This is a genomic window from Paraburkholderia aromaticivorans (assembly GCF_012689525.1).
GTDB lineage: Bacteria > Pseudomonadota > Gammaproteobacteria > Burkholderiales > Burkholderiaceae > Paraburkholderia > Paraburkholderia aromaticivorans_A.
This window is the reverse complement of sequence record NZ_CP051514.1, coordinates 633637-1095009: the sequence shown is the minus strand read 5'-3', so window position 1 is coordinate 1095009 and position 461373 is coordinate 633637. Positions and strand designations below refer to the sequence as shown.

General features: G+C 59.8%; 375 protein-coding genes and 73 pseudogenes (2 of these 448 cut by a window edge). 230 read left to right on the top strand and 218 right to left on the bottom strand.

What is annotated here, in order from left to right:
- On the top strand, positions 1-1576 hold the 3' portion of the coding sequence (locus tag HF916_RS05065; RefSeq protein ID WP_431311381.1) for a trypsin-like peptidase domain-containing protein. It extends 2 nt beyond the left edge of the window; 1576 of the gene's 1578 nt are visible here — the last part of the coding sequence; the start codon is cut by the window's left edge — 1 of its three bases falls inside, at position 1; the stop codon is at positions 1574-1576.
- Between the two features lie 665 nt (positions 1577-2241).
- On the opposite strand, the gene HF916_RS05060 is transcribed toward HF916_RS05065, so the two are convergent.
- Positions 2242-3072 carry an anti-sigma factor family protein gene (locus HF916_RS05060; protein WP_240975371.1) on the bottom strand — a complete coding sequence of 277 codons (831 nt, stop codon included), beginning with the start codon at positions 3070-3072 and terminating at the stop codon, positions 2242-2244.
- Positions 3069-3602 (bottom strand): RNA polymerase sigma factor, encoded by a 534-nt coding sequence (locus HF916_RS05055; protein WP_168788032.1) that lies wholly within the window; start codon positions 3600-3602, stop codon positions 3069-3071. The genes HF916_RS05060 and HF916_RS05055 overlap by 4 nt, the downstream gene beginning before the upstream one ends.
- Positions 3603-3774: 172 nt before the next feature.
- Between HF916_RS05055 and HF916_RS05050 the strand changes: the two genes are divergently transcribed.
- From HF916_RS05050 to tagF, 16 genes are all read left to right on the top strand, one after another.
- Positions 3775-4047: a hypothetical protein gene (locus tag HF916_RS05050; RefSeq protein ID WP_168787323.1), complete on the top strand. Its 273-nt coding sequence runs from the start codon at positions 3775-3777 to the stop codon at positions 4045-4047.
- 199 nt (positions 4048-4246) lie between these two features.
- Positions 4247-4732: an Hcp family type VI secretion system effector gene (locus HF916_RS05045; RefSeq protein ID WP_168788031.1), complete on the top strand. Its 486-nt coding sequence runs from the start codon at positions 4247-4249 to the stop codon at positions 4730-4732.
- Between the two features lie 113 nt (positions 4733-4845).
- Complete coding sequence (tssA, locus tag HF916_RS05040) at positions 4846-5883, top strand: type VI secretion system protein TssA (RefSeq protein WP_168788030.1); 1038 nt, start codon at positions 4846-4848, stop codon at positions 5881-5883.
- A 50-nt stretch (positions 5884-5933) separates the two neighbouring features.
- Complete coding sequence (tssB, locus tag HF916_RS05035) at positions 5934-6497, top strand: type VI secretion system contractile sheath small subunit (protein WP_206001787.1); 564 nt, start codon at positions 5934-5936, stop codon at positions 6495-6497.
- Between the two features lie 4 nt (positions 6498-6501).
- Positions 6502-8019, top strand: coding sequence for a type VI secretion system contractile sheath large subunit (gene tssC, locus HF916_RS05030; protein ID WP_168788029.1), 1518 nt, complete (start codon positions 6502-6504; stop codon positions 8017-8019).
- Positions 8020-8062: 43 nt separating this feature from the next.
- Positions 8063-8638, top strand: coding sequence for a type VI secretion system baseplate subunit TssE (tssE, locus tag HF916_RS05025; RefSeq protein WP_168788028.1), 576 nt, complete (start codon positions 8063-8065; stop codon positions 8636-8638).
- Complete coding sequence (gene tssF, locus HF916_RS05020; RefSeq protein WP_168788027.1) at positions 8635-10521, top strand: type VI secretion system baseplate subunit TssF; 1887 nt, start codon at positions 8635-8637, stop codon at positions 10519-10521. Before tssE ends, tssF begins: the two co-directional genes overlap by 4 nt.
- The gene (gene tssG, locus HF916_RS05015; protein WP_168788026.1) at positions 10506-11591 is read left to right on the top strand and encodes a type VI secretion system baseplate subunit TssG; all 1086 of its coding nucleotides are present in this window, start codon (positions 10506-10508) and stop codon (positions 11589-11591) included. Before tssF ends, tssG begins: the two co-directional genes overlap by 16 nt.
- Positions 11584-14277: a type VI secretion system ATPase TssH gene (gene tssH / locus HF916_RS05010; RefSeq protein ID WP_168788025.1), complete on the top strand. Its 2694-nt coding sequence runs from the start codon at positions 11584-11586 to the stop codon at positions 14275-14277. Before tssG ends, tssH begins: the two co-directional genes overlap by 8 nt.
- Positions 14278-14318: 41 nt before the next feature.
- Positions 14319-14708, top strand: coding sequence for a DUF4280 domain-containing protein (locus HF916_RS05005; protein ID WP_168788024.1), 390 nt, complete (start codon positions 14319-14321; stop codon positions 14706-14708).
- Between the two features lie 13 nt (positions 14709-14721).
- Complete coding sequence (locus HF916_RS05000; protein WP_168788023.1) at positions 14722-16728, top strand: type VI secretion system Vgr family protein; 2007 nt, start codon at positions 14722-14724, stop codon at positions 16726-16728.
- Complete coding sequence (gene tagH, locus HF916_RS04995) at positions 16725-18215, top strand: type VI secretion system-associated FHA domain protein TagH (protein WP_168788022.1); 1491 nt, start codon at positions 16725-16727, stop codon at positions 18213-18215. The genes HF916_RS05000 and tagH overlap by 4 nt, the downstream gene beginning before the upstream one ends.
- Positions 18202-19545: a type VI secretion system baseplate subunit TssK gene (gene tssK / locus HF916_RS04990; protein WP_168788021.1), complete on the top strand. Its 1344-nt coding sequence runs from the start codon at positions 18202-18204 to the stop codon at positions 19543-19545. The genes tagH and tssK overlap by 14 nt, the downstream gene beginning before the upstream one ends.
- A 37-nt stretch (positions 19546-19582) precedes the next feature.
- Complete coding sequence (locus HF916_RS04985) at positions 19583-20941, top strand: DotU family type VI secretion system protein (RefSeq protein ID WP_168788020.1); 1359 nt, start codon at positions 19583-19585, stop codon at positions 20939-20941.
- Between the two features lie 40 nt (positions 20942-20981).
- Complete coding sequence (gene tssM, locus HF916_RS04980) at positions 20982-24668, top strand: type VI secretion system membrane subunit TssM (RefSeq protein ID WP_168788019.1); 3687 nt, start codon at positions 20982-20984, stop codon at positions 24666-24668.
- Positions 24669-24736: 68 nt separating this feature from the next.
- The gene (gene tagF, locus HF916_RS04975) at positions 24737-25351 is read left to right on the top strand and encodes a type VI secretion system-associated protein TagF (RefSeq protein ID WP_240975369.1); all 615 of its coding nucleotides are present in this window, start codon (positions 24737-24739) and stop codon (positions 25349-25351) included.
- 28 nt (positions 25352-25379) lie between these two features.
- On the opposite strand, the gene HF916_RS04970 is transcribed toward tagF, so the two are convergent.
- The 5 genes and pseudogenes from HF916_RS04970 to HF916_RS04955 form a co-directional block, all read right to left on the bottom strand.
- Complete coding sequence (locus HF916_RS04970) at positions 25380-26228, bottom strand: PP2C family protein-serine/threonine phosphatase (RefSeq protein WP_168788017.1); 849 nt, start codon at positions 26226-26228, stop codon at positions 25380-25382.
- 59 nt (positions 26229-26287) lie between these two features.
- The gene (locus HF916_RS04965) at positions 26288-27736 is read right to left on the bottom strand and encodes a serine/threonine-protein kinase (protein WP_168788016.1); all 1449 of its coding nucleotides are present in this window, start codon (positions 27734-27736) and stop codon (positions 26288-26290) included.
- Positions 27737-27747: 11 nt separating this feature from the next.
- Positions 27748-27933 carry a HAMP domain-containing protein gene (locus HF916_RS51650; protein WP_346777714.1) on the bottom strand — a complete coding sequence of 62 codons (186 nt, stop codon included), beginning with the start codon at positions 27931-27933 and terminating at the stop codon, positions 27748-27750.
- Positions 27934-28089: 156 nt separating this feature from the next.
- A pseudogene (locus HF916_RS51645) lies at positions 28090-28484 on the bottom strand (Tll0287-like domain-containing protein); the annotation flags it as partial.
- A gap of 137 nt (positions 28485-28621) precedes the next feature.
- Entirely contained in the window at positions 28622-29545 is a 924-nt protein-coding gene (locus HF916_RS04955) for a hypothetical protein (protein WP_168788015.1), read from the bottom strand.
- A gap of 294 nt (positions 29546-29839) precedes the next feature.
- Here HF916_RS04955 and HF916_RS04950 point away from each other — a divergent pair, with 294 nt between their 5' ends.
- The 3 genes from HF916_RS04950 (at position 29840) to HF916_RS04940 (ending at position 33404) form a co-directional block, all read left to right on the top strand.
- Positions 29840-30442 (top strand): YceI family protein, encoded by a 603-nt coding sequence (locus HF916_RS04950; protein WP_206001786.1) that lies wholly within the window; start codon positions 29840-29842, stop codon positions 30440-30442.
- 134 nt (positions 30443-30576) lie between these two features.
- Positions 30577-31812, top strand: coding sequence for a hypothetical protein (locus HF916_RS04945; RefSeq protein ID WP_168788013.1), 1236 nt, complete (start codon positions 30577-30579; stop codon positions 31810-31812).
- Positions 31785-33404, top strand: coding sequence for a hypothetical protein (locus HF916_RS04940; protein WP_168788012.1), 1620 nt, complete (start codon positions 31785-31787; stop codon positions 33402-33404). The genes HF916_RS04945 and HF916_RS04940 overlap by 28 nt, the downstream gene beginning before the upstream one ends.
- A 428-nt stretch (positions 33405-33832) precedes the next feature.
- Here HF916_RS04940 and HF916_RS04935 read toward each other — a convergent pair.
- The 3 genes and pseudogenes from HF916_RS04935 to HF916_RS04925 form a co-directional block, all read right to left on the bottom strand.
- Positions 33833-33979 (bottom strand): annotated as a pseudogene (locus HF916_RS04935) (IS3 family transposase); the annotation flags it as partial.
- Positions 33980-34273: 294 nt separating this feature from the next.
- Positions 34274-34741, bottom strand: a complete 468-nt coding sequence (locus tag HF916_RS50415) for a DDE-type integrase/transposase/recombinase (RefSeq protein WP_240975368.1) — start codon at positions 34739-34741, stop codon at positions 34274-34276.
- Between the two features lie 59 nt (positions 34742-34800).
- The gene (locus HF916_RS04925; protein ID WP_168788010.1) at positions 34801-35517 is read right to left on the bottom strand and encodes a hypothetical protein; all 717 of its coding nucleotides are present in this window, start codon (positions 35515-35517) and stop codon (positions 34801-34803) included.
- Positions 35518-36554: 1037 nt separating this feature from the next.
- On the opposite strand from HF916_RS04925, the gene HF916_RS04920 reads away from it, so the two are divergent.
- Positions 36555-37547, top strand: a complete 993-nt coding sequence (locus HF916_RS04920; RefSeq protein ID WP_240975367.1) for a hypothetical protein — start codon at positions 36555-36557, stop codon at positions 37545-37547.
- Between the two features lie 845 nt (positions 37548-38392).
- Here the strand turns inward: HF916_RS04920 and HF916_RS49780 are convergent.
- The 4 genes from HF916_RS49780 to HF916_RS04905 form a co-directional block, all read right to left on the bottom strand.
- Positions 38393-38575 carry a hypothetical protein gene (locus HF916_RS49780; protein WP_206001785.1) on the bottom strand — a complete coding sequence of 61 codons (183 nt, stop codon included), beginning with the start codon at positions 38573-38575 and terminating at the stop codon, positions 38393-38395.
- A 1427-nt stretch (positions 38576-40002) separates the two neighbouring features.
- A complete protein-coding gene (locus HF916_RS04915) occupies positions 40003-40311 on the bottom strand; it encodes a hypothetical protein (protein WP_240975366.1) in 309 nt (102 codons plus the stop codon).
- Positions 40308-40682, bottom strand: a complete 375-nt coding sequence (locus HF916_RS04910; RefSeq protein ID WP_168788009.1) for a phage holin family protein — start codon at positions 40680-40682, stop codon at positions 40308-40310. The genes HF916_RS04915 and HF916_RS04910 overlap by 4 nt, the downstream gene beginning before the upstream one ends.
- Before the next feature lie 103 nt (positions 40683-40785).
- Entirely contained in the window at positions 40786-41082 is a 297-nt protein-coding gene (locus HF916_RS04905) for a CsbD family protein (RefSeq protein WP_168788008.1), read from the bottom strand.
- A gap of 1393 nt (positions 41083-42475) precedes the next feature.
- Here HF916_RS04905 and HF916_RS49775 point away from each other — a divergent pair.
- The 5 genes and pseudogenes from HF916_RS49775 (at position 42476) to HF916_RS04885 (ending at position 45875) form a co-directional block, all read left to right on the top strand.
- Positions 42476-42838, top strand: coding sequence for an HAD hydrolase-like protein (locus tag HF916_RS49775; RefSeq protein ID WP_206001805.1), 363 nt, complete (start codon positions 42476-42478; stop codon positions 42836-42838).
- A complete protein-coding gene (locus HF916_RS51935; RefSeq protein WP_431311380.1) occupies positions 42829-43071 on the top strand; it encodes an HAD family hydrolase in 243 nt (80 codons plus the stop codon). The genes HF916_RS49775 and HF916_RS51935 overlap by 10 nt, the downstream gene beginning before the upstream one ends.
- 179 nt (positions 43072-43250) lie before the next feature.
- Positions 43251-43511, top strand: a pseudogene (locus HF916_RS50410) (4Fe-4S dicluster domain-containing protein); the annotation flags it as partial.
- A 297-nt stretch (positions 43512-43808) separates the two neighbouring features.
- On the top strand, positions 43809-44864 hold the full coding sequence (locus HF916_RS04890; protein ID WP_168788007.1) for an alpha/beta fold hydrolase: 1056 nt from the start codon (positions 43809-43811) through the stop codon (positions 44862-44864).
- An 84-nt stretch (positions 44865-44948) separates the two neighbouring features.
- Positions 44949-45875 carry an NAD(P)/FAD-dependent oxidoreductase gene (locus tag HF916_RS04885; RefSeq protein ID WP_206001784.1) on the top strand — a complete coding sequence of 309 codons (927 nt, stop codon included), beginning with the start codon at positions 44949-44951 and terminating at the stop codon, positions 45873-45875.
- Positions 45876-45906: 31 nt separating this feature from the next.
- Here HF916_RS04885 and HF916_RS51415 read toward each other — a convergent pair whose 3' ends face one another.
- Entirely contained in the window at positions 45907-46029 is a 123-nt protein-coding gene (locus tag HF916_RS51415; RefSeq protein WP_277352271.1) for a hypothetical protein, read from the bottom strand.
- Between the two features lie 89 nt (positions 46030-46118).
- Between HF916_RS51415 and HF916_RS50405 the strand changes: the two genes are divergently transcribed.
- The gene (locus HF916_RS50405; RefSeq protein WP_240975365.1) at positions 46119-46298 is read left to right on the top strand and encodes a hypothetical protein; all 180 of its coding nucleotides are present in this window, start codon (positions 46119-46121) and stop codon (positions 46296-46298) included.
- Positions 46299-46618: 320 nt separating this feature from the next.
- On the opposite strand, the gene HF916_RS04875 is transcribed toward HF916_RS50405, so the two are convergent.
- The 9 genes from HF916_RS04875 to HF916_RS04835 form a co-directional block, all read right to left on the bottom strand.
- Positions 46619-46936, bottom strand: coding sequence for an H-NS histone family protein (locus tag HF916_RS04875; protein ID WP_168788005.1), 318 nt, complete (start codon positions 46934-46936; stop codon positions 46619-46621).
- A gap of 78 nt (positions 46937-47014) precedes the next feature.
- A complete protein-coding gene (locus HF916_RS04870; RefSeq protein ID WP_168787694.1) occupies positions 47015-47251 on the bottom strand; it encodes a hypothetical protein in 237 nt (78 codons plus the stop codon).
- A 41-nt stretch (positions 47252-47292) separates the two neighbouring features.
- Complete coding sequence (locus HF916_RS04865) at positions 47293-47868, bottom strand: hypothetical protein (RefSeq protein WP_168788004.1); 576 nt, start codon at positions 47866-47868, stop codon at positions 47293-47295.
- Positions 47869-48252: 384 nt separating this feature from the next.
- Positions 48253-48483: a hypothetical protein gene (locus tag HF916_RS50400; RefSeq protein ID WP_168789007.1), complete on the bottom strand. Its 231-nt coding sequence runs from the start codon at positions 48481-48483 to the stop codon at positions 48253-48255.
- 196 nt (positions 48484-48679) lie between these two features.
- Positions 48680-48883: a cold-shock protein gene (locus HF916_RS04855; RefSeq protein ID WP_168788003.1), complete on the bottom strand. Its 204-nt coding sequence runs from the start codon at positions 48881-48883 to the stop codon at positions 48680-48682.
- 491 nt (positions 48884-49374) lie between these two features.
- Positions 49375-49938, bottom strand: coding sequence for an Hsp20/alpha crystallin family protein (locus HF916_RS04850; protein ID WP_168788002.1), 564 nt, complete (start codon positions 49936-49938; stop codon positions 49375-49377).
- A 206-nt stretch (positions 49939-50144) separates the two neighbouring features.
- Positions 50145-50552 (bottom strand): Hsp20/alpha crystallin family protein, encoded by a 408-nt coding sequence (locus tag HF916_RS04845; RefSeq protein WP_168788001.1) that lies wholly within the window; start codon positions 50550-50552, stop codon positions 50145-50147.
- 24 nt (positions 50553-50576) lie between these two features.
- Entirely contained in the window at positions 50577-51029 is a 453-nt protein-coding gene (locus HF916_RS04840; RefSeq protein ID WP_168788000.1) for an Hsp20/alpha crystallin family protein, read from the bottom strand.
- Positions 51030-51895: 866 nt separating this feature from the next.
- Positions 51896-52144 carry a response regulator gene (locus HF916_RS04835; protein WP_240975406.1) on the bottom strand — a complete coding sequence of 83 codons (249 nt, stop codon included), beginning with the start codon at positions 52142-52144 and terminating at the stop codon, positions 51896-51898.
- Positions 52145-52529: 385 nt separating this feature from the next.
- On the opposite strand from HF916_RS04835, the pseudogene HF916_RS04830 reads away from it, so the two are divergent.
- The 3 genes and pseudogenes from HF916_RS04830 to HF916_RS04820 all read left to right on the top strand — a co-directional run bounded on the left by HF916_RS04830 (position 52530) and on the right by HF916_RS04820 (position 55053).
- A pseudogene (locus HF916_RS04830) lies at positions 52530-53758 on the top strand (sensor histidine kinase).
- A gap of 670 nt (positions 53759-54428) precedes the next feature.
- Positions 54429-54842, top strand: coding sequence for a DUF2934 domain-containing protein (locus HF916_RS04825; RefSeq protein WP_240975363.1), 414 nt, complete (start codon positions 54429-54431; stop codon positions 54840-54842).
- 17 nt (positions 54843-54859) lie between these two features.
- Positions 54860-55053: pseudogene (locus tag HF916_RS04820) on the top strand (cold-shock protein).
- Between the two features lie 279 nt (positions 55054-55332).
- Here the strand turns inward: HF916_RS04820 and HF916_RS04815 are convergent.
- A complete protein-coding gene (locus HF916_RS04815) occupies positions 55333-57717 on the bottom strand; it encodes a hybrid sensor histidine kinase/response regulator (protein ID WP_168789005.1) in 2385 nt (794 codons plus the stop codon).
- 191 nt (positions 57718-57908) lie between these two features.
- Here HF916_RS04815 and HF916_RS04810 point away from each other — a divergent pair, with 191 nt between their 5' ends.
- Positions 57909-59039 carry a sensor histidine kinase gene (locus HF916_RS04810; protein WP_168787998.1) on the top strand — a complete coding sequence of 377 codons (1131 nt, stop codon included), beginning with the start codon at positions 57909-57911 and terminating at the stop codon, positions 59037-59039.
- Between the two features lie 154 nt (positions 59040-59193).
- On the opposite strand, the gene HF916_RS04805 is transcribed toward HF916_RS04810, so the two are convergent.
- The 3 genes from HF916_RS04805 to HF916_RS04795 all read right to left on the bottom strand — a co-directional run bounded on the left by HF916_RS04805 (position 59194) and on the right by HF916_RS04795 (position 63329).
- On the bottom strand, positions 59194-59454 hold the full coding sequence (locus HF916_RS04805) for a hypothetical protein (protein WP_168787322.1): 261 nt from the start codon (positions 59452-59454) through the stop codon (positions 59194-59196).
- Positions 59455-59956: 502 nt separating this feature from the next.
- Complete coding sequence (locus HF916_RS04800) at positions 59957-61315, bottom strand: hypothetical protein (RefSeq protein WP_168787997.1); 1359 nt, start codon at positions 61313-61315, stop codon at positions 59957-59959.
- 452 nt (positions 61316-61767) lie between these two features.
- Positions 61768-63329, bottom strand: a protein-coding gene (locus HF916_RS04795; RefSeq protein ID WP_168787406.1) for an IS3 family transposase whose coding sequence is annotated in 2 segments (ribosomal slippage) — positions 61768-62891 and positions 62891-63329 — 1563 coding nt in all. Because the reading frame shifts where the segments join, the coding sequence is not laid out codon by codon here.
- A gap of 311 nt (positions 63330-63640) precedes the next feature.
- Here HF916_RS04795 and HF916_RS51930 point away from each other — a divergent pair.
- On the top strand, positions 63641-63967 hold the full coding sequence (locus HF916_RS51930) for an ester cyclase (protein WP_168787996.1): 327 nt from the start codon (positions 63641-63643) through the stop codon (positions 63965-63967).
- Between the two features lie 95 nt (positions 63968-64062).
- Here HF916_RS51930 and HF916_RS04785 read toward each other — a convergent pair whose 3' ends face one another.
- Positions 64063-64545 carry a DUF4440 domain-containing protein gene (locus HF916_RS04785; protein ID WP_168787995.1) on the bottom strand — a complete coding sequence of 161 codons (483 nt, stop codon included), beginning with the start codon at positions 64543-64545 and terminating at the stop codon, positions 64063-64065.
- A 473-nt stretch (positions 64546-65018) separates the two neighbouring features.
- Here HF916_RS04785 and HF916_RS04780 point away from each other — a divergent pair, with 473 nt between their 5' ends.
- The gene (locus HF916_RS04780) at positions 65019-66449 is read left to right on the top strand and encodes an IS1182 family transposase (protein WP_168787994.1); all 1431 of its coding nucleotides are present in this window, start codon (positions 65019-65021) and stop codon (positions 66447-66449) included.
- Positions 66450-66734: 285 nt separating this feature from the next.
- Here HF916_RS04780 and HF916_RS04775 read toward each other — a convergent pair whose 3' ends face one another.
- The 4 genes from HF916_RS04775 to HF916_RS04760 all read right to left on the bottom strand — a co-directional run bounded on the left by HF916_RS04775 (position 66735) and on the right by HF916_RS04760 (position 70515).
- Positions 66735-67115, bottom strand: coding sequence for a tyrosine-type recombinase/integrase (locus HF916_RS04775; RefSeq protein ID WP_240975362.1), 381 nt, complete (start codon positions 67113-67115; stop codon positions 66735-66737).
- 187 nt (positions 67116-67302) lie between these two features.
- Complete coding sequence (locus tag HF916_RS04770) at positions 67303-68319, bottom strand: site-specific integrase (RefSeq protein ID WP_168787993.1); 1017 nt, start codon at positions 68317-68319, stop codon at positions 67303-67305.
- A complete protein-coding gene (locus tag HF916_RS04765) occupies positions 68312-69259 on the bottom strand; it encodes a tyrosine-type recombinase/integrase (protein WP_168787992.1) in 948 nt (315 codons plus the stop codon). Before HF916_RS04765 ends, HF916_RS04770 begins: the two co-directional genes overlap by 8 nt.
- A complete protein-coding gene (locus HF916_RS04760; protein ID WP_168787991.1) occupies positions 69256-70515 on the bottom strand; it encodes a site-specific integrase in 1260 nt (419 codons plus the stop codon). Before HF916_RS04760 ends, HF916_RS04765 begins: the two co-directional genes overlap by 4 nt.
- A gap of 179 nt (positions 70516-70694) precedes the next feature.
- Here HF916_RS04760 and HF916_RS04755 point away from each other — a divergent pair, with 179 nt between their 5' ends.
- The 7 genes and pseudogenes from HF916_RS04755 to HF916_RS50390 all read left to right on the top strand — a co-directional run.
- A complete protein-coding gene (locus tag HF916_RS04755; protein WP_168787990.1) occupies positions 70695-71138 on the top strand; it encodes a tyrosine-type recombinase/integrase in 444 nt (147 codons plus the stop codon).
- A 261-nt stretch (positions 71139-71399) separates the two neighbouring features.
- Complete coding sequence (locus HF916_RS04750) at positions 71400-72278, top strand: tyrosine-type recombinase/integrase (protein ID WP_168787613.1); 879 nt, start codon at positions 71400-71402, stop codon at positions 72276-72278.
- A gap of 8 nt (positions 72279-72286) precedes the next feature.
- A complete protein-coding gene (locus HF916_RS04745) occupies positions 72287-73492 on the top strand; it encodes an IS91 family transposase (protein WP_168787612.1) in 1206 nt (401 codons plus the stop codon).
- 366 nt (positions 73493-73858) lie between these two features.
- Positions 73859-74647 (top strand): annotated as a pseudogene (locus tag HF916_RS04740) (Mu transposase domain-containing protein); the annotation flags it as partial.
- On the top strand, positions 74644-75462 hold the full coding sequence (gene istB / locus HF916_RS04735) for an IS21-like element helper ATPase IstB (protein WP_168787989.1): 819 nt from the start codon (positions 74644-74646) through the stop codon (positions 75460-75462). The pseudogene HF916_RS04740 and the gene istB (HF916_RS04735), both read left to right, overlap by 4 nt.
- 240 nt (positions 75463-75702) lie before the next feature.
- Positions 75703-75903: an integrase gene (locus HF916_RS04730; RefSeq protein ID WP_168787988.1), complete on the top strand. Its 201-nt coding sequence runs from the start codon at positions 75703-75705 to the stop codon at positions 75901-75903.
- A gap of 113 nt (positions 75904-76016) precedes the next feature.
- A pseudogene (locus HF916_RS50390) lies at positions 76017-76094 on the top strand (integrase); the annotation flags it as partial.
- 315 nt (positions 76095-76409) lie between these two features.
- Here HF916_RS50390 and HF916_RS04720 read toward each other — a convergent pair.
- The 5 genes and pseudogenes from HF916_RS04720 to HF916_RS49770 form a co-directional block, all read right to left on the bottom strand.
- Positions 76410-77495: an IS630 family transposase gene (locus HF916_RS04720; protein ID WP_137957868.1), complete on the bottom strand. Its 1086-nt coding sequence runs from the start codon at positions 77493-77495 to the stop codon at positions 76410-76412.
- A gap of 122 nt (positions 77496-77617) precedes the next feature.
- On the bottom strand, positions 77618-78064 hold the full coding sequence (locus HF916_RS04715) for a VOC family protein (protein WP_168787987.1): 447 nt from the start codon (positions 78062-78064) through the stop codon (positions 77618-77620).
- Between the two features lie 218 nt (positions 78065-78282).
- On the bottom strand, positions 78283-79149 hold the full coding sequence (locus tag HF916_RS04710) for an ABC transporter substrate-binding protein (RefSeq protein ID WP_168787986.1): 867 nt from the start codon (positions 79147-79149) through the stop codon (positions 78283-78285).
- A gap of 87 nt (positions 79150-79236) precedes the next feature.
- Positions 79237-79977: an SDR family NAD(P)-dependent oxidoreductase gene (locus tag HF916_RS04705; protein WP_007588886.1), complete on the bottom strand. Its 741-nt coding sequence runs from the start codon at positions 79975-79977 to the stop codon at positions 79237-79239.
- Between the two features lie 661 nt (positions 79978-80638).
- Positions 80639-80722, bottom strand: a pseudogene (locus HF916_RS49770) (IS6 family transposase); the annotation flags it as partial.
- 291 nt (positions 80723-81013) lie between these two features.
- Here HF916_RS49770 and HF916_RS04700 point away from each other — a divergent pair.
- A complete protein-coding gene (locus tag HF916_RS04700; protein ID WP_206001709.1) occupies positions 81014-82027 on the top strand; it encodes an IS110 family transposase in 1014 nt (337 codons plus the stop codon).
- Positions 82028-82507: 480 nt separating this feature from the next.
- Here the strand turns inward: HF916_RS04700 and HF916_RS04695 are convergent, their stop codons facing one another.
- The 7 genes and pseudogenes from HF916_RS04695 to HF916_RS50385 form a co-directional block, all read right to left on the bottom strand.
- Positions 82508-83527 (bottom strand): IS110 family transposase, encoded by a 1020-nt coding sequence (locus HF916_RS04695; RefSeq protein WP_168787984.1) that lies wholly within the window; start codon positions 83525-83527, stop codon positions 82508-82510.
- 122 nt (positions 83528-83649) lie between these two features.
- Positions 83650-84291: pseudogene (locus HF916_RS04690) on the bottom strand (IS6 family transposase); the annotation flags it as partial.
- Positions 84292-84535: 244 nt separating this feature from the next.
- The gene (locus tag HF916_RS04685) at positions 84536-85663 is read right to left on the bottom strand and encodes a zinc-dependent alcohol dehydrogenase family protein (RefSeq protein WP_168787982.1); all 1128 of its coding nucleotides are present in this window, start codon (positions 85661-85663) and stop codon (positions 84536-84538) included.
- Positions 85660-87324, bottom strand: a complete 1665-nt coding sequence (locus HF916_RS04680; protein ID WP_168787981.1) for an acetolactate synthase large subunit — start codon at positions 87322-87324, stop codon at positions 85660-85662. The genes HF916_RS04685 and HF916_RS04680 overlap by 4 nt, the downstream gene beginning before the upstream one ends.
- A 39-nt stretch (positions 87325-87363) precedes the next feature.
- Positions 87364-89349 carry an acyl CoA:acetate/3-ketoacid CoA transferase gene (locus HF916_RS04675; RefSeq protein ID WP_168787980.1) on the bottom strand — a complete coding sequence of 662 codons (1986 nt, stop codon included), beginning with the start codon at positions 89347-89349 and terminating at the stop codon, positions 87364-87366.
- A gap of 104 nt (positions 89350-89453) precedes the next feature.
- Positions 89454-90260 (bottom strand): class I SAM-dependent methyltransferase, encoded by an 807-nt coding sequence (locus HF916_RS04670; protein ID WP_240975361.1) that lies wholly within the window; start codon positions 90258-90260, stop codon positions 89454-89456.
- Between the two features lie 83 nt (positions 90261-90343).
- Positions 90344-91099, bottom strand: coding sequence for a polyhydroxyalkanoate granule-associated phasin (locus HF916_RS50385; protein ID WP_240975360.1), 756 nt, complete (start codon positions 91097-91099; stop codon positions 90344-90346).
- Positions 91100-91557: 458 nt separating this feature from the next.
- On the opposite strand from HF916_RS50385, the pseudogene HF916_RS51925 reads away from it, so the two are divergent.
- A pseudogene (locus HF916_RS51925) lies at positions 91558-91675 on the top strand (IS6 family transposase); the annotation flags it as partial.
- A 21-nt stretch (positions 91676-91696) separates the two neighbouring features.
- Here the strand turns inward: HF916_RS51925 and HF916_RS04660 are convergent.
- Complete coding sequence (locus tag HF916_RS04660; protein WP_168787978.1) at positions 91697-92197, bottom strand: phasin family protein; 501 nt, start codon at positions 92195-92197, stop codon at positions 91697-91699.
- Positions 92198-92934: 737 nt separating this feature from the next.
- Here HF916_RS04660 and HF916_RS04655 point away from each other — a divergent pair.
- Positions 92935-93123, top strand: a complete 189-nt coding sequence (locus HF916_RS04655; protein ID WP_168787977.1) for a hypothetical protein — start codon at positions 92935-92937, stop codon at positions 93121-93123.
- A gap of 320 nt (positions 93124-93443) precedes the next feature.
- Here HF916_RS04655 and HF916_RS04650 read toward each other — a convergent pair.
- The 4 genes and pseudogenes from HF916_RS04650 to HF916_RS04635 all read right to left on the bottom strand — a co-directional run bounded on the left by HF916_RS04650 (position 93444) and on the right by HF916_RS04635 (position 100087).
- Positions 93444-94282: pseudogene (locus HF916_RS04650) on the bottom strand (formate/nitrite transporter family protein).
- A gap of 2191 nt (positions 94283-96473) precedes the next feature.
- On the bottom strand, positions 96474-97643 hold the full coding sequence (locus tag HF916_RS04645; protein WP_168787976.1) for a zinc-dependent alcohol dehydrogenase: 1170 nt from the start codon (positions 97641-97643) through the stop codon (positions 96474-96476).
- Positions 97644-97949: 306 nt separating this feature from the next.
- Complete coding sequence (locus HF916_RS04640; protein WP_168787975.1) at positions 97950-98747, bottom strand: SDR family NAD(P)-dependent oxidoreductase; 798 nt, start codon at positions 98745-98747, stop codon at positions 97950-97952.
- Positions 98744-100087, bottom strand: coding sequence for an MFS transporter (locus HF916_RS04635; protein ID WP_168787974.1), 1344 nt, complete (start codon positions 100085-100087; stop codon positions 98744-98746). The genes HF916_RS04640 and HF916_RS04635 overlap by 4 nt, the downstream gene beginning before the upstream one ends.
- Positions 100088-100238: 151 nt before the next feature.
- On the opposite strand from HF916_RS04635, the gene HF916_RS04630 reads away from it, so the two are divergent.
- Complete coding sequence (locus HF916_RS04630; protein ID WP_168787973.1) at positions 100239-101027, top strand: SDR family NAD(P)-dependent oxidoreductase; 789 nt, start codon at positions 100239-100241, stop codon at positions 101025-101027.
- 45 nt (positions 101028-101072) lie between these two features.
- Here the strand turns inward: HF916_RS04630 and HF916_RS04625 are convergent, their stop codons facing one another.
- A complete protein-coding gene (locus tag HF916_RS04625; RefSeq protein ID WP_168787972.1) occupies positions 101073-101558 on the bottom strand; it encodes a MarR family winged helix-turn-helix transcriptional regulator in 486 nt (161 codons plus the stop codon).
- Between the two features lie 148 nt (positions 101559-101706).
- On the opposite strand from HF916_RS04625, the gene HF916_RS04620 reads away from it, so the two are divergent.
- From HF916_RS04620 to HF916_RS04595, 6 genes and pseudogenes are all read left to right on the top strand, one after another.
- The gene (locus HF916_RS04620) at positions 101707-102582 is read left to right on the top strand and encodes a cupin domain-containing protein (RefSeq protein ID WP_168787971.1); all 876 of its coding nucleotides are present in this window, start codon (positions 101707-101709) and stop codon (positions 102580-102582) included.
- A gap of 161 nt (positions 102583-102743) precedes the next feature.
- Positions 102744-103016 (top strand): annotated as a pseudogene (locus HF916_RS04615) (IS30 family transposase); the annotation flags it as partial.
- A 61-nt stretch (positions 103017-103077) separates the two neighbouring features.
- Positions 103078-103811: pseudogene (locus HF916_RS04610) on the top strand (IS6 family transposase).
- A gap of 301 nt (positions 103812-104112) precedes the next feature.
- A pseudogene (locus HF916_RS04605) lies at positions 104113-104259 on the top strand (IS6 family transposase); the annotation flags it as partial.
- A 42-nt stretch (positions 104260-104301) separates the two neighbouring features.
- The gene (locus tag HF916_RS04600) at positions 104302-105003 is read left to right on the top strand and encodes an IS6 family transposase (protein ID WP_168787970.1); all 702 of its coding nucleotides are present in this window, start codon (positions 104302-104304) and stop codon (positions 105001-105003) included.
- A gap of 57 nt (positions 105004-105060) precedes the next feature.
- Positions 105061-105579 (top strand): annotated as a pseudogene (locus tag HF916_RS04595) (IS6 family transposase); the annotation flags it as partial.
- A gap of 299 nt (positions 105580-105878) precedes the next feature.
- Here the strand turns inward: HF916_RS04595 and HF916_RS04590 are convergent.
- Positions 105879-106661 carry an N-acetylmuramidase domain-containing protein gene (locus tag HF916_RS04590; RefSeq protein WP_168787969.1) on the bottom strand — a complete coding sequence of 261 codons (783 nt, stop codon included), beginning with the start codon at positions 106659-106661 and terminating at the stop codon, positions 105879-105881.
- Between the two features lie 11 nt (positions 106662-106672).
- Positions 106673-107590 (bottom strand): SLATT domain-containing protein, encoded by a 918-nt coding sequence (locus tag HF916_RS04585; protein WP_240975405.1) that lies wholly within the window; start codon positions 107588-107590, stop codon positions 106673-106675.
- Between the two features lie 1078 nt (positions 107591-108668).
- On the opposite strand from HF916_RS04585, the gene HF916_RS04580 reads away from it, so the two are divergent.
- Both HF916_RS04580 and HF916_RS04575 read left to right on the top strand, forming a co-directional pair.
- Positions 108669-110072: a metallophosphoesterase gene (locus HF916_RS04580; protein WP_168787968.1), complete on the top strand. Its 1404-nt coding sequence runs from the start codon at positions 108669-108671 to the stop codon at positions 110070-110072.
- Positions 110047-112482, top strand: a complete 2436-nt coding sequence (locus HF916_RS04575; protein WP_168787967.1) for a TIR domain-containing protein — start codon at positions 110047-110049, stop codon at positions 112480-112482. Before HF916_RS04580 ends, HF916_RS04575 begins: the two co-directional genes overlap by 26 nt.
- A gap of 134 nt (positions 112483-112616) precedes the next feature.
- On the opposite strand, the gene HF916_RS04570 is transcribed toward HF916_RS04575, so the two are convergent.
- From HF916_RS04570 to HF916_RS04555, 4 genes are all read right to left on the bottom strand, one after another.
- On the bottom strand, positions 112617-113006 hold the full coding sequence (locus HF916_RS04570) for a hypothetical protein (RefSeq protein WP_168787966.1): 390 nt from the start codon (positions 113004-113006) through the stop codon (positions 112617-112619).
- A gap of 204 nt (positions 113007-113210) precedes the next feature.
- On the bottom strand, positions 113211-114464 hold the full coding sequence (locus HF916_RS04565) for a toll/interleukin-1 receptor domain-containing protein (RefSeq protein ID WP_168787965.1): 1254 nt from the start codon (positions 114462-114464) through the stop codon (positions 113211-113213).
- Between the two features lie 452 nt (positions 114465-114916).
- Positions 114917-116089: an eCIS core domain-containing protein gene (locus HF916_RS04560; RefSeq protein WP_168787964.1), complete on the bottom strand. Its 1173-nt coding sequence runs from the start codon at positions 116087-116089 to the stop codon at positions 114917-114919.
- Positions 116090-116517: 428 nt separating this feature from the next.
- Positions 116518-117246, bottom strand: a complete 729-nt coding sequence (locus HF916_RS04555) for an FkbM family methyltransferase (protein ID WP_206001783.1) — start codon at positions 117244-117246, stop codon at positions 116518-116520.
- A 244-nt stretch (positions 117247-117490) separates the two neighbouring features.
- On the opposite strand from HF916_RS04555, the pseudogene HF916_RS04550 reads away from it, so the two are divergent.
- A pseudogene (locus tag HF916_RS04550) lies at positions 117491-118590 on the top strand (IS5 family transposase).
- 748 nt (positions 118591-119338) lie between these two features.
- Positions 119339-120127, top strand: a complete 789-nt coding sequence (locus HF916_RS04545; RefSeq protein ID WP_168787963.1) for a trypsin-like serine peptidase — start codon at positions 119339-119341, stop codon at positions 120125-120127.
- Between the two features lie 182 nt (positions 120128-120309).
- On the opposite strand, the gene HF916_RS04540 is transcribed toward HF916_RS04545, so the two are convergent.
- On the bottom strand, positions 120310-121692 hold the full coding sequence (locus HF916_RS04540) for an ATP-binding protein (protein ID WP_168787962.1): 1383 nt from the start codon (positions 121690-121692) through the stop codon (positions 120310-120312).
- 795 nt (positions 121693-122487) lie between these two features.
- Here HF916_RS04540 and HF916_RS04535 point away from each other — a divergent pair.
- Together HF916_RS04535 and HF916_RS04530 are read left to right on the top strand one after the other, a co-directional pair.
- The gene (locus HF916_RS04535) at positions 122488-122766 is read left to right on the top strand and encodes an HU family DNA-binding protein (protein WP_168787961.1); all 279 of its coding nucleotides are present in this window, start codon (positions 122488-122490) and stop codon (positions 122764-122766) included.
- 27 nt (positions 122767-122793) lie between these two features.
- Complete coding sequence (locus tag HF916_RS04530) at positions 122794-123036, top strand: hypothetical protein (protein ID WP_168787960.1); 243 nt, start codon at positions 122794-122796, stop codon at positions 123034-123036.
- A gap of 273 nt (positions 123037-123309) precedes the next feature.
- On the opposite strand, the pseudogene HF916_RS04525 reads toward HF916_RS04530, so the two are convergent.
- From HF916_RS04525 to HF916_RS04475, 11 genes and pseudogenes are all read right to left on the bottom strand, one after another.
- A pseudogene (locus HF916_RS04525) lies at positions 123310-124128 on the bottom strand (methyl-accepting chemotaxis protein); the annotation flags it as partial.
- A gap of 3 nt (positions 124129-124131) precedes the next feature.
- A complete protein-coding gene (locus tag HF916_RS51410) occupies positions 124132-124635 on the bottom strand; it encodes an IS630 family transposase (RefSeq protein WP_277352275.1) in 504 nt (167 codons plus the stop codon).
- Positions 124636-124645: 10 nt separating this feature from the next.
- Positions 124646-125170 carry an IS630 family transposase gene (locus HF916_RS51405; RefSeq protein WP_168787959.1) on the bottom strand — a complete coding sequence of 175 codons (525 nt, stop codon included), beginning with the start codon at positions 125168-125170 and terminating at the stop codon, positions 124646-124648.
- A gap of 444 nt (positions 125171-125614) precedes the next feature.
- Positions 125615-126841, bottom strand: coding sequence for a porin (locus tag HF916_RS04510; protein WP_240975359.1), 1227 nt, complete (start codon positions 126839-126841; stop codon positions 125615-125617).
- Positions 126842-127030: 189 nt separating this feature from the next.
- The gene (locus tag HF916_RS04505) at positions 127031-128347 is read right to left on the bottom strand and encodes an MFS transporter (RefSeq protein WP_168787958.1); all 1317 of its coding nucleotides are present in this window, start codon (positions 128345-128347) and stop codon (positions 127031-127033) included.
- A 75-nt stretch (positions 128348-128422) separates the two neighbouring features.
- Positions 128423-128749: an NIPSNAP family protein gene (locus HF916_RS04500; RefSeq protein WP_168787957.1), complete on the bottom strand. Its 327-nt coding sequence runs from the start codon at positions 128747-128749 to the stop codon at positions 128423-128425.
- A 4-nt stretch (positions 128750-128753) separates the two neighbouring features.
- Positions 128754-129536: a hypothetical protein gene (locus tag HF916_RS04495; RefSeq protein ID WP_168787956.1), complete on the bottom strand. Its 783-nt coding sequence runs from the start codon at positions 129534-129536 to the stop codon at positions 128754-128756.
- A gap of 51 nt (positions 129537-129587) precedes the next feature.
- Positions 129588-130031, bottom strand: a complete 444-nt coding sequence (locus HF916_RS04490; protein WP_206001782.1) for a cupin domain-containing protein — start codon at positions 130029-130031, stop codon at positions 129588-129590.
- A gap of 208 nt (positions 130032-130239) precedes the next feature.
- A complete protein-coding gene (gene leuD, locus HF916_RS04485; RefSeq protein ID WP_168787955.1) occupies positions 130240-130857 on the bottom strand; it encodes a 3-isopropylmalate dehydratase small subunit in 618 nt (205 codons plus the stop codon).
- Positions 130850-132253, bottom strand: a complete 1404-nt coding sequence (gene leuC / locus HF916_RS04480) for a 3-isopropylmalate dehydratase large subunit (protein ID WP_168787954.1) — start codon at positions 132251-132253, stop codon at positions 130850-130852. The genes leuD and leuC overlap by 8 nt, the downstream gene beginning before the upstream one ends.
- Entirely contained in the window at positions 132250-133116 is an 867-nt protein-coding gene (locus HF916_RS04475) for an isocitrate lyase/PEP mutase family protein (protein ID WP_168787953.1), read from the bottom strand. Before HF916_RS04475 ends, leuC begins: the two co-directional genes overlap by 4 nt.
- A 118-nt stretch (positions 133117-133234) precedes the next feature.
- Between HF916_RS04475 and HF916_RS04470 the strand changes: the two genes are divergently transcribed.
- The 3 genes from HF916_RS04470 (at position 133235) to HF916_RS04460 (ending at position 135530) form a co-directional block, all read left to right on the top strand.
- Complete coding sequence (locus tag HF916_RS04470; RefSeq protein ID WP_168787952.1) at positions 133235-133978, top strand: maleate cis-trans isomerase family protein; 744 nt, start codon at positions 133235-133237, stop codon at positions 133976-133978.
- Positions 133906-134643, top strand: coding sequence for a GntR family transcriptional regulator (locus tag HF916_RS04465; protein ID WP_168787951.1), 738 nt, complete (start codon positions 133906-133908; stop codon positions 134641-134643). The genes HF916_RS04470 and HF916_RS04465 overlap by 73 nt, the downstream gene beginning before the upstream one ends.
- A gap of 281 nt (positions 134644-134924) precedes the next feature.
- A complete protein-coding gene (locus HF916_RS04460) occupies positions 134925-135530 on the top strand; it encodes an isochorismatase family protein (RefSeq protein WP_206001781.1) in 606 nt (201 codons plus the stop codon).
- Positions 135531-135611: 81 nt separating this feature from the next.
- On the opposite strand, the pseudogene HF916_RS50375 reads toward HF916_RS04460, so the two are convergent.
- A pseudogene (locus HF916_RS50375) lies at positions 135612-135733 on the bottom strand (IS6 family transposase); the annotation flags it as partial.
- Between the two features lie 925 nt (positions 135734-136658).
- Here HF916_RS50375 and HF916_RS04455 point away from each other — a divergent pair.
- Positions 136659-137069: pseudogene (locus tag HF916_RS04455) on the top strand (NAD(P)/FAD-dependent oxidoreductase); the annotation flags it as partial.
- 59 nt (positions 137070-137128) lie between these two features.
- On the opposite strand, the pseudogene HF916_RS04450 reads toward HF916_RS04455, so the two are convergent.
- Positions 137129-137434 (bottom strand): annotated as a pseudogene (locus HF916_RS04450) (IS6 family transposase); the annotation flags it as partial.
- Between the two features lie 87 nt (positions 137435-137521).
- Between HF916_RS04450 and HF916_RS04445 the strand changes: the two are divergent.
- Positions 137522-138582 (top strand): annotated as a pseudogene (locus tag HF916_RS04445) (IS110 family transposase).
- A 328-nt stretch (positions 138583-138910) separates the two neighbouring features.
- Here the strand turns inward: HF916_RS04445 and HF916_RS04440 are convergent.
- Positions 138911-139336: pseudogene (locus HF916_RS04440) on the bottom strand (IS6 family transposase); the annotation flags it as partial.
- 4 nt (positions 139337-139340) lie between these two features.
- Positions 139341-139580 carry a hypothetical protein gene (locus tag HF916_RS04435; RefSeq protein ID WP_168787321.1) on the bottom strand — a complete coding sequence of 80 codons (240 nt, stop codon included), beginning with the start codon at positions 139578-139580 and terminating at the stop codon, positions 139341-139343.
- 188 nt (positions 139581-139768) lie between these two features.
- Here HF916_RS04435 and HF916_RS04430 point away from each other — a divergent pair, with 188 nt between their 5' ends.
- The 14 genes from HF916_RS04430 to HF916_RS04365 all read left to right on the top strand — a co-directional run bounded on the left by HF916_RS04430 (position 139769) and on the right by HF916_RS04365 (position 153940).
- The gene (locus tag HF916_RS04430; RefSeq protein WP_168787950.1) at positions 139769-140293 is read left to right on the top strand and encodes a MarR family winged helix-turn-helix transcriptional regulator; all 525 of its coding nucleotides are present in this window, start codon (positions 139769-139771) and stop codon (positions 140291-140293) included.
- Positions 140294-140402: 109 nt separating this feature from the next.
- Positions 140403-141806 (top strand): MFS transporter, encoded by a 1404-nt coding sequence (locus HF916_RS04425; RefSeq protein WP_168787949.1) that lies wholly within the window; start codon positions 140403-140405, stop codon positions 141804-141806.
- 140 nt (positions 141807-141946) lie between these two features.
- Positions 141947-143314, top strand: a complete 1368-nt coding sequence (locus HF916_RS04420) for an acyclic terpene utilization AtuA family protein (RefSeq protein ID WP_168787948.1) — start codon at positions 141947-141949, stop codon at positions 143312-143314.
- 1 nt (position 143315) lies between these two features.
- Positions 143316-143639 carry a DUF4387 domain-containing protein gene (locus HF916_RS04415; protein WP_168787947.1) on the top strand — a complete coding sequence of 108 codons (324 nt, stop codon included), beginning with the start codon at positions 143316-143318 and terminating at the stop codon, positions 143637-143639.
- A 57-nt stretch (positions 143640-143696) separates the two neighbouring features.
- Positions 143697-144716, top strand: coding sequence for a TauD/TfdA family dioxygenase (locus HF916_RS04410; protein ID WP_168787946.1), 1020 nt, complete (start codon positions 143697-143699; stop codon positions 144714-144716).
- A 27-nt stretch (positions 144717-144743) separates the two neighbouring features.
- Positions 144744-146132: an MmgE/PrpD family protein gene (locus tag HF916_RS04405; RefSeq protein WP_168787945.1), complete on the top strand. Its 1389-nt coding sequence runs from the start codon at positions 144744-144746 to the stop codon at positions 146130-146132.
- Between the two features lie 11 nt (positions 146133-146143).
- Entirely contained in the window at positions 146144-146884 is a 741-nt protein-coding gene (locus HF916_RS04400; protein ID WP_240975356.1) for a class II aldolase/adducin family protein, read from the top strand.
- A 10-nt stretch (positions 146885-146894) separates the two neighbouring features.
- Positions 146895-147890, top strand: a complete 996-nt coding sequence (locus HF916_RS04395) for a 2-dehydropantoate 2-reductase (protein WP_168787943.1) — start codon at positions 146895-146897, stop codon at positions 147888-147890.
- An 80-nt stretch (positions 147891-147970) separates the two neighbouring features.
- A complete protein-coding gene (locus HF916_RS04390; RefSeq protein ID WP_168787942.1) occupies positions 147971-149044 on the top strand; it encodes a porin in 1074 nt (357 codons plus the stop codon).
- A 396-nt stretch (positions 149045-149440) separates the two neighbouring features.
- Positions 149441-149941 (top strand): hypothetical protein, encoded by a 501-nt coding sequence (locus tag HF916_RS50365; RefSeq protein WP_240975187.1) that lies wholly within the window; start codon positions 149441-149443, stop codon positions 149939-149941.
- Positions 149913-150311, top strand: coding sequence for a hypothetical protein (locus HF916_RS04380; protein WP_168787652.1), 399 nt, complete (start codon positions 149913-149915; stop codon positions 150309-150311). The genes HF916_RS50365 and HF916_RS04380 overlap by 29 nt, the downstream gene beginning before the upstream one ends.
- The gene (istA, locus tag HF916_RS04375) at positions 150304-151782 is read left to right on the top strand and encodes an IS21 family transposase (RefSeq protein WP_168787653.1); all 1479 of its coding nucleotides are present in this window, start codon (positions 150304-150306) and stop codon (positions 151780-151782) included. Before HF916_RS04380 ends, istA begins: the two co-directional genes overlap by 8 nt.
- Positions 151769-152560 (top strand): IS21-like element helper ATPase IstB, encoded by a 792-nt coding sequence (gene istB, locus HF916_RS04370; protein ID WP_206001714.1) that lies wholly within the window; start codon positions 151769-151771, stop codon positions 152558-152560. Before istA ends, istB (HF916_RS04370) begins: the two co-directional genes overlap by 14 nt.
- A 672-nt stretch (positions 152561-153232) precedes the next feature.
- A complete protein-coding gene (locus tag HF916_RS04365) occupies positions 153233-153940 on the top strand; it encodes an IS6 family transposase (RefSeq protein ID WP_431311390.1) in 708 nt (235 codons plus the stop codon).
- Positions 153941-154108: 168 nt separating this feature from the next.
- Here HF916_RS04365 and HF916_RS04360 read toward each other — a convergent pair whose 3' ends face one another.
- The gene (locus HF916_RS04360; RefSeq protein WP_168787940.1) at positions 154109-154984 is read right to left on the bottom strand and encodes a LysR substrate-binding domain-containing protein; all 876 of its coding nucleotides are present in this window, start codon (positions 154982-154984) and stop codon (positions 154109-154111) included.
- A gap of 196 nt (positions 154985-155180) precedes the next feature.
- Between HF916_RS04360 and HF916_RS04355 the strand changes: the two genes are divergently transcribed.
- From HF916_RS04355 to HF916_RS04330, 6 genes and pseudogenes are all read left to right on the top strand, one after another.
- Positions 155181-156206: a putative 2-aminoethylphosphonate ABC transporter substrate-binding protein gene (locus HF916_RS04355; RefSeq protein ID WP_168787939.1), complete on the top strand. Its 1026-nt coding sequence runs from the start codon at positions 155181-155183 to the stop codon at positions 156204-156206.
- A gap of 57 nt (positions 156207-156263) precedes the next feature.
- Positions 156264-157949 (top strand): putative 2-aminoethylphosphonate ABC transporter permease subunit, encoded by a 1686-nt coding sequence (locus tag HF916_RS04350; protein ID WP_168787938.1) that lies wholly within the window; start codon positions 156264-156266, stop codon positions 157947-157949.
- 81 nt (positions 157950-158030) lie between these two features.
- Positions 158031-159284 carry an NAD(P)/FAD-dependent oxidoreductase gene (locus tag HF916_RS04345; RefSeq protein ID WP_168787937.1) on the top strand — a complete coding sequence of 418 codons (1254 nt, stop codon included), beginning with the start codon at positions 158031-158033 and terminating at the stop codon, positions 159282-159284.
- A 41-nt stretch (positions 159285-159325) separates the two neighbouring features.
- Entirely contained in the window at positions 159326-160444 is a 1119-nt protein-coding gene (locus HF916_RS04340) for a putative 2-aminoethylphosphonate ABC transporter ATP-binding protein (protein WP_168787936.1), read from the top strand.
- A 116-nt stretch (positions 160445-160560) separates the two neighbouring features.
- Positions 160561-160749: an IS4/Tn5 family transposase DNA-binding protein gene (locus HF916_RS51920; protein WP_168787935.1), complete on the top strand. Its 189-nt coding sequence runs from the start codon at positions 160561-160563 to the stop codon at positions 160747-160749.
- Positions 160707-161465 (top strand): annotated as a pseudogene (locus tag HF916_RS04330) (electron transfer flavoprotein-ubiquinone oxidoreductase); the annotation flags it as partial. The gene HF916_RS51920 and the pseudogene HF916_RS04330, both read left to right, overlap by 43 nt.
- A 150-nt stretch (positions 161466-161615) precedes the next feature.
- Here HF916_RS04330 and HF916_RS04325 read toward each other — a convergent pair.
- Positions 161616-162650, bottom strand: coding sequence for an IS630 family transposase (locus HF916_RS04325; RefSeq protein ID WP_206001742.1), 1035 nt, complete (start codon positions 162648-162650; stop codon positions 161616-161618).
- A 233-nt stretch (positions 162651-162883) separates the two neighbouring features.
- Between HF916_RS04325 and panC (HF916_RS04320) the strand changes: the two are divergent.
- The 4 genes and pseudogenes from panC (HF916_RS04320) (at position 162884) to HF916_RS04305 (ending at position 165865) form a co-directional block, all read left to right on the top strand.
- Positions 162884-163722, top strand: a pseudogene (gene panC, locus HF916_RS04320) (pantoate--beta-alanine ligase).
- 42 nt (positions 163723-163764) lie between these two features.
- Positions 163765-164157, top strand: coding sequence for an aspartate 1-decarboxylase (gene panD / locus HF916_RS04315; protein ID WP_168787933.1), 393 nt, complete (start codon positions 163765-163767; stop codon positions 164155-164157).
- A gap of 417 nt (positions 164158-164574) precedes the next feature.
- Positions 164575-165201, top strand: coding sequence for a hypothetical protein (locus HF916_RS04310; RefSeq protein ID WP_168787932.1), 627 nt, complete (start codon positions 164575-164577; stop codon positions 165199-165201).
- 100 nt (positions 165202-165301) lie between these two features.
- Positions 165302-165865, top strand: a complete 564-nt coding sequence (locus HF916_RS04305) for an EAL domain-containing protein (protein ID WP_168787931.1) — start codon at positions 165302-165304, stop codon at positions 165863-165865.
- A 658-nt stretch (positions 165866-166523) separates the two neighbouring features.
- On the opposite strand, the gene HF916_RS04300 is transcribed toward HF916_RS04305, so the two are convergent.
- From HF916_RS04300 to HF916_RS04290, 3 genes are all read right to left on the bottom strand, one after another.
- Entirely contained in the window at positions 166524-166949 is a 426-nt protein-coding gene (locus HF916_RS04300; protein WP_168788996.1) for a hypothetical protein, read from the bottom strand.
- 142 nt (positions 166950-167091) lie between these two features.
- The gene (locus HF916_RS04295) at positions 167092-167400 is read right to left on the bottom strand and encodes a DUF4148 domain-containing protein (RefSeq protein WP_168787930.1); all 309 of its coding nucleotides are present in this window, start codon (positions 167398-167400) and stop codon (positions 167092-167094) included.
- A gap of 586 nt (positions 167401-167986) precedes the next feature.
- Positions 167987-168901, bottom strand: coding sequence for a LysR family transcriptional regulator (locus tag HF916_RS04290; RefSeq protein WP_168787929.1), 915 nt, complete (start codon positions 168899-168901; stop codon positions 167987-167989).
- A gap of 168 nt (positions 168902-169069) precedes the next feature.
- Here HF916_RS04290 and HF916_RS04285 point away from each other — a divergent pair, with 168 nt between their 5' ends.
- The 5 genes and pseudogenes from HF916_RS04285 to HF916_RS04265 all read left to right on the top strand — a co-directional run bounded on the left by HF916_RS04285 (position 169070) and on the right by HF916_RS04265 (position 175432).
- Positions 169070-170593: a succinate CoA transferase gene (locus tag HF916_RS04285; RefSeq protein WP_168787928.1), complete on the top strand. Its 1524-nt coding sequence runs from the start codon at positions 169070-169072 to the stop codon at positions 170591-170593.
- A 127-nt stretch (positions 170594-170720) separates the two neighbouring features.
- A pseudogene (locus HF916_RS04280) lies at positions 170721-170942 on the top strand (LysR family transcriptional regulator); the annotation flags it as partial.
- Positions 170943-171418: 476 nt separating this feature from the next.
- Complete coding sequence (locus HF916_RS51915) at positions 171419-172477, top strand: NAD(P)/FAD-dependent oxidoreductase (RefSeq protein ID WP_206001780.1); 1059 nt, start codon at positions 171419-171421, stop codon at positions 172475-172477.
- Between the two features lie 847 nt (positions 172478-173324).
- A pseudogene (locus HF916_RS04270) lies at positions 173325-174035 on the top strand (IS6 family transposase).
- A gap of 362 nt (positions 174036-174397) precedes the next feature.
- Positions 174398-175432, top strand: coding sequence for an IS630 family transposase (locus HF916_RS04265; RefSeq protein ID WP_206001742.1), 1035 nt, complete (start codon positions 174398-174400; stop codon positions 175430-175432).
- 27 nt (positions 175433-175459) lie between these two features.
- Here the strand turns inward: HF916_RS04265 and HF916_RS04260 are convergent, their stop codons facing one another.
- The 3 genes from HF916_RS04260 to HF916_RS04250 form a co-directional block, all read right to left on the bottom strand.
- On the bottom strand, positions 175460-176506 hold the full coding sequence (locus HF916_RS04260) for an IS110 family transposase (RefSeq protein WP_168787926.1): 1047 nt from the start codon (positions 176504-176506) through the stop codon (positions 175460-175462).
- 210 nt (positions 176507-176716) lie between these two features.
- Entirely contained in the window at positions 176717-177985 is a 1269-nt protein-coding gene (locus HF916_RS04255; protein WP_168787787.1) for an IS256 family transposase, read from the bottom strand.
- A gap of 284 nt (positions 177986-178269) precedes the next feature.
- Positions 178270-178590, bottom strand: a complete 321-nt coding sequence (locus HF916_RS04250; protein WP_240975355.1) for an NnrS family protein — start codon at positions 178588-178590, stop codon at positions 178270-178272.
- A gap of 374 nt (positions 178591-178964) precedes the next feature.
- Here HF916_RS04250 and HF916_RS04245 point away from each other — a divergent pair, with 374 nt between their 5' ends.
- The 15 genes and pseudogenes from HF916_RS04245 to pcaF (HF916_RS04175) all read left to right on the top strand — a co-directional run bounded on the left by HF916_RS04245 (position 178965) and on the right by pcaF (HF916_RS04175) (position 195305).
- On the top strand, positions 178965-180326 hold the full coding sequence (locus HF916_RS04245; protein ID WP_168787925.1) for an MFS transporter: 1362 nt from the start codon (positions 178965-178967) through the stop codon (positions 180324-180326).
- A gap of 96 nt (positions 180327-180422) precedes the next feature.
- Entirely contained in the window at positions 180423-181598 is a 1176-nt protein-coding gene (locus tag HF916_RS04240; RefSeq protein WP_346777710.1) for a porin, read from the top strand.
- Between the two features lie 370 nt (positions 181599-181968).
- The gene (locus HF916_RS04235) at positions 181969-182424 is read left to right on the top strand and encodes a flavin reductase family protein (protein ID WP_206001779.1); all 456 of its coding nucleotides are present in this window, start codon (positions 181969-181971) and stop codon (positions 182422-182424) included.
- Positions 182425-182473: 49 nt separating this feature from the next.
- Entirely contained in the window at positions 182474-183700 is a 1227-nt protein-coding gene (locus HF916_RS04230) for an acyl-CoA dehydrogenase family protein (RefSeq protein WP_168787923.1), read from the top strand.
- Positions 183701-183756: 56 nt separating this feature from the next.
- Entirely contained in the window at positions 183757-184647 is an 891-nt protein-coding gene (locus tag HF916_RS04225) for an alpha/beta hydrolase (RefSeq protein WP_168787922.1), read from the top strand.
- A 76-nt stretch (positions 184648-184723) separates the two neighbouring features.
- Positions 184724-185890: a VOC family protein gene (locus HF916_RS04220; RefSeq protein WP_168787921.1), complete on the top strand. Its 1167-nt coding sequence runs from the start codon at positions 184724-184726 to the stop codon at positions 185888-185890.
- Positions 185891-185996: 106 nt separating this feature from the next.
- Complete coding sequence (locus tag HF916_RS04215; protein WP_168787920.1) at positions 185997-186845, top strand: fumarylacetoacetate hydrolase family protein; 849 nt, start codon at positions 185997-185999, stop codon at positions 186843-186845.
- A gap of 115 nt (positions 186846-186960) precedes the next feature.
- Positions 186961-187620, top strand: a complete 660-nt coding sequence (locus HF916_RS04210; RefSeq protein ID WP_168787919.1) for an enoyl-CoA hydratase/isomerase family protein — start codon at positions 186961-186963, stop codon at positions 187618-187620.
- Between the two features lie 21 nt (positions 187621-187641).
- Positions 187642-189258, top strand: a complete 1617-nt coding sequence (locus HF916_RS04205; protein WP_168787918.1) for a class I adenylate-forming enzyme family protein — start codon at positions 187642-187644, stop codon at positions 189256-189258.
- The gene (locus HF916_RS04200; protein ID WP_168787917.1) at positions 189251-190885 is read left to right on the top strand and encodes a flavin-containing monooxygenase; all 1635 of its coding nucleotides are present in this window, start codon (positions 189251-189253) and stop codon (positions 190883-190885) included. Before HF916_RS04205 ends, HF916_RS04200 begins: the two co-directional genes overlap by 8 nt.
- A gap of 131 nt (positions 190886-191016) precedes the next feature.
- Positions 191017-191988, top strand: coding sequence for a LysR family transcriptional regulator (locus HF916_RS04195; protein ID WP_168787916.1), 972 nt, complete (start codon positions 191017-191019; stop codon positions 191986-191988).
- Between the two features lie 24 nt (positions 191989-192012).
- Entirely contained in the window at positions 192013-192219 is a 207-nt protein-coding gene (locus tag HF916_RS04190; protein ID WP_168787915.1) for a hypothetical protein, read from the top strand.
- A gap of 53 nt (positions 192220-192272) precedes the next feature.
- On the top strand, positions 192273-193454 hold the full coding sequence (locus tag HF916_RS04185; RefSeq protein ID WP_168787914.1) for an acyl-CoA dehydrogenase: 1182 nt from the start codon (positions 192273-192275) through the stop codon (positions 193452-193454).
- A 157-nt stretch (positions 193455-193611) separates the two neighbouring features.
- Positions 193612-193751 (top strand): annotated as a pseudogene (locus HF916_RS50355) (electron transfer flavoprotein subunit alpha/FixB family protein); the annotation flags it as partial.
- A gap of 351 nt (positions 193752-194102) precedes the next feature.
- Positions 194103-195305, top strand: coding sequence for a 3-oxoadipyl-CoA thiolase (gene pcaF, locus HF916_RS04175; RefSeq protein WP_168787913.1), 1203 nt, complete (start codon positions 194103-194105; stop codon positions 195303-195305).
- 83 nt (positions 195306-195388) lie between these two features.
- Here pcaF (HF916_RS04175) and HF916_RS51910 read toward each other — a convergent pair whose 3' ends face one another.
- From HF916_RS51910 to HF916_RS04160, 3 genes and pseudogenes are all read right to left on the bottom strand, one after another.
- Positions 195389-195616 carry a transposase domain-containing protein gene (locus HF916_RS51910; protein ID WP_240975354.1) on the bottom strand — a complete coding sequence of 76 codons (228 nt, stop codon included), beginning with the start codon at positions 195614-195616 and terminating at the stop codon, positions 195389-195391.
- Entirely contained in the window at positions 195609-195809 is a 201-nt protein-coding gene (locus tag HF916_RS04165) for a transposase (protein ID WP_240975353.1), read from the bottom strand. The genes HF916_RS51910 and HF916_RS04165 overlap by 8 nt, the downstream gene beginning before the upstream one ends.
- Positions 195810-195837: 28 nt before the next feature.
- Positions 195838-196143 (bottom strand): annotated as a pseudogene (locus HF916_RS04160) (IS6 family transposase); the annotation flags it as partial.
- 87 nt (positions 196144-196230) lie between these two features.
- Between HF916_RS04160 and HF916_RS04155 the strand changes: the two are divergent.
- Positions 196231-197291, top strand: a pseudogene (locus tag HF916_RS04155) (IS110 family transposase).
- A 328-nt stretch (positions 197292-197619) separates the two neighbouring features.
- Here the strand turns inward: HF916_RS04155 and HF916_RS04150 are convergent.
- Positions 197620-198046, bottom strand: a pseudogene (locus tag HF916_RS04150) (IS6 family transposase); the annotation flags it as partial.
- A gap of 44 nt (positions 198047-198090) precedes the next feature.
- On the opposite strand from HF916_RS04150, the pseudogene HF916_RS04145 reads away from it, so the two are divergent.
- Positions 198091-198513: pseudogene (locus tag HF916_RS04145) on the top strand (DDE-type integrase/transposase/recombinase); the annotation flags it as partial.
- A 226-nt stretch (positions 198514-198739) separates the two neighbouring features.
- On the opposite strand, the gene HF916_RS04140 reads toward HF916_RS04145, so the two are convergent.
- From HF916_RS04140 to HF916_RS04110, 8 genes and pseudogenes are all read right to left on the bottom strand, one after another.
- The gene (locus tag HF916_RS04140) at positions 198740-200071 is read right to left on the bottom strand and encodes an MFS transporter (protein ID WP_168788993.1); all 1332 of its coding nucleotides are present in this window, start codon (positions 200069-200071) and stop codon (positions 198740-198742) included.
- Positions 200072-200132: 61 nt separating this feature from the next.
- Positions 200133-201302 carry a tricarballylate utilization 4Fe-4S protein TcuB gene (gene tcuB / locus HF916_RS04135; protein ID WP_168787912.1) on the bottom strand — a complete coding sequence of 390 codons (1170 nt, stop codon included), beginning with the start codon at positions 201300-201302 and terminating at the stop codon, positions 200133-200135.
- Complete coding sequence (gene tcuA / locus HF916_RS04130; protein ID WP_168787911.1) at positions 201289-202695, bottom strand: FAD-dependent tricarballylate dehydrogenase TcuA; 1407 nt, start codon at positions 202693-202695, stop codon at positions 201289-201291. Before tcuA ends, tcuB begins: the two co-directional genes overlap by 14 nt.
- Before the next feature lie 77 nt (positions 202696-202772).
- Entirely contained in the window at positions 202773-203708 is a 936-nt protein-coding gene (locus HF916_RS04125; RefSeq protein WP_168787910.1) for a LysR family transcriptional regulator, read from the bottom strand.
- Between the two features lie 192 nt (positions 203709-203900).
- Positions 203901-203990: pseudogene (locus tag HF916_RS50345) on the bottom strand (IS6 family transposase); the annotation flags it as partial.
- A 358-nt stretch (positions 203991-204348) separates the two neighbouring features.
- A complete protein-coding gene (locus HF916_RS04120; protein ID WP_168787909.1) occupies positions 204349-205362 on the bottom strand; it encodes an IS110 family transposase in 1014 nt (337 codons plus the stop codon).
- 608 nt (positions 205363-205970) lie between these two features.
- Positions 205971-207125, bottom strand: a complete 1155-nt coding sequence (locus HF916_RS04115) for an IS110 family transposase (RefSeq protein WP_168787908.1) — start codon at positions 207123-207125, stop codon at positions 205971-205973.
- A gap of 249 nt (positions 207126-207374) precedes the next feature.
- Complete coding sequence (locus HF916_RS04110) at positions 207375-208394, bottom strand: IS110 family transposase (RefSeq protein ID WP_168787907.1); 1020 nt, start codon at positions 208392-208394, stop codon at positions 207375-207377.
- 232 nt (positions 208395-208626) lie between these two features.
- Between HF916_RS04110 and HF916_RS04105 the strand changes: the two genes are divergently transcribed.
- The 6 genes and pseudogenes from HF916_RS04105 (at position 208627) to HF916_RS04080 (ending at position 215991) form a co-directional block, all read left to right on the top strand.
- Complete coding sequence (locus HF916_RS04105; protein WP_240975352.1) at positions 208627-209100, top strand: ISAs1 family transposase; 474 nt, start codon at positions 208627-208629, stop codon at positions 209098-209100.
- 611 nt (positions 209101-209711) lie between these two features.
- Positions 209712-210634: pseudogene (locus tag HF916_RS04100) on the top strand (LysR family transcriptional regulator).
- A gap of 656 nt (positions 210635-211290) precedes the next feature.
- Complete coding sequence (locus tag HF916_RS04095; protein ID WP_168787906.1) at positions 211291-211608, top strand: DUF4148 domain-containing protein; 318 nt, start codon at positions 211291-211293, stop codon at positions 211606-211608.
- A 794-nt stretch (positions 211609-212402) separates the two neighbouring features.
- Positions 212403-213722, top strand: coding sequence for an MFS transporter (locus HF916_RS04090; RefSeq protein ID WP_240975351.1), 1320 nt, complete (start codon positions 212403-212405; stop codon positions 213720-213722).
- A complete protein-coding gene (locus HF916_RS04085; RefSeq protein WP_168787904.1) occupies positions 213719-214606 on the top strand; it encodes an alpha/beta fold hydrolase in 888 nt (295 codons plus the stop codon). The genes HF916_RS04090 and HF916_RS04085 overlap by 4 nt, the downstream gene beginning before the upstream one ends.
- Positions 214603-215991 (top strand): MmgE/PrpD family protein, encoded by a 1389-nt coding sequence (locus HF916_RS04080; protein ID WP_168787903.1) that lies wholly within the window; start codon positions 214603-214605, stop codon positions 215989-215991. Before HF916_RS04085 ends, HF916_RS04080 begins: the two co-directional genes overlap by 4 nt.
- A 36-nt stretch (positions 215992-216027) precedes the next feature.
- Here HF916_RS04080 and gcvA read toward each other — a convergent pair whose 3' ends face one another.
- Positions 216028-216954 carry a transcriptional regulator GcvA gene (gene gcvA / locus HF916_RS04075; protein ID WP_168787902.1) on the bottom strand — a complete coding sequence of 309 codons (927 nt, stop codon included), beginning with the start codon at positions 216952-216954 and terminating at the stop codon, positions 216028-216030.
- A gap of 107 nt (positions 216955-217061) precedes the next feature.
- On the opposite strand from gcvA, the gene HF916_RS04070 reads away from it, so the two are divergent.
- From HF916_RS04070 to HF916_RS50340, 7 genes and pseudogenes are all read left to right on the top strand, one after another.
- A complete protein-coding gene (locus HF916_RS04070) occupies positions 217062-218207 on the top strand; it encodes an acyl-CoA dehydrogenase family protein (RefSeq protein WP_168787901.1) in 1146 nt (381 codons plus the stop codon).
- A gap of 17 nt (positions 218208-218224) precedes the next feature.
- Positions 218225-220348 carry an acetate--CoA ligase family protein gene (locus tag HF916_RS04065; protein ID WP_240975350.1) on the top strand — a complete coding sequence of 708 codons (2124 nt, stop codon included), beginning with the start codon at positions 218225-218227 and terminating at the stop codon, positions 220346-220348.
- 2 nt (positions 220349-220350) lie between these two features.
- Positions 220351-222432, top strand: a complete 2082-nt coding sequence (locus HF916_RS04060) for a 3-hydroxyacyl-CoA dehydrogenase NAD-binding domain-containing protein (RefSeq protein ID WP_168787900.1) — start codon at positions 220351-220353, stop codon at positions 222430-222432.
- A gap of 57 nt (positions 222433-222489) precedes the next feature.
- Positions 222490-223239: an electron transfer flavoprotein subunit beta/FixA family protein gene (locus HF916_RS04055; RefSeq protein ID WP_168787899.1), complete on the top strand. Its 750-nt coding sequence runs from the start codon at positions 222490-222492 to the stop codon at positions 223237-223239.
- 32 nt (positions 223240-223271) lie between these two features.
- Positions 223272-224207, top strand: coding sequence for an electron transfer flavoprotein subunit alpha/FixB family protein (locus HF916_RS04050; protein WP_168788991.1), 936 nt, complete (start codon positions 223272-223274; stop codon positions 224205-224207).
- 125 nt (positions 224208-224332) lie between these two features.
- Positions 224333-225535: a 3-oxoadipyl-CoA thiolase gene (pcaF, locus tag HF916_RS04045; protein ID WP_168787898.1), complete on the top strand. Its 1203-nt coding sequence runs from the start codon at positions 224333-224335 to the stop codon at positions 225533-225535.
- Positions 225536-226670: 1135 nt separating this feature from the next.
- Positions 226671-227111 (top strand): annotated as a pseudogene (locus HF916_RS50340) (reverse transcriptase domain-containing protein); the annotation flags it as partial.
- Here HF916_RS50340 and HF916_RS04035 read toward each other — a convergent pair.
- Positions 227064-228842 (bottom strand): recombinase family protein, encoded by a 1779-nt coding sequence (locus HF916_RS04035; protein WP_206001777.1) that lies wholly within the window; start codon positions 228840-228842, stop codon positions 227064-227066. The pseudogene HF916_RS50340 and the gene HF916_RS04035 overlap by 48 nt on opposite strands.
- A gap of 340 nt (positions 228843-229182) precedes the next feature.
- Between HF916_RS04035 and HF916_RS04030 the strand changes: the two genes are divergently transcribed.
- Positions 229183-229833 carry a group II intron maturase-specific domain-containing protein gene (locus tag HF916_RS04030; protein WP_168787897.1) on the top strand — a complete coding sequence of 217 codons (651 nt, stop codon included), beginning with the start codon at positions 229183-229185 and terminating at the stop codon, positions 229831-229833.
- Positions 229834-229916: 83 nt separating this feature from the next.
- Here HF916_RS04030 and HF916_RS04025 read toward each other — a convergent pair.
- From HF916_RS04025 to HF916_RS04015, 3 pseudogenes are all read right to left on the bottom strand, one after another.
- Positions 229917-230342, bottom strand: a pseudogene (locus HF916_RS04025) (transposase); the annotation flags it as partial.
- 41 nt (positions 230343-230383) lie between these two features.
- Positions 230384-231960: pseudogene (locus tag HF916_RS04020) on the bottom strand (IS3 family transposase).
- 63 nt (positions 231961-232023) lie between these two features.
- Positions 232024-232725, bottom strand: a pseudogene (locus tag HF916_RS04015) (ISL3 family transposase); the annotation flags it as partial.
- Here HF916_RS04015 and HF916_RS04010 point away from each other — a divergent pair.
- Positions 232627-232851, top strand: coding sequence for a hypothetical protein (locus HF916_RS04010; RefSeq protein WP_168787320.1), 225 nt, complete (start codon positions 232627-232629; stop codon positions 232849-232851). The pseudogene HF916_RS04015 and the gene HF916_RS04010 overlap by 99 nt on opposite strands.
- A gap of 270 nt (positions 232852-233121) precedes the next feature.
- On the opposite strand, the gene HF916_RS04005 is transcribed toward HF916_RS04010, so the two are convergent.
- The 10 genes from HF916_RS04005 to HF916_RS03955 all read right to left on the bottom strand — a co-directional run bounded on the left by HF916_RS04005 (position 233122) and on the right by HF916_RS03955 (position 245334).
- Positions 233122-234114 (bottom strand): LysR family transcriptional regulator, encoded by a 993-nt coding sequence (locus tag HF916_RS04005; RefSeq protein ID WP_168787896.1) that lies wholly within the window; start codon positions 234112-234114, stop codon positions 233122-233124.
- Between the two features lie 59 nt (positions 234115-234173).
- The gene (locus tag HF916_RS04000; RefSeq protein WP_168787895.1) at positions 234174-235727 is read right to left on the bottom strand and encodes an MFS transporter; all 1554 of its coding nucleotides are present in this window, start codon (positions 235725-235727) and stop codon (positions 234174-234176) included.
- Complete coding sequence (locus tag HF916_RS03995; protein ID WP_168787894.1) at positions 235724-236233, bottom strand: MerR family transcriptional regulator; 510 nt, start codon at positions 236231-236233, stop codon at positions 235724-235726. The genes HF916_RS04000 and HF916_RS03995 overlap by 4 nt, the downstream gene beginning before the upstream one ends.
- A gap of 773 nt (positions 236234-237006) precedes the next feature.
- On the bottom strand, positions 237007-238020 hold the full coding sequence (locus HF916_RS03985) for an alcohol dehydrogenase catalytic domain-containing protein (protein WP_168787892.1): 1014 nt from the start codon (positions 238018-238020) through the stop codon (positions 237007-237009).
- A 10-nt stretch (positions 238021-238030) separates the two neighbouring features.
- Positions 238031-238696, bottom strand: coding sequence for an NADPH-dependent F420 reductase (locus HF916_RS03980; protein WP_168787891.1), 666 nt, complete (start codon positions 238694-238696; stop codon positions 238031-238033).
- 59 nt (positions 238697-238755) lie between these two features.
- Entirely contained in the window at positions 238756-240141 is a 1386-nt protein-coding gene (locus HF916_RS03975) for an MmgE/PrpD family protein (protein ID WP_168787890.1), read from the bottom strand.
- A 146-nt stretch (positions 240142-240287) separates the two neighbouring features.
- A complete protein-coding gene (locus HF916_RS03970) occupies positions 240288-240830 on the bottom strand; it encodes a nuclear transport factor 2 family protein (protein ID WP_168787889.1) in 543 nt (180 codons plus the stop codon).
- Between the two features lie 47 nt (positions 240831-240877).
- Positions 240878-242299 (bottom strand): MmgE/PrpD family protein, encoded by a 1422-nt coding sequence (locus HF916_RS03965; protein ID WP_168787888.1) that lies wholly within the window; start codon positions 242297-242299, stop codon positions 240878-240880.
- Positions 242300-242605: 306 nt separating this feature from the next.
- The gene (locus tag HF916_RS03960) at positions 242606-243787 is read right to left on the bottom strand and encodes a porin (protein WP_168787887.1); all 1182 of its coding nucleotides are present in this window, start codon (positions 243785-243787) and stop codon (positions 242606-242608) included.
- 245 nt (positions 243788-244032) lie between these two features.
- The gene (locus tag HF916_RS03955) at positions 244033-245334 is read right to left on the bottom strand and encodes an MFS transporter (RefSeq protein WP_240975349.1); all 1302 of its coding nucleotides are present in this window, start codon (positions 245332-245334) and stop codon (positions 244033-244035) included.
- 759 nt (positions 245335-246093) lie between these two features.
- Between HF916_RS03955 and HF916_RS03950 the strand changes: the two genes are divergently transcribed.
- Entirely contained in the window at positions 246094-246876 is a 783-nt protein-coding gene (locus HF916_RS03950; RefSeq protein WP_168787886.1) for an SDR family oxidoreductase, read from the top strand.
- A gap of 168 nt (positions 246877-247044) precedes the next feature.
- Here HF916_RS03950 and HF916_RS03945 read toward each other — a convergent pair whose 3' ends face one another.
- Positions 247045-247602 (bottom strand): nuclear transport factor 2 family protein, encoded by a 558-nt coding sequence (locus HF916_RS03945; protein ID WP_168787885.1) that lies wholly within the window; start codon positions 247600-247602, stop codon positions 247045-247047.
- A 407-nt stretch (positions 247603-248009) separates the two neighbouring features.
- Here HF916_RS03945 and HF916_RS03940 point away from each other — a divergent pair, with 407 nt between their 5' ends.
- Entirely contained in the window at positions 248010-248777 is a 768-nt protein-coding gene (locus HF916_RS03940) for a GntR family transcriptional regulator (protein ID WP_240975348.1), read from the top strand.
- A 226-nt stretch (positions 248778-249003) separates the two neighbouring features.
- On the opposite strand, the gene HF916_RS03935 is transcribed toward HF916_RS03940, so the two are convergent.
- Both HF916_RS03935 and HF916_RS03930 read right to left on the bottom strand, forming a co-directional pair.
- A complete protein-coding gene (locus HF916_RS03935) occupies positions 249004-250167 on the bottom strand; it encodes a CaiB/BaiF CoA transferase family protein (RefSeq protein WP_168787884.1) in 1164 nt (387 codons plus the stop codon).
- Positions 250168-250426: 259 nt separating this feature from the next.
- Positions 250427-251362, bottom strand: a complete 936-nt coding sequence (locus HF916_RS03930) for an alpha/beta fold hydrolase (RefSeq protein ID WP_240975347.1) — start codon at positions 251360-251362, stop codon at positions 250427-250429.
- A 265-nt stretch (positions 251363-251627) separates the two neighbouring features.
- Here HF916_RS03930 and HF916_RS03925 point away from each other — a divergent pair, with 265 nt between their 5' ends.
- Positions 251628-252809 (top strand): CaiB/BaiF CoA transferase family protein, encoded by a 1182-nt coding sequence (locus tag HF916_RS03925; RefSeq protein WP_168787883.1) that lies wholly within the window; start codon positions 251628-251630, stop codon positions 252807-252809.
- 105 nt (positions 252810-252914) lie between these two features.
- Here HF916_RS03925 and HF916_RS03920 read toward each other — a convergent pair whose 3' ends face one another.
- Positions 252915-253703 carry an SDR family NAD(P)-dependent oxidoreductase gene (locus HF916_RS03920; RefSeq protein WP_240975346.1) on the bottom strand — a complete coding sequence of 263 codons (789 nt, stop codon included), beginning with the start codon at positions 253701-253703 and terminating at the stop codon, positions 252915-252917.
- Between the two features lie 238 nt (positions 253704-253941).
- On the opposite strand from HF916_RS03920, the gene HF916_RS03915 reads away from it, so the two are divergent.
- From HF916_RS03915 to HF916_RS03810, 22 genes are all read left to right on the top strand, one after another.
- Positions 253942-254691: an electron transfer flavoprotein subunit beta/FixA family protein gene (locus HF916_RS03915; protein WP_168787882.1), complete on the top strand. Its 750-nt coding sequence runs from the start codon at positions 253942-253944 to the stop codon at positions 254689-254691.
- 11 nt (positions 254692-254702) lie between these two features.
- Complete coding sequence (locus HF916_RS03910) at positions 254703-255635, top strand: electron transfer flavoprotein subunit alpha/FixB family protein (RefSeq protein ID WP_168787881.1); 933 nt, start codon at positions 254703-254705, stop codon at positions 255633-255635.
- Between the two features lie 106 nt (positions 255636-255741).
- A complete protein-coding gene (locus tag HF916_RS03905) occupies positions 255742-256587 on the top strand; it encodes a MaoC/PaaZ C-terminal domain-containing protein (protein ID WP_168787880.1) in 846 nt (281 codons plus the stop codon).
- Between the two features lie 80 nt (positions 256588-256667).
- Positions 256668-257489, top strand: a complete 822-nt coding sequence (locus HF916_RS03900; RefSeq protein WP_168787879.1) for an HpcH/HpaI aldolase/citrate lyase family protein — start codon at positions 256668-256670, stop codon at positions 257487-257489.
- Positions 257490-257571: 82 nt separating this feature from the next.
- Positions 257572-259242, top strand: coding sequence for an electron transfer flavoprotein-ubiquinone oxidoreductase (locus tag HF916_RS03895; protein ID WP_168787878.1), 1671 nt, complete (start codon positions 257572-257574; stop codon positions 259240-259242).
- 398 nt (positions 259243-259640) lie between these two features.
- Positions 259641-263150: a pyruvate carboxylase gene (locus tag HF916_RS03890; protein WP_168787877.1), complete on the top strand. Its 3510-nt coding sequence runs from the start codon at positions 259641-259643 to the stop codon at positions 263148-263150.
- A 502-nt stretch (positions 263151-263652) separates the two neighbouring features.
- Positions 263653-264549: an HpcH/HpaI aldolase/citrate lyase family protein gene (locus HF916_RS03885; protein ID WP_168787876.1), complete on the top strand. Its 897-nt coding sequence runs from the start codon at positions 263653-263655 to the stop codon at positions 264547-264549.
- 29 nt (positions 264550-264578) lie between these two features.
- Positions 264579-265055, top strand: a complete 477-nt coding sequence (locus HF916_RS03880) for a MaoC family dehydratase (protein ID WP_168787875.1) — start codon at positions 264579-264581, stop codon at positions 265053-265055.
- Between the two features lie 93 nt (positions 265056-265148).
- On the top strand, positions 265149-267023 hold the full coding sequence (locus HF916_RS03875) for an AMP-binding protein (RefSeq protein ID WP_240975345.1): 1875 nt from the start codon (positions 265149-265151) through the stop codon (positions 267021-267023).
- Between the two features lie 41 nt (positions 267024-267064).
- Positions 267065-268222 (top strand): acyl-CoA dehydrogenase family protein, encoded by a 1158-nt coding sequence (locus tag HF916_RS03870; RefSeq protein WP_168787873.1) that lies wholly within the window; start codon positions 267065-267067, stop codon positions 268220-268222.
- Positions 268223-268233: 11 nt separating this feature from the next.
- Positions 268234-269445, top strand: coding sequence for an acetyl-CoA C-acetyltransferase (locus tag HF916_RS03865; RefSeq protein ID WP_168787872.1), 1212 nt, complete (start codon positions 268234-268236; stop codon positions 269443-269445).
- Between the two features lie 25 nt (positions 269446-269470).
- The gene (locus HF916_RS03860; protein WP_168787871.1) at positions 269471-270259 is read left to right on the top strand and encodes an enoyl-CoA hydratase/isomerase family protein; all 789 of its coding nucleotides are present in this window, start codon (positions 269471-269473) and stop codon (positions 270257-270259) included.
- Positions 270260-270281: 22 nt separating this feature from the next.
- Positions 270282-271670, top strand: a complete 1389-nt coding sequence (locus HF916_RS03855) for an acetate--CoA ligase family protein (protein ID WP_168787870.1) — start codon at positions 270282-270284, stop codon at positions 271668-271670.
- Positions 271671-271707: 37 nt separating this feature from the next.
- Positions 271708-272931: a CoA transferase gene (locus tag HF916_RS03850; RefSeq protein WP_168787869.1), complete on the top strand. Its 1224-nt coding sequence runs from the start codon at positions 271708-271710 to the stop codon at positions 272929-272931.
- 32 nt (positions 272932-272963) lie between these two features.
- Complete coding sequence (locus tag HF916_RS03845) at positions 272964-274616, top strand: acyl-CoA dehydrogenase family protein (RefSeq protein ID WP_206001775.1); 1653 nt, start codon at positions 272964-272966, stop codon at positions 274614-274616.
- 133 nt (positions 274617-274749) lie between these two features.
- A complete protein-coding gene (locus tag HF916_RS03840; protein ID WP_168787868.1) occupies positions 274750-275499 on the top strand; it encodes an SDR family NAD(P)-dependent oxidoreductase in 750 nt (249 codons plus the stop codon).
- Positions 275500-275843: 344 nt separating this feature from the next.
- Positions 275844-277142 (top strand): MFS transporter, encoded by a 1299-nt coding sequence (locus HF916_RS03835; protein WP_168787867.1) that lies wholly within the window; start codon positions 275844-275846, stop codon positions 277140-277142.
- A gap of 202 nt (positions 277143-277344) precedes the next feature.
- The gene (locus tag HF916_RS03830; protein WP_168787866.1) at positions 277345-278124 is read left to right on the top strand and encodes an SDR family NAD(P)-dependent oxidoreductase; all 780 of its coding nucleotides are present in this window, start codon (positions 277345-277347) and stop codon (positions 278122-278124) included.
- A gap of 314 nt (positions 278125-278438) precedes the next feature.
- The gene (locus HF916_RS03825; RefSeq protein ID WP_168787865.1) at positions 278439-279032 is read left to right on the top strand and encodes a DUF2889 domain-containing protein; all 594 of its coding nucleotides are present in this window, start codon (positions 278439-278441) and stop codon (positions 279030-279032) included.
- Positions 279033-279809: 777 nt separating this feature from the next.
- Positions 279810-280568: an SDR family oxidoreductase gene (locus HF916_RS03820; RefSeq protein ID WP_168787864.1), complete on the top strand. Its 759-nt coding sequence runs from the start codon at positions 279810-279812 to the stop codon at positions 280566-280568.
- Positions 280569-280855: 287 nt separating this feature from the next.
- Complete coding sequence (locus HF916_RS03815; RefSeq protein ID WP_168787863.1) at positions 280856-281338, top strand: hypothetical protein; 483 nt, start codon at positions 280856-280858, stop codon at positions 281336-281338.
- Positions 281304-281801, top strand: coding sequence for a radical SAM protein (locus tag HF916_RS03810; RefSeq protein WP_168787862.1), 498 nt, complete (start codon positions 281304-281306; stop codon positions 281799-281801). Before HF916_RS03815 ends, HF916_RS03810 begins: the two co-directional genes overlap by 35 nt.
- Before the next feature lie 8 nt (positions 281802-281809).
- Here HF916_RS03810 and HF916_RS03805 read toward each other — a convergent pair.
- Positions 281810-282727: pseudogene (locus HF916_RS03805) on the bottom strand (IS630 family transposase); the annotation flags it as partial.
- A gap of 68 nt (positions 282728-282795) precedes the next feature.
- On the opposite strand from HF916_RS03805, the pseudogene HF916_RS03800 reads away from it, so the two are divergent.
- Positions 282796-283005, top strand: a pseudogene (locus tag HF916_RS03800) (transposase); the annotation flags it as partial.
- 707 nt (positions 283006-283712) lie between these two features.
- On the opposite strand, the pseudogene HF916_RS50335 reads toward HF916_RS03800, so the two are convergent.
- Positions 283713-284000: pseudogene (locus HF916_RS50335) on the bottom strand (transposase); the annotation flags it as partial.
- Positions 284001-284280: 280 nt separating this feature from the next.
- Between HF916_RS50335 and HF916_RS03790 the strand changes: the two are divergent.
- Positions 284281-285750 carry an MFS transporter gene (locus tag HF916_RS03790; protein ID WP_240975344.1) on the top strand — a complete coding sequence of 490 codons (1470 nt, stop codon included), beginning with the start codon at positions 284281-284283 and terminating at the stop codon, positions 285748-285750.
- A 48-nt stretch (positions 285751-285798) separates the two neighbouring features.
- Here HF916_RS03790 and HF916_RS50330 read toward each other — a convergent pair.
- A pseudogene (locus tag HF916_RS50330) lies at positions 285799-286123 on the bottom strand (transposase); the annotation flags it as partial.
- A 124-nt stretch (positions 286124-286247) separates the two neighbouring features.
- Here HF916_RS50330 and HF916_RS03785 point away from each other — a divergent pair.
- Both HF916_RS03785 and HF916_RS50325 read left to right on the top strand, forming a co-directional pair.
- Positions 286248-287483: a porin gene (locus HF916_RS03785; RefSeq protein ID WP_168787860.1), complete on the top strand. Its 1236-nt coding sequence runs from the start codon at positions 286248-286250 to the stop codon at positions 287481-287483.
- 99 nt (positions 287484-287582) lie between these two features.
- Positions 287583-288590, top strand: a pseudogene (locus tag HF916_RS50325) (IS3 family transposase); the annotation flags it as partial.
- Between the two features lie 627 nt (positions 288591-289217).
- Here the strand turns inward: HF916_RS50325 and HF916_RS50320 are convergent.
- A complete protein-coding gene (locus tag HF916_RS50320; protein ID WP_240975342.1) occupies positions 289218-289391 on the bottom strand; it encodes a hypothetical protein in 174 nt (57 codons plus the stop codon).
- A gap of 64 nt (positions 289392-289455) precedes the next feature.
- On the bottom strand, positions 289456-290718 hold the full coding sequence (locus HF916_RS03770) for an MFS transporter (RefSeq protein WP_168787858.1): 1263 nt from the start codon (positions 290716-290718) through the stop codon (positions 289456-289458).
- Positions 290719-291620: 902 nt separating this feature from the next.
- Between HF916_RS03770 and panC (HF916_RS03765) the strand changes: the two genes are divergently transcribed.
- The 9 genes and pseudogenes from panC (HF916_RS03765) (at position 291621) to HF916_RS03730 (ending at position 300196) form a co-directional block, all read left to right on the top strand.
- On the top strand, positions 291621-292454 hold the full coding sequence (panC, locus tag HF916_RS03765) for a pantoate--beta-alanine ligase (RefSeq protein WP_168787857.1): 834 nt from the start codon (positions 291621-291623) through the stop codon (positions 292452-292454).
- Between the two features lie 53 nt (positions 292455-292507).
- Positions 292508-292900: an aspartate 1-decarboxylase gene (panD, locus tag HF916_RS03760; protein ID WP_168787856.1), complete on the top strand. Its 393-nt coding sequence runs from the start codon at positions 292508-292510 to the stop codon at positions 292898-292900.
- A 1685-nt stretch (positions 292901-294585) separates the two neighbouring features.
- A complete protein-coding gene (locus HF916_RS51905; protein ID WP_431311379.1) occupies positions 294586-295134 on the top strand; it encodes an aldolase/citrate lyase family protein in 549 nt (182 codons plus the stop codon).
- 186 nt (positions 295135-295320) lie between these two features.
- A pseudogene (locus HF916_RS51900) lies at positions 295321-295679 on the top strand (DDE-type integrase/transposase/recombinase).
- 71 nt (positions 295680-295750) lie between these two features.
- Positions 295751-297019 carry an IS256 family transposase gene (locus HF916_RS03745; protein ID WP_168787787.1) on the top strand — a complete coding sequence of 423 codons (1269 nt, stop codon included), beginning with the start codon at positions 295751-295753 and terminating at the stop codon, positions 297017-297019.
- A 36-nt stretch (positions 297020-297055) separates the two neighbouring features.
- Positions 297056-297206 (top strand): annotated as a pseudogene (locus tag HF916_RS03740) (IS6 family transposase); the annotation flags it as partial.
- A 644-nt stretch (positions 297207-297850) separates the two neighbouring features.
- On the top strand, positions 297851-298822 hold the full coding sequence (locus HF916_RS03735; RefSeq protein ID WP_168787854.1) for a helix-turn-helix domain-containing protein: 972 nt from the start codon (positions 297851-297853) through the stop codon (positions 298820-298822).
- Between the two features lie 602 nt (positions 298823-299424).
- Positions 299425-299667 carry a hypothetical protein gene (locus HF916_RS50300; RefSeq protein WP_240975340.1) on the top strand — a complete coding sequence of 81 codons (243 nt, stop codon included), beginning with the start codon at positions 299425-299427 and terminating at the stop codon, positions 299665-299667.
- Positions 299668-299926: 259 nt separating this feature from the next.
- Positions 299927-300196, top strand: coding sequence for a DUF1488 family protein (locus HF916_RS03730; RefSeq protein WP_168787853.1), 270 nt, complete (start codon positions 299927-299929; stop codon positions 300194-300196).
- Between the two features lie 796 nt (positions 300197-300992).
- On the opposite strand, the gene HF916_RS03725 is transcribed toward HF916_RS03730, so the two are convergent.
- Positions 300993-301151: a hypothetical protein gene (locus HF916_RS03725; RefSeq protein WP_168787852.1), complete on the bottom strand. Its 159-nt coding sequence runs from the start codon at positions 301149-301151 to the stop codon at positions 300993-300995.
- A 515-nt stretch (positions 301152-301666) separates the two neighbouring features.
- On the opposite strand from HF916_RS03725, the gene HF916_RS03720 reads away from it, so the two are divergent.
- Positions 301667-302299: a class I SAM-dependent methyltransferase gene (locus HF916_RS03720; RefSeq protein WP_168787851.1), complete on the top strand. Its 633-nt coding sequence runs from the start codon at positions 301667-301669 to the stop codon at positions 302297-302299.
- Positions 302300-302723: 424 nt separating this feature from the next.
- Positions 302724-303158 (top strand): helix-turn-helix domain-containing protein, encoded by a 435-nt coding sequence (locus HF916_RS51895; protein WP_168787850.1) that lies wholly within the window; start codon positions 302724-302726, stop codon positions 303156-303158.
- On the opposite strand, the pseudogene HF916_RS03710 reads toward HF916_RS51895, so the two are convergent.
- The 5 genes and pseudogenes from HF916_RS03710 to HF916_RS03690 all read right to left on the bottom strand — a co-directional run.
- A pseudogene (locus HF916_RS03710) lies at positions 303070-303651 on the bottom strand (IS6 family transposase); the annotation flags it as partial. The gene HF916_RS51895 and the pseudogene HF916_RS03710 sit on opposite strands and share 89 nt — an antisense overlap.
- A gap of 278 nt (positions 303652-303929) precedes the next feature.
- Positions 303930-304241: pseudogene (locus HF916_RS03705) on the bottom strand (transposase); the annotation flags it as partial.
- An 18-nt stretch (positions 304242-304259) separates the two neighbouring features.
- On the bottom strand, positions 304260-305486 hold the full coding sequence (locus HF916_RS03700; protein WP_168787774.1) for an ISL3 family transposase: 1227 nt from the start codon (positions 305484-305486) through the stop codon (positions 304260-304262).
- A gap of 152 nt (positions 305487-305638) precedes the next feature.
- Positions 305639-306367: pseudogene (locus HF916_RS03695) on the bottom strand (IS110 family transposase); the annotation flags it as partial.
- A gap of 127 nt (positions 306368-306494) precedes the next feature.
- A pseudogene (locus tag HF916_RS03690) lies at positions 306495-306620 on the bottom strand (IS6 family transposase); the annotation flags it as partial.
- 63 nt (positions 306621-306683) lie between these two features.
- Between HF916_RS03690 and HF916_RS50295 the strand changes: the two are divergent.
- Positions 306684-306930 (top strand): annotated as a pseudogene (locus HF916_RS50295) (DNA-binding transcriptional regulator); the annotation flags it as partial.
- Positions 306931-307434: 504 nt separating this feature from the next.
- On the opposite strand, the gene HF916_RS03685 reads toward HF916_RS50295, so the two are convergent.
- From HF916_RS03685 to HF916_RS03680, 3 genes and pseudogenes are all read right to left on the bottom strand, one after another.
- Entirely contained in the window at positions 307435-307854 is a 420-nt protein-coding gene (locus HF916_RS03685) for a hypothetical protein (protein ID WP_168787849.1), read from the bottom strand.
- 6 nt (positions 307855-307860) lie between these two features.
- Positions 307861-307941, bottom strand: a pseudogene (locus HF916_RS49750) (IS6 family transposase); the annotation flags it as partial.
- A gap of 72 nt (positions 307942-308013) precedes the next feature.
- Positions 308014-308832, bottom strand: a complete 819-nt coding sequence (locus HF916_RS03680) for a DODA-type extradiol aromatic ring-opening family dioxygenase (RefSeq protein WP_168787848.1) — start codon at positions 308830-308832, stop codon at positions 308014-308016.
- A gap of 207 nt (positions 308833-309039) precedes the next feature.
- On the opposite strand from HF916_RS03680, the gene HF916_RS03675 reads away from it, so the two are divergent.
- Together HF916_RS03675 and HF916_RS03670 are read left to right on the top strand one after the other, a co-directional pair.
- Positions 309040-310308: an IS256 family transposase gene (locus HF916_RS03675; RefSeq protein WP_168787787.1), complete on the top strand. Its 1269-nt coding sequence runs from the start codon at positions 309040-309042 to the stop codon at positions 310306-310308.
- A gap of 235 nt (positions 310309-310543) precedes the next feature.
- A pseudogene (locus HF916_RS03670) lies at positions 310544-311008 on the top strand (transposase); the annotation flags it as partial.
- Positions 311009-311015: 7 nt separating this feature from the next.
- On the opposite strand, the pseudogene HF916_RS51890 reads toward HF916_RS03670, so the two are convergent.
- From HF916_RS51890 to HF916_RS50280, 6 genes and pseudogenes are all read right to left on the bottom strand, one after another.
- Positions 311016-311177 (bottom strand): annotated as a pseudogene (locus tag HF916_RS51890) (zinc-finger-containing protein); the annotation flags it as partial.
- Positions 311178-311624: 447 nt separating this feature from the next.
- A complete protein-coding gene (locus HF916_RS03665) occupies positions 311625-312677 on the bottom strand; it encodes an LLM class flavin-dependent oxidoreductase (RefSeq protein ID WP_168787847.1) in 1053 nt (350 codons plus the stop codon).
- A 34-nt stretch (positions 312678-312711) separates the two neighbouring features.
- A complete protein-coding gene (locus HF916_RS03660) occupies positions 312712-313116 on the bottom strand; it encodes a DoxX family protein (RefSeq protein WP_168787846.1) in 405 nt (134 codons plus the stop codon).
- Positions 313113-313806: pseudogene (locus tag HF916_RS03655) on the bottom strand (alpha/beta hydrolase). Before HF916_RS03655 ends, HF916_RS03660 begins: the two are co-directional and overlap by 4 nt.
- Before the next feature lie 20 nt (positions 313807-313826).
- On the bottom strand, positions 313827-314168 hold the full coding sequence (locus tag HF916_RS50285) for an NADPH-dependent F420 reductase (protein ID WP_240975339.1): 342 nt from the start codon (positions 314166-314168) through the stop codon (positions 313827-313829).
- A 47-nt stretch (positions 314169-314215) separates the two neighbouring features.
- The gene (locus HF916_RS50280) at positions 314216-314455 is read right to left on the bottom strand and encodes an NAD(P)-binding domain-containing protein (protein ID WP_240975338.1); all 240 of its coding nucleotides are present in this window, start codon (positions 314453-314455) and stop codon (positions 314216-314218) included.
- A gap of 106 nt (positions 314456-314561) precedes the next feature.
- Here HF916_RS50280 and HF916_RS03645 point away from each other — a divergent pair, with 106 nt between their 5' ends.
- A complete protein-coding gene (locus HF916_RS03645) occupies positions 314562-315494 on the top strand; it encodes a LysR family transcriptional regulator (RefSeq protein ID WP_168787845.1) in 933 nt (310 codons plus the stop codon).
- 258 nt (positions 315495-315752) lie between these two features.
- Here the strand turns inward: HF916_RS03645 and HF916_RS03640 are convergent.
- A pseudogene (locus HF916_RS03640) lies at positions 315753-317042 on the bottom strand (IS701 family transposase); the annotation flags it as partial.
- A 596-nt stretch (positions 317043-317638) separates the two neighbouring features.
- Here HF916_RS03640 and ltrA point away from each other — a divergent pair.
- Positions 317639-318943 (top strand): group II intron reverse transcriptase/maturase, encoded by a 1305-nt coding sequence (gene ltrA, locus HF916_RS03635; protein WP_168787844.1) that lies wholly within the window; start codon positions 317639-317641, stop codon positions 318941-318943.
- Positions 318944-319481: 538 nt separating this feature from the next.
- Here ltrA and HF916_RS03630 read toward each other — a convergent pair.
- On the bottom strand, positions 319482-319802 hold the full coding sequence (locus tag HF916_RS03630) for a DUF4148 domain-containing protein (protein ID WP_168787843.1): 321 nt from the start codon (positions 319800-319802) through the stop codon (positions 319482-319484).
- Positions 319803-320227: 425 nt separating this feature from the next.
- Here HF916_RS03630 and HF916_RS03625 point away from each other — a divergent pair, with 425 nt between their 5' ends.
- The 3 genes and pseudogenes from HF916_RS03625 to HF916_RS03615 form a co-directional block, all read left to right on the top strand.
- Positions 320228-320443, top strand: a complete 216-nt coding sequence (locus tag HF916_RS03625) for a hypothetical protein (RefSeq protein WP_168787842.1) — start codon at positions 320228-320230, stop codon at positions 320441-320443.
- Between the two features lie 9 nt (positions 320444-320452).
- Positions 320453-321030: pseudogene (locus HF916_RS03620) on the top strand (recombinase family protein).
- Positions 321031-321344: 314 nt separating this feature from the next.
- Positions 321345-321554 (top strand): annotated as a pseudogene (locus tag HF916_RS03615) (IS6 family transposase); the annotation flags it as partial.
- 344 nt (positions 321555-321898) lie between these two features.
- On the opposite strand, the gene HF916_RS03610 reads toward HF916_RS03615, so the two are convergent.
- Positions 321899-323734 carry a sulfatase-like hydrolase/transferase gene (locus HF916_RS03610; RefSeq protein ID WP_168787841.1) on the bottom strand — a complete coding sequence of 612 codons (1836 nt, stop codon included), beginning with the start codon at positions 323732-323734 and terminating at the stop codon, positions 321899-321901.
- A gap of 230 nt (positions 323735-323964) precedes the next feature.
- Between HF916_RS03610 and HF916_RS03605 the strand changes: the two genes are divergently transcribed.
- Positions 323965-324873, top strand: a complete 909-nt coding sequence (locus tag HF916_RS03605) for a LysR family transcriptional regulator (protein ID WP_240975403.1) — start codon at positions 323965-323967, stop codon at positions 324871-324873.
- Between the two features lie 185 nt (positions 324874-325058).
- The gene (locus tag HF916_RS03600) at positions 325059-325775 is read left to right on the top strand and encodes an IS6 family transposase (RefSeq protein ID WP_168788983.1); all 717 of its coding nucleotides are present in this window, start codon (positions 325059-325061) and stop codon (positions 325773-325775) included.
- 52 nt (positions 325776-325827) lie between these two features.
- Here HF916_RS03600 and HF916_RS03595 read toward each other — a convergent pair.
- The 3 genes and pseudogenes from HF916_RS03595 to HF916_RS03585 all read right to left on the bottom strand — a co-directional run.
- Positions 325828-325988, bottom strand: a pseudogene (locus tag HF916_RS03595) (muconolactone Delta-isomerase family protein); the annotation flags it as partial.
- Positions 325989-325998: 10 nt separating this feature from the next.
- Positions 325999-326391 (bottom strand): annotated as a pseudogene (locus HF916_RS03590) (muconate cycloisomerase); the annotation flags it as partial.
- A 107-nt stretch (positions 326392-326498) separates the two neighbouring features.
- Positions 326499-327941 (bottom strand): purine-cytosine permease family protein, encoded by a 1443-nt coding sequence (locus HF916_RS03585; protein ID WP_168787839.1) that lies wholly within the window; start codon positions 327939-327941, stop codon positions 326499-326501.
- Positions 327942-328416: 475 nt separating this feature from the next.
- Between HF916_RS03585 and HF916_RS03580 the strand changes: the two genes are divergently transcribed.
- Positions 328417-329901 (top strand): PAS domain-containing sensor histidine kinase, encoded by a 1485-nt coding sequence (locus HF916_RS03580; protein WP_168787838.1) that lies wholly within the window; start codon positions 328417-328419, stop codon positions 329899-329901.
- Positions 329902-329978: 77 nt separating this feature from the next.
- On the opposite strand, the gene HF916_RS03575 is transcribed toward HF916_RS03580, so the two are convergent.
- The 4 genes from HF916_RS03575 to HF916_RS03560 all read right to left on the bottom strand — a co-directional run bounded on the left by HF916_RS03575 (position 329979) and on the right by HF916_RS03560 (position 333467).
- A complete protein-coding gene (locus HF916_RS03575) occupies positions 329979-330458 on the bottom strand; it encodes a nuclear transport factor 2 family protein (RefSeq protein ID WP_168787837.1) in 480 nt (159 codons plus the stop codon).
- Positions 330459-330467: 9 nt separating this feature from the next.
- A complete protein-coding gene (locus HF916_RS03570) occupies positions 330468-330809 on the bottom strand; it encodes a hypothetical protein (protein ID WP_168787836.1) in 342 nt (113 codons plus the stop codon).
- On the bottom strand, positions 330809-332062 hold the full coding sequence (locus HF916_RS03565; RefSeq protein ID WP_168787835.1) for an aromatic ring-hydroxylating oxygenase subunit alpha: 1254 nt from the start codon (positions 332060-332062) through the stop codon (positions 330809-330811). Before HF916_RS03565 ends, HF916_RS03570 begins: the two co-directional genes overlap by 1 nt.
- Before the next feature lie 235 nt (positions 332063-332297).
- Positions 332298-333467: an acetamidase/formamidase family protein gene (locus HF916_RS03560; RefSeq protein ID WP_240975337.1), complete on the bottom strand. Its 1170-nt coding sequence runs from the start codon at positions 333465-333467 to the stop codon at positions 332298-332300.
- A gap of 417 nt (positions 333468-333884) precedes the next feature.
- On the opposite strand from HF916_RS03560, the gene HF916_RS03555 reads away from it, so the two are divergent.
- A complete protein-coding gene (locus HF916_RS03555; protein WP_168787833.1) occupies positions 333885-334541 on the top strand; it encodes a response regulator transcription factor in 657 nt (218 codons plus the stop codon).
- Between the two features lie 87 nt (positions 334542-334628).
- Here the strand turns inward: HF916_RS03555 and HF916_RS03550 are convergent, their stop codons facing one another.
- The 3 genes from HF916_RS03550 to HF916_RS03540 all read right to left on the bottom strand — a co-directional run bounded on the left by HF916_RS03550 (position 334629) and on the right by HF916_RS03540 (position 336432).
- The gene (locus tag HF916_RS03550; protein ID WP_168787832.1) at positions 334629-335633 is read right to left on the bottom strand and encodes a 2Fe-2S iron-sulfur cluster-binding protein; all 1005 of its coding nucleotides are present in this window, start codon (positions 335631-335633) and stop codon (positions 334629-334631) included.
- Between the two features lie 6 nt (positions 335634-335639).
- A complete protein-coding gene (locus tag HF916_RS03545) occupies positions 335640-335969 on the bottom strand; it encodes a non-heme iron oxygenase ferredoxin subunit (protein ID WP_168787831.1) in 330 nt (109 codons plus the stop codon).
- A 115-nt stretch (positions 335970-336084) separates the two neighbouring features.
- Positions 336085-336432: a hypothetical protein gene (locus tag HF916_RS03540; protein ID WP_168787319.1), complete on the bottom strand. Its 348-nt coding sequence runs from the start codon at positions 336430-336432 to the stop codon at positions 336085-336087.
- A gap of 193 nt (positions 336433-336625) precedes the next feature.
- Between HF916_RS03540 and HF916_RS51400 the strand changes: the two genes are divergently transcribed.
- Together HF916_RS51400 and HF916_RS51395 are read left to right on the top strand one after the other, a co-directional pair.
- Positions 336626-337021: an SDR family oxidoreductase gene (locus HF916_RS51400; RefSeq protein WP_277352270.1), complete on the top strand. Its 396-nt coding sequence runs from the start codon at positions 336626-336628 to the stop codon at positions 337019-337021.
- Positions 337022-337040: 19 nt separating this feature from the next.
- Positions 337041-337400: an SDR family oxidoreductase gene (locus HF916_RS51395; protein ID WP_277352269.1), complete on the top strand. Its 360-nt coding sequence runs from the start codon at positions 337041-337043 to the stop codon at positions 337398-337400.
- 58 nt (positions 337401-337458) lie between these two features.
- Here HF916_RS51395 and HF916_RS03530 read toward each other — a convergent pair whose 3' ends face one another.
- From HF916_RS03530 to HF916_RS03515, 4 genes are all read right to left on the bottom strand, one after another.
- Positions 337459-337731 (bottom strand): SemiSWEET transporter, encoded by a 273-nt coding sequence (locus HF916_RS03530; RefSeq protein ID WP_240975336.1) that lies wholly within the window; start codon positions 337729-337731, stop codon positions 337459-337461.
- Between the two features lie 34 nt (positions 337732-337765).
- Positions 337766-338782, bottom strand: coding sequence for a 2Fe-2S iron-sulfur cluster-binding protein (locus tag HF916_RS03525; RefSeq protein WP_240975335.1), 1017 nt, complete (start codon positions 338780-338782; stop codon positions 337766-337768).
- 14 nt (positions 338783-338796) lie between these two features.
- Positions 338797-339126, bottom strand: coding sequence for a non-heme iron oxygenase ferredoxin subunit (locus tag HF916_RS03520; protein ID WP_168787827.1), 330 nt, complete (start codon positions 339124-339126; stop codon positions 338797-338799).
- A gap of 142 nt (positions 339127-339268) precedes the next feature.
- On the bottom strand, positions 339269-340711 hold the full coding sequence (locus HF916_RS03515) for a PAS domain S-box protein (RefSeq protein ID WP_168787826.1): 1443 nt from the start codon (positions 340709-340711) through the stop codon (positions 339269-339271).
- A 269-nt stretch (positions 340712-340980) separates the two neighbouring features.
- Here HF916_RS03515 and HF916_RS03510 point away from each other — a divergent pair, with 269 nt between their 5' ends.
- The 6 genes from HF916_RS03510 (at position 340981) to HF916_RS03485 (ending at position 347282) form a co-directional block, all read left to right on the top strand.
- Positions 340981-342330 (top strand): acetamidase/formamidase family protein, encoded by a 1350-nt coding sequence (locus HF916_RS03510; RefSeq protein ID WP_168787825.1) that lies wholly within the window; start codon positions 340981-340983, stop codon positions 342328-342330.
- 56 nt (positions 342331-342386) lie between these two features.
- The gene (locus HF916_RS03505) at positions 342387-343589 is read left to right on the top strand and encodes an aromatic ring-hydroxylating oxygenase subunit alpha (protein ID WP_206001774.1); all 1203 of its coding nucleotides are present in this window, start codon (positions 342387-342389) and stop codon (positions 343587-343589) included.
- Positions 343590-343603: 14 nt separating this feature from the next.
- Entirely contained in the window at positions 343604-343957 is a 354-nt protein-coding gene (locus tag HF916_RS03500; protein WP_168787823.1) for a hypothetical protein, read from the top strand.
- A gap of 61 nt (positions 343958-344018) precedes the next feature.
- On the top strand, positions 344019-344522 hold the full coding sequence (locus HF916_RS03495; protein ID WP_168787822.1) for a nuclear transport factor 2 family protein: 504 nt from the start codon (positions 344019-344021) through the stop codon (positions 344520-344522).
- 274 nt (positions 344523-344796) lie between these two features.
- Complete coding sequence (locus tag HF916_RS03490) at positions 344797-345846, top strand: porin (RefSeq protein WP_168788982.1); 1050 nt, start codon at positions 344797-344799, stop codon at positions 345844-345846.
- Positions 345847-345863: 17 nt separating this feature from the next.
- Positions 345864-347282 carry a purine-cytosine permease family protein gene (locus HF916_RS03485; RefSeq protein ID WP_168787821.1) on the top strand — a complete coding sequence of 473 codons (1419 nt, stop codon included), beginning with the start codon at positions 345864-345866 and terminating at the stop codon, positions 347280-347282.
- Between the two features lie 69 nt (positions 347283-347351).
- On the opposite strand, the gene HF916_RS03480 is transcribed toward HF916_RS03485, so the two are convergent.
- The 3 genes and pseudogenes from HF916_RS03480 to HF916_RS03470 form a co-directional block, all read right to left on the bottom strand.
- Positions 347352-348002: a response regulator transcription factor gene (locus HF916_RS03480; protein ID WP_168787820.1), complete on the bottom strand. Its 651-nt coding sequence runs from the start codon at positions 348000-348002 to the stop codon at positions 347352-347354.
- A gap of 188 nt (positions 348003-348190) precedes the next feature.
- Entirely contained in the window at positions 348191-348523 is a 333-nt protein-coding gene (locus HF916_RS03475) for a DUF4148 domain-containing protein (protein WP_168787819.1), read from the bottom strand.
- Positions 348524-349319: 796 nt separating this feature from the next.
- Positions 349320-349699 (bottom strand): annotated as a pseudogene (locus HF916_RS03470) (tyrosine-type recombinase/integrase); the annotation flags it as partial.
- A 16-nt stretch (positions 349700-349715) separates the two neighbouring features.
- Between HF916_RS03470 and HF916_RS03465 the strand changes: the two are divergent.
- Positions 349716-350771: pseudogene (locus HF916_RS03465) on the top strand (DNA-binding protein).
- Between the two features lie 5 nt (positions 350772-350776).
- Positions 350777-351064, top strand: a complete 288-nt coding sequence (locus HF916_RS03460; protein ID WP_240975332.1) for a hypothetical protein — start codon at positions 350777-350779, stop codon at positions 351062-351064.
- 1076 nt (positions 351065-352140) lie between these two features.
- Here the strand turns inward: HF916_RS03460 and HF916_RS03450 are convergent.
- The 7 genes from HF916_RS03450 to HF916_RS03420 all read right to left on the bottom strand — a co-directional run bounded on the left by HF916_RS03450 (position 352141) and on the right by HF916_RS03420 (position 357756).
- Positions 352141-352452 (bottom strand): high-potential iron-sulfur protein, encoded by a 312-nt coding sequence (locus HF916_RS03450; protein ID WP_168787817.1) that lies wholly within the window; start codon positions 352450-352452, stop codon positions 352141-352143.
- Positions 352453-353282: 830 nt separating this feature from the next.
- Entirely contained in the window at positions 353283-353480 is a 198-nt protein-coding gene (locus tag HF916_RS03445; RefSeq protein WP_168787816.1) for a DUF2970 domain-containing protein, read from the bottom strand.
- 798 nt (positions 353481-354278) lie between these two features.
- A complete protein-coding gene (locus HF916_RS03440; RefSeq protein WP_206001742.1) occupies positions 354279-355313 on the bottom strand; it encodes an IS630 family transposase in 1035 nt (344 codons plus the stop codon).
- Between the two features lie 436 nt (positions 355314-355749).
- Positions 355750-355962, bottom strand: a complete 213-nt coding sequence (locus tag HF916_RS03435; RefSeq protein WP_137958864.1) for a twin transmembrane helix small protein — start codon at positions 355960-355962, stop codon at positions 355750-355752.
- A complete protein-coding gene (locus HF916_RS03430; protein WP_168787815.1) occupies positions 355959-356309 on the bottom strand; it encodes a hypothetical protein in 351 nt (116 codons plus the stop codon). The genes HF916_RS03435 and HF916_RS03430 overlap by 4 nt, the downstream gene beginning before the upstream one ends.
- A 175-nt stretch (positions 356310-356484) precedes the next feature.
- Positions 356485-357321: a spermidine synthase gene (locus HF916_RS03425; RefSeq protein ID WP_168787814.1), complete on the bottom strand. Its 837-nt coding sequence runs from the start codon at positions 357319-357321 to the stop codon at positions 356485-356487.
- Positions 357322-357411: 90 nt separating this feature from the next.
- Positions 357412-357756: a zinc ribbon domain-containing protein YjdM gene (locus HF916_RS03420; protein WP_168787813.1), complete on the bottom strand. Its 345-nt coding sequence runs from the start codon at positions 357754-357756 to the stop codon at positions 357412-357414.
- Between the two features lie 110 nt (positions 357757-357866).
- Between HF916_RS03420 and HF916_RS03415 the strand changes: the two genes are divergently transcribed.
- From HF916_RS03415 to HF916_RS03405, 3 genes and pseudogenes are all read left to right on the top strand, one after another.
- Positions 357867-358496 (top strand): hypothetical protein, encoded by a 630-nt coding sequence (locus HF916_RS03415; protein ID WP_168787812.1) that lies wholly within the window; start codon positions 357867-357869, stop codon positions 358494-358496.
- A 942-nt stretch (positions 358497-359438) separates the two neighbouring features.
- Entirely contained in the window at positions 359439-359888 is a 450-nt protein-coding gene (locus HF916_RS03410) for a Fis family transcriptional regulator (RefSeq protein ID WP_168787811.1), read from the top strand.
- Between the two features lie 166 nt (positions 359889-360054).
- Positions 360055-360500 (top strand): annotated as a pseudogene (locus HF916_RS03405) (universal stress protein).
- Between the two features lie 223 nt (positions 360501-360723).
- On the opposite strand, the gene HF916_RS03400 reads toward HF916_RS03405, so the two are convergent.
- From HF916_RS03400 to HF916_RS03360, 9 genes are all read right to left on the bottom strand, one after another.
- On the bottom strand, positions 360724-361161 hold the full coding sequence (locus tag HF916_RS03400) for a hypothetical protein (RefSeq protein WP_168787810.1): 438 nt from the start codon (positions 361159-361161) through the stop codon (positions 360724-360726).
- Positions 361162-361275: 114 nt separating this feature from the next.
- Positions 361276-361803 carry an NADH-quinone oxidoreductase subunit B family protein gene (locus HF916_RS03395; protein ID WP_168787809.1) on the bottom strand — a complete coding sequence of 176 codons (528 nt, stop codon included), beginning with the start codon at positions 361801-361803 and terminating at the stop codon, positions 361276-361278.
- Positions 361803-363365, bottom strand: a complete 1563-nt coding sequence (locus tag HF916_RS03390; protein WP_168787808.1) for an NADH-quinone oxidoreductase subunit C — start codon at positions 363363-363365, stop codon at positions 361803-361805. Before HF916_RS03390 ends, HF916_RS03395 begins: the two co-directional genes overlap by 1 nt.
- A gap of 3 nt (positions 363366-363368) precedes the next feature.
- Positions 363369-364829 carry a hydrogenase 4 subunit F gene (locus HF916_RS03385; RefSeq protein WP_168787807.1) on the bottom strand — a complete coding sequence of 487 codons (1461 nt, stop codon included), beginning with the start codon at positions 364827-364829 and terminating at the stop codon, positions 363369-363371.
- Complete coding sequence (locus tag HF916_RS03380) at positions 364822-365481, bottom strand: formate hydrogenlyase (protein WP_168787806.1); 660 nt, start codon at positions 365479-365481, stop codon at positions 364822-364824. The genes HF916_RS03385 and HF916_RS03380 overlap by 8 nt, the downstream gene beginning before the upstream one ends.
- Positions 365482-366432 (bottom strand): respiratory chain complex I subunit 1 family protein, encoded by a 951-nt coding sequence (locus HF916_RS03375; protein WP_168787805.1) that lies wholly within the window; start codon positions 366430-366432, stop codon positions 365482-365484. It lies immediately after the preceding gene.
- Positions 366429-368438 carry a hydrogenase 4 subunit B gene (gene hyfB, locus HF916_RS03370; protein WP_168787804.1) on the bottom strand — a complete coding sequence of 670 codons (2010 nt, stop codon included), beginning with the start codon at positions 368436-368438 and terminating at the stop codon, positions 366429-366431. The genes HF916_RS03375 and hyfB overlap by 4 nt, the downstream gene beginning before the upstream one ends.
- Positions 368439-368458: 20 nt before the next feature.
- Entirely contained in the window at positions 368459-369292 is an 834-nt protein-coding gene (locus HF916_RS03365) for a fused MFS/spermidine synthase (RefSeq protein ID WP_240975331.1), read from the bottom strand.
- Between the two features lie 71 nt (positions 369293-369363).
- Complete coding sequence (locus HF916_RS03360; RefSeq protein WP_168787803.1) at positions 369364-369753, bottom strand: hypothetical protein; 390 nt, start codon at positions 369751-369753, stop codon at positions 369364-369366.
- Positions 369754-370147: 394 nt separating this feature from the next.
- On the opposite strand from HF916_RS03360, the gene HF916_RS03355 reads away from it, so the two are divergent.
- The 7 genes from HF916_RS03355 (at position 370148) to HF916_RS03325 (ending at position 374074) form a co-directional block, all read left to right on the top strand.
- Complete coding sequence (locus tag HF916_RS03355) at positions 370148-370909, top strand: YoaK family protein (protein ID WP_168787802.1); 762 nt, start codon at positions 370148-370150, stop codon at positions 370907-370909.
- A gap of 360 nt (positions 370910-371269) precedes the next feature.
- Entirely contained in the window at positions 371270-371716 is a 447-nt protein-coding gene (locus HF916_RS03350; RefSeq protein WP_206001772.1) for a hypothetical protein, read from the top strand.
- Positions 371717-371789: 73 nt separating this feature from the next.
- Complete coding sequence (locus HF916_RS03345) at positions 371790-372032, top strand: HPr family phosphocarrier protein (protein WP_240975402.1); 243 nt, start codon at positions 371790-371792, stop codon at positions 372030-372032.
- 37 nt (positions 372033-372069) lie between these two features.
- On the top strand, positions 372070-372870 hold the full coding sequence (locus HF916_RS03340; RefSeq protein ID WP_431311389.1) for a fused MFS/spermidine synthase: 801 nt from the start codon (positions 372070-372072) through the stop codon (positions 372868-372870).
- A gap of 81 nt (positions 372871-372951) precedes the next feature.
- Positions 372952-373179 (top strand): hypothetical protein, encoded by a 228-nt coding sequence (locus HF916_RS03335; protein ID WP_168787800.1) that lies wholly within the window; start codon positions 372952-372954, stop codon positions 373177-373179.
- A 172-nt stretch (positions 373180-373351) separates the two neighbouring features.
- Positions 373352-373549 (top strand): ribbon-helix-helix protein, CopG family, encoded by a 198-nt coding sequence (locus HF916_RS03330; RefSeq protein ID WP_168787799.1) that lies wholly within the window; start codon positions 373352-373354, stop codon positions 373547-373549.
- Positions 373550-373669: 120 nt separating this feature from the next.
- Positions 373670-374074 (top strand): hypothetical protein, encoded by a 405-nt coding sequence (locus HF916_RS03325; RefSeq protein WP_168787798.1) that lies wholly within the window; start codon positions 373670-373672, stop codon positions 374072-374074.
- Positions 374075-374250: 176 nt separating this feature from the next.
- On the opposite strand, the gene HF916_RS03320 is transcribed toward HF916_RS03325, so the two are convergent.
- Together HF916_RS03320 and HF916_RS03315 are read right to left on the bottom strand one after the other, a co-directional pair.
- Entirely contained in the window at positions 374251-375078 is an 828-nt protein-coding gene (locus HF916_RS03320; protein WP_168787797.1) for a spermidine synthase, read from the bottom strand.
- 89 nt (positions 375079-375167) lie between these two features.
- Entirely contained in the window at positions 375168-377480 is a 2313-nt protein-coding gene (locus tag HF916_RS03315) for an NADP-dependent malic enzyme (RefSeq protein ID WP_168787796.1), read from the bottom strand.
- Between the two features lie 165 nt (positions 377481-377645).
- On the opposite strand from HF916_RS03315, the gene HF916_RS03310 reads away from it, so the two are divergent.
- The 4 genes from HF916_RS03310 (at position 377646) to HF916_RS03295 (ending at position 382432) form a co-directional block, all read left to right on the top strand.
- Positions 377646-377897, top strand: a complete 252-nt coding sequence (locus tag HF916_RS03310) for a hypothetical protein (RefSeq protein ID WP_168787795.1) — start codon at positions 377646-377648, stop codon at positions 377895-377897.
- Between the two features lie 76 nt (positions 377898-377973).
- The gene (gene rpoD, locus HF916_RS03305; protein WP_168787794.1) at positions 377974-380106 is read left to right on the top strand and encodes an RNA polymerase sigma factor RpoD; all 2133 of its coding nucleotides are present in this window, start codon (positions 377974-377976) and stop codon (positions 380104-380106) included.
- Between the two features lie 279 nt (positions 380107-380385).
- Positions 380386-380853 (top strand): 3-hydroxyacyl-ACP dehydratase FabZ, encoded by a 468-nt coding sequence (gene fabZ, locus HF916_RS03300; RefSeq protein ID WP_168787793.1) that lies wholly within the window; start codon positions 380386-380388, stop codon positions 380851-380853.
- Positions 380854-381232: 379 nt separating this feature from the next.
- Entirely contained in the window at positions 381233-382432 is a 1200-nt protein-coding gene (locus tag HF916_RS03295) for an NnrS family protein (protein ID WP_168787792.1), read from the top strand.
- Positions 382433-382609: 177 nt separating this feature from the next.
- On the opposite strand, the pseudogene HF916_RS50270 reads toward HF916_RS03295, so the two are convergent.
- The 8 genes and pseudogenes from HF916_RS50270 to HF916_RS03265 all read right to left on the bottom strand — a co-directional run.
- Positions 382610-382886: pseudogene (locus tag HF916_RS50270) on the bottom strand (uracil-DNA glycosylase family protein); the annotation flags it as partial.
- A gap of 7 nt (positions 382887-382893) precedes the next feature.
- Positions 382894-383019, bottom strand: a complete 126-nt coding sequence (locus HF916_RS51390) for a hypothetical protein (RefSeq protein ID WP_277352268.1) — start codon at positions 383017-383019, stop codon at positions 382894-382896.
- 552 nt (positions 383020-383571) lie between these two features.
- Positions 383572-384195 (bottom strand): hemerythrin domain-containing protein, encoded by a 624-nt coding sequence (locus HF916_RS03290; RefSeq protein WP_240975330.1) that lies wholly within the window; start codon positions 384193-384195, stop codon positions 383572-383574.
- Complete coding sequence (locus HF916_RS03285) at positions 384179-384544, bottom strand: carboxymuconolactone decarboxylase family protein (protein ID WP_168787791.1); 366 nt, start codon at positions 384542-384544, stop codon at positions 384179-384181. Before HF916_RS03285 ends, HF916_RS03290 begins: the two co-directional genes overlap by 17 nt.
- A gap of 37 nt (positions 384545-384581) precedes the next feature.
- Complete coding sequence (locus HF916_RS03280) at positions 384582-384782, bottom strand: copper chaperone (protein WP_168787790.1); 201 nt, start codon at positions 384780-384782, stop codon at positions 384582-384584.
- A complete protein-coding gene (gene ctaD, locus HF916_RS03275; protein ID WP_168787789.1) occupies positions 384779-386410 on the bottom strand; it encodes a cytochrome c oxidase subunit I in 1632 nt (543 codons plus the stop codon). The genes HF916_RS03280 and ctaD overlap by 4 nt, the downstream gene beginning before the upstream one ends.
- Before the next feature lie 361 nt (positions 386411-386771).
- On the bottom strand, positions 386772-386942 hold the full coding sequence (locus tag HF916_RS03270) for a hypothetical protein (protein WP_240975329.1): 171 nt from the start codon (positions 386940-386942) through the stop codon (positions 386772-386774).
- Between the two features lie 195 nt (positions 386943-387137).
- Positions 387138-388115: an IS5 family transposase gene (locus tag HF916_RS03265; protein ID WP_168787361.1), complete on the bottom strand. Its 978-nt coding sequence runs from the start codon at positions 388113-388115 to the stop codon at positions 387138-387140.
- 1244 nt (positions 388116-389359) lie between these two features.
- Between HF916_RS03265 and HF916_RS03260 the strand changes: the two genes are divergently transcribed.
- The 3 genes from HF916_RS03260 to HF916_RS03250 all read left to right on the top strand — a co-directional run bounded on the left by HF916_RS03260 (position 389360) and on the right by HF916_RS03250 (position 391543).
- On the top strand, positions 389360-389701 hold the full coding sequence (locus tag HF916_RS03260; protein WP_168787788.1) for a hypothetical protein: 342 nt from the start codon (positions 389360-389362) through the stop codon (positions 389699-389701).
- Positions 389702-389772: 71 nt separating this feature from the next.
- Positions 389773-391041 (top strand): IS256 family transposase, encoded by a 1269-nt coding sequence (locus tag HF916_RS03255; protein ID WP_168787787.1) that lies wholly within the window; start codon positions 389773-389775, stop codon positions 391039-391041.
- 157 nt (positions 391042-391198) lie between these two features.
- Entirely contained in the window at positions 391199-391543 is a 345-nt protein-coding gene (locus HF916_RS03250; protein ID WP_168787786.1) for a hypothetical protein, read from the top strand.
- Between the two features lie 1724 nt (positions 391544-393267).
- Here HF916_RS03250 and HF916_RS03245 read toward each other — a convergent pair.
- From HF916_RS03245 to HF916_RS03215, 7 genes are all read right to left on the bottom strand, one after another.
- Positions 393268-394713 carry an IS1182 family transposase gene (locus tag HF916_RS03245; RefSeq protein WP_168787785.1) on the bottom strand — a complete coding sequence of 482 codons (1446 nt, stop codon included), beginning with the start codon at positions 394711-394713 and terminating at the stop codon, positions 393268-393270.
- A gap of 50 nt (positions 394714-394763) precedes the next feature.
- Positions 394764-394913 carry a hypothetical protein gene (locus HF916_RS03240; protein ID WP_168787784.1) on the bottom strand — a complete coding sequence of 50 codons (150 nt, stop codon included), beginning with the start codon at positions 394911-394913 and terminating at the stop codon, positions 394764-394766.
- 73 nt (positions 394914-394986) lie between these two features.
- A complete protein-coding gene (locus HF916_RS03235; RefSeq protein ID WP_168787783.1) occupies positions 394987-395232 on the bottom strand; it encodes a hypothetical protein in 246 nt (81 codons plus the stop codon).
- Between the two features lie 402 nt (positions 395233-395634).
- Positions 395635-396378, bottom strand: a complete 744-nt coding sequence (phbB, locus tag HF916_RS03230; RefSeq protein WP_168787782.1) for an acetoacetyl-CoA reductase — start codon at positions 396376-396378, stop codon at positions 395635-395637.
- A 140-nt stretch (positions 396379-396518) separates the two neighbouring features.
- Positions 396519-397085, bottom strand: a complete 567-nt coding sequence (gene phaP / locus HF916_RS03225; RefSeq protein ID WP_168787781.1) for a TIGR01841 family phasin — start codon at positions 397083-397085, stop codon at positions 396519-396521.
- A complete protein-coding gene (locus HF916_RS03220) occupies positions 397082-397483 on the bottom strand; it encodes a hypothetical protein (protein ID WP_168787318.1) in 402 nt (133 codons plus the stop codon). Before HF916_RS03220 ends, phaP begins: the two co-directional genes overlap by 4 nt.
- 607 nt (positions 397484-398090) lie before the next feature.
- The gene (locus HF916_RS03215; protein WP_168788976.1) at positions 398091-398561 is read right to left on the bottom strand and encodes an Rrf2 family transcriptional regulator; all 471 of its coding nucleotides are present in this window, start codon (positions 398559-398561) and stop codon (positions 398091-398093) included.
- Positions 398562-398710: 149 nt separating this feature from the next.
- Here HF916_RS03215 and HF916_RS03210 point away from each other — a divergent pair, with 149 nt between their 5' ends.
- From HF916_RS03210 to HF916_RS03180, 7 genes are all read left to right on the top strand, one after another.
- Positions 398711-399076, top strand: a complete 366-nt coding sequence (locus HF916_RS03210; protein ID WP_206001771.1) for a hypothetical protein — start codon at positions 398711-398713, stop codon at positions 399074-399076.
- Positions 399073-399705 (top strand): transposase, encoded by a 633-nt coding sequence (locus tag HF916_RS03205; RefSeq protein ID WP_346777709.1) that lies wholly within the window; start codon positions 399073-399075, stop codon positions 399703-399705. The genes HF916_RS03210 and HF916_RS03205 overlap by 4 nt, the downstream gene beginning before the upstream one ends.
- 255 nt (positions 399706-399960) lie before the next feature.
- Positions 399961-400647 carry a phosphate signaling complex protein PhoU gene (gene phoU, locus HF916_RS03200; RefSeq protein WP_168787780.1) on the top strand — a complete coding sequence of 229 codons (687 nt, stop codon included), beginning with the start codon at positions 399961-399963 and terminating at the stop codon, positions 400645-400647.
- Complete coding sequence (locus HF916_RS03195) at positions 400625-401098, top strand: hypothetical protein (protein WP_206001826.1); 474 nt, start codon at positions 400625-400627, stop codon at positions 401096-401098. The genes phoU and HF916_RS03195 overlap by 23 nt, the downstream gene beginning before the upstream one ends.
- A gap of 819 nt (positions 401099-401917) precedes the next feature.
- On the top strand, positions 401918-402442 hold the full coding sequence (locus HF916_RS03190) for a histidine phosphatase family protein (protein ID WP_168787779.1): 525 nt from the start codon (positions 401918-401920) through the stop codon (positions 402440-402442).
- A gap of 1186 nt (positions 402443-403628) precedes the next feature.
- Complete coding sequence (locus HF916_RS03185) at positions 403629-404675, top strand: hypothetical protein (RefSeq protein ID WP_168787778.1); 1047 nt, start codon at positions 403629-403631, stop codon at positions 404673-404675.
- A gap of 9 nt (positions 404676-404684) precedes the next feature.
- Entirely contained in the window at positions 404685-408323 is a 3639-nt protein-coding gene (locus tag HF916_RS03180; protein WP_168787777.1) for a LodA/GoxA family CTQ-dependent oxidase, read from the top strand.
- Positions 408324-408951: 628 nt separating this feature from the next.
- Here the strand turns inward: HF916_RS03180 and HF916_RS03175 are convergent.
- The gene (locus HF916_RS03175) at positions 408952-410172 is read right to left on the bottom strand and encodes an IS256 family transposase (RefSeq protein ID WP_168788974.1); all 1221 of its coding nucleotides are present in this window, start codon (positions 410170-410172) and stop codon (positions 408952-408954) included.
- Between the two features lie 61 nt (positions 410173-410233).
- On the opposite strand from HF916_RS03175, the pseudogene HF916_RS50265 reads away from it, so the two are divergent.
- Positions 410234-410937 (top strand): annotated as a pseudogene (locus tag HF916_RS50265) (transposase); the annotation flags it as partial.
- 33 nt (positions 410938-410970) lie between these two features.
- Here HF916_RS50265 and HF916_RS03165 read toward each other — a convergent pair.
- A protein-coding gene (locus tag HF916_RS03165) for an IS3 family transposase (RefSeq protein WP_240975235.1) occupies positions 410971-412523 on the bottom strand; the annotation gives its coding sequence in 2 pieces (ribosomal slippage) (positions 410971-412061 and positions 412061-412523; 1554 coding nt in all).
- 67 nt (positions 412524-412590) lie between these two features.
- Between HF916_RS03165 and HF916_RS03160 the strand changes: the two are divergent.
- The 3 genes and pseudogenes from HF916_RS03160 to HF916_RS03150 form a co-directional block, all read left to right on the top strand.
- Positions 412591-413448: pseudogene (locus HF916_RS03160) on the top strand (IS3 family transposase); the annotation flags it as partial.
- Between the two features lie 237 nt (positions 413449-413685).
- Complete coding sequence (locus tag HF916_RS03155) at positions 413686-414642, top strand: hypothetical protein (RefSeq protein ID WP_168787775.1); 957 nt, start codon at positions 413686-413688, stop codon at positions 414640-414642.
- Between the two features lie 99 nt (positions 414643-414741).
- The gene (locus HF916_RS03150) at positions 414742-415968 is read left to right on the top strand and encodes an ISL3 family transposase (protein WP_168787774.1); all 1227 of its coding nucleotides are present in this window, start codon (positions 414742-414744) and stop codon (positions 415966-415968) included.
- Between the two features lie 246 nt (positions 415969-416214).
- Here the strand turns inward: HF916_RS03150 and HF916_RS03145 are convergent, their stop codons facing one another.
- The 6 genes from HF916_RS03145 to HF916_RS03125 form a co-directional block, all read right to left on the bottom strand.
- Positions 416215-417597, bottom strand: a complete 1383-nt coding sequence (locus tag HF916_RS03145) for a hypothetical protein (RefSeq protein ID WP_168787773.1) — start codon at positions 417595-417597, stop codon at positions 416215-416217.
- Positions 417598-418615: 1018 nt separating this feature from the next.
- Entirely contained in the window at positions 418616-418870 is a 255-nt protein-coding gene (locus HF916_RS03140) for a transposase (protein WP_168787772.1), read from the bottom strand.
- 107 nt (positions 418871-418977) lie between these two features.
- The gene (locus HF916_RS51385) at positions 418978-419112 is read right to left on the bottom strand and encodes a hypothetical protein (RefSeq protein ID WP_277352267.1); all 135 of its coding nucleotides are present in this window, start codon (positions 419110-419112) and stop codon (positions 418978-418980) included.
- A 65-nt stretch (positions 419113-419177) separates the two neighbouring features.
- Positions 419178-419450, bottom strand: coding sequence for a hypothetical protein (locus HF916_RS03135; protein WP_168787771.1), 273 nt, complete (start codon positions 419448-419450; stop codon positions 419178-419180).
- A gap of 383 nt (positions 419451-419833) precedes the next feature.
- Positions 419834-420550: an RES domain-containing protein gene (locus tag HF916_RS03130; RefSeq protein WP_168787770.1), complete on the bottom strand. Its 717-nt coding sequence runs from the start codon at positions 420548-420550 to the stop codon at positions 419834-419836.
- A gap of 11 nt (positions 420551-420561) precedes the next feature.
- Complete coding sequence (locus HF916_RS03125) at positions 420562-421245, bottom strand: hypothetical protein (RefSeq protein WP_168787769.1); 684 nt, start codon at positions 421243-421245, stop codon at positions 420562-420564.
- Between the two features lie 600 nt (positions 421246-421845).
- Here HF916_RS03125 and HF916_RS03120 point away from each other — a divergent pair.
- A complete protein-coding gene (locus tag HF916_RS03120; RefSeq protein ID WP_168787768.1) occupies positions 421846-422139 on the top strand; it encodes a hypothetical protein in 294 nt (97 codons plus the stop codon).
- Positions 422140-422658: 519 nt separating this feature from the next.
- Here HF916_RS03120 and HF916_RS51885 read toward each other — a convergent pair.
- From HF916_RS51885 to HF916_RS03105, 4 genes and pseudogenes are all read right to left on the bottom strand, one after another.
- Complete coding sequence (locus HF916_RS51885; protein ID WP_431311378.1) at positions 422659-422763, bottom strand: DUF7713 domain-containing protein; 105 nt, start codon at positions 422761-422763, stop codon at positions 422659-422661.
- Positions 422764-422768: 5 nt separating this feature from the next.
- On the bottom strand, positions 422769-423239 hold the full coding sequence (locus HF916_RS03115) for a DUF7686 domain-containing protein (protein ID WP_240975328.1): 471 nt from the start codon (positions 423237-423239) through the stop codon (positions 422769-422771).
- Positions 423236-423766: a hypothetical protein gene (locus tag HF916_RS03110; RefSeq protein WP_168787767.1), complete on the bottom strand. Its 531-nt coding sequence runs from the start codon at positions 423764-423766 to the stop codon at positions 423236-423238. Before HF916_RS03110 ends, HF916_RS03115 begins: the two co-directional genes overlap by 4 nt.
- Before the next feature lie 253 nt (positions 423767-424019).
- A pseudogene (locus HF916_RS03105) lies at positions 424020-425798 on the bottom strand (Tn3 family transposase); the annotation flags it as partial.
- Positions 425799-425981: 183 nt separating this feature from the next.
- Here HF916_RS03105 and HF916_RS03100 point away from each other — a divergent pair.
- The 5 genes and pseudogenes from HF916_RS03100 to HF916_RS03080 form a co-directional block, all read left to right on the top strand.
- Positions 425982-426539: pseudogene (locus HF916_RS03100) on the top strand (IS21 family transposase); the annotation flags it as partial.
- Between the two features lie 150 nt (positions 426540-426689).
- Positions 426690-427709, top strand: a complete 1020-nt coding sequence (locus HF916_RS03095; RefSeq protein WP_168787472.1) for an IS110 family transposase — start codon at positions 426690-426692, stop codon at positions 427707-427709.
- A 296-nt stretch (positions 427710-428005) separates the two neighbouring features.
- Positions 428006-428959: pseudogene (locus HF916_RS03090) on the top strand (Mu transposase domain-containing protein); the annotation flags it as partial.
- Positions 428956-429786 carry an IS21-like element helper ATPase IstB gene (gene istB, locus HF916_RS03085; RefSeq protein WP_168787766.1) on the top strand — a complete coding sequence of 277 codons (831 nt, stop codon included), beginning with the start codon at positions 428956-428958 and terminating at the stop codon, positions 429784-429786. The pseudogene HF916_RS03090 and the gene istB (HF916_RS03085), both read left to right, overlap by 4 nt.
- Entirely contained in the window at positions 429786-430088 is a 303-nt protein-coding gene (locus tag HF916_RS03080) for a hypothetical protein (RefSeq protein ID WP_168787765.1), read from the top strand. Before istB (HF916_RS03085) ends, HF916_RS03080 begins: the two co-directional genes overlap by 1 nt.
- Before the next feature lie 102 nt (positions 430089-430190).
- Here HF916_RS03080 and HF916_RS03075 read toward each other — a convergent pair.
- The 11 genes and pseudogenes from HF916_RS03075 to HF916_RS03025 all read right to left on the bottom strand — a co-directional run.
- A pseudogene (locus HF916_RS03075) lies at positions 430191-431363 on the bottom strand (DUF4158 domain-containing protein); the annotation flags it as partial.
- Between the two features lie 665 nt (positions 431364-432028).
- Positions 432029-432465: pseudogene (locus tag HF916_RS03070) on the bottom strand (type II 3-dehydroquinate dehydratase).
- 107 nt (positions 432466-432572) lie between these two features.
- Positions 432573-433934: an MFS transporter gene (locus HF916_RS03065; RefSeq protein WP_168787764.1), complete on the bottom strand. Its 1362-nt coding sequence runs from the start codon at positions 433932-433934 to the stop codon at positions 432573-432575.
- 77 nt (positions 433935-434011) lie between these two features.
- Positions 434012-434800, bottom strand: coding sequence for an enoyl-CoA hydratase-related protein (locus HF916_RS03060; RefSeq protein WP_168787763.1), 789 nt, complete (start codon positions 434798-434800; stop codon positions 434012-434014).
- A gap of 18 nt (positions 434801-434818) precedes the next feature.
- Positions 434819-435652: a shikimate dehydrogenase gene (gene aroE, locus HF916_RS03055; RefSeq protein ID WP_168787762.1), complete on the bottom strand. Its 834-nt coding sequence runs from the start codon at positions 435650-435652 to the stop codon at positions 434819-434821.
- Positions 435652-436872 (bottom strand): CaiB/BaiF CoA transferase family protein, encoded by a 1221-nt coding sequence (locus HF916_RS03050; protein ID WP_168787761.1) that lies wholly within the window; start codon positions 436870-436872, stop codon positions 435652-435654. Before HF916_RS03050 ends, aroE begins: the two co-directional genes overlap by 1 nt.
- Positions 436872-437330 carry a MaoC family dehydratase gene (locus HF916_RS03045; protein WP_168787760.1) on the bottom strand — a complete coding sequence of 153 codons (459 nt, stop codon included), beginning with the start codon at positions 437328-437330 and terminating at the stop codon, positions 436872-436874. Before HF916_RS03045 ends, HF916_RS03050 begins: the two co-directional genes overlap by 1 nt.
- A gap of 1 nt (position 437331) precedes the next feature.
- A complete protein-coding gene (locus HF916_RS03040; RefSeq protein ID WP_168787759.1) occupies positions 437332-437724 on the bottom strand; it encodes a VOC family protein in 393 nt (130 codons plus the stop codon).
- Positions 437721-438671, bottom strand: coding sequence for a ketopantoate reductase family protein (locus HF916_RS03035; protein ID WP_168787758.1), 951 nt, complete (start codon positions 438669-438671; stop codon positions 437721-437723). Before HF916_RS03035 ends, HF916_RS03040 begins: the two co-directional genes overlap by 4 nt.
- Before the next feature lie 179 nt (positions 438672-438850).
- A complete protein-coding gene (locus tag HF916_RS03030; RefSeq protein WP_346777708.1) occupies positions 438851-439753 on the bottom strand; it encodes a DMT family transporter in 903 nt (300 codons plus the stop codon).
- Positions 439754-439895: 142 nt separating this feature from the next.
- Positions 439896-441341 carry an MFS transporter gene (locus tag HF916_RS03025; protein ID WP_168787757.1) on the bottom strand — a complete coding sequence of 482 codons (1446 nt, stop codon included), beginning with the start codon at positions 441339-441341 and terminating at the stop codon, positions 439896-439898.
- Positions 441342-441501: 160 nt separating this feature from the next.
- Here HF916_RS03025 and HF916_RS03020 point away from each other — a divergent pair, with 160 nt between their 5' ends.
- Complete coding sequence (locus HF916_RS03020; protein WP_168787756.1) at positions 441502-442407, top strand: LysR family transcriptional regulator; 906 nt, start codon at positions 441502-441504, stop codon at positions 442405-442407.
- A gap of 258 nt (positions 442408-442665) precedes the next feature.
- Here the strand turns inward: HF916_RS03020 and HF916_RS03015 are convergent, their stop codons facing one another.
- The 9 genes from HF916_RS03015 to HF916_RS50250 all read right to left on the bottom strand — a co-directional run bounded on the left by HF916_RS03015 (position 442666) and on the right by HF916_RS50250 (position 450770).
- On the bottom strand, positions 442666-442812 hold the full coding sequence (locus HF916_RS03015) for a hypothetical protein (RefSeq protein WP_168787755.1): 147 nt from the start codon (positions 442810-442812) through the stop codon (positions 442666-442668).
- Positions 442813-443158: 346 nt separating this feature from the next.
- Positions 443159-443662: a hypothetical protein gene (locus HF916_RS03010; protein ID WP_168787754.1), complete on the bottom strand. Its 504-nt coding sequence runs from the start codon at positions 443660-443662 to the stop codon at positions 443159-443161.
- 77 nt (positions 443663-443739) lie between these two features.
- Positions 443740-444231, bottom strand: a complete 492-nt coding sequence (locus HF916_RS03005) for a hypothetical protein (protein ID WP_168788971.1) — start codon at positions 444229-444231, stop codon at positions 443740-443742.
- Positions 444224-446548 carry a hypothetical protein gene (locus HF916_RS03000; RefSeq protein WP_168787753.1) on the bottom strand — a complete coding sequence of 775 codons (2325 nt, stop codon included), beginning with the start codon at positions 446546-446548 and terminating at the stop codon, positions 444224-444226. Before HF916_RS03000 ends, HF916_RS03005 begins: the two co-directional genes overlap by 8 nt.
- Positions 446545-447294: a tyrosine-type recombinase/integrase gene (locus HF916_RS50260; protein WP_240975327.1), complete on the bottom strand. Its 750-nt coding sequence runs from the start codon at positions 447292-447294 to the stop codon at positions 446545-446547. The genes HF916_RS03000 and HF916_RS50260 overlap by 4 nt, the downstream gene beginning before the upstream one ends.
- Positions 447255-448097, bottom strand: a complete 843-nt coding sequence (locus HF916_RS50255) for a hypothetical protein (RefSeq protein WP_240975325.1) — start codon at positions 448095-448097, stop codon at positions 447255-447257. Before HF916_RS50255 ends, HF916_RS50260 begins: the two co-directional genes overlap by 40 nt.
- Before the next feature lies 1 nt (position 448098).
- Positions 448099-449322, bottom strand: a complete 1224-nt coding sequence (locus HF916_RS02990; protein ID WP_168787752.1) for a site-specific integrase — start codon at positions 449320-449322, stop codon at positions 448099-448101.
- Positions 449323-449937: 615 nt separating this feature from the next.
- A complete protein-coding gene (locus tag HF916_RS02985; RefSeq protein ID WP_168787751.1) occupies positions 449938-450261 on the bottom strand; it encodes a type II toxin-antitoxin system RelE/ParE family toxin in 324 nt (107 codons plus the stop codon).
- On the bottom strand, positions 450258-450770 hold the full coding sequence (locus HF916_RS50250) for a CopG family ribbon-helix-helix protein (protein WP_240975324.1): 513 nt from the start codon (positions 450768-450770) through the stop codon (positions 450258-450260). Before HF916_RS50250 ends, HF916_RS02985 begins: the two co-directional genes overlap by 4 nt.
- 813 nt (positions 450771-451583) lie before the next feature.
- Between HF916_RS50250 and HF916_RS02975 the strand changes: the two genes are divergently transcribed.
- The gene (locus tag HF916_RS02975; RefSeq protein ID WP_168787750.1) at positions 451584-452828 is read left to right on the top strand and encodes an acyl-CoA dehydrogenase family protein; all 1245 of its coding nucleotides are present in this window, start codon (positions 451584-451586) and stop codon (positions 452826-452828) included.
- Positions 452829-452920: 92 nt separating this feature from the next.
- Here the strand turns inward: HF916_RS02975 and HF916_RS02970 are convergent.
- A pseudogene (locus HF916_RS02970) lies at positions 452921-453829 on the bottom strand (sigma-54 interaction domain-containing protein); the annotation flags it as partial.
- 366 nt (positions 453830-454195) lie between these two features.
- Here HF916_RS02970 and msuE point away from each other — a divergent pair.
- From msuE to HF916_RS02920, 10 genes and pseudogenes are all read left to right on the top strand, one after another.
- The gene (gene msuE, locus HF916_RS02965; protein ID WP_168787749.1) at positions 454196-454777 is read left to right on the top strand and encodes an FMN reductase; all 582 of its coding nucleotides are present in this window, start codon (positions 454196-454198) and stop codon (positions 454775-454777) included.
- 28 nt (positions 454778-454805) lie between these two features.
- The gene (gene sfnG, locus HF916_RS02960) at positions 454806-455909 is read left to right on the top strand and encodes a dimethylsulfone monooxygenase SfnG (RefSeq protein WP_168787748.1); all 1104 of its coding nucleotides are present in this window, start codon (positions 454806-454808) and stop codon (positions 455907-455909) included.
- Entirely contained in the window at positions 455909-457057 is a 1149-nt protein-coding gene (locus HF916_RS02955; RefSeq protein WP_168787747.1) for an AMP-binding protein, read from the top strand. The genes sfnG and HF916_RS02955 overlap by 1 nt, the downstream gene beginning before the upstream one ends.
- Positions 457058-457060: 3 nt before the next feature.
- On the top strand, positions 457061-457855 hold the full coding sequence (locus HF916_RS02950) for an ABC transporter ATP-binding protein (RefSeq protein ID WP_240975323.1): 795 nt from the start codon (positions 457061-457063) through the stop codon (positions 457853-457855).
- Positions 457856-457868: 13 nt separating this feature from the next.
- Positions 457869-458111, top strand: a pseudogene (locus HF916_RS02945) (ABC transporter permease subunit); the annotation flags it as partial.
- A 61-nt stretch (positions 458112-458172) separates the two neighbouring features.
- Positions 458173-458892 carry an IS6 family transposase gene (locus HF916_RS02940; protein WP_168787746.1) on the top strand — a complete coding sequence of 240 codons (720 nt, stop codon included), beginning with the start codon at positions 458173-458175 and terminating at the stop codon, positions 458890-458892.
- A 58-nt stretch (positions 458893-458950) separates the two neighbouring features.
- Positions 458951-459436, top strand: a pseudogene (locus tag HF916_RS02935) (response regulator); the annotation flags it as partial.
- Positions 459437-459621: 185 nt separating this feature from the next.
- Positions 459622-460053 carry a response regulator gene (locus HF916_RS02930; protein WP_168787745.1) on the top strand — a complete coding sequence of 144 codons (432 nt, stop codon included), beginning with the start codon at positions 459622-459624 and terminating at the stop codon, positions 460051-460053.
- Positions 460046-460828: a helix-turn-helix domain-containing protein gene (locus HF916_RS02925; RefSeq protein WP_168787744.1), complete on the top strand. Its 783-nt coding sequence runs from the start codon at positions 460046-460048 to the stop codon at positions 460826-460828. Before HF916_RS02930 ends, HF916_RS02925 begins: the two co-directional genes overlap by 8 nt.
- Before the next feature lie 342 nt (positions 460829-461170).
- Positions 461171-461373: pseudogene (locus HF916_RS02920) on the top strand (Acg family FMN-binding oxidoreductase); it runs 816 nt beyond the window's last position.

Genomic DNA, 461373 nt, shown 5'->3' with positions numbered 1-461373 from the left:
GCTTCGCCCAACCCACTCGACCTACTCGGTCCTATCCCGACCCTGGTTCTACACGGCCGTGACAACGGCGTGTCTGACAGGCTTTCCCTGCGCGTACACGACCGCGCTTGCCGCTTCTCACGCTGTGTCTGCCTCCGCCGCGTCCGCAACCGCGCCGGCGAAAGACAAGCGCGTTGCTTCCGACAGGACGAGCGTGCCGATCGACTTTCCCTCGATCGTCGAGCGTTATGGGCCGGCTGTCGTGAACATTCGCGCGACGGTACCCGAGAAAGCGCCAGCGGGAGCGGCGGCCGCGCCGGCTTCGGGGCCGGGCTTCGAAGCCATCGACGGTGCCGATCCTATCTTCGCGTTCTTCAAGCAGGCGGGGCCGCAATCGCAAGACGACCAGGGTAGTTCGCCGCGCGCGATGTCGGGCGTCGGCTCGGGGTTTATCGTGAGCCCGAACGGTTTCATTCTGACGACGGCGCACATCGTAGATCAGTCGGATGACATCACGGTGCGCCTGACCGACCGGCGCGAATTCAAGGCAAAAGTCACGACCGTCGATGCGCAAACCGACGTCGCCGTGATCCAGATCGACGCGACAAAACTGCCGACCGTCAAGCTCGGCGATTCGACACGCGTGCGCGTTGGCGAGCAAGTGCTGACGATTGGTTCGCCGGACAGCTATCAGAACACCGTCACGGCAGGCATTGTCAGCGCGACCTCGCGCACGCTCGCCGATGGCACGACGTTTCCATTCTTTCAGACGGACGTATCGCTGAACCCTGATAACTCTGGCGGTCCCGTGTTTAACCGCGCGGGAGAGGTGATCGGCATTGACGTGCAGGTGTATGCCGATGACGATCGCTTCCAGAGCCTGACGTTCGCAATCCCGATCAATATTGCGAACAAGGTGCGCTCGCAATGGGAAAGCCCGGGAGGCCAGCAAGCCCAGCAAAGCCTCGTTGGGGACGCGCGCGGCCATCTCGGCATCCAGGCGCAGGACGTCGATCCGAATCTGGCTGGCGCATTCGGGCTGCCGCGCGCGGCAGGCGCGCTGGTGATTTCCGTCGATCCGGGCAGCCCGGCAGCGGCAAGCAAGCTGAAATCCGGAGACGTGATCGTCCAACTCGCCGACGAGCCGATCGTCCACGCCGCCGATCTCGCCGAGGCGGACGCGGCGCTTCAGTCCGGAGCGAAAGTCCCGCTGAAGCTGATCCGCAATCACGCGCAGCTGACGGTGATGGTGAACGTCGGCATCTCTGCGCGAAACGCAAATTCGGGCGCGGGCGCTGCGAGGGACTCAGACGCGGGCGCCGTTGGCGCGCTCGATCACCTCGGTCTGACGATGCATCCGCTGACCGACCAGGAGCGGCGCACCACGGGCCTTGCTGAAGGCCTGATGGTCGATGACGTCTCGGGGACGGCAGGGAATGACGGCATCAGGCCGGGGGATGTCGTGCTGTCGCTCAACGGCACGCTGGTCGCCTCGCAGGATGAATTGGCTTCGCTCGCGGCAAAGGCCGGCAAGAAGGCGGCGTTGCTGATCCAGCGCGATCACGCGCGCAGCTTCGTCACTGTCGACCTCAAGTAAAGTTGAAACGTTGGATCCACGGCGGGCAATCCATGACGATGCGCCATTTGTGAGCCGAACCTCACGCCCGTTAGTGGACCGTGAAAGCACGTCGCATTCGTAGACTCGCGCAGGCACCGCATTCGAGGTGCTGACCGTTTTCCTGCAAATGGCCTGCACCCGCTTCGGCGGCCCGATTGCACATTTCGGTACTTTCGCCATGAGTTCGTCGGACGCCGCCGCTGGCTCGACGACGCGACTTTCAATGATGTGACCGCTCGTGCTGCTTGACGATTATATGAACGCCGCCTGGCTTGCAAGGTGATGTCGTTGAGAAATTGGACGAGGATTTGGCTGCACGCGGTTATTTCCGCCTTTGCGAGTGAATTCTGGGCGAGGCGGCTGAGTGCAGTCGTATCCTTCTCGGGTGCGAGCCGCTTGCGTTGAAGGGGATAATCGACATGTCGTAAAGCGGATGTCTTTCGGCTTGGCGATCGGCCCGATCTCCTTGTCCGTTCGTGATGGCCGCCCACACTTCGCAAAGCTGGCTCGTCAGCGCTATCAAACACTCACCGGGCCTTCACGGCTATTAGGGCTGTGGACCATAAGCCAGCTACGCAAACCGGTCGTTCGACACAGATTTCAGCCGTTCCATCTGTCGTCCCGTCGGCCTTTCCGGCACCGCCTCAACTGCTGACGGCGTCGTCGTCCGCTGCCTTGCTATAGAGGTTTGCTGTCTTGCCTGCGGAGATCTGCTGGGCCATCTGCTGCAGGTCCACGGAAGTGTCTTTCCCAAGCAGCACATAAGCCATCCGGTTCGTGCGCCACGTTACCGTCTTCATCTCGCCGACTTGCTGGGAGCGAACCGGCTCATCAGCGCGTGCGTCTTCAATCACACATAGCGCCACAGGATCGCCGCGCTCGGGCAGATAGACCATCTGGATCAGGGGGCGGTCATGATAGTCCAGTCGCTGCACGCGCTTGAATTTCAACCCCGCTTGACGCAGGTCCGGCACGCGGACCGGCATGCCGTCGCGCTGCCGGATATCGGCAAGTACCTTCTCGGTGGTTGCAGAGTCCTCCTTGATGCTGGCGACCGTTTCGCGCCCATAAAGCACCTGATAGTCGGCCACGCTTTGCACCCAGGGCGAAACCTTCGAGTGGAACGGTCCCAAGGCCCCTAGGTATCCGGTCAACACGCCCGAACAAATTGCGCCCGCGACGAACGCGGCTGCCAGCCATTGCATCGGCGCCCGCCGCCCTTTGCCTCCGCTGCGCTGCGACGGCGTGCTGACACTGACCAGTTCGTTGATCCGACGCTGGAGGCTCTCCGGCACCGGCGGCAACCGTTGACGCTCGTATGCAGCGCGATACGGCAACACCGAAGCGCGCAACGCGGCCACCCGTGCGGACAGGTCGTCCGAGTGGGTAATCGCCGCCTCGACTTCCGCGCGCTGTTCGGGCGGAAGCTCGCCGTCGACATACGACATCAGCAGCGAGTCATCGACATTCATCATATTGATTCTCCCTTGCGAGTTGCAGACGACGATTGCACTCCAAACTGTTGACCAATCGTCAGCCTTGCTCGCGACAGCCGGCTCATGACCGTGCCGATCGGCACGTCGAGCACGTCAGCGGCCTCCCGGTAACTCAATCCTTCGATCGCCACCAGCACCATCACGACGCGCTGCGCATCCGGCAGCGCTTCCACGGCGTTGATCACCTGGCGATGCATCAGGTCGATCTCCGGATTGTGCCCCGCAGGGTCGGCGAAGGCTTCGATTTCATCATCCTGCAAGTCCATGCTGCCGCGCCCCCGGATCGAGCGGGCCCGTAACTCGTTCATCCACGTCGAGTGCACGATAGAAAACAGCCAGCTCAGCGTCGACGTGCCGGGCTGCAACTGGCTGCGCCGCTCCAGCGCCCGTACGCACGCCCGCTGCACGAGATCCTCCGCGTCGTGCTGGTTCTGCGTCAGACGCAGCGCGAAGCGCCATAGCCGGGGCAGCAACGTCGGCAGGACGGCTGGCAGATCAGCGTCGTTCATCGGTGGCGCTCCTCTACATATCGCGCGTACACACACACATAACAGTTCAGTCCAGTCTTTATTCCAAGATTTTTTTTAGTTTTTTTCGCGATTTTTCCGGAATAAGCGGGCGCGCCCGGCTGTTTTCGGGTCACCAGATGCGCAGATGCACCGTTCGGGAAGGAGACAGATCATGGAAAACGTCCTCGATAAGGCACGGAAAGCCGGCATGGCGGTATTGCTCGATGCTTGCATCGGCCACGAGCGCTTTCACAGCGTAGTGGGGTCGGAAGCCACGCTCGAGCGTTTTGCGCGATTGTGCGAGACGCCTGTGGCGGATCACGAGACCCTCCGCCAGTGGGCGGAACTGTGTGAATGCGGCGCCGGCGCCGCGGTGGCGGCGGCAATCCGAAGCGCCATCGGCTCACGTATACCAGGCAATACGTCAACGCGGGGAAAGCAATAAACCCCGGCAATGAAGTGAACTTAGCGAACACGTGATCGCAGGTTGAAGCAGGAATTTGGGTTGGGCAGCGATCCAGTTACAACGATTAGACATCCGAAGTTAACAGGTGGCGCGCACAGCGTGGCGCTCATTTTTTTCGCGAACCCATGAACGGGAATTTTTCTGGTGCGACGAAGCGCACTCTTTTTTGGAGACTGACATGGCCGTAGATATGTTCCTCAAGCTGGGCGACATCAAAGGTGAATCGCAGGCAACTGACCACGTGGATGAGATGGAGCTGCTGAGCTGGTCATGGGGCTGCGCGCAGACCGGCAGCACCCATTCCGGCACCGGCGGCGGTACGGGCTGCGTGCAGGTGCAGGACCTGACCATCTGCAAGTACGTCGACAAGAGCACCCCTACTGTCATCCAGGCTTGCTGCGCGGGTACCCATATGCCCGAAGCGCTGCTGTCGTTGCGCAAGGCGGGTGGCGCCTCGCCGGTCGAGTACCTGAAGATCAAGCTCAACGAGGTGCTGGTCAGCAGCCATACGTTCGGTTCGAGCGGCGGCGACGAAGTGATGGAGACGATCACGCTGAACTTTGCGCAATTCAACATGGAGTACCAGCCGCAGGACAACACCGGCGCGAAGAAGGGCGGCGCGGTCACTGGCAAGTGGCATATCCCGAAGAATGCCGCCGCTTGAACGCGCAGCACGGCGCTCGCCGACCCCGTACCTGAACTGAACTGGAACCCTGGTTGCCCGCGTGTGCTTCATCGCCCGCGGGTAGCCAGCCCCCACACTGCCCGGACATCACGATGAATCAAGCTGACTGCGCCGCATGGCTGACCGACGTGACAGCCGACCTGCCGTGTGGAGAGGACGAAGAGTACAGCGCGGAGTTCCGGGCGCTCGAGCAGGCGGTGACCGGTAAGCCCGACGCGCAGTACGGCGGCACGGTGATTCCGGCGACGCCGCCAGACTGGGCCGCGGCGCTGTTGCTCGCCAGCACGCTGCTCGTGCGCAGCCGCGATTTGCGGGTGGCGGTGCACTACACGCGGGCCGGCCTGATGCGCGATGGGTTCGGCGGGCTGGCGAGAGGGCTCGAGCTGATTCAAGGTCTGCTCGAGACGCGTTGGAACACCGTCCATCCGCAGCTCGATGCGAACGACCAGAATGACCCCACCGCACGTGTCAACGCAATGTCAGGCTTGATCGATGGCGCGGCGTTGCCGGCTGATTTACGCGACGTGCCGTTTGTCGTGCCGCGCGGCCAACACGGCATCACGCTGCGCCACGTCGAACTGGCCAGGGGCGAGCTGCACCAGGACGGCGCCGACGTGCCGAATCAGCAAGCGATCGACGCGGCGTTCGAGTTGGCGGGTCTGCCGCAGGTGCAGGCGACGCTGTCCGCGTTGCGTGGATCGCTTGCGTCGGTGACGCGGATCGAAGCGTTGCTGACCGGGCACGTTGGACCTGCGCGCGCGCTCGACTTCGCGCCGCTCGCCGGGGTGCTGGCGCGGATCGTCGAAGTTGTCGGGACGCATGTTCCGGCAGAAAACGTACACGCAGAGGCTGTTGCGGACGGTGGCGCGAGCGCCGCCACGACAGTCATGGAAGGCGCGGCCCTGCTTCCGGCAGCCGCACCCCGTTGCACACAGATCGCAAGCGCGCAGGACGTGATCGACGCGCTGGACAGGATCTGCACGTACTACGCGCTGCACGAACCATCGAGCCCGTTGCCCGTGTTATTGCAGCGGGCCCGGCGGCTGGTGGGCAAGAGTTTCATCGAAATCGTCGAAGACGTGGCGCCGGACGGCGCCGGCCAATTCAGGCATCTGGGCGGCGTCGCGTGAGGATGCGCGGCGTCTCGTGCAGGCAGGTTTGATTCCACAGGAGAGCAATCGTGGCAAAGGAAAGCAGTCAGAAATTCATCGCGCGCAATCGGGCGCCCCGTGTGCAGATCGAGTATGACGTCGAAGTCTACGGTTCGGAGAAAAAGGTCAATCTGCCGTTTGTCATGGGGGTGCTGGCAGACCTGTCCGGGCAACCGGCCGAGCCGCTTGCACCGGCCAGCGAGCGCAAGTTTCTTGAAATCGACGTCGACAACTTCGACGAACGCCTGAAGTCGATCAAGCCGCGTGTCGCGGTGCAGGTGCCGAACACGCTGACGGGCGAAGGCAACGTCGCGGTCGACCTGACCTTCGAGAGCATGGACGACTTCGCGCCTGCCGCGATCGCCCGCAAGGTCGAGCCGCTGCGCCGTCTGCTGGAGGCGCGCACCCAACTGGCAAACCTGCTGACCTACATGGACGGCAAGAGCGGCGCAGAAGCGCTGATCGCGAAGCTGCTCGAAGAGCCCGCGCTGATGCAGGCCTTGTCGGCCGCGCCGCGACCGCATGACGAGACGCACGCCGATGGCAGCAGCAACGTTGCTCAAGACCCGCAAGCCCCTTCTCACGGAGCATGACGCCATGAACGATCTCAGCACCCAGCGTGAGTTGGAGCCCGCCGCGTCCGACGTAGCCACCGCCGACAGCAATGCCGGTCTCAACGACTTCTCGGCGTTGTTGCAAAAGGAATTCAAGCCGAAGTCCGAACGCGCCCGCGAGGCCGTCGACAACGCGGTCCGTACGCTGGCCGAACAAGCCTTGCACGACACTGGCGTGATCAGCGGCGACGCGCTCGCGACCATCGAGGCGTTGATCGCGCAGATCGATCGGACGCTTACCCAGCAGATCAATCTGATCCTGCATAGCGAGCCGTTCCAGAAGGTCGAGAGCGCGTGGCGCGGTCTGCACTACCTCGTCAACAACACGGAGACTGACGAGTCGCTGAAGATCCGCGTGATGAACATGTCGAAGACGGAACTGCACAAGACACTGAAGAAATACAAGGGCGTTGCGTGGGACCAGAGCCCGCTGTTCAAGAAGCTCTATGAGGAAGAGTACGGTCAGTTCGGCGGCGAGCCGTACGGCGCGCTGGTGGCGGACTACTACTTCGATCATGGCGGCCCGGACACGGATCTGCTGACGCAGATCGGCAAGATCGCCGCGGCCGCGCACGCGCCGTTCATCGCTGGTGCCGATCCGGCCGCGCTGCTGATGGACTCGTGGCAGGAGCTCGCCAATCCGCGCGACCTCACCAAGATCTTCCAGACGCCCGAGCACGCCGCGTGGCGCTCGCTGCGTGAGTCGGAGGATTCGCGCTATATCGGCCTCGCCATGCCGCGCTTTCTGGCCCGCGCGCCCTATGGCGCGAAGACCGATCCGGTGGAGGAATTTGACTTCGAGGAAGATACGACAGGTGCGGACAGCCGCAAATACGCGTGGGCCAACGCCGCCTATGCGATGGCGACCAACATCACCCGTTCGTTCAAGATGTTTGGCTGGTGCTCGCGAATTCGCGGCGTGGAATCCGGTGGCGCCGTCGAAGGTTTGCCGGTGCACGCCTTCCCGACCGATGACGGCGGCGTCGATATGAAATGCCCGACGGAAATCGCCATTAGCGACAGGCGCGAAGCAGAACTGGCCAAGAGCGGTTTCATGCCACTCGTGCACAAGAAGAACTCGGATTTTGCCGCGTTCATCGGTGCGCAATCGCTGCACAAACCCGCCGAATACGAGGATCCTGCCGCTACCGCCAACGCGAATCTCGCCGCGCGGCTGCCGTATCTGTTCGCGTGCTGCCGGTTCGCCCACTATCTGAAGTGCATCGTGCGCGACAAGCTGGGCTCGTTCAAGGAACGCGACGATATGCAGCGCTGGCTGCAGAACTGGATCCTGCAATACGTCGACGGCGATCCGACGCATTCGTCGGATGACACCAAGGCGCGCAAACCGCTCGCGGATGCCCAGGTGGTGGTCGAGGAAGTGGAGGGCAATCCGGGCTACTACACGTCGAAGTTCTTCCTGCGTCCGCACTACCAGCTCGAAGGCCTGACCGTGTCGTTGCGGCTGGTGTCCAAGCTGCCGACGGCTGCCGCCGCCTGAGTCCCACGGGCCGGCGGGCCCGCCATCGCCAAGGAGCGTAGCCATGACCGAACTGACCGCGTGTGACCGCCTGCAGCCTTCGCTGCTCGACCGGCTCACCGATTTCGAACCCGACGCGCGGCACGAGCCTCGCGAGCGCCGCGTGCTGTCGCAACGGGCGTTGCGCGATAGCGTACAGCGCGATATCGGCTGGTTGCTGAATGCAAGCGGGCTCGATGCGGTGCAGGATGTCGCGGGCTATCCGCACGTCGCCACCTCGGTGCTCAACTACGGTTTGCCGGATCTCGCGGGCCGGCATGTCGCGGGGCTCACCAAGGCGGCGCTGGAGCGGCGTATCCGCGAAGCGTTGTGGGCCTTCGAGCCGCGTCTGATGCGCGATACCGTGCGCGTCACCGCGCTCGAGGACACCCAGGGCGCCCGTCACGAGCATGTGCTGCGCTTCGAGATCGAAGCCGATATGTGGTCCCAGCCGTATCCCGAGCGTCTGTATCTGCGTACCGAACTGGATCTCGAAGTTGGCGAGGTGCGGATTCTCGACACCGCTGCCGCCGTGCCTGCGTCTGTCCCAGCGCCTGCGCTGAGCGGCGGCGCTGACTTGCGCAGCGAGCAGCTGTCATGAATCCCGCCCTGCTCAAGTACTACAGCCAGGAACTGCAGCATCTGCGCGAAATGGGCGGTGAGTTCGCCGCCGCGTTTCCGAAGGTCGCGGGCCGGCTCGGGCTCGATGGCATCGACTGTGCCGATCCGTACGTCGAGCGTCTGCTCGAAGGTTTCAGCTTTCTGGCGGCGCGTGTGAGCATGAAGCTCGATGCCGAATTTCCGCGCTTCACGCAGCATCTGACCGAGCTAACCTATCCGCATTACCTGGCGCCCACGCCGTCGATGGCGGTGGTGCAGTTGCAGGCGGATCACAAGAACCCGCAAGTCGCGTCAACGGTGGATGGGGTAGCGGTTCCGCGCCATACCGTGCTGCGCAGCCTGCTCGACAAAGCGGGATCGACACGCTGCGAATACCGGACCGGACATGCCGTGACGCTGTGGCCGGTCGAGATTACCCATGCGAAGTTCTTCACGCACTCCGGTTCGTCCAGCCTGGCCGGTGTGCCGCTGCCTGCCGGCGTCAAGGCCGGTCTGCGGCTGCGCTTGCGCGCGACCGGCGCGGTGCCGTTCGAGCAGATGAATCTGGAAAGCCTTGCGATCTACCTGCGCGGCGCCGACGCGCTGCCCGCGTGTATCCACGAGCGTCTGCTCGCCGCATGCGTCGGCGTTGCGGTGGTGCCGGGCACGTCGGGATCGGCTCGCGGGGCAGTGTTACCCAAAAATGCCTTGCAGCCTCTCGGCTTTGCCGAGGACGAGGCATTGCTGCCCGTGGCAAAGCAGACATTCGACGGCTACCGCTTGCTGCAGGAGTATTTCGCCTTCGCACCGCGTTTCCGGTTCGTGCGGATCGGCGGACTGCGCGATGCGCTGCGCGCGTGCGGCGGACGCGAGGTCGAACTGGTCGTGCTGCTCGATCGCGCGGACCCGCTGCTCGAACGCTCGGTCGACGCGTCGCACTTTGCGCTGCATTGCACGCCGGCCGTCAACCTGTTCCTGCGCCGCACCGACCGCATCGCGCTGAGCGACACGGCGTTCGAATATCACGCAGTCGTGGACCGCACCCGGCCGATGGACTACGAGATCCACCAGATCGACGCAGTCACCGGCTACCGCGCCGGCGCGCTTGCCGAGCAACAGTTCCGGCCGTTCTACTGCGCAAAGGATCTGGACACGCAGCACCAGGGCGGGGCGTTTTACCAGATGCGGCGTGAAGCACGCCGCCCTTCGGTGCGGCAGCAACGGCAGGGTGCCCGCAGCAGCTATCTGGGCAGCGAAACTTTCCTGGCTCTGGTCGACGCCACAAGTGCGCCGTTGCACGGCGACCTGCGGCAATTAGGCGTGAGCGCGTGGTGCACCAATCGGGATCTGCCGCTGTCGATGCCGATTGGCGTTGGCGCGACCGATTTCACGCTCGACGCCGAAGTGCCGGTCGCGGCGGTGCGCTGCGTGGCGGGGCCGAGCCGCCCGTTGCCGTCGTTCGCTGAAGGGCCGGCGGCGTGGCGGCTATTGAATCATTTGTCGCTGAACTACGCGTCGCTCATCGACAGCGATCCGCAGCAGGGCGCGCATGCATTGCGCGAATTGCTGGCGCTCTACTGCCCGGCGGGCGACGGTGCCGCACAGCGTCAGGTCGACGGTCTGCGTTCGATCGACTCGACGCCGGTCGTGCGGCGCCTGCCGTCGCCAGGGCCGATCGTGTTCGGCCGTGGGCTGCAAATCACGTTGCAGTTCGACGACGCGGCGTTCGAAGGCGGCAGCGCCTTTCTGCTCGGCGCCGTGCTCGCGCAGTTTTTTGCGCAATACGTATCGATCAATTCGTTTGCCGAGACCGTCGCGTCGACCTCGACGCGCGGCGAGATCATGCGCTGGCCGGCGAGGGTGGGACGATGCGTGACGCTCTAGAACTCGAACGCACGTTGCAGCAGCACGCGCGTCACTTCGACTTTTTCCAGGCGCTGCGGCTGATCGACTGCTCGCATCCGCAGCGGCCGCGTCTGGGCACTTCGCCTGGCGCGAGAGATGATGTCGTGCGCCTTGCACAGGATGCCGAACTGATTTTCCATCCGAGTGCGCTGAGCGGCTATACGCCCGGCGCCGACGGCAAGCCTGGACGGCTGGCGGTGAATTTCCTCGGCCTGCTCGGCCCGAACGGCCCGCTTCCCACGCATCTGACCGCGTATGTGCGCGAGCGTGAGCGTCATGCGAACGACAGGACGCTCGCGCGCTTTCTCGACATGTTCCATCACCGGATGCTGACGCTCTTCTACCGGGCGTGGGCGGCGGCCCAGCCGGTAGTGAGCGCGGACCGCGCGGATGAGGACCGCTTCTCGGCGTATCTCGGCAGCCTGTTCGGGCTGGGGACGCCGGCGCTGCGCGAGCGCGACACGGTACCCGATCACGCGAAGCTGCATTTTGCGGGTTTGCTGGCGGCACCGACGCGGCATGCGGGCGGCCTGCGGCTGATCCTCGCGCAATTCTTCGGCGTGCCGGTGGAGGTCGAACCATGGAGCGGTCACTGGCTGAGCTTGCCGGTTGATCAGCAGACCCGCCTGGGCGGCGTGCGGCTCGGTTTGTCCAGTGTCGTCGGCACGCAGGTCTGGGACTGTCAGCACAAGTTCCAGATCGTGATCGGGCCGCTCGGCTATGAAACCTTCCAACGCTTTTTGCCCGGAGGCGCCAGTCTGCCCAAGCTGGTGGACTGGGTGCGCAACTATCTGCGCGATCCGCTCGACTGGGACGTCGAACTGCATCTGCGGCATGACGAAGTGCCCGCACTGCGCCTGGGCGGTGGCGAGTCCGTTTCATCCGATGCTTCTGGTGCCGGCGGCCGCGCCCCCGCCGCCGGGCGCGCGCGGCTGGGCTGGACCACGTGGCTCTCGAGCGGCGCACCTGTCCATGACAAACATCGGGTCGTGATCGCGCCGAGCGCGCATGTCCACACGCCTCGTCAACCGGAGACTCTCCATGGCTGAGATCAGTCGCGTCGCGCTGTTCGGCAAACTCACTCCGCTGGCTTACCGCGCCATCGAAGGCGGCACGGTGTTCTGCAAGCTGCGTGGCAATCCTTACGTTGAGCTGGTGCATTGGCTGCATCAGATCCTGCTCGCGCAGGACTCCGACCTGCAGCGTCTGGTCAGGCACTTCGAACTCGATCCCGGCGCGCTCGCCCGCGATATCGCTCACGCGCTGGATAGCTTGCCGCGCGGGTCGACGTCGATCTCGGATATCTCTGCGCAAGTCGACGAAGCCGTCGAGCGCGGTTGGGTATTCGGCTCCCTGATGTTCGGCTCGGCTCAGGTTCGCACGGGGCATCTACTGGTCGGTATGTTGCGCACGTCGAACCTGCGCAACGCCTTGTTCGCCATCTCGCGGCAGTTCGAAAAAATCAGGCTCGATACGCTGACGGAGCGTTTTGTGGTGCTGCTCGATGGGTCGCCTGAAGCGGGCTTGGCGGCAATGGCGTCTGGTGCCGGCACGCCTCGTGACGGCGCCGCCGCGATGGTGGGCGCGGCAGACGCGTCGGGCAGCGGCGTGGATGCCGGCGCCTTGCCCGCTGCCGCGCTCGGCCGCCAGGAAGCGCTGCGCCGCTACACGGTCGACCTGACCGAACAGGCGCGCAATGGCGAACTGGACCCGATCGTCGGGCGCGACGACGAGATCCGCCAGGTGGTCGACATCCTGATGCGCCGGCGGCAGAACAACCCGATCCTCACCGGGGAAGCCGGTGTTGGCAAAACCGCCGTCGTCGAAGGTTTCGCGCAGCGCATCGTCGCGGGCGATGTGCCGCCCGCGCTGCGCGATGCGCGGGTCTGCACGCTCGACGTCGGCTTGCTGCAAGCCGGCGCCAGCATGAAGGGCGAGTTCGAAAGCCGCCTGCGCCAGGTGATCGAGGAAGTGCAGGCGTCGGCGCGGCCGGTGATCCTCTTCATCGACGAAGCCCACACGCTGGTCGGCGCGGGTGGCGCGGCGGGCACCGGCGATGCGGCGAACCTGCTGAAGCCGGCGCTCGCGCGCGGCACGCTGCGCACGGTCGCCGCGACGACGTGGAGCGAATACAAGAAGCACATCGAGAAAGACCCCGCGCTGACGCGGCGCTTTCAGGTCGTGCAGGTGCCGGAACCGTCGGAAGAATGCGCGATCCGGATGATGCGCGGCATCGCGCGCAAGATGCAGCAGCATCACGGTGTGCTGGTGCTCGACGAAGCGCTGGAAGCAGCGGTCACGCTGTCACACCGCTATATCCCGGCCCGCCAGTTGCCCGACAAGGCCGTGAGTCTGCTCGACACCGCTTGCGCGCGGGTCGCGGTGAGCCAGCACGCGGTGCCGCCTGCGGTTGAAGACGCTCGCCGCCGCATCGACGCATGGCAAACCGAGGCCGGGATCATCGCGCGCGAAGCCGCGCTTGGCATCGACACCGCCGGCCGCGCCGCGGATGTCGCCGGTAGGCTCGAAGCCGGGCGTGCCCGGCTCGCGCAACTGACCGCGAACTGGGAAGGTGAGCAGGAACTGGTCAAGCGCATCATCGCGTTGCGCGCTGAACTCGAACAAGACGCCGGCGGGGAGGGCACAGCCGACCAACGCGTAGCCGAACTCCAGGCGCTGCAAGGCGAGCTCGCGCAACGCCAGGGCGATCAGCCGTTGATTCTGCCGGGCGTGGACCGGCACGCTGTCGCGGCGGTGGTGCAGGACTGGACCGGAATTCCGGTTGGCCGCATGGTGCGCGACGACCTGGCGAATGTGTTGAAGCTTGCCGATACCCTCAACCAGCGCATTGTCGGCCAGGCGCACGCGATGGAGATGATCGCGCGGCGCGTGCAAACCTCGCGTGCCGGTCTCGACAATCCGCACAAGCCGATCGGCGTGTTCATGCTGGCCGGCACCTCGGGTGTGGGCAAGACGGAGACCGCGCTCGCACTCGCGGAAGCGCTGTACGGCGGCGAGCAGAACATCATCACCGTCAACATGAGCGAGTACCAGGAAGCGCATACCGTGTCCTCGCTCAAGGGCGCTCCCCCGGGATATGTCGGCTATGGCGAAGGCGGGGTGTTGACCGAAGCAGTGCGGCGCCGTCCCTATAGCGTGGTGCTGCTCGACGAGTTCGAGAAGGCGCATCCGGATGTCCACGAGCTGTTTTTCCAGGTGTTCGACAAGGGGCGCATGGAAGATGGTGAAGGCAGGCAGATCGATTTTCGCAACACGCTGATCCTGCTGACCACCAACGTCGGCACCGAACTGATTACCCGCATGTGCGGCAATCCGGGCGACACGCCGAGCCCCGGACAGATCGCACGCGCGTTGCGCGCGCCGCTCGTCGAGGTGTTCCCGCCGGCCTTGCTCGGACGGGTCGCGGTGATTCCCTATTACCCGCTCGACGACGCGATGCTCGACGCCATCATCCGGCTGCAACTCTCGCGCATCGAGCGGCGCATCGTCGAACAGCACGGCGTGTCCTTCAGCTACGACGACGCGATGGTCCGGCAGATCGCCGCGCGCTGCACCGAGTTCGAGAGCGGCGGACGGATGATCGACGCGATTCTGACCAGCACGCTATTGCCCCGCATCAGCGCCGAATTTTTGACGCGGCTGATCGACGGGCGGACGGTAGCGAAGGTCGAGGTCGGCGCGAACGACGGTGAATTCACCTACGCGTTCGATTGAACGCGAGCGACAGCTGCAATCATCCTGCATGGGAGAGAGTCATGCCACAACAGGTCACGATGGGCGCAATGCTGCAATGTTCGTTCGGCGTCGCGCCGTCGACACTGGTCGTGCTGCCGCTGAACCGCGTGCTGTGCGAAGGGCCGCCGGCCGCCGACATCATGGACCACATTCCGCTCGTCAACATCCTGCCGTTCGGCATGTGCAATTCGCCGGCCAATCCCGAGGTGGCCGCGGCAACCGCTGCCGCGCTCGGTGCGCCTACGCCGATGCCGTGCGTGCCGGCCACCACCATGCCATGGGCGCCCGGCGCGGTGAACGTGCTGCTCGGCAATCAGCCGTCGCTCGACAACGTGTCCACCTGCACCTGCATGTGGGGTGGTGTCGTCACGATCGTCGACCCCGCCACAGTCAAAACGCAAGTACCCTGAAATGGAAATCGTGATGATGCTGACCGACCTCAATCGCGCGATCCGCCTCAAATGCGCGCTTCAAGCCGACGGCCTGGTGCTGTTTTGCATGCGCGGCCACGAAGAACTGGGGCGTCTCGCTCAGTGGGACCTCGAACTTCTCGCCGAGCGTTCCGATCTGGCGGTCGCGCCGATGCTGGGCAGCGACCTGTCCGTGAGCCTCGAACTGCCCGGTGGGGGCGAGCGCGAATTCAACGGCATCGTCACTGCCTTTGAACTGGTTCGCCCGGCCAGCACCAATCCGAACCGGCCTGCTGCGTACCGCGCCACTGTGCGGCCGCGCCTGTGGCTGCTGACGCGCGCATCGCACTGCCGCTTCTTCTACGCGATGACGGTGCCGGCAATCGTCAGCCACGTGCTGGCCGGCTATCAGATCGACTTCGACAACCGCTGCACGGCGAGCTATGCGAGCCGCGAGCAGCGCGCGCAGTATCGCGAGAGCGACTTCGATTTTGTCAGCCGTCTTCTTGAACACGAAGGCATTTACTACTACTTCGAGCACCACGGCGGCAAGCATAAGCTGATCCTCGCGGATTCGTCGCAGGTGCACGCGGCGACACCCCACTACGCGCGGATTCCGTACCGCGCGCAGTTCGTTGCGCCGACCGAATTTGAATGCATCTATGCGTGGTCGTGCGGCGGCGAGGTACAGACCGGTATCAGCGAAGTCAACGACTACGATTTCGAAAAGCCGGTGCAAAGCGCGCAACAGGGCTTGCTAAGCCGCGCGCTGCGCACGCAGCCGCTCGATCCGGTGGTCTACGCGAGGCAGGAGCACGGCGTCGGCTACGCCCAGCATGCCGATGCCGACCGCTACGCGCAGGCGCACGTAGAGGCGCATCAGGCCGCTAACGAGCGCTTCGGCGGTCGCACTACCGCGCGCGGCATCTGGCCTGGCGGCCTGTTTAAGCTCAGTGGGCATCCACGTGACGATCAGAACGGCGAGTACCTGGTCGTGTCGGCGCGCTACGAACTGCAATCGGACACGCACCTGTCCGCGCAGGACGCCGCTCCCCAGCGGTTCGTGTTCGACAGTTCGTTCACGGCGCTGCGTCACGACGGCACGTTTCGCACCGCACGGCTCACTCCCCGTGCGCGCGTATGCGGCCCGCAGACAGCGGTCGTGGTGGGTCCGGCGGGCGAAGAAATCCATACCGACAAGTACGGCCGCATCAAGGTGCAGTTCCATTGGGAGCAGTTCGCGCCACCCGCCGGCGATCAGGCATTGCAGCGCTGCTGGGTGCGTGTGGCCCAGGCGTGGGCGGGGCAGCAGTGGGGCGCGTTCTTCTTGCCGCGCATCGGCCAGGAAGTGCTGGTGGAGTTTATCGAGGGCGATCCGGATCGGCCCATCGTGACGGGCAGCGTCTATAACGCTGCGCAAATGCCGCCGTATGCGTTGCCCGAGCATGCGTCGCGTGCGACCCTCAAGAGCAACTCCACGAAGGGCGGCAATGGCTTCAATGAAATGCGCTTCGAAGACAGCAAAGGAAACGAGCAACTGTTCTTTCATGCGGAGCGCAACCTCGATACCTATGTGAAGCACGACGCGCTGTGCTGGATCGGCAACCAGCGGCATGTGATCGTCAAAGGCGACGATCTGGCCCAGTGCGGCGGAAATCGCAGCGACGCACTCACCGGCAATCACAACGGCAAGATCGGCGGCAAGCTGTCGCTCGATGTCGGGCAGGACACCCAGCACAAGTCCGGTATGAACCTCGCGCTCAGTGCGGGTGAGAGCGTCGATATCAAAGGCGGCATGAACGTCACGATCGAAGCCGGAATGATGCTCACGCTCAAGGCCGGCGGCAATACGATCGTGCTCGGACCGGAAGGGATCGCGATTAGCGGCGCGGGTCCGGTGACGATCGATGGCCCGATGGTGCAGATCAATTGCGGCGGCGGGGGCGGCGGTGCGGGGGCGCAGAGCGCCGCCCCCGATGCGCCGGCCGAGCCGCAACAAGCTGACGACGGTTCGCAATGAACACGCTCGCGGACCACTTCACGCCCGGCGCATACGGGTACGACGATGCACACTCCGGGTCGCGCCTGACGCTCGGCGTCAGATCCTATCAGTGCGCCATGCCGGCGACGACGCTTACGCGCTGCTTCGACACGACGGGGGGCACCATTGGCCGCGGGCCGAATAACGCGCTGGTCCTGCCGGACGCGCTCAAAACCGTGTCGCGGGTGCAAGGGCGGATTGATTACGCGAACGGTGCATGGTGGCTGACCGACCTCGGCAGCAACCCGAGCCGCCTGAACGGCCGGCCGGTGACGCCTGGCACGCGCGCGCGGCTCGCGGATCGGGACCGGCTGGAGATTGGCGCCTATGTGCTCGACGTGACACTCGAAGTGCTTGCCGTCGAGCCTGCGAGCAGTGCGGGCCACGATGCAGCGGGTCTATTCAGCGTGGCTAGTCGGGATCACGCCGCGGACCTGCTGGGTGGCATGCCGCCGTTCGCAACCGCTGCGCTGCCTGGCGATCCGCTAGCACGGGCGGCTGTGCTGGCGGGCGCGCCTTTGGCTGGCGCGTCGTTTGATCCGCTGGGCGCGCCGCTGCGGCAGTCCGCGCAGCCAGCGGATGGCGGCGTCGCGTTCGCCGGGTCCGAACACGATCACGTGCCGCCGGAGCAATTCGCTTTTGTGCCACCGGCAGTGGCGTCCGGCGTCCAACCCGTCATGGGCATTCCCGCTGACTACGACCCATTGAGCGATCGGGTGCCCGGACGGCACGCCGGTAGCCACAGCGAAGCTGGCGCGGACGCGGTTGCGCCACAAACGGTTGCTTCGGCCGTTTGGGCTCAATCTGCTGCGCCTGCCTCCGCCGATCCCACCCTCGCCGCGTTGCTCGACGGCCTGGGCCTTGAGCGATCCGCAGCGCGCGAGCGTAACGGCGCCGATCTCGCCCGTCTGGCGGGCCTCATGCTGCGCACGGCGGTCAGCGGCACGGTGAACGTCCTGCTGTCACGTTCGGTGCTCAAACGCGAGGTGCGTCTCGACACCACCTTGCTCTTGCAGCGTGACAACAATCCGCTGAAGTTCTTTCCCGACGGCGACAGCGCGTTGCAGCAAATGTTGAGCGGCCGCAGCAACGGCTATCTGCCCGCGCAAGCCGCGCTGCAATGCGCATTCGACGACATCCGCGGTCACGAACTGGCGGTGCTCGCCGGCATGCGGGCCGCGTTACAGCACATGCTCGGCCGCTTCGATCCGCACACCCTGAGCGCCGCGGTCGAGGCGCAAGACGCGCGCGGCTGGCTCGGCAAACTGCCCGGTCGCCGCAAGGCTCGACTGTGGGATCAGTTCACTGCCCTCCACGGCCAACTCGCGCGCGCGGGCGACGAAGACCTTCAGGCGCTGTGCGGCAGCGCCTTTAACAATGCCTACGAGCGGCAAGCCGACCTGTTGCGCGATGGCCAGCCACTGACTTCTACTGATTCGCAGCGAGACGACAATGTCCAGAAATAACAAGGTGATCTGGTCCGAAGGCATGCTGTTGCAACCGCAGCATCTGCAGCAGCACGACCGTTATCTGCACGCGCTGATCGACACGCGTTGTGCCGCCCTGCGGCCTTACGCCTTTGGTTTTTCGACGCTCTCCATCGACACCGAACAGCTCAAGCTCGGTCGAATCGCATTGACTGAGTGTTCCGGTGTGCTGCCGGACGGCACGCCGTTTCGCCTGCCCGCGGACGACGAACTGCCGCTGCCGCTCGCCGTGCCGGAGGGCGCGCGCGATCTGACCGTCGTGCTGGCGTTGCCGGTCTCGCGGCCCGGTGTGCCGGAAGCCGCGTATGCCGCCGGCGATACGGCTCACGACAGTTTCGCGCGGCACCGGATTGCCGAAACGGAAGTGCGCGACAGCAACGACGGGGCCACGGGCGCCGCCTTGATGCAGGTCGGCAATCTGCGGCTGCGGCTCGCGCTGGAAGCGGACGTCGCCCATGCCTATGCATCGCTGGGCGTGGTGCGGGTGGTCGAACGGCGCGCGGATAACCGCGTCGTGCTCGATACTGACTACGCGCCGCCGTGTCTGGACTATCGCGTCGCGCGGCGGCTGGCCTCGTTCGTCGATGAACTGCTGGGCTTGCTGCATCAACGCGCCGATGCGCTTGCCGCGCGCCTCGCGCAGCCGGCGCTGACGGGCGCAGCGGAGATCGCCGACTTCCTGCTGTTGCAGGTGCTGAACCGCGCAGAGCCGCTGTTCGCCGCGCTGGCGACGAGCACCGGTTTGCATCCGCACGACCTGCATCACCATGCGCTGCAACTGGCCGGCGAACTCGCGACTTTCTGCCAGGCCGGCAAGCGCCCGGAGGCCTTTCCGGTCTATCGCCACGACCGGCTCGATGAGACCTTTACGCCACTGATTGACGCCTTGCGCAACGCGCTTAGCGCGGTCATGGACCCACATGCGGTGCCGATTCCACTCGATGAACGCAAGTACGGTTTGCGCGTCGCCGTGGTGCCCGATACAGATCTGTTCCGGTCGGCGAGTTTCGTGCTCGCCGTGAAGGCCGATCTGGCGCCGGCGGCGCTGCTGAACGGGTTTCCGCCGCAAGCCAAGCTGGGCCCAGTCGAACGGATTCGCGATCTGGTGAATCTGCAATTGCCGGGCATCGGGCTGCGCGCGTTACCGGTCGCGCCGCGCCAGTTGCCGTTCCACGCAGGGTTCACCTACTTCGAACTCGAGCGCGGCAGCGAGTTGTGGAAGCATCTTGCCACCTCTGCCGGGGTGGCGTTGCACGTTGCCGGCGACTTCCCGGGGCTCGCACTCGAGTTCTGGGCCATCCGTCCATGAGCGCGCGCGCCGCCAGCCCTCGCATAAGGAACCGATCGTGAATACTCCGTCTCCCTGGCCGCTCGACGCCGTCTCCGACGAAACCATCCTGATACCGCAGCCGGGCGGGCGGCGCGCGTCTGCAATCAGCTCGCCCGTTGTCGCGCCGTCTGGCGTGCCGGCCAATGTGGCGCCGATGCGCGCCGCGCCGTCCGGCGCCGGTCACGCGGAGCGCGCGCCGCTCATCGCAACGGCTAGCGGCTTGAACCCACTGGTTCGCTCGGCCAATCCGCTGCTCGACCTCGCATTGCCGCTGCGCACCTTGCCTGCGTGCGCCGATGTCGAAGGGTTGCGTGTGCAACTGCTGCAGATGGTGAAGGTTTTCGAAGCCGAGGCCCGCGCGAGCGGCTACGACACCGAACGGCTCGCCGCCGCTCGCTATTGCCTGTGCACCTGCATCGACGAAGCCATCTCGGGCACGCCGTGGGGCAGCGGCATGTGGGCGAGCCGCAGCCTGCTGGTGACCTTTCATAACGAAGCATCCGGCGGCGAGCGCTTCTTTCTGATCCTGCAACGGCTCGCACAGGACCCGGCGCGCAACGTGGATGTGCTCGAACTGATCTACGTGATGCTGTCGCTGGGCTTCGAGGGCCGCTATCGGCTGCTGGAGGGCGGCCGGGCGCAGCTCGAGTCGGTGCGCGAGCGCCTCGCGCAGATCATCCGTGTACAGCGCGGTTCGTTCGAAGCGGAGCTGTCAGTGCATTGGCAGCCCGTGCAGCGTGCGCGCCGCTCGCTGACGCAACGGGTGCCGCTGTGGGTCGCAGCCGCATTGGCCGGTGTGGTGCTGGTGGCGACGCATCTTGCACTCGGTGTGAGTCTGAATCGCGCCTCGGACCCGGTCTTCAATGCGTTCAATGGCATTCGCGTGAGCGCACCGCCGCTGATGCCGGCCGTCGCTGCGGCGCAGCCGGCCGCGACGGCGAAGCTCGCGACCTTTCTCGCGCCGGAGATCGCGCAGGGTCTTGTCACGGTGCGCGATAGCGCCGACCGCTCGGTGGTCACCATCAATGGCGATGGCCTGTTTGCGTCGGGCAGCGCGGTGCTGGAAGCAGCCTACCAACCGCTGGTGACACGCATTGCGCAAGCGCTGCAAGCGGTGCCCGGCAAAGTCGTCGTGACCGGTCACACCGACAATCAGCCGCCGTTGTCGACACGCTTTCCGTCGAACTGGAATCTGTCGCAGGCGCGCGCCGACAGCGTGCGGAACCTGCTTGCCGCCATCACCGGCACGCCGGCGCGTTTGAGCGCGGAAGGGCGCGGCGACGCCGAGCCGCTTGCGTCCAATGACACCGCTGCCGGCCGTGCGAAGAACCGGCGCGTCGAGATCACCTTGCTGGCACCAGGAGCGTCGTCATGACGCGCGGCTGCAATTCCATGACCTGTGCGGGAGTCGTCGCATGAAAAAGCTTGCTCGCTGGATCAAGACGGCTCAAGGCCTCACGCTGGTCGGCGTGGCCGCACTCGCGCTGGTGCTGTGGTTCGAAGGGCCGTTGGTGGCGTACAACGGCAGCGTGCCGCTGGAAACCGATCGCAGCCGCTGGGTGGCGCTCGCCTGCCTGCTGCTGGCGTGGGCGCTGGGTTGGCTCGTTCATTCGCTGGTGGCGCGGCTCGTCAATCTGCGCTTTGTCAGCGGCGTGGCGGCGCAGAACAGCGCGGCGGCGGCCGACGACGGTGGCGCGCTTGCCGCCTCGCGCGCCGCCAGCGCCGAGGCCGCGTTACTGCGGCAGCGCTTCGAGCAGGCGCTCGCGGTGCTGCGCAAGGCGCGGATGAAAGGCAGCTTCGGCAGCCAATGGCTCTATCAGTTGCCGTGGTACATGTTCATCGGTGCGCCGGGCACCGGCAAGACCACCGCATTACAGCATTCCGGGCTGCGCTTCCCGTTGCGCGATACGCTGGGCGAGGAGGCGATCGGCGGTGTCGGCGGCACGCGTCACTGCGATTGGTGGTTCACCGACGACGCCGTACTGGTCGACACCGCCGGCCGCTATACGACCCAGGATAGCGATGCGCAAGCCGATCAGTCGGCATGGAACGGCTTCCTGAGCCTGCTGCGCAAGTATCGCCCGCGCTGTCCGCTGAACGGGGTCATCGTGACGCTGTCGGCCGCGGATCTGGTGCGGCAGGACGATGCCGCGCGTGCCGCCCATGTGCGGCTGATCCGCGCCCGTCTGAACGAACTGGCGGAGCGTCTCGGTACGCGCTTTCCGGTCTATCTGGTCGTGACGAAATGCGACTTGCTGGCGGGCTTCACGGAGTTCTTCGACGACTTCGGCCAGCACGAGCGTGAACAGGTGTGGGGGATCACCTTTGCATTCGATGAAACTGCGCGTGCCGGGCAGGCGCCGGGCGCGTTTCCCGCCGAATTCGACGCGTTGGGCGTGCGGCTGCAAGTACGCGTGCTGGCCCGCATGCAGCGCGAGAGCGATGTGCGGCGGCGCGCGCTGATCTACGGCTTTCCGCAACAGTTTGCAGGTCTGCAGCCCGCGCTGCGCAGCTTCCTCGACGACGCTTTCGGCGGTACCCGGTATGACGCGCCACCATTCTTGCGCGGTGTGTACTTCACGAGCGGCACCCAGCAAGGACGGCCGATCGATCGGGCCATCGGCGCGCTTGCGCAGTCGCTCGGCCTGCGTCACGACGTCAGCGTGAATCAAGGATCGGCCGGGCGCGCGTACTTTATCAACCGGCTCCTGAAGGACGTGATCTTCAGCGAGGCTGCCTTGGCGGGCGCGAACGCGCGTTTCGAACGGCTGCGTGCGTGGCTGCAACGCGGCGCGCTAGGCGTGATCGGCGTCGTGCTGGCGCTCGCGCTGACCGGCCTTGCGATCAGCTACCAACGCAACCGCGCGTATGTGGCGGAATTCAATCAACAGATGACCCGGCTCCAGGGCCTCGCACACAGCGCCGGCGCGCAGCGCGATCCGCTTGCGTTGCTACCTTTGCTCGACGCCGCACGCGATTTGCCCGGCGGTTATGCCGATGCGGGCAAACCGGTGCCGTTGCTGACGCGGCTTTGGCTATATCAGGGAGACAAACTGGGCGCCGAGGCTCAGGTTACGTATCGCCGCCTGTTGAACGAAACGCTGTTGCCGCTGGTGGTGCAGCGTCTTGAAGACCAATTGCGGCGCGGCGCGGCGAACCCGCAGGGATACCAGTATGAAGCGTTGCGCACCTACCTGATGCTCGGCGATCCGCAACACTACGACGCGGATACGGTGCGCGCTTGGGTCGACCTCGATTGGCAGCGCGACGTCCTGCACGATGCGAGCGCGATGCAGCGCAGTGCGCTCGACGGCCATCTGGCGGCGTTGTTCGACAAGCGGCGTTTCGACCCGTCATTGCCGCTGGAGCAGCACCTGATCGAACAGGCGCGTGCTTCGCTCGGCGAGTTGCCGCTGGAACAGCGTCTGTCCAACCGCGTGCAGCGCGATCTCGAACAGGCGAGCCCCGCGCCGTTCAGCGTCAGCGCCGCAGCCGGCCCGAATGCGCCTTTGCTCCTGACACGCACGAGCGGTGCGCCGTTGACGGGCGGCGTAGCGGGTGCGTATACGCGCAACGGTTATGCGCAGTTTGTGCAGCTGCGCGAAGCGGCGCTCGCGGACGTCGCCCGGGACGCCTGGGTGCTTGGCCGGCAAGACGTAGCGCCGACGCCGGCGGGCACTGATGCATTGCGCGGCGCGCTCACCCAGCGCTATTTCAACGCCTACGATCACGCCTGGGATGGTCTGCTGGCGGACCTGAGCGTGGTGCCGTTTACGAACCTCGCCGATGGCGCGCGAATCGCCAACCAGTTGTCGGCGCATGACTCGCCGCTGCGCAATCTGATCGCGGCGACGGCTCGCGAGACCACCTTGGCGGACGTAGTGGCGCAGGCGCCTGGAATGGGCCACCGTGTGCGCGATGCGGCGACGGATGCGGCCACGAGTGCCACCGGCGAGAGCGTCGGCAAAAGTGTGGCGGGCAGTGCTTCGGGCGCGACTCTCGCCGGCGCATTCGATGCCGCGCGCAAACGCCTTGGCGCGGCGTTGGGCAACGCGCCTGACACGCAGCCGGCCAGTTCCCCAGGCGACGCTTCGCTCACCACCCCGGTCGACGCGCACTTCCAGGCGCTGCACGAATTGGCCGGCAAAGCTGCTTCGGCAGCCACTGGCGACGCCGCTGCTGCGGGTAACGCAGCGCTCGATCAAGCGCTTGCGCCGCTCAAAGACGCCGCGGTCTATCTCGACGCAGCCGACGCGGCGCGCCGGCTCGGCCAGGCCGCGCCGACGGGCGACGCATTGAGCAAGCTGAAGCTGGCCGGGCAGACGCAACCCGCGCCATTGGCGGCGATTGCAGCAACGCTGTCGGCGGCAGGCGGCGAGCTGTTGCAGGGAGGCGAGCGCGCCCGGCTCAATGCACTGTGGACGTCGAGCGTCGGACAACTGTGTCACAGCGCGCTGGACGGCCGCTACCCACTGGTACGGACTTCAACCCGCGATGCGGCTGCCGACGACTTCAGCAAGCTTTTCAGCCCAGGCGGCCTGATCGACGACTTTTTCCAGAAAAATCTCGCGAATCTCGTGGATTCGAGCATGCCGGTATGGCAATGGCGCGCGGGTGCCGTGCCGCTTGGCCTATCGCGTGACGTGCTGGCGCAATTCCAGCGCGCCGCACAGATCCGCGACGCGTTCTTCCGGAACGGTGGACGCGATGTGTCGATTCGCTTCGGCATCAAGCCGCTTTCGTTCGACCCGTCGCTCACTCAAGTGACGCTCGACTTGGACGGTCAGCAGTTGGTGGTCACGCACGACGCGCTGCAATCCGCACAATTTCAGTGGCCCAGCGGCAAGAACACCGGCCGTGCGCGGGTGGACTTCACACCGCCGCCAGTGGGGCAGATTACGTCGTTCGACGCAAGCGGTCCGTGGGCGCTGCTGCATCTTATCGACGCGGGGAAGTTGGAGACAACCTCGCAAGCGGACCGCTTCAGGCTGAGTTTCGATTCGGCGGGCCGCAAGGCGATCGTCGAACTCGACGCGTACAGCGTGGTGAATCCGTTCAGGCGTGCCGCCCTCGAACAGTTTAGCTGCCCGGCCCGTCTATGAGGTGCGGACCCGGGTCGGCCGGCTGCTTCGGCAAGGTGCGCTGCAACGGTGATTTTGTCACGAGGCGCTTGCCGCCCGAGTTCGTCGCGCGCTGGGACATGATGTTGCAGGCAGGTCTTCTGCAAGCCCGCGCCGCGCTGGGAGACGACTGGTTAAGGGCCTACCTGAGCGCGCCGCTGTGGCACTTCGTGCTTGGCGCCGAGGTGTTGGGTCCGACCGCCTGGGCCGGGGTGTTGATGCCTGGCGTGGATCGTGTCGGACGTCATTTTCCCCTCACGATCGCGGCGCCTGTGGAGGCCTGCGTGCTTTCCGCGTGGCTGCGCGAGGCGCGAACCTGGTTCATCCGCTGCGGTGAACTCGCGTTGGCCACGCTGGGTAGCGGTGTGGGGCTCGCGCAACTGGAGGCCGGGCTCGCGACCCTTGTGACGGGGACGGACAAAGACGATATGCCTGACCGGCCGCCTGGCGATGCGTTGCTCTCGAGCGTGGCGGATACGATCCGCGCCGGCACCGCCGGCAATCATGGAAACTGCGTCTGGTGGACTGACGGTGGCGAGACGCTCGCGCCGTCGATGTGCGGATGCACGGGTCTGCCGGATGCGGTGCAGATCGCGGGATTGTTTGACGGCGGCACTGCGGGTTGGCTGTGGCATGGTCCGTTGCCGGGGGAAGCGCTTGAGTGAGTATCGAAGGTCGCGGTAAGGGGCTGCGTTAAGTCTCGCCACCCGCTTCGTCGTGAAAGCAGGCTATCACCGCCGTCACATTATCTTTTCCGCCGGCATCGAGCGCGAGTTCGACCAACTGCTGGCAGCCCACCTCCAGCGTATCGACGCTCACCGCAGCCAGCACCGCTTCAATCTCATGATGCGGCACTTCGCCGTACAACCCGTCGCTGCACAACAGATAGCGGTCGCCCGGTACGCGTCGATGGGTCTCTACCACCGGCGCCACCGAAGGCAGCGGACCGAGCGCCTGCAACAACACGTTGCGCGGCGGCAAGCGATCAATGTTGCCGAGGTCGAGTGCCTGCTGATAAAGCGTCTGGTCCCGCGATAGTTGCAGCAGCGCGCCGTCGCGATAGCGGTACAGGCGGCTGTCGCCGACCTGAAACGCCACCAGCAGATCCGCTGCCGGAGGGTGCCACAGCCCGGTCACGGTTGTCCCCATGCCGCGTTCGAGGGCGCCAGGCTCACGCGTATTCAGCGCGTAAAGCGTGGCATTGGCCTGATCGAGCGCATCGAGCAGGGTGCGGATGGCGTCGAGCGCGTCATCGTGAACGGTGGCGTCAGGATCGCCCGCCGTGATCGAGCCACCGCTTGCGCGAGGCATGGCGGCACTGGCGGCGCGAACGGTCGTGGCAATGCGTTGCAAGGCGGTCTCGCTGGCCAGTGCGCCGCACGCGTGACCGCCCATGCCATCCGCGATGACGAGCAGGCCGAGCGCCGGGTCGATCAGGAAATGGTCTTCGTTGGCCCGGCGCACGCGCCCTGGATCGGACAAGCCGCACGCTGTGCAGTGGCTGAAGCGATAGAGCATGGGCAACGGTATGGCGGAATGCATGCGCGGTTCTCCAGCGGGGCCACCGTCGCCTCGACGTGGCCGGTTAGGTCAATAGGGACTCAGTCCGTCCTCAATCCGGTTGCACGCAAGAAGCTGGCGCGATCGTGGTCATTGGAAATCGCGCTGGCGAGCCGCTGTTGCAGCATCCGCAGATCGAGTGCCCGGGGGGCCTCCCGTTTGGCGATGAGGTGCGCGATCGGTCCGAGATACACGGCGAGTTGCAGCGCAGCGGCGCGGATTTGTTCAGGTGTCGGCGTCGTTGCAGACGTTGATGCAGACATTGAAGTCCCGTCGCGCTGCGCGGATTGCGGCTGCAAGGTTCGCTGGCTCGTATCGGTGCGCAAGGTGCCGCGCGCAGTCGCTTCCGCGAGCGTGCTAAGCCCATCGGTGAACTGCTGGCGCCCCTTGTCCGATGGAATATGAGGGACCAGCAGCGCGCGCAGCGTCGGCAAGTCTGCTGCTCGGGTCGCGGCGCGGGCGACCAGCAGGCGCGCGACCGGTCCGACCTGTGCGGCGAGACGCGCTTCAACCGCGGCCAGATCGCCAACGGGCCAAACGGTGGGGTTTATTTCACCCGCGGCGGGAGCAGACGGCGCCGCCAACGCCAATGAGGCAGTCTCGCCAGCGTCTGGCGCCGTGAGCACCGTGCGGTCATCGTCGGCCCATGCCGAATATGACGACACGCCGTTGATCGCCTCAAACACCGCTGCCCGCAGTTCGGCCGGCGTCTGGTAGCGCACGGCCCGGTCCTTCGCCAGTGCGCGCATCAGCACCGCATCGAGCGCGGCGGGCAGGGCCGGATTGCGTTGCGTGGGCGGCAGCGGCGTGTCGCGCAGAACCTGCTGCATCACCGACGCGGGCGCTCCCGCAAACGGCCGCTGCCCGGTCAGCATCTGGTACAGCACAACTGCCGCGGAATACAGGTCCGAGCGGCCGTCCACCGAGTCGCCGCAGAACTGTTCCGGCGCCATATAGCTCGGCGTGCCCACCATCGAGCCGACCACGGTCAGCGTCGATGATTCGATATGAGCGATGCCGAAATCTGTGACTTTCAGTTGGCCGCGCGCGGTGACTAGCAGATTCGCGGGCTTGATGTCGCGATGCACGACGCCGTGCTCATGCGCGTAAGCCAGTGCGGCAAGCAGGTGCGTGAACCAGTCGAGCGCGTTGTGAAGATCGAGTGCCTCGCCCGCATCGAGCAGGGCATTGAGGCCGCGTCCGTCGACATATTCCATCGCGATGTAGGCCGTGCCGTCCGCCTCGCCGTAGTCGTAGACCGCGACGATGTTCGGCTGCGACAGGCGACCCGCCGCTTGCGCCTCGTTGCGAAAGCGCGCCATCAGGCTCGCGCGCTCACCGCTGTCGAACAGTTCGTTGCGGATCGTCTTCAAGGCGACGCGGCGCTCGATATGAGGATCGAACGCGCGATACACGACACCCATCGCGCCGACGCCGAGCGTCGTTTCGATCTGGTATTTGCCGAGCGACTTGATAAGGGCGGCGTCCATCGCGGAGTTCTTCAGGCCTCGATCATCTTGAACGCCTCGACGAGGCTGGTCTTCATCCGCGCGAACGAGGCCGCCAGCGAGGCGATCTCGTCATGCCCGCGTTCAATGAAATCCGCGCCGTCGAGCCTGCCGAGACTGACCTCGTCGGCGGCCTTCGAAAGCGAGCGAATTCGCCGCGTGACCAGTAGATGAACCATAACGTTCAGCGCAATCAGAACGCTGCCGAACACGGCAAGCAGCGACAGCAGGAATGTGCGCAGTACGGCCTGACTGCGCGCGATCGGCAACGACATCGGCACGGAGACGAAATCCGCGCCGATCGTTTCATGCATTGACCAGTTGAAGCCGTTATTCGGACCGTATTTGTCGATCAAGGTCCTGGGCGCAGCGGATGGCACACTATGGCATTCCATGCAGGCCGCATCCTGGATCCGGTTGGGGCGGGCGATATACAGATTGGGGCCGCTCGGCGTGTCGCGCATGCCGACCAGTTCTTTCAGCTCTGGCTTGTCGTGCAGCCGGCGGATCACGTCGGTCTCCCAGTCGGTCGGCGGTCGCGCGGATTGGTGGGGTTCAGCATGGTCGAGCGGTACGAATAGCCGGACAAGTGCCTTTCCAGCGACATCAATGTCTCGACCGCGGAAAAGGCCGGCACGGACTGTGGCACGAAGCTGTACTTCAACTGCGTTTCCAGCAAGGGTGTGATCTGGGTCGCGGTGTAGTTTTGCGAGGCGCTGGCCGCTTCCATCAGGACCCGTGCGTTCTGCACGGTCTCTTCGACTGCGGCGCGCTGCAGCAGGTCATTCGCGACCCAGCCGGCGCAGACGAAACCGGCTGCGAATATGCCGAGGAAAACCAGGTTGAATTTGACGCTCAGCGACAGTCTCATGAGTCCTCCGCGAACGGGAGTGGACCGCTCGGCCGATGCGGCGGCAAAGGCGGCGGCGGGCAAAGAATGGGGCGCCACTCGGGCAAGGTGTGCATATTGAGGCGGATCTGCGTGCGGAATGGCTCGGTGTGGATGAGCGCGCGAAAACGCGGCACGAAGGTGCGGTGCACCGGCAAGTTGCACGCGAGCCAGTCGGCCAGATCCGCGTAAGCAACCGGTCTTCCCTGGACCGGCGTGACGGGCTTCGTCTGGTTATGCAACGCGCGCGGAGTCAGCGGTGAGAGCGGGTCGCGAAACGTCACGGGCAATTGGTCGACGAATGCCGCGGCAGGCCGGACGGCTAGCCGCGGCGGCTTGCCAAAGTCGCGCTCCAGGTAACGGTCGGTGATGATGGTCTGCGGCGCATCCCGGGTATCGCGCATCGTCACTATCGCGCCGCCGGATTCGACAAACAGGGCGCTAGACGTACCGGTGGCGTGGGTCGCGCTTGAACCTTGCCGCAGCGCGATGTGTAGCGACGGTGTGTCAAGCAGCAACGGCCCGGTGTCGCCTGCGCCAGTTCGGGCCAGCTTGATCCATCCCGTTAGCAGTGAGAGCGAAGGCAGTGCAGACGCGTCTTCGGCGTGCGGCGGCGTGTCGATCGCGAGTTGCGTCTGCGGGCCGAGCGCCACCAGCGTGCCGGTGCCATCTTCCAGTTGTGCGCCGAGCTGGGCGTCCGTCGTGAGAATGTCGCCGGGCTGCGTGACGAGCAGCGCGTTGACCTCGAACACAGAGGTGCCGCGAATCAGCGTCACTGAGCCCTCCGGCAACAGCAACAGCGCAGCAGCATGCGTGAACGGCGTGACGCACAGGCATGCGGCCAGCATCCCGCGCCGCACCCACGGGGCGATGAATGACGTTGCGCGTTGTGAGAAGTTCATCGCCGCCGCTCCTTGAAATGAGTGGGATCACGTCGATAACAACCGGACAGCGGTTTCTATTCCATCGAAAATTTTTTTATCGTCACATGGAACAAGTACGCAAGCTCGGCTGTTTTCGGCAGGACAGGGTCGGGCAACGGAGCATCCGGCACGGCTAAGTGGCCCCCGTCGCAGTGCGAGCCCGCATCACGCGAGTTCAACACATGAACAACTTGAGGTAGACCGATTGATATTCAGGATATCGATCTATTTTCGATTACCCGGATCTCCCAGCTAATCAAAGGAACAGACACGATGAGTCACTTCATTATCCCTATTGCGGCCGCTGCGCTATGTCTCGCCGCTTCGTCGACCTATGCCGCCTGGCGAGTCGACAGTTCCCAATCGGCTCTGTCCTTTGTGACCGCCAAGGCGGGCGCGCCTGGCGTTGGCGGGATCGAAGAAGTGCAGGCGTTCAAACAGGTAGACGGCTCGGTCGGCGACCCCGGCAAGCTCCAGCTCAGCGTTGACCTCGCCAGCGTCGAAACCAATATTCCGTTGCGGAACGATCGCCTGAAATATCTGCTGTTCAAGGTGGCGAGTTTTCCGCAGGCGGTGTTTACCGGTGAAGTCGATGTTCACCGCTTCGATGCGCTGCGTGTGGGCACGAGCGCCGATGTCGAGCTCACCGGTCGACTGACCATTGCCGGACAGAGCAAGCCGCTGAGCGCGAACCTGCGCGTCGTCAAGCTCGCATCGAACGCCTTGTTGGTCGGCACCCGCACACCCATCGTCGTGAATCTGAAGGATTACGGCCTGCAGGACGGAGTGGAAGCCCTGCGCTCGGTGATGAACCTGAATGTGCTGGCCAGTTCGGCACCGGTCAGTTTCTCGGTGCTATTGCGCTCCGGCAACTGAACCGGGCGTGCCGCAGCGGCACACAAGTCCTTTTATCGCGATTCAGGAGAGGGCGCTTGGGAAAACGCAGCGTCTTATCCGTCACGACTCGTCAGCTATCCCGAACGGCGGAGTCAAATTCGAGGAGAATGGAAATGAACATTTCAATGACGCATACCGACAAGCGTGCAGAGCGTGTTATCACTGTCGCGAAAGAGGGCCGACACGCCTCATTTTCAACGCGCACCAGATTGTTGTGCGTGTCGCTGCTAGCAGCGGGGCTTGTCGCTGCCTGCGGTGGCGGAGGCGGGGGCACCACCGGGACGACCGCCACCACGGCCACGCCGCCCGCGCCCGTGCTCAGTCAGGGATTGTGGGTCGCCAACGGCACCAACGTCCTCGAATTCATACCTTCGCAATTGAGCGGCGGAAGCAGTGGGGCCGTGCCGCATCTGATGAACAACAGCAGCGTGTTCGGCGCCCCGCAAGGCGTGACCTTCGCCGCCGCTGGCGACCTGTGGGTGATGGACGCCGGCACCCCCGGCGCGGCGGCTGTTCCGGCCACCGCTTCCATGCCTGCGGTGCCGGCTGTGCCCGCGAAGCCGCCCGCGTTGTATATGTTCACCGCCGCGCAACTGGCCGCACTCGGACAAAACCCCATGCCGATGCCGGCGGTCACGATCACCGGGACCAATCTGAACACGCCGCAGCAGGCCGTATTCGACCAGCAGGGCGATCTGTGGGTAGCCGACCATGGCACCAATGCCGTGTTCGTCTATGGCGCGCAGCAACTCACGACGGGCGGAAACATCACGCCCGGCGTCACGATCACTTCAAGCAACCCGTTCAACGGCGCACTGGGAATCGTGTTCGACAAGGCCGGTGATTTGTGGGTGGCCAACAACGGCAATAACGACGGCACGATCCTGTTCCGCTTCAATGCGGCCAACCTGCCGAAGGTTGGCGCAGCGGCCAGCGTGACGCTAACGCCGGATGTCGTCCTGACGAATAACAACAATTCGATTCAAGGGCCGTGGGCGCTCGCGTTCGATGCCAGCGGCAATCTGTGGTCGAGCAATGCCGGTGCGCCATTCACGCTGGTTGAATTCGCCCAGGCCAACCTGGGCGTTTCGGGCGCGCCGGCACCGGCGATCACCATTAGTCCGGCCATGGTGGGCGGCATTCCAACGCTGAACGCACCAAACGGATTGTGCTTCGACACGCTGGGCGATCTCGCCGCGGCCGATTCGGCGGGTGCCTTTGGTGTGCCTTTCTACAAGGCGGATCAACTGCTCGCGAGCGGTGCCACCGTGCCGAACACCTTCCTTGTCGGTACAGCAACCACGCTGAACGCGCCGGCCGGTTGCAACTTCGGACCGTTGGTGAACTAGGCGGCACCGCACAGCGAGCCTTGTTTTTGATTGAAGTAACGGATTGCGCCAGGAGACCTTCGATGCCTTCCAATAATTCGACGTTGCAGCAACTCGTTCCTTATGAAACCTGGATGAAAGATACCGCGTTGACCATCCAGCCGCGCGATGCCCTGCTCAAGGCGCTGGACGAGCAGATCCTGCAATACCAGCGCAATCCGACCGTCTACCGGTTCTTCGAGGTGCAAACTCACTTCAAGGCGTGGAGGGACAGCAAGGGTACGGGCAATGCGTGGAAGAAAGACCCACGTAATCACAAGCAGTGTTTCACACGGCTCGATGAGCAGTTAAGGGGATTGGGGGATACAGATGTCGCGATGGGGGCGCAGAATTTCATGGCGCCCGCGCTGATCAATTCGCGGCTCGGCGTGTTGTATCTGTTTGCCAATACGTCGATCGAGGACAGTATCTTCCAGGTCGTTCTCGAAGGAGCGTTCGACGTGACCACGGCGGGGTTGGGGACGGCGCCGGACAGCAATACGGCAGCTTCGCGCGCATCCGACGTATTGGACCTGGCGCAGAAGCCGGCCGGGATAGCGGCGGCCAAAGTCCAGGACAAGGTTACCCAGCACTTTGGCAAAAAGGTGGTTCCCGCAAGTCAGTTGACCTCGGGAGCCACGCCACCCATGCCGACCGACAGTGCGTTGCGACGCCTGTACGAGGCGATCCGCGCCAGGATCAACGATGCTGCGACCAAGCTCTGGGGCATGATCTGCGACAAGATCGCCGATATCCGCAAAGACCCCGGAGGCACCGCCCTGGATGTGCTGCCGGGGTTGCTCCGCAAGCTCGTCAACTTTCTGTGCGGCAAGCTGTTCGCGGCTGCCGCTCCGTTTATCGGTGCCGGGCTGGATGTGGCCAAGGGGATCGCTAATACCATCGATGCCGGCATCACCAAATATCGCGAGTGGGTGGCGGGGCGCGATGTTCAGATTCTGACTGGTCACCCCGGCACCATCGTCGAGGCGATCCGGCGTTCGATGTCGCTGAGCGTGGGCGAGGGCGTCTATGACATGGTCAAGGGCGGGGCGAGTCTCGGCATTCAGATTGCTTCGCAAGGTGCAGCTTCGATCGTCAGCGCGGTCGTGTCGATTCTCGAAACGCTGGCGAAGACCATCTGGAAGATCGTCGAGATCGTACGCATAAAGATGTTTTTTAGCCAGGCGCAAACGCATTGGCAAGCCCGGTATCAACGTGATGCGCTGCATACGCAGCCGATTGCCTTCAACAACTGGTTCAAGCGCTATGCGGTGTCGATTCCCGCGTTATCCGTGCTGGCGCTGAACTCCGGCATCTGCGGCGACAAAATGCATTTTCTGGCGATGTACAAGGACGATGAGGCGGTGGTCAGCCAGTCCGAGTTTACTGCCGGATGCCGCTATGTGGACGGCCTGAAGATTTGGGGGACGAGCTACCTGAACGACGCGGGCTTTAGCTTCGCATCCGAAGACAAAGTGGTGCAAGGTCTGCTGAAGCTGGCGCAAAGCCATACGGAGGAGCAGAGCAAACGGGCCAAGGCTTGGCAGGCAACGCTCGGGTTTCTGAACGGCTGACGAACGCAGCAACTGCCGCTCGACGACGCGGGGGCGCCACCCTCCGCACACGCGCCGGCCTGGATTGAGAGGCTTCAAATCCGCTCGTATCGAGTGAACTGGGCAGAGCGCGCTCGCCGAACCCTTGGTTATAGCGTGTTAGGCACTTTGTGTGAGACCTGGTATCCTGGCGGGATGAGAAGAGCAGACCGCAAAGGGTACCCGACCGATGTATCCGACGAAGAATGGTGGAGATTGACCCGATTCGACGGATAGATTTGCAGTTGAGTTTTACAGCGGAACGTGTCCTCCATTCGGTGTTGCCTCGCGGGTTGTCCACGGGCGGGCGGCGGGTCGGATATCATGACCACGATGCTGCCCGGCGGTGGCAGCCCGCCCCGCGATGGATTTTGTGTTTTTTCGTATTCCTGCTCGAATTCCATCGGCGATCAGTAGCCCAGGCTGCTGTGCAGGCGACGGATGTTGTACCACCCCTCAATGAAGCGGAAGATAGCACGCCGCGCCTGGTCTCGCGTATCAAAGCACTCGCGCATCAGCAACTCCGCTTCCAGCGTGCCGAAGAACGACTCGCACATCTCTGTGGCGGCACCGCCGCCAGGGCAATCGACAACTCATCGCCGATTGCTTGATCCCGATGGGTGTCTGGTGCGATCCGGTTCGCAACCAGCCGCGAGAAAACGGATGCGGTACCACGCCCTGCAGGCAGCCGAGGCAGATAACGGAAGGAATTTCGCCGGATTGCGATGACGATGAAAATGACCATCGTCATGGCAATCCGGCGATGGCTAAATTCGTACCTTGACTTCGGCCGACTAATGGGTATCGCGGTAAGGCAATCAAGCGAACGATGGCGACATGCTGAGGATTACTTACATAGCCAGTGAGTAGATTTGCCGGGCGGCCGATCGCTTGAGTTTACCTGCGCCTTTCATTTGCCCCTTGGCGATCATATGCATGATTTCAATGCCACTCAACAAGATGCGAGCACAGCAAAAATCCTTGAATCCCAACATGGGTCGGGTACGGCGCTTGATCGCCCGATGGTCTTGTTCCACGATATTGTTGAGTGTGTCGCCTTCCTGCCGGGGCTCATCCTTCCGTTCAACCACGCGATTGACAGCGGTGCGTTCGACGGTCACTTTCTGACTTCGCAGCGAGACCGGGACGGAGCGCACATCTTCATGGACGACGGTGCGCACCCGTACTGCACCGGTTTCCGTCGCTTTCACGCCTATTTCAAGTTGTTCCCTGACTGCTGCCACACGCAATTCGTCATCCGCACGACCGTCAGGCACATGGTGTGAAGCGGGAGGCGTCGGCACAGGATCTCGTTCCATGGTGACTCCAGATGGAAAGCCCAGGAATCGCTTGGGCTTGTACTCGCTGTAAGGCTTTCCTATAGCGGGCGGCCCGGTCGCGCGACGCGGCTTCGAGCGAATGCAGCGTCGCTCTCCACACCGGCGCCGCCCGCGTCTTCAAAAGGCGGCTGATGACGGAACCCTGCGCTTCCGGAAACGGCGGCGATAATCGCGCCGACTACCAGCGCGGCGAATGAGAACCAGCTCGCGCGGGCCACGGCTCGAGCGGCGGTCTCTGCCGCCTGGCGCGCGTTCTGTTCGGCTTCCGGGCCGGACGCCGCCGATGCAGCAGATGCCACCGCTGCCTGGACCTGTTGCTTCGCGGAGTTGACGAGGTCGCCGGCGCCTCCGTTCTGGTTTGCGGCGGTAGCGCTGACCTGCGCACCGGTCGACGCTACGCTGCCGACTGTGCTGACCGCCCCGGCAAGCAGCGAGGACATTCCATATACGACCAGTAACGCCATGACAGCCCACGAAAGCAGGCCGTGCAGCCAGCCAAGAACGGGGGCGCACCTGCCCGCGAAATAGGAGCCGACAAATACTGCAAGCACCGTCGTAATAATGACCCATGCGCCGGAGCCAAAGCCGAACCCATGCAACGGGTTAGGCTGCGACAACGGGGAAAGCATCGAGGCTCCGATCGCGGTTCCAAGCACGCTCATGATGAGATACACAATCGAGGACAGGATGACGCCGGCGATGACGGAGCCCCAGGACAGGCGTGGCAGTCCTTCCTGAGTAGTGAGAAGTTTCATGGCTATTTCCCTTGATGGTGACCCGGCAGCGCTCGCCACGTACGACGGCGCGCACTTCGACGCGCAAGCGGTGTGCCGCGACGGATAGGAGACAGGCCATTTCCCGACTTCCTGCCTTCGCGCGGCGACCACGCGGCGTCAATCCGTGGCTGTCACTACTGGCAGTCATTGCCGCGGCAGTGGGATTGCCGCCCTATGGCGGCCGCGTAGGAGCAGATCGTTGGGCAGCGCACGGGATGGTTCCCGCATCGGGCAACTTCGGGCGCGCCGACCGCATGTTCGCAAGGGCGACCGAACTCGAACAAAGAGAATACGCGCGACCGTGTGTTCGACGGGACCAGCGGGCCCTGAAGCGAAGTGATCGGGACATCTGACTTGGCGGAGCAGCGTCGATCGCCTCTGGCGCGGCTCGGGTCGCGCTGTTTTCGCCGATGGCTACTGTCACCGTGACGACGGTCTGGACGATCTCATTTCGCGCAGTAGTGCGGGCTGCAGTCCGGTCCGTTCAGCAGAGAACCCCCCCGATTCTGTTAGCAAACCATTACCGCGTCTCGACCATGTGAGCAGGCCTGGCGCCAGATAATTTATGGTGCGCGCCACCGTCTTACCGCGCACGAAGCGCGGTTGACTCACACTTTGTAGTTGTTTCTCTATGCGCAACATGGACCTTGCCCTTCCGCTGAATCGATGTGCCTGTCAATGGGAAGAGTTGACAGGAGAACTATCCTGCGGCAACGCGGAGGGCGGTCCGCATGAATGCAATGCCGAAATCGCACTGGTTATTTCCACGCTTCGTTTTGGCGGAAAACGAATGTCAGGAGGTGAAACGATAGGTAGTCCAGACCCTGTGCACCGTTGGGCCACATTTCAGCGCTGCGAAACGGTCGCCCGCTCCAGCTGGCGCCGCCGGGAAGGCATCCGCGGACCGGCGGCCGTACCCTTGCGCAGCTTTCCGGGCGGCGCGAAACGGGCGTGGTCCAGACGCGGATGCGGCGCGAAGAAGTCATCAACCGTCTTGTACTTTGGTAAGGAGCAATGTGATTCTTTTTCCCTGCACACTCGTGTATGTGGATGTCGACGCGACGCCCGGTCCGAACTCGATAAATCGTGATCCACTCTCCTATGTGAGCCAGGCGGTCTGCCTGAATAACAGCTTGCGGCGCATGGGCATGCCGACGCTGACCATTATGACCAATGCGCCACAGCTCGTCGCGAAGCGGCTCGAGAACCTGATGCCAGAGAGTCGGCCAGCAGTGGCTATGCTCATCGCGACGATGGAGTTGCCGAAGAGCACACCGTTCTACGCGGCGCATTTCAAACTGGACCTGATGGACCAGGTCGCCTCTATGTTGCCCGTCGGCGCAATGATGCTGCTGCTCGACGCCGACATCGTGGCGATGCTTCCGCTCGACCGCAATCTGATCGAGCGATGCGCTGAAGCAGGCTTGGGCGCGTACGATATTTCAGATCAGGTGTTTCCGGCGTATGGCAGTGGAAACGTAATCAAGGATCTTGAAATCGTAGCGGGTCAGCGCCTCAGAAACCCGCGTTGGTACGGCGGCGAATTTCTGCTCGCAACGCCTGCCTCGTTGCGCCGACTCGTGACGCGCGCGCGTGTCAGTTGCGGGCGCTACATCAGTGAGAGCGAGCGCGTGAAGCATCACGGCGACGAAATATTCATTTCTGCGGCGCTCAATGCGCTGGTCGACGACGGACAGGCGCTCATCGAAGTCGGCGCCCACCAAGCGGTTGGGCGTCATTGGCCGGGCAACAACTACCGTGATGTAAGGTGGTTTCGCTGCTGTTCGTTCATTCATTTACCCGGCGGCAAGTTGCTCCTGGAGAATCAGGCTCGTTTTGCCGACTTCTCGCCTGACCGTCTCTGGCGCCGGGTGCGCGTCGCACATTTGCGCGGTCGGGCCCGCCAGGCGATTAAACGGGTCGCCCGCGGCTCCGTCGAAATGTGGCCGGCGCCACAACTGGGCCATGCCGTGATGCGATTTTTACGTTTGATCTCCTGCCTACGATAGACGAAAGAATGCGCGCATCCGCTGGATGTGGTCTGCCAGAATTCCCATTCCGCAAGGTCTCGTGCACAAGGTCGTCAGCTGACCTCCCAGTCCGGTTTGTGCCGATCGGAAGCGGCCACACATACCGGGCAAAAATGCTCTGGCAGACGAGCCCGTCGGGGCCGCCGGCGCCGAACGGACCAGGCGTTGTCAACTGCGCTACATAATGTGTCAAATGGCCGGAGGAAAGCGACATGGCACTGGCGCAGCAATCAACAATGGACGGCTGAATCGTGCGCGGCATGGGCTTCGCATCCGCTCTTCGAATGGACCGTATGCTCAACGCCCTGCGTCCAGGTTGCGCCGCCGAACTGCTGGTGCAGGCCAGTCGCCGCCCATCGGCGTTTCCGGACTTTGCCGTCCCTGGCGGTATGTACGGTCGCAGCCGCACAGTTGCAAGGGACATTGGAAGGCAATCGCTCGCCGGCCTTGTCTGCCTGCGAGGCGGGCGTCCGTCACGGCAGACACAACCCGGGAAGTAGTCGTGCGACAGCAGGGCGGGCGGCGATTCTTCCGGCGGATGTACGTCCGACTGTCGCCGGGTCGCGGACTGTGCCCGCCCACAAGTGGATGCGCTTTCAGGGGGCGCACGCTATTGCAGTTGTCAACTGCACGTCGTGGCAATGCCGCGGCGTTCAATGCGCGATCGCTGCAGATTATCGGATATGAATCGAATCGACGGATGTCCGTCGCAATAATGAATGAACCGCGGCGGCTGCGCTGCAAGGCACGCAGGCACGCCAGAATAAGCGTCACCAGGGAAAATTATGCGAGAGGCCGTTGAACGTGAACCGCGACGGAAATCGCTACAATTCACGCACCTTTTTCTTCAATTCACTCAGCCGGAGATGCTGACTTCGAATTTCGTTCGACGGTTTCAGTGAGTCTATCCGTTTGGTCCAGTAAGCAATCGGGAAAGGTCCATGAGCGAAGTGCGGCAGCATCCGCTCCAGGTAAGAAAGCTCATTTTCGATGTGTTGGTGATTCATCCCTGAACCCTCAGTGCGCCTGCGAGAAGATTGAGACAGTCACTATCTGGCAAGGGTGCACCAGCAATCAGCGTTCCGCAAACGGCAGCCCGCCCGATCAGTTCGATCGCTGACGGTCCCCATCGAAACCCGCACTTCCGGGGGATGAAAAGACGAGCCGTCGGTCTTACGAAAGTCGGGGCGCGCTGCACATCGGGAAGCCACCCGCCGGCCGTCCTTTGCTCCGCTATCAGCATCCGACGCTGAGCGTAGCTTCCGACGGCCTTGACCCGCCTCTTAGCCGCAACACTTCGCCGGTCCCCTGCAACTCACTGCGGCCAATGACATCATCCGGGCCCAGACTTCGGCCGCATGCCGGGCACCCGGGCCTCAGCTCGGCGAACAGTCCGTCTTCGCCGTCGTATGTCCCCGCGTGGGTCAACTTGCGCAGCCACGCCTGATACCACCCGTCTGGGAGAACGCCCGGGTCGGCGCTTTCAATGAGTGCCCCCCGATGTCCACACGAACATTCGACGTAGGTGAAAATGCGAGTTCTCATGATGGACTCCAGCCGGTTCCCGGAGAGCCGCGCAGGAATCGGGCCACGACACTGTTAGCGGGTCCGCGGTGCGCGAGGACTCACGAGCTATGCTGGCCCTCGCGCTACCGGACTGGGAATCTCTTGCTATTCGTCGGCGTCGTTACTTCTGCGCCGCCGCAGCGGTTGTGCGGACATCCACCGCGTTCGGCTGCAATGCATGGTGCCCGCGACAGGTGCGCGTGACCGGGTACTTCCCGATCTTGCCGTGAAGGAGTAGTTAGGAGCCGGCATAAGCGATCACCATGGGCGCCTGTTTCGCCAAAAACAGGCGGGCGGAATTGGCCGACCCCTCGACCAGTGCACCAAGCGTCATCGTCGACGCGCAAGACTCCGTCACGGAAAGGCACACTGCCTTGCGTGCAACAGCTTCGGCATAATCTTAAGGTTTCCTTAAGCGCGCGGCGTAAATCTGGTGCGGGCGTGCAATACGCCACGTTCACTTTGACCGCACGGCTGACGCGCTTGAACTGGCGCGAGGGCATTCCTGCGCCGAAGTACGCTCACGGCGGACACGCGCGACCGGGCCGTCGTCGAAGTACTCGGGGATTTCGCGAACATCACGGTCGACGGTGACGACTGGCAATATACGTTCGTCAATCTGGGCGCACGCACGAGAAGGGCCATGCAAGGCGACGGACGGCTTTGCGCAGTACAAACCCGAATTCACTACCGGTCGACGGGGGTCAACATCGCTGATGGAGCCGTCCTGGCCAGAAGGACCCTTGGAAAGCCGGCAGCAGAATGCTACCCGGCGGGCCGGGTGAGGGATGAGGCCTGTTCGCGCGCGACAGCCAGGTCGGTCGATACGCTACGCTACCGTAGCGCGGTATGAGCGGCAGTGTCCAACTCACGCATGCCTGAGGATGACCTTCCGGACGGTACCACGTAGCCACGCGGTGATCCCCGAACGGCTGGCAATAATGATGGTCCGGCGAGGTCCGAGGACGATTGCGCCGACGCACAACGCCAGCAGCAGAGTGACGCGCGGTGCGTCTGCCAGTGAAACGATCAGGCCGGCCGCAGAAAACGGCGTCTGTCCGCCTACGGCCGGGACCGATGGTGAGGTGCTATTTGCGGCTAGCAACGCTGTGCGCGATTCCGCCATGCGCAGCAGGATGGCGGTCTCGGCTTCCCGATTGATAGATGCGCGGTTCATTCTAGCGCCTCCTTTAACGTGTCGAGATCGCTCCGGAGTTCCCCCTGCAGGAGATGAAGCGAACGCCCAGGTTTCTGCGAGCGGACGAAGAGCAGGGAGACAAAGGAAACAACCAGCCACGTCGCGGCAACGCCCCAGACCACGGGAAGGAAGTAAGGGGTTCGCCACGCTGTCGCGATGATCGCAATGCACAAGAATGAAAGCGTGAACAGGCCGGCGACGGCCAGGGCGACAAGTGCGCTCAATTCGCGGACCAGACGTTTCCTGGTCTCTTCAAGTTCGACACCGAGGAGCTCACCATAATCGGTGACTCGCCCGACGCAAAACTTGCCGATGTTGCGCCACTTCGTGACCTTTAAACGCATGGACATTGCGGACTCCTCGGGACTGGCGTGTTGCGCGGACGTCGCGGCCGCACGCCAGGGGTTTGCCGTCTTCACCTTTCAGGCCTCGTCGAAGGCAACGCGAATAGTCTTATTCGCGGTCTCTCCAGTCGCTTCGGTCGTGATCGGGCCTTGCGCGAATCGCGGAGCGTAACGCGCCAAGGATGAAGCCCACGCCTGCGGCAATTGCCAGCGCGGCGAACGGCCGCTCGACAGTGGACTCGCGCACGAGGTCTGCAAAATCGGCATAGAGTCGCTGCGCCTTACCACTCAACTCTTTCGCTGTCCCGCTAACTTGTTCACCGGCCTTGCCCAGCAGATCACCGGCGGCTTGCTGCACGTCGCCCGCAACCTCCCGTAGCGTTCCTTCTGCTTTCGTCGTTTCCATTGTCTGCTCCTCAGGTGAGTGCGATCAGCCCGCACGGGGAAATGCGCCGGCATGAAAGTTGAGAACCACGCCTCGCCGCAAAGCGCTGGCTGTGCACCGGCACGGCTTGCTAGATGCTGCGCAAAAGTTGGACCTAACTCGACGATTCGTTGACGCACACATTGGCAAGGCCGGCGCTTTCAGTACGGCTTCCATTGCAACTCTGTCGGGTAACGAAAAATGCGGATCCCGTCATCGCCAGGTGGAGCTAAGATCAAAGCGCCGCCAGTGAAGAGCGCGTGGCGTACCCTGCTCGCGCGCCGCACAGGCTGCAAATTTCAGATGGAGGCGATCTCCCGAAGAAGGGATGCCCGAGTGAGCGTCCTTTACGATGTGTGCCTGGGCACCGCAATTTCATCGAAGCCCTGCAGTGGCGTGAAACACGACGGGCGTTCCCTCCGGTCGAGATGCTGGCATTTATTCCGGTCGCGTTGATCATCAGATCGCATCAGTGAGGGTTCAGCGGATTTCTGTCGGCTTGATGGGAGAAGCCTCGGGTGCGTCAGCAGTAACTTGTTGGTTTAAAGCGCACGCAAACCGATGGGTGCGTACTCACCTGATGATGGAGATGGAAATGAACGTCCTCCTTAAAAGCTTCGTGGCTGCAGCGCTGATATCGACCTTTGCGGCGACCGGCTCAGCGCAGAAGACAGGTGCGGCCCGTGAAACGGGAGCGAGTGGTTCCGGGACGGCCCGCGCCGCTGGCGTCTCGCAGGCGCCTCAGGGCGGCGATCGACCACGCATGCCCGACGCAATCCGCGCGCCCCAGTTTGCGTCAACGGCCTCCGGACGGCCCACGACGAAGTCTGGTAGCCGCGGCGCAAGCGCTCCGACCGACCAGGGTGTCACCCGCGGTGGGCCCGAGAATCCGAGCGGACTGAAGAAGCCCGATTGACTCGCCAGCCTGTTCAGGGAAGCCTCCGGGCTCCGATCGCGGAGTGATAGACGCGCAGTTCAGCCGAAGGGGCGGAGATGGGTCAGTTGCGCGCCGCTAACCATGCGCGCACGCGCGCTCGTCGGAAGGGCACGCCTCCTGCCAGGCGAAGGCCACGATCCGTCGGGTCGGAGCCCCGGGCTGGGAGCGAACGCGTCCCCGACAGGTAGACAAGGATCGCAGCCCCTCTGAAGGCCGTGCGGGAGGGTAGAGAGGGAACGGAACGGAAGCGTTCGACCCGCGAACACAGCCACATAACTGCCGCCGAGCTCTTACCTGGAGTAATTCGCCATGATCAAGGCTGCGGTCTTCGATATCGACGGAACGCTGGTCGATTCTGTCGATCTGCATGCGAGCGCCTGACAAGAGGCGTTCGCCCGCTTCGGGCATAACGTCACGTTCGAGCAGGCACGCAGCCAGATCGGCAAGGGTGGCGACCAACTTCTGCCGGTTTTTCTTTCCTCCGCGCAGCGCGAGGACTATGGCGACGCGTTGGAAAAATGGCGCGGCGAGCGATTCACAACAAAGTACCTGCCGATGGTTCGCCCGTTTTCGGCGGTGCCGGATTTGCTACGTCGCGTTCGCGACGGCGGCCTCAAGGTAGCGGTGGCGTCGTCGGCGAAAAAGGAAGAACTCGAGATTTACCTGGATATCGCTGGAATTTCGCAACTGGTCGACGAATCCACGTCATCGACCGACGCGGCGAAGTCGAAGCCCGCACCGGACATCTTCGAAGTGGCGCTCAAAAAACTGGGATCGCCGCGACCGGTGCTGTGGCGATAGGCGATACGCCGTACGACGCGCAAGCGGCCGGGAAAGCCGGGATGCAAACCATGGGCCTGCTGTGTGGCGGCTTTACGGAGGGCAGTCTTCGAGCTGGCGGCTGCGTGGCCGTGTACCCCGGGACCTGGGGCATTGCTGGCCTGCTTCGACGCGTCGCCGCTCGGAGCTGGGATGCAGCCAGAATAATCCCGCGTCGCGGCGCATTAGCGGCATCTTTAGTCGTCCGAATATAGACAACGGCCAAACGGTCGCCAGCTGTCGGGCTCGTCGCGATCGGCGCCTCCGGCCTGGAGATTTGTCACGAGTGGTCGTCGAAGTTTCGACATTTACAGGTACGACCCGGATGTCGATAGTCATCCGCGTCTGCAGCAGAATTCGATCGAACGCGGCCCGGCTGACCGTGTGCAGAATAGCATGCTGCTCGACTGCGTGTCCGTTGTACGGGTGGAATCCTGACTGGTTGGTCGGCCCCGCGGGTCTGCTACAGGCTTACCGCCTCATTGTCGACTCACGCGACGAAGCCACCGCTCAACGCCTCGACAATCTGGAGGATCCGTACCGGCTGTTTCGCTGCCGCACCACCATGAAATGCGTCGTCGTCTGTCCGAAAGACTTTAATCCTGCCCGCGCCATCGGAAATATACGGTCGATGCTCACGTGCAGATCTGTTTGAATGCAGCCCCTTTGCCGAACTTGCGTGGACGTTCGCATCAGTTTGAAAATTTGACGCGTATCCGTTGTATGCCGCGTGCTGTAGTCGACGGTACGCAAGCAATCGCTCGTTACGGACGGCACCGCTGTCAGGGCGCGGTCGCGGCATGAACGTTGCGCGCCTGAAGAAGGTTGGGAGTCTATGTTGGCCGCGCGAATCGGCGCGACCGAATCATCGAGTATCTACGGGCTACGGCAGGGCGGCCGGTCTTCTCCACGAGCAGATCGTCCTCCGTCCGTGGCCATTACAGGAGAAATCATGAGTCGCGCATTCAGCAAGGTCGCTGTTTCCCCGAAAACGGTCGGAGCGCTCGCAGCAGCCGCAACTGCCGCAGCCGTCAGTGCGCTGTGGGTTCAATATCGTGCGCGTAGAGCCGAACGCGATAATCCACCAATCGGGAGCTTCGTCGAGGTCGACGGAATACCGCTTCATTATGTCGACAAGGGCGAAGGACCTGCCGTCGTGCTCTTGCATGGCAATGCGGTGCTACTTCAGGACTTCGTTGGTAGCGGCCTGATCGACCGGTTAGCCGAGCGGCACAGGGTGATTGCGTTTGACCGGCCGGGCTTCGGTTACAGCGGGCGACCCCGCGACCGTCTCTGGAGCGCGCAGGCGCAGGCCGCCCTTATTCAACAGGCGCTCAGGCGGCTGGGCGTAGAGCAACCCATCGTACTCGGACATTCGTGGGGCACGCTGGTCGCACTTGGCATGGCGGTCGGCAGTGCCGCTGACGTGCGCGGACTCGTGCTGGTGTCCGGTTACTACTACCCGAGCGCGCGCGCCGATGTTGCGCTCGCGGCGCCCGCGGCACTTCCCGTGCTCGGGGATGTCTTGCGCTATACCGTATCGCCGCTGACCGCTCGCCTGTCGCTCGAGCGCAGCGTGGAAGTGATGTTCGCTCCGGCGCCCGTGCCAGCCGACTTCTTCGATGTCATTCCTCGTGAGATGCTGCTGCGTCCCGTGCAAATCAGGGCCGAGGCCGAGGACGCCGCGTTAATGATCCCGGCCGCGGCGCAGCTGCGTGCTCATTATTCCGACCTGAAGATACCAGTCAGTATTTTTGCCGGCGCGAAGGACAAGGTCGTCGACCCTGAATCGAATTCAGTCCGGCTGCACGGCGCGGTGCCTCACAGCACGCTGGCTGTTGCTCCCGAGGCCGGGCATATGGTGCATTACGCGGTAGCCGGTGAAATAGTGGAGGCAGTCGATCGGATGACCGCCGGGCAGCATGAGCAGTCGAGGGCTGGCGATCCCACCATCGGCGACATATCATCTGCAACTGAAATGCTTGAGGATGCACCAGTGACGACCTGACTGCCAGCAACGCTCGCGGTCTGTAGCGAGCGGCTGGCTGAAGCGGGCTGCGATACGCATTGTGCTCAGGATGGATGCTTTCCGATGAGTTGTTCGATCGACTGTGTAATCGTAGGCGGAGGGCCGGCCGGCTTGACCGCGGCACTTTATCTTGCTCGCTATCGCCGAACGATGCGAGTCTTTGACGCCGGCGAAAGTCGCGCGCGGCTTATCCCCGTTGCGCGCAACGTGCCAGGCTTTCCGACGGGCATTAGCGGTGAAGCCTGGCTGGCGAACGTGCGCGAACAGCTCACGCCGTACGACGTGGCGCCCGAACATGCCAAGGTGGAGGCCATCAAGGCTGTCAGCAATGGTTTCCGGATCGACTATCGTCCAGTGCGAGGCGGTGACACACAAGCAGCGCGCCCGGTTTACGCCAGGCGTGTTTTGCTCGCCGCGGGCATACGTGACGGACTGCCGTCGGTGCCCAACGCGGATGAGCTGACACGCTCCGGCCTGTTCCGCCTCTGTCCGATATGCGACGGTTATGAGAATGAAGGCAAGCGCGTCGCGATGTTGGGACCGGCGAAGTGTGCGCTATCGCACGCCGTTTTCATGCGGACATTTTCGCGCGACGTGTCGGTGGTGGCGTCTGACCTCGACGCCCTATCGGACGCAGAAGTGGATTCGGCTGCCGCCAGTGGCGTCAGTTTGATCGCGCTATCGAGACTCGAAGCACCTCAGGGCGCTGACCGGGCAGTGCAGATCATCGGCCTGGGCGGAGTGATTCACCGCTTCGACTCGGTCTATCCCGTCATGGGTTGCCATCCTCGGACCGACGTATTGGGACTCGAAGTGGAGCGCGACGAGGACGGAATGGTGAGAACTGACAAGCATCAGCGTACCAGCATTGAACATCTCTACGCGGCCGGCGACATCGTGAATACGCTCAATCAGATCAGCGTCGCCTCAGGCGAAGCGGCCATTGCCGCGACGGCGATTCATAAGAGCCTTCCACACAACGCACGTTAGAGCGCTTGCGAATTGCGCGGGCGGAGGCGCATCAGCGCTGCGGCTCCGGGTCCTTTATTTCCGCTGCGATGTAGCCGTGGTTAGTCATCGCCACCAGCGCGGTACCGGCGATCATATTGCCGGTCAAGGTGAGCGGGAAGAATAACGACTGCATGAGCGCAGGGGCCGCGGTGACTGCGACGCCCTATGTCGAGTTGGACGCCCCCGCTCGAAACACTGGGATCGGGCCATGACACGACGCGGATGCTGGACGCCGTCGATCCGCTCGATGAGCTACGTACCGGTCTTCACGATCCGGAAGGCCTGCGCGTCGATCTGCTGCGCCTGCTCAGGATTGCCCACACGCTCGTCAACGGCGCCGGGCTGATGGTCCGCGCGCACGATGAGCCATTTGTTGATCACATCGCGGACGTAATCGATTAGATCGACCGATACGTTGCCGATCTGCTGGCGATTGGTGACGTACTGCAACCGTTAGGGGCACTGCGTCCTGATGGCACGGATTGTTTCAACGGCGGCCGAGCCGCTCGCCGACTGGCCAGGATGTTTGCCGGTAAACCGGATGTCCTGCTCGACGCTAACCAGGCACTGCCTGCCGGCAGACACATTGTCATTCCATCGCCGTTAATCTGGGCGAGAGCAGATATGTCGTGGTGTTTTTCGGACTGTTGATCAATGCGAGCGATCGCGGTCATTCGATCGGCGACGATCAGACACAGAATCCGAAAAACCCGAAGGGTGCTCTAACGGGGGGCCGACCGCGCGAGTGGACTGCCTGCGAATGGGTCGTTCGCCCAGTCCGCACCTGCTCGCAAAGATGGTTTGGAAACGGAACCTGACGACAATTCAAAGTGCCCGATGGACTGTCCCGCACTGATTGCCTGCTTCAGCCATTGAGGCATCGGCCCTTCGCCGCTCCAGCTATCGCCATTCGCGCTACGGTAACGGCCAGCTTCAGGCGCGGCCGCGAGTGCTGAGGCCAGATCATCCGGGCTGATCCCGAAGTCCTCCATGCGGTGACGGAGATAGGCAATCATACTGTCCCGCTTGCGTTCATCCATGAAACCTGTTTCCTTGTAAATCGGTTCTCTGATTCGCGTGCGACAGGGAGGTCCGCTCATCGCGTTGCCGGTGTCAAACTATTCGCCAGGGCCGAGGATGACGTCGATTGACGCCTGGCCAGCGATCTCCGCGACGAAGTAGGCCCAACGACTCGAAAACGGGCCGCCGTGAACTTTTATCCGCTGACCTGCCGCCGCCACTCCCGGCGCATGAGTCGGCCCCTCTATGCGGAACCACGCGTCAAACATGTCTTCGGACGTGGGCACCAGCTCAATATAAATCTCGAGCCCGCGATACTTCACCGTTCTTTGCATACTGTTCCTTCACATTCCACAATGTGCCTCGGGACTCCGCTTCAAAGGCGCTGAACTGCACCCACGTAGGTCCCTGTCGCATCCCTCAGCTGCTGCGCTGCGGCCTGCACGGGCGTTGGCAGCTCGCTCAGTGCAAGTTGGGTGACAGCACTGTCCAGCCGCCTGCGAAGTTCTATCACGAGATCCATGACACTGGCATCACCGACACGCCGGCGATTGCTCTGCCTGGAGCCGACCAGTGAGCAATCGACAAGACGGTCAACCTTGCGGAAGTAGGCCTGGGTCGCCAGACGGTGCCTTGCATGGAGCGAGGCGATATTCGACTTTGAAAGGCAATCCTTAACGACCTCGACATTCATGCCAAAATGAACCTGCAGCGCGTCGGCAGCATCCGCCCGGTGAAAACACGCCACCTGATCGAACAGCGTCTCGCCATCTCCGTCGATCAGGTCAATCCAGACCTCACCGTCTTCGATCGCCTGTCCCGACGGATGAATCACCCGTTCGTCCTCATTGGCGGCAGCGAGCATCCGGTGGCCGTCGACATCATCAACCGGCATTTCGAAAACCTCGACCAGTTCGCCGCGTACCGCGACCTGCATGACCAGTAACGCCATCTTTGTTCCTTGTGTTGCGATTGACGGGAATAGCGTTGTGCCGATCAGGCGACCAGATCCCGTGATCCGGTTGAGTGACGTTCTGGTTGGTGCGGGCCCGGGCACCCTTGAGGCGCTCGTTGCGACGCTGTGCGAAACAATACGATTGGTGCGGGTGTGGCAGGCATCGTGTGTCGTGAGGCGCATCATACGGCGGACATTCTGCGCGCCAATCTGTGACGACACCAGGAAGAGTCGTCAAAGCGGTGTCGCCTGAATGACACCTGTCCATCCGGTCAGAGGTGCTATTGCTGTGTATCGTTGCGATCAGACGGGTACTGCACCGACGGCCAGTCGATTCTCGACGCCGTCCATCCTGCCGCTACTACGAAGGATGAATGTCGACTAACCGCGACTGTCGACCCAGTCACGTGCCCAGGTCGTAGCGTGTCCCAGGGCCTGCGTTTCGTTATCGAAATAGTCGAGCGCGTGGAACTTGTAGGAAACCGGATCTGCGTCAAGGGCGTCACCCCTTACCAGCATAAGGTTAGCGGCAAACCAGCCGTCCGGTAACCGATGCGCAGAGGGGGAGACTGAATAACCATTGTAGTGGTGAAGATGTTTATTATTTTGCATAAGCGATAACCGGGCGACGCCCGCACGACATTCATGCCGTACAAGCGTAAAAAATAGAAAATGGGCGAGACGGATCGTGTCGAAAAGACAAATGATGCGCACGCTGAACTCGGCGATCAGATCGGGAGCGCATGGCTCCGCGAGGATTCTAGTCAGGCAAACATGCAAAGGGCCGGTAGACCGACCCCAGGATACGTTACAGCGGCGAGATATTCGCGGCCTGCATACCCTTCGGGCCGCGCTTTGTCTCGTAGCTCACCTTCTGGTTTTCTGTGAGCGTCTTGAACCCATCGCCACGCACTTCCGAGAAGTGAGCGAAAAGATCGTCGCCGCCAGCGTCAGGAGTAATGAAGCCAAAGCCTTTGCTATCGTTGAACCACTTGACAGTACCGGTATCCATGAGAATTCCTTGAGATAAAAATAATAGCCCCGTGGCGGAGCGACAAAAACTTCAAGGAAGAAGAGAGGATAACGAGTACCGCACAGAACAGGCGGCAAGTGGTGATCAGCAATCGGGCTTCTTGAATATTCCGAAGGTCACGGTATAGCGACAGAGCAATAATGTCAACGCTTTTTGCGCTTCGCCCTGCCAAGGCAGCCGGGAGAGATTCAGCCCGTGGTTCCCAGAATCACAGACGGGCGCCCTGTCGGACGCGCGGAGGAATACTGGCTTCGCGCGCTGGAGCAGCATCTGCGGGAGTGGGCTCACGTGCCCTGGGCAGGATGGGCGTCCTGAAGCGCGGGCCGACGAATACTGGCACCGGACGCAACTTTGAGGCGCAATGATCGCCGCGAGTCCTTTGACCTGACCCGCGGCGATCACTATCCATCTTCAGAAGCGTGAGCTATTTCCCTCCGTTCACTTTGCAATCGCAAGAGGGCCGTCCGACGCTAGCCAATATCGATCGTGCGGCTGGCAGATCGCAAGGGCTCATATTTGGGTACGGTCAATGTAAGCACGCCCTTGTCAAACTTTGCGAGAGCATGGTCGGGGTCGGCGTTTTCAGGCATCGGGATCGTGCGCGTGAAGGCCCCGTATGCGCGTTCCAGACGATAGCAGCCGTCCTCCTCACTGTGCACGTCCTGCCTTTTCTCGCCGCGCAGCACCAGTGCTCCGTCCTCGACGCCGATGGTCAGATCCTCCCTCTCGATGCCTGGCAGCTCGACGGTCACGCGGAGTATCTTCCCCTCGTCCACCACGTCGATGCGCGGCTGGAAACGCGATGAGCTGAAGTCGCCGAACCATCGTTCGAGCGTGCCGCGCACTGCGAACGGATCGAGAAAAAAATCCTCCATCGCACGCAGGGAATCACGCGAGAAAAGTCGCTGGATGTCGGGCCACGTGGCACGCCCCTGCTCGCTAGCTGCCTGACTCTCCGGGCTGTCCGTGTGGGACTTGCCCCCTGAGCCGCGAAGAAATTTGAAAGGGTTCCACTTTTTCGGGTCGTTGTTCATCGTAGCCACCTCCACGGTCTGACAGGAAACTGAATCTCCCTCTGCGCTCCCAGTGGAAAGCTTCTGCTTACGTGGCTGGACTGCGCCTCGCGAGGGGCCACCATTTTTCCACTACGTTCTGCATCCGTGCCTCTATAACGCAGGCGGTGGCGACCTCACGGCCGCCACCGCTTTTTTCTCCTGTCGTCGTTGCTGATCGTCCGGGCTCAGCCTGTCTGCACCTCGATGCGTCGCGGCCTTGCTTCGTCGCGGCGCGGAATGGTCAGTTTCAGCACGCCGTCCTGCAGGTTCGCGTCAATCTTCGATGTGTCGAAGTCCGGGCTCAGCGAGAACGCACGCGCGAATCGCGGTTCACGGATCTCGGCGTGCTGCAGCCGCAGACCGGCAGGTGTCGGCACGACCGCTTCGGCCTCGATATACAGATTGCCGTCGGGCACCTTCACCTCGAGCGCGTCTTTCGCGACGCCTGGCAGGTCCGCCCACAGCGTGATGCCATGACTGGTCTCGAATACGTCAACTGCGGGCGTGAGCGTTATCTGCCGCGCCGGCTGGTCCCCGCCGCGTCGTGCTGCCGGTTGCTGGTTGCGTTCAGCAACCTGTGTCCTGTCGTTCATGGCTTGCTCCTCGAATAACTGGCGTTACTGGACGGTGATGGCCCGCGGCTTCGACGCTTCGCGCTTGCCAACGGTAATCGACAGGCAGCCGTTGGTGTAGCGCGCCTGCACCTTGTCGGGATCGGCATTCTGCGGCAGTTCGATCACGCGGCGAAACGCACCGCTGAAGCGCTCCTGCGCGTAGGTGCGAACGTCGTCGCGGATGTCACCACTGGCATCCGGCCGTGCTGGCTTGCGCTCCCCGGCAATCGTCAGCAACCGCTTGTCGATCGACAGGTCGATCCCGGCGGCGTCGATGCCCGGTGCGAACGCGACGATCTCGATCGAGTCGTCGGTCGCACCGATATTGATCTGCGGGAAGGCACCGGCATTGCCGGAACGGATGCTGGATGGAAGACCGCCGAACAGGCCGGCCATCTGGCGTTGCAGACGGTCTAATTCGCTGAACAGGTCGGTTCCGGAATAGAGATCACTCATGGTCGTATCCTCCTTGAATGCAGCATGGAGGCGAACTGGCCTATGCGCTCCAGTCCGCCTGCCAGCTGCTGGCAGACAAATCGAAACACGCAGCGCGCCCGAAAACACAGCGCGTCTGCCTGAGCGAAATTCAAAATAGACCCTACATTGAAAACTTCAAGGGGTAGTGGTGAAAATTTTTTGGGTTTGAAAACCGTCAGCCGGCGCCTATTGTCGAACGCATCGCAAGACTGTCCTCCACCACAGTCGTGCCAACGGCGATATCGTAGGTCTGGTCCTGCTGTAAGACTCAGGTGAACGTCACCGTGACGACGGTCAGTCAGGAGGAAGTCGACCTGCACTTCGGCGTCTATGAGCGCATGCTCGCCGAGAAGCTGGGCGTTGTGCCGCCCATCCAGTGATTGTTGGGCGATTGCGCTGCACCGCAACGGCGGCCCCGGATCAGTCAGTGCGCCGGGTAAGCCACGGATCAACTCCACCGCGTCGACAGGAGCAGCATCATGCAAAAACGCTCACACGCACTGCTGGCGTCGGCTGTTCTGGCCGCGGGCTCGGCCGCTGCGGCTGCCGCTGAGCCCCCCTGAAAACTCTGCCGTCGCGACAGGACATCGGGATCACGTGCACGATCCAGCGGGGTCACGGACAGACCGCCGGGCGACTATCTGTAGCTCCGGCTGGACCGTCCGTCAACCTCGCCCTGTATCGGCAGGGTCGTGACCGATATCGTGCCCGGCAAAGCCGGCGTTCAGGGGCGTGAATTCTCCGGTGTTACAACGTGAGTTACGTGATTCGAGCCGACAGCTTCGCAGACTGCGAGACGGCCGTTCGGGCCGTCGCGAAATCGATCTTGGGCGTGTGATGTACTATCAACACCCCGCACATAACCTTCCTACCGTGGTGAGAAAACCCTGCATGGGCACTGGCTTCTGAAGGCAGGCATTCCAGGCATTGCCCTCGGCGGTAGCTTCATTCACCGGGGGCGGAGCCGACCTATGGACGAGGATGGGGACCCGTGCCAGGTTCGGCTGCGCGCGCAGACGGCGACAGAGTTCGGCGCCGCCCGTCACGGGCATCATCCAGTCCGTAATGACCAGGTCAGGGACGCGTTGTCGCATCAATTCCAGTGCCTCCGCACCATTGGCGGCAGCGCACTTCATACCCCTCTGAGTGCAGTATCAGATACTACGCCGCGAGCAGGTCAGCCTCGTCGTCGACAAGCAGGATTGGATACATGAAAATCTCGCCCCGGTTTACGTGCTCGGTTCCCGCCGACCGTCTGGCAAGGCGTGTTCCAGCTACGCGGTTGAAGGATAATGACCCGTGCGGCGATACAGGCCAGTACATCAGGTCGCCTCTCGCGACGGTAGGGATTCGCGGCTTTTCTGCTTTCCCCGTCAAATTCGGGGAGCCGTCCCCTCGTATCCGTTCAGGGAGATTCCGGGCGGGTGCTGTGTCACTGCGCACCCGCTCTGTTGAAACATTTTTCTGCGAAGACGAATTATGAATGACAAACAAGCAGCGCCGCTTCGCAGTTTTGCCGGGTTTCTGCGTCGGGAACGGACCACCCTGACCGAAAAATGGATGAATGCCGTGTCCGGCGACGCGGGCCTGGTCGAGGCCGACAAGCTGACGTACGATCAACTCGCTGATCATTTGCCGGAAATCCTGGACGGGATCTGTAGTGCGCTCGACGCGCAGGATCTTGAACAGGCAGAGCCGGCGATCGAACGCGACGCCCGCACGCATGGAATGGTTCGCTGGCAACAGGGCTATCGCATCGATGGACTCGTTCACGAGCTGGATCTGTTCCGGCACGTGCTGGCGGATGCGGCCGAGACGTTCGCCGAATCGGATGACGCGTTCACGAGGCGCCACGAACGGCGTGCCGGGCGGCTGATCGATGAAGCGCTCGGCTTCGTCACCGTCACGTCGATCCGGGAAGTGGTCACCGAGCGCGACCGGAAAATTGATGGATACACCGGCAGTCTGGAGCGGGCAAACCTCGAACTGACATTGAAGCAGCGGCTGGTGCGCGACCTTTACGAATCGCGCATGCAGATTACCGCAGTGTGGCGCACGACCTGCGTAACTTCCTGAACGCATTCTCCATCGCGCTGCAGCTGATTTCACGCGCGCCATCGAAAGCGGAAGCCGGACTGGCGATGGCCACCCGCCAAGCCGCGGACATGAAGCAGCTGGTTGACGACATGGTCGAGTACTCGGTGGTGCTGGGCGACAGCACCCCGCTTGCGGTCGAGCCATTCGACCTGCGCGAACTCTTTGACGAGCTGGTCGGGGCCTGCCGACCCGCTATCGTGGCCAAAGGGTTACGTCTGTCTACCTGCTTCGACGCGGACATGCCAACGGTGCTGTCGAACCGCATCAAGGTGAAGCAGGTGGCGCTAAACCTGCTGTCGAACGCGACAAAGTACGCGAAAGCCGGTGAAATCGAACTGGCGATGGGCCGCCACGGCGAAGGAGCCTGGTATCTGCGCGTTGCCGACACCGGAGTGGGCATTGCGCCGTCGGACAGAGACCGCGTGTTCGATGAATTTGAACGGGCTGCGGCCGACGATATACCGGGCGTCGGCCTTGGTCTGGCGATCGTCAAGGAACTTTGTCGGATCCGTGAAGGCAAGATCCGATTTGATACACGCGAAAGGCTCGGCACGACCTTTGAGATCCGCTTCCCATTCCAGCACAGTGCCTCCCTGGATTCGCGCCACTGAACGTCCGGGGATCGGTTCGATATGCATTCGGAACCAACCAGACGCGAGCCACAGTGTCCCCTCGAAAGCCCGTATTTACAACTTCCAGGACGCCCGGTGCCTTCCGGGGTCACGCTGCGTCCTCGGGCAGCCAACAGCGGTCTTGCGGCGCATCTTCAGCGCATTCCGCGCCGCTGGTAGCCGTACGTCGTTTCATGTCGAATTTACAGCAACGCGCGACTAGTCGGTGCTCAGATTGCGTTCGCTTGATTCCTGTTAATGACCGCGTGATTCCGCCACCAGGCAGGTTTTTCTCCAGTCAAGCCAAATTTTCGGGATAGCTGTCTTCCGAGATGCATCACTGCACGCGTTCGGGTTCGCGAACGGGCACGGCGTTTCTTAAGCGCATCGATCAAGCATGAAAATTGCGCAATAACGCCTGCGGCGAAAAGCTGGAAGGACTTCGTCACGGCGTACTGCAAAGGCCCTTGGTGCGGTGTGCGTATCAGCCCGAGCGGCGCCAGAGCATTCGCGTGACAGGCGGATCGCGCCGGGCGGTTTTGCCTCTGCCAGGCCGGGCAGGCCGGTGTTCAACTATAGAGTCGAGCCACCACCCCTACATCAAACGCACAACACCAGGAAGACAGTCATCACTGAGCGATTGGTTGACATAATAGATCGTAGCGGCGCAGTGCTGCACACGTATCCGATTACGCTGAGCGGATCGGGCAATGCCTCCGACGATTCCGCCTATCAGGCCAAGGCCCTGGAAGCGGCAGCGCACGGCCGGCTTGTGCCGGATGCTGAACTCGGCACCCTGACAGCCAGGATGCGCACGGCTCGGGGCGGTCAAATGGCGCCCTACGGCGACGACCTTGAGAAAAATTCGGAAACGAAGCCGGGGTTGGACCAGGCTGTCCGCGAACGCGCTTACCTGCTCTGGGAGAAAGATGGACGCCCCGATGGGCGCGCGGAGGAGTACTGGCATCGGGCTCTCGACCAGCATCTTCGGGAGCGGGCCTACGTTCTGTGGCAGCAGGAAGGAAGTCCCGAAGGGCGACAGGATGAATACTGGCGTCGGCTTGTCGATTTCCAGGCGGATTGATTCCTGGCGGCCCGGGAATGTCGAGGGCGTTCAACGATAGCAAACGGCTTTGGCTTCCCGCTGCTCCTGGCGCTGGCGCAACGATCTCTTTGCTCATTTCTCGGAAGTTTGGGGCGACAGCTTTAAGACGCTCGCAGAAAACCAGAAGGCGAGCTACGAGACAAAGCGCGGCCCGAAGGGTTTGCGGGCCGCGAACATTTCGCCGCCGTAACGTATCGCAAGGGCCGGTCGGCCGGCCTTTGCTTGACTAGCCTCCTCGCGGGGCCGCGCGCTTCCGGTCTGATCGCGGCGTTTTCCCTGGATACGGCTGAAACCGGATACCGGAATCCGGACAGATGACCCGCCCCTGACGGCAACGCGCTTCCCGAGATAAGGAAGCAGAAGCAACGCGGTTGGACGTCAGGCCCAGGCGCAGCCCCACTGCAGCACTCGCAGCACATGACCGTCGTGCATGCAAGTCCGGCGTTGCGCGCAATGGCTATCAATTCCGTCAACCCTTGTCCGTGCGCGGGGTGCTACCCGACTGCAGTGCAAGACGCAACTGGTCAAGCGTATAGGGCTTGCGCAGCGCCGACCAGTTGAAGGGGAATCGCTCGTGGTCGGGGATTGCGTTTCCAGAAGCGAAGATAATCCGGAGCTCTGGACGAATGGTAAATGCGCGCTGCGCGAGTTCTATGCCTGACATATCGGGCATGACGACGTCTGTGAACAGTATGTCGAAGTCGTCGGCTTCGATCGCGTTTAAAGCTGCCGCTGCGTTTTCGGCGCGCTGCGGGCTTATCCCGATCAGCATGAGAAGCTCACAGACTGCGTCCAGCGACGCGGCGTCGTCTTCAACGACAAGTATGCGCAGGCTCTCCGGGTGCCAGACAGACCCGGGGCCATTACCTGGGTGCGTATCAGCGGCACCGGCCTCGATCGCGTCGGTATCGCTGTTTCCCAGCACCTGCCGCACCTTGAAGGCGAGTTGCTGACGGCTGTATGGCTTGCTCAGCAGCGCCACACCCGGATCCAGCCGGCCACCATGGACGATCGCGTTCTGTGTATAGCCCGAGGTGAAAAGCACTTTCAGCCCCGGCAGTATCTCGACTGCTCTTCGAGCCATCTCCGGGCTGCGCAGCGCTCCCGGCATCACCACGTCCGTAAACAGCAGATCGATATGTGCGCCGCTCGAAATGACGGTCAAGGCCTGCTCCGCATCGTTGGCCTTGAGCACCGCATAGCCGAGACCGGTAAGAAGTTCGACGACAGTCGATTGAACCTTCAAATCGTCCTCGACGACCAGGATAGTTTCGTTGCCGTGTTTCAGGGTGCCCTGTGTGCGCGCCTTTGTTTCCACCGCCGTGCCGGTTGAGCGGGGCAGATAGATCCTGACGGTCGTCCCCTCGCCGACTTCGCTATAGAGCCGGATGTGGCCGCCACTCTGCTTGACGAAGCCATAGGCCATGCTCAGACCGAGGCCGGTGCCCTGACCGTCGGCCTTGGTGCTGAAGAACGGATCAAAAGCGCGCTCCATCACCTCCTGGGTCATACCGGTTCCGGTGTCCGTAACGGCCAGCATCACGTACTGTCCGGCGGAGACCTCATCGAGTGACGATACGTAGTCGTCATCAAGCGTCGCATTGGCGAGTTCAAGAGTGAGCTTGCCGCCATCCGGCATTGCATCGCGCGCATTGATCGCCAGATTCAGGATCACATTTTCCAGCTGATGCGGATCGACAGCGGTGTTCCACAGGCCGCCCGCAACCACAGACTCAATCTTGATCGTCTCGCCCAACGCCCGTCGCAGCAGGTCGTCGAGAGCCTGAAGCAGACGCGAAGGTTTGATGACGACGGGTGCCAGCGGTTGCTGACGTCCGAAAGCAAGTAGCTGTGAGGCGAGCTTTGCACCCCGGTCGACGGCGTCGATAGCGTTACCCAGGCGCTCGGCGCTCCAGCCGTCGCGGCCATGCCTGCTTTCAAGCAGTTCCAGATTGCCCCGTAGCACCTGCAGCACGTTGTTGAAATCGTGCGCCACCCCGCCCGTGAGTTTTCCCAATGCTTCCATTTTCTGCGACTGGAACAGCGCCCTTTGGGTTTGCTCAAGCAACTCGCCTGCGCGCCGGCGCTCGGTGATATCGCGCGTGACTTTCGCAAATCCGACCAGCTCGCCGTCTTCGTGGATGGCGTCGATGACGACGTGCGCCCAGAAACGGCTTCCATCGCGCCTCACGCGCCACCCCTCCGCTTCAAAGCGTCCCTCGCGCCTCGCTGTCTCCAGGCCCCGGAAGGGGACGCCGGCCGCCACATCCTCCGGCGTGTAAAACCGGGAAAAATGCGAGCCGATAATCTCGCTTTCGGTGTACCCCTTGATCCGGCGCGCCCCGGAGTTCCAGCTTGTAATGTGCCCATCGGGCGACAGCATGAAGATGGCATAGTCGGTCACGCCCTGAACCAGGAGGCGGAAGCTTCGTTCGCTCCTGAGCACCGCGTCGTGAGCGGCCCTCCTGTCGCTGACGTCCTGAACCACCTTCCCGAAGCCGATAAGCTGGCCCTGGCTGTCGCGCAGGGCCGTCATTACGACATTTGCCCAGAACGTTGTCCCGTCCTTGCGCACGCGCCAGCCCTCCACGACGTAACGCCCCGAATCGGCTGCGGCCCGGAGCGCTACCTCGGGCGCGCCGGAGGCGCGCTCCGCTTCCGGATAGAAGACAGAGAACGGCTGGCCTACAATCTCCCCGGACCGGTAGCCCTGGATGCGTTGGCCGCCCGGGTTCCACGTCAGCACGACGCCTTGCGGCGAGAGGGCGCAGATTGAGTAATCCTGGGTGGATTCGGCCCATAGCCGGAGCCAGACAGCACTGAACTCGCCGGGGTCAGGGTTAGCGTGGTTCATCTGATCAAGGTTTGTTAGCGCCAGTCTGGTCGACGCGCCGGGATGGAAACGAGCCACCGGTTGCAGCAATTGCCGGGCCCGAACGGGTCCGGCGGCGGCGCAGACATGGCGATCGGACTTGCGCCGGATCGGGTACGATCATCCGGTCCGGGCCGCCTGCCTCCAATCGGTACCTTATCTTCGGAGTAGCCATGCGCCTTGCGCAATTCATCTCAAACGAAATGGAAGCGATCGTCGCGGAATGGGAAAGCTTCGCCGCTACGTTGCTGCCCGTGGCGAACGATATGTCGTCTCTGGAACTGCGCGACCATGCCCGCCAGATCCTCGAGGCGGTCGCCAGGGATCTGTCAACGCCACAGACGAGACAGGCGCAGGTCGACAAATCGAGGGGTCTTGCGCCCGCAGCCGGGCCGCGGGAAACGGCTGCACAGACTCATGCCGTGCTGCGCGCCCGGCGCGGCTTCGATATCAACCAGCTGTGCGCGGAGTACCGCGCGTTGCGCGCTACCGTGCTGCGGCTGTGGCTGGAAAACGGCAGGGTGCAACCGCTTGAACTGGACGACGTCATCCGGTTTAACGAAGCTATCGATCAGGCGCTTACCGAGTCGGTAAGCTTCTTCAGCAGTCAGGTTGAGCGGTCGCGCAATCTTCTCCTCGGCATGCTCGGGCATGACATGCGCAGCCCCCTGCAGACCATCCAGATGACTGCACATCATCTCGGGAAACTTAACAATGGCGAGGACGTTTCCGCCGCCGCGGCCCGCTTGATCAGGAGCGGCACCCGGATGCAGGCACTGCTCGATGACATGGTGGACTTCAGCCGCACGAAGCTCGGGCTCGGTATCCGGGTGGCGCCGACTCCGGTCGATGTTGCAGCCCTGGTCGACGACGAACTGGACCAGCTACGGGCGGCGCACGGAACGCAGACCGTGGAACTTGAAGTGACAGGCGAAACCGCGGCACTTTGGGACGGGCGGCGCGTCCAGCAGATGCTCGGCAACCTGGTGGGAAATGCGATCAGGTATGGGGAGCCAACGGCCGCCGTGCAGGTGGCCGTCAGCGGAGGGGACCGGGAGATATCCATCGAGGTGAGAAATCGGGGACCCGCAATACCGCGGTCCGCCCTTTATCGCATATTCGAACCCCTTGAACGCGGTCCGGACGCGCAAAATCGGACCGGCTCGAAGGACGGCCTCGGTCTGGGACTCTACATCGCGCGGGAGATCGCGCGCGCTCACGGCGGCGAAATACAGGCACACTCCGACGAAACCGAGACCGTATTTACGGTTCGGCTCCCTCGCACGTGCTGTCCGCCTGACTGAGCATGCGGAATTATGGACCGCTGGCGCGCGAACCCGCTTACGTGAAACTCGCGGGCCGGGACGCAATCGCGAGCTGCCGCATAGTCAAATGACACCGACGTGCGGCTGGTCCTGCCAACTCCATTTTTTGGGCGACTGCGGGCTGGGGTGAGCGCTAATCGTCCTGGTGGTCAAGGTCTTTGCTCGATGAATTAGACCCCTCCGTGTCAGGTTCCGCTGTCTGATCCTTGCCGGAGGCGGTTGTAGAGACGTCGAGCTGGTCCAACGCCTCGTCAATTTTTCTGTTGTCGCCGCCGTCCAGCGCCCGTTGGGCGTCCTCGTCCGACACACATTCCTCGGATGACTTTTTGTCTTTCCGGTCCGTAGAGGATGAGGGCTCTTCGGGTGTCGCGCTGCTGGTCGTTGACTGTGCCATTTCGTTCTCCGAATGCGTCGATTCGCGCCTTATGAGGGCAGGGTTGTAGTCACCTGCAAGTTAGGCGCATTCGCTGTGCCTGGCGCTGGCGCACGCTACAGCATGGGCGCGCGGCTGGGTCGACAGTTGGGGCTAAGTCGGCATGGCCTGCAGCGCGCGAGCGGCCATGCGCGGCGGCCCTCAGTGTGAATGAAATCTCTCTCATCGTGATGCGCGTAGCCATATCGCCGGCCTTCGACCGGCGCAGTCTCCCCGCCCTCCGGGATGCTGCATTCCGTTCAGGTGTCGGTGTCGCCGGGATCAGGTGCTCACATCAATCAGCTTGTGTTGTCCGCCAGTCGGGAGCACCGATGAGACCGGGTCGTTGCGCGAATGGCCGCCAGAGTGGCGCGCCGTTTACTTCCGGAACGATGCGACTTCTGCTTCATCGCACGCCGTTGAAAAGGTGGTCGTTCCCCTGGCGGCATGGCCGCCGCGAAATTCTAGTCAACCGCCGTTCAGCTCAGAGCGAGACGATCTGTCGCAATAGTTCCAGCGCTTTCATTTCGTCCAGACGACCAGTTCGTGCTTTACCCGCAAGTGTCTTGATCAGCGCCTCTGCGATCGGCTGGATTCCTATGAGATCGTCCAGGCTGGTGACGGGAGCAGTACGGCGTGGCTCCTCAATGACCTCTGTGACAGGCGCCGTCGCAGCCTGCTGGTGGGAGGCGGACGGGGGGACATCGTTGTCAACAGTTTGCCGGAGTGCCAGATCGGAAGCAGCCGGAAGTACCGGATCCTGTTGTTCCACGACTGCCTTCGTCATGGCGGCGTCGCGGGTGTGATCCGCCTCGGACAATTGAGCGTGTCGATCGCTCGCGGCTTTTGCCTTTCTGCCCGCAGACTTTCTTGCCACCACCGCTTCCGGCTCCGCCGCGTCTGGCAGTTCCCGCTGATCAGGTGCAGGTCGACCCGACTGTGGATCGAGCAGGGCCGTCACCGGCTCAGGAATGTCCGTGACTGAACGCGGAACGTCCAGCCACGCAGTTGGCAGCCCAAGGCGCTCAGTGAAACGGTTGGCTTCGGCGTCGTCCATGCGCTTCTGTCCATACAGACGATTGTCCAGGTTGGAGGCGCTGATACCCATCACCGCGCTGAGTCGCACCTTCGAGCCTTTACGGGAGGTGAGGATGTGCAGGTTGGCGCGACGGATGTTTTGCAGAGCCGCGATGCCGTTCAGTGGCAGGGATTGCTGGGCCCCCGACTTCATGGATGCTTTGGCTTTCGCTGATGCCGGTTTCGACGAGGGAACCCGGGCAGTCTTTGCCGCAGCAGGTTTGCTCTGTGCGACGGCCTGTGGCGAGCCGCCGGCGGTTCTCTTTGACATTTCTGATTCCCTGGGCAAACGGTCAGTGGGAGTAGGGTGGTGATTAGCAGGTATTGCGGGAGCCGGTTCCAATGCCTGCCCATCCACCGGTTCCGGTTCGGCATTCGCGTGGATAAAGTCGAGCGGCGCCCTCAGACGACTGAGGGTCTCGGACGTGAGAGCGGGGTTGGGCTGATCGAAAAATCCATCGGGTAGCCCGAGCGTCGTTTCAATGTGGAAGGCCGTCTCGGGTGTGAATCTCTCGCCGTTGATCAACTCGTCCACGCGTGTCAGGTTCGAATCGAGTCCCAGTGCGATATTCTCTGCGCCCACGGCATCGACCAGCCACTTGAACGAACGCGTTTTGAAAATGGACGCGGTCTGGGCCGGGTCTCGCGCGGGCGGCGTTTTTACGTACGGCTTGTTCTGTCGGTGGGATGTCGTTTTCGAAGTTTGGCGCGATTGACGCGGACCCTTGTCTCGAGATCCCGAATATCGCCCATGTGGCTGACTCATGAAGTGGGACTCTCCGCCGGTGAAATCACTATCGATTCGGGAATTATAAGGGAGGGGAGACTGACATCGGACTCGCTGGCGTCCAGGGAACTCTGCTGGTGCCCTGAACGCTGAGTGTCTTGCTCCTGAGACCTCTATGCCAAGAACGAGAGGAGAGCATGGGGCAGGAAAAGTCAACGAAAGCGATCAAGCCGATTCGCGCGCAGAGGAGGGTATCGGAGTGCAGCGGTCGTTGCACACCGGCGATCAAGGGAAAGTTATCGGCCTTTACCGTCATTCGTGTATCGGCATTGGTCAGGCGGCTAGCGGTCGCTCTCCTGACATTCGCAGGTCGGCGGTCGCGAATTACCGGTCTCCCGGACGGCGAATGCGTACTCTCGCCCCGCTTCCGCCTGTCGACCCGCCTCCGTGCTAACGGCTTCCGGCGCGTGTCAAGGTACTTGTCGCCTCAGTCATGCAGCCAAAGGCTGTTTAAGTGTGGCGTGCGAGGCCATCGTGACGACTGACTCGCGCTCCGGATTGAGGGTGACGGCGCCGATTGGCGTCCAGTCGCGCGTGCAGCGTGACCAGCGTGCCGGGTTGCGTTCCCGTGCCTGGACATACACCTCGTGACGAGCCGCCAGGATCACGTGATCGTTGCCGTCATGGCGCTGCGCCGGGCTGACGTAGCGGATGCTGCTGTGACGGTGGTCGAAGTTGTACCAATGCACGAAGTCGCTTGCCCAGTCGCGTGCAGCATTGAGATCGGCGAAGCCCGTGTTGGGGAACTCCGGGCGGTACTTGGCCGTGCGGAACAGCGCCTCGGCAAAGGCGTTGTCGTCGCTGACGCGTGGGCGCGAGTACGAAGGCTTCACGCCAAGCCAGTGAAGCATGGCCAGCACGGTCGTGGCCTTGAGCGTGGAGCCGTTGTCTCCGTGCAGCACCGGCTTGTCCGCCAGAGTGGCGATGCCCTCGGCCAGCGCTGTGCGCCGCACCAGATGGGCCGCATGGCTGGCATCGTCGCGCTCGTGCACCTCCCATCCGACGATCTTGCGGCTGTACAGATCGAGGATCAGGTACAGGTAAAACCATTGACCGACGACCTCAGCGGGTAAATAGGTCATATCCCAGCACCAGACTTGCCGTGCTGCGCCAGCGATGTGCGTGGTCGGCGGTCGACCCGCCCTGGGTGCTTTGGCCCGGCCGCGATGTGTGGTTTGCCCGTGCTCGCGCAGCACACGGGCGAAGGTGGATTCGCTGGCGACGTACACGCCCTCATCAGCGAGCATGGGCACGATGCGCGCAGGAGGCATATCGGCGAAGCGCGGCTCGTTGGCCACGCGCAGCACCTCGGCACGCTCGGCGGCGCTCAGCGCATGCGCCGGTTGCGGGCGTACCGCATGGGGCCTGCCATCGCCCGATACGAGGCCCACGCCGGCATTCCAGCGCTGCAGCGTGCGCACGTCGATGCCGGCCGTCTCGCAGGCCAGGCGCAGCCGTGCGCCGGCCTTGTGTGCGATGTGGATATCATGAGCCAGCGACTGGCGATCTTCGAGGCCGATCATTCGTCCTCGCCCGTGCTGAAGATCGCCGCGACTTTTTTTGACAGGACCAGCAGCGCGGCCGTCTCAGCCAACGCACGGTCCTTGCGCCGCAACTCGCGCTCGAGTTCCTTGATGCGACGCCGGTCCTGCTGGGTCTGCTGCGGGCTGGCACGCGCCTCCTCAGACTCGGCCAGCGCCTGCGTGGCGCTTTGCCGCCAGGAAGCCAGCTCGTGCGGGTACACACCGTTGGCGCGGCACCATGCGCTCCTGGCAGCCTCATCCATCGCAGCGGTCGTCAGCACGGCGTCGAATCGGGCCGCCGCTGTCCAGGCCCGCTCGCGAGCGGGTCTGGACAGCGCATCACTGCGCCAGCGCTCCAGCGTCCCCACGCCCACGCCAACCTCACGTGCAACGTCTTCCAACGCCGCGCTCTCCGGCGGCAGCAACCGCGCAACCGCTCTGTCCTTGAATGCTTGTCCGTATTTTGCCAATTCGTTTTCTCATCATCGCCCCCGGTTCATCGATTCTATCGGGACGACAAGTATTCTGACGCGGGGGGCTTCCCACGGTAACAACGGACATTCTTTCAGCGGCGTTCGTCCGCCTCCCCGGTTTTTCTGTTAGCGCTCAGTAAGCGCATTCAGGGGTCGCCGCGTTCCGGTCATTGCTGGCCCGTTTATCGTTCACCCCCCGTCAAGAGTTCATCCCATGCGTGAGATCAGCGGTATCGTTCGCGGATTTATAGAGGAGGTTCTGAACCGGATGCGTATCGACGCCACTGGCAACTTTTTCTGGGGAGGACATGGTAGAGCGGGTCCCATTGCCTGGCCAAGGCCCCGGTCTCGAAGGCTTCGAGGATGTCTTGCGGAATATGCGGGCCACGTTCCCGGATATGCATTGGCCCGTTGACGAGCAACTTTGTGACGCAGACAGGGTACTGATGCGCTTCGAATGGACGGGCACGCACAGTAGAGAGTTCCTCGGCGTGCCCGCCACCGGGCGCCCGGTACGCGTCTGGGGTATGGTTATCGATCGCGTTCAGGAAGGCAGGATGAAGGAGACCCGCATCATCATGGATACACTCGGATTGATGATACAACTCGGTGCGGCCAACCCGCCAGGCCTTTAAGGTCTGCGACGCTTGAGCTTCATCGACCATTGCCGACATTCAAATACGGGCGTTGGCGGGTCGACTATTCGCAGCAACAGAAGCCTGTACCTCTGTCACTCCTTCTCTGGCATGGCCGATGAGTGATGACTTGTAATTAGCCATTGCGCCCCATCCCAACGATAGGTATAGGTATAACGGGCCTTAACAACCACCCCAGTTCTTGCGAAGGTGAAAGTGTAAAGCCCAGCGTCCACGGCCGAATTGCACCCCAGTTCGATGTAGTGGAAATCAATCTTGCCGGAGGGGCGATCTTGTAGAAAATGACGAAAATAGTCCTCCTTCTCAGCAACCGTCAAGCGCGGCTTGTTAGATACCGTCGGAAGAAGAATTGACCGCTCCGCATAGTTGGCGACTACCTTGTGTGGATCCCCGGTTTGCAGCGACTGATTCCATCGATCAAACAACGCTGCAATCTCATCATCCGACGTGACCTTACAGCTGCCAGTGCGGGACGACGACGCATTGTTTGACGTGCTCTGGTCTGCGGCGCATCCTGCGAGCGCCAGCACCAGGACAGCAACGGTAAATGACTTCATGGCGGCACCTCTCCATTCAGGAGGTCAGAGGAATGCGTACACGTTCGATTTTCCCAGCGAGTCTGAGAGCGATACGGAACGTGGACCTGCTGCTGATCAGTCACTGCGCTGGCGAGTTGGACACGCCCGTCGCAGATCCAGGCAGACCGCATCGAATGAAATGACCCAAGTTGAGCAAGCATCGTTACGGTCGTCTGTTCGCTGGCGAACGTTCCATGAGGTCTGTCCACCAGCGGCGCAAGTCAGGGTTACAGGTTTGAGCCTGCGCGGGGGGGGCGGCCATGAAAGTCGCGTTGAAAAAGCGGCGGCAATGACCGATATCTAGCATTTGGCTTCCGGCAGGTTTCGGAGTGGACCAGTCGCTCGAATGACGGCATTACGCAATAAGCGAATGGCAGCAATTGGCCCAGAGTGTGTCAAAACACCTTTTTGAATTGCTAAAATATCTCGTCCGATAGCGGAGGGTGCGCGAGATGAAGCGGTTCGTTCAAGGCGACAATCGTACGCAAAGCTTTCTTCTTCCCGAAGCGCTCGACGACTACGTGACGGACACGAACCCCGTGCGCGTAGTCGATGTCTTTGTAGATGAACTTGATCTTCAGAAGCTTGGGTTTGAGGGCGTCGAACCAGCACTTACCGGCCGACCTTCATATCACCCGGAGGTGATGCTTAAGATCTATATCTACGGTTACCTGAACCGTATTCAATCCAGTCGTCGCCTTGAGCGCGAGGCCCAACGCAACATTGAATTGATGTGGCTCACCGGCCGCTTGGCACCGGACTTCAAGACCATTGCGCGGTTCCGCAAAGACAACGGCAAAGCGATCCGCAGCGTCTGCCGTCAGTTCGTCATGCTATGCCAACGCCTGGACCTGTTCTCCGAAGCGCTCGTTGCAATCGATGGCAGCAAGTTTAAGGCAGTGAACCATCGCGACCGCAACTTCACCAACGCAAAACTAGAACGGCGAATGCGGGATATCGAGGCAAGCATCAGCCGTTATCTTGTGCAGATGGACACCGCCGATCGCCAGGAGCCGACGATCGCGAAGGCAAAGACAGAACGGCTGCAAGACAAGATTGCGGCTCTCAAGGAGCAGATGCAAATCCTCAAGCAAGTCGAAGTTCAACTCGACGCAGCGCCGGACAAGCAAGTGTCGCTCACGGACCCGGACGCGCGTTCGATGAAGACGCGAGGTACAGGCGTCGTCGGCTACAACGTCCAGGTAGCGGTCGATGCAAAGCACCATCTGATTGTCGCGCACGAGGTCACCAACAACGGCATTGATCGTGACCAACTTACGTCGATGGCCAAGCTCGCGCGTAAGGAAATGGGTGTCGAGAAACTCACGGCAGTTGCAGACAAAGGCTATTACAAGAGCGAGGAGATACTCGCATGCCACGAGGCCGGAATCACGGCGTTTGTTCCCAAGACGAAGACCTCGGGCGCGACGTTCGACGGCCGCTTGGGCAAAGAAGATTTTATCTACGACGCTGAGAAGAACGAGTATCGATGTCCGGCGGGCGAGCGTCTCATATGGCGCTACAGGACAACTGAACGTGACCTGAAGTTAGATCGCTACTGGAGCTCGCAGTGCCAACAGTGCTCATTGAAAGATAAATGCACCCCAAGCACCGAACGACGGGTAACGCGTTGGGAGCACGAAGGATTGCTCGAAGAGATGCAGGTCCGGCTTGATCTCGCCCCGGACATGATGCGTATCCGACGACAGACCGTCGAGCATCCCTTCGGCACGATCAAGGCCTGGATGGGAGCGACTCATTTCCTGACGCGCACTATCGAGCGGGTGAGCACGGAGATGAGCTTGCACGTGCTCGCTTACAACATGAAGCGGGTAATCAAGCTACTCGGCTCAGATACGGTTATGAAGGCAATGCGGGCGTGAAACCTCGCGCGGCAGACGGTCCTTGCAACATGTTCGGCGCTGAATTGACGTTTAGGATGCCGCAATCGATAAGCCGCGATCTCCGCCGAGACAGCGCCTGGTCAAATTCCCGGCGGCCACGCGTTTTGACACGGTCTGGGCCGATGCCTGCCGGATGGTGATCGGCTCTACGCAACTGGCTCAGGTCGACCCCTATGCTCAGGTCGCGACTATGCGCAGATGGTCATCGCGGGCGATGCCAGCCCCTTGAGGGGTGCGGTTGAGGCTGGCGACACCTTCGCATAGTTACAGCGTCCGCAGGAATCGAATCAACGCGTCGGGTGCCTGATACCGGCGAATCCTGGCATCGGGCGCCTCCAGCCGACCGAGCGCTTTCTCCTTCATCGCGAGGTCAGCCTCGACGTAGCGATGGGTTGTCATCGGGCTCTCGTGACCGAGCCACAAGGCGATTACGTTGAATGGAACGCCCGCTTGCAACAGGTGCATCGCGGTCGTATGTCTCAAGATGTGCGGTGAAACGCGCTTCTTGAGGAGGCTGGGTTGCTCCACACTCGCGCGGCTCACGGCAAGATCCAGGCGTTGCGCGACGTTGGAGCGCGACATCGCCTGCCCATCCCGGTTGGGCAGCAAGGCGGCTTCGCCGCGCATTATTGGATTCGATCGCAACCAACTGCGAATCTCGGCGACGGTGGCGTCCCACAGGGGAATCGATCGCAGCTTCCGATCATGCAAATATTTGCATGAGAACAACTATGACGATCTCGGGAATATGCGCAGTTCCGCGCCACAGACGCCAATTCGTTCTTCTGCGATGGGCTGTGGATGGCGGATCCGTGGTGTGAACTGCGCATAATTACAAGCTTTCCAGGAACTGCATCAAGCGATCGGGCGGTCGATATCGCGCGATTCTGCTGTGAGGTGGTTGCAAAGTATTGAGCGCACGCTCCTTCATCGCGAGGTCGGCCTCGACGTACATGTGAGTAGTCGCTGGGCTTTCGTGTCCAAGCCACAGTGCAATGACACTCAGGTCAACGCCCGATTGCAGCAGATGAGTCCCAGTCGAGTGCCGGATGACATGCGGTGAAATGGGATGGCTTGATAGTTGAGGGCATTGCCTGGTGGCTGTCCGCGCTGCGAGTTTGAGCCGATCCGTAACGTTGGATCGCGTCATCGGGTTCCCCGAGCGATTCGGAAACAGAATCTGATCAGGCGATGACCGGATCCGCGGCAACCAGCTTCTGATTTGGCTCGCGGTTGAGCGCCACAACGGTACGGTGCGCTGTTTCCGGCCTTTGCCGTGGATATGTGCACAGGGCGCCTTATCCAGAACGACGTCACCCACCCGCAGACCGATCAGTTCGGAAACGCGTGCGCCAGTATTGTATAGCGTTGCAAACAGTACCCGGTCCCGCTGCCCGCACCAGGTGTTGGGGTCGGGTGCGGCGAGTAGTGCCTCGATCTCGTCACGCGACAGGTGGCCGATGAGCGGCCTGTCGAAGCGCTTCATTGGGATAGCTAGAGTGCTTTGGATAACAGCCAGCGAAGAAATATCCTTGAGGGCTGCGTACTTCAGAAATGAACGGATGGCAACAAGCCGCGAATTCCGGGTGCGCGCGCAATTATGCCGGTTGTCCTCCAGATGACGAAGGAAGGCCAGCACCAGATCCACGTTGATGTCTGCTAACGCCAGCTCGACAGGCGACTTATGCAGACGCGCCTGAGCAAACTGAAGGAATAGTCGAAAGGTATCCCGATAACTGGCTATCGTCTGCGGGCTGACTGCCCGTTGTTGCATTAGCCGCTCAACGAAGAATTCCTGTAGCAGCGCGGCGAAGTTCGACGACGAACAATGGCTTTGCCTTTTAGACATGACAGACTCCTTCTGTAAAGTGCTCGAAGCGCTGAGCCGCAATTGCCATCAGTTCCGGGATGCCCGTTAGATACCAGTAGGTGTCGGTCACCTTGGCATGCCCTACGTAAGTCGAAAGCATGATCATTGCGTTGTCGACGTCCACCCCTTGCTGGTACCAGAGCAACACCCTTCGGCAGATAAACGAGTGCCTCAGATTGTGGATGCGTGGAGCCGGATGATCACCACGGGCGACCCATCCCAACTGCGAACGCAAGGAACTGAAGACCTCCTCAACGGTACTGATCTTCATGCTGCTTCCGTGCACGATGAAGAAGTGATCGCTTAGCGTGATGGGCCAATCGCGATCCCGCAGCTCTACATAGTGTGCAAGTGCTCGCACGACCGTTTGATGAAGTGGAACGACGCGGGACTTACGATACTTCGTTACCCGAATCATCAGCAGGCCTTGATCGAGGTCGACGTCTGCGCGCCTCAGGTTAAGCGCCTCAGAAATCCGCAGTCCGGTGGCCGCGATCAGCCCGAACAGGGTTGAGTAGGTCACGGGCCGCAGTTTCTCCTTCGAGGGCAACGTCGAAGCAGCGGCCAGCAGTTCCCGGATCTCCTCATCGGCATAGATGTGCGGTGTCAAACGGCGATGGGCTCGGCCGAAAAGATAAAGCGGAGGAACTTCGGTGGCAGGGTCAAATTGCTGGAGATACCTTGCGAACGGGCGAACGATCTCAATCCGACGCGCCCAGGTAAAGGGCACCTGACTTGATGCAGATCGAGCCCAGGACGCTGCCAGTTTTACGGTGAGCGGCCCCTGGTGGCCGATCCGGTCGGCAAAGCAGGCAAAATCAAGAAGCCGGCGTCCCGTACACCGCAGGTCAAAACCAAGGCGGCGTCTTGACGCAAGGTAGTCCTCGGCGAGCGATAGCATTCTCACTGAACGTTTCATGATTCGCTCCCCGGCCAGGGCAGCGCGACCTTGGCAAGGCTCCTGATATCGACCGTGGTGTAAATCGCGGTAGTATCGAGGCTGCGGTGTCGAAGGATATCGGCGATTTCCTTCATAGGGACTCCAGCGTTAATCAGCCGACTGCCTACGCTGTGCCGCAATACATGGGTTCCCCTGCAGCGTGGATCGCTGCCGCATCGCGCATGAGCGGCACGGACGGTATTGCGAACGACGCTCGAGCCGACGGGTTCGGTAAGTGGAGCGCGATGCCGCAGAAATACCGCCCGGCTATCGGAGACCGGGCGCCCGTCAGTCAGGTATTGAGCAATTGCGCGCCCGGTCCGGGGCGGCAACGGAAGCACATCTGTTCGCCGCGCCTTGCCTGCTGATAACCGCAACGTCCCGTCGTGCCAGTTCAGGTCGTCCAGCTGTAGCGAAGCGACTTCGCCGGCGCGTAGTCCCAGGTCGACCATACACCGGGCCATTGCGTAGTCTCTGCGGCCGATCGCGGATTTGCGATCGAATGCGTTAAGAAACCGTTCCAGCTCCGCCTCACATAGCGAGTCTGGTAACGATGCGAACCGCCACTGGGCGATTTGTGGAATCGCGGCAATAAGGCACCGGACGTGATCTCCGTGCATTCCTCGGAAATGCAAGTAGCTCCGTAGTGCACTCCCAAGGACTTTGCCGGTGCTCGGCTTGCATCCTTCGAGGTGGCTGACTACAAATCGATGAACATGTTCCGGTTTGACCTGTGCCATAGTGATTCTCGATGCACCGAATCGCTCCGACAGGAACGTCCGTACGATGCGTGTACGCAACCTTCTCGTAGATGCGGCCAGCCCGCAGACCTGGTCAAGGTGTGCGTCAAATTCCCTGATCTCCTCCCGTATCAGACGGGGTGTGAAGTCGGGCTGATGGCGTATGTCCGCCCTCTGGCGCAGCACGACAAGCAGATGCTTTAAGGCCGACCCGATATGGTTCCTGCTTCTTGGCGTGCGCAATGGGCAGTCGCACTGAGGCAGGTGTTCATCCAGAAAATAGCGGATCAGCGCTTCGTCAATCTGACTGAGTTTGATGCGTCGCTTGCGCAGCCAATAAGCAAAGTGCGCGACGCAGCACAAATACTTCCGGACGCTCCACGACGAATATCCGCGCCCAATCAAATACGTCGAATAGGCTTGATAGCTGGGTTTGAGCACGCCGTCCGTCAACCATGCCCGGGTCCGCTGCGGTAACGCGAAGTCGCTGTTCATGATACCCCTCCTCAAAAAGCCGAACTTGTCGACCTGCCTCCTGAGGAAAGCACTTTTATTATGCGCAGTCCACTACCGGTACCCGTGACCAAACACCCTTTACAAGGCGCCAAACGGACGTCCCTGGCGCGGAGCTGCGCATATTCCCGAGTTCGTCATAGTTCCGATCATGCAAATATTTGCATGAACGCAAACATCGCCGCTGCCCGCTCTGGAAATCCACAATCGAGGCGTTGCGCTCACAGACTGAAGGCAGGGCCGCCGCCGAACCTGTGTTCCTCAACCGGTTCCACCAGACGATGACGCGCTCCGGCATTCATGCTCTGGTGAAGCGCTGCGCTATTCGTGCTGCAGCCAGCGCGCCGTCACTCGCCGGCAAGAATGTGCACCCACATGTGATTCGGCATACAACCGCTTCGCTACTACTGCAGGCCGGTGTCGACATCAATACGATACGCGGCTGGCTTGGGCACGTGTCGTTGGAGACGACCAACATCTATGCCGAGATCAACCTGGAAACAAAGGCGCGGGCGCTGGCGACATGCGAAGTGCAAGGCAATGCCGAAGTACAAAAACAATGGCGTGATCAGCCCGACCTGATGGCCTTCCTCCGCACCCTGTAGCCGAATAATATGTGCTGTTCGATTTCCGCAAAGACGCTGCCTTGGCCTCGTTGGTTATCGACCAGCACATTTTTTTTACCACACCATACTCATGATTGTACTAAACCGCTGACGCGGTAGTGGGAGGAGTGCGAGAGCTGATGGCTGACGTTCATTGTCGCGGTGAGCTGACGCAGGATCCCAACGAGGGGACGCAGATACCTCCAGGAGCAGTATGTGGATGCCCAACCGGGCTCCACCACTGCTTCCAGGAGGTTAGTCATGACGCCGCTGCGCCAACGCATGTTGCACGACATGGAGATCCGTAATCTCGCCGAGAACACACAGAAGTCCTATCTGATTCAGGTATCCAGTTACGCCCGTCACTTTCACCGTTCGCCCGAACTGCTGGGCCCCGACGAGATCCGGGCCTGGCTCATCTATCTCCGGGAAGAGCGCAAGCTGGCACCCGGCAGCCTCGGCCCAACGATCGGCGCACTCCGGTTTCTCTACCGTGTGACGCTTAAGCGCGACTGGAGCGACGAGGATTTTCCCTTGCCGAGGAAGCCGTTCCGACTGCCGGTCGTCCTCAGCCTGGAGGAGATCACCACCTTCTTCGAGTCGGTCGCCAGTCTCAAGCACCGCACCATCCTGATGACCGCGTACGCCGCCGGACTGCGGGTGTCGGAAGTCGTGCATCTGAAGGTCACCGATATCGACAGCAAGCGCATGGTTATCCGTGTGAACCAGGGGAAGAACCGTAAGGATCGCTATGTAATGCTCTCCCCGAGGCTACTCGACATCCTGAGGCTGTACTGGCAGGACGCCCATCCGAAGGAATGGCTCTTTCCAGGCAGCATTCCGGGGCGGCCCATCACCCGCCATGCCGTGGGCGACGCATGCGAGCTTGCGCGCAAGCGCAGCGGCATCGCCAAACCCGTGACACCCCATTCTTTGCGGCACGCGTTCGCCACGCATCTGCTGGAAGCCGGTACTGACGTGCGCCGGATCCAGCTGCTGATGGGCCATAGGTCCCTATCGACAACGTGCCGTTACCTGAAGGTGGCCACCAGCACCGTGTGCGCCACCACCAGTCCCTTCGATCTGCTACCGCACCCTGCACCCATTCCATCCCCGCCACCTGCGCCCGAGTACTTCTGAGCGCAGTCATGCGGCCGGCGCTCGAAGTGGCGGACATTTTCCGCCAGTGTGGGCCCAGTTTCCGGCTATCCCATGCCGAGGGGCTCAGTCGTGTGCAGCGACGCGTGATGAGTGCCATCGAGCTGTGTCGTACCGCAGCGCTTGGTGCCCATCTCGAGCAGTGCGATGCATGCGGCCATCAGCGCATCAGTTACGACTCGTGTCGTAACCGGCACTGTCCGAAATGCCAGTCACTCGCCCGCGCGCAATGGCTCGAACGCCGGCATGCGGAACTCCTCCCCTCGACCGAGTATTTCCATGTCGTCTTCACGCTTCCCGAAACCATCGCCGCTCTCGCGTTCCAGAACAGGAGGACGCTCTACGATCTGCTGTTCCGCGCCAGCGCCGAAACGTTGCGCACGATCGCCGCCGATCCGAAGCACCTGGGCGCCGAGATCGGCTTCCTCACGATCCTGCATACGTGGGGACAGAATCTGCAGCATCACCCTCATGTGCATTGCGTTGTGCCGGGCGGCGGCATCTCCCCGGACGGCGAGCGCTGGATCGCCTGCCGTCCCGGCTTCTTCCTTTCCGTGCGGGTCCTGTCACGGCTCTTTCGCCGCCTGTTTCTCCAACAGCTGCGCCGCGCTTACGACGCCGGCGGGCTGCGCCTGCACGGTCAGTTCGAATCCCTGAGCGATCCCGTCGAATTCGCAGCCTGGCTTGCACCCGCGGCACGGGCGGAGTGGGTGGTCTACGCCAAACCACCCTTTGGCGGTGCCGAACACGTGCTCGATTACCTGGGCCGCTACACCCACCGCGTCGCCATCTCCAACAACCGGCTGCTCGCCTTCGACGGGCACACCGTGCAGTTCTGCTGGAAGGACTACCGGCACGAGTCCAGACAAAGGACCATGACGCTCACGGCCGACGAGTTCATCCGTCGCTTCCTGCTGCATGTGCTGCCTGACGGCTTCAAGCGCATTCGCAGCTACGGGTGGCTCGCCAACTGCCACCGTGCCGACAAGCTCGCCACCTGCAGGCAGCTGCTCGGTGTCGAGGCTCCCGCTGCTGCCGCAGCCGAGCCCGGGGAAGACTACCGTGACCGCTACCAGCGACTCACCGGCAAGTCACTGCGCGACTGCCCCGTATGTGGCAAGGGACACATGCTCCGCATCGAAGACATGCCCGGCAGCCTTCCACGAGCCCCGCCAGGTCCCACCCATGCGCGCTAGTTGCCACCGCACCTGTTTCCGTACACGTTCGCCTTTCCTGACGAGGCCAACGCGGCTGCACTCGTGCCTTCGATCTGCTGGCGCACCAGCGTACTCCAGAATGGCGGGTGATTTGCCGCTTCACGCGCACATTCCCGCTTCCTTTACACGTGATGCTTCCCACTCTCGCCGGAAGTCCGTGTCTGATCACCCCTGCAAGACATCACAAATTACCGCGGCGGTCATTCAATGCCCATAGCGGCCACCGCCTGCGGAGCGGTTTAGCACAAACGTTTTTTTGATTACCGGTCGCGGATCAGGTCCGACGACATGGCGATGCGCTGGTTGCCGCGACCGCCAACCAAAAAAACCTCTGCCTTATGGGCTCGAGCCCATAATCATGAGAACGGCAGTGTCGAATCCTCACATCGCTACCTGAAGGATCAGGTCGATCAGGCCATGGAACTGCGCGGTCATCGCGACTTCGCCGATCGGGCGGCCTACGATGAGTTCGTGCGCGGCGTCGTGATGCGGCGGAACCGGCGCAATGCTGCGGCGTTCCAGGTCGAACGCGAATACCTGCTGGATCTGCCTGAGCACCGGACCACTGACTTCGATGAGGAAGAGGCGCGCGTGACCCGCTGCGGCACGTTCAGCGTGCGCTGCGTCCTCTACAGCGCGCCGTCACGGTTGATCGGCCATCGACTGAAGGTACGCGTGTATAGCGACCGGCTCGATTGCTATCTATCCGGCGCGCTCGTGCATAGCACGACGAGAGCCACGCACACGAGCAAGCGGCGCGGCCGCGGCATCGACTACCGGCACTTCATCGACGCGCTCAAGCGTAAGCCGCAGGCGTTCAGGGGTCTCGCGTTTCGTGACGATCTGTTTCCACGCGAAGCCTACCGCCGGACCTGGGAGCGACTGGATCAGGCACTGACTCCGCGCAGCGCCTGCAAAACCATGGTGGGGCTGCTTGAGTTGGCCGGGAACCACGGGGTCGAGGCGCAACTGGCCGAGCGGCTCGATGCATTGCTTGATCTCGGTGAACTGCCTGATCTGAAGGCGCTGTTCGATGAGTTCGCACCGCGCCAGGCCGAGTGTCCTGTGGTGGTGGTCGAGATGCCGTCCGCTGCGCTTTATGACACGTTGCTCGATGAGGAGGTGCTCGTATGAATGCCTCCGCTTACGATGCTGGCCGTATGGCACTGATGCTCAATGAGTTGCGTCTGCCAACGATCGGCCGCTTGTGGTCCGACTTCGCTGAACGCTCGGACAAGGAAGGCTGGCAGGCGTCCCGCTTGCTTGGTGCGCTGCTCGAACATGAGCTTGCCGGGCGGGCCAATCGAAGAATCGAACGCCATCGTACCGAGTCACATCTGGATCCGACCAAGACGCTCGCCACCTTCGACTTCGGCGTTGTCCCCATGGTATCGAAGGCGCATGTGATGGCGCTGGCCACCGGTGATTCGTGGCTCGAGAAAGGTGCCACGATTCTGCTGTTCGGGCCGCCTGGCGGGGGCAAAAGTCACCTTGGAAGCGCCATCGGACACGCGCTAATCGATGCCGGATATCGGGTGCTGTTCACGCGTACCGGTGAAATCGTGCAGAAACTCCAGGTCGCACGCCAAAGTCTGCAATTGCCTTCGGCGCTCGCCAAACTCGACCGGTTCGACCTGATCATCCTGGACGATCTGTCGTATGTGAGGAAGGACCAGGCCGAAACCAGCGTGCTGTTCGAGCTGATCGCTGAGAGGTATGAGCGGAAGAGTCTTCTGATAACGGCCAATCAACCGTTCTCGGGGTGGAATGACGTCTTCCCCGACCCCGGCATGACGGTGGCCGCCATTGATCGGCTCGTCCATCACTCGACGATCTTCGAGTTGAATGTTGAAAGCTATCGGCGCCGCACCGCTAGCAACAACCAGAAAGAGCGTCGCCGTCAATTACCCACGGACAATCCGAGCGGAGCGACAACCATGATCACCTGACGCAGCGACAATCATCCCGACCGACCGGCCAAGATGATTGTCGGTAAACCGGACATGCTGCTTGACGGTATCCAGACTCCTTCCCGGACGTCGGGACTGATGGAAGGAATCAAGACTATCTCTATCTCACAACACGGGTTCACGCACGAAATACGGGTTATTGTTCATTTACAAGACATAGTCAGGAAGGGCACATAGTGTCGACAATGTCGTTGGAGACATTGAAGGCACACGACAGCGATGGATCTGCTGCAAGAAGGCGTCGACCCCTCGGTAATCGCACTGTGGCTCGGTCACGAATCGGTGGAAACCACACAGGTCTACCTGGACGCCAACCTGACGTTGAAGCAGGAGGTTCTGGATAGAACCACGCCCCCAACAGGTACGCCGGGAAGATATCGACCAGATGACCGATTGCTGGCGTTCTTGAAGGGCCTGTAGGTCACGCTATGTCCCGCACCGCGCACGGCGGGCTGATGTCGTCCCGTTAGTCTCGTGCGCCACGGGACATAGTTCCGCGCGGGAGATAGTCGAGCCTATTGACTGCAGTCAATAGGCTCGAAAGTACAGTGCGATACCTCGGCATCGAGGTAGATGATGCGCTCGAAATCGCCGAGCAGACGGAGGTATAGGTTGTCAGGCCGGTCAGCGAGCGGTCGCTGACCGGCCAAGAACGGATGCTCCCCGGTTGGCAGTGACGGACCGCTTCTGCCCGACGGCGATCGGCCCCACGCGACCCTCAGGCGACATTCGATCTGTCCGCTTTCCGGCATGCCGGCTGCGTGAGGCGTATTCAGGCTCGTCAGCTTAGCTACAATCGGAGAGCGCAAGGCGCCGCCTCTGCTTCGGACGGTGCAACAGTCAGTGCGCCGCGGTCGGACCGCTCAGGCTCGCGATTCGGCAGTTGAGGGCCGGAGCGCTTCGCGCCAATCAGCTAGTGGTCTGCGTCAAACGGATTGCATCTTATTCAGCTTGGACCTGGCACGCGTGACTTTGGCCAGGATGTCGGAAGCCTTTGCCGTCCAGATGAACGGTTTCGGATGATGATTGTGCTTCTCCACGTACTGTTCGATGGTGGAGATCAATTCAGGTACCGAGCGGAAGACCGCACGTCGCAACTGGTTCTCTGACAAGTCACGAAAGAAGCGCTCGACCATGTTGAGCCAGGAGGCACTGGTGGGCGTGAAATGCATGTGGAATCGCGGATGCTTGGCAAGCCACGCCTTTACCTCGGGATGCTTATGAGTTGCATAGTTGTCAGCGATCAAATGCAGTTCCTTGCCCTTGGGCGTGTTGCGATCGATCTTGCGCAAGAAGCTCAGCCACTCCTGGTGACGATGTTTTGTCTGGCACTGGCCAATGACACTCCCGTCGAGCGTGTTCATCGCGGCAAACAGCGTCGTCACACCATGGCGCTTGTAATCGTGTGTCATCGTTTGACAGCGACCACGCTTGAGCGGCAATCCCGGCTGGGTCCGGTCAAGCGCCTGGATCTGGCTCTTCTCATCGCAGCACAAGACCAATGCGTGCTCCGGGGGATCGAGATACAGCCCAACGATGTCCTCGAGTTTCTCGACGAAGTGCTTGTCGTTCGATACCTTGAAGCTCTCTACCCGATGCGGCTTGAGGCCGTGCGCTTGCCAGATGCGCCGCACGCTCGCGGCACTGACGCCGGCCACCGCCGCCATGCTGCGCGTACTCCAATGCGTCGCGTTATCCGGACGCTGCTGCGTCGTCAGCGTCACGATGCTCTTGACCTTGCGGGCGGAGATCTTCGGCTTGCGCCCGGGTCGCGTCTCATCCCCCTCGATTCCGGTCACACCGTCAGCTATAAAGCGAGCGCGCCAGCGTGCCACCGTGCCTCGCCAGATAGCAAGGTCCGCACCGATCTCTTTGTCCGTCTTGCCCTGCGCCGCGAGCAAAATCATCTTGGCACGCTCGGCCAGTCGAACCGGGACCCTCCGACCTTTAGCCCATGTCTCTAACTGTTCGCGCTGTGCTTCACTCAGCTCAACTTTCGCCGCGATTCTCATGAGTTCTCCCTCCAAGTAAAGGAGACTCGCAAATCGCAATTAAGTTGCATTATTTATGACGCACAACACTAGCACTAACCGGGCATCCGTAAACGTTTAAGGCATCCAATCCGGGCCGAGCGTCAACCGTAGACCAGGTCGGTGCTCTGTCCGACCTCGATAATATATCCATCAGGATCGCGGATGTAGCAGCGCGTCTCGCCGTACTTGGGGATCGGCTCCGTGATGAACTCCGCTCCTCGACTTTTCCATAATTCATAGCACGCTTGAATATCTGCAACGCGGAAATTCAAAAAGTTGTTGATGTGATTCGGGTCGGGGACGCTGAGCGTTACCGTCGGCTTATCCGGGGTCGGCCCGCCTCCAACGTTCAGAATCATCCAGATATTCGCAAGCTGAAGGTACCCCGGCGCGTTGCCGTCACCGAGGCTCAGAATACGAGCGCCGAAGACCTTTTCGTAGTATCGGGCCGATCGCTCGATGTCGGCGACGGTGAGAAAATGCGCGATGCTGATCCCCTCTCGCGGGGGCATCTCATAATTCTTCTGCTCGATTTGTACGCTGTTCATTGAGGACTCCGATTCCGATACAGTGTTTTCTAGTGTGCGCCTCAAGCCTCCCGCCTATGAAATTGAACGGGAATACCGGCATTTCTAGCTCACCAGGTGATGCAAGTGCCTTCGGCCACAAACCGCCGTTCATGTGCGTCGTCAGTCGGACGTTCACGGGTCGGCTTCACCCTGTAAACGGCCATGCAGAAGAGATATGACGCCACACCGCGGCCCGCTTACAAGGCCGGGAGATACATCTGGTCAGCGGTTCCCACTGGGATGCCAAGTTCGGTGGCGACCGCGGCGACCCCCTGCTGGGCGACTTTGAGGTCCACCCGACCGTCGGAATTGAAATACGGGCGGACGTACCGCTCGTAGTGTTGCTCCGCTTCCTCGCTGGTCAGTCGGCCCAACATCGAAGTGATGTATTTGACCGCGAGACTGGGTTGTTCGGCGATCGTCTTGAGCGCCCGCTTGTTGGCCCGCACCAGCGCCTGCAGGGCCGGATCGTCGAGTGAGATGCGCGCAGGGTCCACGACGAGTCCCACGGTGGGGATCTGAAAGTGGTCACCCACCCAGCACAACACCGAAAAACCCTCCTCGTTGGCGACCTGTTCGGGCGCTAACGTGCTGCCCACGTAGGCCGCGTCAATCGAGCCGTCGCGAAGACGTCGCAGGTCCATCTGGTAGTCACCCGGGATTCGTTCCACGCATTCCAGGTCGCGATCGGGGTCCAACCCGTGCTTGCGCAGCACGATCCGCCCGAAAACCCCGGGGGCGGTGCGAGCCCCGTGGATCGCCAGTCGGCGCCCTCGAAGATCGTCCATGGATTGCACCCCGTTAGCGCCAAGGAACCAAAAGAGCGGACGATGGGTGTTGACCGCGAGGGCCGTCCATTGGATGCCGTCGGTCAGCCGCGACAATAGAGTCCGGCCCAGACCGATGGTTACGCCGGCGCGCACGCGTTCAATCTTCCACGCGGCTCCGTCGCGGAGGGCGACGTGGACACCTTCGTCTTCGAAATATCCCTCTTGATCGGCCACATGCGCGATCAGCTCTTCGTGAGTACCACTCCCCATATAAGTCAGGTCAATCGAGTGCATTGGCAATTAACACCTCTGTCAGGTCAATCAATCGCATTGGCAAAATACTGCTCTCCGAATCTCGGACGATTCGCGTGCTCGTTGTGTTCACTCCATTCCAAAGCCCCCACTCACCGGAATGTAGTGGCCGGTGGTGAAACCCGAAGCGTCACTTGCCAGGAACGCCACCGTGTTGGCCACCTCGTCGGGACGGGCGAGCCGTCGCATCGGTATCGACGCCGCGAGCGCCTCCAGCCGTTCGGGCGAGACTAGCCCCGTCGAAGTAGCGCCTTCCACGGTGGTCGGTGCGACGAGGTTGGCGGTGATGCCGTGCGGTGCCAGTTCCAAAGCGACGTACCGCACGAACTGGTCCAGGGCGGCCTTAGCGGTGCCCAGCGCAATCATTCCATCACGCGGATGACGCGACAGCAGGGTACTCATATAGATCAGCCGCCCATGGCCACGAGAAATCATTCCTGGCACAACAGCCTTCGTTGTCAGGAAGGCGGCCCGCAGCTCAGTATTCAGCTTGCCGCCGAGTTGCTCCCAGTTCAGGTTGGCGAACGAGGTAACGTCATACGGCGTCAACGCGTTGTGCACGAGAACGTCGACTTCACCCCACCGCTGCTTGATTTCATCGACCATGGTCGCGACATCGTTAGGTTCGGTGACGTCGGCTTTAATCGCCACGGCTTCTCCACCGGCTGCGACGATAGTCGCGACCACGTCCTCGGCCTGGGATGCGCTGGCGCGATGGTTGACGACCACCTTGTATCCGCGTTCGGCCAGAACCGCCGCAATAGCCGCACCAATGCCCCGGCTGGCTCCAGTGATTAGCGCGATTGCCATGAGGTCACCTCCACCTAAACGCTAGCCTGGTACTCTTTCCCGGAGCGTATATGCCGCCCCGCATCGGGTAAGTCAATTCTAGGATATTCCAAAAGTGGAGCGGGCAAAGATTTGCACATTTTTTGAGCATGCAAGCGTTCTTGGGTGACGATGCCCCACCCCTAACCCGCCCTAAGCTGGGGAAGTCCTCGCCGCCGGACGGGGCGGAGTCGGACGTCAGCGCATCAGTGGTCTTGCTCCGGGAAGCGCTCGCCTTGCTGACCGCCTGCCGCCCTTCGTAGCTGGGCCGACCACGGTTGAACAAGCCTCGGCTGTATGGCGGTTAGCAGATCAAAACTGCCGTTCGCACGACATGGCGTCGAAAGACTGCTCCGGGTGTGCGCCGTGAAAAGGTGGCGCTTTCCAGTGGGTGCAAGTCCCACCCGGCAACCGCTCCAGCCGGAAGCAACCGGAGCAGCTATGGAGGTAACGAAGTGGCTGAAGCCTTCGGTTATGCGTGTCACGAATTGGTGACAGCGCGAGTGTGCAGGCCGTAACGCGAGTGAACGCCGAGCAAGCCAAGAAAATGTCGATGCGCAGGCCGATCCGACGACCCTATCGGGGAAGGTTGTGTCGCGATAAGTTCAGCGAGGCGAGAAAATTCCGCGACGGCAAGGAATCCTTATGCTACCAACGAATAGAACTGGGCAGCAGCGGTTCGGGTAACGCCGTTGTCCTTCATCTGGCCTTTCCTGATCATATGCATCTATATGAACGCGTCCCGTTTGCGCGAGTTTTCGTGTGTTCTGACAGACAGGATGGGCTGCAAATCTATATTCGGCCTTGTTACAGCGGATACGACCGCTGCGGGCCACTATGAAATCCGCTGACTCGCACCTCATTCGTCTCACGAGCTCAAAGCTCCTATGCATATTCAGGTTTAACGAGTCCCGGTCCTACCTGGCTTGAAAATCATCTAGCGGGCCTCCCACCGTCGTCATGGAGGCGGCGGGGTTAAAGTGAGTTTGCCAACTGCTTTAACCGAAGGGAGGCTGTGATGAAATATAGCGGAATTGACCTGCATTCGAATAACAGCGTCGTGACTGTGACCGATGAGGCGGACCGGGTGGTCGCGGAAAAGCGCATGCCTAACGACTTGCCAAAAATCCTTGCGTTTCTTTCACCATGGCGAGCGGAGCTGGCCGGCGTCGTGGTCGAATCCACCTTCAACTGGTACTGGCTTGTCGACGGGTTGCAGGAAGCGGGCTTCAAAGTGCATCTCGCCAATACGACGGCTATCAAGAAATACGATGGACTCAAACACAGCGGCGATGAGACCGATGCGCGTTACCTGGCTCACCTGCTGCGGCTGGGGATACTTCCGACAGGGACCATCCTGCCGCCACAACAGCGTGCCGTTCGTGATCTTGCAAGGAAACGGATGCAACTCGTACGAAGTCGCACCAGCCACATCCTCGCGGTCGAGAACATTACGGCACGCCAGTTCGGCAAGCGAATCACGAGCAACCAGGTCAAGCGACTGGACGGAGAAACCATCAAACAAATGCACCTGCCAGACGACATCGCACTCGCGGTTCAGGCCAACGTCGCGGTCATAACAACGCTTTGCACGCAGATCGACCTCCTGGAAAAACGTCTTCACGAAAAAGTCGCACCGAACCCTGACTACACGTTGCTGACGACGGTGCCGGGCATAGGTCAGACTCTTGCAACCGTCATTCTGCTGGAGGTGGGCACTATTGAGCGGTTCGCCAGCGCCGGCACCTTTGCTTCCTATGCGCGCTGCGTCGACAGCCAGCACATGAGCAACGGCAAGAAGAAAGGCGAAGGCAATACAAAGAATGGCAACCCGTATCTGTCCTGGGCGTTCATCGAAGCGGCCAACTTCGCGCTGCGCTATTGCGCTGAGGCCAAACGATTCTACGAGCGAAAGAAGGTCAAGACCAATACCATCCTGGCGCGCAAAGCTTTGGCGCACAAGCTCGCCCGCGCATGCTTCCACATGCTGAAGGAGCACAAGCCATTCGATATAACGCGCTGCTTTACGTAGAGCTAACGACGGCGGCCGCAAGCCTCATGTGATGACTGGTATTCAACCACTTTGGTTTGAATAGGATGCTGTGCCGCCGTCCCCGATATGCAGTAAAAGCGGATCGCCCGCAATGCGAGCCAGCTGTGGATTGGCGCCGACAACCCGGCAGCCCTTGCACTTGTGCGAACCCCATGGACGCATTGCGGTACCAAAGTTCTTCTGGGGTGGCGCAGCCACCAGGGCGACAGGCAACCGCAGTACGCCGATCGCTTGATCCTGATGGGTGTCTGGCGCGATCCGTCGCAAGCCAGGAATTGAAGAAACGGGCGCGCTCAGCTACTGCAATCAGGCATCGAACCCGGCTGCTGACAGCCGTGGGTTTTGCTTGCTCGCTTGACACGAACCCGCTAATGGGTGTCATCGCATACGATTTCCTACGCAACCTTTCGACTATCACCCTGTGTAAAGGTTAATCTCCTTCGTAGCGCTAAGCGCTGGTTATGCTGGCTTCGCGCTGACGTATCCTTTCTGGTACTGCCGCTCATGCGCCAGGATCGCCCAGATCATTCTCGCCATCTTGTTGGCGAGCGCCACGATCACCACATTCACTGGCCGTCGTTTGCTGATCTGCTCGACCCATGGACCCGGTTCCTTCGCGTGATGCAGCACGCTGCGCGCGCCGTGAATCAGCAGCGTGCGGAGATACGTATCTCCGCGTTTGCTGATACCCAGCAGGCTTACCTTGCCACCCGAGCCCGTCTGCTTCGGCACAAGTCCAATCCAGGCGGCAAACTCCCGTCCGGATCTGAAGGCTTTCGCATCGCCCATCGTCGCAACCGCCGCTGTCGCCGTCAGTACGCCGACACCCGGAATCGCGATAATCGCTTTAACCGCTTGGTCTTCCTTCATCCACTGACGTAACCGCCGCTCGATTTCAGCAATCTGCTCATCCAGCTTAGTCAAGCCGTTCCACTGTTCGCGCAGCGTATCTATCAGGACCGCCGGCAGACGCTCTGCGACCCTTGCCAGCACGACTGGTATTGCTTTGTCCAATGCCGAGCGGTTCTTGCCCATCACTTCGCCGTATTCGGTCAGCAAGCCACGCAGACTGTTGATCTGCATCGTCCGGAACTTAACCAACTGCTGCCGCATCCGGTGCAGCGCCAGCACCGCCTGCTGTGCTTCTGTCTTGACCGCGACCGGCCTGCCAGGTTGCTGCACGGCCAGCCAGATCGCCCGTGCGTCCGCCGCATCGTTCTTGTTTCGGATGTTGAACGCCTTGGCAAACTCCGCAGGGATTAGTCTTACCTGGTGTCCCATCCTCGTCAGCGCTCGTGCCCAGTGCTGCGCACCACCACACGCTTCCATACCGATCAGGCAGGGTGCACGGTTCGCAAAATACTCAAGGAACTTTGCCCGTTTGATCGGCTTGTTCACAATCTCGCCGGTTTCTCCATCCACGTAGTGGACCTGAAAGACGGCCTTTGCAATGTCAATTCCAACTGGCGTAAGCTTCATTTCGGACTCTCCGGTTGCCTGTGAAGATCTTCATGATCGTCCATTCTGAGCACGCTGATGCCGTCGGCCCGTGAGAGTCCACTTCTCCCTATTTTTTCCACCACTCACGAGTGGGACGCGTTCATTTCATTCGTCTCAATGCCTGACAGGATGATGCGAGCACATCGGAAATCCTTGAAGCCCATTATTGGCCTGATTCGGCGTTTGATGGCCCGATGATCCTGTTCGACGATGTTGTTCGAATACTTGACCTGCCGGACCTTGATGGGCGTTTCCCGGTCAGCGTTGATGGCCTGGAGGGCGGCCAGATTGGCCCCGCTTATGTCCATGGTCACGGTCTGAGGCGCACCGTTCTGATCGATGGCTTTCTCGAAATAGCGGCGCGCGGCAGCCCTGTCGCGATGCGCCCGCAACAGGAAGTCCACCGTGTTGCCGGCCTTGTCCACTGCGCGATACAAGTACTTCCACTGGTCACGCACCTTGACGTAGGTTTCAGCCATTCTCCAGCTCTTGCCGAGTGGGCGTTTTTGTCTGCGAAAGGCCTTCTCGAACAACGGCACAAGTTTGATCACCCAGCGATGCATGCTCGAATGATCAACCTCGAAACCCCGTTCGGCCATCATCTCCTCCAGGTGGCGTAGGCTCAGCGGGTAGGCCACATACCACCGCACACACAGCAGGATTACGTCCAGCGGATAGTGCAGGCGCTTCCGTACCTTCGATACGCCGGCAGGCAGGGCTTTTCTCGCAGTCGCCTTCTTCATATCTCGCTTCACTTCAGGGAAATTTCCGCCTGGATTTTACTCCTGCACCCTTAGCGCGACACGACCCACTCGGCTCCCCTTGGGAGCCTCCCCAACTTTTGCATGCTCTCGTCCACGTCTGTACGCCGACCATCGCACGATGTCGCCGTTGGTTGATTAATGGACGCTAAATGCAAGTGCGGGGAAGGTCAGTATGGTCGTGTACCCGGAAGGAAAACTATAATGCGAGAGCTCGATTCAGGAACTATTCAAACACTACGACCTGTCGAACCGCTTTTCCTTCGTGGAGCAGATCGAAGCCGTGATTGATCTCGTCTAGCGCCAGACGGCCGGTAAGTAGCTTGTTGACCGGCAGCCTGCCCTGCATGTAAAGATCGATGTAATGGGGAATGTCGCGAGCCGGCACGCACGTGCCAATATAGCTGCCTTTCAGTGTGCGCTCTTCAGCGACCAGACTCACTGCCGGCAGTGGCCATAGCGCAGTAGACGGCGGCAGACCCGCGGTGACGGTCATCCCACCGCGACGGGTGATGCGATAGGCGAGGTCCAGCGCGCGAATGGCGCCTGCGAATTCGAAGGCAAACTCGACCCCACCTGAGCTCAATGCGCGGATCTGCTCGACGGCGTCATCGCGACCCGCGTTGACCGTGTGAGTGGCGCCCAAGGCGCGCGCCTGCTCCAGTTTCGCATCGGACAGGTCGACCGCGATGATCTGGCGAGCGCCAGCCGCTTGCGCGCCAATAAGGGCTGCCAGCCCCACTCCCCCCAGGCCAACCACGGCAACAGAAGAGCCAACTCGGACTTGCGCCGTATTCACCACCGCGCCGACGCCTGTGAGCACGGCACATCCGAATAGCGCGGCTTCGTCGAGCGGCACACTGGCATCGATCCTGACGACCGAGCGCCGCGATACGGTCGCGTATTCGGCAAACACCGAACATCCAAGGTGGTGGTTCAATGTCTCGCCATCACGCGTAAGTCGACGCCCGCCGGAGAGCAGGGTGCCGGCCCCGTTCGCCGCCGCGCCCGGCTCGCACAAGGCAGGCCGGCCTTCGGCGCATGGCGCGCAATGGCCGCAACTCGGCACGAACACCACCACCACATGATCGCCAATCCGTAGATCGGTAACGCCTGTCCCTAGCTCCGCCACGACGCCAGCGGCCTCGTGTCCGAGCGCCATCGGCATGGGGCGCGGCCGATCGCCGTTGATCACGGACAGGTCGGAGTGACACAACCCCGCAGCGGCGATTTTGATAAGCACTTCATCAGGCCCTGGCGGCGCAAGGTTAACCTCGTCGATACGTAACGGACGGGAAACGGCATACGGATACGCTGCGCCCATTGCTTCCAGAACTGCTGCCTTGATCTTCATTGCCCGACCTCCATGACCCGATTGCCCAGTTCCTCGACAAAAACGCGGACGTTTTCCGAGTAGTCAACCGGGACGATGACCAGTTGTACCCCGCCTTCGCCGAATGCGCTCTCCAATGCCGGAGCCAAAGCCTCCGCCGTCTCAATGCGCCTGCCCTTTGCGCCGTACGCATCCGCATATTTGACGAAATCAGGGTTACCGAACGTCAGTCCCCAGTCAGCGAAGTTATCGACGGCCTGCTTCCAGCGAATCATTCCGTAGGCATCGTCCTGAATGATCAGCACGACGAGATTGAGCTTCAGTCTCACCGCCGTCTCGAGTTCCTGCGAGTTCATCATGAAGCCGCCGTCGCCGCAAACGGCCATGACACGACGGTCCGGATAAAGAATCGCGGCCATCATCGCCGATGGCAAGCCCGCTCCCATGGTTGCCAGCGCATTGTCGAGCAAGAGCGTATTCGCGCTACGGGTTCTGTAGCATCGCGCGAACCAGAGCTTGTACATGCCATTGTCGAGCGCAACGATGCCGTCGGCTGGCATGATCTTCCTCACGTCGTGGACGATGCGTTGCGGAGTCAATGGAAAGCGCGATTCCTCCGCCCGTCCCAGCGTGCGTCTCAGGATATCTTCGCGCAGCGGCGCCAACGCCGCCGCGTGCGGCAGTTTTCCCTCCAGCAGATCAGCCAGACGGCCAAGACTCAAACCGAGGTCTCCGACCACCTCCGCGTGCGGGAAGAACACCTGTTCGACATTGGCCGGCGTATATCCGACGTGAATAACCATCGGGCCACCGGGGCCCATGATGAACGGCGGCTTCTCTACCGTGTCGTGGCCGATGGCGAGGATCAGATCGGCGCGATCGATCGCCTCGTGCAGGTAATCGCGTTCGCTCAGCGCCGCCGTTCCCATCCAGAGTTCAGCCGCTTCTTCGCGACCGATTGCGGACACGGTCCCCTTACCCATTTGCGTGTTGAAGTACGGCATGCCCGTGCGCCGGATGAAGTCGGTCAACTGCCCGGCAAGACGGGGCCGGTTGCTGGCCGCGCCGAACATGACCAGCGGACGCCTGGCGCACTTCAGCAAGGCCGCAGCCTGCTCGATTGCTGCCTGCCCGGCGACGGGCTGGTCGACCGCATGCAATGGAATCAACGGGATGTCGCCACCTACCTCCGAGCCGGCCACGTCTTCCGGCAACTCGAGATGCACCGGACCAGGCCGCTCTTCCGCAGCCACCCGGAATGCCTCGCGCACCATGGTCGGAATGCTGGCGCCATTGACAATCTGCCGGGACGCCTTGGTGAGCGGTTTCATCGTCGCCACGATGTCGACAATCTGAAAGCGAGCCTGACGCGCTGTCATGATGGCCTTCTGACCGGTGATCAGTATCACCGGCATCGCACCCAGATGAGCGTAAGCCGCGCCTGTCACGAGATTCAACGCGCCAGGGCCGAGCGTCGCCATACAAACGCCAGGCTTTCCGGTCAGGCGCCCATGAGTGGCCGCCATGAACGCCGCCGATTGTTCATGGCGAGTCACGATGAGTTCGATACCCGAGCGCCGCAACGAATCCAGGACATCGAGGTTTTCCTCGCCCGGCACGGCGAAGATGCGTTCGACACCTTCATTCTCCAGGGCCTTGACGAACAGGTCGGATGCTTTCACAAATAGACTCCTTGTTTCTTCAATATGCGGCCAGGCGCTTCAGAACGGCTGGTGGCGACGGCGTGGGAACTGGAGCACGCCGTCGCCACCAGCTTCGTGTTGCTCCGTCGCAAACGCCATGGCGTCGGCATGCGTTTCACAGACATGGGATGCAGAATTCGCGTCGCAGAAAGCCGCGCGCAGCTTTGCGCGCATGAACGCGCAGCTAGTGAAGCGGCTCACCGACTGGTAGTACTGCGATTGCAGCCGCGCTGCCATTTCAAAGTACTGATCGGCTACTGCGTGGTCCAGTCTGAATCCGTCATAGTTGACGATTAGCGCGACTTTCTGCCCGATGGGTTTGCAGAATGCCTCGAACACGCGGCGCACGCTTTCAATGTCGCTACCGGAGCGAACCGCCATCCCTTCGAAATTTGCAAACAGGGTGTTTTGCTCTGCTTCGTAGCTGAGTCTCTGAGCGAATTGCGAATCAAGCAACACGGTTGCCAGATTCATCAGTTGCGGCAGGAAGATTCGTGAATTCATGGGTCGTGGACTTAGCACAATCGGGGCGAAGTCCATGTGCGGAAGAATGTCCCGATCAACGTCCATACCCGGTGCGACTTCCGTCAACTCGAGCCCTTCTGACGTTAGCCGGAACACACAACGTTCCGTCACATAGAGCACTGGCTGGCCGCGTTCGGCAGCGAGCTGTCCGTTGAATGTGATCTGCTCGACTGACTCGACAAGTTTCCTTTGTGAGCCTTCCGTGACGATACGAAGGCGCCCCGCCTCCACCACAACTTCAAGGCCACCCGCCGTGAAAGTTCCAGCAAATACCACCCGCGAAGCATTCTGACTGATATTGATGAAGCCGCCGGCACCAGCTAGTCGCGGACCAAAACGGCTTACGTTGACGTTTCCACTTCGGTCGATCTGCGCCATACCGAGGCACGCGAGGTCGAGGCCGCCGCCATCGTAGAAATCGAACTGCTGGTTCTGGTGAAGCAGCGCATCCATGTTCACGGCTGCGCCAAAGTCCAGGCCGCCCTGCGGCACGCCGCCGATGATCCCAGGCTCGGCTGTCAAGGTCAGATGGCTCAGCAGACGCTCCTCCGCGGCGACCGCGCCAACGACCTCAGGAACGCCGATACCCAGGTTGATCACGCCATCAAGCGGAAGTTCGAACGCGCAACGACGCGCCATTATTTTCCGCTCGTCGAGTAGTGGGCATTCGTTTGCTCCGGTCGGAATCCTGATCTCGCTGGAAAACGCCGGGTTGTAGGCCGTCCCGTAAGTCTGCGGCTGCGCATCGGGCGTTGCGACTACAACACGGTCGACGAAGATGCCCGGAACCACGACGGCGCGCGGGTCGAGTGTTCCGCTCGCCACTATCCTCTCGACCTGCGCGATCACAAAACCGTTTGAATTGTGAACTGCCATCGCTACCGCCTGCGCGTCGAGTACCAGCGCCTCACGTTCCATCGTGATATTGCCTTCCGGATCGGCCGTTGTGCCACGAATCAACGCGACGTTGAGCGGGAAAACCTTGTATAAAAGCCAGGTCTTGCCGTCGAGATCGATAGTGCTAACCAGATCCTCGGTTGTCCTCGCGTTAATCTTCCCGCCCGCCTGACGCGGATCGACGAAGGTGCCCAATCCCACTTGAGTAAGCGTGCCTGCCCTGTGGGCCGCAATGTCACGATACAGATGCGACATCGTTCCAAGCGGCAGGTTGTAGGCTTCGATCAGATTGTCGGTCGCCATTCGAGCGAGTTTTGGCACTAACGACCAATGCCCGCCAATGGCGCGTTTGACCAACCCATGTAGCGCGACGCGATTGAGTCCGCGGTCCTTGCCATCGCCCGGCGCGGCTGCGAACACCAGCGTCAGATCGCGTGGGAAGCCGGATGCCGTGAACCGTCGGGCCAAAGCCGTGATTAACTCGTCCGGCGTACCAATGCCGACAAAACCCGAACAGCAGACCGCGTCGCCATCGCGGATCAATCCGATGGCGTCGTCAGCGGTGACAATCTTGTCTTGCATATTGCTCGCCTGAAAGATGTGAGTTCGCGGCGCGCGTCGCCCTGGCCTCACTAAGGAAACGGACGCACAGTCCGTTCCTGCGACGCTTGCGACATCGATGCCCATCATCCTGCGCGTCCGGATAGTCGACGGTCCTTCAACTCCACATGCACCAGGAACGGCAAATGACTCTTCGCGAGCGGATGAAAGCGGCAAAGGTCTGCCGCCAGCCTTGGCCAGCCACGTGGCGCGCAATACTCGAACGTGCGCAGCGCTGCGATATCCGACGACCAGCCATGCATAAGCGTCTCTATCTCATCGCCGTTGATGCCCCATGGCATCGGCGGCAAACGGTAACGCGGCGTTGTCATGACACCCCAGTGGGTGAGCCCGGAAAACCAGCGCGGAATCGCGTCAAATGCAATCTCGGCGCCCGGAAAGCGCTCGGCGATCCGGATAAACAGGCGTCTCACCGCATCTGGCTGGAGATACATGAACAGCCCCTGCGCAACGACAAAAACATCAGCGCTGGCTTTGATCCCATTTGCCCAGTCTGGCTCGAAAACACTCGAAGCGATGCAGCGAAAGCGCCTCGAAGATGGCAGGAATCGCTCGCGTAATTCAATCGCCGGCGGCAAGTCGACCGTGAGCCAGGTCATGTGGCCGTTGTCTACACGATGAGCCTGTGTTTCGAGCCCTTCACCGAGCGATATGACCAGTCCTTTCGGATGCCGGTCGAGCCAGTCTTTCAGGATCCGATCGATTTCCGCGGCCCGAGCGGAGAAGGAGCCAACGGGATGGCCGAAGTGGCCCGCGAAATCGTAGTCAATCGCGTCGCAGATGCGCACGCTGTCCGGATCGACAAGAATGGCGTCGGCGCGACGCGATTCGCAGGCCCGGTCGTAGAGCGTCCACAGCATCGTTTCCGACACACCCTCCAGTCGGGCTATTTCTCGACTGCTTCGTTTGCGCGACGCAGGGCGAGCTCGCGCGCGCGGCCGCTCTATGGCGGCGGTCATCCCGCGCCCAGGCGTCTTGCATTCGCGGTGGCACGACCATGAATCGGTGCGAGGATTTCCCGGACCAGAGAGGTCATTGAACTTGCCAGGTACAAGGGGTTCGAGGGAGACTGAATGACGGCCGTCAAAAAGCCTGGCTGATGTTCACGCCCTTGCGTGACGGGGCGTCCTGAAGCGAATCCGGTAGGCGCCGTTGACATGGCACAGATCAGATTGCAGGTATCGCTAGTGAACTCGACGGCTAGCTTGATCACCCCGGAGTTCATCGCCTCTATCGATTCCGATGCGGCCTCACATTTCTCGGTACCCATGATGCTGAACTCAGCCCGGTCACGCGGACTGGGCACTGGACCCGCCAATGCCATGCGCACAGTGCGCAGGCGCACCACTTGCGTCGTTGCATTGAGCAGTTCACAAACCTCGGCAAAGAGGCGGAACCAGTTGCAGGAGACGTCGAAGACGGGTCCATGGCGTGACGAAATAGATGTTATGTTTTCCATATGAAGATTCATTTGATATGGATGCCTAAAAATATTGAATTTTGCATGGGCGAGAAAATTGCCAGCACGGCGTTTGATGTTTATTAAAAGGGGCAAAAGTCCACGCGACCGTCCCGGTCTCGAGGCCCACAGTTCCAGCGCGGCAATGTCGGAGATATGAAGGGACTCAACGCTCAAGAGCACGCCGACGAAGGGTTCGCGTTGCTCCAGAAGTCCAACGATGACCCCAGCATAAGCGGATAAATGGTGCACTGCAACACTTCTTTCAGCACCGGCTAGTAAGCAGCTTTGTGTGACGGATCAGGTATAGGTGTTGCTCCGACCTCGGGCCAGTGCCCCATCATCGGTAATTGCGTCCGAACTCATCGAATTGAGCCTGGCTTTGTCGATTGAACCGGACGTCAAAACCAGGTTTCTGAGGACATAGCCCTGTGTGGAAAAAAGTAATTCCCTCGCGACGGTCTCAACCTCAATCTGATCTACTCATTTATCCCCGGCGATGCGACGTCCGCACCTCATTGGGACCGCTACTGCTAATCTGCGGCGCCGACCTCGACACAACTGAAGAAAACGAAACTCAATCCTCGCCTCCGGCATTCGGAAATTGGCAGTCCGACAGCGCTGCTGGGTGCCGAGCCTTTGCAGGGCGTTGTCACGTTGATTAGAGGGTCAAGTAAGAGCGCGTGTTGAAGAATGCAAAATCGCTTTACCGCGCTAAGGCAGCAGCCAAGCGGTTTTTAAAGCGCATGCATGCCTTTTGCGCTCGATCGAGCACCGCGCAAGATCGTGACCGACCAGCTGCGCGGCTATCCAGCGGCGAAAGCCGAGACTCAACGTGACAGCTCCCTCTCAATGCATGCGCCCGCGTGGCACTCGCTCAGCGAAAAATGCTGTTGATTCGGGTGCGGTCACAATTTCCCTGCGGGCAGCATACGTGGGCAGACTTGGCCTAACCGGCTCTGACGTGGCACGCTCCTTTTCCGCTGGCTGAGCGCCAATCAACGCTCTCATTGTCGTCACGAAACTCTGAACATTCACCAGCATCACAGTAGCGAAGAAATCGCCACTTTCTGCAGCGATCTCTTCGATGTGCCGGCAATAAGTGAATGTTTTTATCAGCGTGGCGTGCAGCTGGTTCGACTGGAGGGCAATCGCTTCACGAACGGACTGCGCATAAAGCGACGCCTCAGCAGAAAATCTTTGTTCGTGCGGCGAGGTCCTAACGGTAAGTGAATTCAAACTTGCCACTTTCTCAAGCTCAGCAGCGGCACCGAGCATCCAGTCGTAGACTTTCAGCGTTCCGGCGCTGCCGGGGCGGAGCGGACGATATTTCAGAGTAGTTGCATTCATGGAACGCTCCTGGAAGGAGAAAGCAGACGCCCGCCCGCGTGAAGATACCATCGGCCCGCCGCTGGCTGGAAGTAGAACAAATCGGAGCGCGCGGCTTATCGCGTGAAGTCGCCTTGCCGGCGCTCTCCAAAGCAGTTGACGCAACGGGCGTTCCCGATGCGCCATCGATATCGCGTGAATGCAAATGCCGACCATCGGAAAGGCATCGGCCATCGCGTTTCGTGCCAATCGGGGCTCTGTGAGGCGCTTCTCACGCTGGTCCGAATGGGCGGGTGAGAGGCGGCAAAAGCCGGCTATTGTTCGGCTCAGTCGTCCTGACAGCGTGGAGTGACCGCTCCGAAAGGTAATCGACGCACGCGCACCTAGGGCCACGATCCGCGTTGGGTCGGCGAAAAGCGTTCGTCCTATTGAAGGCCATATCTGCGTCTCCTGTCGCAGCGTGGCAAACGCGCCCAAAGGCCGCGCCTGTTCAGCGGTTTCAGTAATCGCGAGCACACGTCGAGCGGGGTTTTTTACGGCCCAGCCGGAAACGCGTGAGTCGCGGCCTTCTCGTGTTAAAGAACCAAACCCGGCGGCGGGAGCGCTGAAAGGCGCAGGCGAAAACCGCAAAACACAGTTTGTCGAAAAATGTGCACTTGAAATCCGTATCGCAGGATGTGGCTCAAGTTCCCGTCGTGCCGCCGCGGCTCGAATAATGCTCTGCATCTTAATGTGCAGTGCATGATTGGGAGAACATCATGAAACGGTTAGTCGGCATGCTGGCTCTGGTCGCCGGCGTCTCGGGTTGTGTCGCCGCGCCGATGTACGACGATGGGTACGGGAACGATCCGAGGTATTACGCGCCTCGTACCGATATAGGCATCGGCGTCGGCGGATCCGGCGGCGGCAACATCGGCGGTGGTGCCGGCGTGGGCGTGGGTTTTTAAGGGTCTGCCGACAACTATCAGGAAAGCGTCGCGGTTGCTCGAAGTTCACCGTGCTGCGGTGTCGCGCATAAATAGAAAGTACCCGAACCTTTATATCTGTCCCGACGGGCCGTTCCGGCACGCCGTTGGGCATGATCGACGACGGACGCCGCGGCTGCGGCGCATTGCGCGGGTGCTTGGGCGCGTTTTTTCACTTCGTGAACAGCCGGAAGAAATTGTGTTAGACGGCGGCTTTCGTCGATGCGTCCAGGCGGCGCATATCATCGGGCTGAGCGAGAGCGCGTGCGAATTGCGCTGACGAAGGCGCGTCAACGCTGCGGCTATGTGTCCGTTATTTCCGCTGCGACGGAGCCATGGTTGATGATTGCCACCAGCGAGATACCGCCGATCATATTGCCGAGCAAGGTCGGCGCGAAGAATCCGAGCAGATAGTCCCGCACGCTGGCCGCGCCGGTCATCACGCCGTAGGTTGCCTCAACCGAACCGGCGATGATGTGCGACAGCTTGCTGATCGCCACCACGTAGGTGATCAGTAAAATCGTCACGAGCCGGGCCGAGCGGGCACTCGGAAGCAGCCAAACCATCAGCGCGATGAGCCAGCCGGCAAACATCGCACGAACGACCGTCGCTGTGAAGCTGCCGGAAAAGGTTGCTTTGCGATTGCGCTTAACGCCTTGACGACGTCGTCTGGAAACACACCTGGAATCTGGAGTAACGCCGCGAACACCAGCGTTCCAACGATGTTGGCGAAAAGTACCAGTCCCCAGAGCCGGGCCGTCTTCGCGACGGTTTTCATGTCGCGGCGCGTCAAGATGGGAAGAACGGCGCTCAAGGTGCTTTCCGTGAAGAGCTGCTGCTTGCCGAGAATGACGATGACAAACCCAACCGTGTAGCCGAAGGAAGCGACGAGAACGCGCCATGATGTGTCGGGCAAAGCGCTCTCGATAACGGCCTGCGTCAGGAAGGAGAAGCCCATCGACAGCCCGGCGGCCAGCGCGGACATAGTCAGCGCGCCGGCCGTTCTGTCCATGGCGGCCTCACCTTCTTCTCGGACCACCTCATGGATCACAAGGGCGCGTGGAGAGGCGTGCTGCGCTGCCTGTTGCTGTTCGCCGTCATCGAGATGAGGGGAGTTGGAACCTGTGTCGCTAGCGGGCATGTTCGAAGTCCTCGAAATATCACGCGTCATCCGGCATCGGAATCCAGCGGATCAGCCTCTCTATCCGCATGATCAGTGCCCGCGCTCAGCCAGTTAGTTATCCGCGCCAACGCGCACAGCCTAAAAGTTACGAATCGACGGCGCGAGGCACGCACCTTGCGCCGTCGGTGCATAGGAATGCGGGCGCTTGCCTGCTTTGGGGGTTAAGCCGTGAAACCTATGACCAGGTCGGTTGTTGTTTTGGCTCTTGTCGTCGCATTGTCGTCTGCAGCAAGCGCGCGAGCTGCCGATGGCGCTGCAGGGGTCCCAACATCCGCCGGCTCCGCAAATGCCCTGAACCAGGAGGGCTACGGTTCGCCGGGGGACACGCGTACCGACGCTCGGGCGAGAACCGGTGTTGATTTCGGATCTGACAGCGCTGCGAGCGCCCATTCCAACAGTGGGAAGACCAACGGGTTAAATATGGGTACAAAGAGCGGCGCGAACAGCGACGTCACTAGCGGACTTAGCCGTTCAAAACAAAACGGCCGCTAGTATCCATCCTGGGCCCAGGCGCGGGAGCGGAGCTATGGGCCCGAGACAGGCTTGTTCTGTCGCGCTGCACCGCCAGGGCTTCTCGGTCAACCTGTCCGGATAGACAGGGCAAGACGATCGTTCCAAGGTGCGGTCCATATTGTGGACAATCGCTTTTCTTCAAAAGGTGACGATGGGCCGCGCGACAACTTACGTTTGTCGGGTGGGACTAGCTGCGAATGAGAACCATGCGGCCCGGGCCACTCCGCGCGCTGCCATGTCGGCCGCCTGACGGGCATCCGCTTCTGCTTGGGGACTGGATGCCGCGCCGGCTGCCGATGCGACTGCCGAACTTGGGCTTTCAGGGAACCCATCATCGTTCCACTTGCGGCAGACGGGCTTGCCGCAGCAGTGGCAGTGGCGCCGGTCGACGCGCTGATCGCAGCTGGCGAGAGTATTGCATGGAGTACGGCGCCGCGCGTCGTAATGAGCGCCCGGCTCGATTCCGGAGCGCATGAATTCGGAGCGACGCTGCGCGCGGCGAGCGCAACATCGACCGAGCCTCCCGGGACGACTGACGGTCGCCAACTGCAGCCGGCGGCGCCCCTCGGTAACGCCTAACGATCGTCGGACCGAAACAGGGATCGAAGCTTCAGGCTCGCCAGCTATACGAGCGACTAATGACTACGATCCCGTCCGGGGTCAGTTCGCGAAGCCTCACTTGCCACCCTTTGTCTGATTGGACCATTCGTCACCGTCCTGGCCCATTCCCGTTACTGGCTTGTTGATCGATTTGTGTGCGGATTTCTTCAGGCTACTGGAGCGGCTCATTGACGAAGCGGATCCCGCGGCGCCCGGCTCATTGTCCCGCCAGCAGCGGGATTATCGCTGCCGCCACCGGACGAATCCGCACCGGCGGGTCCCGCACCGCCACCGTTGCTACCGCCTGCTCCGCCACCACCGCCTGCCCCCTGCGCCGCTGCCAACGTAGAGGCAAAGAGGAGTACTACAGCTGTCACCACCTGTCTGATCTGCGTTTTGTGTCTCCCTGGATTTTCAGCGTGGACCGCTGCATGCGCGTCGCGGCGTGAGTAGCTCCAAGCAACGTCCATTGCTGTCCGCGGACGCCGGCACTTTCACTCGCGAGAGCCGCTATTAAGGAACCGCGAATGCCATCGCGCTGCTTGTTCATGCAGGCCCACGAGGCAGAGCCAAGATAACCGTAAGGGCGACCAGGCCGATCTTTCCACTACTCTGACAGATAGCAACTGGTCATCGACAAGGGCACCACGATGGGCGCTCTGCTGATGGGCTCCTCTTTTATGAGCATCGTCGAGCACATTAGCGCGGGGCAGGGGGCGCCAAAGCAGGCTATCGATGCAGACGCCAGCGAACATTAGCCACGACGCAACACCCGGATAAAACGCGACGCACCGACGAAGTCGATGAAGCGGACGGTGGCGAACTGATTGCGCAACTGTCCGGTAGTGCCCGGTCAGCCACGCGACCTCGTTCTCACCCGGACAGCCCGAAACGGCCTGCAAAGTCGGCCGGCTTCAATCCGTTTCTGAATGCGGCGGAGCCACGCAGGAAGTAGGGCGGCAAACTTCGGGCTTCGATTTGCTCGAAGGTTGCCGGCTCCAGGGCGCTCAGATTTGCATCTAAATTGATGGCGAGTTCATGGCTTAAGGACAACCTTGATACAGCCGTCTTGCTTGTCACGAAACGTTTTGTACATGCCGGGCCCTTCTTCGAGAGAGACCGTATGCGTGATGACAAATGACGGGTCGATCTGCCCTTCCTGAATCCGGTGCAACAAATCGTCGGTCCAGCGGTTGACGTGCGTTTGACCCATCTTCCAGGTGAGGCCTTTATTCATTGAGGCGCCGAACGGAATCTTGTCGATCAGGCCGCCGTATACACCCGGCACGGACAATGTGCCCGCGGGGCGGCATACGTAGATCATTTCCCGCAAGACGTGCGGGCGGTCCGTCTCCAGCATCACGGCCTGTTTGACACGGTCGTACATGGCGTCGAAAGAGCGGGTCGCATGGGATTCCATGCCGACCGCGTCAATACATTTTTCAGGGCCCCTTCCGTTGGTCAGATCCTTCAGGCGGTCGAGCACGCTCTCCTCGTCGAAATTGATCGTGCTCGCGCCGCCGGCTTTCGCCATGGCGAGCCGTTCCGGTACCCGGTCAATGACGACCACTTGCCGCGCTCCCAGCAGCACCGCACTGCGGATCGCCATCTGACCGACGGGGCCTGCGCCCCAAATGGCGACCGTATCCTCCGGTTGTATGTCGCAATTCATCGCGGCCTGCCAACCTGTCGGGAAAATGTCGCCGAGAAAGAGAACCTGTTCGTCAGTCAGTCCTTCCGGAATCTTGACGTGCGTGGTGTCCGCCATGGGCACGCGCACGTATTCCGCCTGTCCGCCCGCGTATCCACCGGTCAGATGCGAGTATCCGAACAGTCCGGCAGTTGCATGGCCAAATACTTTCTCGGCCTTCTCCCGGTTGCGGTTACTTCGTTCGCAGACGGAGAAATTGCCGCGCTTGCACTGCTCACAATCGCCGCAGAAGATCGTGAAGGGAATGACAACGCGGTCGCCAACGCTCAATGCCATGTTGTCCTTGCCGACTTCGACCACTTCACCCATGAACTCGTGGCCCATGATGTCGCCGCTTTCCATCGTCGGCATGAAGCCGTCGAAAAGGTGAAGGTCCGAGCCGCAAATGGCGCACGTCGAAACCTTGATGATCGCGTCGCGCCCCTCCTCGATGATCGGATCGGGAACCGTGTCGCAACGGATGTCATGTTTGCCGTGCCAGCGTAGTGCTCTCATTCGAAGCTCCCGTTAGAGGTGAGTGCCACGCGTGTACAACTGCACGATTCTGCGCGGCCCTCTATCCCTTCGCAACGAGTATTCCCGCCGCTAGAAGCGCGCCAACGGTCGCCGCTCGTTGAGGAAGGTTGGTTGCTTGGGAAACGGCGTCCAAGACCGCGTGGGGTTTGAGGGGCCCGCTCCGCCGGTTCAACGTCTGACCGGTTCGGCCAATTCCGGACGTCCGACTGCAGGACGCGACCGGCCCTTCAAAAATCTAAAGCGGCCGCCCGCAAATCGTTCATGTCAATCGCCTAGGCGGCGCCGCTAGATGTCGAGAACGCCCGCCGCCAGGAATCCGCCATCGACCGCCACCATGTGACCGGTTATATATCCCGCGCGCTCCGAACACAGGAACGACACCGTCCCGGCGACATCGGACGGCTCGCCATACCGGCGCATCGGCACGGTGCGGTGATAGCCGTTGCGTGTTTCGGCCGAGTGATGGTCACGCGTGAGCGGCGTTTCGATCGGCCCCGGCGCAATGGCGTTGACGGTGATCCCCGCTTCGGCGAGTTCGACGGCCATTTGCCTCGTGAGCCCGATCAATGCAGCCTTGGATGTGCCGTACGCGGTGCGGCCAGCGCTCGCCCGAACGCCGCTAATGGACGCGATATTGACGACACGTCCCCAGCCGCGAATCGTCATCAGGCGCGCTGCGCGCTGCCCGCACAGCATCGGCCCGGTGACGTTGGTGGCGAGCACGCGTGACCAGACGTCGAGTGGACAATCCAGAAAGGAGGACACGCCCGCGATCCCCGCGTTGTTAATCAGCACGTCGCACCGGCCGAATGTCTGCCTGATTTCAGCAAAGGCCGCGTCGACCGACGAGGGGTCGGCAACGTCGAGATATATTGCGCACGCATTGCCCTTTGCCGCATCAATGGCTGCCGCGTGCATGCGGGCCGCGTCGAGGTTGATGTCGGCGACGGCCACCATGAAGCCATCCGCCGCAAGTGCGCTGGCGATCGCGGCGCCAATGCCCGTCGCGCCGCCCGTTACGACGGCGATGCGTGGCGGCGCATCGTCACTCGTACTCAGCTGAGAAGCGTGGGATGCACTCATTGCTGGCTCGCTGCGGCAATAGTGTTCGCTGGGCGCTTCGAGTTCATGCGGTCGACGAGCGCAGCCGGAACCGCGAACACCAGCAGAACGCCAACCACTGCTGCAACGGCAAGTGCATACATGCCCGATGCCGTGCTGCCGGTCGCGTCGGTGACTACGCCAACCAGGTACGGCGCAACGAAGCCTGACAGATTGCCGATCGACGTAATCAACGCAAAGCCCGTCGCGGCCGTTGCGCCTTTCAGAAACGCCGTGGGCAAATTCCAGAACAGCGGAATGGTGGTCACAATTCCGGCCATTGCAGCGATCAACGCGACGAATGACCACATCGGCGTAGCGCGCAGCAACACGCTTAGAATCAGACAGGCTGCGCCGAACAGGCCGGCTAGCGCGAGATGCTTACGGCGCTCGCCGGTGCGATCCGAGTTCCAGGCCAGCACAAGCATCGTCACGACGGCGGCTGCGTAGGGTAGCGCGGTCATCAGGCCAATCTGCCGGATTCCGTTAAACCCTAGCGCCTTGACGAGCGTCGGCAGCCAGAAGCTAACGCCATACAGCGCGGCTACGAAGGCAAAATAAATCAGACACAGCAACCAGACTCGCGCATCGGACAGGCCGCGTGCGAAGCTTCCCGAATGATGCGCGTTCACTCCGCCCACCTCGGCCTTGAGCGCCGCTTTCTCCGACGCGTCGAGCCACGTGGCGTCGTCAATACGATCGGGCACGAGAAACCAGAAAGCGATGCCGCAGAGGATGGCGGGCAGGCCTTCGCAAAGGAACATCCATTGCCAGCCGCGCAGCGCGGCGAAATCCGGTGCCGAGGTCATCAGCCAGGCGGAAAGCGGGCTGCCGATCACGCCGGAGATCGGCAAGGCAGTCATGAAAATGGCGATGATCCGGCCGCGGGTGCGTGCCGGAAACCACTGGCTTACATAAAGCATGATGCCCGGCGAGAAACCCGCTTCGGCAACGCCCAGCAGAAAACGCACGAGGTAGAACGACTTTGGCCCGACCACAAACATCGTGCATGCGGACAATACGCCCCATGTCAGTAGAATTCGTGTGATCCATACCCGCGCGCCGAGCCGATGCAGCAGCATGTTGCTTGGTACCTCGAACATGCAATAGCCGATGAAGAAGATTCCCGCGCCCAGGCCGTACGCGGTATTCGACAGGCCGATGTCCGGCGCCATCTGCAGTTTGGCGAAGGCGACGTTAACTTTGTCCAGCTGGTTGACAATCAGGCTGACCAGGATGACCGGAATCAGGCGCCAGAATATCTTGGCGTCGGTCGCCCGGTCCACTTGCGCAGGGAAAGTCGTCTCGAGGGTTCCACTCATCTTTGTCTCCATTGACACACACGATCGTGTGGGCGTAAATTGTTATCAATTGATAATATATACCGCTCAGCGGGGCAACGAAAACGCTTATCGTGTCGGGATAATCCCTAACGCTAAGCCGGCCCGCAGGACCGATTTCTCAGGAGGCGACGTGGATTACATCGGCAAGACAGTGGCAATTACAGGCGCCGCGAGCGGCATTGGCTATGCAACGGCGGAGGCTGCGGCGCAGCAGGGCGCGCGAATCGTGGCACTTGATCGCGATACGGGCGCGCTGGAAGCCATGCAGGCGGAGTTTAAGGACAAGGGTTGGACGATTACGTCGGTGGAGGTCGACATCGGGTCCGAAGCATCGATTCGCGCCGCGGTGGAGCAAGGCATGGCATCGGTCGAGCGGGTTGATCTGCTCGTCAATAGCGCGGGAATCGTCTCGCGCGGCATGTTCGAAACGACGACCGGCGACGAGTGGCAGCGCGTGCTGTCGATCAACCTGTCGGGCAGTTTCTTCTGTCTGCAGCAAATGCTGCCGCTGCTCAGGGCTGGAACAGGCCGTGCGGTGGTAAACGTCGCGTCGCTGGCGGCCAAGCGCGTGTCGTACACGGGCGGAGTCAGCTATACGGCGGCAAAGGCCGGCATGCTCGGCCTGACGCGGCATGCCGCCTTCGAGTTGGCTCATGAAGGCATTCGCGTGAACGCGGTATGTCCGGGCCCGGTGCTGACCGCGATGACGCAGCGCGTCATCTCCGAGGAAGAACAGCGCAAAGTGGCCGCGATGGTGCCGCTGGGCGATTGGCTCAGTCCGCAGGACGTGGCCGCTTCGATTCTTTTCCTTGGCAGTCCTGCTGCGCGGATGATTACCGGAACGACGCTGGACATCGACGGTGGGTTGTCGCTCGTGACCGGCGCGTCGTTTGAATCGTATCGAAATGCGCGTCAATAGGCTGGAGCGGATAGCGCGGTGCAGGCGTAGGTGCCTGCGCCGCCTTCATGCGCTTTTGCGCTTGCCGCCAAACAACGCGAGCGAGAGACGCTCGACGTCCGCCGACGAGTATGCCGTGCTCGTAATCAGCCGGTCGAGCAGGCCGTTGAGCGCGACCGTTTCAACCGCGCTCAAATCGCGCAGCGCAAAGTTTTGTACCTCGAGCACGATCTTCATGCCGGCTTCGTACGCGCTGCGGCCGGGTTTCGTCAGCGTATAACGGGTGGCGCGGCCATCGTTCGGGTCGGGCACGGCAACGACGAGATTCAGGTCGCGCAATTTCAGCAGGCTGCGCCCCGTCTGCACCGGCGTGAGCAGCATGTCGCGGCCAATTTCGGTTGGGATGCTGCCGGGCGCATCCGCCAGTTTGACGAGTACACGCCAGTCCAGCGCCCGAATTTCCAGGTGGCGCGCGAACAGTTCCTCGGCCATGTCGAGAATTGATTCGGCGACCCGGCGAACCCGATAGGCAGGCAGTTGTTTGAATTGCATGGCGGTTTCAATGACAGTGCTGAGGGAACGATTCTATGCGAGGTGCCCGGGTAGCCAAAAGAAGCATTGACGGCATGAACGAGCTACAACTATATTATATCAAATGATAATATCGTCGGCGACGATTGCGGACAACATGGAGGCGGCAATGAATTCATCGGTTGAATTGAGTGGCGGCGCGCGTGGTCAACGGGAGGCGGGCGTCTATGTTTTCGACGTGTCGGAAAGCCCATGGCAGGGAGTGGGCAAGAGCGGACTGGCGCAAAAGATCGTGCGTCGCGACGACCGGACCGGCCATTCGTTCGGCTTCATGTCGTTCGACACCTTGGCGCGGACAGGCGTGCATCAGCATCTCGGCACCGCGTTCAGCTATTTTCTCTCTGGCGCGCTGACAGACTATCAAGGTACTACGGGCGCTGGACAACTCGGCGTGAACTTCGCGGGCTCGACACACGATGCGATTGCCTATCTGCCCACGCTGACCGTAGGACGCATGGAAGGGCCGGTCGCGTACGGCGCGGACGTTATGCACTCGCTGCACGCGGGCAATCGCCACACGAACTTTGAAAACGAATTTCCCGAGCATTTACCGGACCTCAGTATCGGGCTCGACACGGTGCAGGTGAGCGGCACGCGCGTCGCTGGTTTGACGCGCCGGCTCGTGTACGACTACGCGCATACGCGTCTCATGCGTCGGATGACGCAACTCATGCTTTTGCCGGGCGCAAAGGTACCGGCGCATCGGCTCGGTGCGCTGGTCGACATGTTCGTTCTTGCTGGGGATGTCTCGTTCGTCGCGCGCGATGCAGTGTCGACGGCGAAAGCGGGCGACTTCGTTGTAATGGAACCTGAGACGCAGGTGGCGTTTTCGTCGCGTTACGGCGCGAGCCTGCTCCTATGGGCCGACGGGCCGTCCGTTTGGGAGGACGGGCCGCTCAGTCCGGAACTTTATGGCTTCACTTCGGCACACGGCGATCCTTTACGGTTTGGCAATCGGGCGCCTTCCGACTTTAACTGCACCTGAGGCTTAAAAGAATCGATCGCGGTAGCACGTTGGTTCCTGAGTCTGCATCGACGATGCGCTATTACGCACCAGTCGGGTACTTTGGTGGCTGTTGAGTATTGGCGGATTCAACCGGTGGATGCAACACGCTAGAAGCTGCGTGAGCAGTGGGAGTGTTGCAAATGAAACAACGACGCCGGATTTACTACACCGAGACTCAGAAAGCGCTTATGTGGGATCGCTGGCGGAAGGGTGAATCGCTCCAGCATATCGCCCAGCTTTTTGATCGGAACCACTCGTCGGTACAAGGGATTCTGGCTGAGACAGGCGGAATCCGGCCACCCCAGAGGCACCGGCCGAGATTGGCATTGACGCTGGCTAAACGCGAAGAGATATCGCGGGCGCTTGTTGCTGGCGACTCAATCCAGTCGATCGCCATGCGACTATCCCGAGCTCCTCCACCATCTGTCGTGAGGGCACTGTCACGTTGCAGAGATGGTCGAGCAAGATCGGGTGATGAAGAATGCAAAATCGCTTGACCACGGTCATCGCTTTCCGGCGGCGGTCGTCAGTTGCGCGGTACGTTGTATTTCAGGTTTCAGCTCAGCCTGCGCGATATCGAAGAACTGCTGTTCGAGCGCGGGGTTTGCGTCAGCTACGAAACGGTCCGACGCTGGTGCGATAAGTTCGGTGCGAGCTTCGCACACCGTGTGAAAGCGGCGCGTGGCAGGCCCGGTACCACGTGGCACCTTGACGAAGTATTTGTGACCTTGCGCGGCGAGCCTTACATGTTGTGGCCTGCCGTCGATCAACACGGTGCCGAACTCGATATCCTGCTACAGAGGCGCCGCGACAAGGCTGCAACGAAGCGGTTTTTCAAGCGCGTGCTTGCCTCGTGTGCTGTGACACCGCGCCAGATCGTGACCGACCAGCTGCGCGGCTATCCGGCGGCGAAAGCCGAGATTCCCGAACTGGCCCACGTCAAGCACATCTTCGTCAAAGCCGGCGCGCGGGTCAATAACCGGGCGGAAAACAGTCATCAGCCCACGCGCGAACGCGAGCGACGCATGCGCGGCTTCCGCGATCCTGAACGCACACAGGCTTTCTTATCGAGCTTCGGTCCGATCCGGCAGCACTTCGCGCTCAAGCGACACCTGCTACGCGCCTCACTCTATCGCAAACAGCTCGCCGCACGCTTTGCCGCCTGGCATCGTTTCACCGAGGTCACCCAAGATCCGTCCGTTTTCTGAGCAAGCGTTTGTCCTCTCCGCTATTGCGCCGCGAACCATTTAACGTGACAGCGCCCCTTCCAGTTGGGCCGACGAACAAGGAGCGCCGGCCATCGTCACCGTCCAACTGATCCCGCAACGTAGTCATGAAGGTCAGCGGGCCGACTGCCTCGACCTGAACAGCGATGTTTGCGCAGCCGATATTGAAGTCGCAGAGATGCACGCGAACCTGCATCTCAGGAAAGCGGCCGGCGCTCGATGTACGGAACACGTATCCTTTGGGCACTGTCACGTTGCAGAGATGGTCGAGTAAGATCGAGTGATGAAAAATGCAAAATCGCTTTACCACGGTCATCGCTTTACGGCGGCGGTCATCAGTTGCGCGGTACGCTGGTATTTAAGGTTTCAGCTCAGTCTGCGTGATATCGAAGAACTGCTGTTCGAGGGTTGTGTCGCAGTAGAAGGCGAGCGGTAGAATTCCGGCGATACAAGTTCGCAGATGAGTGAATTGATGAAGACGCTAAACCCGGCGTTGGCCAAAGTACTGAAACGCCTACACTATCCGCTCGATGTGATTCTGACGTGCGTGCGCTGGTATGTCGCCTATGCGCTAAGCCTGCGAAACCTGGAGGAGATGATGGCTGAACGAGGCATCGCGGTTGATCATTCAACCGTGCATCGCTGGGCTATCAAGCTGTTGCCGGTGCTGGACAAAGCGTTTCGGTGCCGCAAGCGTTCCGTGGGCAGGAGCTGGCGTGTCGACGAGACCTATATCAAGGTAAAGGGCCAATGGAAGTATCTCTACCGGGCCGTCGACAAGGACGGCAACACTATCGATTTTCTGCTACGCGCCCATCGGGACAAGACTGCAGCCCGGCGTTACTTTGAAAAATCTATTGCCCAGAATGGGGTACCCGCGACGATGACCATCGACAAAAGCGGCGCCAACCTTGCCGCGCTCGAAGCGATCAATGCGGATCGTGAAGCGCCCATCAAGATTCGGCAGTCCAAATATCTCAACAACCTCGTCGAACAGGACCATCGGGCGATCAAGCGACGCACGCGGCCTATGCTGGGGTTCAAGACTTTTCGGTGTGCGCGAATCTTGCTGGCTGGCATCGAACTGATGCATATGATCACCAAAGGACAGATGAAGAGTCCTCGCGGAACCCATCTGTCCGCCGCTGATCAATTCTACGACCTGGCAATATAAGTAGTACTTCACATATCGATCGAGTTCGCCCGTCGATCCTTACCGCGACAAAGCCGGCCCGGCACCACGTGGCACCTTGACGAAGTATTTGTGACGTTGCGCGGCGAGCCTTACCTGTTGTGGCGCGCCGTCGATCAACACGGTGCCGAACTCGATATTCTGCTACAGAAGCGACGCGACAAGGATGCAGCGAAGCGGTTTTTCAAGCGCGTGCTTGCCTCGTGTGCTGTGACACCGCGCAAGATCGTGACCGACCAGCCGCGCAGCTATCCGGCGGCGAAAGCCGAGATTCCCGAACTCGCTAACGTCAAGCACGTCTCCGTCAAAGCCAGCGCGCGGATCAATAACCGGGCGGAAAGCAGTCATCAGCCGACGCGCGAACGCGAGCGACGCATGCGCGGCTTCCGCGATCCTGAACGCACACAGGCTTTCTTATCGAGCTTCGGTCCGATCCGGCAGCACTTTGCGCTCAAGCGACATCTGCTACGCGCCTCACTCTATCGCAAACAGCTCGCCGCACGCTTTGCCACCTGGCATCGTTTCACTGAGGCCACCCAAGATCCGTCCGTTTTCTGAGCGAGCGTTTGTCCTCTCCGCTATTGCGCCCCGAACAATTTAACGTGACAGCGCCCTGGTTGGCCTTGTCATCGTCTTGTGTCGGCATATCAGCCTCCACATACTCGGGTTAGGGAAACTATCGGACCTGGGTCGCACGGACCTATTTCACCGCGTCGGGAGCACTTGTGTGCGCTGTCCGGCGAGGTGGCATTGCTGCGGGCGAAAGGATCCTTAGTGCGTATGGACTTACACGGCGACTACCTCCATCAATGGAGATCGGGCAGGGTGCATGTAAGCGATTCGAAGACGAGGTTGGTCTAAACGCCTGCGGCCATCTTAAGAGCGTCGAGAGTCGGATCGTCGAGGTCCGCTGTGACGCTCAACTGATTCGCGCGCTGGAATGCGATGGTCGCCGTTCTTGTGCCGTTGCCAATTACGCCGTCTATGCCGCCAGGATCGAATCCCAGGTAGGTAAGACGAGCTTGTGCCGCTCGCACTTCTATACTTGGTGTGCCCTTGATGCTGAAAAGCTCATAGTAGTGCTGGAGCTTCCTGTCGTACTGGTTCTTCTGATAATCTTTCCCGTTATAGAAGAACGCCACACGCGCCCACTCCTTCTGACGAAGCGCGTCCGATAACGCAGCATTGTTGCTAATGAACCGATTGGCCCCTTGCAACTGGGTGTCCTCGTCGTTGATGAAGCTTTGTATCATCTCCTCGGCATCAAGGTAGCGCAGCGTCTTCGCATTGAAGCCCATGATCTGCGGCAACCCCCATGAAGTGCTCTCGAGAGCCGCCTGCCGATCCAGCCGGATTGCACGCATCAGGCGCTCGTATTCGGCCGCGCCTTTCAGATACCCACCTGGTTCGCTCGAACTGACATCTGGATTCGTTACGTTGTAGCGGCCACCCGTTCGCTTGCTGAAGATATGGCGCTCATAAAGTATCTTTGGGCGGCGATCGGGTAGAAACCCGAAGCCTTGGGTTTCCACGGTGAGCAATGCCCAGAGGGATTGCGCGTCGGCGCCGAGTTGTTGCGTGACATTGTCGAACCCTGCTTGCGTGAGGGGAACTGCCGTTCCGAGAAAAGTGTCGCTCATGGTCCGATCTCTCACAGTTGGAGCGCGAAGCTTTTGTTTTCGTCGTCGATGGTGATGTCCTCGTGAAATTCATCGCGTAACGTCTGCCCGTTGCGCCGGCCCGTCGCGACCACGGTGTGGCTATGCCCCGCATCGAGCTGCAATTCCACGAGGCCGTCAGGCGGCACGGGCCGGAGCTCTTCGTCGACAAAGAGTTGCAATGACCCGCTATCGAGGGTGACCGCACCGACGATCGCGAGTCGAATGGTCACGGCGGTGTCCGCCGTTGCCGCGCGATCGCGCTGGGGGGCGTTGCCTGGCGCCGGAGCCGTACCGGCAGCGCCCGGCGCACCTTGCGAAGCAACATCGCCATTGCCAGAATCGCTCGTAGCATCCGTGCTTCGCCTGTTCCCGAGCGAATCAGCGTTTGCGCTGCCAACTGTCACTTTCAGATTCGGATTGCGATCAAAGCTGTCGATCATTTCGCTGAAGCGCTTCGCCCATTGCGCAGTTTCGTCTTCGGCGAGCAGCTCGACCTTGATGACGAAGTCGCGCAGGAGCCACGTGAACGGCACGACGGGATCGCGCGTCGTCTGTGCCCCCTGAGTCTGGGCCATGCTCTTCGCCCACGAAAATCTGAAGTCCGCGAGGAGTACTTCCAGACGCGCCTGTGACTGGCGAAACCGGATCCAGGAGCCGGACGCGTCGAAGAACTGATCGAAAACGACGAGCGCACCTGCCGTGGCAAGCAACACATAACCGATCTCAGTCATCGGGATCGATGTCAGCCAGCTGGACCAGCCCATCTGGCGCAAAATGGTCTCGATCTTGTTCAAGAGTGTGAGAACGATGGGCGCGAGTGTTCCGATTGCGAACAGCAATAGCGCCCACCAGCGAATTCGCTTGGCAACTTTCGCACGCTCGGCTGCCTTGTTTTCGTACCACGTGATCCGGTCGGTCGCATGTGCAACCGCAATTGAAAAGAGCCGGCTCAGCGTTGCGTCGAAAGATGCCTGACGATACTGGTCCGGACGATCCGGGAATTCACTGTAGACATTCTAGTGAGTGCTTGGAGTAGCCATCGTAGTCCCGCGGCCTTGGAGATTGCGTCACACGCATTCAGTTGAAAAACCCTACGCGCAAGGGCGCACTAAAAGAATGAATGGCGCGATCCATCGATGCAACCACGCGGCTCGCGACAATCGCTGTTTGCGCCCGACGCATTGCTGTAAGTGGGTTCGAGAGACAACCCACCTCCTTGGATGCGCGCAGCGCGCGGTGCCTCAATCAAACGTACGTCCTCACACATTTTCAGTTCGACGTGTGGTGTGATGGGGCATTCTCGATCTGGACCAGTCGTTACTTCATCAAAAGTTTATAGACGCTGCGCGTCCGTTCTTCAACGGAGGATAGTCCCGTGCATGACACTAAGTGCATGGTTAATGCATAGTTCAGGGCTTTGGGAGGCAGCGCGGGCTTTTAACGGTTAAGACGGACAAGGCGTCTCAGGTTCAAACGCGCGAGGAGGTTTTGGCCTGCTACCTGCGTCACAGCGACAGCGAAAGGCCAGTTAAGGCTACCGATTAAAACAAAGTCAGGAAACCGTATTACCCTCATTTCGACACCCGAAAATAGAGTGCCACAATGTGCGTTACCCAACACAACAAAATGTAACCAGAGCGGAACGACAGGCGCGCGGTATAAGCTGATCAAAGCAGCGCGGTCGGGTTGCTTGCGGCACATTGGCTCGTCGTTGTGCATATGGCAAGTCCGCGCGCAGCATGCCGATGCGCTGCATTGGCGGCGAAGCCGCCAAGCCGGAGGTGCAGCGCAACACGGCAGTTCGCTGGCCTGACGGCGTCATCAACCATCGGTGACAGGGGGCTCGCTATTCCCCGCTTGATGAACACAACGATGCGAATACATGAATGATCTCGAATGCGGCGCCATCGACCGGCGTTGTCAAATTCGAAATGAGCGAAGCGGTGTCTGTCTCGATGGACTCTTCTCGAAAGTTGAGGTGCATGCATGCGCAAGACGCTCTTTGTCATCTCGGACCTACATCTTGGCGGCGCGCCGGGGACGGAAGAGGCCCGAGGCTTTCAGATCACGCCGCCACGCACCCAGACGCTACTGGCGCGCTTCATTGATGGCCTGCCGGGCCGCAGTCCAGAATGCGACGTGCGCCTTGTGATTGCGGGTGACATCGTCGACTTTCTGGCTGAGGAGCCATTCCAGGCGTTCACCGGCGATCCTCAAGCGGCGTGCGCGAAACTCGACCGCATTCTGGCCGAGACCGCACCCGTGTGGGAGGCGCTGAAGCGATTCATAGTCAACCGTGACGGCGCGGTGACGCTGATGCTCGGTAACCACGACATCGAGCTTGCATTGCCTGGGCCACGACAGCTGCTTCTGGACGCCATAGGACCCGGCCGGATCGAGTTTATCTACGATAACGAAGCGTTCACGTGCGGCCCGGTACTGATCGAACATGGAAATCGCTTCGACGAGTGGAATGCGGTACCGCATGGTGCGCTTCGACGCGCGCGGTCTCAACTGTCTCGCGCGTTGCCGCTGAAGCCGGAGTTTCCGGCGCTACCGGGCAGCCGCCTGGTTGTGGATGTGATGAACCCGCTCAAGCGGCAATACCCTTTTGTCGATCTGCTGAAACCTGAAGATGCGGGCGCACTGCCTATTGTCGCCGCGCTTGGCGCGGCTGGTATTCGGGATGTTTGGCAGTTCTTCCAAAAATATCGTCAAACATGGGCAGTCGATTACGATGAAAATCGCGAGCCGCTCGGTGAAGAGTACATCAGTAGCGGTGACCAGAGCGACCAGAAAATGTTCGATCTCGCGCAGGACATCGCGAGCGGTGGCGATCTCGCGCAGATCAACGCCGCAAGCGATATCTTGCGTGGTGTCGGCGGCTCCGTGACGGAACTGGTTCGCGAGGGCCGCCGCGAAGCGCTATTCAAGGCAATTCGCGCAAGTGCTGCCAAGCATCGGCTGGCGTTCGAGGTCGGCGAAGAGGTGGCTCCGTATCTAAGCGCGGCGCGCACGGCCTCCGCATCGGGCTTCGAGGTTGTCGTCTATGGGCACACGCATCTTGTCAAACGCGTCGGCCTTTCCGCGGGTAATAGCACATTTCCCGTCTACCTCAACACCGGAACCTGGGCCGATCTGATGCGTATGCCGGATTCCATCTGGGGCACGGAGGACAGTGCGCGCAAGGCATTGATGGCATTCGTGGCCGATCTCGAAAGCAGTTCGCTCGACCAATGGCGCCGGGCGGTTCCGACTTACGCGAAAATAGAGGTCGACAGTGATGCTGTACTGAGCGCGGACGTCTATTTCGCTGATGGCGACGCCGACGAACCTGCGAGCACGGCCGGGCTCTCGCGACGTCTTGCAGGAGGGCCTGCACATGCCTGAGAACAATGGCAACACGATCGGCCGGCTGAAAGAGAGCTGCGTCTTCATCCGCAGTACAGAGAGTGCCGGTTCGGGTTATCTCGTTGCCCCGCAGCGGATCGCGACCGCGATGCACGTGGTCAGGAACTTACAGCCGGGGCAGCCGGTTACTGTAACCATCGGTGTGGATGGCCCGACGGTCGAGGCAACCCTGCTGAGGTCCGATCCGAAAACAGATGCGGCTGTGCTTGGCTTCCAGGAGGAACTGACCGTCGCTGCACTGCCAGTCGCGAAGACGCTTGTACGCGACGTGGCGTGGACCGGTTACGGCTTCCCGACCTTAGCCGACAAGACGGGACTGCCGGTCGGCCTGCCGATCGATGGACGCGTGATGGACGCCCGAACCCGCAACGACGTCGGTCAAAGCGCGGTTTTGCTCTATTCGGATCAGATCGCCGCCGGCAATGCTTCACCGCTGCACGGCTTTTCGGGTGGGCCGATTGTGGTGGCGGGCGCATTGGTCGGTCATCTGACGAAACATATCGGCGATGCCGACGACAAGCGCCGGGCCGCATATGGTTACGTCTACGCGTGTCCGATCGACGAAGTGGTCAAACTTCTCGATGTCGAGCCGCTAACGGTGGAGATAACGCCTTCTCCCATTGAAACGCGAGCGGAATCAATTCCCCACCTCGCTAGGGACGAGTATCACGTATTCGTGAGCTATCGCTCGACCGACCGGGCGTGGGCGATGAGTCTCGTGGCGCGCCTGGAAGGCGCAGGTCTGCGTGTGTTCATCGACCAGCGAGAGCTGAAGCCGGGGGACTATCTCGCGGGTCAACTCGAATCCGCGCTCAATCGCAGCCGATCGGCGGTCGTTCTGGTAAGCCGGGATTGGCTCGAGTCGCCATGGTGTCAACAGGAAGCGAATGTCCTCGTAAAAAGGGCCGTCGAAGACGCGAAGTTCAAGCTCGTGCCATTGCGTATCGCTGACGTTTCGATGCCCACGTTTCTGGACACGCGCGTCTGGCTCGATTTCAATGGCTCGAAGCCGGCCGAGGGGCCGAATCTGGATAGGCTGCTTAGCGCGCTGGCCGACCTCGACCCCGACAGGGACCCGAGAGCCGTTCGTGCGGATGCGGCCGATGTGCGCGTGACTGACCGGTTTGTGGCCGAAATCATGACGGCGGCGAAGGGTGGTGAAAGACAGATCCTTGCCGTTCTGGACGAGTGGCGCAAGACCGAGTCGTCGGACAGTGCCCCGCTGATCAAAGCGGCCGAGGTGTTCAACGGAAAGGGACTGTTTGAATCCGCTCTGGAGGTGCTGAAACAGCTCGAGCCGACCGTTCGGGTGCGGCAACTGCGCGCGTTCGCGCTGCGCAAGTCGGGAGAGGTTGACGAAGCGATAAAGATGCTGGAGGTGTTGCATAGGGAGGGCGTGGCCGATCCGGAGACGGGCGGCCTGCTGGCCGGATGCTACAAGCAGCGCTGGATTGAAACGGACGATCGGGCATTCAAGCAACTTGCCTACCGGACCTATCTTCAAACGTACGAACGCTTCGGCGATGCTTTCAATGGCATCAACACCGCAGCGATGGCCTTGCAGTGCAACGATCTGCCGCGCATGTTCCAGGTTGCTGGCCAGGTGCGCGATGCATTACTGACAAAGGACGAAGCGACTCTTCCGCATTGGGATCTGGCTACCCTGGGCGAGACGTGCCTGTTGCTTGGAAAGTTCGACGAAGCGCGCGAATGGTACGGCAAGGCGGTCGCTAAGGCCGCGGGTCTGCACGAAAATATCGCCATGATGCGCAGGCAAGCGCGTCTGAATCTGAGTGCACTCGGCAAACCCTCGGACTTGCTGGATGATCTGCTCACGGTGCCTCATGTGCTTGCCTACTTTGGGCACATGACAGATGCGGACGATCGCGCGAGCCCGCGCTTTCCGCAGAGCGAGGTCAGTATGGTACGCAAAGCCATCAGAGACCGGGTTATGAAATACGGAAACCTGTATGGCTTTGGCCAGGCGGCTCGCGGAACCGACTTAATCGTGCTCGAGGAGTTGGTCAGCCACAGGCGCGGAGCGACAGTCGTTTTACCGATTCCCGAGGCCGATTTTGTGGCGATGTCGGTCGGTGATCAGTGGAAGGACCGCTTCTACAAGGTGAAGGCCACCGGACGGGTCCAGTTTTGCAAGCCGCTTCGGGACACATGTCCACCGGACGCTGAGCTGGGAAGGGTGCTCGAAGAAGCAAATCGCGAAGTGCAGAAGCGCGCGCTCGAATTCGCTCGCCGGCTGGACGAAACGCCGATCATTCTGGCGGTTTGGGACCGGCAGCAGGGCGACGGTCCAGGTGGAACCGCCGACGCGATCAGGCTATGGCAAGACGATGGGTTTGACGTGGACGTGATCGATGTCGGTGCTGTGTAAGGTCATCACGCACGCACGTGCCTGCTGCGTTTGCGGGATATTCGATGCGACGGGAGCGGGATCATTGAACGCGATCGACGCACCGCGAATGTTCGAAAGCGCCTGAAGGGTCGATCGCCGGACTACATGATCGGCTAATCATCCCTTTCATAGCTCGATTCGAACCTGGCGGATGTCATCGCGTACCCGTCCTTGCTGTCTTCGTCGTTGAAAACGAGATAGTCGCCGGCAGCATAGCGGGTCTGGCCTTCCTTGGTCGTCACCTCGCCAGCCACCTGTGCGATCTCAGCCCAGACTGGCGTGATCTTCAAATAGGCGCCGTGGCGAATTTCCCGGTACGTCCGGGCAAAGACGTCGGCATCAACGGTATAGGTGTCACCGTCGTTTTCCACAAGCCAGTCACCTTGCTTGCAGCGCTGATCTGCGCCCCACTTGTGGTAGCTGAAACCGGCTGTGTCGAGTTGCAAGCGTACCGCGACAACGAACTGCCCCGGTTTGCGGCGGTAGCGACGACGTTCGCTCATGGTAGGTTCCGAGACAGATGAAGCGGAATTGGAACTGGTAACCACGGCCAACGTATCGAAATGCCGGTTGGCCATTCTCAAACGCTACCACGGGTTGCGCCTGTCGACTACTACGTCTGGGTGGTGAATGTCGAAACGGAAGTCGCCAGGATCAATTTCTCGTGATCCGATAAGGTTAAGACCGGCACCGACGACACGCTCTGATCACGGCCGCGGCGTCGGTGATTTCCTGGCGATTGAATTGCCGAATGTGGTCAGCTTCGCCGCAGCCTGCATCTTTTCGGGTTCGACGGCCGGCAAGACTTCGATCGCCCAGGCACGCCCGGCCTCCAGCGCCGACTTGAAAGCAGCTACCGGCGCCGTTTTCATGCGGGGGAACAGATCATGCATCGCATGTCCTGCCTCGGCCCAGTGCGTGACGGTCAGATCCTCTCTGTTCAGCTCGACGATCACCGAGGTCTCCGCACCTTCGTTAAAGGCCGCGCGCGGAAAAGCGGATTCGCGCGGAAAAGCGGACTCGATAAGCACAGGGCGACCCAATCCTAGCTGACTGGCAATCTCATCCCGTCTCGACAGCTGATAGGTTCGCGCACGGTATGATTGAGCCAAATCGTCGAGTTCGGCTGTCGTCGTTGGTTCGGGCAGCGGAACCGATCGCGTACCGAAGAGTTTGGCGATGACTCCACGTTTTTTCACCGGTGGGAATGCCTTCGACCATGCCTGCTCGCCGACGGCGCCGTAGTGCTCAACCACGCGGATTGCCTCGTGGACGCTGCAGCCAATGCTGCCACGGCCTCCCTGTGGTAGACGAACGAGCGAGACCTTGGACCTTGCATAGGCGATGGATAAACGGGTCGCTCGTCCCTGAAACGCCAAGGACGTCTCCATTGCGGCGATCACCGCGGGGATCGCCCCGTCAAGCTCGAAGTATCCCCGCGGGTTCTTAGGAAAGAAGGCACGCAGGTCTGGTTTGGCCTCCCTGCCTCTGCGGTCCTCCGCCTCCTTCAAGCCTTCTCGGACAAGCCGACTGAGTTCCTCCATATCGCGTCGGAAGCGGTCGCCATCGCCTAGCCTGAAGGCTTGTATCGGCGCGAGCGCCGCCAGCGCCGGGGGTAATCTGGATTTCGTCAGGGGCGGCGCTCCTTCCAGCAGGACCGGGATCACGGTGATGTTGCGCTTCAGCGCAGAACTCACCTCCTGCCGCACCCAATCCTCCCGATCGTCGAGCCGCCGCTTTCCCGACTCGTCCGTAACCGCCAGCCAGGATGGACCGATGACAGTGATAAGCACGTCACACGCATCCAGCGCTTCACGCAGCCGAGTTTCGTAGTTTGTGCCGGATCCGATGCCATCAGCGTCGAAGAAGATCGTGCCGGCCCCAAGCTGGCCAATCAGATGGTCGGTAATCCGGCCTGCGATCCCATGGTCTGTGCGGCGATAGCTAACAAAGACTTTCACGAGGAATCTCCTCATGTGACGGAGCGGTGCACACGCGGATAATGAACGCCACTCTCCGGATCGACAGCGTGCAGAACATACTTCGATCAATGATAGCGCGTGTTCCGATGGTCGATACAGCCATTCGGAATGGTTACCAACAAGTGCTCGACGAGTTCACCGCCTCATTTCAGCGCACTGAATCCCGCATGTCCATCTTGAGTTCGAAGGAGGCGCGACGGGGTCTGCCGTGAAGGTCTGCAACGAGCTGGAAAAGATCAATAACGGGACGATCGTCACGGCTACCATGCGTGGGTCGCTGTGGCGGACGGCTGCGCTGGCATCCAGCGGCAAGGTCCACTTGCGGAGGCGCTGTTCAACGAGCAGAACGAGGAGCAGCGAAAGCTCCTGCTGAAAGTGGTTACGCTGGCCGTACCGGTGCCGGAACATACCCAGCACGCTTGGGTGCGCGCTCACGAAAGCTCCATGACGAGTGTCGTGTAGGAGTCCGCATTCAGGAGCGGATCGGTTCCGGTTCCCGGGTAGGTGGGCATGCCGCTAGCATGCCCATGCCATCCGGAGTACTGGTCAACCGTGAAGTTTGAAAATGCGGCATGAAACGACTCGTGAAGAACGCAGCCGGTTGCGTAGACAGGGTCGCTTCCGGGCGTCAGCGTGACGTCGGCGCAGATCGTCGACGCGTGCCGGCCGGCAAAGGAATCCCCGCAAGCCCCATTTGCACATCTGGGGTCCTTAGCCGCGGTAGCACAGCCGAATGGGTTGTTGCTGAGCTCGTGATAGGCAACCTTCAGTCTTTGCGCGATTAGCGCCGCGTTTGCAGCCACACCAAACGTCAGTCCGAAATTTCGCCTCAAGCTGCCGAGCGTGCCGGACGATAGCGGGCTGGTTTCAAGCTTGGGAATGGCCTTGTTGAGCCACCCTCGGGCGTTGAAGATGGCCCCGTGAATGGTTTGACCTTGCGCTGCCGTGCAGCCTGGATTCGCGCCGAGCCGTTGCAAGCGTTGCGGCACTGAGGACAAGCCGCCTAACGCTCCGGTACGCCGCATGGGGCTCGTCGCACCCGCTTGTTGCACCACGTGCGTGAGTTCGTGTGCAAGCAGCCGCGCGCCCCTCGACGATGACGGGTCATATTCGCGCGCGCCGAACACGATGTCGCGGCCGACCGTATAGGCCCGCGCGCCGACTGTGCGCGCGGAATCCGCGGCCTGAATATCGCTGTGCACCCTGACCAGGCTGAAATCGTGCCTGAAACGCGGTTCGAAGAAAGCCCGCGCGGACCGATCGAGCGGGCGACTCGGGCCATGAAGCGCTTCATGCACGGCGCGAGGCGCCATAACGGGAAGCTTGCCGGCGCAGGTTGGCTTCGCGTGCAGCGCGCCGGGTTTGTCCTCCGCCTCGCAGGTCATGCATTGTCGACTCATTCGCAACGGTGCCGTGTTGATCGCGGGCTGCGCGTCAGACATGCGCAGCACCTGGTCGGCAACGCGATCCGCCTCATGTTCGAGAGGATCGTCGACCTTTCCGATCGCGAGCTTTGCCTGAATCGGCGCCGAAAACGACGCGGCGAACGAGGATCGTAGTCGAGGCTGGCTTACCTGATCAGCCGGACTCAGAGGGACGTCCACGAAATTCCACGAAGCGCGGCTTTGGGGCTGTCGCGCAGATAGGTCATGTGGCGCCAGATTGCCAATAGTATTCCCGAGCAGTGACGCCCGCTTGGCCGGACCGTGGCGATGCGCGGTCGCGGCGGGGCGGTGGTGCGCAAGGCGGGTAGTCAAATCGGCGGCTGATCCCGCTTTGGGTTTGGCAAGCGTGGATGCAAACATAGATGACACCTCCCGGGTTGGTACGAAAAAGTGGGAGCGTTCGGCTTACTGTTGAACCTGCCTCGATTATAGTGGGTTGCATGCTGGCGAGAATGATGCCTCGCCAGAAAGCAGATTGAAGTCCCTGGTTCCCGGGGACGTCCGTTCGGCATACCCGCCATATTGGCGTTCGCAACCAGCAGGGCGCCGTCTGTGGGGAGCGGTCGCGAACCAGTTTGCTTAACTTGTCAAGATATGGCGTCACCTTGGTTCAGACTCCGGTTTTCCAATAGCACCTCATCCGGCCAAAGTTCGAGAACGCGAAACTCGGGTAACAAATCGAGGATATCCCGCAGCGTTATTTGTCCCTCGTACAACTCGCCGTCAGAATATTCGGTGTACAGGTAACGCGTGCGCGCCAGTGTTTGTTTGCCTCCCCGGATCATCTCCCCCTCAGCGCCCTGAATGTCGGCCCAAATGAAATCAATAACGGAAATGCGCTGCTGATGACAGCATGTGTCGAGCGTGATCGTATCGACTTCGATGGTCTCGCCGAAAGTAACCGGATAGCGGGAGAGGTGGTTTTTCGGCAGCTTGATCGACGACGAATGCGTCCATTCCTGCCCCCATGCCTCCTTGCTGAGTATGAAGGGGGCTCGGCCGTCACGATCCGAGATTGCCGCCCGTCTCACACTGACGTTTGGTTTAGGCGACTGTTGATTACGCGGATCGGGTTCGAAAGCGTGAATGAATACGTCGGGTAGCGCGGACATCCATTCAGTGTCGGTGCCGCAATGAGCGCCGAGCTCCAGAAATGTCTTGGCACCGCCGTGCTTGAACTTCTGATTCACCCATTCCTTTATGTTCATCGGTTGTTGAGAAACTGATGCACTTTTCCGGTGAAACATCTGGCGAGCGCGATCCGACATGGACATGCAGCCCTCGAACGATCGATCATCGCCGAGCAGACCGGCCATACGGTCGAATTCAAGCGAGCACCGGTGCCAATTGTCCCAGGACCAGTTGAGCGGGTGGTTCCGATGAAAAGCAACCGGAAAATCGATCGAAAGGAGACTGCGGTTATGAAGGGGCGGTTTCAAGGGTGAAGTGCAACAGCGAGATTAATGTTTAGCAGGCCGGTGAAATACCTCATGTAGCGGTCATCCGGGAGGCAGGCGTAAACGTTGAACTGATGTCATCAATGAGAGCGAGATGGAACGGATGCGTGGGCCAGATGGTTTTACCGAGTCGATGTTTACCGTGTTGAAGCTGGACGATTTCGTGCCGAAGGACCATCCGTTGCGTCCGATTCGCACTTGGCTCAATGACGCGCTTAAACGCATGGACGATGTGTTCGCCCGGATGTACGTGGCGGACGCGAAAGGAGGTCGGCCGAGCATCGCGCCGGAGAAGCTGGTGCGAGCTCTTTTGCTGCAGGTGCTGTACTCGATTCGTAGTGAGCGCAACTCGTGGAACAGATTTCCTACAACATGTTGTTCCGCTGGTTTGTCGGCCTGCCGATGGACGGGACCGTTTGGGACCACTCGACGCTCAGCAAGAACCGCGACCGGTTGCTCGAACACGATGTGCTGGTGTTGCTCTTCAACGAGACAGTCGAGACCGCGCGCGAGCGCGGATATCTTTCTGGGGAGCACTTTAGCGTCGACGGTACATTGATTCAGGCATGGGCCGGGCATAAGAGCTTCGTGCCGAAGGCAAGTTCAGACGGAGACGACACGCCACCTGACGAACCGCGCGCGCCGAATGACAACTGGCATGGACAGAAGCGCAGTAACGAGACGCACCAATCCACGACGGACGAGCAGGCGCGTCTGTTTCGCAAGAGCAAAGGAACCGGGGCGATGCTCTGTTATATGGGCCATGTGCTGACCGACAACCGGCACGGCCTGGTGGTCAACGCGCAGGTGACGCTGGCGACGGGCACCGCCGAGCGCGAAGCGGCCGGGCAGATGCTTGCTGATGCCGCAAGTGTTGCACCGGGCGCCATCACGGTCGGCGCGGACAAGAACTACGGCACCGCCGGCTTCGTCGGCAGTTGTCGCGCGAATCGTGTCACGCCGCATGTGGCACAAAACGATGGTCGTCCAGGCGGTTCAGCAATTGACGAGCGAACTACGCGTTGGCCGGGTTACGCGGTCAGCCAGCAAAAACGTAAGCGCATTGAGCAGGTGTTCGGATGGGGCAAGACAGTCGGACGAATTCGACAGGCGATGTATCGGGGACTTGAACGCGTGGACCAGCTCTTCGTGTTGACGCAGGTCGGTTACAACCTGACGCGTATGCGCACACTTGCCGGTTGAGGGGCAAGAAGCAATGGATAACATCGATATGGTGAACCCGCGAGCAACGTCGAATCCCCGCAAACGTGTTCCGCGTTTCAAAAATGCGAACCCAGCATCCGTCGTAATACACCTGAGCGCACCAACGACGGATATTTCAACGGCCTGCTAGAGGTGGCCGGCTTCCCTGGAGAAAAAGAAGTAGCCAAACTCTGGGGACAGGTAAATTGCCGACTTCTCGATAGTGATGCGACTGCCTTCGTTGTAAGTTGTCCCGTCACGCACGGTAATTCAGGGGGGCCGTTACTCTGTCGAGAACCTGACGGGAAGCTTTTCGCCATAGGCATCCTCAATCAACAAGTGCATGACAAAGAAGAAGGTATCGCAGTCAATTTCACACTCGATTTCAAGAATATCCAGGCGGCGTACTTGAAATATCGCGATACCTGCCAATAGCGACTCGGCGAGGTCGTCTGGGACTTCAGTTGTAGTACGGATCCCGTGGCGTAATCACTGGCAGAAAATTCGCGCACGCGTCGATCGACTCGAGGCGCGTCAAGCGCACGAAGCCTATTTGAACGCTAATGTCCCAACCAGTATTCAGACTCAACAGTTAGCCTCCTGCTTATGCCGTCGCTATTGGATATCGCCATGCTCCGTGGGACATCGAACATACCCGGATAAGTTCTTCGAGCGAATTCGAAACATCACTCGCACCAACCGTCTAGAATGGATCTATTCAGCGAATACTTGAGGAGTTGAGATTCAGATGATCAAAATTAAAAGCCTTGTGCTGATAATTCTCCTCGTATCGAGCGCCTCGATTCTGGCGGACGAAGCCGATCCAGATGACGATACCCCCAAGATTAATCATGGTCCCACTTATCTCCCTAATGATCCTCGAAGACCCATCGATCGTCTAGAACACCCCGAATACAATCCAATCGGTATCGTCCAGAGCCACCTTGGTCGAGGGACCGGGTGGTTAGCCAACGATTGCATCGTTTGGACGGCCAAGCACGTCCTCGGGCGTGATAAACGCGTTGTTGGCCAGTCGGTCAAGTTCTACGTGGGTCAGGGAAAACCCAATGAAAACTACGAATATCTCGTCAATGGAGTCGTCGTTGCTTCGGGAAACTCAGATGGCGAAGATCCAGATGGGGGAGCACAGGACTGGGCTTTCATTCGCCTTGAAAAGCCCATTGGTCGGATCGTTGGTCATATCGCGCCAGCGCAATACAGCGTGGACGATGCTTTAACTTGTAAAACTCTAGAAGCGGTTGGTTTCCCTGGCGAAAAGGAAGTGGGCAAACTCTGGGGGCAGGTAAATTGCCGGCTTATCAGTGGTGACGTGACCGGTTTTCTGGTGAGCTGTCCTGTCACGCCCGGCGAGTCAGGGGGGCCGTTACTCTGTCGAGAACCGGATGGGAAGCTTTTCGCCATTGGCATTCTCAATCAACGGATACCCGACAAAGAAGAAGGCCTCGCGGTCAATTTCACCCTCGAGTGGCAGAAGATCAAGGCGGCATACTTGAAACATCGCGATACCTGCCAATAGCGACGCGGAGTGATCATCTGAGACTCCAGTTGTAGTACGGATTGCGAACTGGGGTATAGTTCTCCCCGGCGTGCAGCCTGATGCCTTTATAGGCTGACATGGGTCCACCTGCAATTGGTGAACACCTTTTTCTCAGAACTCACCGATCCATGGAAGGGCGGTGATAGCCGATCGCTTACGAATCACCTTGATCGTCGCCCAAACGATGGGCGTTGATATAGCGGACTGATGCCTTGCGCGACACGGACTGTGCTCTCTTTTCTCGGGTCTGGAGAAGCCGCGTAATCCAACGCAAGTTGCACGCCTTTGGCTTCAGCTCGCAGCCGCACGTATCCACGAAATACGTTTTCGCAGAATTCATTGACCCCGCGCCGGCCCTTATATAGCCTCACGATCGGCTCGCTGCCAGTGCGCAGCTTTGCGAGCAACGGGGTGAACTCCTTTTCCTGGACGGCGGGCATGCCCAGCGTATCCAGTATCTTTCCGTACGACTCGAAGATACTTCGTTGAGTCCGCGTCAAGTCACTGTGGTCGGCTAGAGCCCACAAGACTAGCTCTAGCGCGTCCCCATCGGTGCGCAATAACGTGGCGTCATACGGCTTTCGAATGAAATGCTCAATAGCTACGATCGTCTCAACAATAGCAATTTCCAAATGAGAAGGACTGACAACGTCAACGACTTCCTCATCATTAAATACAGCCTGGTAGAGCTTCTCGCAAATTCGATGGATATACACCGGAAATCCATCGCTTATCGCCGCGATGCGGTGGCGCACTTCATCGTCAACGGAAAGCCCCAGCGCCCCGGCTGACTTGTCAACTATGTCCCATCGAGATGAAACGTTCAGACGTTCTATCTTAACGCCGTCAAAGTACCGGTTAGCCGAGCCATGCGCCTCCAGCAAATCGTCAACGGTATCGCCGATGCCGCAAAATATGAATTTAACAGGAACCCGCTGATCGCCTAATTGTTTCAAAAAATCCGCAAAGTGTGCGCGTTCAGTCGTTCTCATCAAATCGAACTCGTCCACGACAACCAATGGGTGTTTGTTAGAATTCTGATCACCTTCGTGAAGTAACAAGGCAACCGCCGCGTTCGCATCCGGAATGCGCAGCGCTAACACCTCCTCGGTCTGGCTGGTTTTCTCGCTGGCAGCAGATGCCGTCAGGGAAAGGCTTTTGATGGGCAACGCTGCCGTCAGACTTCTTCCAATCTTGGACGATATCGTGCGCTTGGCCTCGTAGGGATTGCCGCCACGCAGCTTGACGATGACGTCCTGCATGACTGATTCGAAGGTTGAGGCTTTGTGGCAACTGGTTATAACCGGTTGCGCGTCTGACGATTGAAACCGGAAGGCCGCTGTTTGAGCAAGCGAAGTTTTGCCTACGCCACGGTCACCATGGATGAAAATTTGGCGACCACGCATCGCCAAGCTGGTCCTCACTCTTTCTAGCGCTACCTCTCTGCCGAACAGGTGTTCTGGAGAAGTTACTGGAGATGACGCGCTCAGTTCCTCATTGAGAATGCGAAACAGATCGTCCTCGGTTTTGCCCCGGATTGCCATCTTCGTGCCTTTCTCGAGTTTGGTCGGACATTATACTGAGTCCATCAAAACTACCCACGGCGCTTGACTTCGCTAAGACGCCCGTGTGGCGACAAAAGGCCGCCGATCCGATCGGCTCACGAAAGGCACCAGTCTCACCAATTCGGTTTCCCCGAAGCTTCTACGCTCGCCGATTTTCCAGTCGAGCGAACATGACCCAGTCTCACAGTTCGGCCTCCTGCAGCGGGGAAGTCGTACGCGCGGAACCGCGACAAACGACCGCGCATCCGGGCAGTCTCACTAATTCGGTAAATCCAGTCTCACGAAAAGCGCCCCAGTCTCACTAATTCGGTTTCCCTGCAGCCGCGGGCCGACCCTCTCCAGGAGTTGATTCCTAATGAAATAATCGTCCAATTCCACATAATTGTGGCTTTCATACCCTTCATTTGCGGACACCGGCGCGCGTTTGGGGAACATGCGTCGCCCACTGGCACCGGCATCACGCCGCGGCGCACGACGGACGATCCGGACGTGAGGCCGGACGTGATCAGAACGAGGGGCGCGCATGCGAGAGCAGAAGGAGTGGGGAGAAAGGCCGGGGATGAGTCGCCGTTGACCATTCGCCGAGTTGCCGCACTTTGCACGGGCAGTCCGCACACGGCGGCCAGAACCGGGTCCCGCACGACACCTCCAGATAACCCGGCTGCCCGGGTGGCTTCTCGGGGGCGAGCGGGGCAGCGCAGTTGCGCGCCGATTGCGTAAAGGCGCGCCGATCGGGTACGGTGGCGGCATCCCAACCACAACGAGGACTAAGAAATGAACAAGCAGGAACTGGTGGATGCGGTCGCCGCGGCGACAGGCGAAAGCAAGGCCGCAACGGGCGAGACGATCGACGGAGTGATCGCCGCGATCACCGGCGCGGTGACGAAGGGCGAGACCGTCCAGCTGATCGGCTTCGGGTCGTTCTCCACGGGCGCGCGCGCCGCGCGGGTCGGGCGCAATCCGGCAACGGGTGCCGAGATCCAGATCGCTGCGGCGAAGACGGTCAAGTTCACTGCGGGCAAGGCGTTCAAGGACGCGGTCAACGGTAAGTAACTGCTAGCGGCCGCCAGCAATCATTGATTGGTCTACAGACTTGCAGCCCATCGGCTTGGCGTGCCGGTGGATGCTTGTTTAGCCTTTGAAGATAGCGATAACGGCGCGCATGCGGCCGCTAGTGCCGGTATAGCAGTGGTCGTCGTTCCAGACTTAAAACCACCGGCTGCTGAGGTCGCCGAGTTGAGCTTTCGGATATTAGGGAAGCTCGACTTAGCCATTGAACACGTTGCCGACCGGTTGACGACGCGCGACACAACATTTGCATGAACGGCCGTTGCCGAGAAAAGCTGGTCGACTGCGCGGGGTCGAGCTGCGCCTGCCGGCCTGCTCCAAGACGGTCATTCGGCAGGGACTTTCGTGACGTGCCAGGGAGCTCTCGGGTCGGCAGCGCGGCGAATATGCTCGACGCGAAAATGCGATTTCGGCGTATCGACCCCGATCAAAGGTGCCGCTGCCGCAAACGGGGACCGTCGCCTTGCCCCTCCGACCTACGGCTGGCGACCGTGAACATTGACGATCCGGGGGTTCGTCCAGTGCCCATTACGCGCGTGCGTCGGCGTGGCGCAGCTGAAACAGCGCCACAATACCCGACAGGCCGCGCGCCTGCTCATTCAGCGTAGCCGACGCGGCGGTCGATTGCTCCACGAGAGCGGCATTTTGCTGTGTCGCCTGATCCATCTCGGCGACACTGCGGTCGATCTCGCTGATGCCCGCGCTCCGCTCGCGCATCGCGCCGTCGATTTCGCCAATGACGCGATTTACACGATCGATTCCCGCAACGATTTCCTGCATCGCTGCCCCGGCAGCCTGGACTCGCTGCGCGCCCGTGCCGACGCTGGACTCGGAAGCCTGGATCAGGTCCTTGATCTCGCACGTGGCGGTGGCGCACCGCCGCGCCAGGGTACGCACTTCTCCCGCCACCACGGCGAATCCGCGGCCGTTCTCGCCAGCCCGTGCCGCTTCGACGGCCGCGTTGAGCGCGAGGATGTTGGTCTGTAAAGCGATGCTGTCGATCACGCCGACAATTTCGGTAATGCGCGCCGAGGACCTGCCGATATCGTCCATCGTGGTGACCGCGCTTGTCACGACTTCGCCGCCGCGTGCCGCCGCCTCGTTCGCCGAGGTGGCCAAGCGTGTGGCCTCCATGGCGGATTCGGCTGACTGCTTGATGCTGGCGGTCAACTGCGTGAGGCCCGCCGACGTGTTCTGTAGATTGCAGGCGGACGCTTCCGTGCGCTGCGATAGATCGCGGTTGCCCATGCCGATTTCGCTGGTCGCAGTCTTCATGTTCTCTACGCCAGCTCGCACCTCCAGCAGCGCTGTGCCGAGTCCGCTTTGAATCAGGTTGTTAAACACAGCGTCTTAATTAATGCAGCATAGTCTACGCATCACCTCGTTTGGTCTCTTCCAGTGCTGGAAGCAGGCGTCAACCGCCGAGAGGACTTCGGGGAGCGTGGCGAAGTACCGGTTATGTAGCGACAGGCGCCGTGTCAGCTTCCATACGCGTTCGATAGGCGCCAGTTGCGGGCTGTATGGCGGCAGGAACAACAAGGTCAGGTGGCAACTGTACTTGCTCAGTAGCGGCTTGAGCAGGATGGCATGGTGGTACCTGGCGTTGTCCAGCACGACGACCATGCGCTTGCCGCGACATCGATGGCGCAGTAGCTGGCGCAGAAAGGACGCAAACGTTTCTGCGTTGAACACAGGGCACACCTGCCAGACGAAGCGGCCAGTGCTCAGGCTGACGGCGCCAAAGCACGCAACCGATTTGCGCGTCGGCGCATGCAGCAGCGCCGGATCGTGGATCTCCGGCGCAACCCACATGCGACAGCGCGATCCGTGTTGCTGGAAATGGCATTCGTCCAGGCTCCATAGCTCAATGTCTTCGCGTCTTGCCAGCCGGCGCAGTTTTTCTTACCGCCGCAACGCGGACAGGATCAGACTGCGCAACCTGCGGGCGCGGCTTGCGCAGCCGAAAACCCATCTCCCTGAACAGTCGCTGGCACTGCCGTACGCCCAGCTTGATCCCGTAGCGCTTGCGCAAATGTTCGGACAGGACTGGTCCATCCCATAGGCCAGCTTCAAATCCGAAGTCGCCCGGTGTCCTCCGCAGATCCGTCTCAATGCGATGCCATTGCGAGTCGTCCAACGCACGCGGACGTCCGGGCCGTTCGCCTTCCCGCAATCCGTCGAAACCGCCCTGCTCGAAGCGTCGCACCCATCGCTGCACTGTCGTGGCGGCCTGACCCAATAACTGGCCCACTTCGGTGCACGAGTACCCGTTGCTGACCAGCAGCACTCCGTGCAGCCGATGGTCATATCGGGACTCCTCACTCCGCTCGATTTCCTGCCGAATCGCCAACTTCATGATTTCCGCATCTGCAATTTCCAGCTTGCGCATGGTCGTCTTTCAAAAGAAATGATCATGCAATCATACATGCTGCAATTTATGTCGTCGTGTTTAGCTACCGTATGGCCAAGAAGCGACAGATGCGCTGGACGGACGAAGGGGCGCACTGCAAGGCGCAGGTCAGAGTTGCGGTTTCGAACGGGGAATTCTCGCCTCGTCGCATCTCGGCGTTCAAGATTGCCGACACGGGTTACGGCAAATGCATCGGGCCGGCGAGGCAGGCAGCCGTCGACGGACAGAACAGACCGTGAAACCATGCCGTAAGCCATGGAGTCTTGACGAAATATGCCTCCCCAACTTTTGCATGCTCTCAGCCTCCCGGCGACGGCCGCGATGTTGACCAACAAATGCCAGCGCCCGCCAGCACGGATGCCCTCTGCCCGATGCTCAACTGCTGCCCGACAATCAGACTTCCGAGAATCGAGCCGACCGGCGTCAGAACAGGTGGCGAATCCCCAGCCGGACAATCGCCTGGTTCGAGCTGTTCGCTGCTGTCGCGGTCACGGTGTACGGCACTGCTGGGCCGCCAGTGGAGTCGGTACCCGACGCTTTGATATAGGCACCCATTACGTAAACGTCCGTGCGCTTCGACAGGAAATAATCCAGTGCGAGATTGAACTGGTTATAGGCGGCGCTGGACTTGTTGTTAACCCGGCCGCCCGTTAGGTAATCGTATGCACCACTGAGTTGCAGGGTCGGCGTGACGAGGTACCTGAAGTACGCGGAATAGTTGTTAAATGACGCGGTGCCGGTATAGCCCTTCGGATTCGTCAGCGCGAGACTGCCCGAACCGGCATCATTCAGGTCCTGAAAGCTGATATTGGAGTAGCCAATTCCAGCCTTGACAGCGCCGAAATCATATTGCACGGCGGTCGCCACGACCTGGTAGATTTTCGCGGACGCGAAGCCCGCGAAGATAGGATTGCTCTGCACGCCCGTCAGCGATCCCAGATTGTTACCGGTCGCGGAGCTGCTGGCGTTGTTGCCCCAGAACGACAGGTTGGGATTTCTGACCGACAGGTACGCGACGCCCGCCACCAACCCACGGTTTTGATATGAAGCGCCGAGCGAATAGGCACTGTCGCGGGCCATCGATCCGGCGATACCTCCGAAGCCATACAACGCGGTGAACGCCAGGCCGCCGTAGGTATTGCTGGTGAATTTGACCGAGTTATTGATCCGGTAGGAGTTCGCGACGTTGTCGATATCGCCAGGATGGATGGCAATCGCGCCCGCGCCGGTGCTGCCCTGGATCGGTCCAATCATGTCGACGACGGAATCGTATTGCCGACCCATTGTAAGCTTGCCCCAGGGGGCGGCCAGCCCAACCCAGGCTTGCCGTCCGAAGAACGTTCCGCCTTGCTGAAAACGGCCGGTGGTTACGTCGAAACCATCCTCCAGGGTAAACAGCGTGCGGTAGCCACCGCCCAGTTCCTCGGTCCCCCTGAGGCCCCAGCGAGTGGCCTGCATCACACCGGTTGTCATCTGGACCAGGCTGGCGCCGGTACGACCGGTCGGCGAGGTGACCGACGCGGTTTGGGCGTTGCTCACGTAATTGATGCCTGCGTCGATTACACCGTAGATCGTCACGCTGCTTTGGGAAAAAGCAGGGGTTGCGATACATACCATTCCGAGCGCGAGGACTTTCTCAGCAACTTTCAAGTTGATCTCCAAAATATGGTGTACTAATTAATAAAGCTTGAATGAAATCACCAAGGATTCGTTTAGCCACTCTTCGATGCCATTTCAATGCTGTGGAGCGATCCGGTGCGGATTCATCGGATCGCTTCGGGGTGAACAGATCGGCGTGGCGTTGCCCCCGGCACGCCCAACCGATAGACGGCGAAGAGGTTAGCGATTCACGAGTCGCGCCGGAAACGCCATCACGATGAGCGCTGCCAAAGCGAGACTGCCTGCCGTCAAATACATCCCGACTGCGCTACTGCCTGTCAGGTCACGCAGCCAACCCACCAGATAAGGGCTGACGAAGCCTGACAGATTGGCGACCGAACTGATGATCGCAATGCCGGCCGCCGCCGCCTTGTCGCCCAGCAACAGCGTCGGAATGCGCCAGAACTGCGCGAAGGCGGTGAGGATCGCGGCCGTCGCCACCGTCAGTGCACCGATCGCGAAGACAGGCGATTTTGCATAGATCATGCTGAGCGCCAGCGCGACGGCGCCAATCAGCGCGGCCAGAATCAAATAGAGTTTGCGTTCGTGCTGGATGTCGGCAACCCGGCCCACCCACACCATCAGGATCGCGGCTGCGCTGTAGGGAATGGCGCTGATCAGGCCGATGTCCAACAGGTTCTTGATGCCGGAATCGCGGATCAGTGTCGGCAACCAGAAGCCCATGCCGTAGATCCCTAGGCCGATGCAAAACTCCACCAGACACATCACCCACACCATCGGCAGCGTGAAGGCATCTTTTAACGAGCTGCCGATTTGCTCGCTCCGTTCCCGCTCGAGATTGGCGTGCAGTCGCGCTTTCTCTTCGTCGCTCAACCATGCTGCGTCGTCAATTTTGTCCCGCAACACGAATAGCACGACGATACCGAGAATGACGGATGGCAAGCCTTCGAGCAGGAACATCCACTGCCAGCCGCGCAACGACGCGAAGCCATGCGTGCTGGTCAGGATCCAGCCGGACAATGGACCGCCGACGACGCCCGCGATCGGCACGGCGAGGAAGAACAGCGCCAACGCCTTGCCGATCCGGCTGGCCGGGATCCAGTAGGTGAGATACAGCACGATGCCCGGGAAAAAGCCGGCTTCCGCCACGCCCAGCAAAAATCGCAAGATATAGAAGGCGCCTGGCGTCCTGATGAACATCATCGCAACCGATAACACGCCCCAACTGATCATGATGCGGGCGATCCAGCGCCTCGCCCCTACTTGATGCAGCAACAGATTGCTCGGAACTTCAAAGATAAAGTATCCGATGAAGAAAACGCCGGCGCCCAATCCGTACATTGTTTCGCTGAATTGTAGATCGCTCAGCATCTGCAGCTTCGCAAAGCCGACGTTGACACGGTCCAGATAGGCAACCGCATAACTGATAAACAATAGCGGAATGATCTTCCACATCACCTTGCGGTATAGCGAGTCGTCGCTGCTGTCTCTGTCCGCGGTGGACGAAGACATCTCCATGCCATGGGTGGTATTCATACCTGAGTTCTCCCGGCTTCCCGATGTAAGCGTCCGTCGACGCCGCTGTTTCATATTGAAGTAATGATGCTGCCATTACCGTGCCGTCGCGCCGAGCGCGGAAAACGCGGTCGGCAGCAAGATCCGGTTTTCCATGCGAGCGAGCAGTGACAAAACTTTCGGAGCAAACTCGATCCATCCCGGGTCGGCCGACAGTTGCGCGCGCCGCTGCTCGCGATCGGCCATGCTCTCGTATCCCCACCAATGGACGACCTGGTTTAATTCCCCGGTCTCGGTCGTGAAATAGCCAAGCGGCTCTCCGAGATAGGGCCGTTGAATGGGCAATCCCTCGTGTTCCACCAGAGTGAGGAAGGCCTTCATCTTGCCCGGCAGAACAGTGTAGATACGCTCTTCGACGATCACGGCGTCAGGCCCACAGGACAAGTGAACGGTCCGGCATCCTGCCGATGAACGAACCGATCGACACCCGGTCGACGCCCGGATCGGCAACTCCGGCGCTGACCTCATGCGGGTTGCGCGTATTGAAAATGACCACATCGCCGGCGGTCGGCACATAGGTAAAAGTCGGCGCACCTGCCACGATGTCGCGCGGCAGGCCATAGCTCTTCGGGATCTCGCCGGACTTCATCTCCGGGGTCCACGGCGCGTTGTGTACCGTGGTCCGGCCGCCCGCGGCAGGTTCTTCGCAGAAAAAATTCCAGCCCAATTGCGCGTCGATATGGCGGATCTCGTAATCCAGCGTGTTGAAGGGCGCGAAGTCCGCGTGCAGATCAATACCGTCACTCGCCATGCGGATGATGCCGGCGAAGTAATGACCGAGTTCCGGCTCGTTGGCGAAGTCCACATTGGATGGATAGACGGTGCGCAGTGCTTCCATCAACCGCGTCACCGGATTGAATGCGCTTGCGGTCACGGCGGCCAGATCCAGATTGGCCTTTTTCACCGCTTCGAAATAATCCGCTTTCGGCCGATCCCAGCGGTATTCGTACTGCGCCATGCCGATGTAGCCGATCCGCTTTTCGGTATTGTAGTACTTGATGTTGCCTTTCTTCGCCGACTGCGTGAACGCAACACATTCTTCCTTCGACGCGAATCCCTTGATGCGGATCGCCGGGATTTCGTTGTTCAACAACGCGAGCAGACTCTCCCGAGTCAGTGGATGTTCTTCATATCGTGTCCAGGTGGACATGGCATTCTCCGTCAATTCACTTCAATTAATGTGAGAGCAGTGGCGGGCGGATCAGTCGCCCAGTTCAGCCGGCGTCACCCAGGTCTTGCGCGGCGGCGACTTGATTTCGATTTGCTCGCAGTCTTCGAGCGCTTCGCTGAAGTGATCCACGCCGACGGGATGCATCCACGCCGTGCCCGGTTCGGCGATAAACTCCTCGCCGCCAATAATCAGACGAAGGCGCCCTGAGATCAGGTAGCCCATCGATTCGTGATCCAGATGTTTGTGAACCGGATCAATGAGACCCTTCTTACGCATCACGTGCAGAAGTAGAATTTCGTCGCCGACCATCAGCTTGCGCACTTCCACATGACCGTTTTCCATGACCCCTTCGACCGCGGCGATCTGCTCGGCGGGAAGATCGTCGCGCCGCGAAAAGTAGGAAAGCGACTTGGCTAACGCCCTTGCTGCATCAATCATGGCAACCTCATTTGATATGGTTTGAATGAACGACACTGCGTCTCGCCGGACGCGTGTCCAAATCTGGTCGACCGATACCGGGGGAGGGCATCGGCCAAACCGTCTTAACACAGATCCCAAACTGATAGGTGCACACGCGAGTTGCACGACGCGTGCGGCGTCTGCTCCGCGCACTTCATGACCGCGTTTTCTCGCTCACTTATCATTCGGAAGGGAAAGCGTTTGTGCGCCAGGCGCGGCGGTGCTAACCGGAGCGCCATTCACAAAGCCATGCCATCTTGCTCGCTACGCGGCGCTCATAAACCAGAAGCTCCGCTGCATGTCTCAGCGTAATTTCGATATCGTCTTCACGACTGCACAACTGCCGAATGATGTCTGCGTCGATCTGGAACGGAACAGACGCACGATCGGCCAGTGTGATCCGTTGTTTGAGCAGATCAATGGTCAGTTCGACATCCGCAGCGTGGCGTAACGCGTCGACGATCGTGCGATGCTCGCCAGTGGTCAATTGCGCGGTAACGATGCCGTTGCAGGTGCAATTCGAGCGAAAGATGTCGCCGAAAGACAGGGCCACGATCGCGCGAATACCGCAATCGGCAAGTGCCCACACCGCATGTTCGCGCGATGAACCGCAGCCGAAATTCCGGCCGCCAACCAGTACGTCGGCGCAAAGCTTCGTTTGCTGCTGAAACGGCGCCAACTCTGGCGCATTGGCGTCGCGCCAGTCGGCAAACAAGTACTGTCCCAAGCCGTCGCGCTCAATGGTGTTCAGGAAGCGCGCCGGGTAAATCGCGTCGGTATCAATGTCGTCGCGTGCGAGCAGCACTGCACGCCCCGATACCACGGTGGCGGAGCTATCCATGGAGAAACTCCCGAGGGTCGGTAAGCCGGCCAGTAATGGCCGCTGCGGCGGCCGCGGCCGGACTGACGAGGTGCGATCTGCCGCCCGGACCCTGGCGATTTTCGAAGTTCCGGTTCGACGATGAGGCGCAGCGTTGACCGGGCGCCAGCTGATCGCCGTTCATGCCGATGCACATCGAGCACCCCGGCGTGCGCCATTCGAAGCCGGCATCCACGAAGATTTGCGCAAGTCCTTCACGTTCCGCCTCGGCTTTGACCGCAGCGGAACCCGGCACCGCCAGCGCGCGGACGCTCGAATGAATCCGGCGCCCTTTGAGAATGGACGCCGCCGCCTGCAGATCCTCCAGACGACCATTCGTGCAGGAGCCGATGAACGCCATGTCAATCGGCACGTCGTTGATCCGCTGGCGCGCCTTGAGTCCCATGTATTCCAGCGCCGTTTGCACGCGTTCGCGCTCCGTGCGATCCGCATTGTCGTCCGGGTCGCCGACGCGGCCGTCGAACGTCGTCGAGTCGGCCGGCGTGGTGCCCCACGTCACCATCGGCGTCATGTCGCTCGCGTCGAGCGCGGCCACGCGGTCGTAATCCTGCCGCGCATCGGTCTTGAGGAAGCGCCACGCCTGTTCGGCTTGCGCAAACTCATCGGCCGACAGCTTGGACAGGCGCGCCTTCACATACGCGATTGTTTTTGCATCGGGAGCCATCACAGCAAAGCGTCCGCCCGCTTCGATCGACATATTGCATACAGTCATCCGGGCTTCGACGCTCAATGCTGAAATGGCGGGGCCAAAATATTCGATTGCATGGCCTGCCGCGCCTCGCGTGCCGATGTGCTTGATGATGGTCAACGCCAGGTCCTTCGCATACACGCCCGGCGGCAGTTCGCCGAGTATCTCGATGCCGAGCGTAGCGGGCCGTCGCATCCACAGGCTCTGCGTGGCCAACACGTGTTCCACTTCCGACGTGCCGATGCCGAACGCCAGCGCACCGAGCGCACCCAAGGTCGCCGTATGCGAATCGCCGCAGACCACCGAGCAACCCGGCACGACGAAACCCTGCTCCGCGGCGATCACATGCACGATGCCATGCTGCGGGCTCGCCGCTGCGAACAGCGGGATGCCTGCCGCGGCCGTGTTGCGCTCCAGCGCGGCGATCGACGCAATCGACTCCGTCCGCGGCAACGCGGCAGGGTCGAGCGCTGTCGGGAGCGAATGATCCGGTACCGCAATGTGGCGCATTGGCATCCGTACCTCGCGTCCGGCTTTGCGCAATTGAGAGAAGGCCTGCGGGCTCGTCACTTCATGCAACACATGACGGTCGATGTACAGCAGGTCGGTGCCATCCTCGCGGCCCGCAACCCGATGTGCATCCCATAACTTTCCGAACAAGGTGCTCACTTGCTGAATTCCCCCACCTCGGCCCGAATTCGCTCCGCGGCAGCAAAGTGATGTTCGAGACCCATGCGCTGATTGAACTCGGGAAAACTCATGATGGAGGATTCATTGACGAGGCCTGCCTTTAAGTCGTGCAAGGTGGTCTCCATCGCCTGCGTCGCCGAGAACAGCAGCGTCGCCGGGAAGATCGCAATCGCGTAGCCGATTTCCTGAAGCGTCCGGGCATCGAGATAAGGCGTCTTGCCGGCTTCGACCATGTTCGCAATCAGCTTCTCGCCGCGGAAAGCCGAACAGATTTGTCGCATCTCGTGTTCCGAGCGCGGGGCTTCGACAAACAGCATGTCCGCCCCGGCGCGCAGATATCGCTCACCGCGGCGCAGCGCCTCGTCGAGTCCGTGGGTGGCGCGGGCGTCGGTGCGCGCGACGATCAGCAACGAATCGTCCCCGCGCGCAACGACGGCGGCGCGAATCCGTTCGATCATCTCGGACGTGTCGACAACCTGTTTATTCTCCATGTGCCCACAACGCTTCGGCGCAACCTGATCTTCAAGTTGGATCGCCGCCGCGCCGGCGCGCACATAGTCCCGCACCGTGCGCGCGATATTCAGCACGCCGCCGAAGCCTGTGTCAGCGTCGGCGATAAGCGGCGTTTGCGTTACGTCGCAGATGCGGCGCACCTGATCGGCCATTTCCGTGGCGGTAATCAAGCCGATGTCCGGCATGCCGAGCGTGGCCGCCGTCACGCCGTACCCTGTCATATAGATAGCCGGGAAGCCATGCGCCTCAATCAGGCGAGCACTCCACGTATCGAACGCGCCAGGCGCCACGACGATGTCTCCGCGCGCCAACTGAGTACGCAACTTCATCGACCTGCTTGTACACAATTCATCGACGTCAGCCAATTTCCCACCTCTTTTTCCCATTGATTGTGTACAATGCTAAGCATGCTAAAAAAAACATGCAAGCCCTTTTTGGAGAACTGCAATGACGGATTCACTTGGTTGGCGTCAAAAATTCGCTGTGCTGATTCCTTCGACGAACACCTCTGTACAACCGGAGTTCGATGAGATGCGGCCGGCCGGCGTCACTAACCACATTAGCCGCATTCGGATTCCGAACATCGCGCTGAACAACAACGAAGATTTCAATCGACTGATCGAGTTGATTACGGCAGCGCAGGATGAGGCCGTCGACGCGGTCATGTCGTGCGAACCCGATCGGCTGGTGCTTGGCATCTCGGCCGAGACTTTCTGGGACGGCCTCGCCGCCAGCCGCCGCCTGAAGGCGTCGCTGGAAGAAAGAACCAGGCTGCCGGTGTCGATGGGATCTGACGCCTGCTCGGCCGCGCTGGACGCGTACGGCGCACGCACCATCGGTGTGGTGACGCCTTATCAGCCGGTTGGCGATGAAAACGTGGTGCGCTTCTTCGAGGAGTGCGGCTACCGTGTCAAACGCATCAAGGGCTTGCGTTGCGACAGTCCGGTGCACATTGCCCATGTGCAATCCGACACGCTCGAGCAGGCGCTGCACGAAGTCGATGGAGATGATGTCGACGCGCTGGTCCAGGTCGGTACCAATCTGGCGATGGCGAAGCTGGCCGGAGAAGTCGAGCAGACACTTGGCAAGCCGGTACTGGCGATCAACACGACTATTTATTGGCAGGCTTTGCGCAGCTCGGGCATCGAGGACAAGGTGTTAGGATTTGGCTCTCTGATGGAAAGATTCTAGACATGAAGAGCGAGAGCGGGGCAAAGTCAACGGCGCGTGAAACCTACGGCCGGATCAAGGAACGGATCATTGCCGGCACCTTTGCCGCCGGCAGCCGGCTGACGGAGGAGCAGCTGGCGAGTGAATTCGGTACATCGCGCACGCCGGTGCGCGAAGCCATGCGGATGCTGGTGGCCGACGGCTTTCTGGACTTCAAGCCGAACAACGGGACCTTCGTGCGCGATTGGTCGCGCGCCGAGATGAAGGAACTCTTCGATTTGCGATTGTTTCTGGAAAGCGAAATCGCGAGTCTGGCCGCGGTCAGGATCACCGCCGATGAGATCGCTCTATTGTCTACGATTCAGGATGAACTCGAATCTCAAGGCGTGCTGCTGACGGACGAAAACCTGACCCGCATCAGCGTGCTCAACCGCGAGTTTCATCGGGTGATCGGTTTGGCGAGCCGGAATATGAGGCTAGTCGGTATGCTGACTAACGCGATTGAAATGCCGATCGTGCAGCGCACCTTCAGGCGCTATACCGTAGAACAACTGCAGCGCAGTTTTCACCATCATCGGGAGCTAATCAATGCGTGCGTCGCGCGCGAGGGCGACTGGGCGCGCAGCGTGATGCACTGCCACATCTGCTCCGCCCGTTATGCGATGGTTGAAGAGGAATCGAAGTAAGTGCGCGCCGCGTGAATGTCAGCCACGTGCCGCGTGGTGAGCGGGAGCGGCGGGGCCGTGCGCGAGTGTCTGGTGGTCTGGACTCGCACCGGCCCCGGCAACGAGATTGCGTCGATGTCGGGCTCGCATGTCGGGCCTGCGTGACGTAGAAGATCAACATCTAATACAGGGTGAACGTCGAACGCTTGCGTGGCGATCCCGTGTCGCGGCCCATGGTCGAAGCACGTACTTGGACGCGCGGACGGAACGTGTTCATATATCCAGGCATGACGGCTTCTTCATTGCACACTTCCTACTCCGCATCGGGCTTTGGGCAATCGCTCGGGCTGGGCTCGCGGCAGGCGCTCATCATGGTCGATTTCGCGCGCGCGTACTTCGAGGCCAACTCGCCGTTGTTCGCAAACGCTGACGGAGTCCGCCAGGCTGCCGTCAAGCTGTTGAGCGAGGCGCGCGCCCGGCGATTGCCGGTGATTCACACGCGGGTGGCCTATGATCCGACGGGCCGCAATGGCGGCGTCTTCTATCGCAAGATCGGCGCGTTGGCCGTGTTCCAGGAGGGTTCGGCACTCGGCGAATTCGCCGAAGATCTGGAGCCGATCGCGAACGAGCAGGTTGTGACGAAGCAATATGCGAGCGCTTTCTTCGGTACGTCGCTGGCATCGCTGTTGACGTCACAGGGCATCGACTGCGTGCTGATCGCCGGCATGAGCACCAGCGGGTGCGTGCGCGCGACGGGTGTCGATGCGATTCAGCACGGCTTCATCCCGGTGATCGTGCAGGATTGCGTGGGAGATCGCGACGAGGCGCCGCATCGAGCCAGCTTGTTTGATCTTGCTGCGAAATATGCGGACGTGCGAACCAGCGAGGATATTTTTTCCTGTCTGTAAATTGAAGGCTCTGTCGGGCCCGTCAACTTCCAGACAAAAAACAGAACGGCGGCAGGTGCGGCGAATGTCCAGAAAACCAGGTGACGGATTTCGAGTAACTTCGTGAGTTCGCGCCAGGCGGAGAAGCGGGTCGCGCATTGATTGTGGTGGAGCGAAGCGCGCAACAGATGCCGCTTCAGTGCGAAATGTTGCCGAATCGATCCCTAGCGGTGGCGAAGCCACTGAGGCCGCTGCCCAATTAGGGACAGCCTTTCATGGATCATCCTCAGCAAGCAGGCGATCGACGGCGATGCGAAACTCGCCGCGCTTGCGAATCTGCCGCAGGCGACGTCGTTTCGACGATCACCTTGCGGATGTCGACGCCACTGCCCCCACTCGGGAGGATGTTTGAAGCGCGTCGCCGCACCTTTAAAACGTGCGTGAAGTTTGGGGCGGCCGCGGTGTCCCGCACATCGTGCGCCGCGTGTTCTTGCGGACCTATCGCTCGGAAGAGTTGGCGCAGCGTGGAATACCGGCACATCGACGCAGTTGGAGAAACGAATGGGTACCCGGGAAAAGTCATTGCGCGTGCTGGTTGAGAATTGGTTGGGACCCGACGCGGCGAAGCATGCTCGCGTCACACGCTTCAGTCACTCGCGACGTAAGCAGTGGCGCTATGTATGTGTGGAGGCCGATCGCCCGTCAGGTACGCTGGCGCTTGTGTTCTTTCGTCACGACGAGGGTTCGTGGTGCGTATTCCCGCCGGAATACAAGCGACCAGCGATGAATATCGCATGAACCATCTCGTCGCTGGCTGGGAGTGCAGGCCGGACACGGCAAATCTCAGGCGACGAAGTCGCGGCCTAATCGCTTCACTACGCCTGAGCGGCGAGCGCGACTCAGACCGTTTTTGACCCAACAGCCGGTTATAGATCCGGCAGTCGCTTGAGCCGAACTGACGTTGCAGAAAGCGGGACTGTCACGTTGTCGCCGGTGCGGACACGCGCCCAGCGCCGGCCGACGTTCTCCCGGGAAAGGTCGCGTGGCTCGAGTGAGCCGCGACTTAGACGGTTTTAATAAACATGGAGACCTGGTTCAGTGTGTATCTCGACAGTCTTCGAGGATGACTTCGCCCCCAGGCGCGAGTCGATGCAATACGACGTGGTAATCGTCGACGGCGGCCCGGCTGGCCTGTCCGCGGCGATTCGCCTGAAGCAGCTGGCGGCGAAGCAAGGCGCTGATATTGGCGTGTGCGTACTGGAAAAAGGCTCGGAGATCGGGGCGCATATCCTGTCGGGCGCGGTGATGGATCCCCGCGCGATCGCCGAACTGATTCCGGACTGGAAGGAAAAAGGCGCGCCGCTGACGGTGGACGTGACCGAAGACCGCTTCCTCTTCCTGACCGAAACCGGCTCGAAGAGCGTGCCGGCCTGGGCGCTGCCGGACAATTTCAAGAATCACGGCAACTACGTGATCAGCCTCGCGAACGTCACGCAATGGCTGGGCCAGCAGGCCGAAGCGCTGGGTGTCGAGATTTTCCCCGGTTTTCCGGCCGCTGAAGGGCTCTGTCAAGTTGGTGGGCGCAGTCTACGTGCGCAGCTCAAAAGTAGTTATGCTTATCAGATAACTTTCTCGCCAGCGCCGGCAACAGTCCAACTATGCCATGTGGCGAAGCGTTGTTTCAGTATGGCACGATGATGTGCCGCGTTCATCCGATGTCTGGGTAACGCGAAGTGCTGCCGGATCGGGCCGAAGCTTGAGAGAAACGCCTGCGTGCGACGCGCATCGCGAAAGCCGCACATCTGGCATTCGCGCCTGCGAGTCGGCTGGTGGCTGTTCTCGGCACGGTTGTTCACCCGTGCAGCCGCTTTGACGAAAACGTGCTTCACATGAGCGAGTTCGGGAATATCAGCCTTCGCCGCCGGAATTGGTAAGGAGCTACCGTCCCTGTGGCGCCTGGGCCTCCTGGTGCCATCATGATAGCCGTTGCACATCTGTGGAAGGGGAAAGTCATGAACGCAATTACCCGTGTTGGTGTTGATCTTGCCAAAAATGCCATGCAGATCCACGCGGTCGATGCTGGTGAACATGTTGTGGTACGTAAGCCATTGCGCGTGAGAATTTCATGAGCTGGTTTGCCAACCTTGCCCCCTGTCTGGTGGCGATGGAGGCGTGCAGCGCTGCGCACTATTGGGCGCGCAAGCTCCGCGGTCTCGGGCACGACGCGCGGCTGATTCCCCCGCAATTTGCGGCTCCTTACCGCAAAGGTGGCGCTGGCGTCAAAAATGACGCCCTCGATGCTGAAGCGATCTGCGAGGCAGCCAGCCGCCCACACATGCGTTTCGTGCCCGTCAAGTCAGCCGCGCAGCAAAGCGTGCTGGTCCTTCACCGCATGCGCACCGGTTTCGTGGAGGAACGCACGGCGCTCGTGAATCGCTTGCGAGGCCTGCTAGCCGAGTTCGGCGTCTTCCTGCCGCAAGGCATCGGTCGGTTCCGAAGCCATTTCGTTGACCGTGTTGAGGATGGCAATAACGAACTCGCCGGTCCGGCCCGTCAGGCGCTGATGCATGGCTGGGCCCAATGGCAGGCGCTGGATGAGCAAATCGGTTGGCTAGACCGGCAGATCACCGAACACGCCAGTCACGATCCACAGACGCAGCGCTGTATGGCCATATGTGGCGTGGGCCGAATCACCGCATCTGCCGTCGTAGCGACCGTGGTCAACGCCCGTCAGTTCAGAAACGGCCGGCAGATGGCCGCCTGGATCGGCCTCGTTCCCAAACAGAACAGCAGCGGCGGCAAACAGCGGCTCGGCCGGATCACCAAACAGGGCAGCGACTACCTGCGCACGCTCCTGTTCCAGGGCGCTCGATCGGCCATTCTCACAGCGCACCGACGCGATGACCGGCTCTCGCGCTGGATCGTCCAGCTGCATGCGCGTATTGGCTACTATAAGACGCTGGTCGCGGTTGCCAACAAGCACGCCCGCATCCTCTGGGCCGTATTGGCCAGGGACGAACGCTTCGATCCATCCCATGCGCCCGCCCGCAATGCAATGGCGGCGCACGCATGAACTACAGAACAGAAAGTGCAATGCCACCATGAATTGACTTCCAGGCGCAGCACGAATCACGCAGGGATAGCGACAGGTCAGACCGACAGCGGGCGAACTCGAGCAGCTATCAGGCGCTACAGTTCTTGTATTCGCCGTCGCCGGAATGGAGTCCCGCTGTGCGGTTAATATCCGGGCCCGGGCGCAGCAATCACAGCGCCCAAACAGGCCGTTTATAGGTTTGCAGTCTGCCTCGTCTGCCCTCATGCTTCCGTGCACGCGCTGACAACACAGGATTCGACGCATGCCCTATTAAACCCAGCTTGCAAGAAACGGAAGCTCCTTATAGATAGCTGCGCAGCTGGTCCGTAACGATCCTGCGCGGCACTGGGTTTGAACGCAGCACTCTGCGGAAGAAGCGCTTTGCCGCAGCCTTGTCGCGCCGCTTTTGCACCAGCACGTCCAGTTCGGCACCATGCTCGTCGACCGCTCGCCACAATAGGTACGGCTCGCCGCGCAGCATCACGAACATCTCGTCCATATGCCATGTACTGCCCGGTTTGGGCCGCGCCGCCTTGGCTCGACGGGCGAATTCAGCACCGAATTTGTCGCACCAGCAACGAATTGTTTCGTACGTGACCACGACGCCACGTTCGAGCAACAACTCCTCGATATCGCGCAGGCTCAGGCTGAACCGGAAATACCAGCGAACCGCGCAGCTGATGACGACCGGAGGGAAGCGGTGGCCGTGATAAAGCGATTTCGTTTTCTTCATCGCTTCATTTTACCGCCGCCTGCCCGTCAACCTGACAGAGCCATTCGCAGTCGTCAAGCGCCTGTGGGGTTTCACCAAGCTGCGCTATCGGGGGCTGGGAAAGAACGCCAGAGACCAGCGCTTCTTGCGCCACCATCGTAGCGTTTACGTAGCCGATATACGGATTTAGAACCATCACGACGCCGATAGAATTTTCCACCAGCGCGGAAAACAAGCTCTCAGTGACCGTGTCGGTGCCGCGCATGATCTCCGGCGGGCAGTGAGCGTCCTGTATCAACGCATTAGGGGTCTTCCGCGATGACGTATGCCGCCGGTACTTCAGCAACCTGTAGGGTTATACCTAGTCTCAACAGTCATTAACAATTGTTAGCGTTTGAGGCATACTCTATACCGATGCTTCAGTGGAGTACCCACGTAGAGAGGAGTTGAGATATGTCAAAGAGTTCGATCGAAGGCCAAGGAGTGCCTGACATCACTGGACAACTTCAAGGGCTCGAAATCAATCAATTTGCGCCGGCTCCGAATGTAGTTGGTTTCCGGTTGCTTAAACTTACGAATCTGTTGAGTCAGCCGTTCTTTAAGCGAATTCATAAGCAGCATGCGATTTCGTTGAACGAGTGGCGTGCGATGGTTGTCTTGGCCAATAAACCGGGTAGCGCTGCGCAGGATATAGCTGAAGCGACCGGTCTTATTGCGATGAATGTGAGTCGCGCAGTGGCCGAATTGCGTAAAGCCGGTCGGATTTCGACTTCGCGCGATCCAAAAAATCATCGTCGCACTCTGCTATGGCTGACGCCAGAGGGTGAGAAATTGTTCTCGGAAATAGCTCCGTATTCGGCCATGAAGGCGCAGGAGTTTTATGGGTCGCTCGGCTCGGAGGAACTGGAGGCTTTTAGCCGACAACTTGAGAGACTGATAAGGAAGGCGGAAGAAATGCTTGATTCTGATGCTGATTGATTAAATCGCCAGTTTCTCTCGCCTTGAGTTTTTGGGTTCATCACTAACAGTGGTACATAGCCGACAGATGCGTATAAACGAACTAGTCGGCAAAAAAGGAGACGAGTAGATGGCTCAAGGTGAGTTGGGATTGCAGATGGATTCTGCATCCAAAACTGCACATAGTGGTGCGCGTTTGGACAGACTGCCGATCGGTCGATTTCATTACCGAACGCTGTTTTTGCTTGGTGGCGGACTATTTGTCGATGCTTTCGACGTATACCTGATGGCAGGTGTTATGGGCGCACTCGTTAAATCCGGGTTCGCAAGCATGGCGCAGGTTGGGCATGTGGTGTCCGCAACCTACGGTGGTTTGGTGGTCGGTGCACTCGCTTCGGGTTATTTCAGCGACAAATTCGGCCGTAAGCTGTGCTACCAGGTAAACCTGGCAATCGTAGCGATCGCTACTCTGGTTACTGCCTTGGTCAATACGCCTGACGCTATGGCGATCTGGCGGTTTACTTCGGGCATCGGCTTGGGCGCAGAAGCTGTCGTGAGCTACGCAACCCTTAGTGAGTTTGTGCCGCCGTCCAAGCGCGGACGCTGGCTTGGCCTGACAGCATTCATCGCCAATACCGCTATCTTCGCGTCGGCTCTGGGTGGTTACTTCTTATTGCCGAGACATGAGGGATGGCGCTGGATGTTTGGCTTGGCATCGGCAGCGGCCTTCATCATCTGGGTTATTCGTTGGAGTTTGAAAGAATCGCCCCGCTGGCTCGAGTCGAAAGGCCGAATCGAAGAGGCTGATACGATTCTCCGCGAAATCGAGTCTGAATATCCTGAGACCACGGTGCTTCCGGGCTATGACGAAACTGCCACGGTGAAATCGGCTAAAAAAGAATTGCCGGCTACCGCTTTGGTCAAGAAGGGACTCCGAGTACCGACGATCATCGGCATCATGTTGGCCATCGTTCAGTTCTCGGCGATCTATGGTCTTCTGGTGTGGTTGCCGTCGTTCTTTGTGAAGCAGGGGCTGTCGCTTTCGACGTCGTTGCAGTATTCGCTGTTTATGTCGGCGGGTGGACCGGTTGGCACAGTGGTCGCGGCATTGCTGGCCGATAAAATCGGGCGACGCAAAGGCGTTGCAGTTTCCTCGGTAGTGGTTGCAGTTTTGGCGGTCCTGTATGCAATGCAGAGCACGCCAGTAGCGGTCGTCAGCGTTGGTTTCTGCTTGTTCATCGCGGTATATGTGACAGCTACGTTTGCATTGGCCGGATATACCTCGGAACTGTTCCCGACTGCGATACGGTCACGTGGTATCGCACTTTGTAACGGCATTGGGCGTATTTGGTCTGTTTATCTACCGTTCTTGGTCGTCGGACTGTTCGCATTCGGAGGTCTGAAGGCGGTCGTCGCGGTCGTCGCGTGTCTTCTGATATTGCAGGCTGTCGTCGTTACCGTATTTGGTCAGGAGACGAATCAAGCTTCGCTGGAAGAACTGGATTCAATCGCAGACAAGCAGGCTTCGGCGTAGTACTCGTCGGATGATTAAGGCCCCGTAAACGGTGGCGCACTTTCCTAACAGAGGTGCGCCATTAAAATGGCCTGTCAGTAACAAATGTGATCAATAGAGACGTGGGTAGTAAAACCGATTATCTGCATAGAGGTTTCACAATGGATTCGATTTCATATCTCTCGCCGACAGGTGTTCTCGGCGTCGGCTTTTCCGAAAATCATTTTCTCGCGGCTATCGCGTCGCGGGATCTGGCGTTCATCGGCTGTGACGCGGGTTCAACCGATGGCGGTCCTGCCAATCTCGGCGGTAATAAGCCGTTCTTTTCGCGTGCGGCGATCAAGCGCGATCTTCGCATTCTCGTCACTGGAGCGCGGTCGATTAACGTCCCGCTGTTCATCGGTTCCTGCGGGGGATCGGGTGGCAACTGGAACCTGAACTGGGTGTGGGAAATCGTTCAGGAGATCGCCCGGGAAGAAAGTCTCCACTTCAAGACGGCGATTATCGAATCGGAAGTTCCGCGTGAAACTCTGATCCAGAAGTATCGCGACGGAAAGATCAGGGCGCTGGACCCGGCACCGGAAATCGACGAATCGGTTTTCAAGGACGCGGACCATATCGTTGCGATGATGGGTGCAGAGGCTTACGTTGCGGCGCTGGAAGGCGGTGCGGACGTCGTGCTGGCCGGCCGCTCGACGGATGCTGCAATCTTCGCGGCTGTTCCCGTTGCAAAGGGCTTCCCAGCTGGTCTTTGCTGGCACGCAGCAAAGATCATGGAATGTGGTGGCGCAGCTGTCGTCACCATGGAAAAGCCGGAAGGCATGATCTGCACCATCACGCAGAAAGACTTCACGCTCGAACCGGTCAGCCCGCAGCAGCAGTGCTCGCCATTGAGTGTTGCTGCCCACGCTTTGTATGAGACGGCTGATCCGTATCGCATGCTCGAACCGGGCGGCGAGATGGATCTGACGAACGCTCAATACGAAGCCGTTGACGAGCGACGTGTTCGCGTTACGGGTTCGCAGTTCAATCCGAAGCCCTACACGGTCAAACTGGAAGGGGCGAAGAAGATCGGCTACCGCGCCATGGTCCTCGGCGGCGTGCGCGACCCGGTTATCCTGGAGCAATTCGATAGCTGGTTCGGCGGTCTCCAGGACCACATCTCCGAAAACATTGAGGCCGTCTACGGTGAATCGATTCGCGGCCAGTATCAGATCGACTACAAGATCTACGGACGCAGCGGCGTCCTCGGCGCACGCGAACCGAGTCCGACGATCGGGAATGAAGTCGGGCTCCTGATGGTTACGCTCGCACAGACGCAAGAAATCGCCTACGCGATCGCTGGCCAAGCCGCTCACATGGTGCTTCACCACTCAGTTCCGCAATGGGAAGGCCTGTTGTCGAATCTCGCCTTCCCGATCGCCCCGCATTTTTGGTCGTTGGGTGAGGCGTATCAATTCGTCCTGAATCACGTGGTTGAACTCGACCACCCGCTTGAACTGCATCCGATCCGTTACGAGGATATTTAATATGGCACGCCTTCGCGATTTGGCAAAACTGATCCGCACCAAGAATGCGGGTCCTTTCCTCCTGACGCTGGACATTATGTTTCCGGATCGTCGCACCTACGATCACGTAGTTGCGAGCAGCGTGATTACGAAGGAATCGATGGCGCAGTTTTTCGGCGTCGATGAAAGCAAGGTCCGGCTATTCAACTACGAGCCGGCGAACGCGATCAAGGTGACAGTGCCGCGTCTGGTGACGAGTGGTGACCCGGCCGATACGGATCTGTTCGGAGGTCAACAGTTCGGGCCTTTGGTCAACGTCGAAGTCCCGGATCTTCCGACTGCTTGACGACTTCCCGTCGAGGTGTGAATCAATTCACACTTCGCTTAAATATTAAGGTGCACTATGACGAAACCCATTCTTCGTGAACTGATTACCGACGCCTACGCCTGGAAGGCCGCAGATCTGCAAAACGATCCTTCGTGGATTTACAAATTCACCGAGTCGGATATCGTGGCTGTCGATACCGCACTCCGGAAGGTCCAAGATCAGGGCCTGTCTTGGGGTTCGTTCGGCAAAGAGCAGTTCGATCTGGGCTCGCTGGGAGCCACATTCGCGGAAATCGACAATCAGATTCGCAATGGGCGGGGATTCGCTCTCCTGCGTGGTTTCCCGGTTGAGCGTTACTCGCTCGACGAACTCAAGACCATCTACTGGGGCGTAGGTGTGCACATGGGTCAAGTGATCTCGCACAACGTTGCCGGCGACTTCGTTGCAGCGGTGACGGATTTAGCACTCAAGGACGACGACCCGAATCGCCGTAACAACACGACGAACCGCATGCTCGACCCGCACACGGACCTCGCCGACGTCGTTACTCTCCTCTGCGTGGAAAAGGCGGGGGAAGGCGGCATGAGTGGCCTGTGCAGCACGGCGGCGATTCACAACCACATCGTTCAAAACCACCCGGAATATCTGGAAGCTCTGTACGAAGGGTTCTACCACGACTACCGTGGCTATGGCCCGAGCCACGACGCGAATGAAGTCACGGCGTCGCCGATTCCGGTGTTCGAGTACAACAACGGTCGTGTCAACTGCGCATTCGCGAAGAAGATCATCGAGACCGGCGCGAAGAAGCGTGGGGTGCCGCTGACTGCAATCCAGCAGGAAGCGATCAACTACGTGCACGATCTCGGCACGCGCGAGGACTTCCTTATCGACATGATGCTGAAGCCCGGCGATATCCAGGTCATCAACAACTTTGCGACCCTCCACTCGCGCTCGGAATACTTCGATCACGAAGACGGCCGCAAGCGCTATCTTCTGCGCATGTGGGTCAACCTCGAAAACAGCGTACAACTGTCGCCAGACTTCGCGGAATTCGTTCGTCGCGGTATCCCGGCAGTGCCGAAGAATGACGCGTAATAACGTTTAATAGAGAAGGAGTCGTCCATGTATCCCGTAACAGAAAAACTGGCGCAATTCAGTTCGGCACTTCGTTTCGAGGACCTGCCCGCTGAAGTCAGTAAACGCGCAAGTCTGCTGTTTATGGACTTGCTGGGTATCATAATCCGTTCGCAAACCTTGGATTCCACTCTCGCACTCGAACAGGGTCTGAGGGACCTGGGCCTTTCAGGTGGTATTTGCCGGGTGCCGGGCAATACCGATATGTGGACTCCTTTCGGTGCAGCACTTCTCGGCGCAGCCGCCGCACACAGCCTGGATTTCGACGACACGCACGCGAAATCACTGCTGCATCCCGGCGCACCTGTGATTCCGGCTGCTTTGGCGGCGGCCCAGATGGTAGGCGCTACGACCCGCGAACTCCTGGCGGGCATCGTCGCCGGTTATGAGGTAATGATTCGCGTCGCCTATGGTGTGAACCCCACCAAGCATTCGGAGCGCGGCTTCCACCTCACTGCAACTACCGGCGTATTCGGCGCGGTGGCCGCCGCAGGCAATATCCTGAAACTCACCCCAGAGCAAATGGGCCACGCGTTCGGAACGGCTCTCAGCGAGTCGGCGGGCACGGGCCAGTTCTCGGTGAACGGCGCATGGACGAAACGTTTCCACGTGGGCCATGCTTCGGCTGGCGGTCTCATGGCCGCAGTTCTCGCCCGCAGCAACTACACCGGAGCGACACAGGCATTCGAAGGCCGTGAAGGTTTCTTCAACGCATACTCGCCCGAACCGAATCCGGCAGCGGCGTTGGCCGGTCTCGGCGAAGTGTGGGAAATCATGTCGTCGGGCGTCAAACCCTATCCGTGCTGCCGTGGCATCCACGCGCCTTTAGATGCAGTGTTCAATCTCCTTAGCAAGCATCAGATCGATGTGCGCAATATCGAAACCGTCCGCGTGGGCATGGCTGACCGTAGCGTTGCGGTTGTCGGAAATCCGCAGGAACGCAAGCGTAATCCGCGGAACGTGGTCGATTGTCAGTTCTCGACGCACTTCTGCGTCGCCGCTGCGCTCGTGACTGGCACTTTCGGCTGGGACAGTTACGAGGCGGGCCTGAAAAACGGAACGATTCGCGCACTGATGCAGCGTGTGGACGTGTTCGAAGACGAGGAATGCAATCGGAACTTCCCTGGTGCTTTCTCGGCGGTCGTCGAGATTCACGACAAGAATGGCGACGTCCTGCGCGAGTTCGTATACGAGCCGAAGGGCGAGCCCACGACCATGTTCTCGAACGAGGAATTGCGTGCGAAATTCACGTTGCTCGTCACTGAACGGTTGGGCGCAGATAACGAAAAGGCGTTGTTCGAAGCCATTCACAACATGGCTCAGGATAAAAAAGTCGGGGCGCTTCTCGACGCCACTAAACCCGTGATCAGCCACTAAGGGGAATGCACATGACGGACCAGGTGATCAATGAACAGACGTTGAGGACCGAACTCGCAGGCTGCTATCGCATTTTCGCGATGCTTGGGTGGACAGAGCTGATCTACAACCACATTACGGTGCGCATCCATGGTCCGGAATCGTATTTTCTGATCAATCCATTCGGCCTCCACTATAGTGAGGTCACGGCTTCGAATCTGGTGAAGATCGATCTCGATGGTCAGATCATCGGCGAATCGAAGTACCGGCCTAACCCAGCCGGATTCGTTCTGCACTCCGCAATCCATCGCGGAATCCCTGACGGACACTGTGTAATGCACACGCATACGACGGCAGGATCGGCCGTTTCCTGCTCGCGGCAAGGTCTCGTGATGAATAACTTCTATGCGGCCCAACTTTACAATCGGGTGGCGTATCACGATTTCGAAGGCATCACGGTTCATGCCGAAGAAGGCCCGCGCGTCGTGCAGTCCATCGGCGCCGCGAATGCGGTCATCCTTCGCAATCACGGATTGCTAAGCATTGGGAACACGATCCCCTTGGCCTTCAGCTATCTGTGGACCCTACAGCGCGCTTGCGAAGTTCAATTGGCCACTGCAGCGCTCGGCGAATCCATTCCCGTTCCTGAATCGATTTGTCTTCAAGCAAGTCAAGACGCATTACAGTTCGATCCTCGCTATGGCGGCGGTCGCGATGTGTTTGACGCATTGATTCGACAGGTTGACAAGATTGATGCGTCCTGGCGCGAGTGAGGGCCAACGGATGAAGATCACAATTCACGGGCTGGGTGCCGTCGGCGGTCTTATGGCTGCAAAACTGGCCGGTGCCGGGTATGAGGTGAGCGCTATCGCTCGAAATGAAACCTACGACACGGTGAAGCGTCAGGGTTTGACTCTGATCGAAACCGTCGATGGGGAAGAGCGTCGCACGTCACACAATGTCAATGTGGTGCGTACGCCTGCGGAACTCGGTCCTCAGGACCTCGTGATCGTCGCATTGAAAACTACCGGCCTTGAAGCCGTTGCGCCGCAAATCGCAGCAACGGTCGGTCCGGAGACGACGGTCCTGTCTGCCATGAACGGCATACCTTGGTGGTTCGCTCACGGACTGCCCGAGCCTGCTGGATCGCTCAACCTATGGTCGCTTGATCCATCAGGTGTCGTTGGTGCGTCTATTTTGACATCCTCTGTGATTGGTTCGGTCGTGCATCTTTCAGCGACTGCCCCCAATCCGGGAACCATACGTCGTATCGCGGGCAATGGAATTGTTATCGGTGAACCCGGAGGTGGCGAAGCTTCTCAGCGTGTAAAAAAAATCGCAACGTGTTTACGCGACGCTAATTTCGATGTCGAAGAAACTGCTTTGATTCAACGCGAGATATGGTTCAAGCTATGGGGCAATATGACTGTGAACCCGATTTCAGCCATTACGGGCGCAACGGGGGACAAAATTCTTGCTGATCAGTACGTGCGAGAGTTCATGTCAAGTTGTATGGTCGAAATGGCCAATATTGGCAGTTGCATCGGACTACCAATTGGCGCAAACCCTGAAGATCGACACGCAGTCACTGCTTCGTTGGGCGCATTTAGGACTTCTATGCTTCAAGATTCCGTCGTGGGAAAACCACTGGAGCTTGACGCCTTGATTTCTGTACTGGTTGAAATCGCTTCGCAGGTTGGTGTGGAAGTTAAGAATATCAAGGCATTGCTGGGTATTTCGCGACTCTATGCTAGATCGAAAGGCTTGTATCCAGAATAACTCTTACGTAATAGACCTAATTCTGGCTGAAGGCGTAGGGTTAATCCAGCAGTAAAACTACTAAATGGAGACACAGCAGTATGAAGAAAATGCTTCTCGCAATTGCATTGTTGCAAGTACCGGTTTTTGCATTCGCACAAAGCTCGCTGACGCTTTACGGTATCCTCGATGCGGGTATCACCTACGTCAACAATCAGAAGGGCAAGTCGGTCGTGATGAGCGACTCGGGGATTCTCCAGGGTAACCGTTGGGGCTTCCTCGGCAAAGAAGATCTCGGCGGCGGCCTGAAGGCCGTGTTCAACCTCGAAAGCGGCTTCAACCTCAGCAACGGCGCGATGGGGCAAGGCGGTCTTTTGTTCGGTCGTACGGCGTACGTGGGTCTGGACTCGGAAAAAGCCGGTGTCCTCACTTTCGGCCGTCAATATGACTTCATGACGGACTTCATGGTCGAGAACTCGGCAGCGGCCAACGGTACGACGGCAGTTGCATTCCACCTGTTCGACGCGGACCGTCTGGCAGGTGAGCAGCTGAACAACACGGTCAAGTACGTCAGCCCGACGTGGGGCGGCATCTCGTTCGGTGCCCTGTACGGCTTCAGCAACGTCGCTGGCGGCTTCGCCGGAACGGATGCAGCTCCTCGTGCCTCCAGCTTCGGCCTCAAGTTCGCTCAAGGACCGCTCGTGCTTTCAGCGGCGTACACCGCCGTCACCGGTATGACTGGTTCGCTGGCGACGATTACACTCGGCGGACACAGCCAACGCGTCTGGGCAGTTGGCGGGCGCTATCGGTTCGACAAGCTCAAGGTGTTCGGCAACGCGACATCGACGCTGGTCCGGGCAACCGCCGCAGGCAATAACGCGACGATCAACAACTACGAGGCGGGCGCGACCTACTTCGTGACACCGGCCGCTACGCTGACGGGCAGCTATACGTATTCGACCTACGCGAGCCACGGCTACAACCAGCTCAATACGACTGCGCATTACTTCCTGTCCAAGGAAACGGACGTCTATCTGGCCGTCAACTATCAGCACACGAACAACCAAGCCATGGGCGCCGGTATGTTCCTGGACACGACGCCGGGTACCCTCATCGGCTACTCTTCGACCGAAAACCAGGTCGGCGTGCGCGTCGGTCTTCGTAAGAGATTCTGAGAAGGGTAATCGTCCCGATCAGCGTCTGGTTCACCTGCCGCAGTTCAGCCTGCAGTTGCTGAACCTCGGCAGCCTGCCAAGTTATCAGCAGGCCATCGACCAGCGACTGGATCCCTGAGCCAGCACGTCAGGTCGCGGCATCCTCAAGGAACGGCGCGGTCGTGGACGGTCGTGGGTGTCATTGGCGTTCTGAAAGTCGTTTAAATCTGTCGGTCTGAAATCCACCTCTTCGCTGGTTTTCTTCGGGTTCGTCTATTTATCAAGGACGTGACTCTTCTTGCGCATTTTCTTCGTTCATCCTAGGCGTTTTCTTCCTTTATTGGTCCCGTTTGTCGGGATCAACCGGTTAAGGTTGCTCGCGGGTGGTGGCGCATGATCGGCGCAAGGGGGCCGATCATGAAACGCCAACGACAACGGCAGTGTTCCGGTTGCGGAGCGTTGTTCCGCCCGGACCCGCGCAACGTCAGACACCAGCGGTATTGCAGCGCCCTCGCGTGCCGTCAGGCGAGCAAGGCGGCCAGTCAGCGCCAGTGGCTTTCCCAATCTGAGAATCAGGACTACTTCCGCGGCCCGCAAAACGTCGCGCGGGTGCAGCGCTGGCGCGAACAGCATCCAGGATACTGGCGGCGTTCAGGTGTGCGGGAGGGCGGTGCGTTACAAGATGACTCCTGCGTGCAAGCCATTGAAACAAAAGAGGAATCGCCATTCTTAACGGGCGATGCGTTACAAGATGTCCTGTCGGCGCAACCCGCCGTGCTGATTGGGTTGATCGCCCATCTGACTGACAGTGCGTTACAAGAAGACATCGCGCTGAGCACCCGGCGCCTGCTACAACTGGGACAGGACATTCTGAGCGGGAGACGCGAGCATGGTGATCAAGCGGGTCATCTGCCCTGAGCGGATCCGGCAGGTTCCGGCGCAGTTCAGCTGGATCGATCACCGGCTGGTGCGCGAGCGGTATATCGAGCGCTGTGACGCCTGTGCTGCCGCGCTGTACCTGTTTCTGGTCACCGTTGCTGATGCCCAGGGCCTGAGCTACTACGCGGACACGTCGCTTGCGCAGCGGCTGTCGATGGCCCCGGCGCGCCTGTCGATGGCGCGCAGCGATCTGGTGCGTATCGGCCTGATCGCCTGGCAAAGGCCGCTGTATCAGGTGCTGGCGCTCGATACACCGCCGCCGGAGTCGGCGCCGCCCGCGCCTGCTCAAGCCGACGTGGCGACCCATCTGGAGCGGCTGCACGCGGCGCTGGGCAAACGCCATGCTTGATTACGAGACGTACTGCAGGATCCGCGACTGCCATGACCGGCAGCATCTGACGATCACGCAGACGGCGCGCGCGCTCGGGCTGCATGCGCAAACGGTGGCGAAATGGATCAGGGCGGGCGCGTATCAGCCGCGCCGCTCGCCACGGCGCGCGAGCCGGCTCGATCCGTTCAAGGCGCAGGTGGTTCGCTGGCTCGATGCGCATCCGTATAGCGTTCAGCAGGTCTTCCAGCGCCTGCGCGAAGCGGGCTTCGAAGGCGGCTACACGATTGTGCGCGACTATGTGAGCGCAATCCGCCCACCGCGACACGAGGCGTTCCTGAAACTTGCCTTCACTCCCGGGGAGTGTGCCCAGATTGATTGGGGCGAATACGGCACGATTGATGTGGGCTCGACGCGCCGGCGACTGTCGTTCTTCGTCATGGTGCTGTGCTATAGCCGCCTGATGTATGTCGAATTCACCGTGTCGCAGACGATGGAGCACTTCCTCGCATGCCATGAGCACGCGTTCGCAGCCTTCCATGGTTGCCCGGCCAGGGTGATGGTGGACAATCTGAAGTCAGCGGTACTGCAGCGCCTGGTGGGCGAGGCGCCGGTGTTCAATCCGCGCTATCTGGATGCGGCGCGTCACTGGGGATTCGACATCGTGGCCTGCAATGTAGGAAAAGGCAACGAAAAAGGACGGGTCGAAAATGGTGTAGGTTACGTCAAGAAAAATCTCCTCAACGGGCTTGAGCTCGCCGGGTTCAGCGCGATCAACCCCGCGGCCCAGCTCTGGCTCGAGACCATCGCCAATGTGCGTATACACGGTGAGACGCACCAGCGCCCCGTCGATCTGTTTGCAGCCGAGCAGGCGCATCTGAAACCGCTGAATCCATCAGCCTACGATGTCGCACGCATTGTGACGGTGCGTGCCAGCAAGCAGTTTCGCGTGGCGCTGGACACCAACCATTATTCCGTGCCGGCCCGGTATGCGAGTGCGCGTGTGACGCTCAAGGCATATCCCGAGCGGGTCTGCATCTACCACGACAACCAGCTGATCGCCCGACATGTGCGAAGCTACGATCGCCATCAGGATATTGAGGATCCCGAACATCCCAAGGCACTGCTCGCACAACGCCGCAATGCCCGGGAACAGCGGCTGATGATGCAGTTCCTGAAACTGGGCCCGCATGCCCAGGCCTATTACGACGGACTCGATCAACGACGTACCAATGCGCGACAGCACGTGCGAAAGATCATCGCATTAAGCGAGATCTACGGCGTCGAGGCGGTCGGGCGTGCCATGCGTGATGGGCTTGCGTTTCACGCCTTCAGTTGCGAGTACATCGCCAACATTCTGGAGATGAAAGCCCGGCAGATTCCCGAAGTCGGCGCGCTGCACCTGGTCCGCCATCAGGATCTGCTGGACATCGAACTCGCGCAACCGGATCTCTCGCACTACGGACCGGAGGAGCCCCATGACGAAAGCTGAACACACCACCATGCACCAGCGCAAACCCGCCATCGATACGTTGCCTGCACAACTCACGGAACTACACCTGAGCTACGTGCTGCAACATTACGAGGCACTGGCTGGCGACGCGGGCGCGCAGCACTGGTCGCATGTCGACTATCTGGCCCACCTGATCGAGGGCGAAGCGCATCGTCGCGAGGATCGTAGTATCGCCCGGCGCATCGCCCTGGCCCGTTTCCCGATACTCAAGACGCTCGACCAGTTCGAATGGAGCTGGCCCACCCACATCAACCGGCTGCAGATCCAGAACCTGTTCCGGCTGAACTTCATCGAAGAGTCGGCTAACGTGATCTTCCTCGGCGGCGTCGGGCTCGGCAAGAGTCACCTGAGTATTGCGCTCGGACATACCGCGTGCCTGCGCGGCTACCCGGTGCTCTTCGCTAACGCGGTGGATATCATTAACTCGGTGAACGCCGCCTATGCGCATGGCGGCCTCAAACGCGAATTGCGCCGCTACGTCAAACCGCGCCTGCTTATTGTCGATGAACTGGGATATTTACCCATCGATAAACAGGGTGCCGACGCGCTGTTCCAGATCATCAGTCAACGATATGAAAAGAGCGCAACCATCATCAACTCCAATCGTGCCTTTAAACACTGGGCTGAGATCTTCAACCACGACACCACGCTCACCTCCGCGTTGCTCGATCGCATCCTTCATCACGCCGAGACTGTCGTCATCGAAGGCAAAAGCTATCGGATGAAAGACCAGATCGACCCTGATCCTGCCGCTTGACCGTCTTCAGCATAGTGAGTTTCAAACCGTCCGTTTTGCGTGACATTCGCGCCGCTCCTGACAGTGGGCAGCCAGGGTGTCTTGTTGAGCCCCATTTCAGCCTGCGCTGCACGAGAGATCCCTCCTATTCAGGGAGGCAACCCACCCTTCGCAGATTCGTATAATCTTTCAATTGCCTTGCATATTTATGTCAAACAGGATTTAATGAGGCTGTGTGCATTCCTGATTGTTCGGCCAGCTTGTTTCAGATTGCCGGTAGCCATCTCCACCCGGCAGCGAACGGCGATTGGGCGGATTCGGCAGCGCTCGCGGCATCGACTGAGTGCGTCGCTTCATAGGCGTACTGCCGACGCCCGATTGTCCCTTTCCGACTTCGGTCGAGCGGCCGTAGATGGCCGAACCCGGTCCGACTTTGAACCAGCGGAGTGGATCGCCTTTGATCGGTCCGTGCCGCGCAGAAGTCGACCCCTTGCGGGCATCGGCAAACTACTTCGAATGGTCGAACTTTGCCGGGTTGCAGTCACTCAACCTGCGGTTTCCGTGTCAATGAGTCGTCTCGCACGGACACGACGAACAGGACCTGATTGCTCTCATCGGCTCTGGTGCAAATAGCGCGGGGACGAATCGGTTAAGGTGTCGGTCTGAACGAATTGAGAACCGCCGATGAGCAAGCTGAAGAGTCTGGAGGAACTGTTCGCGGGCCGTCATTTTGACCGCGATGTGATCATTCTGTGTGTTCGCTGGTACCTGCGCTACAAGCTTAGCCTGCGCGATCTGGTCGAAATGATGGCGGAACGGGGGCTGTCGCTGGCGCACACGACGATCCTGCGCTGGGTGCGTCGCTTTGCGCCGGAATTGGTCAAACGGTGGAACCGCTTTTGCAGATCCACCGGCCAGTCGTGGCGTGTCGACGAGACTTACCTCAAGCTGCGCGGCAAGTGGGTCTATCTTTATCGTGCGGTGGATCGGGCTGGTCAGACGGTCGACTTCATGCTCAGCGCCAGGCGCGACGTGAAGGCGGCAAAGGCGTTTTTCAGGAAGGCAATCAAACATCAAGGCCAGCCACCGAAGACTATCACGCTTGATGGCTACGCCGCCTCGCACCGCGCCGTGCGCGAGATGAAGGCCGATGCCTTGCTGCCGGAGGACACGAAGGTCCGATTCTCGAAATATCTCAATGCTATGGTCGAGCAGGACCACCGCAACATCAAGTCCCGGACGAAAGTCATGCTCGGCTTCAAACGTTTCCGGAACGCAGCGATCACTCTCTCAGGTATTGAACTGGTACACCGTATTCGCAAGGGCCAATTCAGCCTCGCGAAACTCCGCCTCAAAGATACCGCTGCGCCCGCAATCTGGGTGGCCGTCCTGTCTGCCTGATCAGGTATCCTTTATAGACAAAATATCTCGTCAATATCGCCTATTTGCACCAGAGCCGTCATCGGTAAGTTCGAATAAGCGGCCTGTACCCGCTGGCCTTGATCGCCAAACCGTTCTCGAAGACTAACGGTTGCCTTCTCTTTCGTCACATTCCTAGGAAGCTATTTCTTAGAGCCGACGAAAACTCTGCGCTAGCCTGAAGAATTCCTTAATGCTAGGGGTGTTCTTCCGGTTCTCCCGGCACGCGACATATTCCGTGAACTGCAGTTCCGGATCGTTAATCCGGATGCCAGCAATGTGCGCGTCGTCGTTTGGGAATTCAATCTCGCTCATGACCGAAATTCCCATGCCCGACGCTACGGCCTCACGGATGGCTTCCCGACTGTCCATTTCCATCGTGTTCTGAACCAGAATTCCGGCGCGTTCCAAGCTCCTGGTCAGGAGTTGACGAGTCAGGGAGGTGGGCTCGCGCATGATGACCCGCTCATTCGCGAAATCGGTGAGATCCATGGCCTCCTTTCTCGCGAGCGGGTGGGTTCTGGGGATGACGGCGACTAGCGCGTAGCGGATCCATGGTTCCGTATAAAGCTGGGTATGTGGCGCGCCCAACGCGGCCACGATCGCCACGTCCGTTTCGTAATTCAGTAGATCCTGGGTTACGTTCCTCGCGTTGCCAGTATGAAGAGAAACCTTAAAGTCGGGGTGTAGTTCCATGAAGCTTGCGAGCACCGACACGACGTGCTTCGGGCCGTCGGCTCCGACCTTCAACCTGCCGGCCTGCAACTTTTGGCTGCGGTTGAGCAGGCCGTCGATCTGCTCCTCGTGTCGGAAGAACTCCCTGCATTGCGCGAGTACCGCTTCGCCCGTGTCGGTCGGTACAACAGTGCGCCCCCGGCGGTCCAGCAACCGGATGTCGTAGGTTTCCTCGAGCTCCTTCACATGGCTCGAAAGCGTGGATTGGCTGACGTTCAATACTTGGGCTGCCCGAGTAAAGCTCCGCTCAGTCGCCACGGCATAAAAGGCTCGCAGGTACAGGTAGTTCACGTGTATTCCCCTTCATTCAATCGACCTGGTCAATATTTGCTATACATATTGCCCATAATCTATCGACTGGGTCAATACTTGACATGCAAATTACATATTTGACAAATAAAATCGGCTACGCAAATCCCACCATAGCTCTGATGTTGCAGCTTTCGGGGTGGGGATAGACGAAACGCTATAAGAGGAAGAAATCATCATGAAAAGGCACTGGCTTAAGGCTCTTTGGATTGCCGCATCGATTACCACCGCTGGAACGGCGCTCGCGGAGCCGACCGAGTTGACGGTCTACACGGCGTTCGAGACCGATGACCTCAAGGCATACAAGCAGGCTTTCGAGGCGAAATACCCCGACATCAGAATCAACTGGGTGCGCGACTCGACCGGCGTTATCGCAGCCAAGCTGCTGGCGGAAAAGGGCAACGAGCACGCCGACGCGATCTGGGGCCTGAGCGTGACCGATGTCGAGCAGTTGAAGAAAGATGGTGTCATTGCGCCGTACACGCCAGCTGAAGCCCAGAAAATTCCGGCCAAGTTTAAGGATAGCGACCAGCCTCCTTCATGGGTCGGTACCAACGGTTATGTAGCAGCCATCATCTACAACACGGTAGAGGGCAAGAAAAAGAACATCCCGCAGCCCACCACGTGGGAGGACCTGATCAAGCCTGTGTACAAGGGGCAGATTGTGATGCCCGATCCGGCATCGTCAGGTACAGGGTTTCTGTGTCTTTCCGGGTGGATTCAGGCTTGGGGCGAGGCCAAAGCATGGGCCTACATGGACAAACTGAACGAGAACATCAGCCAATACGCCCATTCCGGCAGCGCGCCGGCTGTCCAGGCGGGGCGAGGTGAGGCCGTTGTCGGTATCGCTTTCGAATTACGCGGCGCACGCTTGCTGCAGGATGGGGCTCCGATCACGGTGACGCTGCCGACGGATGCACTGGGGTGGGATCTGAACGCGGTTGCGGTCATCAAGGGCTCCCCGCACCTTGCCGACGCCCAAAAGCTGGAGGACTGGGCGACCTCGGAAGAGGCAATGAAGCTCTATGGGAAATCGCGCGTGGTGATCGCAATGCCGCAGTACGGCGCGAAGCTTGATGGCCTGCCCGCCGACGAGACAGGCCGCTTGCTAGTCCAGGACTTCGGGTGGGCAGCGAAAAACCGTGAGCGGATCATCCAGGAATTCGAGAAGCGCTACGGTGCCAAGGCCCAGCCCAAGAGCTGATTGTCCCCTAGCCGATCTTTCGAATCTTTAATTATCTCTGTCCATAGGGAATCCAGCATGTCTACGGTGTCAGTTCGTTCCAGGCTCGGTCATGGGCGCGTAAGCGGATCGCCCCTCGTACTGATCACCTTGACGGCTTTCCTTACGCTTTTCTCAATATTGCCACTGGTGTTTGTCTTCTGGCGAAGCCTGCAGTCCCGGGACGGGGCTTTCGTCGGATTGAGAAATTACCAACAATATTTCGAGGGCGGCGGGGCATATCACATCATTTCCAACACGCTGACCATTGCTGTTGTCAGTACCGTGCTAACGATTGTTCTGGCCTATCTGTTTGCGCTCTGCCTGACTCATACCTGCGTGCGCTTCAAGGCGCTGTTTAGAGGCGGTGCGCTGCTGCCGTTATTAACCCCAACGTTGCTGTCAGCTATGGCCCTGACCCAGTTGTTCGGCACGCAGGGCTACCTGAACGGTTTGATGATGGGGCATTCAATCTACGGCCCAATAGGCATTATCGTCAGCATGACGATTTCCCGCTTCCCCCATGTTTTCCTTCTCATCAGTACGGCTATTACCTTATCGGACAGTCGACTCTATGAGGCGGCAGAGTCGCTGAAGTCCGGCCGGTTCAAAGCTTTCCTGACGATCACACTGCCTGCAACCAAGTATGGGCTGATCAGCTCAAGCATCGTCTGCTTCACGCTGTGCGTGACCGATTTCGCCATTCCCAAGGTAATCGGAGGCGAATATGCAATGCTGGCCACTGAAATCTACAAACAGGTCGTCGGTCAGATGAACTTTCAGACGGGAGCGGTGGTCAGCATGGTCATGTTCATGCCGGCGCTGGCGGCCTTCTTCGTTGACCGCTACGCGCGCAAACGCCAGCAAGTCGCGCTGACCTCGAAATCTGTGCCTTTCGTTCCCCGCCCGAGGGCAGGGCGCGATGCTCTTGCGCTGGCCTATTGCGTTCTGGTATCGATCGTGATGGTGGCCATGATCGCCATTCCGGCTTATGCCTCTTTTGTCAAGTTCTGGCCATACAACCTGGGCTTGACCTTGCGCAACTACCACTTCGACCAATTCGACGGTGCCGGGTGGCAAAGCTACTTCAATTCGCTGCGCATGGCGATTCTGGCGGCAACTGCAGGGACCGTGCTGACGTTCTCGGGAGCTTGGCTGGTCGAGAAGTCGACGGCACCCCGGTGGCTGCGTGATACCTACCAATCGATGACCTTGCTGCCACTAGCCGTACCGGGTTTGGTGCTCGGGTTGGCAATGCTGCTTTACCTGAATGCGTCTGGCAATCCGCTAGGGGTTCTGTATGGGACGATGAGCATTCTGGTCATCACCACGATCATTCACTACTACACGGTTAGCCATTTCATAGCAACGACTTCCCTGCGTCAACTCGACCCCGAGTTCGAGCTGATCTCGGACTCTCTTAAGGCGTCCAGGATGCAGGTACTCCTTGGGGTGACCTTGCCGCTATGCGTGCCGGCACTGCTGGATACCTGGATCTATCTGTTCCTGAGTGCGATGAACACGGTATCGGCAGCGATATTTCTATACAGCCCGCACACCATGCTTGCGTCGGTGGCAGTGGTCAACATGGACGATGCCGGATCGTATGCGCCTGCGGCGGCGATGGCCACCACCATGGTTGCCACGTGCATTGTCATGCGGATCGTCCACCTTGTGGTCAGTTCGGCCCTTGCCAGAAAGACGCAGAAGTGGCGCGGCTCATGACGGCTGGCTAGGCCGCATTCCAGACCATATGTAGTGCGCTTGTTTATATGATAAGTATGCCTAATGTTTATTGGAAATGTCATGCGAAATAGTGTTGATCGGGCCGAGGTGGTGATCGTCGGTGGCGGGTTGCTTGGCACTTCAGCCGCCTATCACCTGACTCGGGCGGGAGTGACCGACGTTCTGCTGCTGGAGCGCGGCGAGCTGGCCACGGGGGCATCCTGCCGCCCGGCAGGTTTTCTCAATCACACGCGCTCGGATGTCAGCACGATCAGGATGATTGGCCGGACCCGCGCGGCGATCAAGGAGCTGGAGCAGATCCTCGGCGAGTCGATTGGCTTCCACCAGCATGGCTGCGTGCGCGCCGCGTTCAGTGAGTCGCGCGAGGAGGAAATGCGCGCGCTCGAGTCTGTCATGCGTGGAGCCGGGCTGAATGTCCACGAGATCGACCGGCAGGAAGCTACCGCGCGCGTGCCTTGGCTGAAATTGGACGAGGCGCGGCGCACGATTTTCGTGCCCGAGGATGGTTACGCGGATGGGGCACTGCTGGCGTCGGCCTATGCACGCGCCGCGCGCCTAGCGGGGGCAAGGATTCAGCGAGGGATCGAAGTCACGGGTCTCCTGCAGGAGGGCGGCGAGGTAAGCGGCGTGATGACCTCGAAGGGCGTCGTGCGTGCGCGCTGGGTCGTCTGCGCCGCAGGTGCCTGGGAGATGGCGTTGGCCGCTTCGATCAATTTCGGATTCCCAGGGGCGCCGACCCGTAGCCATTACTGGATCACGGCGCCAGATGGTACGAGCACGGCGGGTCAACCGAATGTCTATTTGCCGGACTTCCGGGCCTACATGCGTCCTGAAGTCGGTGGCCTGCTGATTGGTCTGCAGGAGCCGCTGTCGAGAACCTACGATCCCATGCAACTGGAGCCGGACATGAACGACATGAATCTGGTCGACGAGACGGCCGACACCGATATGTTGCTCGAACATGCAGGCGCGCTGAAATCCGTTGCGCCGCGCATCGAGGAGTGGGGTTTCGCGCATCACATCAGCGGACTGTCGGTTTACACCCCGGACGGAAAATTCGTCGTGGGCCGACCGGCTGGCACCGAGGGACTCGTCGTGGCCGGTGGTTGCTGCGGTTCGGGACTGGCTGGCTCGGGTGGATACGGCGAAGTCGTGGCCAGCATCATTACCGGTCAGCCGAGCGAGATCGACGCCAGCGTCTATGAGCCGAACCGCTTCGGCGTAGTAGACCCGACCAGTCAGGCGTTCCGGGATCGCTGTGCAGTTGCTCGTGCAGGTAAGAGTCGGGGCAACCTGCCGCCAGGAAATAAGTGAGCTACAAGTTGCGGAGCCAGTCTGTGAAACAGGATCTTTTCATGAATACGATGCCCGGGCACCTCGCTCGTAGCGATTATCTCGTGGTACGCGACCTGTGGAAGCGCTACGGTGACTTCGCTGCGCTCAAGAATATCAACCTAGAGATCGGTGAGGGGGAATTTGTCTGCTTTCTCGGCCCGTCGGGCTGTGGGAAGACGACTTTGTTACGCGCCATAGCGGGGCTGGATCCACAGTCCACGGGAACAATCAGCCAGGCGGGCCGTGACATTTCTCATCTGCCGGCCTCACGGCGCGACTACGGCATCGTATTTCAGTCCTACGCACTCTTTCCGAATCTCACCATCACGAAGAACGTCGCGTTCGGACTGGAAGCAACAAAGCAGCCCCGCGATGCCATATCCCGGCGTGTGAGCGAGTTGTTGAAACTGGTGAGCCTCTCGGACCATGCGCAGAAATATCCGGCTCAGCTTTCCGGCGGACAGCAGCAACGGGTGGCGCTCGCACGCGCGATGGCAACATCTCCCGGGTTACTGCTGCTTGACGAACCGCTGTCTGCTCTTGACGCAAAGGTCCGCGTCCATCTCCGGCATGAAATCAAGGAACTGCAACGCAAGCTCCGTGTTACGACGATCATGGTCACGCACGACCAGGAAGAAGCGCTTGCGATGTCGAACAGAATTGTGGTGATGAACCATGGGGTGATTGAGCAGGTAGGCACACCACAGGAAATCTACTGCGAACCTCGAACTCTCTTCGTCGCCAGTTTCATTGGCGAAGCTAACCAATATCCAGCCAGTACCCGCGATAGTCGGTCTATCGCAATCGGTGATCTGGTCTTGCAATGCCGTCCGCATGAACTCGGCGCGGGTGTGCGCGCCACGGTAGTCATACGGCCTGACGATGTTGTCATCCACGATGCCTCGGAAAACAAGGCGGAATCTGCAGGAAATAACGTGCTGGAGGCCCAGATCGAGTCGATGGAATTTCTCGGATCGTTCTGGCGTATCAGGATGCGCTGCAAGCAGCTACGCAATTGGCTGCTAGTAGTGGATTGTCCGATCGAAGCGCAGCGCCGCTGGAATCTTGTTGAAGGCGGCCAGATCGCGGTGACTTTTCCGCGGGACCGCCTGCTCGTTTTCAAGCAGGAAGACGAGTAGGTTTTACGCATCTCCTTACACAACTCGACGCTTCCGGAAACGATGACGGAGTAACAAAGCTGTCAGAAGGGGGTTGTTAACAATGCGGATTTCGCGTTTATTCTCGGATTTTCGGCATGAAGATCCGAGACGACGCGGGAGCATGGGTGGACGAGGAATTTGAGACGCTGGATCTGGGTGATCCACGGCGAGACCGGCGCGCGAAGGAGCTGGTCAAACGGTTCGCCAGCCGACCCACGGCCAGCATTCCGGGCGCGTGTGAAGGCTGTCGTACGGCGCGCGGGCGATTACGGCGGGCGGCCTGATGTCGCTGCCGAAGCTGGTGTTCCCGGGTGGCGCGCTGGTCGGCGACGACGCGGGCTTCCTGAACGCGTCGCGGATCAAGGGTTCGCATGCGGCGATCAAGACCGGCATGCTGGCCGCCGAAGCCGCCTTCGATGCGGTACAGGCCGGACGCCAGGCCGATGAACTCACCGCCTATCCGGAAAGTTTCAAGACTTCGTGGCTGCACAGCGAGCTGCATCGCGCGCGCAACTTCAAGCAGTGGATGAGCAAGGGGCTGTACCTCGGCACGCTGATGGTCGGCATCGAGCAGAAGCTGCTGGGCGGCAACGTGCCGTGGACGCTGCATCATCAGCATTCCGATCACGAGATGCTCAAGCCCGCGTCGCAGTGCAAGCCGATCACGTATCCGAAGCCGGATGGCAAGCTGACCTTCGACCGTTTGTCTTCGGTGTTCATCTCGAACACGAACCACCAAGAAAATCAGCCAGCGCACCTGACGCTGAAAGACCCGTCGGTGCCGGTCAGCGTGAACTGGCAGACCTATGCGGGTCCGGAATCGCGTTATTGCCCGGCAGCCGTGTACGAGTTCGTCAAGAACGACGACGGCAGCGAACGCCTCGTCATCAATGCGCAGAACTGCGTGCATTGCAAGACCTGCGACATCAAGGATCCGACCCAGAACATCGTGTGGGTCACGCCGGAAGGTGGCGGCGGCCCGAACTATCCGAATTTGTGAGGGAGCGTTAGTTAAGAACCTTGGGTAGCGTTTCGGAGGCGCGTCGGAGCCGGTCGAGGAACACGGGGGGCGTCTGCGCCTGACTCCTTTCATGATTGAAGTCTGATTCAGTGGTATTACTGACAGGTGCATCAAATAGTGCGCAACTGATCAAGCGGCGTAGCGGACATGTTTTTCTTTGAACAGGTTGCGAATCACGTGAGGTTCCTTTTGTCGACGATGCAGGTGGCTGCGGATATGCCGGATCATTTCCTGTTTGTTGGCCGGACGGCTCTTGCCCAGCGCGTTGGTTTTCACGTCCTGATTCAACAACTCGTCCGGGTTCAACTCGGGACAGTAGCCTGGCAACCGGATCAGACGGAGGCGATCCGCGTTTTCGGCGGCGAACTTTCTGGCGGCAACGGACCGGTGGACCGGATGACCATCGACGATCAGGTAGATCTTGCGCGTTGCCTGTTTGATCATGCGCTTCATGAACTCGATGAACGTCGCATTCGTGAACGTGCCCTCGAAGACCATGAAGCTCAGTTCGCCGCGGTTCGTGATCGCCGAAATCATGTTGCAACTGAAACGCTTTCCAGTCGCCCGCACCACCGGTGTTTCGCCCTTCAAGGCGAAACTGGTGCCGCTGACGTGGTCGCTGCGCAACCCCATTTCGTCGCCCCAGTAAATCGTTGCGCCTTCCTGCTTCGCCTCTTTCGCGATCTGCGGATAGTCCTCGTTCAACCAGCGCTCAATCTCTGCATCCTTTCTTTCGTACGCCCGTCGCACCGGCTTCTGCGCGCTCATGCCCCACGCCTTCAAGTATCGCCCCGCCGTCCACTTCGATACCTTGATGCCGTACTCCAGCTCGATCAGCTGTGCGACCGATTCACGGGTCCACAGGTAGAACGGCAGCGCCAGCTGGTCCGGCATCCGCTCAATAATCAGCTTGCGCATTCGCACCGCCTGCGTATGCGTCAGATGGCCGCTTCCTGGTCGGCGGCCACGCTTGCCGGCACGCAGCGCCCTCAATCCGCCTTCACGCAACTGCTTCATCCACCGGCTTATCGCTCGCAGGCTCACGCTGTATGTCCGCGCCGCATCGGTTTGCGACATCCCATTGTGCACGGCCTGCACCACCATCTTCCTCAGGTGCGCCTGCGTCGCCTGGTCCAGTTTTCGGGCATCCGTTTTCGTCTTCATAACCCTACAACGCATCACGCCGTATTTGGTGCACTCGTCAGTAAGAGGATTTCATGTTTAGCTGAGCCTGTACTTCTAGCGAAGTTGACCTTGGAAATGAAGGCTACTACGCAAAATATTTTGCGTAGTAGCGGCAGGAATCGTTCAACCCGCCATGCGCATCGTGGAGATCTCTTCGCCCGCGCAGGCGGTTCATCGCATAGATGTTGTCGTGATCAGGAATTTTTGTACAAGTGAAAGTCATCAGCTCGATCCATGAATTGCGCGACCAGTTGCGCGGCCAGAATCGCACCGCCTTCGTGCCGACCATGGGCAATCTGCACGAGGGCCATCTGTCGCTGATGCGCCTCGCGCGCCAGCACGGCGACCCGGTGGTCGCCAGCATCTTCGTGAACCGCCTGCAGTTCGGCCCCAACGAAGATTTCGACAAATACCCGCGCACGCTCGAAGCCGACATCGACAAGCTGCAAAAGGAAGGCGTCTACGTGCTGTTCGCGCCGACCGAGAAGGATCTGTATCCGGAACCGCAGGAGTACCGCGTGTATCCGCCGCATGATCTGGGCGACATCCTCGAAGGCGAATTCCGCCCCGGCTTCTTCCAGGGCGTGTGCACGGTGGTGATGAAGCTGATGTCGTGCGTGCAGCCGCGCGTCGCCGTGCTCGGCAAGAAGGATTACCAGCAGTTACAGTAATGATCGTGCGCAGCATGTGCCACCAGTTCGCGCTGCCGACCGACATCATCGCCGCCGAAACCGTGCGCGACGCCGACGGCCTCGCGCTCAGCTCGCGCAACCGCTACCTGCAGGCCGCCGAGCGCGCCGAGGCGCCGATGCTGGCCGCCGAACTCAATCGCGTACGCGACGCGGTGCTATCCGGCGAGCGCGACTTCGCCAGGGTCGAACAGGCGTCGATGGCCGCACTGGCCGCGCGCGGCTGGCAGCCCGACTACGTCACGGTGCGCAAGCGCTCGGACCTGCTGCCGCCCGGCGCGCAGGAAGCCGACGCGCAACTGGTCGTCCTGGTCGCGGCCAAGCTCGGCACGACCCGTCTGATCGACAACCTCGAAATCTGAAGCGGTCACTGAAGCCGTAACTGAAGCCGTACAGGATTGGTCATGCAACGCAACATGCTGAAGTCGAAGATCCACCGCGTCGCGGTCACGCACTGCGAGCTGCATTACGAAGGCTCGTGCGCGATCGACGAAGACTTGCTGGAAGCGGCGAACATCGTCGAAAACGAACGGATTGACATCTGGAACATCAACAACGGTGAGCGTTTCTCGACCTACGCGATCAAGGGCGAACGCGGCAGCGGCATGATTTCGCTGAACGGCTCGGCCGCGCGGCGCGCGCAACTGGGCGATCTGGTGATCATCGCGGCGTTCGCAGTGCTGGATGAAGCGGAATTGAAGGCGGGGTGGAAGCCGGACCTGGTGTTCGTCGACGGGGACAACAGGATCAAGGGCAGCCGCGATCACGTGCCAACCCAACGTTCGTCTGCAAAATGATGAGATGTTCTGCAATGTCAAGGCACTGCAGCAGATTGCTGCGATTCGTGTGCCCGAAAACATTTCCTCAGCGGGTCTGGACATCTAGGTGGACACGCGCCATCTTGGATCTCGGCATGCTGAAGAAATCGTCATGCCGGATGAACGCAAGGACTACGAGAAGTGACCGACGATTGTGCGCGGGACGCATTTTCGGTTGCTAACGAAAAATCGAATACGGATCAAATCCATGGTCACACGAGTAACCCTTCCGCCGCAAGGCACCCGGATGGGGCGCTCGGGCAGGGCGGCCCACATTGTTTCCAAGATAGGATGCAGCTCTCTGCCGACGGCTGTTTTTCTGTGTGACGCGAGCCAACGGGGGCTGTGGTGAGCCAACGCCTCTAACTCGTTCCCCCGGTGCAAGGCAGCTTGCGCATGCCCAGGGAAAAAACCATCGCGGACGGGCCGGCGCGAACCAGGGCGCCTTCCAAGGGTGCTGGTCCCGGCAGGACCCTGTGCATCGCGGCGTCGATTGACAATTTTGCGCAGATCGAGAGCGCTTACGGTCACGACATCGCGCTCCGCGTCAGGCAGGGGGTCTACGAACGCGCACGCGAATTCTGCGCGCGGGAGTCCGGGCTCGTTACACGCAGCGGCGAGTACTTTTTTTTCCTCATCGATCGGCACGATGCGGAAAGCGCAGGAAATACCTGCGACGATGTGCTCGAAGCCGTCATGGCAGCGCTCGGCAACAAGCCTTTCCTGAGTTCGCGCGGAGCGATTTTTGCCGCTATCAGCGCATCGATTCCGGCGGACAACGATGCGCCGTTCGACCTTGAGAAGGCGGGTTCCGATGAAACGCGGGTGGGCTCCTGGAAGTGGCGAACCCGCTACGCGGCGGATATGCAAATTGCCCATCAGCTGCTCGGCGCGCTTGACCGCGGCGAGTTGTGCTTGCGTTACGAAAAGGTCTGTAGCGCGAACGAAACGACCAGTGTCAGATACTGGCACTCGTCGCTAACCCGCGTTTCATCTCCGCGCGGCGGTCAGCCTCAGGCGTAGCGAAAGTCATACTGTCTATGAGGCGCTGTTATGCGAGTCGGGAAGCGGAGCGCCGGCCAGTGTCGGGATGCACGTGCCCGCGTTGGAACGACTCGGTCTCGTGAGCCGCCTTGATAAATGGGTCGTGTCGTCGGTTATCGACCAGCTCCGCGCGCACCCGACTATTTCGCTCGGCTGCAACATATCGATTCAGAGCGCCACGCTTGATGGCTGGTGGTCGTCGGTGATCAAAGGGCTGAGGAGGGAGCCGCAGCTTGCGGCACGGCTCGTGATTGAAATCACCCAGACAGCGCCGTTGACGGACATGCGGTTGGTGCTGGATTTCGTCCGTGCTTTACAGCTGCTGGGATGTCGCATCGCGCTTGATGATGTAGGCGCCGGCTATAGCTGCGTGAAGGGTCTGACCGAACTCGGCGCGGACATTGTGAAGGTAGACGGATCATACCTGCACGCAGCTCGTTCCAGCGATAGCGCGAGGATGCGCTTCCGATCGCTGATAGGTTTGGCGCGCGCGTGCGCCTCGCACGTGGTGCTCGAAGGCATCGAGAGCGAGGAAGATCTCCGGCTATCGCTGGCATGCGGCGCGCACTGGGTCCAGGGATATCTGTTCGATTCGATGTTCAGGATCGATTCCATATGCGCGAGCCGTGAAGCGGCCGATTGAACTGATATGCAACGGTGAAGACCGGACGCGGGCAGATGCGGCGCGGGCATTGATGCGATAGTACGAGCAGAACATCGATCTATTCTGCGCGAACAGCAGTCCGGCAGGGGCCGCGTCGAGTGCGCGCACCTGACGCTGCAGGACCGCCTCGTGAAGGAACTGAGACCGCGAGGCGTTGGCACGGTCGCCGAGGCCAACGGGCTCCGGTGCAAATGGCGGGGGCGAGCGAAAAGCAACCTGTTCACCACTACATCATCATGTTGAAAGGACCACCTTCCAAACTATCTACAGCTGGAGGATTTGGACGGACGCGTGCCGTTTGCGCAGGCCGCACGATGATGCGGGCCATGCTTCGTCGCTGGTGTCGTCGTTTGCTCCAATACGAATCAGCCGTTCGGTGAGTTTCGAATTGTCGGTATGCACGTTCGACGCATCAGGGCATGCAGCAGCTTGCCGTCATACGCATGCCGCTTGTACGAGATGCCAACACCTTCCACCTCCGGTTCGTACAGATCGTCGCGCACTAGCGGCCTCTCGGGCTGCGCAACGGTACGAACCGTCGTTTTCGGCGATCGCAAGCTGCGGCAGCAGATGCACTCGTAGATGACCTTCGGGCTCAAGGCCATGATAGGTCTAAACATCGCAGCGCAAGCAATACTTAAGCAGCCGTTTTCAGAATCTGTGCGGAAAGGCCAAACTGACGCGCGATCGACGTAAGGCGCTCGCGCCATTCCCATTTTCCGAAAACGTCATGCACGTTTTGCAGGCAAGACAGCAATTCGACGGTATTGGGATTGAACACGTTGATGCGTGCCCGAAGAAGCGCACGCCTAAGCGCCGCGATGCCGACGTCCATATATGCGGGAACCTGCTCGGGCGGCTTCGCGATGTACCGGATAGGCACGCCTTCCATCGCGGTGACATAGTCGCACGGCCTGATGAAGCAGCCGACCGGGCAGCCGCCACAGTATCCGCGATACGCGGCGCCGCCGTGAGGAAGCAAGGCGGCCTGCCCCTGCACCTGAAGATGCTGGACCGCGCGGTTAAAGATCTCCTGATGCGTCAGGAAGTTAAGGCTTTTCATGTTCATTCCCCGCGCATCTGCGCAGCGGCCATGGCTTCGGTCGTTCGAGCAATCTGCACTTGCGGCGCCGGATCGCCGGTATCGTCGCAAAAAAATGCGGCTGACGCGCAACCCATCCCGCCGGCACCTGCGCATCAAACGATTACGGGTGGCTGTACATCGCGTCCCAGTCGGCCTTCGAAACGGCCGGGCGTCCCGCATCGGACGAGCCACTCCCGACGCCGCCGACGCCTGTTGCGCCGTTCTGTGCAGCGACCTTGGCCAGGGCGGCCCGGATGTCGTCCGGATAATGCGGATCGGCACCGGCAGGGGGACGCCAGCCAGTCTGCTCAAGCTGAACGAGTTCAGCACGCACCTGCGCACGGGTGAGCGGTTGGTTCGATTGAGCGAACCCGGCAAGCGGAGCAGCAAGGGCAACTGCAACGACAACAGTTTGAATCAGGGACTTCATGGTACTTACCTCCAGACTTTGTTTGGTCCTGCTACGAACAGCCCTGTTCGCGATCAGTGGCTACAGTCTAGGTAGGCAGAAGCTTAAGAATAAGGACCATGTCTGGAGGGGACTGTTGCAGGATTCGGGAACAACGCCCTATCCACCTGTGCGGCGAGGTATCCGGTTGATCATGCCGGCCTGACGCCTTTTCTTCCAGCCTGTAAGAGTCCCCAGTTTGACGCGACGGGTGTGTGATGAAGTAACCGGTCGAAGAGCGCCGCCGCGAGAATTGCTCCTTCGCGAAGGCCCGGTTTCACTGGGTGGCCCGCGCCGAATTTTCCGGAGACGCCAACGTTTAAGAAAATGGAGTCATGGAAAACGGAAAGAAGAAGTCACCGAGGTGTTGTCGCCGACTTCAAACTGCACCAGTTGCCGACGCACCAATGATCCAGTCTGCGAGCGCGAAAGGCCTCCAGTTCGAACATGAGATCGGCATTGGACATGGTTCAGCTGCATCTCGGCATCCGGATCAAAACGGGGTTGGCGACAACAGGGCCTGGCTGGGCAAAGCCTCAATTATCGAGGTGGGAAGATAGTAACGGGGCTAGAGCGCGCCGACGCGTGCCTGTTTGCCCAGCACCTCGTCGCATATGGCAAGCCATGCGCGCGCGGCATGTGACATGTAGCGATCCGGGGACCAGATGTGTGTGAGTGTCCAGTCGAGCGCGGGCTCCGTCACCCGCGCAAGCGCGAGATTGCTGACGTTGAGGTGCGCGAGAAACGGCTCAGGCAGGAACGTGGTGCCAAGCCCGGCTGCCGCCATTGCGGCAAGAAAGTCCCAGTGCCCGCTCCTCGCCACAACGTGCGGCTCGATACCGGCTTCGTGAAATACTGCATGAAGGCGACGGGTCAGGGCAAATTCGTCGTCGAGCAGGATCAGCGGCTGACACTTCAGCGCGGCGAGCCTGACGGTGCGACGTCCCGCCCATGGAGCCTCGCGCGGCCCCACGGCCCAGATCGCGTAGCGCGCAATCACACGGGTCGCAAGCGTCTGCTGGCTGCTTCCTGGCAACAGCACGGTTGTGCCGACTTCCAGTTCACCCGCGATGACCTTCTGCTCGAGCAACTGCCCACCGTGTTCGGCAAGCCGCAGCTCGAGCTTCGGGTAGCGTTGCTGAAAGGCTCTGACCGCAGCCGGGAAGAACAGGTTGCCCATCGGCGGCATGCCCACGGTGAGCTGACCGCGACCGAGCTGTGCGACATCGGCGACCTCCAGCTGCAGTTCGCGAATCACGGAAAGTGCCTGCAACCCGCGCTCGTAGACCACACGCCCCACGTCGGTGAGCTGTACCTGTCTGCCATCGCGAATCAGAAGCGGTTGACCGACTTCATCCTCTAGCTGCCGCACCATCTTGCTGATTGTCGACTGGGTGACAAACACAGCCGCGGCAGCCTGGGTGAAGCTGCCCAGCTGAACAGTTTCGACAAAGTAGCGCAATGCACGGATATCGATGGGCATTTTCGTAACGTGATGGCATGAAAAAAACGACTGGATTTCATGACATTAAATCACGTTATGCGTCGACAAATCTTCACTAAACTTGATGGCATCTGGAGTCGGATAGGCGCCATCCATCGCACGGATGGCCTCGTATCGGCCGACAGTCCTAAATCAAAGGAGACAAAAGTGTTTGAGGAGCGGATTCGCCTGCCGCAGCTTCGCGACAGAATTGTGACGGCAGAAGAGGCCGCATCGCTGGTTCTTGACGGCATGACCGTCGGCATGAGCGGCTTCGGTGCTGCCGGCGACTGCAAGGCAGTCCCTCCTGCTCTGGCGGCACGCGCCCGCAAGCAGTCGTTACGGATCACGCTGATGACGGGAGCGTCGGTGGGGCACGAGGTGGATGGGGTGCTCGCCGAAGCGGGTGCGATTCGCCGGCGCATGCCGTTTCAGTCAGACAGAACCCTGCGTAGCCAGATCAACGCCGGCGAGGTGATGTTCATCGACCTCCACCTGTCGGAAATGGCGGAGCAACTGCGAGACGGACATCTTGGCCCGGTCGATGTCGCCGTGATCGAAGCGGTGGCGGTTGGCGAGGCTGGTATCGTGCCGACACTGTCGGTCGGTAATTCGGCGGTGCTCGCCGCGCTCGCGAAGAAGGTCATTGTCGAGATCAACCTGGACATGCCGCTCGAGCTCGAAGGGCTGCACGACGTTTATCAGCCGCTGTCCCGTCCCGATCGCGAACCTGTTCCGCTGACAAACGCGGCGCAGCGAATCGGCCTTCCGTATATTCCCCTGGACCCGCAAAAGATTGCAGCGATCGTGATCACCCGCAAGGGCGACAGCCCCAACAAGGTTCTTCCGCCGGATACCGACACCACGCAGATCGCCGGGCACCTGAGCAGTTTTCTCGCGCACGAGGTTCGCGCGGGTCGGCTTGGCCCTTCGTTGCAGCCGCTTCAGGCTGGCGTCGGCTCCATCGCAAATGCGGTGCTGCATGGGCTCGTCGATTCGGGTTTTTGCGGCTTGCGCATGTATTCGGAGGTGCTTCAGGACGGAGCAATCGAGCTGATCGACACGGAGTGTGTCGACTTCGCATGTGCGTCTGCGATCATGTTGTCGAGCGAATATCAGGCCCGCTTTATCGAGGGGCTGGACCGCTACCGGGCGCGCGTCCTGTTGCGGCCGCAGGAGATCAGCAATCATCCGGAAGTGATTCGCCGGTTGGGCGTCATTGCTGTGAACACTGCGCTCGAATGCGACATCTACGGCAACGTAAACTCGACGCATGTTGGCGGCACGCACATGATGAACGGCATCGGGGGCTCGGGCGACTTCGCGCGCAATGCGTACCTGTCCGTGTTCGTGACAAAGTCGCTGGCGAAGGATGGCGACATTTCGAGCGTCGTGCCGATGGTGTCGCACGTCGATCATATCGGACAGGATGTCGATGTCATCGTCACCGAACATGGGTTGGCCGACCTGCGCGGTCTGGCACCCCGGGAACGGGCCGAGCAGATCATTACGCATTGCGCGGACCCGTTGTACAGGGACGCGCTGCGAGATTACGTGGCAAAGGCAGGTGCACGCGGCGGACACACGCCCCATCTGATCGAAGAAGCGCTCGCGTGGCATGCGCGTTATCGCGAGCGCAACAGCATGCGGCCTGATCAGACCTTGCGTCTGGTTTCGCAACCGATCCCCTAACCCGCCTGGAGGCAAATGGGCAAATGATGCAGCCGGGGGCTCTGATGCAATCAGGAGGCCGGCTATGCCTGCGCCCCTCATCGCGATAACAACCCATAAGCATGACTGATGGATACGCATACAAAATATGCGGGTGTATGTCCGCATCGTCGAGGTCGGCAGTTTCACCGCCGCAGCCCAGTCGCTCGATTCGACTACGGGTGCCATGTCGGGCGCGCTCTCGGAACTGGAGACACACCTGCTCAACCGCTTGACTCGTCGTCTCGCTCTCACGCCTGCCGGCGAACGTTATCTGAAGCGCCGCAAGCAGATTCTTTCGGACGTCGCCAGCGCCGGAGAGGAGGCCAGTTGAGGTGCACTCAAGAAACGGACTTTTTCGTACGCGTGCGACGTGAAGTCGCGCCAGTTATTGTCTCGGCCAGAAAGGGATAGTGAGACTTGTTGTTCCCTCAGCAATAGCCTACCGAGGCGAGCGTGGCTGGTAACGGCTGGGTTCGGAGCCCTCGGGACAATGAAGTCCCTCGCACGAGGAGAGCACGCCGCAAGGCTCGCTCAACTGCTGCCAGCATCGGGCGGCAAGGACGCTAGGCTGGACAGGATGGCCAATGCAAGTGAATCGCCGTAACTCTCGTTAAAAAAGAACAAGCCAAAGATGCTGGAAGGCTTGGACCAAAAGGTATATGACAGGTCGCTTGATGCGTACTGCGGGCACAGGGACAGAAGTCACAGGAAGAAAGGCGGGACCTAAGCTGTTCGTGTAACTGGCGTGGAACACGGTAAGCCCGAATCTTCGCCCTCGTGGCAGGCGAACCGCAAGGAACGCTGATGGGAATGCGGGCAGAGGATGGTCGAAAAAACGAATGCCGCCCTGTAATGGGGCAGATAGAGGTTGAGCCGCGAGGCGATATGACCTCACGCGAAAGCGGGCAGACTTCGACCGGGTCGTTCTTGATTAGATCGTTTGACGAACTTTCACAGGAGGGAAAGCAAATGACGGCGTATGCAGCGCGCGCTAGTGCGCCCTCCGACGACGCGGGGCACTGGCACGCTATCAATTGGGCCGCGTGCTATCGCGAAGTCAGAAGTACCTCGCTCGGCGTGGCTGCCCGGATGGTGTCTGGGGGAGAACGGGCCGCGTTGGAGCCGGCCATTGGCAGTCTGGCGCTTGGTCGAAATGCGGCCGACGCTACGTTCCTGGAAGGGGCGGCGCACGTGACAGATACAGCTACATTTGTCGCTAGGCTCACGCATGTATTTTTGCACCGCGGTGGACTCGTGGGCGTCGACAGGGTATGCAGCGTCGAAAGTACACCGAGAGGAAAAATTACCTTAAGGTGTGCGCGGAGAGATTACTCACCGCAAACCGTTCTTCTTTCGACAGGTGCGCACTCGAACCGCCTCTTAGCGAGCTGTGGTCATCGCATACCGCTGATTGCTGAAACAGGGTACCACCTTGAACTGGACGTCGACCCTGTGTTCATCAGTCGGCCTATTTCGCTTCCAAGGCTGGGAGTGGTCCTGACGTCGAGTCAGTACGGAGCCCGCGTTGCGGGTATCAGTCACTTCGGTGCGCCGGGGTTCCGCGTGCGCCCGAGTCTGCTGTCATCGGCGCTGGATCGCCTGCGTGAATTCCTGCCGATGCTCCGAGCTCGTCCCGGATTCGAAGTGCGCAGCGGTGAACGCCCGACTACACCGGACTTCTTCCCGGTCGTGGAGCGGGTGCCGGGCCATCCGTCCGTCTTTTTGTCCTCTGATCATGGACATTTGGGACTAACGCTGGCTGCCGTCTCGTCCGGAATCCTTGCAGATCTGGTGACGAACGGCTCGTCGGGATATGAAAGCGAATTAAGCTCGCAGAGGTTCAGCAGAAGACAAGGCGCCTAGTCGTTCCACGAGCCAGCATAAGCGGAAGACCTATGCGGAACCGCTACGGTTGATGATTGGCAGCTGGCAAGGCACAGCTGGAAAGTGCACGTCATACCGGCGACGTCTGCTGTCGTCGCACCGTGACGTTGAAAGAAAGGAGAAGATCATGGCAAGTGCAGGAAAGTCGTTGAGAACTATGGTTCAGGATTGGCTGGCGCCCGATCCCACAAGAGGGTTTAGAGTCAGTCATTACGGCCGATCCATCAGGGGACGTTACGTTTGCGTCGTCGCAGTCAAAAGAGTGGACCCAATGGTGATGTTATTTTATCGCCACCGAGATGGAAAATGGTACGTTTTCCCGCCCGAACCCGAAAGACCAGCAATGCGGCTGACGCAAGTTAGTTGACGACGGAAGCAAGGACCAACAAACCGACGGCGTCGCTAACCGGACTTAGCTCGGGTGCTTTTCATCGTTGTCTCAAATGACAATGCGATGGCTAAACCGATAACTGATGACGTCTTTGTGGCCACTTGTCTAACTGTCTTTACTACCACCAAAACGGCGGCTAGGTTGGGACCGCAGGGCGCCTGCCGCTGAGCGGCCGCGGCGTGGCCACGCGGGTTCTGTCCATCCGGCGGTCCGTAACGTCTTGCTCGACTCATTGCGCTTTAAGGAGCCTCAGTGAGCAGTCGCATTTATCTGGTTCCGCGGACAATGAAATGCACCGCAGCTTTGGCGGCGCACGACGACGCGATCGCCGCGGGCGACGTGGCGAATGAAGGGTTGATATCCGCCCAAGGGTTCTGGTGCAAATAATGAAGGTGAATCGGTTAAAGTGTTGCTCCCCGATCTCATCATCCGACAATGAGCAAGCTGAAGAGTACGGACGAACTGTTCTCAGGTCGCCACTTCAACCGCGACGTGATCATTCTGTGCGTGCGCTGGTATCTGCGCTACAAGCTCAGCCTGCGCGATCTTGTCGAGATGATGGCCGAGCGTGGCCTGTCGCTAGCCCACACGACGATCCTGCGTTGGGTGAAGCGCTACACGCCAGAGTTCGTCAAGCGCTGGGACCGATTCGGCACGCCAGCGGGCGCGTCGACGAAACTTACGTGAAAATCCGCGGCAAAATGGGTCTATCTTTATCGGGCGGTCGATCGTGCGGGTCAGACGGTTGATTTCCTGCTCAGGGCGAAACGTGACGTGAACGCAGCCAAAGCCTTCTTTAGCAAGGCCATCAAGCATCAGGGCAAGCCACCAAAGACCATCACGCTCGATGGCTATGCCGCCTCACACCGTGCTGTGCGGGAGATGAAGGCGGATGGCCTGCTGCCGGAGGACACGAAGATCCGGTGCTCGAAATATCTCAACAACTTGATCGAGCAGGATCATCGCCACATCAAGTCCCGGACCAATGTCATGCTCGGCTTCAAACTGTTCAGGAACGCCGCGATCACGCTCGCTGGCATTGAGTTGATGCATCGTATTCGAAAAGGTCAGTTCAATCTCGCGAAGCTTGGCCTCAAAGATACCACTGCGCCCGCCGTCTGGAGTGCTGTCCTGTCTGCTCGATAAGATATCCTTTCTATTTGAACCGTCTCTTCCAGGTCGACTATTTGCACCATGTATGGATGACTCCCAGTTGTCAAGCAGTCTGACTCTCTGGCATTGGGTCGAGGTTGCCGCCATGTATCCGGGCTCGCTTCGCAGCGCTTGCTGCCGGCCCACGATGAATATCGGCGAGTGGGTACCCCATCAGAGCCACGGGCTTGGTTGCCCTTGGTGCAAAGCGGGTTTGGCCCACCACGGTCCGACCGTTCTGTCATCGAATTGAAGTCTGCTCAAGCAACCTCTGGAAGGTGGGTGTTGTGCCTAGGTTAGAACCTGGGCCTGTTACTGACGAGTGCACCAAATACGGCGTGATGCGTTGTAGGGTTATGAAGACGAAAACGGATGCCCGAAAACTGGACCAGGCGACGCAGGCGCACCTGAGGAAGATGGTGGTGCAGGCCGTGCACAATGGGATGTCGCAAACCGATGCGGCGCGGACATACAGCGTGAGCCTGCGAGCGATAAGCCGGTGGATGAAGCAGTTGCGTGAAGGCGGATTGAGGGCGCTGCGTGCCGGCAAGCGTGGCCGCCGACCAGGAAGCGGCCATCTGACGCATACGCAGGCGGTGCGAATGCGCAAGCTGATTATTGAGCGGATGCCGGACCAGCTGGCGCTGCCGTTCTACCTGTGGACCCGTGAATCGGTCGCACAGCTGATCGAGCTGGAGTACGGCATCAAGGTATCGAAGTGGACGGCGGGGCGATACTTGAAGGCGTGGGGCATGAGCGCGCAGAAGCCGGTGCGACGGGCGTACGAAAGAAAGGATGCAGAGATTGAGCGCTGGTTGAACGAGGACTATCCGCAGATCGCGAAAGAGGCGAAGCAGGAAGGCGCAACGATTTACTGGGGCGACGAAATGGGGTTGCGCAGCGACCACGTCAGCGGCACCAGTTTCGCCTTGAAGGGCGAAACACCGGTGGTGCGGGCGACTGGAAAGCGTTTCAGTTGCAACATGATTTCGGCGATCACGAACCGCGGCGAACTGAGCTTCATGGTCTTCGAGGGCACGTTCACGAATGCGACGTTCATCGAGTTCATGAAGCGCATGATCAAACAGGCAACGCGCAAGATCTACCTGATCGTCGATGGTCATCCGGTCCACCGGTCCGTTGCCGCCAGAAAGTTCGCCGCCGAAAACGCGGATCGCCTCCGTCTGATCCGGTTGCCAGGCTACTGTCCCGAGTTGAACCCGGACGAGTTGTTGAATCAGGACGTGAAAACCAACGCGCTGGGCAAGAGCCGTCCGGCCAACAAACAGGAAATGATCCGGCATATCCGCAGCCACCTGCATCGTCGACAAAAGGAACCTCACGTGATTCGCAACCTGTTCAAAGAAAAACATGTCCGCTACGCCGCTTGATCAGTTGCGCACTATTTGATGCACCTGTCAGTAAACCGTCACGTCAGCTCGCACGGGAACGTGGCTAACCTGGTAGACCTGCTTGCGTATTAGCAAGGCCCCCGCCGTTCGGGCGTTCTTTGCTGCACGCGCCACGGCGGCGATGTTTTTGTGCCGGCGTCGACATAGTTTCATGACCCACGAATCAGTCATTCCAGGCTTATTGGCTGCCATACGAATAACAGCGCGAGCGCCGTGAATCAGAAGCGTTCGTAATGCTGTGTCGCCACGTTTGCTGATGCCCAGCAAACGTGGCTTGCCACCCGAGGAGTGCTGACGCGGGACCAGACCCAGCCATGCCGCGAGTTCACGGCCGTCCCGAAAGGCTCGCGGGTTACCGATTGATGCTGCCAGCGCGGAAGCGGTGAGCGGCCCGATTCCGGGTATTGTTTCGAGAAGTTGCCCGGCCTCATCCGTACGATGCATCGCGCGGATGCGTCCCTCCAGTTCGGCTGCCGTGTTGCCCAGTTCGCGTAAGTGCTCCACAAGTAACTGGATCAAGGTCCGGAACTGTTCACAAAGCTCATGCTCGCGATTAGAAAGGGCTTCGATGACCCGTTGTCCGAGCAGCCGGATGCCCTGCGGCAAGACAATGCCGAACTCACCCAGCAAACCGCGAATCTGATTGGCCAATGCCGTACGGGATTTAACCAGCCCGGCGCGTGCCCGATGCAGTGAAAGCATCGTCTGTTGCGCCTGCGTCTTGATCGGCACAAAGCGCATGTGCGGTCGATTTACCGCCTCGCAGATTGCCTCAGCATCGGCTGCATCGGTCTTGTTGCTCTTTACGTAAGGTAGAACGAACTGCGGGGCAATCAAGCACACCGTGTGTCCGAGCTTCGTGAGTTCCCGGCCCCAGTAGTGCGACAACCCACAGGCCTCCATGCCGACCACGCGCGGCTCAAGCTTCGCGAAAAACGCCAGCACGTCAGCGGGGCGCAGTTGCCTGCGTACGACATTATGTCCCTGCGAATCCACTCCATGAACTTGGAATAGCGTCTTTGCTAGGTCCAGTCCGACAGTGGCTATCTTCATGATGAACGTTCCTTTGCCGTGGAAGTCACGACTTCTCCACTTTGGCATATGCCGAACCCCCGAAGGGCGGGAGTCGTCCATCACATCAGAGCCTGACTCTTTCATTCACAACACTTTGCCGGTTTTGACCGGCGCACCACCTGTCAGTAATTGCCGCGGCGCGCTCGCGAAGAGTTAAAGTCAAATGTGGTGTACGGGCGGCAGGCATGATCAGGCGGCCAACGGTTGCTGGGCCGGTGTGCTGTCGGTCACCGGTACGCCATCCTTGAAAGGGATTCCTTCAAGCAGCGAGGCGATCTTCTCTGGTGCGCGAATGCGTCGCCACGATTGCTCGGCCGACTCGATCAGCTTGAATGCCAGACCGAGAAAGGTCGCTCGCGAAACACAATTGCGCGTGCGCGTCGTGCGATGCCGGACGGTTGCAAACGTCGATTCAATGGGGTTTGTGGTCCGCAAGTGCTGCCAGTGCTCCCCGGGAAAATCGTAGAAGGCCAGCAACTCATTGCGATCGTTTGTGAGCTTCCCGGCGGCTTTCGGATATTTGGCCGAATAGACGTCGACGAAACGGTTGAAGGCCGCGAGCGCGTCTTCGCGCGTGGCGGCTTGCCAGATTTCCTGTAGTCCTTCCTTGGCCCGGCTGTGCTGCGATTTCGGTAATGCGTTGAGCACGTTGCCGGTCTTGTGAAACCAGCAGCGCTGGTGCCGCGTCTGCGGGAACACTTCGGCCAATGCTGCCCACAACCCCATGGCACCGTCCCCGCTTGCCAGCATCGGGCCGCCTTGCAGGCCACGCGCCTTCAGATCAAGCAACACGTCGCGCCACGCGTCCTTCGATTCGCGATAGCCGTCGGCGATCGCCACGCGCTCCTTCGTTCCGTCCGGCTTCACGCCGATGATCACCAGCAGGCACTGGCCCTCGGAATCGTCGCTGCGCAGTCCGGTATGAATGCCGTCAGCCCACCAGTAGACCCAGCGCGCGTCTGCTAGGTCGCGTCGGTTCCATAACAGGTGCTCCTCGGCCCATTGCGCCTTCAGGCGGCTGACTACGTTCGGCGAAAGCCCTTTCGCCTGCTCGCCCAGCAGCACGCTGAGCGCCTCACTCATGTTGCCGGTCGACACGCCGCGCAGGTAGAGCCACGGCAGCGCCGCCGACACCCGTGGTGACTTGCGGATGTAGGGCGGCACAATGTTCGAATTGAACTTCACGCCCGAGCCTGAGCGGTCGCGTACCTTCGGCACTTTGACTGGGACCGGACCGATCGCCGTGACGACCTCACGCTCCGGCAGATAGCCGTTGCGCACCACGGCGCGCCGGCCGTCGAGTGTCTTCACGTTCCCGTACTGTTCGAGCAATGTTGCCAATTCTGCCTCGATCGCCTGCTGGATGATCTGTCGCGCGCCTTGCTGGATCAGCTCATCAAGGCTACCAACGCTTGCTGCTGCTTTACCGTCGTTCGTTTCTTCCGTAAACTTCTTCATGGTGGTGGATTCCGGTTCGCTGGTTCGTTACTCTCGACAAGCAACATTCTCAGCTAACCGCCGCCGCCTTCTCAAATCCCCGACTCATCCCCGTACACCACTTCTGACGATAACTCGCTCGCGAATCAGGATCCGTGCAATTGCTGAGCTGTGGAGATCCAGAGACTTCAACCTGGTTTGCCATCGACTCGGGTCAGGAAAAGCCATGCGACGTATCGAACGCAATAGACAAGCAGCGCAGCCGCCCAACAAAGGCCAGATGCGTATATCCAGTCCATCGTCCACTACGGCATGAGCCAGGGGCCCAGTACCCGGACCAACGTCGCGATAACGAGCAGGCTGTAGCATGCGAGCGCGACCAGACCCGCCACAAGCTCTCGCCCGGTATGGCCGCGCGCGGTGCGAGTGATCATGCCGATGATCGCGGAGCCGACCGCGCCAACCGTAAATGTATGGATCGCAACCGAATGCGAGGCAACACCCAAGGCGGCGAGTCCGAGCAGGACGAAGCCTGCGGGAATCCACTCGTAGGCGATATGCAGGACAAGGAGGATCGGGCGAATACCCGCCCTGCCACGAACGCCATCCGCCAAGCCGGAGTCCATGCGGGCACGGAATAACCCGGGCGCGAGGTCAAAATATCCCTGCGGCGCTCCATGGGTCCTACCGGGACTTACCCTGACGATCCTGCCGTCAAGATGCCTGGAACCACGAGTGCAAGGGGCTCCGGGCGCAGCTATGTCCTGCGTGCATCGCCGCGCCCCACAATGCATTGGCCGATTCGTCACGCATCTCTTAGTGTCTCGCTATCGTCTCGATAAATTACCTGCAGAGTGCAGTGATTCGTGAGCGCAGACGGAATCCGGGCGTTTTCTGGATCTGCATGGGAAATCGTCCGCATCTACGGCTTGTATCGAGCGACCAGCAGCTTTCTATAAAAAGGCGTCCCCCATCAAGGACACCGTGGAGACAACGAAACGTGAACCAGTTGAACGTATCTGACTACATTGCGAAAAGCGATTTCCGGCGCTTTCACTTGATTCTGCTGATTATTGGCTTCTTTTGCGTCATCTTCGACGGTTACGACACCGCGGTGTTCGGCGCAATCCTTCCGCCAATGATGAAGGAGTGGCATCTGTCTCCCGTCGAGGCCGGCGCTTTGGGCAGCTACAGCCTGTTCGGCATGCTGTTTGGCGCCATCACGTTCGGCGTTCTCGCCGACCGCTTCGGCCGCAAGCGGATGGTGGCCGCCACCGTGATCCTGTTCAGCCTGTTTACCGCACTGGGTGGCGTGGCGCCCGGGCCGAAACTGTTCGGCGCGTTCCGCTTCATGGCGGGCCTCGGGCTGGGCGGCATCCTACCGAACGCGATTGCGTTGCTCACCGACTACTCCCCCCAAAAATCCCGTACCACCATTACCGCCATCATGATGTGCGGATATTGCCTGGGCGGCATGCTCTCGCCGTTCATCGGGATCCTGGCGATTGGGGAATACGGCTGGCGCTTCGTGCTCTGGATGGGCGCCGCGCCACTGATCTTTCTGCCGATCGCCTACCGCTACATGCCGGAATCGAGCTTCGTTCTGCTGCGTGACGGCCGCAGGGCGGAACTGCTGGCCTTGCTGGCCCGCATCGATCCGACCAGCAGGATCGGGTCCGACGTTCAGCTGGTCGAGACGCACGAGGCGAGCAAACAGCTTCCGCTGGCCAGCCTGTTCAATGAAGGTCGTGGTCTGAGCACGGGGATGTTTACGGCGGCCATCTTCTTTCATCTGATCCTCGGCTACGGTCTGATCAACTGGCTGCCGAAGCTGATGCTGGAAGCCGGCTTCACGATGAATTCGAGTCTGATGTTCCTGATCGTGTTGCAATGCGGTGCGATTGTCGGAACCCTGGTCATGGGCTATGCCGGCGATCGCTATTCGCTCAAGCGGATTCTCGTCGGCCTGTATCTGCTGGGCACCGTCACCATGGTCCTATTCGCATTGAACCGGAGTGCGGCCTGGGCTTACGTGCTGATCGCCGTGGCGGGTGTGCCGGTAGTCGGCGCACAGAATCTCGTGCAGGTCTACATGTCGCAGTTTTATCCGGCGTTCGTCCGCTCGAGCGCCCTGGGATTCTCTTCGAGCGTAGGCCGTGTTGGCGGCATGCTTGGACCATTGCTGGCGGGCTGGCTGGTATCGATGTCGTTCTCGATCCATAACATGTTCTTCGCCTTCGCCATTCCAGGATTGCTGTCCGCGCTGGCGATTTCGATGGTCCAGCACCGTTATTCCAGCGACCGATCGCGTCAGGAGCAAAAGCGAATGAAGATGCAGCTGCTGGGTGCAGGGGAAAAGTAGGCGCTACGAATTCGCCGCATAAAAGTCAAGGAATCCTGCTTACGTACCATAGGTAAGGAAGAAAAATTGATACTGTTTAAATTAGGATCACGAATCATGAAAAATACGATCACTCGCACGCTGGTAACGATGCGGCGGAAAAAATCGATTCTCGCGCTTGGCGCCTTAATGGCTACGGCGGGAATGGCTCATGCACAAAGCAGCGTTACGCTCTTTGGGATCCTGGATGGTGGCATTCTCTATACGAACAATAACGGCGGCCACTCGTCATGGCAGACCCTCAGCGGTCCGCTGCTGGCACCACGCTGGGGCTTGAGGGTGGTGGAAGACCTTGGCGGCGGACTGACTGCGGTCTCCCACCTGGAAAACGGCTTTAGCCAGTTTACCGGGGCATCTCTTCAAGGTGGCCGTCTGTTTGGCCGCCAGGCATGGACGGGTCTGTCCTCCACGCAGTACGGCACGCTGACAATGGGCCGACAATACAGCCCGCTGCAGGATTTCATCGCGCCATTGCTGATTAGCAGTGGCGCCACGGGATCTGCGCTACACCCATTGGATAACGAAGGTTTCCTGACCTATCGCACCGACAATTCGGTCAAGTACGTCAGCCCGCTCTACGCTGGCTTTCAGGCGGAAACGATGTACGCGTTCTCGAACTCCCCGAACTTCGGGACCAACCGTTCCTGGAGCGTCGGTGCGACCTACACGAACGGAAATCTGAAGTTGGCAACGGCATACGTGCGCCTTAGCGAGCCGGCATTCAACAAGGACACTAACGGCGCAATTCCCTCGGATTCCTATTTCAGTTATTCGATGACGCCTTTTCTGGCTACGGCGTCGTCCGTTCAGGAGTGGGCAGTTGCCGGCAGGTATGCCGTCGGCCATGCAAATTTTGGTCTGTTATATACCAACACGCGCTTTGAAAACCCAAGCACCGGCTCGCTGTTTTCTGGCGCAACCGGCAGCGGTGGAGGAACTGGCTCCGTACGTTTTCAAAACGTCGAGGGTAGTGTCCGCTACGACTTCGCGTCAGACCTGATTGGTTCGCTCGGCGAAACATATACGCACGCAACCGAAGGACCGGCATCGGGCAACTACTGGCAAACGAACGCGGGCGTATCGTACTTTCTCTCCAAGCGCACGAACCTCTACGTGGATGCGTTCTATCAGAAGACATCGAGAAATCTGAATGCCTGGATCATGCTAACCGGCGCCCCATCCAGCACGAGTACGCAGGTTGCAGCTGTATTCGGGCTTTGTCACCGGTTCTGAAAGACCCACGCCCAGTGCGATCACTGGCGCGCGCCAATGTGGTCGGAGTGCGCCATTGAGTCGAACTCCACCCCCGCTCGCAAATCATCATGGACGCTCTATGCGGGGGCGTGGATTCAAGCGGACCGCAAGTGGCTAACGGCACAACCACGGGACGTTTGTCGGCTTGACCCAGCGGTTCAGATGGAAGGGTGTCCGTTGGCCATGCATGTCAGTCATGCATCCCGTGCATGGCCTCGTCAAAAATAGCATTTCACAGAGCATTGGGCGGTGGATACGATGAATCCATAGCTAACCGATTGCGGTAATGCGTCAAATACGGAGTGGAGACATGTTGGAGACCGTGAGTGAAGCGGATTTCAAGTCCGCCATGAAGAACCTCGCCGCTGGCGTCACGTTGATCACCAGCGTTTCAGATGCGCAGCGCGGCGGCATGACCGCTACGGCCGTTTGCTCCCTTTCTGCGGCGCCGGCACAACTGGTTGTTTGCGTGAATCGCCAGAACTCGACCCATCAGATGATCGTGGAAAGCCGCAAGTTCTGCGTGAACGTGCTCGCGGCAGATCAGAGCGAGGTTGCCCAGAGGTTCTCGAATCATCTTGCCCGCGCGGAGCGTTTTGAGTATGGCCAGTGGTCGATGCTCAAGACCGGCGCACCGGTACTGATGGATGCGCTAGTCGCTTTCGACTGCGAGTTGGGTGAAGCGATCGATTCCGGCACTCACTCGATTTTCGTTGGCCGCGTGCTGGGTGTTCATGCGCGGGAGCAAAGCTCGCCGCTGCTCTACTACCGTAGCGGCTATGCCGGTATTGCGGCGCATGCCTGATGACGGCATCGCGTCAATCAATGAAGAAGCGCAAATGACGAGGGCAAAGATGGTTACTCAGCAGGTTATTGAAAACAATGGGCAGACGCTCCTTCCTTCGTACCGGATGGTCGACGATAGCTGGATGAGCGGCCCGGAGCGCGCGTTGTTCAACGAGGCACTCGATTTCGTCGGGGTTCTGAAGGAACGTGAGGCGGACTGTGTGCGTCAGCGCAACGTGTCGACGGCTACGGTGGATCGTTTCCGCGAAACGGGACTCTCGCGAATCCTCCAGCCCAAACGCTATGGGGGACTCCAGAGCTCGCCGCTGCTGCTTTGCCGTGTGGTGGAAGAACTGGCGATGGGGTGTCCCTCCAGCGCATGGGTCCTCTCGGTATTCGGTGAGCATGCCTGGGTCGTAGGGTGTTTCCCGGAGCAAGCCCAGGAAGACGTCTGGGGTGCGAATCCGCTCGCCGTGGTTGCCTCGAGCCTCGCGCCGCGCGCGACAGCTCAACGGACCAAGGGCGGCTACCGCATCTCCGGTACCTATCCGTTTGCGAGCGGCTGCAAGCACGCGGAGTGGCTGATCGTAGGCGCCTGGGTCGAGCACGACGGTGCTCGCTCGCTCCAGTACATGCTGGTACCGATGTCCGAAGTGACGATCCTCGATGACTGGCAGACGCTCGGCCTGCGTGGCACCGGCAGTAATACGGTCTCGCTCAATGACGCATTCGTGCCGGAGCATCGGCTGGTAAGTGATGCTGGTTTGAAGAATGGGCAGACACCGGGGAGTGCCGTTCACCCCGACTACGCGCTGCTGAAGGCGCCACGGGCGGCCTTCGCGATCTTCACGCAGTTGCCGGTGACGCTCGCATTGGCGCGCCTTGTACTGGAGCACATCGGTCTCACGATGCGTGGGCGCGTATCGCGCGGCATGACGACGCTGTCCGATTCGCAGATCATCCAGTGCAAGCTGGGCGAGGCCGCTGCGGACATCGACGCCGCGATTTTTGTGGCGCATCGCCGTCACAGACACGTGGCCGATCTGATCGCGTCCGGCAAGGGCGTAACCGCGCCGGATGCACAGGCTGCGCACCGTGATTCGGTGTGGGCGAACCGGGTGGCGCGTCGCGGCATCGAGACACTGGTGTCGACGACCAGCGCCGAGATTGTGCACGACCGTAACCCCTTGCAGTCGTGGTACCGCGATTCACAGACCACAGGTTCGCATTTTGGCGCGAACTGGGAGGCTGCAATGGTTCCCTACGGTCGCATGCTGCTCGGCTTGTCGGGCTGATCGAATACCGGAATTGATGAGCTGGATATCACAACTTTATATTAGGAATGCGGAATATGAATGAGCAATTGGATGACATCCAGGTTCAGGACGTGGTTTATCTGAAGCACGACGACGTGGAACTGCTGGCGCGCGTCTACACGCCGGAGGGTGAAGGCCCGTTTCCCGCCGTGATCGAGTTGCATGGCGGGGCCTGGAGCAAGTTCGACCGCACGCGCGGCAAGGCGGTTCACGAGGCGCTGGCCTGCTCGGGTCTGGTGGTGGTGTCGCTCGATTTCCGCCAGGGTGCGCAGGGTGCCTATCCGAAATCACCGTCCGACATCAACTACGGGATTCGCTGGCTGAAGGCGAACGCCGCGCGCTTCAAGGTCGACGCCGAACGCATTGGTCTGTCCGGTAACTCGAGCGGCGGCCACCTGGGCATGCTCGTGGCGATGCGCCCGCATGACGCGCAGTACGCATCGATTCCGCTGCCGCCGGGCTCGCCGGAAGTCGACGCGACGGTCAGGTGCATCTCGATGCTGTGGCCGGTCATCAACCCTTACGGCCGCTATCGCTACGCGAAGCGCCTGCTGGCCGAAGGTAACGCGCCGGACTGGGCAGCCGAGGTGATTGGTCTGCACGACGGTTACTGGAAGACCGAAGCGAACATGAAGGAAGGCAGCCCGACGCTGGTTCTGGAGCGTGGTGAACCGGTCTATCTGCCGCCCGCCATGTGGGTGCTCGCCACCGACGATGATGTGCACAACCACCACGATATCGAATCGGAAGTTCCGGGCACGGAAGCTGACCGCTTCATCCAGCGTTACAAGGAAGCGGGCGGCGAGATCGAGCTGGCCGTCTATGAGGCGCCGATGATGTTCACGACCATGCACCCGACGCTGCCGGCCTCGGTGGCAGCGATGCAACGCGTGGTCGACTTCGCGCATCAGCATCTGTCGAAGTAAGGCCCGTGCGGCGGCGGACTGCCGGTCGCGGCGTCCGCCAGGCATCAGAGAAAGACAAGAAACGGAGATAGCAGGCATGCATCAAGAGGAACGTTACGACGTAGGTGGTGTGACCTTTTCGCGTCCCTTCAAGGCGGTTCGACTCGGCCACCTGGGGGTCTGGACCGCCGAAACGGAGGCCAGCGAGGCGCGTCTGATCGATCTGTTCGGGCTCCGTCAGACCGAGCGGATGACCGGCAAGGAAGGCGAACTGCTCGGGTGCTTCACGACCTGTAACACCGATCATCACGCGCTCGTCGCGATCAATCCGGCGACCGCCGATCCGGAGCGCCGGGCGTACTATGAAGCGGGCGCCACCCTGAACCAGATTTCGTTCCAGGTGAACAGCCTGCGTGAGGTCAACGAGGCTTATCGATTCTTCAACGCGAGCGGCATCAAGGTTCAGCGCATCGGTCGCGATCTGCCGGGCAGCAACTGGGCGGTCTACGCCTACGATCCGGACGGTCATCGTGTCGAACTTTTCTATGGCATGGAGCAGGTCGGCTGGCAGGGCCGCAGCAAGCCTGCGGCGATGTATAAGCATCTGCCTTACCAGGAATTCGAGCTGCCGATGAAACCCGAGGTGCTCGAAGTGGCGGAAGCCCGCGAGGAGAACATCGATCTGCTCTCGGGCTTCGGCCGCGACTCGGCGCTGCCGTACCGCTTCGATGTCGGCGGGATTCTGCAGCAGCGTCCGTTCAAGGTCAGCGCCATGGGCCCGGTGCGCCTGTTCTGCTCGGACCTCCATGCTTCAGAACGCTTCTATACGGGAACGATGGGCCTGACCAGGTCCGCGGAAATCGAGTGGGAAGGTCATCGCTGCGTATTCCTGCGTGCCGGGGCCGAGCATCACAGCATTGCGCTTTATCCGCTGGCCCTACGCGAGAAGCTGAAGATGAGCAGCCGGACGGTGCTGATGAGCCTCGGCATGCGCGTGCAGACCTACCAGCAGTTGAAAGACGCGCGTGCGTTTCTGCGCGAAGCAGGCCTCGTCGAAGTCCAGCTTCCGACGCAGCTGCACCCCGGTATTGCGTACGCGACACATTTCATGCTCGACGACATCCACTGCATCGAGTTGTATTTCGAAATGGAACAGTTTGGCACCGGGCCGGTGGTGCGAGCCGCGGACGATGCCTGGCCCGATCAGCTGCCGGGAAGCGCATCGAGCTACGCGGAGCAGGCACGATTCGGTCCGATGGCCTGAACCGTGCAGCTGGATGCACGAGCTGCGGTTTGCCCGCACACCCGCTCATGAGACTGTCGGTTCGATCGACGGTCAAAATGAACAATGATAAGGATGACAAAAAGTCATGAAACTGGTGAGCTTCGAAATCGACGGTGTCGAGAGTTTTGGCGCGGTGACCGAAGGCGGGATCATCGATCTGAAGCGTCTGTGCGACGGGCGTTACGCCGATCTACGCGCGGTCCTCGCAGCCGATGCGCTCGCGGGACTGCCCCCGCTGCTGGAAGGGCGACCCGCCGATTACCCGCTTGAACATGTGACGCTGCTTCCGGTGATTCCGAATCCGGGCAAGATCTGGTGCTGCGGCCTGAACTACTACGAGCACGTCGAGGAGTGCGGCGCGAAGCCGGCCAATGCACCGCTGTTTTTCCTGCGCACGGCCAGTTCGCAGGTGGCACACGATGCACCGGTGATGCGGCCGCACGAGTCGGAACAGTTCGATTTCGAAGGCGAAATGGCCGTCGTGATTGGCAAGCCGGGACGCCGCATCGCGGCTGCGGACGCGCATCGTCATGTGGCGGGTTATGCCTGCTACAACGACGTCAGCGTGCGCGACTGGCAGTTGCGAACGTCGCAGTGGGATGTGGGCAAGAACTTCTGGTGCACGGGCAGCTTCGGTCCATGGCTCGTGACGGCCTCCGAGATTCCGTTCGGCAGCGATCTGGCGCTCGTGACGCGGCTGAACGGCGCCGAAGTGCAGCGTTCCTCGACACGCATGATGATCCATGACATCGCCGCTCAGATCGCACATCTGTCAACGGTTGCGCCGCTCGAAGCAGGCGACGTGATCGTGACCGGCACGCCGGGAGGCATTGGCGCGATGCGCAAGCCGCCGCTCTGGATTAAGGACGGCGACACGGTGGAAGTGGAGATCGAACGCGTGGGTGTGCTGCGCAACACGGTCGCCGCCGGTTGAGCGCGGTGGCGCCGCGTAGTGGTCAGGGTCAAAGCTCGCCATGCGATGAGAAATCCGAATGACTGAGACGAGTACAGATAACGCCGTCATTTTCGAAGTAGAAGGACGGGTTGCCATGATCACCCTGGATGTGCCGAAGCGCGGCAACGCGTTGTCGATTCCGCTGATGCACGAGCTTCGTGCTGCGCTGCGGGCCGCGCAGCACGAGCCCGATGTCGCGGTGATCCTGCTGCGTGCAAGCGGCAAGCATTTCTGCACCGGTGCCGATCTCGGCTGGGCCGCTGTAGGTAACGCGGCGCAATGGCGCGAGGGTAACGAGGCACTGGTGGCGCTGCTGCAGGAACTGTACGCGTTGACGAAGCCGGTGGTGGCCCGGGTACACGGCACGGTACTTGGGGGAGCGGTCGCGGCGCTGTGCCTGTGCGATGACGTGGTGGCGCTGGGCGAAGCGCGCTGGCGTTTGCCCGAACTGAAGCTCGGCATGGTGCCGTCGGCGATCGTGCCCGTGCTGCGTCAGATCATGGTACCTCACGTGATTCGCCGTGTGTTGTACGACCAAACGCCGTGGACCAGTGTCGACGCATATGGCTTCGGGATTGTAACGCGGGTGGCCACGGCGGAGACGCTCGACACACTCGTGCGGACCCGCCTCGATGCGTGGCTCGACTTGCCGTGCGCCGCCGTCGCGGCAACCAAACGCTGGCTCCGCGACCTCGACGTCGATGATTTCCTCAAGGCGCTCCAGCTCGGGCGTGAGTACGCGGCATCCCTCTGAATTCCAAAATTGAGAATCGACATGCAAGCAAATTCCGTCGTTGACCGGATCAGCGCAGTCGCCGCGAAGCGCATGCAGCGTGGCCATGAAATCCTCGCGGAGCTGAAGACAGCCGCCGGGCGGACGTACACGAGCCTGATGCGGGAGCGCGCACAGCAGCGGCTGGCGCAACCCGCCGTCGTGTACCGCGGGCGCACGTTGACCTATGGGCAGTTGCTGGATGCTGTCGATACTGCGCGCCAGGTTCTGCGCGAGCTCGGCGTGCGCGAGCAGCAGGTGGTCGCGCTGCTGATGAACAATAGTGACCACTACCTGGTCTGGTATCTGGCCGTGCTCGATATCGGCGCGGTGGCCGTACCGTTGAACAATCGCCTGGTGGCAGCCGAACTGGCCTTCATCCTTGGGCACTCGCAAAGCGTCCTGACCATTTCCGAGCCGGCGTTCGCCGCACCGCTCGGCGAGGTTCGCGAGGTGCATGGTCTGGCGGTGTCGGAGCTGGTTGTCGATGTCGAGGCTCCGGTGACGGTTGCAGGCTCGCCGCGGTATGGGAACGAGGCGTGCATCGAGGCCGGCGCACCAGCGGCCATCTACTACACGTCGGGTACGACAGGTAAGCCCAAGGGCGTGGTGCATACCCATGCCTCGCTGTTCGCCGATGCGCTGCAGTCGTCGGGCGCATGGGAATATGACCACGACGATGCGCGACTGCTGGCCGTGACCCCGCTGTTCCATATCGCGGCGCATACCTGCTTTTTCCCCGTGCTGTTCACGGGCGGCTCGCTCTACATCGATCAATACAGCACGGAGCCCACCATCGAGCTGGTGCGACGCGAACGCATCACGGCCATGTTCGCGGTCCCGTCGATCCTGATGCTGATGGTCGACAAGGCACGCGCGCTCGGCGTCGTGCTCGACAGCGTGAAGACCCTCGATTTCGGGGCCGCGCCGATGACGATCGCGCGCCTCGGCGAGGTTCAGGCGCTGTTCCCGAACGCCTCGCTGGTGCATGGGATGGGGCAGACCGAGTCGGGCGGCACGCTGGTGACGCTGCCGGGCGAGCTGGCCGTGGACCGTGCCGGATCAGTCGGCCTACCAATGGCGGCTGTCGAAGTGGCGATCTTCGATCACGAAGACCAGGAGCTGCCGCGTGGCCAAGTTGGTGAGCTCGTGGCGCGCGGCCCCAACGTGATGCGCAGTTATCTGCGCGACGAAGCGGCCACCAGTGCCACGTTGCGCAACGGTTGGCTGCATACGGGTGACCTGGGCTTCCAGAGTGACGAGGGGCTGATTACGCTCGTCGACCGCAAGAAGGACATGATCATCCGCGGGGGCGAAAACATCTATTCGAGCGAGGTGGAGCAGGTGTTGCTCAAGCATCCGCTCGTCAAGGCTGCAGCGGTTGTCGGTCAGCCGGACGCGCTATTCGGCGAACAGGTGTGCGCGTTCCTGTCGACGGATCCCGGGCAGGCGCCGCCGGGCGTCGAGGCGCTGCTCTCGCACTGCCGCGAGAGTCTTGCCGATTACAAGGTGCCCGTGACCTTCCGCTTCGTCGAACACATGCCGCTGACTTCGACAGGAAAGATCATGAAGGCTGAATTGCGTGCCATGTTGACCGTAACGGAGCAGGAAAATGCCTGAACAAGTGAGCAAACCCGATTTCGACGCAGTTGTGATTGGCGCCGGCATTACCGGCATGTACCAGACCTGGCTGCTGGACCGGATGGGGTTGACGGTACGCGGCTTCGAAGCCGCCTCGGATGTGGGGGGCACCTGGTACTGGAACCGGTATCCAGGCTGTCGTCTCGATACGGAAAGCTACGCCTACGGCTACTTTGCGCTTAACGGCATTATTCCGGAGTGGCAATGGAGCGAGCGCTTCGCCAGTCAGCCCGAGTTGCTGCGTTACGCGCAATACGCGGCCGACAAGATGGATGTGCGCCGCCACTATGAATTCGAGGTACGGGTGAGCACCGCGCACTTCGATGACGCTCAACGCTGCTGGCGCCTGACGCTCGAGGATGGCCGCAGCGCGAGTTGCCGGTTCCTTCTCTCCGCGGTCGGGCCGCTCTCAGCGACACGCATGCCGGCGATTCCGGGTATCGAAACGTTCGAAGGGCAGTCGTTCCATTCGTCGCGCTGGCCCCGCGACGATGATGCCGCGCGCCATACCGACTTCACGGGCAAACGTGTCGGGGTAATCGGCACCGGCGCGACCGGCGTCCAGATCATCCCGATCGTCGCGCAGACCGCGCAACAGCTCTACGTGTTGCAACGCTCGCCGAACTGGTGCGCGCCGCTGGGCAACCATCCGCTCGACCCCGAACTGATCGAGCAGTTACGCGGCAAGCCCGATGATTTCCTGGCTTTCATCAAGACGACCGAGACGGCGTTTCCGTATCAACGTCACCCGAAGAAAGCCCGAGAGGCAAGCGCCGAGGAGCGCCAGGAATTGTTCGAGTCGCTGTATGACATGCCGGGCTACGGCATCTGGCTGTCGGGCTATCGGGACTTGCTGACCAACAAGGAGTCGAATCAGTATCTGGCGGACTTCATCGCGGACAAAATCCGTTCGCGGGTCGCCGATCCGGTCGTCGCCGAAAAGCTGATCCCGAAGAATCACGCGTTCGGTACCCGCCGCGTTCCGATGGAAACGCAGTATTACGAGGTATATAACCAGGACAACGTCGAGCTGGTCGACATCGGCGAGTCGCCCATCGAGCGCATCACGCCGAAGGGCGTGATGGTCGGCGGCAGGGAGATCGAGCTCGACGTGCTGATCTTCGCCACTGGTTTCGACGGCGTGACTGGCGCGCTCGACCGCATTGATATCCGCGGCAAGGGCAGCAAACGCCTGAAGGATGTGTGGGCGGATGGTCCGCAGACTTATCTCGGACTTCAAATCAGCGGCTTCCCGAACCTTTTCACGCTCGTCGGGGCCCATAACGGTGCATCGTTCTGCAACATTGGCGTGTGTGGTGCGCTCCAGGTCGAATGGGTGGCACGGATGATCGAACATATGCATTGCAACGGTTTCGAATATGCCGAAGCCGATCCCGACTACCAGGCGGCATGGACCGAGCAGGTGTACCAGGTCTATGCGAAAACGCTGCTTGCGGACAGCGACGCCTGGTGGGCCCGGGTCACGCAGAATCCGGACGGCACGGTGACCAAGCGTGCCCTGATTTATGTTGGCAGCGCGCCCGATTACCGGTCGCAGTGCGAAAAGGCTGCGGAAAACGGGTACGAGGGGTTCGTGCTGAGTTAATTCATTTCGGTAATCCCCGAATGGTTGATCACACATGATCAGGACTAAAATTAGATGAGTTAGCAACGATTATCTGATGGCCAGCCCGGACCGCACCGGAGGCCTGGCGGCAACCGGGCAAAGGAGACAGCATGCGGTCGAAACTTTCGCGTTACATGATCAATCTCGAGCATTTCGCCACGGTGGTGGAGTACGGCAACATCAGTGCAGCCTCTTCAGTCCTCGGCATTACGCAACCGGCCCTGACGCGCAGCATCATGCGCCTGGAGGAGGTGGTGGGAACCCAGCTGCTGCATCGTTCGGCGCGGGGTGTCAGTCCTACTGAATGTGGCAAGGCCATGATCGACCATATACACGCCGCCGAATCCGAACTGAACAAGGCGCTGGCTGTGGTACAGGCGATTCGGGGTGACAATGAGGGCCGGATTAGTTGCGGGGCCGGATCGGTGTCGATGAACCATATCCTTCCGACTGCCGTGAGCCGCACCAAACGCAGGATTGGAAAGGTCCAGTTCAATCTGGTCGAAGGGCGTACGTATGAACTGCTCTACAAGCTTCAGAACTGTGAACTCGACCTGGTGCTCGGGATCGAGCAGGCAGACGGCCAGTTCGCCGATTTGATCAGCGAGCGCCTGCTTGAAGAGGAGTTTTACTTCTGCGTGCGCGCCGGCCATCCGCTCGCGAGCCAGTCTGAACTGAACTTCAGCGATCTGGTAGGCCGTGAACAACTGGTGATGCCGGTGTTGAGCTCGAGTCCAGTCGAACGGGCGCTCAATCTTGAGCTGAGCCGCCACGGATGTGAGCTTGGCGACAATCGCGTCGAGACGCTCTCGCACGCCGTGATGCGTCATCTGGTCTACGAGGATGACTATATTGCGTTCTGTTCGTCGATCTGGTTCCGCGACGATATCCGTTCGGGGGCACTGAAGGTGCTCAAGGGCGACTGGGACTTCCCCCAATTCGGTACCTTGCTGTTCCGTCGAAGCGGAGATGTGACGACGCCATGGTTGTCGTATTTCATCAACGAAATCAGGAGCGCCGCGGTTGAACTCCGTAGTGGCGCTGAGAATGCTGCGCCCAGAACGCAGAAAGTAGTGTCCTGATGCTTGCCTGAGAAGGATGTGCGCATGAACGTGCAAAAGGAATTTTATCTGGATAACTATGTAGTTATCCGAAATGTGGTGGCGCATGGGCTTTTGACTGACGACGGAGCGGCATTTCCGGCGTCGCCGGAAATGCAGGCTGGGCGGTTGAATGTCTGGTCATGTGCGGTGCAGGCAAAAGGGGCGCGTGCGGGGGATGGCAAGTACTCCAGGTGGAGCGTCGCCGTATGAGCCGACACGATTGAATCTGTTTTCTTAAACCATTTCCAACGGGAGAGAGCTTCATGACCGGCAGTCGCACGTCCTTTGTCTGGGACGATCCTTTTCTGCTCGACCAGCAACTGACTGACGACGAGCGCCAGATTCGCGATGCTGCGCGCGCGTACTGCCAGGACAAGCTGGCGCCACGCGTGCTCGAGGCATTCCGCCACGAGCGGACCGACACCACGATCTTTCGCGAGATGGGCGAACTCGGCCTGCTCGGCGCGACAATTCCCGAGTCGTATGGCGGTGCAGGGCTCAACTACGTGTGCTACGGCTTGATTGCCCGCGAGGTTGAGATGGTCGATTCCGGCTACCGGTCGATGATGAGCGTCCAAAGTTCGCTCGTGATGGTGCCGATCAAGGAGTTCGGCAACGAAGCGACCCGGCAGAAGTATCTGCCGAAGCTGGCGTCAGGCCAGTACATAGGTTGCTTCGGGCTGACCGAGCCGAATCACGGCTCGGACCCGGGCAGCATGATCACGCGCGCGCGCAAGGTGCCGGGCGGCTACAGCCTGACGGGCAGCAAGATGTGGATCACCAACAGCCCGATCGCCGACGTGTTCGTGGTGTGGGCCAAAGACGACGAAGATCAGATTCGCGGATTCGTGCTCGAGAAGGACTGGAAAGGCCTGTCGGCACCGGCGATTCACGGCAAGGTTGGGCTGCGTGCGAGCATCACCGGTGAAATCGTGATGGACGAGGTGTTCTGCCCAGAAGAAAACGTCTTCCCGGAAGTGCGCGGCCTCAAGGGCCCATTCACGTGCCTTAATTCGGCGCGCTACGGCATTGCCTGGGGTGCGCTGGGTGCGGCCGAAGACTGCTTCCACCGTGCGCGTCAGTATGTGCTCGATCGCAGGCAGTTTGGTCGACCGCTGGCAGCGAATCAACTGGTGCAGAAGAAGCTGGCTGACATGCTGACCGAGATTGCGCTCGGGTTGCAGGCCTGCCTCCAGCTCGGGCGCATGAAGGAAGAGGGCCCTGCAGCCGTTGAGTTGACCTCGATTGTGAAGCGCAACAGCTGCGGCAAGGCACTCGATATCGCCCGCACGGCGCGCGACATGCTGGGCGGCAATGGCATCAGCGACGAGTTCGGCATTGCGCGGCATCTGGTTAATCTCGAGGTAGCCAACACCTATGAAGGCACGCAGGACATTCATGCGTTGATTCTGGGGCGGGCCATTACCGGAATTGCGGCGTTCTGAGCAAAGGAGACCCGTACGATGCCTGTCCGGACCCGGCGTGTCGACGATGTGCCGGTCATCGAAGTCGACAATCCGCCCGTCAGTGCCTGCTCAATCCACGTCCGGCGTGGCCTGCTCGAGGCGATGAGGACTGTGCGTGACCCGCCTGACCTGGGGCGGCATGAAGGACTCGAAGGTCATCGTCGCGATCAATAAGACGAAAAAGTGCCGATCTTCAGCGTCGCGGATTACGGTCTCGTGGAGGATCTCTTTTCCGCGATTCCCGAATTGGTCGGGCTTCTGACTCAGTCGGCCTGAACACGCCGGAACGACGCTCGCCACTCATTGCATGGAGAACAGCTTGTCGACGCCAATTTATGAAAGCACGCGAGTTCTCGCCGCAAGGACAGTTAACGAAGATGACGCGTCTCTATGGCGTTGGTTCAGCATGTTCTACGAAGAGGGGCGGATCCGCTGGTGTAGATCGGCGCACAGTTGGCTCGTCAGCGTAGATCACAAGCATTTGGCAACCGAACAAGACTTTGACATGGCAATCAGAATGGCGCGAGAGCGTTATCGGTCGGGAACCCGACTGTAATCTGAATGATCGACTTGCACGTCACGCAAAACTGCTGTCTAAAACGCTTGCTCAGCAAAGGAAAAGAACCTGTGAAAGAAGCTTTCGTATGTGATGCGATCCGTACGCCGATCGGCCGCTATGCCGGGTCGCTGTCGTTCGTGCGCGCGGATGATCTGGGCGCGGTTCCCTTGCGCGCGCTCGTCGAGCGCAACAAGGAAGTGGATTGGGCCGCCATCGCGGAGGTGATCTACGGCTGCGCGAACCAGGCCGGGGAGGACAACCGCAACGTCACGCGCATGTCGGCACTGCTCGCCGGCTTGCCGGTCGGCACGCCGGGTTCGACGGTCAACCGTCTGTGCGGCTCGGGCATGGATGCGGTCGGCATCGCCGCGCGCGCGATCAAGTCCGGTGAGGTGGGCTTTCTGATCGCGGGCGGCGTGGAGAGCATGAGCCGCGCGCCGTTCGTGATGGGTAAGGCGTCGAGCGCGTTCTCGCGCCAGGCCGAGATTCACGATACGACCATCGGCTGGCGTTTTGTCAATCCGCTGATGAAGAAGCAATACGGCGTCGATTCGATGCCAGAGACTGCCGAGAACGTCGCCGACGACTACAAGGTGAGCCGCGCCGATCAGGACGCGTTCGCGCTGCGCAGCCAGCAGAAGGCCTCGCGCGCGCAGAAGGACGGTACGCTCGCACAAGAGATCACGCCGGTCACGATTCCGCAGAAAAAGGGCGATGCGCTCGTCGTCACGCAAGACGAGCATCCGCGGGAGACGAGTCTCGAAGCGCTCGCAAAGCTGAGGGGCGTCGTGCGCCCGGACGGCTCGGTTACAGCGGGCAACGCGTCCGGCGTAAACGACGGGGCGGTCGCGATGCTGATCGCCGATGAAGAGAGCGCGAAGCGTCACGGTCTCACGCCGCGCGCACGCATTCTCGGCGTGGCGACCGCTGGTGTCCCGCCGCGCGTGATGGGCATCGGTCCTGCGCCTGCGTCGCAGAAACTACTGGCGCGGCTCGGCATGACGATTGACCAGATGGATGTAATCGAGCTGAACGAAGCGTTCGCGTCGCAAGGGCTCGCGGTGCTGCGCATGCTCGGCGTCGCCGATGACGATCCTCGCGTGAACCCGAATGGCGGCGCAATCGCGCTCGGCCATCCGCTCGGCGCGAGCGGCGCGCGTCTCGTGACGACCGCGAGCTATCAGTTGCAGCGCACCGGCGGCCGCTTCGCACTGTGCACGATGTGCATCGGTGTGGGGCAGGGCATAGCGATGGTGATCGAGCGCATATAAAGACCATCCGATCTGCGGCTCGTAACCGTACGGTAAAGCCGCAGTATCGAAGTAATCCGTTCGCATCGAAGGTATGCGATCCATTAACGACGCCCCTCTGAGTGCCGCCCGGGAGCGCGCCATATTTTGTTAGCGACAGGGATCAGCGGAGTTCGGCAGGCATCTTCCAAGGGCAGAAGTGCGTCGTAGTCGTCGACAGTTTTTGCCAGCGCCAGCTTCGTAAAGAGCCAAATAAGGTATCGATATGGGTCGATCTGATGGGCTTTGTTCGGAAGGGTAACGCTCTCCGGGTAGCGGACGCAGCTATGCATTTTTAAAGGAAACGGGTCTGCCGAACGAATTCCACAGGTTGATGATATTGGCGATGACGACGCCTTCGCGCTCCTGTGACTCGAGTTTCTGCGTCAGCAGTTTGGCGCCGGTGTATCGCTTGATGCGCGATATCTGCGCTTCAACCAGAGAGCGCAGTCCGTAGGGCTTTGTCAGGTTGACGGCCGTAGACAACTTTTTGGTTAAAGAGTAGTTATACTTATTAAATAGCTTTCTGAGATGCGGTAGTGACGGTCCACCCCTGCCATGTGACGAAGCGTTCCTGGAGTACGGCACGATGACATGCTGCGTTCATCCGATGTCTGGGCAGCGCGAAGTGCTGCCGGATCGGGCCAAAGCATGAGAGAAACGCTTGCGTGCGACGCGCATCGCGAAAGCCGCACATCTGGCGTTCGCGCCTGCGGGTCGGCTGGTGGCTGTTCTCGGCACGGTTGTTCACACGTGCAGCCGCCTTGACGAAAACGTGCTTCACATGAGCGAGCTCAGGAATGTCAGCCTTCGCCGCCGGAATTGGTAAGGAGCTCCCGTCCCTGTGGCGCCTGCGCCTCCTGGTGCCATCATGATAGCCGTTGCACATCTGTGGAAGGGGAAAGTCATGAACGCAATTACCCGTGTTGGTGTTGATCTTGCCAAAAATGCCATGCAGATCCACGCGGTCGATGCTGGTGAACATGTTGTGGTACGTAAGCCATTGCGCGTGAGAATTTCATGAGCTGGTTTGCCAACCTTGCCCCCTGTCTGGTGGCGATGGAGGCGTGCAGCGCTGCGCACTATTGGGCGCGCAAGCTCCGCGGTCTCGGGCACGACGCGCGGCTGATTCCCCCGCAATTTGCGGCTCCTTACCGCAAAGGTGGCGCTGGCGTCAAAAATGACGCCCTCGATGCTGAAGCGATCTGCGAGGCAGCCAGCCGCCCACACATGCGTTTCGTGCCCGTCAAGTCAGCCGCGCAGCAAAGCGTGCTGGTCCTTCACCGCATGCGCACCGGTTTCGTGGAGGAACGCACGGCGCTCGTGAATCGCTTGCGAGGCCTGCTAGCCGAGTTCGGCGTCTTCCTGCCGCAAGGCATCGGTCGGTTCCGAAGCCATTTCGTTGACCGTGTTGAGGATGGCAATAACGAACTCGCCGGTCCGGCCCGTCAGGCGCTGATGCATGGCTGGGCCCAATGGCAGGCGCTGGATGAGCAAATCGGTTGGCTAGACCGGCAGATCACCGAACACGCCAGTCACGATCCACAGACGCAGCGCTGTATGGCCATATGTGGCGTGGGCCGAATCACCGCATCTGCCGTCGTAGCGACCGTGGTCAACGCCCGTCAGTTCAGAAACGGCCGGCAGATGGCCGCCTGGATCGGCCTCGTTCCCAAACAGAACAGCAGCGGCGGCAAACAGCGGCTCGGCCGGATCACCAAACAGGGCAGCGACTACCTGCGCACGCTCCTGTTCCAGGGCGCTCGATCGGCCATTCTCACAGCGCACCGACGCGATGACCGGCTCTCGCGCTGGATCGTCCAGCTGCATGCGCGTATTGGCTACTATAAGACGCTGGTCGCGGTTGCCAACAAGCACGCCCGCATCCTCTGGGCCGTATTGGCCAGGGACGAACGCTTCGATCCATCCCATGCGCCCGCCCGCAATGCAATGGCGGCGCACGCATGAACTACAGAACAGAAAGTGCAATGCCACCATGAATTGACTTCCAGGCGCAGCACGAATCACGCAGGGATAGCGACAGGTCAGACCGACAGCGGGCGAACTCGAGCAGCTATCAGGCGCTACAGTTCTTGTATTCGCCGTCGCCGGAATGGAGTCCCGCTGTGCGGTTACTATCCGGGCCCGGGCGCAGCAATCACAGCGCCCAAACAGGCCGTTTATAGGTTTGCAGTCTGCCTCGTCTGCCCTCATGCTTCCGTGCACGCGCTGACAACACAGGATTCGACGTATGCCCTATTAAACCCAGCTTGCAAGAAACGGAAGCTCCTTATAGATAGCTGCGCAACTGGTCGGTCACGATTTTGCGCGGCACCGGGTTTGAACGCAGCACCCGCCGGAAGAAGCGGTTTGCCGCGGCCTCGTCGCGCCGCTTCTGTACCAGCACGTCGAGTTCAGCACCATGCTCATCGACCGCTCGCCACAACAGATACGGCTCGCCGCGCAGCGTCACGAACATCTCGTCCAGATGCTATGCGCTGCCCGGCTTGCGCCGCGCCGCTTTCGCGCACTGAGCGAATTTGGTGCCGAACTTGTCTACACCAGCAACGGATCGTTTCGTACGTGACCACCACGCCCCGCTCGAGCAACAACTCCTCGACGTCGCGCAGGCTCAGGCTGAACCGGAAATACCACCGAACCGCGCAGCTGATGACGACGGCGGGGAAGCGGTGACCGTGATAAAGCGATTTCGTTTTTTCCATCACTTCATTCTACCGCCGCCTCCCCATCAACCTGACAGTGCCCCGTTGACCGAGCGGGAAAGACGATCGATTTTCGCCTCAGCGCCAGGCGCGACGTGGCGGCAGCCAAGGCGTTCTTCGCGAAGGCAATCAGGACTCAGGGACGCGTTCCTGAGACGATCACGCTGGACGGCTACGCGGCATCTCATCGGGCGGTCCGCGAGATGAAGACCGACGGGTCGCTACCCAGGCGAACGAAATTGCGATCCTCGAAGTACCTGAATAACCTGATTGAGCAGGATCACCGCCACATCAAATCGCGGGTGAACGTGATGCTCGGGTTCAAGCGGTTCCGCAGCGCCGCCGTTACCCTCTCCGGCATCGAACTGATGCATCGCATTCGCAAAGGCCAGTTCGATCTCACCAGCATGCACCTCAAAGATACCACTTCGCCCTCGATTTGGATGGCGGTTCTTTCAGCTCGCTGAGGTGTCCGAAGCAAGAGCGATTTCTCGTCCGCCTACCGAGTTTGCACCACAACCAAAACTGGCCGCTAACGCGGCCATGCTGCCGCCTGCTCGCTTGACACCGGCCCGCTAATGGGTGTGGGTAGACGTCAGACCTGGAAGGGAGGGAGTCGTCCATCACAGAGCCGAACGCACTATAGAGTTGATAAAACAACGGGGTCGATCAGCCGCGGGTGTTCACCATCATTCATCCAAGTTTAGCCTGCAGCTCCGCAGCGCCACCGCGACGATACAACACGAGAGTAGCGAAGAACCCGCAAGCCGCCGCGAAGATTAGCCAGTAGGCGGGAGCGGCCTTGTCACCGGTTGCCTGGATCAGATACGTCGATACCGCCGGCGTGAATCCACCAAAGACGGCCGTCGCGAGACTGAACGCCAGCGAGAAGCCTGCCACCCGCACATTGACCGGCATGACTTCGGTCAGGGCGGCGACCATTGCGCCGTTGTATGCGCCAAAGAAGAATGAGAAATAAAGCAGCACCGCCAGCATGCGCAGGAAGCTGGGGTCATGCGCCAGCCATGCGAGGGCGGGATAGGAAGTCACAATCGCTAACGCGGAGACGAACAGCAGTACTGGCTGTCGTCCTATGCGGTCGGAGATTGCGCCACCGATCGGCAGCCAGATAAAGTTTGATACGCCGATAAATAACGTGACGATCAGGCTGTCGGACGTGCTCAGGTGCAGCACGGCACGGCCGAACGTGGGTGTATAGACGGTGATCAGATAGAAGGTGGTGGTGGTCATCGCGACCATCAGCATTCCCGCAATCACCGTCTTCCAGTTTGCGAACATAGCGGCCAACACTTCAGCCGTTGCCGGGTGATGGCGACGCGCCTTGAACTCAGCAGTCTCCTGCAGCGAGCGGCGCAGCACATAGAGAAACGGCACGATCATGCAGCCGATAAAAAACGGCACACGCCATCCCCAAGCACCGATCTGCGCGGGCGACAGCCAACTGTTCAATGCAAAACCGAGCGCGGCTGCAACGACGATCGCGACCTGCTGGCTGGCGGACTGCCAAGACGTATAAAAGCCCTTTTTGCCCGGGGTTGCCATCTCGGCCAGATAGACGGAAACGCCGCCTAGTTCCGCGCCTGCTGAAAATCCCTGCAGCAATCGACCGATCAGCACGAGCGCGGGCGCAAGCAGGCCGAATGTCGCGAATCCGGGGACGCACGCGATGAGGATCGTGCCGCTTGCCATGATCGACAACGTTACGATCAGGCCACGCCGGCGCCCGACCTTGTCAATATATGCACCCAGCACAATTGCGCCAATCGGGCGCATCAGGAAACCAGCGCCGAATACGGCAAAGGTTTGCATCAGCGAGGCGAATTCGCTCGCCGCCGGAAAAAATGTTCTGGCGATATACGTTGCGTAAAAGCCGAACAGAAAAAAATCGAACTGCTCGAGGAAATTGCCGCTGGTGACGCGCAATACTGCGCCCAGCTTCGAGATACTCAGTGCCGTCGCGCCGAGCGCTTGCGGTTGCGGCTGAAATTCGTTTTCGGTTGCCATGTCGTCTCCTAAGTTTTTATCTCTATGCCGATGATCATAAGCTCGGCGCAACGGCGTGGCATCAATCGTCGACAAGGAGCGTGCTCGGCTGGCGTTTTTCGACGGCCCATTTCAGCAGTGCTGCGCTGCGATAGATCCCGTGAGCGAACTTTCCGTACGGCAGGGTCAGGAAGAGTGCCATTACAACGCCGAGGTGGACGGCGAGCAGCAAGGCCATCATCGATGTATCGCGCAGCGTCAACAGTGCGAGACCGCTCGCGCTGGTCAGCAGCAACAGCGCAATAAACCCGCGGTCCATAGGCTTTTGTGCGCTGTCGCCGTGTTGCGGATGGCGTCTGATGTTCAGCCAGAGAAGGCCGGCGGGCCCAGCCAGCAATCCAATGCCCCCTGCGACCCCAAACAGGACCGGCAAGCTGGAGAGTCCATAGGGCGCTTCGAGCTTCAGCAAATAGTGGTAGAGGGTAGCCACGCAGGTCGACGCGAAGCACAGCATGAAGCCGTAGAAAGTGAGGTGGTGAAAGCGGCGCCGCGCGAGCGAAAATGCATCGTCGGCATTGTTACAACCTTCGCCATGGCCGCCGCCGAGATAACGCAAGCTCAGCACGTCATGCGCCGCCTCGCCGATTGCTTCCCCAGACAGCGCGCCCGGATCTTCATTCCGCCAGAAACGCCGAACGCCTATACCAAGCGCGATCATTGCGAACAAGAAGACGACGCCGAACAGCGCGGCGAGCGTGGTGTGCGGAAATACCGCATAGAAATTACCGGCGAGCGGCGGCAGGAACAAAGCGCCTTTGAGCGCCATCGTCAGGATCAGAAACAGTGCGAGTCCCCCTGCCAGCGCGAGCGCCAATGTGAGGCCGTTGCGCTTGTAAAGCGCGCCAAAACCAACTGGCCATGCATAGTCAACGTAAGTCTGCATACGCACCTGCGCCATCGCCTGGGGCACGTTGACGGCGAACTCGTGCGGTGGCGCGTACTGGCACGCATGCAGGCAGGCGCCGCAGTTATGACAGAGGTTCGAAAGGAAATGCACATCGGCGCGGCCGAACTCGAGGCGGCGGGTCATCGCGGGGAACACCGCGCAAAAGCCTTCGCAGTAGCGGCAGGCATTGCAGATCTGCATGATTCGGCTGACTTCGCCTTCGGCGGGCGTCATTGCGAAAGTAATGGGGCGTTCGTTCGAGGCGAGCGCGCTCGCCTCGCGCGTGAGCGTTTCAAGCGACTGCATGACTAGCCTCCTTCGATTTTTGAGCCGCCTTCGCGGCCTGGGTTCCGGCGATCCGCCCGAACGCCGTGCCGATCGCCATGCCGACGCCGGCGGTATAACCCTTGCCCAATACGTTGCCGGCCATCATTTCTCCTGCAACGTAGAGATTGGGGCTTGGCTTGCCGCCGAAATGCACGGCCGCGTGCTCGTTCACCTTCAACCCGAGATAGGTGAACGTGATGCCGGGTCGAAGCGCGAACGCATAAAACGGCGGTTTATCGATGGGTTGCGCCCAATGTGTCTTGGCGGGCGTAATACCCTCGGTATGACAGTCGTCGAGCACCGCATGGTTGAAGGAGCCGACGCGGCATGCGGCGTTAAAGGTTTCGATGGTCTTGAGGAAAACTGTCTCGTCGAGCCCGGTCGCACGCGCTAGTTCACCAAGCGTGTTTGCCTTCGTGCCCGGAAAAACGGGCGGCATGAAGCGGCCGATCGCTTTGGAATCGATGATCGAATAACCGATCTGCCCGGGCTGCTGCGCGACGAGCCGCCCCCAAATCGCATAACGCTTCGGCCAGAAATCTTCGCCTTCGTCATAGAAGCGCTCGGCATCGCGATTCAACATAACGCCCAGCGACACGCAATCGACTCGCGTGCAGATACCGCCGTCGTAGAGCGGCGCACGTGCATCAATGGCCACGCAATGCGACTGCGAAGGGTCTCCGATCGAGTCCGCTCCGGCATCGATCATGTACTTGAGCAGGACACCCATGTTGAATCGTGTGCCGCGGATCAGGAAATTGTCGGCGACCCATTCGCCGTTGATCTGGCCCCATGCTTCACGCAGCCATTCGCGATTGGACTCGAACCCGCCCGCTGCGAGCACGCAACTACGTGCTTCAATACGTTCATTGCCAATTCGAGCGGCGACGAAGTGCTCGCCGTCGAGTTCGATCGCGTCGACGGGTGCGTTGTAGCGAACCTGCACGCCCAATGCTTCAGCGCTGCGGAAGTAGGCGTTGACAAGCGCCTTGCCGCCGCCCATGAAAAAAGCGTTGGTTCGGGCGACATGCAGCGCACCGGAGAGGGGCGGCTGGAAATGCACGCCGTGGCGACGCATCCAGTCGCGGCATGTCGACGATTCGCGGATAGCAAGACGGGCAAGCTTTTCATCGGTCAGGCCACCGGTGACCTTGAGCAAGTCCTGCCAGTACTCTTCTTCCGGATATGCTTCGATAAGCACGTCCTGCGGCGCGTCGTGCATGCAGCGTAGGTTACGGGTGTGCTGTGAATTACCGCCGCGCCACTCGCGTGGTGCCGCTTCGAGCAACAGGACCGATGCGCCCGCCTCACGCGCCATCAATGCGGCGCACAAGGCCGCATTGCCACCACCGATCACTAATACATCCACCATTTTCGACGTCTCCCCCAATTAGCTGGAGTGTAGGACGTCGGGTGTTCGGCCGCCAGCAGGTAGACCTCAACGGGTCTTCACGAATCGTGAAGACCCGGCAGCGTTGCCCCCGCCCATTCGCCGCGCGCGACAAGCGTACGCGCGACATCGGCCAGTACCACGCGCGCCGCGAGGCCGGCAGGGGAAAGTTCGTCGTCGGAAAGACTGACGAGCTGGTTCGGGCGGACCATGTAGCGATCACTGACGGGAACTGCGTGGAATAAAGCCGCGTCGCGGCGAGCGAGTGCTGCGCCCGGCTGGATCGTCACACCCAGTCCGCCGCCGACCGCATCCATCAGCATTGCGAGCCCGTCTATCTCAGCGACAATATTTGGCTCGATCTTGACCCTCGCGAAGGCCGTGTCCAGCAGCGAGCGCAGACCGTGTGGGCCGCTCGGGAGAATCAGCGGCAGATTCGCTATGCGCGCAAGCTTCGCGCTTTTGGTTTGCGGCATCGAGTCGAAGCCTGCCACCGAGATGACGAACAGCCGTTCGCTGAGCAGAGGTGTCGCGCTAAAGCGTTTGACGTTATCGCTCTGGAAAAGGATTGCCAGATCGATCTGCCGCGCGTTAAGCATGCCCGACAGGTGGCCCGAGAGACTCTCTACCATGCGCAAGCGGACATCGGGATAGCGCTCGCGCATGGCACGCATAAAGGCCAGGCCGAGAACGCCGGTCGTGCTCGGCGCCATACCGACGCTCACATGTCCGGAGAGGCGTGCGTGTTGCGCCGCATGCGCGGCGTCGTCGACGTGCCGCAGCGCCAATTGCGCCTGGCGCCAGAATGCGAGGCCCGCGTCGGTCGGGCGCACGCCGTTCGACGTACGTTGTAGCAGGCGTGTCGACAACTCGCTCTCGAGGCGGCTGATCTGCTGACTCAGTGTCGATGTCACCACGCCAAGCTCGATTGCCGCGCGGCCCATGCTGCCGTGCTCGATGACGCGAAGGAAGTAGCGAAGCTGGCGTAGTTCCAAAAAAGTTATCCTTACGATTATTGTTTGAAAGGTCGCTGCGTAGACTGGGAATCGACACGTACGCTGGTGTTTGCGTAACTAAGTGAGCCCAGAGGACCCAATTCCGAACGGTCGGCATAGTGGTGCCTTTGAGGTCGGGCGCCGCAAGATCGAACTAACCCTTGCGATGAGACACAATACTTGATACCTGAAAACGAGATCGCGCAGGCTGCGCTTGTAGCGAAGGTACCAGAGCACGCAGAGAATGAGGATATCCCTGTCAAAATGCCGCCCATCGAACATTCCCTCCAGCCAGGGCAATTTATATGAACGTCCCCCGTTTGCGAAGGTTTTTCGAGTGTTCCGACATAGACAGGATGGGTTGCAGCTGTATATCCGTACATGGACTCCCGCCTATGAGCAAGATCGGTTTGCATTTTGAGGGTCACGACTGCGTCCGTACATTCGGCTTCTGATGTGCTTGCTGCTGCACGAGCCATCATGGAAATTTGCGCGCTTGCTCCTCATCGGCCTTGTGGCTTCGTACTGCAGCCGTCGGATATATCAGGATCTGCAAGCGCCGGTCCGACCGGTTCGCCATGCTTGCCGCTTCTTGCGCAATCGCGAAAGAAATGAAACTGTTCTCGATGTCTGTTGCCTGTTACGCCGCTTCGAAACAACCGTTACCCACCAATATCGCCCACGCAATGCGCGCGGTCTTGTTCGCCAGGGCGATCGCCGCGATGCTCACATGGCGGCGTTGCATTACGGCTTTGATCCATCGGCTGTGACGGTCATCACGACGATGCACGAAGTGCATCACGGCGCGGGCACCCTGTACAAGCAGGGTTCTCAGATAAGTGTCGCCGCGCTTTGTGATACCGCCTAACCTGGTCTTTCCTCCACTCGATCTTTGCATCGGCGTCAGCCCCAACCAGGCCGCAAACTGCCGGCCGTTCCTGAACTGCGATGGATCGCCTACACTACTCACGAGTGCAGTCGCGATGACCGGTCCGATTCCTGGAACGGTAGCGAGCCGTTGGCAAGCTTCATTGCTCTTGAAGATCTCCGCTATCTCGGTGGCAAGTTCGTCGAGCCATTGCTGCAGTGCCTTGAGTTGCTCGAGGTACATCGAGCCAAGCCGTCTGAGCAAAGCGGTAATGGGGGAATCGGGATTGTTGACGAGCTCAACCACTCCTTTTCTTAGTTGCGGAAGCCCGACCGGGAAGATCACACCCTCTTCAGCAAACATGCTCCGGATCTGATTCGATTTTGCTGTTCGCTCCTGGATGAGCCGTTGGCGCATGCGATGAACTGACTGCAGCGACTGCTGTTCAGCGCTCTTGATAGCAACGAAGTGAATGCCTGAGCGCGCCACTGCCGCGCAAATCGCCGCCGCGTCGTTCGCGTCGTTCTTGCCACCAACCAGAAACGGCTTCACATATTGTGTCGGCAGCAAACGGACCGTGTGTCCCAACGAGGTTAGCTCACGAGCCCAGAAATGTGAGCCGTGACAGGCCTCGATGCCAACCAGACTCGATTCCAGTTTTCCGAAGAACTTCAACACCTCGGCCCGGCGAAGTTTCCGCAGTACAACGATCTTGCCATGGCGGTCGACGCCATGAATCTGAAACACGTTTTTTGCGATGTCCAGACCAATAGTTAGAGTAGGCATTGACGTTCTCCCGGGAATTGGTGGGGTAAGTGTCGCCCCGGAGGGGGCGGGAGTCCATCCCATCAGCCTTGTTGCAGCGGGTGTTTTCGCTGCGGGCCCCTTCTATGAGCAGGAGGTTGTCAAGGCCGTTTTACAGCCTCTCTCATGAATCATCGTCATATCCTTCTCCGCGTATGTATGTTGCGGAAGCGAGTAGCTGGGTCAAGGGCAGGCGAAGCCTGGCGCAGCGGACCCTTGACGCCGCAAACGGGCGATATGCTGGCGTATGTTGGCGAGCGCCAGGTGTTGCGCTCGCCAACATGCAAGCTGCATTTTCTGCCGGAGATCACGGCGAATTCTCACTGCGTCACCAATTGCTGCGATCCAATCTACGCTCTTGGTCCGAAGCCGATCATCGCGCGCGTAAGACTCTGACGTCTCACCACCTTCTATCCGCTGGCACCGGGCCAGCCTCATCCTGTATGCGCGTTACGCTGGAACTTTCCCAGGAACATGCCTTATCTATAAAATCGGTCACGTCAGTAACCCAGGGGCCCGACGGGCATATTCACTTCAAACGGTTCGTACATCTGGTTTGACACCTTGCGTGGTCGCCATACCTTGGTAACTCAAACTGCCTTCAGGTTCGCTCCCTCGGGGATCACGCCGTCCTTCAGATAGCGCCACAGTGCAATCGCGAGACGTCGTGCCACAGCGACGATCGCGATCCGCCGCGCTCGTCGATTGGGTCCGGTGCCCTGCGTTCGCCGATTGAACCACCTCGTCAGCGCGCTATCGGGCTGGTAGCGCAGCCAGCACCACGACATCTCGATAAGTAAGGCACGCACGCGCCGGTTGCCTTGCTTGCTGATCCCTTGGTCCACGTGGCTTTGCCCACTGTCGTAAGGCTGCGGCACCAAGCCCACACACGCGCCGACTTCGCGCCGGTTGTGGAACGCCCGCCAGAACAGTTCAAGTGCCAGCCGGGACGCGCCGACCGGGCCAATTCCCTTCAGGCGCGACAGGTCATCGATCCGCTTACGCGCGGGTGCCGACACCATCTCGTGCCGTGATCTCTCTACTGCCGCGAATTGCTGCTCGGCCTGGGACAGCCGGTCGCACTCGCGCAGCAGTCGCCCCCGCAGCTCAGGTGGAAGTGGCGTGCCGTCATAACACCTTACCTCGTCGCGGGCGAGCCGGCCAGCAAAGGTCTTGTGATCGACATCGTCCCAGCATCCGAGCGTGGCCAGTAGTTTGCGCACCCTGTCGTGGTGCTGCAGAACCTCCTTCTGCAGTTGGCCACGCTCGCGCATCAGATGTCGGGATGCCTCGTCCTGTAACGACGGGACGCGCACCACATGCATGCGGTCGCGCTCGCCGTGCAACCGCGCACGTAGGTTCGTGACCAGCTTGATCGCATCGAGTCGGTCGGTCTTGGCCCGCCGCTGATGGCGTTCGACCGGGATGCTCGCTGGATCGATCACGTAGCAGTCGATTTCCTTGAGCCGAAGCGCGCGATAGATCCAGAAAGCGTCCTGCCCAGCCTCGTAGCTCACGACGATGGGCGTGTCCGCTGGTAGCAACCATTTTTCCTTATGCCGTTCGACCAGCTCTAGCACTGCCTGCAAGCGAGCCATGGCTTGTGGCTGCGAGACTGAATGCACGGCCGGCTTCTCACGCCGGCCATCGTGCAGCGCGACTTTCCAGTTTGCTGCGGCAAGCTCCAGTGACACCGCCAGTAGCGGTTCCTCAATACCCGTCGTGAATGTCTGATCCGTGCGCATGGCGCTCTCCTTGTAGCAGGGTTCGACGCACAATCTTACCGATCAATTTCTCGGCAGATGCCCTGCTGCATAGGATCTATGGATTCAGCTGACTCGCGCCTCATTTCTGCACCGAGCTCAAGGCTCTTCGCGCTCTCCAGGTTTGGCGAGTCCCGGTCCTACCTGTTTAGTCATCACATTCGATTGCCACCGCAACCTTTCGACGTATCATCCTGTGTTAAAAGTTAGTCTCCACCGAGTGCAGGCCGGTTAGGCTTGCTTGACACTCACATGTCCTTTTTCATACGGCCGGTCATGGGCCAGCACTGCCCAGATCGTCCGGGCCATCTTGTTGGCGAGCGCCACAGTCACGACATTGGGTGGCCGGCGCTTGCTGATCTGCTCCACCCACGGGCCAGGCTCCTTCGCGTGCGCCAGCACGCTGCGGGCACCGTGAATCAGCAACGTGCGGAAATACGTATCGCCCCTTTTGCTGATACCGCCCAACTGGACCTTTCCGCCCGTTCCCGTCTGGCTAGGCACGATTCCGATGCAGGCAGCAAACTCCCGTCCAGACCGGAACGATTTCGGATCGCCCATCGTTGCGACCGCTGCCGTCGTGCTCAGCAGGCCGACACCCGGAATTTCGGCGACGGCTTTACACGCCTTGTCCTCTTTCAACCAGTTTTTCAGTCGTCGTTCGATGTCGGCGATCTGTCGGTTGAGTTCGGCCAGCCCGTTCCACTGCTCGCGTAGCGAGTCGATCAGCATCGCCGGCAGGCGTTCCGTCAACTTCTCGAGTACGCCTGGCATCGCCTTGTCCAGCGCTGCGCGACTCTTGCCCATCACTTCGCCATACTCCGTCAGCAGACCACGCAGACTGTTGACCTGTGCCGTGCGGAACTTGACCTTCTGCTCACGAATCCGGTGAAGCGCCAGCACAGCCTGCTGCGCTTCGGTCTTTACCGCAACGGCTTTGCTTGGCATCTGTGCAGCCATCCAGATCGCGCGCGCATCTGCTGTGTCGTTCTTGTTGCCCATCACGAACGCCTTGACGAACTTGCCTGGCATTAACTTCACCTGGTGCCCCATCTCGATCAGTCGCCGTGCCCAGTGCTGCGCACCACCGCAAGCTTCCATACCGATCAGGCAAGGCGTGCGGTTCGCAAAGTGCTCGAGAAACGCGGCCCGCTTGACCGGCTTGTTGATGATTTCGCCGGTCTCCGGCTCTACCCAATGTAGTTGCATTACGGACTTTGCGATATCCACGCCGACAGTCGTATGGTTCACTTTGGATCCTCCGGTTTGCCTTGGAAAATCACCATGATCTCTCACCTTGGGCACTCTGGTGCCGTCGGCCCGTGAGGATCCCCCCTTTCCTTACTTCCCCACGCACTCACGGGTGGGGGACGTTCATATCATTTGCATGAAAAATTGTTTACACACAATGAGTTACGAATGGGGGTTATAAACTGTTGCGAAGAAGCGTTAACTCCTGGTTTTGCCAAGAGCTGAGAGTGGTGTGGACGACGAATATGAACCGTTGAGTTTGCAAGACGCGTTTGGGGAGCTGGAGGACCCGCGTGTACGCACCCCGGAGCATGATCTGACGGAAATGCTGGTGGTTGCACTGGCAGCGATCCTGTCGGGTGCCGACAGCTGGGTGGGGATCGCTTTGTGGGGCCAAGGAGAACTGGAGTGGCTGCGCCGGTACCTGCCGCTGCATAACGGGATTGTCTCGCATGACACGTTCGGGCGCGTATTCGCGGCGCTCGATGCGCGGGAGTTCGAGGCGTGCTTTGTGCGATGGGTAAGCGGCATTTGTCCTGCAGTTGCGGGCCAGGTGGTGGCAATAGACGGCAAGACGGTCCGGCGCTCGCACGGCATGGGGCGTAGCGCGATCCATCTGGTATTGGCCTATTGCGGCGCGTTGGGGGCGACCTTGGGTCAGGTCAGGACTGAGGCGGTGCGCGCCCACTGGGCCATTGAAAAATAACCTGGGGCACGTGACGGGAGACGCGAGCCTTCAGGAACTGCTCGGCCGTCTTGAACTGGCGTTGGTAGAAAGCCCAGTTCAGAGATCTGTCTGGAAGTGTCGGATATCAATATTCACCTCGACTCAGACGAGGAGGAAGCGGCCGCACTCACTCGGCGATCTCCGGTCGCCCGTTGTAGTCGGCCGCCAGCGGTCGAAACTTTGCCGCTGTTTTCCTGGCCGGTGTCAGAGATGCATTCACGACGTATCGCATCATCCATTGAGGGCGACCATGCGGGTGATATCGGCAAACGAGCGGCGCGATGCGGACGTGACATCGGCGGCTGACCTGGAATTCATTACGTGAGGCTCCGCAAGCTTGCCTGGCGGTGCTTCCACCTCGTCAATATTATTCGGATACGCGATTTATATCGGTCGATGTGGAGCGGTGTAGCGTTATAGGAAGCGGCCGAGCCGCTAGACTGCACTGTCGCGGCGAGCGGTAACGTGACTGTGCCTGCGCTCAATGCTCTCGCCAGAGGCGTGGCGGCCTGACGATTGTTTTTCAGGTCCTGTTGCAGATTACTCCCGATCTGGCCAAGCGGTCGCGAGGGTCTAAACTTGGGGGGTTTATGGACACGCTACAAAGCATGCGGGTGTTCGCACGGGTCGTCGAAGCCGGCAGCTTCACTGCGGCGGCTGAATCGCTCGATACAACGACCGGCGTCATGTCACGCGCGGTATCGGATCTCGAAGCCCACCTGCGCACCCGCCTGCTGAACCGTTCGACGCGGCGTCTTGCACTCACACCCGCTGGCGAGCGATATCTGCAGCGCTGTCAGCAGATCCTCGCCGACGTCGCCAAGGCAGAGGAGGAGGCGAGCGGCGCGCATGAGCGCCCCGCCGGCACCTTGCGGTTGTTCAGCTTCGCGAGCCTGGGCCAGCACTACGTGCTGCCGGCGATCGCCAGGTATCGAGCCCAGTGCCCGGACGTGACAGTCGAACTGACGATGTCACAGAGTGCGCCGGATCTGTTCGGAGGGGGCAGCGATGTTGCCGTCATTGGGGCGCCTTCGCTTTCTGACTCGGAGATGGTTTCTCACCTGCTCGGCTCGACGTGCAGCATCCTGTGCGCTTCGCCGCACTACGTGCGTTCGCGGGGCGCCCCGGAGAAACCAGGCGATCTCGTGCAACATGAATGCCTGATATTGAACACGCCTGCATTTCCGCCGCACGAGTGGCTGCTCGAAAGCCCCGACGGCAGCGAATTGATTGCAGTTCGCGGCCCGTTACAAGTGAATATCGCTGAGTCGCTGGTTGTCGCCATTCGCGAAGGCATGGGCATCGGCATGCTGCCGCTGTATGCCGCCGTCGATGGTCTGCGCAACGGCACGCTGGTTCGCGTGCTGCCCCATCACACGTTGCAGAACATGAACATTTACGCTCTCTACCCTTCACGCAAATTCATCGATGCAAGACAAGAACATGGGTCGACTTCCTGCGCGTCCATCTGCCAAAAGTCATTGCACGCGACAAGACTCTGCTTACTGGCTGACCGGCGGTGAGCGCTGGAGTTGGTCTCCACTCTCCTGAGGATCGGTTTCGCGCTCACCTCGCATGAAAGGGTGCATCCCGATCGAGCAGCGCGGTGCGATAAAGTGCAGATAGCTCAGAATCCGCTGCATTCGATGACGTCGTCCGCGATTCTCGTGCAGCGAGTCGCCTACGGAGGAGCCCCTTGCTCGTCGGCATCGATCTGATGCATACGATCAGCAAAAGGCAGATGCAACCTGCTCGCGGAACCCATCCGTCCGCGGCTGATCAATTCTACGACCTTGCAACATAACCAGTACTTCGCTTATGGAAGCTGCTTGACTCATGGCGTTTCCCAAAGTCAGCTAACTCACGGGTCTGGCCCGGTGTTCATCGCGCCGTTATCGCGATGCACGCAGGATGCGTATCGGGACGTTGCCACGATATGTCAAGATTCCGACGCGAAGTTGTCAGCAACCAGGACATTGCCAGGAGAGGTGCCGGCAATCGCTGCGCTGTCACGTCGCACAGTACGGGTCAGGGGTTTACCCCAAATCCTGCAACAACTCCCTCCAGACATCGGCCTTAATCTTAAGCATCTGCCTACCTAGACTGTAGTCACTGGTCACGAACAGGTCTGTTCGTAGCAGAACAAACCGCAGTCTGGAGGTAAGTACCATGAAGTCCCTTATTCAAGCTGTTGTCGTTGCCGCTGCCCTTGCTGCTCCGGTTGCCGTGTTCGCTCAGTCGAACCAATCTCTCACGCGTGCGCAGGTACGTGCTGAACTCGTTCAGCTTGAGCAGACTGGCTGGCGTCCCGCTGCCGGTGCCGATCCGCACTATCCGGACGACATCCAGGCCGCCCTGGCCAAGGTGGCCAAGGTGGCCGCACATAAGGGCGCGACAGGCTTCGGCGGCGTCGTGAGTGGCTCGTCGGACGCGGGACGCCCGGCCGTGTCGAAGGCCGACTGGGACGCGATGTACAGCCACCCGTAAAGGTTTGATGCGCGGATGCCGGCGGGGCGTCCTGTTCGACGAACATTGTCCATTACCGCATCGGGAACGCCGTCGTGGCGGTCTTCTTCGGTGTAGCGAACGGAAAATGCAGCTCCACGATCTTCGGGCACCACCTTCGTTCCAACTGGCGACCCGGCCGTCGGTCGCCAAACGAAAAACCAAGTAGTCCACGGTTGACACGGGGCCCCCGGCCGGGTCCAGTCGTCAGCGTCGCCCTGCATGGTGTCCGGTTCTGGGGTCGTCGTTCGTCTCGTGCGTGTGCGAGCTTCGCCGTGCCGCCGCATCGTTCACAAGCCGACAGCACCTGCGCCAAGCCGGGCCGGTTCCCGATCCGCCGGTTTTTGGTTGCGACGGTGGCTCAAATGCACGTCTGGCGACGTCCTCGGACATGCCGTCCCCTTTCTCTGTGCGGGCGATGAGAACGTACGGGCGACAGGAAGTCAAGACGAGCCTGATCCGCACGTCTATCTCAAAGACGCTCTCACACGGTTACCCACCCATCGAGCCGATATCATCGCCCTGCGCTGCCGCATCGCTGGGCACCGGCTGCTTGACAAATCTCGACAAGGCCTTCACCGGGCGCTTATCCAGTGCATTCTGTGGGCGTCCATCCGATGTGAGTTTTTGGAATATCTGTATGAGCGATAGGAACTGTTCAACGACGGGTACGCACGCCAAACTCCTCGCATATAACCGGTCATTGGCACGAGACCCCTTCGGGGCGAGCACGTTTGTCGATGCCGGATCAAGACAATAGCCCTTCAGGAGACATCGTGTCGCACATTCTTCCAACCTTCGCATCGCAGGCCGCAACAACCCGGGCAAACGTCCGCAGTCGTGTCGCCGGTTGCATTGGTCACGCGATCGAATGGTTCGATTTCTCGATATACGCCAACCTTGCGATCTTTTTCGGACCGCAACTGTTTCCGTCGATTGATCAGCGCTCCGCGCTACTTGCAGCTTTCGGGGTGTATGCACTCGGTTTCGTTATGCGGCCGGTGGGCGGCTGGGTGCTAGGGGAGGTCGCAGACCGCTATGGCCGTCGGACCGCATTGACCGTTTCGGTCACCCTGATGGCGGCGGGATCGCTGATGATTGCTGTGCTACCAACCTACGCGTCGATTGGTTTGGCAGCTCCGGTGATTGCGACCCTCGCGCGATTACTGCAGGGAATGTCTGTCGGTGGAGAATTTGCTGCCGCCTGCTCTTTTCTGGCAGAGACTGCGCCGCCAAACCGGCGAGGTTTTCACGGAAGTTTCCTTTTCTTCGGGACGGGTATAGGGCTCATCTGTGCATCGGGCCTGACCTGGGCGCTGACGCAATTCCTAACGCACGACCAGATGCTGTCGTTCGGCTGGCGAATTCCATTTTTTGTAGGGGCGCTGGGGGGGCTGTTCGGCTACTGGCTGCGTACTCGCGTCAGCGAGACCCAAGCTTTTGAACATGTGGCCGAGGAGCAAAGCAGATCCGGCAACGGTCCGCTGCGTACGCTCATGTTGCACCATCGCCGACAGATGCTCACGCTGATTGGTACCAGCATTCTTGGCGCGTTCGGGTTCTATCTGTTCATTGTCTATGTCCCCGTGTATGCGATTCACCGCTCGGGCGCATCGCCTGAAACGGCCTACTCAGCCAGTACATGGAGTCTGATTGCTTTCACGGTGGTACAGCCGCTGTTTGGTGCGCTTTCAGATCGGCTCGGACGTCGACCACAACTTGTCGTTATGGCGGCAGCATACACTTTGTTTCTCTATCCGGTTGTGCTGTCGGTTGGCAACACATTCTGGTCCATCCTCAGGGTCGAGCTATTCGGGATGGTTCTCTACGCACTTTACACATCGATTGCGCCTGCTGTGATGGCGGAGCTTTTCGATACCGAGGTTCGGGCACTGGGAATTGGCCTGCCCTTCAATCTGGTGGTTGCTCTGCTTGGAGGCACGACTCCGTATCTTATGACGTGGTTGCAAGGGCGCCATCAGGAGCAACTTTTTCTGATCTATGTGTGCATCGGATCCGCGGTCAGTTTGATCACTTACCTGGTGATGAGTGAAACCGTAGCGAAGCCGATCGAGAAAAAATCGATGGGATCATGATCGACAGGAATTTCGAAAGACTTGCGGCCACGGCAAAACAGCTGGTCGACGCGCAGGGCACCATCAGCTATCTGGACCAGGGCGACGGAAAGCCGCTCGTACTCGTTCACGGTGGCCATGGTGGCTGGTATCACTGGATGGCAAATGTCGAAGCAATCGCGCAGACACGGCGTGTCATTGCGCCAGACCTGCCGGGGTTCGGCGCATCGTCGAGCCCCAAGGAGATGTTCTCTCTTGAACTGGCGGGGAACCGGATTTTTGATCTGCTCGATTCCCTCAGCGTTCAGCAGTTTGATCTTGCGGCATTCTCCTTTGGCTGCTGCATTGCCGGATACATGGCTGCCCACCGCCCTGAACGGGTCCACAGTCTGACACTCGTCAATCCTGCGGGTATGGGACCGCCCTCATCGACTCTTCGGGGCGTTCAGGATCAGGCTGCGGAGGCTGCCCGCTCAGGCAGCATCGACGCTGGCGTGAAGATTTCTCTCAGGAAAGTCATGCTGTCGGGTAGCGCCCTTGTGACGCCAGAACTGACGGCGTTGACTTCAAGTCACGTCCGCGCGACGCGGGTGCTGACACGACCCATTGCCCGCACCAACCCTACTAAGGCGCTGATCGCTGGCGTTAAAGCGCCGGTGTGGTTGGTACTGGGGACGAAAGATCTGCACCAGTGCCATGATCTGGCTGGTCGTCAGCAATGGATAAGGGATCTTTCACCCGACAACGAAGCATCGGCTGTGTCCGCTGCGCACTGGCTCCAGTTTGAGCGTGCCCAGTGGTTCAACGAACAGATCATCGCCTTTATCGATTCGGGACATCGCGTCTCGCGCGGCCACGCCGATGCGCAGATACATACCCACCAACCCATCTTTGACTCGCCATGACGATACTGGAACAATTTGGAGAATATGTCGCTCAGCAGTATGCCACTGAACTGAGGCCAGAAACGCTGCACGCGGCCAAGCGGGTGCTGATCGACTGGTTCTCGGCGTTGCTGCCGGGCACCCAAACGGCACCCAGCATCCAGCTCCTGCAGGCGCATCGAGGGGAACTTGGCTATGGGAGGTCAAGCCTGCCTGGTAGCGAAACCACCGCCTTTGCGCCGACCGCTGCATGGATAAACGGCAGCACGTCGCATGCCGTTGAGTTCGACGATATATTTCGCGATGCGGTGTATCACCCAGGATGCCCAACGATTGCTGCCGCACTGGCACTGGCTGAAGAGACGCAGGCAAGCGGTCTTTCACTTCTCAAATCGATCGTGGCAGGGTATGAAGTTTCCACACGCATCGGCGCAGCAATCCAGCCGGCACACTACCGGTTTTTTCATACCACCGGCACGGTTGGCTGCTTTGGCGCATCCGCTGCGGGCGTGACGCTATCGGCACCCGGTGACGGAAAGGCTGCGCTCCATGCGATGGCAACGTCGGCCACATTTGCTTCTGGACTTCAACAGGCGTTCAGGTCCGATGCGATGACCAAAGCGCTCCACGCCGGCCATGCGGCGTGGGTGGGCGTGACTGCGGCCCAGGGGGCAGCAGCAGGCATCACCGGTGTGGCAGACATACTCGAAGGGAAAGCCGGTTTCGGTGCGGCGCTTTGCGATTCTCCGGACTGGAGTACGGTAACGGATGGTTTGGGGACCACCTTCAACATTGAGCGGATCACGCAGAAAAATCACGGCTGCTGCGGCCACACGTTCGCCGCCATCGATGCGCTGCTCGAGGCGCTAAGCCAGAACCAATTGAGATGGCAGCAGATCTCCAGGATCACCGTCAGAACATATGCGCCAGCACTCGATGTCGCCGGCATCAGGGAGCCAGGGTCCGCGTTCGAAGCGCGCTTCAGCATGCCGTATGTGTTGGGCCACGCGGCGGTATACGGATCGGTCCGTCTCGAGGCTTTTACGGAAAAGCGCCTGTGGGACAATCAGGTCCGGGAACTCATGAAAAAGGTCGAGCTGGTCGCAGACCCCGAACTGACGCACGCATTTCCGAAGATGCGTGCTGCCCGGGTCGAGCTTCTCCTTCTTGACGGGAGAACCATCGAGGTGTTCGCGCCACATCGTCGTGGTGACCCGGAATCGCCGCTGAGCGATGACGATATCAACGAAAAGTTCATTGAGTTAGCGGAGCCCGTGATCGGTTCGCAGGCGGCCGCAACGATGCTTGCGAACCTCTGGCGTATGGATGAACTGGGCACATCAGATCTGCACCTTGCCGACCTGCTTCCGCAGGGGCTTAAGCGTAACCTCTACTATCGTCAGTAAGCCGCTTCGAGCGGGCGGCATGCTGTGCCCGCCAGTTCAGACGTGCGTCCCGCCGTAACCGGCGGGCATCGCTGCGATCTCTGCGCGAAGCCAGGAGCGGAACGCATCGACATTGCGGGAGTGTCTCCTGTTGTCCGGAATGAGCAGATAGTAGGCCAGGTTCCGCGACACGGGTCTCTCGAAAGGACGTACCAGTGTGCCTGCGGCAAGGTCATTTGCAAGAAGCTCCAGTTGCCCCATGACAATTCCCATGCCCTCGATAGCCGCCTGATAGGCGAGCAGAGAATTCTGGAAGCCCCCGCGCTGACGGCTGACAAGTTCCTCAAGATCGCTCCGTCCTACGGCGCGCAGCCAGTCAAACCAGTCGTGCCGACGATATCGGGATTGCAACAGACGATGCTTCGCCAGGTCATCGATCGATGCCAGCGGCGGTCCGGTGCGCAGGAGTGCAGGACTGCAGACAGGTTCGATCACATCTTCAAACAGCCGCTCGCAATTGATGCCTGGCCAGTTTCCGTCGCCGAACTGTATGGCTGCATCGACCTGCACTTCGTTGAAATTGATCTTCGCGACGGTCGTGCTGAGTTCGACCGGTATAGCCGGATATGCCTGTTCAAATCGATGTAAGCGGTGCATCAGCCATTTCGCGGCAAAGGTGTTGTAGACCGAGAGGCGAAGGGGTTCGCCCTCAAGGCGTCCGACGATCGCCTCGGTTGCAGTAACGATTGACGAGAAAGCCGGACCAACCTGCCTGTAATAGGCAGCCCCGACTTTCGTCAGCTTCACGCCCCTTGGTCCCCGCTCGAAAAGACTGACACCCAGATACTGTTCCAGCGTGGTGAGTTGTCTGCTTACTGCCGAGTGCGTGACGCACAACTCCACCGCCGCACTGGTGAGACTGCCCAGTCGCGCCACCGATTCGAAGACGTGCAGGGGATTGAGAGGAGGGACGACTCGGGGCATGCGGTGTTCCAAAAAGTCATAGAACCGTACCGTATGCGAAGTAGTGTGTCAATCGATCGACTGCAATAATCAATCTCATAGCAGTTCCACGATGAGAGGGGAAAAAAGTGAATTTCGCACTTACAGAGGACCAGAACGCGTTCGCCGATGCTGTGCAGCGATTTGCGCGAGACACGCTGGCAGAAGGCGCGCTCAAGCGTGCGCACCATGCTGGTTTCGACTTCGATGTTGCGCGGAAACTTGCTGAGCAGGGCCTGCTTGGTATCACCATGAAGGAGGAGGATGGTGGCCAGGGCGGCACGCTGATGGACGCGGTCATTGCAATTCAGGAAATTGCACTGATCTGTCCCAAGAGCGCGGACATAGTGCAGGCTGGTAACTTCGGCCCGATCCGCACGTTCGTCGAGTATGCGACGCCCGACCAGAAGAAACGTTATCTGAAGGATCTGCTCGGTGGCCGCAAGGTCATCGCGCTTGGCATGACGGAGCCGGGCGCAGGCTCGGCCGTGACGCAGCTCAAGACGTCGGCTCGCAAGGAAGGCGACGAGTACGTAATCAATGGCACGAAGATTTTCTCGACGCACAGCCCCGACGCTGACCTTTTCCTCGTCTATTGCCGTTTCGGTCCGGGTGTCGAGAACATCGGCTCGGTTCTGATCGAGAAAGGCACGCCGGGCTTTACGGTTGGGCAGCCATCCAGCTTCATGAGCGGCGAGGAATGGTCGCAACTCTATATCGAGGAGTGCAGAATTCCTGCGGAAAATGTGCTGCTTGGGCCGGGTGGTTTCAAGAAGCAGATTGCTGGCTTTAACGTCGAGCGGGTGGGTAACGCGTCGCGCGCACTGGCGCTCGGGCGGTACGCGTTCAATACAGCCCGGGATTATGCGCTGATGCGCGAGCAGTTCGGCCGGCTGATCTGCGAATTTCAGGGTATCCAGTGGAAGTTCGCTGACATGGCCTTGAAACTCGAAGCGTCGCAACTGCTCCTCTATCGCGCGGCCAATGTTCCGAATGGCGAATTGCCGACGGCACACAATACGGCGCTCGCAAAACTGCACTGCAACCTCACAGGATTCGATGTTTCGAACGAGGCGCTTCAGGTGATGGGTGGCATGGGTTATAGCCAGGAATCGCTGGTTGAATACTGCGTGCGCCGAACGCGCGGCTGGATGATCGCAGGTGGGTCGATCGAGGTATTGAAGAATCGTATCGCCGAGCATGTGTTCCAGCGCCGGTTCGATCAGCGCAAGTAACGGGAAAGGCGTCTAACATGGAAAAGAGCATTATGTCCAAGGTCGGTTCGCAGCGTAAGTCGCTGGCAGAAGTTCTTCTGGCGCCGCGCAGCGTGGCGCTCGTGGGGGCATCGGACGATCCCTCGAAAACGGCCGCGCGACCACTCCGTTTCATCAGGCAGGCAGGCTTCGACGGAGACGTGTACCCGATCAATCCGAACCGCGACACTGTGCTCGGAGAGCGCGCGTGGCGCAGCATCTCCGAGTTGCCGGTCGTTCCCGATCACGCATTCATTCTCACACCCACCGACGCGGCGATCGATGCCCTTCAGGAATGTGCCGAGCTTGGCGTACCCGTAGCAACAATCCTGGCAGCTGGCTTCTCGGAAAGCGGGGCCGAGGGTGAAGCACGCGAGGAGCGTGTCCGGGAGATCGTCAGGCGCACCGGCATTCGCGTGCTGGGCCCAAGTGGCCTCGGCATGGTGAACGTGCGCCGGAAGCTGGCGTTGACAGCCAATGCGGCTTTCGCGGAACCCGACTTGCCCGTCGGTGGTCTGTTTGTCGCGTCGCACAGCGGCAGCATGATCGGTGCGCTCGTATCCAGGGGCAAAGCGCGCGGTGTCGGCTTTGCAGGCCTCGTTTCCGTCGGCAACGAAGTGGATCTGAGCGTGGGAGAAATCTGCGCGGCAACGCTGGACGATCCGGATGTCACGGGCTACATGCTTTTCCTGGAAACGCTTCGGCACGCCGACAAGCTGAGGCAGTTTGCCATTCAGGCCGCACAACGCGGAAAGCCGATCGTTGCGTACAAGCTGGGCCGCTCGAGCGCGGCTGCAGAACTGGCTGTCTCGCATACTGGAGCGCTGGCGGGCGAAGACGACGTCGCGGATGCATTCCTGAAAGACTGCGGCATTGCGCGCGTTGAGACACTCGACGCGTTTCTCGAGAGCTCGCCGTTACTCGCTCGAATTCCCGTGGCACAAACATCACTCTCGGCGAAGCCCCGGGTCGCCGTCGTGACGACCACCGGTGGGGGTGCCGCGATGGTGGTCGATCAGCTCGGCGTTCGCGACATCGACGTCCAGCACCCCAGCGCGGATACGTTTGCCCGCCTTGCTGCGGCAGGGGTGAAGGTCAGCCACGGCCGCATCGTGGATCTGACGCTTGCGGGTACGCGTTATGACGTCATGAGTGCTGCCCTTGACGTTCTGCGTTCGGCACCCGAGTTCGATCTGGTCGTGGCGGTTGCGGGTTCGTCGGCAAGGTTCTCACCGGAGCTGGCAGTGCGCCCGATCCTCGATAGCGCATCGAAGTCGCCGGAGCTCCTGCCGCTAGCCGCCTTCGTGGTGCCGGACGCCCCCGAGGCGCTGTTGCGCCTGACGGCAGGCGGTGTTCCGTGCTTCCGCGCGCCGGAATCGTGCGCGGATTCGATAGCCGCAGCCTATGCGCGGCGAATGCCCAGCCCGATGCCCGCTATGCCCGCGAGCGAATCGAGCGATACCACGCGTCTTCTCGACGAGCTTGAGGCCTACGAGTTGCTGACAAAGGTGGGCGTGGCCCACGCTCCGGCCGTTGCAGTCGACGCAGCAAACGGAAGCGCGATCCCTGACGATTTGCCCTATCCCCTCGCCGTGAAGGTGCTGTCTGCCGACGTGCCGCACAAGACGGATGTGGGCGGCGTCGAGCTGGGTGTGCGCGACAAGGATCAGCTCAGAACCGCGATCGAGAAAATCCGGACCAGCGTTTCAGCCAATGTCGACGGATTTGAGCTCGAACGCGTGCTGGTGCAGCAGATGACAAAAGGTCTGGGTGAGGTCCTTATCGGATATCGCCGTGACCCGCAGGTTGGTCCGGTCGTGATGCTGGCTGCGGGGGGAGTCCTTACCGAAATCTACCGGGATCGGGCGTTACGTCTTGCACCCGTTAGCCGCGAGACGGCGCTCGAGATGATTGCAGAAGTGAAGGCAATGCGTGCGCTCGACGGATATCGCGGCAAGCCCCGCGGTGACCTCGACGCGCTGGCCGATGCGATTGTGTGCGTCTCGAAGCTGGCCACGCTCACGGATGTGACCGTAATCGAGGCAGAAGTGAATCCGGTTATGGTGCTCGAGCAGGGTAACGGCGTCGTTGCTGTAGATGCTCTCGTGAAGACTGGGAACTAGCAATGGATACATCGTTGAGCGCGGCGCCCGGGGAAAAATCCCGCGCAGTCCGCCAGGAAAAGCACGGTGACGTCGGGTTCCTCGTCATCGATAACCCACCCGTCAACGCAAGCTCCGTGGAAGTTCGGCGCGGGTTGCTCGAAGGCATCCGTACGTTCTCGCGCGACACGTCACTTGCCGGGATCGTGATTATCGGCGACGGAAATACGTTCATCGCAGGGTCCGACATTCGCGAATTCGACGCGCCGATCGAGGATCCGTCGTTGCCTGACGTCATTCTCGCCATTGAGGCCGTATCCTTGCCCGTGGTCGCGGCCATTCACGGTACCGCGCTCGGTGGCGGCTTTGAGCTGGCGTTGGGATGCGACGGACGAATGGCAGTGACAGGGGCCGTCATGGGACTGCCCGAGGTGAGTCTTGGCATGATTCCGGGTGCGGGGGGGACCCAGCGGGTTGCGTTCATCGCAGGAAAAGCCACAGCGATAGAGATCGTGACCTCATCGCGTCGCCTCACGTCGTTGGAGGCGCTGGAACTCGGTCTGGTCGATCAGGTGGTCGAAGATGATCTGCCTGAGGCTGCGGCGGCTTTCGTGCGGTTCTTTGACGGAAAGAAGCGGCGCGTGCGCGATCGCCGGATGCCCGACGCTGTGGCCGATGACGTTGAAGCCGTCACCACCGCAGCCTTGAGGCTACGTCGGCAGTTGCCACATATCCAGCAGGCGATCGACGCGGTCAACATGGCGGGGACGGTGCCGTTTGACGAAGCACTCTCACGGGAACGCTCGATATTCAACGAGTTGCGCACGAGTGTCGGGGCTCGGGCCTTCCGCCACCTTTTTTTTGCGGAGCGAAGCTGTCTGCGTGCATGCAACGGGGGGCGTCCGGGCGGTGCAGCTATCCGCAAGGTCGGCGTAGTGGGCGCTGGGACGATGGGCGTCGGCATTGCCGGCTGCTTTGCGGACGCCGGGTACGAAGTCATCCTGTTCGATACCAGTGCCGAGGCGCTTGCTGGAGTCCACAGCAAGCTGGAGCGGGCCTACAAAGCGCAGGTGCGCAAAGGCAAACTCGACGAGCATGAAATGCGCGATCGCCTCGCCCGGGTTCATCCGGTCAATGATCTCGTGCAACTGAATGAGGTCGACCTTGCTGTGGAAGCGGTGTTCGAAGACTTCGACGTGAAGCGCGATATCATGCGGCGTCTGCACGAAGTGCTGCCCAGCGGAGCCATTCTCGCATCGAACACGTCATATCTCGATCTCAACAGACTTGCCCGGGAAGCCGGCCGTCCGGAGCAGACCATCGGTTTGCACTTCTTCAGTCCGGCACAGACCATGCGCCTGCTTGAAATAGTCGAAACAGACCAGACGAGCGCAGCGGTTGTCGATACCGCGATCGCAATCGCGAAGCGACTGGGAAAGGTTCCTGTCGTCGCGCGTGTGGCGGAAGGCTTTATCGGCAACCGGATCTATGCCGCTTACCGGAAGCAGTGTGAATACATGATAGAAGAGGGGGCTTCGCCCGAGGAGATCGACGCAGCACTTGAAGAGTTTGGCTTCGCGATGGGCCCCTTTGCCGTGTCAGATCTGTCGGGACTGGACATTGCGTGGAAGATGCGACAGCGACTCAATGTCGTCAGCAAGCCGAGCCGCTACGTGACGATTCCGGATGCGTTATGCGAAGCGGGCCGATTTGGCCGCAAGACAAACGCCGGCTACTACCGGTATGAACCTGGAGGACGGCGGGGTGCTCCCGATCCAGCGGTTCATTCGATTATTGCGACGGAGCGCGAAAAAAAGGGAATCGCCGCTCGCGCGCTGAGCCGGGAAGAGATCGTCGAACGCGCGATGGCCGCGATCATCAACGAGGCGGCCAGAGTGATCGAAGAGGGTACGGCTTCGCGAACGAGTGACATCGATATTGCGCTTGTCCATGGATACGGGTTTCCCAGGCACCGCGGCGGCCCGCTGTTCTGGGCACAGCAAACTGGTGCTGACAAGGTCTACCAGATGGTGCACCGATTGCGAGTCGCAACAGGTCCAGACTTCGTCGAAGGCGATATCGGACTGGTTCTGTCGAAGCACTGACTCAAAGGTGGCGATCTGGACGATCGCCAGGAAAAATTGGCTGGCGGAGGTGGTGTTGTGAAAGTTCTCGTGGCAGTGAAGCGTGTGGTCGATGCCAATGTGAAGGTCGGCGCGAAATCAGACGGCACGGGCGTCGACATTGCGAACGTGAAGATGTCGATGAATCCGTTCGATGAGATCGCAGTCGAAGAAGCCGTGCGTTTGCGCGAAGCGGGCGTTGCGACCGAAGTGATCGCCGTGTCGGCAGGCGTCGCGCAGGCGCAGGAGACGCTGCGTACGGCGCTGGCGATCGGCGCGGATCGCGCGATCCTGATCGAGTCGAATGAAGATCTGCAGCCGCTGGCGGTCTCCAAGTTGCTGAAGGCGCTGGTCGACAAGGAACAGCCGCAACTGGTCATTCTTGGCAAGCAGGCCATTGACAACGATTCGAACCAGACCGGCCAGATGCTCGCCGCTTTGGCGGGATTGCCACAAGCGACGTTCGCGTCGAAGGTGGTCGTGGCTGACGGTAAAGCTACGGTCTCCCGCGAAGTCGACGGCGGCGCTGAAACGCTGTCGCTGACGCTGCCCGCAGTGGTCACCACCGATCTGCGCCTGAACGAGCCGCGTTACGTGACGCTGCCGAACATCATGAAGGCAAAGAAGAAGCCGCTGGCAACGATCAAGCCGGAAGACCTCGGCGTTGACGTGACGCCGCGCCTGAAGACGCTGAAAGTCGCCGAGCCGCCGAAGCGCTCAGCCGGTGTGAAGGTGCCGGATGTGAAGACGCTGGTCGAGAAGCTGAAGACCGAAGCCAAGGTGCTCTAAGGACAACGCAGGAGACGGACGAAATGACGAATCTGGTGAATCTTGTAATAGCAGAACACGATAACACGTCGATCAAGGCCGCGACCCTGAACACGATCGCAGCGGCGCAGAAAATTGGCGGCGACATTCACGTGCTGGTGGCGGGTCACAATGCGCAAGCTGCAGCAGACGCGGCTGCGAAGATCGCAGGCGTGTCGAAGGTGTTGCTGGCCGACGCCGCGCAACTTGAAGCGGGCCTTGCGGAAAACGTCGAAGCGACCGTGATGAACATCGCGAAGGACTACACGCACATCCTCGCGCCGGCGACCGCCTACGGCAAGAACATCACGCCGCGTATCGCCGCGAGGCTCGACGTCGCGCAGATCAGCGACATCACCGCAGTAGGCAGCGCCGACACGTTCGAACGTCCGATCTACGCAGGCAATGCAATCGCAACGGTGCAATCGGCTGATCTGATCAAGGTCATCACGGTGCGCACGACGGGTTTCGACGCAGTCGCAGCCGAAGGCGGCAGCGCGAGCGTGGAGAAGATCGAAGCAGCAGCCGACGCTGGCATTTCGCAATTCGTGAGCCGCGAAGTGACGAAGCTGGATCGTCCGGAACTGACGTCGGCGAAGATCATCGTCTCGGGTGGCCGCGGTCTGGGCAACGGCGAGAATTACACGAAGGTGCTGGAGCCGCTAGCGGACAAGCTGAACGCGGCGCTGGGCGCATCGCGTGCAGCAGTCGACGCGGGCTTCGTACCGAACGATTATCAGGTTGGCCAGACTGGCAAGATCGTCGCGCCGCAACTGTACATGGCCGTCGGCATCTCGGGTGCGATCCAGCATCTGGCCGGGATGAAGGACAGCAAGGTCATCGTCGCGATCAACAAGGACCCGGAAGCGCCGATTTTCAGCGTCGCCGACTATGGTCTGGCGGGCGATCTGTTCACGGTCGTGCCCGAACTGGTGGCGGCTATCGGCTGAAGCGGCCCAACCACGCCGACTCATTAAATTAGACCAACAAGAAGCGATCGTGACGTTTCGGTGTTTCATTCCAATGCGGAATAGAAACATGAGCGTCACTACAAACCCACACTGGAGAAAGTTAAATGAGCGAAGCGCTTCTGTGCGATGCTATCCGTACGCCGATTGGCCGTTACGCCGGCTCGCTGTCGTCGGTTCGCGCCGACGATCTGGGCGCGGTGCCGCTCAAGGCGCTGATGGAGCGCAACAAGGACGTCGACTGGAGCGCGATTGACGACGTGATCTACGGCTGCGCAAACCAGGCCGGTGACGACAACCGCAACGTCGCGCGTATGTCGCTGTTGCTGGCCGGTCTACCGCAAGGCGTGCCGGGCTCCACAGTGAACCGCCTGTGCGGCTCGGGTATGGACGCAGTCGGCATTGCGGCGCGCGCGATCAAGTCGGGCGAGGCCGCCTTGATGGTGGCCGGCGGTGTCGAAAGCATGAGCCGCGCGCCGTTCGTGATGGGCAAGGCGCCCACAGCATTTTCGCGTCAGGCCGAGATCTACGACACGACGATCGGCTGGCGCTTCGTCAACCCGCGGATGAAGAAGCTGTACGGCGTCGACTCGATGCCGGAGACCGCCGAAAACGTCGCGACCGACTACAACATCAGTCGCGCCGATCAGGACGCGTTCGCGCTGCGCAGCCAGCAGAAAGCCGCACGCGCGCAACGCGACGGCACGCTCGCGCAGGAGATTGTCGGTGTGACTATCGCGCAGAAGGAGGGCGATCCGATCACGGTCTTGCAGGACGAGCATCCGCGCGAAACCAGCCTTGAAACGCTAGCCAAGCTGAAAGGCGTGGTGCGGGCGGACGGCACGGTCACGGCAGGCAATGCGTCGGGCGTGAACGACGGCGCGGCGGCCTTGCTGCTGGCCAACGAAGCCACCGCGAAGCGCTTCGGCCTGACGCCGCGTGCTCGCGTGCTGGGTATCGCCACAGCCGGCGTTGCGCCGCGCGTGATGGGCATCGGCCCGGCGCCCGCCACGCAAAAATTGCTGGCGCGCCTGAACATGACCATCAATCAGTTCGACGTGATCGAACTGAACGAAGCGTTCGCGTCGCAAGGCCTTGCCGTGCTGCGCGCGCTGGACGTGGCCGACGACGACGCTCGCGTGAATCCGAACGGCGGCGCGATTGCACTCGGCCACCCGCTCGGCATGAGCGGCGCGCGTCTGGTGACGACCGCGATGTATCAGCTGCATCGCACGCAAGGCCGTTTTGCGCTTTGCACGATGTGTATTGGTGTCGGCCAGGGCATTGCAATCGCGATAGAGCGATTGTAATTGAGCCATAAAGGTCGGAGACGGAGGCACTACTGTGATGACGGATTTCGAGCAACGCAGGCGGGACGCAGCAGCTTGGGCTAATCAGGAAGACGCCGAGTTATGGCGAGCCTTCTCCCGCCTGTACGAAGAGCGTCGGATCCGATGGTGTGACTCCGCACGTGGTTGGCTCGTTTCGATAGACCACCGTCACATGTCGACGGCGTCGAGCTTCGATCAGGCGATTCGTTTGGCAATCGCCGTTCACGGACCGGAGGCTGCACCAGGGACGTGTCAGACCCTCCCTTCGCAAGGAGCTAGGTATGTTTTCAAAACCCACGGCCCCCCTGATATGCAAGGCGATACCTGCCGGACACAGTACGGCGATCTCGCGACATGCAGTTAGAGCACTGAAGCGCATCGCAATAGAGTGTTTGGCTTGACTCTTTGTTTTCGGAAAACGTTGCCGACGTCAATACGAATTTCCGGGCTCTTTTGAAAACGGAGTGGGGTGTGCCAAGAACGCGAGCATCAACTGACCGATGTTTGCGGTGCTTTACCAAAGATGAAGGAAGGCCCTTCGGAGTCGGCTTGCAGGAGCAGGCTTCAAACCGCCACAAGCTGCGTGGGTAAAGAGCCCTCGTGGTGAGCGTTGTTGGAAAAGGCAGGGATTTACTCTGTCAGGTAGGGATCAAAGAGACGAACGTAAGTGAACCGCTGATGACGTGTCGATAATTTCACGAACTGATGTCAAAACCGGAGAGCCCACTTGCTCCGGGACAAGATTGGGCGATGCCTGCTGACGGCCCAATCGGCATCCGGCATAAAGGCGGCGTGACTTTGATTCAGGCTTTGGTAAGGAACTTGGGAACCTGTCGTCCCGATGTGAAGGGAGAAATCCAAGCGGAAGGCCTCCGCAAGGATGAGAGTACCGATGCGGGGCACAGGGGCGGAGACGTCTGTAGTAGGGTTGAAGGTCCTGCAATGGGACTGGACCGAAGGGGCGTCATCGTCCGGCGTTATCACGTCGGCAACTTGAAAGAGGAGGACCGGAGTGAATAACGCAAAGCCGTTTTGTATTTCCAAGCGAGAGGTGTTGGAGGCGTATAAGCAGGTGAAGGCCAACCGCGGGGCGGCGGGTGTGGACAAGCAGTCGATGACGGAATTCGAGGCAGATCTGAAGGATAATCTGTATCGAATCTGGAATCGGATGTCGTCTGGCAGCTACCTTCCGCCGCCGGTCTTGCGGGTTGACATACCAAAAGACGGGGGTGCGGGGACGAGACCGTTGGGAATACCAACGATTTCAGATCGCATCGCCCAGACGGTGGTCAAGCGATATCTGGAACCACTTGTGGAACCGGTGTTCCACAACGATTCATACGGGTATCGTCCCGGACGGTCAGCGCATCAGGCGCTCGATGTGGCCCGGCAGCGATGCTGGAACCATGACTGGGTGCTGGACCTCGACATCAAGAATTTCTTTGGCAGTATTGATTGGGAACTCATGATGCGGGCGGTGCGCTGCCATACGGACTGTGCGTGGGTGCTACTGTATATCGAGCGCTGGCTCAAGGCGCCTGTGCACATGCCGGACGGGACCGTGGTGAAACCGGATAAGGGCACCCCGCAGGGTGGTGTCGTTACGCCGCCTACAATGTTGCATACTTTTCACTCCATCGTCTGAATCATTCGAATTCTCGCCTGCGAGAAGACCTCCGGGCTGCGGATCGATCCGGAATACGACGAGGATTTCATCCTTGTGGATTTCGACACGCTTGACCAGAGCCAGTACGATCTTGCGCTTCGTTTCGAGATCGATCGTAGCGAGTTTGTCCGTAACGGCACTTGCAAATTCCTCCAGCCGGTTGATGACCAGAAACAGTTCACTTTGAGCCACCCCGTGCTGCCGGGATTCCTGGATCTGCTGATCGACCTGCTCTAGCCGGTTCTTCAACTGCTGTATCTTCGGCTCGAAGTCCGTCCTGTCGATGATACCGTCGGCATAGCTGTCGATGAGCCGCGACTTGCCTTTCTCCAACTGAAACCTTTGCTTTTCCAGGCTGGCTGTGTCGAAGCCACTCTTTTCATTGCGTTCCATCGTCTCCAGTCGTCGTTCGTATTCTTTCTTCAGCCGACCTGGATGCCTCAACAGATCCGCGACCTGCTGCCATACGAGGTCATCGAGCCGATCCGTTCGCACTTGCAGGTTGTCGCAGATGCGTTGACCACCGAAGCGATAGGCATCGGTTCCGACACAGCGGTAATAAGCATAATCTCGCTGATGCCCCTTGGCCGCCGCCTTGCTGATTTTCTTGCCGTAGTACGCGTAACGGCATTGCCCACAAACAGTCAGCCCCTGAAGCAGGTAGAGCGGCGCGTTCTGGCGGCGTTGGCGCGCCAGCTTGCGATTCTCGGCAAGCTGCTCCTGGACTGAATGGAACATCACTTCGCTGACAATCGCCGGCACCGGGATTTCGATCCACTGCTGCGGGTCTGTGCTTGTTGTCGAGTATGTCCTCCTGGGCACTTCGGCGCTGTGGCGTTGGGTACGCACGCGGACATGCGGCAGGCGATCACGAGACTGGGTTTTACCGAATGCCGCTCGCCCCATGTAAGCGGGATTACGCAATATTCCCCATACCACACTACGGTCCCAGTACAGCTTGCCGGATGCCGTCACCGTGCCCGCCTCGGCAAGACGACGAACCACTTCGCCTATGCTCAGCCGGTCCATCCCGATCCACTGGAAGATAGTCTTTACCGTCGCCGCCTGCGGCAGTTCAATCACGTACTGGGCCGGTGTCCCATCGAGCTGCTTGCGGATATAACGGTAACCATAGGGAGCCGTTGATAGCACATTCACGCTTCCACGCTTTGCGCCATGAAGCTTACCGCGTCGATTACGCTCGGTGATCTTTGCCCGTTCGTACTCCGAAATCATGCCCTGCATCTGCAACAGCAGCGACTCTTCCGGTGTCGTGCCAATCTCATGATTGAGAAACACCACCTGCACGCCACACGCAGAGAACTCCTCCATCAGCAATGCCTGGTGTGCATACTTGCGCGCCAGCCGGTCGGGAGACAGGATGTACAGCCGATCAACCAGCCCGAGTGCAGCACGATCCCTGAGTCGCTCTAGCTGCGGTCTGATCAGCGTCGCGCCGCTTATCCCGGCGTCTATGAAGCACATGTCGTCGACAAGCTGCGCATCGTCAGCCGCAATGCGCTCCCTCAGCGCGGCAATCTGGCTTTCAATGGTGCCGCGTTTGGTCTGTTGTTCGGAGGACACCCGCGCGTAGAGCGCGACCGTTGCAGCGTTGCTCATCGCTTACCTCGCTTGATAGCCGCTCGCCGTGTCTCCACGGGCCGAACAGCGGATGGCTGTGCCGTAGCGCGTGAATCTATCGGACTGAGCTGCTCGTACGCCTTCTGCAGCTGTTCGCCGGCATATCGGTTCGGTTCAAAGGCAAGACGGACACGCCAGTTCTTACGTCGTCCTCGGGTCATTGTCGCGCCTCCCTGTCCGCGGGAGCGATGGTCTCAAGGACGAGAACCGCATCGACGTCAGGACATCCTCTGGACCACGGCGCCAGACACTCCCTTGAAATGCGCAGACCCCATTTTACTCGCGAGTTTGCTATGTTGTTGGCGGAGCTATTAGTCCGGTGCTAGCAAATCTGTTTCTTCATTATGCGTTTGACCGGTGGATGCAAAAGTCCTACCCGGACGTGCCGTTCGAGCGTTACGCCGATGACGCCATTTGTCACTGCAAGAGCGAAGCGCAGGCTCGGCGGCTCAAGCAGGAACTGGAGGCGCGGCTTGCGGAGTGCAAGCTGGATCTGCATCCAGAAAAGACCAAAATCGTGTACTGCAAGCAGGCCAACAGGCGTGCCGACTATCCGATCTGTCAGTTCGACTTCCTGGGCTATACGTTCAGACCGCGAAGTGTCATGAGCCGGATGGGTAAGCTGTCCGTTGGCTTCACTCCGGCCGTAAGCAACAAGGCAGCCCGAGCGATGCGTCAGGAGATGCGCCGTAAGGGGCTGTTGCGTCGATACGAGCTGGATCTGAATGACCTGGCGGACCAAACACGCCCGATCCTGCGAGGTTGGATGCAGTACTACGGGCGGTTCACTCGCTCCGCGCTCGCCAAGGCACTGCGTGCGGTTGATGCTGCACTGGTGCACTGGGCGCAACGGAAATACAAGTCTCTCCAGCGCCGTAAGGCACGGGCATGGGTCTGGCTAGCGGGGGTCAAATCTCGTCAGCCCGGCCTGTTCGTCCACTGGGGTATAGAGGCGACGGTTGGGCGATAGGAGCCGGATGAATCGAGAGATTCACGTCCGGATCTGTGAGAGCGTGAGGGTGTGATTCCCTTGCGCTACTCGACTGACGGGGCTCAGCAGGCGTTTTCATTGAAGCGTGAGAAGTCGAGTTTTCCGGCGATGAGAAACAGGACAGTACGCATGGTTTCGAAGCGAGCGTATCCGCGAGCTTTGCGCTTGGCGGCCTGGAACAGGCCGTTGATAGCCTCGATGAAACCGTTGGTCTGAGGAGTCTGAGTCCAGGCAACGATTCCGTCGAAATGTCGGCGAATCAATTGCACCACATCCTTCATCGGTTCGACCTTCGAGCGCATGACGTTGGTGCACCACTGCTGCAACATCTGCGATACGACATTGATTTGTTTGCGCTCGAGAATGTCGCGCAGTTGCTCGCGGTACAGCCATGCCCGGGCAGTACGTTTGGTGCTGTACTGAGTGACGAGCGCCTCGAGGTCGGTCAGTTGGGCCAGATTCAGTTTGTTCGCGTCTTTGAGCAGCGTCCGGAAGTTTTCCAGCTAGTTGTCGCCTCGACGTTTTGAATTCAGGCTGCTTTTAATTCCTGGTTACGGGGTCGTCGAATGTTGACCGTCGGCTCAGCACGATCGGGATTCAGATGCACGACATGAACGCGCTGCCAGTCCCGCGTGGCACCTTTCCATCGTAGCGGATGACGTTCGCGCGCACCCTCGTAGAGCGCCTTGCGGCGCTCGAGGATGTCCTGATCAAGATTCGCATGGCGCTGGGCCGGCGTCACGAAACGGATCGCACTGTGGCGGTGTTCGTGGTTGTACCAGCGCACCAGTTCTGCAACCCAGGTGCGGGCGGCGAACAGGGTATCGAATGCCTCTAACGGATAAGCGGGCCGGTACTTCAGCGTTTTGAACAACGATTCCGAATAGGGGTTGTCGTTGCTCACGCCGGGGCGACTCAACGACGGCATCACGCCCAAGGCCTGCAAGGTGGCAAGCATCGTGGCGCCCTTCATTGGGCCGCCGTTGTCGGAGTGCAAAATTACCTGGTTGGGCTGTATCGCCTCACGCGCGCATAGATCCTTGAGCACCTCGCTGGCCTGGGCGCTACTCTCTTCGGCGTAGACCTGCCAGCCGACGATCTTGCGGCTGAACACGTCCATAAACAGATACAGATAAAAGTACTGCCCGCGGATCGTCGCCGGCAAGTACGTGATGTCCCAACTGTAAAGCTGATTCGGCGCGTCCGCGCGAACCGCTCGTGGTTTGCCGCATGATTTGACCGGCCGTTCACTGCGCCGATGGGCAAGCTGCTTCTCGGCTTTCAGCACCCGATAGAACGTCGACTCCGAGGCGATATAGCGTTGCTGGTCAGCCAGCCGAGGCACGATCTGGCTCGGCGGCAAATGACCAAACTCGGCCGAGTTCGCAACTGCCAGCAGCTCGGTGCGTTCCTCGGCGCTCAGCTTGTGAGATGGCTCATGGTGTCGTAACGAGCGCCCGTCCACCGCGTCAGGTTCGCCACCTTGCCAACGCTGAACCGTCCGTGCGCTCAGCCCCAGCATCTCACACGCGGGCGCCTGGCGAGCCCCCGCCAGGGTCGCCTCGCTGATCAGGCCGATCAATGTCTTGCGCTCTTCAAGGGCTGTCATTCGGCCTCGCCCTCGAACAGCGCACGATACTTTTTTTGCAGCACCAACAGCGCCGCCGCCTCCGCCAGCGCTTTCTCCTTGCGGTTCAATTCGCGCTGTAATTGGACATTGGCTTGCTTCAGATCCCGTACTTCCTGGCCGTTCTCACGCCGACCGCCGGTCCCGCCGACGGCGCAAAAATCCATGCGCCACTGCGTGAGATGATGAGCGAACAGCCCCCGCTCACGACACCACGCGTTCAGTGCTTCGTCGACCAGGCCGTGGCTCTCATGCAAAGCCAGCAGCCGTTCTTCCGGCGACCAGTCTTCTGGACGTTTTGCTAGTCCGGAGCCTGAGCTCCGACCCGCAGCGGCGCTACCTCTCATCCACTTCCTTAATGTCAGTAAATTCATGTTCAATTCGTCGGCCACCGATCCAACCGTGCGGCTCCCGCGCTGCAAAACTTTCGACAGCGCTTGCTCTTTGAACTCGACAGAATACGTTTGTTTCGCCTTCAACCTGCACCTCTGACTCTTCAATTTAAGAAAATTCAGAGGCGACAACTATTGTGACACCGGGGGCGTCCAGCGCATGCCCTTGAGTTGCGGGTCGACCTTCTGTTGTTGCCGACGTACCGTGTCGAGCGCCCTGGACGCGTGAGCGACGACGTGGAACTTGTCGAAGGTCACTCGCGCTTCAGGCAGATGTTCATTGACGCCTTTGATGAAAGCCGGCGACATGTCGATGCTGACCGAGCCGATTTGCCCGGACGTGCCACCATTTCGCCCAGACAGGTCGCGAAGCGTTCAATGGTGCTGGCATCCTTCCCGTTCGTGACGAACACGACCCGCCGCGCCTTCATGTCGGCGACCAGCGTCAGATACTCATGACCGCGCCGGTACGAGGTTTCGTCAATCGCCACCGCCGTCACGTCCGACAGGTCAGCCGCCGCGAGCGCCAGCTCCAAATAGCGCGAACAGATGGCGTGTACTCGATGCCACGACAGGTTGACAGCAAGCGCGACAGCGGCAAACGGCAAACGGCATCTGCTGGGCGAGCATCAGCACGAGTGCCTCGAACAGCAGCGTGAAGCCGTTGAGTTGCCCGACCCAATCAGGTTCGACCAACCGTACCGAGCCATCGGGCAAACGCACACGCGGCACCCGCACTTCCAGAAAACACTCATGCTGGAAGAAATTCAAATGACGCAGACGCTTGATTTGCGTGTCATGAACCGGATGCTCACCTGCAATTCCGGCGTAGGCAAACCGGCTGCCTGCGACCACAGGCTTTTGGAAACAGTCCCTGCATCTGTATTTCGTCTGTCAGGTCGCTTCGCTGCTGCGCTCCGCGCGATCAGCCGTTATCGTGAGAGGCGTTTGTTCAGGGGCTGCGGCCGGCTCCGTTAACGGAATTATTGGACACGATTAGCGCCCAACGGACACCATTAGCGGAATTTGTGAACTTCAACACTTGGCAATGCCGTCTCCGGTGCTGACGAGGGATTTTGTGACGTTCCCTGCTGACGGGCTTCAAACTTCTCAATCAGCGCGATCAAATGACCCATCGTCTGCGAAGAAGCTTCACAGGATAGTTGATCCCATAGCTGGTCGCATCGCGCTACCGCATTAAGATGTTCTTCCTCGAGTTCACAGGCGCTGCACATGGCAGCAGTTCGTTCATGCTATGTTCTTTTCGGACGCGAGTGGCTCTGCTGTCAGCGGTGCCGGCGCGAAGTACGCGGTCTCACGAAAGTCTGCCCTATGCGCTTCCAGCATCGGGGGTATAACGTCCTGCAGGAATTCGACGAAGGTTCTGATCTTCGCGTCAAGATAGCGGCGTGAGGTGTAGAGCGCGTAGGCCGCCAGTGGCTGAAGCCGATAAGCTGGCAGTATGCGCACGAGCGAGCCGTCGCGCAGTGCGGATGCAGCCGTCGACATCGGTAACGCGCCGATGCCAATTCCCTCCTTCAGAGCCACCGACAGCGCTTCGGCTACATTGGTCCGGAAACCCGCCTCGGGAAAATTAACAGTCTCGATACCATCTGGCCCCTCCAGCAGCCAGCGATCCTTGGCGTATACCGTTGAAACCAGCTGGAAGCAGGCATGTCGTGAAAGCTCGTCAACGTCACGGGGCGTGCCGTATTCGCGCAGATATGCAGGCGCGGCACATAACGAACTATGCAAAGTACCCAATCGGTGAGCGACCAGGCTTGAATCGGGCAGTTCGGCTACGGTCAATTGAATGCTGACGTCATATCCTTCGTCCAGGATGTCGGGTTGATGCTGCGACAGCGTCAGGTTGACCGACACGAATGGATACCGTTTCTTGTAGCGCACAATCGCGGGAACCACGTAGCTCTGGCCGAATCCTGTCGTCGCGTGCACGTGCAACTGGCCGGTAGGCCGGATCTGGGAATCAGCCGCTTCCGCTTCCGCGTGATCGACAATAGCGAGAATCTCCTCGCAGCGTCGCAAATAGCGCATTCCCGACTCGGTCAGAGCGACCTTGCGAGTGGTTCGATTCAATAGCCGCGTGCGCAAGCGTGTTTCAAGTGCAGAGATCGAGCGCGTTACGGCTGGCGCCGCGATATTCAGGCGCCGCGCTGCGGCAGTAAAGCTGCCTTGCTCCGCCACGCAGGTGAAAATCCGCATATTGGTGAATGTGTCCACTGCCTGGATGCTCCTACCGTGCCTTGCACGCGTTCCTATACATGGTTGAATGCACGCGTTCAATCGATCTGGCGTTGTAGCAGGGCAAAGATTCCCCCACAGATTGCGACGCCGGCCAGCAGATAGAACCCGTCGAGCGCACTCAGGAACCTCACCTGTTGCGCGATGACGCGGCTGATCTCGACAGTCGCCAGTTCGTTCGCCTCACTCGTGGTGTGACCCGAGCCCTCGAACGCACGAGTGAGTCCGTTCAGCGTTTGCAGGAAGACCGGGTTGAATGGATTCGCGAACTCGGTCAGCCGCGTCTGATGTAACGCCTGTCGGTGTTGCTCGAAAATGATCATGGTTGCCGTCGAAAAAGAGTAGGTCAATTGTTTGACCATGTTCTTGAAGCGGTAACCGTGATTGAATTCTTCGATGGCGAAAATCCGGAAGGTTACGTTGGCAACTGGCAGCGCGATGAACAGGAGTAGCAGGCCACGCAGCAGGAGAGGCGGCACGAGCCACGGCATGCTGACGTCGGGCGGTAAGTGCACCATCCAGATGCCGATTGCCGCAGCCAGCAAAAAGCCGGGAACGATCATCAGTTTCTTGTGCGTGATAGCGGCCGAATAGCGAAAATAAACAAAGACCATCGTGACGGACGCGAGTGACGTAAAACTGACCAGGCGCCCCGCATTCTCAACCGGGTAGCCAAGGCCACCTTCCAGAAAGCTTGAAACCAGATACCCTAATCCATTGCTCGTATAGTAGAAGAGTATGTACAGTACGATCCCCGTGCGAAAAGTCTTCTCGCGCAACGCATGCAGGCGCACAAGCGGGTTCGGATCATGCCATTGATGCCATACAAACCAGCAGAGTGACAGCAAACCGGCCGTCGTGAGAAACACGAGTTCAGGAGAACCGACGAACAGTTCGAAACGAACCTGCTGCATGACAATCTGAAGGGAGGCCTGCGCAAAAGCAAAGACGATGTATGGCCAGAAGTGTGCGTCGCCGCGTGCCTCAGGTTGCAGCCGGCCAGTCGAAGGCACGGTGAGAAAGGCGAGCAACGCGATCCCTGATCCTGCGAGCGCTGTGCACGTGAAAAGTGCGCGCCAATCGAAGTAAGCGACCAGATAACCGCCAATTAACGGGGCGAGTGCGCTTCCAAGGAGGATCAAAATCAGAAAAAGACGTGTCGCTGTGGCGCGGCGCTGCGGGACGAAGCTGACCTGAATCAAAATCCGGCACGCGCTCATCATCGGACCGATAAAGTAGCCCTGGGCGCCGCGCGCGATCGCGAGCTCGATCGATGACTCGCTGAGTGCTGCGATCGCCGAGCATGTCGCGAAGAGTATCAGGCATCCGGTCAAGTAGCGGCGATGCCCGAGCCGTTCGACCCACCACTGCTGCTGGAGAATGCCGAGCACGGATGCGACAGCATAAGCGCTCGCCGACCAGACCAGTTCGTCCGTGGATGCGTTGATCCCTCCCGCGATGTACCTGGTGAAAAAAGAAAAAATGGAGTTGTCAAAATAGTCGAGCCCGGTAGCGAGCGCAATGACCCACGGCAAAAGGACTTCCCGTCCACGCCTTTCCGTGAACAGCTGTGACGACGGCAGGATGCTCATGCCCCCGTGTCCTCATCTGTGCGCGTTTTTTCTCGCCGCTTGCGAGCTGCCGCCCGCTCACCGATCATGTCTTTCGAATCCGCGCCCGCGATTCGTCTTTCGAGATACTCGAGGTCATCGCTTAGTTCGCCTCTTAACGACTGCGCCTCTTTCAGCTCGCGGCGTACCGCTGAAATGCGCGCATCCATCGCTTCGATCTGCTGCGTCAAAGCCGCGCCTATCTGCCGAAGCGATTCAACCGAATAGCCCCTTCGTCCGTCGCCAATCGGCTCCAGCGGGCGTTTCAGCATCTCGGTGATCGCCTGGAGCGAGAAGCCGAGCGAACTGAGCCGCAGTATGCGAGCGAGATTCTCCAGGTCCCGTTCGCTGTAGAGTCGGTAGCGGCCCTGGCTGCGGATCGGCATGATCAGGCCGCGCTCTTCGTAGTACTTAAGAGTTCTGGGCGTCACGTTGAGCCGTTTGGCGGCATCTCGAACCGTGATGAGGGGGGTGGTTTCAGTTGGCATGCACAGGCCCGCATCGGGAATAATCTCACCTCCATTATACCTAAGCCTGTACGTTCGCGTTCATGTTGGAAGGCAACGCCCCGAAATCAGGATGCGGCAAGGGCAAATGCGGAATTCGCCGCCTTGACGATCAAGCCAGCCGCATCCCGCCGCCGGGCAGCGCGGTCTATACCGTAAGGAAGGGCGCAGTAGACAACATCACCGGCGTGCTCGGTCGTGAACTCGGCCCACGCGGGATTTGCATCAATTCCGGTAAACCCCGACATGGTTGCGACAGAAGACACGCAAACCGCCGGCTTCATGGGGCAGATTTCGAGGGCTCGACTGTCGATGCGACGCCGCTTGCCTCATTGTTGAACAAGCGATATCGCGGGCGTCGCCCTGTTCCTCACCTCCGGCGACGCTCGCTGGATGACCGACGAAAGCCTCGTTGTGAGCGGCGGTTCACGCTAACAGAATTGAGCGAGCGGGGCGTTTCGTGCGTTCGGGTATGAGGTTATATGCCGTCGCGACGCGCGCGCACCGCTTCAGGAGGGCCTGATAGTGCCGCCGGTCAGTTCTTGTCCGGTGGCCGGCCGTTGTATCGAGCGGCGCCAGCGGCGCGGACGTTCAACTTTACCGCCAACACCGCGTCCAGCAGATTCGATCCCGTCGTCAGGTGCGCGATGTAAGCGATAGGTCGTCCATACTCGGCAATCCTGGAGAGGGATGACGCTGCTCCGGCACGATGCGTAGGATCCCTGTCGTTGTTCAGGCTGGAGCGCTTCGAGGGGCTAACGAGGTATTTTTGCAGTGTTCCTTTGGTGCCGCGCCTCGATCTCCTCGATCCGGGCGCTCTCATCTACAATCGTCGACAGGATCAACCTTCCCCTCAGTCCGCCTTTTTCGGCAAGGCGATTGGCCTCGGCGGCTTCGGACATCGGCAGTCGCATCGCAATACGCGGAGTGATCTTGCGGTCACGCAGCAGAGGCGCTAGCGAGGCGAGCAACGCAGTATCCCTGTCACGGTCAAAGACGTTAATGTAGCAGGCACGTACCTGAGGATTAGTAATTGGATGCGATCTGCGTAGCGTCAATGCAGGCCCGAACTCGCGTACGACTGCGGCCGCGCGCTCGCCAAGCAGCGCAGCGTCGACGAGTCCATCGACACCCTGAGGGTAGATTTTTCGGATGGCTGGACCCATGTCGTCGCCCCGTGGAACGATGACGTCCGCACCAAGTAGGCGTAGAAGGCCGATGTCGGATTCTTTGGCATCGGCCACGACCTTCAGACCGGCGAGCTTCGCGAGCTGGATTACATAGCCGCCCACGGCACCTGCGCCACCCGTCACGAACACACTGCTTTCGACAGGCAGCGTGAGCGCCTCGAGGGCAAGCATCGCCGACATGCCGTTCATTGGAACGCTTGCCGCATGCCCCAAATCAATGTCCGGCGATATGGGTACAACCGACGCTGCCGGCACGCGAAGATATTCGGTATGCGCGCCCCCGTCCGGCCTGCGAGCGTTGACGATGCCCATTACTGGCGCTCCGACCGTAAGCCTGGAATCAGACGCATCGCCAAGGCTATGCACGACTCCCGCAAACTCAGAGCCGGCAATATAGGGCGGGTTAAGGCCGCTCATCAATGACGCCTGTCGGCCGTCACGCATCATGATGTCTGTCGGAGAAACGGTTGAAGCGATTACTTTGACCACTACATCGTCCGCATCAGGCGTAGGCATCGCACGGTGAATCAGATGAAGTACTTCGGGCCCACCGAACCTGTCAAATGCTACGGTCAACATTTTGCGCCCATCATCGCCAGGACCCGTGCGGCAGTTCCTTGTCACGCTCAGCACACGCTAGTGCACGACGCAACTGCGCGAGGGTGAGGGGAAAGCAATAGGCTGGCTTCGCTCGCTCAAAGCGCCAACTGTCCGCCAGCGTGCCGGCATCGAGCGCGTCAAACCCCAATTGCACGCAAAGATCCGCGACAAGCACTTTTGCTGCGGCGTCGTCCCCAGCGATGGGCAGTGCACGACGGTCTCTGTCGATAAGCGGGCGACGATCGCTCCGCAGATCGTGTGCCAGGATAGCATTGAAGGCCTTGACTACCCGCGAGCGATTCAGGTGTCTTGCAACCCGCTCGCTCGTCGTTGTCCGGTGCTCGTCGAGCTCTGTAATCACACCGTCCCGCTCCGGATAGTAGTTCATTGCATCGACAACGATCTTTTCTGCGAGCGGCCTGGCGGGGACGTCGTCAAGTGCATGCAGTGGTAAAGCAGCAATGACGATTTCGCCAAAATCTGCAGCTTCGCCAAGCGTGCCGACACAGCAGCCAAGGTCCGTTGCTCGGTTCGCGAGCGCGTCCGGATGACGCGACGACAACATGACGGTATGCCCAGACTTTACGAGCAGGCTTCCGAGTGTGCCGCCCATCGCGCCAGCGCCCAAGACGCCAATCCTGAATCCTGGTTTCATCAGGTGATCTCCTTCTGTTGACAGTACCGGGCGAAGACGAGCGGACTGCCGTGATCTCGTTACCGCTGTAACAGCGTCGTTATGTCCCGAACCGACATCGTCGGTTCCCACGCATCGATAAGACCGAATAGCTGATCGGCTTGGCGCTGACCAATCACTTCGTGAGTTAATTCATCGAGCTTGGCCTGGAACTGTGCCGGGGGATATGGCCTTAGCACGCTGCCTGTCGCGCGCTCCTGGAAGAGATGCTCAGACGAGCCGTCCTTGAAATGGACCCTCGCGTCGGCCACGAAATGGCGCGGATAAGCTTGATCAAGTGCCTCGGAGACAGTCAGGTGGATCTTGCGCGCAAAGTCGATGACTTCCGAATCGGCCGTCAGATTCAGACGCCCTTCAAGAAAATCACGATGTGTGCGATATCCGTTGCCCTTGCCCAAAGCTGACAGCGCCATCTGCACCGGAAGCGAGTACTGCAATTCCTCAATATTGCGCGGCGCGTAGATATGAGCATTGCGCGTTCCGACAATGGCATCCGCCATCGTCTGGATATTCGCATCGATGCGAGTAATCTCGCCGGCGTGCTCCCGCACGTTGGCCATCACCTCGATATACGCGTGATTGGCGGCGCAACAACAGTACGCCTTGAACGACATCTGCTGAAGTTGCAACGGTGCGTCGGTGCGAAAATCGCTGATCGCCTCCGTTCCAACAGACTTGCGAATAAACGTGCGGTAAAAGCCACGATCGCCTGTCAGGAAGCGGAGCGGTCCGGTGATGCCAGCGCGGGCGAGTTCCACGGATTCGATGCCGTTGCGCACTGCCAGCCCCGCATGCGCGCGTTTGACCGAACCGCCGGTTGACGCATATTCGGTTGTCCCGCTCGCATGGCTCAGGGCAATCGCGAGCGCGTGCAGCGTTTGCTCTTCATCGAGTTGATACAGCTTCGCCGCCACCGCCGCCGCCCCGAAATTTGCCAGAACCGAATGAGGTTGCCAGCCTGCGTTGAGCAGATCCGGTGACGCCAGGCGCCCGATCCGCACATAGGTCTCATATCCCGCAACGAGCGCTGTCGCGACCTGCTCGAGACTGGCGCCAATATGCTCGCCGACTGCAAATGCCGTGGGTACGACGCAACAGCCCGGATGCGCATTGCCCGCGAAATCGTCGTATTCAAAGCCGTGACCATAGGCTGCATTCAGATACGCCGCATCCGCCGGCGTCGACTTGAAACCCTCAGCGACAATTGTTGCGTCCCCCGCACGGGGATCCCGGAAGCGACGGACCTGCTTTGACCACGGCAGCTGCGACGATCCAATCTGGATTGCCAGTTGATCCTTGACCAGCCGTTTCATGTCCTCCAGCGCACCGTCACTGATATCTCGGGGACTGAAATTAACCACGAATTGTGCAACGGCACGCTCTAACGTTTGGGAATCGTCATTCATACAGCACCACCTCCGTGTGATGTGAGCACCCGATATAGGTCGGCAGGCACGACGCTGAGCATCCGCGCCCGTGCGCTCATTCTTTCAGTTCAACCCGTTGTCAAACGTGGGTTTGACAACGCGATCAGCGACCCCTTGGCCGCGCTTCAATCCAGATGCCGACGGGCCACGTTGCCTTCGCGAATCGCATACACCGGGTCACTCGTATCCTTGGCGGAAAACCGGAAAAGATGCGAGCTGTCCTGTTGCTCAAGTACCGCATCGAGACGATTCCATTCGTCGACCACGACGCGTTCGCTGATACGCCAGACGTTATCCCGCCGCTCATGACGATCGACGAAGCGCAGCGCCCGCGTGCGCGTGTACGCTTGACCGCCGCGCTCAAACGCCCGATATGCCAGTACATAAGCCTCGGAGTAGGCGACGTCCCCATCGATTTCGATCAGGATATTGCCCATGAAATGCATCGCACGGGCACTTCCCGGCTTCACCAGGCCTACGATATGGTCCGCCACTTCGTCGCCTCGCGAGAGCCAGTTCCCATGATCGTCGCGCGCGTCGGGGTGGAAACAACTGGCAATCAGGGCGGAGTCGCATCGATCAACACCGCGACAGTACCGCGCGAGCAATTCGCGAATCGTCTTCTCGTCCAGCAAGGCTAGCAGCTTCTCTTCCTGTGCTTCGGTCATGATAATGCGCTCTCCGCTTACGTTTTGCCGTTCGGGCATCCATCGCGTTACTTTGACAGGAGCTGGATCACGCTGCTGATATCTGAAACGTCTTCCAGCGAAAGAAGTGCATCGATCGCGTGCGCTACGTTGCGTGGCGCCACCACACCTTCTGCATTGCGGTCAAACTTGGCGGCTAATTCCGCATTCGTCATCCTGGTCTGTGGATCCGGTGAGAGGCTGCCTTTCGGGTAGCGCTTTTCTCCCACGAAGGACTGGCCTCGGGCGCGGACTTCGATTCTGGCAGGACGACTGGCCGCATTACCGACCAATAGATTTTCATAGTCCGGATGGATTTCAAAGCTGACTTTATCCATCAGAGCAAGGACCGACGGGTTGAATACCACTTCTGGCGATTGCCATTCCTTGCCCGGCGGAATTCGATGGGCGCCGACTGACAGTCCATGCGCTACGCTGAATTGTGCATCGGTGACGTGCTCGATATCGCGAAGAAGCCAAAGCGGCTGCATGACGAAGCCCTCGACCCACGCCTTGATGCTCTCGATTTCGCCTGGTTTCAGATCATTGGTTTCGACGATCTCCGTCAGGCAGTCGAGCAGCCCATGAAGGATCCGGCAATGGGGATAGGGCTTGTAAGTCTGCTCTCGCGGAAAGCCCCATTCATCGCCAAGTCCGGCTGCGATGTGTTGTGGTTCCCAGCGTGTACTGCCAATAATGCGGCGATAGCCGAATTCGGCGTCGTCCAGCATGCGCCAATCGCCTCGATGTCCAAATTCTGCCAGATGCGCCGCAGCCATCGCAGACTGCACCAACGGCCCGGCCGCGGTGTACTTGATGGTTGTCGCTGGCGCATGCTGTGACCATACCCAATGAGAATTGACTGGCGATATGCTGCCAGCGATACCTAACGCGTCTGCCAACACCTCTTTCGAATAGCCCTTGATTCGACCGATTGCAGCAGTGGCGCCAAACACGGTGCTGGCGTAGCCGTAGACGGGCGGAGGGGACACCTTGCCGTTCTTGATGTCGCGCAAATAGTCTGTCGCTTTACCGATGCGATTCGACATCTCGTGCGAAATAGCGATGGCGCAAATGAGTTCTTTCCCGGAGCCGCGACTGGCTTCCGATACCGCTAGCGCGCCGGGAAGCACATAGGGGCTGACATGTCCCGGCGGTAGCACCGCGTCGAAATCAAGGGCGTTAATCAATTCGCCGTTTGCGAAAGATGCCGCAACGGTCGACACACGCTCACCGGTGCCCAGAATGGTGGCTTGTGCGCCTGGCACGCCGGCGCCCATGATGCGGGCATAGTCGACGCCTATGGTCCCCTTCGAATGGCTAAGTCCGCCCAGCGCACATCCGATGGAATCGAGCAGGATTCGTTTGCTTTCTTCTACGACGTTTGACGGGAGTTGTTCGTACGTGATCTGCGCGGTGAAATTGGCAAGCGTTTCGACAAGTGTGCTCATGCGCACGTCTCCTTATGAATTGAGTGTTACAGAACCTGGCGCGTACTCGTCCGATTGCAGTAGCGGGTTGCTTTAATTCTGAGTCAGTTTTCTTGCGGAACCATAGCTTCCATTATTCGACCGGTTTTAAATCAGGTGCATGGTTTCTCGGTAGGGAACCACCCCGGGTCTCGCGGTGGTTCCACACGACGCTTTTGAGGTGTTGCCCAGAAAGGCAGTTCGATCGTCCCCGAACGTATACGGGAGGGTCCAGATCGGTTTACCCATTCACGGCAATATTCTCCACGGCGGTATTCTCGTCAATCTTCAGAACTTATGCCGGATCGCAACGCGAAACATGGCCTGTCGATCGGAGGTGGAAGGCGTGATGCCGTTGATTGAAGCGACCGCGGTTTTTCCGGTCGAGTCGGTACCGCTTGCTTTCTGGAAGGTTGCCGTGGTGTAGACGTCCGTTCGCTTGGAGAGAAAATAATCGATGCCCAGTGCGCCCTGATTGTATGTCGCACTGCCCATTCCGCTAGCGCCGCTATTTCTCGTGTACACGTACGATGCGCCGGCCAGCAAGGCAGGTGTAATCTGATATTTAAAATTCAGTTCAGCGTTATTGAACGTCGCGGTGCCGCTTACCCCCCCAGCCGGAACCGGGCCGGAAGTGCGGTCACCCAGAGACATAAACTTGACGTTTGTATATACAGCACCAATGGTGGCCGCACCAAAGCCGTACGCGCCTGCAGCTGCGATAACCTGCTGAGTATGTGCCGACGCATAGGCAGAAATGATGGGGGACGCGCCGAAGTTTGAGCCAGGGACACCGTCCGCGGTCGGTGCGACGGTGCCGCCGGCGCCATAAAACGACGTGTTGGGATTACGTACGTTGAGATATCCAACGCCTAATTGCAACGGACCGTTGGCGTAGCTTGCGCCGAGCGACCAGATCTGATTGCGGGTGACATTGCCCGTCACGCCGCCCAGGGCGTAGACGCCGCCGAAACGAAGGCCGCCATAGGTAGCGCTCGTGTATTTGATGGCGTTGTTCGTTCTGGCCGTATTGTTCATATTGTCCGTATCGCTTGGGTGGGCAACGAACGTCCCGCCCCATTGTTCTCCCGCCCCGAGTGGACCGATATAGTCGACGACCGAATCATACTGGCGGCCCAGTGTCACGGTTCCGTAGGGACTTGAAAGTCCAACATAAGCCTGACGGCCGAACATCAGTCCACCCTGTCCGAGCTTACCGGTGTTGACGTCAAAGCCATTTTCGATGTCGAATATCGCCGACAGCCCGCCGCCCAGGTCCTCGGTGCCGCGCAGGCCAAAACGGCTTCCCTGCAGTACGCCACTGGACAGATAGTATTGACGGTTCCCGTTCGAATTGGTGTTGAAGTTGAAACCCTCGTCCACGATGCCATAAAGCGTAACGCTGCTTTGTGCGCAGGCAATTCCGCTCGTGATGCCAAGGCACATGCCGAAAAGTACGGACTTCTTCATCGGAGATCTCCACTTATTTATAGATAGCTTGATTGACGGACTAACTGGGGTTTCCAGGGGATAGTGATCGGTATGTGCGATTCGAGTGAGTGACGCTCCTCTTATTATTCGTCTGGCCGCGCGGCGCTGTAACACATCGATTAGAGCAGGGACGGAGTGCTCTATTCAGGCCCCGGGTGTCAGCTGTATCGAACTTCAGCCGGTATCCGAAGTGCCTGACTGGGGCTAAACCCATCGTGATGAAATTACTTGAGCGGCTGATGCGCGGTCTCTTTCAGGGACAAAATGAACGGCAGGGAGATGATTGCAGCCACGATGACGTAATAGCTTGGCGAGAGATGGGAGTCGGTAATCTTGATTAATGCCTCAGAAATCAACGATCCAAACCCGCCGAAAATTGCGGTGGCGAGGCCGAATGCCAGCGATACGCCGCCTGAACGGAGACGCGTGGGGAACATTTCCGCCATCGTTGCCGGGAACACGCCCGCAAAGACGCCGACCAGGGCGCCCACACCGACCAGCGACATCACGAGGAGTGGCGTAGATGTGTTGCTGAGGAAGAAACTGAAAAGCGGATATGGCAATACGATGAAGGCACTCGCGACCGCGATCAACAACGGTTTGCGTCCGACGACGTCCGAGATTGCAGCCGAAAGGACGATGGACGTTGCCATGGTAATCAGGCCAGCGGTGTTGCCCCAGAGTGCGACGCCACTGGGTAAATGAGCGTGGGTTGAGAGGAAGGCGGGCAGGTATGAGAGGAACACATAGTAGGACGCGATCCAGATCATCGTCATCCCGATAGCCTTGCAGCAAGCCGTCCAGGTGGACGTAGTGCTGGTCGTTTCCGGCCGGGCATTGACCGGATTGGCATGCTGCTGTTCGAGGAAGGCGGGCGTCTCATCAATTTTCGCGCGCAGATAGAACCCCACAGGCGCGATCACTGCGCCGCCTACGATAAAGAGGATTCTCCATCCGTAACTTTCCAGTGCCTCGTGAGTCATGGTCGTGGACAGTACGGCGGCCACTGCCGAACCAAACACCGTCCCGAACACACCGCTTGCCTGCTGAAGGCATGCATACAGTGCGCGGCGCCTGGGCGGAGCCCATTCAATCAGGAAAGTGATGGCGTTGCCAGCTTCGCCACCCGCTGAAAAGCCCTGCAACAGTCGACAGATGACAAGGCAGATGGGTGCGGCGATGCCAATCTGCGCGTAGTTCGGCATGACGCCAATGAGCAAGGTGCCGAGACCCATCATCGGCATAGCGAACATTAACGCCGTCTTGCGGCCGCGCGCATCGCCAAGTCGCCCAAAGACGATTGACCCGAGCGGTCTGGCAATCAGCCCAACGCCAAACACCGCGAATGTGCTGATCAACGCAGTGGTTCGATCCTGAGTAGGGAAAAACTGATGCGCAATGACGGTTGCGAAGTAGGCGTAACTTGCGAAATCAATCCATTCAAGTGCGTTCCCTAGCACCGTAAAAAAAATTGCCTTTTTACTCATGCCCATTGCACCATTTACGGTCATTGTACTGGTCGACATCATGTCTCCGTTTCACTTGTTCAAATCATAAGTACTACGATATGTCTGGCGCCCATGGATCTGCGTAATACCCGGTCTGTGACGTGGACTGACAGCCTGTCGGTGGGTCTTCAGCCAAACATCGCCCAGCCAGCGTCGGATATCAGGCTCGAAACGTTCGTAACGTGTCGGGTTCAGTATAATGCATAATGTAGCGTACGTACTTGGTGTTTACGCTCGCTTGCGCGTACCACCTCGGCAAGAATGCATAAACTCCAGCGAGCTCATCTCTGAGCGGTTTGATAGTTTCGGGAAAGAGTCCTCGCGGATTCGCGGCTGGGGGCGTTTCGAGGCTTCTCTGGCTGGGAAAAAATATGCGTTACGTCAGTCCCGAGGCGGTAGATCGCGGCGCTGACACGATTGACTTTCTCGACGTTGATAATGCATTATGCATGTTGGGTGCGGAAGCGAAACGCTGATCTCTGAAGAGCGACCTCATCAGAGGGGTGCGGGGGTTGTGTCGTCCGCAGAGGGACAGGGGATGCGTCACCCACTATGACGCTGGGTTGTTTGAAGCAATTTCACAGCCCAGATCGGATTGTCCGGCTTTTTTTCTGGAATAGTCAGCAGTGTGGGATGAGTTCCACGATGCGGGAAGCTCGAGGATTTGATCCTCGGGAGTGACGGTGCTGTTACGACGATTCCGGTCTGTGAGCACCGTGAGGGCAGTGGGTTCGTCGAGCGCAAAGACGAGTAGGCAAACGGGAACGGGAGGGTGTCATGACGGTTATTGATGAGTTGTTTGGAGTCGCTGGCAAAAGTGTGCTGGTCACAGGCGGCAGTCGCGGAATCGGGAAGGCCATGGCGGAAGCGTTCGTCAAGGCGGGCGCGAGGGTGTACATCTGTTCGCGCGACGCAAAAAAATGTGATGAGGCGGCCCAAAGCCTGCAGCAATTCGGTGCATGCACGTCACTTCCTTGCAATATTGCATCGAGTGAAGACCGGCAACGACTGATCGCCAGACTCAGCGAGCACGAGAAGTCTCTCAATGTGTTGATCAACAATGCCGGAGCGATCTGGGCCGCGCCATTGGCTGAGTATCCAGAAGCGGGCTGGGACAAAGTGTTTGACCTGAACGTGAAGGGCTCGTTTTTTATGGTTAAGGATCTGGTGCCGCTGCTCAGCGCAGGAGGCAGTGCCAGTGATCCCGCGCGCATCATCAATGTCGGGTCTATTGATGCATTCCACGTACCTGGCCACGAGACCTATGCATATTCGAGTTCAAAGGCCGCGCTGCATCACCTGACGCGACATCTCGCGTCTCAGCTCGCATCAAGGCATATCACTGCCAACATCATTGCACCGGGCGTGTTCCCGAGCAAAATGCTCGCTACAACGCTCGAGATCAAAGGCATGGAAGCCATGGTCGAGCCGGTACCCCTCAAGCGACTCACCGGCGACTCCGATATGGCGGGCGCTGCAATCTATCTCGCTTCGAAGGCAGGAGCGTATGTCACGGGCGCGGTCATTCCGGTTGATGGCGGCATGGCAACGACGCTGTAACTCGTCCGAAGTGGCTCGCTATTCCGCGCTGTCGCATTGTTGCCGTAGCGCGGACGAGTCCACCGCCGTGAGGATGGGCATGCCGTTCAGTCAGGAGACGAACGGCATTTTTCACGGGGTTGAACACGCGGGTGAGAGCAGGTCATCGTCCCGTCTGAGAATGGCGCGCTACCGGACGCCGAAGATTTCTCGTTCGACTTCATACAGCCGGTCGTTGTGGCTGCGGTGTCCCCAGCGCACGCCGTCTTTGCGTTTGCCGCCGAGCGCAATGTAGTGCGAAAGTGCTTCTAGCACGACAGTCCGGTGCGCCACGCGCCACTCACCGTCGCGACGCTCGAAGCGATCAACGTAGCGGCCCCAGCCTTCACGCGCAATTGCATCATCCACACCTGCGTTGTCATCGCCGTCTGCCGCGGGCTGCAGACGCCGGCTCACAAAATACGTTTCGACCAACGCGACATCTGGCGTCGCAAATTCGATCAGGCAGTTGCCGAGAAAATGCATCGAGTTATCTACACCGTCAAACCGGCGATCGAGCCATTCGATAAGCCCCGGGATGCCACCTTTATACTCGCCGTGCTCATCGTATGCATCCGGATGATAGGCCGACCGCACCTGGTCCCAGTCGCCGCGATCCACTGCGCGCGCATAGCGGCAGATGGCCTCCCGTATCGCCTCCTTGTCAATCAGCGTTCGCAAAGCTTGCATGTTCAGCGTGTGCGGCATCGAATCACTCCTTGTCCATAACCTGTGGGCGACCATCGAAAAGGTCGTTCTACTGCGCTGAGTCGATATGACGAAACTGCCAGTAACACGGTCCCGTCATCGCCATGACCCGCCTGGACATTTGCTCTATCGAGAATTTCCAGTTCGTGTATTATGCATTATAAATGCTAACATAACACCAAATTCCCTGCGCTGTTCGCTGGCTCTATCCGCGGCACGACGTACAAGTTGAGGGAGGGGATTCGCCGCACAACGGCGCCAGTCCGGCCGCGACGAGAAAGCGACCGTCAATGCTACAACGATGATTGATCAGACAGCCAGGTCTCTTCGCCTAGCTGGCGAGGCATGATATATTATCGATAAGGCAGTTTATCTACACTTTTTGATCGCAGCACAGGGACCAGGACATGGAACGCATCGCAGCGCATGATGACCATAGCGGAGTGGGGCCGCATCTTGGCCGGGGAGCAGATGACAGCTCTCCTTTCAAGGGCGGCATGGGAAAGCTCCAGTTGTCCGAAGCTGTCGCAATGCATCTGCGTGAACAGATCATATCCGGCAAGCTCAGTTCGGGCGAGTTTCTCAGAATCGATGCGATTGCGAGCGAACTCGGAGTCAGTTCCACGCCCGTGCGCGAAGGCCTGTTGCTGCTGCAAAGCGAGTCAATCGTGCGGCTGATTCCGCGGCGCGGGTTTGTGGTCGTGGGACTGCGCCGGGAGGATCTGCTCGATTTGTTCTGGGCACAGGCAACGATCGGCGCAGAGCTGGCAGCGCGCGCGGCCGTGCACATGACTCAAGAGGACATCGCAGCCCTTCAGGACCTGGACGCGCAACATCAGCGTGCAGTGGCGAGTGGCCAGGACGCACTCGCTGCCAGGTTAGGGCATCTGTTCCATCGTAAGATCAACCTGTCGGCGCAGTCTGCCCGACTGGCCCAACTGCTGGGCAACCTCACGCGGCAACTGCCGAACTGGTTCTACGCTAGCATTGAGGGACAGCTTCAAGGCGCTGTCGACTACCATCCCATCATTGTCAATGCGATTCGCGTACACGATGCAGAATCCGCGCGGTCGCTCATGTTCCGCCATATCCTGAGTGGTGGCGAACATATGGTAGCGACATTCGATCGCCAGCACACATCGAGCCAGGCAGAACAAAAGAGCGCGGCTGAATAACCTGAAACCGGGATGAATCCCGGAGACAGATCATGTTCGAAGGGCGTTGATTGATGACCGGAAACGTCGGACGGCGCGTTTCAGTCAAAACTCACGTGTGTGCCGGTCGAAGCACCCCTGGTGCCAAGGTCCGGTGTTCACAGGCGGTCGCATCGCATCAGGCGAGGTCCTTCGTTTCTCGACCCGGGCTTCGTTGAAACCCAGGTCGCCAGTCACACGCGGTGCATCAGATTGCACCCGCTTCCTGTAGTCGTTGTATGTCCTCGTCGCTAAAGCTATTTTCTTTCAGGATGTCGACCGTGTGCTCGCCAACTTTCGCGGGCGGAAACGGTGTTCCCGCTTTGGTCCGGCTGAATTTTGGCGCTGGCGCTGGCTGAACGACGCCGCCGCATTCAACAAAATTGCCGCGCGCGATCTGGTGAGGATTGCCCGGCGCTTCAGCCAGAGAAAGCACAGGAGAAAAGCATGTATCCGTGCCGTCGAAAGCTTCACACCACTCGTCGCGTGTTCTGGTTTTAAATACTTCCGCGAAGATCGCCTTCAACTGCGGCCAATGCGACTTGTCGTGCTGGTCAGGTAGATCAGTATTCTGTAAGCCGAGTACTTTCAGCGTCTCCTTGTAAAACCGTGCTTCATTGGACCCCAGGGCAATATGGCGCGCGTCCTTCGTCTCGTACACGCCATAAAACGGCGCACCGGAGTCCAGCCGGTTAGATCCGCGTTCGTCGGTCCAGTAACCTGCCGCCAACAGGCCGTAAATCATCGTCATGAGCGATGTGGCGCCGTCGATCATCCCTGCGTCGACCACTTGCCCTTTACCCGATGATCGCGACTCATGGAGTGCACACATGATGCCGAAGGCTAGATACATCGCCCCCCCACCGAAATCGCCGACCAGGTTCAAGGGCACCTCGGGCGCGCCATTTTTGCTGCCAATGGCGTGCAATGCACCGGATAGCGCAATGTAGTTAATGTCATGGCCAGGCGCTTTCGCGAGCGGGCCAGACTGTCCCCAGCCCGTCATCCGTCCATAAATCAGCTTGGGATTGAGCGCCAGGCAAGCGTCCGGACTGAGTCCCAGGCGCTCCATCACGCCAGGGCGAAACCCCTCGATCAAGATGTCCGATCGCCGGATGAGTCGCGTGACAACCTCAATCGCCTCCGGCGTTTTCAGGTCAAGCGCGATAGAGCGCCGACTCCGAAACATCACCTCATACTGACGATCCACCGGCAGTCCACTTTCGGAGGGGGCTTTCCGGTCGATCCGGATAATCTCAGCGCCCAGATCGGCTAGCAGCATCGCACAGAAGGGAGCCGGCCCCACACCGCCGACCTCGACCACCCGTAGTCCTGCCAGTGGTCCCTGGCGTGCCGTTTGTGTTGTAATCATGTTGTCTTTGCCTCCGGAGATGGCCTTTTGCGCACAGCATGGCGACTTGAGCGAAAGACGCGCTTTCGTGCGCCGCCACAAGCTTCAGGCGTTGTTCATGCCTTCAATTATAATGCATTATACAGAATGCGTGATGGCAACATTTTCCGTCAATGTTGTTGTCGGGATCCTGCCAGGGAAGATCGAGGTTGCCGATCGAGGCAGACTCGACCGATATCGACTGGACGCGGACTCAGCGTTCGCGCCGCCCGATCTGGTGTCAACGAGAACTATCGACGATATGCTCGTCGAGGAACTCAGTCATTGCTCGACCGAACACCGTGTTGTCATCGCCGGTGACCATATGGCCGGCTTCTTTGATGTTGATGTACCTGGCGTGGGGGCACAGTGCGAGAAACTCGCTAACACCTTCTTCGGTCACGACATCGGAGCTGCCACCACGCACAAGCATGGTGGGCAGATTCAGATGTTGCGCGGCTAGTGACAGGCGGGCATGTCGCAAAGCCAGATCGTCTTCCCGGGACGCCAGGAACTGCGGGTCCCAATGCCAGTAATAACGGCCGTTGGCGCCTTGTCGAATGTTTTTCATCAAGCCATCGAGACTACGCGGGCGCCGTCCGTCCGCACGGTACTGACTCACGGCGTCAGCGACTTCCTCCAGTGAGGTAAACCCCTCCGGCTTCTGTTTCATAAACGCCTGGATTCGGTCGAAGCCTGCGCGTGTTGTATTGGGGACGACATCCACCAGCACCAGCGCCGCAGCCTCAAGGCGTCCTTCGCCGATGGCGGCTAGCGCGGTATTCCCACCTAGCGAAGCACCGATTAGCGCAGGCGAGGGGCCTCCAAGCGCCTTGACCACACACGCAAGGTCGCGGACGAATGCGTCCTGGCTATAGTCTCCCTCTGGGGCCCAGTCCGAGTCCCCATGACCTCGCGCATCAAATGCGACCACGTAATATCCGCGATCGGCGAGCTCCTTTCCCGTGTTACGCCACGCATGCCGTGTCTGCCCCCCACCGTGCATTAACACCACGAGAGGGGAGGAAGGCAGGCCCCAGGAATCGCCCGCAATGTGCATATTTTCCTCGGTATGCCACCAATGCATTGGATCGGGAGTACCCGCGAGGCGCCCGCGCGTGCCTTGCGGGACGCGGTCCGGACCGCAAGGGGCCATATCAAAGGTCGTATTTTTCATCTGAGTCACATTAAGAATATAAGAATCTAGAGGCACGTCAGGGGGCCGAATTCGTGTTCAGTCAGGGGAATGTACGTGACTCTTCGGGTTTGCCCTAAGCCTTCGCACGTGTGTCTTCTGTATAATAATGCATTATGCAAGATAATGGTTGCCGACCAATTGTTATCAAATCGCGCGAATGAGCAGGCTATCGATGAATGAGCGCGTGTTGCACCTCTGTTAAGGTTGCCTGTTCCCGATTCGGACTTGATTAGGAGGCGTTGAAATGAGCGGTAAGCCGCTAGATGGCTTGAGAATACTGGAGGTCGGAGCGTATATCTCCGCACCGTACGCCGGGATGTTGCTGTCTGCTTTGGGCGCGGAAGTGGTCAAGATCGAGCCGCTGGAAGGTGAAGCCTTCAGGAGGGGAATCGGCAACGCTAGCCATTACTTCGTCCAGTACAACGCGGGCAAAAAAAGTGTCGCCGTGGATCTCAAATCTCGTGACGGCGTGAATCTCGTTAAGGCCCTGGTGCCCCGTTTCGATGTTCTGACCGAGAATATGCGACCGGGGAAGATGGACAAATTAGGATTGGGCGCAGACGTTTGCCGGGAAATCAACCCGCGGCTCGTCTATATGTCGGTCTCGGGCTTCGGAAGTGGTGGCCCGCTCATGGACCGGCCGGCCTATGACACCATCGGGCAGAGTTACGGCGGCTTTTATCACATGATGAATGATGTGGGAGACGCGCGCCTGTCAGGCACTTGCCTGGCGGATCTGATTACCGGCGTGAGTGCCACCATGGGTATTCTCGCGGCGCTTGTGGGACGCGCCCGTTCGAGCAATGACACGGGCGCTCGCGTCGAAACCTCCCTGCTGGAGGCCATCTCGATGCTCACCATTGACGCGGTCACGCAACGCGGGGAGACGGCTCAGGATCCGACGCGTGAATCGAGGCATCCGCAAGCGCAGAACTTCTGCCTGAACACGGCGTCTGGTGGTGCAATCGCCCTACACCTCTCGGGATCGGAGAAATTCTGGGGCGCCCTGACCCGGGCGATCGAACGGCCAGATTTGCTGGATGATCCGCGCTTTCGCCGCTACCCGGATCGGGCGGTTTCCGCCCACTATCATGCGCTCGTCGAGATTCTTGAGGCGGAGTTTTGCAGGCGATCCCGAGACGAATGGGAGCAGCGACTGACGGCAGCGGATGTGCCGTACGCGCCTGTACTGAGTCTCGGCGAACTGGCTGTGCATCCGCAGGTCGAATGGCTGCAATTGCTGGGCACGGCACCCTCTGGCCAGACGCTCGTGCGTCCGCCATGGCGTTTTGACGGTGAGCGCCCGAACCGAAATGAACCCACTGCCCATGTGGGTGAACATACCCGTCAGGTACTGGGTGAAATCCTCTCCGAAGCGCAAGTCAACGAGCTGATTGCGAACGGTACCGTCGTCACCGGAGAGTAAGCGCGGAGTAATCGCGGGTGGCCGCGCAGGCAGGGGGCGCGGCCTTGTGACAGCCTCGGTCCAGCGGGATTCGAGGCTGGCCGGATGCTCAATCGGCGGCACGCGTTACGGGTGGGCTGGACGCGATGAACCTGATGACAGTGCGAGGTTGCCCCCGTCAACGTTCATAATGAGACCGTGTACGGAAGACGCTTCAGCCGAAGCCAGAAATGCGATTGCGTGTGCCTGTTCTTCCGGTTGTGCGGCATGGCCTAACGGGATTCTGCGCTCACGCTCGACAAACATCTGCGGATTGCGCTCCTGATCTGCCTTGAAAAGATCGGTCCATGTCATGCCGGGGCAAAGCGCATTGACGCGAATGTTATAGCGTCCCCAATCGACCGCGAGTGCCTTTGTCAGGCCCACAACCCCGTGTTTGGAGGCGACGTAAGCGGCGCCGTTCGGGATTGCGACCAGACCCGCGAGTGACGCCACGTTGACAATGGCGCCGCGCCGGCGCGGAATCATTGAGTCGTGTGCGACGGCATGCGACCAGTAGAAAACACCATCCAGATTAATGGACATGGCCCGGCGCCAATCTTGCGGTGTGAGCGTTTCCGCGGGTTTGCGCATCATGATGCCTGCGTTGTTGACCAGGACATCTATCCGCCCATGCGTTGCAATCACCTGTTTCACACTCGCGCTGACGCATGCTTCGTCGCTTGCGTCGGCCGGTAATCCGCTCACGCTGCCGCCCTCAGCTTTCACGGCTTTCACGGCTTGGTCCACCGCTTCTGCGTCCATGTCGTTAATGAACACATGCGCGCCCTCCCGGCAGAACTGCCGTGCGGCGGCAAGCCCGATACCTCGGGCCGCACCGGTCACTACGATGACCTGGTCTTTGAAGCGCATCATGATGATCTCCTTGGAGTAGTTGTCGGTAACAAGGTTTACACACGCCGGAGCAGGCGAGGGCATCGACCGGTGGGACGACCCGGACGCCTCGCCGTTCCCTGAGCGCAGGTGAACATTGACAACTATAACATATGATGCATAATGTATTATCTTCGCTGTCCGGACGGGCTAAGCGTTGACCGGGAGCGCATGTGAAGTGAAGGCGCTGAGATTCGGAAGCTTCAATAGGGTGCGATCGATGAGAGTACTGGTGGCGGTAAAGCGTGTCGTGGATTTCAACGTGAAGGTTCGTGTCAAGGCGGACGGGAGTGGCGTGGACCTCTCGAACGTCAAGATGAGCATGAACCCGTTCGACGAGATTGCCGTTGAGGAAGCGGTGCGTCTGAGGGAAGCTGGGGTGGCTTCGGAAGTTGTTGCGGTGACCTGTGGTCCCGCCGCTAATCATGAAACGCTGCGTACAGCACTGGCGATGGGCGCAGACCGCGCCATTCTGATTCAAACCGAGGATCGGCTCGAACCGCTGGCGGTGGCGAAATTGTTGAACGCGGTGCGTGCAAAAGAGAATCCTCAGCTCATGATCCTGGGCAAGCAGTCAATCGACGACGACTGCAATCAGACCGGACAGATGCTCGCCGCGCTGGGAAATCTGCCGCAGGCAACATTCGCGTCCAGGATCGACGTCACCGCGGACACCGTGACCGTGACGCGCGAGGTTGATGGCGGACTGGAGACGTTGTCGCTCGATCTGCCCGCTGTGTTGACGACGGATCTTCGTCTCAATGAGCCACGCTACGTGACCTTGCCGAGCATCATGAAGGCGAAGAAAAAACCGCTCGAAACCGTGAAGCCTTCGGATCTTGGCATCGATATCAAGCCGCGTCTGACGACGGTGAACGTTGCGGAACCGTCCAGGCGCGTCGGCGGCGTTCGCGTTCCGGATGTATCTGCACTGATCGCGAAACTCAACGACGAAGCGAAAGTACTGTAAGGATGGGTGATATGAATATTCTGGTCATTGCAGAACACGACAACCAGCAGCTTAAACCGGTCACGTTGAACGTTGTGCGTGCAGCAACCGAGTGCGGGACACAGGTTCACGTCCTCGTCGCGGGTAAAAACTGCAGCGCGGTTGCGGAGCAGGTGTCAAAAGCGGTCGGTGTAAGCAGGGTGCTGCTTGCGGACGGCGACGTGTTGCAGGACGGCCTGGCCGAGACCACGGCCGCCCAGGTCGTCAGGATCGCGGCAAACTATACCCACGTCTTGGCACCGGCCACTGCATTCGGGAAAAGCGTGGCGCCGCGCATTGCCGCATTGCTGGACGTTGCGCAAATTTCCGAGATCACGAAAGTCGTGAGCGCCGATACCTTTGAAAGGCCGATTTATGCGGGAAGCGTCATCGTCACTGTTCGCAGCTCGGATGCGATCAAAGTCTTGACAGTACGTGCTACCGCATTCTCGGCAGACCCGGCCGACCAGGCAAGCGCATCGATTGAGTCCATTCAGGTGGTAGACGGCTTCAGCCGCACTCGCTTTGTCGGACGCACGACCACGAAGCTGGATCGTCCAGAACTGGGCGCCGCGAAGATCGTCGTGTCGGGTGGCCGCGGTCTCGGCAGCGGGGAAAATTATACGAAGGTGCTTGAGCCGCTGGCCAGCAAGCTTGGGGCTGCCCTCGGCGCAAGCCGCGCGGCGGTCGATGCAGGATATGTACCGAACGACTATCAGGTTGGGCAAACCGGCAAGATCGTCGCGCCGCAACTCTATGTCGCTGTCGGGATTTCGGGCGCGATCCAGCACCTTGCTGGCATGAAGGATAGCAAGGTGATTGTTGCGATCAATAAGGATCCTGAGGCGCCTATCTTCTCGATCGCTGACTACGGACTGGTCGCCGATCTGTTCGAAGCGGTGCCGGAAATGGTCGAGGCATTGTAAGTCCGAACTATTTTTCAACCGCCACACAGTGGAGGAGCGATCGCCAATGTGTGGCGCGCTGGTGTGAGTACAACGCTGGTGCAATTGACCTGACATCGTGTGCGAAATGGAAGAAGCGAAAACTGACCTGACCCACCATGACGCCATGCGTCTGACGGACTACATTGCTTTGGCTCCCACCGCTGCACTGAGCGCGACGCTGGATCATCGCGCCATACCTAAGGACGGTGATCTGTTGCCCGCGTTATGGCACTGGTTGTATTTCTGGCCGCTTGCAAAACAAAGTGATCTGGGTCCTGACGGCCACCCGCGAAAGGGCGGGTTCCTGCCTGATCTGGGCTTGCCCCGGCGCATGTGGGCGGGCGGCCGGCTGCAATTCAGATCGTTGCTGAAAATCGGCCAACCGGCCACGCGCGTCTCCACGGTGCTCAATATCTCGGAGAAGTCAGGGCGGAGTGGGCGGTTGGGGTTTGTTACGGTCAGCCATCAGATAACGGGTGCGCGTGGGCTTGCCATTGAAGAAGAGCAGGATATCGTGTATCGGGAAGCCTATACGGCGGGCGCGTCCGCACCCGAGCCGACCGCCGCACCCGCCGCGGCACGTTGGCAGTACGAGGTGAACCCGACCGAGGCCATGCTCTTCCGGTACTCGGCGCTGACCTTCAATAGTCATCGAATCCACTACGACCGGGCATACGCAAGCGAGGTCGAAGGATATTCCAACCTGGTGGTCCATGGGCCGCTCATCGCGACATTGCTGATCGACCTGGTGCACAGGCAGATGCCTGACACCCCGATTGAAAGCTTTACGTTCAGGGCCGTGCGTCCAATTCTGCTGGGGCACGCTTTCACGGTTTGTGGCGAACCCAGTGCCGACGGCAAAAGCGTGGAACTGTGGGCGAAAGACCATGAGGGTTGGCTCGCCATGCGCGCTCAGGCGAGCGTTGGCTGAACCGCATTTGCGATGCGCTTAAGCGTCATTCGCCTGCCTCACACCGACTGAGCGGATCAGGCATTACTTAAGGAATAGATATGAACGAGTCCGGGAGTCCCCCATTCCAGTCGTTTCTGTTCGTTCCGGGCGATCGACCGGAACGTTATTCGAAAGCAGTTGCGAGTGGTGCCGATGCCGTCATTCTTGATCTTGAAGATGCGGTAAGCCCTTCCAGCAAGCAGGATGCGCGACACAGCGTGATGTCATGGGTCTCGCCTGATCACCCGGTGCTGGTGCGAATCAATGCACCTGGCACGCCGTGGTTCGCAGAGGATATCAAGCTCGGGATGCTACCCGGTGTCGCAGGACTGGTCCTCTCAAAAGCAGAGTCAATCAACGATATCGTCACGGCTGCTGGCGGCCCAACCGGTCAGGTGGCGATATATCCACTTATCGAATCGGCGAAGGGCATGTGGAACGTTGAAGAAATCGCCAGCGCGTCGAATGTTCGTCAGCTTCTATTCGGTACCCTGGATTTTATCGCGGACATGGGGATCGCTGGCGACGGGGAAGAGCTGAACACCTATCGTGCGACACTCGCCCTGGTTTCGCGTGTTTATGAACTGAATCCGCCGGTCGATGGCGTTTCTACTGCGATCGACGACGTGGACAAACTCATCCGTGAATCGAGTGCAGGGAAGCGTCTTGGTTTCGGCGGCAAGCTATGCATTCATCCGAAGCAGGTGCCGATTGTCAACCAATGCTATCGCCCCTCCGAAGCCGAGCTTGACTGGGCGAAACAGGTCGTTGATGCATCGTTGCATGCCGACGAGGCAGTCTTCGTCATGAATGGAAAAATGATTGATCGTCCTGTCATATTGAAAGCGCAGCGCATGCTGGCTGAGGCGAGAGGCAGATAGTCAGGTCGGCTCCAGAGATTGCTGCTGAGCGACATCTTTTGATTATGATTAGCATACCTGATTAGATGAGGTGGTTTAGGTGATGAAAGGCAAGTTTGTTGAGCAATTTGGTCCTCGCGAGTCGATGGAGTATGACGTCGTGATCGTGGGTGGGGGGCCCGCTGGCCTATCGGCCGCGATTCGACTCAAGCAGCTTGCGGCCAGAAATGGCAGCAGTATCACCGTTTGTGTACTCGAGAAAGGGTCGGAAATCGGCGCGCACATTCTGTCAGGCGCCGTGATGGATCCTGTCGCCCTCAACGAATTGATTCCAGACTGGAAGGATAAAGGCGCGCCGCTCGACGTCCCGGTAACGGAAGACCGCTTCCTCTTTCTGTCGGAAACCCGGTCGATCAGGACGCCAAACTGGGCGCTACCCAGCAACTTCCAGAACCACGGCAACTACGTGATCAGCCTCGGAAAGTTCACGCGTTGGCTTGGCCAGCAAGCGGAGGAACTGGGCGTTGAGATTTTCCCGGGTTTTGCTGCGGCTGAGGTGCTCTATCACGAGGACGGTTCGGTCACGGGTGTGGCAACCGGCAATATGGGCGTGGGCAAGGAGGGTGAGCCGACCTCGAACTTCCAGCTCGGGATGGAGTTGCACGCCAGGTATACGCTGTTTGCTGAAGGCTGTCGGGGTCACCTGGGGCGCCAACTCATTGATAAATTCCAGCTAGGCGCGAACAGTGATCCTCAGACCTATGGGATCGGCATCAAGGAATTGTGGGAGATCGGTCCCGCGGAACACAAACCAGGCCTGGTCATTCACACCGCGGGTTGGCCGCTGGACGCCAGAACCTATGGGGGGGCGTTTTTATATCACCTGGATCAGAATCAGGTGGTCGTCGGCTTAGTCGTTGGCCTCGGTTACCAGAACCCGTATCTCTCGCCATTCGAGGAGTTCCAGCGTTACAAGACGCACCCCGACATCCGTACGTTTCTCGAAGGCGGTAAGCGAGTCTCGTACGGTGCGCGTGCCATCACGGCAGGGGGCCTTCTGTCGCTGCCCAAGCCCATCTTCCCCGGCGGCGCGCTAATCGGCGACGATGCGGGTTATCTGAACGCTTCGCGTATCAAGGGCAGCCATGCCGCGATCAAGACCGGCATGCTGGCCGCTGATGCCGCATTTGACGCTGTACAGGCCGGTCGTCGGAGCGACGAACTGGTCGACTACCCGGCATCGTTCAGGAACTCCTGGCTTCACGACGAGCTGTTTAAAGCGCGCAACTTCAAACAGTGGATGGCTAAGGGCCTGTACCTCGGCACGATGATGGTCGGTCTTGAGCAAAAAGTCCTGCGCGGTAATGTGCCGTGGACACTTCATCACAAGCACCACGACCACGAGATGCTCAGGCCGGCCTCGACATGCTCGCGCATAGCGTATCCGAAGCCCGATGGCGTCTTGACGTTCGACCGCCTCTCTTCCGTGTTCATTTCCAATACCAACCACGAGGAAAATCAGCCGGTGCATCTGACGCTCAAAGATGCAAGCGTGCCGGTCAATGTGAACCTTCGAACTTACGCAGGTCCAGAAACGCGCTTCTGTCCAGCCGGCGTCTATGAATTCGTCGAAAACGAGGACGGAAGCGACCGACTGCAGATCAATGCGCAGAATTGTGTGCACTGCAAGACCTGTGACATCAAGGATCCAACGCAGAACATCGTATGGGTCACGCCGGAAGGGGGAGGAGGGCCAAACTATTCACGGATGTAGTCAGAATAAACTTTCAATCGGTAAATCCTGCGATGACTGACGATGAACAAAACGACATGAAGACGCGATATATCCCTCCGTCCGCGAAGGGGACCCACCCGGACGCCAACCGGGAGGAAGACAATTGTTCCGGGGAGTCGGTAAACCATAGCGGGACTAACTGGGCGTGGGCAACAGGACGATCCAGCTATGACTGGATGGATTCGCACTACCTCGTGGCTGACTTTGCCTAACGCGTTGAAGCCCAACGACGCTTATCGCTTTCGTGCTCGGCGGATCCGCTCGTCCGCGCCCCCGGATGAAGCTGTTGGCCTGGCAGCACATCCGGTCATTCTCACCCACACCATGCAGAATTTTCCAGGCATGGCTGCCGTCCTTGACGGTTTCGCTTAAAGACCATGAATACTCTCCCGATCAGATCCCTCCTGATAGCCAATCGCTCGGAAATCTCCATCCGCGTCATGCGAGCCGCCGCGGAGATGCACATCCGCACGATCGCCATCTATTCGAAGGAAGATCGCCTTGCGCTCCATCGCTTCAAGGCGGACGAGAGCTATCTGGTCGGCGAAGGAAAGAAGCCGCTCGCCGCCTATCTCGACATCGACGACATCCTGCGTATCGCGAGGCAGGCGAAGGTCGACGCGATTCACCCCGGTTACGGCTTTCTTTCCGAGAATCCCGGCTTCGCGCAGGCGATCATCGATGCCGGAATCCGCTGGATCGGCCCGTCGCCTGAGGTCATGCGCAAGCTTGGCAACAAGGTGGCGGCCCGCAACGCGGCTGTAGCCGCCGGTGTGCCGGTGATGCCGGCAACCCCGCCATTGCCCCACGACCTGCAGGAATGCATGCGTCTCGCCGCCGGAATCGGCTACCCGCTAATGCTCAAGGCGAGTTGGGGTGGGGGTGGGAGAGGGATGCGGGTTCTGGAGAGCGAGGACGATCTCGAATCCGCGCTCGTCGCAGCCCGGCGCGAAGCACTGGCGGCGTTCGGCAACGACGAAGTGTATGTGGAGAAGCTGGTACGCAATGCGCGCCACGTCGAGGTGCAGGTCCTCGGCGATATGCACGGCACGCTCGTGCATCTCCATGAGCGCGACTGCACGGTGCAGCGGCGCAACCAGAAAGTGGTGGAGCGCGCCCCGGCACCGTACCTCGATGATGCTGGCCGCGCGGTGCTCTGCGATTCGGCACTGCGGTTGATGCGCGCGGTCGGGTACACCCATGCAGGCACGGTCGAGTTCCTGATGGATGCCGACTCCGGCCAGTTCTACTTCATCGAGGTGAACCCGCGCATCCAGGTCGAGCACACGGTCACCGAGATGATCACCGGGGTCGACATCGTCAAGGCGCAGATCCGTATCACGGAAGGCGGAAGGATCGGCATGATCGAAGACACGCTCGACGAGGGCGGTGTCGTCAGCGTGCGCGCGGCGGGCGTGCCGGCGCAGCCGGACATTCCGCTTAACGGCCACGCGCTGCAATGCCGGATCACGACCGAAGATCCCGAGAACGGCTTCCTGCCGGACTACGGCAGGCTCACTGCTTACCGCAGCGCGGCGGGATTCGGCGTTCGTCTCGACGCCGGCACCGCCTATGGCGGCGCGGTGATTACGCCGTATTACGACTCGCTGCTGGTCAAGGTGACCACGTGGGCACCGACCGCTGCCGAGTCGATTGGACGGATGGACCGGGCGCTACGCGAGTTCCGGATTCGCGGCGTCGCGTCGAACCTGCAATTCCTCGAAAACGTCGTCAATCATCCCGCCTTCGGGCGAGGCGATGTCACAACGCGCTTCATCGACCTGACGCCGGAACTGCTCGCCTTCGCGAAGCGGCGTGACCGCGCGACCAAGCTGCTGCGTTATCTTGGCGAGGTCAGCGTCAACGGGCATACGGAGATGAGTGGCCGTTCGTTGCCTTCGTTGCCGATGTCGCGGCCGCTGCTGCCGGCGCTCGACACCACGCTTCCTCTGCCACCGGGTATGCGCGACCGGTTGCGCGAACTTGGACCAGAGAAGTTCGCGCGCTGGATGCTTGACCAGAAGCAGGTTCTGCTGACCGATACGACGATGCGCGACGCGCACCAGTCGTTATTCGCGACGCGCATGCGCACGGCCGATATGCTGCCGATCGCGCCGTTCTACGCCCGCGAACTCCCGCAGCTCTTTTCGATGGAATGTTGGGGCGGCGCGACCTTCGATGTGGCACTGCGTTTTCTCAAGGAGGACCCGTGGCAACGCCTCGCGCAGTTACGCGAGCGGGTGCCCAACATCCTGTTCCAGATGTTGCTGCGCGGCTCGAATGCTGTGGGATATACGAACTACGCGGATAACGTCGTCAGGTTCTTCGTCAGCCAGGCCGCGAGCGCCGGAGTCGACCTCTTCCGCGTCTTCGATTCGCTGAACTGGGTGCGCAATATGCGCGTGGCGATCGACGCAGTGCGCGAAAGCGGTGCGCTGTGCGAAGGGGCGATCTGCTATACCGGAGATCTGTTCGACGGCTCGCGTTCGAAGTACAACCTGAATTATTACGTGGGAATTGCGCGCGAACTGCAAAACGCCGGCGTGCATATCCTGGGCGTCAAGGACATGGCGGGTATCTGCCGCCCGCAGGCCGCCGCTGCGCTCGTGAAAGCGCTCAAGGAAGAAACCGGCTTGCCCGTGCATTTCCATACGCACGACACCAGCGGCATTTCAGCGGCTTCGGCGCTGGCCGCGATCAACGCCGGCTGCGATGCGGTGGATGGCGCGCTCGACGCGATGAGTGGCCTGACCTCGCAACCGAACCTGTCGAGTATCGCCGCGGCGCTCGCGGGCAGCGAGCGCGATCCGGGGCTGAGCCTCGAGCGGTTGCACGAAGCGTCGATGTACTGGGAGGGCGTGCGCCGCTACTACGCACCGTTCGAATCAGAGATACGGGCTGGTACCGCCGATGTCTATCGTCATGAAATGCCAGGCGGCCAGTACACGAACCTGCGTGAGCAGGCGCGCTCGCTTGGTATCGAACATCGCTGGACCGAAGTGTCGCGCGCATACGCCGATGTCAACCGGATGTTCGGCGACATCGTCAAGGTGACACCGACCTCCAAGGTAGTCGGCGACATGGCGCTGATGATGGTGGCCAATGACCTTAGCGCCGCCGACGTGTGCGATCCAGCCAGGGAAGTCGCGTTTCCTGAGTCCGTTGTCTCGCTGTTCAAGGGAGAGCTCGGCTTTCCGCCTGACGGTTTTCCGGTGGATCTGTCACGCAAGGTGCTGAGGGGCGAGCCGCCTGCGCCTTACCGGCCTGGCGACGCGCTGGCGGCGGTCGATCTGGAAGCGGCGCGTACGCAGGGCAAGGCTGACTGCGAACACGAGCTGGACGACCAGCAGCTGGCTTCCTACCTCATGTACCCGAAGCAGACCAGCGATTACTTCGCGCACCTGCATACCTATAGCGACACCTCGGTGCTGCCGACGCCGGCTTTCCTTTATGGATTGCAGCCGCAGGAGGAAGTGGCGATCGACATTGCGCCGGGCAAAACCTTGCTCGTTGCGTTGCAAGGGACGCACGCGGACACCGAGTCCGGCATGACCAAGGTTCAGTTCGAGTTGAACGGACAATCGCGCACGGCCTTGATCGAGCCGCGCACTACCGCACATGCGGGACCGGCGCGTCATAGCCGGCTGGTCGCCGATCCATCGAATCCGTTGCATGTTGCGGCGCCCATGCCAGGGGCAATCGTGACCGTTGCGGTGCAGTCGGGGCAGCGGGTCGCCGCCGGCACGACGCTGATCGCATTGGAGGCGATGAAAATGGAAACCCACATTGCGGCGGAGCGCGACTGCGAGATTGCCACCGTGCATGTCCAGGCGGGTGACCGTGTGGCTGCGAAGGATCTCCTGATCGAGTTGAAGGATGACCACTGATCGAGAGGCGGCGTAGCAGAATCCGCGGGCCGGCGAAGCAGGCCTGTTCATAAATCGAGCAGCGTTAGGTGGGGCGATCCGTCGGACGTCGCCGCGTGCCTCCCAGTGAGGTATCGAGTCCCACTCGAAAGCATCGTACCTGTTTCCAGCCGCATGCACCTCTGGCCCGACCAGGGAAATCCCAGGTGCACGTCGCATAAAATCGTGTATGATGCATTATATGGATCCAGAATCATTTCACGGGTGTTGGTTGAATAGTCCGCGAGTGGGCTGTAACGACCAAGGCGATTATCCCGGGGACGGCGCAGCAGGCCATGTAGAGGTCGGTGACGCGCGTGCGGCCAGCATGGTCGATGACCCGATAGCCTGGTAGATCGAATGCTGTGCACTGTGTGCCGTATTGCCCAGTTGACCCTCTGGAATCTGGGCAGGAAGCGGAGGCTCACATTTGGCTTAAATTATGCATTGTGTATAATGTGTTAAAAATTACGGAGGAAACAACATGCGATTCATGCGTTCCATTCTGTTTGTGCCGGGGCATCGCGAGGGTTGGCCTGCCAAGGCCGTTGCCGCGGGCGCGGATGGCGTCATCCTCGATCTGGAGGATTCCGTTCCTCTCAATCTGAAGGCGGAAGCGCGTCAGGTCGTGGCTGCTTCGATTCGCTCGCTTGCAGTCGCAAGCCGCAAGGTGGGCGTCTATGTGCGTCTGAACGCTCTGGAAACCGGTATGTCGGGTGACGATATCGAGTGCGTTGCGATTGAAGGTCTCGACGGCTTTGTCCTGCCCAAGACGTATGGCGCCAAGGACATCATCGCGTTCGATGCGCTGGTAACACACTATGAACGGCGTAACGGCGTCAAGCTGGGTTCCATTGAATTCCTGCTTTCATTGGAAACCGCGCAGGCTTATGCGGAATGCGAGCAGATGATCGCAGCGTCGCCGCGCGTCGCGACGCTATTTGCCGGTACAGCTAAAGATGCCGACGTATCGCGTTCGTTAGGCTTCCAGTTCACGCCGGAAGGCCTGGAAACAATTTATCTACGCAGCCGTGCCGTGCTGGCTACCCGTGCAGCAGGTCTGCAGTTCCCGTTGGTCGGGGTCTGGCAGGACCTTAAGGATCCGGACGGCGCCCGCCATTTCTCTGTGCAGAACCGTCAGCTCGGATTCCGTGGTCAGGTCCTGATCCATCCCTCCCATATTGCTGTCGCCAACGAAGTTTTTTCGCCTTCGGCACAAGACGTCATCTTCTATTCCGGGATGATCGAGGCCTTCGAGAAGGCTGAGGCTCAAGGCCTTGCAGCCGTCGTGTACGAGGGGCAGCACATTGATTACGCACATATCAAGACTGCGCGCGAACTTCTGGCACTCCATCAGGCGATTGTTGACAACGCTCATTGATCCATCTTTTACCGAACAAGGAACGAATCATGGCTGGCATGTATTACGAACAGTTTGAACCGGGTATCGTCATCGAACATGCGATCCGCAGGACGGTGACTGAGATGGACAATACACTCTATTCGGCACTGACCTACAACTGTGCGCCCCTGCATATTGACGCGGAATACAGCAAGGACAGCATCTTCGGTCAGCGCATTGTCAATAGTATGTTCCTGCTTGGGCTCGTCACGGGTGTCACCGTGATCGACACGACTATTGGGACGACGCTGGGCAATCTCGGGTTCGAAGAAATCAAATTTCCGAAGCCCGTTTTCCACGGCGATACGATCCACGTCGCGACTGAAATTCTCGATCGGCGTGAGTCAAAGAAGCGCGAGGATTCCGGTATCGTCTTTTTCAAGCACGTCGCCTACAACCAGCGTAACGAAGTCGTGTGCGAAATGAAGCGGGCAGGCCTGATGCTCAAGCGCTCCTGGGTCGAAAGCCAGGGTAAGAAGGCCTGAGCCATGTCCACTCGGTCGAGCTTTGGGAAAGTGGAGGCGGCTGCCTGGCGGCCGGGTCCCCAACATCTGGCACGTAGCAGGTTGGCGTCGGCGATGAAGCGGTGGGGATTTTCCACGCTGGAGGAATTTCATCAGGCATCGGTTGAGCGTGCCCAATGGTTCTGGGCAGCAGCGGCCGAGGATCTGGGAATTCCGTTAAAGGGGAAGCCACATGCGATTCGAGACGAGGCCCAAGGTCGAGTGTTGCCGCAATGGTTCACCGGAGCAACACTGAACGTCGTTGAGAGCTGCGTGGATCGACATGCGGCTCACCCGGTTCAGGCACGTCGTGAGGCGGTCGTCTACGAAGGGGACTTTGGTCAACGTCGCCAGCTGACGTTTGCTGAGCTGAAGCGTGAGGTCGATCGCTTTGCCGCCGGACTCACTCGTCTGGGTGTAGGCAAGGGTGACCGGGTCGCGTTATTCATGCCACCGGTGCCCGAGGCTGCCGTTGCGGTGATGGGGTGTGCAAAGATTGGCGCAATTGTCGTTCCGGCATTCTCGGGATACGGCAGCGAGTCACTGGCCACGCGACTTCAGGCTGCGGAAGCGAAGCTCCTTGTCACGGTCGATTCGACTACGCGACGCGGCAAGCCCGTCGCCATGAAGTCGATTGCCAATGGGGCTGTTGCACAGTCTCCTTCCGTTCGCGATGTGGTGGTGATTCGCTCGAGCGGGGTGCCAGTCGAAATGGATGCGCAGCGCGACCACTGGTGGGAGGACGTTGCGGCGCCTCTTCCCCCGGGTACCGCTGCGGCTCCTGCGGAAGCGCTCGACCCGAATCATCCACTCTTCATCATCTATACCTCCGGGACGACCGGCGCTCCCAAGGGAATCGTTCACTCGCATCTCGGCTATCTGCTGAAGTCCACGATCGATTTCGGCTACGCATTTGATCTGCAGGAAGACGACGTACTCGGCTGGATCACCGACATGGGTTGGATGCTTGGCCCATTGATGATCGTAGCCGGGCTTCACTGCGGCGCAACGATCGTGATGACCGAAGGCCTGCCTGATTACCCGACAATCGATCGCCTCTGGCGCATTGTTGAGCGTAACCGGGTGACGGTGATGGGGATCTCACCGACCGCTGCACGCGGCTTGCGCTCCGTCACTGCGGGCGCGCGGCCCAATGCCGATCTGAGCACGCTACGTGCGTTCGCGTCTACGGGCGAAGCGTGGGATGACCCGTCGTGGCACTGGTTATTTGAAACGGTCGGCGGATCGAAGCTGCCTATTCTCAACTATACCGGTGGGACCGAAACCGGCGGCGGCATTCTGTCCTGTTACACGATCGCACCCCAATCGCCCGCATCGTTCAGTGGTCCGCTGCCTGGCATGGACGTCAATGTCTTTGATGCCGATGGCAAGCAGACGTCGGACATCGGCGAGTTGGTGATGCTGAACACGTGGCCAGGTATGACGCATGGCTTCTGGCGCGACAACGAACGGTATCTCAATACGTACTGGGAGCGCTGGGACAACGTGTGGGTGCACGGCGATCTGGCCAGTGTCGACCCGGATGGGTTCTGGCATATCCACGGCCGCTCCGACGACACCCTGAAGATCGGCGGGCGTCGTGTTGGCCCGGCGGAAATCGAGTCCGCGTTGGTCGCGCAGCCTGACGTGGCAGAAGCCGCAGTCATTGGCGTGCCGGATGAAATCAAAGGGCAACAAGTGGTTGCATTTGTCGTACCACGCTCTGACGTACCGGAACTGTCACCTGCAGCTTTGGTTTCGGCTGTAACGCGCATGCTGGGCAAGGCCATGGCACCCGCAGAGGTATGTGTTGTGCAGGGCCTGCCGAAGACAAAGAACGGCAAGATCATGCGACGTGCCATTCGCGCGCGTTACCTCGGTCAGCCGGTGGGCGACATGTCAGCGCTCGATGCGTTGACCCCTCTCGAATTAATTTCTCCGCGCGAGTAACTGCGGTGCATTCCCGTAACTAACGTCCCCAGGATCACACCATGACTGTCGACAACGATGAACTGAACATGATTCGCGAGTCTGCCCGCGCACTCGCATCCCGCTTTGACCTTGATTACTGGCGTGAACACGACACGGAGGGCAAGTATCCGACTGACTTCATCCAGGCGTTCGCCGATGGTGGTTGGCTTGGGTCGATGATTCCCGAGGAATACGGCGGGATGGGGCTTGGCATGACGGCTGCAGCGACGATGTTGCAGGAAGCCGCCTATTTTGGCGGCTCGAATGGTGCCTCGGCGATCCACTTTTATATCTTCCCGCCCGGTCCGGTCATCCGTCACGCGTCTGAGGAACTGAAGCGCAAGTATCTGCCTGATATCGCTTCCGGCAAGAGCCTGATGTGTTTTGGCGTCACTGAACCGACGGCCGGTGTGGACACGTCGCGCATCACGACGCGCGCTGAGCGCAAGGATGGACGCTGGGTCATCAACGGCCAGAAAGTGTGGATCACGAACGCACAACGCGCAGACCGGATTCTGCTACTGGCACGCACATCACCGCGCAATGACGAGCGTCCGTACGACGGCATGACGCTGTTCTTCACCAGGATGGACCGCAAGGCGATCACGGCTACGCCGATCGAGAAACTCGCGCGGAATGCGATCGATACCAACGAACTGTTTATCGAAAACCTTGAGGTTGGCGACGACGAGGTCGTCGGTGAGGTCGGGAAGGGCTTCAAGTACCTGCTCGATGGTCTGAATCCGGAACGGATTGTCGTGGCCTGGGAGCAGATTGGCCTCGGGCGTCGCGCTCTGGACCTCGCGGTGAACTATGCGAACACGCGCGTCGTGTTCAATCGGCCGATTGGCAAGAATCAGGCTATTGCCCATCCGCTCGCTGACTCCTGGATGCGCCTCCAGTCCTCGCAAATGATGGCTGAGCATGCAGCGCGGCTGTATGACGAGCATAAGCCCTGTGGTCCAGAGGCAAATGCAGCCAAATTCCTGGCAACCGAAGCAGCCTTCGAGGTGTGTGATCGCGCAATGCAGACGCATGGTGGCTTCTGCTACGCGAAGGAATATCACATCGAGCGCCTGTGGCGTGAGGCTCGTCTGCTGAAGATCGCACCGGTCTCGCAGGAAATGGTACTGAACTACGTATCGGAAAAGGTCTTGGGCCTGCCCAAGTCCTACTAAGGGGATACGCGATGAGAGAAGCAGTTATCTGTGAACCAATCCGCACGCCAGTGGGCCGGTATGGCGGCGTGTTCCGCGATATTCCGGCAGTCCAGCTCGCGGAGACGGTCCTGCGCGAATTGGTGCGTCGTGCGTCCCTGAAAGAAGGCGACATCGATGACGTGATATTCGGGCAGTGCTACCCGAACGGCGAAGCGCCGGCTATTGGGCGCGTTGCGGCTCTGGACGCTGGCCTGGGTGTACACATTCCGGGCTTGCAGATAGATCGTCGCTGCGGCTCGGGCCTGCAGGCGGTGATCGATGCAGCGATGCGGGTGCAAACGGGGGCTGCCGATCTCGTGATTGCAGGCGGTGCGGAAAGTATGAGCCAGGCAGAGCATTACGTGCTTGGCTCGCGGTTTGGCGTGCGGGGCGACTCAACGCCGTTTTGGGATCGCATTGCACGTGGTCGCATCACATCGGGCGGGAAAAATCATCCAGTTCTCGGTGGCATGCTGGAAACGGCCGAAAACTTGCGGCGTGAATACAGGATTTCGCGTAGTGCCCAGGATGAACTGGCGTTACGGTCACACGCTCGCGCAGTACAGGCACAAAACGAAGGGCGCTTCGCCGACGAAATCGTGCCGGTCGCGGTGACCAGCCGCAAAGGCACGCAGCAGGTCACCGTTGATGAACATCCTCGTCCGGATGTCACGATGGAAAGCCTTTCTGCGCTGAAGGCAGTCCGCCTGGGCGTGGATCAGGAATCGACGGTCACCGCAGGGAATGCGAGTGGTCAGAACGACGGTGCGGCAGCGTGCATCGTGACCACGCCAGAGAAGGCTGCCGCGCTCGGTCTCAAGCCGTACGGTCGACTGCTGTCATGGGCGGCTGCGGGCGTTGAGCCGGAACGCATGGGCATCGGTCCCGTGCCCGCAGTTCAGTCAGTGCTGCGTCGCTGCGGACTGGCAATCAAGGATCTCGATCTCATTGAACTGAACGAAGCCTTTGCTGCCCAGGTCCTGGCATGCACGGCGGGGCTGAATTTTCAGTCGGGCGACTATGACCGTCTGAATGTGAATGGCTCCGGCATCTCTCTGGGACATCCGGTCGGTGCGACGGGGGTACGCATCCTGTCGACGATGCTGCGGGAACTGGATCGGCGAAAGGGCCGCTACGCGCTGGAAACCATGTGCATTGGTGGTGGCCAGGGTCTCGCCGCGGTGTTCGAGCGCGTCCAGTAAATATTCTGAATTGGAGACATATCCCATGTTGGAACGATACAAGCAATTCCCGATGCGCTTTGAGCAGCACGAAGACGGTGTGCTCGAGATGGTGTTCGACGGGCCGAATCTCAATGCAGTGGATGCCCGCGTGCATGCCGAATTGCCGAAAGTATGGCAGGTCATCGACGCCGATCCAGATACCCGCGTAGTCCTGGTGCGCGGTGAGGGGCGTGCTTTTTCGGCAGGCGGAAGCTTTGATCTGATCGACGATCAGATCGAGAGCTACGCGGTGCGGATGCGCGTGTACCGTGAAACACGCGATCTCGTGACCAACCTGATCAATTGCAGCAAGCCGATTGTGTCGGCTATCCACGGGCCGGCGGTCGGAGCAGGTCTGATCGTCGCGATGATGGCCGATATCTCGATCGCGGCGCGTACTGCCAAGATTGTCGATGGACATACCCGGCTCGGCGTGGCTGCTGGCGATCACGCGTCGATGGTGTGGCCGTTGCTGTGTGGCATGGCGAAAGCCAAGTATTACCTCTTGACGTGCGAGCACATGTCCGGTGAAGAGGCAGAGCGCATCAATCTCGTTTCCAAATGCGTCGATGACGACAAATTGCTCGAAACCGCTCGGGATGTCGCCCATCGTCTTGCGCATGGCGCGCAGGAAGCCATCGCGCTGACCAAGTACTCGCTGAATAGCTGGTATCGGCAACAGATGCCGCTGTTCGATGCATCGCTCGCGCTTGAATTCCTCGGCTTTGGTGGTCCAGAGGTCAAGGAGGGTGTTCTGTCGCATCGTGAGCGCCGCCCGCCGAAGTTTGTTTGAGCGAAACCGGAGAACAGATACCGTGTCCATCACGCTTGAAGAAGCCATTTTTCGCCCGCGAGGCATTGCGATCATCGGGGCCTCGAACGATCCGGCCAAGTTGTCCGGCCGCCCACTCGATTATTTGTTGCGTTTGGGATTTGCCGGCACGATAGTGCCCGTGAATCCCAAACGTGCGGAGGTGCAGGGCGTACGGAGTTACGCCTCGCTAGCCGATGCACCGGGACCGGTGGACCTGGCGATTGTTGTCGTGCCGTCGCATTCCGTTGCACAGGCTTTGCGCGACAGCGCGGCTGCTGGGGTGTCAGCGGCCATCATCTTTGCATCGGGCTTTGCAGAGATGGGGGGCGACGGCACGGCGCTACAGGCGGAGATCAAGGAGATCTGCCGTAGTACCGGGCTGCGGGTGATTGGGCCGAACTGTCTGGGCACGTTTGCGTTGCCTAGCCGAACCTTCGCGACCTTTTCCTCCGCGTTCGACGAGCAGATGGACATGCCCGACGATCCCATCGCGCTTGCGAGCCAGAGCGGCGCAGTCGGCACGTTCATGTTCGCCTCAATGGTCGCAGCTGGCGTCGGTGTGCGCTACTACGCCAATACCGGTAACGAGGCTGACGTGTGCGTCGCGGAGTTGCTCGGCCGCTTCGCCCACGCAGATGATGTCTCCATTCTGATGGGCTATCTCGAAGATGCAACACGGCTGCCGATGCTGGCTGAAGCGGCTGACGCCGCGCGCCAGCGTGGCAAGCCGTTGCTGCTGCTGAAGTCAGGGGCGACCGCGGAAGGTGCGCGTGCCGTGGGCCTCCATACCGGCTCGCAACCAGGCTCGGATGCCGAGTTCAACGCGCTGGTCGAGCGGTATGGCGCGATTCGCGTTGAAAGCATGGAAGCGGCCACGGATGCTGCCATGTTGTTTCGCCAGGGCCGCCGGGCTGCGGGCCATCGGATTGCGATCATCACCTCCAGCGGCGGGGCATCAGCGCTGACGACCGACGCGGCAGTGCTGGGCGGACTCTCGGTCAACGCGTTGTCGCCTTCAGTCCAGGACGTCATTCGCCCGATGTTGCCGGCATACGGCTCGGTTGCGAACCCAGTCGATCTCACGGGTGCACTTCTCACCGATCCGTCGCTGATCCGCCGCGTGCTGGATCAGGTCGTGGTCGACAACGAAGTCGACATGATTCTGGTGGTGCTCGGCAACGCAGATCGAGGCGGCGAAGCGCTCGTCGAGGGTATCGCGGCTGCGTGCGAAACCACGCATAAGCCGTTTGCCGTCGCCTGGTCAGGGAGCACAGGGCGCCCGCGCCAATGGCTACAGCAGCGGCGCATTCCGACCTATGCCGAGCCTGTTCGTGCCGTGCGGGCACTCAAGCGTCTTGCTGATTTCAGTCTTAATTCACGGAAAGCGTAAGACAAACGCCTGCATTGTGATTGGGGAGTCTTGATCCATGTATCAGTTGCTTCATGGCATGCGCGTTGTCGAATGCGCGTCTTTTATCGCTGCACCTTCCTGCGCGCTGCATTTGCAGCAGATGGGTGCGGAGGTCATTCGCATTGATCCGATTGGGGGGGGGCCGGATTATCGGCGCTGGCCCGTATCGGAGGGCGGAAGCAGTTTCTACTGGGAAGGCCTCAACAAGGGCAAGAAATCGATAGCGATCGACCTGTCGAGCGCTCAGGGGCGCGAGCTGGCCACTCAGATCATTACCAGTCCCGGTCAAGACAGCGGACTGTTCGTGACCAATTTTCCACAGGGTGGCTTTCTTGCGCACGATGTACTGCGCAAACGGCGAGCTGATCTGATTTCAGCGCGGGTGATGGGGTGGAACGACGGTGAGTCCGCAGTCGACTACACGGTCAATGCGGCAGTCGGCGTTCCTCTCATGACCGGCGAGCCCGTGAACGGTGACAAGCCGGTGAATCACGTCCTGCCGGCGTGGGATCTGATGACGGGTGCGTATGCCGCCTTTGCGTTGCTGGCTGCCGAACGTCATCGACGTGATACAGGTGAAGGACAGGAAGTCCTGCTGCCGCTGTCGGATGTCGCGCTGACCTCGCTTGGCCACATGGGTCAGATCGCCGAGGTGCTGACTCAGGGGGATCGTCCCCGGATGGGCAATGCACTTTTCGGGGCTTTTGGCCGTGATTTTATGACCGTCGACGGGCATCGCATCATGGTCGTGGCGATCACCGCGCGGCAGTGGTCCGGGTTGGTCAAGGTGCTGGAACTGAAGTCGGCGGTCGCGCAACTCGAATCTGCGCTCCAGGTGTCCTTTGCACGTGACGAGGGAACGCGCTTTCGTCATCGCGAGGTGCTCTTCCCGCTATTCGAGCGTGCAATTGCCCTGCGATCAGTGGACGATCTCAAGGTGGGTTTTTCAGCGAACGGCGTGTGCTGGTCACCTTACCGCACCTTGCAATCCGCGTTGACAGACGAGCCTCGCTTCTCGACAACAGGGCCGCTATTTCAGACGCTTGACCACCCCAGCGGTCACCGATATCCCGCGCCGGGGTCGGCTGCCACCTTCCAGGGTATGCAGCGGCAACCCATTGTTCGCGCTCCGCACCTGGGCGAACACACCGACCAGGTGTTAATGGAAGTTCTTTCGCTGAGCTCTTCGCAAGTCGGGGAGTTACATGACGCAGGTGTTGTCGCAGGCGTTTCCGAATAGATCGTACCCAATTTAAGACGGAATCCATCATCGTGTCCCAATCCGAAAACCTCCTGAAACATTTTGGCGGCGTTGTGCCTGCCGTCCGGTCCTATGCCGAAGCGGTTCGTCACGCGGTCGAGGTGCTGTGCTGTGTCGATGGTCGCGCGGACGCGACATTGCTGGACCGCCATCAACGGGCAGTGCATGGTCTGGCCTGGGTGGCGACCACTGTTGAGGCGATCGCGCGGTCTGTCGAGTGGGGGCAGCGTCTCTTCAATGAAGGACGATTGGGCGAAGTGGAGGAGCGGGTCCTGCTCGTGGGCCTCTCAGAATATCTCGCACAACTGGCGTCGGGCATTCCCATGACCCAGAACGAGATATTCCGTCCGCGAGAACTGAAGCTCGAAAAGCCAGCGCTCGACCTGGCGACGCATGGGGATGTGCAATGGGTCATCGCGACGGGCTCAGCGCCTGAAAACCGTCAAGCGCTCATCGAGCTCTATCGAAACGGCAGCGTGGTGTCGGAAACCGTGTTCGACGAGGACCTTGATCTGATACGCGACCAGTTCCGCCGTTTCGCGGCAAAGGAGATCACCCCCTACGCGCAAAGCTGGCATCTCGCAGATGAGTTGATTCCAGATGCGGTGGTGGCCAAGCTGGCAGAACTTGGTACGTTCGGCGTGTGTATTCCTGCCGAATTCGGTGGACTGGGACTCGGCAAGCACGCCATGTGCATTGTGACGGAGGAATTGAGCCGCGCCTGGATCGCGGCGGGTTCGCTCGGTACGCGTTCGGAAATCGCCGGTGAACTGATAGCAAGCGCGGGTACGCCCGAGCAGAAGGCGCATTGGCTCCCGAAGATTTCGTCTGGCGAAGTGCTGCCGACGGCTGTTTTCACGGAACCCGATACGGGTTCGGATCTGGCCTCGCTCCGTACACGCGCGACGCAACTGCCGGGCGGCGGTTGGCAGATTGATGGAAATAAGACCTGGATCACTCATGCAGCGCGAAGTGATTTGATGACCGTGCTGGCGCGATCCGAACCTGACGTGAGCGGCTACGCGGGGCTGTCGATGTTCCTCGCCCCAAAGCTTCGCGGATCCGGCCAGGACCCGTTCCCGACTCAGGGCATGAGCGGCGGCGAAATCCCGGTGCTGGGCTATCGCGGAATGAAGGAATACGAAATCGCCTTCGATCGCTTCGAGGTAAAAGGCGAAGCGGTACTGGGCGGCAATCGGGGTCAAGGTTTCCGGCAATTGATGAAAACCTTTGAAGGTGCCCGGATTCAGACCGCAGCACGTGCAGTCGGCGTCGCGTGGCGTGGGTTCGAGCTGGCCTGGCGGTATGCGGGCGACAGAAAGCAGTTTGGCCGACCGATTGTCGAATTCCCGCGGGTGTCCGACAAACTGGCCATGATGCTTGCCGAGACTGTCATGGCGCGCGAGTTGACATACTTTGCTGCGACCGAGAAAGAGAAGGGGCATCGGTGTGATATCGAGGCCGGCATGGCCAAGTTGCTGGCGGCGCGCGTTGCCTGGAGCAATGCGGATACCGGCCTGCAAATCCACGGCGGTAATGGCTACGCGCTTGAGTTCGAAATTAGTCGCGTGCTGTGTGACGCGCGCATTTTGAGTATCTTCGAAGGCGCAGCAGAAATTCAGGCACAGGTGATCGGCCGGGGGTTAATCTCCCGCCGGGATTAACGGCCGAAGAATGATCCGAAGCGGGCATGCTGTTGCATCAGTGGCGTGCTATGCAAAATTGGCGGTTTGATGTGGAGGCGCGCGACTGTTCGATGCAGCGCTGTCCTCCATCTGATAAGAAAGGAATTGCGAAATGAATCTGGATCTCGAAAACAAGGTGGCGATCGTGACGGGTTCCGCGCGCGGCCTCGGTGCTGCCACGGCGCGTCGTTTGGCAGAGGAAGGCGCGAAAGTCGTCATCACGGACATCTCGCGCGATCGTGCCGAGGACACGGCCGCGGCACTGCGTGCGGACGGGTTCTCCGCCCACTGCGTGATCGGTGACATCACCAAACCGGACGATGTTCAGCGACTGGTCGACGAGACCGTGGCGACGTTCGGAACCGTGCATATCCTGGTTAATAATGCGGGTTCGCCTCGAGATAAGTACCTGGTCAAGATGACCGAGGACGACTGGGACTTCGTGATAAACGTCATGCTCAAAGGGGCTTTTCTCGTATCGAAAGCGGTGATGCCGCATATGATCGAGCAGGGTTGGGGCCGTGTCGTCAACATTAGCTCCCGAGCGCATTTCGGCAATCCGACACAGGCGAATTACTCGGCCGCCAAGGCCGGGCTGATCGGCATGGCAAAATCTCTGGCCATCGAAGAGGGACGATACGGCATTACTGTCAATTGCGTCGCCCCGGGCTTCATGGAAACGGAGATGATTCAGGCGCTGGATACGTATGAGATGATTAAGGAGCGCGCGGTAAAGATGCAATCCGTGAAACGGGCGGGACGCCCAGAAGATGTGGCCGATGCGGTCGCCTTTCTGGCAAGCGAGCGCGCCAGTTTTATTACGGGGGAAGTGCTGCACGTAACGGGCGGCCGTTTTGGCTAATCCTCTGATCCTGTCGTCGGTATAACAGACGTCGGATCAGCAGCAGTATGCGATGTACTGCATTCATTCCAATTTATAAAATTGATCGCAGATGCTCCGGGAGAGGGCGCTGGTCCGGTGTCGCAGCGTTATTCACACAGATATCCCAGCTGCGGGGCACACGGTTCGCACCGCGTGGTATGCGGTAGCGTGCGTGCGCGACGGCTATGTTTAATAAGCCATCAGGCAGATACGCCCCCGGCACGCGCTCACTTTCGGTTCCTGAAGATCCCTTCTTCGGCGCAGTGAAAGGGGATTGTTCAGTTTAAAAAAGCAGTCCATAAAAATTCTCGATTGGAGGTGACATGAGTACGCAGGCGTTGGAGGCACACCCGACTATCAGCAAACGGAGAAAGGCAGTCGTTGCAAGTGTCCTGGGCAATGCGCTTGAGAACTACGATTTCGTGTGCTATGCCTATTTCGCAGTGCTGTTTGCCCACAACTTCTTCCCGGCAGAACATTCGGCCGCCACGTCACTCGTTGGAACCTTTGCGATTTTTGGCGTCGGGTTGATCGCTCGACCACTGGGCGCACTATTTTTTGGGCGGCTGGGTGATGTGAAAGGTCGCAAGCTCGCGCTCATGATCGCCATGCCGATGATGGGTCTCGGCACATTGATGATGGGGCTGTTACCCACCTATGCTCAAATTGGAATAACGGCTCCGATTCTGCTGGTGGTGTTTCGTTTGATACAGGGGTTTTCTCAAGGTGGGGAATGCGGTAATGCGATCTCTTTTCTGATCGAGTGGGCGCCGCCCAAAAGGCGCGCCCTGTATAGCTGTCTGCAACAGGCCAGTGCGGTTGGTGGAACGCTATTCGGCTCGATTCTGGCGGCTGGTCTGTCGACGTTGATGGATCATGCGTCGCTCGAAGCCTGGGGGTGGCGAATTCCTTTTCTCATTGGCGGTCTGGTGATCACACCTATCAGCTATTATCTCCGCTCGCACGTGGATGAGTCCCCCATCTTCGAAACTGCTCGCCCGGCGAGTGAGGCCGAATCGAGCCCCTCCGCGCCGGAATCCGTCGTGCTTCTTTGCGTAAGAACGCTCGGTATCACCACGGTATGGGTCGTGGCCTTCTACATTTTTCTCAGCTACCTCCCTTCCTTTCTGACTGTGCATGGGCATATTTCGTCGGCGGGGGCGTTATGGGTTAACACGGCCGGCCTGCTTGCCATGTTGATCAGCATTGTGACAATGGCGGTGATTTCGGACAGGATTGGTCGTAAGCCACTGCTGGCTGCCGGGGCAACGTTCTTCCTGCTGTTTGCGTATCCGATGTTCCAGATGCTCGTCAACCTGTCGTCGATTGTCCCGATCTTCACTGCAATTGTCCTTTGCGGCATTGTGATCGGCCTGTTCGCCGGAGTCTGCCCCGCTGCGATGGCCGAGATTTTTCCAACCCGCATGCGCTCAACAGGCGTGTCTATTGGGTTTAATCTATCGACGGCTATCTTCGGTGGATTTGCCCCGTTGATCTCGGAATTCCTTATCAAATTCACGGGCTCCCAGCAGTCACCGAGCTATTACGTCATATTTGCCGCCGCAATTTCGTTGGTGGCAATCGCATCAATGAAGGAGACGGCGCACAAGCCGCTATCCTAGACATTTAGCTATCTTTGGAAACATCGCAGGGCTGGACCATCGCAATAACCAGGCGATCCAGCCCCAGCATGAGTTTTTGGAGATTTCAGGATAATGTCGTCGCGGCATGATTGAGATTAATTCGGATAGGCATTGATTCAAATCTATTCGTGGTGGATGCCGTCAAGCGAGGACGGCTGCGCCACGCGACCTAGGAGATGAAATGAACGGCACAGATCCCTGGAATCTCCAAGCCGCCATTGTGCCGGTGACAGGCGCGGCCTCGGGCATCGGCCTGGCACTGTGCAAGCGTCTGCGCGCCGTCGGCGCCACGCCGCTCGTGTTGGACGTTGACGCTGGAAGACTCGCGGGCGCGCTGCACGAAATATATTCAGAGTTCGAAGATCAACAGGCGTTGCGATATGGGTACGTCGTCGACGTGCGCGACTCCGTGGCAATCGATGCCTGTTTCGACGCCATTCTGACCGACCACGGCGTCGTGACGCATGCAGTGGCCAATGCCGGAATGAGCCATGGCTCTCACGTGACCGAGACCACTGACGATCAGTGGCACCGCGTGATGGACGTGAACCTGAATGGGGTGTTCTACTTCTGCCGTGCGGCGGCACGACAGATGGCCGAGGCAAAGCAGGGCGCGATCGTTGCAATGGGGTCGATCGCGGGACTGCGCGCGAAGGAAGGGCGGGCCGCGTACGCGGCGTCAAAAGGGGCGGTGATCAATCTGACACGAGCGTTGGCGCTGGACCTGGGTCCGCTCGGCGTGCGCGTCAACGCAGTAGCGCCTGGTATCATCCAGACACCGATGCAGGACCAGTCGTCTGCCACGTCGCTAGAGAACAGCAAGCGGCGAACCGCGTTGGGCCGCCTTGGCACGCCCGATGAGGTCAGCAGTCTCGTGCTATTCCTGCTATCGGATCTGGCGAGTTACGTGACCGGTGAAACCGTTGTCGTCGACGGTGGGTTGACGGCACGTTACAACTGAGTGCTTAGGATCGGTTTGGCGAAAAGCTGTCGCGTTGCGAAAGGTTCCTATGAAGCCCCGGCGTTCCGATGAGCACCCGCGGACAGCCGCCGTTTCATGACGGGTCCAAAGCTTGAAGTGACTGCCTCACCATGTCGTAGCCGGGTCGGTCCACTACGTCGTCAGGATCACGCCGAATCAGGGGAGGCAGTATACCGTCGCACAGATGGCAGGGTCACGGCCAACGAGATATCGAAGTCACCCCGGCATTTTTGCAATCCCTTGCAATCACACTGCATGCGCGAACTAATATCCACCTGTGATTAGGACAAGACATGGAAGACCTGTTCGATAAGACTACGTCGCTTTCGTCAACAAAGAACGTCACACGCGAAGCATTGCATGATCGGCAAATCAGCATGCGTGGCTTTCGTCGCAGCGATGGGCTATATGAAGTCGAGGGGAGTGTGACCGATCGGAAGCCTCGAGCGTTTACCGCGCCGGGCGGAGGCCGCACGGTAGCCGCGCACGAACCGATTCACGAGATGGGGGTGCGACTGGTTTTCGACGACTCGATGGTCGTGCGCGCTGTCAATACGTTTATGAGCGCTACGCCGTACGGTACCTGTAGTGGCGGTGCAGATGCATTGGAGTCGCTCATAGGCTTGCGCATAGGTGCGGGGTGGAATAGCGAAGTGCGTCGCCGGCTAGGCGGCGGCCGCAGTTGTACGCACCTGCTAGAGCTATTGAGCCCCCTGGCGACGGCTGCCCTTCAAAGTATGGGTGAGTTGCGTATGAATGCACCCGACCCCGTCGACGCCAACGGGCGTCCCATGAAAATCGACAGTTGCTATGCCTATGCGGCTGACGGGGAGGTCGTTGCGCTACGCTGGCCGCAATTTCAAAGGAATCATGGATCCAGCACTTGAACGCTTGCGGCCGTTTGCGCGCGACTCGTAGAGTCGCCCCGATCCCGTCAAGATCATGTTCGAGCGGAGTATTTCGGTCATCACTTTTGCGGACCACGGGTGTTTCAATTGGTTTTGGCGTTGCAACGGCGGTCTTCGGCGGTTTTGCTTCGTTGATCTCGGAGACACTCATCAAGACTACCGGATCGGAGATTGCGCCGAGTTATTACTTGATTTTCACCGCCATTGTTGCGCTTGTCGCCCCTGTATCATTGCCAGAGACGGCGCATCGTCCGCTGAAATGAATCCGTCGTTTCGCAGATCCCGGAACATGGACGCAAGGTTACGACTGACTGAACGCTCAGGCCAGCGTCATTCGGGAAATACAACCGTGCGCCATGTATGCTCGAGCGCCCGATTTTCTCGACGACACTGACGCATTCAGGCGTCGGTAGCCAATTTGCGCGAGAGGCGCCCGCGATCGAGTTGGTGCCTCTGAAGCGAAGGCGTGCTCACCATCTCGCGTCATCTGGCGTGGACCTGACGCAGCAACTCGCCGCTAATCGCTGTGAACCACGGTCACGATGTACCGCGCGCCGTCAGGAAAATGCTTGCATAGGCGTTCATCGCCATGAGCGCACTCCTGATCGCGGCGCGGCTAATGTTCGCGTGACGTCGAAAGCTCCAGTCCGGGCGTCGATCCACGGCATCGGCGGAACCGGACGCGTCGGGCGAGGAGGGCGGCGTGACCGGTGTGTAAATTCTCTTCAACGACCACGAGACATTAGAGGAAATCGTATGGACCTTGGAATTCACGGTAAACGGGCAGTCGTCATTGGCGGTAGTTCCGGTCTCGGCAAGGCAGCGGCGGAGGCGCTCGCGAAAGAAGGGGTCGATCTGGTTCTGTTCGCCCGCAGTCAGGAGCGGCTTGCGCGTACGCAGCAGGAACTGCGCGCGAAGTGCGGCGTCCAGATCGACACCGTGATCGGCGATATCACGCAAGCCGGAGACGTGAACGCACTTGCCGACATGCTTGCCGCTGGCCGCGGACTGGATATCCTGATTCTGAACACGCCGCGCCCGCCAAGCCCGATGCGGGAATTTCTTGACGAGACCGACGACGAGCGATGGGCCCAGGCCTATCAGGATCAACTGCACGGCGCACTGCTCGTGCTGCGACGCCTTACGCCGCTCCTCGTGCAAAAAGGCTGGGGGCGGGTCGTTGCAATCACATCGGCCAGCGTCAAGAGCCCGATGCCAAGGCACGCGATTTCGACGATCTTTCGCGCGGGCGTTCAGGCCGCGCTTAAACACCTGGCGAATGAAGTCGCGAGCCGAGGCGTAACGGTGAATTCCGCCGCGCCCGCGACGATTGCGACCCCGACATTCGGACAGTTCCATAACGTCGAGGCGCGTGTGCAGGCCGTGCCTGTCAAACGCGCTGGAAGACCCGAGGAGCTGGGCGCGCTTGTCGCCTTCCTCGCGTCGGACCTTGCCGGCTTTATCACCGGTCAGGTCGTGCAACTGGATGGCGGGCAGACGCCTTCACTGGTGTGAAACATATTAGGCGCTGTGACCGCGCTCGACCAGCCTTTGCCGAGCCTTGGCCGCCGAGAACAGGTTGTGCCACACCGTTTTCTTGGCTCGGAAACCTGATCCAAGCCCAATGTGACGCCACGGCATCGTATTCTGGGTAACGAATGAGAGGGCGCGGATGCACCCGGCTGAATCGTGTTGTACGCCGTCGCTGCGGACGGATTGACTGTGCATCTGGTGCGCCTGTTTGTTGCGGGTCAGCAATGAACAAGGACAGGTCAATAGAATGACATGCAGCACGGCTCGCCATGATTGCTGCGGCAGGCGAACTGGCCGTCCCGTTCACCACCGCCATTCCGATCGGGATCGGGGAGACACGTCTCGAACGCATCCAGTCGCTGCTCGACATCCAGTCGGTCAATCGAGCAGTCGACGGTATGGACACGTTGCAGGAAGTCATTGTCCAGAATTTCCCCGTGAAACCGGGCACACGCATGGAAGGATACTTGGAGCCTGATTTCGACGATCTGTCGTGGATAACGGCAGTCGCGCGCTTGACACTGGATCCGGCGATTTCCCTCCAGGTCCCGCCGAATCTCAGTGACAAGTGTTACCCGAGCCTGCTCGACGCTGGCATTAACATTAACGACCGGGGGTGGCATCTCGCCGGTGACCTCGGATTTCGTCAATCCGGAGACACCGTGGGACGCCATTGGGGCGTTGAACGCAGCGACACAATCGGCCGGGTGACACTTCGTGGAACGGCGGGCGATATACGCGGCGGATGCTAGTCACAGTCGCGCGGCCAGTCTGCGCGGCGCGCCCTACGATCTCGACCGCGCCGAAATCGCCCGCCGCGTCGCCGAGGCCAGGGATCGCGGCGCGACCGAAGTGTGCATGCAGGGCGGCATCCGTCCTGCCTATTCGGGCGAAACCTACGCGGCGCTTTGCCAAATCGTACAAGCCGCGCAGCCACGCATGTATGTCCATGCATTTTCGCCGCTCCAGATCCTGCACGGTGCCCGCTCGTCCGGGCTCGATCTGCCGACGTACTTTGCGCGCTTGCAAAAAGCCGGGCTCAATACGCTGCCTTGCACTGCCGCTGACATTCTGGATGACGAGGTACGCGAGCAGGTCTGCCCTGACAAATTCAACACCGACGAGTGGCTCGAAATGATGGAAAGCGCACACAGGGCCGGCTTGCGAAGTAGCGCGACTACCATGTTCGGACACGTCGATCGACCTGTCCAGTGAATTACTGCCCTTGTCAGAGGGCGTCGTGCAACGCCGGTGCGCTTGACGTGGCCCCACGCCAACTCATCCGGATTGAGGTCCGGCGCGTAACCGGGCAGGAAGTGCAGAGTCAATTTGCCTTGCGTGCGGGCGAAATATTCCTTGACGATGGCTTTCTTATGCGCAGGCAATCCGTCAACGAGCAGATGAACCGCCTTGCGGCGATTGAACGATTGAACATTAGCTTCCTGAGCAGCGTCACGGACAACTCACCGCTGAGCCCACCTTCGTACGTTGCAAAACGAGAAGGCACCCTTCGAGTTGACGGCCGACGCCGCGCGTATACTTTGCCGCTCGCCCGGACGCTCGGCAAGGGGTGTTTCACCGCACGGCGCCCAGGTCCTGCCGTGCACCGAGTCAGCGCGGAAGCCCGATTCGTCCTAGAAGGAGATGTCGGCGTTTCCTTGCGGGCCTGTCTGGCAATGGCTGGATACGTGTCGTGCTGCCAGCGCTCGCTTGCTTCCGGGTTGCGCTGGTAAGTGCGCTGCAATGGCTTTTGCGGCGTCAGGTTCAACCGCGCCAGCATTGTGCCGATCGACGCCAGGCTCAGTGTGATACCAAACTCCCGCTGCACCAGTTCCCGAACCAGGTTGCGCGTCCACAGTCCAAAGTCAAACCCATACTGCATCGGATTCCTGCCATTGATCCAGCGCAGTACCTGCTGCTCCTGGGCACGCGTGAGCTTGCGCGGACGCCCCCGTGCCTTTGCTCGAACGCAGCGCCCGAACACCACACCCCGACCGCGCGCCTGGGCCTGGATTTTGTATGCCCACGAGCGATGCATGCCAAACGATGCCGCAACATCATCCGGATGCTCGCCCCCAGCCATGCGTTGAACCGCAAGGATGAAGCGTGTTGTGAGCCAGGCTCCGACCGTCCCGTTTCATGAGCGCCCCTGTCAATCACATTCGCGAAAACCTAGATCACTTGTCCGCAAAATTACTGACTTATGAGTAAGTATCAGTTGCCCTATCGCATGAGCTACAAGTGGTTCTGCGGTCTGAGCAACGCGACCCATTTCCCTGACTGGACGACGGTGTGGACTTTCCAGAACCGGCTCGGCGCAGCGGGAGCGAAGGCGCTGTTCGATGGCGTATTGGTGCAGTTGCTCACGAAGGGCTTCATCGCCCGTGGTGGGCAGATCATCGACGCCACGCTGGTCCCCGGAGGCTTGAATCTTGTCGCGGCAATTACGTCTTGGACAGGTTCAAGCCGAAAGAACCTGCGTCATCATGGGACTCCCCATTTGCGTCGGGCATGGAGGCGGAAGCGCGCGCGGGTATACACCGTTTCGCGCAATCCTCGGAATGCATTATATTTTGTCTAGTGACGCCGGCGGACAGAAGCGCGTGCGGTGGAAGACTGGCGTCTTGAAGGGCGAACATCAAGACGGTGCACGGCGAGAGGCGATATGAAATGGCAGTCGAACTCTGGGCTGGGCATATATACCTCAGAAAATGGGATATATTTTGCATTATATGGAGGCGCGTTCGTGCGGGGGTTGCGACCAGCCGCCGAAGGCGCTTCACCTGCCCACGGCGCGGCAGCCATGCCGTCGTTCATCGATTAAGGCTTGCAATCAAGGAGGAGGCTCCGTTGATGGCCAGCTCAGTGCGCGGAACCTTGCTTGGCTCTTGGGGATGTTTTTTTGTCAACTCATATCGCGCCGCGGAGCTTTACTTGCGCGCTTCCGACGTTGAAATCCCACTGTCCGAAGCCATTCAACATGTGCGTGCCTCAGACGCGAATAACCCTCTCATCGATTGATGGTCCCCCTTTGTGCGAAAACGCTCGGCATGGTGACGGTTTTTACGTCTTTCCCAGTTACCTTCCTTCGGTCCTTATCGGTCATGCGGGAATTTTATCGTCGGATCAAGCCAGTGAGAGCAACGCCAAATGGGTATCAAGACTCCGTTCGAACCGGATACGCAGCTTGCCGAAGCCGACCAGCCACGCATGGGTACGCTCAACAACCCAGCGATGACGACCAAGCCTTTCGCTGCTTTCAATGCCGCCCCGGGCGAAACGGGCTGTGATTCCTCATTCCTTGAGCGCCTCCCAGAATCGCGGGTAGTGGTAGCCCTTGTCGGCACGAACCTTGTCCGACCGCTTCCATGCTCGGCCACGTTTGCCTGCAACTGGCGCTATGACATCAACCATGAAATGCCTATGAGCAACACGAACAAATGCCGTCCAACGCAGCACGGTCATCGACGCGCGGTCGGCTCGCCTTTGGGCGAGCGGCGCTGTTCTGCCCAGCAACGGTTCGAGCGTTTCCCACAACGCTTCGCCGATTCGTCTTCCTGTCATCCGCCTTGAAACGTTCGCGCTCCGATTTCGGATGACACAGTTTTGTTATGGGCTATAAATCTTGGCTGCTGTCGAAGCTACTCGAAAACTACAAGTCCCCGCTTTTGAAATCGATCCAATAGGAGGATACGTGAATCGCGAAACATGCACAACGACGCCCGAAGAGGCGTTCGATCCGAAGGGCGCACCAATCCCGTGGCAGGATTCGATCGGGTCAATCGATAGCTCCCGATCTTGGTACGTTCTCGCCATCTTGTCACTTTCGTACGCCTTGGCGTTCATTGATCGCCAGCTGCTCAATCTGATCCTCGATCCTATTAAGCACACTCTCTCCGTATCAGATACGGAATTGAGCCTTATCCAAGGCGCGGCATTCGTATTGGCCTATCTAGTAACGGCACCACTCTTTGGTCGTCTAGTCGACGTAACGAATCGGCGAAATGTTCTGCTGTTTGGCATCTGCGCGTGGAGTATCTTTACAGCCTTTTGCGGAAGGGCGGACACCTATGTAGAGCTTTTTATAGCTCGCGTCGGCGTCGGCGCGAGCGAGGCCTGCGTTTTTCCGGTCGGGTGTTCGCTCATAGGCGATTATTTCTCCGAGCGGCGCACGCCACGTGCGATAAGCATCTTCATGGCCAGTCAGTGGGTCGGTGCGGGCTTCTCACTCGTAGCCGGCGGTCTTGTGATCGCATTTGCGAATGATATGCGCCTGCACTTTCCTTTATTTGAGAAACTCGCGGGGTGGCAAATGGCGTTTGTGCTCGTCGGATTGCCAGGTCTTTTGCTAGCCGTCGCGGTGCTACTGACGGTTCGTGAACCGACGCGCAAGGTTATGCTCAAGGCCGCAGCCGACGATCGACAATTCACGATTCGAGAAGCGTCAGCGTTTCTGTGGGCGAATCGCGGATTTTATGCGCGAATCTATATCGGCGTGGGAATGCTCGCGATGGTTGTGCTGGGGATGCCTGCCTGGGCGCCATCGTTCCTCATCCGATTCCATGGAGTCGCCCCTTCACTGGTCGGCTACAGACTGGGTATCCTCGCAGTGGTTTTTGGTTCGACCGGCGTTCTACTGGGTCCGACCGTTGCCCGGCTGCTGGAACGCAGAGGCCATACGGACGCTCAGCTTCGTGCAGCAGCTTTTTCTATGATCGGCACATTTTTCTTCTGTGCGGCCATTCCGCTTGCGCCAAGTCCCGTTACTGCCCTCGTCGCGATCGCTGGTGCAATCTTTTCGTTTAGTTTGCCTATCGGCATCATGGCCGCCGCAACGCAGCTCTGTACCCCAAGTCGGTTGCGCGGCAGCGTCGCATCGCTGTACACCTTCTTTTCACAGCTGATCGGGTTCGGAATCGGTCCTACCGCAATCGCACTGGTCACCGACAAGGTTTTCGGGAATCCGAGGATGGTCGGATATTCGCTGGGAATAGTGTGCTGCGTCGCGTCGGCGTTAGCGTCGTGGCTCATTTTCGCAGCGTTACCTCATTACCGAAGAATGCTCCAAGAGGAACGTTATGGCGGGCCGGGGCAGACCGGGACGGAGATTAGTTGCGATACGAGGGCAACAGGGTCGTCGAGTAACTTTTTGGGACGGTTATAAATATTCTTTTGGCCAGACCGACACGACGCAGCGCATTTTCTGCGACGTTGCTGTGTATGCCTTGCAAAGGCGCGGTCGGGTGGTCCGTGCAAATCCGACCTTCGTCTCGCAGGTCGACTGCAGCGTTTGCCCATCGACAATGACCGCGCTGGGCCGGCCTCTGCGATCCTGCGCGACTATGATCAAACGAAGATCGCTTGAACTCATGCGGGAACAAATGCCATGGCGCACCCGCGCACACGATCCAGCGCAACGCGCTGAATCAGTTCGCATCGGCGCTGCGGTGGGTCTTCGGTCATCTAGGTCAGATAAGGAGCGGAAAAGTCCACTCTTCATCCGATACATCCGTCGGGTATGGTTTGCGTTCGGTCATCCCACTAGGTTTCCAGGTTCGGACGAAAGTGCCTAACACGCTCTAACGTACGGAACCAGTGTCTTCTCGCATATAGTTTATTTCATATTATTAGAACTCCTTTCAAATTAGGACGATTGAAAGCATGAAAAAAACGATCTTCGCCGCCGCAACTTTAGCGGTTGCAACCAGCGGCGCGTCCGCGCAGAGCAGTGTGACCCTTTACGGTATCGTCACGGGCGACATTGCCGTGGTCAACAACGCGCAGTCCTCGGCCACCGGCAACGGCGGGCGGCCAACTGGCGGCAGGCAGGTTGCAATATTGGATAGCGGCTCTTCCGGCGTGACCTCCAGCCGCTGGGGCATGACGGGCAACGAAGACCTCGGGGGCGGCCTGAGCGCGATTTTCCAGATCGAAAGCGGCTTCAACGTGAACAATGGCGCAGCGACACAGGGCGGTGACATCTTCGGTCGCTACGCGTTTGTCGGCCTCAACGACCCCCGCTTCGGCACACTCACCCTCGGCCGCCAGTTAGATGCACAGATCACGTTCGTTTCTCCGCTCACGTATGAATGGTTCGGCGGCAATCTCACCACGCATCCGGCCGATTACGACAACATCAACGGTACGTGGCGCGCCAACAATTCAATCAAGTACGTATCTAGGAAGTACAACGGCTTTCAGTTCGGCGGACTTTATAGCCTGGGCGGCGTGGCTGGCGACGTCACGCAGAACCAGCTCTGGTCGGTGGGCGCGAGCTATACGGGCGGCGCCTTCGCGATCGCGGCGTCGATCTTCAATGCGCGCGATCCGAACGTGTCGCTGCGCGGGGTGAATGGCGGCGCGAGCGCGTCAGCGAATAACTTCGGCTCGGCGGGGTCGGCCACCACGCCGGAATCGAACCCGTCGATCGCGGGATTCGCTTCGGCGACGTCCCAGCAAACTGCCGCCGTCGCCGTGACGTATACAGTCGGCTCGGCGATTCTCGGCGTGGCCTATACGAACACGCAGTACCGCGACTTCAACGCGGGCGCCGGTTCGACGCTTAATCGACTGAGCTACAGCGGCTCGACGAACCTCAGCACGTTCAGCGCGAGCGTGCGCTATCAGGCCACGCCAGCGCTGCGCTTTGGCGCCGGTATCGATTACACGGCGGGCGGCAATGTCAACGACTCGGGCGGCGCAAAATACACGCAGTTCAACCTCGCGTCAGGGTATTCGTTGTCCAAGCGAACCGATCTGTACGTGACCGCGGCCTTCCAGCACGCGAGCGGCGTCGATTCGCTCGGCCATCGCGCCGTTGCGCAGCTCGGTTATCTCACGCCTTCGTCGACCGACAGGCAACTGGCTTTATCGGCGGGCATTCAGCACAAGTTCTAGAGGCTATGACGCGCTCCGACCGGACAGCAGGGGGATGACCATGCCTCGATTTCGCGCACGACAGAAGTATTGGTAATTTCCTGTTTGTACGGAGGGTTGCAGCACGAGGCGGCGCGCAGGCTTTGTGTGCCGGTGGCAAGGTCGGGCAACTGGAGTCGGCGTAGCCGCAGTTCCGGTCACATTAGCGAGGCGGGCGCCCGTGAAGCGGGCACCGCCCGAACAACGCGCCCGATCAGCGAACTTGAAGCGGAGAACAGCCAGCTGCGCAAGCAACTCGCCAGTGCGAAGCTCGATTTCGAAATTCGTCAAAAAGCGACGGCGTACTTCGCGACGGGACGCATGGATCGACGAGCACCGCGACCAGTACAGCGTCACCCGACTAAGCCAGATTCTTGGTGTTTCGCGCAGCGGGTATTGCCAGTGGCGCACCCGCCCTCCAAGCCGGCGCGCCGTGGCCAACGCTGAACTGGTTGAACAGGTGGCGGCCATTCACCGGGACAGCCTGGGGGTTACGAACGCCCGCGTCTCATCCGGCTGTTGCGGGCACAGGGCAGCGAGTCAGAGCGTAACGCGTGCGGCGCAGCTTGCGGCGACGTGGGCTCCGTGCGGTCTACAAACGCCCATATCGGGTAACGACGGACTCAGATCATCATCTGCCGGTAGCGCCCAATCTGCTGGGGGCGCCGCTGCGAAGGGTGGCTGCGAATCGCACTTGAGTCAGCGACATCACGTTCATTGCCACCAATGAAGGATGCTTTTTGCTGGCTGCAGCACTGGACCTCGCCAGCCGGCGTATCGTCGGCTGGTCGATGTCGGAACGCATGCCGGCCGGGCTGGTCTGCCAAGCCCTGCGCAGCGCGTATTGGTATCGCAGACCGCCACCTGGACCGATCATACATTCGGGCAGGAGCAGTCAGTACGCCAGGCGGGCATACCCGGCTTTAGCATCCGACCTTGGCTCGAAGGCCTCGATGGGCCGGCGGGCGAACGGCTATGATAACGCTCAATGCAAAGCTTCTTCAAAACGCTCAAAGTTGAACGGCTTTACCTGATGCGATACGAAACCCGTGCAAGGTGCGCCTGGACATCGTTGACTGGATTGAAGGCTTGCGTTGCCTCGCTGATACCGTGATGGATGCTCGCATGTCCGGGACGATCACAGTGGGCATACTGGCGGCACCCGCAAGCACACGCCGTCGATGAAGTGCTCGACGTTCGGGGCTTTGATAGTCCCGCTATGCGCGGCGTGGATCAGCGTGTTCTCGCCTAAGTCCAGCGCGCCGATCACGCTCCGACGGCAATGATGATTCGGTTCGACTTGATGGGGCAAGCCTCGCGGTGACCAGCTACGCCGAACCGGCCGCGATCCATGAAAGGCCGCCTCATCAAGAGGCAGCGACCCCACACGGCACCCGCGCGCGCGGCGTGCTGGAGCTTCTCGAGCGCGGCATTTCACGGCGAACGCTTCTTCATTACGCTTTTTTTGAGCGCGAAGCGGTTGCGTTTGAACGAAAAGCCGTTGCGCTTGAGTGCTTTACCCAGCGTTTCGACCTTGCAGGGCAAAGGTTCGTTGAGCGCGGCTTCTGCCGCTGGGCGATGCGCCCCAAGGTCAGGGTTCGGCGCCTTCAACCTCAACCTCGGCGATCTGGCTTTCAGTCAGCAGCGCATGCCGGCCGCCGTTATGTGCGCCCATCAAGCCACATATCCCCGCTCGCGCCATGCGTGCGACCAGTTCTAGACGCTCTGGCCACTCACGGCCAGTTGAGCCGCGATGGCACGTGGCTTGAGGCCACGTCCGAGCATCAGCAGGCCTGCCGCGCGTGTTCGCGCATCCCGATGAGGGTGATTGATCGACATCTGCTGCAACGTCAACTCCTCGACTGCCTTGACCACAACGACACACTTCATCCACGACCCCGGAAGCGACCAAAACGCCAGGTTAGCCTGAGTCAAACGGTTTTACCAGGAGCACTTACTTGAGAGGCTGATGCGCTGTCTCTTTTAACGACAGAATGATAGGGAGTGAGATAAGTGCAGAAAAGATTACGTAATAGCTCGGCGAGAGATGAGATCCGGTAAATTTGATCAATGCCTCCGAAATCAAAGATCCGAATCCACCGAAAACTGCTGTGGCGAGGCCAAATGCAAGAGATACGCTGCCGGAGCGCAGACGTGTCGGGAACATTTCCGCCATTGTTGCCGGGAATACGCCCGCAAAGACGCCGACCAGAGCACCGACAACGATTAACGAAATCACCATCAGCGGGGCAGATGCGCCGCTTAAGAAGAAGGTGAACAGTGGATATGGCAATACGATGAATGCAAGGGCCACAGCAATCAGCAGCGGCTTGCGCCCGATGACATCCGAGATCGCCGCCGACAGTACGATAGATGTCGCCATGGTGAGTAACCCAGCGGTATTGACCCAGAGGGCGACGCTACTCGGAATCTGCGCGTGAGTTGACAGGAAGGCTGGCAGGTAAGAGAGAAACACGTAGTACGACGCGATCCACACCATCGTCATTCCGATAGCCCGGAAACAAGCCAGCCATACGGAGATGGTGCTGGTCGAGCGTTGCTTCTGTTTGACCGGGGCGATATGTTGATGCGCGAGGAAGGCGGGAGTCTCGTCAATTTTTGCACGCAGATAGAACGCCACAGGCGCAATCACCGCGCCGCCAACGAGAAACAGGATTCTCCATCCGAAACTTTCGAGCGCATCATGACTCATGGTTGTTGACAGCATGGCAGCAACGGCCGAACCAAACACCGTACCAAACACACCGCTAGCCTGCTGAAGGCATGCATAGAGTGCGCGCCGCTTCGGCGGAGCCCATTCAATCAGGAAAGTGATGGCGTTGCCAGCCTCGCCACCGGCGGAAAAGCCTTGCAATAGTCGGCAAATGACAAGGCATATTGGTGCGGCAATACCGACTTGCTCGTAGGTCGGCATAAGGCCAATGAGCAACGTACCCAAACCCATCATTGGCATGGCTAACATCAGCGCGGCCTTGCGGCCGTGTACATCCCCAAGACGTCCAAAGAACACTGCGCCGAGTGGTCTGGCGATCAGACCAACTCCAAAGACCGCAAATGTGCTGATCAATGCTGTCGAGCGATCCTGTGTGGGGAAGAATTGGTGAGCGATGATGGTTGCGAAATATGCGTAGCTCGCGAAGTCAATCCATTCAAGCGCATTCCCTAGCACCGTGAAGAAGATTGCCTTTTTGTTCATGCTCGTCGCGCTATCTACGCTCGTGAGGTGTGTCGACATCAGGTGTCCGTATCGTTTCGGTGAATCGAAGTACTGGAGTCCGTGTATCGGCGGAGGCTTACGTTCAAATTTCGCGTTCTCCGTGTCAGCGGACGACCTGCCGGCGCGTCTCCAGTCAAGCATCGCCTGGGGGCATCATATAGCCGGCTCGGGGCTAAGTATGGTGTAGCGGAATAATAATGCATAATGCGTAAAGTATAACTGAAGCTCGCGCCACTTTGCCTTACCGTTGATGAAAATAATGCATACAGTTCGGGGCTTTGGTGGAGATGTTGATCCCTTTTCGGCGTTCAGGCTAGTGGGGCGCCGACTCACGTGCTCAAAAGAGGCGCTTGTGGGGGGGTGATTTCAGAAAAACAGGTTGACACGCGTAGGGATATAATGCATGATGCATTATATGATTTGGCCGATGATTCGAACGTGCATGGAGTTGAGGGTCAATGTGCGGGAGCTTGCGGTGGATATCGACGCGATTATCGAGAGTATCGAGCTGCACAACATTGAGGAGTTGCAGTACTCGTACCCGTGCACTTGTCGGCTATAGAAGAGTAACGGCTATAGGACCCGTCGCGACTTTTGGAAGAAATCCTGGATCTAACTCTTGATCCTGGGCGAATCATCATTGTCGGCTCGACCGATGGTGCCCGGACACCAGACTATGCATATTCGGGTTCCAAGGCTGCCCTCGATCACCTGACGCGCCATCGTGCGTCGCGGCACATCACCGCCAACATCATAGCGCCGGGTGTCTTCCCGAGAAAATGCTGGCAGCGACCCTTGAGCGCAATAGATTAAGAGACGGCGGGACGCCATTTTCAACATTGTAAAGTCTCGTCAAGTGGGAAGCCAACGATTCTACGAAAATGAAAGTCATCAGCTCGATCCATGAATTGCGCGACCAGTTGCGCGGCCAGAATCGCACGGCCTTTGTGCCGACCATGGGCAACCTGCACGAGGGCCATCTGTCGCTGATGCGTCTTGCCCGCCAGCACGGCGATCCGGTGGTGGCGAGCATCTTCGTCAACCGGTTGCAGTTCGGTCCGAACGAAGATTTCGACCAATACCCGCGCACGCTCAAAGCCGACATCGACAAGCTGCAAAAGGAAGGCGTCTACGTGCTGTTCGCGCCGACCGAAAAGGATCTGTATCCGGAACCGCAGGAGTACCGCTTGCATCCCCCGCAGGATCTCGGCGACATCCTCGAAGGCGAGTTCCGCCCCGGCTTCTTCCAGGGCGTGTGCACGGTGGTGATGAAGCTGATGTCGTGCGTGCAGCCGCGCGTCGCGGTGTTCGGCAAGAAGGATTACCAGCAGTTGATGATCGTGCGCCGCATGTGCAACCAGTTCGCGCTGCCCACCGACATCATCGCCGCCGAAACCATTCGTGACACCGACGGTCTCGCGCTCAGCTCGCGCAATCGCTATCTGCAGGCCGCCGAGCGCGCCGAGGCGCCGAAACTGGCCGCTGAACTGAATCGCGTGCGCGACGCGGTGCTGTCCGGCGAGCGCGACTTCGCCAAGGTCGAACAGGCGGCGATGGCCGCACTGGCCACGCGCGGCTGGCAGTCGGACTACGTCGCGGTGCGCAAGCGCGCGAACCTGCTGCCGCCCGGTGCGCAGGACGCAGACGCACAACTGGTCGTTCTGGCCGCCGCCAAGCTTGGCGCCACCCGTCTTATCGATAACCTCGAAATCTGAAGCTGTCCTAGACAGCGAAGACACGCCTAAGAAGCTACAAGGATTGATTGGCCATGCAACGCAACATGCTGAAGTCGAAGATTCACCGCGTCGCGGTCACGCACTGCGAGCTGCACTACGAAGGCTCGTGCGCGATCGACGAAGATCTGCTGGAAGCGGCGAACATCGTCGAAAACGAACGGATCGACATCTGGAACATCAACAATGGCGAGCGTTTCTCGACCTACGCGATCAAGGGCGAACGCGGCAGCGGCATGATTTCGCTGAACGGTTCGGCGGCGCGACGCGCGCAACTGGGCGATCTGGTGATCATCGCGGCGTTCGCGGTGGTCGACGAAGCGGAACTGAAGGCAGGCTGGAAGCCGGACCTGTTGTTCGTCGAAGCGAACAACAAGATCAAGAGCAGCCGCGATCACGTGCCAACCCAACGTTCGGCTGCAAAATGATGAGACGTTCTGCAGATGTCGAGTCCCTGCGGCAGATTGCGCGATTGCGGTGCCCGAAAACATATCTTCTGCGGGACATCTAGGCGGACGCGCGCCATCTTGGATCTTATACAAGTCGTCGAGCGGAAGTGACCCTAGCGGTCAACGCCAATTGCCTGATGAGGTTGCTTGGATCCGGGTCTTGTCCCGTTGGAACGAGAATTGGCTCGCCCTTATTGTTGACGATGAGGATTCGCGGATTCAAAGACTTCGTGCCAGGCGGCATGATCAAGAAACCGCGATACCGGATGAACGCAAGGTAATACGAGAAGTGACCGACAGCTGTGCGCGGGACGCATTATCGGTTGCTAAATTAAATTTAACAAAAATGAAAAATTGAATATGGATCAAATCACGGTCACTAAGCCTTCCGCCGCCGCAATGCACGCTCATGGGGCGCCCTGGCAGGGGGACACATTGTTTCCAAGATAGGATGTAGCTCTCTGCCGACAGCTGTTTTTCTGTGTGGTGCCAGCCAACGGGGGGCTGTGGTGAGCCAACGCCTCTACCTCGTTCCCTCGATGCAAGGCAGCTTGCGCACGCCCAAGGAAAAAACCATTGCGGACGAGACTTTGCGAACTGGGGGGCCTTCCAAGGGTGCCGGTCCCGTCAGGACCATGTGCATTGCGGCGTCGATTGGCAATTTTGCGCAGATCGAGAGCGCTTACGGCCACGACATTGCGCTCCGCGTCGGGGAGGTGGTCTACGAACGCGCACGCGAATTCTGCGCACGCGAGTCGGGTCTCGTCACGCGCAGCGGCGAGCACGTTTTTTTCCTCATATCGGCCCGATGCAGGAGGCACAGGAAATACCTGCGACGATTGCAGCGACGACGATGTGGTCGAAGCCGTCATGGCAGCGCTCGGCGACAAGCCTTTCCTGAGTTCGCGCGAAGCGATTCTGGCTTCTGAAGACCCCTGGATGTGGCGCGGGTCGAGTAAGCCGGGCGCTTGCCGCAATGAGGCCTGGTTCTACTTGGATGCGTCGACTCGATGCTTGCCTCCTTCTCCCAGTTATCTCCCGCCTGAACTCCCGTAAACCGGATCCGAGGATATCTCGTCAATTTAAATTTCCTTGACAAATAACTATATAATGCATAATGTATTATCAGAAGCCACGAGGAAGTATCGCATTGAGCAATGACCAGTTCGTCCATCAACACACGGGCGCGCGACAGGAAGCCCCGTCAGTTCGTTCAGCACGAGACGTGGCGGGCAAAGGTCCTTCGTGAGTTCACTGATGGCGACCCGTCTCGGGCCTTCGACGCCGGTTCGCGACGCAACGTCCCTGCTTCAACCGCGATGGAACGCTATAAACGAGTCACGTGTCGCCTGACAGCCACGCTAGCGCGTCACACGAATTGAAGGGAGAATCAGATGGCCTGCTCCGGAAAGTCACTTCGCCAGATGGTCTCGTACTGGCTTGCACCCGCTGCTGCCATGCGTGTGCGAGTCACCGAGTTCAGACACGGACGATCGACGCGCGAATGCTATGTGCGCGTCGAGACCATGCGGCCCGAGGGGCCTGTCGCATTGCTGTTCTTTCATCACCCCGACGGCAGTTGGGGCGTGTTCCCACCGGCTCGGGAACGGCCGGCCATGCGCTGTTACTAGTCCGTAACATGACGCGATCGACTGAAGCGAAAGATGACCTCAGGAGAGGACGCGGTAGAGAGTGTGCGCCCTCGTAAGCGGAAAACCCGTATGTTTCCGAAATCGTATCTGTCCGTTCCCGGGGACCGCCCCGAACGTTTCGCCAAAGCATATAGCTCTGGAGCCGATCCCGTTACCTTCGACCTGGAGGAGGCAGTTGCGCCCGCTGCGAAAACCCGGGCACGTGATGCGTACAGCATTGGCTCGCGAATCGCGGCCGAGGGTTGGTACGTATCATGCGGCCGGAACGGAGTGGTTAGATGCGGACCTCGGCACACTTGCCGACAGCCCTGGATTACTTGGCCTTGTAGTGCCGAAAGCCGAAAATCCGCATTTGCTGAGGACCATCGACTTTCAGGTCGACATGGGCATCCGCGGCGACGGTGGCAAGCTTTTTGGTTTTGTCGCGTTATGGCGGGAGAGGTAGTATTCGAGCCTGACAAATATGCTTTGGCTGACCCGATGAAGAAGACCCAAACACCGCGAAAGAACGCTTGCCGCAGGCATCGCCCGAGTGCTAAAGCGCCTTCACTATCCGCTTGATATGATGTTGCTTTGCGTGCGGTGGTACGTCGCCTACTCACTGAGTTTGCGTAATCTCGAAGAAATGATGGCCGAGCGCGGTATTGACGTCGATCATTCAAGGTGCATCGTTGGGTGATCAAGTTGGTGCCGCTGTTCGAGAAGGCATTCCGTAAGTACAAGCTGCCGGTACCAAAGGGCTGGCGGATGGACGAAACGTATATCAAAGTCAAAGGCCAGTGGAAGTACCTCTACCGGCGGTGGACAAGGCAGGCAAAACCATTGACTTCCTGTTCAGAGCCAAGCGGGACAAGGTGGCAGCACGGCGCTTCGTTGAAAAGTCGATTGCTCAGAATGGTGTGCCTGAGACGGTAACCATCGACAAAAGCGGCTCTAATTTGGCCGCGCTGCACGCGTTGAACGCCGAGCGGGAGACGCCCATCACGATTCGTCAAGTCAAGTACCTGGATAAGGTGGTCGAGCAGGACAATCGGGCCATCAAACGCATCGCCCGACCGATGGAGTTATCGTCAGAAGTGGTGTACGGGGATGAGTCGGGGATTTGAGAAGGCGGCGGCGGTTAGCTGAGAATGTTGCTTGTCGAGAGTAACGAACCAGCGAACCGGAATCCACCACCATGAAGAAGTTTACGGAAGAAACGAACGACGGTAAAGCAGCAGCAAGCGTTGGTAGCCTTGATGAGCTGATCCAGCAAGGCGCGCGACAGATCATCCAGCAGGCGATCGAGGCAGAATTGGCAACATTGCTCGAACAGTACGGGAACGTGAAGACACTCGACGGCCGGCGCGCCGTGGTGCGCAACGGCTATCTGCCGGAGCGTGAGGTCGTCACGGCGATCGGTCCGGTCCCAGTCAAAGTGCCGAAGGTACGCGACCGCTCAGGCTCGGGCGTGAAGTTCAATTCGAACATTGTGCCGCCCTACATCCGCAAGTCACCACGGGTGTCGGCGGCGCTGCCGTGGCTCTACCTGCGCGGCGTGTCGACCGGCAACATGAGTGAGGCGCTCAGCGTGCTGCTGGGCGAGCAGGCGAAAGGGCTTTCGCCGAACGTAGTCAGCCGCCTGAAGGCGCAATGGGCCGAGGAGCACCTGTTATGGAACCGACGCGACCTAGCAGACGCGCGCTGGGTCTACTGGTGGGCTGACGGCATTCATACCGGACTGCGCAGCGACGATTCCGAGGGCCAGTGCCTGCTGGTGATCATCGGCGTGAAGCCGGACGGAACGAAGGAGCGCGTGGCGATCGCCGACGGCTATCGCGAATCGAAGGACGCGTGGCGCGACGTGTTGCTTGATCTGAAGGCGCGTGGCCTGCAAGGCGGCCCGATGCTGGCAAGCGGGGACGGTGCCATGGGGTTGTGGGCAGCATTGGCCGAAGTGTTCCCGCAGACGCGGCACCAGCGCTGCTGGTTTCACAAGACCGGCAACGTGCTCAACGCATTACCGAAATCGCAGCACAGCCGGGCCAAGGAAGGACTACAGGAAATCTGGCAAGCCGCCACGCGCGAAGACGCGCTCGCGGCCTTCAACCGTTTCGTCGACGTCTATTCGGCCAAATATCCGAAAGCCGCCGGGAAGCTCACAAACGATCGCAATGAGTTGCTGGCCTTCTACGATTTTCCCGGGGAGCACTGGCAGCACTTGCGGACCACAAACCCCATTGAATCGACGTTTGCAACCGTCCGGCATCGCACGACGCGCACGCGCAATTGTGTTTCGCGAGCGACCTTTCTCGGTCTGGCATTCAAGCTGATCGAGTCGGCCGAGCAATCGTGGCGACGCATTCGCGCACCAGAGAAGATCGCCTCGCTGCTTGAAGGAATCCCTTTCAAGGATGGCGTACCGGTGACCGACAGCACACCGGCCCAGCAACCGTTGGCCGCCTGATCATGCCTGCCGCCCGTACACCACATTTGACTTTAACTCCGACCGATGCTGGGCTTCAAGGATTTTCGCTTCGCCCGCATCATCCTGTCCGGCATCGAAGTAATGCATATGATCAGGAAGGGACAAATGAACTGAGAATGGAACCCATCTGTCCGCCGCCGAGCAGTTCTATTCGATGGTTACGTGAGCGGTCCTTGTCATTTCGGGTCTGCTCATCCAGATGACCTTATCGCGACAGAACCATAAATTGCACTAAAGGTACGATTACCCTAAGAAGACTCTCGACCTATTTTCCTATCTGCACCTGAACCATGCAGCGGCGTACGTCATCAGCGGTAGCCGGACGCCGGTCAGCGAAAGGATCTCGGCGCTCCGCATACCAGTGGCGATTATTGCAAAACTCCTAACTAGTCTTTTTGATCTCGGGCGGTATTGGGCAAGAGTGCCGGACCTATTCGCGGAAAGTGGATTGACAAAGTATCTCTCTCCGCCACGACCCTGCGCATTTGCGCCATCTTTATGTGCGTTGAACCAGAGCTAGTAGAAGCACCGTTTTCGAAAGGAGGAAGTCATCTTGAAAGGATGCGTAAAAACGTCAATTTTAAGGAAATGTAGTGCGAAACCGTGGCCGCAACGTCGCGCGATACGCCTCGATCGCCCGCGCATGTTCCGACAAAACACTGCGAATCAATGCCACGCTCAATTATTGCTTGATCGAAAATGTGTCATTCGACAGGTTAGCGAAGACAAGATGAATTGCCGGTGAGAGTGCGGTTTATGCAGACACAAATAAACCCTAAGGGGCAACGGGGGATAGTGGATCAGTGTGTAGTGGTCAACCCGCCGACGCCGGCTGCCAATGTGGCAATCGTCTTGTGCGACGGTTTCTCCCTGCTTGACGTTAGTCTGGTAGCTGAGGTGTTTCGGCAAGTTAATCAGGTTTCAGACATTGCACGCTCGATTGACAATTGTGCTTCAGTCACGATGCTTTCCTCGCGCGGAGGCTACGTTACAAATTCGCTATCGGTTCGCATCAAGACCGACGCAATCGACGAGCACTTATTCGAACGTTTTGATGGGGTCTTCGTTTTTGGTGGGGACTCCGAGAATGCCGCCTCGATCGACCCAGCGGATCTTCGCGCATTGCGTAAAGTGCTTTTGAATGCGGACCTGGTGAAGTGGAGCGAGCAGGGATGGGAGATCATCGCGGCTTCAGGTTACAAACCCCCTTCGGCAGGTGCGGGAGGCAGGTTCGAATCATGTCGTCGGGAACAAGGTTCCTCGGGAAATAAGAAGTCAACCGTTGGTTGCGGTATGAGCAGTTCGCTTGCCGCCGCACTATCCTTTATTCCATGGAATCTTTCTATTGAGATCGCACACCGAATTAACCGGCATGTAATTGTGCCCGGCTTCGATCTGTCCTGTGTCGATGAGGACGCGCTCAACGAGGTGAGCGTGACGGATAGAGTTCATTCGGCGGTGGAATGGCTTCGCAAGAATTGCAGGCGCTCAATCTCAATTGCGCGAGTGGCGGAGGTGGCTGGAATGAGTGAGCGAACTTTTCTGCGGCATTTCAAGGTTGTAACGGGCAAGACTCCATCTGAATATCTTCTGGATGTCCGATTCGAAATGGTCTGTCGGCTTCTCCAGGAGACAACTCTTCCAGTCGATAAGATTGCACGGCGGTGCGGGATGGGCAGTGGCGAGCATATTTCGCGGGTTTTTCGCAGGCGCTTATCGCAGACGCCGACGGAATACCGGACGGCTCATCGTGCGAATGGGGACCGCCACCCAGTGTCCTGAGTTAAAAATTCATTGAATGATGCCGATCACGTACTAAAGTGTTCTGTGTAGCACTTGATACGCGGAGGCGACGATGAGTGGACGGTCCAAAGGGGACCTCGTGCTGAGCGATTCGGAGCGCGAAGACCTGCAATCGCTGACGAAGCGACGCAAGACCGCGCAGGCCCTGGCATTGCGGGCGCGCGTCGTCTTGGCGGGACACACAGAAAACGGTTTCGAAGTGGCGGTCGCGGTTCGTGATCCATCGTGTGGACGGCCTGCTCGATGCACGCGCTGACCCGATGGACACCATGTCCGTACCACCGTTGATATCCATCAATGCAGTGGCGTTGCTCGCTTTGATGTCCATGGGCCGATGGCTAGCATTAATGTATCGGCGCAGCTTCCTGCTCATCCCGCTGGGATGAGCAGCAAATCGGTTCGTCGATGCCTTTCATATTCTGCCGCGGAGTTTGATATTCAGTCTCAGGGACCGCGTAGTGCCATAGCCGTCATCCTTCATGAACACCAGCAGATGTCGACCGTGGTAGAGGGCATGCAGCGCTTCGTGCATCTGCTGGCAGCAGGCACGCCCACTCCGGGCCTTATGGTGTTACGGGGCAATGCTTTATTACATCCGCGAATACCCCCAGCAGGTGCATCATCCTAAAGAGGATCGTTACCTGTCCACACCGCTGCGCGATCGGACTGATGAATACGCGCCGCGATTTGAGTACGCTTCTTCAGAAGCGACTACTGCGTTCGCGATGACAGACACAGGATTGGCTGTATTTTCAAGGTGCCATGCCGGGGTGCTCGCCGGGGATCGGCCACACGGCGTCTCCCCAGAAAGCTCGCCGTCATGAGGAATGTCGACTCCCAGTCGGAGACTACCCGTCAATGCCGGCTATGTGCGCAGTAATCCAAAAACCCGGTTACGACAGAGGGGTTACGGGGGGACGGGGCGCGCAACGAACACTCCATGATGGTCTTCGTTTACCGACGCCGGGCCGAGCTGAATCGTGAAACCGGCGACGACCGCACTGCTTGCCACTTCTGGTAAATTCATCGTTACGCGGCGCGGTACAAATACAAAGACCGCGAATGATCTCGTTGAGGTGTGTCATGGAAGTTCTTGATCGCGCGCCCGCCGTCTCGCCGGACGGACGCGCTGTGGTTTTCATCTTGTCCGCCCGCGGACGCGACTTTGAAGGCACGGTTGCCCGTGCCGCTCTCGAAGAACATTTCTGGCTTCCGCCTGACGCCGACGCGGCACGCATGCTCAGGACTTTCGCGAACGGTCGCGACCGGATTGTCGCGGTAGCACAAAGAAAGCTGCTTGCGCGACCGGTCGAGCCGTTGTGGTTGACCGCCAGCGACTTCGTGACGCGGTGACCGAACGTCACCGGACAATGACTGCCAGATCGATGCACGATTGCCATATAAAAAAGCACGATCGCTCAAATGTTGATAATTCCTTTTATGTGAAATGTAGTAATCCTAATTGTGCATTGCGCCAACACGCCATTGGTTTGCATAAAACTGTTTGCGCCTTTTACAGAAATATCTCCCCGTACCCAAGACCAGTAATCACTGTGATCGCTTGGGCAGCCAAGCTTCCCGTCCTATTCGAGAGAAGCGATGAGCGTGCGTACGATTTCTATCGCCGCGTCGCCTCTGCCACGCCATAACTTGCCGCGCACGCGACCTAACGGTCGCTCGGATCGTTGCATCACTACTGGTCGCTGTAGCAGAGGAATTGTGTACGCGCAGAGTGCCGACTTCACAGCGCGAAGTTTCCGGCTCTGATAATCATATAGCCGGCCTCCTGTGCGTCACGTCGCTGTTCGCACCTCGACTCTACGCCAGCGGTTCGACCCGACGGAGGGGAGGCCGGTTATATGATTATCAGAGCCGCTACGAACCCGCCCTTTCAGTGCATCGTAATGCGGCCTTGATAGGATGCCCATCCCCCGTTCCACTCGAAGGTTACACGATGAAGAACGGATTTCCCGCGCTCGCAGCAGTAGTTGCAACCCTCAGCGCAGTCGCACGTGCACACGCCGACGATCACCAACATCATCGCGTCTGCCACAAAGTGAAGGTACACGGCCACTGGCAAAATCGCTGCCATTAACCGGTTTCGCCTGATCTGCCCCGCTTTGCGCGGGGCTTTTTGTCCCTGCCTGCGTCACGGCCTACGGTGTAACCAGTCGCGCATAGGGTGCGTGTCCAGCCAGCGAAGTTGCTGAATCCTGTGATGTTCGCGTCTGTAGCGCTCCGCAACCAGGATAGCAGCCATGATCAGGACGATGACCCCAAGCAACATTACCGAAAGTGACTCGACCATGGTCGTCTCCTTGCTCGTCGCGAGCATACCTATATCTTAGGTGATGGCAATGAGCGGGGACGGCGAATATTCCGGCCGCTGAAGGGGCGACCAACGCTCTCAGACCGCCAAAAAGGCCCGCGAGACAGTTGTCTAAGCAGTACCGCCATATATCCCAATATTCGGCATGCCGCGAAAACTGGTCTACAGTATTTATCAGACGTAAACAACAAGGCGCAGGTCAAAACCACACACAAGGGGGCGCACATGGGCATGTTCTTTGACCAGGACATCGCGCATATTGCACGCGTGATGGTGCCGTCATTGATAGGAGACCTCGGCGGGCCGATGGGCAAGGTACGGCCCATCTCCAGCGGTTCGCCTGATACCGTGCGCGTTCCTCGGAAACCGAAGAGGAATCAGTTGCGCACACGGAATCGCGTTGTTCATCTTGTTCGGCACGCAACCGACCACGGCCGATGACAGCGGAGGTACGACGTAGTCGTGCGGGAAATGCCCCGAGATATACTTCCTGCATGGAACTCGACCCCCGCGACCTCGATAAAATCAGTGCCGTCACGTTGCAGCACTACGACGCGCATGCGGAAGATTTCCGCGCCGGCACGTACGACCACGACGTCACGCAGAACATCGCGGCGCTGCTGCACCATATCGAAGTCGAGCCCCCTCTTACGATCCTGGATTTCGGCTGCGGGCCGGGGCGAGATCTCAAGGCCTTCACTACACTCGGCCATTGCGCGGTCGGCCTCGATGGCGCCGAGCGCTTCGTTGCAATGGCGCGTGACGCGACTGGCTGCGACGTCTGGCAGCAGGATTTCCTGCATCTCGATTTGCCGGCTGCGCACTTTGACGGCATTTTCGCCAACGCCGCGCTGTTCCATGTCCCGAGTCAGGCGTTGCCGCGCGTGTTGCGGCAATTGCACGCGACACTGAAGCTCGGCGGCGTGCTGTTCAGCTCCAACCCGCGCGGCACGAATCAGGAAGGCTGGAGCCACGGCCGCTACGGCGTCTTCCATGATCTCGAAGCATGGCGCCGATATATGGCGGGCGCGGGATTCGTCGAAATTGAGCACTATTACCGGCCCGCCGGCTTGCCGCGTGAGCGGCAGCCGTGGCTAGCCAGCGTGTGGCGCAAGCCGGTCGCCTGAAACGCCAGGGGCTGTCACCGTATGCGCCCGCGTTGGGCTTGGCAGATGCTTGCGTTCAAGCCGCTTTGATGCAGCGCAAAGCAGCCGATTTGCAGCACTGTCCATCGCGCAGAGAAACGGCCAGTCGTGGATCTCGCACAATCGGCAGAAGCGGGGACGCCTGTCGTCGGCCGCGACAGGCAACGTGCGGCCATGAACCGTCACCCACCTGCAGGGATTGAACGACCGAAGAGCTTTCGGCTCAAGATATTCAAAGTCCGGCATGATGCGGTTGCATTGCCAGTGGGCATGATTCATTTCTTTCGTTAGACCTTCCAGGCGCATACCTGGTCGAGAAACCGTCAAGCCTTCCCGAAATTCGGTTTGGATCGTGTATAAATATCGGACCGCGATGCGGCACAATAAACGTTAATTTGCGACGACGATGGGCAAACTGATAGACGATCTCCCTCTTCCAGACCGAAGGGCTCTTGCCGTCAAGCTTCTGCTGAAAGGAGTGGGGATTAGCGAAGTATCAAGAGTGGCTCAACTAAGCCTTCCCACCGTGAGCAAATATAAGAACCTGGTTGAGAGGGGCGGGCCGGAGGCCCTAGCTCACCTTCGCATCCACGGGGGCGTCCCGCGACTGGATAATGCTTCGGAAAGCTGGCTCGTTAGCGCTATCAAACACTCACCAGGTCTTTACGGCTATCCGGGGCCGACCTGGACCATCAGCGGTTCTGTCGCAGTAAGGAAATCAGGAAAAATCTCGGCGGAACGAATAGGAATGCTTATTTCACAAGATCGTAGAACTGCTCGGGGACTGAGCGATGCTGTCCATCGTCACTCTTCATCTGCCGTTTCGATATCATGTGCATGAGTTCGATGCCGCCTAAAATGATGCGGGCGCAACGAAAGCTCTTGAATCCTAGCATTGGCCGTACGATGCGTTTGATCGCTCGATGGTCCTGCTCCACCACGTTGTTCAGATACTTCGATTGCCGAATTCTGATCGGCACTTCTCGATCAGCATTGATCGCATTTAGCCCTGCGAGATTCGCCCCGCTCTTGTCGATCGTCACCGTCTCCGGTACGCCGTTTCCAGCGATCGCGTTTTCGAAATAGCGCCGGGCCGCGGCCTTGTCCCGCTTGGCGCGGAACAGGAAGTCCACCGTGTCGCCGGCCTTATCGACGGCCCGATACAGATACTTCCATTCGCCTTTGACCTTGATGTAGGTCTCATCCATTCGCCAACTTCGACCGACCCCTTGCTTGCGCGATCCGAATGCCTTACCGAGCGCAGGCAGCAACTTGATAGCCCACCGGTGCACCGTCGAATGATCGACCGACACTGCCCGCTCGGACATCATTTCTATATGAACGTCCCCGTTTGCGCCAGGTTTTCGTGTGTGCTGATGAACAGGACAGGTTGCAGCTCTATATTCGGCCTTGTTGCAGCCTGATTCGCTGCGGGCCCCGATGAAATCCGCTGACTCGTGCCTCATTCTTCCAACGAGCTCGATGCTCTCGAAATGATTCAGGTTTGGCGAGTCCCGGTCCGACCTGTTTTGTCATCACACCCTGATTGCCAACGCAACCTTTTAAACTGTCGTCCTGTGTGAAGCATTGATCTCCTACGCAGCGCTAACCATCAGCGCGGTTTGACGCTCACATAGCCCTTCTGATATGGCCTATCGTGAGCCAGGATGGCCCAGATCATCCGGGCCATCTTGTTGGCCAGCGCTACTGTCAACACATTTGGTGGTCGCCGCTTTGCCATCTGTCTAATCCATTCGCCGGGTTCCGTAGCGTGAGCTAGCACACTGCGAGCGCCATGAATCAGTAACGTCCGTAAATAGGTGTCGCCTCTCTTGCTGATGCCCAGTAACTGGACCTTCCCGCCTGAGCCCGTTTGTCCGGGTACCAGACCGAGCCACGCAGAGAATTCTGGCTCTTTTGAAAACTCAGTGGGTAATGCGGCTCAGCGGGCATGCGCGTTGAACGCGGCGAAGTTAAGTTTTCCAGCAATGAGAAACAAGACCGTGCGCATGGTTTCAAAGCGTGCATATCCACGAGCCTTGCGCTTTGCTGCCTGAAACAGGCCGTTGATGGCCTCGATGAAACCGTTGGTCTGACGGGTCTGGGTCCAGGCAACGATTCCATCGAAATGTCTGCGAATCAGGCTGACGACATCCTTCATGGGCTCGACCTTGGAGCGCATGACGTTCGTGCACCACTGGTGCAGCATCTCGGAGACGACATTGATTTGTTTGCGCTCGAGAATGTCGCGCAATTGTTCCCGGTAAAGCCAGGCTCGCGCGGTGCGATTGGTCGTGTACTGACTGACCAACGCTTCAAGGTCGGTGAGTTGCGCGAGGTTCAGTTTGTCGGCGTCCTTCAGCAACGTCCAACGCATGCCTTTAAGCTGAGGGTCGAGTTTCTGCTGCTGGCGACGTACTGCGTCGAGCGCCTTGGACGCGTGAGCGACGACGTGGAACTTGTCAAAGGTAACTCGCGCTTCGGGGAGATGTTCATTGACGCCCTTGATGAAAGCTGGCGACATGTCGATGCTGACCGAGCTTACTTGCCCGGGCGAGCCGCCATGCTCGCCCAGATACGTGGCAAAGCGCTCTATCGTGCTGGCATCCTTGCCTGTGGTGACGAACGCGACCCGCCGCGCCTGCATGTCGGCGACCAGCGTCAGATACTCATGACCGCGACGGTACGAGGTTTCGTCAATCGCCAGCGCCGTCACACCCGACAGGTCGGCCGCCGCGAGTGCGAGCTCCACATACCGCGAACAGATGGCATGTACTCGATGCCACGACAGATTGACCGCGCGTGCAACGGCGGCGAACGGCATCTGCTGCGCGAGCATCAGCACGAGCGCTTCGAACAGCAATGTGAAGCCGCTGAGCTGGCCCACCCAATCTGGCTCAACCAAACGCACTGAACCATCGGGCAGGCGCACCCTGGGCACCCGCACTTCGAGGAAGCACTCGTGCTGGAAGAAATTCAGATGCCGCAGGCGCTTGATTTGCGTGTCGTGCACGGGATTCTCGCCGGCCACTCCAGCATAGCCAAACCGGCTGCCTGCAACAAAGTCAACGGCGATGTTGAGGTGCCGCTGAGCAGCATCGAAGTCAACACTTCGGACATACCAAGGAGCCGTGATACCGAGGGCGGATTCGAACAATTGATTCGTCATAGCTGATTGGCTTTACATGGGTGATTCCCGCATTCTGCCGCAATCACCCAAGACTCATCTTACTGGGTGACTGCGCCTCAAGGGTTCGCTGCGCCGGGCTCACGCCCGCCCTTGACCCGCCAAACCCACCCACTCCAAATTCAAAAGAGGCAGAATTCTCTTCCCGATCTGAACGACTTCGCATCTCCCATCGTCGCGACAGCCGCCGTCGCCGTCAGCAGACCCACACCGGGTATTGCAGCGATCGCCTTGCATGCCTTGTCCTGCTTCATCCAGTCGTGAAGGCGCCGCTCAATATCGCTAATCTGCTTGTCCAGCTCTTCCAACCCTTTCCATTGCACGCGCAACGTGTCGATCAGCACCGCCGGCAAGCGCTCGGCCAGTTTCGCCCGCACGCCAGGCATCGCTTGGTCCAATGCGACTCGCCCTCTACCCATCACTTCGCCGTATTCGGTGAGCAAGCCGCGCAAACTGTTGATCTGCATTGTGCGGAACTTCACCAGTTGCTGTCGCATCCGGTGGAGTGCCAGCACCGCCTGTTGCGCCTCGGTCTTCACCGCGACGGCCTTGCCGGGTTGCTGCACAGCCATCCAGATCGCACGCGCATCCGCTGCATCGTTCTTGTTGCCGATGTTAAACGCCTTGACGAACTTTCCCGGCATCAGCTTTACTTGATGGCCCATCCCGATCAGCCGCCGCGCCCAGTGCTGCGCCCCGCCGCAGGCTTCCATTCCGATCAGGCACGGCGCACGGTTCGCAAAGTGTTCGAGAAATGCCGCCCGCTTAATCTGCCTACTTACGATCTCGCCAGTATCTGGCTCGACCCAGTGCAACTGGATGACGCTCTTTGCGATATCTACACCTACTGTCGTATGCTTCATGATGGACCCTCTGGTTCGCCTGTGAAGATCTCTATGGTCTTCCATTTTGGCACTCTGGTGCCGTCGGCTCCTTGAGGGTCACTTCCCTTCACCGTCTCACATGTGCCGGGTGGGGACGTTCATTTCATTCTTCCAGATGACGCAGACTCAACGGGTAGGCGACGTACCAACGTACGCATGTCAGCATTATGTCCAGCGGGTAATGTAGCCGCTTGAGCACCTTGCTCACAGCGGCGTTCGGGGCCTTGATCATTCGTTACATCGCTCGTCTCGGGACCGACCACCATAGCAGACCGGCTTACTGCGACAGAACCTCCAACGCGTGCGTACCGATGGGTTCAGTTCCAACCACGGCGATTGGGCGGCTCAGAGCAAGATCGGCTCCGTTGCAGTCGCAATCGTCTCACGCGAGCGCGTGCTCGCGAGTCTCAACGTCGTCTTTCTTTCGCGCGCGGTCACGCTGGCCGAAGCAAGACGGCGGTATGTCCCCGGAGCTACAGATCGCCGCGCGCGAAATGGTGGTGGCTTTGGAGTCGGATGCGGTATCAACGGGGAGAACGTAGCGTTCTTCGCTCGGTTTGTCCTTGGGGCACTGAGCAGCGACAAGGACTACGTCCGGCCGTGTTGCCTCACGAAGGAATGTTACCCGACGGATTGTTGTCGTTCCGCTTTCTTTCTTCTCTTCTTTCATGGTTCGCCGGGCGCGAAGCGCTCGGCCCCCGGCGACTTTCCACTTTTCCGCAACTCACGCGCGCTAAAGTCAAATGTGGTGTACGGGCGGCTGGGCGTGGTTCAAAACCCGTGTTTTTTGCGTTACACAGAAGAGTTGACTCGTCCTGCATTTTCAGGCTGAATTAATATGGAATACGAATCAGTTTTAGGTCTGTGACCTCAGGCGATCAACTTTGCCGGGGCTGGAGCGGTCCGAGTCCGAGTAGCGTCAGTCAGTGCGAATGATCTTCCTTCGTCATCGCTTCGCGCGGACTTTTGCCGAGCCGCTTGCCGATCGGCTGCGCATGAAGCGGCGGTGATTGAAGTAGAACTGCAGCAGGCCCAGCCAGGCGCGGCTACCGTTCAGATGACACCGCAGCGTCAACCGGCGAGCTGCTGCGTGGCGTGCTCTCCATGGCTTGCGAGACCGCGCGCCAGACCCCGTAGAACTTGCGGCCCATGGCGGCATGCAGCCGGTTCCAGCGTTGCCAGAAGGCGCGCGAGGTGTCGGGCTTGCGATGCAGCAGACAGGTCTCGCGGACCGGATAGTCCGGCACTGCCGCCGTGCGTGCGATGGCGGCCAGCTTGTCATCGAGCACGCCGACGAAGGCGAGCAGGTCGTCGCGCTGGTTCTGCAGGGCGACGCGCATCGTGCCGATGCGTGATGGATCTTCAGGCTCGCGTTGATGAAGCTCATCGACGACAAACGCGAACAGTGCATGACGGGTTGCCAGTGTGGATGTTTCGAGGTTCCGCAGGCTCAGCGGATAGGCCACGTATCAGCGCACGCAGGTCAGGATCACGTCGAGTGGATGGTGCAGGCGTTTGAGCATTCGGGACACCGCCGGATTCAACGTCTTCATCGAGCTTTCAGTTTCGTGTCGTTCTGCACATCATGGCGGAACGCACTACTGCAACAGCGCCAATGCGGCCGCTCAGGTGGCAGATGGGCCGAACCGGAAGCTCGACACGGTGACGCCGCCCATGAACGCCGGCTCGTGATAGACCACGTGGGCGGCTTCGTGCTCCGCGGCGCCGATGGCGAACATTAATGGCAGCAGATGTTCTTCTCGCGGATGCGCTTGCCGTGCGGAAGGCGCATCTGCCCATCTTGTCAGTGCCGCGGCCCGTTCGGCGGGAGGTAACGCGATCGTCCGATGCAGCCAGGCGTCGAACGTGGCGGAGGGTTGCGTAGCCGCTGGGCCGAACGCCCGTAAGTTGTGGTAACTCAGGCCACTACCGACCAGCAGGACTCCTTCGTCGCGCAGCGGTGCCAGTGCGCGCCCCAATTCGATATGCGCTTGTGGGTCCAGTCCGGCCAGAAGTGAGAGCTGAACCGTTGGCATATCCGCATTCGGGTACGCAACTTCCATCGGTGCGTACATGCCGTGGTCGTAGCCTCTTTGCGCGTCGACGGTGACTGGCAGTCCCGCATCACGCAGCAGTTCGGTTACGCGAGTCGCAAGCGCTGGCGCTCCCGGAGCGGCGTACTGAATCCCGTAGGTGTGTTCTGGGAACCCATAGTAGTCGTAGATCATGGGCGGGTGTGGGTGAGTCTGCACGGTGAAGGCCGGCGCCTCCCAGTGCGCCGACACCATCAAAACGGCGCGCGGCGCGCCTCCTGCGTCTTTCGGCATGCGCCGTAGGGCCGCAGCCAGTCGCGCGTAGGGGCCGTCGACCATTCCATGCATCCATGGCCACGGGCCGCCGCCATGGGAAATGAAGAACGTGGGCAATCGTTTCGTGGTATTCATGGATTAACCGGCCTGAATGAGTTGGCTTACGGGTTGGGTGTCGCGTGTTCTTGTCTTTCGCAACAGTCTAACGGTAGATTCGGGGACGCGTGAGTTATCGTCAGAAGTGGTGTACGGGGATGAGTCGGGGATTTGAGAAGGCGGCGGCGGTTAGCTGAGAATGTTGCTTGTCGAGAGTAACGAACCAGCGAACCGGAATCCACCACCATGAAGAAGTTTACGGAAGAAACGAACGACGGTAAAGCAGCAGCAAGCGTTGGTAGCCTTGATGAGCTGATCCAGCAAGGCGCGCGACAGATCATCCAGCAGGCGATCGAGGCAGAATTGGCAACATTGCTCGAACAGTACGGGAACGTGAAGACACTCGACGGCCGGCGCGCCGTGGTGCGCAACGGCTATCTGCCGGAGCGTGAGGTCGTCACGGCGATCGGTCCGGTCCCAGTCAAAGTGCCGAAGGTACGCGACCGCTCAGGCTCGGGCGTGAAGTTCAATTCGAACATTGTGCCGCCCTACATCCGCAAGTCACCACGGGTGTCGGCGGCGCTGCCGTGGCTCTACCTGCGCGGCGTGTCGACCGGCAACATGAGTGAGGCGCTCAGCGTGCTGCTGGGCGAGCAGGCGAAAGGGCTTTCGCCGAACGTAGTCAGCCGCCTGAAGGCGCAATGGGCCGAGGAGCACCTGTTATGGAACCGACGCGACCTAGCAGACGCGCGCTGGGTCTACTGGTGGGCTGACGGCATTCATACCGGACTGCGCAGCGACGATTCCGAGGGCCAGTGCCTGCTGGTGATCATCGGCGTGAAGCCGGACGGAACGAAGGAGCGCGTGGCGATCGCCGACGGCTATCGCGAATCGAAGGACGCGTGGCGCGACGTGTTGCTTGATCTGAAGGCGCGTGGCCTGCAAGGCGGCCCGATGCTGGCAAGCGGGGACGGTGCCATGGGGTTGTGGGCAGCATTGGCCGAAGTGTTCCCGCAGACGCGGCACCAGCGCTGCTGGTTTCACAAGACCGGCAACGTGCTCAACGCATTACCGAAATCGCAGCACAGCCGGGCCAAGGAAGGACTACAGGAAATCTGGCAAGCCGCCACGCGCGAAGACGCGCTCGCGGCCTTCAACCGTTTCGTCGACGTCTATTCGGCCAAATATCCGAAAGCCGCCGGGAAGCTCACAAACGATCGCAATGAGTTGCTGGCCTTCTACGATTTTCCCGGGGAGCACTGGCAGCACTTGCGGACCACAAACCCCATTGAATCGACGTTTGCAACCGTCCGGCATCGCACGACGCGCACGCGCAATTGTGTTTCGCGAGCGACCTTTCTCGGTCTGGCATTCAAGCTGATCGAGTCGGCCGAGCAATCGTGGCGACGCATTCGCGCACCAGAGAAGATCGCCTCGCTGCTTGAAGGAATCCCTTTCAAGGATGGCGTACCGGTGACCGACAGCACACCGGCCCAGCAACCGTTGGCCGCCTGATCATGCCTGCCGCCCGTACACCACATTTGACTTTAACTCGGGACGCGTAGATTCAGCGCGGAAGATCAGTGCGCTTTGCAACGGGGCGTTTATCGGTCCGGGTCCGTCAGGAAAACCCCAGTTCAAAAAGAGCACGAAGGGCTGCCTACTTTCTTGGCGAACTATTAACCCTGGATACCAGAACAACGGATCCCAAGGAATGCAAGCGCCGATCATCGACGACGAATTGTAGACACTGATCGCGCCGTTGCTGCCGTCACCGAAACCACAACGCAGGAAGAATCCGCGCCGCCTTCCCGTATCGGATCGGGCGGCGCTGGACGGCATCCTGTTCATGTTCAAGACAGGACTGCGCTGGAACCACTTGCCAACCCGATAGGGCTCTAGCTCCGGCGCAACGTCCTGGCGTCGATTGCACGACTGGAAAAAAGCTGGTGTGTTGGACCGTCTGCACGACTTGCTGCTCGCAAGGTTGCGCGAGGCCGGTCAGATCGACTTCTCTCGTGCTGCGGTCGATTCGTCGTCTGGTCCGAACCCCACGGATCGCGCGCGATTCGGTTCCAAACACCACATCCTCGTAGACGCCAATGGCGTTTCTGTCAGCGCGATCCTGACCGGTGCGAATCGCAACGACGTCACCCAGTTGCTGCCACTTATCGACGCGATCCCGCCGAGTCGCGGCGTGCGCGGCATCAAGCCAGTGATCGCCAGGCGCCGATCCACGCCTGACACGGTGTGCAGACCCATAACGCACCGTGGTCCTCGTGGTAGGGATACGACGCCACACTGCATTTCACGAGCGCGGCGCGAGCGCCGCAATAATCGCATAACGGCTGAGGTAACGCCTTGATCGGGCGACCTACACGCACGGGTACTCTTTCTGTCTGAATGCGGATTACATTATCCGTTATCGTCGGCACGCGGAAGCTTTGCCATTTTCGCGACGATTTATAACGGAGACAGTGCGTCCCTACCTCAATGCGGGTTTGATGAATGGCCGCTGCAGGGCAGGCACGACCGCCTCTTGTCGACCGATGCTGTTGAAAAAGTCGCTTCGTGATTTTTTCCGTTCGCTCGCGCAAAAATCGACCTCTCAGATCGCCCTGCAAGCCGCTAGCGACCATCGGTCAAGGGTATGAAGACCCCTGAAAACTTCGCAAGAGAGACCAACGGCGACTTTTTCAACAACATCGACCCGTTGCCGTTATTCGATTCGCCGGCGTGCCAACGACCGCTCTCACCTTATCCGGTTGTTCGACCGGATGTCAGTGGCCAAGGCGTCAACTGGCCGGTGCTCGCCTTACCGTCGGACCGGCCTACGGAGAGGATGAGCTGACGGTTGATGTTTGGTGAAGCGCTTGCCGCACCGCAGGCGCGACCTTCGTGGCCAGCAACTCTATCGATTCCCTGACTTTCTCGAAGGGGATGCCGCCAATGTCCATCTGCGCCATGTAGCGCTGATGGCCAAACAGCTCGTGTTCCATTAGCACCTTGTCGACGATTTCCTGCACGCTACCCACGAACAGCGGGCCGCGCGGCGACGCGAGCGCGTCGTATTCCTGCCTCGACATTTCAGCGTGGCCGCGCGGCAGATTGTTGGCCATGTAGCGGCGGTAGTACGGAAAGAATGCGTCACGCGCCCGCTGGCCGTCACGCTGTACATGAAAGTGTCCGGAAATGGCCACTTTCAGTGTTTCCCGCCGATGCCCGGCTTCGATACCGCTTTGGCGATACAAATCGATGAACGGCACGAAGCGCTCCGGCATGCCGCCGATATTCGCGAGATTGAGCGGCAGGCCCGCACGCCCGGCGCGGATCGCGCTCGAGGGCGTGCCGCCCGCTGCGATCCAGATCGGGAGACGGCCTTTCAATGGTCGCGGCATGATCGCGGCCGCGTTAATGGCGGGGCGGTGGCGGCCTTCCCATGTCACGACCGCCTCGTCGTTGATGGCGTTGAGCAGCGCGAGTTTTTCGTCGAACAGCGACTCATAATCAGCGAGCGCATGGCCGAACAGCGGAAACGATTCGATATACGCGCCGCGACCGACGAGCAATTCGGCGCGGCCCACCGAGACGAGGTCCAGCGTGGCGAATTGCTGGTACAGGCGCACTGGATCGTCGGAGCTGAGAATGCTCACGGCACTCGTCAGGCGCATGCGACGCGTGACGGCCGCAATCGCGGCCAGGACCACGGACGGCGCCGAGATAGCGAAATCGCGCCGGTGATGCTCGCCGACACCAAACACATCGATGCCCGCTTCGTCAGCGAACTTCGCCGCCGCGACGATCTCATCGATGCGTCTGCGCGCGCTCGCCGGATCGGACGTGCCGTACGCGAGATCACCGAACGTGTAGATGCCAAATTCCATGTTTGCTTCCCCGATTGTCGTCATGACGTTGCCATCAGGCGCTACGCAGCGTCGGCTTCAGCGCGAAGGCGCCATCGCCGGCGAGTGCGAGCACGGCGGCGGCCACCGCGAGAAACACGGGATATTCCCAGCCGCCGTTTGCGTTGGTGAACATCCAGCCGTTGCCGAAGTGCACGGTAGCGGCGGCGAACAACTCGATAGCGGCCAGCGCCGCGACCGACCTCGCGTAGACGCCGAGGAGCAGCATCAAGCCGGCGACGATTTCAAACGCGATGATTGGCCAGGCGAACCAGCCGGCAAAGCCGACGGACTCGAAGAACTTCGCCGTGCCGGCCGGCGTAAAGACGAGCAGCTTGGTCAGGCCATGCGTCGCGAACATGATGCCGAGTGCGAGACGCAGCACGAATGCTGCATAGGGTGCGGTGTGGGTGTCGCTCATGAAACCTCGAGTTCGGGTTGGTCGATGTTGATCTGCTGTTTTAGCCAGCGCGAAAAATCCCGTACGACGTCCGCGCTCAGCGAATGACCGATGGGGTAAAGGCGCGTTTCGTGCGGCACGCCGAGCGCGGTCAACCACGCATCGGCATGCCCGGCGAATGCGACGCGCAGCTTGTCGTCGTACTCGCCATGCGCAATGAAAGCCGAAACCTGCGCGAGCTTTTCGCGCACCGCGAGATGTAGCTCGAGCTCCGGCAGAATGCGTCCGCTCAGGATTGCAAAGCGCGCGACGTCGTCGGGCGCCGAGAGCGCCACGCTGGCGCTGAGGATGCCGCCCTGGCTGAAGCCAGCCATCAGCGAGGGAACGGGCTCGGATCCGTCGGTTTTGCGCATCGAGCAAACCAGGTCGCGCAGGCGAATGCGGCTCGCGTTGGCCTGATCTGCATTGATGACGGGGCCGTCGGCGCCGAAGCGCACCTGAAACCACGCGTGTTGTCCGGGGCCGAGCGTGAGCGGCCCGCGCACGAACACGAGCTCGAGTTGCTCGGGCAATTCGCTCGCGAGCGGCATCAGATTCGTTTCATTTCCGCCCCACGCCATGCAGAAGGAAGAGGCGAGCGACCGGGCGGCCGTTCGCTGCGCGCACCCGGTACGGGAGACCGGAGGCGTCGTCGTGTTGCGTGCTGTCCATAAGTGCCCCTGTGCGTCCGGTTACTTCGCGATCCACGCTGGGGCGACGGACGTGCCCATGCCCGCGCCGTAGCCGAGGTAGATGTTCAGGCCGGCAAGCGGCTCCAGATAACGCGCGTTCTTCAAGCCGCCTGCATCGACGGGCTGGAAGCCGAGGCTGTCGATCAGCGACTTCACGCGCGCCGTGGCGGCCGTACCGTCACCTGCGAAGAACACGCTGGCGCGCTGGCCGTTGGCGAACACTGGGCCATCGGCGAGCACCTGCGCGAAGAGGGTATTGAATGCCTTCACGATCTGGGCGTCCGGCACGGCACGCGCGATTTCTTCCGCGGCCGAAGTGTCGTGGCCGAGGGTGAGGCCCATGTAGTCAGCGGTCAGCGGATTGGTGATATCGACAACGGCTTTCCCACTCAGGTCGCCGACGGAGCGCAGCGCTTCGACGGCGTCGCGTAGCCGGTCGCGAGGATGACGACATCGCTCTCGCTCGCCGCGTCCGCAGAGGCGACGGCTTCGACGCCCGGATATTGCGCGGCGACTGCTTGCGCCTTGGCCGCGTCGCGGCCGGTAACACGCACCGTGTGGCCTGCCTGCGACAGTTGCTTGAGAAACGCCGAGCCCATATTGCCCGTGCCGATGACTGTGATCTTCATGCTTCACTCCTCAAATGTGCGATGGAATGAGGCCATTCTATTGACAACCAAAAGCGCGATAAACTGCGCTATCGAGGATTAATAATCCCGAAAATAGGGTCAATCAATGGACAGAAGCATGGAAATGGCCGCCTTCGCGGCCGTCGTTGATGCGGGCAGCTTTGTGGCCGCCGCCGATACGCTTCGGATCTCGAAGACCGCGGTGTCGAGATATGTCGATGCGCTGGAGCAGCGCATCGACGTGCGCCTGCTGCACCGGACCACGCGACGGCTGTCGTTGACTGAGGAGGGGCGCATCTTCTACCAGCGCGCCCGCGACATCCTGACCGCGATGGATGATGCCGAGGCGGAGGTCAGTTTGCGAACGCAGGCGCCGAGCGGGTTGATCCGCGTGAACGTTCCGCTGAGTTTCGGCGTGTCCCATCTTGCGCCGCTTTGGGGGCGATTCATGGCGGCGTATCCGCAGATCGATCTCGATGTCGCGCTCAACGACCGGCTTGTCGACCTTGTCGACGAGGGCTACGACCTCGCCGTGCGCATCAGTTCGCTGCCAGACTCGTCGCTGGTCAGCCGAAAACTGGCGACGACGGAGATGCTGGCGTGTGCTTCGCCGGGCTATCTGGCGCATTACGGCGCGCCTGAGCATCCGGGAGACCTCGCGCAACATCGCGTGTTGGCTTACACCGGGCTATCTGGCAAGGACGAATGGCGATTCGAAGGCCCGGACGGAGAGGCCGTCGTCCGCACGCGGGCACGCGTCTATTCGAATAACGGCGATACTTGCCGCGCGATGGCGCTCGGCGACGCGGGCATTATCCTGCAGCCGAGCTTTATGGTGTCGGACGATCTGAGGCGGGGCAACCTGATCAAGGTGCTGCCGGAATACCGCTCGCGCAAGCTGGGAATCTATGCCGTCTATCCGAGCCGCAAGCAACTGCCGCTGAAAGTCCGGTGCCTCGTCGATTTTCTTGTAGAGGCGTTTAAGAGACCGCCGTGGGAAGTCGCCGTTGCGCCTGCGCGCTCCGGTCGTCGTCGATGATACGGTGTGCCGGAATCACGAAGATTGCTTGGTGGTAATTAGCCCCGGGGAGTTGCACTGTGATCTTCAGCGATAAATGGCGGGAAAACCAGCCAACGCAATCGGCATGGAGCATATTGCTAAGAGGCCAGTTAGTCTTACTGTGCCATAAAATAAAGACGTCTTCCCAGACTTTGGCAGCATGGACACGCGTCGAGCCCCGCGACCAGTCGGACCGTAAGTTCGTAGCGGATGGTGGCAATCGAGTCAGCCGTGTGGCGCTGTGCGCGCCGGACTTCCCCGCGCAATGTAATCGTCGGGAACTGCAGGTGTCTGGCGTGCTGCGAAGTTTTTTTTGGCGCTGACCGGGGTACCGGTAGCGAGACGCTCTGAGAGCAGGAACCCGTAGGCCGCGATCGCCAGTGCAGCGTGGTGGTGAAACCCACGCCATCCCCGGCCTTCGTAGTGTCCCAGCCCCAGCTCCTGCTTCAGATCCTGGTAATCAAGTTCGATACGCCAACGCATGTGTGCATGCGCCACAAGTTGCTCCAGCGCAGTATCAGCCGGCAGGTTGGACAGATAGTATTTCAGCGGGTCAGCGTCGCCGGCGGGCCACTCGATGAGCAGCCATTGCTCGGGGCGCAATCTCGCGTTGCCGGTATTGCCGCCCGCGTGACGCACGCGCACCGCGGCGAAACGTCCGCTGAGTGTTTCGTTCGAACCCTCCCGCCAACTGAGCGTGGTGAAGGCAGTAGCAGGCAGTGAATGCGCCAGGTCCTTCACGTTCACCGGCTGTCGGGCGCGTGTGCGGCGCGGTACCACGGGCGGGCGGCCCATGCCGCCATACGGTTTGGGCGGCAATGGTTCGACGCCCGGCGGCCAGACCACGAGAGCCGATGTGATGCCGACCACATAAGACAAGCCCAGATCGTCCAGACGTTGCCGGAAGGCGTTATCTATTCCATAGCCTGCATCGGCCAGTACGCAATGTCGGGGCGCACCGGCAGCCAGCAGGGCCTCAATCTGTCGCAATGCAATCTGCGCCTTCGTCTCAAACCCGATCTGCGCGGGAATGCCGGCTTTCTCGCGCCGCTCATCGTCCTCTGCCCATTCACGCGGCACATAGAGCTGCCACGCAACCGGAATGCTGGCCTGCTCGCAGGCCAGTGACACACTGACCGCGACCTGGCAATTATCCTGTTTCCCCAGCACCCCGCACTATTGACGCGCCACACCTACGGAATGGCGGCCCTTCTTTGGAAATCCCGTGTCGTCCACAATCCAGAAGCCGCCGCCGGAAAAATCCATCCGCGGCACGACCCACTGGCTGACCCGGAGAAGTAGCTCGTCGTCCGACCAGTCGGCTTTGGCCACAAAGTGGTGCAAAGCCTGATGCCGGGCGCTGGCGTGAAGCGGATCCACGCTTGCGGCCATCGGCTCGACGCTCTTGCGCGTCAACGGCAACATCAGGCCTGTGCAGTACGCCCTCAGTCCTGAGTGGCGATCCGCATGACCCAGGCCGCCAGCCAGATGCTCAATGTACTGCTCAAAACGCATTTGTGCGTCCATTGCTTCTCGCTCTATGCCTGGGTATCCTCATTATATGCAGGCAAACACAGCAACATCGCCATTGTTAATTTTATGACACAGTGTGCGTCCAGCCAAGGCTGGCATGTTCAGCAGGAGCCAGTCCTGCCGGGGTAAAAGTCAGGCGCCCCGTAGCTTGAATAGCAGGGTGGCGGGAAACCAAGACTCTGAAGCCTATCGACAGACGGCCCCTTGGGGGCCGCGCGAGTCGTCGGGCCGTAACGAAAGTGAACGCGGATGTGGCCTCGAAAATAATTAGGCCCGAAGGCCGAGCCCTCACTGTGTAGGCGAAGGCAGCATGGGTAGCCGAAATCTGACCGACACGGCTACTTCACTTCGGCGGGGTGTAAGCGACGGCACGATGACAAGGACATGCTAAGCAACTGGAGAAGCCCTCCTCGTCCCGGTGGGAAATCGCCGGAGCAAGGTAGGTCCTATAACCGGAGAACCCGGGAAGTGGATCGAAGGCGAGAGGGTGGCGGATGGGTCCGTAGTAGCTATGAAGTCGGGTAACGCCGATGGAGCGAAGGGGCCCTGCTGTTTGTAACGTCCTCAACAACATGGGAGGCAAGGACGAGATGACAAAGACGTCCGTTAGTTTGCAGGACCTGAGGCGGGGACTATACGTCAAGGCGAAGGCTGAACCGTCCTGGCGTTTCTGGGGTTTGTACGTCCATGTCTGCAAGATGGAAACACTACGCGAAGCGTACGAGTTGGCCAGACTCAACAACGGCGCGCCGGGCATTGACGGCGTGACGTTCGAGGTCATCGAGGCGCAGGGCGTGGAGGCGTTCGTGGAGCAGATACGGGTCGAACTGGTTGAACGTACCTACCGGCCACTGCCGGCACGGAGGAGGGAGATACCCAAGGACGGGGGGAAATTCCGCGTCCTATCGATACCCGCTATCCGTGATCGAGTGGTTCAGGGTGCGCTCAAGCTGATACTGGAGCCGATATTCGAGGCAGATTTCCAGCCGGGGTCGTATGGCTATCGTCCCAAGAGGACCGCACATGAAGCGGTGCAGCGAGTGGCAACGGCGATCGTGCAGGCGAAAACACAGGTCATAGATCTGGATCTACGCGCCTACTTTGACACCGTGCGGCATCACCTGCTGCTCGACAAGGTGGCGCGGCGGATCAATGATCGGGATGTAATGCATCTGCTAAAGCTGATGCTGACTGCATCGGGCAAACAAGGCGTTCCGCAGGGCGGGGTAATTTCGCCGCTACTCAGCAATATCTATCTCACAGAGGTGGATCAAATGCTGGAGAGAGCGAAAGAAACCACGCGCAACGGGAAGTACACCTACGTCGAGTATGCCCGTTTTGCTGATGATCTTGTCGTGCTTATCTATGCCGATCCGCGTCATGCGTGGTTGCTCGGGGCCGTCACCCGACGCCTTCGGGAGGAATTTGCCAAACTGCAGGTCGAAGTCAATGAAGAGAAGAGCCGCACTGTGAATCTGGCATGTGGAGAGAGCTTCGGCTTTCTGGGTTTCGACTTCCGTCGCATCCGAAGCATCCGGAACAAGGTGTGGCGACCGCAGTACACGCCCAAGCTGAAGAAGCGAACGGCGTTACTGCGAAAGCTCAAGGATGTGTTCAGGCGATATAGGTCGCAGCCGGTGGGCCGTGTTGTCGAATTGATCAACCCGGTGCTACGTGGCTGGGTGAACTACTTTGCTATTGGACATTCCAGTGAGTGCTTCAGCTTCGTGAAAGACCGGGTGGAAAAGAAGGTCAGGCGTCACATTCAGCGATCCCGGCAACGACAGGGCTTCGGCTGGGAGACGTGGAGTAAGCGGTGGCTGTATCGCGAACTGAAGCTATTCAATGGCTACAAGGTTCGCTACCAGACCGCGTCGAAAGCGTCCCCGGCATGATAGGTCCCATAAGCGTTGACATGAAGCAGGCAGGAGAGCGTAGTGCCGGAAAACGGCCCGCTGCGTTCGATGAGGCGGGAGCTGGAAACGTGGCCACGGCAGCCGGACTGAGGCCCACTGCGAAAGCAGTGGAACTGCCACCGGAGCCTAACGTGCGCGCGCCAGTTCTCGACCCTACAAGATTAGCGCCATTTCGTTTAACTATCCATCCTGCTTCACAGGTTCGTGAATGTCGCCGGCACCCTTCGATGCCGCGAGCCACGAAACTGGCAACCAGTTGACAGGGAAGACGCCCTATGGGTAATCGCCTGATGTTTGTTAGGGTGAGAAAAAGCGCCCAGACCGTGAAGGTCCAGGCGAAGCCATCGGGAGCCCGATGGCGGAGGTATTCGAAATGAAATTGGCGCGCTCGCGGATTTGACCGCGGTAGCGAGCCAGTTGCTGCCAGTTCTTGAATGTAGCGCGCAGCGGTACTGCGCGCCTGGAGGGCGATGCCCAGCGACCCGGTAGGGCACCAGCGGCTCGCCAACGTGACGGTTTAATTGCCGAAGTAGATCGGCTTCATGCCGTCGTTGGCAGCAGGGCGAACTGTGGGTGCGCCCGATGCCGACGAACCACTCATGACGCCGCCGTAACCACTTGCTGCGCCGTTCTGTGCAGCCACCTTGCCTTCGGCAGCCTGAATTGCGTCGGGATAGTGTGCGTTGTCGCCGTCACCGACGTGATAACCGGCCTGTTCGAGCTGGACCAGTTCAGCGCGCACCTGCGCACGGGTCACCGGCTGGTTCGATTGGGCGAACACGGCAACCGGAGCTGCAAGGGCAGCGGCAACGACAATGGCTTGAACAAGCGACTTCATGATACTTACCTCCAGATTTGGTCTTGTCTTGTCTTGTTACGAACACCTTGTTCGTAACCATGACTACAGTCTAGATAAGCAGACGCTTAAGATTAAGGCCAATGTCTGGAGGAGATTGTTGCAGGATTTGGGTAAACCCTGATTTTCGCGGGTGGCAGCCGCCTAAAAAAAAAGCCCGCCAACAAGGGCGGGCTTAATCCATATTCCGAGGAGACATGGAGGAGACGAGAATAAGTATAAACCCTGATTCGCGAGGCGATGATGCGGCGCGTTGTCACATGCACGAATGAGCGCACGTTGATCGTCCGAAAACGACCGGTTTCGAGCCCGTCAAAACAAGGGGGATCGAAAATAAGCGTTGCCGTATTTCGAGCGCCCGCTATATTCCGATCGCCGATTCCGAGCACCCACCAGGACGAAACAACATGGTTCAACCCGAGATTGTCATCCGCGCAAAGGTCAAAGGCGCTGCAGCGATTTATCTGACTGCACTTCGCGACGGGACGCAGGACCTGCGGGACTTTGTCGTCGACCTCGAAAGCGGCATCAAGCACCGCGCACCATTCGACACCGCAGCTCGAGCCCTGGCAATCGCCATCTTCCATGTCGAATGGGCCAGCACTCACAACATCAAGCACTGAGACATCGCAATCTCCCGCACCTTCGCCTACTGTCGCGTGAGCACCCCCGATCAAACAACCGACAACCAGGTGATCGAGATCCAGAGCGCCGGGTTTGCCATCAACAGGCGGCGCATCGTCACCGGGGGCGTTTCCGGATCCGTCGCCGCCGTCGAGCGCAGGGGATTCGCCAGGCTGCCCGATCGCCTCGAGGAGGGAGACGTCCTGATCGTGACCAGGCTGGATAGACTCGGACGCAACGCGATCGATGTGCGCGGACGACTGTCGGGCGCCGGGCCGACGACGGTATGCGCGTCTACTGTTTCGCCCTTGACGGCGTCGACCTGGGCTCGCCAGCGGGCCGTATGACGATGCAGGTGTTGTCCGCCGTCGCCGAATTTGAAAGGGATCTGCTCATCGAGCGCACTCAGGCTGGACTCGCACGCGCCGAGGGGACGCAGCTGGGCCGCAGGCCCGCACTTACCGACGCCGGTCAGGCCGACGCAATGAAGAAGCTTCTCAACGGCGTGCCGCTCTCGCAGATCGCGCGAGAATTCAAAACCAGCCGCGCGACCATCCAGCGTCTCCGCAGAAAAGCCGGGCAATAACGACACCACAGAGACCAAACAATGAGCGTCGTCTATAAGCAGGAGGGCATCATTCACAGCCCATTGAACGGAGGCGGGCGCGAACCGGATAACAATCGGTAAACCAGGCGTACCGGCTTATTCTAAGCTTCATGCACATCGCCGACTGCGAGACTGTGGTATTTACTCTGGCGTAGCCTTGGACACAGTCGGACTTCGGCGCGCCTCTCGTCAATCCCTATACTGTGCGGCCCACCGTTCCAGTAGCGAAAAAACGCGCGCCGAACGCGCAATCGCGAAGCGTCAGCTTTGGCTTCTTGCGTTTGCGCTCCGCACCAACACGCGAACGCGAGCGTCGCATGCGCGGCTTTCGCGACCCGAAACGCACGCAAGAATTCCTCTCGTGCTTCGGGCCAATCCGGCAACATTTCGCACTGAAGCGGCACTTGCTACGCGCCTCACTTTATCGCAAAGAACTCGCAGCCCGGTTCGCTGCATGGCGCGAATTCGCCGAACTCGCCCAAAATCCCTCGACTACCTTCTGACCCGTCGTCGCATCTGCCATCGTGCCGTCTCGCAATCGGCAAGTTGACAATGCCGTTGCGACGCCTGCGCCTGCATGGCCTGATCGAACGAGTCCCCGGACCGACCGCTATCACCTTACGGACCTGGGCTTGCAGACCGCCCTGTTCTATACACGCGTGTACTCGCGCATCCTGCGGCCCGGCCTCGCATTGATCAGCCCTCAGGCACCTGCGGCCTCACCAGCATCATTGCAGCGCAGCTTCCGCTCCGCCGAACAGGCCGTCAACACATGGTGCGACGAAGCGAAAATCGCTGCATAGAAAAACCTGACTCAATTGCTACGAAATCAATTCAGTCAAGGAATCTAGATGGCTTCCCTTGTCTGCAGTTGCACCTTGCCGTCGCGAATCGGCATCACGTCGGGGCTATCCTCGCCGACCTCCGTGTCGATCGCTTCATTCAGCTTGTCGTTCAACGCGAGCAGCAGCTCGCCGTTGCGCTTGCGGTCGACGGCGAGATTGCGCATCTCCCCGGGATCGTTGACCAGATCATAGACTTCAACGTCGTTCCTGGCGAATAGCGTTTCGAGCGTGGTTGGACGATTGAACTCGAGCGGCGAGAAATAGCGGCTAAATCGATAACGCCCGTCAAACACACTCCGTATGGTTCCGCGCAGCCTGAAATCGGGCTGTTGCGCGAGCGCCCGCCGACGAATCTCCTCCTGCGGCACGCCTTTTTCGTGCAACGTCCTGAATTCCTTCAGCATCCACTCGCTGTCGTAGTAAAGCAGCATGGCGTAGTTAAACAGCGCAGTCGAACGCACGGTGTCGACCTTGGCCGCCTCGGGCTTGCCGAGCAGGCCGGTAAGGTCATGCCCCTTCAACGCGTCGCCGCCGATCTTCTGCAGGCGGCCTTCATCGAGCCCGGTCAGGCCGAGCAGGGTCGGCGTAATGTCGACATGCGATGTCAACGCGCCGCACTGCTTGCCACCAGGATAGGCCGGGTGGCGGATGACGAAGGGCACGTGATTCTGCGGCTGATAAGTCGTCGCGCCCTTGTCGACCAGTTGGTGCGCGCCAACGTGATCGCCGTGGTCCGCTGTCATCACGACGATCGTCCGCTCATCAAGGCCGAGTGTCTGGAGCGCCTGCAAAAGCCTCACGACCTGCGTGTCGCAATCGCGGATGCAGTTGAAGTAATTGTTCTGGTAGACGCGAACCCGCTCGTCGGTGAACGGAAAACGTCCCACCAGATTGACGTGCGCATCGGCATACATGCCGTGAGCGGGCGGGCGCCCAGGGTCGTCATACGGCTGGCGCCTCGAAGCAGCGAGCGGAACCTGGCTCCAGCCTCGCTGGTACAGCGCGTCCTGCGGCGGGGGCGCATTGCCGATGATCATTGTGTTGGCGCGCTGCAGGTCCGACCCAGGCGGGTCCGTGTTCACGAACATCACGTCGTGCGGATTGACCAGATTGACCGCGAGAAACCAGGGTTTGCGGTCCTTTGCCAACTGCGGCGCACGGGTGCGCATCCAGCTGACTGCCGACTCGGTCGTGATGCCATCATAGTTGTAGCCGCCGCGAACCTCGCCGACCAGATCGCCCACGCCGAAGTAGTCGTCGAATCCGTATTCCTTGATCCTGTGGTTGTAGTCGGAGACAGGCGCGTTGTACGGACTCTTTGTTTCATGAAGGTTCGCGCTTAGGTGCCATTTGCCGAGGTACGCGGCATAGTAGCCGGCGTCGCGCATCATGTGGCCGACCGTGCGGATGTCCGTCGACATATCGGTTTGCCAGGGGACGCCTGCGTTGTCGAGCACGCCTGTGTGTTGCGTGTGCTGGCCCGTGTAAATGGTCGAACGTGACGGTGAGCAGACACAGGAAGCGATTTGATGCCGGGTGAACGTAATGCCTTCGCGGCGCATCGCTTCACGGCCTGGAACGGGAAACGGCCAGGTTTCGAAGTACCGTTCCTGATCGGTCAGGATGAAGAGAATGTTGTAGCCGGCTGGTGCGCTGTCTGGCGCGGTACGAAGCGAATTCGAGGCCAGATCGAGATGCTGCGTGACGGCCTCTGCCGATTTGGCGATGCCCGCCGCCGCCACGGCCGCACCCGCGCCCGCCACTTTCAGAAAGTGCCGCCTGCGTTCGCTTTCTGGTTGGTCCGGGACTTTGGCGTCCACGGTTTTTCGATCGTCCATACAGTTGTCTCCACGTTTTATTCAGCACTGTTTCAAACAGTTCATCTCGCGCCGCATGATTCATTGTCCAGCAATATGCGGTACGCTTCGATGAAAAATCGACACCGATCCATAACCTCATGGTAATGAATAAGAGGTCCCTGATGACCGTAACGAAAAGGCAGTCCGCCTCGCTTCCTGTCGTGGTTCCGCCGGGTGCCGACAAGAGCCGCATCGAACATTTGCCGCACGTGCTGCGAAAGTTGCGGATACGCGATCTGGAGACGCTTGACTGGCTGGGGCGCTATCGCAGCTTCGCGCGCACCGCCGAAGAAGCATCGATCACTCAGCCGGCGCTATCGAAATGGCTGCGGGAACTGGAAGACACACTCGGGCTGCCGCTCTTCGAGCGCACCTCGCGGCGGGTGGCCCCGACTGCGTACGGCGAATCCATGCTCGAGTGCATCGCCCGGATCCTGACCGACCTGCGAACGGTTCAGCCGGCGTTCGATGCATTGACGCGCGGCACAAGCCTGCCGCTGAAAATCGGCATGCTGCCGTACATCTCCATGCGCCTGCTGCCTGGCGTCATTGAACATCTTTCCAGGCTCGCTCCCACGCTTCAGATCAATTTTTCAGAGAACACTCTCGACTATCTGCTGCCGCTCATGCAACGTCGGGAACTCGACATGGTCGTGTGCCGACTGGACGCGACGGCACTGACCTCGGGCTTTTCGGTTACCGAGCTTTATAGCGATGAAATCGTGATAGTCGCACCGAAGGATCATCCACTGCAGCAGCTCAGCCGTGTCACCTGGCGTGACGCTTCTACCTATCCGTGGATCATGCCGCCAATGGGTTCACCCATGCGGATGGCGCTTGAAGTGGAGTTCGCGCAGGCTGGGGTCGCCATGCCTCGAATCCTGATGGAGTCGACCTCGCACCTGAGCAACTGCGCCGTGGCGCGGCGCGTTCCGTGCCTGTTTGTGTCGACAAGGCTTCGCCGCGGTGAAACGGATCTGAATAGCGAGTTGCGGCAATTGCCATTGAGCCTGTCGACCGCGGCACGGAAAATCGGCGTGTTGACTGCGGAGCCGCATAGCGCAGCGGTTTCCACGGTCCTGGCCGCGCTGCAGGCGGCCAGCGGAGGCAAATCTTAAAGATCGAGCCCCAGCAACGGCGAAGTTGCAGGCGAGACTCAGCAGCAGATCACCTTGCCCCATAGAAGTGTAGTGTTCCATTCTGTTTGGAACTTAAGCGGCTATTTGCGCGAATGACCTTCTGCAGGCGTTGTCAGGTTGGCGGGCCGGTCGCGTAAGATGGCGTGATGAAGAAAGCAAAATAGATTTACCACAGTCATCGTTTCCCAGCATCGGTCATCTGCCATGCAGTTCGCTGGTATTTTCGATTCCAGTTGAGCTTGCGCGACATCGAGGAACTGCTCTTCGAGCGCGGTGTAACCGTGACATATGAAACGATCCGATGCTGGTGTGACAAGTTTGGTAAGGGCTTTGCGCATCGGGTAAAAGCAGCGCGACGCAAGCCGGGTAGCACGTGGCACCTCGACGAGATGTTCGTCACGCTGCGTGGCGAACCGTACCTGCTGTGGCGTGCGGTCGACGAGCACGGCGCCGAACTCGACATCCTGCTACAAAAGCGGCGCGACAAGGCCGCAGCCAAGCGGTTCTTCAAGCGTGTGCTGCGCTCGAGCCCGATGCCGCGCAAGATCGTCACCGATCAGCTGCGAAGTTATCCGGCCGCGAAGGCCGAAATTCCAGAGTTGGCGAGCGTGAAGCATGTGTTCGTCAAAGCGGCCGCCCGCCTGAACAACCGCGCGGAGAACAGCCACCAACCAACACGCGAACGCGAGCGTCGCATGCGCGGCTTTCGCGACCCGAAACGCACGCAAGAATTCCTCTCGTGCTTCGGGCCAATCCGGCAACATTTCGCACTGAAGCGGCACTTGCTACGCGCCTCACTTTATCGCAAAGAACTCGCAGCCCGGTTCGCTGCATGGCGCGAATTCGCCGAACTCGCCCAAAATCCCTCGACTACCTTCTGACCCGTCGTCGCATCTGCCATCGTGCCGTCTCGCAATCGGCAAGTTGACAATGCCAATTCCCGTATTCGCCCACCAGCGCCAGATATGGCGCCCATTTGCCGCTACGCTGCAGCTCCTGTGAATAGGCTTTTTTTCGCGCGCCTTGATCTCGTCGGCGACCCCGGCCGCCATGTCGCCCGGGATATTCACATCCATACGTACGTGGATAAGCATGATCAACGTGGCGGCCACCGAGTAGTTCGCTGACCGGCACACTCAGGCGCTTGCCGTGTGCATCGAGCAGCGCGGTGTCGAGCGTACTGTTCGAAAAATGAGTGAATTTCAGCAGTTTGCCAACGTCCCCCATTAATCGCTCGATACGTGTCGCATCCGTGCCGATCATCGCCGGTGCGGAACACGCATCGATCGCGAGCTTCATCGATTCCGGGCTTTCCGGCCAATAGGCCATGCCGGCAATCGGGGTGCCCTCGCCAATCCTTACCACCCCATCGCTGCAATAGATCTTCAAGAGCATCAGCGTGTGCCCATCCATCGTGGCAACTGAGAGCTTGTGCGGACGGATTGTCGGCAAATCGACGAGGCGGGTTTCAATACGTTCGATCGTCGGTGCAGTCATGACCGGAGTGAATTGAAGTGGTACGGAAGGAATGGTCAATGTATTGATGGGAACGGGCGCGCCCCCAGCATCTGCACCGATGGCACAGCGCCCGTTCCAACAATGGGTTAAGCGCCTCGTGGGTCGCCTCCCACCAGAGACAGTGACGGTCGCAGCACCCATAAACGCAGCACCGGATAGACGATCAGACACACCGTCACCGTCGTCACAAATTCGATCGGCACGATTGTGTTCAGCACCCAGTGCGACAGGACGAAGGCAATGACCGTGGTCGCGACGCCGGCAAAATTGCAGGCATCAACGGTCTTCGGCTCTGTGCCCTGCTTTCTCTGCTGCGGTCGGACAATGAAGTAGTCGGCAATGATCACGCCGGCAAACGCGGTGGTCAGAACGCCAAGCAGCGTCACATAGGAGTTCACGAGTGACAGGAGCTTTCCATACAGCATCACGAGGCCGATGATGTTCGCAACGACGACGAACAGGATGCGGCCCGGCCGCCATCCGCTCAGCACGTCCGCGAGATTCGACAGCGACAGAGAGGCGCTATAGGTGTTCAGCACCTGGGTTTTGCTTTGCGCAAGCACCATCAGCAGCGCACCGAAGCCACCCGAAAACACGATAAACGCCGCCGTGATGCTGTCCGGACCAGCCAGCGAAGCTTGTTGCGCGGCCTCGAGCGACATGCCATTGCTTTGGTAGTACGCGATCAGTTGCGCCGCACCGGCATGCATGATGATGCCGCCGAGCGACAGCATGAAAATGTCCATCGCCACATTGCCGAACAAGGCTGCGATACCAATATCGCGGGAACGCTTGGCATATCGACCGATGTCAGCATCCACCAGCGCGAGCGCCCCGGCCGAACCGATCAGCATATTGACGGCAAAAATAAATTTGCCCCATTCCGAAGTGATGCCCATCCCCTGCAACGCAGCTGCAGGGAATTGCGACGGAAACGAAGCGACCGTTGACAGCGACTCGGACGATCCCGAGATCACCAGATACGTGATATACGCCAGCACAACCAGGAACGCGGCAAGCGTATAGGTTGAGACGCGCGCGACCAGATTGAACCCGTAGGCGGTCAACAGCACCCACGCGAAGGTCATCAGGCCATAGACGACAACCCGCGTGGTGATCGTGTCGTGGAGGTGGAAATAGAAGACGAAGCCGCTATACAACAAGGCATTTTCGATCGCCAGAAAACCAATGATCATGAAGGCAAAGATCACGGACGAAACGATGGAGCCTTTGTGGCCGAAGCCAAACTTTCTCGACAAAACCGTCGAGGAAAGACCGGAGCGGTAAGCGATGTGCCCGCATCCCCAGCCCATCAAGGCACCCACGACGGTAACCAGAATGCCGGCCGCCAGAGCAACCTTGAAGCCCGCAACAAAGGTAATCAGTGCACCCAGAAATAGCTGCACCAGCCCGGTGACCAGGCCAGTGGTGGTCCAACTCAAGGCCACCCAGCCCTTCCGTTCGGCGTCGGGAACTGAATTTAGTGCGTGATCTTCGCTCCGAGATTCAGCAATAGATGTATTGTTCATGGTGTCTCACCAATAAAAAACAGGGATTAAACAAGTCATTGCGGATCAGACTTTTAGAAAACCGTCCGCATACCCACTCGAACAATGCTGAGGTTTTGATCGCCTGATGCATCCGCGCCGTACGGGTCGAACGAACCTTCGAGCAGCGGATGCGAGCCGGTAGCTGGAACGTTGTGTTATACCAAACAGATACACTTGGGTTCGTTTCGAAAGTTGACCAAAATTTGGATGAATCTCTACGTCTCCATTGCGCCGCTCACGAGACGTTTCGGGTTAAAAATCGCAGCGAGATCAGCGTGATTTATGATAAGTTGGCCGCACAATGTCGAACATTGCGTTCAATATTTAGCGATATAGGTACACTTACTTATCACCCTATGGGTCGGACGATCGGGTGAAGCGTTAGAGAGGCGGGATTACCCGAAAACGCGACATCGCCCTAGAGAAAATACGGGCTTGACAGATTGGAATTGAAATGTCACTGCAGCTAAATTATTACGAAGTCTTCAAGCACGCCAATGACTCAATGCTGATTCACGACGGCGTCACTGGCGCCATCCTCGAAGCGAACGAGGCGGCCTGCCGACTGTTTGGACGCACTGTGAGAGAGCTGAGCTCGATGACTATTGGGCAGCTATCAGCCGGGGACGAAATCTACAACCTGGATACCGCCATTAATTACATTCAAAGTGCGGCACGGCTTGGTGGGCTGTTCAATTACGAATGGCATATCCGCCACAGCACCGGGAAGATAATTCCGATCGAGGGAAACCTTAAACTGATTAAGGGCGCCGCCACCCCGATGGTGCTGGCAATCTCTAGAGATATTTCTGAGCGTCGGCTCGCGGAAGCTCGACTGCGTGAACGGGGACGTTATTTTGAAGAACTCAGCCGGAATTCGTCCGACGGCGTCGCGCTTATCAATGAAACGGGGGGCATTCAATATGTAGGTGAATCGCTCAGGGGTATCCTGGGATATCGCGCCAGATCAGCCATCGGGAGGTCAATTTTCGACTTCCTAGACGTAAGCGATTCGAAAAAGGCGGTCTCCATTCTCGCCAAAGTGCGACGCGCGAAGCTTACCGGCGGCACGTTCGAATACAAGATATTGCATCGCGATGGAAAATGGAGGAATCACGAAGCGGTATTCAAAAATCTTCTGAGCGATCCGCTATTTGGTGCAATTCTGGTGAACTTCCGCGACGTGACCGCTCGCGTTCAGCAGGAGGAAACTGCAAGAGAATATGAGCGCCAAATCAATCACTACGCGCGACTATCCATTGCTGGTGAGACGGCTGCCGCGCTAGCCCACGAGGTCAATCAACCGTTATGTGCCGCAGTTAATTTCTTTGCAGGCTGTCGACGGCGCCTTGAGGCCGGAGGTAGCGTCTCGGAGATCAATGTCGCCCTGGACCTAGCCCAGAAAGAGTTGGAGCGCGCCGGCCGCATTGTGCATTCGATACGGAATTTCACCGCCAATCGGACCACGTCGCGGCGGGTTCACTCGGTACGTGCAATCGTTGAAGGAATCGGGTGCTTTATCGAAATCCGGGCCGCACAGGACTCGGTCATGCCATTCATCGACATCGTCGATGATGCACTGGTCGAATGTGATGATGTATTGATACAGCAGGTGATTACCAACCTCGCCGTTAACGGTATTGAGGCGATGGCCGATTTGCCAGAGGAAAACCGTCGCTTGCTGATCACCACAAAGCGGGAAGGCAAGGAAATTATCATTTCCGTGGAAGACAGTGGAAAAGGCGTGGCGGGCGACACCGTCAGGCGGCGCAACGGCGATTTCTTTACTACCAAGGAGCAAGGCGTCGGAATTGGTCTGTTGCTGTGCCATTCGATTATGGAATCGCATGGTGGCAGTCTGAATTCAGAGCGAACGGGGGCCGCTGGTACCCGATTTTCATTTGCACTTCCGATCATCGCCGGATGCAGAAATGCCTGACTCGATCCATGTAACGGGAGCGAGCCAGGCATTGGTGAAACACACGCTGGGGAGCAGTTTTCCAGTGATTGCCGGACTCAGGCCTTTGCCAACGAGTCCGGCTTGCTGCGCCAGCCCTCGTCGTAGCGGGAAATCAATTCCGCCGACAACTCAAGCCGTTGGAATCGCCACGTCTCACCTGCATAGACGACATCTGCGGTGTATCGACCTCCAATCCAGTACGCTTGCCCGCTACCAGCAGTCGCCGGCTCGAAAAGCATAAATTCGACGGCGCCGCTCTTGCAGTCATCGTTCAGCGTAATGATCGGAGACACCAAGAAGTGCAAGGTCCATCGAAAGCCTGCCTCCGAATTCGAGACCACGCCGTCGGCAATGGCCTCCGCCCCGGTCAGCACGCCATATTGATCGATCTGGAAAACTGCATCCTTCGCAAACACGCTCAGCAAGCCCTCGCGCGAAGGACCATCATCGAACGCGCGTGCCAGCCGGGCGATCAGTGCCTGAATCCCCGACTCGGCCTCAAGTCGCTCGATTCTCCTGGTGAGCTCCGGATTCATCTGCGATCCTCAGGATGCGTTGCCATGCGCGGCAACAAATCGTTCAGCTACGAAACTGTGAGGCACCTGCGCGCTGCCCTCATAAAGTTCGTGATGCGGTGAGGCTTCCGCAAAGGCACAGGCCAGCCAGTACAGATTCCGGTCCTCCTCTTGCACCGGTTTCACAGGGAGGGATTCCATGTATGACAGAATCGCGTCGAGGCGCGGCATGATCGTGTTGTAAAGAACCGCAAAATCCTCTTTACTTGCGTTCCAGCGCAGCGTGCTGCGTTGATATTCGGTCGGCTTCGCCCAAAAGGCCGCGGTTTCGGTCAGATCCGCAAAAGCTTCCGGAAGTTTGAACTCGGTCATCATGCCTCCACCTCGCTGAGATAACGGTTAAGCGTTTCGACACCATGTCGAATCAGGAACTCACGATCCATCAGATGCATTTCGTCGATGGCGCCCGACATGATGCCGAAGAACGTGTCTTCCATCGTGGCGGTATCCTCAAGCCATGCATTGCGATGCAGCGCGTTGACATGGCGCTGCGCGATGTCTTCAGCGGCGTTCTGCGCCGGCTTGAAGTAATTGATGCCTTCCCACAGCGTCTTGCCATGACCCAGCGGCCAAAACTGATGCGTGAAGTACGACAATCCGGGGTAGCCGCAACCCGAGGCGAGATGGATGATGAAATTGGGAAACACCGACGGCAGCTCGAACTGGAAATCGGAACGACCTGCCGGGTTGATGCCACTCGGCAACTGCTCAGGATGAGGCTTATGGGTCTCGGCGCCATGCAGCAGCGTGGCAAATTTCTGCGTCGAATCTGCCGTATCCATCCCGCCGCCATAGATGGCCGACGACGCATGGGGACCCAGAATCCGGTAATTGGTGTGCTCGATACCGGAAAAGCCAGGCAAGGAACCCGCGTGGATCGTGGGCACGTGATAGCCTTCACTGAAGGCATACAGGGCAACCTTCCAGTTGCAGTCGAGCACCGTCGAATAGCGATAGGCCGTGGTCGATTCCGCGTAGGGATAGCCAGCAAACAGCTCCCCGAAACCACCCAGGTATTCCTTCAGTGACTGTTCCGGTTTCCTGTCAAAGTTGATGAAAACGAAGCCTTCCCACACGTCGCACTGGATTTCCCGAAGGCTAAGACACTTGGTATCGATCTCCGCAAACTCCTCCTTCATGGGCACCGAGCGCAGATCGCCATTCGTACCGAACACCCATCCGTGGAATCGGCATGTCATGACGTTGGCGCGCGAGTGGCCAAACGTCTCGAACTCCGTGGTCGGAATGACTTTATTGCCGCGGTGAGTACAGACGTTATGGAACGCCCGGATTACGCCGTCTTTGCCACGCGCAATGATGACCGAGGCATCACAGACAGCCAGCTCCTTGACCTTCCAGTCGCCAGGATTGGCCACCTCCCAGGTCGTGGCCACTTTCAGCCAGGTCCGGCGGAAGATCTTTTCCTGCTCCTGCCTGTAGACCGCCGGATCCCGAATGATGTCGAGATTCACGGGTTTGGTCCCCAGCATTTGACGGATCTCTTCCGTCGAGTGGATCGGCAGCGTTCGCTTTGAAGATCCTTGCAGATCTTGCACGGTTTCCATTTTAGCGACTCCTCTGTATTTGCAAGTAAACTGACAGCTGAACTTCCTGAGCTCTGGCGTCAATAGTTATTGATCGACCTTCGATTGGAAGGCTGTCACCACAGTATCTGGTTCCATTTCTCCGCAACATCCGGAGCAATCGATATCGATCTACGAAGATCTACTTATTGAGCCGCCAAGCGATGTGACTCGATGGTTCGAGAGTCACACAGCTGTGCGTGGCTCGTGACCGTCTTTATTGAATTCCGTACTGCGCGCGGGCGATTTTCCCGAGGCCGATCTTGTCGAGGATCGACAGAGGGCACATGAACGTCACCCGTATCACGCCCGGCAAGCGGCTAATTTCGATAGACCCGGCGATCGTGGCGCGATTCAGGATTTCGTCATAGGGCAACCCGGTAACGTCCGCAGCACGCTGCAGGCCGTTCTTTGTGGCGTCGTTGAGGTTTTCCGCCGAGCCAATGAAGGTGATCGGCGCGTTCTCCTCAATGTCCTTTTGCCCGTATTTATCGGCGAGCCGGCGAAGATGCTGTCGCTGCTCCGCGCTAAATGGGCGAGCCATCGGTGGCAGATCATCGAGGCGCTGAAACAGGATCGGACCATCGAGCATCAGGCCCTTGATCACATCGACTCGAACCCGGGTAATGCCGGAGACGTCGGTGGCATGACCGGCAATTTCTCCGTTGCCCTGCTGCGCATGCATGTCGCCCATATAGACGCCCGCACCGGGGACCTTGACGGGGCAAACCAAAATGGCGCCGTCGCGGACCGAGTTGGTATCCATGTGCCCGTCGGTTTTCGCCGCCTGCAGCACTTCGGGCGTCAATCCAAAGGCGTGTGGCGCGCCCTTGAGGAAGGAGCCAAAATCACCTGCGTTGTGCGAATCCGGCATATCGACGGCTGGGGTCGTACCAATATTTCCCAGAAACGGACGCATATGCGCACCCAAACCATCGAAGTCGGCTCGCGCCAGCGCAAGAATCGAGTGCTGCTCCGAACTCGGCGGAATCAACGCGCTCTCATTCGGCGTACGCGCGAGTCTGTCCGCTATGCTTTTGTTCACGGTCAGAGAGACGCCATGCTCCTTGTCGAGAACGATCACGTAGCCGTTGCTGAAGCGAAATGCGCTCACCTCCGCGCCACACACGTCGCAATGAATGGCCTCGTCGCCGATGCCTTCGATATGACTGGCGGGAGCCTCGGTACCGCAACTCGAGCATTGCTTCGCGACAAACGGGTCGCCCAGATACCGCCCGTCCACGAACGTCATCACCCCCGATGACGTCGCCAGCGAGGTCGGTTCGCATCGCTCGATGTGGATTGCGACAGCATCTCCCACGTCAGCGCCTTCAATGAAAACGGGCTGCGAGACTTCATGACCGCCCTGGAAAATCGGGGTAATCATGGGCCCCCAACAGCCCGGCGGAGTACCGGCTATGATGGTGCCGCCATCGCGCAGAGGCCCGAGCATTTTTATCGAGGGACCGATCGTCCCTCTCGTATAGGTAGTAACATCAATCAGGTCTTGAGCTTCGGATGATTCTACAGTGCTATGCGGCGTAGCCATATACAGTCCACTCTCAATAGTTCGTTGAAGTGATGAAACTTCATCATAAATAGCCGCAATGCCATTGGATATAAGCCTGAACAACTACCCAATAAGAAGGGTCACTTACAGTGAAAACCCTTATTAATAAAATTAACCAGTGCGTTCCTCGATTAAAAGCTATATTTTTGCTGGGCCATCCGACTGCTATAATTCTGCATGTCGTTGCACTGCCGAACGGGCAGGCTAGATCTACTTGCTGTCTGCGGGATCCCCATGAATACTGCCACCACCCATTACAATTTACCTGAATCCCGAAAGATAGTTTACATCGTCGATGACGACGAATCGGTCCGAGTATCGCTTCGCTGGCTGTTAGAATCTGTCGGCCACACCGTTGAAGTCTATGCGAATGGTCGGGAATTTCTCTCCGCCGCCAAGCCGAACGTTCCGGGATGTCTGCTCCTGGATGTTCGCATGCCGCAGATGGGAGGATTCGAACTTCAGGAGAGCCTGCGCGCCACAGGGTTCAGATTGCCCATCATATTCCTCACGGCTCATGGTGATATTCCAATGACCGTGCGTGCGCTAAAAAGTGGCGCTTATGATTTTCTTGAGAAACCGTATAACGATCAACAATTGATTGATAAGGTTTCGGAAGCATTGAAAATCAGCTGCCAACTCCATCAGCAGGCCAAAAATCATTCTCAGACTTCGGAACTTCTGAAACAGCTTTCTGCAAGGGAACGAGAGGTTTTCGAACTTCTAATAAAGGGAAATTCGTCGAAATTGATTGCGATTGCGTTGGGTATCAGCCACAAGACTGTCGAAGTTCATCGAGCACATATTCGCGAAAAACTGCGCATGACATCTTTGGCCGAACTTGTTCGGCTTGGCATAGAAGAAGTCAATCAACGGCAAACCAAGGATTAAATACAACTGAGCGACATGATTATCCGGTCGCTCCGCTCCCATATCACCAAGGGCTTCTGCCCTTATATAGTCCGCCCTTTCGGCTAGTTAAAAGAAACTATCGAAATGAATCTGACCCAGTGGGACCTGATAGTGCCCGGTCAGCATTTCGACGGATGCCCGCATCATGAGTGACGGCCCTGCCATGTAGTATTCGTAATCGGCAAGATTTCCGGGTAACACGTCCTTCAACGCTTCGTGAACGAAGCCCGTCCGGCCATTCCAGCCGTCATCAGGAGAAGACACGGACGGATGATAGAAAATCGTCTGGTCAAAGCCGGGCAAGCTCTTTAGATATTCCTCTCCGCAAACGTCGCGCGTCTGTCGCGCGCCGTAGAAGAAATGCAAATTCGTCTCCGGCGTCATTCCGGATGCAACGATGCCCCGGGCTATCGAAAGCATGGGCGCCAGCCCCGAGCCACCGGCAATACATACAACATCCCGTTTGACCTCAGTCCGGAGATAGGCAAGCCCATAGGGGCCATCCAGCTCGACACGATCCCCAAGGTTCATACGATCAAAAAGCACACTGCTGCCGCTGCCGCCCATAACCCGGCGCACCTGGAAATGCCATTCGCCCGCGTTGTTTCCCAGATTCGCCATCGAATAAGCGCGCGGACCAATCACTCCGGGAAGATTGATCAACGCAAATTGCCCTGCAATGAACGAGGCTTCACTGCCAGACTGGAATCTGAATTCCCGGATATCGTGCGTGACACCGGTGGTCCCGGTCAGGATTGCCTCGATCTTTCTGGGCGGATGAACCAGGCGGCATGCGTCGTCGAGTCTGATTTTGATTCGGGAGTCTTCGACGGGGCGACACTGGCACGCCAACATCCGCCCCTTCGATCGATCCCGCTCAGACAGGCCAGGTGCGTCCTGCCACAGCACTTCTACCTTGCCCTCAAGGAGCTCGAATTTGCACGTCCCGCAGTTACCTACCGTGCATTCATGTGGCATCCCCAGACCACTACGCAGCCCAGCCGACAAGATCGTGTCACCGTCACCACATCGAAATGTCGTGCCGGCCTGTTCGATGGTGATATTGTTCATATCGCGTTACTCCCCGACCTCGACGGCTACTGTTCCATTGGTGACGATGACGTCATATGTCTTGAGAGGAATGCTGCACGGAGCAGATACAACCTTGCCGGAGCGGACGTCAAAAGCACCTTGATGGAAGGGGCATTCGACGATGCCGTCTTCGACCTCGCCCTCACATAGTGAGGCGTCACCATGCGTGCAGGTGTCGTCGGTGACATAAAATTCGCCGTCGACGTTAAAGACGGCCAATGGTGGAAGGCCTTCCCGCTCGACCCGTTTGGCGCAGCCATGCGCGACGTCGCCCGTCTCGCAAACGATTCTTATTACTCGATTAGCAGCATTCATTTCAAGCATCCCGTCATTTACGTCCGCGCCACGGCCGGCTCGGAATATTAATGAACAGGATAAACACCGCGAATAGTTTCCGAAATCGGCGCGTTTTCTTATCGGGTAGATGCTTTCACTTATGCCACGAGCCTTCCGCCACGTTCGCGTCGATGTCCGACAGGAGTTCGAACACCGCGTAATCGCCGTGATCGATCGCGACAATGAAGAAGCCCCGCCGGGCATTCACAGCAACGACCTTACCTTGTTCCATGAGGCACAAGGCAACTGGAATCCCGAAGTAATCAACGCGAAGCCGCGTTGTCGGTTGTGCAAACGCGTTGTGAAGTCGGCAGAAATTTGCAGCTTGATGGCGTAAATCCGGCACATCGAGCTTGCGCCGAGGCACGAGGTCGCGCTTATACCGAAGGGCAGGAGATTCAGCCCAAGACTCGGCAGCAGCTCCGCATACCGGGGTGACCATGGAGCCTGGCTGAACAGACTTACGCTGGGAATGACGCCAGCTTTTTTTCGAAACCGACGACTTCGCGAGGCCGGGTCTGCAAGCGGCCTTCTGGCATGGGTAAGCCAGATTTCCTCGTTTACCGTGCCGGGCAGTCTGGAAAGCTGGATTTGATGGATCTGGTGCAAATAGAGACGGGGAATCGGTTAGAGTCTTGTCCCCAGTTTCATCATCCGACAATGAGCAATCTGAAGCGACCAACGGCGCGGCGGGCATCATTCCGGCTGTCCTGCAGTCTACGGACGCCCAGCGAGGCGGCGCGCTCGCGGCCTCGCTGGGCGAGCGCGCGATGTTCGCCGAAACCGACCTCGCCGACGACGACGCGGTGCGCGCCTGTGTTCAGGCGGCGCACGGGCGCTTCGGGCGCATCGACATGCTGGTCGACGTCGCCTGTGCCTATATCGACGATGCGCTCGCGTCTACACGCGCGCATTGGCTCGCGGCGTTCGACGTCAACGTCGTCGGCGCATGCATGCTGCTTCCGGGGGCGCATCGGTTCATGCGCGAGGCGGGCGGCGGCGCAAGCCGGCCGCTGGCTCTATCCGGCTAGCAAGACCGCGATTGTGCAATTGACGCGCAGCCAGGCGCTCGATCTCGCCGCCGACAATATTCGCGTGAATGCTGTCTCGCCGGGCTGGACGTGGTCCGGCGTGCTCGATGCGATATCCGGCGGCGACAAGGCGCGCGCAATGCGGCGGGGAAGCCTTTTTCACATGCTCGGGCGGATTGGGGTACCCGAAGAGGTGGCCAACGCGGTGCTCTTCCTCGTCTCCAACAAGGCGTCGTTCATCACCGGCACCAATCTGGCCGTCGACGGCGGCTACTCGGCGATGTGGCCCGAGCAGGGACTTTCGCCGATCGCCGAACTGATGGCACCGCGCAGTAGGCGACGAATATGCCGGAAAACGCGCCGGTTACCTTCACAGTGACCAGCGCGTCGTTTTTCAACGGCAGGTTCGAAAGCGGTCGGCGTGTTAGCCGAGAACGTCACCCGACGTTCGGGCCGCGTGCGCGCTCGAAGCGGTATTTCAGCGCGATGATCGTGATGGCCAAGACCAATACGATCGCGTTGTTCATCACGAGCGGCAGCGCGGCGATGGCCAGTCCATAGCAGAGCCACAGACTGACGCCCGCGATGAAGCAGGCGTACATGCCATACGAAATATCGCGGGCGGAGGCTGAGCGCCAGATCTTGACGACCTGCGGTACGAAGGAGATCGTCGTCAGAAAGCCGGCCGTCAAGCCGATGGCGTCGGTCATGTTCATGGAGTGTTGTCCCGTACGTGACCCGTGGTCAGAAGAAGCGGTCGAAATGAACCTGCGAGGCCGGCACGGCATGACGGACGTGCAACATCTCCTGCATCGCGTGGATCATCGGCGGCGGGCCGGCCATGTAGAACTCGTAGCCGGTGAAGCCGGCGCCGAGCGTTTCCTCGACGTGGTGATGCACGAAGCCGGTATATCCGATCCATGCTTCGCGCGCCGCTTCTTCGACGGACGATACGGCGGGATGGAACACGATTCGGTCGCCGTAGCCCGCCAGCACGCGCAGCTGTGCTTCTCCGCATACGTCGCGCGGCGTGCGTGCACCGTAGAAGAAGTGCAGACGATGAGTCGCCAGCATGTCGAGATCAGCCATGCCGCGCGCGATCGAGAGCATTGGGGCGAGGCCCGATCCGCCCGCCACGCACACGACGTCGCGCACGGGTTCCTTGCGCAGATATGCCATGCCATATGGTCCGTCGAGTGTGACGCACGCGCCGGGCTCGAGCGTGTCGAACAGCACCGACGTACCGACGCCCTGTGCGACCCGGCGCACCTGGAAGTGCCACTCGCCTTCATCGTTCGCGAGGTTCGCCATCGAATAGGCGCGTGCGCCGGCAACCCCATCGAGATGAAGGAGAGCGAACTGTCCGGGCAGAAACGCGGCACGCGAAGCGGTGCGAAAGCGAAACTCGCGGATATCGTGTGTGATGTTCGCGGACGAAACGAAAACGGCCGGCTGTTTGCGCGGCGGATCGAGTGGACGGCACGCCTCGTCGAGCCTGATCTTGATGCGGCAGTCGCTCGTCGGGCGGCTCTGGCAGGCCAGCTTTCGCCCTTTGGCGCGGTCGCGCGCGGACAGGCCCGGCGCATCCTCCCACAAGCTCTCGACGGTGCCCTCCAGCAGTTCGAACTTGCAGGTCCCGCACGCGCCGACCGTGCATTCGTAAGGCAGCCCCAGCCCGGCGCGCAAGCCTGCGCCGAGCACGGTGTCGTGCCGTTCACAGTGGAAGCGGTGTGCCCCGCCTTCGAGCAGAATCTCTGACATGACCATAGTCTCCCTCAATCCTCGATGCGCACGCCGATCGCGTCGTTCTCGATAACGGCGGCATAGGTCTTCAGATCGATCGTGCGGGGCGCGCCAACCGCCTTGCCCGTGCGAATGTGGAATGCGCCCTGATGAAACGGACACTCGACCACATCGCCGTCGATTTCGCCGTCGCAGAGCGAGGCCTCGCCGTGCGTGCAGGTGTCGTCGGTGACATGGAAGCGGCCGTCAAGATTGAAGACCGCGAGGGGCGGACGGCCAGCCAGCTCGATGCGCTTCGCGCATCCCGGCGGCACGTCGGAAGTTTTGCAGAGAATGTGAATCGTATGCTCGGCTACCGTCATGATGACGCTCCTGATTGTCGAACTCCGCGGACCGGCGCGTGGTGGCGTCGATCGACGGAATGCGTGTTGTCGTGGCGTCAGGTTAGTGGCCGCTTCGCCGAGGGTAAATCGGATGGATTGCTTAGCGGCTACAGGTTTTTGCTTATCGCGGCGGGGCGTCGGCGAGTGTGCGCGGCAGCATCACGTGAAATCGCGTGCGGGGCGGCACGTCCGAGCTCGCGACCCACAGGCGTCCGCCGTGAGTTTCGACGATCGAGTGGCAAAGCGACAGGCCGATGCCGAGCCCGGCGTGCTTGGTCGAAAAGAGCGACGCGAAGATGCGCTCGGGGCTCACGCGCGGCAAGCCCGGCCCGGTGTCGGACACCGTGATCTGCACGTCGCCGTCGGGCCGCTTCGACGCGGATATCCGCAGCTCGCGCTGATCGGAAGACGAACCCGACATCGCCTCGATGCCGTTGATCGCGAGATTGATGACGACCTGCTGGATGAGCACATCGTCGCATTCGATTTCGCAGGGCGTGTCGTCCATTTCATAGTGGACCGTCACGTCGTCCTGCCGCGCGCGTAGCGCGATCAGGTCCGAGATGTCGTGGATCAGCTTCCTGACGTCGACCGTCTGGCGTCGATAGGTACGGTTGCACGTGAACTCCCGCACCTTGTTGATGATCCTTCCCGCACGCTCGGCCTCGTTTTGCGTGAGTTCCAGCACGCGCATCAGGTCTTCGGCTGAATAGTTGCCCGACCCGATGCGCCGCCGGCAGCCGGCGACGAAGTTCACGATCGCGAAGAGTGGTTGATTCAGTTCGTGCGCGAGCGCGGTGGCCATCTCTCCGGTGGTCGAAATGCGCGCGATGCGGCTCAGTTCGAGCGCGCGCGCACGCGCGGTTTCCTCGGCCTTGACGCGCTCCGTGACGTCGCGGAAGTTCACGAGGATGCCGTTGACGGCACGGTCGTCGAGCAGGTTGCGGCAGCGTGCCTCGTGAATGCGCCATCCGCCGTTGCGATGCTGGATCCGATAGGCAAGGTTGACGCTTGCGCCCGGCGCGAGCGAATGGATGGCCTCGCGCACCGATTCGACGTTGTCGGGCGCGATGAACGCGTAGACCGACCGCCCGGTCAGCACGCGCGCCGAAACGCCCAGCAGCGCGTAGATCGACGGGCCCACGAAGCGGATCATGCCTGCGGCCGAAAGGATCGCGATGCCGTCCGACGAACTCTCGATCAGCCTGCGGTAGTAGCGCTCTCGCTCCTTGAGCTGCGCGACGGCCTGCTTGCGCTCTGTGATGTCGCGCGCCACCGCGATCACGCGGTCGATGCCGTTGAGCGTGATGCGCTTGAGGCTGACCTCGACGGGCGTTTCCTGGTCATTCGCGTGCCGGATGACCCATTCGAAGATCACGGAGTCGCCGGAGTCGCGGGCTTCGCGCACGCGCCGCAAGCCGCCCTCCGTGTCGTACGGAAAGTGATTGCGCGTCAATTCGCCGATCGACATGCCGCGCAGTTCCTCGATCGGGTGACCGTACATCTCGCAGGCCTTGCGATTGGCTTCGAGAATCTCGCCGGTATCCATATCGTGGATCACCATGATGTGTTCGCGTAGACGAAGACGTCGCGGTAGTTAGTCTCGTTCTGGTGAATGGCTGTGCTCATGGCGCTGCGATCAGGCTTGACATGGTCGTGAGCATAGCACCGGCGCAGCGCGTCCCGCCCGGCGTTAAGTGTTATCCCGTAGCGGGCTAATCAACCGACCGGATAACGGCGCGCGGGCGATTTCCCTACGCTTGAGTCCACCTACCAACCTGAAGTCGGACCGCGATTATCCGGTTCGTGCCCCACTCAAGCGAGGACACTTTCATGACGCATCCGTTGCCGACGTCGCCCCAGGACGTCGTCGAGGTCGGCGCCTATACCCGAGGCGTGATCGGCCCGACACTCGCGATGCTCGGGCCGCTCAGGAACGGCGGACGCATCGTCACCGGCACGTCGCCCGGCTGCTGGGGCCCGATGATCACGCCGGTCTTTCGCGGCGGCCACGAGGTCACGCAGCCAGTTGCAGTCGAGGGCGCCGAAGTTGGCGATGCGGTCACGCTCAAGATCCTGCGCTGTGACGTGACCTCGCTTGCGACTTCGTCGGGCGTGATGGAGTTCGTCGAAGGCCGCTATGTCGGCGATCCGTTCGTGGCCAAGCGTTGCTCCGCGTGCGGCACGGAGAGTCCGCCGAGCCACGTCGAAGGGACCGGCGACGAAGCGATCCACTGCAGCGTCTGCGGCGCGGAGGTCAACGCGTTTCGCTTCAGCCACGGCTATGTGATCGTGCTCGATCACGAGAACCGTGTCTCGCTCACCGTCGACAAGGACGCCGCCCAGCGCATCGCCGGCATGCCTGCCAAGATGGCGCGCCTGCCCGAACTGTCCGAGCAGCATTCGATCCTGTCGCTCGCGCGCGCCGACCTGAGCGGCCTCGCGGCCCACATGCAGCCGTTCCTCGGCAACATCGGCACCCTGCCTTCGGTCGACATGCCCGACTCGCATAACGCGGGCGACTTCGGCGCGTTCCTCGTCGATGCGCCGCATGCGTTCGGTCTCTCGAAGGCGACGCTCGACGCGAGCAAGACCGACGGCCACATGGACACCAACAGCGTGCGGGACGGCGCCATCGTCATCTGTCCCGTCAAGGTGCCGGGCGCGGGCGTTTATATGGGCGACATGCATGCGCAGCAAGGCAACGGCGAAATCGCGGGTCACGCCACCGACGTGGCTGGCGAAGTCGAGTTGCAGGTGGAGGTGATCAAGGGGCTGTCGCTCGACGGCCCGATCCTGCTGCAACGCCCCGACGATCTGCCGCCGATGGCGCGTCCGATGAACGCGACGCAACGCGCGCACGTGCGGCGGCTCGCGCAGCGTTATGGACAGGGCGAGATCGAGGAGAACGCGCCGATCACTTTCATCGGCTCGGGAACGACGCTGAACGACGCGACGAAAAACGGCCTGCAACGCGCGGCGGACGTAACGGGTCTTGCCTATGACGAGATCCTCAACCGCGCGACGATCGCCGGCTCGATCGAGATCAGCCGTCTGCCCGGCGTCGTGCGCGTGACGTTTCTGTGTCCGATGGCGATCCTCGAAGGGCTCGGCATCGCGCATCTCGCGCGCGCGCAGTACGGGCTCGACGGCGAGGCGCATGAACCTGACGCCACGCGTTGAGCCGGCGCCGTGGCCCACGAATTCAGCGGTGAACTTATACAGACAGAGGAGCAATGATGGATGCAGCGCGCAACAATCTGAGATGGGCGAGCAAGTACCCGGACCTCGGCACCGAGCCGATTCCCGTGGAACCCTGCGTGTCGCCCGAATTCTTCGAGCGCGAAAAAGCGCGCGTCTTCTCGAATACGTGGCTGAAGGTTGGCCGTGTTGAAGAGATTCCCAAAGTCGGCGATTACAAGGTCAAGAAGATCCACTTCGCGAAGACCTCGGTGATCCTGATGCACGGCAAGGACGGGCGCATTCGCGGCTTTCACAACACCTGCTCGCATCGCGGCAACAAAGTCATTGTCGAGCACGGCGACGAAACGTTCGGCCGCAACAAGGCCGCCGTGGTCACGTGCCGCTTTCACGGCTGGGTCTACGACGGTCAAGGCAAGCTCGTCCAGGTGCCGGAGGAAGAGCGCTTTCCGCCGTGCTTCGAGAAGTCGTCGGGTGGCCTGTCTCCCGTTCATACCGACGTCTGGGAAGGCTTCATCTTCATTAATCTGGCTGCCCAGCCGGACCGCTCGCTCGATGAGTACATGGGCGGCCTCGGGCGTCACCTTACGGGCTTCCCGTTCCAGGAGATGAGCCGCTGCTTCAGCTACAACACCCTGCTGGACTGCAACTGGAAGATCGCGCTTGATGCTTTCTCCGAGGCGTATCACGTCTCGACCATTCATGCGGGCTCGTTCCCCAACGTGTTTTCGAGCGGGCTCACCGACGTCGCGTTGTTCGGCGAACATCGCACGACGGGCATCTGCCTCACGCTCAACGCCACGCCGACGCCGGTGGCCGGCGTCGCCAACGGCATCTCGGGCGCGTCGCTCGTGGCGCAGCGCGGCTCGTCGATGCTGCCGCCCGGCGTGAACCCGGAGCGTCGGGGCGACTTCTCGTTCGAGTTGAGCGCCGTCTTCCCGAACATCCTGATCCATATTTCGGAAGGCATTTGGTTCACGCACCAGTTCTGGCCGATCGCCCACAACAAGACGCTCTGGGAAGGCAAGTACTACGTGAAGCCGCCGAAGACGAACAGCGAGCGATGGGCCGTCGAGTTCGCACAGGTGCTCCAGCGCAACGCGTGGCTCGAAGATACGGCGACGATGGAGGACACGCACGCCGCGCTCGAATCGGGCGCCAAGAGCGTCATGTATCTGCAGGACGAGGAGATTCTCCTTCGACACGGCTACAAGGTGCTCGAGCAATACATGGAACAATGAAGGAGACGAACGCAATGGAACAATCACTTCCCCAGGAATTCGACATGCTCGAGCCGCTCGTCACGGCCTGGGCGCTGCCCACACAGAATGAGCGGCAGCGCCGCCGCATCGCCTCGACGCGCGGCGAGTTGCGCTACCTCTACGACAACATGCTGCCGCGCCTGCCCGCGATCCTCGCGTATCTCGACAAGTTCCCGCTGGGCGACGTGCCGCCCGATGCGGCGCGGCTGATGTCGCTCGCGCTGTCGCTTGCCGAGGTCGCGCCGCATATCGAGCTGTACGGTGGCGATCCCAAGGTGCCGCACAGCTTTGACGAAGCGCGCTTCGTGGCCGAGCACGGCGAACTGCAATCCGGAGCGCACCGATAGCGCGACGTAGCGGCGGCGTCCCACGCGGGCGCCGCACGCCCCATTACAAGGAGACACGCCGATGGCCGCATCGACCCTTGCACGGCGCATTGCCCGGCTCGAAGCGATAGAGGAGGTCAACCAGTTGATCGGCCGTTATGCGCAGGGTGCCGACCGCCAGAACGATCCCGCGCTCATGGCGCCGCTCTTCAGTCGCGACGCCATCTGGGAGGCGAGGGGCTTCGGGCGCTACGAGGGACGCGACGAGGTGGCGCGGGAGCTTGCGCGTATTGGCGAGGAGCAGATCGTCTGGAGCCTGCATTACATGACTGCGCCGGTGGTGGAGATCGACGCGGACCTGTTGCAAGGGCGCGCCCGATGGCACCTATGGGAGCTCGCGCAGGTTCGCGAGCCGCACGATGGCGCCGCGCCCCCCGCCGCGCACTGGATGGGCGGCGAATATGACACGCGCGTGGTGCTGGAGGAGGGGCGGTGGTACTTCGCTAGCGTCTTGCTCGACATGCGGCTGATTCATCGTCACGACGCGGCCTGGTTTCCGCGCGGGAGAACAGGGCGCACAGCGTGACGTGACACCATCGATTCATTCGGGCCGCTGCATTGCAGCGGTTTTTTTCGCCCGATTTTTGGCCTGTACGACGCATCGCTCATGGGTTTCATCAGACTGCTAAGTAATTCCATCTAGCCGGATACATGCGCGGCCGAATTTCTTCGCGATTTTTGCGTACATAACGTTGAGGCGGTTGGATCCCTCGCCAGATTCCGGCACGGACCTGAATGGGCATCGATCGCAACATCGACAATACAGGAGACTTAGAGTGAAGCAAACGAAGTGGATATTGATGGCGGCATTGGGCTCGCCGCTCGTCGCGGCGGCGCAGAGCAACGTCACGTTGTATGGGTTGATGGATGCAGGCGTGACGTTCATCACCAATCAGGCAGGCGGGCACAACACCGTGCTCGCCACCGGCATCCATGTTCCCAATCTGTTCGGTCTGCAGGGTTCGGAGGATCTCGGCGGCGGGCTCAAGGCGATCTTCAAGCTCGAAGGCCAGTTCGGGCTCGAAAACGGCGCGTCCATTGGCGGCGGCACGTTCGGGCGGCAAACTTATGTCGGCCTTTCGAGCCCGTGGGGCACGCTCACATTCGGCAATCAGTACGAGTTCATGTTCGAGTCGCTTTCGGGCAATCGCCTCGGTCAATCGCTCGGCTACGTCAGTCTGTACAACCTGCAACAAGGTCCGTTCCAGGGAATCGGCACGCCGGCGGCCGGTCTCGACTTCAACCGCATCGCAGGTGCGTTTCGAACGCCCAATTCGGCGAAGTACGTCAGTCCCGACTATCACGGCCTGAGCGGCGGCGTGATGTACGGTTTCGGTGGCGTGGCCGGATCGTTCGGCACGAATAGCACGCTCAGCGCGGGCCTCAACTACACGACCGGCCCACTGAGCCTGAACGCCGCGTACACGGACGCCAAGGACCCGTCGATCAATAACGGCCACGACGGCATTCGCAACTGGGGCTTCGGCGGGCGCTACACGTTCGGCAAGTTCCAGCTCGACGCGCTCTATACCAATACGCATAACACCTTCAACGGCGCGCACATCGACGTGTATCAGGTCGGCGCCGACTACAGCTTCAACGCGGCGACGACGCTGCACGGCGATTACCAGTATATGAAGGGCAACGAGCAGTTGGGCAACAACAAGGCTCATCAGTTCGGCTTGACGCTCGATTACTGGCTCTCGAAGCGTACCGGCGTCTATACGAGCGTGGTCTACCAGCGCGCGAGCGGCAACGACAACGCCCAGGCATGGATTGCCGGCTTGCCGGGTGCTGCGTCCGGATCCAACCAGGCCGCCGTGCGCGTCGGCATGCGCCATCTCTTCTGAGTCAACAGGAGCACATCATGCATAGCGAAACCCATATCTCGGCGCGCACCGACGACCACGCGCTCGAAGCCGTTCCTGAAAGCGAGCGCCAAAGCTGGCTCCAGTTGTCATGGAGCACGGCGGGCATCGTGACCACGCTGATCCAGTTGTTCGTGGGCGCGCTCATCACCTTCGTCGCCGGCATTCGCATCGGCCTGCTCGCGGGCGTGTTCGTCGCGATCGTCGGCGCGTTGCTCGGCTGGGGCGCCGGTCACATCGCGTTTCGCACCGGCCTCGCAAGCACCGTGCTCTCGCGCCGTCACGGACTGGGCACGCGGGGTTCGGCGTTGCTTGCGCTCGTGTTCGGCTTCATGATCACCGGCTTCATCGCGCTCGAAAACGCCCTGCTTTACAAGGGCTTTTTGTTCTACCTTGGCGAGCCCGATACGCTGGGCATGCGCGTCGCCGTCTACGGCGGCTTGTCGGTCGCGTGGATTCTGCTCACGGCGTTCGGCTTCAAGCTGGTCGCGCGCGTCTCTTCGCTCGCGTTGATCGCGTTCCTCGCGGTGCTCGTCTACATGATGTTCGACGTGATCGCCACGTCTGGGCAAAGCTGGGGTGCCGTCATGCAGTTTGGCGCGCAGTTGCCGGCGGACTCGCTCCATGCGCTTGGCGCTGACACAAACGGCGGCAAGTTCATCTTCTGCGTGAACGTGCTGATCGGATCGGCGGGCGCACTGGCGCTGATCGACGCGGATCTCGGCCGATATGCGAAGTCATCGCGCGATATTGCCATTGCGGCCGTCATCGGCAACGTCTTCATGGACATCGTCATGGTCGCGGTGGGCGGCATCGTCATGTACGCGGGGATGGACCAGCTCGTCGCGCATTACATGAAGGTGGGCGGCATGACCGAGGCCGCGGCGCGCACGTTGGCGATGCAAAGCCCGGACAGCGTCGCCGTGGCGTTCATCGTGTTCGGCGGGGTGCTCGGCACGCTGCTGATGGTGTTCGCGCAATCGAAGGCACAGGTGCTCAACACGTATAGCGCCTCGCTCTCGCTGACCAACCTCGCCGACGTGCTGTTCGGCTGGCGGCCCGGCCGCTTCACGTTCGTCGTGCTCGCGAACGTGCTGGCCTGCCTGATGCTCGTCGGCTCCATCCTGAGCTGGTTCAATTCCTTCATCACGGTGCTCGGCGTGCTGACCACCTGCTTCGCGGGCATCATCATCGCCGATTATTTCTTCGTCAAGCCGAAGCTGGGTGCGGCCGCGCCAGAAGACGAGGAAATCAACTGGGCGGGTGTCGCGACCGTGGTGGTGGGATTCGCGCTGGCGCACTACGTACTGAACCAGATCGTGCCAATCGAGTTCTTCACCTCGCTGGTGACGTCGTTCGTCGTCTATCCGGTGCTGCGGCTGGGCATGCTGCGGCGCGTGAAGCCCGCGCAGATCTGATTGGTCTTCCAGTGCGCGCTCTCGCGGTCCGCCGCGTTCTCGTCGAGGACGCCGGGCCGCGAGACGTTTTCAGTCCGCGTCGCGCCCGGATTCGCGCAAGCCGAGGCGCACGAGCTCGGCGAGGGACGTCGCGCCGAGCTTCTCGCGGATGTGGGCGCGATGCACTTCGACAGTCTTGTAGCTGATGTTCAGCTCGGCGGCGATGACCTTCGACGCCTTGCCTACGATTAGCAGATTGAACACTTCGCGCTCGCGCGCGGACAGTTGCTTGAGCAGGTCCTGTGTCGTCTTGTTCGCCTGGGCGCGATGGTGTTCGCGCAGTCCGACCTTGAGCGCGTCCGCGACCTTGTCGATCAGGTCCTGGTCGTTGTACGGCTTTTCGAGGAAGTCGTAAGCGCCGCTCTTCATCGCCCGCACCGTCATGGGAATATCGCCATGCGCGCTCAGGAAGATGATCGGCAGCCGGAAGCCCGCCGCGCGCAGGCTGTCCTGCAACTCGAATCCGCCCATCAGCGGCATGCGGATGTCGAGCAGCAGACAGCCGGGCTTGCGCGGGTCGGCGCCCGCGAGAAATTCGCGCCCGTTCGAGAATGTTTCCACCTTGTACCCGACCGATTCGAACAGCCAGCGCAAGGAAACGCGCACCGCCTCGTCGTCGTCCACGATATAGACCGTAGGCTCGCACTGGGGCGAGACGGGGCTCGATAAGTGTCTCTCCATGGAATTTCCTTTTCCTGCACGATCCGTCTGTGGGGCAGACGGATTTGAACTACGCCTCGATGACCGGCTTTGCGCGGCGCGGCAAAGCCGCCCATGAAATTGTAGCGGTTCAATAAACGTGCAAACAGGCGGGAAGATCCTCACCAAGCAAGCCGATGGCGGCGCGAGCGCCGCCTGCTTCACGTGGATTACTTGCTCGCGCCGGAGTGCTCGGCGGCTTTCTTTTGCGCATTCTGCGCGTTCTGCGGATAGTTTGAGAAGTCACCGCCCGGCGTGTAGCCCGCATCCTCGAGCCGTTTGATTTCCGCTGAATTTTTCGCGCGCGCCGCCTTGCGGGCAGCTTTTCGCTGGGCTTTCGCTTCCTCGCGCGCCTTGCGCTTCGATACGTTGGCGGCGCTCGCGGCGTCCTGCGCGACGACGGCATTGCTCGCGGACGGCTGAGCGAAAGCGGAAGGCATGCATGCGCTTACGAGCGCGGCCGCGACGGTTGACTGCACGAACTTGCTGAATCGGATTCTCATTGTTGTGACTCTCGGGGTTGGTTGGACAAGGCGAGGCGGGATGCCGCTGAGTCAGGTTAATGATGGTCTTGGGGCCGGGGAATTGGGTAGACTGCTTAGCGAGTACAGGTTTTTGCTTACTGCCTCAATCGTGCGTGGTACGAGCTCGCAACCCGATTGCCGCGTAAATTCTCAGCGCTGCTGATCAGTTGCACCGGAATCCGGGCGAGCAGTGCGGTTCAGTCGATTGAAGGTGCGGTCCGCCGGGGCCATGCAAGACGCCCTGGATCACGGATACACTTCTCAAAGCAATTGACTGACAAGGTCGATGTTTTTCGAATTGTCGCTGATGCGGTGACTGAAGATGATCGGCGAGGTTGCACGCTCGCTGTCGATCAGTCGGCAATGAACTGTGGGAGTCTGATTGGCATCGAGTAAGCGACTCGGAGAACCCGTCGCGCTACGCATTCGTGAACATGCTGGTTTCCTAGATACGGATGTATTCGATGTACTGACTTGCCATTCGGCCGCTCCCGGCATAGTGCCTCAGTTCGACGACAAAGACCCGTTCAACTGCTACCTTCGTGAAATCGCAATGCAGCGGTGGTTGATATATAGTGACTTCAAGAAAGTTTCGCGGAAGAAAGCCGCACGTGTGAGCTTCTCTCAGCTGTTAGCTTGTGTCGCTGTGCTCTTCGTCATCGTGTTCGTCTCACGACCTTTTACCGCGGATTTTCCATTGAGCTGGTCTTCTATTTCTGCTGCTGTAACTGCCATTTGTAAATGATGTGACGCTAAGAACGGAAGGCAACAGTGGTTACGGGTAAAGGTGGTGGGGGGCGGTTTCTTCTGTCTCCCGCTGACGCCGGTCGTCGGGTGTATGCAGGTAGGGGTTCGTGCTCGTCAGCGACGCGTGGTGCAGGTCGTCGCGCACCGTACGCAGATCGGTGCCGCCGTCGCCACGTGCGATCCCGCGGTGTGGCGTCGGCAGTGGGCGGAGGCCGTGTCGAGCAGATCGGCCTGTTCCGCGAAGCCGTCGCCGCGCAGCCGGAGCCGGCCGGCCGCGCCTGCAAAGATGCCCTTGACGATCGTGTGCAGCGCGGCGCGCGTCAGCGGCTTCATGGATTTGCCCAAGGGGGGCACGAGCGGCGTATCCTCATGCCGCGAGGGCAGGGCGGGCAGGCCGCGCCCGCGCCGCTCTGACATTGCTGCCATGTCCGACGTCCTCCCTGACGAAACCCGCATTGCCGCCGAAATCGACCGGCTGAAGGTCGAATTCCCGAAAACCCGGGAGCTGTACCGCGAGGTCTGCGCGCTGCTGTTCTTCCGCCATGGCATCACGCCGACCGCAAACCGGATCCACCAGCTTGTGAAGCGCGGCAGCATGGGCACGCCGACCGCGGTGCTCGGTGAGTTCTGGACGGAACTGCGCGAGAAGAGCCGGGTACGCATCGAGCACCCGGACCTGCCCGCCGATCTCTGTGCGGCCGCCGGCGAACTGGTCGCGACCCTCTGGACGCGCGCCACCGCGTCGGCCGGAACGGCGCTCGACGCGCTGCGCACCGAGGTCGAGGCGCAGCGGTCCGAATTGCAGCAGTCAGTGATCGCCGCCCGCGACGAACTGGGTCGTGTCGAGACTGCACTCGAACAGCGCACCGCCGCGCTGCTGGTCGCGCAGGTCGAGGTCCGGGAGCTGGACAGGGCGCAGGCCGAAGGTCACGCGCAGCGATAGGCGCTCGAGGGAGAACTGGCGCGGATTAGCGCGGCGCTCACTGCGCGCGATCGCGAGCTCCAGGAGGTGACGGAAGGGTTTTCGCGGGACCTGGCGAAGCAGCGGGAGGCGGCTGAGCGCGCGGAGGAGCGGCTCCGGGCGTCGGAGAAGCGTGCGCTGCTCGAGATCGACCGCGAGCGCGGCGCCGCCGCGAAGCTGCAGAAGGAACTGGACGAGACGGCCAAGCGGGCCGACCGGCGGGAGGCTGAGCATCGCCGTGCGGTCGAGGCGATGCAGACCCAGCTCGGCGACGCGCGCCATCAGACGGGCGTGCTGCAGGGGCGGCTCGATGCCGCGCAGGGGACGAATGAGACGCTGCAGGAGGAGCTGGCGGCACGACGCGAGGCGGACAGCATTGCCCCTGCAGCCCGCGCGAAGACCGCGCCTGCCCGCCAGTCCGCGGCCCGTCCGGCACGAACACCGGGCCCTGCACGCAAGGTCCCGCCAGCTTCCGTGCCATCCGGCAAGACCGCCGCGCGCCCGAAGAAGCGGGGGTAGGCGCGATGGAACAAAAACCTTGCGTGCGGAAAATGCGGTCCGGGCGGGCCGGGCTAGCCGGGCGCAAGGCGCCCACCTGCCCGCCGATCGGCGCGCTGATGTGCTATGGCGAGCGGATCGTGCGTGTGATCGCCGAAGCGCGCGGCCAGCGGGTGATCATCGAGTCGGTCAACGATGATGGCCGCGCCTTCCGCAGCACGGTGAAATGGATTAGCCTGAATGCTCTTCACGATCACCGTCTACGCCTAAAATCGTCGTACGCCGGATGTCTTGCGTCAGTCAGCAGCGGATAGGTCAACGCCGAACGACTCATCTGATCAGAGAACTCAGGGGCGGACGGACGCCAGTGTGCGGTTAAACCGGCGTGATTGAATACGCACAAGCCCCTTGTCAGGGAGCCCCGTTATAACCCTAAGCGATCGCTCAGCCTTCAATTACAGACCTTCCGTATTGAGTCCGTCAGGATGTACGCCATCTATGATTGATCGTCCCTCAGCGAAACCGGCCTGTTCCGCAGCTTCTGCAGTCAGCAAATCGGCGATCGAATGGGCAAAGCTCACCCGCCGCGACGACGCGTAACGAACGTCGGCCCCGGGGCGCGCGACGTTGCCGGTCTAACCGAATGGGATATTCGGCGGGTGAGGCGAGTACTCAGGAACGGCGAGGACACGAATAGTAAGCCGTTGTACTCGCCAAACTGCTCTTGTCCCTCAGCCATGTCGGTCTCCAATGTTATCTGCATGCAAGCGCCGTGCGCGGCTCACTCCCAGTTTTCATCGCATCATTCTGTAGCCCATGCCTTCGCGCATGAGATTGCATCGGCCTCGTCGACAAAGGAATCGATGTCGCCAGAATCGTGCGTTTCGACACGATCTTCGTCGTTCCTAGGCCCACGAGTGATTCTGGCCCTCGCGACGTAGTGCCCATCGCTGGCGCGACGTGCCCGGCAATCGATGTGAAACGCCTTATATTCGAACTGCATCGATGTCTCCCAAACGGTGGTCCATTAGAAGATTAGTCGTTGCGTGCAAGAACGTGGAGGTGCGCCGCGACAGATGTCCGCAACTTTGTTCCAATAGTCTCAGACCGGGCGACGGAAGAAGACCCTGCCTTAAACGACTTGCGGATCGACCGGATCGCAGGCGAACCGCGAATCGCAATTGCGACGGGTTAGGATCCCAGCCACCGTCGGCATCCTGGAGAAATCCTTGCATGCCCGGCGACATGAAGAAGCTGCGCGCATCGGCGCAATCAGGACGCCCGGTCGTCGAGTAATGCCAAAGTGTGAGGACTCCCTAAACAGAATCATTCGCTGCCTTCATGTGAGCGGCACGCGGGCAGCCAGCTTTGGATTAAGAATGAAACCACCTTACGTCTTTTTCACGTAGGCGCTGCACCATCCCTTTGCATTGACCAGCTTGCCGCCATAGATCGGGCACGGACCATTGGCGCTGCCGGGCTTACCCTGGTAGAGCTGACAATTTGCACAAACCTGACCAGTCTGGTACTTTGGATATTTGGTCTTGTCTACCTGAGACGCATCCATTTTATAACCGAGCGCCTGAGCGGTCGGATCACTCTCGGAGAGCACGAGGGCATCCGCCCATGACTCGTTTGAGAGCAGAGCGGTCGAAGCGAGCGACGCGGCAATAATCATGAAATGACGGCGGGAGGCTTGCATCTGGGGACTCCTTTTCGTGAGTTGAGTCGGCTGCGGTGCAACGCGTCAGCCGGACATTCCGCGACCTGTCGCGCGGACACTTGTTTTATGTAATTCTTCGTCGAATGCATTTTTGCCAGAATGCTGCTGCTCGATAAAGTGTTGGGGCCATCTGTATGCCGAAAGTTCACGCTCCGAGCGTCACGCGCCATCCTCAGGTCACTTCTTCATCTTTGCTTGCCGGGGGTTGCGGCCGGCCAAACGAGCAGAGACCTCCACTAGTTGAGGCGGGATCGTAGCCGTCCAGCCGATCGAGACGTTCCTTGAACGCATCGCAGCGTAATGCCGCGAGAGTTGTCGCCAGCGGAGCTGGCGTCGAGTTTCGCGCGTTCGCAGGCAGACTAGTAGCCCTCGTCGACGACTACTGCATTGAGAATCCAACCCGAAGCCCGGGAATCACCTCGTTAGCGATCGTCATATTCGGTAATGCCATCCATTGAAGTCGAATGGATCAGAGGCTAAGTTAGTTATAGCGCAAGCACGTAGTAGATGCAGAATATGAAATTCAATCGCATATTCAGATCCGCAGAAGGCTTCACGAATCCCAGTCGGACGTCAACGTGACGAGCGGACACGCCGGCATGGACGTTACGGATCGCGAACGATGCGGGAGCACAGCACCGAGACTCCCGTGGTTGTCGGCATGCCGTCGTCACGGAGGGGCAACAGGTACGCAGCAGGAAGCGTTGGGGGACGTTGCTGCCGTCGCTTACCCATTTCGTGTGGATTTTGCACATCGAGTGCACTGAACCGTTGCCCGCACTGCGTAGAGAGATTGATCTCGTTGAGCGTCAACCGACCACCAGATTCACAATGAGAAGCAGCAAGGCAATAAATGCGCCCAATGCGGCGATTGCAGCAATAACAACGACCACAGGATTCAGTTGCGTTGCGTCCGCTTCAAGATTTTTTCGTTTGTTGACACCGAGAAATGCCCAGAAGACCGCGCGGAACGCACGCAAAACCTGGGCTTTGGCACTTTCAGTCATCCCTTGACCCTCCCTCAGAAATCACAAAATGAGCTAGCGAGATCGTCGCCATTCTTCTTGCTCGGCCTCTTCGGCGGACGCATCCACAAGCGTTTGGCCGTGGATCACCATGCACTCGGCGCACGGTGCTTGCATCAAAATACGGCGATGTCCATGTCGCTGAAGGCACTGATCATGTTCTCAATAACGTGAGCTTGCGCAAGATGCTCCGGCCGGCAATTGTGATTTCCCCAGGCATCACAAACCCCCGCGCTGTTGCAAGCTTGATCATCATGTTCAGGCTCGCGCTGCCACTTTCATTTTCGCCGGCGGACTGAGCCGATAGCGTCGCAACACGGCGCGGAACTGCCTCGGGCACCTGCGTTCTCACAACGCTCGTCGTTACCAATTGCTCTGGATGGGACATCGGGGTTAGCGCAAGAGTTGGATCGCGAAGGCTGAGCGAGCGTCGAGGGGCACGAACGAACTGAATCGGTCCAGTCACAGAAGTCTCGTGACGATCCGCAGCGGGTTCGAGCCTGCTGCATGCTGATCACTGAAACTCCCTTTGACCTCGACCAGCGCGAAGGTCGTGCGGCGATACCGCGAGGACATGATCGCAGTGTACCGGCGTCGCTCGCGGGGCAACCGCGAAAGGTGCACCAGATTGAAGCCGCAATCACCCATAGTTGACTTCGTGTACCGTTGGATTCAACTGAACACCCCAATTTTCCTGCTGCCTTGCGAAAAACAGATCGCGCAGGGATGCTGACGGGCTGCGCAACCTACTGACAGGTGCATCAAATAGTGCGCAACTGATCAAGCGGCGTAGCGGACATGTTTTTCTTTGAACAGGTTGCGAATCACGTGAGGTTCCTTTTGTCGACGATGCAGGTGGCTGCGGATATGCCGGATCATTTCCTGTTTGTTGGCCGGACGGCTCTTGCCCAGCGCGTTGGTTTTCACGTCCTGATTCAACAACTCGTCCGGGTTCAACTCGGGACAGTAGCCTGGCAACCGGATCAGACGGAGGCGATCCGCGTTTTCGGCGGCGAACTTTCTGGCGGCAACGGACCGGTGGACCGGATGACCATCGACGATCAGGTAGATCTTGCGCGTTGCCTGTTTGATCATGCGCTTCATGAACTCGATGAACGTCGCATTCGTGAACGTGCCCTCGAAGACCATGAAGCTCAGTTCGCCGCGGTTCGTGATCGCCGAAATCATGTTGCAACTGAAACGCTTTCCAGTCGCCCGCACCACCGGTGTTTCGCCCTTCAAGGCGAAACTGGTGCCGCTGACGTGGTCGCTGCGCAACCCCATTTCGTCGCCCCAGTAAATCGTTGCGCCTTCCTGCTTCGCCTCTTTCGCGATCTGCGGATAGTCCTCGTTCAACCAGCGCTCAATCTCTGCATCCTTTCTTTCGTACGCCCGTCGCACCGGCTTCTGCGCGCTCATGCCCCACGCCTTCAAGTATCGCCCCGCCGTCCACTTCGATACCTTGATGCCGTACTCCAGCTCGATCAGCTGTGCGACCGATTCACGGGTCCACAGGTAGAACGGCAGCGCCAGCTGGTCCGGCATCCGCTCAATAATCAGCTTGCGCATTCGCACCGCCTGCGTATGCGTCAGATGGCCGCTTCCTGGTCGGCGGCCACGCTTGCCGGCACGCAGCGCCCTCAATCCGCCTTCACGCAACTGCTTCATCCACCGGCTTATCGCTCGCAGGCTCACGCTGTATGTCCGCGCCGCATCGGTTTGCGACATCCCATTGTGCACGGCCTGCACCACCATCTTCCTCAGGTGCGCCTGCGTCGCCTGGTCCAGTTTTCGGGCATCCGTTTTCGTCTTCATAACCCTACAACGCATCACGCCGTATTTGGTGCACTCGTCAGTAACTCTGCACGCAGGGTAGTTGCATGATAATATCATTATCATGTTCTGTGAATGTATTTGCTTGGAGGCATTGTCCCTGTACAGGGCTGTTCCGCCGTCCTGTCGATGCTCGCCGTGTACAGGCTGTGCGGAACCACCTACCGGCGACTGCTTTCTCTAGGTCATGCCGATGCGGAAACTCCGCACGGGACTCGACTGCCATCCGTCTCAAGCCGGGCCCAGATCGGACGGTTGTGAGCGCAATCTGACCGGAGCCCCGGAGGCAAGAGCGTTCGCCAGCGTCTGGCGCCGGTCATGCGCAGCGGTAAGCAACGTCGCTGTGCGTTATAGACGGGATATGTAGTGACGCCATCGAGACGACTATTTTGTCTCAATGGCATACATTTCCGTCGGCTCACCGACCAATCGGAATTCCGGTCGGGTCGATGTAACCCAGCCAATGTGCGACCCATAAACTGAGAAACAGGGTGATGGACAGCCCCACCCGCACTGCAAGCGACCAAGCCATCCGTCCGGTGCGTCCGCGGTCGTGGTTCATGAAATAAAGCGCAGAAATCAGGCTGCCGATGATCAGCGCGAATGCGATTGCTACGAGAACATCCTTCATTTCTGACTTCCTGACTGGTAAGGATCTGAATGAACCAGGGCAGCCAGCTTGCGTCGCTCCGCTACCACATCACTTGCGCCGATCGCCGGCCAGTCCAACGCGATACCGTCTTTCAGCGATTGGCGTGCGAGTGCCTGATAATCCCAATCATCAATCTGGTCATGCTTCATTGCACTGGCAATCTCACGTCGAAATTGTGGCGGAAAATCTGTATATGCGCTCGAAAGTGCTGCGTATTGTCGAGCATCGATTTCCTTCGACGCAGGTACGGAGGTCCAGATGACAACACCTGCGATCGCAATCAGTGGCACTGCGGTATAACGAATTACGAACTTGGCCGGACTCATAAAATCTCACTATTCGCGATGACTAACTGAAGCTGGGTGATAGGGACTCGCTACTCCACGCATTCAAGTCCCGAGTCTCGCGGATTCCCTCTACGCAGGAAGCGCTTTCCACTTTCAATCGTTTCTACATCGTTGCCGAGGTGTAGCCGCACAGGCGGGAGGACTTACCCAAATCTCAGGCGTCGATTCTCCAGCACACGTCCCCATGTGAAGGCCGAGCCAGACGCCTCCAGCCTAGACACTCGCCGTCTTTCAGGCGTCTGGCCGTTGCGGATAAACGGAGATCGCTTACCCAACTCATGGACCGCGCATGCGCCAGCAACGCTTGCCTCGACGGCAAATGATGCGTGTCCTTCCAGGCGAAGCCGACATAGTTCGCCCCCCCATTGCACGACACAAGCGCATACGAGATGCCAAACACCGCTTCAAGTCTTTGCACGTGAAGCGGCAATCCTGGATCGTCGCCAGTGAAATTGACAACGAGTACGCCAGAGTCCGTCAATCTCTCGCGGCACGTGGCAAAGAACTCGAAGTTCGCGCACTGGTCAGACATCCCGCGCGCGCCGAATGCGTCAAGCAGGATCACGTCTGTCGCTACAGCGGCGTCTCGCATGTACTCCGCTCCGTCGGCGCAAATCACCTTGAAACGACCATCATCCGCCGGTATCCGGAAAACGTCCCGCAGGGCGATGACCGCAGCGCTGATTTCGATTGCGGTAATGGTGGATTCGGGCAGGTGGCGATAGCAGTATTTCGCCAGCGATCCGCCACCTAGGCCGATCATGCATATGTGTTCGGGTTGGGGTTGGAGAAGTAGAAACCCCATCATCGTGCGCGTGTAGCCAAGAACGAGTTCGTCTGGCGAGCTGCGCGACATCGAGCTCTGTATCGCAAAATGATCAAAATGCAACGATATCCCACGCTTCGTTTCCAGCACGAACGGCCGTCCATCGTCGAGCGGGGTCGATAAAAACTCGACAAACGCATCATAAGATGCCCAATCATCACTCATCCCAAGCATTCATCCTGGCAACTGAAACGATCTGATATCCAGGCATAACTTGCTCGCGCGACGGCCGTGATGCCTGTCATACGCACCTGATCAGACCTTCCTCAGATAGCACGCCTTAAGCATGAAACTGCCCGCGTCCATCCTGCAGTCCACTTCGTGATCACCTTCCACCAGACGGATGCTCTTGACGCGGGTGCCCACCTTCAGTGTGATTGAGGAGCCTTTGACGCGCAGATCCTTTACCAGAACCACCGAATCTCCGTCTGACAGGGCATTCCCATTTGCGTCCCTGACAACGTTCATCTCCTGCAGGTCGTCCGACGCCTGCATCGAGTGGGGCGACCATTCGTGACCACAATCAGCACAAACATTTAGCGTGCCGTCAGGGTAGGTGTTCTCCTGGGCACAGTTTGGACACGGCGGTACATCCGACATACATTCTCCCTTCAAGTTATTCGAAGCGTGCAAGAAACCAATGCGTGAGCCGCTCGCATCGTCCCGTCCGGCCACTTGGAGCGACGTTTCTGTACACACATCCTATTATAATGCAACGCGACTATAATTACACTTTCCAAGGAAAACGTCAGTTACGTCCTGACCTGGCGTCGCTGAGCACGACCGGAACCGGCCCGACGAGGACATCACCATGTTTGATCTGGACGGAGTATTGCTATCACCTGACCCGTCGACCCACTTCGCTGGGGGAGCAGATGGGTAGCTGCGGAATTGTCGTTGTCGTTGTCGTTGTCGTCGTCGTCGTTGGCGTGGGCGAAGGCGGGGAACGTGGCTTCGAGATGGCCTATCGGTTCAACTGCATTGGAAAACAATTGGTGAAGGCAGGTGTCAATCTGGTCCTGATCTACCCGAAGGCATCCTCGCGACACGTGCTGGACCCACTGTCCGTCGGAAGTAGCCATTTGCAGGGCAGCCCCGTTTTGTTGCTCGACGGGGATGGACATTTTTTCCGGCGGCCGCAGCCTGCGCGCTCGTTGAGCTTTGCGCACATGGATCGCGGCCTGCGACTGATCGCCTCAGCGAACATCGATCTGCAGCACAACGCATGGGCCGATTTGCTGCAGACATTCCTGTCCAGCCCCCTGGAATCCGACGGGTATCCAGCAATACAGATTGATTGTCGCCGCAGTACGAGGTCAGATTCACAGTGCCCGCCTTGAAAAAGCTTTCCAAACGGGGCCCGGTATGCGGGCGTGCCGTCGCCGCGGATCTTCCGGGCGCGTTTGTGCTCGGGTCCAAGGATCATCTGTCATCATCGTTCTTGCGGAGAGTAGCCCCAGCAACCTGCTTGCGTTTGCCTGGAAAGGCAATGCTTCCATTCCGCTTCTCAGAACATTAGCCCGACGCGTCGCACTCCAGATGGGCGACGGTCGCATAGACCGTCTGGACGCGGCGGGACGCATCAGCAAAGCCTGGCAGCGCAGTCCGGCGACGCTGAACCTCTCGAGCTGCTCGTGAAACATCTCATCCGTCGCCCTGCGGCAGATAGCAACACCGTGAAGGTGTCGTGAACGACGAAAACAGACCGGACACGCGCAACCTTCCCCGTCGGCCATGTGGGCGCTCCAGTACGTTGCCGAAAGGGGGTGCCTGCCCTTGGATGGGTGCTGACCCGAGAACTCATCAGCGCCGGATTCGTTAGCTATGGCGCAACGGGACGAACCAGCTTGTCGATTACCCTCGCAGGCAGGGCGTTCATGAAAAACCGCGCCTCATCTTTGCGGCTGACGCAAGACACAATTGCAACGGCATGGCGCAAGCGGCCGCCAGGGGGTTAATGACCCGGTAAGTCTGGTGGGCTTTAGATCGTTGTCGAGGAATCTTGCGAAAGGGACAGCCTTCTGAATAAAGGCCAGTGAACTCGCCGGTAAAGCGGTTTGCGGATTTCGAGGGGCGGACGAACCTGAGAGAGGCTGCGGGCAGGCGCGATGGACTTCTTTCGGAGGAGAGGCAAAGGTCTCGACACCGGAATCACTTTCAATCAATAAACGGGCGGGCGAAAGGGTCGTGGCCCACATTGCCCGTGCAAGCGCGTGTGGTCCTGATTGCCGACAACGCCCGCTACACCTCCGAATAGCTACGCACAAACGGGCAGAATATTGATGGCACGCAAGATTTTCGGGAATGCTCTGGCCGCTAGGGGCAAAGCACTCTTCCTTCCCATGCCACGGGCCGACGTAGATGCACTCATGCTTCAGCACCGGATGGCACTCGAGGCTGCGCGCGGCAGACACGGCGACGCGTCCGTTACGCGGCGGCTTTATATGGTTATCCTGATGACTCGTTATCTCACGGAGGACGGGCACGGACTACTCACTCTCGACAGCGTGCGTGAGGCGGAGCAGGAAGTGGCCGCGATCTTTGATCGTGGAGAAGCCGTGGGCGACTGGAGCTACCCGGACAAAGTGATTGGGCTGATTTCTACGGTCATCAACGAGTATGACAGGCAACTTAGGGAAACCCGTCTTCAGGCAATTCTTCGGGCGAGCGAGCGTCTGGGCCGCCTGATCGCACACGGAGCTGCCATTGCCGCAGCGGAGGGCAACGGTTAGAGAGGTGGGGTCGGCGCGCGGCACTGTCACGGAAATAATCAACCTTCCACGCATCGTAAATCTAACTATACTGAAGCAAATAGCCTTGATTCAGGAGCGCCTGGCTCAAGCTGCGTGCTTCGGGCAGGACGTCAAGACGAACAGGCCCGGCCGATGGGAGCAACGTATGTTCAAGCATCTGCTGGTGCCGACTGACGGGTCGGCCTTCTCCGAAGCAGCGATCCAGATGGCGGTGACGCTCGCGAGCGAAAGTGGCGCCAAGGTTACGGGGCTTCATGTCATCCCGGAATTCCATGTCCTGGCATACGGCGCCGAAGTGATCGCAGACACTGAGGACCAGTTCATTCAGTCTGCCCGACAGCATGCGGATGACTACCTCATGGTCCTCACAAAGGCGGCCACGCAGGCCGGTGTCGAGTGCGATACGTTCACAAGGAACCGCGCTCACCCATACGAGGCGATTATCAGTGTGGCAGCACAGCGAAACTGTGATCTTATCGTCATGGCGTCCCACGGTCGAGGCGGCATGCGCGCCTTGTTGCTTGGCAGTGAGACCAGAAGGTGCTGACGCACTGCCAGATCCCGATTCTCGTCGTCCGGGAGCCGACATAGACGGTGCGGGTCGTGTTGTGGAGTCCAGAACGCGGTCAACTGAATCAAAGCCGTCTCCGCCCCAGGCGTACATCGTCGCCCGCGATTCGCCCGCGGTCATCCCGGTGTGTGTCTCTTCTCCCATCGCCGGTGCAGCCGCGAGGTTGGCAACGGTGACCGTGGACTTCAGGTTTTTTGCGCGTGTGCGGAAAACGTCGGTTGATGTACTGAGCGGGTTCGGTGTTCATCCGGCACGTCCGCTGCCCAGCACCCACACCGCGACAATCACCAGAAAGATCGAGCAGGAGCCCCACTGGGTCAGCACGCTTGACCATGCCAGCGCTGGATTCGATGTCGCCTCTGTATGGCCGGCCATATGCAGGAGTACACCGGGCGCGAGCTTTAACTGCTGTTCCACGGCCCACCACTTCAGAGTCAGGGCAATCGACGCTAGTCCGCTGCCGACCACGATGGCGCCGAGTAACGGGTCACCACCCGTGCGCGACCGCCGGGACGCGAAGCATCGCGCGAGGTATGTCACGGCGGTGCCGTTGACGATGGCCGAGAGCGTCACAAACCATGGTGGAAAGCGCAGGCTTATCGCCACCATGAAGACGATTATCGTCAGCACCTGCGGCCATGCTCTGCCGATTGCCTTCAGCCTGCTCAATCGCTCACTCATCGGGCGTCGTCCTTGAAAACATCAGCGTGGCACACTGGGGCGGTCATCACACGTGGACCCCTTGCGGAACCCTTGCCCGTGAACGCCGTGATTGGCGAGTGTCCCGGACCGTGATCATGGCGGGGAGGTTGCGTGTTTCGTACGAAGCGCTGCAAGAATGCCCCTCAGGATAACGATGGGAGGCGGCGGACATCCCGGTATCGTGACGTCGACAGGCAAGAAGTTCGACAGTGGCCCACACACGGCGTAGCTTTCCCTGAACATGCCGCCTGTGCAGGCGCACTCGCCGACCGCGACGACGAGCTTTGGGTGAGGCGTCGCTTCATATGCCCGGTGTACCGCTTCTTTCATGTTCAGTGTGAGTGGGCCGGTGACCAGCAGCATGTCGGCATGGCGGGGACTCGCGACAAAGCGGATGCCCAGGCCCTCGATGTTGTAGTACGGATTGTTGAGTGCATGGATTTCCAGTTCGCAACCGTTGCAGGAGCCCGCATCGATCTCGCGAATGCACAGCGCCCGGCCGAGCACGTCGAGTATTTCCTGCTGGATACGGTGGCCTTCGGCCCGCCATGCGTCATCGCCCTCGGGCACGCGTTGATTCGGCGTGCCGGTTCTCGCGATCTGTTTGAGAAGCTGCCACATTACAGGTCGTGTCCCGCGTAGTTCAGATTGAACGACTTGTTGATCAGCGGGAAATCGGGAGCGATATTGCCGATGATCGCGTGCTCCAGGGCCGGCCAGTTCTGCCATGACGGGTCATGGCAGTGACAGCGCAAAATGGTCCCGTCAGCCCCGGTCTCGAGTGCGATGAATACATCGCCCCGCCAGCCTTCGATCCAGCCGACCCCACAGGATGGCGAGCCACCGTATTCAATCCGGGAGACGATTTCACCGCCCGGCAGATCGGCCAGGAAGTTCCGGATCAGCCGGATGGACTCGTAGATTTCGTTGAACCGGACCGCGACCCGTGCTGCCACATCGCCCCGGTCATCGCTGACCATCTGAGCCTGAACCTCGTGGTAAGGCGCGTAAGGGTGATCGACCCGCACGTCGATTTTCTGGCCGCTTGCACGTCCGACCAGCCCGCACGCGCCGCAGTGCTCCACCACTCTTGCGGAGAGGATGCCAGCGCCAGCAAATCGATCCTGCAGTCCCGACTGGTCGTCGTAAATGTTCTGCATGACACGAACCTGCGCGTCAATCTCGTCGCACTGCGCCTGCATTGCCGTGATGAAACGCGCGTCGAGGTCCGTTGACACACCTCCAGGAATGATCCGGTCCATCAGATAGCGATGCCCGAATGCCCGATCGTTCAGGCGCAGCCAGTCTTCCTTCAGCCGGGAAAATTGTGCGAGGCCATACGCGAACCCTGCGTCGTTGCCCAGCGCTCCGAGATCACCCAGATGGTTGGCAATGCGCTCGCGCTCGAGTAACAGCGCGCGCAACCACTGCGCGCGCGGCGGAATCCGTCCGTTCAACGCGCGCTCGACTGCCATGCAATAGGCCCACGCAAAGGCGACCGTGGTGTCTCCGGCGATGCGTCCCGCGAGACGGTGTCCGTCGAGCGCGGGCACGTGCTCGAACAGCCGCTCGATTCCCCGGTGCGCATAGCCCAGCCGCTCCTCGAGGCGCAACACCTTTTCGCCGACCACGGAGAAGCGGAAGTGCCCGGGCTCGATCACACCTGCGTGTATCGGACCGACGGCAATCTCGTGGACACCGTCACCCTCGACGTGGACGAACGGATAGTCCGCTTCCTGGGATTGAAACCGCTCGGTCCCGGAGGACAATTTCTGCAACGGAAAGTAATCGGCAGGCCAGTTGCCATGATTCAGCCATGGCCGTGTATCTTCGGCGTCGATCGCACGCAGCCCGACCAGATCGTAGACGGCCCGTTGCATGCGTGTCGCGCATGGAAAGACCGCCGATATATCCGGGTATCCGTCGCTGGTCCCATGTCCGTCGCCTACCGGCGACTGAAGCCACAGGATGCCGTCTTCCAGCGCGTAAGCGGCGGAGATCGCGAATGTGCCCGGAGCTTCTTCGGCACCCCACAGGGAGATCAGACGGCCACCTGTCTCGCGCACGGTGTCGGCGGTGCGGGTCCACGTGTCGGAATCGACACGCGCGAGAAAAGCCGACGACCTGCCCGCAAACGCGGACAGGCGGACCTGGTTGGGAAACCCGAATGCCTCGATGCGCATGTGTCACCCCGCGATCATGGCCGCCGCCTGCCGATACCACGTCGCAAGGTAGGGCGGAATATAGAGTCCCAGCATTAACCCGATGCCGAGATGGACGAATACCGGCAGCAACGCCGGCGAGTGTTCAAGAACCCTGGCCGTCGTGTCCCCGAACACCATGCCCTGCACGCGCACGAAGATGGCCGCGAACGCCACGGCAAGCGCGAGCAACAGGAAGGGCGTGGCCCACGGGAGTTTGCTCATCGCGGTGGTCAGGATCAGGAACTCGCTCGCGAAGACGCCGAATGGCGGCATGCCCAGGATCGCGAGCGTCCCGAGCATCATGCCCCACCCGACGGTTGGGCTCACGCGTAACAACCCGCGGATGTCGTCGATCGCCTGTGTGCCGGCCTTCTGGGCCGCATGCCCGACGGTGAAGAAGATGGCCGACTTCACCAGCGAATGCACCGTCATGTGGAGCAGGCCCGCAAAGGTCGCGATGGGGCCGCCAAGCCCGAAGGCGAACGTCATCAGGCCCATGTGTTCGATCGACGAATACGAAAAGAGCCGCTTGACGTCTTTCTGCCGGAACAGCGAAAAGGTTGCGACCAGCACCGAGACCAGTCCGAAACCAACAAGCAGGTATCCCGGCAAGCCGTTGTGGAGTGCGCCGTCGGCCAGCACCTTGCAGCGCAGCACCGCATAGAGCGCGACGTTGAGCAGCAGGCCGGACAGCACGGCCGAAATCGGCGTGGGGCCTTCAGCATGCGCATCGGGCAGCCAGTTGTGCATGGGCACGAGACCGACCTTGGTGCCATAGCCGATCAGCAGGAACACGAACGCGAGCGAAATGATGGTCGGGTCGAGACTCCCTTTGACCGCGTTCAGGCTGGTCCAGAGCAGCGCATCGCCGCCGCCGAGCTGCCGGCTCGCGGCGAGATAGAGAAGGATCGTGCCGAACAGCGCCTGGGCGATGCCAACGCCGCACAGGATGAAGTACTTCCACGCGGCTTCGAGGCTTGCCGCGGTGCGATATACGCTGACCAGAAGCACCGTCGCGAGCGTGGCGGCTTCCATGGCGACCCAGAGGATGCCCATGTTGTTGGTGAGCAGCGCGAGCAGCATCGCAAAGATGAACAGCTGGTACATGCTGTGGTAGAGGCGCATGCGGGGGCCGGTCATCTTGCCGCGGTCGCGCTCGATGCGCATGTACGGCATTGAAAAGATCGACGTGGTCCAGCCGACGAAGGCCGTCAGCGCGACCAGGAACACGTTGAGCGGATCGACGAAGAGGAGCTTGCCGAGCGCGAACGCAGGCCCGTGCGCCACCGTCTGCACGGCGAGCAGCGAGGCGGCTGCAAATGTGAGGAAACTGAAGCCGACGTTGAGCTCCGCTGCGACATGGTGCTGTCCCACGAACGCCAGACATGCGCCTGCGAAAAGCGGGATCGCGAAAACCAGCAGCAGTACCCAGGCTTCAGTCATCCTTGAGTTTTTCCAGGTGATGAATGTCCAGACTGTCGAACTGTTCGCGGATCTGGAACATGAACACGCCGAGGATCAGGATGCCCACCAGCACATCGAGTCCAATGCCGAGTTCGACGATCATCGGCATGCCGTTCGTTGCCGCCGCCGCGGCAAAAAACAGACCGTTTTCCATCGACAGGAAGCCGATCACCTGAGGTATCGCCTTTGAGCGCGTAATCATCATCATGAACGACAGCAGCACGCAGGCGAGTGCGATGCCGAGTGTGCCGCGCGCGACCGACGAGGCGAGCTGGCTGATCGGCGACGCCACGTTGAATGCAATGATCACGAGCACGATGCCGATCAGCAGGGTGGCGGGAATATTGAGCAGAGGCTCGACGTCCGTCTTCACGTTCAGACGCTGCACCAGCCTGTAAAGAATCCAGGGAATCAGGCCGACCTTGAGTGCCAGGGTCAGTGCGGCGGAAATATAAAGGTGTACGTCAGCGGTGACGTATCCCAGGATGACATTGGCTGACACGAGTGTCAGACCCTGCAACGTATAGAGGTGAATCAACGACAGGATCCGGCGCTGGCTGAGCATCGCAAACGACAGCAGCAGCAGGATGGCGGCCAGGAAGTTGATGATCTGCGTCGCAAAGCCGTGCATTCACGCCCCCAGCAGGAAGTGAACGAGCATGCCGATGACAGCCAGCAGGAACGCTGTCGCGAGAAACTCCGGCACGCGGAAAATGCGCATCTTCGCGTTGGTCGTCTCGACTACCGCGAGCGCCGCGCCCCCCACCAGTAGCTTGACGAAGAGCGCCGGTATGGCGAGCAGCAGCGCCACAGGATTACCGGCTTCCGCGATGCCCCACGGAATGAACAAGGCGAGGCCGATGCAGGAGTACGCGAACAGTTTGAGGCTCGCGGCCCATTCCATCAGCGCGAGATGCCGGCCGGAATACTCGAGGATCAGTGCCTCGTGGATCATCGTCAGTTCGAGATGCGTGGTCGGATTGTCGACCGGCAGACGCGCGTTTTCGGCGAGCGACACCATCGTGAACGCGATCCCTGCGAACGCGAGGCTCGGATAGATTGCCAGCTCGCGATGACTGAGCGTGGCGACGATGCTGGTCAGCAGAGTGGACTGCGTGATCAGCGACGCCGAAAACAGCACCATCAGCAAGGCCGGCTCCGCGAGGAAGCCGACCAGCATCTCGCGGCGCGCGCCGAGCGTGCCGAACGCGGTGCCGATGTCCATCGCGGCGAGTGAGATCATCACGCGAGCCAGCGCGAAAAGGCCCACCAGGGCGATCGCGTCCGCAGCCGGTGAGAGCGGCAGATCGGTGGAAAGCGTGGGCACGATCGCACAAGCGAGCGTCATGCATGCCCAGACGACATATGGCGCGCCGCGGAATATAGGGCTGGCGTGGTCGGCGACGACCGACTCCTTGTTGAACAGCTTGTGCAGCGTCCGGTAAGGCTGCCAGATGCTCGGTGCCCGGCGGTTCTGCAAGCGCGCGCGGCACATGTTGACCCACCCTGTCAGCAGCGGAGCCGCCGCCAGCGCGAGCAGGATCTCCAGCCCCTGGGAGAGCAATCCGGAGAGCGTGATCATCGTCTCACCAGCATCAGCAGTACGATCAGCACGAGAAAGCTGTGCATCAGATAGACCGCGATGCGGCCTGTCTGGAGCAACCCGGCCAGTGCCGCGACGCGCTTAACCAGCCGCGCGATCGGCTCATAAATCAGGGCCCATGCGCGATCGGTCACGATGACGCTATACACGGGCTGTTTGTCGAACGGGGAGGGTAGTTGCCGTTCGATCCTGAACAGCGGCGTGAAGATCTCACGGATCGGCTGCCCGAACCCTTCTGCCGTGTCCTGCATGCGCGCGTTCACGAACGGAAAGCCGCAGGCCCAAGGGGCCGCCCGCCGCAGGCGCCCATGGTAAAGACGGCGTACCAGCACCCACGCGAGCCCGCAACAGGCAAAGAAGAACAGCAGGAAAACCAGCGGCATGTAGCTGGCACGGCCTGCGCTGGTGGGTGCGAGCAGCAGCCGGCCGTTCCGCGCGACGGTGGGTCCGATGCCGGCGCCAACCAGCATCTGCGTGACGCGATCCAGAACGACCACGAACTGCACCGGCAACAGCCCGAGCAGCACGCATATCGCTGCGAGCCACGCGAAGCCGACGCGCTCCCACGGACTCGCATCCCGTGCCTCGCGTAACTTCGCCTCGCGAGGCTGACCGAGAAAGATGATGCCGAAGAACTTGACCATCGTGTAGCCCGCGAGCGCGGCCACGAGAGCAATCAGCGCGGCGACGAGCGGTACCACCATATTCAGGAACGGGTCAGGCAGGCCGGGTGTGAACAGAAAGCTCTGCAGCAGCAGCCATTCGGAGACGAAGCCGCTCAATGGCGGCAGGCCCGCACTGGCAAACGCGCCCACGAGAGCGGCCCACGCGGTCCACGGCATGAAACGGATCAGGCCGCCCAGGCGCCCGAGATTGCGCTCGCCTGTCGCGTGAAGCACGGAACCGGTGCCGAGAAACAGCAGGCTCTTGAAGGTCGCGTGGCTGGCGATCTGGTAGAGCAGAGCCGTCATCGACAAGGCGGCCAGCGCGTTCATCCCGTATGCGCGAAACAGGATCGCGAGCCCCATGCTGACAAACATCAGGCCGATGTTGTCGATCGACGAGTATGCAAGCAGCCGCTTCATGTCCGTCTGGATGGCGCTGAACACCACCCCGAATAGCGCGGTGAAGAGTCCGAGCATCAGCATGAGCACGCCCCACCATGCGATCTGCACGTGCAGCAGGTCGAACACTGTGCGCAACACGCCGTACAGGCCCGCTTTCAGGACGAAGCCGCTCATGAGGGCCGATACTGGCGATGGCGCGGCCGGATGCGCCTCAGGCAGCCAGACATGCAGCGGAAAAATGCCCGCCTTTGCGCCGAAACCGAACAACGCCAGCAGAAACGAGACGGACGCCCAGAACACGTCCAGATGCTGCTCGCGCATATTGACGAACGTGAAGTTGCCGGTATTGGCCTGCAGCAGGCCGAAGCACAGCAGGAGCGCGAGTGCGCCGACGTGGGAGATCAGGAAGTAGAGCCAGGCCGCCCGGCGGATCTCGGCGACGCGGTGATTGGTCATCACCAGGAAGGTGGCCGACACCGTCATCGTCTCCCACGCCACCATGAAGCAATACGCATCGTCGGCCAGCAGCAGCACCGCCATGCTCGCGAGGCACACGTGATACTCAAAGCACAGCAGCCCGGGCGGAGTGCCTTCGCCCTTGCGGAAATAACCCGCGGAGAACGCGCTCACGCCCGTGCTCACCACGCCGAGTACTGTGAGGAAATACGCCGACAGGCCGTCGAGCCGCAGATGAAACGGCAGGTCCGGCAACCCGAGCGGCAGGACGGCTTGCTGGGGATTTGAGAAAACGCCAGTCAGGCCCAGTCCGCACAGAACCAGGCCGAACACCGCGCCGACAGGAAACAGCCCGTGCGCCACCACGCGTGTGCGGCGCAGGTTCGCGAGTCCCAGAACCCCAACGACGAGCCAGCCCACGACTACCAGCAGCACGTAATGGACGACCAGCAGATGTTGCATCGGCGTTGTCTCCAGTGCCGTCAGACGTTCTGTTCGACGGCCGGTGTGTTGGACGAAGGGTATCCCGGAACGGCCTCTGCCCGGTGATGACGTTCCATTTTTTTGACATACCGGTACAGGTCGAGCCCCATCGATTTCGTGATGGCTTCTGCGCGGGCATAGAGGTCAAACCACTCAGGCACGGTTCCCTGTCTGAGCCCGATGGCGATGGTGTTGCCTTCGCGCCGCGCCATGGTGCGGAACAGTTTTCCATCGCACGCACGGCGCAGCCGGTCGAGGTGGGTAGTGAGCCGCGGGTCGCTGTTCAGCAGGTTGGCCACCAGCACACCTTCGCTGCGCAGCGCGGTATGACAGGAGTCGTAGAAGTACTGGCTCGACAGGCCGGCGGGTAAGCCGAATGCGTCGAATCCATCAAGCAGGATTACATCCGCGACGCCAATCCTGTCCGAGAGGTACTCCGCTGCGTCAGCGTGCACGATCTGGAATCGCTCTGATTCAGGCGGAATGAAAAACTGCTCGCGCAACGCGATCACTCTCTCGTCGATTTCCACGGTGGTCACCCGTGCCGACGGAAACTTGTGGAAGCAGTATTTTGACAGCGATCCTCCGCCCAGTCCCACGATCAGGATGTCTTGGGGATTGGAGTGAAAGAGCTGGAATGACATCATGGCCCGCGTGTACGACAGATCGAGTTCGAGCGGATCACTCCTGCGCATGGAGCTTTGTATGCCGAGAGCGTCGAAACACAGCGACCGCGTGCGCAGGCCCTCGCGTATCACGGGTTCCCCGGAAGTCTTTCCCCATTGCCTCGCCAGGGCTTGCCTGAACGGATTGTGATCGGCCGACAAATCCATTGCTCTCCTGAAACTGCGCAGATCGGTGCAGCGAACCGGCGTCATGCCGCGACCGTGTCGTCACGGCGACCTTAATGTATCAGTCCGTGCGGTGCGGGCGTGGGTGCCTCACTCACGCCCGGACGTTTTTCGAAACGCGACACCGCGTGTGCGAGCATGCGTGTCGCGCTTTCGAACAGGGCATCAGGCTCGAGCATGGCGGCTGCTGCGGCGAGACGCCCTTGCGTGATGGAAATCTCGACTATTAGCGCAATGGTGTTGAAGCTCGCATGCGCCAGCTTCAATTGGTGAAGCTCAGGAGAGTCGTCCCACGGCGCCAGGTCTTCATGAATCCAGCGCCCGGGTGCGCAGAACCGCTCGTTGGCGAACGTGGACCTGACGAGCCGCACGCGTTCGAGCATGCTATTGCTCAACGAGACGCCGACCAGCAGGTGCTCTTCAAGAGAGCAGTCAAACGTCATGGCACTTCTCCTTAATGCGGCGCGCCAGCCGGGACCGGCGTCCCGGCAGTTGCCGAACTCCGTCCTCTCGCCACTACAAACCGCATCGCCCTTGCGTCGTTGCTACCGCGAACACAATAGAGGCATCCCTGCCTGTTACTGACCTCCTGGAGCCTTCGCTAGCAGCATCAAGTTACCAGTTAATGATAATTACGTTATCATCCTAGCAGCTTTATTGATCTGATTCCATGCGTGATAGTCCGCCGGTGTGCGCGAAGAACGTGCCGTGTTCGCTCGGGACACCGCGAATGCAGGATTTCAACCTGCGCGTGGAAATTCAAAATCCCATCTGCTACGCCGGTGCCGGCTTTTGTCAAAGCGCATCTGGACTGACCAACACACGGGTTGATACCTGATGCCAGCACACTATTTCCGGGCATTAACGGGAAAGGATCGCAGTACCGGGGCAGACAGGCAGCTTGGTTTCTCGCTCGCGTTCGTGGCGGGCGCAACCAATGCCGGTGGCTTTCTGGCGGTGAAGCAGTACACGTCCCATATGAGCGGCGTGGTGTCCGCGATTGCCGACCAGACTGCGCTGGGCGACCTCTCGCTGGTTCTGGCCGGCGCCGGATCGCTGATCTCGTTCCTGGTGGGCGCCGCCTGTTCCGCCGTGCTCGTCAACTGGGGGCGGCGCCGGCGGCTGCACAGCCAGTACGCGTTGCCGTTGCTGGTCGAGGCCATCCTGCTGCTGTGTTTCGGGCTGCTCGGTAGTCATCTGGCGCTGTGGGATACGCTGTTCGTACCCGCGACCGTCGTGCTCCTGTGTTTCATCATGGGTCTGCAGAACGCCATGATCACCAAACTGTCCGGTTCCGAAATCCGTACCACCCACATGACCGGCATCGTAACGGACATCGGCATCGAACTGGGCAAGCTCCTCTACTGGAATTCCGAGAAGGGCGGCCCCGTCGGCCCCTTCGTGCTGGCGAACCGGGCGAAGCTGAAAGTGCACGGGACGATGCTCGCCACGTTCTTCGTCGGTGGTGTTACCGGTGCGATGGGATTCAAGCACATCGGCTACGCCTCGACGGTACCGCTTGCGGGCGTGCTGATTGTGCTGGCCATCGTGCCCCTCGTTGACGACCTGCGCGCGCAGGTATGCCGACTCGGCCGTTAGGCGTCGGGGACAGCCCGCGAGGCTGGTTCCGCGTCAGGGACGGCTGCGTCATCGGCACCTTCGCGGTGGCCGCCGTCCACTGATCTCGGCAGTGCGAGGCGCGGTCGCTCGTTCAGGAGCCGGATCGATCCTCGATGCAGGAACACTCCCCGGGCGCACCCGTGTGCGCATGGAAGAACCGGCGAACAGACTGGCCCGTCCTTCGGACCAGGCTCCGTCAAATCATGATAATGGAAGTATCATTGACCTATCCTGAAATGGTAATAATATGGCAGGCTTGCGCAGAAATCTTGGTGGTCACGTTGCAGGTCGGTCTTGCGCGAAACGAGGGGTATGCCTGCGTGCGGCAGGGAGATCGACGTGATTGATGCGAGTGTTCCGCTGCTGTCCCACGACTACACGCATCTGTATCTGCGGGACGTGATGGGTCGTCACGGGTTGATCGTCGTCGGAGTGGGCAGGGCGGGCGAACGCGGATTCCAGATGCTTTACCGTTTTTCGGATATCTGCGACCGTCTGGAAGAATGCGGGGTCAACGTCATTTTTGTCTATCAGAAGGAATCGGCCCGCCATGTCCTGGATGCGACCTCCCTGCTCGGAGCACGCTACAGGCAGAAGCCATTTCTGCTTCTGGACGATGATGGCCAGTTCTTTGTCGGGCCGCCGCACCCAAGGTCGCTTCGCGTCGTTTACCTCGATCGGGAAATGAAGCGGCTCGACACGGACGAAATCGCTTTGGGGAGTGAAAGGTGGGACCCGCTGCTGCGGGGTTTCTTTGCGCAGGTCATCGCAGGTTCGATGCACTGAGCGCGCCCGGCGGGTTCGGGCCCGGGTTACGGTTTATGCATAGGGGAGTGGGTTGGTCGAAGTATTGGTTCAGGTGGGCGACCCGAGGGGTTTGAACGGACACGGGTCAGCGAGGCTTGCCGTTCACGCATCCCGGTTCGCGAGCGACATCATCTGCATGGCGAACGGCCGGTCCGTCAATGCCAAGGATGTCATGTCGGTGATGTCCATGCGGGCAAAGCCGGGCACGCAGTTGCACATCCTGGCAACCGGTCCTGACGAGATTGCAGCGCTTGAAGCGCTCTCGGCCATGCTGCGTACGCAGGAATCCTTTTGATGGGCCGCTGCAAGGGAGCGTGGCCCAGGCCCGCCGATTGCCCCTGCATCGGAATCTTTCGATCACGCACATGAAAAGAAAGAGGAAGGCGAGCAAGCCGGTGGTCATAGAGAATGACCAGGTCGTTTCACTGTACTTTGATGCGCGCGGGGTGCAGAGCACCATGTTGCGGCGCGATCCGTACGCCCTTGCGCTGGGCTATACGCGCACCATGATGGGCTTCCTGCTGTTCCAGCCATTCCCTCGCCGCATTTCAATGATCGGTCTGGGTGGCGGCTCGCTGGCGAAATACTGCTATCGCCACTTGCCCAACAGCGTGATCGCCGTCGTCGAAATCGACCCCCAGGTGATTGCGCTGCGAGACCGGTTCCATGTGCCGCGCGACAGTGAACGCTTCAGGGTGGTTTGTGCCGATGGGGCGCAGTACGTCACGGTTCCGGATCACCGGCCCGACGTGCTGCTGGTCGACGGTTTCAATGCCGATGGCCTGCCCGCAGAGCTGGGCAGCAGGACGTTTTATGAAGCCTGTCGTCGCAGGTTGAGCGATGACGGTGTCCTGGTGGCCAATCTGGTGACCGACGAACCGGACTTCCATCGCTACCTGCGCTCGCTCAGGGAGGTCTTCGCGAACGCGGTGACCCTGGCGCCGTCGGAAGGCAGTGAACACAACGTCACTGTTTTTGCGTGGAAAGGAGCGGATGAGCTTCCGTCCTTCGCAACGATGCTCGACCGGGCACGCGCACTCGGACCCACACACGCGGTGAATCTCCATGCGACGGCCACGCGCATCGAGTACGGCAAGAAATTTAACTGGCATCGATATGAGCAAACGTGCTGAGCGGATACGTCTGTCCCTGGTGGATAGCAACCCCTGCACGTTCGCGACCTGTTTGAGCAGGTGCATTCCCGAGGATAGAAGATGACGGCGGAAATTGATAACGACAGCAGTCCCTTGACCCATGCAGCCATCTGGGCGCTTGAGCGTCTGGCCCAGCAGCGATACGGCCGCGATGCGCCCACGTTAAACTGGTCGGTCGCGCAGGAACTGCGTAATGCCGGGTTGGTATCCGTCCCCGCGAATGGGCGAGGTGGGGTTTCGATTACCCGGGCTGGACAGGATTTTCTGCGTGCCCGGGCGGAGATTTAGCGCACCGCGCGCCGCGCGTTGCACGCCGTTGGCTTTCCAGTCGCTGAATGGCTGGCCATCGGCGAGCATGTGGGAATCGCCGGCCACCGTGTGTGATTCTGGCGCCACGAAGATGACGCGGGCCACACGATGCATTATAATTTAATTAACATACTTGGACTTCGCCCCCGTCATGGAAACGAAAAGCGCTCGACTCACGATTCTGATCGATCCTGTGAAGAAGGAAGCGCTCGAAAAACTGTGCGCGGCGCAGGACCTGACGCCCTCACAGGTAGTGCGGCAACTGATCCGCGACTACCTCGATCAGCATGGCGTCAGCTACCGGACGAAAAGCGCAGTTGGCGCGCGTCCGCGCCGAAAAACCGCCTGAGGTACGCCTGCGCCAGGTCGGCGACGTGATCCCGCGCAGGCATCGCGCTGGGTCCTGGTTCTACGGCACCGTGGGTCTCTTCGGCAGCGTGCATCGGAAAGATAGCACGATGAGGGTAACGTGATGATGTACGGCCGTCGCGGCCGCAACGATATGGCAGGTCGCAGGATTCACCGACTTGAGACGAACGCAGAGTTGCTGTGCTTTCTCACGTTATCCGAGATATTTGCCTTTCGCACCACCGGAGCGTGGCTGCAGTCCGATCATCTTGTTGAGAGCACGAGGATCTGGCTGCGTCGCCACGATCATCATGCCGACTGGCGTCGGCGGATTGAATTGAGCCGAATGGCCACGGATCTCGCGCAACAACTCGTGAAGGCCGGCGATATCGCGCGTGGCCAACCGGACGCATCCTGGTTCTTCATCCGCGACATGCAGATCAACTTCGCATCACCGCGGGTGATCGTCGTCTACGCTCGATGCGTGGCTGCCCTGAGCAGGGACATTAGCGGCGGTGCGGCATAGCCCTGGCATGCGATGCAACCCCGAGCTGCCGGGCCCATCCCGGTTCCCGGCACCTTGAATGTCCGGTCTTCCCGGGGCCCTTGCATGAGGTGCCTGTATCGACCGTCGCGCGTGCCTGCATGTTAGTGGACGCGTCACGCGGCGCTTCCGTTCCGGCCGCGCAGATCGGGCGCCCGTCAGCCATTTCGGGAGCCGGTCAGCTTCTGCCCGAATGTCCAGTCCGAAGCGAGCCCCATGCCTTGCTTCAAACGGCGCGCGGCCCCGCGCAGGTTCAGGGGATGTGTCGCGGCCAGGACGCGTGCACGCGCGAGGAGCGTGTCCCGGGAGGGAAGTCCCGGCGCGCCCTTCCAGGCAAACAGCGTGTAGTTGCAACTGTCCTCGGCCATGAAAATGGACAGCGACTCGCCGAACACTGAACGCACCTCTTCCAGGTAGTATGGAATATGGGGATCGTCGGCGACGAAATTGGCGACCAGCACCCCATCGCCCGCAAGCCGCGCATTGCAAGCCGAGTAAAAGGCGGCGTTGCCCAGCTGTGCAGGCATGCCGTGTGCCAGAAAACCATCCACCAGAATTACGTCCGGGCGCGCATTGTGGCCCTTGACGTATTCCGCCCCGTCCGCGCAGATTACTTCGAGTCGCTCGTCATCGGGCGGAATATGAAATGTGTCGCGCAAGGCGATCACCCCGGGATCAACTTCGATGGCCACTATCCTAGTATCCGGAAGATACCGGTAGCAGTACTTGGCCAGCGATCCCCCGCCCAAACCGATCATGGAAATTCTGGTGGGCGCCGGTTGCAGGAGCAGGAATCCCATCATGGTCCGGGTGTAGCCGAGCACCAGCCTGTCGGGGTCACGCCGGGACACGAAACTCTGCGTGGACAGCAGATCGAAGTGCAGCGAAAGCGCGTGCTCGGTTTCCAGCACCACGGGCGCACCGTCTGCGGAGGGCCCGGCAAGAAACTTCATATAGGCGTCGAACGACGCGTGAGAGTGATTCATGCTGCGGTCTAAACGAGGTTACTGTTCGGTTCTTCGGTCCGCCCACCGCATGCGATGACCGCTGCGTCTTCGGGCTGACAGTTGAAACTTCATGGGGCTCGCGACGATGGGGATGCAGCACCTGCATCGGCAACGACCAGTGCAGTCATGTTGACAATGGCACGCACCGTGGCGGACGCGGTCAGCACGTGCACCGGCTTCGCGGCACCCAGCAGCATCGGACCGATCGTGATGTTGTTGCCTGCGGCCGTCTTGAGCAGGCTGTACGCGATGTTCGCCGCATCAATATTCGGCAGGATCAGCAGGTTCGCGTCGCCTTCGAGCGTCGATTCGGGCAGCGCTTCACGGCGCAGGTTGGCGTCGAGTGCTACGTCGCCGTGCATGTCGCCGTCCACCTGCAGGTCCGGCGCGCACTCGCGCAGGGTCGCCAGCGTGTCGCGCATCTTCTGTGCGGACGGCGCGTTGCTGGTGCCGAAGTTCGAGTGCGACACCAGCGCGATCTTCGGCTCGATGCCGAAACGGCGCACTTCTTCGGCGGCCATGATCGTGATCTCGGCGAGCTGCTCGGGCGTTGGATCGACATTCACGTGCGTGTCGACGAGGAAAATCTGCCGGCCCGGCAGCACCAGCGCGTTCATCGCCGCATAGACGCTGCAGCCTTCGCGCTTGCCGATCACCTGGTCGATGAAGTGCAGATGCCGATACGTCGTGCTGATGGTGCCGCAGATCATGCCGTCGGCGTCGCCCTTCTTCATCAGCATCGAGCCGATCAGCGTGGTGCGGCGGCGCATTTCGAGCTTCGCCATCTGCTCGGTGATGCCCTTGCGCGACATCATCTTGTGATAGTCCTGCCAGAAGTCGCGATAGCGCTCGTCGTGATCCGTATCGACAACGATGAAATCGACACCCGGTGTGATACGCAGGCCATAGCGCGCAATGCGGTGCTCGATCACCGCCGGACGGCCAATCAGGATCGGCTTCGCGAGCTTTTCGTCGACGATGATCTGCATCGCGCGCAGCACGCGCTCTTCTTCGCCTTCCGCGAACACAATGCGCTTCTTCTCCGGCTCGACGCCGCGCGCCAGCTGGAAAATTGGCTTCATGGTCGTGCCGCTGTGATACACGAACTGCTGCAGATGCTGTTCGTAGGCTTCCATGTCCTCGATCGGACGCTCGGCGACGCCGGAATCCATCGCGGCCTTCGCCACAGCCGGCGCGACCTTGACAATCAGGCGCGGATCGAACGGCTTCGGAATCAGATATTCCGGGCCGAACGACAGGTCCTGAATGCCATACGCCGTCGCGACGATGTCGCTCTGCTCCTGGCGCGCCAGTTCGGCGATCGCGTTGACCGCGGCGATTTCCATTTCCCGCGTGACCGTGGTCGCGCCCGCATCCAGCGCCCCGCGGAACAGGAACGGGAACACCAGCACGTTGTTCACCTGGTTCGGGTAGTCCGTGCGGCCCGTGCACAGCACGGCGTCCGGACGCACTTCCAGCGCCAGTTCCGGCAGGATTTCCGGCGTCGGGTTGGCCAGCGCGAGGATCAGCGGCTTGTCCGCCATCTGCTTGACCATCTCCTGCTTGAGCACGCCGCCGGCCGAGAGCCCCAGGAAAACGTCCGCGCCGCCAATGGCTTCGGCCAGCGTGCGGGCGTCGGTTTCACGCGCGAAGCGCTCCTTGTCCGGGTCCATCAGTTCGACACGGCCCTTGTAGACCACGCCGGCCAGATCGGTGACGGTGATGTTCTCGAGCGGCAGGCCGATGTCGACCAGCAGATCCAGACAGGCCAGCGCCGCGGCGCCCGCGCCCGAGGACACCAGCTTGACTTCCTTGATGTCCTTGCCGAACACCTTCAAACCGTTGGTGATGGCCGCCGCGACGACGATAGCCGTACCGTGCTGGTCGTCGTGGAAAACCGGAATCTTCATGCGCTTGCGGCATTCGCGTTCGACGATGAAGCAGTCCGGCGCCTTGATGTCTTCGAGGTTGATGCCGCCAAACGTCGGTTCGAGCGCGCAGATCACGTCGACCAGCTTGTGCGGATCAGACTCGTTCAACTCGATATCGAACACGTCGATGCCGGCGAACTTCTTGAACAGGACGGCCTTGCCTTCCATGACCGGCTTCGAAGCGAGCGGCCCGATGTTGCCGAGACCAAGCACCGCGGTGCCGTTCGTGACGACGCCGACCAGGTTGCTACGCGCGGTGAAGCGCGCGGCGTTCAACGGGTTCTCGACGATTTCCTCGCACGCGAACGCGACGCCAGGTGAGTACGCCAGCGCGAGGTCGCGCTGGTTGATCATCTGCTTGGTCGGGGCGATCGCGATCTTCCCCGGGGTGGGAAACTCGTGGTAATCGAGGGCGGCTTCGCGGAGTTTGCCCTGGGCTGGGGTAGGCATGATGTCTCCTGGTTAACAACATTTGCAGACAATGATAATGATATTATCACGTCAACTGCATGACACAGAGGAGCTGAGACGCCAGACCTGACGGCATTACGCGCGGGCCTGTAGCGACCCGGCAAGGCAGGACCACCGACAGAAATGAATCAAGGGACAGCCCAGATGAATTCAGCTCCACGCAACTACGGCCTTGGGCGTCTGCGCCTGCATCACAATCCGGTCAGTCCTGATGGTCATCAGGCGCATCGCGACGTCATGCTGCAGGCGTCACCCGATGGCAGAACCGCCGTGCTCGTCGAGATCGAGGAGCGGTACAGCGATCATCATGCGACGGGTCCCGAACAGGAGGTCCGGTATGAGATTTCGGTATCTGATCTGGTCCAACTGATCCGGGCGCATGGTGCGCGCCTCTGAGATGGCTATTCACCTCGAGAAGGCTGCCGCAAGTGCTGCGCGCTAACCCCGACGCGAAATCCCAAGGAGCGACCGCGTGACGAAAAAGGCTGTGAAGAAGCAGACACTGGACGTGGCGCCGGGCAACCTCAACGTGACGAGTGGACACGCCGGCATAGACGTTACGGATCGCGCACGCACGGCGGCCGCGGTCACAACGCGACCAGCGAGCTCCTCGACGATGGACAGAGCGCGGGACTCCGGGTCTGCGGTCCCAACAGTTCCACCGGAGACCGGTTCACGCCGGATGAAAGCAAACGCGCGTGTGCACGACGCCGGTGCCGCGCTACCGGATGAGTCCGCTGGAGAAAACGACGACGGCCGCTCAAGCCTGCGCGCGCTGATCAAGCTCGGAAATGAGCGCGGGTTCGTCATTCGTGGGGAAATTAGCGATTACCTGCCTGAGCGCCTGGCGCAACCTGATGCGATCGAAAACGTGATCAGAGCCTTCAGTGACATGGGCATCGCCGTATTCGAGCAGGCACCGGACGCCGAGTCCATGGTGATGCACGATCATGCGGTCGCGGGTTCGTCTGATGAGCAGGTCGAGGAAGAGGCCGTGGCGGCCATCTCGAGCGTGGACGCCGAGTTCGGCCGCACCACCGATCCCGTGCGCATGTACATGCGCGAGATGGGTACCACTGAACTCCTCACCCGCCAGGGGGAAATTGCGCTTGCGCGGCGCATCGAAAAGGGCCGCAACGACATGATCCGGGCCATCTCTTCGTGCCCGACAACGATTGCGGAGATACTGGCGATCGCAGACAGCATTGCCAGCGGCGCAACCGCTATCGAAGAGGTCGTCGATGGGATGATTGACCCCGCTGCAGTGGAGACGGATGACATTATGGCCGTCGCGGAGGAAAGCGTCGACGGCGATCCGGTCCTCGACGAGGATCAGGGAGACGACGAAGATGATGACGGTGCTGAAGCCGCGTCGGCCGATCTGCAGAGCGAGACCCTGACGCGTGACGCGCTGGCGAAGCTGGCAACGGTAGCTGACTGGTTCGAGCAATTGCGGGATGCCTACGAAACGGAGGGTTACGGATCGCGGCGTTATCGCGCCGCACAGGCAGCGATCGAGACCGAACTGACGACGATCCGCTTCACGGCGCGCACAATTGAGCGTTTGACGAGCGCGTTGCGGGTATCCGCCGACGGGGTCCGGACCATCGAGCGCGAAATCGCGCGGATCGCGGTTGACCGGTGTGGTGTGCCTCGCGACACGTTTGTCGCGCATTTCCGGGGCAACGAGACCAACCCGGCGTGGCAGCAGCAACTCATCACAGCAGGGCACCCGTTCAGTGGCGCGCTGGAGCGAAACCTCCCTGCGATCCAGCTGGAACAGGAAAAACTGCTTGCTTTGCAAAAGCGGGTCGTGCTGCCGCTCGATGACTTCAGGGAGGTCTGTCGCGCGATGACCGCAAGTGAAGCGAAAACGCTGCGCGCGAAAGGCGAAATGATCGAAGCGAACCTTCGACTGGTGATTTCGATCGCGAAACGGTACGTGAACCGCGGCCTGCTGTTTCTCGACCTGATACAGGAAGGCAATATCGGCCTGATGCGCGCCGTCGACAAGTTTGAATACCGTCGCGGCTACAAGTTCTCCACCTATGCGACCTGGTGGATCCGGCAGGGCATCAGCCGGTCGGTCGCCGATCAGGCGCGCACCATCCGGGTCCCTGTCCACATGATCGAGTCGCTCAACAAACTGAAGCGGGTCACGCGCCAGATCCTGCAGGAGACCGGCCGGGAACCCGACGCCGCCGCGCTGGCGGAGCGGATGGAGATGCATGAAAACAAGGTTCGGGCCATGCTGCGGATCGTCAGGGAGCCGGTTTCCCTGGATGCGTCGGTCGGGGAAAACGACGACACGTCCGTAGGCGACCTGATCGAGGACCCCGCGGCGATTTTGCCCGACGATGCAGCGCTGCACGCCAGCATGCGGGATGCCGTCAGCGAGGCGCTCACGACCTTGACACCGCGCGAAGCGAAGATTCTGCGCCTGCGTTTCGGTATCGAGAGCGGCAGCGATCACACACTGGAGGAACTCGGACAACAGTTTGAGGTGACGCGCGAACGGATCCGTCAGATTGAAGCCAAGGCACTGCGCAAGCTGCGGCACCCGGCCCGGTCCGGGCGATTGAAGTCGTTCCTGGGCGAGGAGTAGAAGCCAGAGGCGATACACGGCCCTGCGAGGCCGGGTACACCGGATGAGAAACGAAGCGCCGCGTTGACGTTCAATCCCGACAGACTGCGCGACCGTATCAGGGCATTCGACGCGTCGGCTGCCGATGCCCCGGACGACAAGGCGTGAGCACCGGGCAAGGTTCGAACAGATATCAGGCCAGAAGGGTCGGCTGCTGTGACCCGGCAACATGCATTACCTATCCACCTGAACCAGCATCTGGAGTGATCATCGTGCGGTCAATGCGTGAACAGAAATACCATGGGCACTGAAAAAATCAATCTCGACATTCACAGGATTCTCACGTTGCTGCCGCATCGCTATCCGATCCTGCTGGTCGATCGGGTGCTCGAACTCGAGCCGCACAAGCGCATCAAGGCGCTGAAGAACGTGTCAATCAATGAACCGTACTTCATGGGCCACTTCCCGAGTCGTCCGGTGATGCCGGGCGTGCTGATTCTGGAGGCGCTCGCGCAGACGGCTGCGCTGTTGACCTTCTCGGAAGAGCCGCATGATCCGGCCAACACGCTGTACCTGTTCGTCGGCATCGACAACGCGCGATTCAGGCGCGCGGTGGAACCCGGCGACCAACTGATCCTGAACGCGACGTTCGAGCGGCATATGCGCGGTATCTGGAAGTTCAAGGCACGCGCCGAAGTGGATGGCGTTGTTGCGGCGGAGGCCTGTCTGATTTGCACGGTCAGACAGACGGATGGGGACGGCCTGTAAGGTAACAGATGAAAGCAAAGCCGCGACCGGCGAGATGATCGACGCAGTGATCGCTGCGATCACCGGCGCGGAGACGAAGGGCGATACGATCGCCCCGGTTTCGACCGCCGGCACCGCCTGATCGGTGCGCCTGCCCTGGGGCATACCGCTCCGGAGCAACAGGCTCAGACAAGCCGAAGCACGCCGTGCGGGGCATCGATTGGCCACGCGACATCAGGTGTTGTTTCCAACGTGGCGGCCATCGCCTGCGTCAATGTCCATCACGGGTCCGGTTCCACCAGTGCCGATGAGGCGTCATCGATGACACGATGGGAGTCCTATCATCGGCGCGACATGTGAGATAAGATGTGCTGAGAATGAATGTTTTAGGAGAAGCAGGATGAAAGTCGGCAACGCACCCGCGAGTCGATCGCTGCAGGCAGCAGGGGGCATGCCGGTCCTGCGGCTCGGGTTTCGGCCGTTCTACCTGGGCGGCGCAGTTTTCGGGGTGGTCGCTATCACGTTGTGGCTTTTCGCCGTGCATGGATATCCCGTCGCGGGTCGCTCGCTTGCGATGAACGGCATGCTCTGGCACGTACACGAAATGATCTTCGGCTTCGTCGCGGCTATTGTGGTGGGCTTTCTGCTCACGGCAGTCAAAGCATGGACCGCACTCGATACTCCGCTAGGCCCATCGCTCGCATGCCTATGGTTGTTGTGGGCATTGGGGCGCGTAATGGTCTGGTCGGGTCCGCAACCCCTCGCGGCTATTGTCGATTCCGCGTTCCTTCCCGTTGTCGCCATAGTGTTGTTGCGTGTGCTCATCGCCGCTCGCAATCGCCACAACATTTTCCTGCCAGTAGCGCTGGGTGTCTTCGGGCTGCTGAATGCGTTTTTTCACTGGTGGGCGTGGGAAGGGCGCGCTGATCTGGCGATGCGCATGGCCTACGTGGCGATCGGGCTCGTGGTGATGTTCGTGACCGTGATTGCAGGACGTGTCGTACCGATGTTTACCATGAACGCCATTCCCGGTTTCTCGGTGAAACGCTGGAGGGTAATTGAAGCGCTCGCGGCACCGGTTGTGATCCTGACGTTCCTTGCGGACGCTGCCGATGTCGCGCCCTTGGCGATCGGCGCCTGTGCCTGCGTGACGGCGGCGATTCACGGAATCAGAATTGCCGGATGGCGTTCATGGCGAGTGGGAAACCGACCTCTTCTATGGATCTTGCATCTTGCATATGCATGGATTCCGATCGGATTCGTGCTGCTTGCTTTGTCGGCCGCAGGTGGTGTCTCACATTCATCCGCGATTCACGCACTGACCGTCGGCGCGGTCGGGTGTGCAATTATCGGAATGATTACCCGTACCGCTCTGGGGCATACCGGGCACGCGCTCGTTGCAGGACGAACTGAGCTTGTCTGTTACTGGCTGATGATTGCGGCGGCGCTCGTCCGCGTTATCGGACCATGGTTCGCTGGCAATGTCGTGGGACCCTGGATTGACGTGGCGGGGGCCTGCTGGTCCGCCGCATTCATTGTCTACCTGGTCAAATACATACCCTACCTGACGGCGTCCCGCGTCGATGGTAAGCCCGGATGACCGATCCAGAAAGGTATCCAGCCACCATCACCCTGTTCGTGCATCGACGACGGTTGGCACAAAGCGCGGCATGCGTTGCGCTGATCTGACGGATCAGGGGTGTGCGTAGGGCGAATCCGACGCACCTTGTTGTCGCCTGTCTGCGACCCGCACCGCGCTTGGGAGATTGACAATGGTTGGATGACAGAATCCCATCGGAATAGTCGCGAATTGGGACTCGTCGTGGAATGTGGTGGCGTCAATCCCGAGCCAATTGCGAAGACGATCTCCGCTTGGGTCGTCCCATGGGATGCCCGATGCGTGCACCAGGTGCCTGACCGACAATGAGGATGCGCGCGCCGACTGCCGCGGGCGCGATCGGGCGAGGCCAGAGCGGCAGGTGCTGCGAACATGCCCGACAGGCACGCACGTCAGTCAGAAGCGTATCGAGGGAAGCATATTGACACTCATTCACTTTCCAGTCACTCCATGGTCAGGTCGTTGTCATGGCATTTGTATCGCTTGCCTGCGATTTCTGACATGCCGGTCGCGCTGAGAACAATGACGGTCAAGAGCAGCCGCGAGGTGGTTGATGGCTGCGGGTTCACATGGAACTCCGACTGCAAGACAAATGAAGTAAGGGGTAAGCAGGACTCCGCGGACGTCTCCCATATGAAATGCGCTTCACTTTCGATGCATTGCAGATTATCTGTTCATTGGTCACGTGCGCAGGCATCCGCTTGTCAGCGAGAGGAACGATTCGCGCGACTCAGAAGCGGTGCGACTCAATTTCTCCGCTACGTACAGATCGTCTGCATCTAGAAAACATTCTGCGTCTTAAATCTATGGCATCGGCGTGATTGGATTGCCATGCCAAAGAGTTTATCGCCAGATCCACGCTGGTGGATCGCTAGCTGGAAACGACTGGTCTGATGCCGTATCGATCGCATCCAGAACCGGAAGGAGCATATCTCGTCGCTCCAGACCATCCTGCCCCGGGTCCCTTGATTGATGAAGGCGAGTCTGGTCCACACCAATGCCCGACCCAGACAGAAACGCCGCCTCAAGATCTACCACTGGGGCATGCCGCGCAGCACGCATGTGCGCACATCTCCGCCGGCGAACAGTTTTCTGGTCAATCGAGGTCGCCCGTTTCTTCGTCATGTCCGCTCTCCCGCAGTTGAGTCTCGTTCCTTCAATCCTCGACCGTGCTTAGAGGCAGTTAGCGCTGCACAGACTGCCTCTGCGGTAATCAACCGGTGGAGTTGCGCGAAACGGTCGTCTACAAGGCCTTCGAACAACGGATCTGGCTGGCCGCGCACATCCTGAAGCTCGATCATGTTCCAGTCTTCATCGTCGAGATGACGCACTGCCGCAGGAAAAAGTGTCAACTCCTCGACGATCATGTTGTGTCGCAGCCGCTCTGCGTAGAGACGAAGGTGGATCTCTACCAGTTCCTGTGACATGTTCTCTTTACGGGCCGCCGCTTCCAGATCCTGGAGGAGTTCGTGGCCCTGCAGAATCAACGTTGCATGCTGGGTCTCGATTTCATGGCCCAGCGCGGTCGAGAATGCATTCTTTTGCAGCAGTTTCTCGATGATGCGGTCCTCGAGCGCGTGGTGAGTCACATCCGGAAAGCGCGTCAGATAGTAGAGTACGTCCACCACGAGTGCTAGGTCCGGCGCAGAGGGATCAACGTGCAGCGATATTTCGCCGTTGAGCAGACGCACCAGCCGTCCGAGTCGGACATGATCGGCGTGCAATCTTTCAATGAGCGTGGACATGGTGCACCTCGGTCGAGTCTGGATGAGCTTCCATCGTTTCGAGCGCCAGCGCCGAATGCGCGTACGCGGCTCCCGCGCGCATTTCGGCGGAAACCCAGATGGCCTCCATAATTTCCTGCGCGGTGGCTCCGCTTTTCAGGGCCGCCGCGGTGTGACCGCGTATGCAGTAAGGACACTGAGTGACATGTGCGACGGCAACGGCGATCAACTGCTTTGTTCTCGCAGGTATTGCACCGTCCGCGAAAACGCATGCGCTGAATGCCTTGAAGGCAGCCAGCGGTTCTGGCGCAAGCTCCTTACGCTTGCTCGCGATTGCCGCACTTGATGCGGGGTACATGGGTTGGTTCATGATTCATCTCCCAATAACGGGCTGGCAGCGAGTCGCGCTAGCCCTCGGTTATCCGCACGTCGTATCCGGCCTCTTCGAATGCGATCAGGAATTCTTCCGCCAGCAGCCACGAGTCCACTGTCACGGAATGCGCGCCTTCGTTGACGTCGACCTTCGCATCCGGATCGACGGTGCCGATCGCGTGGACAATGACACGCGGGTCATCGCCGCCCGTCAGTTTCTTTACTTCGAATTTCATCTGTTGCTCCTTAACACCGGGATATGGAGCGCTCGCGCCATTAACTTGACCTCGGGCGGAATCTCAAAGGTATGAAACGGAGCGGGGCTGGGGACCGTCCATTCGAGCCCTTCCGCGCCGTCCCAAGGCTTGTCGGCAGCCTTGGCGACGCCGGTGCCACGGTAGGCCGGCAATGCGACGAAAAACAGGAAATACACCTGCATCAGTCCGAAGCCGAACGCACCGATTGTCGCGATCTGGTTCCAGTTCGTGAGTTGCGCCGGGTAATCGGCGTAGCGGCGTGGCATGCCTGCCAGGCCCAGAAAATGCATCGGAAAGAACGTGACGTTAAACGTGATCATCGTGGCCCAGAAGTGGATCTTGCCGCGCAGTTCGTTGTACATGTGCCCGGTCCATTTCGGTGACCAGTAATACCAGCCTGAGAACATCGCAAACAGCGACCCGGCCACCAGCACATAGTGGAAATGCGCAACGACGTAGTAGGTGCCGTGCAGCGCGATATCGAGCGGTGCGACCGCGAGGATCAGCCCGCTGAAGCCACCCATCACGAACACAAAAATGAACCCGATCGCGAACAGCATCGGCGTTTCGAACGACAGGGAGCCTCGCCACATCGTCGCCGTCCAGTTGAATACCTTCACACCCGTGGGCACCGAGATCAGCATCGAGGCATACATGAAAAACAGCTGACCGGTGACGGGCATGCCGGTCACGAACATATGGTGCGCCCACACCATGAACGACAGGATCGCGATAGAGGCGGTTGCATAGACCATTGAGCTATAGCCGAACAGCGGTTTGCGCGAAAACGCCGGCACGACCTGCGAAATGATGCCGAACGCCGGTAGGATCATGATGTACACCTCCGGGTGACCGAAAAACCAGAAGATGTGCTGATACATCACCGGGTCACCCCCACCGGCCGCATCAAAGAACGAGGTGCCAAAGTGACGGTCAAACAGCAGCATCGTGATCGCACCCGCCAGAACCGGCATCACTGCAATCAGCAGATACGCAGTGATGAGCCACGTCCAGACGAACATCGGCAGCTTCATCATCGTCATGCCGGGTGCGCGCATGTTCAGGATCGTCACGATGATGTTGATCCCGCCCATGATCGACGACGCACCCATCAGGTGCACCGCGAAAATCGTCATGTCCATGCCGGGGCCCATCTGGATCGACAGCGGCGCATACATCGTCCATCCCGCCGCTTCTGCGCCGCCCGGCGCAAAGAACGACCCGACGAGCAGGATTGCCGCGGGCGGCAGCAGCCAGAAACTGAAGTTGTTCATCCGTGCGAAGGCCATGTCGGACGCGCCGATTTCCAGCGGGATCATCCAGTTCGCGAAACCGACAAAGGCCGGCATAATGGCGCCCAATATCATCACGAGGCCGTGTAGCGAAGTAAGTTGATTGAAGAACTCCGGTCGCATGATCTGCAATCCGGGTTCGAACAGTTCTGCCCGCAGCATCAACGCCATCACGCCACCCGACAGCAACATAGTGAACGCGAACAGCATGTACAGCGTGCCGATGTCCTTGTGATTGGTGGCAAGGAGCCAGCGACGCCAGCCGTGAGGCCGTTCGTGGGTGTGGTCAACGGGAATCTGGATAATCGTACTCATCGTGCCCGCACCCCAATCAGTGAGAACGGCGACTACCTGCGCTGTATCGCCGTGAAGCATCTTCCTTCGATCCTGCCATTGCGTGGCTGGCACATTCTCGGAAATCGTCGGAACGGGTAGCGCTCAAAGGGCGCAATGCGCGCGCCATTCTGCTGTGTGACGATAAACGGAAGTTCATCCCGCTCGTACGGGTACTGAGAGGCGCTCTTATCTTGTGCGTCAGAAGTAGCGGTGACCAAACTCGCCTCAGGATATATCGCGTTGTGGCGGATTGACGAGTACACCCCTACAAAGGAATGGTGCTTTCCCGCCAGCGTCGAATTGACGGGGCCGTCTTCCGTATCTTGTAACATCCACCCCCTCAATCGTGACCTTGTCCGCGCCGTAAATCAGTCATTCTTCTGATCCGGGTCACCACTTTGACGATCGCAAGCCCGTTTTTCGTCAGGTGAAGGTTTTGACGCTCGCAGGAGAGTTCGTCGAACGCAATGAACTGTTGTTCGAACAGTGCGTCGAGATCGGCGCGGTTCAACTCGGCCTGGTCCCGCGCGTCGTCGACGAGCAGGAGAGTTGCAAATTCGTGCGGACTAAGGCTACGCTGAAGAAGCCAGCGTTTTCGCCAACAGCTTGTCGCTGAATTTCGGAATGCGAGATCAGCGACCCGACTGGTTCGATTTTCTGGCCCTGAAGGGCCTTGCAAGCGGGTCTCTCGACCCACTTTGGCTACTCATGGACGCAGCTGTGCCATCAGCCGCGTGCGGCTCATGTAGATGTTGGCCAGCGCGAGTGTGGTAAAGGCGCGCGTGGCGTTCTTCGCGAGGCCGCGATAGCGCACCTTGCCGAACCCCCACAGCCGCTTGACCACCGCAAAGACGTGTTCGACCCGGGCACGAATCTTCGACTTGCTGCGGTTTTTCGAGCGCCTGGCTTCATCGACTTCACCACTGCGATTGCGCACACGCTGGTTGGTGAAGTCCTTGGCTTTCGGCGCCTTGCTGGCGATGAGTTCCTTCTGGCTCGCATAGGCGCTGTCACCGTACACACGCTGCTCGCCGCCATGCAGCAGCGCCGGCAGCGGATGCTTGTCGTGCACGTTCGCCGCTGTCACTACCGCGCTGTGTGCCAGACCCGTCTGGCTATCCACACCGATGTGCAACTTCATGCCGAAGTACCACTGCTGGCCCTTCCTCGTCTGATGCATTTCGGGATCTCGCGCCTTGTCCGCATTCTTTGTGGAACTCGGCGCACCGATGATGGTGGCATCCACGATGGTGCCGCTGCCTACCTTCAGTCCGCGCCCTTGCAGTACCTCGCCGACCTTGGCGAACAATTGCTCGCCGAGCTTGTTGCGCTCCAGCAGCCGCCGGAACTTCAAGAGCGTCGTACCATCAGGAACGCGCTCGCGCCCCAGGTCAATGCCGACGAATCGCCGCAATGCGGTGCTATCCAGCAGCGCTTCCTCGCAGGCTTCATCGGCCAGGTTGAACCAGTGCTGCAGAAAGTGCATGCGCAGCATGCGCTCCAGACCCACTGGCGGGCGACCGCCCTGACCCTTCGGATAGTACGGCTCGACAACCTCGCACAACTGCGCCCACGGCACGATCTGCTCCATCGTCTCAAGGAACACATCGCGTTTGGTTGGCCGACGGTACTGTTCAAATCCGGCGCCTTGATCGGCCGCCATCGCAAGGGTCTGTTGTTTCATGCACATCTAACGATTGAGCGACCAATGCCGTTGACCTTTTTCAGCGTAGCCCTAAGCATTTTCATCTCCCCGCGATATGGAGGCTCGTTCATCTGATCGTTGCGCGACCAGATTTGACGACCTATTGCAGCCTCGTGATCCAGGTCGTGGTGAACGTGAACAGGTGGTTTTTCCTTAAAACATGGATTAACAATACATTATTTAAGGCATGTTGTCGACGGCATTCTGTCGCACTGTGTTGACGTGCTTGCCGTGTCGGAGAGGACTCCAATGCAGTGCGGTTTGTCTGTTTTCTGATTTAAGCGAGCAGAATCCCAGCGGGCTAATTGCCCAACTTTGACGACCCATCAAGATATCGTTGTTTCGACGGCGAAGTCGTCACGGTTTTGGTGCCGCGGTGTCTGCTGCATGAGCGTGGCATTCCGACGTTGCAGGGATGATTGAACGCAGGCTCAGATTACGCAAACGTCGGTGAAGCGGCTGAACGATGCTATGAGGCTGCCTGCAGCGAGAGGCTCACCGCCGGAGCGTCGCGAGGCTACTTTCCCTGGCAACGAGTGAACACGTTAAGGCGCCAGTCGGTTCCAGACATTCTAATTGGAAGCAGTGCTCCTTGAGCATCTTCGCGGCCGGTCGCCGCAGGGCTCGGATACGATGGACAAGGCCTCGATCCCGCAACGCGTGAGCCGCATCGAAGTAGTTGATCGCGGGTGAACATCGGTGATAGTCCTGAGGAAAGGGGCGGAAGTCGGTCGAGCGCTTGCTATATTCTGGCAACCAGGCTTTAATGAAGCCGTAAGCTTCGCGGATTCACTTCGAGTCCTCCATCTTTCGAGGCCAATAGCCGTGTTTTTTGTTTCCCTATGTTCTTTCGTACCAGTCGTTCTTTTCGGCCTGGCCGGGGAGAAGTCGACTGTGCGCAGGAACCCAGAAATAAATAACAAAACGCACCAGGAGCCGTGCTTGTCCGGCGGACAAGTCCGCACTTCTTTCTGCCCGGCGCTCCGCCTGACTACCACACGGTAGTGACCGCGGAAGCCGGGCCAAGCCTCCCAGGCGTCCCCACGACAGATAGACAACGGTAGCGATCCCTTGAGGGAATCGCGATGTGGTCACGCACGTGCGTGACCGCTCAATTGTGGGTCAATGTTGACTGAAGCCCAGTTGCGCTGCTCCGAGGCGTGGCGTTTTGTCGCCTACACAGCTTGCGTGGCGGGCTAACGTACGATTGGTTCAATTACGTCATGAAAACGCAAACTCAATACTTGCCCGTGCTCTTCGAGGTTGATATGGCTCGCTTTCTTGCACGTCTGCTTGACGAGACGGAGGCAGCGTATCGTCCAGCAATTCGTTCTACGAGTCCGACAGTGCGCGCGGAGTACAAGGGTTATCACCTGACAGCAAGCACCGAGAGGGCGCATGCTGACCTTTACGCTGCCAATCTTCTCGTTGAACGCCCCGGCCATCCGATCCATGCATTTCACGCACTGTACTATTTCTACGACGCGTGTCAGGCGGTGTGCTATGCGGAAGAGTGGGGAGAGTTATCGTCAGAAGTGGTGTACGGGGATGAGTCGGGGATTTGAGAAGGCGGCGGCGGTTAGCTGAGAATGTTGCTTGTCGAGAGTAACGAACCAGCGAACCGGAATCCACCACCATGAAGAAGTTTACGGAAGAAACGAACGACGGTAAAGCAGCAGCAAGCGTTGGTAGCCTTGATGAGCTGATCCAGCAAGGCGCGCGACAGATCATCCAGCAGGCGATCGAGGCAGAATTGGCAACATTGCTCGAACAGTACGGGAACGTGAAGACACTCGACGGCCGGCGCGCCGTGGTGCGCAACGGCTATCTGCCGGAGCGTGAGGTCGTCACGGCGATCGGTCCGGTCCCAGTCAAAGTGCCGAAGGTACGCGACCGCTCAGGCTCGGGCGTGAAGTTCAATTCGAACATTGTGCCGCCCTACATCCGCAAGTCACCACGGGTGTCGGCGGCGCTGCCGTGGCTCTACCTGCGCGGCGTGTCGACCGGCAACATGAGTGAGGCGCTCAGCGTGCTGCTGGGCGAGCAGGCGAAAGGGCTTTCGCCGAACGTAGTCAGCCGCCTGAAGGCGCAATGGGCCGAGGAGCACCTGTTATGGAACCGACGCGACCTAGCAGACGCGCGCTGGGTCTACTGGTGGGCTGACGGCATTCATACCGGACTGCGCAGCGACGATTCCGAGGGCCAGTGCCTGCTGGTGATCATCGGCGTGAAGCCGGACGGAACGAAGGAGCGCGTGGCGATCGCCGACGGCTATCGCGAATCGAAGGACGCGTGGCGCGACGTGTTGCTTGATCTGAAGGCGCGTGGCCTGCAAGGCGGCCCGATGCTGGCAAGCGGGGACGGTGCCATGGGGTTGTGGGCAGCATTGGCCGAAGTGTTCCCGCAGACGCGGCACCAGCGCTGCTGGTTTCACAAGACCGGCAACGTGCTCAACGCATTACCGAAATCGCAGCACAGCCGGGCCAAGGAAGGACTACAGGAAATCTGGCAAGCCGCCACGCGCGAAGACGCGCTCGCGGCCTTCAACCGTTTCGTCGACGTCTATTCGGCCAAATATCCGAAAGCCGCCGGGAAGCTCACAAACGATCGCAATGAGTTGCTGGCCTTCTACGATTTTCCCGGGGAGCACTGGCAGCACTTGCGGACCACAAACCCCATTGAATCGACGTTTGCAACCGTCCGGCATCGCACGACGCGCACGCGCAATTGTGTTTCGCGAGCGACCTTTCTCGGTCTGGCATTCAAGCTGATCGAGTCGGCCGAGCAATCGTGGCGACGCATTCGCGCACCAGAGAAGATCGCCTCGCTGCTTGAAGGAATCCCTTTCAAGGATGGCGTACCGGTGACCGACAGCACACCGGCCCAGCAACCGTTGGCCGCCTGATCATGCCTGCCGCCCGTACACCACATTTGACTTTAACTCGAGCGGGGACGACTTTGGGTGGATAGCAATGAGTAGTCTACGCTACACGCAGCGTCGGGAATCGTGCGAAACCGAATGTACGCAAATCGGCAGAACAGGTAACAGGAGGCTCGCAGAAATGCAGATCACTCCCCACTTTCAGACCGCGCCAATTTTGCGCTTTGTCGCACGGGATGTTGACGACCCGAGAGCAGCGCTTCTCTACTGGCTGGGAGTCGCTGAACCGTCGCGGGAAACGAGTTTTTTCCGAACGACGCAACGCTTCCGTCTGCTGATGCAAGTCGTGCTGCCAGATGAGCGGCCGGGCGTATTCGTGAACCGGTTTGCAATCCGCGCCGCTCTTCCAGCCGGCTCTATCAAGCGGTTAATTTTTCTGGATGATTCATGGCTTGAAGTGAGGTACAGCGGCAATTGCGACGATCTTTGCAATCTGTATCCGGCCTGGACACACACATGCCGTTAGCCAGATTCGATTCCGTTACGCCTAAGAAACCGAAAGTCGCAAACCTTCCGACTCAGCAAGGACTCGATATGCTCCAACTCATCATGGGCGGGGACTCACGCTGATCGTACGGACCACAAGCGGTATCATCTGTCTGCACTTTCTCCAGCGAGGACGGCGTTGGGTGGTGCATGGAGCGGTCAAACGGCAATGGTCCAGGCAGCGGGCGGACGGCCGCCTGGAACATCATCGGATGATTTCTATCGCAGCCCCGAAAACGGAGGGTTCACGGTCGAAACGAGATATGCGACTACGTCGTCTGACGAAATGGCTATGGCAGAAGTGTTGTGGCGAACAGGGCTGCAACAGAGCGGAAAGTGACAGTTATATATATCGTATTGTGATATATACTTTAAGTGCGCGATTGTCGTAATCGAACGTGCACGTGAAGGAGCGATGCGGCCAGGAGCGGCCAACATCGTTGCCTCGAGTGTGTGAGGACAAGGCGGTGTTGATAGCAATCGCGTGCGGCGTGACTGGATGTCTGCATGACCGACGATCGTTGCTGGAGACGTGAGGAAAAGGAAGACGCCTCGGTTTCACGGAATCACGCTCGCCGGAATGGCGGCCAATGAGATTATCCATGAAGGCATCGACAAGCTTCGAGCACGGGAAGATGCTTTAACGGACCATCTCGCAGTTGAAAATCCGGTCGAGCAGGTATCCTGACTTTCCAGTTCGTTGAAGGTCGACGCGATCGCCGTCGAGTATGACCGGTCGGGGTTCGTCGGATGAAGGGGGAGTCGTGCAGTTTTGGCCGATGGAGGCCGCTATGGACGATGTTTCTTATTGGGTTTTGTTGCTCTTCCTGACGTTACTGCTTGCGTACGCCTTGGTTTCAGCGCTCTCCGATCTAGGTCGGGACACGCTCACGGATGTTAGGCACCGGGACCGGACTGTGCCGAAGGCGGCGCTTCGCACACCACCATTGACGGCGAGTGTTCAGCGAATCCGCGAATCGTCAGATCGAGGTGGTCAATGCCGTGCCCGATCAGGCATGGACCCGAGGGTCAAACCGCGAAGGAGGCGGTGATGTCCGATCTCATTGTGCGGTTCGCCGTAGGCGCAGCAGCTTTCTCGATCGCAGTTTTACTTGTGGTTAGCCAGTATCGTCGCGAACATCTGCGGGAGCGGATAGTCGGACCAACAAACCAGCGGCATCGGTGGGACTGGATGCGCCGCCGGCGTCAAGGGCATGGGTCCGCGTTATGCCGTCGCGGGCAGGCTGCAATACTTTGGTAGCCGCGATCCGTGTCGGCTACGGGCACACTCCCCAAAGCCCGCCAGACGGAAACGGCTCTCGATCGGGCCGCCGAGGCTCGCGCGATGTGGCTCGCAGGCACGGCACCAGTTTGCCGTTCCATTGAAAATGTCATGCCGGCCGTTGCCAAGTCAACGACTGGCCGTCGCCTTGCCTTCACGCTGTCGTGCGTCGTATGGCAACCGGCGGATCGAGCGTCACACTTGCGGTCCGGCGACGATTCACACTAATTCGGGTTTATCCTGGCCGCAGGCGGCACCGACGGACCGGCGGCGCCGCTAGTCCCGACGTCGCATCACGTCCCAGAGTGTGTGAAAACTCGATTTTTGCCGCTCAGCGGGCAATTGACGGTCGGGTCGATCGCGTTTGATATAACGAGTTTGCGCCATCGAACAGTGCAAGCACAACAAAGCCCCTTGGGGCTTTAGCTTCCAGCCATCTTCATGGCCTTCATCATCGCTGCAACCCCAAGTATGTTCATGACTCGCTTCAGGTTGTAGGCCAACACCTGAAGGCTCATCTCTGTACTCACTCGCCCGAGCGTCCTGGTCAGGAAGTGTGCAGGACCCATCCAGTGTTTGAGCGTACCGAAGACATGCTCGACAGTACTTCGGCGGATGGTCATTGCATCGGGCTTCCGGTCGAGCCGACGTTGCATGGCTTCCAGTGTGTTCTCATGTTCCCATCGTCGGATGCGACGATAGTCGCTCGGTGAACATCGTTCCTTTAGATGGCAACGCGGGCAGGCACTGGTCCAGTAAACCCGCAGGTTCATGTCATGCTCGACAGTCGTGAACCGATGGATGGCTCGCTCGCCAGCAGGGCATCGATACACATCGCTTTTTGCCACGTAAATAAAGTCGGCCTTGGTGAAGAGACCTTTCTTCCGGGATGCGGAGGTGAGTGGCTTAGGAACGTACGCACTGATGTCGTTCAGATCGCACGCACGTATCTCCGGCCCGCTGAAGTAACCCCGGTCAGCAACAACCTTCAGCTTCGATCTGCCCATCGCGTCCTTCGCAGACCGCGCCATCCTGCTGAGTTGCCCGTGATCGTTTCCGACATTAGTTACCTCGTGCTCAACGATCAGGTGATGCTTCGTGTCTACGGCTGCCTGAACGTTGTAGCCCACTATGCCGGAGCCTCTTCCGCTTGCTGCCATGGATCTCGCGTCGGGATCCGTCATCGACAGTTGTTTGTCCGGTTGCTTCGCTAATTGCTTCCTGATCTGTGCGAGCTCACGCATCTGCTGGCGCAAGCGGGCGATCTTCTCGTACAGGCGAACGGTCTTCACATCGAAACCTGTTGGACTGGTCCGGTCTGCGGTTGCAATCAGGTCGAGATAGCGCTGCACGCTTTCTTCGATCTGCTGCTGACGCTTGTCGATCTTGCTAGCCGTGTAGTTCCTGTCGCGGCTGTTTGACGCCTTGAACTTGCTACCGTCGATGGCCACCATGTCACTGGATAGCAGCTTTAACCCGCGACACAATTCGACGAAACGCCGGCATACGTTGCGAATGGCCACGCCGCTGTCACGGCGAAAGTCGGCGATCGTCTTGAAGTCCGGAGCCAGACGTCCCGTTAGCCACATCAACTCGACGTTGCGCTGACATTCACGCTCAAGACGCCGGCTGGAAGGTATCCGGTTCAGATACCCGTAAATATAGATCTTCAGCATCACACCCGGATGGTAGGACGGGCGGCCCGTGATCGCAGGCGTGGTACCGTTGAAACCGAGTTCTGCAAGATCCAGTTCGTCGACGAATGCATCGATGACCCTGACCGGATTGTCCTGTCCGATGTAGTCATCGACACATTCGGGAAGTAGTGCGACCTGCTTGCGGTCATCGCCTTCAACGAATCGCTTCATGAGTCACCCGGTCTCAGTGCGTTGATTCAGTTTAGACGATCAATGCGTTTTCACACACTCTGGTCCCAGCAACGACGATGGTCCATTCGCCTCAGTAGCCGTTCCCGCAGATGTTCGCGGCGATAGTGGCCAATGACCAGTGTCGTCGCAATCGCGAGCACAAACGCCCCGACGACCACACCCATCCAGGATTCGATCATGGCGATCTCCTTTCCTTCTGCGACTTCCATTAGTGGTTCAGTGTAGGCAGTGACCAACGGTAACCGCAATACGTCATTTACCATTCTTCAACGCGTCGGCGATAATCTCCAGTTTCATCAGTAGCACCGATGCCTGTGTGACGGCTGATCTGGAAATTACCGGTGTATCCAGCAACGCGTTGATCCGGTTTCGCCAGTATTCGGGTTGCATGACAGGGATTCCAAGCCCGACGGTATTGCCACTCTGCACCAGTCGCTCAAGTTGAAGCACCATGTTCCGGATATGAAGGAGCTCATGCTGCTCAAGGTTATGCGCCATTGCCCGTTCACTCCCAACTCATTTTCGAATTTTGCATGTTGCCTATTTCTTGTGTCAGGTACTACCAAGCATTCAGCTTACCTGAAGACATCGTTGCCGCGGCGCACCCGAAAAATGCAGAATCTTGATGTTCAGGGTATTAATCGATCACAATGCCCACCGCATCGGCACGGTGATTGATTTTTTTAATTTGCAAAATTACTTATATACCCCTCTCTATCGGCCGAACATCATCAACAAAGCTGGATGACGGGTATATGCGGCGTTATACGAGCGCATCGCCAGACGCTGTCACACCAGAAGGACGATTCTCCCGAGTTACACCGGAGCGGCGTCGGCAACCCATCGCCACAAACGAACGATCGTTTGTGGCGATGAGGTCATGATTGGACGGCCACCGGATCACTGCATATGCTGGCCGCCGTTGACGGCGATGTTGGATCCGGTCACAAAACCCGCGTCGTCCGAACACAGGTAGAGAACCAGCGCCGCCACTTCTTCCGGCTTACCGAGCCGACCGGCGGGGATCTGTGGAATGACCTTCGTGTCCAGGATGTCCTTGGGCACCGCGTTCATCATCCGGGTGGCGATATACCCGGGCGAGATCGTGTTGACCGTCACGCCTTTCTTCGCAACTTCGAGCGCCAGTGCTTTCGTGAAACCATGCATGCCGGCCTTGGCGGCTGCGTAGTTGGTCTGACCGACCGCGCCTTTTGAATCATTGACGGACGAAATGTTGATGATGCGGCCCCAGCCACGTTCGACCATGCCGTCGCACAGCGGTTTAGTCATACTGAACACCGAATCCAGGTTGGTACGGATCACCGCATCCCAGTTGACCTTGTCCAGCTTCCTGAAGGTGGCATCGCGCGTAATCCCGGCGTTGTTCACCAGGATGTCGACCGCGCCGACCTCGCGCGTGATTTTTTCCGCGCAGTGCTGGCAGGAATCGTAGTCGGCCACGTCCACCGCATAAGCGTGGAATGAACGGTCGTCCGCAGCCATCCTCTCGAGCCAGTTCTCGACATCCGCATTGTTCAGCGAATGGGTGACCACCACTGTGTAACCCGCGTCATGGAGTTCGACACTGATCGCCTCGCCAATCCCGCCCATCCCGCCCGTCACCAGGGCTAGCCGTTCTGACATGGTTCAATCCTCTTCCAAAGGGTTAATAGTCAACAATGTTGGGTGGATGCCTCCGCCACGCATTACGTGTGGGCGGGGAGTCGTGAGCGACCAGTGCGCTTCGTCGTGTCGCGATGACGAAGGCGGCCGCCTGCGAATGTCTATTTCTTCGCCGTGCTCGATGCCTGCTCGACGGAACGTTGGGCCGCTTTTGATGCCGCGGTGACCGCCAGGCTGAGGTTGCTTCCGGCGACTTCGACGGCTTGCCGCGTGGTCTGATGGACCGCTTCGTACAACGTACCGGTTGCCGTGATAGCGGTCTCCCACGCGGAGATGACGGCTTCCGAACCACCGGGTGCGTTCCGCCCGACATGGTCGACCAGCGTTTGCATCTGGCAGTTGCGCGCCTTGTATTGCGCCTCGGCGACCTTCGCGAATCCGGTCTGCATCGTGGCCATAATCGCGAACACCTGGCTGCTGTATGACTGGATCTTCCCGACCGCTGGCGCCATCAGGTGGCCCGGCAGGGCGTGCCGTTCCTGCTGCGTCTTGACCGACAGCGCCTTGAGGACGTTATCCTGACTTTCGACCAGGGTCGCTCTGAATGCCTGCAGGTTCAGTTCGACCAGCTTCTGGAAGCCTTCGACCGCTGTGATGGGCAGACCGAACATCGTGTCAAGACTGGCTTTCTGCGTTGCGGCGATTTGATCCGGTGACAAAAAATTCATGATTCCACTCGTGAAATTCGATACGTCGCGTGCCGCGAGAATGGGACGAGGAGGCTAGCGCGGCGGACCGGGTTGATTGATATCGGAGAAGGTGCCTGGTCTCGTCCTGTCGAAAAGGAATGGACGTTGGCTACCTCGAAGTACTGCTGATCTGAACTGAAGGCGATGCTGATCGCGGGCAGGCGCCTGTTCAAAGCGACGAGTTGGCGCTGTAGCAGTTCGTCAAGATTCGCGTGCTCGTGCCCGATCTGATCGGGGGCATTGCGGATCAACATCAGCGTGGCGAATTCATGTGGGCTCAACATCTTCGTCTCCTGGCAAAAGATGCGGGTTGTCTGGAAAAGGTGCTGGACGACAGTCGTGTCGCGAGCAGAACCTGTCGGCAGATGACTGTTCATCGATCCAGTCTACGCATTACTAAGTGCTTTCTATGACATTACAAAGTCACACCATGCTAGTGCCGCAGGGCACTGAAAGCAACCTTTTCAAGATATCTTTTACAGTTCAATTTCATCTAATGATTAACCTTCGTTTGCCGCACACGTGATCGGGTTGGCGTTTGAATCCGGTTCGAGCGGTACCACGAACACTTGTCTCGCGGGCATGACCTTGAGCACACACCGCTCTTGTTTGAGCTTTCCGTGTTAATCATCGCGGGTACGCGCGTCGTCGCGCAACTGTCGCTCGGCGAACGGGAGGCATCCGTGCCTTTCCGGAGAGACGAAATATTCCGGGATCGTTTGCGATCCGTTGCCGCCTTCTGAGGAACCGGCGGGTGTGAAGGTACTTGTCGGCACAGTCATGCAGCCAAAGGCCGTTTATGTGCGGTGTGGGAGTCCATCGTAACGGCGGTATGGCGCCGCAGATTGAGCGTGAGAGCGTCGATTGGTGTCCCGTCTCCCGTGCGCGACTGACCTGTGGGTTACGTTGGGTCCACGCAGCCGGGCGACCATTCTGTGAAGCAGGATGCGGCGTCGCAGAATGTGGCCGGTTGTAGTCAACTGCTCATTTATGAGGCTGCCGCACAACCGGCCGAACTGCAGGTTCGTGGTTGAGCAGTCGCGTCAACGCGCCTCGTTTTGCGACGAGGTCGGCCAGCGTATAGTTGTCGAGCACTTCAAAATACGCGCGCAATGCGTCGCCAAGCACGCCTCGCAGCCCGCACGCGGCGGTGATCACACACGCGTTGGCTTCCGCATTGAAGCATTCGACCATGTGAAAGTCTGGTTCCATCGTACGGACCACCTCACCGACATTGATCGTCGTCGCAGGGCGCCCCAGACAAAGTCCGCCTGCGCGGCCTCGCGATGTGCTGAGATAACCGGCGCGCCCCAATGCGTGGACGATCTTCATCAGGTGGTTGCGCGGAATGCCAAATGCGTCGGAGATTTCCTGAATTGTGACGAGTTCGTCACTGCGCACCGCAGCGTAGATCAACACTCGTAAGCTGTAATCGGTGAAGTCGGTAAGTCGCATAGGGATCCAATAAGGTACATCAAGATTATATCTTTTCGACACGTAGCGTTAGAAACCCGCATCCAGGCGGCTTTGTTCGGAAGGGGTGTTGTGGGTGCGTTGCGGCTGCGATATAAGCAAGGCTTCAGAGAAGAATTGGATTCAAGCGGATGCCATACAAAGCCAGACTCCAGGAAGGCGCGGAGCGCAAACGCAAGAAGCCGACCTATCGGGTGACGAACAGCCATGAATACAATCAGAGCCTGAAAAAGCGCGGCATGATCAGTTTGTATTTCCCTGGCGGCGATCTGAAAGCGCAGTTCATCAATGCGAGGCCTTACACCCAAGGGATCCCGGGACGCGAGCCGACTTATACGGCCGGTTATATCGAGCTGATCTACACGTTCTACCGGTTGTTCGGCTGGGGCATGCGGCAGATCACCGGCTACATGGCAGACTATTGGGCTACCCGAGGGCTGGACATTGCGGTGCCCAGCTTGGCCACCTGTGCGACCAGTTTGCCGCGCTGGAGGTGAGCGTCGAGCAGCACTGCGGGCAACTGGCGAGACGGCTAGCTGACGGCGAAGCTGTGAGCGTGATTGTCGACAGCACGGGACTGAGCTTCGGTCGCGCCAGTGAGTGGTACGAACAGAAGTACGGCCAAAGAGCCACGCGTACGCCGTGGCGCAAGATGCACCTGGCGATCGATGCGGACATGAACATTCACGCAATCAGCATCACGACCACGGAAGTGTCGGACAGCGAAGGCATGGATGCTGTGCTGCCGGCTGATGTACCGGTGGACCGGGTGATTGCCGACGGCGCGTACTACAGCATCGAGCGCACGGAGGCTTTCTCACTCGCAGGAGTGACGCCCGTCATTCCACCTCCGGCTCATGCCGTGGTGCACGGCATGGAGGATACGCGCTGGCATGACCAGATCGTCGGATTCATTCAGGACAAGGGCATTTATGCGTTCCACAAGAAATACGGCTATGGCCTGCGCTCGCTGGTCGAAGCGCAGATCTCGCGCATCAAGCGATGCATTGGCGCCACCCTGCTGACGCAGAAAATTGCGTCACAGCACAGCGAAGGCGTCATCATCGCCAACCTTGTGAACCTGTGGAATTCATTTGGTAGGCCTGTTTGCCTCAAAAATGCATAGTTGCGCCCGCAGCAAGGAAACCCCGTCTCTTCCGAACAAAGCCCATGCGACGCGCCTCTCTTTGGCCAATGCCGAAAGGCGCAACCCTCCAGAGCGTTTCGTCACTGCATAAGCTGCCCTTAAGGAGAGGCTGCTAATTTTCGTGCAGACAGGGCGCGGTAGCGGAATTCTGCTTCTGACGTTCGAGACGCCTGCATGTCAGGATGTTCCATTTTTTTCGACCACGCAGGAGGGCGCCTCAGCCGAGGAGTGAACATGTCGGACAAGCATATTTCGAGAAAATTTGATGTCGACCTCAAACTGCTCTCAAGCCGGTTGCTCGAAATGGGCGGCCTTGTGGAGTCGCAGATTGCGCTCGCAATGGACGCAATGAACACGTTCGATTTGGCACTTGTCGAGCAGGTCCTCGAGGGCGAACGTCGGCTCAATGCGATGGAAATAGAAATCGACGAAGAAGTTTGCAACATCATCGCTCGTCGACAGCCCGCCGCACGTGACCTGCGACTCCTGATGGCCACGTCGAAGTGCATCACCAACCTTGAGCGTGCAGGTGACGAGGCCCGGAAGATTGCGAAGCGGACGCGCCGCATTGCCACGGAAGCCAACGCACGTAGTATCAACATCGCTGAAATCAAGGTTTCCGGCGAAATGGCCTTACATATCCTTCGCAGAGCGCTGGATGCATTTGCGCGGATGGATACCGTTGCAGCAGCACAGATAATCAGGGACGACGAAGCCATCGACAATGAGTTTCGAGCCTTCATGCGCAAGCTCGTGACCTACATGATGGAAGACCCTGGGACAATCTCGACTGGACTGGACTACCTGTTTATCGCGAAGGCCATCGAGCGGATTGGTGACCACGCGACCAATATCGCCGAGTCGGTTGTCTATGTGGTTAGCGGCACCGATGTTCGCCATGTACCTCGGGACCAGTTTTGATACGGCACGTCTGGCAACTGAGGCCTGGCAAGGCGTCAACCACTGGGGCGTGCTGCACAACCCGGAAGTGCTGCGTGTTGTGGCCCGCCTGCTTGCTGAACCCCGCCACGGCGCTTTGCGGACGTTCATAGATACCTGCGTCGCCAAGTCTTCTAGATGTCGGAGGCAAAGCACTCGGACCGCTGCGGACATCAGTCTCGCCTCCACACCGCGCAGTCTGAAGAGCCGTGAGCAGCAGGCCGATGAGTGGTTTGCCCTCGCAGAACAACTGATAGCCACCGACGCTCTCGGCGCAGAGCAGGGATGCCGGAAGGCAGGCGACGGGCTTGGTAAAGGGCAGCAGCGCATCGTCCGGGAAAGTGTTGTGGCGCATGGCAGCATGCCCAGGTTTGGTGTACGCGCTGTATTGCGGGTTCGGAGCGAGCCCGAGCGCGGGCATCGTGCGTGCTAACAAACGCTTAGGTGCGGCTGTCATGGTTTGTCAGAGTGCGCGCATAACTCGCCGTCGCCCTTTGCTAGTCTTTGACTGGGGGGGAGCCTGCCATGTACGCAAACCGGTTGAGTACGCGGGCGCTACCATAGTGCCTGTGGCGTCGCTATCGGTTCGCGGATATGCCGCGACGGCTATTGTTACGAATGGAGTCGGCAAACAGCGCGCCTATGGACCGCTGAAACATTTCACTACCGAGAAAGCCGCGTGCGAATACGCCGTTTCTTACGCGAAATCCCGGCTTGGCCGCCGATGGAGACGGAAGGAAAAATGACAGATCGCGACGGCATTGCCTGCTGAGACTATGCACGGTCGGCGGACCATGAACAACGCACGGGGAAATCGGTCGAAACGGCCCAAGGATAACACCGTGACTGCCGGTACTCACGCATGGCGTGCGAGGAGCGGGCCCGCACACGCTTTCCTTCGGAGGTTGCCTCGGCTCTTTGCTGCTCTTTTCTTGGTCGCTGCGGCGCACAGCATCCACGGTTTCCATATGATTCACGGAACTCTTCCCAAGCGGCGGAGCGTCCCCAACGTTACCTGGAAGGAAGCTGAACCTTCCACCGCAACCGCCATCCGGTTACACAAAAGCGGTTCTAGCGGCCCCGGAATCTGAGAGACCTGTCGTCGTTCTGCGCATAAGTCGTCGGCGCGGCGGCGGAGTGGTCCATTTTGCGAAGCGCCGTGGCCGCGCTTATGTCGGCAAACGAGAGGCGCCTCGCAGCTCAAGCTATGTGCTCTACCGCACACAACTCGGCAGAGCGTAGGTTATCTGAAATGCGCCGCACCTATGCTGCGCTTTCTGGCGAGCACACAGGAGGCAATATGTCATCGAAGCCCGCACTTATTCTTGTCATGCGCCATGCGGAGAAACCGGTCGATCCGATTGATCCCAACCTTTCGGAGGCTGGATACGCGCGCGCAGAGGAGTTGGCTCCCTACATACCGGAAAAATTCGGTCCACCGGATTTTATATTCGCAGCGGCGATTTCGAAGAACAGTGCGCGGCCGTATGAAACGGTTGAGCCTTTGGCGAGAAAGATTGGAAAGCCGATTGATGCTACCTTCGCGGATCAGGATTACAGCGCTCTCGCACAAACCCTTTTTACTGCGCCGCAATATGCGGACAAGAAGGTGCTCGTCTGCTGGCACCACGGGAATATTCCGTCGCTGTTGCGGATGCTCGGCTGCAAGGCCGGCGACTATCCGGATCCGTGGGATCACACGGTGTTCAACCTCATTTTAGAAGTTCAATTCCCTGATGCTTCTGCCACGGTCGAACAGGTTGAAGAGCCCTTCTAGGCAAGCTTGCGTCGTGACGTAGCTTCGCAACACACCGATCCGAGTCGGGAGTGCGGCGGAAGAGTAAGCAAGTCCATATTGGCCCGATACCGACAGGACGGCTTCGGCATGCTCGCTGACGAACAGTCGTTGGAGAAGCTTCGGTTGACGCTAAAGTGGCCGAGCATAACTTAATGAGTTTCGAACAGGGCGATACGCGTTGTCCGGTTGCAAACGGGTTGCTACTTGACCGTCTTTGGTTCGCGCAGCGCTGAAACTCATCTTCGGCACTACGCATTTGTCACTGAAGACAGGAGGTTCTCATGGAAATCTGCATAACTATCGGCGGGATACGGCACTGTTACGAAGTCCCGATCGTCGAACTACCGATTCCCATCCATAAGCCGGGTCCAGGGCCCGTCAATTACCCGTGGCTTATTCGCGACGCGGTCATACTTGCCGCTAGTCTGCGACGGAGAAGATTGCGGACGCCAACGTTCGTGAAAAACTCGCTGGAGGACTTGGAGAGGCTCTGAAGGCGATACAGGACCGCGCAGGCTCTCATATCAGCATACAACCTTAAGTTTCTGGAAGGAGTGAGTCCGGGCAGACTGCCGAAGGGAGCGCGCTTCGTCGATTCCAACGATCATAGCGCTCCTCAAACATGCCGGTCTTCAGTTGCGGTCTACGACGTCTTGCGTCGAACGAGGCGCTGCCCGATTTTTCGCTACAGGAGCTCTCAGACTTCGAGGTCACGAGAAGCCAGTGGTAGCTTCTTGGCAGGGGTGCCTATGACGTCCGTTTCGCGAAGTCTCACACCGATGCGCGACGGCACGCGCCTCAAGTTGATTCCTCCCAAGCCAGAAATCGGATTTAGGTCGCCTACGTGTGGTCCGCCAGTTCTAACGCGAGACGGGCATGATTGAACACGAGCGCGCGTCGCCGTCTTACAGAAGGAATCCTCGTCCTTTCCGTACGATGCGCGGCAGCCTCAGGCTGAGGGGCCGGGAGGCCGTCAACTGAGCAGTTACCGATGACGATTCAATTGGCGCCGAGCGTAGTCGTTTTACGGATTGAAGTTGTTTCGTTCCGCCTTGTTCGAATCCGGAACGAAACCCAATGACTCCGCGCATCTGACCATAGTCTGTTTGAGTCTGCTGTGACGGAATACTGGCACCGCCCATCACACTTTGATGGATCAGCCGTCATGGAACCGAAATCGGTTATCGAGAATGCCGCCGCCCCGCATCGACGACATCAGGTTTGTATCTTCGGCGCCGGTCCAGCCGGGTTGGCTGCAAGCGCGCGACTTCTCGACTGTGGACGTGACGTGATTGTCTTCGAACGGGCGCCGCCGTTCAAGCCGTGGGGTGGCGAGTCGTTTACCGGTGCCATCCGCGCGCCACTCAAGACGCTCAGCATGTGGGACGTGTTCAGACACGCTGGGCACGTCGAAGGCCATGAGCGCCAATGGGCATGGGGCGGTGAGCCGCAGGTTGAGAGTGCGGTATTCGAACCCCACGGCGCGCTGTGGCATGTGGACCGCGATCGCTTCGACGATGACCTCCGGCTTGCTGTTCGTCGGCGTGGCGGCTTGTTCCACAAGTATCGCAGACTGGATTCGGTCACGAAGCTTGCGGGCAAATGGCAAATCAAACTTGATGACCAGTACGAATGCACTGCGGGCTTTATTGTGGATGCAACTGGACGCACGCGGGCCCTCGCCCGTAGACTCGACGCACGTGTCGTGTCCCATGATCGCCTCATCGCCCTGACTGCAGCCGTGCCACGAGACGAGAGCGACGTTGCCATCCGCTCAATGCTTGTTGCCTCGACACCCTTCGGCTGGTGGTACACGTCTCCGACGCCGAAAGGACACGTCGCCGCGTTGCTAACAGATCCTGATCTCGCCGCTCCGGACGTCCGTCATCGGCTGCGCCCCGTACCTGCGAATAGCGTATTCACGTATGTCCGGCCTGGAGAAGGCTGGACGCCGGTGGGTGATGCCTGTGCGTCGCACGATCCGCTGTGCGGCTGGGGTGTTTGTCGGGCGCTGGAAAACGGAATTCTTCTGGCCGACGCGATTGATGCGTGGCTTTCCAGCGGAAAGTCTTCTCCTCTTACTGAATTTCACCAACATTGCGAAGGGCAATACAACGCGTATCTGAAAGGACTTGCCGACCACTACGCGATGGAACAGCGTTGGCCGTTGGCGACCTTTTGGAAACGTCGGCGTCAATTCGCGTCCACATGAGAGAACGCCATGGCAACCCTGCAGAAAGTTCAAATATTTCCCGCGATTGGCATCGCCCGTATTGGCAACAGTTCAGAGTGGTATCTGGGACCGGAGCTTCCCTTCCCAGCGGAGCCTGGCGCGCCTCCCGGCGACACGTACAAGGACGCAGCCTGTCGCATAAAAAAGCAGGCGCAGCGTTTTCGGTTGTGGGGGTTCTTTTCTGACGGAACAGGGCGTGAACTCACGCTTGCCGATGGCGACATTACGTGGACAGTCCATCTCGTCAACGCAAAGCCGTCGCTCAATAGCGAAGGCATCATCGATGGCGGCGTGCAGACGCTTGACGGAGCCGGCGCTACCGCAACTTTCACGGGATCCTTTGCTGCCGTTCAGGTACCTCTGGGCGACGCCGAAACCGATGGTGAGGGTCGCCTCATCGTACGAGGCGGCTATGGAAAGAGCGAGAATCCAACCGACCCTTCTTCACAACCTAATTTTCCCACCACGCCCGGCTGGTATGACGACGTCTCTGACGGGCCGATCACCGCGCAGATCAAGTTCGGCGGCACAACCTTTACAGCCGTCAATGGCGCTTGGGTAATTTGCCCGCCTCCACGGTACGCGCCGACAAGCTATTCGATCACGACGCTGTATGACACGCTACGCCAATTGGCAATTACTCAAGGCCAGTTGCCGGCACCGGGCCAACCCTCGTTCGCGAACGATGTCTATCCAATCCTCAAGCGCGCGCTGGATATGCGCTTCGTAACGGCGTTCGCATTTGGCACTGGCGACCACGATACGCTTACAGTGTTCGCGCCTCCTGGTGGCGCAGGCGACACGCTCGCAAACAGGCAAGCGGTCTACGCGAAGCTCCGACCGGGAGGTGACATGCCGCTGCTCAATGACGGAGGTGGGACCACGTCGCAGTTGCGCGACTTCCAGCATGGATTCATCCAGCAATGGAGCGAGGGCCAGGTGACGCCCGATTGGCCGCCTGTCGCACCGACTGACATTGACCCGGACGGACTTACGCGAGCTGCGCTAGAGAATTGCGTCGGCGCGGCGTTTTTTCCAGGCATCGAGGCTGGAGGCATATCGAACACACTGCAGATCACGGCTCTGAAGTTTGCGGAACCGTTCAGGCTTGATCCATCGCAGGTGCAGCCCGGCGATGTCACGAAGGGCATGGCGAGACCGTGGCAAGGCGACTTCATGTTGTGCAGCGGTCCTGAGTCTGATGCACAGAATGACCAGGCTTCGTGGTGGCCAGCCGCGCGACCTATCGGAATCTACCCCTATGACGACCCGACCAACAAGCGCCTATGGACGCTTGGGGTCGCTTCCAGCATGTCGGACATGGTCGCTAACTGGCACCAGCTCGGATTCATTGTCGACAACGGGTCGGGTAAACGGGTCGAGACAGAAAAGACCAATGTCTGCAAGGGTTGCTTCTTCATCAATAACCGTCCCGAAATCAGCAAGGATGAAGCGCAGGCGCTCATTACCGCTGGTCAGCACATCGAGGACGCGTTCTATGTCGTGGTGCAGGGACTGGCTCCGTCCGATCTGTCGATCACGACGCCCAACCCGAGTTCCGCGCAGCTCGCCGCGTGGTCGGCACAAGTTGCTAATCCGGTCGCAGGGACGATGACGATTAGCCCCTTCGACATGGATCTCGAGAACAGCAGCGACCTCAATCAGGTCCAGCGGATCACCTTCGGCTATAACGTGGCATTTGCCAGCACGGCCGCATTTACCGCCGAGGATGTGCCGGTGACACTGACCGCCTCGATTCACGGGCTGTCGACCACGACGATCGTCGATTTGACGACGCGTCAGCACCCGTACATGGTGGCTGGTGCGACGACCTGGCTGAGTGCGGATACACGAGTGTTCAAGCTGCAACCCAACGGAAAGTTCGCCCATCAAACGTTGCAAAATGATCCGAACGCTTTCATCAAGGCGGTCATTGACAGTCTGCGCGGATCCCAGCAGGCCGGCTCATGGTTCGATAATCTGCCAGCAGACGAGGCGGGCGCACAGCTCGAATGGTCGCAGACCCTGAACGGTCAGCCTGTATTCAACTTCGCCATCTGCAGGGTCAGATATCGGTCTGCCCTGAATCCTGCGCCCGACGTGCGGGTTTTCTTCAGGCTCTTCCCGGCCATGACAACCAGTACCGACTTCCAGTCGGCAACAACGTACAGAACGGGAGGACAACCTGGTACCAAGATTCCGTTGCTGGGAATCGTAGGCGGCGAGGTCGCGACGATCCCATTTTTTGCAGAAGCGCGTCGGCCTGCAGGCGACAATCTGAACCTGCAACCGGACCCAAAGAATGTCGACACGCTGAAGGCCAATGCTGGGGGCAACGAAACCTACAGCTACTTCGGATGCTGGTTAGACATCAATCAGCCCGGAGACAAGCGCTTCCCTATTCATCCTGCGCCGGAAAATGGCGGCCCGTTCACCGGTCCCGATCCGCTGCAGTCAATTGCCGATTTGATTCGTGGCACGCACCAGTGTCTGGTCGCCGAGATCAATTTCGATCTTGATCCCATTGCCATCGGGGCCACGACGGCGTCGTCGGACAAGCTTGCGCAGCGCAATCTATCGATTGACCATTCCGACAATCCAGGGGCGGCCGACACCCATCGAGTGCAGCATAGCTTCTCGATCAGGCCGACGACCATGACTCCGGCGCCGAAACAGGGTCCGGACGAGCTGATGATCCATTGGGGCACGGCGCCTCTTGGTACGGCGGCAACACTTTATTTGCCGGGCGTTAGTGCAGCCGAGATTATGCGTCTCGCCGACCGCCTATACACGCGTAACAGATTAAAGGCAGTCGGTGAGAACAGCATCCAGCTAGATGTAACAGGAGGGGTGAGTTATATCCCCGTGCCGACCGGAGGTGCCGACCTCGCTGGCCTTCTGACTCTTGACCTTCCAGAGACGGTGCGCAAAGGGCAGGTGTTCCGCGTCATCGTGGATCAGGTTATCGATTCGCCACCCGCTCGGCCACGGCGCGGCGCAGTTGATGTGCCACCGGCCGCGCCCAACGAACGTTTTGCCACTGCTGGGTTGAGCAGTGGGAGCGGCCAGCCATCGCAGGCCACGGAGGCGATCATCGTCAGACCTCGCGATGCGAGACATATCGTCGGAACGTTCCAGTTCTCCGTGCTGGTGCAGACTCGTGATGAGATTCTGCCGATCGTCGAGCGCACACTGGGCAACCTGCATCGTGTTATCGGAACAATCCCACACGAGAATCGCTGGTACCCTGTTATGAAGCGCTACCTGGCCCAGGTCGCGGGGCGGGTCAAGGCGCTTGGCGGCGGTGGAGAACGTGGGCCAGGCGGGGACGATGACGAACACCGGCACAGGCACGAGGGTCACGGACCGTGCGAGCCGGAGCATCCAGATGGTCGCCGGCATTTTGAAGGGAAGATTGCGGGCATCCGTTTTGACGGTTTCGGGGACTTTGAGGGATTCTGGCTCCAGACAAAGGACGGGCTGCGGGAGTTTTCAACACGGCAGCATGAAATGCTCACGATCGCCAACAAGGCTTGGAGAGAGCACATTTCAGTGATGGTGGTCGTCGAAGCTCGAGAGCCCAAAGAACCGATTTCATTCATATTGCTTAGAGTGCCGGACAATTGACATCATCTTCGTCCTTCCCGCGCCAGGCGCTGCAGCCGAAGTCTAAGGGCGGGGAGGTGGACGTCAAATGTGGTCTAGCACACGTATTCGGCAACATTGAAGGATATTTGAAATGTGCATCTCCTACGCTGATGACCTGTGCGACAGTGTCGCCGGGCTGCGATTTGCAGTTGACGGCAGTCGATAACCCCCTGGTTGGGCGTCTTCGAACGCGCCATCGATAACCAGAATTAGAGATACCGAGAGAGGGCCAAGTCTATGAACTCCGTGGGGTTAAATCTCTGTGAGAGTACAGTCTCGGTTTCTGCGGCAATGGTGTAATTCCGGAAGTCTTTGCGGAACCGCCATGGAATTCCGGAGCGCGAACACGTCAATCTCTTCGAAACTGGCAGATTGGAGCGCGGCTCACTTGAACGACGCCGAACAAAACTGCCGTACATCGGTTGTGGTTTGCAAATCGAGCGGGCGGATGGTAGGACGTTGAGAATGTTGTCTCCTTTGCACTAGAAGCAAACGCCTGAGAAGACAGGGTTGCTGCAGAGACTCGTCTTAAGGGGTGGAGCTTTAAGGTGGGACTATGGATTCCCTTGAGTTAAAGTCAAATGTGGTGTACGGGCGGCAGGCATGATCAGGCGGCCAACGGTTGCTGGGCCGGTGTGCTGTCGGTCACCGGTACGCCATCCTTGAAAGGGATTCCTTCAAGCAGCGAGGCGATCTTCTCTGGTGCGCGAATGCGTCGCCACGATTGCTCGGCCGACTCGATCAGCTTGAATGCCAGACCGAGAAAGGTCGCTCGCGAAACACAATTGCGCGTGCGCGTCGTGCGATGCCGGACGGTTGCAAACGTCGATTCAATGGGGTTTGTGGTCCGCAAGTGCTGCCAGTGCTCCCCGGGAAAATCGTAGAAGGCCAGCAACTCATTGCGATCGTTTGTGAGCTTCCCGGCGGCTTTCGGATATTTGGCCGAATAGACGTCGACGAAACGGTTGAAGGCCGCGAGCGCGTCTTCGCGCGTGGCGGCTTGCCAGATTTCCTGTAGTCCTTCCTTGGCCCGGCTGTGCTGCGATTTCGGTAATGCGTTGAGCACGTTGCCGGTCTTGTGAAACCAGCAGCGCTGGTGCCGCGTCTGCGGGAACACTTCGGCCAATGCTGCCCACAACCCCATGGCACCGTCCCCGCTTGCCAGCATCGGGCCGCCTTGCAGGCCACGCGCCTTCAGATCAAGCAACACGTCGCGCCACGCGTCCTTCGATTCGCGATAGCCGTCGGCGATCGCCACGCGCTCCTTCGTTCCGTCCGGCTTCACGCCGATGATCACCAGCAGGCACTGGCCCTCGGAATCGTCGCTGCGCAGTCCGGTATGAATGCCGTCAGCCCACCAGTAGACCCAGCGCGCGTCTGCTAGGTCGCGTCGGTTCCATAACAGGTGCTCCTCGGCCCATTGCGCCTTCAGGCGGCTGACTACGTTCGGCGAAAGCCCTTTCGCCTGCTCGCCCAGCAGCACGCTGAGCGCCTCACTCATGTTGCCGGTCGACACGCCGCGCAGGTAGAGCCACGGCAGCGCCGCCGACACCCGTGGTGACTTGCGGATGTAGGGCGGCACAATGTTCGAATTGAACTTCACGCCCGAGCCTGAGCGGTCGCGTACCTTCGGCACTTTGACTGGGACCGGACCGATCGCCGTGACGACCTCACGCTCCGGCAGATAGCCGTTGCGCACCACGGCGCGCCGGCCGTCGAGTGTCTTCACGTTCCCGTACTGTTCGAGCAATGTTGCCAATTCTGCCTCGATCGCCTGCTGGATGATCTGTCGCGCGCCTTGCTGGATCAGCTCATCCCCCGGCGTCAGACTAGTTGTCGTGTCTTCTCTTTCTTATAGACTTGGTCCGGGGGCGGTAAAATCAGGGTGAATGAAAGCCTACTCAGCAGAAAGAAAGGAAGCGCTGGTGCGTCGCATGATGCCGCCGGAAAACGCGGCGGTCTCGGCGCTTGCCAGAGAAACGGGGATTACGGAACAGACGTTGTACACGTGGCGCCGAAAGGCCAAAGGACAAGGAATCGCAGTGCCGGGCGATGGGAAGAATCCCGAAGGATGGTCTTCGGAAGACAAGTTTGCAGTAGTGCTGGAAACCGCCCCGCTCAACGCAGCGGAGCTGGCCGAGTATTGCCGGCGCAAAGGTCTTTATCCCGAACAGATCGCGGCGTGGCGGGCTGCTTGCCAGGCGGCCAACGCGAATGCCACCGAGCAGGCACGCGAGCAGCGCCATCAGTCGAAAGACGACAAGCAGCGCATCCGGCAGCTCGAGAAGGAATTGCAGCGCAAGGAGAAGGCGCTGGCAGAAGCGGCTGCACTGCTGATTCTGAGAAAAAAAGTCCAGGCGATCTGGGGAGACAAAGAGGACGATTAATCAACGTCCTGGATCGCCTGCTATGTATATCGTTGATTCGCGAGGCAGCGCAGTCGGGCTGCCGGTTGGAGAAGGCTTGCGAGGAGCTGGGCGTGAGTGTGCGCACATTCCAGCGCTGGGTGCGTGAGGGCGACGCGGTGCGCGCTGATGGCCGCACGACGACCGAGCGAGCGCCGCCGTCCAATCGACTGAGTGAGGCCGAACGGCACGGCAGTTGTCAACGTAGTTGTCGTGTCACTTCATGCAAACTGCTTTAGTTCTACCTGCTGCGTGCGCTCCGGATTGAGCCAGACTTCATCATTCAATTTCCAATCACGCGTCGATCGGGACCAACGCCGTGGGTTGCGCTCCCTGGCTTCTGCATAAACGGCTTCACGTTGCGCGAGCACTGCGGCGGCTACGCCGTTGTGGCGCTGCGCCGGCGTGACGAATTTCAGGCCGCTGTGTTTGTGCTCATGGTTGTACCAACGCACGAACTGCTGCGTCCAGGCCCGCGCTTCATCAATGCTGCCGAACGGTCTGCGCGGATAGTCTGGCCGGTACTTGCAGGTGCGGAACAGCGACTCCGCGAACGGGTTATCGTTACTCACACGCGGCCGACTGAAAGAGGCGACGACCCCCAGGTTTTCCAGGGTGGCGAGCATCGTCGCGCCCTTCATTGCGCTGCCGTTATCCGAGTGCAGCACCAGGGGGCGCCCTGCCAGGCCCTCCGCCAGACTGGCACGCCGCATCAGCAACGCGGCCAGTTCCGCCGATTCCGCCTCATGCACTTCGTGACCGACTATCTTGCGGCTGAACACGTCCAGCATCATGTACCAGTAGTAATACTGGCCCTTGACCGCCGCCGGCATCCACGTGATGTCCCACGACCAGACCTGGTTCGAACCAGTGGCACAATGGCTGGTCACCACGCGGGCCGAGGGCTTGCGCGCACGGCCGCGGTGATGCTGCTGCGAAGCGCTGCGCAGCACGCGGTAAAAGCTCGACTCCGACGCGAGATATACGCCGCGGTCGGCGAGGCTCGGCACGATCTGACTGGGCGGCAGGCTGGCAAACTCCGCACTATTGGCGACCTGCAGAATCTGCTGCCGTTCGGCCTCACTCAGTCGATTGGACGGCGGCGCTCGCTCGGTCGTCGTGCGGCCATCAGCGCGCACCGCGTCGCCCTCACGCACCCAGCGCTGGAATGTGCGCACACTCACGCCCAGCTCCTCGCAAGCCTTCTCCAACCGGCAGCCCGACTGCGCTGCCTCGCGAATCAACGATATACATAGCAGGCGATCCAGGACGTTGATTAATCGTCCTCTTTGTCTCCCCAGATCGCCTGGACTTTTTTTCTCAGAATCAGCAGTGCAGCCGCTTCTGCCAGCGCCTTCTCCTTGCGCTGCAGTTCCTTCTCGAGCTGCCGGATGCGCTGCTTGTCGTCTTTCGACTGATGGCGCTGCTCGCGTGCCTGCTCGGTGGCATTCGCGTTGGCCGCCTGGCAAGCAGCCCGCCACGCCGCGATCTGTTCGGGATAAAGACCTTTGCGCCGGCAATACTCGGCCAGCTCCGCTGCGTTGAGCGGGGCGGTTTCCAGCACTACTGCAAACTTGTCTTCCGAAGACCATCCTTCGGGATTCTTCCCATCGCCCGGCACTGCGATTCCTTGTCCTTTGGCCTTTCGGCGCCACGTGTACAACGTCTGTTCCGTAATCCCCGTTTCTCTGGCAAGCGCCGAGACCGCCGCGTTTTCCGGCGGCATCATGCGACGCACCAGCGCTTCCTTTCTTTCTGCTGAGTAGGCTTTCATTCACCCTGATTTTACCGCCCCCGGACCAAGTCTATAAGAAAGAGAAGACACGACAACTAGTCTGACGCCGGGGGGGCAGCAGATTCTGCAGGTCGCCAATAGTGCGGAGTTTGCCAGCCTGCCGCCCAGTCAGATCGTGCCGAGCCTCGCCGACCGCGGCGTATATCTCGCGTCGGAGTCGAGCTTTTACCGCGTGCTGCGCAGCGCTTCGCAGCAGCATCACCGCGGCCGTGCGCGCAAGCCCTCGGCCCGCGTGGTGACCAGCCATTGTGCCACTGGTTCGAACCAGGTCTGGTCGTGGGACATCACGTGGATGCCGGCGGCGGTCAAGGGCCAGTATTACTACTGGTACATGATGCTGGACGTGTTCAGCCGCAAGATAGTCGGTCACGAAGTGCATGAGGCGGAATCGGCGGAACTGGCCGCGTTGCTGATGCGGCGTGCCAGTCTGGCGGAGGGCCTGGCAGGGCGCCCCCTGGTGCTGCACTCGGATAACGGCAGCGCAATGAAGGGCGCGACGATGCTCGCCACCCTGGAAAACCTGGGGGTCGTCGCCTCTTTCAGTCGGCCGCGTGTGAGTAACGATAACCCGTTCGCGGAGTCGCTGTTCCGCACCTGCAAGTACCGGCCAGACTATCCGCGCAGACCGTTCGGCAGCATTGATGAAGCGCGGGCCTGGACGCAGCAGTTCGTGCGTTGGTACAACCATGAGCACAAACACAGCGGCCTGAAATTCGTCACGCCGGCGCAGCGCCACAACGGCGTAGCCGCCGCAGTGCTCGCGCAACGTGAAGCCGTTTATGCAGAAGCCAGGGAGCGCAACCCACGGCGTTGGTCCCGATCGACGCGTGATTGGAAATTGAATGATGAAGTCTGGCTCAATCCGGAGCGCACGCAGCAGGTAGAACTAAAGCAGTTTGCATGAAGTGACACGACAACTACGTTGACAACTGCCGTCATCAAGGCTACCAACGCTTGCTGCTGCTTTACCGTCGTTCGTTTCTTCCGTAAACTTCTTCATGGTGGTGGATTCCGGTTCGCTGGTTCGTTACTCTCGACAAGCAACATTCTCAGCTAACCGCCGCCGCCTTCTCAAATCCCCGACTCATCCCCGTACACCACTTCTGACGATAACTCGATTCCCTTTGCGGTGGAGTTACTCATGAGCGATACTGAAACGACCGATAGAGAAACGTTGAACAGCAGTGAATCGTCGGCGGATGATTCAAGTGAGTCCTCGAGGTCGAAAAAAACACAAGAAGCTCGTGACGATGAGTACGACGTGCGTCTCACGAACGATCTGGAGCGACTCCTACGATACGCATCCACTGCAAAAGACATCGATGTACCCAAAGATATCCTTGAGGAAGCTACGAAGGCATTGCAGGTTGCGAAGTCTAGTATCAGCGAAAGAAACACATTAGACCAGGAGGCTGAACTTGCTCTGTTCAAGTCGATAGACTCGCTTAGCCCAAAAGTCTATCCGGCAACAGCAGTTTCACTAGAAATTGCTGAAGTGATGGAAATTGGTTCATCGCTCGGTACACCGAGACAGCAAGAGATACGAACGCGAGTAAAAAATCTCATTGGTGCCTGGAATCGGTCTGCCTTCGTAGCATTGGGTTTTGTGTTTGTTCTGGCGGCCTTAAAAGCCGCCGTTCCCCCCGCGATCCAGACTGTAAAGTTAACTGTAAACGAAAGCTTAACTATTTCAAACATTGTAGCGGCTGCACTGAGCGTCGCTAATCCGATGATTCTGGGGTTCTTGGGTGCATGTGCATTTATATTAAGAAGAATCCTGCAGGGACTTGCAAATCAAACGTTCGTCCTTCGAGAAGGAAGTACATACCTCTTAAGAGCAATTCTTGGAATCATCCTTGGGTATATGGTGCCACTCATTTATGCAACCGTGAACAATAAGACGATTGACGCGATTGGCCTACTAGGCTCTTTGGCCATTCCTTTTTTGGCGGGATATGCCGTGGAGGCTATGTTCGCTGCTTTGGATACAATCGTGCTTACTATAAGAGACGCTGTGAGTCGCGAGTCGTCGACCAGCAATAAAGGGCCTCTTTTGAATTTGGAGTGGGTGGGTTTGGCGGGTCAAGGGCGGGCGTGAGCCCGGCGCAGCGAACCCTTGAGGCGCAGTCACCCAGTAAGATGAGTCTTGGGTGATTGCGGCAGAATGCGGGAATCACCCATGTAAAGCCAATCAGCTATGACGAATCAATTGTTCGAATCCGCCCTCGGTATCACGGCTCCTTGGTATGTCCGAAGTGTTGACTTCGATGCTGCTCAGCGGCACCTCAACATCGCCGTTGACTTTGTTGCAGGCAGCCGGTTTGGCTATGCTGGAGTGGCCGGCGAGAATCCCGTGCACGACACGCAAATCAAGCGCCTGCGGCATCTGAATTTCTTCCAGCACGAGTGCTTCCTCGAAGTGCGGGTGCCCAGGGTGCGCCTGCCCGATGGTTCAGTGCGTTTGGTTGAGCCAGATTGGGTGGGCCAGCTCAGCGGCTTCACATTGCTGTTCGAAGCGCTCGTGCTGATGCTCGCGCAGCAGATGCCGTTCGCCGCCGTTGCACGCGCGGTCAATCTGTCGTGGCATCGAGTACATGCCATCTGTTCGCGGTATGTGGAGCTCGCACTCGCGGCGGCCGACCTGTCGGGTGTGACGGCGCTGGCGATTGACGAAACCTCGTACCGTCGCGGTCATGAGTATCTGACGCTGGTCGCCGACATGCAGGCGCGGCGGGTCGCGTTCGTCACCACAGGCAAGGATGCCAGCACGATAGAGCGCTTTGCCACGTATCTGGGCGAGCATGGCGGCTCGCCCGGGCAAGTAAGCTCGGTCAGCATCGACATGTCGCCAGCTTTCATCAAGGGCGTCAATGAACATCTCCCCGAAGCGCGAGTTACCTTTGACAAGTTCCACGTCGTCGCTCACGCGTCCAAGGCGCTCGACGCAGTACGTCGCCAGCAGCAGAAACTCGACCCTCAGCTTAAAGGCATGCGTTGGACGTTGCTGAAGGACGCCGACAAACTGAACCTCGCGCAACTCACCGACCTTGAAGCGTTGGTCAGTCAGTACACGACCAATCGCACCGCGCGAGCCTGGCTTTACCGGGAACAATTGCGCGACATTCTCGAGCGCAAACAAATCAATGTCGTCTCCGAGATGCTGCACCAGTGGTGCACGAACGTCATGCGCTCCAAGGTCGAGCCCATGAAGGATGTCGTCAGCCTGATTCGCAGACATTTCGATGGAATCGTTGCCTGGACCCAGACCCGTCAGACCAACGGTTTCATCGAGGCCATCAACGGCCTGTTTCAGGCAGCAAAGCGCAAGGCTCGTGGATATGCACGCTTTGAAACCATGCGCACGGTCTTGTTTCTCATTGCTGGAAAACTTAACTTCGCCGCGTTCAACGCGCATGCCCGCTGAGCCGCATTACCCACTGAGTTTTCAAAAGAGCCAATAAAGGTAAGTAGCAAATATGCGGATCTGACTTCTCAGGGATAATGCCACAGGCATTCCTGGCAGAGGCGTCCGGTGGTGGAGTAGTGGACGAGCCGGTAGCATTCGTTGACCGCCAGTGATGAACAAGGTGATTCTTCGGCAGCGTGCCCAGGCTACCTCGATGCGCTTCATGTCTCATGGCAGAATGAGGCGTGGCACGCTACCGCCAACTTACAACAGGACAGCCTGCTGCAAAAGTTCCAGAGCCTTCAATTCGTCCAGTCGACCGATGCGTGCTTTGCCTGCCAACGTCTTGAGCAATGCTTCCGCTATCGGTTCGATACCGCGAAGGTTGTCCAGGCTGGTCACGGAAGGGAAGGAGGTCGGCACCGCGCTTCGCTGCGGTATTGCTGCGGCTGGGAGCGATGGCAGGGCCGCCGGTGTGGCTGCCGCAACGTCGCCATCACTTTCTTCAGTCGAGCGACCGGCCGGCTGGTCGCGGGCATCACTTACATGATCGTTCGGGCTGACGCCAATTGTCTCTTTCTCTCCCGCGACATCCTCCGAAAGGGGTAAGAAGCTTTCCGCATCGGCGGGGACGCGCGCGTGGGTGCGCCGCATTTGCGCCTTCGCATCCGCATTTTTGCCTGGGACCTCATCGTTCGTTGCAGCCGCGAGCGACTCGTGTTGTTCAACGGATGCACGCCCGCGCGAAGCCGGCGCAAGCAAACGCGACACCGACTCGGGGATCTCGGCTTCGGAGCGCCGCGTGTCCAGCCAGCCAGTTGGCAAACCAAGTCGCTCTGTGAAACGGTTTGCTCCGACACTGTCCAGACGTTTCTTGCCATATAGCCGATGGGCCATATTGGAACCGCTCATCGCCATGACTACACCAAGCCTTGCTTTCGATCCCTTGCGAGCCGTGAGGACGTGGAGGTTAGCGCGTCGAATGTTTTCTACCACGGCGCTGTCGTCTAATGCCAGCGGTTGCTGCTGGGTCGTTTCATGAGGAATCCTGGTTTTCGCAGACGAACCTTTCCGCAGCGCATGGGGCTTAGGCGGCTCGGCCTTCTCGCTTGGACTATTCCTTTCGGCCCTGGGTGACCCGCCAGTTGCTTTCTTTGGCATTTGCGCTTCCTCGAGCAGACTATCTTTAAGAAATGGTTGTTGGTCGCCGGTCAACGCGCGAGCTGGTTCAGGCATTTCAGGCAGTACTTCTGATTCGTTTGTTCGGAGGACGTCGAGCGGCGACTTCAGGCGGGCGATCGTTTCGGCCGCGAGCGCAGGATTGAGCTGGTCGAAGAAGCCATGCGGCAGCCCAAGCGTCGTTTCCATATGAAAGGCGGTCTCGGGCGTGAACCTTTCGCCCTTCATCAGTTCAGCCACGCGCGTCATGTTCGATTCAAGGCCTAACGCGATGTTCTCTGCGCCTACCGCATCGACCAGAAACTGAAACGATCGTGTTTTGAAAATCGAGGCAGTCTGGGCGGAGTCTCGAGGAGGCGCCTTTACGTACGGTTGTCCCTGCCGGTTGGACGGAGATTTTTTTCCGTGGCGAGGGTGGCGCTGGCCGCTGTCCCGAGAACCCGCATATCGTCCTCGGGCTTGACTCATAAAGTAGGGCTCCCTGCAATCATTGGTGTTCTGACTTCCTGATTATAGACGAGGCGATGTTGGCGTCTGATGCGTCAGCAGTTCAATGGAGGGCACATGTACGCCTGGGCGGGACTCGCCCAGCGCGGCAGTTGGTCAGCGTTCGCATATTCCGCTTGCGATCCGTTCAAGTTTAGCCTGTGAAGCAGCACGTAATCTCGCGTTCCGCCGATAACGCGAAACGTCCGGATATCGGACAGGCGATCGAAGTTCGATCCGCCGGCTGCTGCGGAAAGGGAGGACGGAGCAGGCCGACAAGGCGGGGGAGACGACGTTCTACGCGCGTGAAATGGCCGGACGGCGGGCACGGCCGCTCCTATCCACTCCAACGTCTGGGCGGTTGACCGTTCAATACTGGACGGGCACTATTGCACCGGCTGCGACGGCTCGTGTGTAGGAACCGCGAGGTCGTGCAAGCCGGAAGTCGGATGCAACTTTGGAGAATGCATGCTTCGATTCCTTGGAGCGGGGGCAATTCTGCTAACGCTCACTTCGTCGGTACTGGCGGGTGAACGCTATATCGAAGTTTGGAACCCACCGGAAGCGCGTGGTGGAATGCAGCACGCCGCGCCGTTGCATAGACGATCAATGCACCGTCCCGCTTCGCCGCACGCGGTCCGCTTCCACGCTCGACGGCGCGCTGCGCCGTTGCCGAAAGCGATAGCAAGCCACAGCAAAACGGGAGACGAGCTGCGAACAATCGAACCTGACGTGACGGATATTCCACGGCCGATAACACCAGAGGGAAATGTTCTGCGTGTTGGCTCCCGTCAAGCTCACGTTCAGGTAGCGCGGTAAGAGAATCTGAGAGTCACCTCGACAATCGGAAAAAGCACAGGCGAATAGCGGACGACTGCGCGCCGGCATATCGCAACGGTGTGCAGACGCTAGTCGAACGACGGGTCGGCGGGCTTGCCCTCGAACTTCGCACGATAACCCGAAACCGGGTTTCATTTGAAGTGTTGGGAGACATAAGTGTTCATGAGAAGCGGATTTCAAACTCGGAGCCGTAGCCGCCGAGCAACGTTTCGATCTCGGCATCGATGGTGTCTTTAGTCCAGGTGACGAAGCGACGCCAGTGGTATTTGGCATGCTTCAAGAGGATTTCGATGAGATTGAGTTCGGGACTGTAGGGCGGCAGATAGAACAGCACCATGCGATGCTCAAGAGACCACCGGTCGATGATTTCCTGATCAATGTTGTGATGAATCGAGGCGTTGTCGAGGACGATCACTGCGTCCGCCCTTATGACCGACCAGCAGACCGCACAGGCCATTGTCGTGCCACGCGTGGATCCAGTTGTACACCGACTTGTTGCGCACTTCGAGCTCAAGCGCAGTCTCATGTACCCGTCCGGCCGCTGTCGAGCAGCAACAGTGCCAATCCTCGGGTACGGAAGTCGTGATGAGGATGCTTGCGCGACAGCTGTTGCAAGGTCTTCTTCTCCGGTTCGCTCAGTTCAACAACGTATTTCATCGGCAGGTCGTCGGGTTCGGTTACCCATCAGACTTGATATCGTGAAATTCGTTTACTCGAAACACTTAGCCGGTCGCTACGACGATCAGGGCAGCAGCTTCTCGGAGTACGCCCTCGATCGCCAGCGCGGTCCTGCTTTTGACGGCCGAAATCGTTAGCGTCACTTTGATGTTGTCGGCGCTCGTCGTCAGGCTTTGGCGTTGCTTCGTTGACTGGTTGAAGGTCCAGACGACGGAGCCGAGCGACCGCAGGATCCCCTCCAGCTGGTCGACGCTTCGCGGGATACGTCTCGACCTGCCATCTTTTCCTTCAGAGGCCTCGGTACGCTGGAGGATCACGGCGACACCGCGTTCCTGCAGTGCTATCCACCTTCGGGCGAAGCTATTTCGAAAGTTTGATCGGCCGTGACGGTGCGTCAGTCCGCCGCTGCAACCGTGGTAGCTCCGCGCATCTCAGCGAACCGTGCAGCCCGCACCGACCCTCGCCGACCATTGAACCCGGTGGAAACAAACGCGTTTGCTGACGGCGAACCAGGATTCCAGGCTGGAACCGCTTCCGCTCTCCTCGGAGATTTTGTCTCTCGATTGAATGAGACCGAAGTACAGGATGGGCGTGACGCGCAAAAAAATGCCTCATTCAACAAAGAAAGCCGATCGCGCGGCCGATAGAGCGTCCCCGCTGACAGGTTTAACGCGGCCGACGCGTGCGGCCCCGTTCATCATTAATCTCCAGAGGCGTCAGCCGCGGGCGGCGCCACTCGGAGCCGGTCGTCGAGCAGTCGCTCGAAATCCGGGTGCTGGGCGAACGGCGTCTCGGTTCGCGCCACGCCGTCCCTCAATTCTGGCAAGGCGCGCGAGGAGATAGCTACTGCAGTGTGGCCCCGGTGGCGTCGCGACGGGTACACGAACCCATCTGGCCGCATAGCGCCGTCGACAGACTGCATCGCGACATCCATGTAGTACCCAAACCACTGGCACCAGTCATAGTCAGGGCTCGAAAGGTCGTCGTAAACGCCGAGACGACTCGAAGCGGAACCATTGAGATTCCAGAACCGGAGCGGCCGCGGAAAGCGCAGTTCAGCAATGATGCCGTGTTGTACCGCGAACGGGTCCATGTAGAACGTTCCTGGTTGTGTCACGTCGTTTTTGCAAAACTGCGCCTCCCAGATCGCGGTTTCGGCGACGTGCGCCGCGTACAACCACCAGAACGGCATTTCGATGCCGTCAGAAAATAGTTCAGGCGGCGGTCCGAAGCGATACGCTCGCGCCACGCTCATCGGCAGGACACTCTCAGGTAGATACGCAGCGCGGTACAGCTGCGCCTCACCGCCGACCGCGAAAGGCTCGTTGGTGAGGCACTCCTTCAATTGCACTGCCGACGGCAAGCGCTCGCGCAGGTACGACGGCGGTTCGACGGTTGGCTTTTTGTTGTCGCTCATTCGATAGCCGTTCAAGCGGCCATGCTCGCTCCCGGCCCGTTGATCAACGCAAGAACCTTGCGCTGACGCTCGTTCGCGGGCAGTTGCAAGAGCCTTTGCTGACTTGGATACAGGGACGCGCGTGTCTCGAACGGGATACCAGCCAATACCTCTGCTGGCGCCAGTTCGTTCAGCGCGTCCTGCGCCGTAACCAGAAAAGCATGGACCTCGGTTCTCAACCCCCCCCGAAGGGCGAGAAGCACAGGCGGCAACAGTTCAGGCACCGGGCCAGCGAATTGCCACGCAGGAAATTCACGACCGTTACTCTGGCCTGACGGCACGACGCAATAGAACTTGTTCGCTTCGACATAGCGATACAGGCTCGCGAGCGACATGCGCACCTTGCGCTGCTCGATCACCTCCGAAGGCTTCAGGTTGACAACAGGTAACGAGGAGGAGCGGGCTTCAGATCTGCCGACGTCACCGGACGCCAGAATGGTCGCGAAGCGCTGTTCCAGGATATGTCGCAGCAAGTCACGGATCGAGCTGTCCGCAAGCTCTGGGACCTTCACCCGCAACGTCCCTTCGATATCAGAAGCAAACGACTCGGCGACATCCCGAACCAGCTGTCGCGCATCGCCCGCGTAATTGCCGGTAAGCGCAGCACGGATCTTGAGAGCTGACGCTTCGTTTTGTTCTTTCGTTACCTGTGTCATGAAAGCCTCCTTCAGGCAATTTGCGGCGGGGCGCCCAATGGGGTGATCCGCTTCGCGATCGCTTTCGCACTACCAGTTTCCGGCTTACCAAACAAGATCTCGGGCCGATGCGTCGGAAGCGCACGCCCACGAACTTCCCCCAGCCACCGACGGAGGACAGCGGCGCGCAAGACGGAAGCGTCGCGGCTCCATGCCGTCCGGCACTCGCCTCGTTGAGTTCGAATGATTCGAACTCGAATATGTCATCGACGTATCGAACGAGGCCCGCTTGCGATATCCCGTCGACCAGAATGACCCTGTTGACTGCGCCCCGGTCCCTGACTTCGCGATACCTGCCGGTCGGCCTATCTTGCGGTAGGCACGGGCCTCCGATAGAGTTACCGCAGTGATCTCATCGCCCCGGTCCAACATTCGGAGCCTCTTCACTCAATCGATATTCAGCATACACCATGTTTTCTCATTTATCGCAATTTTCTTATTCGTCGCAACGCAGCTCGCATTTCCCCGAGCTCTAGCCCCTGCGACACCGTCCGCCTTGAAAATCCCCCTGAACTTGTATATATATACAGTATGGATGCATATACAGTTCTGGAGGCCGTCATGGAACATCTGGTGCGTGTACAGAATGAACGGGACCGTCGCGCGCTGACGTGGCTGCGCGGGCACGTCGGCGACGCGGCGATCGTGGCGGCGGCGCAGCGGTACGCCGGGCCGGCGAAACCGTACCTGTCGGCCGTGTGCCGGATGCTTGGCGTGACGGTGCCGCGGTTCACCGCACCGCGCCGGCATGTTGCGAGTGCAACGGCCGAGCAGTCGCTGGCGACGATCCGGCAGATCCTGGCGTCACGAAGCGGCCAGCGGCCGCCGAAGCCCGTGACGGTGCCGCGTGGCTGAAAAGTCCCCCGCGCGCCCGCGCAGTGACTATGATATATAGGTGGCCCGTGCTAGCGACACGTGACTGCAAAACGGGGCAAGGCGGGGCTGGCGGGAGACTGGCCGCCCGTCCTTGCTCCGCCAGAACCGGGTCCGCGAAGGTGCGGGCCATTTTTTTGCGCTGGTGTAGCCCGTTCAACTCCCTTATCCATCAGTTACCTTATTGGATAAAACGCGAAACAGTTTTATGCAAACCGGGCACGCTGGCGTTACAGACCGTTAGGATTACTGGGTTTGACATAAAAGAAAGATCCGTTTTACTGGTATGTTTGGACCGGTTGCGTCGACGCGGGGCTGACTGCGTACGGATGCACTAGATGTAGTCGCCGGGCGCTGGCGCTGCAACCGCCAGGTCTCGCAGCTCTCTGGCGTGCACTGACGCAGTTCGGCCAATGAAAGCTGAATTTCTGCGAAAATCGGCTCGGGCCATTGATCACAGGATGATTTTCAGTTCTGGCGCCCGCGGCGAAATTCTGGGCATCAAACGTCATCGGCCAGGTCTCTGATCTCGAGCCTGAATTGCCAGTCTTCAAAGGCAGCGAGCATACGCCCGAAGTCGTCCCAGCCGATTTCCCTGCCATCCACGACAACTACAGGAATGTCGCCGGGCCTGCCGGATCGGACGAAATAAGTGCCCGCACGGTTTGGTCACGGATCTGAAACTGGTTGCCATGGATTGCGAGGTCCTTGACTGCCAATACGCGCCTCATTTTTTCCACGAGGCGGCCAAGCAAAGTCAGCACGTCATCTTCCGGTTTGCCGATGATCCGGAATTCATAACCTGCGGGGAACCCGTCCTGAATCTCGAAGGCATCAAGGACGATCATGGTGCCCAGCAGACGCATCTGGAAATGGAACTGATGTGCCTCGCTGGCGCAATCTGTCATCCGGATGGGCTCGAGTTGCACGTTTTCGAAGTGGGTCACGCCGTTGCGCTTCGCGACTTCGGCATTAAAACACCGGGTGCAGAGCAGGCGGTAACCTGCTTCGACAGAGCCATAGTGAATTGCATCGTACGCAACAGTGGGCTGCGCGCACTGTTCGCATAGGTCTTGGCTCATTTGGCTATCCGTGCTCCGGCAGACGGTTCTCCGGACGCGGGGGTGGGGATGAACGCGATGCAGTTTACCAGGTTGGCTGCGGCCAGCATCACGTACCTGTCACTGTCTTCCGGGTCGATACGTTCAAGCCAGTCCGCCGTCCGCGCCCCTATGCATGCCAGCAGATTCTGCTCAGGGTGATTTCGCAGGTATTGCTGCATCAAACGATCCCGCTGCATCGGGCTCAGGTCTTCGCCCAGCCTGACGGTGGTCACGTAGACCCGCTGCTGCAATTCCTGATCGTCTTCTGTGATCGGCGGCCACGCCCGGCCGGACGCCTTCATCGCCTGAAAGCAGAGAAGCAGAAGCTCGATGGCGAACTCCGTCTTTTCCATCGAGACACCGAGCTTCGGAAGGACGAGAACGGAGCCCAGCATATGAGGCTGGGCAAGGAATAATTCGTCGGTCAAGGCCTCTTTCTGTGAGAGGTTCATAGCCTCTACGGCTCTCATGGCCCGTGCCATTGCGTCCAGCGAAATGCGGGTCACTCGGTTTTTCTCCTGTTAGGGGTCCCCTTGATCAACCTGCAAGAATCCGGTTCGGAGGATCTAGGCCTGGTGCGGGTTTGCCTTGCGGCCCCAAATAAATGTTGCGTTAAATCAATAGCTTGCTGTCTACCCCCGGAACGACGCACGTTCTCGCAGTTGCACGCGTCTAACGGAGTTGCAGCGGAGCAGCGCGTGATCTTGCCGTCACCTCTGTCAGCGCGTTCGAGAAGCCGCGACCTGCCGTCTTGACACCTCAGGCCCGTCGACTGGAGGCAGAGGCGGCCATATCACTCAGACTCGGAAGGATGCGCCACGCGTAGCGTGCCACCGGAAAATTGAATGTTCCGCGGAGATTGATCCCTTCTAAATAAGTCGGCGCGATCCGCCTTAACTGCTCGGCGTCAAGCGGTTGGCCTCTGGTCGCTTCGAGACCCTCAAGCGTCTGTTGCATGTGGGTGGTGTTCCAAGCCATCAAAATGTTGGACAGCAAGGTGAGCGCCGAAGAAACAGCAGAGAGCGATTCGGGACGTCGTGCAAGTTCGACTGGAATTTTGCCGACGTGAATCGCGCGTTGAACATTGTGGACGGCTTCTCCTCGATTCAAGACATGTTGCAGCTCCGATCGAAAAGCGACGTTGGTGAAATAGTCGATCAAAAAAATGGTTCTGAAAAGACGGCCAATGTGAACGCCGCCGTCATACACGGCCTGCCCCCTCGCTGATGAGCCGAAGCGGGTGAGAGCGTCGATTGCTGTGCATTTCCCTGAGCGGATGGAGGCTGCGATCCTCACCAGCTCGTCCCAGACATCAGCGATCGCCTGCAATTTGACATCGCAGTCAGTGATCGCGGAGAACTGTAGCGGCACATCGTAGTTTCGGGGGACGTGAAGGCGCCTGTCTCGCAGATGGGCTAGACGCGGGCACAGATCGAAGCCCAACACCCGGGCCAGGCCCATCGCGAAATCGGTATACCCGTGCGTGTCGACTGCGATTTGCGCAATGTCTTTGGCCGCAGTCTGTCGGACGACGCCTTCGATCGCAGCACCCGCCTGCCGCTCATTCAACACGATGGGTTGGTCATAGAAGGTTCCCCAACGATCGAGCACGTGTGTGTACATCCCGATCGATGCCGTACGGCGCCGCGGATCAGCGCGAGCTTGCCAGACCGTGCGCGTAGTTTCGAGCGACATCATGTCAGAAGAGGCGAGATCCGCACGGCCCCAATGTGCCGCAATGGGGTGTTCGTGCATGTACTCAAGCACAGCGTCGGCAGCTTTCCGAAGCATCCGCTCGTCTTCAAGCCGCTTCATCATCTGGCGAATGGCGGCCGGCGACACTTCCGGGACCATTCTTGAAATCTCCGCTGCTGACAGCGAGGTCCCATGCGCCAACACCGCGGAATACACCATCAGCAACTCAATCCGTGACCTGGGCTCGCGTCCCAACAGGACCCAGCTGAAACGTGTCGCACTGTCGATCTCGAGAATAATCTCTGGTAACTGGCCCGGCGGATGAGTTTCGAAGATCGCCCGCCGCAGCTGGTCAGCCTCAGCGTCGGCGGGCTGCGCCTCAAGTGGATGCAGATGCACAGCCGTGTCTACACGTACCAAGCCGCTGGAGACTGCTTCGTCGAGTAGTTCGATCCGCTGATCGAGTTGCTCGATGATTGGTCGAAGAAAATCCTGCGGATTCTGCGGCAGCTCAAGGTGCCCATACAGATTGTTGCGCTTCGCTTGCCACTCATCGGGCGGGATCAGCATGTGTGTCTGGCTTCGGAACGAGAAGCTGTGCTCAATAAAAATGGTTCCGTTGCGCAGGGCGACGCGCAGAGCGAAGAGGGTGGCCCACTCAAATGCGATCATCGCCTTGAAGCGGTCATATCCATCGATCGCTTCGCGCCACGCGCGTCCCAATCGAATGTTGAGGCGGTCGGGAAGAAGGGAGGCATGTCGCCGGTAGAGCCCCCTTAGCAGTATGATTGCATCGATCACAGGGTGCCTGTCTTCGGCATCGAACGGCAATTGTGCTGCGCGACATTCAGGATGAGAACAGCGCGTCAATCAGGATGAGAAGAGTGGCGTGGCGGCAGCGGGAACGGGCGTAGCCCGGAACCGCTGCCGCCACGCCGCGCCGGGAGGCTCCCGTCAGTGGAGAGCTTTGTCGGTGGTCGCGGTGGATCGGGTATGAACGAGCCTTCCATGCCAGGGGAGGCCGCGGTGCCCGGACGACACGTCAACGACCACCAGATGAGGCTTTATATGAAGCACAGACTCAAGGAAGGGCCGCCCAAGGCGGCTGCGCGCGCCGGGTTTAGCGTCGCCACTGCCTACCGCATTGAAGAGGATCCACAATTACCATCGCAGAAGAAGGCGCCGCGCGAGCGCCGACGCGCGGATCCGCTTGCCGAGATATTTGACACGGAGATAGTTCCATTGCTGACGTCCGCTCCGGGCATCCGGCCGGTTGCGGTACTGGAAGAGATGCTTCGGCGCCATCCGCATCTGTCGCGCGGCGTGCGCCGGACGCTGGAGCGACGCATCCGCGTCTGGCGCGCACTCCATGGCGAGGAACGTGAGGTCATGTTCCGTCAGGTGCACGAACCCGGTCGCCTCGGGCTATCCGACTTTACCGAGATGCAAGCCCTGGGCGTCACCGTGGCCGGTATTGCGCTGGACCATCGCCTGTATCACTTTCGCCTGGCCTGCTCGGGCTTTGAGCACGCTCATGTCATTCTCGGCGGCGAGAGCTATGTCGCGCTCGCCGAAGGGCTTCAGAAATGGTATGGACGCCGCCCACCAGGCGGATAGCCGGGAGGTCGCCGGAATGAGCAGAGACAAGGAAGGTGGACCCGCACAGACCGGCGGGCGAAAAAATCCAGGTTGGAGGATCATCCACACGTTCCTACGTAAACCGGAGGGCCGATCATGAAACTTACGCCAGTTGGTATCGACATCGCGAAAAACGTCCTTCAGGTACACCACGTGGACGAAGAGACCGGAGAAATCGTCAACAAGCCGATCAAACGGGCGAAGTTTCTCGCCTACTTTGCGAATCGCGCACCATGCCTGATCGGCATGGAAGCGTCTGGCGGTGCGCAGCACTGGGCAAGGCAGCTCATCAAGATGGGGCATCAAGTCAAGCTGATGCCAGGGCAATACGTGAAGGCCTTCAACATACGCAACAAGAGCGATCCCGCCGACGCCCGGGCGATCTGGCTCGCGGTACAGCAACCGGGCAAGCCGGTCGCGGTCAAGACCGAGATGCAGCAAGCGATGCTGGCGCTGCACCGGATGCGTGAGCAGCTGGTCAAATTCCGCACGATGCAGATCAACTCACTACGCGGACTGCTCACCGAATACGGCGAAGTCATGGGCAAGGGGCGGCTCGCCCTGGACAGGGCAATACCGGACGTGCTGGCCCGGGTCGCCGACCGCCTGCCGGCCGTGCTAATCGACACGCTGCGTGAGCAGTGGAACGGGCTAAGCGTACTGGACGGGCAGATCGCCGCGATCGAGCGACGGATGCGCGAATGGAAAAAGGAAGACAAGGACGTCAAGGCCATCGCCGAGATTCCTGGCGTCGGCCTGCTGACCGCGACAGCCGCCGTCGCGACGATCGGCGACCCTAAGATGTTCCGCTCCGGGCGCGAGTTTGCTGCCTGCATCGGACTGGTGCCTAAGCAGGTGGGATCCGGCGGGAAGCTTATGTTGCTGGGCATCAGCAAGCGGGGCGATACCTATCTTCGCACGCTCCTTATTCACGGCGCCCGCAGTGTTATCAGCAGTCCAAAACAGCATGATCCATGGATCGAGCAGATGAAGAAGCGGCGACCACTGAATGTCGTGATCGTCGCACTCGCGAACAAGATGGCCCGCACCATCTGGGCCGTCCTGGCCCACAGCCGCTCCTATCAGGGGGGATACGTGAGCGCCAAGCCGGCATAAATGAGCACGAGCAAATTCCAAACGTAGGTGAAGTCAACTTTGTAGTCGGAGGATGGAACGTCAAAAGGTTGCGCAGGTACTTGAGAGTGATGGCAAAACAGGTCGGACCGGGACTCGCCAAACCTGGAGAGCGCGAAGAGCCTTGAGCTCGGTGCAGAAATGAGGCGCGAGTCAGCTGAATCCATAGGGGCCCGCAGCGAAAACACCCGCTGCAACAAGGCCGGATATAAACCCGCAGCCGTTCCTGTCACGTCAGACCCCTCGAAGTCCCTTTGCAAACGGGCGGCGTCCATATAAACGCGCTCTGGGCGCTCGGCGGAGCACCGCTCGAGCATCGCAGCGATAGCCTGTCGGCCGCGTTTCGCAATCTGGATCGCGATGCGCGTGACGATCTGACCACGCGTTACGAAGCGCTATGTGCTCACTACGGTATGCAGCCCACGCGCAACAACCGCGGAATCGCCCACGAGAACGGCGCCATCGAAAGTCCACACGGCCACCTCAAGAGCGCAATCCGTGACGCGTTGCTGCTACGCGGTAGCGCGGAGTTTGCCGACCTCGCGGCCTATCGCTGCTTCATCGACGAGATCGTCAGCCGCATCAACGCGCGCAATGGCAAACGTATCCAGGCCGAAGGTGTCTTCCTTCAGTTTCTGCCCGATACCCGCACCAGCGACTACGAGGAAACGCGTGTGTACGTCACCTCCACGGGCGGCTTCGTATTGCGCAAGGTCTTCTATACCGTCCCGTCGCGGCTGATCGGTCACCGGATACGGGTACGGCTGTATGACGATCGGCTGGAACTGTTCCTGGGCGGCACGGCCCTGATGACACTGCGGCGCGGCCGCCCGGGCGCTAACGGCAAGCACGGCCATGTTATCGACTACCGGCACGTCATCCACGCGCTGCGCCGCAAGCCAATGGCGCTGCTGAACCTCGTGTACCGCGACCAGCTCTTCCCGCGTGAGGCCTATCGGTTGATCTTCGATCGCCTATGCGAGCAACTGTCTCCGCGCGCGGCGTGCAAGACCATGGTCGAACTGCTGAGCCTCGCCCACGAGCGCACCTGCGAGGCGCAACTGGCCCGCGCGCTAGGGCAGTATCTGACAGATGGGCAACTGCCCGATCTGGACGAACTGCGTTCACGTTTCGCGCCGGATCCAGCGACTGTGCCGCAAGTGCACGTGCGACTGGCTTCGTTGCGCGACTACGAGGCCCTGCTTGACCGCGACATGGAGACGACAGCATGAGCAACGATTTCGACGCCACGCGCCTGTCGCTACTGCTCAACGATTTGCGGCTACCCGCCGTCAAGCAGATCTGGCCGGGCTTCGCCGAGCGCTCCGACAAGGAAGGCTGGCCCGCGGCGCGTCTGCTCATGGCGCTGGCCGAACACGAGATTGCCGAACGCGATAGACGTCGTATCGAACGCCATCTCAAGGAAGCCAGGCTATTACCGGGCAAAACGCTGGAGAACTTCGATTTCGACGCCGTGCCCATGGTGTCGAGAGCACAGGTCTCTGCGCTGTGCGCCGGCGACGGATGGCTGCGCAACGGCGCCAATCTGATCCTCATGGGACCGCCAGGCGGCGGCAAGTCGCACTTATCGTCGGCCATCGGCCTGAGTCTGCTGGAGAAGGGCTGGAAGGTCCTGTTCAGCCGCACTACCGATCTCGTGCAACGATTACAGGTCGCGCGCCGCGAACTGGCTCTCGAATCTGCTATCAACCGGCTGGATCGCTTCGATCTGGTCATCCTGGACGATTTTGCATACGTCAGCAAGGATCAGGCGGAGACATCAGTGTTGTTCGAGCTGATCAGCGCCAGGTATGAGCACCGTTCGCTTCTCCTGACCGCAAACCAGCCCTTTGGCGAGTGGAACAAGGTCTTCCCCGACCCGGCCATGACGGTGGCCGCCGTCGACCGGCTGGTCCATCACTCGACCATCTTCGAACTCAACGTCGAAAGCTACCGACGGCGCACCGCTCTGCAGCGCAAGCAGCAAGGACCAGGACGCCCGGCCAGCTTCGCCACACCGAAGAATGTCGACGTGGCGCCGCACCAGGAGGATCAGTGATGACCAGCGACCCGCAATTCAAGACCGACACGCGTGACGATGAGGAACCCGCGACGCCCATCCAACGTAGCGCCGCCCAACGACAACGCGCGTACCGTCTGCGGCGCAAGCGTACTGTTATTGATGCCATCGGCGAGGAAGCCTCGGCGTCACGCGTGACGCTGTTGACTCTGCTCGGCTACGAGTTGGCGGCATTGGACGACGGCACCACTCCGGCAACCCTGATCGAGGCCAGACGTAACTCGCTCAAACGCATCCTGGCCACCATCGTCACGCGTTACGGCATCGACTTGACCGACTGACGCGCAACGCTTGCCAGCGTCAATCAACCGCGTCATCATCAACCTCGCCGCGACATTCTCATCTTGTTTGTCGCGCGTCTCTCATCCAGATCGTCGCGCCACAGGCAATTGCACGATACGCATCAGCAGATTGCGTGGGTAGTGCTTTTTCCGAAGCAGACACTGTCGGATCTGGCTGCGGCGGCTGGGTGCGTGTGGCGCCAGGATCTGATCTGCCAGAACGCAAAGCTGCGTTCTCAATTCCTCACGTGAGAGCGATTCGTCATTCGCCAGTGTCTTGACGGCGAGTGCGAACTCGTAGAGTTGATCTGCAGCTTTGACACGCGCGGCGTCGACCTCCCGAGACGCGTCGTTAGCAACTTTAAAAACCCATCTGCGAAGCATCGTAAGCACTTGATCGGTTGATGTACAAAGCGCGTAGCGCATAAAACAAGCTGCTTCGAGCCTGCGATTTTGCGGCGCGATCCGTTTGCTGACTGACGGTGGTCGACCAGCACAGCGACGTGCGTAATGGCGCACAACTGCATCGTTGCAGTCGACAGGCCAAGAAAGGGCAACACCATGCATTGTGAGCAGATTGATCTTGTCGAGCACTTCACTCATCTGGTGGGTCGAGCCGCGTAGGGGGACCGCCCACAACCAGCTCTGCAGGCTTCTACGGTCTCCGTGCGGTTGGGCCAGAAGGCGCGCCCAGCTGTCCAGTCTGTCCGTGCCAAGCGTCCGCTCGAGCGCGGCGTGCAGCGAGCCCTCGATATCACGTACTGCCTGAACGATAAGCTGCCTCAGCATACGATCGGACGGTATCACGATGCGGTGCTCGTAGAACCAGCGCTTAAGGTCGCTTGTTAGCTGGCCACTTTCCGGGCGGCCAGCGAGCTGTTCCTTCAACCAGCGAATCACATAGCGACGTTGATGCTCTGCGATTGACTGAAAATGGATAATGGTCTGGGCAAAGCCCTGATGATCAGACAATGTTTTGAAATTGCCGTCGTAGATCGAGCGAAGCGTCCCGACATCCGGCGGCTGCACATCAAGTTGGTGACCGAGATGCCGCCAGAGCGCCGTCGGAATCTGCCGGTACGAGTCAAGCGGCCGGCCTGTCATGCGCAGGAAACCGACGTGCAGTGCGATGGCCAGCCGAAAAAGATCGGTGCGCCGCGAATCAATCTGGCCGCGTTCGCACTTAGAGAAGGTGAAAAACGTGTTGAGCTCGAACTCGCTGAGCTCGCGCGGTACCTGTCGGATCCCGAGATAAGCCAATCGCCAATGATCCATCAGGGCGCTCCGCATCAATGATGAGAGCGACCTAGAGTAGCGACGCAAAATCCGCTTCGCCACGGTACAAATCTGGATGTCGTGTTGGTACTGCAGTGACTATAGATAGTGCCGGAACAGGCGAATTTTGTCTGGATCGCTCCATCCATTCGAATTTATTGCGATGGGCCCGACCGTGTTTTCTGATTTCGATGCATAGTCTGGCTGCCATCGTCTCGGAACGCCATGATGGAGCAGGGAACCAGCGCGGGGCTAAATTTCCCCTCGCTTTGTAGCGCCACGATTGACAGGGACGCCACTCTGGTGACAGATCGGCGGCGTCACGCGGCAGTCAGCGACCGGCCATCTACGGACACCCGTCAAAGTCAGATGAGAGACTTTTGATTGGCCTATGCGCTTCCGATAACGGACATCCGTAGGAGATTCCCGAAGCAGGTCGGCTGCCCGCCCGGCAGGCCCTCGCTGGCCGCACCCAGCGTCCGGAAGACTTTCTCAAGGCTCATGCCTCGAAGGGTCGTGAGTAGCACCGTTCCTGTCGACTTCTTTTGGAAGGCGCATCAACGAAGAAAGGTCGCGCGCCTGGAATTAATACGACATCACTGTGCCAACCAGGCCCCACCGATACCTCGATAGCTGCCTGGGACGGCAGCGAGAACCCTGAAAACTCAATCGGCAGCCGACACGACCGCCCGAAGACCTAGCAGGTAACTGTCGATGCCAAAGCCGCATATCTGCCCTCGAACGATCTCAGCGAAGACCGACATATGGCGAAATGTTTCACTCGCCTGAATGTTCGACATGTGAATTTCGACCACCGGAACTGTCAGTATCGCAAGCGCATCACGGATACCGTAGCTGTAGTGAGTCCACGCCCCGGCGTTGATGAGAACGCCGGCAACCTTGTCGGTGAATCCCTGGTGAATACGCGAACACATGTCCCCTTCGCTGTTTGTCTGATAGCTCTCCACCGCAACGCCCAATTCTTCACCGAGTGCCAGCAACTTGCGGTCGATGTCGGCCAGAGTGGCTGTTCCATACTGAACCGGGTCACGCTTGCCAAACATGTTGTGGTTGCGCCGTGCAGCATCAGGATTTTTTTCATGATGAACCAAAGATAAGGAAATGAATTTTCAATGAGCCCGCCGGCCTACGTACCGACAGCAGATCTACTGCTTCGCAGCCTAGATTGTCGTTTCGGTGATACCCCGGTTATTCGGACCATCCCGTAGAACCGACCCGATCACGCGTCAATTTTGCTTTTTGCCAACTTTCCGGGCCGATGTGAATCGCCCACATCGAAAGCAGGTTGAACGCGATACCGAAGCCAACAATCGGCCACGTCGCACCACCGGTATGCGCCTGGATCAGGGTTGCGGCAAACGGCGCACTGCTGCCAACCACCACGGCCAGGTTGTAGGCGACCGCGGACCCCCGGTATCGGATTTCAGTCGGGAAGGCTTCGGCGAAATAGGCGGGCTGCACGCCTGCATGAAACTGGGCTGCACACAGCAGGAAGACGACGGCCAGCGCGATCAGCGGGGTGCTGCCGCTCAGAACGAGCGGAAAGAAGACGATGAAGGCAAGCAGCATGGTGCGTGATCCCACCAGCATCGCCGTACGCCGCCCGATGCGGTCGCACAATGCGCCACCGATGCCCATCGCAAACATAGAGCACAGGTGCGCGAGAATCAGGATCGCAAAAGCGGTCGGCTTGGCTATGCCCAGTTTGTTGGTGACGAACGAGAGGATGAATACCGTCGCGATGAAATAGGCGATGGACACTGCCGCCCAAACCACAATCAGCCGGAACACAGTCCCTGCATAGCTCCCGAATGCGACAGCGGGTTGACCACTGCCCCGACGCTTCTTCTCCATTTCCGCTTTGAACGCGGGGGTTTCCGAAATACGCATCCGGATGAATAGCCCGATCGCAACCAGCAGGAAACTGAACAGGAACGGGACCCGCCAGCCAAAGCGTAGGAACTGCTCGTTCGTCAGCAACGCGGCCACCCCGAACAGAAGCGCATTGGCCAGCACTTGCGCGAGCGGCGACCCCATCGCGATAAAGGAACTATAGAAGCCGCGCCGGTCTTTGGGCGCGTGTTCCATCGTCAGCAATTGACTGCCGGTGACTTCGCCCCCCAAAGCAAACCCTTGCATGAATCGCAACACGACCAGCGCGAGCGGTGCCGTCACGCCGATCGATGCATACGTCGGTAGCACGCCGATCAGGAACGAACAGATACCCATCAGCAGAAACGTGAAGACCAGCATGTTCCTGCGGCCGACGCGATCACCCAGATAGCCGCAAACAAGGCCGCCAAGCGGACGGGCGACGAACCCGACAGAGAAGGTCGCGAACGCGGCAAGCGCGCCCGTGGTGGGATCGGTCTTCGAGAAGAATAGTTGCGGCAGGACGGTGGCCGCGATTGCGCCATACGCGGCGAAATCGAGCCATTCCAGTGCCGAACCCGCGATGCTGCTCAGCGCCGCACGGTTTGCCATCTGCGTGCTATCTGACGCAGCGCCGACGCTGGCGTGGCGATCCAGTGTTTCTCTTCGGGTATTCATCCTGTGTCTCCTGGTTGGATCTTCGCCGCTCTGGCCGAGTGGCTGGGTACGGGTGTTTGCGGTGAGTCGTTCCTCGATCAGTCTCCGGTCCAGTTCGGCCGACGCTTTTGCGCGAACGCTTTTGGACCTTCGCGGGCATCGTTGCTCGCGAGCATGCGTTGTGCGAGCGGGTAGTCTTCATGCATCGTCGAGGCCAGGTCGGCCCGCGCAAGGCTTTGCAGCATCACCTGTTTCGACGCCTGCACGGCAAGCGGAGCGCACGAGAGAATCTCTTGGGCCAGCATGCGGGCACGGATCATCAATTCGCTCACCGGGACGACTTCGTTGATCAAGCCAATCCGCTTCGCTTCTTCGGCTGAGACCCGTGTGCCGGTAAGTACGAGCGCCATCGCGGCCTTCATGCCGATCTGGCGCGGCAGGCGCTGAAGTAATCCGCCGCCCAGTGCAGCGAGTCCGACCCGAGGTTCGGGCAAGCCCAATTGCGCGTGGTCGGCCGCAATGCCGAGGTCGCATGCCGCGAGAATTTCCATGCCGCCGCCCAGGCAGAGACCGTTCACCGCTGCGATCAGGGGCTTCCACAAGTCGAAGCGGTGGGTGATGCCGGCAAATCCGGTGGATGGCTTCGTGTGATCACCAGTCGCGTCGAGCGCCTTCAGATCAGTACCCACGCAAAAGGCTCGCTCGCCTGCACCCGTGACGATCGCAACGCGCAAGGACGGATCGGCGGCGTAGCGATCGAACGCATCGGCGAACTCACGATGCGAGTCCGGATGCATCGCGTTGAGAACCTCAGGACGATCGATCGTCAGTGTCAGCAACGGACCATCGACCTCATAGCGGCAGTAACGATATGTCTCGGGTGTCATTGACAACCTCTGGACGCATCAATCGAGGGGAACGGTGAGCCGGTCGATCACCGCTCGCGTCTGAGGACGCACGCCACGCCACCATGAGAACGCTTCGGCGGCCTGTTCGACTAGCATGCCGACTCCGTCCGCGATACCCAGAACACCCGTGTCGCGTGCGAGTCGCAGAAAAGGTGTGAGGCGCTTGCCATAGGCGAGTTCGTAAGCTGCGCCCGTTGGGCTGAACACGCCAGGCGGTACTGGCGGAAGTTCACCAGTGAGGCTCGCCGACGTTGCGTTGACCACCAGATCAAAGCGTCCCATCGCAGCGAGGTCGCCATACCCGCAGGCAACAAGGGAGCCCTCCGTCGTGACTTGTGCGACGAGCGCCTTGACCTTCGCGACATCCCGGTTCGCGACGACAAGTTCAGCGGGCCGCGCCGCGATGAACGGCAGCAATGCACCGCGCACCGCACCTCCCGCGCCGAGAAGCAGCACGCGCTTCCCGGCCATCGGCAGTTTCAGATTGACCTCGATGTCCCGTACGAGGCCAACGCCATCGAAGTTCTCGGCGATGATCCGGCCGTCCCTGAAACTCAGCGCGTTCGCAGCGCCAGCCAGCGCTGCCCGCTCACTGCGTTCGTCGGCCATCGCGAACGCTTTCAGCTTGAACGGGGCAGTCACGTTCATGCCTTTGCCGCCGCTCGCAATAAACGACCGGACTGTGGCAGCGAATGCGCCGTCTGGCTGCAACGGTCCTTCGATTGCCGTGTACAACATGTCCTGCTTTGACTCTTCAGCAAACAGTCCGTGAATCAACGGGGATTTTGTATGACCGATCGGATTGCCGATCACCGCGTACTGGTCGCTCATCACGGCCTCACTTTTGAATACAGCACACCATCGGTCTGCATCGCATCAATCTGGGCTGCGTCGAATCCAAGTGACGCGGCCACTTCCGCGTTATGTTGACCGAGGTCCGGCCCGACATCGCGGATGGTCGTGTCGCAGTCGGAGAAGCGGAACGGCAGGTTGGGCAGGCGCAACTTGCCGAAGCGCGGGTGTTCCTGCTCGACCACCATGCCGCGCGCGATAATCTGCGGGTCCGCCAGCACCTCGTCGATGCGCTGCACTTTCGCGCAAGGCACGTCGATGCTGTCGAGTAGTTCGAGAACTTCCGCGACTGGCCGACCGGCAACCCAGGGCTTCACGACCGACAGAATGTCCAGACGGTCGGCATTGCGGCCGTTTAGCGAGTGAAATCGCGCATCTGTGCCGAAGCCGGCAGGTCCGCCATGCGTCTCGACGAGGGCGGCAAAGCGCTTCCACGCGTCGTCCACCTGCGCAGCGATGACGAGGTCGCCGTCCGCTGCCCGGAACACGCCGTAAAGCGTAGACGTAGGCATGTCGTGACCGGTCTGCTCAGGGACGATGCCCTGCGTCGTGTAGCACTGCACGGCGTATTCGTGCATCGACACCAGGGTGTCGTACAGGGCCATATCGATATGCTGACCGCGACCGCTCTTCACGCGGCCCAGCAACGCGGCGTTAATCGCAGCCACCGCGTGAATACCGGTGTACATGTCGCCGAGGGAAATGCGCATCAACGGCGGCGGCTCTCCTGGGTTGCCGATCATCTGCATGATTCCGCTCTTCGCTTCTGCAATCAGACCGAAACCGGCACGATGCGCGTCGGGTCCCGTGTGGCCGTAGGCGGAGATGGAGCAGTAGACGAGCTTGGAATTGCGTGCCGACAGTTCGTCGTAACCGAGCCCAAGTCTGGTCAGTGCACCCGGACGGTAGTTCTCGACGAATACATCGGCCGAGTCGCACAGGCGCTGCATGAACTCCTTGCCGCGTGGATCGCGCATGTTGACGCTGACGCCGCGCTTGCCCATGTTCAGTTGCAGGAAATAAGCGCTTTGTTCGTCGTCCAGCACGGTGGCGTGCTGACGCCCCGCATCGCCGGTGACCGGGCGTTCAACCTTGATCACTTCGGCGCCGAGCGCCGCGAGACAGCGTCCGACGTACGGGCCGGCGAGGAAATGGCTGTAATCGACAACGCGGATACCTTCAAGAGGACGTGCTTGCATCACAATGCTCCCGGTCGGCGCGGCACCATCAGGCGGTGCTCGCCATGCTGGACGACCTGGCTGTCCTGATTGATCAACTCCGATGGCAGCACGACAATGCCCCAGTCCGGACGGCTCTTGCTTGCCCGCATCGTGCCGACACGGAATTTCACGTGCAGCACGTCGTTCACTTTGATCGGCAGGTTGAAGTCCCACGTCCACCCGAGCGACATCCCCGGCAAAAAGCGGTATTCGCTCTGGGTTTTAAGGCCATCCGCAATGGATAAGCCGAACAGGCCGTGCGCAACGATCGAACCGAAATGGCTGGCATTGGCGTACTCTTCATCGACGTGAACGGGTGTGTGATCGCCCGTCAGGTCGGCGTAGGCCAGAATGCGCTCTTTGGTCACCGTGTAGGTCGGACTCACGCACTCGTCGCCTTCGCGGGCATCGTCCCAGTATTTATCGACAATCGTCATCTCAAGCCTCCGCGCGCGGGTTGATGTCCAGTGCTCGCGCCACGCACGAGGCGGGCTTTGACTGGATCAGTTCGACGGCGAGGCCATCGGGCAGACGTAACCAGTTGCGCCCCTGCGGCATCTCGCTAACTTCGTACCGCTGCGCTGCGGCGAGCGCGGCTTCCATGTCTTCGCACATGACACCCAGGTGGCCGAGCCGGCCCTCAGGCGCGTCATGGTTTGGGTTATGTATGAATTGCAGGCCGCCGAGCGTCCAATACTGGCGAGGTTCATCGACTGTGCCGTCGACCTCGCGCATCGTCATGCCCAGCACGTCCTCAAAGAAGCGGATATGCCAGTGGATGTCCTTCACCCAGATGGCCACGTGTTCCAGATAAGCCTTGCTGCCGTTCATGCGGTTGTCTCCTTTTTTTGTCGATCGGCCATGCAACGCTCGATGCCCTTGACACAGGCAACGAGCGTCGCGTTGACCGGGGTCGGCACGCCGTGCCGTTGTCCCCAGCGCACGACTGCGCCGTTGATAAAGTCGATTTCGGTGATGGATCCTTTTTCGAGGCTTTGCAGCATCGATGTCTTGAAGCCCGACGAAAGTCCTTCGCCGGCCAGGGTCCAGGCGCGCTCAGGATCAGTGGTGGAGAGAGTGACGCCAGCGGCGTCGGCGACCGCGATCGCTTCGGCGACCGCTGCGAGTGCAGCGGTCTTCAAAAGCGGTTCGTCGTAAAGCTGGCCATAGGTGAGCCCGGTCGTGCCCGTGAGTGCGCCAGTCGCGACGTTGACCAGCAGCTTGTCCCACATCGTGCCGACGATATTGGCGCTGACGATCGTGTCCAACCCCGATGCGTTGAACGTTTCGGCAATCGCATTCGCGCGTGAGGTAATCCGGCCGTCCAACTCGCCAATGTGAGTCGCTTTGCCGACGACGCCCGACTCGATGTGCCCCGGACTGCGCATCACGCCGCCGACATAAGTTTTGCCAGCCAGCACACGCTCTCGCCCGACGATGTCGGCAAGCACGTCTTCATGTCCAAGCCCGTTCTGCAATGACAGAACCAGCGTGTCGGGTCCAATCAGTGCGAGTGCGCCGCGCATCGCAGCGTCGGTATCGAATGACTTGACCAGCACGACAACCAGATCGACGCCGCCGGCTTCGGCAGCCCGTGTCGTCGCATGAACTTTCACGCGACGCGAGCCATTCGTATCGTCGACCTGTAGACCGTCACGCCTCATTGCGTCGACATGTGCCACCGAGCGGTTCAGCAACCAGATCTCGTTGCCACCTTCGGTTAGCGCTGCACCAATCGCACAACCCAGTGCACCAGCACCCAGAATTGCAATTTTCACTGCCGTCTCCTTAACATGAAGATCAAGATACAAGCCGTGGATCATGTCGGCAATGCAATGAATTTAATTACGTCATTGCCGTGGATAATAATGGTGCTGCGAATGACCGTCGGTCTTCGAGACCATTTGGAAAGCGCTGATAAGGTTCGATGTACCCAATGGCCGAGGTTTCCGGCGTTTCATCGACGCCGTGCGTGGGCATGCAGCAGTACGGTGCCGATCCCGCTGACGGCAATCACGAGCATGCCGACGGCGGTCCAAAGGTCGGGGACCTTGCTGAAGAGCACCCAGCTAAAAAGCGTCGCGAATGCAAGCTGCGCGTAGCCGAAAGGGGTGAGGAGAGCGAGCGGCGTTCTGCGCAACGCTTGTAGCATCAGCAGATGGCCGAAGGTCGCGAGAGATGCCATCACGAGGACCAGCAGCCAACTGCCAACCGTCACTTTGCGGATTTCAGGCAGGAGGTCAGCTTGACCAACCCATAGAAGTCCAGCGAGCGCGATACTCGCGACCAATGCGGTGATGAAATTGGTCGTGATCGGGTCGCCGGCCGTCGACAGTTTGCTCGACACGACCTGAAAGCATGCGAAAGTCGTGGCGCCGCCGATCGGATACGCCACTGCCCAGCTAAAGTCACCGCTGCCTGGTCGCACGACGATCAACATGCCGATGAAGCCCAGAACAACCATTGACCATTTGCTCTTCGGCACTTTCTCGTTGAGGAGGGTAGCCGCCAGCAGCGTCGCAATGAGTGGCGCCATCATCGCGAGCGAAGTGGCGACGGGAAGCGGCAAATAGCGCAGGCCCGCAAATGTACTGGCCGAATTGAGAAGAAGCAGCAACGCGCGCAGGAGTTGCAGTTTAAGCACACCGGCGTTGCGCAAAGGGTTGATGCCCTGCCTTGCCTGCCACGTGGCGAGAGCGACGGCCTGGAAGCTGTAGCGTCCGAGGAGCAGGGCGACCAGCGGCACCGCGCCGCCGATGACCTTGACAGTGGAATCGCTCGCGGCAAACGTTGCTGTCGTGCCGATCATCAGCACAATGCCAGCCTCGGCGTTCATCGGGAGCGTGATCTGGCGTTTCAAATGGATGCCTGTGGTAACGCTACCTGATCAGCAGCACTGGAATTCGGCAATCAGCGTTATGCATTCGGACCACGGCTACGGGAGTGGGCGCAGGCTTTCGTTGCCGTGCACCCGTTCCCGCAAAAAAGAGCAGCATGGTCCGCTAGCGTGCCTGCAGCGCGGCCTTGGCGACTCGCAAGTCGTCCAGGGTTTGTGCCCGTAACTGATCGTATTGTTCCTTCGGGATCGGGAGTGCAGCGCTGTTGCCCAGATCATCCAGTCGCACGCGATACGTTTCTCGCGCGCTCCACGCGGCCAGCGCCGAAATGATCGTCAGCCCAAACGTAATCGATCCGACGATGAGCGGAATATTGTTCGATCCAGGCGGAGCCACGGCAGCAAACAGTGCCGGAAGCAGGGCGGTGATGGTCGTGCCCAGATTCTGCGCGATGGCCATGGCCGAGACGCGTGATCGGGTCGGAAACAGCTCCGGGTAGTAGCTAGGAAAGATCGCGTTATAGCCTTGATAAACGACGCCCCACATGAGTATCGACATGAGGAACGCGAACGGCAGGTTGTGAATGCTGATCGCGTACAGATACCCGAATGAAAACAGACCGGACGATAGCGCGCCGACCATGATCGGAATCCGGCGGCCGATGCGATCGGAGAGGTTGCCGACGTACGGAATCACCAGAACCGCCACGATGTTGCCGACGACTGGAATCCACAAGTACACGCTTTTGTGAAAGCCGATGCCATACGAAGCCTGCACCGCATAGGCCGCCCCGAAGACCGTTGCGACGACCGGAATGACGTTCATGAATGCCATGCCTACGACCCGGATCATGTCGCGCCAGCTGTATTTGAACGCTTCGATAATCGGTGCGCGCGCCACCTGACCCTGCTGATCTTCTTTCGCGAACGCGGCCGTTTCCTCGACTTCACGACGGATGATGTAGCCCGCCAGCAACACCACCGCGCTCAACAGGAATGGAATGCGCCAGCCCCACGAGACGAATGATTCTTCAGGCATGTAGTACGCGAGCGGCAGGAACACGGCAGCAGCGAGAATCTGCCCGGCTTGCACACCTTGCAGCGTGAAGCTGGCGAAGTAGCCGCGTCGGCCAAACGGAGCCTGCTCCATGATCATCGAACTGGCACCCGAGATTTCTCCCGCTACCGCGAAACCCTGCACGAGACGCAGGATCACGAGCAGTGCCGGGGCGAGCATGCCGACCGAATGATAGGTCGGCAGAAGGCCAACAGCCATGGTGGAGAAGCCCATCATGAACATGCACAGCAGCAGGACGGTTTTGCGTCCCTGGGTATCGCCCCAGTGGCCGAGAAAGAACGCACCGATCGGTCGAGCCACATAGCCGACGCCGTAGGTCGCCAGCGAGGCAACTATGGCGATCTTCGGGTTGCCTGAGGGGAAGAAGATTTGTGGAAAGATTAGCGCGGCGGCCTGCGCATAAATGAAGAAGTCGTAATATTCAAGCGCCGACCCTATCCAGCCGCTGGCTCTCGCTTTCCTCGCCTGTTTGCGTTGTTTCGCACTGGGCGGACCCTCGCCAGTACCGCCCAGCGACTGAGATTTTCTTTCCATGACGTCTCCTGATTTTTTAAGTTGGCCGGAGCAGCATCGCCGGCTGCATTCTCGGTGATTCAAATTGGTCGATCTTCGACCTGCAGTTCAAGATACGAGCGGATGTTCATTCTCGCAATGCTATGATTGCAATGACGTCATTGCGTTACACAATAGTCCTATGAACTCAACCGAACTCCCCGATCTAAAGCTGCTGCAGTTATTCGATCTTCTTTACGACATACGCAGTGTCACCCGCGTAGCTGAGCAGCTTGGGCAGAGCCAGCCAACGATCAGCATCTGGTTGGGACGGTTGCGGGAGCATCTGCAGGACCCGCTATTCATCCGAACGCCGGCCGGCATGGCGCCGACGCCACAGGCCGACGCACTGATCGGGCCTTGCCGGGAAATTCTGGAATCGCTGCGGCGCTTCGCGGCCTGGGAAATTGCGTTTGATCCCGCCACCGCCAAACGGCGGTTCCGGATCTGCATGACCGACGCCAGTCACATCACGTTATTGCCGCGAATGCTCGCGCATGTGCGCGTGCAGGCACCGGGTATACGCCTGGAAGCGGCGCGTATAGACGGCAATACTGAACGTGCGCTGGAATCGGGCGAGGCAGACCTTGCAATTGGGCATGTACCCTGGCTTGGAGGCGGGATTTATCAACAGCAGCTTTACATGCAAGACTGGGTCTGTCTGACGAATCGCCATCATCCGAGACTGAAGAGCAAGCTCGGGCTTAAGCAGTACCGCGCCGAGGGACACGTCGCGATCACAGCGGGGACAGGCGCGCAGCTTCTGGAGCAGGCTCTGGTGCGTGAACACATCGAACGCGAGGTGGTGTTGGAATTACCTGGGTTTCTCGGACTCGGGGCGATCATCAAAAGCACCGACCTGATAGCGACGCTGCCCCGGCACATTGGCGAAACGCTGGCGAAGATCAATGATCTGGCGGTTCATCCCTGTCCGGTTCCGGTGGATAGCTTCGCGGTGCGGCAGCACTGGCACGCCAGATATCATCACGAAGCGGGAAACCGCTGGTTGCGAAGTCTGGTCGTGCAACTGTTTTGCAGCGCAGGTTGATGACAAACGACCCGAGTTGACGCTCGTAATACTTACGAGAAAATGATCGCACTCGCGCTTCATTGCTATCTGTTTAATCAATTGTCGCAGCGGCCGTTTCACTTCGGAAAACGGGCGTTTGGGATGTGGCGAACTGACGGTCCGAGTTAGGTCGATGGCGGCCGATCGTCCGTCGCTTGCGAAAATTCGAGGTCTGCAGCGGTGCCTGGACGTTCAGAGAATCTTCAGCCTCCGGAGTTCGCCCATCGTTGGTGATCGCTAAAGAATCAACGCGGCGATGTATTCTGATAGAAGCGCGCGCGGAATGTTCGCCGGAACATCAGCGACCAGTTGTGCAGGCACGGTCCCGATGAACGCCCGCGGGTCAGACGCATGGCTGTATTCGTAGCTGGCGTGGATGTCCATGATGTCGGAGCGGTTCGAAGGTCTGGTGGCCGGCTGAGGGCTCCGGAATCAGCGTGAAAGAAACTTGACATAAAATTCTTTTCCAGCTGTACGGTCACTAAACATGGCCACCCAGAATTTTCTGGGTGAATCTTGGTATGTATGGCTTGGTGTTGCGTTGCTTTGGTTTTTCGGATTTTCTTTATATTTCAACGGGTAAGGCGGCCGAGTTATCCACAGGACAACCACCTTTTGGGGCATTGCCTGTTGCGCACAGGCAGCCCCGGTTTTTGTTGCGATTCGACGCAACAGGATTTCACCTAAGATCGCTCTCTTGCCGCCCTGTTGTTGCGCGCTCGGCTGCCCGCTAGCCGACCTGCGTCTTGGGGTTCACGCCGAGGCGCCACAGCACGTCGATATTTTTGAGATAGACGGCGACGTCTGCGCGTGATGCGTGGATGATCGAATGGTCCTGACCATCGACGCTATCGACCTGCGCGGTCCACGGGTCCTCGAGGCACTGGCAGATGTCGTTAATGTTGTTGCGATACTGTTCCAGCCTGTCCGCTTCCCAGTTCCGCACGACGTCGGGTGCCAGAAGCACAGTCAGTACACCTTTTCTTTCTCCGATATACCGTACCGGGGGAAGCAGGGCGCCGATGTAAAGCACCATGGCCGCGTCGATCACGCGATCATCGTGGTCTTCATCCCAGATAACGGCGAAGTCGAGAAACGCGCACCGCTCGATCCGGTTCAACAACTCGTCATGCCAGACCGGTGCACGCAGCACGGAGTAGTGGGTGCCGCGGCCGAGGTTACCAACCGGGTGCGCCTCGTCATGCAGCGTCTGGAAGAAGTGGCAATAGGACATCTGATGCTCCTTTCGGGAGGAATGCAGCTTCCGCTGCGAACCCCGGCCATTTCGCGGCCGGGGGGATCGGGCAAGAACTATCGTTTGATCTTTTTCCCATCGCGCTCTACCGGCATGGCCGAGACCGGTGCAGCCGGTATGGCGCCGAGTTCTGCCAGCTTGTCACGGGCGTCCCGGTGAGATTCATAGAATTTCGCCCACCTGCTGAAGCCGCCGAGTTCGCCGACCGCGCGCAGCATCGCAAGGTGCGAAGCAGTCAACAGTTGCACAGTGGCTTCGAGTTCTGCAATCCGGATATCCTTGTCGGCAAGCGATGCTGCGGTATCTGTGCCCGAGCGTTTGGCAACACGGACGCGCCAGCGTCGGTAGTCGGCCTGCCGCTGCTGATATTGAGCAATCAGCCTGCTGCGCGACTCACTGCGGGTGATCGACGATGCTGCCTTGATGGTCGGATGCGATCGTGCAACGGCGCGCGCCGTGATGTCTTCATCATCTGCCAGCAGCGTTTCGAGAATCTCGCGCATCTGGTCGTCGTCGCTGGACGGTATGGTTTCGTCAGGTTCAGTCATCAAGTACTCCGCGTTGCCGGGGCAATGACAGGTCAACGCCATCCGGGAAGGGATGTTCGCCCGCTGGTGTTGCAAGAAGTTTCTGTACGCCGGCCAGCCGCTTCTCTGCGTGGTCAAGCTGGTTCTGCCAGCCGATGCTGGTCGATGGTCTGGCCTTGATCGACTCGAGGGCAAGCTTGAACTTGCCCTCGAGCCGGATCAGGTTCTGCCGGTTCTCGGGCAGATCGGTGGCCGACAGGTGGCGGCAGTCCGCGAAGCACTCGAGATGTTTAGGGCAGGGATCGACCGTAAACGAATTCAGGCAATGCCCATACGGTGTGGCATGGAAACCACCGGTTTCGGCACGAAGGTATTCATACGCGGTCGTGTCGCCCTCCGTTGCCTGAATGCGCCGGAACGCATCCACGATCGGGCCATTGGCTTTGCCGCCCTTGATGAGCCTGGCAACCGTGCCGGCTTTTTCACCGAGCATGATCTCGATATCCTGCGGAATCTCAATCTGCTCCAGATCCTCGGCGAGGCTGCGATGATCGTACTCGTAACTCTGGGCGACGCTGCGCCGGTTGAAGCGCTTCGAGATGATGGTGTCGGCGACGCCCAGCCGGAACAGCTCGGTGTTTTGCAGATGACGCAGCACGTGCGACTCGATCTTCAGGGCCCGGTCTTCGTCAGTCTGTCCGTATTTTTCGAACAGTGACGGCAGATGTTGCGCGTCGCCAAGCGCCTGTCCGATGAACGTCGGGTCTGGACGGTTGACTGCCAGATAACGCGTCACGTCGCACAAGCCATCGTTGCGCTCCTCGGCGAGCGAGCGCTTGGGCTGCACGAACAGAAACTCCCATGGCTGCACGACACCGACCGCAAGCGGCAATGGGGTGATATCCGATACCTTCGTTGGCGTTTTGAGCCGGATATGCTCTTCAAGTTCTCCAACGTGCAGATGCGTCGTGTGCCATTCCATACGTTCAGGAAGACCAATGGGAGAGCCGTTCCCGTGGCGGAAACGCATGCCAGTCTTGCCCTCGCGCATCGCCTTTACCAGACGATTTCCGAACTGATAGACAGCCATATTGAGCCTAACGTCACCACTGCGACGTCGTTCCAGCTGATGGCCGTGCAACTCAATGAGTACCGCAGGATCGAAGTCGTTACGGTAGCGTTCGATGAACGGCTCCTGCTCGATATCCAGCCAGAACGGGTTTCCCATCAACCGCGTATAGACTTCGATGACGGGCACGAGGCTGTCGGCCGGGTACCACGGGAGCAGACGCCCCGTCTGGCATTGCAGCTTCAGCGTCGCGCGTAGCGGATCTGTGAGCTTCGCGACGTGGTCAAGCGTCTCGGTCAGCAGGGCCCGGAACATGTCGGGAACAGGCTGGGTGTTTTCACGCAGGATGCGGCTGTCTGACGCCTCGTCCTGCTGCTTTTCCGCGAAGTGCCGCGCCATCAGTGACGTCGAGATTCCACCGGCGTCGCCGGCAGGCCGGCCCTTTGAGTCCAGATACGTCCGCTCGCGCTTCCAGTCCACCGGCAGCAGGGCAGCTTCGCCCGCACGCATGCCGGTCACGATCATTGTCCGCACGACGGCGAACCGCAGATCGTCCATGAACGTACGCGGCTTCTCGGTCATCACGATTCGGGCCAGTTCCCAGAACGCCCTGCGTTCGGGTAGCCGCTCGTCGCGCTTGCGCGCCTCCAGGTCGACGCGCAACTTCTCCCGCGACCAGGTATGTTTCGCCTTGATCGCGCCCTTGCCCTTCATCCGCGGAACGGCCAGCGACGAGTACAGCGGGCCCGCATCGCAGAGGTGCTGGGCATCAAGAATCACCTTGACGATACCGATGACCAGATCGCCCAGTTTGCCGCTGGCCTGTATCGCCGCGCCGATGCGAATCGCGATACGCAGATCATCAGCGGTCAGTTGCCAGGGATCCTTATCCACGCATGTTGCAACCACCCGGAGCGGTCGCGCGATGTGCTGCATGACGTGTCCGGTGGTGTTGCGTTTGAACAGCAACTGTTCGGCAACGGCCGCCTTGATGAGATCCTGCCAGGCGGCAGATAGCGGGCGTCGGGGCAGCGGCGTCAGGCCCAGCTCGGCGCGCTCCGCATTGACGGTCGCCAATGCCTTCGCATCGGCTCCCAAATCTCGCAGGTAATGGGTCGGCGGCGGTACGTCGCCGGCAACGATGGTGATGTTCCAACCGACACCGTCGCATGCAGCGCCTGTTTCGTCGAGAGGCATGTCCCATGACAGGCCTTTGCCATGGGCCAGCGTTTTGCCCAGGTCGATAAATGCGGAGTAGTGTGGATTCATCGGGGTTCACGTTCCAGTTCCACGATGACCGCCTGTATCTCAGCGATCGTGCGCTGCAACTGCAGATATGCCGGCGACCGGGTGTCGCCGCGGGAACTCTGGTCGAAGAAGATCACCACTTCGCGCATCTCGGCCAGCACGCGCTCATGCATCGCCTTGTCGTGCAGGGGCATGAACTTCCTGCATCCATAGCAAGACGTGATCGGGTTATACGGGCAGGCAGGCTGTCCCGACGTACAGCCACCGATACCTGCAATCGGGATGCCGTGAGGCACACCAGCGATCTGCTGCTCGCCTTTGAGCAAGGTGAGCTCTTCCGGGGAGATGAACCGGTCGTGCGCGAGCTTTGCGACGCGCCGGTAGACGTCCGACGCACCGAGCGCCCGGTCGACCCGTTCCGCGTGGGTGGCAGATGTCGCGTAGTACACCAGCCCCGTCTGTGTGTGCGAATGGCCCAGAAACTCGGCTAGCTCTTCGTGGCTCGCGCCGGCGTCGACGAGTCGTTGGGCAGCAGTGTGACGAAGGTCCGTAGGCGTACCGTGATCGCTTGAGCCAATCAGCTTCCTTACCGCTCCGGCAATCCGGCGTCCGGCATCCTGGGCAGATTCGATCGCGAAGAAGCGGGCTGAACCGGGCGCGCTTTCGACCTGTCGTTTTGCGTACAAGGAAGCGAAGATCGGAGCCCATTCACGCTTGACCTTGCGAGTCAGAGGCCTCCTCCGGGACTCACTTTTCTGCTTGGCCATGTGGAAGGTAAGATGGACCGTTGGCATTGGATCGGATACGTCGTGCCAGATACGCACATTGCGCATTTCCAGTTTCGCGATCTGAACGGGCGCATGCCAAACTGGTAGGCGCACAGCAACATGCCTGCCTCATCCAATGCCGGAGGTAATGCTTCCGCTGCGTGCCCGGATTCCGTGGCAACCTGATCGGCAATGCTGTCCAGGTAACGAACAATGCACGCTTCCTCGTCGACTGAGAGAAACGCGTCTCCAGATCGAACGCCCGCATAGGCGTCCCCTGCTGGCCAGGGGAGTGCACTCAGGAACTCCAGATACGATTCAGACCAGCCGTTCAACCGATGGCGACATAGCATGCGAAGAACCGTCTTGACGCACGAGTAGGCCGTCGTAGGTATGTCCCGCGAGCGCAGGATCGTCCACAGCCGGAGGATTCCGGTCGGCGTTGCGCTCAGCACCGATGCCATCTCGTCGCGGCTGACATGCAAGCCACCGCCTACGGCATGGAGAACCGTAGACATGCTGAGGTCCTCGCCGAGCACAAATGCGAAGACCTGTTTTAGAAGTAACCCGTAGGCCTTCCCAAACCGGGCAAAGTCAAATGCCCCTCTCGAGCCATCGTACATGTATTCGAACGAATCGGAACCTTCGGGATCGGGTATTGACCTCACACAGTCATCGAATTCATCGTAGTAGCGGATGACAGGAGGCAGAATGGGCAGGGCAGCCAACACCCTCTCAATAGGGTCGTTCTGCCCCGCGTCCAGAGAGCGAAACAGTTCGCTCGACATCTGCGACCCGCTCATGTCAATGCCCCTTTGGTAGGGCGCGTAGGAGGGCAACCCGATCATCAAAGGCATCGTTCCAGACATTCGCAAGTCGATCCTCGAATACGGCACGGGCGTAGCGCGATGGCATGACCGATTTACTTGACCAGCCGAAGAAGGTCCGCATTTTTTGAAGGGCCACGTCCATTGAATCGCCTTGCTCGAGCAATTGATGGAGTCGAACGACCGCACACGAGTGGCGTAGATCGTGAGGTGTTACGGATTCCTTACCAGTCCGATTCTGCAGCTCATTCAATACGTCAGACGGCAGGCAGCGCGACACCTGGGCAAACGCCTTTGTCAGCGTTTCGGTGGCGAGCGGCATATTGGATTGAGCGTTCAGCAGGAACGGGTGATCGGGCCGGCCGCGATAGTTTTCTACGTAGGTCTCTACTATGGTGGCCGTTAGCTGACTGACGGGCACCTGCCGGACGGAGTGCACAGTTTTGATCGAAGGTTTCGAATACCGTGGGTCGCCATCGTCATCTTCATACTCGTTTTCCTGAACATTGAGCCAGTACCGAGTCCTGTTCTGCTTCTGGTCATAGGCGCTTTTCACCGCGTCCGCAGGAAGCAGCAGGATCTCGCCTCGCCGCAGCCCCTGATGCAACATCAGCACAAATGCGACGTAAACACGCCAGCGCGTTTTCATGCGTAGAAACGGATTTTGGGAGCATTCTGGATCAAGCAGCGCGTACAGCGCTTCGACAGTACTCGCTGGAAGCGATCGGACCGCGTCCGCGGCAGCGCTCCTGCGAACGTGCAACTGGCTATAAAGCGAAGACAGCCGGTGCAATCGCTGCTCAATGTGCCTGAGCCGATCGTCGGCGCGCCGGGCGCTGGAAAGCCAGGTGATGACGTCTGTTACAAACCCCAGGCCAGTCTGCCAGCGATTTTCGTCCGCACTGGTTACCGCCGGTTGATTGCGGATCGAGATGAACCACGATTCGAGAATTGCCGCCAGTGTCTCGTCGTCAAATCCACTCAGGGCATCATCAAGCGCGCCGACGCCAATCAGGTTATCCGCATGCTGATACAGATTTTCAACGTACCGAAGCTTCTGCGTGAGCGTTGAATCGGCGAGCTGTGCTACCGACGTTGCCGACCAAATCGCAGACCAATAGCGTGGTATGCCAGATTTGCCGACCAACACCGGGCCACGAAGTGCAGCAGGAACAAGGTTGCTGTTGAGTTGATAAAACACGGGCCGCTCGCGAGGAATACGCAACGGCCAAATCTACCATTCACCGTGTGTCAGATTGCTGACTCGTTGCGCTTCCATGCAACACTTTCAAACTGACCACATAGGTTGATAATTTATCTTATGTCAAATATCGACGCGGGAAACGACGTGGCGGTCCTGCAAACCGACGGCTGCGGAACGGAGCGGTTTTTCGTGAAAGCCTGTTTCATTCGCGAAACAGGCTTTCCCTTCTGTGCCATCTGAACGCCAGTTTCGCCGACTTGGATCTCCCGCTGCACGTCCTATACTGGAAGGGAGCCGCGCGGAAGCCGGCCCCTGAAGCAGTAGCGGACGAGAAATCGTTCATTGGGGCGCGGTAGCGGGGCCACGGAAACGCCTGCGTGAATAGCGCGGGCGTTTTCTTTGGAACCCCGATGAACCACACACCGCAAGTGTCGGCATGTTCACCAGCGCTGATCTTACGGGTCCCAGGCCATTCACTGGCATCGTCTCGGGCCCGGATCCTCCCTGATATGTGCGAAGTATGGCTACGTGCACATGCGCGGGTGCAAGGCTACTTGCCCCGGTCACACCCCGCGCAGGCGGGCTAATGCCCCGCTTTGTCATGCCCGATGGTCAGCGGTCCTGCCTTGTGTCCCATACCCGGAGCACGAAGATTGTGCTGGGAGGGTCGGCGTATGCGGGTTTGATTTCGAGATGGATTTCGTATCGCCCGCCCAGGCACACCCACTTGTGAACCTCGCGGGGCGGCGGGCCGTCGTATCCGTCCAGTTCTTCCCCGAGCCGGTGGTGGTGGTCCTCGCCCAGCTTCTTCGCTTCGGCCAACAGTGCCTTAACTACCTTTCGCGCCACTGTGACGTCGTTGTAAAGCTTGACGTGGTCAGCGATTTGAGCGAGGTCGGACATGGCCTTGCTGGTCAGTTCAACGGGCACGGTCATGCACGCGGCACGGGCCGTTCGTTTTGCGTTCCGAGGCTATCCGCCCACTCTTCGGCTTGCTCCATCGAAACCACACGGCCTGCGTCAACGTCGTCCAAGCCCTCCTGGATCAGACGTCGCTTTTCCTTTTCACGCGCCAGGTACGCGATCAAGGCTTTCTTGATGATCCATTGCTTCGGGCGTTCGATCTGCTCGGCCAGGGCGTCAACCTCCTCGGCCAACGCCACGGGTACCTGCGCAGTCAGGGTCCGGGTTGTCGCTATTGCGGTCATTGCAAGCCAGATTATGAGTTTCCAATAGCTTCTATTATAAAACAATAAACCCACGGTGACGAATCGTCTGAAGGCGTGCGTCTTCCCGGGGTCGACGTACTTTTCGTGCATTTCTGGCGGTTTGTTTCTGGAAATCCTTATCGATCGACGAATTGTGGGCGTCGATTGCGCGAAAGCAGTGCGTCGCAAAGCCTTGCTGCGAGCGGCTCTGCGTGCGGCCACCGCCAGATTTCGCACGAATCGCACGATTAGCCCGGCATAGCGTTCGTCGTTGCATCAAGTTCTGGTGCGCCCGGTCAAGTACCAGCCCCAGTCGTCGAACTCACCATGCAACACCATCATTCATGCTCGGAATGGCCCTTCGCACCCTTACAAGCTGAGTGCGGCTCATACGGGGCGTCGCGATGAAGTTGCCCAGCAGGACCTTCCAGTTGGGCCGACGAACAAGGAGCGCCGGCCATCGTCACCGTCCAACTGATCCCGCAACGTAGTCATGAAGGTCAGCGGGCCGACTGCCTCGACCTGAACAGCGATGTTTGCGCAGCCGATATTGAAGTCGCAGAGATGCACGCGAACCTGCATCTCAGGAAAGCGGCCGGCGCTCGATGTACGGAACACGTATCCTTTGTCGTCCGGTCGCCAGAGCAAAATATATCGATTTGTGCGGTGCGTCCGATGCACGCTCACGACATGGAAACCTACATGCCACAGTTACTGCTGCGTGCTATACGGCAAAGGCTATGTTCTCCGTCACATTCCGCAGACAGGAAATTCGTCGGCTCCAGCCGTGTTTGGGTAATCCGAACGCCCCGTCATGTTGGCGTCCATGCGTTTGGAGTAAGCGGCCGATAGCCCGCAAAACTTTCTACTGCTCCCGGACCAGCACCTCATCAGCACACTGCTTCAGCCCCAGCAGAAAGGAATCCTTGCCATGCCCATTTGTCGAGGTCCAGAGAAGGTAAGCACGATGGCACACCTTGTGCTGTCTACTTCCGACGACGAGAGCCCCATCGCTCCGCCCCACTCCACACCTTGACTTTGAGCAGGCGCATGACATCACAAATCGAACTGGAAAAATCGCCGCTTTCATCCGGCGCCGACTACGAACAACTGGCCGCCACGTTCAGGCCGATCTTCGAGCGGATCGCGCAAGGCGCGCTCGAACGCGAACGCACACGAGCGCTGCCTTATGAGCAGATCATCTGGCTGAAGGAAGCCGGATTCGGCGCCGTCCGAGTGCCGGTCGAGTATGGTGGCGCCGGCGCGTCGCTACCGCAGCTCGTGCAACTCCTGATCGAACTGGCCGAGGCCGACTCGAGCTTGCCGCAAGCATTGCGTGGCCACTTCGCTTTCGTCGAGGACAGGATCAACGCCGCTCCCGGCGCTGCCAGGGAGAAATGGCTTCAACGCTTCGTGGACGGTGAAATCGTCGGCAATGCCTGGACCGAAGTCGGCGCAGTCAAGATAGGCGATGTGATCACACGCGTGTCGCGCGACGGCGACCAATGGGTTGTCAACGGCACCAAGTACTACAGCACCGGCAGCATCTTCGCCGACTGGATCGACGTCTACGCGCAGCGTGACGACAACGGCGGCGACGTCATCGCCGCGGTGAATACACGTCAGTCAGGCGTCACGCAAAGCGACGACTGGGACGGCTTCGGCCAACGCACTACTGGAAGCGGAACCTCGGTATTCGAAAACGCGATTGTCGACGAAGAGAACATCATCGACTTCTCCACGCGCTTCAAATATCAGACCGCGTTCTATCAGCTCGTGCTGATCGCGGTGATTGCGGGGACGGGCCGCGCGGCATTGCGCGACATCTCGCATGAGGTGCGCAAACGTACCCGTGTTTACAGCCATGGCAACGCGCCGCGCGTCAGCGAAGATGCTCAGGTGCAGCAGGTGGTGGGACAAATCGCGGCGCGCGTGTATGCCGCTGAGGCTGCGGCCGTGCGTGCGGCCGAACCGTCGCAAAGAGCGTACGAAACACGCTTCGGCACTGATCGCAATGCCGAACTGGCTGCAAACGTAGCCGCCGAAATTGAATCAGCCAAAGCGCAGGTGGCCGTGGCGGGTCTGATTCTCCAGGCGACCACCGACCTGTTCAACGCGCTCGGCGCGTCGGGTACGAGCGAAAACAAACTATTGGACCGTCACTGGCGCAACGCTCGCACGGCGGCATCGCACAATCCGCTCATTTACAAGGAACGGATCGTCGGCGACTGGGAAATCAACGGCAACGAGCCGCCCTTTGTCTGGCAGATCGGCAATAGCACAACGGCGGCATAGGGCGCGACATCGAGCGGACTGGTCTCGCGGCCGATCCGCTCCGATCTCCGAGAACACACGCAATAAACTGCCTCGACGACTCCACGCGTGAGCTACTTCTGCGCCGAAATCTGCTTTGCGCGAATCAGGCGCGCCCGCAATACATTGCGGCTAATGCCGAGCAGCCTCGCGGCCTGAATCTGGTTCCGGTAGCAGAAGTCGAACGCCACGCGCATGACGGTGTCTTCAATCTGTTCGAACAGGTTGCCTTCCGCGTTATCGAACAGATGACGCAACGCCGCCTCCAGCTCTCCAAGCGATGTCGTCGCCGCCGGTTCGTTGGCCGCTCGCCGCGCCCCAGCTATCCCGAACGACGACATCTGCAGATCGCCCTCGCCCAGTGAATCACCGCGGCACACAAGTAGCGCGTAATGGATAACGTTTTCAAGTTCGCGAATATTGCCCGGCCAACCATGTTCCAGCAGCTTGCGCTCCGCGTGCGGGTCAATATCGACGGCACCATATCCCAGCCGGTTCCGATATTCTTCAATGAAGTATCGGGCCAGCGGCAAGATATCGCCGGGCCGGTCGCGCAACGTCGGCACGGCCAGATGCACGACATTCAGCCGGTAAAACAGATCCTCGCGGAAATGCCCCGCCGCCACGGCGTCCTGCAGATGCACGTTGGTGGCGGCCAGCACGCGCACATCGATCGGAATGCTCCGGCGCGAACCGAGCCGCACGATCTCGCGTTCCTGCAGCACGCGCAACAGCTTGACCTGCATCGGCAGCGGCAGGTCACCGATTTCATCGAGAAACAGCGTCCCGCCATTAGCCGCTTCGAACCAGCCGGGTTTCGCGCAGAACGCACCGGTAAACGCGCCCTTCTCGTGGCCGAACAATTCCCTCTCCACCAGCGACTCGGAAAACGCGCCGCAATTGACCGCGATAAACGGGCCGTCCTTGCGGGCGCTCAGGTTGTGCACATGACGCGCGACCAACTCCTTGCCAGCGTCGTTATCGATGCAGTTTCTACGTCAGCAATCCCGCCACCCGACGTCTCTCAGGCGGCAGACCAGTCGATGACTGAAAGACTGAAGGCGTCCCTTCCCACTCGCCGCTGCTGCTCCAGCAGCAGCGGCGAGACCATCCTGCTTCACCAGCTTCATACGTCAGCCTGCAATCGTTCCATGCCACCGCGATATGCGGGCGGGAAACAGACTCAAAGCAGACTCAAACGGTTATGCCCTTTGGCTCAGCGTACTGATCGAGGCAGATCGGCAGATGCGCCGCGGGCATGGTCTGTCTGCGCAAAAGCGATGGCACGGTATTCGCTAAATAGGTTGCAGTCCAGATTAATTAGTTTCCCGATTGAAAGGATTGTTCGCATGAGCAACAGATTGAAAGTGGTCGCCGTGTCCGGTGGATTACAACGGCCGTCACGCACCCTCGTCGTGGTCGAACGTGTGCTCGCCGCACTCGGCAACGCAGTGCCGGTCGACACGCATCTCGTCGACCTCGGCCAGATCGCCCCGAGTCTCGCCGGCGCGGTTCATCGCGCGCAGGTGCCTGCCGACGTGGAGACGCATATCAAGGCCATTGAATCGGCCGACCTGCTGGTGGTGGGAAGCCCGGTCTACCGTGCGTCGTACACGGGACTCTTCAAGCATCTGTTCGATCTCGTGCATCACGAGGCGCTCTTCGATGTGCCGGTTCTGCTCGCCGCGACCGGCGGCAGTGATCGTCACGCGCTCGTCATCGATCATCAGTTGCGTCCGCTGTTCAGCTTTTTTCAGGCGCGCACGCTGCCGGTCGGCGTGTACGCGTCCGAGGCGGACTTCAACGGCTATGCCATTTCAAGCCCGGCACTGGAAGAGCGCATTGCGCTGGCGGTGACGCGCGCGCTGCCCTGGCTGCATGCGGGCCGCCTCCCCGATTCGTTTGCGCAAGCCGCGACACTGGCTGCCTAAGCCCCTTCACTCAACCATCAGGAACACCATGAGCCAGAACCCTTCTCACGACGACGACGTCAAGTTCGCCTACTGGGTGCCCAACGTCAGCGGCGGCCTGGTTGTCAGCACGATCGAACAACGCACCGACTGGAGTCTCGAGTACAACCAGAAGCTCGCGCAAACCGCGGAGCAGGCGGGTTTCGACTACGCGTTGAGCCAGATTCGTTTCACCGCCGGGTACGGCGCCGAATATCAGCACGAGTCGGTTTCGTTCAGTCAGGCGCTGCTGCACGCCACCACCAAACTTAAGGTGCTCGCCGCGATTCTGCCCGGCCCGTGGAATCCCGCAGTCGTTGCCAAACAACTGGCCACGATCGACCATATTTCGAACGGCCGTATCGCGATCAACGTGGTGAGCGGCTGGTTCAAAGGCGAGTTCACGGCGATCGGCGAGCCATGGCTCGAACATGACGAACGCTATCGGCGTTCAAACGAATTCATTCAGGCGCTCAAAGGCATCTGGACGCAGGACAACTTCACCTTCAAGGGCGACTTCTACCGCTTCAACAATTACACGCTGAGTCCGAAGCCGGTTCAGAAACCTCATCCCGAGATCTTCCAGGGCGGCAGTTCACGCGCCGCTCGCGACAACGCCGCCAGCGTGTCCGACTGGTACTTCACCAACGGCAATACGTCGGAGAACCTCAAAGCGCAGATCGACGACATCCAGGCCAAGGCAGCCAGAAACAACCACAAGGTGCGCATCGGCGTGAACGCCTTCGTGATCGCGCGCGATACCGAAGAAGAAGCCAAGGCCGTACTGGCGGACATCATCAAACATGCGCACGTCGAAGCCGTGCATGCGTTCGGCGACGCGGTGAAGCAGGCCGGCAAGGCTTCGCCCGAAGGCGAAGGCAATTGGGCCAAGTCGAGTTTCGAAGACCTCGTGCAATACAACGACGGTTTCCGCACCAACCTTATCGGCACGCCGCAACAGATTGCCGAGCGCATTGTCGAATTGAAGTCAGTGGGCGTGGATCTCGTGCTGGCCGGCTTCCTCCATTTCATCGAAGAGGTGGAGTACTTCGGCAAGCGCGTCTTGCCGTTGGTGCGCGAGCTCGAACGCAAGCAGCAGGCAAAGGCTGCCTGATGACGGCGCACGCACAGCCGCCGACGCTGCCGGAGTGGCTGCGCCATCAGGCGCAGCGCCGGCCGCATGCCATCGCGTTGCGCCACAAGCGGCTAGGCGCATGGCACGCGTTGCCGTGGCAGGACGTGGCCACGGCGGTCGAGCGACTGGCCGCCGGTCTCGCGCAACGCGGTTTTACCGCGGGCGACGCCGTGCTGCTGGTCAGTCCTCCGCGTGAAGAGGCGCTGCTATTGTCGCTCGCGGCTCAGTGGAACGGTGGCGTGGCCATCCCGCTCGATCCGCAAATCGCCGACGGCACGTTGCGCGCGGCGCTCACGCAGCTCGCGCCACGCTTCGTGTTCGCCGCAGACGACAGCCAGTTGGACCGTCTGCTCGCGCATGACGGATTGCGCGTGATCGACGCCAACCCGCGCAACCTGTCGCCTCATCCGCATCCTGCTGTCACTGACTATCGCGCACTGTCGATCCTGCACGAAGGCCGCTTCACCTCGAGCGCGCGTCCTCACGACGACGCCTTCGCCTTCGTGCGTCTGGATGCGGACGGACAGCTCGTTGCGCAACGTTTCTCCCATGCGACGCTGATACGCGAAGCAGAGCAACTCATCGGCAAGGAGAAGCTGACCGCGCTCGACGAGGCGTTCGCCGCGCGCGCCTTTGCGGCGGCCTCACAGGCGCGCTACCTGATCGCGCCCTGGGTAGTGAGCGGATTCCGCCTGAATTTTCCGGAGTCGCTGGCGACACGCGACAACGATCGCCGCGAACTCGCGCCGACGCTGGTGGCCGGCACGCGCGAAACCTACGCGCGGGTGGCCCAGCTCGTCGATGAGCGCTTGCCGGGCATGCGCTCATGGCGCCGCCGCCTGATCAGCCGGGCGCGACGCAGACAGGGCGGCCCGCTCGCTCGCACCTTGACCTGGTGGCTCATCACCCGCCCGTTGCGCGAGGTGATCGGCTTTTCGCGCACCCATGCGGCGCTCGTCATCGGGCCGCCGCTCGACGAGACGACCGCATCGCTATTCAGCGCGTTGCGTGTGGACGTGCGCGCCTGGCCCGATACCGGCGAGTGGCGGCGCGTCGAGCACCCGCGCGAAGCTGCAACGCGTGAGCGTCATGGCGCGGACGGCGCGGCGGAACAACCGGCGTATTGATGCATGACTCAACTTTCCATGACTTCGTCTTCCAACGCACTGTTGTCGCTCGATCGCATCTCGCTGTCGTTCAAAGGCGTGAACGCGATCACCGATATCAGCTTCGCCGTGCGCAGCGGTGAAATCTGCGCATTGATCGGCCCGAACGGCGCGGGCAAAAGCTCGTTGCTCAACGTCATCAACGGGGTCTATCAACCGCAGCATGGCAGCGTGCATTTCGCTGGCCGCGCCTATCGGCGCATGAATCCGTATCACGCGGCGCACAGCGGCATTGCGCGCACATTTCAGAATATCGCGCTGTTTCGCCGTATGAGCGTGCTGGACAACGTGCTGACCGGCCGCAATCTGCACCGGCGCAGCACCTGGCTCGAACAGACTTTGAACATTGGCCGCGCGCGCGCCGATGAACGCGCGCAGCTCCAGTACGCCGAAGTCGTGATCGACGCGCTCGATCTGCAACGCTACCGGCACACCACCGTCGGCACGCTGCCGTACGGCGTGCAAAAGCGTGTCGAACTGGCCCGTGCCCTCGCCGCCGAGCCGCGTATGTTGCTGCTCGACGAGCCCATGGCCGGCATGAATGCCGACGAAAAACGCGCCATGGCCGGCTATGTGCTCGACGCCAACACGCAATTCGGCGTGACCGTCGTGCTCATCGAACACGACATCGGCGTAGTCATGGACCTGTCCGATCACGTGGTCGTGCTGGACTACGGCAAGAAGATTGCCGACGGCGCCCCCGCCGACGTACGCAGCAACCCGGATGTGCTGGCCGCCTATCTCGGCACCCGTCATTGAGAGACCACAGAACATGGGATTTTTTCTCGAAGTACTCGTCGGCGGCTTGCTGGCGGGCGTGATGTACTCGATGGTCGCCATCGGCTTCGTGCTGATCTACAAGGCATCCGGCGTCTTCAATTTCGCCCAGGGGTCGATGGTGCTGTTTGGCGCGCTGACCTACGTGAGCCTCGTCGAGCGGCAGGTGAACCCGGTCTTCGCGTTCGGCCTCGCGCTCGCGGCACTGGTGCTGATCGCCTTGCTGATCGGCCGCCTCGGGTTTTGTCGCATTAACGCGGTCAAGTAAAATTCGTCTACCGCAACGCATGACAAGCATGATGGCAAAGACGAACTCGCCGCGCAAGACGCTGCCCGCTGGCATTGGCAAGGTACTGAAGCGGCTGCACTACCCGCTGGACGTGATCCTGCTGTGCGTCCGGTGGTACGTGGCGTACTCACTGAGCCTGCGTAACCTCGAGGAAATGATGGCCGAGCGGGGTATCGAGGTGGATCATTCGAGCGTGCACCGGTGGGTTATCAAGCTGCTGCCGGTGTTTGAAAAAGCATTCCGCAAACGCAAACGGCCTGTCGGCAAGAGCTGGCGCGTTGATGAGACCTACGTCAAGGTCAAAGGCCAATGGAAATACTTGTACCGCGCCGTCGACAAGGCGGGCAACACGGTGGATTTCCTGCTGCGGGCCCATCGTGATAAGGCCGCTGCTCGCCGCTACTTCGAGAAGGCGATTGAACAGAACGGTGAGCCCGAGACAATTACCGTGGACAGGAGCGGCGCGAATCTGGCTGCACTTGAAGCGCTCAATGCCGAGCGTTCAACGCCGATCAAGGTCCGGCAAAACAAATACCTGAACAACGTCGTCGAGCAGGATCACCGGGCCATCAAACGCATCATCAAACCGATGATGGGGTTCAAGGATTTCCGGTGTGCGCGCATCATCCTGTCTGGCATAGAGATCGCGCACATGATTCGCAAGGGACAGATGTGTGACGATGGCGTTGCATCGACTGCAGCCGAACAATTCTATTCTCTCGTGATGTAAGCAATCCTCTTCATCTCAGGGGACTGATCATCGCATCGTCCTTACCGCGACACAACCTCTGTCGATGCCGGGCAGAAACGGCATCGAACTGATCAAGCAGATCAAGGACGAAAAGCCGGCACTGCGGATCCTCGTGCTCACCATGCATGCGGAGCAGCAGTACGCGGTACGCGCTTTCAAGGCGGGCGCATCAGGGTATCTAACCAAGGAAAGTGCCAGCGCCGAACTGGTCGCTGCTGTCACCAAAGTCGCATCCGGAGGCGTCTATGTGAGCCTCGCGATGGCCGAGCGTTTTGCGCAGAGCCTGAACGAGCCTGCCGACACGTTGCCTCATCAGCGCCTTTCCGACCGGGAGTTCGATGTGTTCCGCCGCATCGCCACAGGGCAGACCCTGACCGAAATCGCCACGGAGTTGTGTGTCAGCAGCAAGACGGTGAGTACCTATAAAACGCGTATCCTCGAAAAAATGCAGATGCCGCACGAAGCCGCGCTGGTGCGTTACGCGCTGCGCCACAAGCTGCTCGGAGAAGACGACGAAATCTAGTTCCGGGGCGGCGCACGGGCCGCATAGCTAGATCGAATCGTCACATCAATTCGCCGGTCGCGCGGCTACCTCCACCTTCGCATTCGCCGTGTGTGGGAAATTCCCTACACGCCTTCGCGCTCACCTACCCGAAGTTCGTTCGCCGCCGATTTTATTTTGAGACAGCGCGGCCGATACTTCGAACCATGAACTCAAGCCCGTCCCAGCAAGCACTGCGCGTTTTCCTCGTTGAAGACACGATCCCGATCAGACAACGGATGGTGGCGCGCTTCGTCGCAATCGACGGTGTCGAGATTGTCGGCCAAGCCGAGGAACCAGGCGCCGCGCTCGCTGGAATCGTTGCCTTTGAAGCCGACGTTGTGGTCATGGATTTTCGCCTGACCGGTGGCACCGGTATGGAACTGCTGCAGAGCATCGCGCAGAGCATGTCGCCGGTGATCACGATCGTGCTGACGAATCACTCAAGTGCGTGGTTCAGGCAGGCATGCCTCGCGGCTGGCGCGCAGTACTTCTTCGACAAGACCAGTGAGTTCGATCTTGCATGCGACACGATCACGCGGATTGCCCACGCGCGTTGTGCACGTGGCCTCAATTACACAGGAGCACATCATGTCTGACGTCGCCGAATGTTCTGAAATCACGTCGCTGCAGCGTGTCCCACTGCCAGCGTCAGGCCATTCCGCGCTCGCATCGTCACTCCCGGGTCGCCCCGCTGCGCGCAGCTCGAGCTGCTCGCTGCACTCGATCTGCATGCCACAAGGCCTGACTCCAGCCGAACTGGACCGCATGGAGTCGCTGATGTGCATTTCGCGCACGATCAAACAGGGTGAATCGCTATACCGCGCCAACGATTCGTTCCAGAGTATCTATGCGGTCCGCGCCGGTTCGTTCAAGACCATCGTCATGCATCGCGACGGTCGCGAACAGGTCACCGGCTTTCATCTGCCCGGCGATTCGCTCGGTCTCGACGGCGTATGTTCAGGCAAGCACAGCTGCGACGCGATCGCCGTCGAGGACAGTAACGTCTGCATCATCCCGTTTCATCTGCTCGAAGTCATGTGCCGCGAGGTGAAGGTGGTGCAGCAGCACGTCCATCGTCTGATGGGCGGCGAGATCGTTCGCGAGGCGACACTGATGATGCTGCTCGGCACGATGTCCGCCGACCAGCGGGTCGCCGCATTCCTGCTGAACCTGTCAGGAAGGCTCAAGACACGCGGCTACTCGCCGGCCACATTCAATCTGCGCATGACACGGGAGGAGATCGGCAGCTATCTGGGGATGAAACTCGAAACCGTCAGCCGCATGTTTTCGAAATTTCAGAAGGACGGCCTTGTCGATACGCATGGCAAACAGATCAGGATTCTCGACCTCGAAGGCCTCGCGCGTGTGTAGTCACGGACGTGATATGCATGGTGCCAGACGCGGCAGCTTCGGTTGACAGGGAGTTTTACGCGCGATCCCTTGGAAAAGGCGTGTTCAGGCGGCGCAGTTAGCCGCCTTTTTTTCGCGCTCATGCAGCGCTTAGCGGATCGATAGCACCGCGGAACCGCGGCAGCGGGCCGGACAGGCGCTGCGTGAGTTCCGTCATTCATTTAACCGCAATACCACCACCCGCGCTTGATCCGAGTCAAGCCATGCATAAGGCCATCTGACACGATGGCTTAACGACGTGATCCGACAACCGGCAGCGCATGCACGGTTCGACCGATCCGGAAAACGCGCAGGAGGCCCTGAATGAACGCACTTCCCCAGACCACGGCTTGGTCCATCGACGAGCATCAACTCGACCCGAATGCCGGCATCGAAGAAAAACTGCGGTTTGCACTGCGATACCCAGTGCTGGCTCAATCCAACCATATTGCGCAACCCTGGCACTTCATCTTCGACGGTGACTGCGTCACGCTGTGCGCGGACGTATGCGGGCGCTGCCGGTGGTC

What these genes read in the sequence shown, in the direction of transcription:
- HF916_RS05000 (WP_168788023.1), top strand. Translation starts at nt 14,722, where the DNA reads ATGATGCTGACCGACCTCAATCGCGCGATCCGCCTCAAATGCGCGCTT.
- HF916_RS04300 (WP_168788996.1), bottom strand. Translation starts at nt 166,949, where the DNA reads ATGAAAAGCCTTAACTTCCTGACGCATCAGGAGATCTTTAACCGCGCG.
- HF916_RS04965 (WP_168788016.1), bottom strand. Translation starts at nt 27,736, where the DNA reads ATGGACGCCGCCCTTATCAAGTCGCTCGGCAAATACCAGATCGAAACG.
- HF916_RS03065 (WP_168787764.1), bottom strand. Translation starts at nt 433,934, where the DNA reads ATGAATACCCGAAGAGAAACACTGGATCGCCACGCCAGCGTCGGCGCT.
- HF916_RS04645 (WP_168787976.1), bottom strand. Translation starts at nt 97,643, where the DNA reads ATGAGAGCACTACGCTGGCACGGCAAACATGACATCCGTTGCGACACG.
- HF916_RS03500 (WP_168787823.1), top strand. Translation starts at nt 343,604, where the DNA reads ATGGAACAATCACTTCCCCAGGAATTCGACATGCTCGAGCCGCTCGTC.
- HF916_RS03785 (WP_168787860.1), top strand. Translation starts at nt 286,248, where the DNA reads ATGAAAAAAACGATCTTCGCCGCCGCAACTTTAGCGGTTGCAACCAGC.
- HF916_RS03415 (WP_168787812.1), top strand. Translation starts at nt 357,867, where the DNA reads ATGCAACGCGACTATAATTACACTTTCCAAGGAAAACGTCAGTTACGT.
- HF916_RS03365 (WP_240975331.1), bottom strand. Translation starts at nt 369,292, where the DNA reads ATGGATTTGTCGGCCGATCACAATCCGTTCAGGCAAGCCCTGGCGAGG.
- HF916_RS03310 (WP_168787795.1), top strand. Translation starts at nt 377,646, where the DNA reads ATGAATTCAGCTCCACGCAACTACGGCCTTGGGCGTCTGCGCCTGCAT.
- HF916_RS50405 (WP_240975365.1), top strand. Translation starts at nt 46,119, where the DNA reads ATGCTGGACGCCGTCGATCCGCTCGATGAGCTACGTACCGGTCTTCAC.
- HF916_RS03550 (WP_168787832.1), bottom strand. Translation starts at nt 335,633, where the DNA reads ATGAACAATATCACCATCGAACAGGCCGGCACGACATTTCGATGTGGT.
- HF916_RS03815 (WP_168787863.1), top strand. Translation starts at nt 280,856, where the DNA reads ATGATTGCTGCGGCAGGCGAACTGGCCGTCCCGTTCACCACCGCCATT.
- HF916_RS50255 (WP_240975325.1), bottom strand. Translation starts at nt 448,097, where the DNA reads ATGAGCGGGTCGCAGATGTCGAGCGAACTGTTTCGCTCTCTGGACGCG.
- HF916_RS03495 (WP_168787822.1), top strand. Translation starts at nt 344,019, where the DNA reads ATGGCCGCATCGACCCTTGCACGGCGCATTGCCCGGCTCGAAGCGATA.
- HF916_RS04620 (WP_168787971.1), top strand. Translation starts at nt 101,707, where the DNA reads ATGAATTCATCGGTTGAATTGAGTGGCGGCGCGCGTGGTCAACGGGAG.
- tssM (WP_168788019.1), top strand. Translation starts at nt 20,982, where the DNA reads ATGAAAAAGCTTGCTCGCTGGATCAAGACGGCTCAAGGCCTCACGCTG.
- HF916_RS04910 (WP_168788009.1), bottom strand. Translation starts at nt 40,682, where the DNA reads ATGTCCATGCGTTTAAAGGTCACGAAGTGGCGCAACATCGGCAAGTTT.
- HF916_RS04010 (WP_168787320.1), top strand. Translation starts at nt 232,627, where the DNA reads ATGCTGGAAGAAATTCAAATGACGCAGACGCTTGATTTGCGTGTCATG.
- istA (WP_168787653.1), top strand. Translation starts at nt 150,304, where the DNA reads ATGCTTGATTACGAGACGTACTGCAGGATCCGCGACTGCCATGACCGG.
- HF916_RS04805 (WP_168787322.1), bottom strand. Translation starts at nt 59,454, where the DNA reads ATGGCACAGTCAACGACCAGCAGCGCGACACCCGAAGAGCCCTCATCC.
- HF916_RS04415 (WP_168787947.1), top strand. Translation starts at nt 143,316, where the DNA reads ATGGCACGCCTTCGCGATTTGGCAAAACTGATCCGCACCAAGAATGCG.
- fabZ (WP_168787793.1), top strand. Translation starts at nt 380,386, where the DNA reads ATGGGCACTGAAAAAATCAATCTCGACATTCACAGGATTCTCACGTTG.
- HF916_RS04475 (WP_168787953.1), bottom strand. Translation starts at nt 133,116, where the DNA reads ATGAAGTTGCGTACTCAGTTGGCGCGCGGAGACATCGTCGTGGCGCCT.
- HF916_RS03925 (WP_168787883.1), top strand. Translation starts at nt 251,628, where the DNA reads ATGAGCGGTAAGCCGCTAGATGGCTTGAGAATACTGGAGGTCGGAGCG.
- HF916_RS03015 (WP_168787755.1), bottom strand. Translation starts at nt 442,812, where the DNA reads ATGGACATCCACGCCAGCTACGAATACAGCCATGCGTCTGACCCGCGG.
- HF916_RS03040 (WP_168787759.1), bottom strand. Translation starts at nt 437,724, where the DNA reads ATGAACGGCAGCAAGGCTTATCTGGAACACGTGGCCATCTGGGTGAAG.
- HF916_RS03060 (WP_168787763.1), bottom strand. Translation starts at nt 434,800, where the DNA reads ATGACACCCGAGACATATCGTTACTGCCGCTATGAGGTCGATGGTCCG.
- HF916_RS04035 (WP_206001777.1), bottom strand. Translation starts at nt 228,842, where the DNA reads ATGAGCAACGCTGCAACGGTCGCGCTCTACGCGCGGGTGTCCTCCGAA.
- HF916_RS03940 (WP_240975348.1), top strand. Translation starts at nt 248,010, where the DNA reads ATGGAACGCATCGCAGCGCATGATGACCATAGCGGAGTGGGGCCGCAT.
- HF916_RS04625 (WP_168787972.1), bottom strand. Translation starts at nt 101,558, where the DNA reads ATGCAATTCAAACAACTGCCTGCCTATCGGGTTCGCCGGGTCGCCGAA.
- HF916_RS03290 (WP_240975330.1), bottom strand. Translation starts at nt 384,195, where the DNA reads ATGTCCACGCTCATTGAAAGATTGCACGCCGATCATGTCCGACTCGGA.
- HF916_RS03575 (WP_168787837.1), bottom strand. Translation starts at nt 330,458, where the DNA reads ATGAATCCGGAGCTCACCAGGAGAATCGAGCGACTTGAGGCCGAGTCG.
- HF916_RS03435 (WP_137958864.1), bottom strand. Translation starts at nt 355,962, where the DNA reads ATGAAGGATGTTCTCGTAGCAATCGCATTCGCGCTGATCATCGGCAGC.
- HF916_RS04340 (WP_168787936.1), top strand. Translation starts at nt 159,326, where the DNA reads ATGAATACGATGCCCGGGCACCTCGCTCGTAGCGATTATCTCGTGGTA.
- HF916_RS03010 (WP_168787754.1), bottom strand. Translation starts at nt 443,662, where the DNA reads ATGTCCTATTGCCACTTCTTCCAGACGCTGCATGACGAGGCGCACCCG.
- HF916_RS04310 (WP_168787932.1), top strand. Translation starts at nt 164,575, where the DNA reads ATGCCCAGGGAAAAAACCATCGCGGACGGGCCGGCGCGAACCAGGGCG.
- HF916_RS04400 (WP_240975356.1), top strand. Translation starts at nt 146,144, where the DNA reads ATGACGGACCAGGTGATCAATGAACAGACGTTGAGGACCGAACTCGCA.
- HF916_RS03510 (WP_168787825.1), top strand. Translation starts at nt 340,981, where the DNA reads ATGACGCATCCGTTGCCGACGTCGCCCCAGGACGTCGTCGAGGTCGGC.
- HF916_RS04380 (WP_168787652.1), top strand. Translation starts at nt 149,913, where the DNA reads ATGGTGATCAAGCGGGTCATCTGCCCTGAGCGGATCCGGCAGGTTCCG.
- HF916_RS03050 (WP_168787761.1), bottom strand. Translation starts at nt 436,872, where the DNA reads ATGCAAGCACGTCCTCTTGAAGGTATCCGCGTTGTCGATTACAGCCAT.
- HF916_RS03115 (WP_240975328.1), bottom strand. Translation starts at nt 423,239, where the DNA reads ATGAGCCAAGACCTATGCGAACAGTGCGCGCAGCCCACTGTTGCGTAC.
- panD (WP_168787933.1), top strand. Translation starts at nt 163,765, where the DNA reads ATGCAACGCAACATGCTGAAGTCGAAGATCCACCGCGTCGCGGTCACG.
- HF916_RS03490 (WP_168788982.1), top strand. Translation starts at nt 344,797, where the DNA reads ATGGCGGCATTGGGCTCGCCGCTCGTCGCGGCGGCGCAGAGCAACGTC.
- HF916_RS03975 (WP_168787890.1), bottom strand. Translation starts at nt 240,141, where the DNA reads ATGAATGACGATTCCCAAACGTTAGAGCGTGCCGTTGCACAATTCGTG.
- HF916_RS03180 (WP_168787777.1), top strand. Translation starts at nt 404,685, where the DNA reads ATGGCAACCCTGCAGAAAGTTCAAATATTTCCCGCGATTGGCATCGCC.
- HF916_RS03935 (WP_168787884.1), bottom strand. Translation starts at nt 250,167, where the DNA reads ATGATTACAACACAAACGGCACGCCAGGGACCACTGGCAGGACTACGG.
- HF916_RS03680 (WP_168787848.1), bottom strand. Translation starts at nt 308,832, where the DNA reads ATGAATACCACGAAACGATTGCCCACGTTCTTCATTTCCCATGGCGGC.
- HF916_RS04065 (WP_240975350.1), top strand. Translation starts at nt 218,225, where the DNA reads ATGGAAAAGAGCATTATGTCCAAGGTCGGTTCGCAGCGTAAGTCGCTG.
- HF916_RS03185 (WP_168787778.1), top strand. Translation starts at nt 403,629, where the DNA reads ATGGAACCGAAATCGGTTATCGAGAATGCCGCCGCCCCGCATCGACGA.
- HF916_RS03285 (WP_168787791.1), bottom strand. Translation starts at nt 384,544, where the DNA reads ATGAACCAACCCATGTACCCCGCATCAAGTGCGGCAATCGCGAGCAAG.
- HF916_RS03245 (WP_168787785.1), bottom strand. Translation starts at nt 394,713, where the DNA reads ATGAAGCGATTCGTTGAAGGCGATGACCGCAAGCAGGTCGCACTACTT.
- HF916_RS05045 (WP_168788031.1), top strand. Translation starts at nt 4,247, where the DNA reads ATGGCCGTAGATATGTTCCTCAAGCTGGGCGACATCAAAGGTGAATCG.
- HF916_RS04590 (WP_168787969.1), bottom strand. Translation starts at nt 106,661, where the DNA reads ATGAGCGACACTTTTCTCGGAACGGCAGTTCCCCTCACGCAAGCAGGG.
- HF916_RS03965 (WP_168787888.1), bottom strand. Translation starts at nt 242,299, where the DNA reads ATGAGCACACTTGTCGAAACGCTTGCCAATTTCACCGCGCAGATCACG.
- HF916_RS04535 (WP_168787961.1), top strand. Translation starts at nt 122,488, where the DNA reads ATGAACAAGCAGGAACTGGTGGATGCGGTCGCCGCGGCGACAGGCGAA.
- HF916_RS03120 (WP_168787768.1), top strand. Translation starts at nt 421,846, where the DNA reads ATGGAACATCTGGTGCGTGTACAGAATGAACGGGACCGTCGCGCGCTG.
- HF916_RS03850 (WP_168787869.1), top strand. Translation starts at nt 271,708, where the DNA reads ATGTATCAGTTGCTTCATGGCATGCGCGTTGTCGAATGCGCGTCTTTT.
- HF916_RS04190 (WP_168787915.1), top strand. Translation starts at nt 192,013, where the DNA reads ATGAACGTGCAAAAGGAATTTTATCTGGATAACTATGTAGTTATCCGA.
- HF916_RS03830 (WP_168787866.1), top strand. Translation starts at nt 277,345, where the DNA reads ATGAACGGCACAGATCCCTGGAATCTCCAAGCCGCCATTGTGCCGGTG.
- HF916_RS03260 (WP_168787788.1), top strand. Translation starts at nt 389,360, where the DNA reads ATGAAAACGCAAACTCAATACTTGCCCGTGCTCTTCGAGGTTGATATG.
- HF916_RS04845 (WP_168788001.1), bottom strand. Translation starts at nt 50,552, where the DNA reads ATGAACGACAGGACACAGGTTGCTGAACGCAACCAGCAACCGGCAGCA.
- HF916_RS04140 (WP_168788993.1), bottom strand. Translation starts at nt 200,071, where the DNA reads ATGGCAACCGAAAACGAATTTCAGCCGCAACCGCAAGCGCTCGGCGCG.
- HF916_RS04225 (WP_168787922.1), top strand. Translation starts at nt 183,757, where the DNA reads ATGAATGAGCAATTGGATGACATCCAGGTTCAGGACGTGGTTTATCTG.
- ctaD (WP_168787789.1), bottom strand. Translation starts at nt 386,410, where the DNA reads ATGAGTACGATTATCCAGATTCCCGTTGACCACACCCACGAACGGCCT.
- HF916_RS03955 (WP_240975349.1), bottom strand. Translation starts at nt 245,334, where the DNA reads ATGTCGACCAGTACAATGACCGTAAATGGTGCAATGGGCATGAGTAAA.
- panD (WP_168787856.1), top strand. Translation starts at nt 292,508, where the DNA reads ATGCAACGCAACATGCTGAAGTCGAAGATTCACCGCGTCGCGGTCACG.
- HF916_RS03700 (WP_168787774.1), bottom strand. Translation starts at nt 305,486, where the DNA reads ATGACGAATCAATTGTTCGAATCCGCCCTCGGTATCACGGCTCCTTGG.
- hyfB (WP_168787804.1), bottom strand. Translation starts at nt 368,438, where the DNA reads ATGCAACATCTGCTGGTCGTCCATTACGTGCTGCTGGTAGTCGTGGGC.
- HF916_RS03920 (WP_240975346.1), bottom strand. Translation starts at nt 253,703, where the DNA reads ATGATGCGCTTCAAAGACCAGGTCATCGTAGTGACCGGTGCGGCCCGA.
- HF916_RS04545 (WP_168787963.1), top strand. Translation starts at nt 119,339, where the DNA reads ATGATCAAAATTAAAAGCCTTGTGCTGATAATTCTCCTCGTATCGAGC.
- HF916_RS04780 (WP_168787994.1), top strand. Translation starts at nt 65,019, where the DNA reads ATGAAGCGGTTCGTTCAAGGCGACAATCGTACGCAAAGCTTTCTTCTT.
- pcaF (WP_168787898.1), top strand. Translation starts at nt 224,333, where the DNA reads ATGAGCGAAGCGCTTCTGTGCGATGCTATCCGTACGCCGATTGGCCGT.
- HF916_RS05050 (WP_168787323.1), top strand. Translation starts at nt 3,775, where the DNA reads ATGGAAAACGTCCTCGATAAGGCACGGAAAGCCGGCATGGCGGTATTG.
- HF916_RS04810 (WP_168787998.1), top strand. Translation starts at nt 57,909, where the DNA reads ATGCGCCTTGCGCAATTCATCTCAAACGAAATGGAAGCGATCGTCGCG.
- HF916_RS02925 (WP_168787744.1), top strand. Translation starts at nt 460,046, where the DNA reads ATGTCTGACGTCGCCGAATGTTCTGAAATCACGTCGCTGCAGCGTGTC.
- HF916_RS03400 (WP_168787810.1), bottom strand. Translation starts at nt 361,161, where the DNA reads ATGAGTGAGCGATTGAGCAGGCTGAAGGCAATCGGCAGAGCATGGCCG.
- HF916_RS03480 (WP_168787820.1), bottom strand. Translation starts at nt 348,002, where the DNA reads ATGGAGAGACACTTATCGAGCCCCGTCTCGCCCCAGTGCGAGCCTACG.
- HF916_RS50300 (WP_240975340.1), top strand. Translation starts at nt 299,425, where the DNA reads ATGCTTTATTACATCCGCGAATACCCCCAGCAGGTGCATCATCCTAAA.
- HF916_RS03215 (WP_168788976.1), bottom strand. Translation starts at nt 398,561, where the DNA reads ATGCGACTTACCGACTTCACCGATTACAGCTTACGAGTGTTGATCTAC.
- HF916_RS04840 (WP_168788000.1), bottom strand. Translation starts at nt 51,029, where the DNA reads ATGAGTGATCTCTATTCCGGAACCGACCTGTTCAGCGAATTAGACCGT.
- HF916_RS03080 (WP_168787765.1), top strand. Translation starts at nt 429,786, where the DNA reads ATGACCAGCGACCCGCAATTCAAGACCGACACGCGTGACGATGAGGAA.
- HF916_RS04570 (WP_168787966.1), bottom strand. Translation starts at nt 113,006, where the DNA reads ATGAGCGAACGTCGTCGCTACCGCCGCAAACCGGGGCAGTTCGTTGTC.
- HF916_RS03540 (WP_168787319.1), bottom strand. Translation starts at nt 336,432, where the DNA reads ATGGTCACCCCGGTATGCGGAGCTGCTGCCGAGTCTTGGGCTGAATCT.
- HF916_RS50280 (WP_240975338.1), bottom strand. Translation starts at nt 314,455, where the DNA reads ATGAAGATCACAGTCATCGGCACGGGCAATATGGGCTCGGCGTTTCTC.
- HF916_RS03395 (WP_168787809.1), bottom strand. Translation starts at nt 361,803, where the DNA reads ATGTGGCAGCTTCTCAAACAGATCGCGAGAACCGGCACGCCGAATCAA.
- HF916_RS04540 (WP_168787962.1), bottom strand. Translation starts at nt 121,692, where the DNA reads ATGGCAATCCGGGGCAAAACCGAGGACGATCTGTTTCGCATTCTCAAT.
- HF916_RS03930 (WP_240975347.1), bottom strand. Translation starts at nt 251,362, where the DNA reads ATGAAAAATACGACCTTTGATATGGCCCCTTGCGGTCCGGACCGCGTC.
- HF916_RS03970 (WP_168787889.1), bottom strand. Translation starts at nt 240,830, where the DNA reads ATGACCGAAGCACAGGAAGAGAAGCTGCTAGCCTTGCTGGACGAGAAG.
- HF916_RS04555 (WP_206001783.1), bottom strand. Translation starts at nt 117,246, where the DNA reads ATGGCCGGTCTGCTCGGCGATGATCGATCGTTCGAGGGCTGCATGTCC.
- HF916_RS03150 (WP_168787774.1), top strand. Translation starts at nt 414,742, where the DNA reads ATGACGAATCAATTGTTCGAATCCGCCCTCGGTATCACGGCTCCTTGG.
- HF916_RS03885 (WP_168787876.1), top strand. Translation starts at nt 263,653, where the DNA reads ATGCGATTCATGCGTTCCATTCTGTTTGTGCCGGGGCATCGCGAGGGT.
- HF916_RS04085 (WP_168787904.1), top strand. Translation starts at nt 213,719, where the DNA reads ATGATCGACAGGAATTTCGAAAGACTTGCGGCCACGGCAAAACAGCTG.
- HF916_RS04640 (WP_168787975.1), bottom strand. Translation starts at nt 98,747, where the DNA reads ATGAGTGCATCCCACGCTTCTCAGCTGAGTACGAGTGACGATGCGCCG.
- HF916_RS04405 (WP_168787945.1), top strand. Translation starts at nt 144,744, where the DNA reads ATGTATCCCGTAACAGAAAAACTGGCGCAATTCAGTTCGGCACTTCGT.
- HF916_RS02940 (WP_168787746.1), top strand. Translation starts at nt 458,173, where the DNA reads ATGGCAAAGACGAACTCGCCGCGCAAGACGCTGCCCGCTGGCATTGGC.
- HF916_RS03240 (WP_168787784.1), bottom strand. Translation starts at nt 394,913, where the DNA reads ATGATCGAATCCTGGATGGGTGTGGTCGTCGGGGCGTTTGTGCTCGCG.
- HF916_RS04915 (WP_240975366.1), bottom strand. Translation starts at nt 40,311, where the DNA reads ATGAACCGCGCATCTATCAATCGGGAAGCCGAGACCGCCATCCTGCTG.
- HF916_RS03995 (WP_168787894.1), bottom strand. Translation starts at nt 236,233, where the DNA reads ATGCCAACTGAAACCACCCCCCTCATCACGGTTCGAGATGCCGCCAAA.
- HF916_RS03895 (WP_168787878.1), top strand. Translation starts at nt 257,572, where the DNA reads ATGAAAGGCAAGTTTGTTGAGCAATTTGGTCCTCGCGAGTCGATGGAG.
- HF916_RS04080 (WP_168787903.1), top strand. Translation starts at nt 214,603, where the DNA reads ATGACGATACTGGAACAATTTGGAGAATATGTCGCTCAGCAGTATGCC.
- HF916_RS03475 (WP_168787819.1), bottom strand. Translation starts at nt 348,523, where the DNA reads ATGAGAATCCGATTCAGCAAGTTCGTGCAGTCAACCGTCGCGGCCGCG.
- HF916_RS04685 (WP_168787982.1), bottom strand. Translation starts at nt 85,663, where the DNA reads ATGAAGATCAAGGCAGCAGTTCTGGAAGCAATGGGCGCAGCGTATCCG.
- HF916_RS03880 (WP_168787875.1), top strand. Translation starts at nt 264,579, where the DNA reads ATGGCTGGCATGTATTACGAACAGTTTGAACCGGGTATCGTCATCGAA.
- HF916_RS04290 (WP_168787929.1), bottom strand. Translation starts at nt 168,901, where the DNA reads ATGCCCATCGATATCCGTGCATTGCGCTACTTTGTCGAAACTGTTCAG.
- HF916_RS03985 (WP_168787892.1), bottom strand. Translation starts at nt 238,020, where the DNA reads ATGTTGACCGTAGCATTTGACAGGTTCGGTGGGCCCGAAGTACTTCAT.
- panC (WP_168787857.1), top strand. Translation starts at nt 291,621, where the DNA reads ATGAAAGTCATCAGCTCGATCCATGAATTGCGCGACCAGTTGCGCGGC.
- HF916_RS03125 (WP_168787769.1), bottom strand. Translation starts at nt 421,245, where the DNA reads ATGACACAGGTAACGAAAGAACAAAACGAAGCGTCAGCTCTCAAGATC.
- HF916_RS50320 (WP_240975342.1), bottom strand. Translation starts at nt 289,391, where the DNA reads ATGAAGTGTGTCGTTGTGGTCAAGGCAGTCGAGGAGTTGACGTTGCAG.
- sfnG (WP_168787748.1), top strand. Translation starts at nt 454,806, where the DNA reads ATGAGCCAGAACCCTTCTCACGACGACGACGTCAAGTTCGCCTACTGG.
- HF916_RS04215 (WP_168787920.1), top strand. Translation starts at nt 185,997, where the DNA reads ATGAAACTGGTGAGCTTCGAAATCGACGGTGTCGAGAGTTTTGGCGCG.
- HF916_RS04870 (WP_168787694.1), bottom strand. Translation starts at nt 47,251, where the DNA reads ATGCAAAGAACGGTGAAGTATCGCGGGCTCGAGATTTATATTGAGCTG.
- tcuA (WP_168787911.1), bottom strand. Translation starts at nt 202,695, where the DNA reads ATGGTGGATGTATTAGTGATCGGTGGTGGCAATGCGGCCTTGTGCGCC.
- HF916_RS03665 (WP_168787847.1), bottom strand. Translation starts at nt 312,677, where the DNA reads ATGGAATTTGGCATCTACACGTTCGGTGATCTCGCGTACGGCACGTCC.
- HF916_RS03380 (WP_168787806.1), bottom strand. Translation starts at nt 365,481, where the DNA reads ATGCACGGCTTTGCGACGCAGATCATCAACTTCCTGGCCGCCATCCTG.
- HF916_RS03420 (WP_168787813.1), bottom strand. Translation starts at nt 357,756, where the DNA reads ATGTCGGATGTACCGCCGTGTCCAAACTGTGCCCAGGAGAACACCTAC.
- HF916_RS04875 (WP_168788005.1), bottom strand. Translation starts at nt 46,936, where the DNA reads ATGGATGAACGCAAGCGGGACAGTATGATTGCCTATCTCCGTCACCGC.
- HF916_RS04890 (WP_168788007.1), top strand. Translation starts at nt 43,809, where the DNA reads ATGAGTCGCGCATTCAGCAAGGTCGCTGTTTCCCCGAAAACGGTCGGA.
- HF916_RS03565 (WP_168787835.1), bottom strand. Translation starts at nt 332,062, where the DNA reads ATGGAAACCGTGCAAGATCTGCAAGGATCTTCAAAGCGAACGCTGCCG.
- HF916_RS51385 (WP_277352267.1), bottom strand. Translation starts at nt 419,112, where the DNA reads ATGAAATACGTTGTTGAACTGAGCGAACCGGAGAAGAAGACCTTGCAA.
- phbB (WP_168787782.1), bottom strand. Translation starts at nt 396,378, where the DNA reads ATGTCAGAACGGCTAGCCCTGGTGACGGGCGGGATGGGCGGGATTGGC.
- HF916_RS04220 (WP_168787921.1), top strand. Translation starts at nt 184,724, where the DNA reads ATGCATCAAGAGGAACGTTACGACGTAGGTGGTGTGACCTTTTCGCGT.
- HF916_RS04580 (WP_168787968.1), top strand. Translation starts at nt 108,669, where the DNA reads ATGCGCAAGACGCTCTTTGTCATCTCGGACCTACATCTTGGCGGCGCG.
- tssA (WP_168788030.1), top strand. Translation starts at nt 4,846, where the DNA reads ATGAATCAAGCTGACTGCGCCGCATGGCTGACCGACGTGACAGCCGAC.
- HF916_RS51910 (WP_240975354.1), bottom strand. Translation starts at nt 195,616, where the DNA reads ATGCATAGCTGCGTCCGCTACCCGGAGAGCGTTACCCTTCCGAACAAA.
- HF916_RS03630 (WP_168787843.1), bottom strand. Translation starts at nt 319,802, where the DNA reads ATGAAGTCGCTTGTTCAAGCCATTGTCGTTGCCGCTGCCCTTGCAGCT.
- tssF (WP_168788027.1), top strand. Translation starts at nt 8,635, where the DNA reads ATGAATCCCGCCCTGCTCAAGTACTACAGCCAGGAACTGCAGCATCTG.
- HF916_RS04000 (WP_168787895.1), bottom strand. Translation starts at nt 235,727, where the DNA reads ATGAGCATCCTGCCGTCGTCACAGCTGTTCACGGAAAGGCGTGGACGG.
- HF916_RS03720 (WP_168787851.1), top strand. Translation starts at nt 301,667, where the DNA reads ATGGAACTCGACCCCCGCGACCTCGATAAAATCAGTGCCGTCACGTTG.
- HF916_RS03485 (WP_168787821.1), top strand. Translation starts at nt 345,864, where the DNA reads ATGCATAGCGAAACCCATATCTCGGCGCGCACCGACGACCACGCGCTC.
- HF916_RS03295 (WP_168787792.1), top strand. Translation starts at nt 381,233, where the DNA reads ATGAAAGTCGGCAACGCACCCGCGAGTCGATCGCTGCAGGCAGCAGGG.
- HF916_RS51915 (WP_206001780.1), top strand. Translation starts at nt 171,419, where the DNA reads ATGGGAATGCGGGCAGAGGATGGTCGAAAAAACGAATGCCGCCCTGTA.
- HF916_RS03825 (WP_168787865.1), top strand. Translation starts at nt 278,439, where the DNA reads ATGGAAGACCTGTTCGATAAGACTACGTCGCTTTCGTCAACAAAGAAC.
- HF916_RS49780 (WP_206001785.1), bottom strand. Translation starts at nt 38,575, where the DNA reads ATGAATCACCAACACATCGAAAATGAGCTTTCTTACCTGGAGCGGATG.
- HF916_RS03450 (WP_168787817.1), bottom strand. Translation starts at nt 352,452, where the DNA reads ATGCAAGCCTCCCGCCGTCATTTCATGATTATTGCCGCGTCGCTCGCT.
- HF916_RS04425 (WP_168787949.1), top strand. Translation starts at nt 140,403, where the DNA reads ATGGCTCAAGGTGAGTTGGGATTGCAGATGGATTCTGCATCCAAAACT.
- HF916_RS51415 (WP_277352271.1), bottom strand. Translation starts at nt 46,029, where the DNA reads ATGCAGTCGTTATTCTTCCCGCTCACCTTGACCGGCAATATGATCGCC.
- HF916_RS03210 (WP_206001771.1), top strand. Translation starts at nt 398,711, where the DNA reads ATGCCATACAAAGCCAGACTCCAGGAAGGCGCGGAGCGCAAACGCAAG.
- HF916_RS04970 (WP_168788017.1), bottom strand. Translation starts at nt 26,228, where the DNA reads ATGCATTCCGCCATACCGTTGCCCATGCTCTATCGCTTCAGCCACTGC.
- HF916_RS04235 (WP_206001779.1), top strand. Translation starts at nt 181,969, where the DNA reads ATGAAGAACCTCGCCGCTGGCGTCACGTTGATCACCAGCGTTTCAGAT.
- HF916_RS03020 (WP_168787756.1), top strand. Translation starts at nt 441,502, where the DNA reads ATGAACTCAACCGAACTCCCCGATCTAAAGCTGCTGCAGTTATTCGAT.
- HF916_RS04200 (WP_168787917.1), top strand. Translation starts at nt 189,251, where the DNA reads ATGCCTGAACAAGTGAGCAAACCCGATTTCGACGCAGTTGTGATTGGC.
- HF916_RS04230 (WP_168787923.1), top strand. Translation starts at nt 182,474, where the DNA reads ATGGTTACTCAGCAGGTTATTGAAAACAATGGGCAGACGCTCCTTCCT.
- HF916_RS04505 (WP_168787958.1), bottom strand. Translation starts at nt 128,347, where the DNA reads ATGAATACCACCCATGGCATGGAGATGTCTTCGTCCACCGCGGACAGA.
- HF916_RS03425 (WP_168787814.1), bottom strand. Translation starts at nt 357,321, where the DNA reads ATGAGTGATGATTGGGCATCTTATGATGCGTTTGTCGAGTTTTTATCG.
- HF916_RS04745 (WP_168787612.1), top strand. Translation starts at nt 72,287, where the DNA reads ATGCGGCCGGCGCTCGAAGTGGCGGACATTTTCCGCCAGTGTGGGCCC.
- HF916_RS02930 (WP_168787745.1), top strand. Translation starts at nt 459,622, where the DNA reads ATGAACTCAAGCCCGTCCCAGCAAGCACTGCGCGTTTTCCTCGTTGAA.
- HF916_RS50260 (WP_240975327.1), bottom strand. Translation starts at nt 447,294, where the DNA reads ATGGCCAAGCAGAAAAGTGAGTCCCGGAGGAGGCCTCTGACTCGCAAG.
- HF916_RS05060 (WP_240975371.1), bottom strand. Translation starts at nt 3,072, where the DNA reads ATGATGAATGTCGATGACTCGCTGCTGATGTCGTATGTCGACGGCGAG.
- HF916_RS03530 (WP_240975336.1), bottom strand. Translation starts at nt 337,731, where the DNA reads ATGACCGACGCCATCGGCTTGACGGCCGGCTTTCTGACGACGATCTCC.
- HF916_RS03440 (WP_206001742.1), bottom strand. Translation starts at nt 355,313, where the DNA reads ATGAAGACGAAAACGGATGCCCGAAAACTGGACCAGGCGACGCAGGCG.
- HF916_RS03625 (WP_168787842.1), top strand. Translation starts at nt 320,228, where the DNA reads ATGGTTCAACCCGAGATTGTCATCCGCGCAAAGGTCAAAGGCGCTGCA.
- HF916_RS04195 (WP_168787916.1), top strand. Translation starts at nt 191,017, where the DNA reads ATGCGGTCGAAACTTTCGCGTTACATGATCAATCTCGAGCATTTCGCC.
- tcuB (WP_168787912.1), bottom strand. Translation starts at nt 201,302, where the DNA reads ATGCAGTCGCTTGAAACGCTCACGCGCGAGGCGAGCGCGCTCGCCTCG.
- HF916_RS04260 (WP_168787926.1), bottom strand. Translation starts at nt 176,506, where the DNA reads ATGAAGATAGCCACTGTCGGACTGGACCTAGCAAAGACGCTATTCCAA.
- tssE (WP_168788028.1), top strand. Translation starts at nt 8,063, where the DNA reads ATGACCGAACTGACCGCGTGTGACCGCCTGCAGCCTTCGCTGCTCGAC.
- HF916_RS04185 (WP_168787914.1), top strand. Translation starts at nt 192,273, where the DNA reads ATGACCGGCAGTCGCACGTCCTTTGTCTGGGACGATCCTTTTCTGCTC.
- HF916_RS03725 (WP_168787852.1), bottom strand. Translation starts at nt 301,151, where the DNA reads ATGGTCGAGTCACTTTCGGTAATGTTGCTTGGGGTCATCGTCCTGATC.
- aroE (WP_168787762.1), bottom strand. Translation starts at nt 435,652, where the DNA reads ATGAGCGACCAGTACGCGGTGATCGGCAATCCGATCGGTCATACAAAA.
- HF916_RS04675 (WP_168787980.1), bottom strand. Translation starts at nt 89,349, where the DNA reads ATGCAAGACAAGATTGTCACCGCTGACGACGCCATCGGATTGATCCGC.
- HF916_RS04700 (WP_206001709.1), top strand. Translation starts at nt 81,014, where the DNA reads ATGAAATATAGCGGAATTGACCTGCATTCGAATAACAGCGTCGTGACT.
- HF916_RS03355 (WP_168787802.1), top strand. Translation starts at nt 370,148, where the DNA reads ATGCCAGCACACTATTTCCGGGCATTAACGGGAAAGGATCGCAGTACC.
- tssH (WP_168788025.1), top strand. Translation starts at nt 11,584, where the DNA reads ATGGCTGAGATCAGTCGCGTCGCGCTGTTCGGCAAACTCACTCCGCTG.
- HF916_RS04255 (WP_168787787.1), bottom strand. Translation starts at nt 177,985, where the DNA reads ATGAAGAAGTTTACGGAAGAAACGAACGACGGTAAAGCAGCAGCAAGC.
- HF916_RS04205 (WP_168787918.1), top strand. Translation starts at nt 187,642, where the DNA reads ATGCAAGCAAATTCCGTCGTTGACCGGATCAGCGCAGTCGCCGCGAAG.
- HF916_RS03660 (WP_168787846.1), bottom strand. Translation starts at nt 313,116, where the DNA reads ATGAGCGACACCCACACCGCACCCTATGCAGCATTCGTGCTGCGTCTC.
- HF916_RS03770 (WP_168787858.1), bottom strand. Translation starts at nt 290,718, where the DNA reads ATGAACAAAAAGGCAATCTTCTTCACGGTGCTAGGGAATGCGCTTGAA.
- HF916_RS04750 (WP_168787613.1), top strand. Translation starts at nt 71,400, where the DNA reads ATGACGCCGCTGCGCCAACGCATGTTGCACGACATGGAGATCCGTAAT.
- msuE (WP_168787749.1), top strand. Translation starts at nt 454,196, where the DNA reads ATGAGCAACAGATTGAAAGTGGTCGCCGTGTCCGGTGGATTACAACGG.
- HF916_RS03280 (WP_168787790.1), bottom strand. Translation starts at nt 384,782, where the DNA reads ATGAAATTCGAAGTAAAGAAACTGACGGGCGGCGATGACCCGCGTGTC.
- HF916_RS03220 (WP_168787318.1), bottom strand. Translation starts at nt 397,483, where the DNA reads ATGAACAGTCATCTGCCGACAGGTTCTGCTCGCGACACGACTGTCGTC.
- HF916_RS03025 (WP_168787757.1), bottom strand. Translation starts at nt 441,341, where the DNA reads ATGGAAAGAAAATCTCAGTCGCTGGGCGGTACTGGCGAGGGTCCGCCC.
- ltrA (WP_168787844.1), top strand. Translation starts at nt 317,639, where the DNA reads ATGACAAAGACGTCCGTTAGTTTGCAGGACCTGAGGCGGGGACTATAC.
- HF916_RS03730 (WP_168787853.1), top strand. Translation starts at nt 299,927, where the DNA reads ATGGAAGTTCTTGATCGCGCGCCCGCCGTCTCGCCGGACGGACGCGCT.
- HF916_RS04470 (WP_168787952.1), top strand. Translation starts at nt 133,235, where the DNA reads ATGACGGATTCACTTGGTTGGCGTCAAAAATTCGCTGTGCTGATTCCT.
- tssK (WP_168788021.1), top strand. Translation starts at nt 18,202, where the DNA reads ATGTCCAGAAATAACAAGGTGATCTGGTCCGAAGGCATGCTGTTGCAA.
- HF916_RS04095 (WP_168787906.1), top strand. Translation starts at nt 211,291, where the DNA reads ATGAAGTCCCTTATTCAAGCTGTTGTCGTTGCCGCTGCCCTTGCTGCT.
- HF916_RS04800 (WP_168787997.1), bottom strand. Translation starts at nt 61,315, where the DNA reads ATGAGTCAGCCACATGGGCGATATTCGGGATCTCGAGACAAGGGTCCG.
- HF916_RS04705 (WP_007588886.1), bottom strand. Translation starts at nt 79,977, where the DNA reads ATGGCAATCGCGCTAATCACTGGAGCCAGCCGGGGCATTGGTGCGGCT.
- HF916_RS04785 (WP_168787995.1), bottom strand. Translation starts at nt 64,545, where the DNA reads ATGAAGTCATTTACCGTTGCTGTCCTGGTGCTGGCGCTCGCAGGATGC.
- HF916_RS04295 (WP_168787930.1), bottom strand. Translation starts at nt 167,400, where the DNA reads ATGAAGTCCCTGATTCAAACTGTTGTCGTTGCAGTTGCCCTTGCTGCT.
- HF916_RS04945 (WP_168788013.1), top strand. Translation starts at nt 30,577, where the DNA reads ATGAACATTTCAATGACGCATACCGACAAGCGTGCAGAGCGTGTTATC.
- HF916_RS04250 (WP_240975355.1), bottom strand. Translation starts at nt 178,590, where the DNA reads ATGGACTCCGGCTTGGCGGATGGCGTTCGTGGCAGGGCGGGTATTCGC.
- HF916_RS50415 (WP_240975368.1), bottom strand. Translation starts at nt 34,741, where the DNA reads ATGGAACGAGATCCTGTGCCGACGCCTCCCGCTTCACACCATGTGCCT.
- HF916_RS03835 (WP_168787867.1), top strand. Translation starts at nt 275,844, where the DNA reads ATGAGTACGCAGGCGTTGGAGGCACACCCGACTATCAGCAAACGGAGA.
- HF916_RS04835 (WP_240975406.1), bottom strand. Translation starts at nt 52,144, where the DNA reads ATGCGACAACGCGTCCCTGACCTGGTCATTACGGACTGGATGATGCCC.
- HF916_RS03875 (WP_240975345.1), top strand. Translation starts at nt 265,149, where the DNA reads ATGAAGCGGTGGGGATTTTCCACGCTGGAGGAATTTCATCAGGCATCG.
- istB (WP_168787766.1), top strand. Translation starts at nt 428,956, where the DNA reads ATGAGCAACGATTTCGACGCCACGCGCCTGTCGCTACTGCTCAACGAT.
- HF916_RS51405 (WP_168787959.1), bottom strand. Translation starts at nt 125,170, where the DNA reads ATGCGCAAGCTGGAAATTGCAGATGCGGAAATCATGAAGTTGGCGATT.
- HF916_RS04955 (WP_168788015.1), bottom strand. Translation starts at nt 29,545, where the DNA reads ATGAACTTCTCACAACGCGCAACGTCATTCATCGCCCCGTGGGTGCGG.
- HF916_RS04395 (WP_168787943.1), top strand. Translation starts at nt 146,895, where the DNA reads ATGAAGATCACAATTCACGGGCTGGGTGCCGTCGGCGGTCTTATGGCT.
- HF916_RS03555 (WP_168787833.1), top strand. Translation starts at nt 333,885, where the DNA reads ATGAATACTGCCACCACCCATTACAATTTACCTGAATCCCGAAAGATA.
- HF916_RS03445 (WP_168787816.1), bottom strand. Translation starts at nt 353,480, where the DNA reads ATGACTGAAAGTGCCAAAGCCCAGGTTTTGCGTGCGTTCCGCGCGGTC.
- HF916_RS03585 (WP_168787839.1), bottom strand. Translation starts at nt 327,941, where the DNA reads ATGAACAATACATCTATTGCTGAATCTCGGAGCGAAGATCACGCACTA.
- HF916_RS03190 (WP_168787779.1), top strand. Translation starts at nt 401,918, where the DNA reads ATGCGCCGCACCTATGCTGCGCTTTCTGGCGAGCACACAGGAGGCAAT.
- HF916_RS04950 (WP_206001786.1), top strand. Translation starts at nt 29,840, where the DNA reads ATGAGTCACTTCATTATCCCTATTGCGGCCGCTGCGCTATGTCTCGCC.
- HF916_RS04350 (WP_168787938.1), top strand. Translation starts at nt 156,264, where the DNA reads ATGTCTACGGTGTCAGTTCGTTCCAGGCTCGGTCATGGGCGCGTAAGC.
- HF916_RS03910 (WP_168787881.1), top strand. Translation starts at nt 254,703, where the DNA reads ATGAATATTCTGGTCATTGCAGAACACGACAACCAGCAGCTTAAACCG.
- HF916_RS03250 (WP_168787786.1), top strand. Translation starts at nt 391,199, where the DNA reads ATGCAGATCACTCCCCACTTTCAGACCGCGCCAATTTTGCGCTTTGTC.
- HF916_RS03265 (WP_168787361.1), bottom strand. Translation starts at nt 388,115, where the DNA reads ATGAAACAACAGACCCTTGCGATGGCGGCCGATCAAGGCGCCGGATTT.
- phoU (WP_168787780.1), top strand. Translation starts at nt 399,961, where the DNA reads ATGTCGGACAAGCATATTTCGAGAAAATTTGATGTCGACCTCAAACTG.
- HF916_RS04420 (WP_168787948.1), top strand. Translation starts at nt 141,947, where the DNA reads ATGGATTCGATTTCATATCTCTCGCCGACAGGTGTTCTCGGCGTCGGC.
- HF916_RS04850 (WP_168788002.1), bottom strand. Translation starts at nt 49,938, where the DNA reads ATGAACAACGACCCGAAAAAGTGGAACCCTTTCAAATTTCTTCGCGGC.
- HF916_RS03460 (WP_240975332.1), top strand. Translation starts at nt 350,777, where the DNA reads ATGGAACAAAAACCTTGCGTGCGGAAAATGCGGTCCGGGCGGGCCGGG.
- HF916_RS03745 (WP_168787787.1), top strand. Translation starts at nt 295,751, where the DNA reads ATGAAGAAGTTTACGGAAGAAACGAACGACGGTAAAGCAGCAGCAAGC.
- HF916_RS04120 (WP_168787909.1), bottom strand. Translation starts at nt 205,362, where the DNA reads ATGCCTACTCTAACTATTGGTCTGGACATCGCAAAAAACGTGTTTCAG.
- HF916_RS04435 (WP_168787321.1), bottom strand. Translation starts at nt 139,580, where the DNA reads ATGCGCGGCACCGACACGGTCACTGAGAGCTTGTTTTCCGCGCTGGTG.
- HF916_RS04710 (WP_168787986.1), bottom strand. Translation starts at nt 79,149, where the DNA reads ATGCACTCGATTGACCTGACTTATATGGGGAGTGGTACTCACGAAGAG.
- HF916_RS03430 (WP_168787815.1), bottom strand. Translation starts at nt 356,309, where the DNA reads ATGAGTCCGGCCAAGTTCGTAATTCGTTATACCGCAGTGCCACTGATT.
- HF916_RS03580 (WP_168787838.1), top strand. Translation starts at nt 328,417, where the DNA reads ATGTCACTGCAGCTAAATTATTACGAAGTCTTCAAGCACGCCAATGAC.
- HF916_RS03570 (WP_168787836.1), bottom strand. Translation starts at nt 330,809, where the DNA reads ATGACCGAGTTCAAACTTCCGGAAGCTTTTGCGGATCTGACCGAAACC.
- HF916_RS05005 (WP_168788024.1), top strand. Translation starts at nt 14,319, where the DNA reads ATGCCACAACAGGTCACGATGGGCGCAATGCTGCAATGTTCGTTCGGC.
- HF916_RS04345 (WP_168787937.1), top strand. Translation starts at nt 158,031, where the DNA reads ATGCGAAATAGTGTTGATCGGGCCGAGGTGGTGATCGTCGGTGGCGGG.
- HF916_RS03320 (WP_168787797.1), bottom strand. Translation starts at nt 375,078, where the DNA reads ATGAATCACTCTCACGCGTCGTTCGACGCCTATATGAAGTTTCTTGCC.
- HF916_RS04885 (WP_206001784.1), top strand. Translation starts at nt 44,949, where the DNA reads ATGAGTTGTTCGATCGACTGTGTAATCGTAGGCGGAGGGCCGGCCGGC.
- HF916_RS03335 (WP_168787800.1), top strand. Translation starts at nt 372,952, where the DNA reads ATGACGGCGGAAATTGATAACGACAGCAGTCCCTTGACCCATGCAGCC.
- HF916_RS03900 (WP_168787879.1), top strand. Translation starts at nt 256,668, where the DNA reads ATGAACGAGTCCGGGAGTCCCCCATTCCAGTCGTTTCTGTTCGTTCCG.
- HF916_RS03545 (WP_168787831.1), bottom strand. Translation starts at nt 335,969, where the DNA reads ATGAATGCTGCTAATCGAGTAATAAGAATCGTTTGCGAGACGGGCGAC.
- HF916_RS04265 (WP_206001742.1), top strand. Translation starts at nt 174,398, where the DNA reads ATGAAGACGAAAACGGATGCCCGAAAACTGGACCAGGCGACGCAGGCG.
- HF916_RS04390 (WP_168787942.1), top strand. Translation starts at nt 147,971, where the DNA reads ATGAAGAAAATGCTTCTCGCAATTGCATTGTTGCAAGTACCGGTTTTT.
- HF916_RS02950 (WP_240975323.1), top strand. Translation starts at nt 457,061, where the DNA reads ATGACTCAACTTTCCATGACTTCGTCTTCCAACGCACTGTTGTCGCTC.
- HF916_RS51920 (WP_168787935.1), top strand. Translation starts at nt 160,561, where the DNA reads ATGAAGATCCGAGACGACGCGGGAGCATGGGTGGACGAGGAATTTGAG.
- HF916_RS03130 (WP_168787770.1), bottom strand. Translation starts at nt 420,550, where the DNA reads ATGAGCGACAACAAAAAGCCAACCGTCGAACCGCCGTCGTACCTGCGC.
- istB (WP_206001714.1), top strand. Translation starts at nt 151,769, where the DNA reads ATGACGAAAGCTGAACACACCACCATGCACCAGCGCAAACCCGCCATC.
- HF916_RS03195 (WP_206001826.1), top strand. Translation starts at nt 400,625, where the DNA reads ATGTACCTCGGGACCAGTTTTGATACGGCACGTCTGGCAACTGAGGCC.
- HF916_RS04660 (WP_168787978.1), bottom strand. Translation starts at nt 92,197, where the DNA reads ATGAATGCAACTACTCTGAAATATCGTCCGCTCCGCCCCGGCAGCGCC.
- HF916_RS03330 (WP_168787799.1), top strand. Translation starts at nt 373,352, where the DNA reads ATGGAAACGAAAAGCGCTCGACTCACGATTCTGATCGATCCTGTGAAG.
- HF916_RS05055 (WP_168788032.1), bottom strand. Translation starts at nt 3,602, where the DNA reads ATGAACGACGCTGATCTGCCAGCCGTCCTGCCGACGTTGCTGCCCCGG.
- tagH (WP_168788022.1), top strand. Translation starts at nt 16,725, where the DNA reads ATGAACACGCTCGCGGACCACTTCACGCCCGGCGCATACGGGTACGAC.
- HF916_RS04600 (WP_168787970.1), top strand. Translation starts at nt 104,302, where the DNA reads ATGAAGACGCTAAACCCGGCGTTGGCCAAAGTACTGAAACGCCTACAC.
- HF916_RS03385 (WP_168787807.1), bottom strand. Translation starts at nt 364,829, where the DNA reads ATGACTGAAGCCTGGGTACTGCTGCTGGTTTTCGCGATCCCGCTTTTC.
- HF916_RS04355 (WP_168787939.1), top strand. Translation starts at nt 155,181, where the DNA reads ATGAAAAGGCACTGGCTTAAGGCTCTTTGGATTGCCGCATCGATTACC.
- HF916_RS03560 (WP_240975337.1), bottom strand. Translation starts at nt 333,467, where the DNA reads ATGATTACCCCGATTTTCCAGGGCGGTCATGAAGTCTCGCAGCCCGTT.
- HF916_RS03255 (WP_168787787.1), top strand. Translation starts at nt 389,773, where the DNA reads ATGAAGAAGTTTACGGAAGAAACGAACGACGGTAAAGCAGCAGCAAGC.
- HF916_RS03520 (WP_168787827.1), bottom strand. Translation starts at nt 339,126, where the DNA reads ATGACGGTAGCCGAGCATACGATTCACATTCTCTGCAAAACTTCCGAC.
- HF916_RS03890 (WP_168787877.1), top strand. Translation starts at nt 259,641, where the DNA reads ATGAATACTCTCCCGATCAGATCCCTCCTGATAGCCAATCGCTCGGAA.
- HF916_RS51905 (WP_431311379.1), top strand. Translation starts at nt 294,586, where the DNA reads ATGACCTCAGGAGAGGACGCGGTAGAGAGTGTGCGCCCTCGTAAGCGG.
- HF916_RS04495 (WP_168787956.1), bottom strand. Translation starts at nt 129,536, where the DNA reads ATGTCCACCTGGACACGATATGAAGAACATCCACTGACTCGGGAGAGT.
- HF916_RS03390 (WP_168787808.1), bottom strand. Translation starts at nt 363,365, where the DNA reads ATGCGCATCGAGGCATTCGGGTTTCCCAACCAGGTCCGCCTGTCCGCG.
- phaP (WP_168787781.1), bottom strand. Translation starts at nt 397,085, where the DNA reads ATGAATTTTTTGTCACCGGATCAAATCGCCGCAACGCAGAAAGCCAGT.
- HF916_RS03950 (WP_168787886.1), top strand. Translation starts at nt 246,094, where the DNA reads ATGACGGTTATTGATGAGTTGTTTGGAGTCGCTGGCAAAAGTGTGCTG.
- HF916_RS03675 (WP_168787787.1), top strand. Translation starts at nt 309,040, where the DNA reads ATGAAGAAGTTTACGGAAGAAACGAACGACGGTAAAGCAGCAGCAAGC.
- gcvA (WP_168787902.1), bottom strand. Translation starts at nt 216,954, where the DNA reads ATGCCCCGAGTCGTCCCTCCTCTCAATCCCCTGCACGTCTTCGAATCG.
- HF916_RS50285 (WP_240975339.1), bottom strand. Translation starts at nt 314,168, where the DNA reads ATGGGCCTCACCCTCGGCCACGACACTTCGGCCGCGGAAGAAATCGCG.
- leuD (WP_168787955.1), bottom strand. Translation starts at nt 130,857, where the DNA reads ATGGATAGCTCCGCCACCGTGGTATCGGGGCGTGCAGTGCTGCTCGCA.
- HF916_RS04410 (WP_168787946.1), top strand. Translation starts at nt 143,697, where the DNA reads ATGACGAAACCCATTCTTCGTGAACTGATTACCGACGCCTACGCCTGG.
- HF916_RS03155 (WP_168787775.1), top strand. Translation starts at nt 413,686, where the DNA reads ATGAGCGATACTGAAACGACCGATAGAGAAACGTTGAACAGCAGTGAA.
- HF916_RS04865 (WP_168788004.1), bottom strand. Translation starts at nt 47,868, where the DNA reads ATGGCGTTACTGGTCATGCAGGTCGCGGTACGCGGCGAACTGGTCGAG.
- HF916_RS04815 (WP_168789005.1), bottom strand. Translation starts at nt 57,717, where the DNA reads ATGAACCACGCTAACCCTGACCCCGGCGAGTTCAGTGCTGTCTGGCTC.
- HF916_RS04765 (WP_168787992.1), bottom strand. Translation starts at nt 69,259, where the DNA reads ATGAAACGTTCAGTGAGAATGCTATCGCTCGCCGAGGACTACCTTGCG.
- HF916_RS03410 (WP_168787811.1), top strand. Translation starts at nt 359,439, where the DNA reads ATGGCACGCAAGATTTTCGGGAATGCTCTGGCCGCTAGGGGCAAAGCA.
- HF916_RS03915 (WP_168787882.1), top strand. Translation starts at nt 253,942, where the DNA reads ATGAGAGTACTGGTGGCGGTAAAGCGTGTCGTGGATTTCAACGTGAAG.
- HF916_RS03505 (WP_206001774.1), top strand. Translation starts at nt 342,387, where the DNA reads ATGGATGCAGCGCGCAACAATCTGAGATGGGCGAGCAAGTACCCGGAC.
- HF916_RS03945 (WP_168787885.1), bottom strand. Translation starts at nt 247,602, where the DNA reads ATGCCGCACACGCTGAACATGCAAGCTTTGCGAACGCTGATTGACAAG.
- HF916_RS51650 (WP_346777714.1), bottom strand. Translation starts at nt 27,933, where the DNA reads ATGGTTCATCTACTGGTCACGCGGCGAATTCGCTCGCTTTCGAAGGCC.
- HF916_RS03515 (WP_168787826.1), bottom strand. Translation starts at nt 340,711, where the DNA reads ATGGTGATCCACGATATGGATACCGGCGAGATTCTCGAAGCCAATCGC.
- HF916_RS04430 (WP_168787950.1), top strand. Translation starts at nt 139,769, where the DNA reads ATGTCAAAGAGTTCGATCGAAGGCCAAGGAGTGCCTGACATCACTGGA.
- HF916_RS04855 (WP_168788003.1), bottom strand. Translation starts at nt 48,883, where the DNA reads ATGGATACCGGTACTGTCAAGTGGTTCAACGATAGCAAAGGCTTTGGC.
- HF916_RS03645 (WP_168787845.1), top strand. Translation starts at nt 314,562, where the DNA reads ATGGACAGAAGCATGGAAATGGCCGCCTTCGCGGCCGTCGTTGATGCG.
- HF916_RS03360 (WP_168787803.1), bottom strand. Translation starts at nt 369,753, where the DNA reads ATGACGTTTGACTGCTCTCTTGAAGAGCACCTGCTGGTCGGCGTCTCG.
- HF916_RS03315 (WP_168787796.1), bottom strand. Translation starts at nt 377,480, where the DNA reads ATGCCTACCCCAGCCCAGGGCAAACTCCGCGAAGCCGCCCTCGATTAC.
- HF916_RS03960 (WP_168787887.1), bottom strand. Translation starts at nt 243,787, where the DNA reads ATGAAGAAGTCCGTACTTTTCGGCATGTGCCTTGGCATCACGAGCGGA.
- HF916_RS03375 (WP_168787805.1), bottom strand. Translation starts at nt 366,432, where the DNA reads ATGATCACGCTCTCCGGATTGCTCTCCCAGGGGCTGGAGATCCTGCTC.
- HF916_RS02975 (WP_168787750.1), top strand. Translation starts at nt 451,584, where the DNA reads ATGACATCACAAATCGAACTGGAAAAATCGCCGCTTTCATCCGGCGCC.
- HF916_RS04240 (WP_346777710.1), top strand. Translation starts at nt 180,423, where the DNA reads ATGAAAAATACGATCACTCGCACGCTGGTAACGATGCGGCGGAAAAAA.
- HF916_RS03860 (WP_168787871.1), top strand. Translation starts at nt 269,471, where the DNA reads ATGTTGGAACGATACAAGCAATTCCCGATGCGCTTTGAGCAGCACGAA.
- tssC (WP_168788029.1), top strand. Translation starts at nt 6,502, where the DNA reads ATGAACGATCTCAGCACCCAGCGTGAGTTGGAGCCCGCCGCGTCCGAC.
- HF916_RS03000 (WP_168787753.1), bottom strand. Translation starts at nt 446,548, where the DNA reads ATGAATCCACACTACTCCGCATTTATCGACCTGGGCAAAACGCTGGCC.
- HF916_RS03870 (WP_168787873.1), top strand. Translation starts at nt 267,065, where the DNA reads ATGACTGTCGACAACGATGAACTGAACATGATTCGCGAGTCTGCCCGC.
- HF916_RS03525 (WP_240975335.1), bottom strand. Translation starts at nt 338,782, where the DNA reads ATGTCAGAGATTCTGCTCGAAGGCGGGGCACACCGCTTCCACTGTGAA.
- HF916_RS03980 (WP_168787891.1), bottom strand. Translation starts at nt 238,696, where the DNA reads ATGAAACCAGGATTCAGGATTGGCGTCTTGGGCGCTGGCGCGATGGGC.
- HF916_RS04635 (WP_168787974.1), bottom strand. Translation starts at nt 100,087, where the DNA reads ATGAGTGGAACCCTCGAGACGACTTTCCCTGCGCAAGTGGACCGGGCG.
- HF916_RS04925 (WP_168788010.1), bottom strand. Translation starts at nt 35,517, where the DNA reads ATGAAACTTCTCACTACTCAGGAAGGACTGCCACGCCTGTCCTGGGGC.
- HF916_RS04115 (WP_168787908.1), bottom strand. Translation starts at nt 207,125, where the DNA reads ATGCGCACGGATCAGACATTCACGACGGGTATTGAGGAACCGCTACTG.
- HF916_RS03840 (WP_168787868.1), top strand. Translation starts at nt 274,750, where the DNA reads ATGAATCTGGATCTCGAAAACAAGGTGGCGATCGTGACGGGTTCCGCG.
- HF916_RS03610 (WP_168787841.1), bottom strand. Translation starts at nt 323,734, where the DNA reads ATGGACGATCGAAAAACCGTGGACGCCAAAGTCCCGGACCAACCAGAA.
- HF916_RS50365 (WP_240975187.1), top strand. Translation starts at nt 149,441, where the DNA reads ATGAAACGCCAACGACAACGGCAGTGTTCCGGTTGCGGAGCGTTGTTC.
- HF916_RS04325 (WP_206001742.1), bottom strand. Translation starts at nt 162,650, where the DNA reads ATGAAGACGAAAACGGATGCCCGAAAACTGGACCAGGCGACGCAGGCG.
- HF916_RS04655 (WP_168787977.1), top strand. Translation starts at nt 92,935, where the DNA reads ATGAAACGGTTAGTCGGCATGCTGGCTCTGGTCGCCGGCGTCTCGGGT.
- HF916_RS02985 (WP_168787751.1), bottom strand. Translation starts at nt 450,261, where the DNA reads ATGACCGTGCCCGTTGAACTGACCAGCAAGGCCATGTCCGACCTCGCT.
- HF916_RS03865 (WP_168787872.1), top strand. Translation starts at nt 268,234, where the DNA reads ATGAGAGAAGCAGTTATCTGTGAACCAATCCGCACGCCAGTGGGCCGG.
- HF916_RS03045 (WP_168787760.1), bottom strand. Translation starts at nt 437,330, where the DNA reads ATGACGATTGTCGATAAATACTGGGACGATGCCCGCGAAGGCGACGAG.
- HF916_RS04210 (WP_168787919.1), top strand. Translation starts at nt 186,961, where the DNA reads ATGATCACCCTGGATGTGCCGAAGCGCGGCAACGCGTTGTCGATTCCG.
- HF916_RS04905 (WP_168788008.1), bottom strand. Translation starts at nt 41,082, where the DNA reads ATGGAAACGACGAAAGCAGAAGGAACGCTACGGGAGGTTGCGGGCGAC.
- HF916_RS04695 (WP_168787984.1), bottom strand. Translation starts at nt 83,527, where the DNA reads ATGAAGCTTACGCCAGTTGGAATTGACATTGCAAAGGCCGTCTTTCAG.
- HF916_RS50400 (WP_168789007.1), bottom strand. Translation starts at nt 48,483, where the DNA reads ATGCAAAATAATAAACATCTTCACCACTACAATGGTTATTCAGTCTCC.
- HF916_RS03145 (WP_168787773.1), bottom strand. Translation starts at nt 417,597, where the DNA reads ATGAGTCAAGCCCGAGGACGATATGCGGGTTCTCGGGACAGCGGCCAG.
- HF916_RS03095 (WP_168787472.1), top strand. Translation starts at nt 426,690, where the DNA reads ATGAAACTTACGCCAGTTGGTATCGACATCGCGAAAAACGTCCTTCAG.
- HF916_RS04720 (WP_137957868.1), bottom strand. Translation starts at nt 77,495, where the DNA reads ATGAGAATCGCGGCGAAAGTTGAGCTGAGTGAAGCACAGCGCGAACAG.
- HF916_RS03005 (WP_168788971.1), bottom strand. Translation starts at nt 444,231, where the DNA reads ATGACTGAACCTGACGAAACCATACCGTCCAGCGACGACGACCAGATG.
- HF916_RS03235 (WP_168787783.1), bottom strand. Translation starts at nt 395,232, where the DNA reads ATGGCGCATAACCTTGAGCAGCATGAGCTCCTTCATATCCGGAACATG.
- HF916_RS51930 (WP_168787996.1), top strand. Translation starts at nt 63,641, where the DNA reads ATGGTAGAGCGGGTCCCATTGCCTGGCCAAGGCCCCGGTCTCGAAGGC.
- HF916_RS04760 (WP_168787991.1), bottom strand. Translation starts at nt 70,515, where the DNA reads ATGAACAGCGACTTCGCGTTACCGCAGCGGACCCGGGCATGGTTGACG.
- HF916_RS04730 (WP_168787988.1), top strand. Translation starts at nt 75,703, where the DNA reads ATGGATCTGCTGCAAGAAGGCGTCGACCCCTCGGTAATCGCACTGTGG.
- HF916_RS03820 (WP_168787864.1), top strand. Translation starts at nt 279,810, where the DNA reads ATGGACCTTGGAATTCACGGTAAACGGGCAGTCGTCATTGGCGGTAGT.
- tssG (WP_168788026.1), top strand. Translation starts at nt 10,506, where the DNA reads ATGCGTGACGCTCTAGAACTCGAACGCACGTTGCAGCAGCACGCGCGT.
- HF916_RS02955 (WP_168787747.1), top strand. Translation starts at nt 455,909, where the DNA reads ATGACGGCGCACGCACAGCCGCCGACGCTGCCGGAGTGGCTGCGCCAT.
- HF916_RS04715 (WP_168787987.1), bottom strand. Translation starts at nt 78,064, where the DNA reads ATGAACAGCGTACAAATCGAGCAGAAGAATTATGAGATGCCCCCGCGA.
- istB (WP_168787989.1), top strand. Translation starts at nt 74,644, where the DNA reads ATGAATGCCTCCGCTTACGATGCTGGCCGTATGGCACTGATGCTCAAT.
- HF916_RS04060 (WP_168787900.1), top strand. Translation starts at nt 220,351, where the DNA reads ATGGATACATCGTTGAGCGCGGCGCCCGGGGAAAAATCCCGCGCAGTC.
- HF916_RS03905 (WP_168787880.1), top strand. Translation starts at nt 255,742, where the DNA reads ATGGAAGAAGCGAAAACTGACCTGACCCACCATGACGCCATGCGTCTG.
- HF916_RS51895 (WP_168787850.1), top strand. Translation starts at nt 302,724, where the DNA reads ATGGGCAAACTGATAGACGATCTCCCTCTTCCAGACCGAAGGGCTCTT.
- HF916_RS04770 (WP_168787993.1), bottom strand. Translation starts at nt 68,319, where the DNA reads ATGTCTAAAAGGCAAAGCCATTGTTCGTCGTCGAACTTCGCCGCGCTG.